Consider the following 453986-nt stretch of genomic DNA (forward strand, 5'->3'; position numbering starts at 1 on the left):
CGCCATGAACAGCTTGCCGAGATAGCGCATCAGCGGTGCCGAGATGACGCCGGCCATGGCCGCGCCGGCGACCAGCAGCACATACTCCGGGTGTTCGACCCAGAGCAGGGGGTAATGGCCCAGCAGCACATCGCGGATGGTGCCGCCTCCGATGGCCGTCGCCGAGGCGATGATCACCACGCCGAACAAATCCATCCGTCGCCGGCCCGCGGCCAGCGCGCCTGTCATCCCTTCGGCCACCAGGCCCAGCAAGAAGAGTGCATGTAACATGAGATATCCCAGGGTGCGAGAAAGGCCCGCATCCTAACAATCTAGCGCTGGCTGGACAAGCAAACTCATATATGCATTAGATTAAGTAATGAAAAGGGGGCTTTCGCCCCCATTTTTCATCATGCTTGTCCGGGTCAGCGCTTGAGCTGTTCGCTGCGGTAGTGATCGACCCACATGGCGGTGGCGCCGCAGATGGCGACCGGCATCACGAACAGGTTCACCACCGGGATGGCGGAGAAGAGGGTGACCAGGGCGCCGAAGCTCAGGCACTTGCCGCGGCGCTGCTTGAGGGCATCGCGCATGGTGATGAAGTCGATCTTGTGATTGTCGAACGGATAGTCGACATACTGGATTGCCATCATCCAGGCGCTGAACAAGAACCAGAGCACAGGCGCCAGGGTCTGGCCCACCACCGGAATGAGGAACAGGATCAGGCAGCCGATGGCCTTGGGCAGGTAGTATTTGAGCTTGATCCACTCGCGGCCGAAGGTGCGTGGCACATCCTTGACGATGTCCAGCATGCCGGTGTCGTTGGCGGCCTCGCCAGTGAGCGCCTGCTCCACCTTCTCCGCCAGCAGGCCGTTGAAGGGGGCGGCTATCCAGTTGGCCACCGAGCTGAACAGGAAGGAGAAGACCACCAGTATGGTAATGAGGGCGATGGGCCAGAGCAGGTAGTCCAGCCAGTCGAGCCAGCTCGGGATCTGCTGGTGCAGCCAGGCGAACAGGCCATCCAGCTGCAGCAGCAGGGCGTAGAAGGCCCCGGCAAACAGCACGAAGTTGACCAGCAGGGGGATCAGCACGAAGGTGCGGATGCCGGGCTGGCGAATGAGGGAGAAGCCGCGCAGAAAGTAGTCTGCACCGCTGATCGAGTCTTTTACCATACGGGGGGAGTGGCTCATCGGAGCTCCATCTGTTCATGGGAAACTGCCAGCATATTACAAACAAGCTTTTGATTTGGTAAAGTCGCCTGCCCGCCTCCTCTTTATTTCGTTACCGACATAGGCCGCCATGCGTCTGAAATTGATCAAACTCGCCGGCTTCAAGTCGTTTGTCGAGCCGACCCGCATCGAACTCAACGCCGACATGACTGCCGTGGTGGGGCCCAATGGCTGCGGCAAATCCAACGTCATCGACGCTGTGCGCTGGGTGCTGGGGGAGAGCTCCGCCCGCCATCTGCGTGGCGAGAACATGACCGACGTCATCTTCAACGGCTCCATCAACCGCAGCGCCCACGGCCGCGCCTCGGTGGAGCTGGTGTTCGATAACCCCCACAACCGGGTACCCGGTGAGTTCGGCCGCTTTACCGAGATCTCGGTGCGCCGCGAAGTGCTGCGCGACGGCTCCAACCACTACCAGATCAATGGCCAGAAGTGCCGCCGCAAGGACGTGACCGACCTCTTCCTCGGCACCGGCCTCGGGCCGCGCAGCTACGCCATCATAGAGCAGGGCACCGTCAGCAGGCTGGTGGAGTCCCGCCCCGCCGATCTCAAGCTGTTCATGGAAGAGGCTGCCGGGGTCTCCCGCTACAAGGAGCGGCGCCGGGAGACCGAACAGCGCATCCGCCATACCCAGGAGAACCTGGAGCGCCTCGGCGACATTCGCGGCGAACTGGGGTCGCGCCTCGACCATCTTAAGGCCCAGGCTGAGACCGCCGAGCGCTACAAGCAGCTCAAGAGCCGCAGTCGCGCTGCTCGCGCCGAGCTGATCGGCTCGGAATTGTGGGCGCTGGAGACGCGTCTGGGCGAGGCCAAGACCGAACTGGCCCAGACCGAGCAGGCGCTGGCGGCCCTCGATGCCAAGCGCACCACTGATGAGGGGCGCCACGTCACCCTGTCGGTCGCCCGCCAGGAGGCGCAGGCCGAGCAGGCCAGCCGTCAGCAACAGATTTTTCTCGGCGGCCAGGCCATCGCCCGCCTCGAGCAGCAGCAACTGCACCAAACCGAACTCGGTCGAGACTGGCAGGCAAGGCGGCAGGCCCTCGGTGAGCGCATCGAGGGGCTCAAGACCCAGCTGGCCGGCCAACTGGAACAACTGGGCGAAAGCACTCTGCAGGGGGAGGTGGCGTCGGCGCGCCTCGAGCAGTGTGAGCAGTTGCTTACCGACCAGCAGAGTGTGCGCACGGCGGCGGGCGAGCGGCTCGAGCAGGCGCGCCAGCGCCAGCAGCAGTGGCAGCAGCAGCTTGGCCAGTTGCAGGGGCGGCTCAACCAGACCCGCGCCGAGGTGAACGGCCTGCAGGAGCTGCAGGCCAAGACCCGGCTGGCCCGTCTCAAGCTGGAAGATGAACAGGCCGGGCCCCTCGGCGGGGAGGGGGAGAACCTGCAACCGGCGCTCGATGCGCTGGCGGCGACGCTCTCGCTCTCCCGCGCCCGCCATGAAGAAGCCGAAGCGGCGTGGCAGGCCGGCGTGGCCCGTCATGAAGAGCTCAAGGCAGAGCAGGGGCGCCAGCAGGGTTTGCTGCGCGAGCTGGAGGCTCGCCTCGCCACTCTGGATCAGATCCTGGGGGAGCAGATGGCGGGCGCCACCCTGGCGGATCGGCTGCAGGTCCCCCCCGAGTGGGCCCGGGGGCTGGACAAGGTGCTCGGTCGCTGGTTAACCGCCACCCCGGCGGACGAGTGCAATCTGGCGCAATCCGGGCTCTGGATTGGTCCGGCCCGACCGGCGGTTGCCGGCACCCTGGCGGCGCAACTGGGCGGTGAGCACATACCCGCCTTCCTCAACGCTATCTGGCTGGCAGAGAGCCGGGAGGAGGCGCAGGCCCGCCTGCACAGCCTCTCTGCCGGTGAGTCGCTGCTCACTCCTGCCGGTGATTGGTTCGGCCCCAACTGGGCGGATCTGGGGGAGGGCATGGCCCTCGGCACCCTGGCGCTGCTCGGCGAACGTGAGCGGTTGCACAGCGAGCTGGTCGCGGGCCGGGAGGCGCTGCGCCGGCTCGATGAACAGTTTGCCGCTGCCGATGCGGCGCGGGCCCAGCTGCACAGCGCCCATGAACTGGCCCAGCGCACCCTGCGCGAGCAGGAGCAGCAGTGGCAGCAACTGCGCGAGGCCTGGAGCCTGCGCGAAGGGCAGCGCCAGGCGCGGTTGCAGCGCCTCGGCCAGCTGGGAGAGGAGTTGATCCGGCTGGATAAGGAGCAGGCTGAGGAGGCGCAGCGGCTAGTGTCGGCCGGGGAGCGGCTTGAGCAGGATGAAGCGGCCCTCGGCGAGCTGCAGGAGCAGGGGGAGCTGCTTGCCGAGGCGCTGCTGCTCGCCCAGGAGCAGGCGAGCACGGCGGATCGCGCTGTGGAAGAGGCCCGCCTGCGTCGTGAGCAGCAGCAAGCCGCCTGCCAGCGGCTGCAACTGGAGCAGCAGAACCAGCGCCAGCTCATCACCCTGCGCGAGCAGGAGCTGGCCCGCCTCGGGCTGGAGCTGGCCGAACTCAAGGAGCCGGGGGCCACTTCGAGTCAGGATCTGTCGCCCCTGCTGGCCGAGCAGCGCAGCCTCGAGGCGCAGCAACTTGCCTGTCATCAGCGGCTTGCAGAATTGGAGCGCCAGTTGACCGAGCTGGAGCAGGCCAGAAGCGCCGATCACAAGCAGCTGGTGCAGATACAGGAGAAGCTGGCGACCCTGCGGCTCGAGCGCGAACGCAACCTCACCCGCCGACAGGGGCTGCACGAGCAGTTCGAAGAGCTGGGGGTACGGCTGGTGGATCTCGATCAGGCGGTGCTGATAGCGGCTGATCGCGGCAAGCTGCGCCAGGAGATCCAGACCCTGGAGGCGCAGGTGGAGGCGCTTGGCGCCATCAACCTGGCGGCGCTGGAGGAGTATGAAGAGGCGAAGACCCGCGCAAGCTACCTGGAAAACCAGTGCCAGGATCTGGAGCAGGCGCTGGAAACCTTGAGCCAAGCCATTAAAAGAATTGATAAAGAGACACAAATACGCTTCCGTGACACTTTCGATAAGGTCAACGAAGATTTAAAATCCCTGTTTCCAAAAGTGTTCGGTGGGGGCAGTGCCTGGCTTGAGCTCACCTCCGATGATCTTTTGGAGGCCGGAGTGAGCATCATGGCGAGACCTCCGGGTAAGAAGAATGCTACCATTGCCCTGCTTTCCGGGGGGGAGAAGGCGTTAACCGCTCTTGCGCTGGTTTTTGCCATCTTCAGACTCAATCCGGCACCTTTCTGTCTGCTGGATGAGGTGGATGCACCGCTCGATGAAGTGAACGTCGGTCGCTTCTGTTCTCTTGTCAAAGAGATGTCGAGCACAGTACAGTTCGTTTACATCAGTCATAATAAGGTCTCCATGGAGATGGCTGAGCAGCTGGTTGGCGTCACGATGCAAGAGCCCGGGGTTTCGCGCATAGTGTCGGTCGATATCGGTGAAGCCGTCGCTTTGGCTGAGCAAAACTAGAAAGAGAAGCAGCTAATGCAGGAATTGCGTTACATCTTGGTTGCCCTGGGCGGTATTGCCATCGCGGCATTGCTCATTCACGGGTTGTGGAGCAACAGAAAGAATCGTCAGGCACCGATCAAAGAGAAACCTCTGGGTCGGATGGAATCCAAATCACGGGACCGTGACAACGACGCCTTCGACAGTGATGGCATCGGTCAGGTGCGAGTGGTCAGCGGTGGCCGTCGTGCCGAGCCCAAGCTCCACCATGATGAACCCCGCCAGCCGGACGTCAGCCGTCGCGCCCCCGCGCCCGCCTTCGATGATGAAGAAGATGATGACGCCGATCTGCCGCCGCCCGTGGTACGCAAGCCTGCCGCTCGCCCCGTGCCCCCGCCTCCCGTCTATGAAGAGGAGGAGTATGAGGAGCCGGTCGCCGAGCCCGTCGAGGAAGTCCCGGCCGCGCCGGTACGCAAGCCTGCCCAGGTGATCCGTCGTACCCCGGTCCACCGTTCCCGTCCCCAGCGCGAGCCGCTGCTGCAGCCGCTGGACGAAGAGCCGCTGGTGGAGCCAGCCTACGCCACCGCGCCCACCTTCGGTGCCCGTGAACAGGCCCAGGCCGCTGCGCCCGAATACAAGGCGCAGCCCCGTTACGCAGCCCCCGAGCCTGCCTACGAGGAGCCCGCCTATGAAGAGCCGGTGCAGGAGCCGCAGATTGAACGTCAGCCGGTCGAGAAGATCTGGCAGGATGTCTATGTCATCAACCTGATGGCGCGCCCCGGCCACGACCTGCAGGGGGCGACCCTGATCTCTTCCCTGCTGGCGCTGGGCTTCAAGTTTGGCGAGATGGACATCTTCCATCGCCACGAGGATCTCAACGGCAAGGGCGAAGTGCTCTTCTCCATGATCAACATGGTCAAGCCGGGTACCTTCAACCCGTACCGGATGGAGCAGTTCACCACTCCGGGTGTGTCGCTCTTCATGCAACTGCCGCTGCGCAGCAACGCAGCCTTTGCCTTCGAGCACATGCTGCAGTCTGCCGACCAGCTGGCCAGCGATCTCGATGCCATGCTGACTGACGTGGATCGCAGCCCGCTGAGTGACGAGACCATCGCCCGTTACCGGCACGAGCTGGCCGCCTACGAGGCCAGTCGCGACTAATACGCCAGGCGGGTCGAATGAATCAAAAGTGCGGTACCCAGGTGCCGCATTTTTATTGCTCCGCTGGCCGGTTTTTTCATCACACTTCGAGACTTTTTCATGAGCGATATCCTCTCCCGCCACCGTCAACTGTGTGAGCTGCTTACCGAATATGGGCATCAGTACTATGTGCTGGACAACCCCACAGTGCCGGATGCCGAATACGACCGCCTGATGCGCGAGCTGATCGCGCTGGAGGCCGACCATCCCGAGCTGAAAACCCCGGCCTCGCCGAGCGTGAGGGTGGGCGGTCAGCCGCTCACCGCCTTCAAGCAGGTGCGCCACGAGATCCCCATGCTGAGCCTGGACAACGTGTTCAGCAGCGAAGAGCTGCAGGCGTTTGAACAGCGCATGAGCGATCGCCTCAAGCGGGAGGTCAATTTCACCTTCTGCTGCGAGCCCAAGCTGGATGGCCTGGCGGTGAGCCTGCTCTATGTGGACGGCCAGCTGGTGCAGGCCGCCACCCGGGGCGATGGCACCACGGGTGAGGAGATCACCGAGAACGTGCGCACCATCAAGGCCATTCCCCTGACCCTGCGTGGCGAGGGGTGGCCGGCTCGGCTGGAAGTGCGCGGCGAGGTGTTCATGCCCAAGGCGGGGTTCGAGGCGATGAACGCCAGGGCGCTGGCCGCCGGCGAGAAGGTGTTCGTCAATCCGCGCAACGCCGCCGCCGGCAGCCTGCGCCAGCTCGATTCACGCATCACCGCCAGCCGCCCGCTCAGCTTCTACGCCTATGGGGTGGGGGTCGGTGGCGAGTTGCTGGGAGATTCCCACTACGGCCGCCTCACCCGGCTCAACACCTGGGGGCTGCCGCTCAGCCCGGAGGTGAAACTCAAAGAGGGGGCTGCCGGTTGTCAGGCGTTCCATGACGATATCCTGGCCCGCCGTGGCGCACTCCCCTACGAGATCGACGGCGTGGTCTACAAGGTGGATGCCATTCCCCTGCAAGAGGAGCTCGGCTTCGTGGCCCGTGCACCGCGCTGGGCCACCGCCCACAAGTTCCCGGCCCAGGAGGAGATGACCCTGCTCGAAAACGTCGAGTTCCAGGTCGGTCGCACCGGCGCCGTGACCCCGGTGGCCAAGCTCAAACCCGTGTTCGTCGGCGGCGTCACCGTCTCCAACGCCACCCTGCACAATGCCGACGAGATTGAGCGCCTTGGCGTCATGATCGGCGACACCGTGATCGTGCGCCGGGCCGGGGACGTGATCCCGCAGATCGTGGCGGTGGTGGAGGCCCAGCGTCCAAGCGATGCCCGTGAAATCCTCTTCCCGACCGAGTGCCCGGTGTGTGGCTCGGCGGTAGAGCGGCTGGAAGGGGAGGCGGTGACCCGCTGCTCCGGCGGCCTGTTCTGCGAGGCGCAGCGCAAGGAGGCGATCAAGCACTTCGCCGCACGCCGCGCCATGGACGTGGACGGCCTCGGCGACAAGATAGTCGAGCAGCTGGTGGACAAGGGGCTGGTGAAGACCCCGGCCGATCTGTTCGGCCTCAATGCCATCCAGCTAGCCGGGCTCGAGCGGATGGGGCAGAAGTCCGCCCTCAATCTGGTGGCGGCCATCGATGCGGCCCGCAGCACCACGCTGCCGCGCTTCCTGTTTGCGCTGGGGATCCGCGAAGTGGGGGAGGCGACTGCGCTGAACCTCGCCAACCACTTCCTCACCCTGGATGCCCTGCGTGCCGCCTCGGTGGAGCAGTTGCTGGAAGTGGCCGATGTGGGGGACGTGGTGGCCAAGCATGTCTACTACTTCCTGCGCCAACCCCACAACATCGAGGTGCTGGAGGCTCTGCTGGCCGCCGGTATCCACTGGCCCGCCATCCAGAAGAAGGAGGCAAGCGATCAGCCCTTTGCCGGCAAGACCTTCGTGCTGACCGGCACCCTCACCACCTTGTCGCGCAACGACGCCAAGGCGGCGCTGCAGGCGCTCGGCGCCAAGGTGGCAGGCTCTGTGTCGGCCAAGACCGATGTGCTGGTGGCGGGGGAGGCGGCAGGCTCCAAGCTGGCCAAGGCCCAGGAGCTTGGCATCACCGTCTGGACCGAAGAGGAGCTGCAACAGGCGCTGCAGGGCTGAGTCGCTGGCTCAACCAGATAAACGAAGAACCCGGCCATGCCGGGTTCTTTGTTATGAGGGCAATGATCCGCTCAATCACGCCAGAGGATCTTGTAGCGCCACTTGTCGGGCAGGGTGAGCTGCCAGCGGGCCAGCTCGCTCTTGCTGAACACATACTCGCCGCGCAGGGCAGCCCGCGGCGCCAGAGTCTTGGGCTGGGCTCCCTCCAGAATGGCATTGACCAGCTCGGCCGCCTTGGCCCCCTGATCGTGCCCATCCAGCACCAGGCCGCCGATGGCCTTGCCCTTGCCCACCGTAAACTCCCAGAAGCAGAACAGCGGCACCGGACTGTGGGCACTGGTCCACTCCAGCACCTGGCGTTCATCCACGTGGCGACCCTGCTCATCGATGAGGGTGTGGTAGAGGCCGATAAAGATCGCCTGATAGCCGTTCTGCCTGGCATTGAGCACGGCCTCCTGCCACAGGTCGTAGTCGCCGAGCAGCTGGCTGTTGACCCGGGTCTGGCCGACCCGCAACTCGGTCTGGGTCTTGAACTCATCCTCGATGGCGGTCAGGGCCACGTTGCTCGAATCGAACAGCACCAGTGCCTTCTTGATCCCCCCCATCAGCTGGCTCATCTCGCTGATGTTGCGCTTGAGCAGGGGGCGCTCCAGCACGCCGGTGATCTTGGGGTGGCCGACCAGCCCCTTGTGGCGCGGGTTCTCGTTCATGCCGAGGAACACGACCGGGGTGCCGAGGGAGGCGATGCTGGTGGCCAGGTAGTTGATGGCGTTGTCATCGCCGAGCACCACCAGATCCGGTTTCACCTGGTGGTAGTAGGCGAGCGCCCGTTCGGCGATCTGGTCGAACTCTTCGGCGGGGCGGCGCTTGGTATCCATGTAGAAGTGGCTGATGTGGTGCTCGCCCTTGAGGTTGGCCACCAGGCTGGCGTTGTAGCTCTGATCCCACAGGTACTCGGGATGGTAGCTGCTGATCACCAGGATCTCGGCTGCCCACAGCCGCAGCGACAGGGGGCACAGCAACAGTAGCAGTAGCAGCAACAAAGGCTTGGTCATATGGCTTCCCATCGGCGCAGGGGTGTTGTCATTCATTATGTTCACTCCTGGGCCAGCCGGTGCCGGTCAATTACTGTCGGAGGGGAAATCTTTTTCTCGCTGGCCGGCATCGGGCGCTAGCCCGCACCAGGCTTGGGGGTGGTCTCGTGTGGTACCTTTTATGGCTGGTCGGGAACTGCGCCACTCGCCTCAAAACCTGTTCTGGATCAAGAAATACGCCCCCGCTTTGGTGCCTAATAGACACCACATATAGGGCTGCATTCGTTTTTAATCCCTATATGTTGTGTTATTAAGCTGTGTAAAAGCTGTTCCCTTCTCATCGTCAGCCCAGGCTTGTCAAGCCTCGGCTGAATTTATTTGCGCCGAGGACGAGGCGTGGAGAAGGGGGCCAAACAAGGGTAAGCCGAGGGCGAGAGCCTGGCCTTTTTAACGGGGAAACTCCATGAAACCGGTTGTGATCAAACGTGATGGATGTCGCGCACCATTCAATGCCCAGCTGATTGCCGAGGCGGTGGGCCGAGCGGCGGAGGCGGTCAATCAGGCCAGTCCGGCGCTGGCAGAGCGCATTGCCGCCGCCGTCAGCCAGGAGCTGGAAGGGCGGGGAGAAGTGGACATCCACGAGATCCAGAACCGGGTCGAAAACCACCTGATGGCTTCCGACGACAAGGCCATCGCCCGTGCCTACATCGAATACCGTCACGACCGGGATCAGGCTCGCGAGGCCCGCGGCCGGCTGGCCCAGGAGATCCGCGGCCTGGTTGAGCAGACCAACGCGGCCCTGCTCAACGAGAACGCCAACAAGGATTCCAAGGTGATCCCGACCCAGCGCGACCTGCTGGCGGGCATCGTCGCCAAGCACTACGCCACCAGCCACATGCTGCCCCGCGATGTGGTGCAGGCCCATGAGAGCGGCGATCTGCACTTCCACGATCTCGACTACTCCCCCTTCTTCCCCATGTTCAACTGCATGTTGATCGACCTGAAGGGGATGCTGACCCACGGCTTCAAGATGGGCAACGCGGAGATCGACACCCCCAAATCCATCAGCACCGCCACCGCGGTCACCGCCCAGATCATCGCCCAGGTGGCGAGCCACATCTATGGCGGCACCACCATCAACCGCATCGACGAAGTGCTGGCTCCCTATGTGACCATCAGCTGGGAGAAGCACCGGGAAGTGGCGGTGGAGTGGGGTATCGGCGATGTGGATGCCTACGCCATGGCCCGCACCGAGAAGGAGTGCTACGACGCCTTCCAGTCCCTCGAATATGAGGTGAACACCCTGCACACCGCCAACGGTCAGACCCCGTTCGTCACCTTCGGCTTTGGCCTTGGCGACAGCTGGCAGTCACGCCTGATCCAGCGCGCGATCCTGAGCAACCGCATCGCCGGCCTTGGCAAGAACAAGAAGACCGCCGTGTTCCCTAAACTGGTGTTCGCCATCAAGGATGGCCTTAACCACAAACAGGGCGATCCCAACTACGACATCAAGCAGCTGGCGCTGGAGTGCGCCTCCAAGCGGATGTACCCGGACATCCTCAACTACGACCAGGTGGTCAAGGTGACCGGCTCCTTCAAGACCCCCATGGGTTGCCGCTCCTTCCTCGGTGCCTACGAGGAGCAGGGCGAGCTGGTTCATGAAGGGCGCAACAACTTAGGGGTGGTGAGCCTCAACCTGCCGCGCATCGCCCTGAAATCTCGCGATGAAGCGGATTTCTGGGACAAGCTGGATGCCGCCCTGCGGGTGGCCAAGACCGCGCTGATGTACCGCATCAAGCGCCTCGACGGGGTCAAGGCCCGGGTCGCCCCCATCCTCTACATGGAAGGGGCCTGTGGCGTGCGCCTCAAGGCGGACGACAATGTCAGCGAGATCTTCAAGCACGGTCGCGCCTCCATCTCCCTTGGCTACATCGGGGTACACGAGACCATCAACGCCCTGTTTGGCGATCAGGTGCACCTGTTTGACAGTGCCGAACTGCAGCAGAAGGCCATCGCCATCGTCGAGCGCCTCAAGGCCGCCACCGACGAGTGGAAGGAGGAGACCGGCTACGGTTTCAGCCTCTACTCCACCCCGAGCGAGAACCTCTGCTCGCGCTTCTGCCGCATCGACGCCAAGGAGTTTGGCGTGGTGGCGGGGGTGACTGACAAGGGCTACTACACCAACAGCTTCCACCTCGATGTGGAAAAGCAGGTGAACCCGTACGACAAGCTGGACTTCGAGGCGCCCTATCCGCCCATCGCCAGCGGCGGCTTCATCTGCTACGGCGAGTACCCCAACATCCAGCACAACCTGGAAGCGCTGGAGAACGTCTGGGACTACAGCTATGACAAGGTGCCCTACTACGGCACCAACACCCCCATCGACGAGTGCTACGAGTGCGGTTTTACCGGCGAGTTCGAGTGCACCTCCAAGGGCTTCACCTGCCCGCGCTGCGGTAACCACGACCCGGCCAAGGTATCGGTGACCCGTCGTGTCTGCGGCTACCTCGGCAGCCCGGATGCGCGCCCCTTCAACGCGGGCAAGCAGGAAGAGGTCAAACGCCGCGTCAAACACATGTAAGTGCGGTAACGATGAAGCGCTGGCCCCTGTTGCAAGGGGCCATTTTCATGGGGTGGCGACCGTTTGCACACCCATGAAGGAGGCAGGCAACAAGCGATGCACTACCACCAATACTACCCGGTCGATGTGATCAACGGCCCAGGCACCCGCGCCACCCTGTTCGTGTCGGGCTGCGAGCACCAGTGCCCCGGCTGCTACAACCAGAGCACCTGGCGGCTCGATGGCGGCAAGCCGTTCGATCAGGCGATGAGCGATCGCGTCATTGCGGATCTCAAGGATCCGCGCATCAAGCGGCGGGGTCTGTCGCTCTCCGGCGGCGATCCGCTCCACCCCGCCAACGTGCCCCACGTGCTGGCGCTGGTGCAGCGGGTGCGTGCCGAGTGTCCCGGCAAGGACATCTGGTGCTGGACCGGCTATCTGCTCGACGAGCTCAGCCCGGCCCAGCGCGAGCTGGTGGCCTTGCTGGACGTGCTGGTGGACGGCAAGTTCGAGCAGGGGCTGGCGGATCCCGGCCTGCTCTGGCGCGGCAGCAGCAATCAGCAGATCCACGATCTCAACGCCTGGCGGGAAGGAGGGGAACGGATCCCCTGTCTGGTTTGCAGTTGAGGCTAGGGATGTTTATGGTTAGCCCATTCCAATCCCTGTGACATCGTTGACGAGGAAATCCGAGATGAACAATCTGCTCAAGATCCTGCTGGCCATCTTCCTGCCGCCGGTCTGCGCCTTTATCCAGGTGGGCTTCAGCCTGCATTTTCTGATCAACATAGTGCTGACCCTGCTCGGCGGTCTGCCCGGCATGGTCCATGCCCTCTGGCTGGTGGTCAGCGACAAGCGCGGCTGACGTTGAGCCTCTTTGCTAAAAGCCAACCCGATGGGGTTGGCTTTTTTTATGCTGCTCAAACGGGTTCCGATTGTTACAGTAATGGGCCGGCAACCCTGCCGGGGAGGGGTGGCCCCTCTGAGCTGACTCAACAAGGAGTGTTGAATGGGTTTGAAGGTCTTGCTGCTGGGCACTGTGCTCGGCCTGCTGGGGGGCTGTGCCAGCCCCAGTCCCACCGTGAAGCTGAACCAGCCACCGCTGGAGGTGACCATGGCGGAGCTTGGCAAATACTGGGTGCAGGATGGCGAAGTGCCTCCGTTTGAACCGGTGGGCGGCGCGCCAGCCAAGCGGCCCGTCAAGGGCTATGTGGAGGTCCGTTATCTCATCGACTCCAACGGCAATCTGTTCAGCCCAGAGATCCTGGCCTCGGAGCCGCCCGGCGTGCTGGACCTGATCGCCCTGTCGGGGTTGGCCAAGACCCGCTATCGAGTGTCGGAGCAGAACCCGCAGGCCATTCCGGTGCGAGTGGTGGGTCGCTACGAGATTGAAGTGGAGTAATGAACAACCCCGGCCTGGCCGGGGTTGTTGTTTACTGCTGTTTGCAGTCGTTGTAGACGCTCTGCCACTCGCCATCCTTGTCGCGCATCTCGACAAAGCCCTCGTCGCCCTTGTTCCACCAGACGGCCTCGTGATCGTCGGTGTAGCGGGCGCCGGAGGCAGAGACGCTCTGCGGCAGGGTGTAATCCTTGCCATCCGGCAGCGCCAGCTTGACGAAGTTCAGGCTCTGATCGGAGAGGGCGAAGTAGCGCACCTGTACCCGTTGGCCCTGTTCGCACAGATAGGTGACGGGGTCGCCGCCGGTCACGTTCAGGGTGTCGGCGCCGCGTTCGCAGCCGCTCAGCAGGGTCAGGGTCGTGATGCCCAGCAGCAGAAGGTTGGCGTGCTTCATGTTGATTCTCCATCGGTGTCATCCGGGCGTGATCCTAACAGCTTGCCCAAGGGGGGCAATGCCGCTCGACCCGACTTGCGTCGATATGCGTCCATGGGCGTCAAAAGAAGCACTAATGAGTATGGGCTCAATGCAGGCCTAGTCTGGCCTCGAAGGCGCGCACCAGCGCCTCGTAGGTGCCGTTGTTCTTTATCTTCTGCAGCCCCTCTTCGAAGCGACTGGCCATCTCCTCACCCCGGGGATGGGCGCGGGAGAAGGCGAGCCAGAAACCGTCGGTGGAGATCTTGCCCACCTTGACCACCTTCCCGCTCAGCTGTTTCTGCTGGATCTTGAGGTAGCCCGGCATCTCGTTCATCAGTATGTAGTCAACCCGGCCACGCACCAGCATCTCGATGATCTGGGTGTCTGACTTGGCCTGAAAGCGGGTGATCCTGGGGTTTTCCATGAAATCGGTGGGGTAGGTGTAGCCGAGGGTGATGCCCACTGTCTTCTGTTCCAGCGAGGTGAGCTTGAGATCCCGGCGCGGTTCGCTGGCCAGGGCGAAGATGGCGAGATCCTCCTCGAACATGGGGGTCTCGTGCCAGAAGTACTGGTAACGGTTCTCCTCGGTAATGGTGGCATCGAAGCAGCCGAGCACCTTGTCGCTGCGCGCCTCGTACATGCAGCGGGCGAAGGGGATGGTGCGAAACTCCACCTCGATTCCCTCGGCGGCAAAGGCTGCCTTCACCAGTTCGGGCGCGAGCCCCTGCGGCTGGCCGCTCTCTTTGTCGAGAACGCAGTAGGGGGCCCAGTCATCTTCCGCGGCGATCAGTACAGACTCGGCCCGGGCGCTTCCCACCATCAGCAGAAGACAGATAACCAGCCAGTGAATGTGGGTTGCGTGTGTCATGGTCTCTCTCCCGTTGCCAACTGCCCTAGCAAGCATAGTTGCTGGGGCTGGCCGCAGGCACCGCCAGATACAGGGCAAAAAAAACGCCCCGGTAGGCATAGCGGGGCGAAAGGCGCACATCCTTGAGCTAACAACAGGGGGTCAATAACCGAACCGGGTGGCCTCGAAACGGTTAAGCAGTCGGTGGATGAGGTAACAGGCCAGCAGGGTGGCGACGATGGCAAACAAGATGCTGCTGACCCGGTAGAGGGCGCTGAACACCAGATCGTTGCCGGGCGTCAGGTACTGGCCGAACAGGATGCCGAGGGTGGTGAGGGCGCCGAAGCCGACCCCGGAACCGCTCGCCTCCTTCACGTGGGCATGACTGAACAGCATGGCGCCGAGCCAGAGCAAGGGGGCAACCAGGATCAGCAGCCCGGACCAGTCGTAGAGCACCAGCTGGCCGACCAGGCCGAAGCTCACCCCGAGCAGGGTGCCCATGGCCCGCTTGCGGGCATAGCTCAGGGCGCCGTCCCAGTGCATGGGGAAGAGCACCAGCAGAGTCGTGGCCTGGGCCGACATGGAGTCCCGCAGATCGAAGAGCTGGAACACCATGAAGGAGAGGGTGGCGATGCTGGCGCCAAGCAGCGCCTCGTGCCGCATCCGGTGCGGTGCCTTGGGGGAGGGGGCTGGCTTGGGGCGCTCCTCCACGTCAGGGATGAGCGCCGTCATCAGGTAGGCGATGAGCACCGACAGCACGCTGGCCCACAGGTTGCTGAAGATGAGGTCGTTGAGATCGGTCTGCGGGTAGCTGGCAAAGTGCAGCATGATGCTGAGGCTCAACACGCCGTTGGCACCGAACAGGAACAGGCTGCCCCGCGACATGGCGGCGAAACGGTAGAGAAACAGCAGGAAGGCGATGGGGATCATCAGGCCGGGATGGCCGCCGAACAGCCCCCCCAGCAGCCCCACTTCCAGCCCGCAGACCACGGCGGCGGCGATCAGCTGGCGGGCGGCATGACCGTTCATCACCGGCACCATGCCCAGCAGCAGTACAGGCGTCACCGTATAGAAGACGCCGTAGTTCCAGCCGAACAGCTTGCAGAGCAGAAAGCCGCTGGTGCTGCCAAAGGCGATGCGCAGGCATTGGCGTAGTTCATTGGCGGTGAGGGGTCTGTGCCACAGGTTCATTGCCGTCACCTCAGTAGATGTAGTGCAGCAGGCTGAGCAGGCGGATTTGGGCGCGGGCCAGCAGCCCGGTCAGGGCGTTGTCGGGCAGCAACTGCACGGTGGCGCGGGCTCCGGCCGGCAGATGGGCGGGTAGCTGTTCCAGCGCCAGGTGCAGGCGCAGACGCTGAGCGTCGCGCACCCAGCGATCCGACTCGGTGGGGCTGGCCAGCTGGCCGTTGGCATCGAACTGGCCGGCGCTGACCCCGGCATCCAGGCTGGTGACCCGGGCGGGATAGAGGCGGCCCGGCTCGCCGTCGAAGGCGACCAGGGCCAGGCTGTCCTGATCAACGTGGCGCAGGCTCTTCTCGCGAAAATCGGCGATCACGTCCACCTGCTCGGAGACCAGCGCCAGCAGCGGGGCGCCCGCCGCGGCGAAGCTGCCGGGTTTGAGCTGCAGGTTGGTGATGATGCCATCCTGGCTGGCGTGGACCCGACTGTAGGCGAGGTTGAGCTCGGCCTGGGCGAGGCGGTTGCGGGCCTGGCGCAGCAGCAGGTTGTCGTCGCCGGGCAGGCCGCGGTTGACCCTGGCCTGGGTCATGCGTGCCTTGCTGGCCAGCAGGTTGGCCTGGGCGGTGCGAAACGCGCTGTCGGCGTCATCCTTCTGCTGCTCGGAGACCATGTGGTGGCGATAGAGGGCGTCGATACGCTCCGCTTCCCGCAACTTGAGGGCGGCCTGGGTCTGCAGCGAGCTGAAATCGGCGCTGGCGGCGTTGAGGGTGGCATCGAGCTGGCGATTCTGCTGCTCGGCCTGGGCCAGGGCGAGGCGAGCCTGCTCTACCGCCAGCTCGAAGGGGGCCGGGTCGAGGGCAAACAGCAGGTCGCCCTGTTTGACGTGCTGGTTGTTGGCGACAGCCACCTCCATCACCTTGCCGCTGACCTGGGGCGCCATCTTGGTGACGACGCGGGTTGCCATGGCCTGCGGGGTGAGCGGCATCTTGAGGTCGGCCAGCAGGAAATAGGCAAAGACCAGCACGAAGGCGCTCATGGCCCATTTGATCCAGCGTTGGAATTGTTGATCCGGGGTCATCTCATTCTCTCTCTTCACTCTGCGCACCTATCTTGCCAAGGGCATTGGCACAGATGCGGTGCACGATATCTTCAAACTGTTCCAGCTCCCGCTGGCTGATGCCGGCGAGCAGCTCCCGGCGTATCTCCATGATGCGATCTTCAATCTGGTCGAGCAGCGCCTTGCCGGCCGGGGTCAGGGTGACGATGCGGGCCCGCTTGTCCTGGCTGCAGCAGTGGCGCTCCACCAGCCCCTGCTCTTCCAGCTGGCCCAGGGTGCGCATCAGGGAGGGGAGTTCGATCTCCAGCGCCTCGGCCAGGGTCTTCTGGCTGAGGTGGCCGCCGAGCCGGCTCAGCTTCCACAGCGCCGTCCAGCGGGGATGAGTCAGGCCGAGGGGGGCCAGTTCGAGATCGGCCACGGTGCGCCACAGCCGATGCAGCCGGCCGACCCGCTCGGCGAGGGAGAGCTCGCGCAGCATTTCCAGGTCCTTCATCATGGGGGTGTCTCCTTTTACTTAGCTTGCTAAGCATTGTAATTGTTTAGCAGGCTAAGTAAATAGCGTGATCACGATCTTGTTTATGAAATTTGGAGGTAGGTCTCTGGTGGAGCTCAAGCAGCATGGGTGAAGGGGTGAGTTGGGATCAGCAGCCCCTTTGAGTGAATCAGAAGGCTGGATATGGTCGGCAGGGCCCGGCGAAATAAAGCGAGTCGTTTATTGGGATGGCATGAAAATAGTCACCGCGTTTTAGGTGCACCCTAATTAGAGGATGCAAAAAAATATTATATAAATGCGGCACTCTGTTTTTTATTCACTAATATTGATGAGTCAGCTAAACAGGGAGATGATAGCTGTGGAACGATATGAATCGGGTGACGCCCATCTCGCCATCGAGAGTCTGCTGGTGGACGTAGAATATGTAGTCGACGGCCATTATGGACTCAGCCTGGAAAATGCCGAAACCTGTCATGAATTTGACCCTGCCAATATTCCATTGTTATTAGCCGAATTGTCTTTCGGTTGGTGACATCCACAGGTCATATTGAGAGGGCAGCCTTTCACAGGGCCTGCCCCCACCGTTAATCCTCTTGCTGCAAGCCGCCATTACCTGCGGGAGCGCCATGCTTGTAACAAGCTAGGCGCTCGCTATCGAGCTGTCATCGTCTTTCTTTTTTATCACCCGGCAGATCCTGGCCGGAGCCTTTTTGTTGATCAGGGGATCACCCTTGCCTTGTACCGGGTGATCATTCACCACTGCCAAACCTGACAGGCCATTATTGTTGGTTACAGCGCTGGTTATTTGATCGCTATTTGATAGCGACCGCTTCAAGCGCCGCTTTAAAGTGCAAAAGAGTGCGTGTCGGGGGGATTTAATGACGATGACAGGAACGGAAATACCCCCTGTAAAATGGGTGCCAACCTTGCCCGCATGCCATAGCGTTTAAGAATTTAATGTTTTTATATGCCTTTGTTGGCGGGCTAACCGACAGGAGGAGCGGAGATCTCTAGAGTGGCGCCACACCACACGCTGGAGCATAACAATGAAAAACCTCTCTACCCCACACACCAGAACCGCCCTGTTCGGCGGTCGACAGATTGCCGGCATGCCCATGATGATCTTTCTGGGCCTCGCTACCTGCGTCCTCTTCTCGGGCTGGAACGGCTCGCTACCGCTCGGCATGGTCGGCGCGTTGGCACTGATGTTCGTGCTCGGCACCCTGCTGACCGAGCTCGGCGAGCGCATCACCCCCATCCGCGAATACCTGGGGGGCGGCACCATACTCGCCATCTTCGGCGGCGCCGCCCTATTTGAATACCGGATCCTGCCCGTCGAGGCGGGTCAGGTGATCATCGGCTTCATGAAGGAGGGGGGCTTTCTCAACTTCTTCATCGCCAGCCTGGTGACCGGCTCTGTGTTCGGCATGAGCGGCGCCCTGCTGAAGAATGCCGCCATGCGCTACCTGCCGGTGATCCTGGGGGGCGTCGCACTGGCGCTGCTCAGCGTCGGTCTGGTGGGCGCCCTGATGGGCTACGGCTTCAAGAACGCGGTGCTGCTCATCGGTCTGCCCATCATGGGCGGCGGCATGGGGGCCGGCGCCGTGCCGCTGGTGGAGATCCTCTCCGGGCCGCTGCAGATGTCGAGCGCCGATCTGCTGTCGCGCATGGTGCCGGCGGTAGTGATCGCCAACACCCTGGCCATCCTGGTGGGTACCCTGCTGGCCCGCCTCGGTCGCCGCTACCCCGCCCTGACCGGCAACGGCAAGCTGATGATCAAAGAGAGTGCCGATGGCGTGGCCGAGGAGAAGACGCAGGCGCCGACCCTGGAGAGCCTGGGCCTGGGCCTCTTCATCAGCTCCAGCATGTTCGTGCTGGGCTCATTGCTTGGCAACTTCATCCCCATGCACCCCTTCGCCCTGATGATCCTGGCGGTGGCCGTCATCAAGGTGAGCGGCCTGCTGCCCCGTCGCTACGAGCAGGCGGCGGCCGACTGGTACCAGTTCGTGGTCACCAACCTGACCCCCTCTCTGCTGGTGGGGATCGGAGTCGCCTACACCAGCATCCCCGAGCTCATCAGCGCCTTCTCCGTCAGCTATTTCGTGCTGGTGCTGGTGACCGTGCTCGGTGGCGCCCTGGGGGCGGCGCTGGTAGGGCGGATGATCGGTTTCTACCCCATAGAGGCGGCCATCACCGGCGGCCTGTGCATGGCCAACATGGGGGGCACGGGTGACGTGGCCGTGCTCTCGGCGGCCCAACGCATGACCTTGATGCCGTTCGCCCAGATCTCCTCTCGTCTCGGGGGCGCCGTCATGCTGATCCTGGCGACCCTGCTCATCTCTCTGCTGGCATAAGGAACAAGATAATGAACGACATCATGATGGGCACCAGCCTGCCCTATGCCGAACGCAAGCGTCAGGGATTGATGGGGCGCATGCCCCACAAGGAGGAGTCGCTGGCCCAGCAGCGGCGCCGCATCTACCGGCTGGTTTCGGCCATGCAGAGCCCGTTTGATCAGCACCTGCTGCTGCGCCAGCTGCAGGAAGACAACCCGGTACTGTTCTACGAGCTGGTGCGCCACCACTTGCCGGAGCTGTTGCCCATCATCTACACCCCTGTGGTGGGGGAGGCGTGCCAGCGCCACAGCGACCTCTATCTGCGCAGCCACGGCCTCTACCTCTCCTGGCACGACCGGGATGAGCTCGACCACATCTTCGCGGCGGTGGAGCAGGAGGTGGACGTCATCGTCATCTCCGACGGCGAGCGGGTGCTGGGGCTCGGCGATCTCGGCATCGGCGGCATGGGGATCTGCATCGGCAAACTGGCGCTCTACTCCGCCGCCGGTGGCATCAACCCGGCGCGCACCCTGCCGCTGTGCGTGGACGTGGGCACCAACAACCCCGAACTGCTGGAAGATGACTCCTACCTGGGCTGGCAGGCCCGGCGGGTGGATGGCGAGCCCTATTACCAGTTCATGGACAAGGTGGTGGCCGCCATCCGCAAACGCTGGCCCCAGGTAGTGCTGCAGTTCGAGGACTTCGCCGGCAAGCATGCCGCCAATTTGCTGGCCCGCTACCGCGACGAGCTGTGCATGTTCAACGACGACATCCAGGGCACGGCGGCGGTGGCGTCGGCCTGCGTGCTGGCGGGCTTACAGCAGGCGGGCAGCGCGCTGGCGGATACCCCGGTGCTGATCGTCGGCGCCGGCTCGGCCGGCTGCGGTATCGCCGCCATGCTGGCCCAGCTGGCGGGCGGCCCGGAGCGAGTGCAGCTGTTCGATCAGGACGGTCTGGTCTGCCTGGACCGGGCCGGGCTCACCCCGGCCCAGCAGCCGTTTGCCCGCCCGGCGGGGGAGGCGTGCAATTCCTTGGCCGCGCTTATCGAGCGGCTGCGCCCCGGGGTGCTGATCGGGGTGAGCGGTCAGGGCGGCTTGTTCGACGAGGCGGTGCTGACCGCCATGGGGGAGGTGTGCGAGCGGCCGGTGATCCTGCCGCTCTCCAATCCCACTCGCAGCGCCGAGGCGACCCCGGCCCAGGTGTGGCAGGCCACCGGCGGGCGGGCCCTGCTCGCCACCGGCAGCCCCTTCCCGCCGGTGGAGGTGGACGGCGCGGCGCGGGTGGTCTCTCAATGCAACAACGTCTATGTGTTCCCGGGCATTGGTCTGGGGGCCTGCGCGGTCAAGGCGCGGCGCATCAGCGACGGTATGCTGCGGGCGGCGGTGCAGGCGGTGGGCGCCTATCCGCTGGCCGAGGGACGGCTGCTGCCCCCCATCGAGCAGGTGGGGGAGGTGGCCCGCGCGGTGGCGAGGGCGGTGGCACTCTGTGCCCGTGCCGAGGGGCTGGCCGATTTTGCCGGTGATCCCGCACCTTTGATTGACCAGACCTGGTGGCGCCCGCACTATTGGTCCGCGTCCTGATGTTGCAAGGCTAATCGATGAAACTGCGTCACCAACTGGTCACCCTCTCCCTGGGCCTGTCACTGCTCCTGATCATCATTCTGGGCAGCCTGCTGGCGCTCTTTATCCGCCATTTGCTGGAGAGCAATCTGGAGGACAAGGGAGGGGATCTGGCGCGGGTGCTGGCGGGAGACAGCCGGGTGGTGCAGGCGCTGCAGTGGGGGAGCGATCCGGGCCTGCGCGACTATGTGCAGGGGATCTGCAGCCGCACCGATGCCGCCTACATGGTGGTGACCGACGAGCATGCCCGCCGGCTGAGCCACCCCTCTCCGGAGCTGGTGGGTGGCCTGTTTCGCGGCGAGGATATCTGGCCCTCCCTCAACGAGCGCAGCAGCTACTGCTCCAAGGACGTGGGCACCCTGGGGCCGGCCATCCGCTGCTTCGCTCCGGTGATCGGGCCTGACGGGCGCGCCATCGGTGCCGTGGTGGTGGGGTATCTGATGCAGACGGTGGAGAGCATCTACCTGGATCGGATCGCCCTGCTCATCAGCGCCATCGGCGCCGTGCTGGGCTGCGGTCTGCTGCTGGCGCTCTGGGTCCAGCATCGACTGCGCCGCACCCTGCTGGATCTGGAGCCGGAGACCATAGTCAATCGCTTCGTGTTGCAGGAGCTGGTGCTGGAGCACATCTCGGAGGGGGTGATCGCCCTCGACTCCCGCGGCCACATCCGCATGCTCAACAGCGCCGCTTTTTACCAGCTGCGCCTGCCCGGCACCGGCCGCCACGCCCTGCTCGGCCAGCCGCTCTCGGAGCTGTCGCCGCCGCTCGCCCCCGCCCTGACTCAGGTCGAGACCGAGCTCGGTTTCACCGTGCACGGCGAGTCGTTCGTCGGGCGCTGGCAGGCGGTGGAGGGCAAGATCCCCGGTCGGCTGCTGATCTTCAGCCGCCCCGAGGTGACCGGCAGTCTCGGCATGCAGGTGACCCACCTGCGCCAGTATGCCGAGATGCTGCGGATGCAGACCCACGAGTTCGCCAACAAGCTCAGCAGCCTCTCCGGCCTGCTGCAGCTGGGCCATGTGGATCAGGCGGTGGAGCTCATCCAGCAGGAGAGCGAGGCGTGCCAGACCATGCTGCACGATCTGCTGCGGGCCATCGAGGACAAGCCGGTGGCCGGGCTCATCCTAGGCAAGTTCAGCCGGGCCCGCGAGCTCGGGGTGGAGCTGGTGCTGGATCCCGATTCGGCGCTGGGGGAGTACCCGGCGGCGGTGTCGGCGGATCTCATCACCCTCATCGGCAACTTGCTGGACAACGGCATCCGCGCCGCCTGGGCCCGGCGCAAGCAGTGCCCGCCGCGGGTGCTCATCTCCCTCAACGACTTCGGGCGCCGGCTGGTGATCGAGGTGGAGGACAGCGGTGAGGGGGTGGATGAGGCGCTGGCGGACCATCTGTTTGATTACGGCATCAGTCGCCAGACTGGCGATCACGGTGTCGGTCTGTTCCTGGTCAAGGAGACGGTGGCCAGGCGAGGGGGTGTGATAGAATGGCGCCGCACCGCCGAACAGACGACCCTGTTCGGTATCTACTTGAATAAAAACCAATTGGTGTGATCTATGGAGCCCATTTTCACGCTGGTGATCGAGGATGACGAACGGATAGGATCCATTCTGGCCGAGCTGGTCTCCTCCACCCCCGGATTTTCCCTGCTGGGTCGGGCCGAAAGCCTGACCCAGGCCGATCTCATGATGCGTGCGGCCCAGCCGCAGCTGCTGCTGGTGGACATCTCGCTGCCCGACGGCTCCGGCCTGGAGTGGGTGAACCGGCTGCGCAGCCACAACCGCGAAGCCTACGTCATCATGGTGACCGCCTCCTGCGACGTGGAGACCATCCAGCAGGCCCTCAATCAGGGGGTGCAGGATTACATCATCAAGCCGCTGCGGCTGTTTCGCATCCAGCAGAGCCTGGACGAGATCCTCACCCTGCATCGGCGCATCTGCGAGCGCGGCTCCCTCGAGCAGAGCGATCTGGACCGGCTGATGGGCAAGGTGAGGCCTCAGGGGCGCGACGTGCGCGACACCCCCAAGGGGATCGACGCCATCACCCTGCGCCAGGTGCTGGAGTTGCTGGCGGGGGAGCCGGACAGCGCCTTCTCCACCGATACGGTGGCGCTGCGCTTGTCCCTCAGCCGCACCACGGCGCGCCGCTATCTGGAGTATCTGGAGTCGGAGGACAGGGTGGACGTGGATCTCAACTACGGCCAGCGCGGCCGGCCCGAACGCCGCTACCACTGGCGGCGGGGCAGCTGAGCCGCTTGCCGCACGCAGATCCATACCAGCAAAAAGGGAGCCGAAGCTCCCTTTTTTAGGTCTATACGTCGGCACGAAAACCGGTACGACGGGCCGCTCAGGCCTCTTCCAGCAGGACGCGGCGGGCTCTTGGTTTGAACTGGGAGAGCATGACCCCGCTCAGGATGAGGCCGCCCCCCAGCAGGTGATAGCCGTGGATGGGCTCCCCCAGGCTGATGACGGCGATGAGGGCCGTGCACAGGGGCATCAGGTTCATGAAGACCGAGGTGCGCTCCGCCCCCAGGCTGGCGAGGCCGCGCATCCAGCAGTAGGCGGCGAAGATGGAGGAGGCGAGCCCGGCGAACAGCACCATGCTCCAGCCCTGAGCGGGAATGGCCAGGGAGTCGGCGGAGAGGGCCAGCGGGATGAGCAGCAGCACCGCCAGCAGGATCTGCAGGTAGAGGTTGAGCCAGGGGCCGAACGGCAGTTGCCAGCGGCGGATCAAGAGGCCATAGAGGGCATAGCTGGCCGCCCCCAGCAGCATCATGCCGTCGCCTGGGTTGATGCCGCTGTGCAGCAGTGTCTGAGGGTTGCCCTGACCCAGCAGCCAGAGCACCCCGAACAGGGAGATGCTCATGCCGAGCAGCGCCTGCTTGCCCGGTTTCTGGCCAAAGCAGCAGGCCCCGATCAGCAGGGTGAGCAGCGGCAGCAGGGAGCCGATGACCCCCATGTTGGTGGCCGAGGTGCTGTGGGCGGCGTAGTAGGCGAGGCACTGGTAGAGCACCATGCCAAGCAGGGAGAGCACCAGCAGCTTGCCGAGCCAGGGGCGGAGATCGCGCCGGCGGCGCCACAGCTGCGGCAGGCAGAAGGGGGTCAGCGCCAGGGCGGCGATCACCCAGCGGTAAAACGAGATGGCGGCAGGATCCAGCACGCCGGCGGCGGCCTTGGAGACCACGGTATTGGCGGCCCAGATCAGGATGGCGAGCAGGGGAAAGAGAAAAGGCATAGGCACTCCTTGGTATGATGGAGAGAGTCTAGCCTTGTCTTGAACGATGCAAGTAGCGTAAATAAGACATGTCATAACCGCTTTGGGACAATCTGCATGGGCACCCTCACCCTGGCCGAGCAGGATCGCCTGCTGGCCGCCCCCAATCCCCTCTATTTTCGCTACAGCCAGATCCAGGGGGGCAACGCCTGCGCCGAGCATGCCCACCCCTGGGGCCAGCTCAGCCTCATCAGTCTCGGGGTCATGGTGGTGGAAGTGGCGGGGCAGCGGCTGGTGGCGCCGCCGGACTACCTCATCTGGGTGCCGGCGGATCAGCCCCACACCGCCTTCAACGAGCAGACCTTGGACTACACCTCCATCTACGTGAGCCACGCGCTGGCGCCGCGCCTGCCACGGGAACCCCAGCTGCTGGCGCTCACCCCCTTGCTGCGGGCCCTGCTGGAGGATTTCACCCAGCGCCGGGTCGGCCACATGGAGGACGAGTGGGATGCCCGTCAGGGTGAACTCTTCATCGAGAAGCTGGCTCGCACCCGTTGCCAGCCAAGCTACCTGCCCCAGAGCCGGGATCGCCTGCTCGCCCCCCTGCTGGCGGCGCTGCAGGCGGCGCCGGAGGACAACCGCACCCTGGCCCAGTGGGCCAAGGTGCTGCACACCACCGAGCGCACCCTGGCGCGGCGCTGCCAGAAGGAGCTTGGCATGAGCCTCGGCCAGTGGCGCACTCGGCTGCGGTTGGTGAAGGCGCTGGACTGGCTGCGCGGCGAGATGCCGGTGCAGGAGATCGCCTGGCGGCTCGGTTACACCTCCACCTCGGCCTTTATCGCCATGTTTCAGCGCGAACAGGGCTGTGCCCCCCAGCGCTATCGCCAGCAGCTGGGGATCGGCGCCGGGCAGGCACAGCTCTGACCGCGACCGCACCAGCAATGAAAAGGGCGCCCGCAGGCGCCCTTGTGGATCACGGGGTGGGCTTAGAAGAAGCCGAGGGGGTTGATGCCGTGGCTCACCAGCAGGTTCTTGGTATTCTGATAGTGGTCCAGCATCATCTTGTGGGTCTCGCGACCGATCCCTGACTTCTTGTAGCCGCCGAAGGCCGCATGGGCGGGGTAGGCGTGGTAGCAGTTGATCCAGACCCGGCCAGCCTGGATGCCGCGCCCCATGCGCCAGGCCAGGTTGCTGTCGCGGGTCCACAGGCCCGCCCCCAGGCCGTACTGGGTGTCGTTGGCGATGGCCAGGGCATCCGCCTCGTCCTTGAAGGTGGTGACGCCGAGGGCCGGGCCGAAGATCTCCTCCTGGAACACCCGCATCTTGTTCTGGCCGTGGAAGATGGTGGGCTGGATGTAGAAGCCCCCCTCCAGCCCGCTCACCTTGGCGGGGCCGCCGCCGATCAGCATCTTGGCCCCTTCGCCGCGGCCGATCTCCATGTAGCTCAGGATCTTGTCGAACTGCTCGCGGGACGCCTGGGCGCCGACCTGGGTAGTGGTGTCGAGGGGGTTGCCCTGCACGATGTTGCGGGCGCGGGCCAGCACCTTGTCCATGAAGTCGTCATAGATGCTCTCCTGCACCAGGGCGCGGGAGGGGCAGGTGCACACCTCGCCCTGGTTGAAGAAAGTCATCAGCATCCCTTCCACCGCCTTGTCGATGTAGCTGCTCTCGTGCTGCATCACGTCGGCGAAGTAGATGTTGGGGGACTTGCCACCCAGCTCCACGGTGGAGGGAATGAGCTTGTCGGCGGCGCAGCGCAGGATGTGGGCCCCCACCTCGGTGGAGCCGGTAAACGCCAGCTTCTGGATCCGGTCGCTGGTGGCGAGCGCCTGACCCGCCTCGGCGCCAAAGCCGTTGACCACGTTGACCACCCCGGGGGGCAGGATGTCCTTGATGAGATCCATCATCAGCATGATGGTGACCGGAGTCTGCTCGGCGGGCTTGAGCACGCTGCAGCAGCCGGCCGCCAGCACCGGGGCCAGCTTCCAGGCCGCCATCAGCAGCGGGAAGTTCCACGGGATGATCTGGCCGACCACCCCGATGGGCTCCTTGAAGTGGTAGCTGACGGTGTTCTGATCCAGCTCGGCGGCCGAGCCCTCCTGGGCGCGAATACAGCCGGCGAAGTAGCGGAAGTGATCCACCACCAACGGCAGGTCGGCGGCCAGGGTCTCGCGCACCGCCTTGCCGTTCTCCCAGGTCTCGGCGATGGCGAGCACCTCGATGTTCTGTTCGATGCGATCGGCGATGCGCAGCAGCAGGTTGCTGCGCTCGGTGACGCTGGTCTTGCTCCAGCTGGCGAATGCCTTGTGAGCGGCGTCCAGGGCGAGCTCGATGTCGGCGGCGTCGGAGCGGGCCACTTCGCAGAACACGCGGCCATCGACCGGCGAGATGTTTTCAAAGTAGCGGCCGGCGCGCGGCGCCACCCACTCACCACCGATGAAGTTGTCGTAACGGGACTTGAAGCTGACCAGGGCACCTGCCTGACCGGGAGCGGTATAAATCATCTCATCATCCTTTATGTGTGTGGTCCTGACCGGGCTGGCGAGCAGCCCGGTTGCTGCTGTGTATCGCAAGGGGCGTGCCAGAGGGTCTGACCAGCACTTCAAAAGTTACAAAAACGTTATCAAACGGGGTGCGGCAGCGTATCTTGGTTAACCAATGACCGCGGCGGTGGCGATACAACTGTGCCGTTTCTGGACAGTGGTCGCGACAGTCGTGCCGTTTGTGAACAGGAGGTGTGATGAGCGAGTTCCCTCAATCTGGTGCCAGCCCGATCCAGCGCTCCTGGCAGCGCTGCCTGCACCAGGGGTTGAGCCGTCAGCAGAGCGCCGAGCTGGACTTGCTGCCCCAGGGGGAGCTGTCGGCCCGCCAGGAGCAGCACAGGGGGCTGATCGCCAGCTTCCGGCGCTTCGTGCTGCCGCTGTTTGACCAGCTGCTGGCGGGGCGCCCCTGTCGGTTGCTGCTGTGCGATGGCGAGGGTGCCATCCTGGCCGCCAGCGGTGATGACGGCTTCGCCCGCCATGCCGAGCGGGTCTTTTTGCGCAGCGGCGCCCGCTGGGGGGAGGCGAGCAAGGGCACCAATGCCATCGGCACCGCGCTCGCCGAGCAGAGCGAGGTACAGGTGCTCGGCAATCAGCACTTCTTCGCCCAGCACAGCTTTCTCAGCTGCAGCGCCTGCCCGCTGCTCGGGCCGGACGGGCAAGTGATCGGGGTGCTCGACATCTCCACCGATGCGGCCCACCACGGCGGCGACATGCTGGGCACGGTACGGCTGCTGGCCATGACCCTCGAAAACGCGCTGCTGGCACGCCAGCCGGGCTGGCTGGTGGATCTCGAGCCCCAGAGTCTCTGGTCCGCCCGCCTGCTGCTGGGGGAGGAGGGCGAACTGCTCGGGGCCAACCGGGCCGGCCGGCTCTGGCTCGGCCAGCACCCCTTCGACGGCAAGCAGCTGCTGCGGGATAGGCGCGGCTTGCGGTTGATGCCGGAGGCCAGCTCAGTTGTGGCCCAGCCCGCCCTGCCGGCCGCGGCCGGTGGCTCGCACGGCCAGCAGGTGCCGCTCAAGATGCTGGAGCGCGGCATCTCGCTGCTTATCGAGGGGGAGACCGGCAGCGGCAAGGAGCATCTGGTGCGCGACCTCCATCGCCAGTCGAGCCGCCACGAGAAGCCCCTGGTGTGCGTCAACTGCGGCGCCCTGCCGGCGGAGCTGGTGGAGGCCGAGTTGTTCGGCTATGTCGGCGGGGCCTTCAGCGGTGCCCGCAGCCAGGGCAGCCAGGGTTATCTGCGTGCCGCCCACGGCGGCATCCTGATGCTGGACGAGATCGGCGAGCTGCCGCTCTTGGCCCAGACCCGCTTGCTGCGGGTATTGCAGGAGCGCGTCGTCACCCCGGTTGGCAGCCACAAGCCCGAAGCGGTGGATTTCTGGCTGGTCAGCGCCAGCCACCGGGATCTGGCGGCCATGGTGGCGGCCGGTACCTTTCGCGAGGATCTCTACTACCGCATCTGCGGCTGGCGCCAGCAACTGGCGCCGCTGCGCGACTGGCCGGCCCCGGAGCGGCAGGCGCTGGTCCAACGGTTGCTGGCCGAGATGGATCCTGCCCTGCACCTGACCGATGAGGCCGAGCGCCACTTGCTGGCCCACCCGCTGCCCGGCAACGTGCGCCAGCTCAAGCAGGCGCTGGAGGTAGCCTGCGTGCTGGCGGAGGGGCAGGGCTGGATTGAACCCGCCCACCTGCATCTGCCGACCGTGGTTGTGGCGCCGATCGCCCCCCCGGCGCTGGCGGGCAGCACATTGCGCCAGCAGAACCGGCAACGGGTGCAGCAGACCCTGACAGAGTGCGATGGCAACGTGAGCGAGGCGGCGCGTCGGCTCGGCATCAGCCGCACCACCCTCTATCGGGCGTTGCGGGAGGCCGGCTGAGGCGTTTGTGACCTAAGTTTTTCGTGGTTAAGATGGGTCCACAAGAGACCCTTTGATGATTCTTTTGCATGGCATGGAGTGCTTTATGACGCGTACCCGATTTGATTGGCAAGACCCCTTCTTTCTCGATGGCCAGCTTGGCGAAGAGGAGCGGCTCATCCGCGACGCCGCCCGCGACTACTGCCAGGCGCGGCTGATGCCCAGGGTACTGGAGGCCAACCGGCGCGAGCAGTTTGACCGCACCATCATGAACGAGCTGGGGGAGCTGGGGCTGCTCGGCGCCACCCTGCCGGAGCAGTATGGCTGCGCCGGGGTCAATCACGTGGCCTACGGCCTCATCGCCCGGGAGGTGGAGCGGGTCGACAGCGGCTACCGCTCGGCCATGAGCGTGCAATCCTCGCTGGTGATGCACCCGATCCACGCTTATGGCGACGAGGCCCAGCGCCAGCGCTGGTTGCCAGGGCTGGCCCGGGGCGAGCTGGTAGGCTGCTTTGGTCTCACCGAACCGGACGCGGGTTCGGATCCGGGGTCCATGAAGAGCCGCGCCGAGCGGGTCGACGGCGGTTATCTGCTGACCGGCAACAAGATGTGGATCACCAACTCCCCCATCGCCGATCTGTTCGTGGTGTGGGCCAAGCTCGATGGCGAGATCACCGGCTTCGTGCTGGAGAAGGGGATGGCCGGGCTCTCTGCCCCCAAGATCGAGGGCAAGTTCTCCCTGCGCGCCTCCATCACCGGCGAGATCGTGATGGAGCGGGTCTTCGTGCCCGAAGCCAACCGGCTGGCCGGGGTGAGCGGCCTCAAGGGGCCGTTCGGCTGCCTCAACAAGGCGCGCTACGGCATCGCCTGGGGGGCGCTCGGCGCTGCCGAGTTCTGCTGGCACGCCGCCCGCCAGTACGGGCTGGGTCGTCAGCAGTTCGGCCGTCCGCTGGCCGCCACCCAGCTGTTCCAGCTCAAGCTGGCCAACATGCAGACCGAGATTGCCCTCGGCCTGCAGGGCTGTCTGCAGGCTGGGCGCCTGATGGATGAGGGGCGCTGCCCGGTGGAGCTGGTGTCGCTCATCAAGCGCAACAGCTGTGGCAAGGCGCTGGAGATTGCCCGCGTCGCCCGCGACATGCACGGCGGCAACGGCATCAGCGACGAGTTTCACGTCATTCGCCACGTGATGAACCTGGAGGCGGTCAACACCTACGAGGGAACCCACGACATCCACGCCCTGATCCTGGGGCGGGCCCAGACCGACCTGCAGGCGTTCGAGTGATGGGGCCCCTTGCCGGCGTGCGCGTGCTGGATCTCAGCCGTGTGCTGGCCGGCCCCTGGGCCAGCCAGCTGCTTGCTGATCTCGGCGCCGACGTGGTGAAGGTGGAGGCCCCCGGGCGCGGTGACGACACCCGCCATTGGGGCCCGCCCGAGCTGGTGGCAGGGGAGGCGGCCTACTTTCATGCTGCCAACCGGGGCAAACGCTCCATCGCCCTGGACCTGGTGCGCGACAGAGACACCCTGCTGGCATTGGTGGACTGTGCCGACGTGGTGATCGAGAACTTCAAGGTGGGGGGACTGGCGCGCTTTGGCCTCGATTATCCGAGCCTCAAGGCCCGCCGCCCAGAGCTCATCTACTGCTCCATCACCGGCTTTGGCCAGGACGGCCCCTGGGCCCAGCGACCCGGTTACGATCTGCTGATCCAGGGGCTGGGCGGGTTGATGAGCATCACGGGTCAACCCGACGGGGTGCCCGGCGGCGGGCCGGTCAAGGTGGGGGTGGCGCTCGTCGACATCCTCACCGGCCTCTACGCCACCATCGGCATCCAGGCGGCCCTGCGCCATCGGGAGCGAACCGGGGAGGGTCAGCAGATCGATCTCGCCCTGCTCGACGTGTCGGTGGCGGTGCTGGCCAACCAGGCGATGAATTATCTCGCCACCGGCCAGGCGCCCGGGCGCCTTGGCAACGGCCACCCCAATATCGTCCCCTACGACGTCTATCCCACCAGCGATGGCCACCTCATCCTGGCGGTGGGCAACGATGGCCAGTTTGCCGCCCTGGCGGCCCTGCTGGGGGAACCCGGGTGGGCGCAGGACCCCGACTTTGCCACCAACGCCGCCCGGGTGCGCCAGCGTCACCGGCTCAACGCCCTGATTGCCGAGCGGCTGCTGGCGCGCAGCAGCGCCCAGTGGAGTGCCATGCTGGAGGTGGCCGGGGTGCCGGGCGGCCCCATCCTCACCCTGGATGCCCTGTTTGCCCTCGAGCAGGGGGCGGTGCGGGGCTGGGTACAGCAGGTGCAGCGCGGCGAACAATCCTTGCCCACCCTGGCCAATCCGCTGCATCTGTCGGCCACCCCGGTGCGTTATGGGCGCGCTTCGCCGGCGCTGGATGGTGACCGGAATAGCGTGCTGCGCGACTGGCTCGGACAGGAGTGAACCGGTTGCTTTAAGCGGGGAGTTCGCGCCTGCCCGGCGCCATGTTCCTCTCTTCCATCCTCTGCCATCTCATCTGCCCCGGTGCTGGAGCCCGGGGCCGTCCCCCGTTATGATGCGCCCCGTCCATTCATCTGTTGAGGAACTTCCCATGGCACAACACATTGGCGCCCTGGCCCTGCTGGTGGCCGATTACGACCAGGCCATCACCTTCTTTACCCAGGGACTGGGGTTCGAGCTGCTGGAAGACACTCCCCTCGACGAGCCGGGCAAACCGGGCAAGCGCTGGGTGCGGGTTGCTCCCAAGGGTACCCCCGGTTCCGCCCTGTTGCTGGCGCGGGCTGCCACCCCGGAGCAGCGGGCCGCCATCGGCCAGCAGGGGGGCGGCCGGGTCTTCCTGTTCCTCGAGACTGACGACTTCTGGGGCGACTACCGGCGCATGCAGGCATATGGTGTCCATTTTTGTGAACAGCCGCGCACCGAGCCTTACGGCACCGTGGTGGTATTCGAGGACATCAGTGGCAATCGCTGGGATCTGCTGCAACTCACTGCTGCCAACTGAATCTGAAAACGTTTATCATCCCGCCTGTCATAAAGTCATAAAAGTGTCACAGAAAGTTCTAATAATTGGCGCACCCATCTTCACAGAGGAGAGAGAAGGGATATGGCTAAGCGAATTCTGGTGGTCGAGGACGAAGCACCGATCCGCGAAATGCTCTGCTTCGTGCTCGAGCAGAAGGGATATGAAACAGTAGAAGCTGAAGATTTTGCCGACGGATTGGCGAAGGTGCGCGAACCCTACCCCGAACTCATCGTGCTGGACTGGATGATGCCAGGTGGCAGCGGCATCCAGTTCATCAAGCAGCTCAAGCAGGATGAGGTGACCCGCCAGATCCCGGTGGTGATGCTGACCGCCCGCGGCGAGGAAGAGGACAAGGTGCGCGGGCTGGAGGCGGGGGCCGATGACTACATCACCAAGCCGTTCTCCCCCAAGGAGCTCACCGCCCGCCTGCATGCGGTGATGCGCCGCGTCTCTCCCACCTCGGTGGATGAGGTGATCGAGGTGCAGGGGCTCAAGCTGGATCCTGTCTCCCACCGGGTCAGCGCCGAGGAGAAGGCCCTCGACATGGGGCCGACCGAATTCAAGCTGCTGCACTTCTTCATGACCCACCCGGAGCGGGTCTACAGCCGCGAGCAGCTGCTCAACAACGTCTGGGGTACCAATGTGTACGTCGAGGACAGAACCGTGGATGTGCATATCCGTCGCCTGCGCAAGGCCATTGAAGAGACGGGGCATGATCGCTTGATCCAGACGGTGCGCGGCGCGGGCTATCGCTTCTCAACCCGTCTCTAAGAGGCACTTATGTTGCAACCATACGCCTGGCGGCGCCAGTTGTGGCGAATGGCATTCTTCTATGCGCCCTTCGTCTTGGTCGGCTGGCTGACGGAGAGTCTGGCCCTGTGTCTGTTGCTGGCTACCGTCATGCACCTGGGCTGGCACTACCGTTTCCAGAAGCGGCTGTCGGACTGGCTGTGGCACGATCGCAGCCTGGTGCCTCCCAACGGCAGCGGCAGCTGGGAGTACATCTTCAACGGCATCTACAAGCTGCAGCAGCGCCACCGGGCCCGCCGCCGCGAGCTGGCGGGTCTCATTCGCCGCTTTCGGGAAGGGGCCGAGGCACTGCCCGATGCGGCCGTGGTATTTCGCACCGACGGCAGCATCCTCTGGTGCAACCGGCTGGCGGAGCAGCTGCTCGGCTTTCGCTGGCCGGAAGATGCCGGTCAGCACATCGGCAACCTGATTCGCAATCCTGCCTTCGGCGCCTACCTAGGCAAGGGAGAGTATGACGAACCGTTCGAGATGACCTCGCCCATCAACGAGGAGAAGTTTCTCGAGTTTCGCATCATGCCCTATGCCGAGGATCAGGCCATGCTGGTGGTGCGGGACGTGACCCGGCTGCGCAGCCTGGAGAAGACCCGCAAGCATTTCGTCTCCAACGTCTCCCACGAGCTGCGCACCCCGCTCACCGTGCTCAAGGGGTATCTGGAGATGACCGAGGAGCCGCCGCCGCCCGCCATGTGGGCCAAGGCACACAGGGTGATGATGGAGCAGACCATCCGCATGGACAACCTGGTCAATCAGCTGCTCACCCTGTCGCGGATCGAGGCGGCGCCCACCGTGGATCTCTCCCATCTGGTGGACATGCCCGCCATGCTGGGGCTGCTGGAGCAGGAGGCGCGGGCGCTCTCCGGCGAGCGGGCCCACCAGATCGAGTTCATGGTGCAGCCCAATCTGCTGGTGCGCGGCGATCAGGATCAACTGCGCAGTGCCGTCTCCAACCTGGTCTACAACGCCATCCACTACACCCCGGCGGGGCGCAAGATCACGGTGGAGTGGCGCAAGCAGGGGACGATGGCGCTGTTTGCGGTGCAGGACGAGGGGGAAGGGATCCCGCCCGAGCACCTGGCGCGGCTCACCGAGCGGTTCTACCGGGTCGACAAGGCGCGCTCGCGCCACACCGGCGGCTCCGGGCTCGGCCTTGCCATCGTCAAGCATGCCCTGAGTCACCACGACTGCCAGCTCGACATCGAGAGCCGGGTCGGCCTTGGCAGCCGTTTCAGCTTCCTCATCCCCGCTCGCATGGTGGTGTTGAAATAAGCTTTTCAAGCAATGGGTTAGCAATGAAAAGAGGGCGGCGATGGCGGCCCTTTTTTCATTTGGTCAAAAGCCTCGCCATGTCATTAAAGTGTCACATTAAATCCATAAATTTGTCACTGCCAGGTCAGATACTGGCGCCGTCTTGAGAACGGACCTGTGCCAGTGCGGCGCAGGGAGAGAATGAAACGCGACCGGCCGATCGCCCCACTCGGGATGCCACCACGTTTCGGCCTCAGATTGATGACTGCCTTCCACCGCCCAGGAGTCGGGCCAAAGAGGGCAGGGAATGACACTCAGCGCCCCGGTCGGATGACCGGCACTGAGCCAAGTTAACCCGTGTTTTGATGGACTGCGTTCTGCAACCTTGGAGAGATTGGATGAAACTCAACAAACTGGCTGGTGTAATCGGATTCACCGCAGCAACCCTGTTTTCCGTCAGCGCCCTGGCTGCCGGTGTGGATAAAAATCTGCCGGATTACACTCCGACCAGCGGCATCTCGGGCAACCTGTCCTCTGTCGGCTCGGACACCCTGGCCAACATGATGACCCTGTGGGCCGAAGAATTTAAGCGCATGTACCCCAACGTCAACGTGCAGATCCAGGCCGCCGGTTCCTCTACCGCGCCGACCGCGTTGACCGAAGGTGTCGCCCAGTTTGGCCCCATGAGCCGCGCCATGAAGTCCGGCGAGGAAGAGGCGTTCGAGAAGCGCTACGGTTACAAGCCGACTGCCATCCGCGTCGCGGTCGATGCCCTGGCGGTGTTCGTCAACAAGGACAACCCCATCAAGGGCCTGTCCATGCAGCAACTGGATGCCATCTTCTCCAGCACCCTCAAGTGCGGTGAAGCCAAGGCGGCCACCAAGTGGGCCGACCTGGGTCTGGACGGCTCCTGGTCTGGCAAGGATCTGCAACTGTTCGGTCGCAACTCCGTCTCCGGTACTTACGGCTACTTCAAAGAGCACGCCCTGTGCAACGGTGACTTCAAGAGCGGCGTGAACGAGCAGCCGGGCTCCGCCTCCGTGGTGCAGTCGGTCTCCTCCTCCCTGAACGGCATCGGCTACTCCGGCATCGGTTACGTCACCTCCGGCGTGCGCGCCGTACCGCTCTCCAAGGATGGCAAGACCTTCATCGAAGCGACCTCCGACAACGCCATCACCGGCAAGTATCCGCTGTCGCGCTTCCTGTACGTCTACGTGAACAAGCACCCGAACAAGCCGCTCTCCCCGATGGAGCAAGAGTTCCTGAAGATGGTGCTCTCCAAGGCGGGCCAGAACATCGTCGCCAAAGATGGCTACGTACCGGTACCGGCCAAGGTGGTCGAAGCCGACTTGAAGAAACTGGGCATCATGTAAGCCGGTTTCCTCTGCCAGACGGGCCCCGCGGGGCCCGTTTTCTTTTTGGGCCGGCTGTGACCGCTTTCGCCGGACCGGGTGATTTGTCGACTTGCACCGGACGCCCGCATTTCCGAAAATAGGGCATCTTTATGGTGAAGGACACCTCCATGACATCTCCCCTGTTCAAGCTTGGCCTGGCGGCACTCTGTACGACCCTGCTCGCCAGCTGTGCCCAGTCTCCCACCGGTCGCAGCCAGATGCTGCTCTTCTCGCCCCAGCAGATGAGCAAGCTGGGGGCTGACTCCTTCGAGCAGATGAAAAAGCAGGAGAAGGTGAGCAAGGACGCCAGAGTGAACGCCTATGTCTCCTGCGTCGCCAAGGCGGTGACCGCCCAGGTGCCCGCCAGCTACGGCATCACCAACTGGGAAGTGGTGGTGTTTGACTCCAAGCAGGTGAACGCTTTCGCCCTGCCCGGCGGCAAGATCGGGGTCTACACCGGCCTGCTCAAGGTGGCCAAGAATCAGGATCAGCTCGCCACCGTCATCGGCCACGAGCTGACCCACGTGCTGGCCCAGCACTCCAACGAGCGGCTCTCCCGCAGCCAGCTGACCGGCCTTGGGCTGGCGGCGGCCGACATCGCCATGGGCAGCAGCGAATACCGCGGCGCCACCATGGCGGCGCTGGGGCTCGGGGTCGAGGTCGGCGTCATGCTGCCCTATGGCCGCGAGCAGGAGAGCGAGGCGGACAGGCTGGGCCTGGATCTGATGGCCCGCGCCGGTTTCAACCCCGCCGAAGCGATCCCGCTCTGGCAGAACATGAGCGCGGCCGCGGGCGGCAATGCGCCGCCCCAGCTGCTCTCCACCCACCCCAGCAACGAGAGCCGGATCGCCGAGCTGCAGGCCCAGCAGGCTGAGGCCGTGCCGCTCTATCAGCAGGCCCGCGCCTCCGGACTGGTGCCTCAATGCAAGGCATAAGCCTGCGCATGGCGCGGTCCGATGACGCCGCCGCCATGACGGTGATGCAGCGGGCCAGCTGGCTCGCCGCATATGGCGGCGTGCTCGGTACCGACATGCTGGCCCAGCTGGCGGTCACCGAGCACCTGCAGATCTGGCAGCGCCGGCTGGCGGAGACGGGCCCAAGGCCCATGCTGCTGTGCCAGGACGAGGTGGTCATCGGCCTGCTCTACTGGCAGCCGGAGCTGGCGGGGGAGTACCCCACCGCCTGGATCCGTGCCTTTTACCTGCATCCCGACCACTGGCGCCAGGGCCACGGCAAGCGGCTGTGGCAGGCGGTGGCGATGCAGATGCGGCGCGCCGGCTGTGAAGGCGTCAGATTGTGGCTGCTCGATGGCAACCACATCGGCGAGGGGTTCTATCTGCGCCGCGGCTTCGTCTTCGATGGTCAGGAGCGCACCCTGATGAGCCTCGGCCAGCCCTGCCTGCAGCGACAAATGTTTCGTTTGCTTTGATCTCTCTCCCGTTTTTCGCCCTCGGTCACTTTATTTTTTTTGCGAATTAATACAATGTCCCCCTCTGGACAGGCTGAGGTGAGGCGGCTCACCGACAAGGGAGTGTGGCATGTATTACGGCTTTGATATTGGTGGCACCAAGATAGCGTTCGCCGTCTATGACGGCGCCTTGAATCTCTGCCACGAGGAGCGCGTGAGCACTCCCGGCAATGACTATCAGGGGCTGCAGCAACTCATTCGCGAGCGGGTCGAACAGGCGGATGCCCGTTTCGGCGCGCGCGGTGCGGTAGGCATCGGCTTTCCCGGCATTCTCAACCGGCACGACCACAGCATAGTGGCGGCCAATCTGCCCTCCATCAATGGTCGCCACCTGGGCGCCGATCTGGCCGAACTGCTGGGCAGACCGGTCAAGGTGGACAACGATGCCAACTGCTTCCTCTGGTCCGAGGTACATCAGGGGGCGGCGGCGGGTGCCGACAGCGCCCTCGGCGTCACCATAGGCACTGGCATCGGCGGCGCCGTCTATCTGGCGGGCAAGCTGATCCAGGGCCGCAACTGGCTGGCGGGGGAGATAGGCCACTACCCGCTGCCGGCCACCATGCTGATGAAGTACCCCGACCTGCCTCGTCCCCGTTGCGGCTGCGGTCGCCTGGTCTGTTTTGAAACCTATGCCTCCGGCACCGGGCTGGAGCGGCTCTATCACCACTTCCACGGCCAGCGTGCCAGCGGCCACCAGATAGTAGGGCGCTTCGAGGCGCACGAGCCCCATGCGGTGGCCGCGGTCGACTGCTGGCTCGAGATCATGGCCGCCGGGCTTGCCACCGCCATCTCGGTGGTCGACCCCGACGTGGTGGTGCTGGGGGGCGGCCTGAGCGGCCTGCCCGCGCTCTATGAGCAGTTGCCGCTGCGCCTGCCCGGTCACCTGCTGCCCGGGGTCGCCCTGCCCGAGATCCGCGAGGCCCGCTTCGGCGGCGCCGGCGGGGTGCGCGGGGCCGCCTTGCTCAATTTATGAGATCAGATCCGGGGTCTGATCTCCCCAATAAAGGAGTCCATCATGACCTCTCTTGAAATCTGTATCGACAACCTGGAATCCCTGTTCACTGCCCAAGCGGCCGGCGCCGATCGCATCGAGCTCTGCTCTGCGCTGGGGCTGGGCGGCCTGACCCCCTCCTATGGCTTCATGCAGCTGGCGGCGCGCCATGCCACCATTCCCGTCTACGCCATGATCCGGCCCCGGGCCGGCGATTTCTGCTTTGGCGAAGGGGAGTTCGAGATGATGCTGCAGGATATCGCGGCGGCCCGTGCCGCCGGCCTGCAGGGGGTGGTGGTCGGTCTGCTGGACGAGGAGGGACGGGTGCCTGCCGCCAGACTCGGCCAGCTGGTGGAGGCAGCGGGGCCCCTTGGCGTCACCTTCCACCGCGCCATCGACCTCTCCTCCGACTGGCGCCTCGACTTGGAGACCATAGTTGCCGCCGGCTGCGAGCGCATTCTGAGCTCGGGCCATGCACCGACTGCGCTGGCGGGGCTTGAGACCCTGCAGGCGATGCAGCAGGCGCTGGCGGGGCGCGCCAGCCTGATGCCCGGCGCCGGGGTCAATGCCGACAACGTGCGCACCATCATCGAGTTTACCGGGGTGAACGAAGTGCACATGTCCGGCATGGGCTGGCGCGGCGGCATGGTGCCCCATGGCGTCAACATGGGCACCTCGGACGATGGCCGGGTCAATATCACCGACGGCGCCAAAGTTGCAGCGGTACGGGCTCTGCTGGACAGGGGCTGATACGGGCCGCGCGGCGGCATGGTGTCTCGTCATGGGCGTCAGCATGGACACCTCGGACGACGGTCGGGTCAATATCACCGACGGCGCCAAGGTGGCGGCGGTGCGGGCTCTGCTGGACAGGGCCTGATACGGTTTGAATGTGAGCAGGGGTGATGGTGCTCTGTTTTGCTCCCTTCTCCCCTGGCGGGAGAAGGGCCGGGGATGAGGGGGCTGATGTGAGGCACCTCCCACCTGGGGGCAAAACCGGGGACAGGCCGGCAGCACCCGGCGCAAAAGTCTGATATTATCCCGTCTCTTTTACCCTCAGGACCCGGAGCAACTTCTCAATGTCCCAATACGACTCTATCGAACAGAAGGCCAGCTATGGCATCGGCCGCAACATGGGTGATCAACTGGCGCAGCAAGCCTTCGCCGGTCTGGATATCCCGGCCCTGCAGCAAGGTCTGGCAGATGCCCTGAATGGTCTGGAGTTCGCGGTCAGCCGTGACGATATCAACGATGCCTTCCAGGTCATCACCGCCCGCATGCAGGAAGAGCAGGAAGCCGTTGCCAAGGCTGCCGCCGCCGAAGGCGAAGCCTTCCTGGCCGACAACGCCAAGCGCGCCGAAGTGAAGACCACCGAGTCCGGTCTGCAGTACGAAGTGTTGGTGGAAGGTAACGGTGCCGTACCGGTAGCCGGTCAGTCCGTGCGCGTGCACTACCATGGTACCTTCACCCACGGTGGTGTGTTCGACAGCTCCGTCGCCCGCGGCCAGCCTGCTGAATTCCCGGTAACTGGCGTGATCGCCGGCTGGGTAGAAGCGCTGCAACTGATGCCGGTTGGCTCCAAGTGGAAGCTCTACATTCCGCAGGATCTGGCCTACGGCGCACGCGGTGCCGGTTCCATCCCGCCGTACTCCGCCCTGGTATTCGAAGTGGAGCTGCTGGACATCCTGTGATCCGGCTGGCTTGATTGATACAGACGGCGACCCTCGGGTCGCCGTCTGTTTTTTTGCGCCGCGCACGGCGGGGCATGGGCAGCGCCTGCGCTTTTGGATATAGTCATGGCTCCTGCTGGGAGAGCGCCCATGGCTGCCATCATTGAAGTCGTCGATCTCGTCAAGCACTTCCCCGGCGTCAAGGCGGTGGACGGGCTCAGCTTTGCAATTCCTGCCGGCAGCTGTTTCGGCCTGCTCGGCCCGAACGGGGCGGGCAAGACCACCACCATCGAACTGCTGGAGGGGATCCTCACCCCGGACAGCGGCCAGATCCTGTTCCACGGAGCCCCGCGCGGCCCCGACTATCGCTCCCGCATCGGCATCCAGTTCCAGCACACGGCGCTGCAGGATTTCCTGACGGTGCGCGATACCCTGCGGCTGTTTGCCAGCCTCTACCCGGCCCCCTTGCCCCAGGCTCAGCTCATCGAGCTGTGTGCGCTGGGGGAATTCATCGATCGGGACAGCCGCAAGCTCTCCGGCGGTCAGCGGCAACGGCTGCTGCTGGCCTTGGCCCTGCTCGGCGACCCCGAGCTGCTGTTTCTGGATGAGCCCACCACGGGTCTCGATCCCCAGGCCCGTCACCACTTCTGGCAGCGCATCGAGGCGATCAAGGCGCAGGGCAAGACGGTGGTGCTTACCACCCACTACATGGACGAGGCCCAGCAGCTGTGCGATCAGATTGCCATCGTCGATCACGGCCATCTGCTCAGCCTGGATACCCCGGTCGCCCTGCTGGCCCAACACTTTGACGGCGTGCTGGTGCGCCTGGCGGCTCACCCGGCCCTCGCCAGTCTCGGCTACCCCCTGCGCCCGCTGGGCGAGCAGGTGGAGCTGAGCTGCCCCGACGTGGCGGACTTGCTACCACGGCTGCTGAGCCTGGGCGTGCCGCTGACCGGCATGCAGGTGCGCTCCCCCAACCTGGAGGATCTCTTCCTGAACCTGACCGGCCACAGCCTGCGGAGCGGCGCATGAAAGCTACCCCGTGGCACCCCGCAGCGGCGCCTGCCGGCATGCCGCTCCAGCCTGCCAGCCCAAGGAGCACCAGATGACGGGATCACTCAAGCGCATCGGGGCGCTCTTCTATGCCCGCAACCTGGAGTTCGTGCGGGATCGGGCCGCGCTGATCTGGAACCTGGCCTTTCCGCTGCTGCTGGTACTGGGGTTCACCCTTATCTTCTCCGGCCCGCCCAAGCCGCTGGTGCAGATGGGCGTGGTGGGGGAGCTGCCTGCGGCCTATGCCCCACTACGCGCCGTGCCGCTGCTCAAGATCATCCCCTATGACGAGGAGGAGAAGGGCCGGCTCAAGGTGCGCCACCACCAGCTGGATCTGCTGCTCTCGCCCGGCACGGGCCGTTACTGGATCAACCCGGATGCCCCCCAGGGCGCCATGGCCGAGTACCTGCTGCGCCAGGCCGTGCCGGTGCAGCTGGTGCGGGAGACTCTGAGCGGGCGCGCCATTCGCTATGGCGACTGGCTGCTGCCCGGGGTGATCGGCATGAACCTGATGTTCTCCGGCCTGTTCGGGGTGGGCTTCGTCATCGTCCGTTACCGCAAGAACGGGGTGCTCAAGCGGCTTGGGGCCACTCCGCTCTCGGCCGCCGAGTTTCTCTGCGCTCAGCTGCTGTCGCGCATCCTGATCACCCTGGTGGTGAGCCTGCTGGTGTTTCTGGTGGCCTACTTTCTGCTCGGGGTGCCGTTGCTCGGCTCGGGCTGGCTGCTGCTGTTGATCGCCCTGTTGGGTGGGGCGTCCATGGCCTCCCTCGGTCTGCTGGTGGCGGCCCGCATCCAGAACGAGGAGCTGGCGAGCGGGCTGCTCAACGTCATCAGCATGCCGATGATGTTCCTCTCCGGCGTCTGGTTCTCGCTGGAAGGGGCTCCAGCCTGGCTGCAGCAGCTGGCAGCCAGGTTGCCGCTCAGCCAGATCATCGCGGCGGCCCGTGCCGTCATGCTGGAAGGGGCAGGCTGGGCCGAGGTGGCGGCGCCACTGGGCTTTGTCCTGCTGTTTACGCTCTGCTGCATCACCCTGGGCAGCGCCCTGTTCAAATGGAGTTACAGATGAAGCTATCGATGAAGTCACTGCCGCTGGTTGGCGGAACCCTGTTGGCCCTGCTGCTGAGTCTGCCGGCCAGTGCCGGCGCCATGCGATGCAAGAATGCGCTGATCACCGAAGGGGACAGCACCGCCGAGATGCTGATCAAGTGCGGCGAGCCCATGCTGCGCGAGGAGCTGACCCGCAACGAGGAGAACCAGTTCGGCAACCTGGTGCAGGTGAAGTATGGGGAGCGCTGGACCTACAACTTCGGCAAGAACGAGTTCATGCGTTTCGTCACCGTGCGCAACGGGGTGGTCACCGATATCGAGAACGGCCCGCGCGGCAATTGATCCTGCCGACCGGATGCTGCGCGCCGAGTGCGGTGGTGTGGCTCCGGTCTCTTTCCTGCGTTTACGCCCCCGTTTCCACCTTTCATCCCTCTCTTCCGGTTGCCCGGTATTGGTTCATTCCCCCCAATAATGAGCCCTGTTGTTGGCAAAATGCGCCCGATAAATACATTGTCAGCGCGCTTTTCTGCCCCAATCCGGTGCGCCCGATTTTTTGCGAAAAATAATCCTCACGTTATCGGGGGCTTGGAACCGTAGGCCATTTTGCGAATAAGGGTCTATTTTTAATTCTAAGAGTGCATATCGGCCCGTAGACCTATTTTGTGCTGCTGCACCAAGGTTGGGCCGGCTTGCACCGATTGACAGGTTTTTGAGCCGCTCGATAAGCTGTGAAAAAGCAGAGAAACGAAGGCATCTTGCCAGGTTCTGGTGCCTATTTGAATCAAACCACAGGGAAGCGTGAGATGAAGCAGATACACAAGGCAGGTATGGTGATGGTGCTGTCGCTGGTGGCAGCCAATGCATGGGCAGACGGCACCCTGGATGCCGTCAAGAAGAAGGGATTCGTGCAGTGCGGGGTGGGTGATGGCCTGCCTGGCTTTTCCAATCCGGACGCCAAGGGCACCTGGACCGGTCTGGACGTGGACGTGTGCCGCGCCGTGGCCGCGGCCGTGCTGGGGGATGCCGGCAAGGTGAAGTATGTCTCCCTCACCGCCAAGGAGCGTTTCACCGCCCTGCAGTCCGGCGAGGTGGATCTGCTGTCGCGCAATACCACCTGGACCCTGACCCGGGACGGGTCGCTGGGCCTGACCTTTGCCGGGGTGAACTACTACGATGGTCAGGGCTTTCTGATCAAGCAGTCCCTCGGGGTGAAGAGCGCCAAGGAGCTCGACGGTGCCGCCGTCTGCATCCAGTCTGGCACCACCACAGAGCTCAACCTGGCGGACTATTTCCGCGCCAATGGCGGCATGAAATATACCCCTGTGGTGTTCGATACCTCGGATCAGACCGTCAAGGGCTTTGAGGCGGGCCGCTGCGACGTGCTGACCTCGGATCAGTCCCAGCTCTATGCCCTCAAGATCAAGCTCAGCAAGCCGGCGGAGGCCATGGTGCTGCCTGAGGTGATCTCCAAGGAGCCGCTGGGGCCTGCCGTGCGCCAGGGTGACGATCAGTGGTTCAAGGTGGTGCGCTGGAGCCTGAACGCCATGCTCAACGCCGAGGAGGCCGGGGTCACCAGTGCCAACGTGGACGAGATGCTCAAGTCCACCAACCCGGATATCCGTCGTCTGCTGGGGCTGGAAGAGCCCAAGGGGTCGGTGCTGGGGCTGGATGACAAGTGGGCCTACAACATCGTCAAGCAGGTCGGCAACTATGGCGAATCCTTCGATCGCAACGTCGGTGCCGGCTCCCCCCTCAAGATCGAGCGCGGCATCAATGCGCTCTGGAACAAGGGTGGCCTGATGTACGCGCCGCCCATCCGCTGAGTCGACAACCATCGGGGGGCCGAGGCCCCCCATTTCCCCTGGCTTTGTCGGAGTCATCCTCATGGCGTTACACGCATCAAACCATAGGAAGGAACAGGGCCGCTGGTGGTATGACGCCAAGGTGCGGGCATTGATCTTCCAGTGCCTGGCCATCGCGGTCGTGGTCGGGTTCCTGTTCTACATCATCCACAATGCCCTGACCAATCTGGCCACCCGTGGCATCACCACCGGCTTCGATTTTCTGGGCAACACGGCGGGCTTCGGCATCCTGCAGAGCCTGATCCCCTATGACGAGACCTATACCTTCGGCCGTACCTTTCTGGTGGGGCTGCTCAATACCCTGCTGGTCTCCGTGCTCGGCATCCTGTTTGCCACCCTGCTCGGTTTCATGCTCGGGGTGGCGCGCCTGTCGCGCAACTGGCTGGTGGCCAAGATAGCGACCGTCTACATAGAGACGTTTCGCAATATCCCGCTGCTGCTGCAGATCTTCTTCTGGTACTTCTCGGTGCTGCGCACCCTGCCATCTCCGCGCCAGAGCGTGGATCTGGGGGGGCTCGCCTTCCTCAACGTGCGGGGCTTCTATCTGCCCAAGCCCCTGTTCGAAGAGGGATTCGGCTACGTGCTCTTGGCCCTGCTGATCGCCGTGGTGTTGAGCTGGGGGCTGAGCCGCTGGGCACGGCGCCGTCAGGCCCTGACCGGCAGGATATTCCCGTTCTGGCGCAGCGTGGCCGCCCTGGTCATTCTGTTGCCGGCCGCCGCCTTCTTGCTGGCGGGCAGCCCGCTCAGCTGGAGCGTACCGGCCCTGCAGGGGTTCAACTTCCGGGGCGGTCTGACGGTCCTGCCCGAGCTAGCGGCCCTCTTGCTGGCGCTCACCATCTACACGGCGGCCTTTATCGCGGAGATAGTGCGCTCCGGCATCATGGCCATCAGCAAGGGCCAGACGGAGGCGGCCTCCGCCCTCGGGCTCTCACCCGCCAAGACGCTGCGGCTGGTGATCATTCCCCAGGCGATGCGGGTCATCATCCCTCCCTTGACCAGCCAGTATCTGAACCTCACCAAGAACTCCTCGCTGGCCACGGCCATCGGCTATCCGGATCTGGTGTCTGTGTTCATGGGCACCACTCTCAACCAGACCGGGCAGGCCATCGAGGTCATCGCCATGACCATGGGGGTCTATCTCGTCATCAGTATCACCACCTCGCTGCTGATGAACATCTACAACCGCAGAATGACGCTGGTTGAGCGCTAGGGAGTAGTCATGTTTGTGAACGAATTGCAGGAGGCTCTGCCGCCTCCCAGCCATCGCCGGGGCCTGGTCGCCTGGCTCAGGCAGAATCTGTTTCCCAACTGGTGGAACGGCCTGCTGACCCTGGTGCTGGCTTATCTGCTGCTGCCGCTGATCTGGTCTGCCCTGGACTGGGCGCTGTTCTCCGCCACCTGGCAGGGGAGCAGCCGCGAGGCCTGCGGCCAGGGCGGCGCCTGCTGGATCTTCATCGAGAGCCGGCTGGGGCAGTACCTCTATGGCTTCTACCCGGCCGATCAGTACTGGCGCATCAACCTGACCTTCGCCGGCCTGGCGGTGTTGCTGGCCCTGCTCATCTGGCCCAAGACCCCGCGCAAGGGGTGGCTGGCGCTGTTCACCCTGCTGGTATTCCCTGTCATCGCCTTCTTCCTCATCCATGGTGGGGCTGGGCTGGAGGTGGTGGAGACGAACCGCTGGGGCGGGCTGATGCTGACCCTGGTGCTGGCGGTGGTGGGCATAGTGGTTGCGCTGCCGTTCGGCATCCTGCTGGCGCTGGGGCGTCGCTCCCACATGCCGGTCATCTCCAGCCTCTGCACCGTCTACATCGAGTTCTGGCGGGCGGTGCCGCTCATCACCGTGCTCTTCATGGCGTCAGTCATGCTGCCGCTGTTCATGAGTACCGAAGTGGAGCTCGACAAGCTGCTGCGGGCGCTCATCGGCATCATCCTGTTCCAAGCGGCCTATGTGGCCGAGGTGGTGAGAGGCGGGCTGCAGGCGATCCCCAAGGGGCAGTACGAGGCGGGGGAGGCCCTGGGGCTCTCCTATTGGAAGGTGATGGGGCTCATCATCATGCCGCAGGCCCTCAAGATCACCATCCCCTCGCTGGTGAACACCTTTATCTCCCTGTTCAAGGACACCAGCCTGGTGCTGATCATCGGGCTGTTCGATCTGCTGGCCATCTCCAAGGTGGCGCTGGCGGATCCGGCCTGGCTGGGGTATTCCACCGAGGCGTATGTCTTTATCGCCATGATCTTCTGGATGTTCTGTTTTGGCATGTCCCGCTACTCCATCTATCTGGAGCGCAAACTCAACACGGGCCACAAGCATTAGGAGTAGTTTCGAGATGAAAACGGACGCTGTTGTCGAACTGAAAGCAGTCAACAAGTGGTACGGTGAATTTCACGTGCTGCGCAACATCAACCTGCAGGTGGGCAGAGGGGAGAAGATCGTCATCTGCGGACCATCGGGCTCTGGCAAGTCCACCATGATCCGCTGCATCAACCGGCTGGAGGAGCACCAGAGCGGGGACATCCTGGTCAAGGGCACGGCCCTGACCTCGGATCTCAAGAACATCGAGGCGGTGCGCCGGGAGGTGGGCATGGTGTTCCAGCACTTCAACCTCTTCCCCCACCTGACCGTGCTGGAAAATTGCTGCCTGGCCCCCATCTGGGTCAAGCAGCTGCCGCGCAGGGAGGCCGAAGAGATCGCCATGAACTTCCTGCGCCGGGTGCGGATCCCGGAGCAGGCCCTGAAGTATCCGGGTCAGCTCTCCGGCGGTCAGCAGCAACGGGTCGCCATCGCCCGCAGTCTCTGCATGAACCCCCAGGTGATGCTGTTTGACGAACCCACCTCGGCGCTGGATCCCGAGATGGTGCGCGAGGTGCTGGACGTCATGGTGGAGCTGGCACACGAGGGGATGACCATGCTCTGCGTCACCCACGAGATGGGGTTTGCCAAGCAGGTGGCGGATCGGGTGATCTTCATGGACCGGGGACAGATCATCGAGGAGAACGTGCCGGATCAGTTCTTCGACAACCCTCAGTCGGATCGGACCAAGCTGTTCCTCTCCCAGATCCTGCAACATTGAGCCGCATGGGGGGATGTCGTCCATAAAAAAGCCCGCACTCTGGTGAGCGGCGGGCAAGTAGTAAAAGCATGGACGCAGACTACAAAACAGAAAGGACTATGGAAGTTACCCCAACAGCAGGGTGGTGTGGCGCAGGCCGCGAACCTCCAGATTGATCTGCCGGGCCAGACTCAGGGTCTGACGGCAGGTCAGGCTCTCCAGATTGATCTCGCCGCCGCTGAACTCGAACCGCCCGTGGGTCTCCACCATGAAGCTGCCGTGATGGAAGCTCTTGATGTAGCGGGCAATCTGGCGGGGAGACAAGTTCTTGAACACCTTCATCACAAAACACCTGTTGCGTGGACAGGGCACACTATGGCTTCGTCAGGTGACACGGATGTGACAATTTATGGAGGTTTGTATGAATCCGGTTTGCCGTCGGCGGCCGGCCGGGACGCAATTGAAAAAAGGCTGCCATGACAAGCCGTTACCCCGATATACTGCGGTCACTTGGATGAATCAGAAGGGTCTGCGTGTGGAGTGGGTGGATGTGGTGGATGGAGAGAACCGGGTGATCGGCGTGGCCGAGCGGGCCAAGGTGCGGCGAGAGAACCTCTGCCACCGCGCCAGCTATATCCTGGTGCTCGACGAGGCTGACCGGATCCTGGTGCAGCGGCGTACCCTCAGCAAGGATTTCTGCCCCGGCATGCTGGACGCCTGCGCCGGCGGCGTGGTCACCACGGGCGAGCAGATGGAACCCTCCGCCCGCCGCGAACTGGCCGAGGAGCTGGGCATCGAAGGGGTGCCGCTACAGGGTTTTGGCACCTTCTATGCCGAAGGGGAGGGTTACCGGGTTTGGGGCGGCCTCTACAGCTGCCACTATCAGGGGCCGCTGCGGCTGCAGGCCGAAGAGGTGAGCGAGGTGTGCTGGATGAGCCAGGCGGAGATAGCCGCGCGGGCTGCCGAATTCACCCCCGACTCTTTGCTCGCCATCGCCACCTGGCAGGCGCGGCGCTGAGCAGCGTTGCATGCAGAACGGGCAGCCAGTGGCTGCCCGTTCTGTTTCTGGATGGATGGAACCTCATACCAGCCTGAGCCGCCGGTTGGTGCGCCCGCAGGGGCTGGCACCGGCGAGCCAGTGGCCCTGCCACTCGGTCACCAGGCGCAGCAGCGGGTATTCCAGATCGAGCCGGGTCACCACCAGCTGGCCGACGGTGTCGCCGATGACCGGCTCGCCGCTGGCCAGATCGATGATTTCGACCAGACAGTTCTCGTTGACGATGAACCCCTGGCCGGGCTGGCTCTCGTAGGCTATCACCCCGGCATCCTGCAGCAGCAGGCAGTTGAGCGCGCGGATGCCGTGCACCGCCTGCAGCGGCCGGGTGTCGGGGTGGGACGATTCGCATAGCAGGGCGCAGCGCAGGCTGTCGCTCGGCACCTCGGCCCGCTCTGCCGCCTCCAGCAGGTCCAGCAGCACCGCCAGCGGTCCGACGAAGCCGGTCGGCTCAAAGCGCTGCAACGCCTCCAGCTGGCGGCGGGTATCGTGGGGGCCGCAGGGTACCACCGGGCTCCCCAGCTGGCGGGCACCGTTGTCGAAGATGAAGGCGGTGGGGCTGATGTGATAGTCGTGACCGTTGAGCAGCACCTCCCCGGCCTTGAAACCGGCGGCGAACAGGGCCCGCGCAGCCCCCCACCAGTCGGCCCCGGCATATTCGGGAATGGCCAGCTGGCCGGGGCAGGCAAACACCCGCAGCGCCTGGCTGGCGGGGCGGCCGGTAAGGCCGGCAAAGGGCGGGTGGGCCTGCTGGGCGGCGAACAGCTCGCCGGCGTTGAGCAGGGGCAGGCTGGCCAACTCCCCCAGATCCTGCAGGCGGCGCTGGCGGTAGGCGCTGGAGTAACCGGTACAATACTGGCCGACATGGGCAAGCAGGTGGTTGAGCTGATCCAGCTGCTGCTGCTCGCGCAGGGGGGAGGGGCGAATTTCCAGTCCATCGTAATAGTGCTGCATGAAGCCTCCTTGGTCGGCTGATCCTGCTCAAGGTTAGTTCAAATGATCCCGGTAAAGGGGGGCCTGTGTCACAGCGCGGCCGTGGGGTAGACTGGGGCTCCTTCCCTCCACTTAAGGATGAGCACAATGATTGCGACGGGTCAGACCCTGCCTGCGGGCGAATTCACCTTCATCACCCCAGAGGGGAAACAACAGCGGGATAGCCACAGCCTGTTTGCCGGCAAGCGGGTGGTGCTGTTTGCGGTGCCCGGCGCCTTTACCCCCACCTGCTCCAACGCCCATCTGCCGGGCTATGTGGTGCTGGCCGATCGGTTCAAGGCCAAAGGGGTGGATGCCATCTGCTGCCTGTCGGTCAACGACGCCTTCGTGATGAAGGCGTGGCAGGATGCCCAGAACGCCGCTGCCATCACCATGCTGGCGGACGGCGACGGCAGCTGGACCCGGGCCCTGGGGCTGGCCAAGGAGACCGGCGCCTTTGGCGGCGTGCGCGCCCAGCGCTTTGCCCTCATCGCCAATGACGGCGTGGTGGAGCGGCTCTTCGTGGAGGCGCCGGGCAAGTTCGAGGTGTCGGATGCCGAGAGTCTGCTGGCGGCGCTGTGAAAGATTAATCGCCGTTTGATTTCATCTTGAAATAGCAAGGCGGCCCGTTACACTGTTGCCGCGTTTGGATGGAGCCAGGCAAGTTGCCTGGCTCTCGTGTTTGCCGTGGATGAGATAGAAAAATATGACCCTGGCTTTTGTTGCCCTGATTGCCGGACTGGCGTTGCTGGTCTGGAGTGCCGACAAGTTCGTGGACGGTGCCGCCGCCACTGCCCGTTATGCCGGTATGCCGCCGCTGCTGATCGGCATGGTGATTATCGGTTTTGGTACCTCGGCCCCTGAAATGGTGGTTTCCGCGCTGGCGGCTTCCCAGGGCAACCCCGGGCTGGCGCTCGGCAATGCCTATGGCTCCAACATCACCAATATCGCCCTTATTCTCGGCTTGACGGCCCTGATCAGCCCCATCGCCGTGGCTTCCCAGGTGGTGCGCAAGGAGATCCCCATCCTGCTCGGCATCACCCTGCTCTCCGGCGCCCTGTTGCTGGATGGTCGCCTGGATCGCACGGACGCCGCCATCCTCGGCGTGGTGTTCCTGGCGCTGATGGGCTGGTCTATCTGGGCCGGCATGCGCGGCAAGGGGGATGCGCTGGATGCGGAGACCGAGGAGAGCATCGACAGCGAAGGCATGTCCCTCAAGCTGGCCCTGTTCTGGCTGGTGGTCGGGCTGGTGCTGCTCATCGGTGCCTCCCGCCTGTTGGTGTGGGGGGCGGTGACCATAGCCCAGGGCTTTGGCATCAGCGATCTGGTGATTGGTCTCACCATAGTCGCCATCGGCACCTCGCTGCCGGAGCTGGCCTCTTCGCTTATCGCCATTCGTAAGAACGAGCATGATCTGGCCCTTGGCAACGTGCTCGGTTCCAACCTGTTCAACACCCTGGCGGTGGTCGGGATCGCGGCCGGCATCCACCCGCTGGACGTGGCGCCGGAGGTGCTCTCCCGCGACTGGAGCCTGATGATGGGGTTGACCCTGTTGCTGCTGGTGATGTGCCTGGGCCGCAAGGGACAGGGGCGCATCAACCGGCTGGAGGGGGGCGTGCTGCTCGCCTGCTTCGTCGCCTACACCGGCTGGCTGCTGACCAGCCAGTTTATCTGACGATTCGCCAGACCATAGCAAGAAGGGGGAAGCATCGGCTTCCCCCTTCTGTTTTTGGCGCAGGCCTGTCAGGCCACGGCAACCATCTTCTGCCCTTTCTGGCTGCTGTCCAGAATGAGGATGTTCGCCTTGGGGAAGAAGTTGAAGGTGGAGGCCGATGCCCAGGTGTAAGCCCCCATCACCCGGCCCACCACCAGCTCGCCGATGGCCAGATCAGGCAGCATGATGCCGTCGCGGATGACGTCCACGCTGTCGCAGGTCGGGCCTGAGAGCACAGAGTTGTGCAGCTCGCCGCGAGCCAGCGGGGTGCTCACCGGGTAGGTGACGTGGTCATAGAGCTGGCCGTTGTAGCTGCCGTAGAGACCGTCATCCAGGTAGTACCAGATCTTGTCGCCGCGATGGGCCTTGCCCATCACGCTGGATACCGAGGTCATGGCCGGCGCGCTGATGAAGCGGCCCGGTTCGGCAATCTTCTGCACCGTGGCCGGCAGCCTGGCCAGTGCCTCGCGGATCGGCGCGCAGAAGCCGTTGATGTCGAACTCGCCGCCCTCATAATCCACCGGGAAGCCGCCGCCGATGTCCAGCACCCAGGGCTTGAGGCCGAGCTCCCAGGCCTGCTCCATGATCTCGCGGCAGGCGTCGATGGCCTGTACGTGGCGACGGGCATGGGGCACCTGGGAGCCGACGTGGAACGACAGCCCCATCACCTTGATCCCCTTGGCATGGGCCAGCTGCAGCAGTGGCAGCGCCTGCTCCGGAGTGCAGCCGAACTTCTTGGAGAGGTCGACCTTGGTCTCGGGATTGGGGAAGCTAACCCGCAGCAGCAGTTTCACCTCGTCCTTGTAGGGCAGGAACTTCTCCAGCTCCAGCGGGTTGTCGTAGACGAACACGGTGCAGCCGTACTCCAGCGCATAGCGGATATCGCTGTCGCGCTTGATGGGATGGGTATGAATGCAGCGCCCCGGGCGGACACCCTGACTGCGCACCAGATCCACTTCGCCATTGGTGGCCAGATCGAAACAGGCCCCCTCTTCCTTCAAGACAGAGACCACTGCCTCGTGGGGCAGGGGTTTGAGTGCATAGTGCAATCGTACATCGGGCAGGGCGGCGGCCAGGGCCCGATACTGTTTGCGGACGGCTGCCTTGTCGAGCAGCAGCAGGGGGGAGCCGAATTGTTCAACCAGCTGACGGTAATCTTGTGCAACCAGGGTCTCGTTCATTCTCTTTTGGTCATCCTTAGGGGGCGTGATATGCCCAAGCCATATGCGATTGAACCGGCGACGGCCGGCTCAGGCGAGCGGTCCGGTGGGACCAACCAGGCACACTGCATAACTTCCTTGCGAAGTGCTTAGTTATGCGCGGGATTATCGGCTTATTGCGTTTGTGTGCAACCCTTTTGATTGGATATGTCGGCAAGTTTTTCTGGTCGAGACGAAAGATCATCTTGATATGGCCCATGTTTCGACTAGCAAGCGGCAGGTTGTGCAGGCAACCTTGTCTAACGTATTGATAGTTAACGAACAAATAACATTCGGCCCCAGCCTGGCCAGAATCGAAAAAAATCGGCGACGAGGGGGCGCGAGTGGGAGACAGCTCACACTTTTTGGATTACCATGCCCGCTTCCTAATCCAAACTAGTTCGGATGAAGGTAGCAGGAGAGCGATGGGCAACCATCCACCGAAGAAGTGAATCTTTCAGGTACCGGGCAACCGGTGTGGACTGCTACTGGACGATACTCTGGAGAGACCCGTTGAATCGGGCGCCGAAGGAGCAAGGCACCGTGATTGCATCGCAATCTGGCGCCGGAAACTCTCAGGCAAAAGGACAGAGGGGATGGGATGGTTGTACCTGAGCTTGAAACTGTTCACGGTCTGTAACGAGAGGTCGTCAGCAAGGTAAAGAGCAGCGCAGGAACCGGAGTGTATGTGAATACATGAGGCTTTCGAGCAGCGCATGAGCCTTGATCACGGCCTCGCAGCAAGAGTGTGAACACGTTTTTTGCCCGCATCCGATCGCCTCTGGCCGATCGCGACACCTATGGGAAGATCATCCTTCTCCTCCTTAATTTCTGTTTCTTAAGGAGGATGCATGTCATCAATTCAATCGGCGCTCGCCGCCATCGATAGCTTTATCTGGGGACCACCCCTGCTGATCCTGCTGGTCGGGACCGGCGTCTACCTCACTCTGCGTCTGGGTCTGCTTCAGGTCGTGCGTTTGCCGCTCGCCCTGCGTCTGGTCTTTGGCCGCGATCAGGGTCAGGGCAAGCAGGGGGATGTCTCCAGCTTCGGCGCGCTCTGCACCGCCCTCTCCGCCACCATAGGCACCGGCAACATCGTCGGGGTCGCCACCGCCATCAAGCTGGGCGGCCCGGGCGCCCTGTTCTGGATGTGGATGGCCGCCCTGTTCGGCATGGCCACCAAGTATGCCGAGTGCCTGCTGGCGGTGAAATATCGCCAGCAGGACGCCAACGGCCAGATGGCGGGCGGCCCCATGTACTACCTGGAGAAGGGGCTCGGCTCCAAGCTGCTCGCCAAACTGTTCGCCCTGTTCGGCATCGGCGTCGCCTTCTTCGGCATCGGCACCTTCCCCCAGGTCAACGCCATCAGTGACGCCATGAGCCTCTCCTTCTCGGTGCCCCGGGAAGTGACCGCCGTGCTGCTGACCCTGATCGTGGCACTGGTGACCCTGGGGGGGATCAAGTCCATCTCCAGCGTGTCGAGCAAGGTGGTGCCCTTCATGGCCATCTTCTACATCGTTGCCTGCCTCGGCGTGCTGGTGAGCAACGCCGCCGCCCTGCCGGATGCGGTGGCGCTGGTGCTGCAGAGCGCCTTCACCGGCCATGCGGCCACCGGCGGCTTCGTCGGTGCCGGCATCATGCTGGCGATCCAGTCCGGGGTGGCGCGCGGGGTTTTCTCCAACGAGTCGGGACTGGGCTCGGCCCCCATCGCGGCGGCGGCGGCCAAGACCGATTCCTGCGTGGAGCAGGGGCTGGTCTCCATGACCGGCACCTTCATCGACACCATCATCATCTGCACCATGACCGGCCTGACTCTGGTGGTGACCGGGGTGTGGAGCGGCGATGCGAGCGGCGCGGCCATGACCAGTCTGGCCTTCGCCCAGGGGCTCGATGCCCATATCGGCCAGTATCTGGTGAGCATCGGCCTGTTGTTCTTCGCCTTCACCACCATCCTTGGCTGGAACTACTACGGCGAGCGTTGCACCGAGTACCTGTTCGGGGTGAAGGCGATCAAGCCCTACCGCCTGGTCTACCTGGTGCTGGTGGCGTGCGGCGCCTTCCTGCATCTGGACATGATTTGGCTCTTGGCCGACATCGTCAACGGCCTGATGGCGGTGCCCAACCTCATCGGCCTCATCGGCCTGCGCCACGTGGTGATTGCCGAGACCCGCGCCTACTTCAGCCGGGACAGCGATACGGAGTCCGAGCCCGAGCCGCAGACGGCCTGATGCCACGACACTGCATTCAAACGAAAAGCCACGACCCGGGTCGTGGCTTTTTTTATGGGCGCTTTTATGAGGGGAGCAGGCTGCTGTGCCCGGCAGAAGGGCTCACTCCTGGATCAGCAGCGCGGTGAGCCGGGCTTTCACCCTCTCCACCAGTTCGTCCTCGCTCCCTTGCCAAGCTATGGCTTGCGCGATGGTGGTGGAGGTACCCGGCAGAAAGCGCAGCTCGCCACCCGCCAGCTCGTAGAAGCGGCTCGCCATCCGGGTGCCTTGGTCCACGTCGCTGGCCACCAGCAGCATGGCCTGGGCCAGCACGGCGCCGTGGTGATCCTGACCCGGCGCCAGCCAGCGCTGGGCGGTGCCGGTCACCTTGCGACCCCCGATCACCAGATTGTACTGGCCATCGCAAAACGAGCCGGGCACGAAGTCATAGCTGCCCTCGAGACCGTATTCCTCCAGCAGGACGAGCAGCGGCGCCCCCAGCAGCCGGTAGTAGTGAGCCAGATCCGTGGTGGTGCGAGGCAGCATGAGCGACAGATTGAGGATGCCGGCGCCGTGGGGCACGGCGGTGCCGCCGCTGTCGCGCACATGCACGGGCCAACCCTCGGCGGCAAGCTGCTCGCAGGCGGCCTGGTAGCGGGGCAAGCGGGTGTCCTTGCGGGTGACGATGAGGCACTGGGGGGCCTGCCAGAGGTGAGCGCGGGGCAGGTGGTCATGGGCGCACTCCCGCAGCCAGCGCTGCTCCTCGGTCAGGATCTGATCCTGGGTATGGCTGCTGGGCAGAGGGGGAAGCAGGGTATAGGGCATGAAAGGCATCCTGAGCAGAGGCTGCCCTGCACACTACCCGTGGCAGCGAAGGAGGTAAAGCCCCGCATGGCGGGGCTTTGGTGCAAGGATGGCGGAGTGTCAGGCCTGTGCGGTGGCGCGCTTGGGCAGCAGCAGGTTCATGATGATGGCGGTGAGGCCGCCGGTGGCGACACCGTAGGAGAGCACGCTCTTGGCCAGATCCGGCAGGTGCTGCAGCACTTCCGGCACCTGTGCCACCCCGAGGCCCATCGCCAGCGACACCGCCAGGATCATCAGGGCGCGGCGGTCGAGCTCCTCGCGGGAGATGATGCGCACACCGGCGGCGGCGATGGTGCCGAACATGACGATGGTGGCGCCGCCCAGCACGGGTTCGGGGATCTGCTGCACCAGACTGGCGACCGCCGGGAACAGGCCGAGCAGGGCCAGCATGGCGGCGATGAAGAGGCCAACGTGGCGGCTGGCCACCCCGGTCAGCTGGATGACGCCGTTGTTCTGGGCGAAGGTGGACATGGGAAAGGTGGAGAAGACCGCCGCCAGCATGGAGTTGGCGCCATCGGCCAGCACGCCCCCCTTGATCCGTTCCATGTAGATGGGCCCTTCCAGCGGCTCGCCGGAGATGTCGGAGGTGGCGGTCATGTCGCCGATGGCCTCGAGCGCCGTGACCACGAAGATGATGGCGAGCGGCACGAACAGCTGCCAGTCAAAGCCGAGGCCGTAGTGGAGCGGGATCGGCACCATCAGCAGTGGGCCGTCGAAGGTGGGGGCGTTGACCTTGCCCAGCAGCAGCGCCACCGCATAGCCCACCAGCATGGCGATCATGATGGCGGAGAGGCGCAGCCAGGGGTTGCGGCTGCGCTGCAGCAGCACGATGAGGCCGAGCACCAGCAGGGAGAGGAAGAGGTTGCTGTGGCTGGCGAAGCTGCCGTCCGACAGGGCGCCGTAGCCGCCCCCCATGCTGATGAGGCCCACCTTGATGAGGGTCAGGCCGATGAGCAGCACCACGATGCCGGTCACCAGCGGGGTGATGATCCGTTTGACCAGGTGCAGGAAGCGGCTCATCACCACTATGGTGAGGGCGGCCGCCAGCATGGTGCCGAACAGGGTGCCCAGCAGATCCTCGGTGGGCATGGCCGCCTGTTTGAGGGCGAGGCCGGAGGCGATGATGGGGCCGAGGAAGTTGAAGCTGGTGCCCTGCACCGAGAGTAGGCCGGAACCGAGGGGGCCGAAGCGGCGGGTCTGGATGAAGGAGGCGATGCCGGACATGACCAGCGACATGGAGACGATATAACGGGTGTCGGCGGCAGGGAGGCCGAGGGCGTTGGCGATGATGAGGGGCGGGGTGATGATGGCGACAAACATGGCGAGCATATGCTGCAGGGCGGCGAACAGGGTCTGGGGCAGGGGCGGGACATCCTCTATGCCGTAGACCAGTTCGCTGTGGGCTCGTCTGGGTGGATGGGCCTCTCGGGTTGCGCGTACGGCGGCAGCCTGTTCCATAAATACCTCGAATATGTGGGGGAGGGGGGAGAAAATTGGGCGCTATTTTAGTGATTGAGAACGGGCTGACCAGCGCTAATTCGGCTGGAAACGGGTTTATTTTTCGATGGGTTGAAACGTTTGCGCGTGGCGATTATGATCCGCCGGTTTGTGTGACGGCGCTCGCCCGTAAATGGCCCGGGTTGCATAGGATTTTGCCGCCGCACGGCGTAGAATGAGGCCTCTGTTGCGATTTGGAGGCTCTGGATGCTGAAGCTGTCGGAGTTCTGGAGTGCCCGTGCCCACTCCGAAGATTTTACCCTGACCCGCATGGGCTTTATGACGGTGCGTCTTCGGCTGCTCACCTGTCTGCTGATGGTGGGCCTGCCCGCCTGGGCGGTGGTGGACTGGCTGACCTTGCCTGCCGCCCAGTTCGATGAACTGTTTCAGGCCCGGATCTTCTGCCTGCTCGCCCTCTCCCCCCTCATCCCCTTCTCCTACCTCATCCATTTCAAACGCGAACGCATGAAGCTGGCGCTCGGCTACCTGATGGCGGTGATGATGCTCTTCTCCCTCATCTGCCTGCACAGCTTCGGCGCGGATCAGGAGCTGCAGGCGGGCTACATGGCCTTCCCCTACCTGCTCATCAGTCTGCTCGCCATCTTCCCCATTCCGCTCTCCCTCGGCCTGCAGCTGGCGGGGGGCATTCTGGTCACCATGCTGGCCGGCAACTGGCTGCTGGTGGGGCAGCCGCTCTGGAGCGTGCAGACCCTCAACCAGATCTGGCTGCTGGGGCTGTTTGCCCTGGCCAGCAGCTGGGTGCAGTGCGGTCAGCTCAACATGCTGCTGCAGCTCTACCGGGAGTCCACCACCGACGAGCTGACCGGCATGATGAACCGCCGCCTGCTGATGAAGCAGCTGGAGAAGGCAAGGATGAGCATGGTACGCAAGCAGGTGCCGTTTGCGGTGCTGCTGCTGGATCTGGATCGTTTCAAGCGCATCAACGACACCTTCGGCCATCTGGCGGGGGATGCGGTGCTCAAAGAGGTGGCGGCGACCCTGGCGGAGCAGCTGGAGCCCGGCATGGTACTGGGCCGCTACGGCGGTGAGGAGTTTGCCATCCTGCTGCCCGACTGCGCCGAGCTGGCCCAGGCCAAGCGGGTGGCCGAACGGCTGCGGGTGGCGGTGGAGGCGCGGCTGGTGAAAAGCCCCACCTCCGACGAGCTGCTGGAGGTGACGGTGAGCATCGGCCTGACCCTGGCCCTGCGTGGCGAGGGGGTCGAGGATCTGCTCAACCGGGCCGACGAGTGTCTCTACATGGCCAAGATGGCGGGGCGCAACTGCGTGGTGGGAGAGTTGGGCGGCAAGCCGGCACAGCCTGTCGCCATACAGACAGATGCCGCCTGAGGGCGGCATCTTGCTTGAGCGGGCTCAGCCCAGCTGGTACTTGCCGGAGAGCTGCTGGGCCAGCAGCTTGAACATGTTGAACACCGCCATGGTCTTGCCGGTCGGGGTGCCATCTTCGGCCAGGAAGAACTCCCCCTTGAACACCAGGATCTCCCCCTTCTGCTCCACCGAGTCGGCACGCATGCCGTGGATGAAGTCTTCGTGTTCCTTGATGATCTTGTTGGCCATCTCCAGCAGGGCAGTCTCGGTGATCAGCTCTTTTTGTGGTTGCATGCTCGTCTCCTTAAACGACTACTGGGCAGGGGGCATAAGGGGCGGCCCTGCCTCTGATTGAAGAGGGGGCCAGCATACTGCAAACGGGGATTTTCTGTCATTGATATGACCCCGCATTTTCCCGTTTTGCTCTCTTCCCTTATCCCAGCACCAGATTGCGCAGCCAGCGGCGCTGACGGATGCGGCGCTGCACCAGCAGCATCTTGCTTAGCTCCTCCAGCAGGATCACCGCCACCACCCAGGAGAGGGGCCAGCCGAGCAGGTTGACCGCTCCCCAGGCGAGCGGCAGGCCGATGCACCACATGCCGACGATGTCGATGAAGATGCTGTAGTTCACATCCCCGCCCGAGCGCAGCACCCCGACGATGCCCACCATGTTGAACACCTTGAGCAGCATGCCCAGACACAGGATGGCGAGCACCTGGCCGGCCTCCGTCATCAGCTCGCCCGGCAGATTGCCGACCCACTGCAGCAGGTGGGTCTGCAGCAGCCAGACCGCGATCCCCACCAGCAGGGCACCGATGGGGGCGAGCAGCAGAAAGAGCTGGGAGTGCTGCCAGGCGACCTCGTACTCCTCGGCCCCGAGCCGGTGGCCGAGCAGGGTGGAGCAGGCCACCGCCAACCCGAAGAAGAGGGAGATGAGGATGCTCTCCAGCGTCCCGAGGGTGGTCATGATGGCCAGCGAGTCGGTGCCAAGGTGGGCGTAAAGAAAGCCGTAGAGCAGCATGCCGAAGGCCCAGAGCCCGTCATGGAACAGGAGCGGCAGGGCGATCAGGGTGAAGCGCACCACCTCCTTGCGCTTGAAGGCGGCCAGCCAGTCTTGCTTACGCGGGATAAGACGGGGTTCGATGCGCCACACATAGCACAGCAGCAGCGCAGTCTGCAGCAGCCGCGAAATCGTGGTGCCCCAGGCCGAGCCGGCCACCCCCATCGCCTCGAAGCCGAAATGACCGAAGATGAGGGCGTAGTTGAGGATGACGTTGGCAATGATGGCGATGATGCCGATGCGCGTCGGGGCGGCGGCATTGCCGACCGAGCGCAGCGCCGACTCCAGCGGCACCACCACGGCGGTGCAGAGGATGGTGGCGCCGGTGATCATCAAAAACTCGTCCGCCAGTTCGCGCAGCGCGGGCTCCTGGCTGGCAAAGCCGAGCACGCTGCCAGGTGAGAGCAGGTAGACGAGGGCAAATGGCAGGCTCACCGCCAGGGCCCCCACCAGCGCCAGCGCCAGCGAGCGGCGCACCCCGGCCATCTCGCCGCGACCGTAATATTGTGCCGCCAACACCGAGACCCCGCCCGAGAGTCCCGCTATCACCAGCAGATTGAAGAAGAAGACCCGGTTACCCAAGCCGACCGCCGCCACAGCCGTGGTGCCAAGCTGGCTCACCATCATGATGTCGATGAGACCGAGCAGGGAGAACATCATGGATTGCAGCGAGACCGGCAGGGCCAGCCGCCACAATCGGGTCATGAACTCGCGATCGGTGGTTTGTTTTAAAATCGCTTGCCAATAATTCATTTATGTTAACCGGGTAGATAAAAAGCAAGGTTTGTCATGGGTATGATAGGGGGAGTAGCGGGTGGCTTCACTGTGAGCCTCTCTCGGCTTTCTTGTGCAAAACTATCCTGTTGAGGTGTTATGCCATTTATCAGCGAGTGTCTGGAAATCGCCCCGTCCTGCGAGGAGCGGATGCTGGGGCGCGAAGGGCTGCCACTGCTCGGTGAGGCGGGCATCTTCCTGACCGGGCTCTCGCGCATCCGCGATCACTATCTGATCCGCCGCAACCGGCCTGAGTTTCACATCCTGATGGTGAGCCACGACGAGGGGGGGGCTCTGCTCACCGATGACGGCGAGCAGCCCATCCCGGCCGGTTCGCTCATCTTCTTGCCAGCGGCAGTACCGGGCGGCCTCAAGTTGGTGGGGGCGCAGTGGCGCACCAGCTGGATCCTGCTGGATGACGTGCCGCGCTGGCAACACCTGCACCGGCTCGGTCACCGCATCTGGCAGGGGGAGGAGGGGGAGCCGCTCTACCATCTGCTCAGCCTGATGCAAGGGGAGGGTGTACGTTCACCGCTGCAGCCCCAGCTGCTGAGCCTGCTGCTGGCGCTCTTGGAACGCACCCTGCAGGGGGAGGTGCGCGGCACCCCCGAGCTCCGGTTGCAGGCGTTGTTTCGACGGGTGGAGGCACGCCTCGACGAGCCCTGGAGCGTGGCCTTGCTGGCCGACCAGATGGCCTGCTCGGTGCCCCACCTGCACCGGCTCTGCCGGCAGGTGTTCGGCATGAGCCCCATGGCCTGGCTCACCGAGCTTCGTATGAACAAGGCGCGCCAGCTGCTGCTCTATACCAACTGGCCGCTGGGCGAGCTGGCCGGCCGGGTCGGTTACAGCGACGGCGCCAACTTTGCCAACCGCTTTCGCCGGCTCACTGGTCTGACCCCTGGCGCCTTTCGTCGCCTGGGTCGCAAACCTTTTGCAACGGATGTGCAAACTCTTTGAAATTAACGGCGCAAGCCCATAGGATCGGCGGACTCCTTCGTCCAGGTCATCGTTTAGGTACCCGATCCATGTTTGAAGATAATAACCAGAAACGTCCCCTCTACATTCCCTATGCCGGTCCGGCCCTGCTGGAGACCCCGCTGCTCAACAAGGGCAGCGCCTTCACCAGCGAAGAGCGCAGCAACTTCAACCTCGAAGGCCTGCTGCCCCAGAATATCGAGACCATCGAAGAGCAGGCCGAGCGGGCCTACCGTCAGTTCATGGCGTTTGGCAACGACATGGACAAGCACATCTACCTGCGCAACATCCAGGACACCAACGAGACGCTCTTCTACCGGCTGCTGACCAACCACCTGACCGAGATGCTGCCGGTCATCTACACCCCGACCGTCGGCAAGGCGTGCGAGGAGTTCTCCAACATCTATCGCCGCGCCCGCGGCCTGTTCATCTCCTATCCGGACAAGGACAGGATCGATGACATGCTGCAGAACGCCACCAAGCAGAACGTCAAGGTGATCGTGGTCACCGATGGTGAGCGGATCCTGGGCCTCGGCGATCAGGGCATCGGCGGCATGGGCATTCCCATCGGCAAGCTGTCGCTCTACACCGCCTGTGGCGGCATCTCGCCGGCCTACTGCCTGCCGGTGGTGCTGGACGTGGGCACCAACAATCAGCAGCTATTGAATGACCCCTTCTACATGGGCTGGCGCAATCCGCGCATCTCGGGCGAAGAGTATGCCGAGTTCGTCGACGCCTTCATTCAGGCGGTCAAGCGCCGCTGGCCCGACATCCTGCTGCAGTTCGAGGATTTCGCCCAGAACAACGCCATGCCGCTGCTCAACCGTTACAAGAACGAGCTCTGCTGTTTCAACGACGACATTCAGGGCACCGCCGCCGTGACCCTCGGCAGCCTCATCGCCGCCTGCAAGGCCTCCGGCGCCAAGCTCTCCGAGAAGCGGGTTGCCTTCCTCGGCGCGGGCAGCGCCGGTTGCGGCATCGCCGAACAGATAGTGGCGCAGATGAAGGCCGAGGGGCTGACTGATGCCCAGGCTCGCAGCCGGGTCTTCATGGTGGACCGGTTTGGCCTCATCACCGACAAGATCCCCAACCAGCTCGACTTCCAGCGTCGTCTCTCCCAGCCGGTAGAGCGCATCGCCGATTGGCCGGTGGGGGACAACATCTCCCTGCTGGAGGTGATGGAGCACGGTCGTCCGGACATCCTGATCGGGGTCTCCGGCCAGCCGGGGCTGTTCACCGAAGAGGTGGTCAAGACCATGCACAAGCACTGTGCCCGCCCAATCATCTTCCCGCTCTCCAACCCCACCTCCCGGGTGGAAGCCACCCCGGCCGACCTCATCCGCTGGACTGACGGTCAGGCGCTGGTGGCCACCGGCAGCCCGTTTGCACCGGTGGAGTACAAGGGCAAGCGCTACGTCATCGCCCAGTGCAACAACTCCTTCATCTTCCCGGGGATTGGCCTTGGTGTGATAGCCGCCGGCGCCACCCGGGTGACCGACGCCATGCTGATGTCGGCCAGCCGCGCGCTGGCGGAGTGCTCGCCGCTGGTGAAGGGGGAGGAGGGCTCCTTGCTGCCGGATCTGGCGGACATTCATGAGGTTTCCCGCTACATCGCCAAGATGGTGGCCAAGACCGCCATGCTGCAGGGCAAGGCGGTGCAGACCCCGGACGAGGTGATCGATCAGGCCATCGAGGCGAACTTCTGGCGCCCAGAGTACCGCCGTTATCGCCGTACTTCCTTCTGATCCTGCGCAAAGGCGCAAAGCAAAAGGGATGCCTCGGCATCCCTTTTTTGTGCATGGCGTGGCGGGCTTGCTGGCCGGCGCGCAGTCATCTGCACTTGGTCACACGTCCGGCCCTCTGCTCGGCCGGGTTCACTGCTCTGCTGGCATCTCCGGTGCGGCGGGCGCGGCGCTCCCCTGGGTACCGGTGACCCGTACTTCCACCCGGCGATCCGGGGCCAGGCAGTCGATGAGGGCGGCTTTGGCCTTGATGGCATCACACTGGCTGCCGGTGACCGGGTTGCTCTCGCCATTGCCCTGGATGCTCACCTTGTCGGCGGGCAGCCCCTTGCCGATCAGGAAGTTGGCAACCGTGCTGGCGCGGGCCTCCGACAGCCTCTGGTTGTTGGCATCCGTGCCTATGCGGTCGGTGTAGCCCATCACCACGGCGCTGCCATCCTTGGGCTGGACGTCGACGATCTGCTGGTAGAGCGAGTCGAGTGCCTGCATCCCCTCCGGCTTGAGATCCGCCTTGCCGAACGCAAACAGCACGTCCGAGCTCAGGTTGAAGGTCTGATCCACCGGCTCGGGGGCGGGCGGTGGCGGGGGAACGACCATGGGGGCGGGGGCCGGCTCGACCGGTTTGCTGCGGTTGGGGTGGATCACCAGCTCCAGGGTGGCGGTGCTGATGTCGCTGACCCAGCGCTGGGTACCGCTGCCCACCTTGTCGTTGTCAGGATCGTCGCCGACCCGGACCAGATAGCGGTAGCGGGCCTGGATGTCGACCCAGTCGTGCAGTTTGGCGGTGAGGCCGAGGCCGGCCAGCGGGGCCAGGTTGTTGTCACCGCCGTTGACGGATTTGACGTGGTAGAGGTAACCGCCCCCCTCGGCGAACACCGAGAAGATATCCCCCAGCGGCAGCCGCCCAATCACCGACAGGGTGGCGCCCTGGCTGCTGAAGTCATTGCCCTGCACATCCCAGTTGCCGGTCGACAGGTAACCCAGCTCACCCCCCAGGTTCTCGGTGAAGTTGTAGCCGCCGAACAGGGAGAGCGCGGTGGCATCCTTGCTCGCATCCTTGCCAAAGTCACCCAGATCGTGAGCGATGGCCCAGCCGCCACCCACCCCGGCGTACCAGTCGTTGTCCGGCGCCGCCTGGGCACCCGTGGCTGCCAATGCCAATGCAATCCAAACCGGTTTTACTTTTATGTTCATCGCGTATCCTCGTCGATGCTGGTGTAGTAGGGCGCAAGCCCTGTTGAGTACAACCACCACTATTTATAGGTGATGCAGAGCGTTTAACCAGCTGACGGGGCAGGTTGGCAGGAAATGTGCACAGAAATGCGCACAAAAGCGGAGCAGGATGACGGGCCTGACGAGGGGAATAAAAAAGGAGGCCTGATGGCCTCCTTCATGGTCAGCGGGCTGACGACTTACTGTTGAACTTGCTGTACACCGGTGACGCGCACTTCAACGCGACGATCCGGCGCCAAGCAGGAGATCAGCTGAGCCTTGGCCTTGATGCCGTTGCACTGGGTACCGGTGACTGGGTTGGCCTTGCCTTGACCCTCGATGGAGACCTTGCCAGCCGGCAGACCCTTGCCGACCAGGAAGTCGGCCACGGTGCGGGCACGGGCTTCGGACAGCTTCAGGTTGTAGGCTTCGGAGCCGATGCGGTCGGTGTAACCGACGACTACGGCGCTGCCATCTTTGGGCTGAACGTCAACGATCTGCTGATACAGGGTGTTCAGGGCGGCCACACCTTCCGGCTTCAGAGTGGATTTGCCGAAGGCAAACAGCACGTCCGAGCTCAGGGAGAAGTTCTTGTCGACCATCACCGGCTCAGGAACGGGCTCGGGTGCCGGGGCGGGCACGGGGGCCACATAGGTGGTGCGGTTCGGGTGCATCACCAGCTCCAGGGTGGCCACGCTCATGTCGGTTTCCCAGGTCTTTTGCTCGTCACCCAGGTTCCACATGTAGCGGTAGCGGGCTTGCAGGTCGAGCAGGTCGGAGAGCTTGGCGGTCACGCCCAGACCGGCCAGCGGGGCTGTGCCGTTGTCGCTGCTGCCGTTGCCGTTGACGTGGTTAAAGTAGGCACCGCCTTCTGCAAACACGGAGAAGATGTCGCCGAGTGGCAGACGGGCCAGACCGGACAGGGTCGCGCCCTGGGTCTTGAAGTCAACGCCGTCTACACCGCCTTTGCCGGCATAGAGGTAACCCAGCTCGGCGCCGAAGTTCTCGTTGAAGTTGTAGCCGCCGAACAGGGAGAGCGCGGTGGCGTCCTTGTCTGCGTCTTTGCCGAAGTCGTCCAGGTCGTGACCATAAGCCCAACCTGCACCCATACCTGTGTACCAGTCGTTGGAGGCTTGAGCGGTGGTGGTGCCCATGGCTGCGATGGCCAGAGCAATCAGGGTGGGTGCCATTTTCATTTTCATCGTTTTATCCTCGTTGAGTTTGCCGTGCTAGGGCGTACTGCGCACTCTTTCAGTTATACCGGCCGCAGATGACAGTCTCACTGCGACCTCCATGGTGAACCACGGTTGGTCTGAATGAAAAAAGAGATGGTTCCTGGATACTCACGAAGCCTTGGCTTCATGGACAACTAACCGGGCCGAATGCACTTTTAATAGTTCATCCAATACCTTACAAGCGGGTTTACTGTATTCTTTTGACTCGCACGGATCAAGTTTCTGTACAGATATCCAGCACTGGCGCGGCGCCGCAGTGATTATGGAGAAGGAAGCCGGGGGAAATGATTTGACAGGAAGTGACGCTGGTTGCTGTGTTTTTGCTCAAAAACAGACGGTGGGCAAACAAAAGGGGATGCCGTGGCATCCCCTTTTCGCATTATCTGAACTAAGTCAGATTACTTCTGAACTTCTTGTACGCCAGATACGCGAACTTCTACGCGACGGTCCGGAGCCAGGCAGGAGATCAGCTGAGCTTTGGCTTTCACGCCGTTGCACTTGGTGCCGGTAACCGGGTTGGCTTCGCCACGACCTTCGATGGCAACCTTGCTGGCAGCCATACCCTTGCTGACCAGGAAGTTGGCAACGGTGCGGGCACGGGCTTCAGACAGCTTCTGGTTGTAGGCGTCGGAACCGATACGGTCGGTGTAACCAACGACAACAGCGTTGCCATCTTTCGGCTGGAACTCAACGATCTGCTGGTACAGAGCGTTCAGGGCAGCAACGCCTTCCGGCTTCAGGCTGTCTTTGCCGAAGGCGAACAGCACGTCGGAGTTCAGGGCGAAGTTCTTCTCAACTACCTGCGGAGCCGGGGCCGGGGCTTCTTCAACAACCGGAGCCGGAGCCGGAGCTACGTAGGAAGTACGGAACGGGTGGTATACGGCTTCCAGGGTCGCAACGCTCTGGTTGGACTTGTAGCGTACGTCGTCCGGGGCGTCGCCTGCGTGCAGGTCAGCCACGTCCCACATGTAGCGGTAGCGAGCTTGCAGATCCAGGGCGTCGTTGACCTTGTAGGTCACGCCCAGGCCAGCCAGCGGGGATACTTTGGTGTCGCTGGTGCCCAGACCGTCGGTGTGAGCCCAGTAGGCGCCGCCTTCAGCGAAAGCAGAGAAGTCGCCGCCCAGCGGCAGACGAGCGATACCGGACAGGGTGGCACCCTGGTTCTCGTAACGCAGACCGTCGGTGTTGCCGCGGCCAGCGTACTGGTAGCCGAATTCGGTACCGAAGTTTTCGGTGAAGTTGTAACCGACGAAGGCGTTGGCAGCAGCAGCGTCTTCAGTACCAGCGTAACCGCCACCACCGATCTTGTTCAGACCGTTGAAGTGGGCAGCACCGGCACCGGCACCGAAGTAGATGTCGTCAGCGGCGTGAGCGGCAGTTGCACCCATGGCAGCCATGGCGATGGCGATCAGGGAAGGAGCCATTTTCATCATAAAAAAATCCTCGTTGAGATGGCACGTTGTTCACGTGCTTCGCACTTTTTAATTTATGTAAGCTGCAGGCTCTGCCGAACAACAGCGTTGAGTCTGGCAGGGATCCCGGTTCCTTCCGGGAGGCACGCATTCCTGGTGCACTAGCGAGCGGGGGACATTGCAAAAACAATGGTTCACCCCTTCACGAACAGCCGGTGTCATTCCGATGACGTGGCGCACTCTATGCCTAATTCAAAACATGATCAAGCTCACACATAATCCATATGGCAGATTGTGTCGTGTGGGTAACTGGCTGTTTATCCAGATTAATTAGTGATCCAAATAGGATCTGTGCAGTCTCTTTTCGAGTTTCATATAGGCCTGAACCCAGTCAGATTGCGCCATGGCGGGAGATTCCCTCGCCTGGAACACCGCCAGATAATCGGCCTCGGTTGCTTCGCACAGTAAGGGTGTAAAACTGACCAAAAAATGCCGGGCCAGGTAGGGATCCAGGGGCCAGATATTGAGGATGGCCCGGGCCACAGGCTGTACTGCAGCTGAACAGCAAAAGTGGCGGTGGCCCGCCTCGAGCCAGTCGGCCATCTCGGCAAGCGCGCTGGTGGGGACCAGACCGCCATCCCCTCTTGTGCTGGCCAGTGTCAGCTGCTGGCCATTGCCAAGCAGCAGGGTTCCCGCTTCCTGCATGACACCATCGTGGCTGCGCAGGGAAAGTCCGGCAACGGGCTGGTCGAGAAACAGGCTGCTCTTGTCATCCAGCGCAGCCAAAACTGCTGCCGCCTGATCGTGCAGGGCGGCGGGCAACCAGAAGGCTTCGGCGCGTGTCTGCTGGCCCTGCTGCAATTGGCGACTGAGTTCTGCGGGGGAGGATACCGGGTGTAAACAGGAGATTATGCCGGGAAGTGCCATGGGTTCTTACTCTTAAGGGATAGCCCGCGGATTATACGAGTAATTCCTGTGGCAACAATAAAGGTTTCTTTTCGAGACTGTTTACCTGAGGCGGTTGAGCGATTACCATCCCCGATGTTTGCAAGGGTTGTCGTCGAAAGACGCTGATTAAAGATAGAGACTCGACCATAACGAGTCCGTTCAAAACTGATACACTTGACTACGAGTCGTCGCGAAAAATAAAGGTGGAGTCAATCCGCCGTACGGAGTATGGAACAATATGAATTCAAATATCGTAACTGTTGGTAAGAAGATCCGTCAGATCCGTGAAGCAGTCGGCCTGAGCCGTCCCAAGTTTGCTGATCTGCTGGGCGTTCCCCCGACCACCCTGAAGAACTATGAGCTGGGTTATCGTGAAGTTGGTGGCGCCTTCCTGGTGGCCCTGGCTCACCACCCGGAACTGCACAAGTTCACCCTCTGGCTGCTGGCTGACAAGAAAGTCGCCGAGATTGGCCAGATCGGCCCGGACGATATTGCCAAGGCTTGAGCTGATTGAGCCCTGACAAAAATGCCGCCCTCGAGGCGGCATTTTTTTATCCATCAAATATCTAATTAATTTAATTAAATTTGGCTATTTGTGCTCTCACCAAGGCTTTTCACGAAAATACCTTGGCAAGCCGAATCAATCCTCAGAAAATTCCGACCGCTAAAATTAGCAGTACCCCTCGCATGATGCGCACAGTGAGACAAGCATGAGTCAAATCACTCCCAAGGCCAGAGATGGCTTTACCAGCAAATTCGGCGTTCTTGCCGCCACCCTGGGCTCAGCCGTCGGGCTGGGAAATATCTGGAAGTTTCCCTACCTGACGGGCGAAAACGGCGGTGCCGGTTTCCTGCTGGTCTATGTGATCGCGACGCTGCTGGTCGGCCTGCCGGTGATGATCTCGGAGATCATGCTGGGGCGAAAAGGCAAGTCCGATGCCGTCACCACCCTCAGCAAGCTGGCCCCCAAGGGGCAGCCCTGGTGGTTGATCGCCCTGATGGGCGTGCTGGCAGCCTTCCTTATCATGTCCTTCTACTCCGAAGTGGCGGCCTGGGTCTTTGCCTACATCTTCAAGGCCGTTGACGGCTCCATCCTGTCGACCGAGCCCAAGGTGACCGGGGCGGCCTTCGGGGCGCTGATAAGCGACCCGCTGCAGAGCCTGCTCTGGCAGTGGCTGGTGCTGATCCTGATGGGGGGTATCCTGCTGATGGGGGTCTCCAAGGGGATCGAGGCGGTCACCAAGAAGCTGATGCCGGTGCTCTTCATCCTGCTGCTGGTCATCGGCATCCGCAGCCTGACCCTGCCCGGGGCCAGCCAGGGGCTGCACTTTCTGTTCTCGCCGGATCTCTCCAAGATCACCGCCGGGGTGGTGCTGACCGCCATGGGGCTCGCCTTCTTCAAACTCTCCATCGGTATGGGCTGCATGATGACCTATGGCAGCTACTTTCGGGATGATCAGAATATCCCGCTGACCACCTTCCGGGTGATGTGCGCCGATCTGTTCGTCTCCATGCTGGCCGGCATCGCCATCTTCCCGGCGGTATTCGCCTTCGGTTTTGAACCCACCGCCGGTCCCTCCCTGCTGTTCATCACCATTCCGGCGGTGTTTGCCAGCATTCCATTTGGTCATCTGTTCATGGTGCTGTTCTTCGTGCTCTCCGCCATCGCCGCCACCGGCGCCATGCTCTCCATTCTGGAAGTGCCGGTCTCGGTGGTCTCCGAGCGATTCCACATGAGCCGCCCCAAGGCAACCCTGCTCAATTTGCTGGTGCTGGGGGCGGTGGGGTCGACCTGCGCGCTTTCCAACAGCTCGCTGGCGGACGTTCATATCGCCGGCAAGACCTTCTTCGACCTGTTCGATTTCGTCTCCTCCAACGTATTGATGCCCCTTGGCGGCATCTTCCTCTGCTTGTTCGTGGGCTGGGTGTGGGGCTTCGAGCGGATGAAGGAGGCGCTGACCAACGGTGGCGAGCTGGAGCTGGCCATCCTCAAGCCGCTGTTCTTCATCATCCGTTACGTGTCGCCGCTGTTGATCCTGATCGTGATGCTCAAGGGGTTGGGGCTGTTCTAGCCAGCTGTGCTTGGCCACAGTGCCCACAGCAAAAGAGCGCCGCAAGGCGCTCTTTTTGTTGGTGATGCGGGTCCGGTGAACCGTGCTAGATGAGGCCTAAGCGGGACAACTCTTCCTTGAGCTGATCGGCGTTGCGCTCGACGCAGGCTTCGCCTTCGTTGATGGCATCGCTGGCGCGGTGGAAATCCATGATGGAGAAGCTGCCAAGGCGCGGGCAGAGCTGGATCTCGGGCGGGTCGCCGGCCATCCGCGCCCGGGTGATGCGCTCCTGCATGATGTTGATGGAGCCGGTCATCACGCTCCACATGCCGGGTGTGTTGGGGCTGTCGCCCCGGTTGAACCACTGGCTGAAACGGTTGCCGCCACTCGGTTCGTCCGGCTCGTCGGTCCAGGGTTGGTGCATGTCGGCGTTGAGGTTGACCGCGATCACCACCTCGGCCCCCATGGCGCGGGCCAGCGAGATGGGCACCGGGTTGACCACGGCGCCGTCCACCAGCCAGCGATCGTCGACCCGGGTCGGGGTCAGGATGCCGGGCATGCCGCAGGAGGCGCGCACGCACTGGCGCAGCGGCCCCTGCTGCAACCAGATCTCGCGACCGGTGTCTAGCTCGGTGGCGACGCAGGCGAAGGGGAGCGGCAGGCTCTCGATGGTGGGATCCCCTAAGTGATTGGCGGCGATGCCAAACACCTTCTCGCCTCGAAACAGGCCGCCGGAGAGGGCCGGATCGAGCAGGCTGACCACCTGCAAGCGGTTGAAACCGCGCACCCAGCTCTCCAGCTTGTCCAGTTCACCGGCGGCATAGGCGGCGCCGACAAAGCTGCCGATGGAGCAGCCGGCCACCAGATCCGGTTTGACACCGAGTCGCTCCAGCGCCCGTATGATGCCGATGTGTGCCCATCCACGGGCCGCGCCGCTGCCAAGAGCCAGTCCCACACGGGGTTTTCGTGCCACTTTGTCTCTCCGAACATGAGTGAGGGGATCAGCTTACCCGCAGTTGCCGGCGCCGTCATCCTGCCAGGGTTCACTGCGATTGCGCCCGTTGGCCTTGGCCTGGTAGAGCGCCACGTCGGCCCGCCGAATGACCTCCTGCAGCGGCGTCTCGGCGCTGCTGTGGTGATAGCCGAGGCTGATGGTGACAGCCAGCGCTGGCGCCAGCGCCTGCCAGGGGTGACTGGCGATGTGCTGGCGCAACCGTTCGGCCAGCTGGTCGAGTGGTTCGCCCCCGTTGGCCGCCAGCAGCAGAAACTCCTCGCCGCCCCAGCGGATCAGGGCATCTTCCCGCCGCAGCTGCTGCTGGCACAGGTGCACCAGCTGGATCAGTACCTGATCGCCCACCTCGTGGCCAAAGCGGTCGTTGACCTGCTTGAAGTGATCGCAGTCGAACATGATCACCCCGACGCTGCCCCTGCGCTGTTGATGGCGGCGCTCGAACTCGTCGAAGTAGTGGCGGTTGAAGGCGCCGGTCAGGGCGTCGTGGTTGGAGAGGTAGTCCAGCTGCCGGTTCAGGCGGCGGGACTTGAGGTTGGCGAGCACGGCCCAGGCCATGAAGAAGAGGGCGATCAGGGTTGGTGCGGACTGACTGAGCAGGGCACAAAGCAGGGAGGACAGGGGAACGCGGTGAAGCAGGATGAGCTCGGTGTCAGGAATGGCGTACTGGAACTGAAACGCCCCCTGGTGCCAGCGATAGCCAGCCTGCGTCACCATCGGCTTTGGGCGCAGGTCTGCCTCCTTCACGCTGCTGGCCAGGATCTGTTGATGCTGGTTGACCAGAAACAGGGTGCCCATCTCGGGGGTGGACTCTCGCAGCAGCTGTTCCAGCCGGGAGAGCAGCACGTCGATGCTGATGACCCCCACCAGCACCTGATCCTTCACGATGGGTTGTGACAGGGTGATCATCTGCCCCGCCCCGGCAAAGTCCTCGTAGGGGCGTGAGACGGTGGCGCGCAGGCTCTTCTCTTTCTGCTTCAGGGCATCCTGCCAGTAGGACTTGAGATAGATGCTGCGCTGAAAATGGAACTGGCTGGAGGGGACCCAAGGGTAGAGGTAGAGGAAGTCATCGACCCCGGTGAAGTAGACCCAGCCGACCTTGTCTCCCAGCAGCTTGCTGGCGGTGGAGAGCAGGGGGGAGAGGCTCAGCGCCAGGTGCAGCCTAGCGGCACGCTGGCTGCCGGGGGCAGGCAGTGAGCCCAGCCCGGTCAGGTTGCCGCTCAGCCCCTTGGGCAGGTTGGCGGGCACCCGATCCAGCGCAAAGCCATGGTTGCCGTTCTCCCGCAGGGCGCTGTAGAGCTGGAGAGTGAGGGCGGATTGCGGGTTGCTGCGCAGCCGCTCCTCTGCCTGACCACGCATGGCCTCGAGAAAGGTTTCCATCTGTTGAAACTGGGATTTAAGGCGGGAGGCGGTGCTGAGGGTGTCGCTCTGATAATGGTCGGTGACCTGGGTCAGGGTCAGCTTGAGGGTGATGGCCAGCAGCAGAGTGACGAAGGCGCAGAGCAGCCATTGCAGGCGATAGGTAACAAAATGGGGTCTGGGTTCTGGCATAGGCGTTAGGCGGTATCTGGACAGGTTCGGAGAATCAGTTTAGGGCACAATCGTGAAGCCCGTCTTCTGCTACTGCTATTTCAATCAAATATCGCCGCATCTGTTACGTTTTGTCACATTTATACATAGTCACGGCATAGTCAGGGGGTAACATGGTGACCATCATTGATGAAGTGCCCTCTTTTCTCTTAATTTCATGGATTGCTTGATGAAAATGCGTACTTGGCTGGTGCTTGCCTGCCTCTCTCTGCTGATTTCCGCCGGCTGGTATTACCGCCACTCCTCCCCTGCCGGCAAACCCCAGCCACGTCAGGTCAACATCCGGGCGCAGACGGTCAGCCAGAGCCTGGCAGAGCCCTCCATCAAGCTGGTGAGCAAGCTGGCCGCCAATCGCTCCGTGGTGATCAGTCCCGAGGTGACCGGCCGCATCGTCAAGATAGCGGTGCGCTCCGGCCAGCAAGTCAAGCAGGGGGACGTATTGATCGCCCTCGATGCCGGCAAGCAGCAGGCGGAGCTGGCCGAGCAGAGCGCCAGCGTGCGCGACGAGACCCGCAAGCTGCGGGACATGCGCCGGCTGGTGGCGCGCGGCGCCATCACCACCTCCGAGCTGGAGGGGCAGGAGGCTACGGTCGCCCAGGCTCAGGCCCGGGTCGATGCCGCCAAGTACGAGCTCTCCCTGCGCACCCTGCTGGCGCCGTTCGACGGATCGGTCAGCCTCATCGATCTGAGCGAAGGGGCCCTGGTCAACAGCGGCGATACCCTGCTCCACCTGGACGAACTGGCCAAGCTGCGGCTCGATCTGGCGGTGCCTGAGCGCTACCTCTCGCTGCTGCGCCCCGGCATGGCGGTGACGGCGACCAGTTCGGCCTGGCCGGATCAATCTTTCCGCGGCGTGCTGGAGACGCTGGACAGCCGCGTCTCCAACGATACCCAGAACATCAAGGCGCGGGTGATCATCCCCAATCCTGACGGCCAGCTGCGCCCCGGCATGCTGCTCAACGTCGAGCTCTCCCTGCCGCCACAGAAGATGACTCTGATCCCCGCCCAGTCGGTGGAGTATGCCGGCGAGCAGCGCTTCGTCTATCGTCTCGAATCCAATGGCAAGGTCAAGCGGGTGCCGGTGGTGCTGGGGGATACCCATGGCGAAGAGGTGTGGGTGACCGAAGGGCTCAAGGTGGGCGATCGCATCGTGGTCGAGGGGCTGGTCAACCTGCGTGACGGCGTCAGCGTGCACGATCTGGCGGAGGTCAAAGGCTGATGTGGCTCTCCGATATTTCCGTGCGCCGCCCGCTGGTGGCGGTGGTGCTGAGCGCGCTGCTCACCGTGTTCGGTCTGGTGGCATTTTCCAAGCTGACGGTGCGGGAGATGCCGGACGTGCAGACGCCGTCCGTTTCCATCACCACCATGTACGAGGGGGCCGCCCCCGCCGTCATGGAGAGCCAGGTCACCAAGCCCATCGAGGATCAGCTCTCCGGCATCAGCGGCATCAAGAACATCAACTCGGTGACCCGCAAGGGGCGCTCTGTCATTACGGTGGAGTTCAAGCTCGGCTGGAACATGGTGGAGGGGATCTCCGATGTGCGCGACGCCATCTCCCGCGCCCGCCCCAAGCTGCCGGACGAGGTGGATGAACCCCTGGTCACCAAGGACAACGGCAACGGCGACGTGGCGGTCTGGCTCAACTTCAGCAGCACCCAGATGGACCGCACCGCCATGACCGACTATGCCAACCGGGTACTGGTGGATCCCTTGAGCCTGGTGGACGGGGTGAGCGAGGTGTCCCTCTCCGGCGATCTGACCCAGGTGATGTACGTGCGATTGCGCCCATCCGACATGGCGGCGCGCGGCGTCACGGTGGCGGATGTGCAGGATGCCCTCAAGCGCGAGAACATCGAGCTGCCGGGCGGCGAGATCCGCAACAACAGCATGACCATGGCGGTGCAGATCGCCCGGCTCTATCACACCGCCGCCGATTTCCAGGCGCTGCAGGTGCGCACCGCCGCCAATGGCCAGAGCATCTATCTGGCCGACATCGCCGATGTGGAGGTGGGGGCCAAGAACGAAGACAGCGCCTACCAGCGCAACGGCCGCGAGAGCCTGGGGATCGGTATAGTCGCGCAATCCACCGCCAACCCGCTGGCGGTGGCTCAGGGGGTCGAGAAGAAGATGGCCGAGATGCAGCGCTTCCTGCCGGAGGGGGCGACCCTGGAGGTCGACTACGACTCCACCATCTTCATCAAGCAGGCCATCGACGAGGTGTACGAGACCCTGGCCATCTGCGCCGTGCTGGTGGTGGCCGTGCTCTACCTGTTCCTGGGGCAGGGGCGTACCACCCTCATTCCGGCCATCACGGTGCCGGTCTCCCTCATCTCCGCCTTTATCGGCGCCTGGTATCTGGGCTTTTCCATCAACCTCATCACCCTGCTTGCCCTTATTCTCGCCATCGGCCTGGTGGTGGATGACGCCATCGTGGTGGTGGAGAACATTCACCACCATCTGCAGCGCGGCGAGCCGCCCCTGCTGGCCGCCTGGTATGGTACCCGCGAGGTGGGCTTTGCGGTCATTGCCACCACCGCCGTACTGGTGATGGTGTTCGTGCCCATCGCCTTCATGGATGGCATGGTGGGCCGGCTCTTTACCGAGTTCGCCATCCTGCTGTCCCTGGCGGTGCTCTTCTCGTCGCTGATCGCGCTCACCCTGACCCCGGCCATGGGCTCCTGGTTGATGCGCTCGGTGGATCGGCCCAACCGGCTGACGGCGGCGCTCGATCGCGGCCTCGGCTGGGTGGAGAAGCACTATCGAACTCTGCTTGGCGCCGTGCTGCGCCACTCGCGCTGGACTCCGCTGGTGCTGGTGCTCTGCCTGGGCGGCATCGGCGCCCTGTTTGCCCAGCTGCCCACCAGCCTGACCCCGACCGAGGATCGGGGTGTGCTCTACGTCTTCGTCAAGGGGGCCGAGGGCACCAGCATCGAGCGGATGAAGCGCAACATGCAGCAGGTGGAGGCAGCCATCATGCCGCTGCTCGGCAAGGGGGTGGTGCAGGCCATGAGCTTCAGCACCCCGGCCTTCGGCCGCGGCGGCGATCAGACCGGCATGGCCATCATCCAGCTCACCGACTGGGCCGAGCGGGATGAAACCGCCACCGAGTTCGCCAAGTCCCTGAGCGGGCGGCTGGCCGGTATTCCGGACGTGATGATCCGCACCTTCCAGCCGGGCTTTCGCGGTGGCTCCACCGCGGCGGTGCAGTTCGTGCTGCAGGGCTCCGATTACGCTGAGCTCTATCAGCAGGGCTTGGCCCTGAAAGAGGCGGCAGCCCAGAGCGGTCTGATGGAGACGCCGGATCTCGACTATGCCGAGAAGACCCCGGAGCTGCAGGTGACCATAGAGCGGGATCGGGCCAACCAGCTCGGCATCCCGGTCTCCACCGTCGCGAGCTCCCTGCAGGCCCTGCTCGGCGGCATCAGCCAGACCACCTATGTGGACAGGGGGGAGGAGTACGACGTCTATCTGCGCGCCAACCAGCGCGACTTCAACGGCGTCTCCGACTTGAGCCGCATCTACCTCAAGGCGGCCAATGGCGAGATGGTGACCCTCTCGACCCTGGCCACCGTCAAGCAGGTGGCGAGCCCGCAGCGCCTCAATCACTACCAGCGTCAGAAGGCGGTGACCCTGACGGCGGATCTGGCGCCGGGCCACACCCTGGGTGAGGCGCTGGATTACCTGGACGGCTGGGCCAATGCCAACCTGCCAAACGGAATGACGGTGGATTATGCCGGTGAGTCCAAGGACTATCGCGATAACCAGGGAGAGATGGTGATGGTGTTCGCTCTGGCCCTGCTGGTGGTCTATCTGGTGCTGGTGGCTCAGTTCGAGAGCATGCTGACCCCGGCGGTGGTGATGGTGACGGTGCCGCTCGGCATCTTCGGTGGTCTGCTCGGCCTCTGGCTGACGGGGCAGGAGATGAGCATCTACAGCCAGATCGGCATGATCATGCTGATCGGCATGGTGACCAAGAACGGCATCCTGATCGTCGAGTTCATCAACCAGCTGCGTCAGCGCGGTGAAGGGTTCGACGAGGCGATCATCGCAGGCTCGGTGCGTCGCTTGCGCCCGATCCTGATGACCTCGCTCACCGCCATCATAGGGGCCGTGCCGCTGATGCTCTCCATGGGGGCGGGCTACGAGAGCCGGATGTCGGTGGGGACCGTGGTCTTCTTCGGATTATCGCTGGCGACCCTGGTGACCCTGCTGCTGGTGCCCGCCATCTACCATCTGCTGGCCAGACGGGCTGGCATGACCGGCGCGCGAGATCAACAGGTGGACGCGGCGCTGGCCGCCAGCGAGGGCGCCTCGCAGCAGGACAAACCGGCCGCCTGATGCGGCCCCCCATATAGGGGCAGAGGCTGGCAAGCAAACGGCTGCGGGTTAATATGTAGCCAGTTTGATACTCGAGGTGAGTCATGTTGCCATCAGCCATTTATGAGCCGCTGCCCTTTGCCTACATGGGCAGCGGTTTGCTTTTGTTGGGGATTGCCGATCAGCCGGGGCTGTTGCTGGCCGGGTTGGCACTCTATCTGGCCGGTTCGCTGGCCTGGTTTCGGCGCGGCGCCTATCGCCGCCCAGACAAGCACCGGCTGGTGCGAAAGCAGGGCTGGCCGCTGTGGCTCTACGAGAGCCGACCGTTTGCGCTGATCCTGCTGGGCCTGCTGATGCTGCGCCTGGCCACCCACCCGGTGTTCCTAGCGCCCGCCCTGGTCTGGTGCCTGCTGGGGGGTTATCAGCTGCTGCAGCGTCACTACAACCGTATCGTGCTGGCCCGCGCCCTGGCCTGAGCCGACCATTGACCCGCACTTTTCAGGCGAGCCCCGCTGGCTCGCCTTTTCCGCATCTATCGTAGGGGCAAAAAGCCGTCGCCCCCGCCTTGCTCTGCCGGTATAATGCGCGACCCGAATTGTTCCAGGTGGTCAAAATGCAGCCGGTTACCAACCTCTTCTCCTATCCCCGTTACTGGGCCGAGTGCTACGGCACGGCGCCTTTCCTGCCCATGTCCCGCGTGGAGATGGACAAGCTCGGCTGGGACAGCTGCGACATCGTGCTGGTGACAGGCGACGCCTACGTGGATCACCCGAGCTTCGGCATGGCGGTAATCGGCCGCATGCTCGAATCCCAGGGCTTTCGGGTCGGCATCATCGCCCAGCCGGACTGGTCATCGAAAGATGACTTCATGCGCCTGGGCAAGCCCAACCTCTTCTACGGGGTGACCGCGGGCAACATGGACTCCATGATCAACCGCTACACCGCCGACAAGAAGCTGCGCCACGACGACGCCTACACCCCGGGGGATGTGGGCGGCAAGCGGCCGGATCGCGCCACCCTGGTCTATACCCAGCGCTGCAAAGAGGCCTATAAAGAGGTGCCGGTGGTCATCGGCGGCATCGAGGCATCCCTGCGCCGCATCGCCCACTACGACTACTGGTCCGAGACCATCCGTCGCTCCATCCTGATCGATGCCAAGGCCGACATCCTCATCTACGGCAACGCCGAGCGGCCGCTGATCGAGGTGGCTCACCGCATCGCAGGCGGCGAGACCATCGACACCATGCAGGACATTCGAGGCACCGCCGTCATCCGCAAGGAGCCGCTGCCGGGCTGGCGCGGGGTGGATTCGAGCAAACTCGACCAGATTGGCCGCATCGATCCCATCCCCAACCCCTATATGGAAGGGGCCCCCTGCGCGGACGACGAAGGTACAGCGCCGGTGGAGCAGGAGGCCAAGCCCATCCTGGTGCAGCCGCCCAAGCAGAAGCCGTGGGAGCAGACCTACGTCAAGCTGCCGGCATTCGAGCGGGTGAAGGAAGACAAGGTGCTCTACGCCCACGCCTCGCGCATCCTGCACCACGAGACCAACCCGGGCTGCGCCCGCGCCCTCTCCCAGGCCCACGGCGATCGCATCATCTGGGTCAACCCGCCCGCCTTCCCGCTCGAGACCGACGAGATGGACGGGGTGTTCGGCCTACCGTACCAGCGGGTGCCGCACCCGGCCTATGGCAACGAGAAGATCCCGGCCTACGACATGATCAAGACCTCGGTCAACATCATGCGTGGCTGCTTCGGCGGCTGCTCCTTCTGCTCCATCACCGAGCACGAAGGGCGCATCATCCAGAGCCGCTCGGAAGAGTCGATCCTCAAAGAAATCGAAGAGATCCGCGACAAGGTGCCGGGCTTTACCGGTGTCATCTCGGATCTGGGCGGCCCCACCGCCAACATGTACAAGCTCCGCTGCAAGAGCCCCAAGGCAGAGCAGACCTGTCGCCGTGCTTCCTGCGTCTGGCCGACCATCTGCCCGCACATGGACACCGACCACAGCCCGACCATCAACCTCTATCGCAAGGCGCGCGACCTCAAGGGCATCAAGAAGATCCTGATCGCCTCCGGGGTGCGTTACGACATCGCGGTGGAAGATCCGCGCTATATCAAGGAGCTGGCCAAGTACCACGTCGGCGGCTACCTCAAGATCGCGCCGGAACACACCGAGGAGGGCCCGCTCTCCAAGATGATGAAGCCGGGCATGGGCAGCTACTACAGCTTCAAGGAGCTGTTCGACAAGTATTCCAAAGAGGCGGGCAAGCAGCAGTACCTGATCCCCTATTTCATCTCCGCCCACCCGGGCACCACGGATGAAGACATGGTGAACATGGCGCTCTGGATCAAGTCCAACCGCTTCAAGCTCGATCAGGTGCAGAACTTCTACCCATCGCCGCTCGCCAACGCCACCACCATGTATTACACCGAGAAAAACCCGCTCAACAAGGTGAGTCGCCAGGGCGGGGACGTGTTCGTGGTGAAAGGGGAGCGTCGCCGTCGCCTGCACAAGGCGCTGCTGCGCTACCACGATCCGGCCGGCTGGCCGATGATCCGCGAAGCCCTGCTGGAGATGGGCAAGGGCCATCTGATTGGCAACGGCCCTGACTGCCTGGTGCCGCCGGAAGGCCGTGGCGAAGCCAAGGCCGAACGCAGCCGCAGCAAGGGCCTCAAGCCCGCGTTGACCCGCCACAGTGCCATCACCCATCAGCGCAGCAACGGGTCGGGCAACAAGGCCGCCCGCAGCGAGGCCGGTGCAGCGAATGCCCCGGCAGCCAGCAGAAATGGCGGCAAGGCGGGCAATGGCAAACCGGTGGACTCCGAGCTCAAGTTGGGTAAAGGGAACGGCAAACCCGCCGCACAAGGCGCAGGCCAGAGTGCTGGTAAGAGCAAACCGGCTCACAAGGGCAAGGCCCCGACCCGCGCAGGCTCAGCCAAGCCGGGCGCCAAATCCGCCACCCAGGGCGGCAAGCCTACGGCCAAAGGAAATGGTGCCAAGCGACCGGCGCGGTGATATTTGCTGATTAGCAAAGCGATAGAAATAAAAAGGCGACCAGTTGGTCGCCTTTTTATTGCCAATGCATATGGAAGTGGTATTCGTCTGACAACCTATTTCAGGAGGGAGTAGTCATACGGCTTCACACCGGATAATAAAACGGTACACCTCGTTGCAATCCAATAATTCCAGCGCACAACGACAGTTGCTTCAATGGAGGATGAAGGGCTTTCACGCCGTACGTTGTGTGTTATTTTGGCCAGCGTTGGCAGTCAGTGAACGGGTAAAGGCAATGGGAAATTCGGCATTTATGCATCGTTTTGACGCATTGGGCGGGCTTGAGTTGCTTGTCGCGGACTTCTCGGATCATCGATTTGACGTGCATTGGCATGACACCTGGTCGATAGGTGTGGTCCTGCGCGGCGCCAATAACAACAGTGCCAAAGGCGATGACGACGGTATCATCAGCCGTGGGGAAATCAGCATCATAGCGCCGGGGCAGATGCATGCCGGGACTGTGTTGGGCGAAGAGGGGTGCCATTACTTCATGTTTTATCCCAGCCATGAGATGTTGCTTGGCGCGGCGGATAACATGGAGATGCCTTTGCCGCCGATAGTGCAGGGAAAACAGGTCGAACATGTGCTTTTAGCGAGCCGGTTGCATGAGGCCGCAACGGTATTGACCGCTGCACACTCAACTCATTTTGATCGGGACGTGGTATGGAGCCACTGTGTGGCGGATCTGCTCCAACTATGTTCCTCGCGGCGAGCGCCACTGTTCGACGCCAGCATTGCGCCGGGGTTGCACAGGGCGAAAGAGTATCTGCACGACAACCAGACCCGGGAGGTACGTCTGGATAAACTGGCGCAGGCCGCCGGCCTGTCCAAGTTCCACCTTTGCCGCCAGTTCTCGGCAACGTTCGGTTTGTCGCCGAACCGCTATCAGCGTCAGCTCCGTTTGCTGCAGGCTAAGGGGTTGTTATCCAAAGGCGGTGACCTTGCCGAAATTGCCATTGCCTGCGGGTTTGCCGATCAGTCGCACTTGGGCAGGGCGTTCAAGTCGACTTATGGCGTGACCCCGCGCGGCTATCGCGACCGGTGCATTTGAGCAATATCGTTCTATCTCGCCGAATGACAGAGGCCGATAATGCGCCTTTTTAACGAAGCGAGAAAACCATGGTCATCGAATTATCCACGCTGGGTTTATTTGCCCTTTCGGCCGCCGTATTAACGTTAATCCCCGGTGCCGATATGCTTTGCGCATTGTCCAATGCCGTCAGCCAGGGAACGAAAGCGGGGCTGATCACCGTATTGGGGGCTGTCACCGGGGTGATATGCCATATCGGTCTTGCGATTGCCGGTGTGACGGCATTGATCGCCTCTTCACCGCTACTCTATGAGTTGTTTGTCATCGGTGGTGCCTTGTACATCATGTGGGTAGGGTTTGGTATTTTGACCCAGGCAAGTGTGATTGGCCTGGACAACCATCGAGAGTGGAAAAGTCGAAAAAGACTTTATTCGCAAGGATTGCTGACTAACCTGCTTAATCCGAAGGCCATTATTTTTATGCTGGCCTTTATTCCTCAATTTATTCGGGTGGAGGCGGGCAGTCCGGGCATACAGATGTTGATATTAGGCATGGCACTCATCGCCATTATGTTTCTTATTGAAGTGCCCTTGGTCTTTCTGGCCGGGAAAATAGCATTGAGTATAAAGCAACATCCGAGCATCGGAATTTATATTAACAGATGTTTTGGGGCCATAATTTTTTGCTTGGCCTGTGCCATTTTGGCTGCGCGCTTACTCTAATGTCTTCAGTTAATTTTCTGGCAAGGTTGTTCGATCGATAAAGTTTTATGTCCGCACCGCTATGCAGTGCGGTGAGAAATACCCGTAATCTCCTGCTGTGTTTCACTGACACTGAGGAGAATGACTAATGAAACTTTTTGAAGATAAAGTTGCTCTGGTGACGGGCAGTTCAAAAGGGATTGGCGCAGCCATTGCCAGACGTCTGGCAGCGGAGGGGGCCGTGGTGTTCATTAACTATTCCCGTGGGCGTGAGGATGCCAATCGGCTGGTGAAAGAAATAAACGAGCAGGGGGGCGTCGCTTTTCCGCTGCAAGCCAATGTTGGCATTGAAACCGAAGTAAATGAGCTGATTCAAAATATCGTCAAGTTGTACGGACGAATAGACGTTCTGGTCAATAACGCCGGGGTCTATGCAACCAATAACCTGGCAGCATTCAGCGACGCTGAATATGAAAGGCACTTCAATATAAATGTCAAAGGGCTGATCTATTGCTGCAAGGCGGCGGTCGCCGCCATGCCTGAATCGGGCGGCAGCATCGTCAATATCAGTTCCAGCGTGACCTCTTTTACGCCGGCCAATTCACTGGTTTATACCGCGTCAAAGGCCGCCGTGGATGCGATCACCAAGACGCTGGCCAATGAGCTTGGTGGACGCAAGATCCGGGTCAATGCCGTCAACCCGGGCTTGGTTATCACGGAAGGCGTGCATGAAAGCGGTTTTTTCGACGCCGCTTTTAAGACACATATTGAATCCATTACCCCGCTAGGACGCATCGGCACACCGGAAGATATTGCACCGGCAGTCGCTTATCTCGCCTCGGATGAGGCGAGCTGGGTGACCGGCGAGAGTCTGATCGTCGGCGGCGGTTTACATTAATTTTGCAATGAATGGAGCAGAGATGACTTTAGATAAAGCCTACGGGCCACTGATTAACGGCGTATTCGAGCTGGATGGCGTAGATATTCATCCTGTCACTTCCCCCTCGACCGGGGAGATCCTGGCAGAGTTGCACTACTGCAATGAACGGGATGTCGAGCGTGCCGTCCTGGCAGCGGAAGCGGCTTTTCCCGCCTGGAAAGCGTTAGGGCAACAGGTCCGTGCGAGACTGGTGCTGCAACTGGCGGATGTGTTGGAAAACGACCTGGAAAGAATGGCGCAAATCGATGCGCTGGATGTGGGTCGCTGCATCAGCGAAGTACGTCGTGATTATCAAACAGCGGTCAGACATTATCGCTATTTCGCCGCGGTAGTCATGGGCCACGAAGACAGCGGCAGAAGCATCGCGGACGGCTACAGTCTGGCTAAACGCGAACCGCTTGGCGTCTGCGGGCAGATTATCCCCTGGAATGCGCCGGCGATCATGGCGGCATTCAAGTTGGCTCCGGCACTGGTGACCGGTAACACAGTGGTACTGAAGGCCGATGAAAACGCCTCTCTCTCTACGCTGGAGCTGGGCAAGATGATCGCCAACATTTTCCCTGCCGGTGTCGTCAACATCATTACCGGTCTGGGGCACGTGGCAGGGGCGGCGCTCACCGGCAACCGGAAGGTGCGCAAACTCTCGTTTACCGGCAGCACGGAGGTGGGCAAGCTTGTTGCAAAGGCCGCAGCGGAGCGGCTGGTGCCCGTCACGCTGGAGCTGGGTGGCAAGAGCCCCAACATTGTGTTCCCGGATATCGAAGACATGGATGCAGTGGTGGATAACGTGACGTTTGCCGCCATTCACAATAACGGCCAGTCTTGCCTGGCGGGTACCCGGCTGTTTGTCCACGCGGATATTTACGACCGTTTCAGCACCAAGTTGGTGGCATCTTTTGAACGGGTGCGCATCGGTTCACCGCTGGCCGAACAGTCCCGGATCAGCTGTCTGGTTTCTGAAAAGCAGGGCGAGCGGGTGCTGGCTTATATACAAACCGGTCTTGAAGAGGGGGCAACCCTGCTTACTGGCGGCAAACGTCGTGTGGTCACCGGCTGCGAGCGCGGCTACTTCATTGAGCCGACGATTTTCGCCGCGAAAAATGACATGCGCATTTGTCAGGAAGAGATCTTCGGGCCGGTGTTGACGCTGATCAAATGGTCAGACTACGACGAGATGATCACCCAGGCGAACGACAGTGAATATGGTCTGGCGTCGGGGATCTACACTCACAGTCTGAAAAACGCCATGGAGACCGCAGACAGGCTGGAGGCTGGATCCGTATGGATTAACCGCTACTCGAACATTAGCGATGGCACAGCGTTTGGCGGTTACAAGAACAGCGGGATTGGCCGCGAATTTTGCAAAGAAACGCTCAATGCCTACACGCAAATAAAAACCATCACGCTGCAAACGGAGCTGCCCGCAGCCTGGTTTGCAGAGCAAGGATAATACGGGCACAGGGACGTGCCTCTTTGGGTCGCGTCAGGAGGTATGGTTGCCGATATAACGTTTTGGCGAAGTACCCATGCATTTCTTGAACGCGGTGCTGAAGGCACTTTCCGATTCATATCCCAGGTCAAAGGCGATCTGGGATATTTTTTCTTTATTGGCGACCATGCGCTCGATGGCCAGGCTAAAACGCCAGATGCGGATGTATTCGCTGACGCTGTAGCCGGCCAGCTTTCTGAACTTGCTGGTAAAGGCGGTGCGTGACATGCCGGCAATGCTGGCGAGTTCGTCCAGGCGCCATCTCCTGCCAGGCTGATCGTGTATGCTGGTCAGCGCCAGGCTGATATGTTTGTCCGCCATGGCGTAAAACCAGCCTTCGCCGTGGCCAAGTGCGCCGGAAGAGAGCAGCACGCGTAGTGCCTGGGTCAAAATGATCTGCAGGAGATGCTCGGTGATGAGCGCACTGCCCGGGCCGGGCTTTTCGATCTCTGATGAGAGGTTGTTCAAGAAGTCCTTTATGCCGGCATTTTCCTCCCGCTGCGTTTTGATCACGATGGGGTCTGGCAAACTGCTGATAAAGCGGAAGGTATCGTTGAACTGAAATTCGAAGCGGCAACCCACAAATGAAAAATCGCACCCACCGTTGCTGAAGCAGGAAGATCTGTCTTTCATTACGTGAATTTTTCTTATATCGATAGTGGGGGCGTTGGGGTTATCAAAGATGCTGAATTCTCGGCCGCTTGATAATATCAATATATCCCCTTTCTCAATGGCATGACTGTTTTCACTACCAGCCATTTTGATGAAAAAAGATCCGCTCTTGGCGATATATATTTTCATCCCAGAGTAATCTGGAAATTGTGCATTGGTATCTGCGGCCATGTCAAACGTGACGATTTTCTGGCTGCTTATTTTTAATCTTGAAACGATGTCGGATAACGGGTCCATTATTACCTGCTTGCCTGCTTGCCTGCTTGCCTGCTTGCCTGCTTGCCTGCTTGCCTGCTTGCCTGCTTGCCTGCTTGCCTGCTTGCCTGCTTGCCTGCTTGCCTGCTTGCCTGCTTGCCTGATGCATTTACTGTATAGGTTTATTGCTATCTGGATATGCTTGCGCATTTCCCCCAGCCGAGGTGAAAGTATTATGGATGAGACGTCAGCAGGTGTACAGATGATCCTTCCATCCCGGCCGAATGACCATAACGTGAGAAAGAAAGGGGAACTTCTTTATGTGGAGAATGTATTTCTCTCAGACGGAGTTGATGGCGTTGTCATGAAATTCAGCCAAGAGTGAGCAGTAGCTGATCTTGGTGGAAAAGATGTTACATACGGGTTCTCTGAATCAGTTTGTTAAACGTAATTTTTTTGGTAAATATCATGCCACTTTGCATGGAAGTGCTCTGGAATAAAATCTGGAACATTCATCATTTTACTGAACTCGAGGGCGCATCATCCAGAGCCGCTCGGAAGAGTCAATTTTCAACGAGATTGAAGAGATCCGCGACAAGATGCCGGGATCTACCGGTGTCATCTCTGATCTGGGTAACACCACCGCGACATGTAGAAGCTCCACTGCAAGAGCTCACAAAGTCGAACGCAGCTGCAGCAAGGGCCTCAAGCCCGCGTTGACCCGTCACAGTGCCATCACCCGTCAGCGCAGCAACGGGGTGGGTAACAAGGGCGCTCGCAGCGAGGCCGGTGCAGCCAATGCCCCGGCGGCCAGCAGAAATGGCGGCAAGGCGGGCAATGGCAAACCGGTGGGCTCCGAGCTCAAGTTGGGTAAAGGGAACGGCAAACCCGCCGCACAAGGTGCAGGCCAGAGTGCTGGTAAGAGCAAACCGGCTCACAAGGGCAAGGCGCCGACCCGCGCCGGCTCTGCCAAGCCGGGCGCCAAACCCGCCACTCAAGGCGGCAAGCCTGCGGCCAAAGGCAATGGTGCCAAGCGACCGGCGCGGTGATATTTGCTGATTAGCAAAGCGATAGAAATAAAAAGGCGACCGGATGGTAGTCTTTTTTATTCTTCAATTATTTTCTTCGCCATATTAAATGGCTCACATGTTTTCAAATAAAACTTACAATAACCAGAGAATACCTCGGTTGGTTGTGTGAACTTCTCTATTATTTCTAAAGATTCTGCTATTTTCCTTTTTCTAATGGTTTTCTTTGCTGCTGTGTCTGCATTTTGATAATTAGTAATAGCATCTTCTAATGATTGGCTGTAACTATTTAGACTGATTAATATTTTTGCTCTCGGTTCCATTAACCTTACAGAGTTTAATCCACATGTGTCTATGGTTAATTTACCTATGGCATTGTTGTTTTTAGCCGTAATCCGTATATCCTGATAATCAAAAAAATCTTCTGGGTCTACATCGTAAGGGTTAATTATAGGTTCTTGAACGGTATCATGATCTAGTTTCGAACCATTACATTTTCGACAGCAGGGTAAAAAATTACTCCATTCAAAAGTTAAATCAGGATAAATGGCTTTAGGTGCGAAATGTTCCACCTCAATATTTCCACTTTCTCCTGGTTTTGTCTCACAAAATGCACATTTTTGACGTGAACTTTCAAATAGATTGCTCTTAATATCTTTGTGTTTGTAGTGATTTATTAATGGTTCTTTTTTTTCTTTTGGGATTTTAGAGTAGCCACCATGAGAAGCAATAGCTGCCATTAAATTTGACGACCATGTCTTTTCATTTTGCATTAGTATTTTTGGTTTAGGTTTTCTATTTAGTTTAATCATCTGATAATGCAACCATTGAAGCATATTTTGCATTTAATATTGTTAATATTGAATCACTAGGGTGAGCGATTTCAGATAACTTGTTAATTGCAGTTTTTAATCCATCGATCGAACGCTCTTCAACTTTATCAAAAGCTTCGGAAATAAGCTTTTCATAGTCTTTATTATCTAAACTAATTACCCCCATTACTTCAGAAAGTATTTGGTCTGTATTCCATCCTGAGAATTTTTTAGGTGTTGGTCTAAGAATGTATTCATTCTGTGTCGATTTTCTCCCCATTATAATAACTTCGTTCTCTTTAGCTGATGAAAGTAAGTGTGGGGAGTGAGTTGTTACTATAAACTGAATATTGGGAAATAAACTACCTAAGCCTTCGCGCAATGTAAATTGCCATTCAGGATGTAAGTGTAAATCAAGCTCATCTATCAAAACAGAGCCTGTGGCATTTTGGGCTAATCTATCACCTTCATTTCTTGTTCCTTCAATCCATTCAAATATACGTGCGATTATTGACAGTACAGCTTGGAATCCTGCGGATAGTTCTTCCATGTAACATTCTTCACCATATATTGAAAAAATTGGCTCAAGATCTTTTCCGGTGCGAACATATGAGAAGTTACTATTGAATGGTGCTAATAAAGGAAGGTTTTTAATCAGTCTGAACCAATTTTCTCTTTCCTCTTTTGCCCATTCTTTATCTATCATGAAATATCGATTTACAAACCACTGCTTAATATTAGAGCTTTGCTCGCCATAGAGAGAGTTTGTATTGTTAGATTTATATTCTTGAATTTGTTGGTCGGTGTTTTGTTCACGAGTCATTCCATTTATTTGTTTATATTTAATGCTACGCTCTGCCCCAATAAATAATGGACAAAAACCCTTCAATTTATCTTTGGACTGGTATATTACAATAGATTCTCGCCCCTTTTCTTCTTCCGGAAAATTCCATGAATTTATCGCCTGCTGTCTATATCCTTCGCTATTTATGGAGTTTTCCCCAAGACCGATTCTTTTTTCTGTCCCAAGTGAGTAATGTCAACCCAGAATTCAGCGTTCTCTTGAAATCTGGAATATTTAAATGAATCACTGTTCAAACAGTGAGATATCCCGGCAAGAATAGATGTTTTTCCACAACCATTTGGTCCAGCAATAAAATTAAATCCTTTGTTAAATTCAACATCTAAAAGAGAAAATTGACGAAATTTTTTCAGATGAACTTTTTCTATGTAACTTGAAGTCAATTTATTACTCCATTTGCCTAATTTACTAAATGTAAAAGATTACGGATAAACTTGGAAAAAATCTGGGACCCCCACCTTTATGAGCAAGGCATAACGCCTCCGAATCCCACGCTACCGCCCGTGGATTACAGCTTCCAATATGCTCCCCTGACCCGCGCTGGCAGCAACTCATCGCAGCTCAACAGGTTCTGGATGGCTATGGTAAGCCAAACGAAACTGTCTGAGCGAGCCTTAAAAGGCTGTAACCATCAGAATCTCATCGTTTTTTGAACTGGATCAGCAAATGGATTTGGAAGGGCATATGTGGCTATTTTCATCCCCCAAAAAGATGGCTGTCCCTATCGGGGGAGGCTTTGTTATCTTGCCGGGAATGTTTTGGCAGGAGCGATCCGTGCCCCTTTATCTCACTCCAACAGGAGCAATCAGATGGCAATAAAAACGCGATCCCGCAGGGAGAAGGTAGGCAGCGGCCTTGGGCTGCTGCTCGGGATCATCGGTTTCAATCTGCTGGTGCCTTTCTTGTTTGAAAAGCAGGCGGGCTTTGATGGCAACCAGATGCTCTGGGCCGCCGTGACGGCGCTGCTCTGCTCCGAGCTGGGGGCCAGGATAGGCAAGTGGCTGGATCGCCGGGAGCAAGCGAGAGCCGGCGACTGATTCAGGAGGCGGCCGACAGATCTCGCGTTGCTCTGAACTGGCTGGGAGTCAGGCCGGTGATGCGCTGAAATTCGCGATTGAAATTGGATTTGGTCTGAAAACCTGCGTTCATCAAAATCTGGGTGATGCTCTCATCTGTGTTAAGCAGAGCCTGCCTGGCATGGGCAATCCGATATTCGTTGATGACCCTGGGGATGCTCTGCTGGCGCACCAGATTGACGGCACTGGAGATCTGCTTGGCGGGAATGCCCAGTTTGCGTGAGAGACGGGCCAGGGTCAGCTCAGGATCCAGATAGCAGGCTTTCTCTTTCATCAGGTTATCCAGCAGGGCCACTATCTCCCGGGCACGATCTTCGCTCAGCAGCGGCGCTTTCTCAGCGGGCTCGGGAACGGAGGCTGGCATCTCCTCCTCTTCTGCGTCAGCAGTATTGACCCCCACCATCACCACGGCCGCCGCCAGCATGGGCACCAGCATCAGGTGACCCAGCGACAGGATATAAGGCGCCAGCTGGCCTTGGTTGAAGGCGAAGTCGAGGGAGACGGCGGCATCGATGGCCGCCGAAAACAGCAGCATCCAGCCTGCGATATGTTCCGCCCGTCTGACCCCCTCCCACTTATTGAACGAGACATAAAGCAGCAGCTGGGTCTTATCGGAAAAGCGCATCAGCGCGATGCCGTAGCAGAGATAGATGGCGGTCAGCAGGCCATCCAGCGGCAGTGGCAACCAGTTGTGGGTCAGCGTGCCGAGGGCAACCAGCGCGGGGCCGACGCCGTGCAGCCAGGAGATGCGGGCCCCTGGCGCCTTGGCTCGGCTGAAGATATGCCAGGCGGCCACCGGAATAAGTGAGGCGAGGATCGGCTGCGCGAGACTGAGCAGCGCCAGATCGAAGGTCCAGCGCAGCCCCACCACGCCGGTGGTGATGGCGCACAGCAGCAGAAAGAGGGCGGTCGTTCTGGCCGCCCGGCCAAGGCGCGCCAGCAAGACGGCGGCCAGCAGAGCCAGCAGCAAGGAGACGATAAAGGGTATGGGTATGGCCAGCATCATGTATCCCGTGTGCAAAGAGAGGCCGTTGACCGGCGGCGGCATGCCAGCATAACGACTTGGGTCAGGCGAATGAAGCCCATGATGGTGCAGGCGCGGTTCGAGGACGACCTGAAACCGGTTTGAGGACGCCTGGAGGGGCTTTGCTCCCCATGATAAGGGCTCCCAATCACCATAACAGGCAGGTATCCATGTTCTCTTTCTATTGGCTGGGGTGGCAACGCGCCCTGGATTTTTCGGGTCGTGCCACCCGGGCTGAATGTGGGTGGTTCATGTTGGGCCATCTGCTGGTCACTCTGATCTGCATCTGGCTGGACGTGCTGTTTGCCAATCTGGGCTGGCTGGATCTGGGCTACGGCCTGGTGAGCAGCGTGCCCCTGATTGCGCTTATCGTGCGTCGCTTGCATGACACCGGCCGCTCCGGTTGGTGGGGCTGGGTCTTTCTGGTGCCGGCCGTGGGGCCCTTGCTGCTGATCTATTTGTTGGCGCAGCAAAGCGGGGCAACCCATGTTGGCAAGGAGGCATCGGCATGAGACACGCACTCTGGTTGTTTATGCTGTGCTGCTCGCTGGCGGTGGCTGCCGTCGACAATCCCCACGATTTTCCCAAGGGGGCACTGGGCCTGCTGCAGGTCGACAGCCTGACCCGTGGCGAGCTGCTGTGGATGCAAGGGCGGGTGGGGGAGGGAACCTATACCACCACGGATGCCGAGGGGCGTCACTGCGCCATCCGGGTGCCGGTGGCGGTCGGCAAGGTGGCGAGCAGCGGCCTTGGCATCGACTCCGCCGCGGGGCTGGCCATCATCGTCATGACGCCGCGGCTCGATGCGGCGCTCAGCAAGGGTGAGCGGGTGAACAGCAGCGACTTCACCTTCTCCCGCGAGGCCGCTGACCCGGCGACCGACGGCTATATCGTCAGCGGGATCGCGGCCGACGAAGGGTTTGTGCTTAACTCGCGGCGGCGCTGGATAGCCTGGCTGCTGGAAGACAAACCGGTGCTGCGCTGTCAATAAGGCCTCCCTCGTCGGGAGGATGCGCCGGCCAGGGAAGTTCCACTGGCCGGTGCACTTACTGCCACACCTCCTGCCCCTTGGCATTGAGCAGGGTGTGAAACAGATAGTGATCGTCCCGATCGTAATAGACGGTAATGGTGTGACGCTCGGTGTAGTCCGCCGCCACGCTGGCCACCGTCATGGGCACCAGGATCAGCTCCCCCAGCCCCATTGTCACGGCGCTCGCCGTGGCCTGGCCATTGCCGTCACCGCGCTTGTGGATCTTGCCGAGCACGGTAAAGCGATCGCAGCCCTGCACCTTATCCTCGGTCAGAAAGGTGGCCTGCTGGCAGAGCTGGGGCTCGCCCAGTTCGGCGCGAATGGTCGTTCGGGTCTCCCCCGACACCAGGGTATTGCGAAAGCGCCCCGAGTAGTGATCGAGGGCGGCGGCGCAGCCGCTTAGCAGCCCGAGCAGCAGCAGCGGTGTGAGCCGCAGACAGGCGGGCATCATGGACAATCCTCGCCATGTGCAAGGGCAGCATCACCTCGCCGCCTGGGTTCGCTGCGATGCAAAAAGGTGGTCAGGGTATCGCGCGGCGGCGTGATGCCGCACTGCACCAGGATCCGCCCGATCGCCCCCCTGTGATAGCCGCCGTGGGTGACCAGGTGCAGCAGCATCTCGGCGCGGCTCATCTGCCCCTGGTCGCCATCCGTAAACTGAAACCGGATCTGGGTGTTGCACGCCTGCGGGCTCAGGGTCGCCACATACTCCACCAGCCAGTTATCCAGTGCCGTGACCGCGCCGTGCAGCGTTGCCTGGGTCGGCGTCTCGGGGGTATTGGTGGCGGTAAAACCGTGCCGTTCCCCCAGCAGGTTGGCTTTGAAGATGGTATCGACCACATGGATATGGTTGAAGATGCGCAGGGCCGTGTGGTGAGCCTCGCCATATTGCGCGGCATCCAGGGTAGCGAGGGTCGCCAGCAGTTCGTCATCGGCCCAGCGCTTGTAATGAAAAAGGGATTGCAGCGTCTCGTTGTTCATCGGTTCCTTGCCCTCATCTGCTCCTTGAAAGGTGGGCATGGTAGCCAAGTAGAGACCGATATGAAACCTGTTCTGCAGCGGTATCGACAGCAGGCCGGTTGCTGCCAGTACGCGGTCAGCCGGGCTCCATGGGCCTGCCAGCCTATGATCCGCTCTCGCTCTGGCTGGTCATAAGGTGATCAATCAGTTACATAGGACTGACCATAAGGCCGTCATCCCGGGCGTCGCTGAAGGCTGGGGGAGCCAGAGACACTCGCCCGAAGCCAGTGCCGCCGCCAGGTTTGCAGGGCAGAGAGAGGTGGCAAAAGGGCGGCCAGATGCCCTGAAATATCTGGTTACACTCTTCCCGCCCTGTTGATTGAATAGTGATTGAATAACGAGGGGCCGGGTGTGAAGATGCGCGCCACTCGCGACACGAGCCTGCTCGGCGAGAGATATCAAAAAAGCGACAGCGGTGATGGCGGCGGCGAGCGTCGCGGTCAATACCGCGGCAAAACCGGGCCGGGATGGCCCGCCATCTGTGAGTTCAGACCCCATGAAAAAACTGTTTCTGTTGTTGCCCGCGCTGGCGCTGACGGCCTGTGCCGGCAGCATGACCTCTGTTGACAAGACCAGCCCGCAAGGGCGCAAAGTGGTGGTGGGTCAGTTCCCGCCCAAACCGGAGAACTTGTGCACCCTCAAGCACAACGAAGAGCTCCCGATGAACCTGCTGGAGCGCTATAGCAGCGCAGGACTGCTCAACTCCTATCTGAACAACAACCAGGAGAGCGTCAAGGTGGCCGACGAGAAGCAGGCCAACTATGTCCACGTCTATATTCCCGCCCGTAAAATGCTGTTCGGGGTGATCGACCTTAACTACAACGACAAGCCGCGGGTCACCTACTACGACTGCCAGTCCCTCAAAGGGCTGTCACGGGGCTGATCCTCGCAGGCCGATTCGGCGTGTAATGCAAGCAACAGATGCAGAAACAGGGGCGACCGGCGGGTCGCCCCTGCTGCTTTTGGCGCCGCCGATGGAGGGGAGAGGAGGGGAGTGCTACTCTGTCCGCCAGTTTGCATTGACCGGTTGGCGCAGGCGCTCGCCAGCGCTGACCCTGCCCACGCGTGCCTGATAAAACAAGGAGTTGTCATGCGCATTGCCCTCGTAGGTCTTGGTGATATCGCCCAGAAAGCCTATCTGCCGCTGCTGGCCAGTGACGAGCGAGTCACCCCGCTGCTCTGTACCCGCAATCCAGCGGTATTGGCTAAGCTGGCCCGCCAGTACCGTATCGCCGAGCGCTTCACCGAAGTCGCTGACCTGCTGGCAAGCCGCCCGGATGCGGTGATGATCCACGCCGCCACCGCGGTGCACCTTGAGCTGGCTACCCAATGCCTGCGCGCCTGCATCCCCACCTTTGTCGACAAGCCGCTATGCGACACGTTTGCCGGGGTAGAGAGCCTCGCCAATATCGCCATCGCCAAAAACAGCCCGTTGTTTGTCGGCTTCAACCGCCGCTATCTGCCCGCCATGAGTGAAGCCCGCGGCCAGCCGCTCACCGAACTCAACTGGCAAAAGCACCGCCATGCCCTGGCGGGGGCCCCGCGCACATTTCTGTTCGACGACTTTATCCATGTGCTCGACAGCCTCTGCTACTACGGTGGCACACCTGATAGGGATCTGCATGCGGTGCTGCGACGCTGTACCCGCCAGCCGGCGCTGCTGGCCGGGGTGAGCGTGGCCTGGCAGAGCGGGCAGGTGGCGGTGAGCGGCAGCATGAATCGCAGCGCTGGCATTACCGAGGAGCGTATCGACGCCTATGGCGACAACCTCTCCCTGCATATCGAGAACTGCACCCGGGGCACGATGGCCCGAGACAAGAGCGTGCTGACCCTGGCCCCCGACGACTGGCAGCCGGTGCTTACCCAACGGGGTTTTGTCGCCATGCTGGCTCACTGGTATCAGCAGATTGAGGCGGGACGGGCCGACGGGGCGCTGATTGAGAGTTACCTGCACGGCCACCGGCTGGCGGAGCAACTGGTCACCCTGGTGGGGGAGTGAAGGTGATCGCCGCGCCGGTTTGCCAGGGCCATCGGCGGGGCGGCGGGCGAAAAAATCGCCGGACCACTGTATGAGATGGCGCATCCCTGCGCAGTCGGCAGGGGAGGGCGCTTGCCGGGCGAGCCAAGCGCTGGCTTGTTTGCTATCTTGGCGAGCAGAAACGGCCTTCAGATCAGCAGCGAGTCTATGAGCATTATTTTGGGGATAGATCCGGGTTCACGCATCACCGGTTACGGGGTCATTCGCATCGTGGCGGGCAAGGCGGAGTACCTGGGCTCGGGCTGCATCCGCACCGACCTGGGGGAGCTGCCGTCGCGCCTCAAGCAGGTCTATGACGGGGTGAGCGAGATCATCACCCAGTTCAAGCCGGACGAGTTCGCCATCGAGCGGGTTTTTATGGCCCGTAATGCCGATTCCGCTTTGAAGCTGGGTCAGGCTCGCGGCAGCGCCATCGTGGCGGCGGTCAATGCCCTGCTGCCGGTGAGCGAATACTCGGCCACCCAGATCAAGCAGGCGGTGGTGGGCACCGGCGGCGCCGCCAAGGAGCAGGTGCAGCATATGGTGACCCACCTGCTCAAGCTTTCGGCCACCCCCCAGGCGGATGCGGCGGATGCCCTCGGGGTGGCGCTCTGCCACTTCCATACCCGCCAGATCCTGATCAAGATGGCCGGACGCAGCACGGGATCGGTGCGCGGTCGCTACCGCTGAGCCGCGCATGCCGCTGTGATAGCGGCGCTATCGGGCAACCGGGCATGCACCGGTTGCCACCTCTGGCAGCGGCGACTGTCGGCAGAAGCCTCAAAAGGGTCACTTTCTGTCGCACCTCCTCTCCACCGAGAAGGGCTGCCTGATCGGTCGCTAACGACAATCCTCTCAGTTAATCAACGGCTTGTGATGCATGTCACGTTTTATGGCCATTCCCCCCTCCTTTCGCATGCCCGATCCTGACTCCCATAATATGCGCCGGCCGCGTGGTGCGGCCCGGTGAGCCCTGGGCTCCCGCTTCATCCATCATTGGGAGAGTCGAGAAGTGAAACCTTTTGCAGCTGAATTCATGGGCACCTTCTGGCTGGTGCTGGGGGGCTGCGGCAGCGCCGTGCTGGCCGCCGCCTTTCCGAACGTTGGCATCGGCCTGCTCGGCGTGGCGCTGGCCTTCGGTCTGACCGTGCTGACCATGGCTTACGCCATCGGCCATATCTCGGGCTGTCACCTGAACCCGGCCGTGACCGTGGGTCTCTGGGCCGGCGGTCGTTTTCCGGCCTCCGGCGTGCTGCCCTACATGGTCGCTCAGGTGCTGGGCGGGATTGCAGCTGCGGCTGTGCTCTATGTGATTGCCAGCGGTCAGGCCGGTTTTGATCTGGCGGCGGGCTTTGCCTCCAACGGCTATGGCGAGCACTCTCCGGGCGGCTACAGCATGCTGGCGGCGCTGGTGTGCGAAGTGGTGATGACAGGTTTCTTCCTGTTCGTCATCATGGGCGCCACCGACAGCCGGGCCCCGGCCGGGTTTGCCCCCATCGCCATCGGCCTGTGCCTGACCCTCATTCACCTCATCAGCATTCCGGTGACCAACACCTCGGTCAACCCTGCGCGCAGCACGGGCGTGGCCTTCTTCGTGGGGGACTGGGCACTGAGCCAGCTGTGGCTGTTCTGGGTTGCTCCCATCGTCGGTGCCATTCTGGGTGCATTGGCCTATCGCGCGATCGCGACCAAAGCCTGATCCGTCAGGGCAACAAAGTGTGGTATCGACACGCCCCCGGGCGTGTTTTTTCGTTTCTGGCGGGTACGAAGACGGGCCGCAAGGGCCCGCAGGGTTGCTTGGTCGCTTGAAAGAGGGGGTGAAACTTACAACCCCTTGGCGCTCAGCATGTCTTTGTAGCGCTGGCGCAGCAGTTGCACTCGCTCCACATAGGCGCGGGTTTCGGCGTAAGGGGGTATGCCCCCATGCTTTTGCACCGCGCCGGCACCGGCGTTGTAGGCCGCGGTGGCCAGCGCCACGTTGCCGCCATACTGCTTGAGCAGCCCCGCCAGGTATTTCACCCCGCCGAAGATGTTCTGCTCCGCCAGCATGGCATTGCCCACCCCCAGCTCCCGCGCCGTGGCGGGCATCAGCTGGGTCAGTCCCATGGCTCCCTTGCGGGATACGGCGAGGGGGTTGAAGGCGGACTCGGCGTGGATCAGTGCCCGGATGAGGGCCGGCTCCACCTGATAGGCCTTGGCCGCCGCCTGGATGGTGCTGGCGTAGTCATAGAGAAACAGGCCGGTGGTATGCCAGTTGACCTTGGAGTCGGGGTCGCAGGCGTAGCAGTCGTTGAACAACAGCAGCTCGTAGCGGCCCTGATCCGGCATCACGTCCGAGTAGCGCACCACGCCGTTTTTCTGCACCGACTTGTAGACCTGGATCTGGCGGGTACCGGGCGGCAGCGGGGGGCTGGTCGGCTCGGGTGGTGGCAGCACGCCCGGAGTGTGCATGGTGACGGGGGGCGTAGCGGGGGGCGGGGCCGGCGGCTCGGCGGTGAGGATCACCACCTCGGCCGGGGCGGGTGTCTGGCTCCAGCCGGGTGAGGAGAACAGCGGGATCAATCCCATCAACATCCATGCTTTCAACGGCTTGCTCCTTCAGCCTCGTTAGCCTTGTTGAGTAAAGCATCACGGCGCGGGCAGAACAAGCCCGCGCAGGCCGAGCTGTGGCCGCGGTTCACCTTTTGTGTGCGCAATAAAAAAGCGAGGCCGCCCGGTGGCGGCCTCGCACGGCAGTTGCCGGTTTACTCCTGCAGCCAGAGGCGGGCGCTGCGGGCGGGAATGGCGACCCGCACCCACTGGCTCTGCACGTTGACCACGGCGCTCTGGTCGAGCACGTCCCGGTAGTTGCGATACCAGTTCATTTCGAACTTGGCGGTATCGAGCCAGTACTCCTGCTCGTAGTCGCACTTGTTGATACCGACCAGCCCCTGCTTGCCGCGCTTGAACAGCACGAAGCAGTCGCCGCTGCCGACCAGCTGCATGGGTTGACCCTGCACCGCGTTGTGGAAGCGGATCATCCCCTTGATGTCGCTGCGCAGGTAATAGTCCTGCCAGCGCAGCCCGTCCTTGGCCTGGGTCTCTCCGTGATCCGAATAGACCAGCGGCGAGCCGCCATCGCGACCAAGCAGGTAGGCGTAGGCCAGCTTCTCGTCGGTCGGGTTCAGGATCTGGTAGCGAAAGCCGTCGTTGGTGGGAATGTCGTGGGTGATGGCGAAGGTGACCGCCCGGCTGCCCGGCAGGGCCTGGCCGTAGGCACCGGGATCCGCCAGCAGGTTCATGCTGCCACCATAGCCGAGCGCCCCGCGCAGGGAGGCGAACAGCGGGAAGTCATAGGCACCCTGGCCGCTGCTGTCGAGGTAGGGCTTGAGGAAGCGCTCGTAGTCGTTGCTGCCGGCGCCGCCGGTGGTGATCACCTCGCCGAACACGTGCATCCCCTGCTTTATCTCCGGGGTGAACACGGCATTGATCTGGTAATCGCTCATGTGCTTGACCGCATCGACCCGAAAGCCCTTGATCCCCATCCCCTTGAGCGCCTTGAGGTAGGCCTGCTGCTGGCTCACTACCCAGTTGTTGGGGTCGAGATCCGGCAGCCCCTTGTCGCCGGCACCGCCGCACAGCCGCCAGAATTGTACGTTGCCCGGATCGTTCCAGTCGCTGATGCACCCTTCCGGATGGAAGTCCTGGCCGGCCAGGAAGTTCTGACCCAGATCGCCAAACAGCTTCTGCCGCTCGAAGTAGCCGGGGTTGGCGGCATAGCTTTGCAGCAGCTCGCTGCCGGGGTAGTTGAGATCGCTGCGCTTCCAGCTTTCGTTGGCCATGTGGTTGAGCACCACGTCCGCGTAGACGGCGATGCCCCGCGCCTGCATGGCGGCGATCAGCTGCTCGAGATCCTGCTTGTTGCCAAGGGGGGTATCGATGAGGCGCAGATCCTGGGGTTGGTAGCGTGCCCACCACTCGTCGCCCGATGACTTGAGGGGCGGCGAGACGAGCACCTGTTTGTAGCCGGCAGCCTTGATGAGATCGGCCTTGGCGGTGACTTCACTGTATTTCCAGTTGAAGGCGTGCAGTATGACGTCGGCGTGTGCCAAAGGAGCGATCAGCATGCCTGCGATCGCCCAGATTCCCGCTGTGTGTTTCATTATTGTCAGTCCTTTTATTGGGTGCCCTGATGGGCACCCAGAGCCTCACACCAGCCTGGCTGGCCGGCAATCGCCTGACGGTGATTTTGTGAGCACTTTCAAAGCGGACTGTGCGGATCTGTGACGGCTTGCAAAAAACTGCACAGAACCCATCATTACTGATTTTTCAATCACTTAGCGGGTTGTATTGCAACTCAGTCGACCCCGTTGTTGTAGAGCAGCTGCCAGGCACAGTAGCGCTGGCCATTGCGCTGGTTGTAGAGCCAGAAGCGGTTGCAGTTGTCGTCGTAGTTGCTGGCGCCGACGTTGACGGCATAGCTGCTCAGCTTCTGTCCCTGCAGGGACTGGAACACCCCGTTGTAGAGCAGGGAGAAGTGCAGGTGCGGGCCGGTGGAGGAGCCGCCCTCGCACAGCGCCTCGTTGCGGTTGCTGGCATAGGTGCCGATGGGGGTGTCGGCGGCCACGTAGTCGCCGCTGCGCACCGAGATCCCGCTCATGTGGTAGTAGTTGGTGGCCCAGCCATTGGGGGCGGTGACTCGCACCTGGCAGCGGGAGAAGACGGTGACGGTGCCGCTGTTGGCGGCGGTCACCGTGTAGGTGGCGCCGCCCCAGCCCGGCCAGTCGTAGGAGACGTCGATGGAGGAGTAGGGGTAGCCGGAGCCGGTATGGGAGTGGGCACCATTGGCCTTCCAGCTGTAGCCCTGGCGCCAGGGCAGCTGGAACTGACCGCCGGCCAGCGGTGCCGCGGGCGCAGCCGCGCCGCCCCCGGGGGAGGTCATGGCGTCCTGGCCGAACAGGGTCCGCCACTGCTCACCGAGCTGCTGCTGCACTGGCGCGCTCAGCAGGCTGGCGAGGGCGGCCTGGTGCGCGGCTTGCGGCGCCAGGGCGGGGGCGCGGCGCGGGCTGAGCTGCAGCTGGGCGCGGGCCTGGTAGAAGCGCTCGGAGAGCTGGCGCGCCATCAGCTCCAGCTGGTTGTCAAAGCCCCTGGCTTTCACCAGCTTGGCGAATGGCGCCGTCATGGCTTGATCGGAGGGGGCCGAGATGAGCTGGCTGCTCGTCTCCATCAGGGCCAGCAGCAGCTGGGGGTTGAGGCTGGTGATGCCGCTCCAGTGCAGGATCACCTCCTCCTTGGGTAGCAGGTGAGGAGCCTGTTGCAGCAGGAAGTCGTGCAGATCGAACGCCATGGCCGCCTCTCCGAACACGAAGTGGGCCTCATCCAGGGGGAGTGCCGAGGGCTGGACGGCGGCAAGCTGCTGCGCCGTGAAGTGATAGGGGGCAAGCGGGACATGGATGTCGCCGGCCCAGCCGGCGGCGGGCAACAGGGCCAGCAGCAACAGGGAGGGGATCGGTCTGGACATGATAGCTCCTTGGCAAAGTGGTGAGGTGTCGGTGTGGGGGTGAGCCCACGCAGGCAACAACAGCGCGATGCTATGCCAAGGCTTCACCATAGGGCGAAACGGTGAAGTTGCTATTCGAATGGGGCTTTTTGTGTAGGGCGCTGACGAGAATGACTTGTTAATAAATGTTTACATGATCTGTTTGTAGAGCCAAATCAGTGAGTTGCGGGTCATCAAATGGCGAGCCGCCGTAAAGGGTCAGGAGAAGGGACAAACAGTGTCTGCCTCTGGTTTGCCGTGCTAGGATTGCGGTTTGCCGCCGCGCCGGCAGCATGTTAAAAAGTATGCAACTTGGTGTGGTTATTGGCTTTTTTGTTACTAAAAGCCGTGATATCTTCATGCTGGTCGGATCTCTTAGACCAACAACTTCTGTGCGAGGATCTGGCCGGATGGCCAAGGATGAAACGAGTGTGATAGGCAAACGGGCGATGGAACTCACGTTCGAAGAGTACTGCGATGCGGATCTCTCCCTGATCAGGGACTACTACGAAACCACTTTCTCCCACTACGTGCCGGATCTGGCCGAGCGGATCTTCGTGGTACGCGACGCCCACTGGCTGGTGGGGGCCGTGCGCCTGCGCGACGAACAGGATTACTATCACCTCTGCGGCTTTCGCCTGTTGCCCCACTACCAGTCGCTGGGGCTGGGTTCTCGTCTGTTGCAGCACGCCTGCAGCGATCTGCTGGACAAGCCGGTGATCTGCCAGGCCTTGCCGTTCGAAAAACCCTTCTACCTCAAGGCCGGCTTTGCCGACCTGCCCCTGCACGAGCTGGAGGGGCCGCTCTTCTCCCTTTATGACCAGCAGCGCGAACAGGGTTACCAGATCGAGCTGCTGGTGCGCCAGGCCAAGGCCCCGGTCTACAACTAAACCGTCACTGGGGCTTGGTCAGCAGATGGATCTTGCCCGGTGACAGCTCCAGCCCCAGCAGATTCTCCTTCAGCCAGGCCTGATTCGGATCCTTGGCATCGAGCCGGTAGACCGGTTGGGTCTCCAGCCGCTTCTCCATGCTCTGCAGCAGCATGCCGAGCATGAAGCCGAACTTCTGCTGCGCCGCCTCAGGCTCCAGCTTGTATTCAATCAACTTCATGTTGTCGAGGAACAGGGCGCTCTGCGCCTTGTCGTAGCGCGGCCTCGCCTCGTAGGCCATGTTCAGCCTGGCGTCGTATTCGGTGTTGTCCGGCAGGGCGATCTTGAGCTTGCCCTTGCCGTAGACCCGGGCGGTGTCTGGGCTCTGACGTCCGATCTGCACGTCGCTCTGCTCGAGCTGCACATGGGCCTTGATGATGCCGGGCAGCTCCAGCTGTTTGTTCACTTGCACCTGGGATTGCAGGTACTGGTTTATCTGTTGCTCATTGATGTCATATGAGCCTTGACCTAGCATGGCCAGACTGAGCAGCATAGATGACAGGATCATGCTAACGACCTGATTGAATGGGTGTGTCTTACAGCATACCATCCTGCTTTCGTGGGATCTGCCCACCGCTTTCACCCCTGTGTAAAAGGAGTTCTCGTGATCAACGGTCTGGAGCACGACATCCAACTGCTGTTTTCCCAGTTCCTGGGCTGGTTGCTGCTGCTGTTTCACACCGTGATCGTGGCGGGGGTCTCATTGCGGGTGGTGATGAAGCGGCGCCCCATCGGGGTCTCGCTCGCCTGGCTCGCCCTCATCTATGCCATCCCGTTTGCCGGGGTCGGCTTCTACGTGCTGTTTGGCGAAATTCGCCTCGGCCGGCGGCGCGCCGAGCGGGCCCAGGCCATGTACCGCCCTTATGCCATCTGGATCCGCCAGCTGGCCCGGCTCTTCCCTCAGCACTGCTGCGAGGTGGGGGAGAAGGCCCAGCCGCTGCACGATCTGATCCAGGGACGGCTGGCCATGCCCATGCTCTCCGGCAACCGGATGACGCTGCTGAGCAAGCCGGAAGCCATCCTGCGCGAGATAGTGCGCGACATCCGCCAATCTTCCCAGTCCTGCTACCTGGAGTTCTACATCTGGCACCCGGGCGGCGACACCGACGAGGTGTGTGAAGCCTTGATGGAAGTGGCGGCGCGCGGCGTGGATTGTCGCTTGCTGCTCGATTCCATGGGCAGCAAGACCTTCTTCCGCTCGCCCTGGCCGAAGAAGCTGCGCAAGGCGGGGGTCAAGCTGGTGGAAGTGCTGCCGGTCGGGGCCTGGCGCATCCCGTTCCAGCGCCAGGATTTGCGCATGCACCGCAAGCTGGTGGTGATCGACGACAGGGTCGGTTACACCGGCTCCATGAACATGGTGGATCCCCGCTTCTTCAAGCAGAACGCCGGGGTCGGCCAGTGGGTCGACATCATGATCCGGGTACAGGGCCCCATGGTGCCGCTGATGTGGTCCATCTTCGTCTGGGACTGGGAGATGGAGACCGGCGAGCGGCTGCTCGACAGCCTGCAGCACGAGCCGGAGGCCTGGCCCCAGAGCAACTACCGGGCCCAGCTCATCCCGTCCGGCCCCTTCGTCGGCGGTGACTGCATCCAGCAGAGCCTGCTGCTGGCCATCTACCAGGCCCGCCACCATCTGGTGCTGACTACGCCCTACTTCGTGCCGGACGATCCGCTGGCGGCGGCGCTCTCTTCGGCGGCGGCCCGCGGCGTGCAGGTGCAACTGGTGCTGCCGGCGCGCAACGACTCCATCATGGCCAATTACGCCTGCAATGCCTTCATGGAGGAGCTGCTGGAGGCGGGGGTGGAGATCTACCGCTACGACGCCGGCCTGCTGCACACCAAGAGCGTGCTGGTGGATGACGACTTCGCCCTGGTGGGGACGGTCAACCTGGATCGGCGCAGCCTCTGGCTCAACTTCGAGGTGACCCTGCTCATCGACAATCCGGTGTTCGTCGCCGAGATGACCCAGCTGGTGCAGGGCTACATGGTGGAGGCGACGCCCATGTCGCTGGCCAAGTGGCGGGCACGCCCCTGGTACAAGAAGGCAATGGAGAACATGTTCTATCTGTTCAGCCCCTTGTTGTGACATCACTTAATTGTGGCCGGCGCCGAATTGCGCTTGCCTCCCCCCGAACTTGCCCCGTAGAGTGCGGCAATCACTCCCTGGAGAACGGAATAAAGATGAAGAAGCGAGTAGCGCTGGCCGTCACGGCGGCCTTGGTGGTGGGTGGGCTGGGTGCCTGCTGGTACACGGGCAATGCGTTCGACCGCATCATGGCCGAGCAGATCGCCAAGGTGAAGCAGGAGAGCGGCATCGAGTTGAGCTGGCAGCCGGGTTCGAGCAACCTGTTCACCCGCGATGGCGTACTGAAGATGGTGATCACCCCGCAGACCCTGGCCAGCCTGGATGGTCAGCTGGAGGGGAGCGAGCCGGTCGAGGTGCAGTTCATCGTCGACAGCCGCATCCTGCCGCTCTACATCAAGAGCAACATGCTGCTCGACACCAGGCAAGGTTCGCTGGCGCCCGTGTTCAGTGCCTTCAAGATGGAACAGTGGCAGTTTGGCATCGAGTCGGTCAGCAGCCTGTGGACTTCCAGCAACAGCAGCCGCTTCTGGGCCAACGAGTTCAAGGTCAAGCAGGGGCTCGACGAGTTCAGCTTCCTGCCGATGAAGGGTGACTATCACGGTGATCTGGAAGGCAATGGCCACCTCACCTTCCACTGGCAGGGCATGACCCTGCACGAAGAGCAGAACAAGATGGACATGGTGCTGGCCGAGCTTAAGGGCAGTGCCGACATGGCCGAGATCCGCGGGATCTGGCTCTCTCCCCGCAGCGACATGACCCTCTCCGCGCTGTCGGTACAGCTGCCGGACAACGTCAAGTTCTCCCTGCAGGGGCTGACCTCCGAGACCCAGCTGGCTGGGGATGATGCCCAGACCCTCTCCAGCAGCTACCAGATGAAGGTGGATACCCTCAATCTGGAGAACGAGGCGGACAACCTAGCGCTGACCCAGAGCAAGCTGGCCCTCAATTTGAAAGGACTGGATCTGGAAGGCTATCAGGCGCTGCAGGCCTCCAGCGGCCAGGGCGTGGAAGAGGAGGCTATTCAGCAGGCGCTGGACAAGATGCTCAAGCGTGGTGCCACGCTGGAGCTGGTGGACTTGAGCTCTCACCTCAACGGCGAGCCGGTGGCCATGAAGGGCGACATCAAGCTGACGGGCACCTCGCTCGAGCAGCTGTTCAACAGCGAAGAGGGGATGCACGCCCTCTCCGGCCTGCTGCACGCCAACCTGAGCGGCAAGCTGGGCAAGGCGGTGCCGCAGCTGGCACCCATGCTGGACCAGTTCGCTGCCATGGGGTATCTCAAGGCGGACAAGGATCAGCTGACGGCCGAGATCAAGCTCGACAAGGGCGCCATGACCATCAACGATCTGCCGCTCTGATTGACGTCTCGTCAGTGCACATGGAACAAAGGCTCCCGCGGGAGCCTTTGTCGTTTTCAGGGGCCGGAAATTACTTGAACACCACCGTCTTGTTGCCGTAGACGAACACCCGCTCGTTCAGCACCAGCTCGAGGGCCCGGCTCAGCACGGACTTCTCCACGTCGCGGCCGGCCTTGGCCATGTCGTCGGCACTGAAGGTGTGATCGACGTGGATCACGTCCTGCTCGACGATGGGGCCCTCATCCAGATCGTCGGTGACGAAGTGGGCGGTGGCGCCGATGAGCTTGACGCCGCGATCGAAGGCCTGGCGATAGGGGCGAGCACCGATGAAGGCGGGCAGGAAGGAGTGGTGGATGTTGATGATCTTGCGCGGATAGGCCTCGACGAAACTCGGGGTCAGCACCCGCATGTACTTGGCCAGCACCACGTAGTCGGGCTGGTAGCCGTCGATGATGGCGCGTACCTGCTCTTCATGCTCGGTGCGGCTCAGATCCTCGTGACTGACGGTGTGGAACGGAATGTCGAACTTGCCGGTCAGCTCGGCGAGGGTGTCGTAGTTGCCGATCACCGCCACTATGTCCATGTCCAGCGCACCGGCGTAGTTCTTCATCAGGATGTCGCCGAGGCAGTGCGTCTCCTTGGTCACCAGGATGACGATGCGCTTCTTGCCGGCCTTGACCAGCCGGCGCTGGGCACCGGCGGGCAGGGCATCATCGAGATCCGCCAGCAGGGTCTCGTCGTTGAAGCGCCCCTCCAGCTCGGTACGCATGAAGAAGCGGCCGTTTTCGTGATCCACGAACTCGTCGTTCTTGTTGATGTTGAGCTGGTGCTTGTAGCAGATGTTGGTGATCTTGGCGATGAGGCCCTTGGCGTCCGGGCAGTCCGTCAGCAGTATTTTCTTTTCCATCTCTGTCATGATTCCGTTGGTGTTGTTGGCGCCTGAGTCTGCGCAGGCCGCGCGTTTTTTCTGGCACTATGCCACAAACAAAATCAGAAAGGACAGCGCGCCGTGCATCCGGGCGATCCGTGCCCAGGAGCAGGCATGCTATTCATCCTTGATGGGTTTTGTGCTGGTATCCGGCGCCGTTTTTCTTTAGGCTGTCTGCGCTTATTCTCAGGGCGGGGTGAAATTCCCCACCGGCGGTATCCCGATCTGACTCGGGGAGCCCGCGAGCGCCCGACCCGGTTTTCAGCCGGGACGGGGTCAGCAGATCCGGTGAGATGCCGGAGCCGACGGTCACAGTCCGGATGAAAGAGGATAAGACAGACTATTGCAGGCAAGCCCCCCGCGGGCTGGCCGCTGCATGCCTATCTCTGTCTGCCTTTCCATGCCCTGATTCTGGTCCTTGTCTTGTTTAGGAGTCTTACCATGAATCAGTCTCTTCTCAGTGAATTTGGTGATCCCATTGCCCGTGTCGAAGCGGCGCTGGCAGCTCTGCGTGCCGGCCGCGGCGTGCTGGTGGCCGACGATGAAGATCGGGAGAACGAAGGGGATCTCATCTTCGCCGCCGAGTCCATGACCAATGAACAGATGGCGATGATGATCCGCGAGTGTTCCGGCATCGTCTGCCTCTGCCTGACCGATGAGCGGGTACGCCAGCTCGAACTGCCGATGATGGTGGAGGCCAACTCCAGCCACTACCAGACCGCCTTCACCGTGACCATCGAGGCGGCGCAGGGGGTGACCACCGGCGTCTCGGCGGCCGATCGCATCACCACCATCCGGGCCGCCATCGCCGATGGTGCCAGACCCTCCGACCTGCACCGCCCGGGCCACGTCTTCCCGCTGCGGGCCCGCACTGGCGGGGTGTTGACCCGCCGCGGCCACACCGAAGCCACGGTCGATCTGATGCAGCTCGCCGGGCTCAAACCGTTCGGCGTGTTGTGCGAATTGACGAAGGAAGATGGCTCCATGGCCCGCTTGCCGGATCTGGTAGCATTTGGCCGCCGCCATGATATGCCGGTGCTGACCATCGAGGATCTGGTGCAGTATCGTCAGTTGCTGTCAGAACGTTCAGCCTGAGCCTCATACGAAATTGTAATAAGCACAAAATTTGGTTACGCTTTGTGCGAACCTCATCCAGTGACCCTTATTTTTGACTGAACTTTGCACAAAAAGTGTACGTTTAAAAAAAAATGAGGGTTTTAATGCATTTATCTGTGATGGGGCCTATCCAAACTATGATTTTTTTGTGCCATAATCACGCCGCTTGCTAAACGTCTGGCGAGTTAAAGGGAGCTTTTAAAATGAAAAAAATGTTGTTGGTAGGTGTTGTTGGTCTGTCCGCTCTGCTGGGCGGTTGTGCAAACACCAGCGAACTGGAAACTTCCGTTCAGAATCTGTCTAACAAAGTTGACCAACTGGCTCAAGATGTTAGCGCTGTTCGTGCTGATCAGTCCAAGATCGCTGCTGATGTTGCAGAAGCCAAGCAAGAAGCTATGCGTGCTAACCAGCGCATCGACAACATGGCTACTTCCTACAAGAAGTAATCCATGCGAAAAAAATGGCGCAGTTATGCGCCATTTTTTTTTGCCTGAAATTCATCAAATTCCCGCATTTTCCTCGCTGATCCTCGCCTGACAAGGCAATGCCGATCGCTCGGCATCACCCCGTTGTTCATCTTCGTTTCAAGTCAGTAGAGCAGGCTGTAGAGCTTGCGACGGTAACCCTGTGCCGCCGGGTTGGATCCCATGATGGTCAGGATGTCGAGATAGGTCTTCTTGGCATCGCCGAAGGCGAGATCCCGCTTGAGGATGGTGAACAGCAGCGCCAGCGCCTCTTCCTGGCGGCCGGCCTGGCTGTATTGTACCGCCAGCTCCTGGGCCAGGGCAAAGTTGTCAGGCTCCTGCTGGTGGCGGGCTTCCAGCGCCCGCAGCTCCGGGCTGTCCGCGGCCTGTTGGGCCAGCGCCAGACGGGAGACAAGCGTCTGATAGTGGTCATCCTGGGCGATCATCGGGATCTTGCCGAGCAGATCCTGTGCCTCATCAAGCAGATTGAGATCGAGTGCCGCCTGGGTCAACCACAGACTGATGTCGTGGCGATCCGGTGCCAGCTGATGGGCCTTGCCGAAGTGGCCATAGGCCACGCTCGTCTGGCCGTCCGCCAGTGCCTGTTGCCCCTGTTCGAGCAGCTGCTGCTCCTCCTTGGGGGCGAAGGCGGCGAAATAGCCGCGCAGGGTGGCCTCGTCCTGCGGGCCTTCCAGAATGGCCTGCTCGTCAGGGCGTCCCTGATGGAACAGCACCAGCGCCGGCAGGGCGCGCAGACCGAGCTGACCGGCCAGCGGTTGCAGCTGCGGATCGTTCATGTCGACCTTGGCCAGGGTCACCTGGGGATTGGCCGGGCCGACCAGCGCCTCCACCTGCGGGGTCATGGCCTGACACTCCGGCATCTGGGGGGCGTGGAAATAGATGACGATCGGCTTTTTCATGGAAGCATCGATCAGGGCGGCTTGGAAATTCTGGGGATTGATGTCGACGATCATGAGGCTGACTCTTGGAAAATGGTGTGAGTTAACATGGGGTTGAATGGGCTGGAATTCAAGCTGCCATCAAGCAGCCAGCCATTGACGGTCAGGGTTGGTGCGGCCAGGCTGAGCCAGCCCTGGCCGACGGGCCAATCCTGCACCCGGTAATCCTGTTCATCGAGCTGGTTGTCGAGCCGCCACGCTTCCTCTGGCACGAAGCGCACCTTGTCGAGGCCGGCGGCGATGCCGGCGCCGTGGGCTTTCAGCACCGCCTCCTTGCGCGACCAGAGCCGATAGAAGGCCGACTCTTGCTCCGCCTCGGGCAGGGCGAGCAGCCACTCATATTCACTGCGTGCATAAAAGCGGCGCGCCAGCGGCAGAGTCTGGCGGCGGCGCTGACCCATCTCGATGTCGATCCCGAGTGGGCCGACGGCGCAGAGGGCGATCACCAGCCAATCCCCGCTGTGGCTGAGATTGAACTGCCAGCGCCTGTCGCTTAGCACAGGTTTGCCGTGCGGGTTGCTGGCAAATTGCAGTGCATCGGGGTTGCACTGCAGGCGCTCGGCCAGCAGCCGTCGCAGCAGCCCGCGGCTGAGCAGGTACTCCTGGCGGCGCAACGGCTGACCAATGGCCTGCCATGCCTGCCGTTCGGCGGGGGAGAGCAGGGTTTGCAGCAGAGTCAGCTGCTCGGCGTCGACCTTTGCCGGTTTTAACAAATAGAGATCCACAGAGATCATAATTTTTCACTTTAAAAGAGCGACGAAACAGCGATAAAAGTCAGTTTAATCCGGTCAGGACGGCCTCTTTCGAGATTGTATATTGTTTGGCCACGATCACATTAATCAGGAAAAATAATGCATTTCCTTGCAGAAATGTGAGGTCGATAGGGATTTTCGCTTGCCTCGATAGAATTCTTGGATATAGTCGGGTGCTGTTGCCTTATAAATTGCCCGTTCGGGCCGTATTTTAACAAGTTTTACTATTTTGCGGGGATAAAGGATTGCGCCACCTGATGCTACTGCTGGTCGCGCTCGGAATGGTGGGTTGTGCCTCGGCACCCCAGCCCGAGGTCGCGAGCAAGATCGAAGTTTCCATGATGGAACCCGTAATTGAACCGGAAGCTTCACAAACCCCAGATGTAAACGAAATCCTGACTGTATACAAAGAGTGGCGCGGCGTTCCTTACCGCATGGGAGGCAGCAGCCAGCGCGGCATCGATTGTTCCGCCTTTGCCCGTGAAGTATTCCGCAACGCTGTCGGCATCGAACTTCCCCGTGATACCCGCTCCCAGGTCCATGAAGGCACCCGAGTCTCCAAGCAGGATCTGGTCGAAGGTGACCTGGTCTTCTTCAAAATCAATCGCCGCCTCAATCACGTCGGCATCTATGTGGGCAATGGCGAGTTCATCCACGCCTCCACCCGGGCCGGGGTAACCCGTTCCAAGCTCGACAGCTCTTACTGGCGCAGCAAGTTCTGGCAGGCACGCCGGATCGACATCTGAGTCAGGCTGGACAAACGGCTCGCAGTACGGACTGTTTTTCCAACCTCACTTGAACCGGGCTCCCGCAGCCCGGTTTTTTATGGCCGCGATTTAGACTTTCGGGGGCCGAATCACTATAGTGTGGGCCCGTTTTTTCCCCGGCAGGCCCAGCATGAAGACCCGTTCAGACCATAAATCCGGATTGCACCCGCGCAATCGCCACCAGGCTCCCTACGACTTTGCCGCGCTCTGCCTGCGCACTCCCGAGCTGCAGCCCTTCGTCTTCGTCAATCCCTACGGCGCCACCACCATCGACTTTGCCGACCCCGCCGCCGTCAAGGCGCTGAACAAGGCCCTGCTGGCGTTGCATTACGGCATCCTGCACTGGGATCTGCCCGCCGGCTATCTCTGTCCGCCCATTCCCGGGCGGGTGGACTATCTGCACAGAGTGGCCGACCTGCTGGCCGAGAGCGCGGGCAAGGTGCCGACCGGCAAGGGCGTGCGGGTGCTGGATGTCGGGGTGGGGGCGAACTGCATCTACCCCCTGCTGGGTGCCCGCGAATATGGCTGGCGCTTCGTCGGCTCCGACATCGACCCAGTGTCGGTCAAGGCTGCCTCTCTGCTGGCCAACAGCAATGGGCTGGGCAGCCAGATCGAGTGCCGCCTGCAGGGCAGGGCCGGCGACATCTTTCAGGGCATAGTGGCGCCGCGAGAGCGTTTTGCGCTGACCCTCTGCAACCCTCCCTTTCACGCGTCGCTGGCGGAGGCGAGCAAGGGGACGGAGCGCAAGCTGCGCAATCTGGGCAAGGAGGTCAAGGACAAGCCGGTGCTCAACTTCGGCGGCCAGAAGGCCGAGCTCTGGTGCGAAGGGGGAGAGGCCGCCTTTCTGGCCGCGATGATCAACCAGAGCCTGGCCTTTGCCGAACAGTGCCTCTGGTTCAGCTCGCTGGTATCGAAAAAGGAGAATCTGCCGGCGGCGAAGAAGGCGCTGACCCGGGTCGGTGCTCGTCAGGTGCGGGTGCTCGAGATGGCGCAGGGCAACAAGGTGAGCCGGGTGCTGGCCTGGACCTTCTTCGATGAGGCAGGGTGCCGCGAGTGGTGGTCTGCAGCGCGCTGATCTCCACACAGGCCCGTGACGGGCCTTTTTCATCTCAATGCCAACATGATCGGATAAAAAACAGGCAATCGTTTTCTTCGTTGGTTCATCATGCTGTTATGTAGCTATCCTGTAGTGATTTTTGCCTTGGTACAGCTGTACGCCGAGATTTTTTTGCACTTTCAGCTGTAACTTTAATAAAATAGGACTGGTTAGACCTCTTTACAGGCTTTGAATCGAATAGGGATCGGTACATGAAAGTTGTCGATTTTCTGAAGCGCAAGCGCGAAATTCTGGCGCAGCACCCCTTTGAGCTCAAGGATTGGCTCTCCCCGGCTATCCGCGACTACTGGCGTGAGTTTCAGCAAAAGGCACACCTCCACCCTCTGCTGGGGCGAGTGCTGGATTTGCAGAGCGACAGCCAGTCCATGCAGCAGCAGCAGGGCGCGGCCCAGGCCGTCAACGGCCAGCCCGTGCCACCGCAAGAGTCGATCATCGAACTCGACGGTGAGGCGGCTACCCTGTTTGCCACCTTGCAGGCGCGTATCGGTGAAGAAACCCACGTGGGCGAATGGCTGCATGTCAGCCAGCAGATGATCGATCAGTTTGCCGCCGTGACCGGGGATCATCAGTGGATCCACACCAACCCCGAGCGTGCCGCCGCCGAGTCGCCGTTCAAGACCACCATTGCGCACGGCTTCCTGACCCTGGCCCTGCTGCCGCAGCTGACCGGCTCGGTAGACGAGGCCAATCCGGAGTTTCCGACCGCCCGCATGGTGGTGAACTTCGGTCTCGATCAGGTTCGTTTCCCGTACCCCATCAAGGTGGACAGCAACATCCGCGCGCGCACCAAGCTGGCTCGGGTTACCCCGATCAAGGGTGGGTTGGAGCTGCTCAAGGAGATCAAGGTGGAGATCGAGGGGGTACGTCGCCCCGGCTGCGTCATCGAGTCTGTCACCCGACTCTACTTCTAGGCCGCGGCTCACCCCCAGCCTTGCCAAAAATCAGGCCCACCTAGGTGGGCCTGATTTTTTTGTGGCTGCTGGGTCATCGGTGATCGGCCTGGCTCAGAAACTGGCTCCCAGAGTGAGCAGATGGCGCCACTCTCTGCCGTTATTCAGCTCTAAGCCCGGGATATTGATACGATTATCTTCCCAGTCGAGCTCGCTTGACCAGGAGAGGCGCAGGTGATCGTTGAAGTAGTAGCGCATCCCCAGGCTGCCCTGCACCGCCTGCTCCCGGGTGAAATAGGGTGAGGGTTGGTCCAGATAGCGCTTGTAGCCGCCCTTGCTGAACAGCTCCAGTTGCTCCGACCAGAGCGCAACGGGTTGACGATAATCCCAGCCAAGGCCCAGCAGGGGATAGTTGATGATCCTGTCGTTGAACAGGCCGATGATAAAGAGGGTGTTGATGTCATCCGGTCTGAAGTAGGAGCGCTCCAGCCCGGCTTGGCCGATCAGCTCCAGCCGCCGCCGCTTGTCGTTCCAGAACCGGTAACCAGGGCCGGTCACATAACCCACATCCATGTATTCGGGGTTCAGCATCTGGTATTGAAAGTCGATGGCGGAGCGCAGAAACCAGCGCTGGTCGAAGAAGAAGTCCAGCATGGGCTTGAGTCGATACTCGTGGCTGTTGGTGACGTTGTTGGCGGTCTCGTAGATGTACTCCCCGTCCAGCGTATAACGCCAGTCGAGGTTGGCCACCTCGGTGGATGCCTTCAGGTTGACGTTGTTGGTCTTCTTGTCGCTGTGCTTGAGCTTGACGTTCAGATCGCCGCTGCCGCTCCACAGCCAGGCTTTCGGGTCATCCGGCGTCAGGGCGAGCAGGGTAATGCCGCTCTTGACGGTTGGTTTCGGCTTGTCCTGCTTCTCGATGCGCCAGCGCTTGACCGCCTCGCGCTTGACGGTGACGGGCTCACTGTAAGGGAGCGCGATGCGCACCTCCTCGTCACCTATCTCCTCTATGGTGCCGGTCAGCCGGTCACCGTTGTCCATCCAGAGGATGTCGGCCAGAGCCGCCGGGCTCAGCAGCAGGGCAAGCAGGCAAAAAACGCGGTAGCTCATGAAGATCCTCGTGAACATGGTTGGCTATCAGCCGCTGACGGGACGGGGAATGCCGTTCTTGCTGTTGAGCACACTGGCGGCCTTGTCCCCGTCGACTTCCGGCCTGGCGATGAAGGCCTGTGCCTCGGCGGAGAGGATCAGCGGGGCGCCCTGCTCCAGCTCCAGTTCGGTGCGAGAGAGGGGAGAGTGAACCTCCAGCCAGTGGCGGCCATCCGGCTCGATGGCGGTCTTGACCGGCTGGTTGATCACCCGCACCTGAGTGCCGACGGGGACAATCTTGAACAGGGCCTCGATGTCGTCAGGGCGCAGTCGAATGCAGCCGGCACTGACCCGCAGGCCGACGCCGAAATCCTTGTTGGTGCCGTGGATGAGATAGTCCCGCTTGCCATAGCCAAGGCGCATGGCGAACTTGCCGAGGGGGTTGTCGGGGCCGGGCGGCACGACCGCCGGCAGGGTGATCCCTTTTTGTTCCAGCCAGGATTTGCGCACCATGGGGCCGGGCACCCAGGTCGGATTGGGGTTCTTGGCAATGATGGTGGTGGTCATTTCGGGGGTCTCCCGCCCTATGTCACCGATGCCGATGGGCAGCACCATCACCTCGTTCTTGCCCTTGGGGAAATAGTAGAGGCGCAGCTCCGGCAGATTGATCACTATGCCTTCGCGGGGCACGTCCGGCAGCAGCATCTGGGTCGGCAGAGTCAGCCGGGTGCCCGGTTTGGGCAAATAGGGGTCGACCCCCGGATTGGCTTCCAGCAGCGCCAAAAAACCAATCTGGGTGTGCTTGCCGATGAGCTCGAGATGTTCATCTGGCTGGACTATGTAGTCCTCCAGCTCGCCGATCAGGCGGCTGCCTGCCGGGGGCAGCGGATAGGTGGTAGCCAGGGCCGGAGCCGTCAGCAGGCTGGCGGTCAGCGCCAGCAATGAGAGGGTTCGTGCGATGAACATGTACTTCCTGTCTGATTGGATGAGGGGCCGCACCGCGACCTCCTAGGAAAAAGGGGGAAATTGTCAGTCAAATGCGCGCCGATTGCCAGCCTGGCCGACTAGGGTTGCAGCCGGGTCCCTGCACGACAATCCGTCATGTTGACCCTGTCTTGCCTGTTTTTAATGCAAAGCCAAGCCATCTGCAATGAGCAGAGGAACGCTGACGGGAGAGGGGGTGGCGGTTCAGCGCCATCGAATGCACGAGATGCAATGCAGGGGGCTGATCGCCCTGGCTTGGGCACCAATACCGGGAGCGACAGGCTCGGACGCCTGCTTGCCAGACATGCACTCACTTGCTGGTTTTGTGTGCAGTCGTTTGATCTTTAAAGAGATTCAAGTTGATTTCCAGAGGCGGCTCCGGTAACAATGAAGCCCCGTGGAGAGATGCCGGAGTGGCCGAACGGGATTGACTCGAAATCAATTGTGGCAGCAATGCCACCCAGGGTTCGAATCCCTGTCTCTCCGCCATCTTCAAGGCCCAACCTGTCTGACAGGTTGGGCTTTTTCATTTTGTGATTTTTATAGTACGCCATTAGAAGGTGCTCCCGAACCCCGCCCCTGATTCATAGACTGTTGCCTCCCTGCACCTCTGTCCGCCTCCATTGCGTCCATGTTGGCAATGGAGGAAGCCGTCAGACCGATGCTGAGACAGAGTCCCAGCAGGGCCAGCGTTGCTGGCATCCTGACATTGGGATGGTGAAAGTCCACCTGGGTCAGATAGCAGAGTGCGGCCGCAGAGATTGCCAGCGATGAGCTGGCGACGGTGCGCAGGCTACAGAGGTTGAAGAGGTAACCCGCGCTCGGGCCGCCCACGGCGGCTGCGGCCATGATGGGGATGATGAACATGCCGGCTTGTAGTGGCGTGTTGCCCAGCACGTATTGCAGCGCCTGCGCCAGGGTCAGCTCGACCCCCGTCAGGGCGCCGAGGATAAGCAGCAGCGCCTGGCCCAATCCCCATCTACCCGACGTCGTCCGTTCGATTGGCGGCAATAGGATGAATACCAGCGGCGCGACCAACAGCATGACCGGGACATAGATAAAAAAGGTCGATCCCCGTCAGTAGTGGGCCAGCCGCACTCCGCCGATCAACGGCCCGAGGACCGTCCCGCAACCCTAACTGTTTCCCACTGGCCCAGCGCAATGGCACGCTCATTTTCCTCTTGGAAGGTGCGACGTATGGTGCCCAGCACGCAGGGCATGATCATCGCGCCCACCAGGGCCAGCAGCCCCTGTGCATTGGTGAGCATGGCTGGCGTCGGCGCAAAGGTGGCCAACAGGGAAGCCATCCCGAAGATGGCAAGCCCGGTCGGTGAGCAGCACACGCCGGTTGCCGATACGATCCGCCAGAGTGCCCATGGCCACCAGCAGTCCCGGCATCAGCAGCGGATAGATGTCGATGATCCACAGTACTTCGGTAGCGGATGCACCGAGGGCCTGGGTCAGCGAAGGTACGGCAATGTGCAATATGGTCATGTCGATGACTACCGGCAAGAAGGCCAGGAGGACCAGCCAGCGGCGTTGAGTGTCAGAAAACATGGCGTGGCTCCTCCGTAATGGTGGGTGAATGAGGGCTGGCAACGCAGACCTCAACCAGAGCTGTCTGGCGGCCCTCGTTCAGGCCGCACAACAGGCTCAGGGGGCAAAGCCTGGCCATTATTGCTCTCCCCATTGCTGAGCACGCCGGGCCAGCCAGACCTGCAGGCGCTCCTGCGCCCCGATGATGAAGACAAAGAAGACCGGCACGAAGAAGATGGCCAGCAGGGTGCCGCTGATCATGCCGCCGAACACGCCGGTGCCGATGGCATGCTGGGTCTCCGCGCTGGCGCCGCTGGCGAGCATCAGCGGCACCACGCCGAGGGTGAAGGCGAGCGACGTCATCAAGATGGGGCGCAGACGCAGGCGTGCGGCGGTCACCGCGGCATCAAGCAGCGTGCGACCCTCGGTGTGCAACTGGCGCGCAAACTCCACGATGAGGATGGCGTTCTTGGCCGACAGCCCGATGATGGTGATCATGCCCACCTTGAAGAAGACGTCGTTGGGCATGCCGCGCAGCATCACTGCCGCCACGGCACCGAGCAGGCCCAGGGGGACCACCAGCATCACGGAGAGCGGGATGGACCAGCTCTCGTAGAGCGCGGCCAGCACCAGGAAGACCACCAGCGCCGACAGCAGCATCAGCATGGGGGCCTGGGCCGCCGACTGGCGCTCCTGCAGCGACTGCCCCGTCCAGGCCAGGGCAAAGCCTGGCGGCAGCTGTGCCACCAGACGCTCCATTTCCGCCATCGCGGCGCCGCTGGAAACCCCGGGGGCGGCACTCCCGGAGAGACGCACGGCGGGGAAGCCCTCAAAGCGCATCATCTGCTGCGGCGACTGGCGCCAGGTCGGCGTCACCACCTCCCGCAGGGGCACCATGCCGCCGCTGGCATTGCGCACCCGCAGGCCGAGTACGTCATCGAGCTGCATGCGCGCCTTGGCGTCGGCTTGCAGGATGACCTGCTGCATGTGCCCGCCGTTAGGGAAGTCGTTGATATAGAGCGACCCCATCGCCGCCGACAGGGTGCTGCTCACGCTGGTGAACGAGAGTCCCATGGCCTCGGCCTTCTGCCGGTTGATCTCGAGGTGAATGCTCTCGCCGGGGGGCAGGCTGTCCGGATAGACATCGCTCACCACCTCGCTTTGGGCGGCCAGTGCCAGCAGCTGCGCCTGGGCGGCCAGCAGCGCGGCTTCCCCCTGGTTGGCCCTGTCCTGCAGGAAGAGCGTGAAACCCGAAGAGGTGCCCAGTTCGTCGATGGCGGGCGGCAGCAGGCTCATCACGGTGCCTTCCTTGCTGTTGGCCATGGCGGCCTGTGCCAGCTCTGCCTCTTCGGCAGCCGTGGCACCATGACGCTGGTCCCAGTCTTTGAGCATGGTGAAGGCCATGGCCGCATTGGGGCCGGCGCCGGAGAAGCTGAAGCCCTGCACCACCAGGTTGGTGTCCAGCGCCTCGCGAGAGGCCACATGGGCCTCGAACTCCTTGATGACGGCCAGGGTGCGCTCGCTGGTGGCGCCGGTCGGCAGCTGGATGGAGGTCATGAAGTAGCCCTGATCCTCGTCCGGCAGGAAAGAGGAGGGTAGCTGGGCGGCGGCGATGGCCAGCACGGCGCAGAGGGCGATGAAGGCCGCCATCATGCGTCCGCTGCGCCCGACCAGCCGGGTGACCCGAACGCCGTAGCCTGCGGTGAGCCGCTCGACGCCCCGGTTGAAGGCACCGAAGACGCCGCGCTTCTCATGGTGATCCGGGCTGACCGGGCGCAGCAAGGTGGCGCAGAGTGCGGGCGTCAGGGTCAGGGCGAGGAAGGCCGAAATGAGGATCGACACCGCCATCGACAGGGTGAACTGCTGGTAGATGACCCCCACGGAGCCGCTGCCGAACGCCATGGGGATGAACACCGCCGTGAGCACCAGGGTGATGCCGATCACCGCCCCGGTGATCTCCTTCATGGCCCGCGATGTCGCCTCACGGGGCGAGAGCCCCTGGGTGGCCATCAGGCGCTCGACGTTCTCCACCACCACGATGGCGTCGTCGACTATGATGCCGATGGCCAGCACCATGCCGAACATGGTCAGGGAGTTGATGGAAAAGCCGGCGAGCAGCATCACCGCGAAGGTGCCGAGCAGGGCGATGGGGGCGACGATGGCCGGGATCAGGGTGTAGCGCAGGTTCTGCAGGAAGAGAAACATCACCAGGAACACCAGCACCATGGCTTCCAACAGGGTGTGGATCACCTTGTCGATGGAGACCTTGACGAAGGGGGCCGAGTCGAACGGGATGGAGTAAGCCATGCCCGCCGGCAGGGTGGGGGCGAGCTGGGCGAGACGGGTGCGCACCGCATCGGCGGTGCGCACGGCGTTGGCACCGGGGGAGAGCTGGATGGCGGCGCTGGTGGCGGCCACGCCGTTCTCGCGGTTGGCAAAGGCGTAGGATTGTGCCCCCAGCTCGACCCGGGCGACATCACCCAGCACCAGCTTGGCGCCATCAGTACCGGCTCGCAGCACGATGGCGGCGAACGCCTCGGGGGTCGTCAGTTGGCCCTCTACCGTGAGGGGGACCGTCAGGCGCTGCCCCGGCGGGGCGGGTTCGTCGCCGAGGCGCCCAGGCGCTATCTGCACGTTCTGCTGCTCGATGGCCTGCGCCACCTCGCTGATGGTCAGCCCGTAGGCGGCGAGCTTGCCCGGATCCACCCAGATGCGCATGGCCTGCTCGGCGCCGAACAGCTGCACCCGTCCCACCCCGTCGATGCGGCGCAGCTCCTGCACAATATTGCGCGCCATGTAGTCGTTCAGCGCTACCTCATCGAAGCGGCCATCCGGTGAGGTCATGCCGACCATCATCAGAAAGCCGGACGAGGCGGACTCCACCTGCAGGCCATTTTGCCGCACCGCCTGTGGCAAGCGAGGCTCGACCCCCTTGATGCGGTTCTGCACGTCCATCTGGGCCAGCTCGGGGTCGGTGCCCGGCTTGAAGGTGGCGGTGATCTGCGCGCTGCCCGAGGCGTCCACCGACGACTCGAAGTAGAGCAGGTTCTTGACCCCCGACAGCTCGCGCTCGATAAGGCTCACCACCGCATCGTTCAGGGTCTGTGGCGTGGCGCCCGGATAGGTGGCATAGAGGGTCACCGACACCGGCGCCACCGAGGGATAGCGGGAGATGGGCAACTTGGGAATGGCGATGACCCCCGCCAGCACGATGAAGAGGGCGATCACCCAGGCAAACACCGGGCGATGAATGAAAAACTGCGGCATGAAAACGTCTCCGATTCAGCGGGTGTGGGTGCCGGCTTACTGGCCGGCAACAAGGGGCTGCCAGGGATGGGCAATGACTTGCGCCCCCGGTGTCAGGCGGTCGATCCCCTCGATCACCACCCGTTGTCCGGCGCTGAGCCCGGATACGATGCGGTACTGGCGCGCCACCAGCTCACCGGTTGTGACAGCTATTTGCTGTGCCTGCCCCTGGTCATCCACCACCCACACGCTGGTCTGGCCCGATGTACGCACCACCGCCTGCTGAGGCACGCTCAGGGCGTTGGCATAGTGAGCCCGGGGAATGCGCGCCTGCACGTAGAGGCCGGGCAACAGGCGCCGCTCCGGGTTGTCCACCAGCACCCGCAGCAGTACGTCACCGGTACCGGCATCCACCTCGATGCCGGAGAAGAGGATGTGCCCCTGCATGCCGAGCGGCTTGCCATTGCTGCCGAGGATCTCCACCGTCAGTTCAGGCGCCGTCGACCCTGCCTGCTGGCGCAGGGCTTCCAGTACCGAGGCAGGTTGGCGCACATCGACGTAGACCTGATCGATCTGCTGGATCCTGGCCATGGGGGTGGTATCGGTGGGTGACACCAGGGCTCCTTCGCTCACCAGCGCCTGATCGATGCGCCCGGCGATGGGAGCCTCCACGCTGGCAAATTGCAGGTTCAGCTGGTGCCGGGCCAGGGTCGCCCTGGCCTGAGCCACGTCGGCGGCAGCCTGATCCCGCTGGGAGACGGCGTCGTCATAGGTCTGGCGGCTGATGGCCTCGGTGCGCAGCAGCGGCACCAGACGGTCAATCTGGATGCGGGCACGGGCCAGCACGGCCTCGGCCCGCTGCAATGCGGCGGCGGCGCTGTCGACATCCGCCTTGAAGGGGGCCGGGTTTATCTGGAACAACACGGTGCCTGCGCCGATTTCGGCGCCCTGCTCGAACAGGCGGCGCTGCACTATGCCGCTTATCTGGGCGCGAATTTCGGCGCTGCGCACCGCGGCCACCCTGGCGGGTAGATCCTCGCTGATGACCAGCTCCTGCCCTGCCAGCGTCATCACCGACACCTGAGGGGGGGCCGGCGTGTCTTGCGCTTGCGGCACCCCATCGCAACCCGCCAACCCGAATACGGCAATGACGGCGAGCAGAGCGCCCGCATACCGCTGTCTGACAAACATCATATTCACCTCGTTAAACCGTCTCCCCGGCATGGTGTTGCTGCGAGAGCACATCGAGCGGGCATTATGGAGAGGGGCTATTGCGAATGATTCGAGGCTTTGTGGAGAATCCATGGAGGCGGTGATAAAGTTCAAACCCACCATTTTCGAGGCCGACCATGTCGTATCTTCCTGCCTCCGCCAGCCCGGCGGCCCAGTCACTGGTACTGATTGCAGAGGATGAAGCCGAGATCGCCGAGATCCTCGCCGCTTACCTGCAACGCCACGGATTGCGCACTTTGCATGCCGCCGATGGCCGCGTAGCCCTGGCCATGCACCAGACATGCAAACCCGATCTCCTGCTGCTGGATGTGCAGATGCCGCAGCTCGACGGCTGGCAGGTGCTCAGCGAGATCCGGGCCCGTGGCGACACGCCGGTGATCATGCTGACCGCCCTGGATCAGGACCTCGACAAGCTGATGGGGCTGCGCATGGGGGCGGATGACTATGTGGTCAAACCCTTCAACCCGGCCGAAGTGGTGGCCCGGGTGCAGGCGGTGCTCAGACGCAGCCAGGTTGCAAAACAGGCCACGTCCCGGGTGCTGCGGGTCGGCCCCTTCCAGATCGATCTGGAGAGCCACGAGGCCAGCCTTTGCCGCGATGAGGGGCAACTGGTGCTGGATCTGACCCTGACCGAGTTCAAGTTGCTCGCCTCCCTGATGCGGGCGCCGAAACGGGTGTTCAGCCGCGCCGAACTGCTGACCCACTGCCTGCCCGAGGGGGATACCCAGGAGCGCACGGTGGACAGCCACATCAGCAAGCTGCGCAAGAAGCTGGAGGCGCACGGCATCCAGGGGGTGCCCGCCAGTGTCTGGGGCGTAGGCTATCGCTTCGGGGGCGATGCATGACATCGGCCCCCGGCCTGCGCAGGCAGATCATCCGCTCCCTGGGGCTGATGGCGCTTGGCATCATCTCCCTCGCGGTGATCGGCACCTATGTGTTCTACGCCATTGCCGTGACCTATGTGCCTGGCAGCATCTCCGAGAGCTGGATACCCTCCAGGGTCGAGATGCTCTGGATAGGCTCGACCATTCTGATTGCATTGGGGATGGCGCTGTACGTGGCGGTTCGCCTCTCTCGGCGCATCCTGACCCCGCTCAATTCGGTCGCGAACAGCCTGCGCGAGGTGGCAGAGGGCAAACTCGATGCGCGCGTGCCGCTGGATGAACAGGCAATTGGGGAGACGGCGCAACTGGTGCGGGACTTCAACACCATGGCCGAACGGCTGCAGAGCATGACCCGCGAGCGGGAGTTCTGGAATGCCGCCATCGCCCACGAATTGCGCACCCCGGTGACCATCTTGCGCGGCCGCTTGCAGGGGCTGGCCGAAGGGGTATTTCCGCCAGAGCGTGAACTCTTCGAAGGCTTGCTGCGTCAAGTGGAGGGGTTGACCCACCTGATCGAAGACTTGCGGGTGCTCAGTCTCAACGACAGCGGCCATCTGGAGTTGCAACGAGAGGAGAGCAGGTTGGCAGACGAGCTTGCCGTGGTGCTCGAGGCGTTTGCCGCCTCTCTGGCCGCGAGCGGTTTCACCCTTAAGCGGGAGCTCGATGCCGAACTCCTTGTTTGTTGCGATGCACTTCGCATCCGTCAGGCTCTGATGGCGCTGCTGGAGAATGCCCAGAAGCATGGGGTGCCGGGCCTGCTGACCGTGCGTCTGCATCGCTCGGGCACCCTGTGCGTCCTGAGCGTGGAAGACGAGGGGCCCGGCATCAGCGAGGAGGTCGCCGCCCAGATCTTCGAGGCGTTTCGCCGGGGGGACCCGTCACGTTCGCGCAAGAGTGGCGGCAGCGGGCTCGGACTCGCCGTGGTCAAGGCCATTGCCGAGGCCCACGGCGGCAGTGTGGTTTGCCAACCAACCGAACGTGGCGGAACGACATTCACGCTCTCCTGGCCAATCTAGGCCAACAGCCTGCCAGCAAGAGAGGCTATTTTCCCTTCTCATGGTGATGGGGTTGAGGCATGCGATGGGGGGCGTGTAGTCACGGGAACGACAACGGGATCAAATATGAGGCCCAAGCTGCCAGCCAGCTTGGGCCTTTCTCTTTTGTAACGCTTGCCGGTTTGTTACCCGGCAGGGCGTGTCAGGGCTGGCATGCCGGTGGCAGGGGCAGAGCGCCACTGCCAGGGTCTTGTCACGGCGTTACATGCTGGAGAAGACATTCATGATCACCCCGCCCGAGATGATCAGCGCCATCGCCAGGATGGCGGGCAGATCCGGCTTTTGCTTGTAGAGGAGCATCGAACAGATGGTGACCCCGACGATGCCGAAGCCGCACCAGAGCGAATAGGCCACCCCGACCGGAATGGTGCTCATGGCGCGGGTGAGGGCGAAGTAGCACAGGCTGTAGGCGCAGACGACCAGTATGGATGGCCCCAGTCTGCTGAAACCGTTGGTCTTCTTGATCATCGAGGTGCCGGTGATCTCAGAGCCGATAGAGAGCGCCAGCCATAAAAATCCGAAATTAAACATGGGTCATTCCTTTTGCGTCAGTTGGCGATGTTGTTGTTCATGGGGGGAGTGAGCGGCTCGGCGGAGGCATCGGCGCCCTCTTCGCTGCCCATCTTGGAGAACAGGTTCATGATGACGATGCCGCTGGCGATGACGGCCATGCCGATCATGGCGGCGGTGTCCGGGTGCTGGCCGTAAAACGCCATTCCCAGGGTGGAGACCACCAGAATGCCGGTTCCGGACCAGGTGGCGTAGGCAAGCCCAACGGGAATGTCTTTTACCGCGCGGGAGAGAGAGTAGTAGCAGGTGCAATAGAGCAGCACGAGCAGACCGAGCAGCAGCATCTTGGTGGTTCCTTCACTGCTGCCAAACATCTTGAGGGTGGAGGTGGCCGAGGTTTCGGACACGATCACCAGCAGCATCCATAGCCAACATTTTGTTTTTGAAGACATAAGTTAAACTCCGGGTTTGTTATTTAAGGTAAGGTTGTTTTTCTTTTCTTCTGCTTTTCAAAAAATCGATGGCGGCATCGGTCAGCTGGGCCTCGGCCGTCTGTGCCAGCGCCGGCTCCTTCTCAACATCGCTGACCGTGAGATAACGGCGCGCCGTGCCCGCCGGCACAGGGGCCGCGTCGTTCGCCGGTGCCAGCTTCTCCAGCAGCTCATTCATGGTGCACAGCACCACACCGCTCTCGCCCAGACGGCTGAGCGCCGCCTGCATGTGCCCGGCGTATGGCGCGCTCGGTTGTGCCCCCAGCAGCTGGTTCAGCTCGCTGGCGGGATCGCAGTGATAGCGCAGCGCCAGCACCGGCAAGCCGCTCAGCAGGGCATCGTGCAGCCGCCGGGCGACGGGGCTTTGCAGCGAGCCGCTCAGCAGATCCATCGCCAGCGGGTAGTCGAGAAAGGGCAGCACCAGCGCGCGATAGGGGGTGGGCGGCAGGGCCTGTTGCCAGATGCTGGCCGGCACTGTTTCTCCCAGCGGTTGCCACAGTGCGCCATCCTCGATCTCTGCTGCCAGCGCAAGCTGCAGGGGTAGTCCACAGCCGGCCAGACGATTTCGAATGGCCTGCCGATAGCCCTGGGCCGCGGTCACCATCACCAGCAGTGGCGGCTGCAGGCGCCTGAGCATCTGTTCGACCAGGCGTTCAATCTGTTCGTCGGTCATGGGGATCTCCGTTAGCCGAGCAGCCTGACCTGCGCGCCGTTTTTCAAGCCGGCGGCGTTGGCCTCTTCGGTATCGATGTGAAATTCCAGCGCGAAATCGTCGCGTACCCGCACCACCACCTCATCGAAGGTCAACTGGCGCTCGCCGTCGCTGCGCACACTCACCTTCTGGCCGTGGGTCACGTTCAGCTGGCGAGCGTCGTGTGGCGAGAGGTGGATATGGCGCCAGGCGCAGATCACCTGGGAGCGCAACTCCACGTGGCCGGCGGGGCCGATGAGCAGGGCGCTGCCGGTATTTTCCAGCTGGCCTGACTCACGGACCGGCGCCTTGATGCCGAGGGTGAAGCAGTCGGCGCGGGAGATCTCCAGCTGTGAAACCGGCCGGGTCGGGCCGAGCACCCGTACCCGGGTCAGCGAGCCCTTGGGGCCGACCACGGTGACGCACTCTTCGGCGGCAAACTGGCCCGGCTGGCGCAGCGGTTTGAGCGGCGTCAGGGTGTAGCCCTTGCCGAACAGGGCCTCTACATCCTGTTGTGCTAGGTGAACGTGGCGATTCGAGATGCCGACCGGGATCGCCGGGCTGACCAGGCTCAGACGGGCGGCGATCTTTTGATGCAGCTGGGGATCGATCATGCTTTTTTCCCTTTTCTTGCCGCGCCCTGTCGGTCTTCCGCCTGATCCGCGGCTGGCTGGCTGGCAGGTAGAGTGGCCGGTTCGGTATCGGCACTGCTTTCCGGTGACAGGGCCGGCACAGCGCTTGTTGCGGTAGTCATCTCTTTCTTGGTGCTGGCCGATGCGCGCGGCGGGTAGCCCTTGAGGTTGCTGAGCGCCGCTACCGCGCTTGGCTCCGGACGGGCAATCACTAGGGAATGGACCTGCTGGTCGATGGTGGCGGCCACCGCGACGCCACGCTCGATGGCGGTGTGGATGGCGCTGATCTCCCCTTCGAAGCAGACACTCACCAGCCCAGAGCCCACCTTGCGATAGCCGATGCAGCTGACGCCTGCCGCTTTGCAGGCGGCGTCCACCGCCTGAATGGCGGCGACCCATCCTCGCGTTTCAATTACGCCCAAACTTTTCATCGTCGACTCCTGTTAATGGCGGACCAAGCGAATATCGAAATCAAATTGTGCAAAGAAGGCCTCCAGCCGATCCAATTCGTCCGGCGTGTAAGAGGGGTCCTGCGCAATCGGGTAGGGCATATCCAGCCGCTCATATTTCTTGCGGCCCAGCTGGTGGTACGGCAGCATGTCGATCCGCAGGATATTTCCCCGCTTTGCCAAGTTCTGCACATATTCGATGGCGCCGGTAATGGCATCCCATGAATCGTTATATCCACGGATGAGCGGCATGCGCACAATCACCTTGGCGCCGTAATCAACCAGCCATTCCAGATTGCGGCGAATACCTTCATTGCCGATACCCAGCATCGCCTTATGCTGTTCGCTGTTGATTTGCTTGATGTCGAACAAAAAGGTATCGGTGACGGGCGCCAGCTGCTGGTAATTGGCCAGCGAGGTGGTGCCCTGGGTCTCGATGGCGGTATTGATCATCATCTTCTTGCATTCGCTAAACAGCGCGACGGCAAAGTCGGTCTGCAGGCTCATCTCGCCGCCGCCGATGGTGACGCCACCGCCGGAGGAGATGTAAAAGTCATAGTCCTGCATGATGATCTCCATCAGCTCGCTGACGGTGACATCCTTGCCCATGATGTCCAGCGCATGCTGGGTGCAGACCTCTTCGCATTTGCGGCAGCCGATGCAATCCTTATTGCGATCGACGAAGTGTTTCATGCTGCCGTTCTCCTCGGCCCGATAATGGACTCCGGCCGGACAGACATTTACGCAGTCACCGCAGTTGATGCATTTGTCGTGCGAAAACATCACCTGAAATTGGCTGCTGAGCCCTTCAGGGTTGGCGCACCAGGGGCAGCGAAGGTTGCAGCCCTTGAAAAAAACCAGCGTGCGAATGCCATCGCCGTCATATATTGAATATTTCTGGATATTGAATATGCGGCCGGTTAATTCATTATTTGCGATCACGCTTGCCTCCTCTCCGGATGTGGCAGGCCGCAGTCGCATTATTTGCGACCTGCCATCACGGAGTACTTCCGGTTATTTTGGTGATTAAGAAAGACGGGTTATCAACGCATCGATCAGAACTTCTCAATCACGGTGCGGCTGATGATCTCGTCCTGCACCTCTTTGCACAGCTCGACGAAATAGGCGCTGTAGCCGGCGACGCGCACGATGAGGTCGCGGTACTTCTCCGGCTCCTGCTGCGCCTTTTTCAGCACTTCGTTGTCGACATAGCTGAACTGCATCTGGCCATTGCCGAGGATGGAGGCGGTGCGCAGCAGGGTGATGAGGCCATGGCGTCCCTCCTGGGTATCCAGCAGCCCCTTGAGGAACTTGAAGTTATGCACCATGCCGATGTTCATGGTCTCCACGTTCATCTTGCTGACGGACTTGATGATGGCCGTCGGCCCCTGCTTGTCTGCCCCCTGGGTCGGGCTGATGCCGTCGGAGAGCGGCATCCAGGCCAGGCGCCCGTTCGGCGTGGCGTTGGTCAGCTCGCCGATGGGGGTGTTGTTGGAGATGGAGAGGGTGCCGTGACTCATTCTGGAGTAGAGCATCTTGTACTTGCGACACTCCTTCTCCGTCCACTCGGTGATATCCAGTGCGTACTGGTCGACGTAGTTGTCGTCGTTGCCGTACTTGGGTGCATTGAGACAGTCGCGGCGCAGCGCTTCAAACCCTTCGAAGTTGGCCAGCAGCGCATCGCGAATTTGTTCGAGTGTGTATCTCTGCTCCTCGAACACCAGCTTGCGGATTGCCGCCATGGAGTCGACATAAGTTGCAAGGCCAGAAAAGATGAGTCCGGGCCCATAGTTGATCATTGCACCGCCAGCGGAGACATCTTTTCCGCTCTCCATGCACCCTTCCACCATGAGTGACATCAGCGGTTTCGGCGCCACGTCGCGGTGCACGCGCTGACTGATCACGGTGCCGACTGCTGACATGCGAACGATGTGGGCAATCTGCTGTTTGACCGCCGCATCGAACTGCTCGAAGGTGCGCAGCTCGCGCAGGTCGCCGGTATCCAGCCCCTGATGGCTGTCGAACAGCACCATGCGGCCACGGTTGAGCACGAACTCGATGGCGATCGGCCACTGGGTGTAACCGGTGGAGGTCCACTGATAGATGCGTCCCGATTTTTGCGGCTCGACACAGCCCATCAGGCAGTAGTCGCGGGCGTCTTCAAAGTCGAAGCCCTTGCGCAGCATCATCTTGATGTGGGAGTCATCGAAGTGGCAGGCCGGGAAACCCATCCCCGCCTTCACGACGTCGACGATCTTCTCCATGTATTTCTGCGGTGACTGGTTGTGAATGCGGCAGGCCAACGACGGCTGGTAGACCTTCACGAACCGCACGGCATCCATGATGAGGTAGGTCAGATCGTTGCAGGCATCGCCGCCGCTGCGCTTCTGGCCACCCACGGTCAGGTTGATGAAGGGCTGATAGCCGGCGAAGTATTTCGCCCCCAGCTCGCTCGACATCCACATCAGCTCGGCACACTTGATGATGAAGGCCTGCATCAGCTCGAGTGCGCTTTCGTGGGTCAGACGACCCTCGCGGATATCCGCTTCGAACATGGGGTAGCAGTACTGGTCGACCCGACCGAGTGACAGACCGGTCTGGTTCTCTTCGATCTCGAACAGCGACTCCACCGTCCAGATGCTCTGCAGCGCTTCTTGCAGGGTCTTGGGCGGGTTGGCCGGCACGTTCTCGTTCACCTCGGCGATGGTCAGCAGTTCGGCGCGGCGCTGGGCATCCTGCTCTTTCGCCGCCAGTTCGCGGGCATGGGCCGCGATGCGGCGGGCGTAGTTGACCACCCCTTCGCAGGTTTCGATCGCTGCCTTGTAGTAGTAGATGCGATCGATGTCGTCCGGGTTCTCCATGCTTAGCTGGTCGAGATGGGCTTGGGCGTCTGCCTTGATGCCGTTCATCCCCTTGGTGAACAGCAGCACGTCGTAGCCCGGGCAGGTGTCGCCACCCCCGTTGATCTGGTGGTAGGAGAGGTCGCTGACGAAGGTTTCGCCGCTGAAGGCCCAGACGCCGGCTTCCCGGTACTGCGCTTCGCAGATCTCGTCCAGCGAGCGGCCTTCCCAGAACGGCACTATCTCTTCGCGGATGGTTTTCTTGTCCGCTTCGCTGATTTCAAAGGGATCTTGCGGACGGGTGCTCATGGTATCGAGCTCGTCGCGAACCCAGCGCCAGGCAATGTCCGGCGAGAAGGCACCGGCGCGCGGCTTGCCGCACGGGTGGCCGACGATCAGCTCGTCATCCTGGATAAGGATGGGGGCGGTTTCGCAGGCGTGACGGAACGCCTTGGCCCGCAGCAAGATGGTCGGCATGCCTGGGTTGGCCTTGACGACCTCGGTAAAGGCCTGTGCCCGGTAGATGGAGACGCTGGGGCGCACGGTCAGATAGTGGTTGCGCAGGCGCTGCAGGCGCGGCGTCAGCCCCTCCATCACCGGCGTATCGGCACAGGCGGCGAACGGGGCGGCGGAGACGTGCTGCACTCCGCGAAAGAGGCGAACGGGCAGCTTGAGGGCGCTCAGGTTTTGCTGGGCGCAGAGGAACATCTCGGAGAGCGGGTTGATGCTCGCCTGCTCCAGGCTGGCACCGTGCAGCAGGGCATCAAACATGGGGTAGCCGTCGATGGCGCAGGTGGCGCGCACTTCGCTCAGCTCTGCCAGCTTGAACCACAGGCACTCGACGATCTCGTACGCCTGTTGCTCGGTCAACGCGCCGTTGGCGATGTCGCGCTGGAAGTAGGGCAGCAGCGCCTTGTCGGCCCCTTCCGGGTTGACCGCGTAGCTGCCGTTGTCGAGTTGAAGCGCCAGCTGGAACAGGTAGAACGACTGGCAGGCCTCTTTGAAGTTGCGCGCCGGGTGGGCCGGTACATGGTGCAAAATGGCGGCGCTGTCGCGCAGCTCGGCCTGGCGGAACGGGTTGGTTTCGGCGGCGGCCAGGGTTTCGGCGCTGTTGGCCAGGTTCTGTGCCAGTGCCATCAGGGCATCGCAGGCGTGGATGGCGGCGCGGCAGCCGTTGACCTCGTCCATGCCGCTGCGGCTGACGGCGCTGCCCAGCGCGCGGGTCTTCTCTTCCAGCTGCTGCTTGATGGCCAGCACGCCCTTCTCCACCACCAGCTTGTAGTCGGGGGAGTCGATGGCGCTGTTCAGATTCAGAAACTGGAAGGTGGACGGGCGCTGCCCGGCACTCTCGTCGTGGAAAATGGCGCCGTGCGGGGTGCGGGTCTGGTTGCCGACAATCAACTCGTCGGCACTGATGGTCAGCGGCAGCTGGCGCATCAGCTCGTAAAAGCGGCGTGCCGGTTTGACGGCGGCGGGAATGCCCGCGATGTCGCCATCCAGTCCGCTCAAAATCGTGGCGTGTTCGCTGCACAGGGTGCTGGTGTGCGCCAGTAAACGTTCAGCCAGCACGTTGACGCGCGGCGTTAAGCTGTAGTGTGCCATGAGGTAGGTTCTCCAGTTCTTGTTCTTAGTGGCCGGCGGCGAGAGTGCCGCACCATGCCTTGCGATAGAGTTCGGTCAATGCCCGGGCATCCGGTGCGCGCGGGTTGGTCGGGGTGCAGTTGTCGCGCAGCGCCTGGCTGACCATCTCCGCCAGCCGCAGGTCGAAATCGGCTGCGAGAAGGCCGGTATCGCCAATGCCGGCCGGCATCTTCATCTCCTCTTTGAGCGCCTGGATGGCCACCAGCAGGCTGTTGACCCCTTCGCGCGGCGTATTGGCGGGCAGGTCCAGCAGGTGGGCCAGGCGGGCATACTTGTGGGCGGCCTGGGTATCACACAGCCCGTCGTGGTCGGCGTTCCATGCCACGACCTGCGCCATGAGGAGCGCGTTGGCACGCCCGTGCGGGACGCGGAACACGCCGCCGAGGGCATGGGCCAGGCTGTGGGTGATGCCGAGCGAGGCGTTGGTGAAGGCCATGCCCGCCATGCAGGAGGCGTTGTGCATCTTCTCCCGCGCCAGCAGATCGTGGCCGTCGCGCCAGCAGGCGGGCAGGTAGCGAAAGACCTGCTGCACCACTTTCTCCGCCAATGCGTCGGAAAAGTCGCTGGCCGCCCGGGAGACATAGGCCTCCAGCGCATGGCACAGCACGTCCATCCCGGTGTCGGCGGTGATGGCGGGCGGTACCGATGCCACCAGCGACGGATCGAGAATGGCGATATCCGGCAGCAATGACGGGTCGACCAGCACCAGCTTCTCGCTGCGGGCCTTGACCACCGAGAAGCTGGTCACTTCCGAGCCGGTGCCGCTGGTGGTCGGGATGGCCACGAAGCAGGGGCGCTCGCGCCCCAGATTCGGGCGGGTTTGCGCCAGGGCGAACATGACCGCTTTGGCTGCATCAATCACCGAACCGCCGCCGATCGCGATCACCAGATCCGGATAGCAGCCGTCCATGAGCTTCATGCCGCGCACGACCGTGGTGATGTCCGGATCGGCCACTACATCGTCCCAGCACTGGAACGGGATGCCGCGCTGGCGCAGGATTTGCGTCACCCGGTCGGCCAGGCCAACTTTCACCATCATCTGATCGGTGACCAGCAGCGCCTGGCGGGCGGGCACTTCGGCCAGGGCGGACAGGGCGTCCTGACCGAAGCGGATCCGGGGTTTCAGCAAAAATTCACTCATTGGGTCATTCACTCCTCAAGCGTCCCGAAACACCTTCTCGACAATGGCGACCACCGACATGGCCTTGTAGCGGTCTCTGTTGAGCGCGAGGTACTCCTCGGCCAGTACGACGTCGTGCATGCCTGCGCCGACGCTGTCGACGGCGACCCAGGAGCGGTCCTTCATCGGTTGCTGCTGATCGTCCAGCTGGGTGATGAGCAGCAGGTTGCTGCCGCGCAGCTCATCGCACTTCTGCGTGGCGACGACATGTCCGGTTACCTTTGCGAGAATCATGGTTCTTATCGCCTTATCTCAATGGGTTACTTGCCAAGGCGCTCAAGCACCTGACGGATGACCCGCTCCACGTTCTGCTCGCTGATCTCGCCGCCAACCTCGGCGCTGGCGCCGGCAAAGCGGTCGTCGGCGCTATGGCAGGCCGGCGCCGGGGCGCTGAAGCGGGCATCGTCGAGGATGCTGCAGGGCTGGGGCGCAGCCGGGGCGGCGCTGGCGGGCTGCACTGCAACCGACTGGATGGGGGCGCGCAGCTCTTCGATGGTGCGCACGCCGTAACCCACCTTGCGGATGTTGAGCAGGTTCATCGGGCCGACGTTGTCGGAGCTGGAGCCGCCGCCGACGGCGCCGCAGCCGAGGGTCAGGGCCGGTGTGAGGTTGGTGGTGGCACCGATGCCGCCGAGGGCGGCCGGGGTGTTGATCAGGATCCGGTTGACCGGTTTTTCCAGGCTGAACTGGCGGATCACGTCCTGATTGCGGGTATGGATCACCAGGGTGTGGCCCAGCCCTTCGTTGGTCAGCAGCTCGACCACCCGATGACAGGCGGCGCGCCACTCCTCTTCCACGTAGAGGCCGAGCACCGGGCAGAGCTTTTCACGGGAGTAGGGGTTGCTGTGGGAGACGGTGGTCTGCTCGGCCACCAGCACGCGGGTGCTGGGGGGGGCGCTGAAACCGGCCAGCTGGCTGAGATGGAGTGCCGTCTTGCCCACCACTTTCGGGTTGATGGTGCCGTTCGGGCGCAGCAGCAGGGCAGCCATCTTGGCGGCTTCGTCTTCGTTCATGAAGTAGGCGCCCTGGGCCGCCAGCTCGCGATGAACCTCGTCGTAGATGCAGCGTTCGACGATGATCGACTGCTCGGAAGCGCAGATCACGCCGTTGTCGAAGGTCTTGCTGGTGATGATGTCCTTCACCGCCTGGTGAATGTCGGCGCTGCGCTCGATAAAGGCCGGGCCGTTGCCCGGGCCGCCACTGATGGTCGGGGTGCCGGAGGCATAGGCCGCGCGCACCATGCCTTCGCCACCGGTTGCCAGGATCAGCGACACGTCCTTGCTGTGCATCAGCTCGGAGGTGGCCTCCAGGGTCAGCTGGGTGACGCCGTCCACTATGCCCGCCGGGGCTCCGGCGGCTTCGGCGGCGCGTTTGACGATTTCGATGGCTTTCCAGCTGCACTGGCGTGCACCCGGGTGCGGTGAGAAGATGATGGCATTGCCGGCCTTGAGGGCGATCAGGGTTTTGTAGAAGATGGTGGAGGTGGGGTTGGTGGAGGGCACCAGCGCGCAGATCACGCCCAGCGGCACGCCCACGTCCATCACTTTTTTCACCTGATCGTCATGAATGATCCCGACGGTCTTCATCTCTTTGATGGCATCGTAAACGTGCAGCGAAGCGAACCGGTTTTTCAGCACCTTATCTTGCCAGTTGCCAAAACCAGTCTCTTCTGCGGCCATTTTCGCCAGCGTTTCGGCATGGCGCGCGGCTTCTTCGGCCACGTTCTTCACGATGGCGTCGATTTTCTGCTGCGAAAAGGTGGCCATAATCACCTGCGCCTGTTTGGCGTTGCGCACCAGTTCTCTCGCGTTCTGGCGGGAGAGCAAATCGGTATCGAGTTCAATCATGAATCTATCCTTCATCAGACTAAAAAAGTGCGGGCGGGGCGTGCCCTCTCAGGTCATGCCTTGTGCTGCGCCGCGATTTTTTCGATGTCGTTGTGCGGGCGTGCGATGACGCGAGAGGTAACCACTTCGCCAATGCGTTTCGCCGCTTCCACTCCGGAATCCACCGCCGCATTGACCGCGCCGACGTCGCCTTTCACCATGGCGGTAACCAGGCCAGAGCCGACGTTCTCATAGCCGATCAGCTCGACGTTGGCGGCCTTGCACATGGCATCTGCCGCTTCGATGCAGGCCACCAGGCCTTTGGTCTCAATCAGACCAAGCGCTTCTTTCATCATGTTCTCTCCCGTTATTCGGCAATTTTGTAGTGGGCGACAATCTTGCTGATGTCGTTGTGCGGACGGGCGATGACCAGCGAGGTCACCACTTCACCGATGCGCTGTGCGGATTCCACGCCGGAGTCCACCGCGGCTTTCACGGCTCCTACGTCGCCTTTCACCATGGCGGTGACCAGGCCAGAGCCGACGTTCTCATAGCCGATCAGCTCGACGTTGGCGGCTTTGCACATGGCATCTGCCGCTTCAATGCAGGCCACCAGGCCCTTGGTTTCAATCAAACCCAATGCATCACCCATTTGCGATCTCCCGGCCTCAAGCCTTGTGTTTAATGACGATTTTGTTGATGTCGTTGTGCGGACGGGCGATGACCAGCGAGGTCACCACTTCACCGATGCGTTGTGCCGACTCCACGCCGGAATCCACCGCCGCTTTCACCGCGCCGACATCCCCCTTCACCATGACGGTGACCAGGCCGGAGCCGATGTTTTCATAGCTGATCAGCTCCACGTTGGCGGATTTGCACATGGCATCCGCGGCTTCAATGCAGGCCACCAGACCTTTGGTTTCGATAAGCCCCAATGCATCACCCATGGTGATCTCCTCAGAACAGATTGTGTGGTGTGGTTAAGGAACCCCGTCCGTGTCACGGCGATGAGCCACGGTTGCGGCGTTCAATCGCCACTATAGGTATTGGCGGCATTTGTGGAATTTGAATCTGTAAAACTGAGATATTTAGTTTGTTATTCTGAATTTATTATTTTTATAAGCCCTATTTATCTATTTATGCTGCGACTACGAGGCTGTTTTCGCCTTGCATAAGGCTGAATTCAGGCTCGGGAAAAGATCGTTGGCCGATGTTAATGAGTTGTTGGGTAATGGGGGCCGAGAGGTAATTTGGCCAGCTACTAACTGTGGCGGAGCTCATGTTTTGCCGGCGAGGCTAAATGTAAAAAGTGAGCCGGGTGTGACGGGAAGAAGAGATAAGGGCGGTGACGGCGGGTCAGACGGGATGAGGTTGCATTGAGAGCGTGGTGTGAGTCATGTGGATGCCGGCACGAGGGGGGATGGGGCGGGCTGGAAAAGTCGCGGGTGCCGGTCCTGCCTGGTGATGTGCAAGGGTCGTCTTGTCGGTACGGATGTGCAGTTGGGGGAAGGGGGGCAGGCCGAATCAGGGCTGAGTCATCAGGGGCTTGCGCGGGTCAGGTTGTGGGGGCAGGGCGATATGTGCCGCGTCATCGACGCTTGGGTCGGGGCATCCGCCGTATTGCCGGGACTAGTTCAGTTCGCTGCCGGATTTGAGGGTGCAGATCCAGAGCGGCGAGTTGATGGAGCTCAGCAGTATGGCCTGCTGATTGAGTCGCTGGGCACTCAGAAACAGCCCATCGTGACTGTCGGACATCTCGCGCATGAAGTAGTCGAAGATCACGTCCGGCGATTGATCGATGGAGGAGGCGCTCGCTTCCCATTTGTTGATGCGGTACTGACGCTCGGTGGCGGAGACCCGGTTGCTGCTGTAGGTAAACGTGACGTAGCGCTGGAGGTAGAGCCAGCCCGCGGCCGAATCGGTATAGCCTTCAACCACCATGGAGCCTTTCCCCTGGCGGCCGAAATTGAAGTGGATGTTGCCGTTGACGTTCTCTTTGTTCATGTCCTCAAAGCGCATGATGCCTTTGGTGGCGCAGCTCATGACGCCATCATTTTCGCTGGGCAGCTGGTAGCAGGCATAGAGTGCCGCGGCGAGGAACAGGGTGCAGGAGAAGAGAAAGAAGGGACGCGGCGCAAGTCTCATCACGGCTTCCAGGAGTAGTAGAAATAGTTGTCGCAGTAGCTGAACGGGTTGTCTTCGTGCATGGCGCAGTGGGCCAGAAATACCCGGCCCAGGCCGTTGGTTTCCAGTCTGTCCCCGTAGAAAAACAGAAAACGCTCGCCGGGTTTGCAGCTGATGTTCAAACGCTGGCGCACCTGCTCGAAATGCTCACCATAGGTCGTGGCGCTGACCGAGCGCAGCATCTCGTCGCTGGCCAGCAATTCGCACTGGCTGTTGGGGATCCTGGTCAGGATGACGGGGCGCGGCTCACGGCCATTCAACAGACCAAATGCCACCAGCATGAGGGCAAACGCGAGCATGCAGCCTCCCGCGATATACCAGCAGATGCCGCGTGAACGGGGGGTGAGGGAAAGTGGCCACTCGGCAGGGTCTAGAACTGGCTCGGCGGGGGGGACCGTGGAGGGCGGAGACACTATTTCAATGGCCGGTGCAGGCGCATGCTCAATAGGCTCGATGATGACCTCGGGATTGAGCTGCAAATAACCGCGTGACACCGTGATGATGATATTGTCGATATCGTAGTGGCGAAAAGCCTTGCGCAATATGCTCAGGTATTGGTTGAGGTTGCTGTTCGATGAGGTTAATCCGTTATCGTCCCAGACTTTTTTAAGCACCTCTTCGCGGCTGACGATCCCGGTATTTCGCAAGAAAAAATAAAACAGCGCATTGGCGGTGATGGATAATTGGCTGTCCGGCTCAACGCTTTCCCGCTGAGTCAGGGAGCCATCGGTCGCGTCATAAATGAAGCGGGCATTGATGTGGTAGCGCATCTCGGCCTCAATCCATCAGCTTCACGTGGGGAGCGTCATATTATGCAGGGTTTTGACCAGCGCCTGACGGTGCTCGGTGCTCATGGTGCGCCCTTCGGTCAATTCCGATAGCCAGATGCCGTCTGCGGCATAACGCACCAGGGTGCCGGTATGGCCATTATCCAGCTCATCCCCTTGCGCCAGATGCGCCAGCATCCAGTCACGCCAGCATTGTCGCAGCACCGGCTCATCCGGCATGGCCAGCGAGAGTACCATCAGCTGGCGGCTCTCCTGGGTGTCCGTCAGTTCAGGAGCAGAAAGATAGTGCAGGTAAGCACGGGTAAAGCGGCCGTAGGCGGTCTTGTCTGCCGCCATCAGTGCTGAGATGGCCTCTTCCATTATGGCCAGCAGACGCGCAAACAGGGCAAAGATCAGCGCCTGCTTGTTGGGGAAGTGGTGCAGCAAGCCCCCCTTGCTCACCCCGGCCTCATAGGCAACGGCGTTCAACGACAGGGCGGCGATACCGTCCCGGCCGGCGATGGTGGCTGCCGACTCCAGCAGTTGTCGATAAAGACGTACAGGGTCTTTTTTTCTATGTTGGGTTTCGATGTTCATGGCCCAATCATACCGACCAGACGGTATGTTCATTCTTGATCGCCATCAATATGAGGAAATGGGGAGCGGGAGGAAAAGTCGTTATTGTGTGGTGCTTCACAAATAACCTTGAAATAACGATGAAAGAGTCGTTTTAAATATTTCAACTGGATTCGCTTGAGATCTTTATTTGTCAATAAGTTACGACTTGTTTATCTCCTGGTTAAAGTCATTCTCAATGAAAAACAACTATTTTAAGGAGTCGGGATAGGGATTAAGCTGTCATTTATTTACCTCATTGCAGCAATCATTTTCCTGAGCGGTTATCTCTTCTTGTTAACCAGTGGGCGGCTGTTTTTTAGCAGAAAGGTATATATTTCTGCCACCTTTGGTCATGGCAGAAATATAAAAAAGCAGTGTGTTTGTTGGCGTCACCCTATTTTTCAAGGGGGGCGTCAGCCTCTTGCACCAGCTCGAGGAAGGCGCGCATGGCGGGGGTGATGCTGTGCTGGCGGGTGATGAAGGCGGTGTGGCCGATGTCGCGTTGCGGCGCCAGCGGCAGGCAGACCAGATCCGAGAGCTTGCTGGCGGATCGGGCGAGGCCGGCACTGACGATGGCCCAGCCCAGCCGGTGGCGCACGGCGCTCACCAGGTGAAACAGGGAGTCGGTTTCCAGCACCACGTCAAGCCGGATGCCGGCCCGCTCGGCGGCGCGGTCCAGATACTTGCGAAACTGCATGGTGCGGCTGGGCAGTACCAGCGGCCGTTGCTGCAGTGCGGTCAGGGTCAGCTCATCGCCGGGGAGGTGCTGATCCGCCTCGTCGCGGTTCATCAGCACCGCCATCTGGTTGTGCCCCTGGGGATAGAGGTGGAAGGTCTGTCTGGCGGCGCCGGTGAGCGGTTCGTCAAACCCCAGCCCGATATCGCACTGGTGCAGCTCCAGCTGTGACAGCAGGGCTTCGTTGCTGAGCACCGAGAGACGGATGACTATGTCGGGGTAGCGCTGCTTGCAGCGGGCGATGAGCGGCATGATGTCGACATTGGACTGGGGCACGATGCCGATGCGCAGGGTGCCGGAGAGCTCGCCATGAAACAGCGCCAGCTCCTGCTTGAGCGCCTCCTGCTCCAGCAGCATCCGCTCGGCATACTGGCGCACCAGCTCGCCCGCTTCGGTGAGGGCGACGAACTGGCTGGTACGCACCACCAGATCGGTGCCGAGGTTCTTCTCCAGCGCCGTGATGCTGGCCGAGAGGGTCGGCTGGGTGATGTGGCAGGCCTTGGCCGCCCTGGCAAAATGCTGGTGTTTGGCCAGTTCGTGGAAATAGTGCAGCTGCTTGATGTTCATGATCATTCAGGAGGCGAGGATGAACCTAAAAATTAATCAATTGAAAAAACGTCGTCAATAGAACAACTCTATTGCCATATAGATTTATTTCATTGGTTTTGCGTCTGCCGCCTCTCTAAACTTGAATGCAGTTTGCATTTTTAGGCCAACCTGCATGCCTGCCTACACGCCCGTCGACATCCCCGTCAATTTGCCTGCCTCGCCCGCACTGGATCATCTGGTGGAGGAGGTAGCCGTCGCCATCAACATCAATGGCATCAACCATGCTGTGATGATGGCGACCCCGGACGATCTCGACGACTTTGCCGTCGGCTTTCTGTTTGGCGAGGGGATCATCCGGCACAACCACGAGGTCCATGACATCCAGATCGCGCCGGCGGAGCAGGGGATGGTGCTGGACATCACCATCGCCAACCGCTCCCTGGCTGCCCTGGCCCGGCACAAGCGCCGGCTGACCGGGGCGACCGGTTGCGGCATCTGCGGCGTGGCGGCGGTGGAGCAGGCGCTGCCCGCACTGCCGGTGTTGCCGCTGACGCCGCCGCTGGATGGGGCCTTGCTGGCGGGGCTGCGTGCGCAGATCGCCCAGTGGCAGCTCAAGGGTCAGCAGCATGGCGCCCTGCATGCGGCGCTGGCGCTGGATGCCGAGGGCCGGATCCTGCACTGCCGGGAAGATATCGGGCGCCACAATGCCCTCGACAAGCTGATCGGCCTGCTGCTGCGCCGGCACAGTGCGTGCGACACCCTGGTGGTGACCAGCCGCTGCGGCAGCGAGCTGGTGCAAAAAGCCGCCCGTTTTGGTGCCCGTCACCTCATCTGTCTGGCATCGCCCAGCCAGCTGGCGGTCAGGCTGGCCCTCAAATACAACCTCAACGTCGTTCATATTCCCAAGTTTGATGCCCCGGTCAGCTATTCCAGCTATCGCCCGGCGGATCCCATCGGAGAGTGCCATGAGTCATATTGAAAAGCCCGCCAAAGCCGGCGGTTTTTCGTCCCTGCAATCCACCATGAAACAGGTGCTGCGCAGCCAGCAGACCCGTCAGAACATCAAGAACCTGTTGCGGGTCAACCAGACCGACGGCTTCGACTGCCCGGGCTGTGCCTGGGGGGACAACGACCACGGCACCTTCCAGTTCTGTGAAAACGGCGCCAAGGCGGTAGCCTGGGAATCCACCGGCAAGACGGTGGGGGCCGAGTTTTTCGCCGCCCACTCGGTGCGCCAGCTAGCCAGCCAGAGCGACTACTGGCTCGAGTATCAGGGGCGGTTGACCGAGCCGATGCGCTACAACCCGGCGACCGATCATTACGAGCCGATAAGCTGGGACGATGCCTTCGCCCTGATTGCCAATACCCTCCAAAGTCTGAATAGTCCGGACGAGGTGGAGTTCTACACCTCGGGGCGTGCCAGCAACGAGGCCTCCTACCTCTATCAGCTGTTTGGCCGCCTGTTTGGCACCAACAACTTCCCCGACTGCTCCAACATGTGCCATGAGGCGAGCGGGGTAGCGCTGATCCAGTCGGTCGGCATCGGCAAGGGGACTGTGGTGCTGGATGACTTCGACCAGGCCGATGCGGTGTTTGTCTATGGCCAGAATCCGGGTACCAACCACCCACGCATGATGAATGCCCTGCGCCAGGCGGCGCGCGGCGGCTGCAAGATCGTCAGCTTCAACAACTTGAAAGAGGTGGCGCTGGAACGCTTCGCCAGCCCGCAGAGCCCGCTCGAGCTGCTGACTCCGGCGGCCACCACCATCAGCCACCAGTACCTGACGCCGAAACTGGGTGGCGACATGGCCGCCATGCGTGGCATGGCCAAGTACATCCTGGAAGAGGCGCCAGAGGCGGTGGATCGCGACTTCATCGCCCGCCATACCCGCCACTTTGCCGAGTACGAGGCGCAGGTGCGGGCCACCGACTGGGCCAAGATCGAGCAGCAGTCCGGCCTGACTCGCGCCGAGATCGTGCAGGCTGCCCGGGTTTTTGCCGCCAGCCAGCGCATCATCAGCTGCTGGGCCATGGGGGTGACCCAGCATCTGCACTCGGTCGATACCATCCGTGAAATCGTCAACCTGCATCTGATGCGCGGCCAGATTGGCAGGCCGGGAGCAGGCCTCTGTCCGGTACGGGGCCACAGCAACGTGCAGGGCAACCGCACCATGGGGATCAACGAAAAGCCCACCGCCGCCTTTATCGACCGGCTCGAGCGTCACCTGCAGGTGAGCCTGCCACGGGCCCGTGGTCACAATGTTTACGAAGCGCTCAAGGCGCTGGACGAGGGTAAGAGCAAGGTGCTCATCTGCCTGGGTGGCAACCTGGCGGCAGCGGCGCCCGACACCGACTTCACCTACGGGGCGATGAAAAAGGCCGAGCTCAACGTGCAGATCAGCACCAAGCTCAACCGCAGCCACCTGCAGGTGGGCAAGGCGGCGCTGATCCTGCCCTGTCTCGGTCGCACCGAGCTCGATATCCAGCGCAGCGGCAACCAGAAGATCACGGTGGAGGACACCTTCAGCATGGTGCACGCTTCGACCGGCGCAGCCGAGCCGGTATCGCCCCTCTGCCTCTCCGAGACCGACATAGTCGCGCGGATGGCTCATGCCACCGTGGGCAGCGAGCGGATCGACTGGCTGGCCCTGCGCGATGACTATGGCCGCATCCGCGATCTCATCGAACAGACCATCACCGGCTTTGCCGATTTCAATGCCCGCATCCAGCAGCCGTGCGGTTTTCATCTCGATAACTCCGCGGCGCTGCTGACCTGGAATACCGCCAGCGGCCAGGCCGAGTTTCGTGCCAGCACCCTGCCGCAATCGGTGTTGCCGGAGTGTACCCGTCATGCCGAGCAGATGAGCGATCAGCCGGTGTTGCTGCTGCAGAGCCTGCGCTCCCACGATCAGTACAACACCACCATCTATGGCATGGATGATCGCTATCGTGGCATCAAGGGCCAGCGCAACGTGGTGTTCATGAACGAGGCGGATGCCCGCCAGCTTGGCTTTGCCGAAGGGGACAGGGTCGACATGGCGGCCATCTGCAACGACGGGCGCGAGCGCAGCGTGACGGGTTTTGTGGTGGTGATCTACGAGATCCCGCGTGGCAACATCGCGGCCTACTACCCGGAGACCAACCCGCTGGTGCCCATCGACAGCATAGGGGCGGGCTCTTTCACCCCGACCTCCAAGTCCATCCCGGTGCTGGTGACCGCTTCCCGTCAACAGGACAATCTGTTGCTGCTATGAACTGGGAGGTTTGCAGGCTTGAGCCGGTTCAAGCCTGCCAGCCCCATGCAGCAGAGCCCGATCATTCTATAAACAACAACGCCGCATAAGATATGCGGCGTTGTTGTTTGCGTGACTGGTGCCGGTAAGAGGAGTCGAACCCCCGACCTTCGCATTACGAATGCGCTGCTCTACCAACTGAGCTATACCGGCGTGCCACTAGATTCCTGAAAACCCGGGGGCAAGTCAATGAGCGACACTTTGTTTTATGAGTGAGCTCATGGAGTTACGGGCAATGTCAGAGGTCGGCGAACTCCGGAATATGGGCCCGGCCACGGCTTTCGAGAAAATCGAGCAGCGCACGGGGGGAGCGTGCCAGGATCCGCTCTTCTGGGAAGCCGGCCTCGGTCACCAGTCGGTGGCAGTGCTCGAAATCTCCGAGACTGAAGGCCACGTGGGAGTCGGAGCCAAAGGTGAGGTAGGCCCCCATGTCCCGCGCCGCCTCGACGATGGCGCGGCAGTTGCCTTCACTGCCCGGGCGGGAGTGGCTGAAGGAGGAGTTGTTGAGCTCCAGCGCCACCCGATACTCTGCCGCCGCCTTGACCACCGCCTGGATATCGATGGGGAAGGCGGGATTGCCGGGGTGGCTTATCATATCGACCCGACCGCTCTTGATGGCGTTGATCATCGCCTGGGTGTGGGTGGCCTGGTCGCAGGGGGGGAACACCGGTTCGTGAAAGCCCGCCATGATCATGTCGAGCCGCGACTCGTAGCGCTCGGGGAAGTCTATCTCGCCGTCGATGTTCTTGATGTTGGCTTCGATGCCGCGCAGGATGCCGACCCCGTCGACCACCCGTGGCAACACGTGCAGGTTGACGAAGTGCCAGAAGTGGGGGGCATCCGCCATGTCGGGGCCATGATCCGTGGTGGCGAACAGCTTGATCCCCTTTGCCCTGGCGATGGGCAGGTAGTCGTGAATGGTGCTGTAGGCGTGGGTGCTGGCGACGGTGTGGGTGTGGGTATCGACCGTGTACTTCATCTTATCTTCCCCTCTGGCGTGAGGGGCCAGCATAGCAAAGGCGGCGGGTCGAGACCATGTGGTGGCTTGTCATACTTTGTCACAAATTGAGGGCAGGTTGACAAAGTTTGAACACGCTTGGCGGCCATGATGGATGCATCGATGAAAGCCTGAACTCGCATCGATGGGTTGGATCAGGATGGTGCAACCTCATTTCCCCGCCGTCGCGCCCTGCGACGGTTTTTTTTGCCCATTTGCCAGCGTTCTGGATAGCAGCAGGGTAAAAAAATGCCCAACTAGCATGGAGCAGGTTGGGCGAGACTTAATGTTTAATTGCAGTGGCATAGATATAGAGTCCGATTCGTCCGTGAAGTTCCCGCCTTGTTCCCCATTTTCACGAAAAACATTTCACTAACACCCGTTCACATTCTCTTGACACAAAAGGTTGTGAAACGTACTTTTTAAACATTCGTTTAAGTGAGGTGTCCTGTGAGTAAAATCGATACCAAAAACCGCATTCTCGATGCCGCCGAGGTGTTGTTTGCCGAACGGGGGTTCGCCGATACCTCTTTGCGTCTGATCACCAGCGAGGCGGATGTCAACCTGGCCTCGGTGAACTATCACTTCGGCTCCAAGAAGGAGCTGATCCAGGCGGTGCTCGATCGCTATCTGAGCCTGTTTATGCCCGAGCTGGATGCACGCCTCCATACCCTGATGACGCAGGAGCAGCTGACCCTGCTGCAGGTGTTCGAGAGCTTCGTCGACCCGCTGATGAAGCTGGTAGCGGTGCGCACCAACGGTCCGGCCATCTTCATGCAGCTGCTGGGTCGTGGCTACATCGACAGTCAGGGCCACCTGCGCCGCTTCATCACCGCCCACTACGGCCCCATTTTGCAGCGGATCACCCAGGCCATCTCCAAGGCCAACCCGGAGTTGTCGCCGGCGGATCTGTTCTGGCGGCTGCACTTCACCCTGGGCACCGTCGTGTTCACCATGGCCTCGGCCGATGCGCTGCGCGACATCGCCCAGGCCGATTTCGGCCAGCAGCTCGATGTGGAGGGGCTGGTACGCAACGTCATTCCTTATCTGGCGTCCGGTGTCGGGGCGCCCGTGGAGTCGACCAGGCTCTCCCTGGCCGTGTAACAACCAACAATAAATCAACGGAAACAGTGAAATAGAAGGAACTTGAGTATGATCACATTGCTTATCCTGCTGGTGCTGGCGATAGCCGTCGTGCTCGGCGTGCCCTCCATCCGTAAAAAGGTGGTCACCCGCCCGGTGTTCGGCATCTTCAAGAAGATACTGCCGCCCTTGTCTGCCACCGAGCGGGAGGCCATGGAGGCCGGCTCCGTCTGGTGGGATGGCGAGTTGTTTCGCGGCAACCCCGACTGGAAAAAACTGCACGGCTACGGCAAGGCCGAGCTGACCGCCGAGGAGCAGGCCTTCATCGACAACCAGGTCGAAACCCTGCTCGCCATGGTCGACGACTTCAAGATCGTCAACGAAACCAAAGACCTGCCGGAACCGGTGTGGGACTATCTGAAGAAGGAAGGCTTCTTCTCTCTGATCATCCCGAAATCCTACGGCGGCCGTGAGTTCTCCGCGATTGCCAACTCCACCATAGTCACCCGCATCGCGACCAAGAGCCTGAGCGTGGCAGTCACCGTCATGGTGCCGAACTCCCTCGGCCCGGGCGAGCTGCTGATGCACTACGGCACCCAGGCCCAGAAGGACTTCTGGCTGCCAGGGCTGGCCAACGGCAAGGAAGTGCCCTGCTTCGCCCTGACCGGGCCGGAAGCGGGCTCCGATGCCGGCGCTATTCCTGACAAGGGGATCGTCTGCAAGGGGATGCACAAGGGTGAAGAGGTGCTGGGTATTCGCCTCAACTGGAACAAGCGCTACATCACTCTGGCTCCCCGTGCCACCGTGCTGGGGCTGGCGTTCAAGCTCTATGACCCGGAAAAACTGCTGGGTGACAAGGAAGAGCTGGGTATCACCTGCGCGCTCATCCCCACCAGTCACCCCGGCGTGCGGGTCGGCGATCGCCACTACCCCATGGGGCTGGCGTTCCTGAACGGCCCGACCTTCGGCAAGGATGTGTTCATCCCGCTCGACTGGATCATCGGCGGCCCGGATTACGCCGGTCGCGGCTGGCGCATGCTGGTGGAGTGCCTCTCCGCCGGGCGCGGCATCTCGCTGCCTGCCCTTGGCACCGCCTGTGGTCACATGGCGAGCCGCACCGTGGGGGCCTACTCCTACGTGCGCAAGCAGTTCGGCATGTCCATCGGCAAGTTTGAAGGGGTGCAGGAAGCGCTGGCTCGCATCGGTGGCCTCACCTATCAGCTGGAAGGGGCCCGTCGCATGACTGCAGGTTCCCTGGACTTGGGTCAGGCACCGGCCATCGTCACCGCGATTTCCAAGTACCACATGACCGAGATGGCGCGCCAGATCATGGATGACTCCATGGACATCCACGCCGGCCGTGCCATCCAGCTGGGCCCGAAAAACTACACCGGCTACGCCTACATGGGCATTCCGGTGGCCATCACGGTGGAAGGGGCCAACATCCTGACCCGCAACCTGATGATCTTCGGGCAGGGGGCCACCCGCTGCCACCCGTATGTGTTCGCCGAGCTGGAAGCGGCGGCCGATACCGACGTGGAGCGCGGCCTTGAGAAGTTTGACGCCCTGTTGATGAAGCACATCGCCTTCGGCGCTGGCAACTTCTTCGGTTCCCTGTTCCAGGGGCTGACTCTGGGCCAGTTCAACAGTGCCCCGGTTGCCGGTGAAACCGCCCGCTACTACAAGCAGCTCTCTCGCATGAGCAAGGGGCTGGCCCTGTGCGCGGACGTCTCCATGCTGATGCTGGGCGGCGATCTCAAGCGCAAGGAGATGATCTCCGCCCGTCTGGGTGACGTGCTGAGCCACCTCTACCTGGCCTCCGCCACCCTCAAGCACTACGAGGATCAGGGCCGCATGGTCTCCGATCTGCCGTTCGTGCAGTACGCGGTGGAGCGCAACCTCTACCTGATTGGCAAGGCGTTCGAGGGCTTCTTCCAGAACTTCCCGAACAAGGTGGTGGGCGCCGTGCTCAAGCGGGTGGTGTTCCCGTTCGGCGTGGGTTACAAGATGCCGGCCGACGATCGCTGCCATGCCATCTGCCTGGCCATGATGAAGCCGGGTGAGTTCCGCGACCGTCTGACCGCGCTCTGCTATGTGGGCAAGGACGAGGCGGACCCGGTCGGCCTGATGGAGCGCGCTTTCCAGGCCATGGTCTCTGTGCAGCCTTACGAGAAGAAGCTGGTGCAGGCCCAGAAAGAGGGCAAACTGCCCCGCAAACTGGCGTTGCCGGAGCTGGTTGCTGCTGCCCTGTCCCAATCCATCCTGAGCAAGGACGAGGCGGACAAGCTGCTGGCCGCCGATGCCCTGCGCTACGAAGCCATTCAGGTAGACAACTTCGCCCCGGGCGAGTTGGAGGGGTTATCCCAGCAAAATCCGGTGGTGCACGCCGCCTGAGAGAGCACTCGCTCCTGAATCTGAAACCGGCCGATATGGCCGGTTTTTTTGTTTGTTAACCATGCATTTACAACCTCGATTAATTCCAGTTTAATGCAATGGCCCCCCACCCTTGGGGCAGGAAGCAAGGCCAGCGGAATGGCCGACAACAACAAACTCAGGAAGAGTGAATGAACCTCGCCAAAACGGCGATCGAACGTCCCATCTGGGTGGCGGTCTCGATCGTGCTGATTTTTCTGCTGGGCCTGCTCAGCATCCGGGGGCTGCCGATCCAGCTGTTTCCCGACATCGATCGCCCGCACCTCAACATCTCGGTGGACTGGCGCTCGGCCTCACCCCAGGAGATGGAGTCGGAGATAACCGACCCCATCGAGCAGGAGATGCAGGGGGTGCAGGGGCTCAAGAACCTCACCAGCAACAGCTTCCCCGGCTTCACCGAGATCGATCTGGAGTTTGCCCTCGGCACCGACATGCAGCGGGCCCAGCTCGACGTCATCTCCCGCCTGAACCGGGTCTCCGGCCTGCCGGACAAGATTGGCGGTCCCTACGTCAACAACTACAGCAGCAACGACACCCTCACCTTCTTCTTCATCCAGCAGCTGCCCGGCGCCAAGGGGCCGATCGACGATCACCAGGCGCTGATCGAGGCGCGGATAAAACCCGAGCTGGAGCGGATCCCCGGGGTGTCGACGGTCGACATCCAGGGGATCAACGAGCGCCAGATCCAGATCCGCTTCGACCCCTACCGCGCCGCCGAGCTGGGGGTGGAGATCCCGGTGCTGGCCAGCCGGGCCAGCACCGGCTGGGACGTCTCCGCCGGCACCCTCGACATCGGCCGCTGGGAGTACAAGCTGCGCTTTGCCGGCCGCTACGACGTGGCGACCCTGGGAGACAAGGTGGTGGACTGGCGCGACGGCCTGCCCATCTATCTGCGGGACGTGGCGGAGATCCAGCTGGCCCGGGAGGAGAACCCGGTGCTGCGGATCCAGAACGGCAACACCGCCATCGCGGCGCAGATCTTCAAGGAGAGCGGGGCCAACGCCCTGGCGGCGCTGGAGGCGATCAAGCTCAAGGTGGGCGAGCTCAACCGCGAGGTGCTGGAGCCGGTCGGCCTGCACATGGAGCAGTCGTTCGACGCCTCTCTCTATATCAACCGGGCGGTGAGCATGGTGACCGCCAACCTGGGGCTCGGCGTGCTGCTCTCCTGCGCCATCCTCTGGGTCTTTCTGCGCCGGCTCAAGGCGACCCTGATGATCGCGATCGCCATCCCCATCAGCATCATGCTCACCTTCTGTCTGCTCAAGGTACTGGGGCGCACCCTCAACGTCATCTCGCTGGCGGGCATCGCCTTTGCGGTCGGCATGGTGCTCGATGCCGCCATTGTGGTGCTGGAGAGCATCTACCGGCGCCACGAGCGAGGGGATCTGAGCAAAGGGGAGGCGGCGTTGGAAGGCGCCAGTCGGGTGTGGACCGCCCTGGTGGCCTCCACCCTGACCACGGTCGCCATCTTCCTGCCGGTGCTGCTGCTCAACGACGTCGAGGGGCAGCTGTTTGCTGACCTTGCGCTCACCATCGCCTGCGCGGTGACCGTCTCCATGCTGGTGGCGGTGACCGTGCTGCCGGCGGTGGCGGCGCGCTGGATGGGGCGCGAGCGGCTGACTGATCCCTATGAGAGGCTGTGGCAGGGCACCACCCGCCACGTGATCCGCTGGACAGCAACGCCCCGTCGGCGCTGGACCGTCATCACCCTGATGATGAGCCTGCCGGCGCTGGCGACCTGGGCCCTGCTGCCGAAGATGGACTACCTGCCGGACGTGAAGCGCGACGCGGTGGATGTCTGGATGAACTTCACTCCGGGCTTCAACCTCAAGGCCCAGCGCGAGGAGGTGATCGACACGCTCATCGCCAGACTGGATCCCTATATGAAGGGGGAACAGGAGCCGGCCCTCAAGAACTACTACATATTGCGCTACCCGGGTGGCGCCCAGATCGGGGTGCGGCCGAAAGAGGAGGACCAGATCAAGGTACTGGAGCAGCTGCTGATGAAGCAGTTGCTGGTGGGCATCCCAGATACCCAGGTGTTTGGCGGTCAGGGGTCGCTGTTCGGCGGATTTGACAGCGAGAACGGCATCTCCCTGTTGCTGCAGGGGGGCGATCTGGTCGAGCTCTACCGGGCGGCGCGGGCCGCCATGGCCATCGTCAAACAGGATCTGCCAGGGGCCCAGGTCAGGCCGCAGCCGGATCTCGATTTCACCGCCCCCGAGCTGCGGCTGGTGCCGCAAGACAGGCGCCTCGCCGAGGTGGGTTGGGATCGCACCCCCATGCCCGCCATCATCCAGACCTTCGGCGACGGGCTGCGGGTCGGCGAGTATTTCGACGGGGAGGAGCGGCTCGACATCATGCTGATGGGGCAGACCTCCGTTAACCCGGACGAGCTCAAGGCAGTGCCGCTGGCGACCCCGTCCGGGCGCATCGTACCGCTCGGCGAGCTGCTGCGGGTGGAGCACGACATGGGGCCGGCCAGCATCTTTCGGGCTGACGGGCGGCGCAGCATCAGCCTGCAGATCTCACCCCCGGCGGGGATGAGCATGGAGCAGGTGCTGGACACCCTGCAGAGCAAGAGTTTTGCCGCCATCCGGCCGCTGCTGCCGGCCGGCGGCGAGCTGCGGGTCTCCGGCAATGCCGACAGTCTGCAGCAGGCGCTCGGCAACCTGGGGGCCATCTTCCTGTTTGCGGTGATGATCCTGCTGATCCTGTTGTGGGGGGTCTTTGCATCCCTCAAGGATGCGGTGCTGGTGCTGCTCACCCTGCCGCTCGCCACCGTCGGCGGTGTGCTGGCGCTCTACCTGAGCGGCCTGCTGGTGCCGTTGCCGATGGATCTGCTGACCATCATCGGTTTCGTCATCCTGCTGGGGCTGGTGGTCAACAACGCCATCCTGCTGGTGCACCAGACCCGCACGGCGGAGCGGGAGGGGATGAGCCGCCAGCAGGCGGTGGCCGATGCCCTGCAAAGCCGGATGCGACCCATCGCCATGACCAGCCTCACCAGCATCTTCGGCATGCTGCCGCTGATGCTGAGCCCGAGCGAGGGCAGCGAAATCTACCGGGGGCTGGCCACCGTCATCGTTGGCGGCATGAGTTGCAGCACCCTGTTTACCCTGGTCCTGCTGCCCGCCTTCCTGCGGCTGGGTGAGCGGGTCGACGTGCCGCAGCCCATTCGGCAGCGGGCCTGAGCAAGGAGCTCATCGATGACACACGGTTTTACAAGGATGGTTGTGGGCGCGGCGCTGCTGGCGGGGGGCGTGTTCCCTGCGCTGGCACAGGGCAAGATGGTGACCCTGGCGGACGTGACCCGGGGGGAGGCGGCGGCCAGCATCTGGGTCAGCGGTACGGTGGCGAGCCGCCAGCAGGCGGCGCTCAGCGCCGAGGTGAGCGGCCGGGTGGAGTGGATCGCCGAGTTCGGCAGCCGGGTCAGCAAGGGGGATGAGCTGCTGCGCCTCGACAGCGCGGCGCTGCGGCTCTCGCTGGAGCAGGCTCAGGCCGAGCAGGCCAAGTGGGAGAGCAACGTGCGCTTCGCCCGCGCCGAGTTTGGCCGGCTGGCGACCCTGCATCGCCAGAAGAGCGCCTCCCAGAGCCAGTATGACAAGGCGCGCTACGACGTGGAGCAGGCTGAACTGGCCGAGCGGTTAGCGCGGGTGCAGGTGCGCCAGATTGAGGAGCAGCTGCGCAGAAGCCACATCTTCGCGCCGTTCGACGGGGTGGTGAACAACCACTTCATCCAGCCGGGGGAGCACGTGGATGCCGGCGAGCAGGCGCTGGAGCTGGTCAACCCCGATCAGCCCGACATCCGCCTGCAGGCCCCCATCGTCTGGGCCGGCCAGCTGGCGCCCCAGACCCGGCTGCGGGTGGAAGGGGATCAGCTCAGCGGCCACGGGGTCTACTACCAGCGGGCGGCCAGCGCCGATCCCAAGTCGCGCCTCATCGAGCTGCGCCTCAAGCCGGAGGGGGGGCGCTTCATCATCGGCTCGCCGGTGCGGGTGGCGTTGCCGCTGGCGGAGCAGCAGACCATGTTGCTGCCGCGCGATGCCCTGGTGCTCAACACCGAGGGGAGCGTGGTCTATCAGGTGGAGCAGCACGGCGAGGAGCTCAAGGTAAACCGGGTGCCGGTGACAGTGCTGTTCGGCGACAGCCGGCAGGTGGCGGTGAGCGGGGCGCTCAAGCAGGGTGACAGGGTGGTGGTGCGCGGCGCCGGCAGCCTGCAGGATGGCGACAAGGTGGAGCTGTTTCGCGGCTGATATTGCTTGGTCACCATGAAAAACGGCTCCCGCGGGAGCCGTTTTTGTTGCTGGCAGGAGGGGCGATTACTCGACCATCATCACCTTGCAGGTGTTGGTGCTGCCGACGGTTTCCATCTTGTCGCCGTGGGTGAGCAATACCATGTCGCCGCTTTGCAGCAGCCCCTTGGCCTTGAGCACATCCAGCGCGTCGCGGCACACTTCGTAGACCGGCTTGGTCTCGTCGCCGTCAAACAGCACCGGAGTGACGCCGCGGTAGAGGTTGGTCCAGGCCAGGGTCTTGTTGTGCGGTGACAGGGCGAAGATCGGCAGGCCGGAGCTGATGCGGGACATCAGCAGCGGGGTGGTGCCCGACTCGGTCAGCGCCACGATTGCCTTGACCCCTTCCAGGTGGTTGGCCGCATACATGGTGGACATGGCAACCGCCTCTTCCACCGAGGTGAAGGTGTAGCTCATGCGGTGGTTGGAGACGTTCAGGCTCGGGTGCTTCTCGGCGCCCACGCAGACGCTGGCCATGGAGGTAACGGTCTCGATGGGGAACTGGCCGGCGGCGGTCTCGGCGGAGAGCATCACCGCATCGGTCCCGTCCAGCACGGCGTTGGCCACGTCCATCACTTCGGCACGGGTCGGCAGCGGCGCGTTGATCATCGACTCCATCATCTGGGTGGCGGTGATGACCACCCGGTTCAGGCGGCGGGAGTGGCGAATGAGCTTCTTCTGCACGCCGACCAGCTCGGGATCGCCGATTTCGACGCCCAGATCACCACGGGCCACCATGACGGCATCGGAGCCGAGGATGATGTCTTCCATCGCCTCGTCGGTGGCGACGGTTTCGGCGCGCTCGACCTTGGCCACGATCTTGGCGTTGGAGCCGGCTTCGCGGGCCAGCTCGCGGGCGTAACGCAGGTCATCGCCGCAGCGGGGGAAGGAGACGGCCAGGTAGTCCACGTTCATGCGGGCGGCGGTCTTGATGTCTTCCTTGTCCTTCTCGGTCAGGGCCGGGGCGGAGAGGCCGCCACCCTTCTTGTTGATACCCTTGTTGTTGGAGAGCGGACCGGCCACGGTGACCGTGGTGTAGATGCGGGTGCCTTCGACCTGCTCCACTTTCAGTTGCACGCGGCCGTCGTCCAGCAGCAGGATGTCGCCGGGCACCACGTCATTGGGCAGGCTCTTGTAGTCGATGCCGACCTGCTCCTGGCAGCCTTCACCCTTGCCGAGGGCGGCGTCGAGGATGAATTTGTCGCCGATGGCCAGATAGATCTTGCCGTCCTTGAAGGTGGAAACGCGGATCTTGGGGCCCTGCAGGTCGCCCATGATGGCGACGTGACGGCCCAGCTTGGCGGCGATGTCACGCACCTGGTTGGCGCGCAGGATGTGGTCTTCAGCAGTGCCGTGGGAGAAGTTCATCCGCACCATGTCGGCACCGGCACGGATGATCCCCTCGAGGATCCCTTCGCGATCGGTGGCCGGACCGAGTGTGGTTACAATCTTTGTACGTCTTGGCATGAAAGACTCCAGTTTTGAAGTTGATATGACTTGAGATACTGCCCCGTCAAGCGCATGACCCATTGCGCCCGCTTGCAAGCCATCTGGGTGGCTTTTGTTACTAAATTACAATACTACACCAAGGAAGGTGGCAGAGACAGCCGGGGGCCGGGGCCCCCGTTGTTCACGAAGAGTGGGGGGTATCAAAGCGGGATTCGCGCAAACCTTCTTTGACTTTCTTCAGGTTTTCGCGAAATTTCATGCCGCGGCGCAGGGTGAAACCGGTTGCCAGCACGTCCACCAGGGCGAGCTGGGCGATGCGCGAAGCCATCGGCATGTAGACATCGGTGTCTTCCGGCACGTCCATGGAGAGCACCAGGTTGCACTCGCGCGCCAGCGGGGAGTCCTTGGCGGTCATGCCGATGACGGTGGCGTCGTTTTCACGGGCCAGCGCGGCAATCTCCACCAGCGCCTTGGTGCGGCCGGTGTGGGAGATGAGCACCACCACGTCCCCTTCGCTGCTGTTGATGCAGCTCATGCGCATCATGACGATGTCGTCGAAGCTCACCACCGGGATGTTGAAGCGGAAGAACTTGTTCTGGGCATCGCGGGCGACGGCGGAGGAGGCCCCAAGGCCGAAGAAGCTGATCTTCTTGGACTGGGTCAGGATGTCGACGCAGCGATTGATGGCCGAGATGTCCAGGCTATTCTTGGCGGCATCGAGGCAGGCCATGGTGGATTCGAAGATCTTGGCGGTATAGGTATCGGGCCCGTCTTCTGCCTCCACGTGGCGGTTCACATAGGGCGTGCCGTTGGCCAGGCTCTGGGCCAGATGCAGTTTGAAATCGGGAAAGCCCTTGGTATCGAGCCGGCGACAGAAACGGTTGACGGTCGGTTCACTGACGTCAGCCATCTTGGCGAGGGTGGCGATACTGGAGTGGATGGCCGTCTGTGGGGAGGCCAGGATGACCTCGGCGACTTTACGCTCTGATTTACTGAAACTTTCCAAATTATTAGTAATTTTATCAAGGGTATTCATCATCACCACCAGGCGTTTTTGTAATTTAGCTTCAGTGTCTTTGCACTAAATTCATGGCTAAGCAGGTTTCCAATCAACTTGATGACTATACAAGACAAGCTCTTATCGAAACTAATCTCGGCCCTGCAAAGTATGACTCATGTCTAATTATTTCGTTGTTTTGGTTACAAACTTCCAGTCATTCCGTGAAAGCGCTTACAAATGTTGCAAAGCAACAACACTGTGAGCGGGCGCACAGTTGCACCCATCAAACGCGCCGCAAGGGGAGGGGCTCGGGTAGAATTGGCACCAAATAATAAGTGCGGGACGGTAACGGCCGCCCCGACCCCAGTAACGAAGGAGTTGTTTTATGCAGCATACCCATGCGCTGGTCGGCGACGTAGGCGGCACCAATGCCCGGTTGGCCCTGTGCGAGCTGGCAACCGGCACCATTTCCCAGGCCAAGACCTATTCCGGGCTGGCCCATCCCACTCTCGAAGCCGTGGTTCGCCTCTATCTGGATGAGCACAAGGTGCAGGTGGGCGAAGCCTGCATCGCCATCGCCTGTCCCATCAACGGCGACTGGGTCGCCATGACCAACCACAGCTGGGAGTTCTCCATCAGCGAGATGCAGGCCAATCTGGGTCTGACCCGGCTGCAGGTGATCAACGATTTTACCGCCGTCTCCATGGCGGTGCCCGTGCTGGAGGAGAGCGATCGCATCCAGCTGGGTGGCGCGTCCCCCGTGGCCGGCAAGCCTATCGCCATCTACGGGGCCGGCACCGGCCTTGGCGTCGCCCACCTGGTGCAGGCGGGTGAGCTGTGGCTGAGCCTGCCGGGCGAAGGTGGTCACGTGGACTTTGCCGCCAACAGCGAAGAGGAGGATGCGGTGCTGCAGGTGATGCGCGCCGAGCTGGGTCACGTCTCGGCCGAGCGGCTGCTCTCCGGCCCCGGCCTCGTCAACATCTACCGCGGTCTGGTGAAATCCGACGGCCGCGAGCCGCAGGCGTTCGAACCCAAAGACATCACCGAGCGCGCGCTGGCGGGCGAGTGCCTGGACTGCCGTCGCACCTTGAGCCTGTTCTGCGTGCTGATGGGCCGTTTTGCCGGCAACCTGGCGCTCAACATGGGCACCTTCGGCGGCGTCTACATCGCCGGTGGCATAGTGCCGCGCTTCCAGGAGTTCTTCATCGGCTCGGGTTTTCGGGTGGCCTTCGAGGACAAGGGGCGTTTCAAATCCTATCTCAAGGATATCCCGGTCTTCCTCATCACCCATGAAGGGCCGGGCCTGCTCGGTGCCGGTGCCTATCTGCGCCAGTCGCTGGGCATCAAGTTGTAAGCAACGACAGGGCGGGTGACGCAATGGCCATGGTTCAGCCTTGATTCAGTGACCATGGCGTAGAGTGTCCCTACGTACTCAAGAAGAGAGGGCGCCATAAGGAATTGGGACTTCTCTTCATCCGCTGGGTGCGTTTGTCACCTGACAAGCCTGAACTGTTTCACCGGCCCTTGCGGCCGGTTTTTTTATGCCCGCCGTTTACTGCCGGTCTGTTTTGCTGGCGACAGCCGGGTTTGTAAGAGGTTGTGGCGGGGCCACAATGCAGTGCGCCTGCCGGTTGGCAGGCGCACTGGGTGAACAGGAATGGGCTCAGGGCAGGTCGAGGGTGAAGCGGGCGCCGCCGAGCGGGGACTCGTCCACCATGATCTGGCCGCCGTAGCTGTGCACGATTTCGGTGACTACCGCCAGCCCGATCCCCTGGCCGGGGGAGCTGTCGGCGCGCACCCCGCGCTGGAAGATCTGCTGCGACTTGCCCGGGTCGATGCCGGGGCCGTCGTCCTCGATCTCGATCCGCAGCCGGTCGAGCCGGCGGCTCACCGTCACCTTGATCTCGCTGATGGCGAACTTGAAGGCGTTGTCGAGCAGGTTGCCCATCAGCTCCATCAGGTCCCCCTGCTCGCCGGCGAAGAAGACGTCGTCGTCGAACTTGAAGCGGGTCTGCAGCTTCTTGTGGCGATAGACCTTGGCGAGGCTGGCCAACAGCTTCTCGATGAGGGGCACCGGCTCGGTGCCCTTGCTGGCGAGGCGCTTGCGGCCGGTGACGGCGCGGCGCAGCTGGTACTGGATGATCTGATCCATGGTCAGGATCTGCTCATTGATGTTGTCGTGAATGTCGCGCCCGAGCTTGACCTCCTGCGCCGTCATCTGGATCAGCGCCAGCCGGGTTTTCAGACTGTGGGCCAGGTCGTTGAGGGCATGCTGGTAGCGCTGGGTCTGCTGGCGCTCGTTCTCCAGCAGCTGGTTAACCGACTCGGTCAGCGGCGTCAGCTCCCGCTCATAGTCGTTGGAGAGCGCCTCCCGCTTGCCGGCCCGGATCTCGTCGATCTGGCGCGCCATGGTGCGCAGGGAGCCCAGGCTCCAGAAGCTGGTGAGCAGCAGCAGAGCGCCGAGCAGGGCGTAGGCGAGCAGGGCCTGGCGGATGCACTGGTAGAGGTAGTCGCGGGTCTGCAGCAGGTAGCGCTTGGCCGAATCGACCATCACCACGTAATAGGTGGTGGGGCCGTCACCGTGGTTGCGCAAGAAGCGCAGGCTGTAGATGAAGTAGCTCTCGCCATTCTTGATGGTGAGGCGCTTGAAGAAGTAGTCCTGATCCAGCCCGCCCAGGTACTTCATCAGATCGTCGCAGATGGAGTCCTTGACCTGGATCACCTCCGGCATGTGCAGGCTGGACCAGCTCAGCTGGCCGTCGGCCCGACAGATCAGGGTGTCCAGGTTAGGGTCGATGGCATCCGGTGTGAGCCGGCCCAGATCCGTGCTGGCCTGGGCGTCCGGCATCTTGGAGGAGAACAGCTTGGAGAGGTTCTCCTGCATGCGGGTGCTGGCCTTCTGGGCCTGCTCATCGGTGTGGCCCAGATAGAGGATGTAGACCGAGAAGGACATGATGAACGCGATGACCAGCATGGCGCTCAACATCAGCTTGATGTGCAGCGAGCGGCGGATGAAGCGCATGGGGCGCGGCAGACGAAAGCCCATCAGCTGCACGACAGGTTGAAGATGTAGCCCTGGCGGCGGATGGTGGAGATGGGCTGGATGAGCCCCTCCGGATCCAGCTTCTTGCGCAGCCGGCTCACCATCACCTCTATGGTGTTGGGGTCCCCCTCGCCGTCGCCGTAGAGCTGATCCAGCAGTTGCTGCTTGGAGACCACCTGGCGGGCGTTGCGCATCAGGTATTCGAGGATCAGGTACTCAAAGCTGGTGAGCACCACCGGCGTACCGGCGATGGTCAGCTCCTTGCGGGAGAGATCCAGCTCGTAGTCGCCAGCCTTGACCCTGGGGGAGATGAAGCCGGCGCTGCGGCGCACCAGGGCGTTGAGGCGGGCCAGCAGCTCGTCCTTCTGGAACGGCTTGACCAGGTAGTCGTCCGCCCCCGCTTCCAACCCCTCCACCTTGTCCTGCCAGTTGCCACGGGCGGTCAATACGATGATGGGGAAGGGGATCTGCTGCTCGCGCAGCTGGCGGATGAGCTGCAGACCGTCCATGTCCGGCAGGCCCAGATCGATGATTGCCACGTCGATGGGGTAGTCGGCGGCGTAATGGAGCGCCACCTGGGCGCTCTCGGTGCTGTGCACCTGATTCTGGGCTTCGGTCAGCAGGGTGGTGAGGTGGTGATTGAGCAGCTTGTCGTCTTCGACCAACAAAATTTTCATAAGGTGCGCGATCATGGGGATCCAGGCTGTCAATTAGAGGGCTTATGACGGGGAGAGTCAATCCGGATCCTAACAGCCCCGCCTGTATCGGGACTGAATCAGCCCGCCATTATTCACAACCCAGTCATTAGCCGGTACGGGCCATGGCCGGTAGCTCGTCATCAGAGGTCTGCTGGCGCCACAACCTGGCATAGAGCCCCTCGCGAGCCAGCAGTTCATGGTGGCTGCCCGACTCCACTATCTGCCCCGCCTCCATCACCAGGATACGGTCCGCCTCGCGCAGGGTATTGAGGCGATGGGCGATGCTGATGAGGGTGCGGCCGCGGCGGATCGCCGCCATGTTGGCCATGATGGCCGCTTCCGACTCATAGTCGAGGGCCGAGGTGGCCTCGTCGAGCAGCAGGATCCTGGGGTTGACCAGCAGGGCGCGGGCCAGGGCGATGCGCTGGCGCTGCCCGCCCGACAGGCGGGCTCCCTTCTCTCCCACCTGTTGCTCGAAGCCCTGGGGCAGCTCGCGAATGAAGGTGAGGGCGCCGGCCAGCTGCGCCGCCTGCTCCAGCTCGGGCTGAGTGGCATCGGGGCGGCAGATGCGGATGTTGTCGGCGATGGTGCCGGAGAAGAGCACGCTTTCCTGCAGCACCACGCTCATGTTGCGGCGCAGGGAGACGGGATCGGCGATGGCGAGATCCATGTTGTCCACCAGCACCTGACCATGTTGGGGCACATAGAGCCGCTGCAACAAACGGGTGAGGGTGCTCTTGCCGCAGCCGGACGGGCCCGTGATGCCGATAAACTGCCCCGGCTCGATGGCGAAGGAGAGGTTGGCCAGCACCTCGGGGGCATCCGGCTGGTAACGAAAGCGGATGTGGCGAAACTCGATGGCGCCTTGAAGGGCAGGCACGGAGGCGAGCCCGTGGTTGCCATGCTCCGGTGCCTCGTCGAGGATGTCGCCGACTCGGCGCAGGGCGATCAGGGTGTGCTGAAAATCCTGCCACACCTGGGCAAGGCGCAGCACCGGCTGGGTGACGTGGCCGGCCAGCATGTTGAAGGCGACCAGCTCCCCCGGGCTCATGCGACCGTTCAGTACCTCGCCGACCCCAAGCCAGAGCAGCAGGGCGGCGGTGAGCTTTTGTACCAGGTCGATACCCTGGCCGGCCGCCAGTCCCACCTTCTTGGCCTGAAAGCCACGCCTGAGCTGACGCGCCAGCAGGCGTTGCCACTCCTGGTAGAAGCGGCGTTCGGTGGCCGTGGTCTTGATGGTTTCGATGCCAGTGACCGCCTCGGTCAGGAAGCTGGTGGCATCGGCATCCGCCTGATACTCCGCCTCGACCTTCTTGCGCACCAGGGGGCCTATCAGCAGCCAGAGCAGGAAGTAGATCAGCAGCGAGCCCAGCACGCAGGCGGTCAGGCGCGGGGCATAGTGAAACATGACCCCGACGAACAGCAGAATGAACAGCAGATCCAGCACCAGCATCAGGGTCGAGCCGGTGAGGAATTGGCGGATCTGGGCCATCTCCTTGACCCGGGCGATGATCTGGCCGGTCTGGCGGGTCTTGAAGTAGCCGATGGGCAGTCCGACCAGATGGCGATAGAGCTTGCCGGAGAGCTCGGCATTGACCTGGTTGGCCAGATGGCCGAACACCTGGCCGCGCAGAAAGCCGTAGAGCGGCTCGGCGCAGGCCAGTGCCACCATGGCCAGAGCCAGCACGTGCAGGCTGCCGAGGCTGCGTCCCACCAGCACCTTGTCGATGATGTTCTCGAACAGCAGCGGGCTGGCGAGGGCGATGAGCTGCAGCAGAATGGCGAAGCAGAAGACGTCCCGCAGCTGTTTCTGCTGGCGCAGCACCGCCGGGCTGAACCAGCCCAGCCCGAACTTGACCTCGGCCGGGGTGAGATCCTGCTGGGCCAGCAACAGAAAGTGCCACTGCGCCGCCTCGGCTTGGCTCGGCAGCGGCTGCAGGCTGCTGGTGCCGCTGGCGGGATCAAACAGCTGCCAGCCCGCTGGCGTGATGGCAGTGATGGTGTACCAGCGGCCATCCCGCTTGAGCAAGGCCGGCAGCGGCAGCGCCGCGAGCGGGCAGCCAGGCCCCTGTGACAGGGCACTGCGCAGGCCAAGGTGGGCGGCGGCTTCCCGCACCGTCAGGTCGGGCGGTGCCAGATCGCAACCCAGGGCGTGGGCCAGCTGATCGGCATCGGCGGTCAGCATCAGTTGATGGGCCGCGTGGGTGAGGGCGGCGAGGGCGCCATTGGCGACGGGAGTGCGGTCGGCGGCGTGGGTCTGATCCATCTTCATCGCTCCCGCAGCGCCTCGGCCTGATACTCGCGAATGGGGCTCAGCAGGTAGTCGATGACCCGGCGCCGGTCGGTCTTGATCTCCGCCACCACCGACATGCCCGGAGTGAGCCTGACGGGCTGGTTGTCGATCAGCATCTCGCCCTGGCTCAGCTTGACCCTGGCGGCAAAGACCAGCCCCAGCTGCTCATCGGCGGTGGCGTCGCGCGACACGCTCACCAGCTCGCCATCTATGGTGCCGTAGCGGGTGTAGGGGAAGGCGTCCACCTTGATGCTCACCGCCTGCCCCTCGTGCACGAAGCCGATGTCCTTGTTGAGGATCTTCACCTCGGCGAGCTGTACCCCCTCGTTGGGTACGATGACCAGCAACTGCTGGGCCGGCTGCACCACGGCGCCCTGGGTGTGGATGGCCAGCTGTTGTACCGTGCCGGCCACGGGGGCGCGGATCACCTCCAGGTGCTCCCGCTCGCGCAGCTTGGCGAGCTCCTGCTCGATGGCGGTGAGCTGCAGCCTGGCCTGCTGGCGCTTCTCGATCCACTCCCGTTGTTTCTGTGCCTTGAAGCCGGCCAGCCGCTCCTGCAGGCTCTGCTGCTGGGATTGCAGCACCTCCAGCTCCGCCCGCTGCTGGGCGAGCTGGCGCTGGGTCTCCAGCAGCTCTTTTTCCTGCTCCAGATACTCCACCCGGGAGATGGCCTGGGACTGGCTCAGGGTCTGACGGGCCTGCAGGCGGGGCCGGATGTTGGCCAGCAGGGTAGTGAGGGAGGCCATGTCGCCTCGTCTGGCGGCCTGGTTGGCCTGGTTGACCCCGAGTTCGGCCTGCAGATTGCTGAGGGTACTGTGAAATTCGTGCAGCTCGCTCTGGTAGTTCTCCACCAGTGCCTGCTGCTGCTCCGGGGTGAGCCTGGCATAGTCCGGATGCTGGTCGGGCGCCTGCTCCCGGTAGAGCGCCTGATAGCGGATCAGCGTCTGGTACTGGAAGGCCTGCTGCTGGCGCAAGCGGCTCAGATCCTGGCTGACCCCTAGCGTATTGAGGGTCAGCAGCGGCGCATCGGCGGCCACCACCTGACCGTCTTCCACGTGGATGGTCACCACCCTGGCCTGCTCGTAGGACTGGATCAGCTGGCTGCGGCCAAGCACCAGCAGGCGGCCGCTGGCGGTGGCCTGGATGTCGAGCTCGCCCCAGCAGGCCCACAGCAGGGTCAGCAGCACGCCGGCACTGAGGGTCAGCGCCGTGATGCGGGCAAAGGGAGAGGGGGGCGTCTCGGCCAGCGCCAGGTGGGCCGGCAGAAAGCCGTAGTGGGTATCCGCCTGCCGGGGTGGACGGGGTTGGCGCCAGCGGGCCAGCCAGGTTCGCAGATTCATGGGGTCTCCTCGTGCAAGTCCTGCTGCAGCCGCCACAAGCGGGCGTAGTGCTCTCCTCGCGCCAGCAGGCTGGCGTGGTCGCCCTGCTCCACTATCTTGCCGCGCTGCAGGACTATGATGCGGTCGCACTGGCGCACGGTGGAGAGACGGTGGGCAATGGTGATGACGGTGCGGCCGCAGGCGATCTGGCGCATGTTGCGCTGGATCAGGGCCTGCGACTCATCGTCGAGGGCGCTGGTGGCCTCGTCGAAGATGAGGATCCTGGGGTCGGCCAGCAGGGTGCGAGCGATGGCGAGGCGCTGGCGCTGGCCGCCGGAGAGCGAGCTGCCCCCCTCCGCCAGCACTGTGTCATAGCCAAGGGGCAGCCGCAGAATGAAGTCGTGGGCGCCGGCCAGGGTGGCGGCCCGGATGATCTGGTCCAGGCTGGCATGGGGCACCGACTGGGCGATGTTGTCCCGAACCGACTTGTTGAACAGGTGGTTCTCCTGCAGCACCACCCCCATCTGCTGGCGCAGGTGGTGGAGGGGGAGCTGGCGGATGGGCTGGCCGTCGATGAAGATCTCGCCCTGCTCGGGCTGATAGAGGCGCAGCAGCAGCCTGGCCAGGGTGCTCTTGCCCGAACCTGAGCCGCCGACCACCCCCAGCGTTTCGCCGGGCGCTATGGTCAGGGAGAGATCATCGATGATGAGGGGGGCGTCCGGCTGATAGCGAAAGCGCACCCGCTCCAGTTGAATGGCGCCGGCACTGACGTGACCCGCGCCGTCACGCTGATGCTCGGGGGGCAGGTTGAGCATGTCACCCAATTTGTCCACCGCGATCCGGGTCTGGATGAACTGGCCCCACAGCTCCACCAGCCGTGACAGGGGCTGGGCCACGTGGCCGGCCATCATGTTGAAGGCGATGAGCTGGCCTATGGTGAGCTGCAGGCTGATCACCTCGCTCGCACCGAGCCAGAGCACGCCGGCGCTCACCAGTTTTTGCAGCCACATGACACCGTGCTGGGAGGCGTTGTTGAGCTGCTGCACCCGGTAACCGGCGGTCACCATCTGGCTGGTCTGCTCATCCCAGCGCCGCACGAAGCGCGGCTCCAGCGCCAGGCTCTTGAGGGTCTCGGCGCCGGCGACCGTCTCGTTCAAGAAGGCGGTATTGGCGGCGGCGTGGCCGAACTGCTGTTCGACCGCTTGCTGCATGCGCGGCGTGATCCACCAGGCGATCAGCACATAGGCGGGGATGGAGAGCAGGATCACCAGAGTCAGCATGCCGGAGAGGCTGGCCATGACCGCCAGGAAGACGAACATGAACAGCACGTCCACCGTCAGGGTGAACATGGTGCCAGTCAGGAACTCGCGGATGGTGTTGAGCTCCTGTACCCGGGTCACTATGGCCCCCACCTGGCGGCTCTTGAAATAGAGCAGGGGCAGGGCAAACAGGTGCTGCACCATGCGCAGGCCGAGCTGGATGTCGATCCGGTTGGCGGTGTGGGCGTACTGATACTCCCGCAACCCGCGCAGGCAGACCTCCACCAATGCGGTGATCAGCAGCCCGAACACCAGCACGTCCAGTGTCGACCAGGCCTGATGCACCAGCACCTTGTCCATGACGACCTGAAAAAAGAGCGGGGAGATCAGCGCCAGGAGCTGCAAGACCAGTGAAAAGAGCAGTATCTCCCCCAGCAGCCGCTTCTGCTGCAGGAAGGCGGGAATGAACCAGCGGATGTCAAAGCGGCTCTGTTGCCTGCGCACTTCATAGACACACCCGTTCCAGCGAGCCAGCAACTCCTGCTGGCCGATGATTTGCGGGTTGCCGACGGCGGGGTCCAGGATCAGGGCCTGTTCCCCCTGGCGCTGGGCCAGCACGAAGGGGGCGCCGCTGTCACTGAGCAGCACCAGGGGGAGCGTCTGTTTGGCGAGTTTGCGGGGAGCAATGTGACGTTGGCGGATCCGGCTGTCGGTCTGCTGCTGCAGCCTATCGATAATAATATCAAAGGGTTCGTCTGGCGTGATATCTATATCTTTAGGGGGACAGCCCAATAATCCGGTAATAATCTTCAAGCATGCCAAAACAGACTCGTCATGCGCAGTCATAATATACCCCGTTGCCGCGTTTAAACCCCTCCTGTTTATATGGGGCAAGGTGACCTGTTGCAGGCAGGGCGCGCATACTAACGAGCCGATAATTCCCTGTCAAATTTTATATACACTGACAAACTCCATAATAAATTATTGAGTCCATATATCCTGACGTGTTCCCAGGAGGTGTGCCTCAATTAACCTTAATGAGTTCATTGATATTTATTTTGACGTAATTACTCTATTTTTGAATCATTGTTTAATTGAACCGGCTAATATTTTCAAATATGGTAAATATAGCGAAAAATGAGATGTTAGCGCCATGTTGATTTATCTTTGGCGGGATTTTTGTTTTTTGTTTTACCTTATATTTATTGATAATGGAATTTATATGACAGAGCAGTTTGTACAGACAGTATCCAGCGTCAACTACAACAAGGGTATTTTTTCCCTCTATTTCGTCGGCCAAGATCCGCTCAAGATGGCGCAGGGCGTCATGGCGGAAAGTGACAATGAGCTGGCGCTGAAACAGACGGTCCACATGCCGGCTGCTGGCTTTATGTATATGGTTTCAATGATAAAAAACATGCTTGAAGACCCGCGCATGGCCGCCGAGTTCGACAAGCTGATTGCCGCAGGCCTGATCCCGGCCGCCCCTGCCGATGCGCAGGAAAGCGCTCCTGCCGCCACAGCACAGGCTGCACCGCGCAAGAAGAAATAAATTTCCGGTTTGGGGAGTCAATGCACTTGGTATTGCAACCAACGGAACCGAACTGGCAACAAAAACAACATATGTTGGGAGGAGTCATGCTGCTCAGTCAGCACTCCTCTCTCCATCGGCGTTATTCCGTCGCCGAGTGGCAGCAACGTATATTGCCAGCATTTGAGTTGAACCAGTTCTGCTATTATGAAGACTCACACGGACGCCCGGTTGCATTTTGTAACTGGGCGTTTGTCTCTTTATCCATTCGTAACACCTTGCTGGCCGCCGAGCGCGAGCTGATCCGTGAGGATTGGCAATCCGGCGACCATATTTTTATTCCGGAGATGATAGCGCCATACGGACATGCCCGCGCCGTGGTGAGCGATCTGCGTCGCCGGATATTCTTGCCATGGAAAGGGCAGCGGGTCTGCACCGTGCGTGGTCATGTTCATGCCGAGCATGGTCAATGTGTTCGCAGGGTGCAGTGGTTTTCCATTTAATCATAATGAGTTAATACATGGGAAAGAGTGTATGGAGAAGTATTGAGTACTTCTTTACCGGTAATTACACGGCAGATGACGGAAACAATGATATCGATGCCTATGGCTTTGGTGGCGTCATCCGTGCCTATGGTGGTGACGACACCATCAGGGTCGGATCCATCGGTGCGACCGTCTATACCGGTACGGGCAACGACAGCGTCTATGGCGGTGCCGCCTATCTCAAGGTGGTTGACGACTCCGGCAACCTGACCGTCAAGGGGGCGGCGGGTTACGCCGACATCAGCAAGTCCCAGTCCGGCAACGTTCACTTTGCCGGTGCCAGCGGGGCGACCAACATCGATCACCAGGGGCGCGACGGCGACATCCGCTATCAGGGGGCGGCGCTGGCCAACTTCCTGACCCGCAAGGGGATCAGCGGCAACGTCAGCTTCGAGGGGGCCGGCGGCTACAACAAGCTCTGGCACCAGACCGACCGCGGCGATCTGAGCTACAGCGGCGCCGGGGCGGCCAACAAGCTGGACCGCACCTGGCACAGCCAGTATCAGGGCTCGCAGGGCAATATCCACTTCTCGGGGGCCGGTGCGGCCAACATCATCAGCTCCCTGGTGGAGTCCGGCAACATCACCCTGAACGGGGCCGGTGCCTACAACAAGGTGTTCCGCAAGGGGCGTGAGGGAGATATCAGCTTCAACGGAGCCGGCGGCTGGAACGAGCTCTCCCGGCTGCGCAACGAGCAGGACGAGTACCTGCAGACCCGTGGCGACATCCACTTCAACGGGGCCGGTGGTTACAACCGGCTGCTGTCGGACGTGGCCGAGGGCAACATCCACTTCAAGGGGGCGGGGGGTTACAACCATCTCTCCCGCAAGGGCTCGGACAGTGACAGCTCACCCTTCGCCGGCGCCCGTGCCGACGAGATCGCGCTGACTACCGCCACCATGGGCGGCAGCTGGATCAACCAGTCCCAGGCCGTCACGGCCATCAAGTCCAGCCTGCAGCCCAATACCTACCTGTTTGCCTTCTTCGATGGCATGTACACCAAGATCAACCGGGTAGAGCTCTCCAACGATGGCGCGAGTGGAGCCCTGCGCTATCACGCCACCTCCTGGTACAAGGAGGGGAACCAGCTCGACGGGCTGGCCGGTCGTCAGATCGACGAGCACAACGGCTTCATCTCGACGCAAACCGACGGCGCCTATCGGCTGAGCGATCTGGTGTTCGAGCGGCGCCAGCGCATCAAGCTGGAGGCGGTGGAAGCGGATCTGACCGAAAACAGCTGGATCAACTACGGTGGCGGGGTGAACGTGGCGGCGGCCGACGTGACGCTCTCCAGCGCCAAGATGAGCGGTTACGCCATTTTTGAGGATGGCACCAAGGTCGACGTGAGCGCACTGAAATCCCGGGTGCAGGCCAATACCTATGTGTTTGCCAAGCAGCTTGGTCCCTACACCAAGATAGTGGTGGTAGAGCTGGCCAACGACCGGGAGACCGGGGCGCTCAAGTACCTCGCCAAGGCCTGGTACAAGGAGGGCAACCACCTGGCGGGGCTGGCCGATCAGGTCATCTCCGAGCGTACCGGCTTCACCGCCATGGGGACGGGGGGCTACTCCTTGAGCGAGGTGCGCTACCAGCTCGACACCGTCACGGCCGTGTCGGATCGACTGCCGGCCACCCGCGAGTTCTCCAGCCAGCTGCTGCTGCCCCGTCAGCAAAGTGGCGGCAAGAGCAAGGGTGACATCTTCTTTGACGGCGCCGGTGGCGGCAACGTCATCGAATCCGACGTGACCGAGGGCAACATCCATTTCAACGGTGCCGGTGCGGCCAACGTGCTGATCAAGCGCGGTCAGCGCGGCGATCTGGTGTTCCGTGGGGCGGGCCTTGCCAACGTGCTGGTCCACCAGGGGGCCCAGGGCCGGATGGATGTCTATGCCGCCGGTGCGGCCAACGTGCTGGTGCGCAGCGGGGATGGCGAGTACCTGGCCCGTCTGCTGGCCTATGGCAACATCTCGGTGCAGCAGGGCCGTGGCGACAGCCAGGTGGTCATGCTGGGCGGTTACAACACCCATACCCAGCTGGGCGATGGCCAGGGGCTGTGGCTGGCGGGGGGCGGTTTCAACCTGCTGACCCAGGTCGGCAACGGCCGGCTCGATGCCCTGTCGGTGGGCGGTGCCAACGTGCTGACCAAGTTCGGCGCGGGTCAGCTGACGGCCGGACTGCTGGGCGGGGCCAACGTGTTGACTCACGTCACCCAGGGGGACGAGGCTGCTGATACCCGCGCCGTGCTGCTGGGGGGCGCCAACGTGCTGACCAAGAAGGGCAACGGCAAGGTACAGGCCATTCTGGGGGGCGGCGCCAACGTGCTGACCCAGATTGGTCAGGGGGATACCCAGGCGCTGCTGCTGGGGGCTGCCAACGTGCTGACCCGGGTCGGTGATGGCGATCTCTCCACCGTGATGCTGGGGGGCGCCAACGTGCTGACCCATGTCGGCAATGGCGACACCCTGGGTGTGATGGGGGCCGCCGGCAACCTGTTTACCAAGGTGGGCGACGGCACGGCCATTGCCGCCATGATCGGCGCCGGCAACCTGTTTACCCAGATAGGCCAAGGCGATGCCTGGGCCCTGATGGGCGGGGTGGCCAACGTCTTCACCAAGGTGGGCGATGGCAATGCACTGGCGCTGATGGTGGCCAAGGCCAACGTCTTCACCCATATCGGTGACGGCCTGACCGTAGCGCTGATGCTGGCCCAGGGCAACCTGGCGACCAAGGTGGGCAACGGCATGACGCTGGCCGCCATGGTGGGCAATGCCAACGTCTTCACCCACGTCGGTGCTGGCGAGACCTTCGCCGCCATGCTGGGGCAGGCCAACCTGTTCACCAAGGTGGGGGATGGCCTGACGGCCGCGCTGATGATCGGCAAGGCCAACGTCTACAGCCACATCGGCAACGGCACCAGCCTGGGGTTGTTTGCCGGCGAGCTGAACGTGATGACCAAGGTGGGCAACGGCACCACGCTGGCAGCCCTGTTCGGCAAGGCCAACATAGTGACCCATGTCGGCAGCGGTCTGACCGGCGTACTGGCGCTGGGCAAGGCCAACATCATCACCAAGGTGGGGGATGACTTCCTCGGCGCCATCGCCAAGGCCGATGCCAACGTGCTGACCCATGTGGGCAATGGCACCACCGCCGGCGTGCTGTGGGGCAAGGGCAACCTGCTGACCAAGATAGGTGACGGCACCACGGTGGGCCTGCTCATCTCAGAGGTGGGCAACGTGATGACCCACGTCGGGGCCGGCAGCACCATAGGCCTGGCCAAGGGGCGCGCCAACCTTATCACCAAGGTGGGTGACGGGCTGGTGGTGCAGGGCGCCTGGGGCGACGTCAACCTGCTGACCCAGGTCGGCAACGGCGATCGCTACAGCTTCGCCAAGGGCCGCGCCAACGTGCTGACCAAGGTGGGGGATGGCAGTGAAGTGGCCGTGCTGCAAGGGGAGGCCAACCTGGTCACCCAGATCGGCAACGGCGATGGCTACACCGGCGCCTGGGGCAAGGCCAACGTCATCACCAAGGTGGGGGATGGTCGTCAGGTCGTGCTGGCCAAGGGCGATGCGAACATAGTGACCCAGGTCGGGGATGGCGAAGGCTATCAGGCGCTGCTTGGCAAGGCCAACATCGTCACCCGGGTGGGGGACGGCATCCAGGTCACCCTCGCCAAGGGGGAGGTCAATCAGACCACCACGGTCGGGGACGGTCTGAGCGTGACGGCCGCCTACGGCAAGTTCAACAACAACGTCAAGGTAGGTGACGGCACCACAGTCAACCTGGCCTGGGGTGACTACAACCTCAACACCAAGGTGGGGAACGGCCTCAACATCGCTGTCATGAAAGGCAAGGGCAATGCCAATGTCCAGATCGGCGACGGGCTGGACATCACGGCCGCCTATGCCCGCCACAACGTGGCCATCAAGATCGGCAACGGCGACTTCTACAGCCTGGCCATCGCCAGCAGCAATACCAGCAGCAACAAGCTCGGCACCCTGTTTGACAACATCAAGCAGACCCTGCTCGGCAGCGCGGGCAACCAGGCCATCAACTATCTGGTGCAGGGCGATGAACATGGCCCGATCAAGACCCCGCAAGCGGCCAGCCTGGGCGAGGTACAGGGACTGAGCGGCTTTGGTCTGGACGAGATTGGCGAGGTGAAATCCTCCCTGGCCGGCAGTCTGACCGGCAAGGTGAGCCAGGCCGGCGAGCGCGACGAGCAGGCCATGGACAAGGCGCTGCAGCTCGATGAGCAGGGGCTGGCCCGAGGGGGCGAGAACCTCATCGTCAACGGCGATTTCGAACAGGGTGCGCACGGCTGGCAACATGCCGGCGCCGGCATCGAGGCCGATTTTTCCGCCGCCACCTACGGGCTGGCGACCGACGGGCACGGTGCCCGGGTCAGCGAACTGTCGACTGACCGCAATACCCAGATTTCTCAGGATCTTGCCGGCCTCAAGGCGGGCGAGACCGTCAACCTGACATTTGATTTTGCCCGTCGGGCCAATATTTCCCTGCAACACGGCATCGAGGTGCTGTGGAATGGCGAGCGGGTGTTTGCCAGCGAAGGGGACGCCAGCAGTTGGCAGAGCAAGGCGCTGACGCTGACGGCCAGAGAGGGTGCCAATACCCTGGCGTTCCGCGGTACCGGTGAGAACAACGGCCTTGGCTACCTGCTCGACAACGTGGTGGCCACCGCCGCCGGCAAGGCCGAGATAGGCCAGGTCAGCGCCCAGCTGGCACAAGACGACAACGCCGCCCGGGCGAGAGGCGATCAGGCGAGTGCCGATGCCGACAAACAGCGGCTCGAGCAGGAGAAGGCGCAGCAGCTGGCCGCCATCGCCGGGAGCCAGTCCCAGCTGGAGGCTACCGACCAGCAGAAGCTGGCGGAGAATGGCCAGCAGCAGCGTGCCGCCATCGAGGCGGAAGCCCGCGACATGACGGGGCAGCTCGATACGCTGGCCCGCCAGTTTGACCAGGTCAGATCCCCTGACGCGGCGAGCGAGCCGTCCGGCCAGCATTGGCGCACCGGCTTTGCCGACCACCTGCTGAGCACGGTTCAGGAAGATCTGGACGATGCCGGCAGCACGGCCGGCACGGCGATCGAAGATGCCAGGCTCCGCCATGAGGCGCAGCATCAGCAGGTCGATAGCGCGCTGGCCAAGTCCAAGACGGGTCAGCAGCGCAGCGAACAGCTGCAAGGTGACGCCGAGGCGGCTGGCCAGCAGCGGGCCGCCCAGGCCGAACAGCGCCGTCTCGACGCGCTGGCTCGCCAGGGAGAGGCCGCATCGCGGCAGCAGCAGGGCGAAGCGAGTGCCAGCCAGGCGCAGCTCGCCGGCGAGCAGGCGGCCAGCCAGGCCGGTTTGCAGGCCAACCAGGCCAAACAGAATGCGGCGAGCCTCAAGCAGAGCGGCGACAAGCCGAGCCGCCAGGGGGCCCAGCCCTCGGTCACCGCACAGCCCCTGCCGCAGGCCGGCGAGCTGGATGTGCCTGCCGTCGGCACCGTGTCGGCTCCTGATGAGGTCCAACCCTCGGCCATCGACACTGCCACCGGGCTGAGCGAGCAGGAGCAGTCCGCCCTCGACGGGGCGCTGGCGGCGGTCAACCGCCTGCAGATCAATGCCGGGATCCGTCAACCGACGACACCACCGGTGGCCCCGACTCCAACGCCGACCCCAACACCGAGCCTGGTGCAGGAGGAGGCGCACGCGACAGCCACGGCGAGCAAGCCGGTGCAGCAGCATGAGGTACTGGCCACGGCGGCCGTGGATCTCACCGGCCTGCATGGCCCCCGCACGGGCAGCAAGGCCGTGCCTGAGTTCAGCAGTCACTTCAACGGTTCCTCCATCGGCATCGAGAACGAGCTGACGGGGCTGGTGGTGGCGCTGCCGAAGAACTCGGCACAGAAGTTTGGCTACGTGCACGACGCGGCAGGCAATCCGCTGTTCATGCTGACCAAGGACATGAACCAGGGGGGATACACCAATCCCGCCGGAATAAGCGATGTCAAAGGGATCAACCAGTGGCAGACCCATACCATCGAGCTGGTGACCTACCCAAGCGAGATGCAGGACCAGCAGGCGGTGGAAGCGCGCAAGGAGGCCATGCTCTGGCTTGCCAGAGAGTTCACCCAGCACATCAGCCAGACCAACCATACCAGGCTCTCTGATCTGGTGAGCGAGGATGGTCGCTTCACCCTGGTCATCTCCAATGCCAACCACGTGATCGCCGCCGGCAATGGCGCCGCCCGTGACGGTCAGGGGCAGACCATCGGCATGACGCCGAGCGGCCAGCAGGCGACCGTGGCGGTCAGTGCCAAGGAGTTTGGTACCGGCTCGTCCCAGGAGATCCGGCTGCTGGAGTCCGCTCCCTGGTATCACCCCGAGCTGAAGGAGCTGTTGCTGTCCAACACGGCCAATGTGCAGTGGGAGGATGCGGCCACCGCACAGAATGTGTTTGCCTACCTCACCTCCATTTACGGCAAGACGGCCGATCTGGCCCGGGAATACGGCATTCACATCAATGATTGGGATCCGCTGGCCGAGGGGATCACGCCCAACGCGCAGGGGTTGACCGATCCCAAGGTGAAGAATGCCTGGGAAATCTTGCCGAGAACCAAGCCGGTGGCCATGTTGGCGCTGCTCAGTGCCCATGACCGCAAGCTGGTGTCCGAGCAGATCCTGGCGACCCTCAAGTCGGCCTATTCACCGGCGCTGGCACAGAACATCTATGACTACTTCAAGTTTGGTGGTGAGGTGGCCGGGCATGGCATCAACAATGCGACCACGGGGGATGGCAAGCACCCGGAACCGGCGATCCTGTTCGAGTTCCGTCAGGTGCCGAACGAGCTGAGCCAGTTTGTGCCAAAGTCGGAGTCGACCGCCAGGGTGGAGGTGAAGACCCTCGACCAGTTCGACCCGGTCAGTCGCCGCACCATAGTGGCGGCGGTCAACAACCTGGTCGAGCAGAGCGCGGACTTCGACAGCTGGTATCAGGCCTATCGGGAGAGCCAGGGGCTGCCGCCGGTCAAGAATGCCAAGAAGGTGGCCTCTGCCAACCACAAGGCCGAGTGGGTGATGGCCAACCATGCCGAGGCATGGAGCCAGCTCACCGCCGAGCATCAAGCGGAGGATGCAAACGGACTGCAGGCCCTGGGCAGCCACAAGCCGGGGGACCAGAGCCCGGGCGCGGCGGATGCCGATACGGCGCCGCTGGACAAGCAGCCGCTCAACCCGCTGACCCGCTTCCTCAACGACAACCTCTACGGCACCCGCGATGAGCGGCGCCAGGTGGGCGACATCACCCGCCAACTGCTCGACCATGCGGTGAGCAATGGCGAGGCCGAGCAGGTGACCCTGCAAGGGGACGCCGGCCGTCTGTCCGGTTACCTGCACAAGGGGGCCGAGCGGCCAGGGACGCCGCAGGATGGCAAGCCCGAGGTGGTGCTGTTCCTGCACGGTTCGGGCTCCTCCGCCGAGGAGCAGGCCGATGCGGTTCGCAGCCACTACCAGAAGCAGGGCATCGACATGCTGGCGGTCAACCTGCGCGGCTATGGGGCCAGCGATGGCGGTCCCAGCGAGCAGGGGGTCTACCAGGATGCCCGCACCATGTTCCGCTATCTGGTGGAAGAGCGTGGGGTGGCCCCTGGCAAGATCCTGATCCATGGCTACTCCATGGGCGGCCCCATCGCCGCCGATCTGGCCCGTTATGCCGCAGAGCAGGGCAAGCCGGTGGGCGGGCTGCTGCTCGATCGCCCCATGCCCAGCATGAGCAAGGCGATCAAGGCCCACGAGCTGCCCAACCCGGGCGGTCTGGTGGGGGCGATCGCCAAGGCGATCAACGGTCGTTTCTCGGTGGAGAAAAACCTCGACGGCCTGCCCAAGAGCACGCCCATCATGCTGCTGACCGACAACGAAGGGCTTGGCAGCGAAGGGGAAAAACTACGGGCCAAGCTGGCCGTGGCCGGTTATCAAGTCAGCGGTGAGCAGACCTTCTATGGCCATCTGGCCAGCAACCGCCTGATGGGCCAGTACGCCGAGCAGATCGTGGGTGACTTGTTCAACCGCACGCCGCCGGCTGCAGACATTGAGGCGCCGCTCAAGGGCATCGAGGCCATCAGGCGCGATCTCAAGCGCTACCAGGAGGCGCTCACCCCGCAGGTGGGCAGCAACGGGGCGACCAGAGACATCCGTACCACCAAGACCTTCCTGGCCGGATATCAGCAAGGGCTGGCCGGCAAGGTGGTCGAGGGCTTCCAGTCCGACATGAGCATGACCCGGCTGGTGGACCTGTTCGTCCAGCCGACCCTGACGCCACAGCAGCAGGGGGCGCTGGCCTGGGAGATCGAAAACCGGGCGCTCAAGAGCACCATCAAACCCAGGATTGAGCAGTCCAACCGTCTGTTCCGCGACGTGGCCTCGCAAGGTGGCGCGGATCCATATGCCAGAGAGCATCTGGCTCCCCAGCTGTTGCTGCTCAATCTGGCGGATGACGGCTTCGGCGGGCGCTGCGATCCCCTCTCCAAGCTGGTGTTGGTCGCCAAGCAGCTGGAGAGCGAGGGGCAACCCGATCTGGCGCGGCGCATGATGGAGAAGCTCTACTCCGCAGCGGCGGTCATCAACAACCCGGATCGCTACTCGGCTACCGAGCTGGACAACGCCCGTAAGCTGGTGGGCAGCCTGGCGGAGATCCACACCAACACGCCGGCTGCCTACAACTACGACAGCCTGCGCAGCATCAAGTACGACATCGTCAAGGAGAAGTGGGAGGGCAAGAGTGCCATCTCGCTCGATACCGTGCTCACCAAGCTGACTGCCAAGGGCAGCGATGCCCCTGTGTTGCTGGAGCTGGATGCGCCGGGCCACGCCATGGCTGCCTGGGCCAAGCAGGGAGAGTCTGGCCGGATCTATGGCTTCTACGATCCCAATGCCGGCATCGTCGAATTCTCCTCCGCCGAGAAGTTCAGTCGTTACATGACCCGCTTCTTCGGCAAAGAGGGGCTGGACATGGCCAACGGCTACCACCTCAAGCCGGGGCCGGATGGCAAGCCGCTGTTCTTCAGGGTCAGCGAGATGAACGGCGCCGAGCTCGCCCGCTTCAAGCCGTCCAAGGATCTGGCCAACAAGGTCACCCTGCAGGAGATCCTGCAGTTGCCGGTATTTGACGAGAGTCCGATGGCGGAGCTGCCGGGCAAAACGGGGGTGACGGAGCGCACAGCCAGGCTGTTTGCCGACGTCTACAGCCCGGAAGAGCTGAAAAAAGCTGCCCAGGTCTTTGCCAAGCCCATTGGCGAGTCTTATCAGCAGATCCTGGATCAGCTCGCCACGCTGCACGGTGCCAGCGGACAGGCCAAGGTAGAAGCCGCATTGCGGTTGAACAATCTGATCGACGACTACCTGGTCAAGCACGAAGGTTCCGGCAGAAATCCGGCGCTGAGCAAGCTGCAGAGTCAGCTTCACGGAAATCTCTATCGTGGCGAGCTGGCCTCGTTGCAGGCCGAGGTGACGGCACTGGCCAAGACCCGCCCGGACCTGGCTGCCATTGTCATCGGCAAGGCCGCCGAAGAGGCGCAGGGCCAGCACCCGGGTCTCACCCAGATGGTGCTGCGCTGGGCGGCGCAAGACCCTTATCTGGCGGCCAAGGCCGGATACCAGGGGGTCGTGCCGGCGGATCTGCCGTTTGAGGCCAGATTCCACGTCGTCCTCGGCGAGCAGCATGACAATCTGAAGAAGTGGCTGAGCGAAGCCCAGGGGGAGGGACTGCTGAGCCGTGCCGTGCTGGACGACACCAGCAAGGTGCTGCATCTGGGTTACTCCTACCAGGAGCTGCAGGACATGACGGGGGAGCAGTCCGCCCAGATGGCGGTCTACTTCATCAAGGAGGCCGCCAAGCAGGCAGCCCCCGGATCTGAGCTCTCCGCCGAGCTCATCATGCTGGACAAGTTCGGTGACCGTCGTTACCTCGGCGAGCTGGAGTCCCGCCGTATCGCGCAGGTCGAGAACATCTATCACAGCAGCAAGCAGACCGATGTGGCGGCCTGGGATGCCCGCTATGGTGGCGATGCCCTGCGGACGCTGAACAACCAGCTGGACGGCGAGAGCACGCTGGCCGGACAGCTGTCGCGCCTGCTGGATAACCGTAACGGTCTGCTGATCGGCGAAACCCACGGTAGCGACGTCAACGGTCTGCGGTTCGTCAACGAGCAGATGGATGCGCTCAAGACCCAGGGGGTGACTGTCATCGCTCTGGAACACCTGCGCAGTGAGCTGGCTCAGCCGCTGATCGACCGTTATCTGGCGGGGGGAGAGATGTCTCCCGAGCTGACGAGCATGCTCAAGAACAAGCACCTGGAGCCCTCCCTGTTCGAGCGGGCCCGGGAGCGGGGAATGCGGATCGTGGCGCTGGACGATGGCAGCACCGCCAGACCCGCCATCGCCAGCACCGAGCACGGCCTGATGTACCGGGCCGGGGCGGCCAACAACGTCGCCGTCGAGGTATTGGGCAAGTTGCCGGCCGGCGAGAAGTTCGTCGCCATCTACGGCAGTGCGCACCTGGCGTCCCACAAGGGGATCGAAGGTTTCGTACCCGGCATCACCCATCGCCTGGGGCTGCCGGCCCTGAAGGTGGATGCGGACAATCGCTTCCACCTGCAGGCGGACGATATCAGTCAGCGGGTCGAGTACGCCGATGTCGGCAGAAAGTGGACGCCGGTGGCGGCGCTGGATGGCGAAGACCAGCCGGTTCGCAACCAGCGGGTCAACCAGTGGCAGCAACCTGAGGTGACGCCGGGCAACCAGGGGGGCGAGACCCGCTTCACCAGCCAGATCATCATCCAGACCGAAGATGATCCTGTGGCTGCCAAGGCCGCGGCCAGCCTGGCCGGCAAACACCCCGACCACAGCGTGGTGGTGCAGCTGGATGCAGATGGCAACTATCGGGTGGTCTATGGCGATCCGGCTCAGCTGGCCGGCAATATCCGCTGGCAGGTGGTCGGCCATGGCCGCGATGAGGATGGACAGAACAACAGCCGCCTCAGTGGCTACAGTGCCGACGAGCTGGCCGGACGCCTGCGCCGCCTGGGCGATCGTCTGCAACAAGAGGCCGGCGTGGCCACCAAACCGAGTCACGTCAGCCTGGTGGGTTGCTCCCTGGTGAGCGACGACCTGCAGACCGGCTTTGCCCGTCGCTTCATCCAGGCGCTGGATAACGAGGGGATCCGTACCCAGGTGTCGGCTCGCAGCAGCGAGGTGGCGGTGGACCAGGGGGGGCGCAAGCACACCCGTGGTGAGGCGGATGTGTGGGCCCGCAAGGTGGCCGCCAACAAGGTGGTGCTGACCCTCAACGACGCCGGCGAACCCGTGGTGTACAACGAGCGGGTGCGCGGCGGCGTGGCTGAAGGGGACATCGACCTGGCGAAAGTGGGCCAGAGCGAGGGCGAAAGCCGTGCCCGGGGCGCCATCGCCGACAACGACGAGACCTTCGTCGCACCCGAGAAACAGCGCCAGCCGGAGACGGCATCGAGCCAGACCAGCAGTGCGGTCAGCTACTCCGGCAACGTTCAGGTCAACGTGGGGGATGGCGAGTTCACCGCCCTCAACTGGGGGACCACCAACCTGGGGGTCAAGGTAGGCACGGGCGGCATGAAGTCGCTGGCCTTCGGCGACAACAACGTCATGGTGCATATCGGGGATGGCGACAGCAAACACAGCATCGACATCGCCGGCTACCGGGCGCTGGAAGGGGCCCAGCTGTTCGTTGGGCAACGCAACGTCAGCTTCAACCTGGGGCGCAGCAACGATCTCATCGTGATGCTGGAGAAATCCATCCCCACTCCGCCGCTGGTCAATCCGTTTGACGGGGCCGCCCGCATTGCCGGTGCCCTGCAGCAGATCGCCGGTGACGGTGCCAAACCGGATTGGGTTGCCAGCCAGTGGGATCAGTGGACCCTGGCCGGCGCCAACAAGTTCGTGGCCGACATGGCCGGTCTGGATCAGACCAGCAGCGTCGAATACGGCTCGCTCACCACCCTGGACAGCGGCAACGAGCGCAGCAGTCGCGGGCTCAAGAGCGACCTGGAAGCGACCCTCAACAAGGAGTTCAACAAGCGCATTTCCGGCGGTGGCCAAGGTGCGCAGGGACCTCTGGACCGGGCGGGCAAGTTGCGCCAGGCCAACGAGAAGCTGGTCTTCAACTTTGCCGTTGCCGGTCAGGGGGCCGATATCCAGGTCACCACGGGCAACTGGAACTTCGTGTTCGGTGACAACATCCAGGCGATCCTGGACACCAACCTGGGCTCCCTGTTCGGGTTGATGACCCAGGAGTTCACCGCAAGCGGGCAGGCCAAGACCACCTTTACCTTCACCCCGACCGATCTGCCGCGCCAGCTGCAGAACCGGTTGCTGGGTCGTCTGGCAGGGGTGGGGGCCGATACCACGCTGGCGGATATCTTCGGCGTGGATTACAACGCCCGTGGCCAGCTGGTGGCCCGTGATGGGGCGGCCATCGATGCGCCGGCTCTGTTGCAGGAGATGCTGGGGGTCATCGCCGAGTTTGGCGGCGATCAGCTCAAGAGCCTGACCGATCCGGCCAAATGGCTCGATCAGCTCAAGGCCGGGCTGGATCTGGGGGAAGATGCCCTCAGCAGCTTTGCCCGTACCCACGGCCTGCAGGACGAGGCGCCCGAAGAGGCCAAGTCCGGGACCGTGACGGTGCAGCAGGGGAACGACGCCAAGCCGGCGGCGCTGCCAGCCGCCACCGAGGAGCGGGCCTTCGGCTTCAACGCCCTGAGCCTGCCCAACCTGTTTGCCACCCTGTTCAACCGGGACAAGCAGGCGGAGGTGGTGGCGCTGGCCAAGAACCTCAAGCAGAACCTGACGGCCGATCTGCTCAACATGAAGGAGCAGACCTTCGACTTCCTGCGCAACAGCGGCCATCTGCAGGGAGATGGCGACATGCATGTCTCCCTTGGCAACTACAACTTCAACTGGGGGGGAGACGGCAAGGATCTGGGGGCCTACCTCGGCGACAACAACAACTTCTGGGGTGGTCGCGGGGACGATGTCTTCTACGCCACCGGCACCTCCAACATCTTCACCGGCGGCGCCGGTCAGGACACCGGGATCATGATGGGACGGGAGAACATGATGTTCGGCGGGCAGGGTGACGACGTCGCCGTGCTGGCCGGCCGTGTCAACCGCGCCTTCATGGGCGAGGGCAACGATCAGGCCTTCATCTTCGGTGAAGAGGGCATAGTGGAAGGGGGCGCCGGCCAGGATTATCTGGTGACCTCCGGCAACTACAACCAGATCGATGCCGGCGCGGATCAGGATTTCACGGTGACCATAGGTCATCACAACCAGATCCGGCTCGGCGAGGGCGACGACTTTGCCATGGTGTTTGGCAATCACAACCGCTTGCTGGCCGAGCATGGCAACAACCAGGTCAAGCTGATGGGCTATCACGCCACCATCCGGGGCGGTGACGGCCGGGATCGCTTGATCGCCGACCAGGTCGCCAAGTTCAGCCAGCTCGATGGCGGTGCCGGCGATGATCTGCTGGTGCTGGGCGGTTACCAGAACCAGTTCAGCGGTGGTACCGGCGTCGACAGCTTCGTGTTCAGTGGCGCCGTGATAGAGAACCTGGTGCAGGACATCGGCAAAGAGGACTTCATCGTCTTCAACGATGTCAGCTGGCGGGATCTCTGGTTCAAGCGCAGCGGCTACGATCTGCAACTGCTGGTCAACCGTCGTGCCGACGGTACCAGCGAGCAGGGCAAGTTCGAGCAGCTGGGCAGTGCCACCTTCAGCAACTACTTCGCCGACAACCGGGCCCAACTGGTGATCGGGCTTGGCGAGCAGCAGGCTGACGGCGAGCGCAGCTACAGCGCGCTCTCCCATCAGGCGGTGGACAACCTTATCCAGGCCATGAGCAGCTTCGCCCCCGAAGCGGGCGACATGGGCCTGCTCAACCGGCTCGACAGCCAGGCCAACAGCCTGGTGCAGTCGGCCTGGGGTGATGTGATCCAGGGCAAGGGGCGGGTTGCCTGAGCAACCTGACTTCCCTCCCGTAAGGTAAAAACCTGCTCTTCGGAGCAGGTTTTTTTATGCCTGTCGCACCCGAAACGGGGGCGGCGCAGGCACCAACAAAAAAGCCAGTCAGGAGCTGACTGGCTTTTTATTGGTGCTTATCGGGGATCAGTCGATGAGACTGGCCCACAGGTCGTACTCGTCCGCTTCGTCGATACGGACCTTGACCATGTCGCCGGGCTTGAGGCCGGTTTCACCGTTCAGGTAGACCAGGCCGTCGATCTCGGGGGCATCGGCGGCGGAGCGGCCGGTGGCTCCCTCTTCGTCCACCTCGTCGATCAGCACCAGCATCTCTTTGCCCACCTTGCGGGCCAGCTTGCGGATGGAGACCTGCTGCTGCAGCTCCATGAAGCGCTGGAAGCGCTCTTCCTGCACCTCGGCCGGCACCGGATCCGGCAGCTCGTTGGCCTTGGCGCCCTCGACCGGGCTGTACTTGAAGCAGCCGACCCGATCCAGTTCCGCCTTGTCGATGAAGTCCAGCAGCATCTGGAACTCTTCTTCGGTCTCGCCGGGGAAGCCGACGATGAAGGTGGAGCGCAGGGTGATCTCGGGGCAGATCTCGCGCCACTTCTGGATCCGCTCCAGGGTGCGCTCGACGGTGCCGGGGCGCTTCATCAGCTTCAGGATGCGCGGGCTGGCGTGCTGCAGCGGGATGTCGAGGTAAGGCAGTACCTTGCCGTCGCGCATCAGCGGGATGACGTCATCCACGTGCGGGTAGGGGTAGACGTAGTGCAGGCGCACCCACATGCCGAGCTTGGCCAGCTCTTCGCACAGGGCCACCATGCTGGTCTTGACCGGCATGCCGTCGTAGAAGCCGGTACGGTGCTTGACGTCGACGCCGTAGGCGGAGGTGTCCTGGGAGATCACCAGGATCTCCTTCACGCCGGCCTCTTTCAGGCGCTTGGCCTCGGCCAGTACCTCGCCGATGGGGCGGCTCACCAGATCCCCGCGCATGGAGGGGATGATGCAGAAGGTGCAGCGGTGGTTGCAGCCTTCGGAAATCTTCAGATAGGCGTAGTGACGGGGGGTCAGCTTGACACCCTGGGCCGGCACCAGGCTGGTGAAGGGGTTGTGGGTCGGCTTCTCCACGTATTTGTGGACGTGGCCGAGCACCTCTTCATAGGCGTGGGGGCCGGTGATCTCGAGCACCTTGGGGTGGATCTCGCGGATCTGGTTCTCTTTGGCGCCCAGGCAACCGGTGACGATCACCTTGCCGTTTTCGGCCAGGGCCTCGCCGATGGCTTCCAGCGACTCCTGCACCGCGCTGTCGATGAAGCCGCAGGTGTTGACCACCACCAGCTCCGCATCGTCATAGCTGGGCACCACGTCGTACCCTTCGGTACGCAGCTGGGTCAGGATGCGCTCGGAATCGACCAGGTTTTTGGGGCAACCCAAGGAGACGAATCCTACTTTGGGGGCCTGTTTTGTGTTGGACATCGCTCAATCACTCTTAGGTGGCTCTAGTTTTAGGGCGCGGATTTTACCGGAATGGCTAACCAAAAACTATACAGCCGGCACGCCGGAAGCGAACAATCTCTTTGCCCGGGCCACAATGGGCCGTCAAAGGAGAAAACCATGGTGGCAACAGGCCTTGCCGTCCGGTCAGCGGGGCCCTGATATCTGTTGCTGACGCTTGAGTCAATTTGGCAGGAGAGTAAAAACAGGGGTCACTATACTCCCTGCAGGAATAGCAGAAGGACGTGCGGGATGGAGAGTTCATTTGGCGAAAAAGTGCAGAACGTGCACGCCACGCTCAGGCAGCGGTTTGACAAGTTGAGCCGGGTTGCGGTCGCCATCTATGACCAGCAGACGGACAAGCTCAAGACCTTTGCCCACAGCACGGAGGGGGGCTCGCCGCTGTTGCAGTACGAGGTGAAGCTGAGCGAGGTGCCCTCCCTGCGCTATCTGGCCGAGCGCCAGCAACCCAGGGTGCTCGATACCCTGGGCTCGCTGCAGGGGTCCCCCGCCGAGCACAGCCGCAAGCTGCTGGCGGCCGGCTATGAGTCGAGTTACACCGAGCCGCTGCTGTTCAACAGCCGGCTGTTCGGTTTTCTGTTTTGCGATGCCAGGGAGCCAGGCTACTTCGATGTGGCCATTCGCGGTGAGCTGGCGGCCTATGCCCAGATCCTGGCAGCCATCATCGCCGTTGAGTTCTTCTCCATCCAGACCCTGAACGGAGCGCTGACCACGGCGCGGGAGTTCAGCCGCTACCGGGACGAGGAGACCGCCAACCATCTGCACCGCATGTCGGGCTATTCGCGGCTCATCGCCCGCGAGGTGGCAGCCCATTACCCCCTCAACGATGAGGAGGTGGAGTTCATCCATCTCTTCTCCGAGCTGCACGACATCGGCAAGATTGCGGTGCCGGACGCCATCCTGCTCAAACCGGGCAAGCTGACCCCGGAGGAGTACGCGGTGATGAAGATCCACCCGCTCAAGGGACGGGAGATGATCGCCCTGATGATCAAGGAGTTTGGTCTGGACGGCATCCATCACACCGACATGCTCAAGAACATCATTGCCTACCATCATGAACGTTTCGACGGCCAGGGCTACCCGGAGGGGCTGGCGGGGCAGGCGATCCCGCTGGAGGCCCGCATCGTCACGGTGGCGGATGTGTTCGACGCGCTCACCAGCGAGCGTCCCTACAAGCAGGCCTGGCCGTTCGAGACGGCCTTCGAGTACCTCAAGACCCATGCCGGCAGCCAGTTCGACCCTGTCTGCGTCGCGGCGGCGCTGCGCAGCAAGGAGGCGTTTCGCGCCATCCATCAGCAGTATCGGGATCCGGCCGTCGTTCAAGACCCTGTCTGATTGGCTCTCTGGGCTACCCGCTTGGATAGGGCGGGCTGCCACACCACTGATTTAGATGGCTTCCCGGGGTTGAGGCTGGCTTGATCATTTCAATGCTTCTTGTATAGTTGAAATAAAGGCGCATCCAACGAGAGACAAACATGAACAAAGAGACGGCCACCAAGGTCTTTGAATCGCTGGCATCCGGGATCCGGCTCGATGTGTGGCGGCTGCTGGTCAAGGCGGGGCTGGATGGGCGGGTCGCGGGCGAGCTGGCCGGCGAGCTCGACATCGCCCCCAACACCCTGTCGTTTCATCTCAAGGCGATGCTCAATGCCGGCCTCTTGTCGGTGGAGCAGGAGGGGCGCTTCCTGCGCTACCGCGCCAATATCCCCTTGATGCTGGACCTTATCGGCTATCTCACCGAGGAGTGCTGCGCCGGCCATCCGGAGGCGTGCGGCATGATGCGCGCCGAGTCCACTTGCTCACCCTATGTGCTGCCTTCGCAGCCCTGCTGCCACAAGGAGTAATGCCATGTCAGTCATTCAGATTTTCGACCCCGCCCTCTGCTGTGCCAGCGGCGTTTGTGGCACCGAGGTCGATCAGGCGCTGGTCACCTTTGCCGCCGATCTGGCCTGGGCCAGGGAGCAGGGCGTTGCCATCGAGCGTTTCAATCTGGCCCAGCAGCCGCTGCAGTTTGCCGAGACGGCGGCGGTCAGCGCCTTTCTCACCCACGCCGGGGAGGAGGGGCTGCCGCTGGTGCTGGTGGAGGGTCAGGTAGTGCTGACCGGCCGCTATCCGAGCCGCGGCGAGTTGGCCCGCTATGCCGGACTGCCCGCGCCGCAGGCCACCATCAAGGGCATAGTGAAAGCGGCCTGCCGTCCTGGTAGCGGTTGCTGCTAAGACATTGATATTACAAGCCATGTCGTAACGGGAGAGGCTATGTATCACTTTCTGACCAATCCGCCGCCGTTTCTCTTTTTCACCGGCAAGGGCGGGGTGGGCAAGACCTCGCTGGCCTGTGCCAGTGCGGTGGCCCTCTGTGACGCCGGCAAGCGGGTGCTGCTGGTGAGCACGGATCCCGCCTCCAACGTGGGGCAGGTGTTTGCCACCGACATCGGCAATCGCATTACCGCCATCGCCGCTGTGCCCGGTTTGTCGGCGCTGGAGATAGATCCCCCCGCGGCGGCCAAAGCCTATCGGGAGCGGATTGTCGGCCCGGTGCGCGGCAAGTTGCCCGAGCGCGTGGTGCGCAGCATCGAGGAGCAGCTCTCCGGCGCCTGCACCACAGAGATCGCCGCCTTTGACGAGTTCACCGCCCTGCTGACCGACCCGGCGCTGCGCTCGGAGTACGACCATATCCTCTTCGATACTGCCCCCACCGGCCACACCATCCGCCTGTTGCAGCTGCCGGGGGCCTGGAGCGAATTTCTGGCGCAAGGCAAGGGGGAAGCCTCCTGCCTCGGCCCGCTGGCGGGGCTGGAGAAACAGCGCAGCCAGTATGTCGAGGCCGTCGCGGCGCTGGCCGACGGCGCTCGCACCCGGCTGGTGCTGGTGGCGCGCGCCCAGCACTCCACCCTGCGGGAAGTGGCCCGCACCCACGAGGAACTGGCGGCCATCGGCCTGGCGAACCAGCAGCTGGTGATCAATGGCCTCTTCCCCGAGGACGCTATTGCCGGTGACACGCTGGCGCAGGTCATCTGGCGGCGTGAGCAGCAGGCCCTCGCCGACATGCCGCAGGGAATAAAGGGGCTGGCCCGGGATCAGGTGCCGCTGCTGGCCACCAACCTGGTGGGGCTCGACAGTTTGCGCCAGCTGCTGCAACCACAGGATGCTGGTGAGCAGGCATCGCTGGCAACGTCAGCCCATCTGCCAGTCCAGCCCGAGTTGAGTTCGCTGGTGGACGAGCTGGCCGCCGACGGTCACGGCCTCATCATGCTGATGGGCAAGGGCGGGGTGGGCAAGACCACCCTGGCGGCGGCCGTGGCGGTGGAGCTGGCCAGCCGTGGCCTGCCGGTGCACCTCACCACCTCGGATCCGGCCGCGCATCTCGGCGAGACGCTGGCAGGCAGCCTGCCCCATCTCGAGGTGAGCCGCATCGACCCCCGTGCCGAGACCGAGCGCTACCGCGCCCAGGTGCTGGCCAGCAAGGGGGCGGCACTGGACGAGCAGGGGCGGGCGCTGCTGGAGGAGGACTTGCGCTCCCCCTGTACCGAGGAGATCGCCGTGTTTCAGGCCTTCTCGCGGATCATCCGCGAGGCGGGCAAGCGCTTCGTAGTGATGGATACCGCCCCCACCGGCCACACCCTGCTGCTGCTCGATGCCACCGGCGCCTACCACAGGGAGATCGCCCGCCAGATGGGAAACAAGGGGCTGCACTTCACCACCCCCATGATGCAGTTGCAGGACCCCAAGCAGACCAAGGTGCTGATCGTCACCCTGCCCGAGCCCACCCCGGTGCAGGAGGCGGCCAATCTGCAGGCCGATCTGCGCCGTGCCGGCATCGAGCCCTGGGCCTGGCTCATCAACCACAGTCTGCAGCAAGCCGCGGTCAGCTCGCCGCTGCTGCAACTGCGGGCCGAGCGTCAGTTGCCCCATGTCGAGGCGGTCGAGCGGCAGCATGCCAGCCGCTACGCCGTGGTGCCGCTGCTTGCCGAGGAGCCGGTGGGGGCGGATGCCCTGCGCCGCCTCTGCCAGCACCACTGAACAGTCAGCATCACTGAACAAGGGCCCCGGCCGCGTGGTCGGGGCTGATGAACATTTGTCGTTAACGAAAGAGATGCGGGATGACCGCATCGGGAGCCCTCATGTCTGCAACCTGTGATGCCAAGGCAGTGCCTGCCATCGGCTTTTTTGAACGTTACCTCACCGCCTGGGTGGCCCTCTGCATTCTGGTGGGAATTGGGCTAGGCCAGGGCTTGCCTGAACTCTTCAAGGCCATCGGCGCCATGGAGGTGGCCAAGGTCAACCTGCCGGTGGGACTGCTTATCTGGGTGATGATCATCCCCATGCTGCTCAAGATCGACTTCGGTGCCCTGCATCAGGTGAAGGGGCACCTCAAGGGGATTGGGGTCACCCTCTTCATCAACTGGCTGGTCAAGCCCTTCTCCATGGCCTTCCTCGGCTGGCTCTTCATCCGGGTGCTGTTTGCCGACTGGCTGCCGGCGGATCAGCTCGACAGCTATGTGGCGGGGCTGATCCTGCTGGCGGCCGCCCCCTGCACCGCCATGGTGTTTGTCTGGAGTCGCCTCACCAACGGCGATCCCTACTTCACTCTCTCCCAGGTGGCGGTGAACGACCTCATCATGGTGTTTGCCTTCGCCCCGCTGGTGGCGCTGCTGCTCGGGGTCTCCAGCATAGTGGTGCCCTGGGATACCTTGCTCACTTCTGTGGTGCTCTATATCGTCATTCCCGTCATCATCGCCCAGCTGCTGCGCAAGGCTTTGCTGAAAAAGGGAGAGGCCCATTTTGACGGCGTCATGACCCGCATCCAGCCCTGGTCGGTGGCGGCCCTGTTGCTCACTCTGGTGCTGCTGTTCGCCTTCCAGGGCAACGCGATTATCGAGCAGCCGCTGGTCATCGCCCTGTTGGCGGTGCCGATCCTGATCCAGGTGCTGTTCAACTCGGGGTTCGCTTACTGGCTCAACCGCAAGGTGGGGGAGAAGCACTCGGTGGCCTGCCCCTCCGCTCTGATCGGCGCCTCCAACTTCTTCGAGCTGGCGGTGGCCGCCGCCATCAGCCTGTTCGGCTTCCACTCCGGCGCGGCGCTCGCCACCGTGGTCGGGGTGCTGATCGAGGTGCCGGTCATGCTGCTGGTGGTGCGCATCGTCAACGCCAGCAAACCCTGGTACGAAGCGGGACTAAGCCGTTAACAGATGGCCGTTAACAGATGGCCGCTAACCCTTTATATCCAATTTTTTTATTCACTTAAGCCATGAGAGACATGCCAATGAGTGCAATCACCATCTATCACAATCCAGAGTGCGGCACCTCCCGCAACACCCTCGAGCTTATTCGCAACAGCGGTGTCGAGCCGACCGTCATCCACTATCTGGAGACGCCCCCCTCCCGCGACCAGCTGGTGGCCCTGATCGCCGCCATGGGGATGCCGGTGCGCGAGCTGCTGCGCAAGAACGTGCCTCCCTATGAGGCGCTGGGGCTGGCAGAAGATCGCTTCAGCGATGACGCTCTGATCGACGCCATGCTGGCCCACCCGATCCTGATCAACCGCCCCATAGTGGTCACCCCCCTCGGCACCAGACTGTGCCGCCCCTCGGAGTTGGTGCTCGATATATTGCCCGATCAGCAAAAAGGGGCCTTCGCCAAGGAAGATGGCGAGCAGGTGGTGGACGAGCACGGCAAGCGGCTGCGTTGACAGGGAGCGGGGTCGAGCGTCACCGGCTGACCCGGACGGTGCAGATGCACTTACCGGGTGGGCGCCGGATCTGCTACTGTGACCCTCGACTCATCACAGCGGGGGAAACAGCATGAAGATTCGATTCCTGGTGATAGCCACGGCACTGGCGCTGACCTCGGCCCCTGGCCTGGCCGACTGGGCCAAGGTGAAGGCGGCCGCGACCGAGCTTGGCAACGCGGTGAGCGACACCAGCAAGGAGGCGTGGCAGAGCGTCACCGACTTCTCCAAGGCGACCTGGGCCTCGGTCTCCCAGTGGGGCTCGGAGGCGTTCAATACCGCTGGCGCCTGGACCGACAAGAGCGTGGCCACCGGCAAGGAGTGGCTGGCGGTGGCCGACAAGAAGCTCGACGAGATGCTGGAGCCCAAGACGGCGGACGAGGCGCGCCTTGCCCTCAATACCATGGCCGACACCGCCCTGGTGCGGCTGTTCAACGAACAGCCCTCGGCCAAGCTGTTGTTTGACAAGGCATACGGCTATGCGGTGTTCGACTCGCGCAAGTTCTCCCTGATGCTCCACACCAACCAAGGGGCCGGGGTGGCCGTCAACCGTTCCACCGGCAAGCATACCTACATGAAGATGTTCGGCGCCGGGCTGGCGGCCGGGCTGGGCGGCAAGTTCTATCAGCAGGTGATCCTGTTTGAGGACAAGGCCAGGTTCGATGCCTTCGTCAGCCAGGGCTGGGAGGCCACCTCCGAGGTGGGTGCCGTGGCGGGCAAGGAGAGCGCCGAGTTGACCGCCAAATACAACGGCGGCATGGCCATCTACCAGATCGGCGAGAAGGGGCTGCTGCTGGACGCCAATATCTCGGGCTCCAAGTACTGGGTGGACAAGGATCTGACCCGCTGATTGAGCAGAGGGTGAGCAACCGCCAGTTTTTCTTCACACGGCGCGGATTGCCGTCTGTTTAATTGGTGCGAATTACAGTAAAAAGAGGGCCTTCGGCCCTCTTTTTCATGGGCGCAGCCAGGTTCGTCAGCAAGACAAGGAGAGTGGCATGACACAAGCATCAGCACAGGACGGGGCGGATGGAGCCCTGCGTCGGGAGTGGGACAAGCAGAGCATCTATCTGCGCCTGCAGGAGGGGATCCCCACGGCCTTCTGGGTCAGCGGGGATCTGGTCTCCCCCCTTGAGCCCGGCGCCGAGGGGGTGGCATACCAGGGCCACTTCGGCTGGGGGCGTGCCGACGAGGCGACCATGGCCCTGGCGCAAGCCATCGTCGCCAGGCTGGTGGCGGTAGGACTGGTTCCCCCCGAGCTGGCGGCGAGCCGCGCGGGCTACCTCCATGACGAGGTGCTGGTCAAGCTGCCCGCCGGGGAGCACTACGATCTCCACCTGAGCTATCTGAGGCTGCTGCTGGGGGAGGGGGCCGTGCCGCGCCCCTGAGGGGCCGGCTCATCATCTCGGCGAGCATCCCAACCCCTGTTTCGAGGACTCTTCTCCCTAATTGGCACTCTTATTGCTTGGAGCCTGTCAGTGTCAATGATTTGTCTGGGGATGAAATATGGAAATCAGTGCAAGCAGCCTGATGCAAGAGATGCAGGCCCTCAAGGTGGAAGCCGGCGCCACGCCGCTCACCCAGCCTGGCCGTCAGGTCAGCTCCGATTTTGGTCAACTGCTGCAGCAGGCCCTGGGCAACGTCAACGAGCTGCAAGGGGCCGCCAACGATCTGCGCACCCGTTTCGACATGGGCGACAACTCGGTCGACCTGTACGAAGTGATGATCGCCGGACAAAAATCCTCCATCGCCTTCGAGGCGACGGTGCAGGTGCGCAACAAGATGGTCGATGCCTACAAGACCATCATGAACATGCCGGTGTAACTCAGGCCCATGGCGACTGAGCATCATGAACATGTCAGCAATAAGGACATAAATCGTGGCTACTGATCAAAACGGCGAACTGCTGATGAACGATGAGGGCACCGCCGCCCTCGATGAGAATGAGCAGAAGAGTTCGGCACTCGGCTTCCTCTCCAACACGGACGTGCTGCGCCAGATCACCCTGATCCTGGGGCTGGCCATCTGTCTGGCCATCGCCGTTTTCATCCTGTTGTGGGGCAAGGAGCCGGACATGCGTCCCCTTGGCACCTACACCACCCAGGAGCTGGTCAAGACCCTCGACTTCCTCGATCAGCAGAAGATCCCCTATCAGGTGGATGGCAAGAGCGTGCTGGTCAATGCCGAAAACTTCTCCAACATCCGGCTGGCGCTGACCCGTGCCGGTCTGGCCAACGCCACTGACGCCAGCACCGACGGGGAAGACATCCTGCTCAAGGACTCCAGCTTCGGGGTCAGCCAGCGGATGGAGAGCGAACGGCTCAAGCTGAGCCGCGAGCGCCAGCTGGCCAGCGCCATCGAGCAGTTCCAGAACGTGGCCAAGGCCCAGGTACTGCTGGCCATCCCGAAAGACAACGTGTTTGCCCGCAACGAACGCAAGCCCAGCGCCACCGTGGTGCTGAGCCTCAAGGGCAATGCCCTCGGTCAGGGGGAAGTGGACTCCATCGTCGACATGGTGGCCTCTGCCGTGCACGGTCTGGAGCCGACCCGCGTCACCGTGACCGACCAGAACGGCCGCCTGCTCAACTCCGGCTCCCAGGATCCCGTCTCTGCCCAGACTCGCAAGGAGTTTGCGATGCAGCAGAAGCAGGAGCTGGAATACAAACAAAAAATTGACGCCATCCTGATCCCGGTGCTCGGCGCCGACAATTATACGGCGGAGGTCGACCTCTCCCTCGACTTCTCCCAGCAGGAGCAGACCCGCAAGACCTACAACCCGGACCTGCCGGCGGTGCGCTCCGAAATGACCATGGAAGAGAACAGCGCCAACGGCAGCAACGGTGGCGTGCCCGGGGCGCTCTCCAACCAGCCGCCCGCCGCCTCCAACATTCCGCAGCAGGCGACCGGCCCCAACGCCGAAACCACCGCGTCCTCTTCCGGCCGCTCCCGCAAGGAGGCGACCCGCAACTTCGAACTGGATACCACCGTCAGCCATATCCGGCGCCAGATGGGTGGTATTCGCCGCATGACCGTCTCGGTAGCGGTGGACTACAAGTCGGCCACTGCCGCCGATGGCAAGGTGAGCCGCGAGCCGCGCACCCAGGCCGAACTCGATACCCTGCGTCGTCTGCTGAGCGGCGGCCTTGGCTTTGATGTGACCCGTGGTGATACTCTGGAGGTGGTCGCCATCCCGTTCAACCGGCCCGAGCTCGAAAACGTGGCCGAGGCGCCGCTCTACGAGCAGCCCTGGTTCTGGCGCGCGGTGCGCATCGCTGCCTCCGTGCTGGTCATCATAGTGCTGATCGTCACCGTGGTGCGCCCCATGCTCAAGCGCCTGCTCTATCCGGATGCCAAGCCGGAAGGGGAACTGGATTTCGACAACCACACCGTGCTGGGTGGGGATGACGAGCTCAGTCTGCTGGCGGCTCAGGCCGAAGCCGAGCCGGTGTTCGGGGTACGTGACGGCCATCTGAAACTGCCGGATCTGCACCGTGACGAAGACTTGCTCAAGGCGGTACGTGCCCTGGTGGCGAACGAACCGGATCTGGCCGCACAGGTCATTAAAGAATGGGTAGCGAACAAAGATGGCTGACGAAAACAAGACACAGGTCACCGGCAATGACATCACCGACAGTCAGCGCCAGATCCTGGATCAGATGAGCGGCATGGAGATGGCGGCGGTATTGATGCTGAGCCTCAACGAAGAGGACGCCGCCCAGATCTTCCGCCATCTCGAGCCCAAGCAGGTGCAGCGGCTCGGCATGTCGATGGCCTCCATGTCGGATTTCAGTCACGACCGGGTGGCGGCGGTCCACCGTCAATTCATCGACGACATCCAGAAGTACACCAACATCGGTATCGGCAGCGAAGACTTCGTGCGCAAGGCCTTGGTGGCCGCCCTTGGCGAAGACAAGGCCAGCAACCTGGTGGATCAGATCATCCTGGGTTCCGGTGCTCGCGGCCTCGACTCCCTCAAGTGGATGGATGCCCGCCAGGTGGCCAGCATCATCCAGAACGAACACCCGCAGATCCAGACCATCGTCCTCTCTTATCTGGAGCCGGAGCAGTCGGCCGAGATCCTGAGCCAGTTCCCGGAGCAGGTGCGCCTGGATCTGGTGATGCGCATCGCCAACCTGGAAGAGGTGCAACCGGCGGCGCTGCAAGAGCTCAACGACATCATGGAGAAACAGTTCGCCGGTGCGGCGGGTGCCCAGGCAGCCAAGATGGGCGGCCTGAAGGCGGCGGCCAACATCATGAACTACCTCGACACCAACATCGAGGGTCAGCTGATGGACTCCATCCGCGAGTCGGACGAGGAGATGAGCCAGCAGATCCAGGACTTGATGTTCGTGTTCGAGAACCTCATCGACGTGGACGATCGCGGCATCCAGACCATGCTGCGGGAAGTGCCTGGCGATCTGCTGCAGCGGGCCCTCAAGGGCTCCGACGATCAGATGCGCGAAAAGATTTTCAAGAACATGTCCAAGCGGGCCGCCGAGATGCTGGCAGACGATCTGGAGGCCATGGGGCCGATCCGGGTCTCCGAAGTGGAAGCCGCCCAGAAGGAGATCCTCTCCATCGCCCGCCGTCTGGCGGATGCCGGCGAGATCATGCTGGGTGCCGGTGGCGGCGAGGAGTTCCTCTGATGAACGCTCGCTTCGACGTGCATAGCACTCCCGGCAGCGTGATGACGAGGAGTGCGGCAGCCAGATGAACAACAACAAACTGCGCGGCTATGTCAGACCCGACGGGGACGAGAGCCAGGTTCAGACCTGGGGCTGGCCTGAGATGGAAGTCGAGGCCGAGGTCGAGACCAATGCCCTCGGATTGACCCCGGACTGGTATCGGCAGGAGGAAGAGGTGCCGGTCGAAGAGCCGGCCGAGGAGCCGGCCCCCAGCATCACCGCCGAGGAGCTGGAAGCCATTCGCCAGGCCGCCTGGGAAGAGGGGATGGCCGAGGGGCGTGAAGCCGGTTACGCCAAGGGGCTCGAGGAGGGCAAGCTGGAAGGGTTGCAGCAGGGCCATGCCGCCGGACTGGAGCAGGGCAAGGAGGAGGGGCTGGCCCTCGGCCGCGAGCTGGTGGAGCAGCAGATGAGCCACTGGCAGGAACTGATCGATCGCCTCGCCAACCCGCTCAAGGAGCTGGACAGCGCGGTGGAGCAGCAGCTCATCGCGCTGGTGATGCAACTGGCCCGCGCCCTCATCCGTCATGAAGCCGAGACCTCGCCCAGGTTGCTGCTCGAAGCGCTCAAGCAGGGGCTGGCGCTGCTGCCCGCCGCCGAGTTGGGGGTCACCCTGATGCTGCACCCGGACGATCTGGCCCGGGTCGAGCAGGCATTTGGCGCCGAGGAGTGCGCCAAGCGTCACTGGCGACTGCAAAGCGATCCCACCCTCTCCCCCGGCGATCTGCAGCTGGCCACCGAACTCTCCAGCATCGACCTGACCCTCTCCGGGCGCATCGACCAGCTGCTGCGCAACTTTCTGCGTGACAATGCCGGCCAGGATGGCCGCGGCTAGCGGCCCTGCCTGCTTGCCCTGCCTATTTTTCAACGCATTCAACACCAGCTTTCAGGAGGCCGGATGAGCGGCTCGTTACTCAATCGGTTGCAGGGGTATCGGGTACGCGATATCGCCCCCAAACCCCCGGTGGCCGGCAAGCTCACCCGGGTGGTGGGCTTGACCCTGGAGGCCATCGGCTGTCGTGCCGCCATCGGGGCACTCTGTCGCATCGATACCCAGGATGGATCGCTTGAGGCCGAAGTGGTCGGCTTCTCCGGCGATCGCCTGTTTCTGATGCCGAGCGAACAGCTCAAGGGGGTCATTCCCGGCGCCCGGGTGGTGCCCATCACCGAGGAGCACGGCATTCCGGTCGGCATGAACCTGCTGGGCCGGGTCATCGACGGCATCGGCCAGCCGCTGGACGGGCTCGGTCCCATCCTCTCTTCCCAGACGGTGCAGTTTGCCCAGCACCGCATCAATCCGCTCTCTCGCCGCCCGATCCATCAACCGATGGACGTGGGGGTGCGCGCCATCAACGCCGTGCTGACCGTGGGGCAGGGCCAGCGGATGGGGCTGTTTGCTGGCTCCGGCGTCGGCAAATCCGTGCTGCTCGGCATGATGACCCGCGGCTCGGTGGCCGACGTGGTGGTAGTGGGGCTCATCGGCGAACGGGGCCGCGAGGTGAAGGAGTTCATCGAGGAGATCCTGGGGGAGGAGGGGCGCGAGCGCGCCGTGGTGGTGGCGGCGCCGGCCGATGCCTCGCCGCTGATGCGGCTCAAGGGGTGTGAAACGGCGCTGGCCATCGCCGAGTACTTCCGCGATCAGGGGCTCAACGTGCTGCTGCTGATGGATTCGCTCACCCGTTACGCCCAGGCCCAGCGCGAGATCGCCCTGGCGGTGGGCGAGCCGCCGGCCACCAAGGGCTATCCTCCCTCGGTGTTCGCCAAATTGCCGGCGCTGGTGGAGCGGGCCGGCAACGGCAGTGACGGCCAGGGCTCCATCACGGCGTTTTTCACCGTGCTGACGGAGGGGGACGATCTGCAGGATCCCATCGCCGACGCGGCGCGGGCCATCCTCGACGGCCACATAGTGCTGTCGCGCGAGCTGGCCGACTCCGGCCACTACCCGGCCATCGACATCGAGAAGTCCATCAGCCGGGTCATGCCCATGGTGACCTCGCCGGAGCACATGGAGCTGGCGCGCACCCTCAAGCAGTTCTACTCCCTCTACCAGCAGAACCGGGATCTCATCACCATCGGTGCCTACAGCCAGGGCTCCGACCCCCGCATCGACCGTGCCATCATCCAGAAACCCTATCTGGATCAGTTCTTGCAGCAGGGGATGCGCGAGGTCATTCATTACGATGCCGGCCTGCAGGCCCTGCAGCTGGTGGCCATGCCGCTGATGCGTTGACGAGAAGATGAAGGGGAGGCGTGACCATGAGTAAAGGCTTGATGATGTTGTCGGAGCGGCTGGTGGAGGCCGAGCAGCAGGCCGCGCTGGCGCTGGCCAAGGCCCAGCAGGATCTGAAAATCTTCCTGGAGCAGCAGGATGCGCTCAACCAGTACCGCCAGATCTACCACCAGCAGTGGACCGACCGCGGTCTGCAGGGGATTGGTGCCCAGCAGAACAGCCAGTATCACGCCTTCATCAACAAGCTCGAGCAGGCGGCGACCCAGCAGTACGAAGGGGTGCTGCAGGTACGCCAGGCACTGGAGCTGCGCCGTGAAGAGTGGCTGGCCGCCCAGCAGCGGCGCAAGGCGGTGGAGCTGCTGCTGGCCAAGCAGGCGGGGCGCGAGCAGCTTAAAGCCCAGCGCCAGGAGCAGAAGATGCTGGATGAGTACGCCACGCTGCGCCGTTTCCACCATTCTGGCCTGTAACTTGCTTTCTTCTTGCCATCCCGTGTGCGCCTCACTCCCTGCGGGGAACTGAGGAGAAACCCGAAGCCGAATGCCGTCAGGAATCTTCACCATGATGCAGACACTGTTAACCAATTCTTCCGCCGCACCGACAGCCGCCGCTGCCGACAAGAGTGCGGTGCTGACGGCGAGTCAGGATGGTAGCGAAGGAGCCCTGCAGAGCGACGGCAAGGGCGGCTTTTCCGAGGTGATGAACCGGGTACAGCAGGCTGGCAAGGGCAATGCCAAAGCCGATGGCCATGTTGCCAACGCTGATGGCAAGGCCGCGTCGCGGCCCGGCACCGTGCCGGAGCGTGCCGGTGCCGTGGAGAGCGACAAGCCGCTGCAGAACGCCAAGGGCGAGGCTGCCAAATCTTTGGCGAATGAAGTCGAAGAGGCCGCCGGTGCCGACGACAAGCCACAGAAGGGGAGCGATCCCGACCCCGCCCTCACCCCCAACGACTTCCTGCAGCGTCTGCAGGATGCCCTCAAACAGGACACCTCCCTGGTCGCCCCGGCGGCCATCACTCTGGTCGCCAGCACACCCGTGGTCGAGACGGACGGCAAGATGTTGCCGCCGGATGACGCGCAGGCTGCGTCGGCCGAGACATCGGCCACCCTCACCCAGCCGCTCGCCGGCAGCGGTGACAAGCAGGGAACGACGACCGCTGCCGCCGCGCTGGCCCGTCAGGCTGCCAGCTTGCTCACGGGCGAAACCAGTGCACCGGTTGATGCGAAAGCCGCGCAGCCGGATGCCGTCGTGACGGATGACACCGCCCTGGCGGCTCAGTTGCAGGAAGCCGGGAAAGAGGGCAGTGGCAAGGAGAGCGGCGCCGGTGGCGCCAATGCCGACCAGCATGCCGATAAAAATGGTAAAGATACCAAGGGGAGCAAAAGCGAGCTCTCCGCCGCCGAGCGGGCGGCCTTGCAGAGCAAGGTGCCAGCCGCTGCCGCGGTAAGCGGGCAGGATAAGGAGAACGTCCAAATCCAGGTGGAGGGCGCCGACAAGGGGGCCAAGCCTGTGGTGCCGCCTATGGCCGGCAAGGATGAGCCTGCCAAGCCTTCCCCGCTGCAGACCACCCACAGCACAGTGGCCGCACAGCCGGGAGCCGCCAGGGCGTTTGCCGAGGGGATGAGCCGGGCCGATGGCGAGGCGAACCTGACCTCTGAAAAGGCGCCGCCGCAGAGCGTTGCCGAGGGGGATGGCCAGTCCAAACCCGCGACGGCGGCCAAGACGGAGAGCCAGCCTGCGCCTACAGCCGGCAGCACGCCGGCGCCGGCCGCCACCCCGAGCGAGCCCGTGCTGGTGGCGCCGCAGCAGGTGCTGGCCAGCAGTGAGCCTCAGGGCCCGCAAGCCTCCCTGGCCAGCCTGTCGGCCGGACTCAAGCAGATGGAAGCCACCGAGCGCAGCGACAGCGCCAGAGGCAGAAGCGAGGTCAAGGTTGACCTGAAACAGAAGGCGGCAGAGCTGGCTCGCGGCACCAGCCAGGGCAGCAGTGAGACGACCGCCACCCCGGAGAGCAGCCACAGCCAGCAGGTACAACAGAATAGCCAGCCCCAGGCGGTTGGCCATGACAACCGGCCTGCCACCGCCGAACTGGCCGCGCGGCGGGATCCCGCCAATCTGCCCCACCTCAAGCTGGCCGACCCGGAGGCGCCGGCCCAGCTGCACCAGAAGGTGAACCTGATGCTGGCGGACAAGCTGCAGCAGGCGGAGATCCAGCTCGACCCGCTCGGGCTTGGCAAGATGAAGATCCAGATCCAGATAGACTCCTCCAACCAGGCCAACGTGCACTTCGTGGTCCAGCATGGCCAGACCCGGGAAATGCTGGAGCAGGCCATGCCCCGGCTGCGTGATATGCTGGCAGGGCAGGGCATCCAGCTTGGCCAGACCCAGGTGCAGCAACAGCCGCAACAACAGTCACAGGGGCAGTCTGGCTTCTCCGGTCAGGGCCAGCAGGGACAAAAAGGCAGCGGATCTTTTGCCGAAACAGGCCAAACTGAGGCAGAGGTCATGGGCGCCGGCATGAGTTTGTCGAGGGAATCGACAAACGACCGCGGAATTGATTTCTATGCTTGATGCCAGCCCGAGTAAGTTTATGATATCGAACAAGTTTGAGACTAGGGTGGACAAGGGATGGCAGACGATAACGAACTGACGCTGAAAGATCCGGCGGCAGGCAAGAAAAAGAAGCTGATCATGATTATCGCCCTGGCCGTGATTGTGCTGGGCGGCGGTGGCGCCGGTGCCTGGTTCATGCTGGCCGGCGGTGACAAGCCGGCGGCGGAAGCCGCGGGGGAGGGCAAGGATGCCAAGCCCAAGGAGGCGGCGCCTCAGCCCTCGCTCTACGTGGGCATGCCGCGCCCCTTCGTGTTCAACGTCTCCGGCGGTCAGCGCGACCGGCTGGTGCAGATCAAGATCCAGCTGATGGTACGCGGTACCGCCGACGAGACGCTGGCCAAGCAGAATATCCCCCTCATCGAAGGCACCCTGCTGCGGGTCTTCAGTGCGGCCACCAGCGAGCAGCTGATGACCTTCGAGGGCAAGGAGAAGCTGCGCAAGGATTCACTGGAAGAGTGCCGTCGGGTGCTCAATGACCTGGTCTCTTCCCCCGTTATCGAACAAGTGCTGTTTACCGGCTTTGTCATGCAATAAGGGTGAAGCGTGAGCGATCTGTTAAGTCAGGACGAAATTGATGCCCTCTTGCACGGGGTCGATGATGTCGAAGAGGAGGAGATAGGCGCGGCGGGGGATCCCGGTGTCGCCCAGTTTGACTTCTCCTCCCAGGACCGCATCGTCCGTGGTCGCATGCCGACCCTGGAGCTGGTGAACGAGCGTTTCGCCCGCCACATGCGGATCAGCCTGTTCAACATGATGCGCCGCACCGCCGAGGTCTCCATCAACGGCGTGCAGATGCTGAAATTCGGCGAATACGTCCACACCCTGTTCGTGCCGACCAGTCTCAACATGGTACGTTTCCGCCCCCTCAAGGGGACGGCGCTCATCACCATGGAGGCGCGGCTGGTCTTCATCCTGGTGGAGAACTTCTTCGGTGGTGACGGCCGCTACCACGCCAAGATCGAGGGGCGCGAGTTCACCCCCACCGAGCGACGCATCATCCAGATGCTGCTCAAGCTGGTGTTCGAGGACTACAAGGATGCCTGGGCGCCGGTGATGGACGTGGGCTTCGAGTACCTCGACTCCGAGGTGAACCCGGCCATGGCCAACATCGTCAGCCCCACCGAGGTGATCGTGGTGAGCTCGTTCCACATCGAGCTGGATGGTGGCGGTGGTGACTTCCACGTGGCCATGCCCTACTCCATGCTGGAGCCGATCCGCGAGCTGCTGGATGCCGGCGTGCAGAGCGACAAGGGCGACACCGACGTGCGCTGGAGCAAGGCGCTGCGCGACGAGATCATGGACGTCAAGGTGGAGCTGCGGGCCAAGTTGCTGGAGACCGAGCTCACCCTGCGCGAGCTGATGGAGCTGCAGCCTGGCGACATCATCCCGGTGGAGATGCCGGAGAACCTGCTGGTGTTCGTGGAGGACTTGCCCACCTTCCACGCCAAGATGGGCCGCACCAAGGACAATGTGGCGCTCAAGATCACCGACAAACTCAAACGCCCGGAAGGGGTCAAGACAGAGATGCATCTGGTGACCCGGGGCGGCGTACGCATCGATGGCGAGGCCGAGCTGGAAGAGCTCGAGCGCAGCATCGGAGACCAACAGCAATAAACGACGGCCTGCCTGGGCAGGCCGTCACGAAAACAGCATAAGGAATTCAAGATGAGCGGAACTGAGGAAGAGGATCTGATGGCGGACGCCTGGGCTGCCGCGCTGGAAGAGCAGGTGACTGCCGAAGCCAAGCCCGCTCCTCTCGAGGAGCTCAAGGACGATGCCCCCATCAGTGCCGAGGAGCGGCGCAAGCTGGATACCATTCTGGATATCCCGGTCACCATCGCCATGGAGGTGGGCCGCAGCCAGATCAGCATCCGCAACCTGCTGCAGCTCAACCAGGGCTCGGTGGTGGAGCTGGATCGGGTGGCGGGCGAGCCGCTCGACGTGCTGGTCAACGGCACCCTGATCGCCCACGGCGAGGTGGTGGTGGTGAACGACAAGTTTGGTATCCGGTTGACCGACGTCATCAGCCAAATCGAAAGGATCAAGAAGCTCAAATGACCAGACTCATAGTGTCACCGTTTGAGGGGGCCCGGATGCTGACCAAGAAGTTCGGTATCCCTTCTGTGTTGGCCGACGTCATCAGCCAGATTGAAAGGATCAAGAAACTCAAATGATCCGCGTCTCCCCGTTGCTGCTGTTGTCCTTCCCCGCACTGGCTGAACCCGGTGCGGGCGCCAATCCGCCCAGCCTCACCTCCTGGTTGCTCTCCAGTCTGATGGTGATTGGCCTCATTCTGGTGCTCGGCTTCCTGCTCAAGAAAAGCAAGATTGCCACCGCCATGGGCGGCGGCCAGATGCGCGTCATCGCCAGCCTGCCGGTGGGCTACAAGGAGAAGCTGCTGGTGGTCAAGGTGGGCGAGCAGCAACTGCTGCTCGGGGTGACGCCGCAGCAGGTCAACTTTCTCTATCGCCTGGAAGAGCCGCTGGACGAGAGCCAGCCCCAGGCATTTTCCCAGCAGCTTGGCAAATTGATGGGCAAGCATGAAAAAAGCTAACGGCTCACGGCCGCACGGTGGGCTGCTGGTCGGCCTGTTATCCCTCCTGATCCTCTGCTCGCCGCTGGCGCTGGCCCAGGACGGCATGTCGGCGGTCACCATCAAGACCATGGCGGACGGCAGCCAGGAATACAGCCTGACCCTGCAGGTGCTGGCGCTGATGACGGCGCTCTCCTTCCTGCCGGCCATGGTCATCATGATGACCTCCTTCACTCGCATCATCATAGTGCTCGGCATCCTGCGCCAGGCCATCGGCCTGCAGCAGAGCCCCTCCAACCAGGTGTTGATCGGCATCGCCCTCTTTATGTCGTTCTTCATCATGTCGCCGGTGCTGGATCGCATCAACAACGAGGCGCTGCAACCCTATCTGGCGGAGACCATCCAGGCCAAGGAGGCGCTGGAGCGGGCCGAACTGCCCATCCACCAGTTCATGCTGGCCCAGACCCGGATCAAGGATCTCAACACCTTCATGGAGATAGCGAACGTGCAGGTGGACAAGCCCGCCGACGTGCCGCTGCGGGTGCTGATCCCGGCGTTTGTCACCAGCGAGCTCAAGACCGCCTTCCAGATAGGCTTCATGCTGTTTTTGCCCTTTCTGGTGATAGACCTGGTGGTGGCCAGTATCCTGATGGCGATGGGGATGATGATGCTGTCGCCCATGCTGGTCTCTCTGCCGTTCAAGCTGATGCTGTTCGTCATGGTAGATGGCTGGAACCTCATTCTGGGATCCCTGGCCAACAGCTTCGGGCTGGGCGCCGGTGGTTAAGGGCGAACGACGCAAGGAGCGAATGGCATGAGTCCTGAAACCTTTATCGACGTGTTTCGCGAGGCGCTCTGGCTGGTCACCATCATGGTGTGTGCCGTGATCCTGCCGAGCCTCTGCGTCGGTCTGCTGGTGGCCATCTTCCAGGCCGCCACCTCCATCAACGAACAGACCCTGAGCTTTCTGCCCCGTCTCATCGTCACCCTGTTTGCGCTGGGGGCGGGGGCGCACTGGGGCCTGCAGAGTCTGATGGACTTCTTCATGCTGATGGTGAGTCAAATTCCCGAGGTGGTGGGATGAGTAGCCAGGCCGTGCGCCTGCCGCTGCTGCAGGTCGGCAAGGTGCCAGCATGACCTATACAACCGCTCTCATCATGGAGTGGTTGTCTTCCATCGTCTGGCCGCTGGCGCGAGTGAGCGGGCTGCTGATGGTGATGGCAGTGTTCGGCAGCCGGCTGACCCCGGCCCGCATTCGCATCAGCCTGGCGCTGGCGCTGACCCTGATGATCGCCCCTCTCCTGCCCGCCATGCCCGGGATTGAGCTCTTCTCCGTCGGCAGTTTTCTGGTGCTGGGGCAGCAGCTGCTCATCGGCATCGCCCTCGGCCTCATGACCCAGTTTCTGATGGAAAGCTTCGTGATGGCCGGCCAGATCATCGCCATGCAGACCAGCCTGGGGTTCGCTACTCTGGTGGATCCCATGAACGGCCAGTCGGCCCCTGTGGTGGGTCAGTTCTATCTGATGCTGGCGACCCTGGTGTTTCTGGCGGTGGATGGTCACCTCATCATGCTGCGCATGGTGGTGTTGAGCTTCGAGACCCTGCCGGTGTCGGACAGCGGCCTCAGCCTGCCCTCCATTCGTGACCTGATCGGTTTTCTCGGGGTCATGTATCAGGCCTCGCTGGTGATGGCGCTCTCCGCCATCGTCGCCCTGCTGCTCATCAACTTTGCCTTCGGCGTCATGACCCGCGCCGCCCCCCAGCTCAATATCTTCAGCATCGGTTTTGCGGTCAGCATGATGTCGGGCCTGCTGATCCTCTGGCTCACCATAGGTGGCTTCCTCGGTCACTTCGACAGCATGTGGGAGCGGGTGCAGGAGACCAGTTGCACCCTCATCGGCACCCAGTGTCTGGGGGGCCAGTAAGATGGCTGCGAGGCGCCGTTACCCGCCGCAGGCCGCGCTCCTTGCATTCGCTCTGCTGAACGGCGGCGAGCGGGCGCGCGTTCCGGTTTGCCCACTCAACCTGTACGGGGGTCAGCATGGCTGATACCGATCAGGAACGTACCGAACAACCCACGGGCAAACGACTGCAACAAGCCCGGGAAAAAGGGCAGATTGCACGATCCAAGGAGCTGGGAACCGCCAGCGTCCTGCTGGCGGCCGTATTCGGCCTGCTGATGGTCAAGGAGAGCCTGGCCGGCGCCATGGTCAAAGTGCTCACCATGGGCTTTACCCTGGACAGGGAGCAGGCGTTCGATCCCAACGCCATGATGACCATGCTGCCGGCCCTGCTGCGCGAACTGCTGCAGCCTCTTGGTCTGTTGTTCATGCTGGTGGCCATTGCGGCCTTCGTCGGTAACGTGCTGATGGGGGGGATGAACTTCTCCTCCGAGGCCATGCTGCCCAAGTGGAGCAAACTGAGCCCCCTCAACGGCATCAAGCGGATGTTCGGGGTGCAGTCCCTGGTCGAGCTGATCAAGTCCATCGCCAAGGTGGTGTTCATCACCCTGTTCGCCTGGTGGATGCTCTCCAGCCAGTTCAACCACCTGCTCAACCTCTCCCTCGAGGGCTACCCGGGCGGCATAATAGACGCGCTGGATCTGCTGCTGTGGATGCTGATCATCCTCTGCTGCGCCCTCATTCCCATCGTCGCCATCGACGTGCCGTTCCAGCAGTGGAACCACATGCGCCAGCTCAAGATGACCAAGCAGGAGGTCAAGGACGAGTTCAAGGACAGCGAGGGCAAACCCGAGGTGAAAGGGCGGATCCGTCGCCTGCAGATGGAGATGGCAATGCGCCGCATGATGGGGGACGTGCCCAAGGCGGACGTGGTGATCACCAACCCGACCCACTACTCGGTGGCGCTCAAGTACGATTCCGCCAAGCCCGGTAGCGCGCCCAAGGTGGTAGCCAAGGGTACCGATGAAATCGCAATGAAGATCAGGGAGATAGCCCGGGAGTACGAGATCCCTGTGATGCCCTCTCCGGCGCTGACCCGCGCCATCTACCATGCTACCGAGATAGGCCACGAGATCCCGGAGGGGCTGTTTGCCGCCGTGGCCCAGGTGCTGGCCTATGTCTATCAGCTTAGGAAGTTCCGCCGTGGCCGTGGTCGTCGCCCCAATCCGCTGGCCAAGGATCTGCCCATCCCGCCTGAATTTCGCAAATGACAAACTTCTGACACAGTCAAAATAAAAGCATTGCATTTCAATGCGTTGCATTATTGGCTTGATGTTTGCTTTAATCTGGCATCAGCGGTTTGAGATTGAGAAAAACGATGAAACTCCAGGCATCATTGGGCCGTATCAAAGAGTACAAGTGGCTGTTGACCAAGGGCGTGGGGACGCCGCTGCTGGTACTGGCCTCCCTTGGCATGGTGGTGTTGCCCATCCCGCCGCTGATGCTGGATATCCTCTTCTCCTTCAACATCGCCCTCTCCATCGTGGTGCTGCTGGTGGCGGTCTACACCCGCCGGCCGCTGGAATTTGCCGCCTTTCCGACCGTGTTGCTGATCGCAACCCTGCTGCGTCTTGCCCTCAACGTCGCCTCCACCCGGGTGGTGCTGCTGGAAGGCCACAACGGCAGTGCGGCGGCCGGCCACGTGATCGAAGCCTTCGGCAACGTGGTGATCGGCGGCAACTACACGGTCGGCATCATCGTCTTCATGATCCTGATGATTATCAACTTCGTGGTAGTCACCAAGGGTGCAGGCCGGATCTCCGAGGTGAGCGCACGCTTCACCCTGGATGCCATGCCCGGCAAACAGATGGCCATCGACGCGGATCTGAACGCCGGCCTCATCAATCAGGAAGAGGCCAAGAAGCGTCGTCAGGACGTTACCCAGGAAGCCGACTTCTACGGCTCCATGGACGGTGCCTCGAAATTCGTGAAAGGGGATGCGGTGGCGGGCATCATGATCCTCTTCATCAACATCCTGGGCGGTTTCATCATCGGCATGGTGCAACACCAGCTGAGCTTCGGCGAAGCGGCCCAGATCTACACCCTGCTGGCGATAGGTGATGGTCTGGTCGCCCAGATCCCGTCGCTGCTGCTCTCCATCGCTGCCGCCATCATCGTCACCCGTCAGAATACCGATCAGGACATGGGTACCGCAGTGCTGGGTCAACTGTTCGACAACCCCAGAGCCCTCATCATCTCGGCCGGTATCCTGCTGATGATGGGTAGCGTGCCCGGCATGCCCCATCTGGCGTTTCTGAGCCTGGGTGGCGTCGCCGCCGCCGGTGCCTGGTGGCTGCTGCGCCGCGAGAAACAGCTGGCCGCCAAGGCCGCCAAGGGCGAGCTGATGCCGGCGAACGCGGAGCAGCCCCACGAGCAGAAAGATTTGAGCTGGGACGACGTGATGCCGGTGGACATCATCGGACTGGAGGTGGGTTATCAGCTCATCCCGCTGGTGGACCGCAATCAGGGCGGCGAGCTGCTCAACCGGATCAAGGGGGTGCGCAAGAAGCTCTCCCAGGAGCTGGGTTTTCTGGTGCCTGCGGTGCATATTCGTGACAACCTGGATCTCGCCCCGAACCAGTATCGCATCACCTTGATGGGGGTCAGTACCGGCGAGGCCAATGTTTACCATGATAAGGAAATGGCCATCAATCCGGGTCAGGTGTTCGGCCAGATCCAGGGGATTGCCACCCGGGACCCCGCCTTCGGGCTGGAGGCGGTTTGGGTTGCCAAGGAGCAGGTCTCCCAGGCGCAGACCCTGGGCTATACCGTGGTGGATACCGCGACCGTGGTGGCCACCCACCTCAGCCAGATCCTCTCCAACCATGCCGCTCTGCTGCTGGGTCATGATGAAGTGCAGCAACTGCTCGACATGATAGGGAAGCATCAGAACAAGCTGGTGGAAGGGCTGGTTCCTGAGGTCATCTCCATGGGTAACCTGGTGAAGGTATTGCAGAATTTGCTCAATGAAGGCGTGCCAATCCGCGATATGCGCACTATCCTGCAGACCCTGGTGGAATATGCCCCGCGCAGCCAGGATCCGGAAGTGCTGACGGCCGCCTGCCGTATCGCCCTGCGGCGTCTGATCGTGCAGGAGATTGCCGGACCGGATCCCGAACTGCCGGTGATCACCTTGGCGCCTGAATTGGAACGTATATTGCATCAATCCCTGCAGGCAGGGGGTGGTGATGGCGCCGGCATCGAGCCGGGACTGGCGGAGCGGATGCAGCGCTCTCTGGTGGAAGCCACACAACGACAAGAACTGGAAGGCCAGCCGGCCGTGCTTCTGACATCAGGGATACTGCGCAATACCCTGGCGAAATTTGTCAAGAATGCCATTCCTGGATTGCGCGTTCTGTCTTATCAGGAAGTGCCTGATGACAAGCAAATCCGCATCGTCAGTGCGGTAGGACAGAACTAGTTAGCGGAGATGACGGGTGAAGATTAAGCGGTTTTTTGCCAAGGACATGCGAACGGCTCTGGCCGAGGTCAAGGAGACTCTCGGGCCCGATGCCGTCATCATGTCCAACAAGAAGGTCACCGGTGGGGTGGAGATAGTCGCTGCTGTCGATTATCAGTCCCAGGTGCCGGGACCCAAGGACGCGCCGGTTCGCCGTCAGTTGAACGATGAGAGCGTCAATATCTCGTCTGCCGGCCGGCAGATGACGCGCTCCGCGCCGAGCCCGGCCAAAGAGCAGAATGAACACTATGCCGATACTCTGGCCGCCCTGCTGGCCCGCCAGCAAAAACTGAACCCGGCCGGCCAAGGGCTCAACGGCGCTGCGCCTGCCGCCGCCAGCGGTGCTCCCCGCACCCTGGCCGAACAGGGACAGTGGGGAAATGCTCCCGAACCGGCCAAGCCGAAGGCGAGGGCTGCCGCGCCCGGCCGTGCTCCCCAATCCCCTCAGCGGGATCAGGAGATGGAAGGGATGCGCAAGGAGATGGCCAGCATCCGCAAGCTGCTGGAGCACCAGATCTCCGGCCTGATGTGGCAGGAGGTGGAGCGCCGCGAGCCGATGCGTGCCCTGCTCATCAAGGAGCTCAAGAAGATGGGCTTCGACGATGCCTTCGCCGATCAGCTGGCCGGCATGATCCCCGAGGATATGCCGATCCATCAGGCCATGGCCCAGCTGGCCGAGGTGCTGACGGCCCAGCTCAAGATCAGCGAAGACGAGATTCTGCGCCAGGGCGGAGCGGTTGCTCTGCTCGGGCCGACCGGGGTGGGCAAGACCACCACCATCGCCAAACTGGCGGCGCGGTTTGCCATGAAGTACGGTGCCGAGCAGGTGGCCCTCATCACCACCGACAACTACCGGATCGGGGCCCATGAACAGCTGCAGACCTATGGTCGCATCATGGGCTGCCCGGTCCGCCAGGTGCGTGATGCCGAAGAGCTGGCCAACGCCCTCTATCAGTTCCGCCACCGCCGGCTGGTGCTGATCGACACGGCGGGGGTCGGGCAGCGGGATATCCGGCTGACCGAGCAGCTCGATACCCTGGTCAAGAATGCCAAGGTGCGCATCCGCAGCTACCTGGTGATGTCGGCCACTTCCCAGCGTCGGGTGATGCAGGAGGCGGTGGACCATTTCCGGCGTATTCCATTGAGCGGCTGCATACTTACCAAATTGGATGAGAGTCTGAATCTGGGCGAAGTGATTAACGTGTGTATCCAGAATGCGTTGCCCATCAGCTATATCACTGATGGACAAAGGGTTCCGGAAGATATTCAGGTCGCCAATGCGGCGCAGCTCGTCGGAGCTGCCATGGGCTCGCTGGAGCGGGAAACAGAAGAACCCTATTTCTGGGGCACAGGCTTTGGCGAGGCCGAAGATTCGGAGTTTTATGAGTAACATGTATATGGATCAGGCGAGTGGTCTGCGCAAAATGCGTCAAAACAATCGAGTAAAAGTGATCGCCGTGTCTGGTGGCAAGGGGGGCGTAGGCAAGACCAACGTAACCCTGAACGTGGCGGGAGCCATGGCCGCACAAGGCAAACGGGTGATGGTGCTGGACGCCGACCTTGGCCTCGCCAACGTGGACGTCATGCTGGGGCTGCGGGTGCATCGCAACCTCTCCCATGTATTGGCGGGCGAATGCACCATCGACGACATCATAGTCGAAGGCCCTTACGGCATGATGATAGTGCCGGCGACCTCGGGCACCCAGTCCATGGTCGAGCTCTCGCCGGTGCAACACGCCGAGCTTATCCGCGCCTTCAGCGAGATGAAGACCCAGGTCGACATCCTGCTGGTGGATACCGCGGCAGGCATCTCTGACATGGTGCTGAGTTTCACCCGCGCTGCCCAGGACATCATGGTGGTGGTCTGCGATGAACCGACCTCCATCACGGATGCCTACGCGCTCATCAAGATCCTCTCCAAGGAGCACGGGGTGTTTCGCTTCAAGGTGGTGGCCAACATGGTGCGCTCCTTGCGCGAAGGGCAGGAGCTCTACGCCAAGCTGACCCGGGTGACCGACCGCTTCCTGGATACCTCACTGGAGCTGGTTGCCTGCGTGCCTTATGACACCAATCTGCGGGCTGCCGTGCGCAAGCAGAAGCTGATTGTCGAAGCCTTCCCCAAGTCTCCGGCCGCACTGGCATTCAGAGCGCTGGCCAACAAGGCGGCAAGCTGGCCCATTCCTAACCAACCCGGCGGTCATCTCGAATTTTTCCTGGAAAATTTGCTGCAAAAGCCGGTCATAGCACAGGAAGGTTCCCGTGAATAAAGCCCAAGCGTACTTGCGTCATCAGGATTCCTACGTGCTGGTCGAGCGCCATGCTCCGCTGGTGAAGCGGATCGCCCAGCATTTGTTGGCTCGCCTGCCAAGTAGTGTCTTGCTGGATGACCTGATCCAGGCAGGTATGATTGGGCTGCTCGAAGCCTCCCGCAACTTTGATGGCAGCAAGGGGGCCAGTTTTGAAACCTACGCCGGGATCCGCATCCGCGGCTCCATGCTGGACGAGATCCGGCGCGGTGACTGGGTGCCGCGCTCGGTGCACCGCAACAGCCGCACCATAGCCGAAGCCATCGAAAATGTTGAACAAACCCACGGTCGTGATGCTCGTGATACCGAAGTGGCCGCCCAGATGGGGGTCAGCCTCGCCGAGTATCACACCATGCTGCAGGATGTGTCCTGCGGCAAGATCATCGGCATCGAGGATCTTGGTGTCAGCGAGGATGTCATCGGTCACCCCGATGACGAGCCGGGCAGCAACGGCTTTGATGAACTGGCGGCCGAACGTTTCCAGGGGGCGCTGGCCGAACACATTGCCCGCCTGCCGGAACGGGAAGCGCTGGTGCTCTCCCTTTACTACGATGAAGAACTGAACTTGCGTGAAATAGGCGAGGTATTGAACGTCAGCGAGTCTCGCGTGAGCCAGATACATAGTCAGGCGATGCACAGATTACGCGCGCGTTTAAGAGATTGGCATGTATAAGTGTTTGTACTGGCTACACTGAAACAAAACTCTAAGGCATAATCCGCAAAACAAAACCTGCGATCTGCATCATGTAAGTGAGCCGCTCTGGCGGCTATTTAGGAGGGAATTTTGGACAAGAACATGAAAATCCTCATTGTTGACGATTTTTCAACGATGCGCCGGATTATCAAGAACTTGCTGCGTGACCTGGGATTCAACAACACCCACGAAGCAGACGATGGCAACACGGCCTTGCCAATGTTGAAAAATGGCGATTTTCAATTTGTCGTGACTGACTGGAACATGCCTGGCATGCAAGGCATCGACTTGCTCAAGGCTATTCGCGTCGATGACAAGCTCAAACACCTGCCGGTACTGATGGTGACTGCCGAAGCCAAGCGCGAGCAGATCATTGAAGCCGCTCAGGCAGGCGTCAATGGTTATATCGTCAAGCCTTTCACTGCTGCAACGCTCAAAGAGAAACTCGACAAAATCTTTGAACGAATCGGCTAAGGAGCAGCAGGGATGAAGGCCAAAACGAGTGCAATGATTTCGCTCGATCAGGCAAGGATGCTTGTTGCCCATCTTGAGCAAGGTGAATTCGAACAGGCCGACACTCTCATCGCCGATGCGTGTGCACCCAATGCGGCGGCCCTGTTTGACAAAGTGGGTCAGTTGACCCGACAACTGCATGATTCCCTACAAGATTTTCGGCTGGATCCCAGGATCCCCGATCTGGCCACCCATGAAATTCCCGATGCGCGGGAGCGCCTCAGCTATGTCATCGACATGACGGACAAGGCTGCCAATCGCACCATGGATGCGGTGGAAGCCAGTCTGCCCATTGCCGATCGGTTAAATGACAACATTCAACTCGTTCTGCCCAACTGGAATGCCCTGATGAGCAGAGACATGAGTGTTGGGCAATTCAAGTCTTTGTGTCACCAACTGGATGATTTTATTAAGGCTTCTGAATCTGATGCCGATAAATTACGGCAACTGCTGACAGAAATCCTGATGGCGCAAGATTTTCAGGATTTGACCGGCCAAATGATCCGCAAGGTCATCAAGTTGGTCCAGGAAGTTGAAACTAAATTAATAGAAATGCTGACTATGTTTGGTGAGGCATCTGCCGAGCATTCTTCTCGCAGCCTTCCTGTAAGCGGGATTGAAGCCGAAGGCCCCATCATGAACCCTGAGACTCGTTCCGATGTGGTCAATGGTCAGGATGATGTGGACGATCTGCTGTCTAGCCTGGGATTTTAATGGAGTGACGCATGGCCTTCGAAGTTGATGAAGACATACTGCAAGACTTTTTGGTCGAAGCATCCGAAATATTGGAACAGTTGTCTGAACAACTGGTCGACTTGGAAAAGCGACCCGATGACAAGAATCTGTTGAATGCCATATTTCGCGGCTTCCATACCGTCAAGGGCGGCGCCGGTTTTCTCTCGCTGACCGAACTGGTTGACGTCTGCCACGGTGCCGAGAACGTGTTCGACATCTTGCGCAACGGCAAGCGGACCGTAACCGCCGAGTTGATGGACGTGATCCTGCAGGCCCTGGATGCCATCAATGTGATGTTCGCCCAGGTGCAGAATCGCGAACCGCCTAGCCCTGCGTCCGCCGAAATCCTTCATGATCTGCACGAGCTCTGCAAACCCGAAGGGGAAGAGCAGCTGTTGACTGCCTCTGCAGGCAGCAGTGCTCCGGTGGAGGCTGCCGCTCCCGTGGCTGAAGAGGTGGCTGTGATTGCCGAGCCGGAGCCTGCGGCCGTGCCGGAACCCGCGCAGGAGGCCTCCGTGGTCAGCGGTGGTGGTTCCATCGATGAGATCTCGGCCGATGAGTTTGAACGCCTGCTTGACGAGTTGCATGGCGTCGGTGGCGCACCTACCGCAGCGGCCAGCCCTGCCGCGCCGAGTTCCGGCGACATCACGGATGACGAATTTGAAGCCTTGCTTGACCAGCTCCATGGTCAGGGTCAGCACGGTGGTGCTCCCGAAGTCAACCCGCTGAAGTCGGTACAAAAAGAGGTGGACGAGCTGATCGATGACGATGAGTTCGAACGCCTGCTGGATGAACTGCACGGTCGCGGTCAGAGTCCGCAGAGCAGCATGTCAGCCCCGGCGGCGCCCCAGACTCCAGCGCCGGCAGCACCGGTTACTCCGGCGCCGGCAGCCAAACCAGCTCCTGTGCCTGCTGCGGCCAAGCCCGCCGCTGCGCCGGCAGCGGCAAAACCGGCTCCTGCACCGGCGTCATCCAAGCAGGCTGCGTCAGCGTCCGCCGACAGTGCGGTGCAAAGCGACACTACGGTACGGGTGGATACCAAGACGCTGGACGTCATCATGAACATGGTGGGTGAGCTGGTGCTGGTACGAAACCGTCTGGTGAGCCTCGGCATTGCCAGCAACGATGAAGACATGTCAAAAGCCGTTGCCAACCTTGATGTGGTGACGGCGGATCTGCAAGGCGCGGTGATGAAGACCCGCATGCAGCCTATCAAGAAAGTATTTGGTCGCTTTCCACGGGTGGTTCGGGATCTGGCCCGTACCCTCAAGAAAGAGATCGAGCTGGTAATGGTCGGTGAAGAGACCGATCTCGACAAGAACCTGGTGGAGGCCCTTGCTGACCCGTTGGTTCACCTAGTGCGCAACTCTTGCGACCACGGTGTCGAGATGCCGGATGTTCGCGAGAAGGCGGGCAAGCCACGGCAAGGTACCATTACCCTGAGCGCGTCCCAGCAGGGCGATCATATCCTGCTCTGCATCGAGGATGATGGTGCTGGGATGGATCCCGAGAAGCTCAAGTCCATCGCCATCAGCCGCGGTGTGCTGGATGCCGATACTGCGGCACGCATGAGCGATAACGATGCCTACAACCTGATCTTTGCTCCCGGCTTCTCGACCAAGTCAGAGATCTCCGATATCTCCGGCCGTGGCGTCGGGATGGATGTGGTGAAGACCAGCATCGTCAGCCTGAATGGCTCGGTGCATATCGATTCGACCTGGGGCAAGGGCACCCGTCTCGAGATCAAGGTGCCGCTGACCCTGGCGATCCTGCCGACCCTGATGGTGGAAGTGGGCGAGCAGACGTTCGCGCTACCGCTGGGCTGTGTGAACGAGATTTTCCATCTGGATCTGAAAAAGGCCAACATGGTGGATGGACAGCTCACCATCATAGTGCGCGAGAAGGCCATCCCATTGTTCTATCTGCACAACTGGCTGGTCAGAGGCAAAAACCGAAAATCGCGTCAGGACACGGGCCACGTGGTGATTGTCCAGATTGGTACCCAGCAGATCGGTTTTGTCGTGGACAATCTGATTGGCCAGGAAGAGGTGGTGATCAAGCCGCTGGACAGCCTGCTGCAGGGGACTCCCGGCATGGCTGGGGCGACCATCACTAGCGATGGCGGTATTGCGCTCATTCTGGATGTGCCGAGTCTGCTCAAGGCGTACGCCCGTAGACATTGATACCCCAGGCTCAAGGAGTTAGAAGAATAACAATGGCAATCAAGGTATTAGTTGTCGACGATTCAAGCTTCTTCCGTCGTCGGGTCAGCGAGATCATCACTCAGGATCCCATGCTGACGGTCATCGACACGGCCCAAAATGGGCGGGAAGCGGTAGAAAAGGCACAGCAGTTGCGTCCTGACGTGATCACCATGGACATAGAGATGCCGGTGATGGATGGCATCAGTGCCGTGCGTGAGATCATGGCCAAGTGCCCCACGCCGATCCTGATGTTCTCTTCTTTGACCCATGAAGGGGCCAAAGCCACGCTCGATGCGCTCGATGCAGGGGCGCTCGACTTTCTGCCCAAGAAATTCGAAGACATTGCCCGTGACAAGGATGAAGCCGTCCGTTTGCTGCAGCAGCGGGTCAAGGAGATTTCACGCAAGCGCTTCCTGATGTCTGCGCCGGCACGCCCGAAGGCGCCCGAGCCTGTGGCCAGGACACCTCTGAATGCGCCACGTCCGGCAGAACGTCAGGCAGAGCCGCAGCGTGCTGCTCCGGTGGCCGCATTCAAGCGCAGCGGCAAGAGTTATCAGCTGGTGGCCATTGGTACTTCTACCGGCGGCCCGGTCGCCCTGCAGAATGTGTTGACCAAGCTGCCCGGCGATTTCCCGCATCCGATCCTGCTTATCCAGCACATGCCGGCGACCTTCACCGCGGCCTTTGCCGCACGTCTCAATGGCTTGTGCCAGATAGGTGTCAAGGAAGCGGAAGATGGGGATGTGCTCAAGCCCGGTCACGCCTACCTGGCCCCCGGTGGCAAACAGATGCTGCTGGAAGGCCGTGGTGCCGGTGCCCGCATCCGCATCGTCGATGGTAATGACAAGGTCAACTACAAGCCGTGTGTCGACATTACCTTCGCCTCTGCCGCCAAGACCTATGCCGATAAGGTGCTTGCTATCGTGTTGACCGGGATGGGAGCGGACGGTCGGGATGGCGCGCGTCTGCTCAAGGAGCAGGGCTCCACCATCTGGGCGCAGGATGAAGCGTCCTGCGTGGTTTATGGCATGCCACAGGCGGTTGCCAAAGCCGGTATTGCCACTGAATCGCTGCCACTGGATCGGGTCGCACAACGTATCCTGGTTGAGCTGGGCCGCTAACGATGGGCATGTTTGGCCTGATCCTGGCACTGGGAGCCATTGCCATTGCCCAATTGTGGCATGGCGGCAACCTGTTGACCCTGCTCGATGGACCCGCGTTTGTCATCGTGGTGGGGGGAACCTGGGGGGCGGTCATTTTGCAGACGCCGCGCAAGTTCCTGCTGGAAGCGCTCAGGCAGACCCGCTGGATGGTGCTGCCGCCGGACTGGGATCTGGTCGCTCAGGCCGAGAGATTGCAATCCTGGGCTATCTTTGCACGCCAGCAAGGGTTGCTGGCGCTGGAGAATCAGGCCGAGCAGGAGAGTGACGAATTTACCCGTCATGGCCTCACCATGATAGTGGACGGGGTTTCGGTAGACGACATTCGTATGTTGCTGGAAGCGGATATCGATATCGAGCAGGAGCGCAACGAGCACTCAGCCAGGGTCTTCGAGGCCATGGGGGGGTACAGTCCGACCATCGGCATCATAGGTGCCGTCATCGGGCTGATCCAGGCGATGTTTCATCTGGAGGAGCCTGCCGCTCTCGGTACCGGCATTGCCGTCGCCTTCGTTGCCACCATTTACGGGGTCGGCTTTGCCAACCTGCTCTACTTGCCGATCGCCAATCGTCTGCGTGCTTTTCACTATCATTACGCCCTGTTTCAGGAGATGACGCTGGAAGGCCTGATGGCCATCGCCCATGGCGAGAATGGCCCCCAGGTTGAACGGCGGTTGAAGGCTTATCTGAAGGGAGAGTAGCCATGCGCAAGCGCTATCGTTTGCATCTGCAAGGTCGGGAACACCTCGACCGCTGGCTGGTTTCCTACGCCGACTACATGACGCTGATCTTCGCCCTGTTCGTGGTGCTTTACTCGGTGGCACTGGTCAACAAGGACAAGTATCGCGCCGTCATCGACGGCATGACCCAGGCATTCAATGTGATGCAGCCCCGCAGCGATGGCTTGCTGGAGGGGCAGGGCAAGTCGCTGCTGAACAATGAAGTGTCCGCCGCAACCTCTGTGCTGGAGAGTGCCAAGGCCCGTTCACCCTCGCAGGCTCCTATTTCTGGTGTTCCCATTCTGCAAGATGGTATGACTCTTGCGAAGATAGATTCGCAACTGCAGGAGAACATGGGGTCTCTGGTGGATGCCGGGGTTGTCAAGTTGACGCAGGATGACAACTGGCTGACGGTGGAGCTGAGTTCCGGCCTGCTGTTTGGCAGTGGCAGCGCGTTTATGAGCTCCAATGCAGATCCGGTACTCAATACTCTTTCAAGTATCCTGAAACCGGTCGATAACTATGTGAGAGTGCGAGGTTACACGGATAACCAGCAGATAAATAATGAAATTTTTCGCTCCAACTGGACGTTGTCGGCAGCAAGGGCGGAGGCCGTGCTCACCGCCCTCATTGCCAAGGGGATAGCTCCGCAGCGACTAGCCTACGAGGCGTACGGGGAGTTCTCTCCCTTCTCGGACAACAGTACTGAGCAGGGGCGTTTACAGAATCGCAAGGTGGTGGTCGCTATTTCCAAGTTCGCCTGGGTACCACCTCCGACCCCGGTTCCTCCCGTTAAGCCAGTGACGGAGGAGCCGGTCCCGGCAGTTCAGCAGGCAGTCGAGGCAGGAGAGGTCAAGGTGATCTCGCTGCCAGGTGGTGGCATACGCATAACAACGAGGCAGGATTGATACAGTGATTGTTTGGACGGTTGCCAACCAAAAAGGTGGGGTCGGTAAAACCACCACGGTGGTCTCGTTGGCCGGTATTCTGGCTCAGCGTGGTCAGCGGGTGCTGTTGATCGACACCGACCCTCATGCTTCCCTGACCTCATATCTCGACTTTGACTCCGATCGGCTGGATGGCACCCTCTATGAGCTGTTCCAGGCGGTCAAGCCCACGGCGGAGCTCGTCAATAAACTGACGCTGCGTACCAAGTTTGAGAACATCCACCTGCTGCCCGCTTCCATTACCCTGGCCACGCTGGATCGGGTGATGGGCAATCGGGAAGGGATGGGGCTGGTGCTCAAGCGGGCACTGCTGCGCATCCAGGATCAATACGACTATGTGCTGATCGACTGCCCGCCCGTGCTGGGGGTCATGATGGTGAATGCGCTGGCGGCCTGTGACCGGATCTTGGTGCCGGTGCAGACCGAGTTCCTAGCGCTCAAGGGGTTGGAGCGGATGATGAAGACTTTCGAGATCATGCAGCGCTCCAAGCGGGAGAAGTTCCGCTATACCGTCATTCCCACCATGTTTGACAAGCGAACCCGCGCCTCGCTGATGACCCTGCAGTCCATCAAGGAGCAGCACGGGAGCGCGGTCTGGAATGCCGTCATACCCATAGATACCAAGTTTCGGGATGCCAGTTTGCTTCACATTCCCCCCTCCATCTATTCGCCGAGCAGCCGCGGTACCTACGCCTATGAGACGCTGCTCAACTATCTTGATGCGCAAGAGCGCCAGCGTGCTCATGAGGTGACATCATGAGAGATACCACCCAAGTCCGGGCCATGGATGACTACTTCCACTCCCTGCTGCTGGAGGATGCTCTGCTGCTGGATGCCGACGAGCCTGACTCCGCTCCCGTCATCCAGCTGCAACGCAAGCCCCAGCCGGTTGCCGAGAAAGTGGCGCAGCCCTATCTGGAGGCGGATCAGCGGCTGGAACAGTTGAGTGAACTGCTGGCCCAGGTCGGTCAGGTACAATATGAAATCGATGCCCTGAGCCATGAAGAGGTGGTCACTGAACCGCTGCAGATCGAGGCCGAAGATGCCTTGCTGCCGGTTGAGCCGGTCTGGCCCGAGGAGATGCCTGAGCCGGTGACGGCGGATCCCGCGACTCTGGTGGTGACGGAGACCGAGGTGGCGCTGGCGCCACAGGAGGAGGTTGCCCCCTCCACCTGGGAAAACATCGATACCGGCAAGGAGTTTCAGGCCCTGTTCTTTGAAGTGGCCGGCGTCACCTTTGCCGTGCCGTTGACCGAGCTTGGCGGTATTCATCAGCTGGGGGAGGTGTCATCCCTCTTTGGCCAGCCCGGCTGGTACAAGGGGATCATGACGTCCCGCGAGCAGAAGATGAACGTGGTGGACACGGCGCAGTGGGTCATGCCGGGCCAGCATCTGGAAATAGATGACTACAAGTATCTGATCATGTTGGGTGAATCCCCCTGGGGACTGGCCTGCCATCATCTGAAGGGAACCGAGTTATTGCACCGTGATCAGGTCAAATGGCGCCATCAGGAGGGCAAACGTCCCTGGCTGGCGGGCATGGTCAAGGAGAAGATGTGTGCCCTGCTGCACGTGAAGGAATTGCTCCTGTTGCTGGAGCGTGGGGTCAACATAGAAGGTCGCTGATAACTTCTGCACTCGGGCTGTTTTATTGCTAGTTTTACCAGTAGACGTTTTCATAAAAGGAATAAAAACATGACAGAAAAGCGCAATATTGCACAGAATCTGGCCGAAGACGAAGTGCTGCAATGGGTCACCTTCCAGCTGGAAAATGAAACCTATGGCATCAACGTGATGCAGGTGCAGGAGGTGCTGCGCTACACCGAGATCGCCCCTGTGCCGGGTGCCCCCGAATACGTGCTGGGCATCATCAACCTGCGCGGCAACGTGGTGACCGTCATCGACACCCGTTCCCGCTTCGGTCTGCCTTCTGGCGATGTGAGTGAAAACTCGCGCATCGTCATCATCGAGGCGGAGAAGCAGGTGATCGGCATCATGGTCGACAGCGTGGCCGAGGTGGTCTATCTGCGTTCGTCCGAGATCGATGCGGCCCCGGCCGTGGGTACCGAAGAGAGCGCCAAGTTCATTCAGGGGGTCAGCAATCGCGATGGCCAACTGCTGATCCTGGTCGATCTGAACAAGCTGCTCTCCGATGAAGAGTGGGAAGATATCGGTTCCCTCTGATAGGAAGATGATGTGTTGATGATTGAAATTGCCGCCTTGGGGGTGTCCTTGCTGGCGTTGGCGCTGGCCCTGTACGGGGTGTTAGGCAGCCGACGTGGCCAGCGAGAGTCCGAGGCCAGGGTGGAGCTGCTGCAGGGTCAGCTCGAGAGTCTGCGCAAGCAGATGATGGAGCTGCATACCGGAGCCATCGGCATGGGCCAGCGTCTGCAATCCGTCGAAGGGGCCATGCAACAGGTCAATGACCGCCAGCAGGAGCTGACCCTGCAGGATCCGGAACGCCGCCTGTACAGCCGGGCCGCCAAAATGGTGGAGCTCGGTGCCGACCTCGATGAGGTCATGAACGAGTGTGAATTGCCAAAGGCCGAGGCTGAATTGTTGATTTCATTGCGAAAAGGCCGCTCATGATCGATCGGGAAGGCATCTGCCTTCCTGATTTTCCCGCCCCGCTTTGTGGCTCTCCAAGGCGGGATCTCCCCCACAAATCCTGCTGATAATTGGCATCTTTGAAAAGACGCTTCCCGATACTGTGTTAATATGCAGGCCGCTTCTTTTCACTGATTACATCCTCATGCTGCTTCAAATTCACAACCTGAGCTGCGTGCGTGAAGATCGCACTCTGTTTGAACATCTCTCCTTTGCGGTGGCTCCCGGTGATCTGGTGCAAATTGAAGGTCCCAACGGCGTGGGCAAGACCAGCCTGCTGCGCTTGCTGACTGGCCTGTCTCAGCCTTTTGCCGGTGAAGTGTGCTGGAATGGCGAGAATATTCGCCATTGCCGCGACGAATATCACGCCAATCTGCTCTATCTCGGTCATCAGCCAGGTGTCAAGGCTGCCCTGACACCGCTCGAAAACCTCGCCTTCTACCAGAAACTGCACCATGCGGCCGATACCAGCGTGGACCTGTGGCGGGTGCTGGCCCAGGTCGGTCTGGCCGGCTTTGAAGACAACCTCACCGGTCAGCTCTCCGCCGGTCAGCAGCGCCGCGTCGCGTTGGCCCGTCTGTGGCTGAGTGACCAGCCGGCACTCTGGATCCTGGACGAGCCGTTCACCGCCATCGACAAGCAGGGGGTGAAGGTGCTGGAGCGGCTGTTCCTGACCCATGCCGAGCGGGGGGGCATGGTGATCCTCACCACCCATCAGGACATGACCCTGATGCAGGGACGGCTGAAGACCCTCTCTCTCACGCCCTTGCTGCAGGAGTAGTTCTGATGTTGCGCGCCGTAATGCACCTGATCCACCGTGAGCTGCTGATGGCCCTGCGCCAGCGCTCCGACATCCTCAACCCGCTCTGGTTTTTCCTCATCGTCATCACCCTGTTTCCGCTGGGGATTGGCCCCGAGCCCAAGCTGCTGGCCCGCATTGCCCCCGGCATCATCTGGGTGGCGGCCCTGCTGGCGGCCATGCTCTCCCTGGAGCGGCTGTTTCGCGACGACTTCGGCGATGGCGCGCTGGAGCAGATGATGTTGGTGCCCCATCCGCTGGGCTTGCTAGCGCTGGCCAAAGTGATCGCTCACTGGTTGCTGACCGGCCTGCCGCTGTTGCTTATCTCCCCGCTGCTCGCCATCCTGCTGTCGCTGGACATGAACACCTATCTGGCTGTGGTCGCCACCCTGGCGCTGGGCACACCTGTGTTGAGCCTGCTCGGGGCGATCGGGGTGGCCCTCACCGTGGGTCTGCGCAAAGGGGGAGTGTTGCTCAGTCTGCTGATCCTGCCGCTATATATCCCGGTGCTGATTTTTGCGACCTCGGCAATCGATGCGGCCGGGATGGGGCTGCCTTACGGTGGCCAGCTTGCCATTCTGGCAGCCATGCTGGTGGGGGCATTGACGTTGACCCCGCTGGCGGTGTCGGCGGCTTTGCGAGTCAGCCTCAACTGATGGTGTCGGTGCAAGAGTAATAAGCCTCGTATGGGGCAATGTTGGAAAAATTAAGTTGCGATGGATCAAGGAGAGCGCCGCTTATTGCTTTCGGGGTATTTGATGCAGCCCTGTGGTCGGTATGGTAGGCCTCGCCAAATGATTAATAACAAAAAGGTTTTGTGAGCTATGTGGAAATGGTTGCACCCTTATGCCAAACCGGAGCGGGCCTATCAGTTGGCTGGTACCCTGCTGCCCTGGTTTGCGGTGATTAGTCTGCTTTCGTTCATCATCGGTTCTGTCTGGGGGCTAGCCTTTGCCCCCGCAGATTATCAGCAGGGTGACTCCTTCCGGATCATCTATATCCACGTCCCTGCTGCCATCCTCTCCATGGGCGCTTACTCCACCATGGCGATTGCTGCGTTTATCGGACTGGTATGGCAGCTGCGGATGGCTGACATGACGGTAGCAGCCATTGCTCCGGTCGGTGCCATCTTTACCTTTATCGCTCTTTTTACCGGTGCGGCCTGGGGCAAGCCCATGTGGGGAACCTGGTGGGTCTGGGATGCCCGTCTCACCTCCGAGCTGATTTTGTTGTTCCTCTACCTCGGCGTCATCGCCCTCTACAACGCCTTTAGCGACAAGGTGCTGGCTGGTCGTGCGGCCGGTATTCTGGCGCTGGTCGGGGTGATCAACCTGCCCATCATTCACTACTCAGTGGAGTGGTGGAACACCCTGCATCAGGGCGCCACCATCACCAAGTTTGCCAAGCCCTCCATCTCTTCCGACATGTTATGGCCGCTGCTCGTTATGATCCTGGCGTTTGCCACTTTCCTCGGTGCTGTGACCCTGATGCGTTTTAAAAACGAGCTCTTGATGCGGGAGTGGCACCGCCCCTGGGTCAAAGAGATAGCCGAGCAGGAGAAGTAAGCATGCACTTTGCCTCTTTCAGTGACTTCCTGGCGATGGGCGGATACGCCTTCTATGTCTGGCTCTCCTTTGGCCTGACGCTGGTCTGCCTCATCGGTATCGTCATTTCCACCCGTATGAAAACCCGCAGCCTGCTGGGCGAATTGCGCAGCAAGCAGGCACGCGAGGCTCGTCGCAAGGCGGCCCAGCAGATGGAGAACACCCTATGAATCCGAGACGTAAAAAACGCCTCACCATTATCCTGGCCATCACTCTGGGGCTCGCGACCGTGTGTGGGCTGGTGCTCTATGCCCTGAGTCAGAACATCGATCTCTTCTACACGCCGAGCGAGCTGGTGGAGGGCAAGGGACCGGACAAGATCAAGCCGGAAGAGGGGCAGCGCCTGCGCATCGGGGGTCTGGTGGTACCTGGCTCGGTGCAGCGGGATCCCCAGAGTCTCAAGGTGGCCTTCAAACTGGTGGACAATGGCGGGCATCTGGTGACCGTCGAGTTTGACGGCATCCTGCCGGATCTGTTCCGCGAAGGGCAGGGCATCGTCGCCCAGGGCACCCTCAAGGATGCCACCACGGTCGCCGCCTTCGAGGTGCTGGCCAAGCACGATGAGAACTACATGCCGCCGGAAGTGGCCGATGCCACCAACGGCATGCACTTCAAGCCGGAATACACCGACGCGCAGTTGAAGGGGAGCAAGCAATGATCCCGGAATTAGGACAGTTCTCGCTGATCCTGGCATTTGCCACCGCCCTGCTGCTGGGCAGCTATCCGCTGCTCGGGGCCAAATGGGGGCGCCTTGGCATGATGTCGGCGGCCCGCCCGCTGGCCTATGCCCAGTTTCTGCTGCTGTTGCTGTCGTTCCTCTGCCTCACCTGGGCCTTCATCGACAACGACTTCACCGTGCAGTACGTGGCCACCAACTCCAACAGCCTGCTGCCGTTGGCCTATCGCATCTCCGCGGTATGGGGGGCTCATGAGGGCTCCCTGCTGCTGTGGGTGCTGACGCTGGGTGGCTGGACCGCGGCGGTCGCCATGTTCAGCCGCCGCCTGCCGCTCGACGCGGTGGCGCGGGTGCTCGGGGTGCTCGGCCTCATCTCGGTTGGTTTCACCGCCTTCGTGCTGTTTACCTCCGACCCCTTCACCCGCACCTTGCCCTATTTCCCGGTGGATGGACGCGATCTCAACCCGCTGCTGCAGGACCCGGGTCTCATCTTCCACCCGCCCATGCTCTACATGGGCTATGTGGGCTTCTCGGTGGCCTTTGCCTTCGCCATCGCCTCCCTGATGACCGGCCGGCTCGATGCCACCTGGGCGCGTTGGTCCCGTCCCTGGACCATGGCCGCCTGGGTCTTCCTCACTCTGGGTATCGTGCTGGGCTCCTGGTGGGCCTATTACGAGCTCGGCTGGGGCGGCTGGTGGTTCTGGGATCCGGTGGAAAACGCCTCCTTCATGCCCTGGCTGGCCGGCACCGCCCTGCTGCACTCGCTGGCAGTCAGTGAAAAACGCGCCACCTTCAAGGCCTGGACCGTGCTACTGGCGCTCTCGGCCTTCTCCCTGAGCCTGCTCGGTACCTTCCTGGTGCGCTCCGGTGTGCTGGTCTCGGTGCATGCGTTTGCCTCCGACCCGACTCGCGGCCTGTTCATTCTGGGCTTCCTGTTGGCGGTAATCGGTTCATCCTTGCTGCTGTTCGCCTTCAAGGGCTCCCAGGTGAGAAGCCATGGCAAGCACGAGTTGTGGAGCCGCGAGACCCTGCTGCTTGGCAACAACATCATGCTGGTGGCGGGCCTGCTGACCGTGCTGCTCGGCACTTTGCTGCCGCTGGTGCACAAGGAGCTGGGGCTGGGCAGCATCTCCATCGGCACTCCCTTCTTCAACCACATCTACAGCTGGCTGATTATCCCCTTTGCCCTGTTGCTGGGGGTCGGCCCGCTGTTTCGCTGGCGTCGTCAGGATCTGGGCGAGCTCAAGGGCAAGGTGGTCCTGGCGCTCCTGCTGAGCCTGGCCGCCGCCATCCTGCTGCCGCTGCTGCTGGCCGAGGAGTTCAAGCCCTGGGCCGCGCTCGGTATCGGGCTTGGCGCCTGGATCATCGTGACCAGCGTGCAGGAAACCTGGGCGCGCGCCACCCACAAACACAGCTTTGCCGTCGGTGTACGGCGCCTTGGCAATAGCCACTGGGCCATGATCCTGGGCCACGTGGGTCTCGCGGTGAGCATCATCGGCATCGCCTGCACCCAGAACTACAGCATCGAGAAGGACTTGCGCATGCAGGCCGGCGATCGGGTCCATTTTGCCGATTATGAGTTCGTCTTCACCGGTATCAAGGAGAAGAACGGCCCCAACTACGATGGCTTCAAGGGCGTGCTGGAAGTGCACAAGGATGGCAAGCAGGTGGCTTTGCTCAAGCCGGAGAAACGCATGTACAAGGTGACCCGGATGCCGATGACCGAGGCGGCCATCGATGCCGGCTTTACCCGTGACCTCTATGCGGCCCTTGGCGAGCAGCTCGACAACGGCGCCTGGGCGGTGCGGATCTACTACAAACCCTTCGTGCGCTGGATCTGGTTCGGCGGCGTCTTCATGGCCATTGGCGGCGTGCTGGCGATGCTGGACAAGCGCTATCGTTTCGGTCGTCGTGAAGAGGAGGCCAAGGCATGAGCAAGAAGACCTGGTTGTTTCTGATCCCCTTCATCGTCTTTCTGCTGGGGGCCGTGTTTCTGTTCAAGGGGCTCTACTCCGATCCCACCAAGCTCGAGTCCGTGATGGTGGGCAAGGAAGTGCCCGTGTTCACCCTGCAGGATATCTATGACCTCAATAAGCAGCATGACAGGAGCATCCTCAAGGGACGCCCCATGCTGCTCAACGTCTGGGCCACCTGGTGCCCGACCTGCTACGGGGAGCACACCTACCTCAAGCAACTGGCGGGGCAGGGGATCTACATCGTCGGCATGAACTACAAGGATGAGCGGGCCAAGGCCATCAACTGGCTGGCGGAGCTCGGCAATCCCTATCAGATCAATCTGTATGATCCCGACGGCATGCTGGGGCTGGATCTGGGGGTTTACGGCGCGCCGGAGACCTTCTTCATCGACAGTCAGGGCATCATCCGCTATCGCCACGTGGGTGACGTCAACCCCGAGGTGTGGGCATCGACCCTCAAACCCATCTATGACGCCATGAAGTGAGGGAGAACCCGATGAGAATCTTGATTGCATCCCTGCTGCTGCTGGCGGGACTGGGCGGGGCAGGTCAGGCGCTGGCCGCCATCGATGTCTACACCTTCGACAACGACGCCCAGGAGCAGACCTTTCGTGAACTGACCAAGGAGCTGCGCTGCCCCAAGTGCCAGAACCAGGACATCGCCGACTCCAATGCGGGCCTGGCCAAGGACCTGCGTGACAAGACCTACCAGATGGTGCGCGAGGGCAAGGAGAAGCAGGAGGTGGTGGACTACATGGTGGCCCGCTACGGCAACTTCATCCTGTACAATCCGCCGCTGATGGCCTCCACCCTGATCCTCTGGCTGGGGCCCCTGCTGGTGATCGTGGTGGGCATAGTCCTGGTGGTGGTGCGCAGTCGCCGTCGTCCCGCGGCAGCTACGCCGGCGGATAGCGCCCTGAGCGCGGAGGAGCAGCGTCGTCTGGCTGCCCTGCTCAAAGAGGAAGAGAAACAATGACCGCATTTTGGATAGTGATCGCGGCCCTGCTGGCGCTGGTGAGCCTGGCACTGGTGTTGCCCCTGTGGCGGGGAGAGGGCCGCCAGAGCATCAGCCGCTCGGCCCTCAACAAACAGCTCTATCGTCAGCGTCTGCTGGAGATCGGCGAAGAGCGCGAACAGGGGGTGCTGGCGGAAGAGCAGGACACCCTGATCGAGTTGCAGCGCAGCCTGCTGGACGACATCCCCGACGTGGAGCAGACCGCTCGCGGCGGCAAGAGTCTGATCTGGATCCCGGGTGTGCTGGTGCTGCTGGTGGTGAGCCTGGGGCTCTACTACAAGCTGGGCGCCTGGCAGGAGGTCAGCCGCTGGCAGGACGCCAGCAGCCGGTTGGGCGAGCTCAGCAACCGCATCCTGGTGGAGCGCAATGCCGAGGTCACCGAGCAGGATCTGCTGGACTTCACCCTGGCCCTGCGCACCCGCCTGAAAGAGGAACCGAACGATTACCGCGGCTGGCTGCTGCTGGGCCGACTGTCGCTGGATGGCAATGATCCCGATATGGCCCGCGAGGCGCTGGAACGGGCCTACGCTCTGGCACCGCAGAAGGGGATGGTGGCGGTGCCCTATGCCCAGGCGCTGATGATGACAGGGGATGACGCGCAGGCCGATCAGCTGCTGCGGGGAGCCATCGCCCAGGATCCGGCCAATATAGAGGCGCGCTCCGTCTACGCCTTCATGGCCCTGCAAAAAGAGGACTTCAAGACCGCCCTGCAACGCTGGCGCGAGATGCTGCCGCTGATGGAGAAGGGCTCGACCCGCTACACCATGGTGGAGCGCTCCATCGACTATGCCGAGCAGCAGTTGAAGAAACGCGGCATGGCCAGTGCGGTCGTGCCGGCAGAGGCGAGCGGACAGGGCACCGCCTCCGCCCAGGTGCTGGAAGTGAAGGCCGGCGAGTTCCCGCTCAAGGTGACGTTGGCCGATGGCATTGCGCTGCCGGAAGATGCCCATCTGTTCGTGTTTGCGGTGATCCCCAACGGGCCGCCCATGCCCATCGCGGTCAAGCGTATCCCAGGCCCGCACTTCCCGCTGACGCTGTCGCTGGGTGACGGCGATGCCATGATGGAGGGTAACAAGCTGGCCGCCTATCCCGAGCTGCAGTTCAAGGCGCGCCTCTCCCGTGGCGGAAACGTCATGAACAAGGAAGGGGCGTTCGAAGGGGCCTCGGTCCCGGTCGCCACCGGCTCAATTCCTTCAGCGCCGATTGACATCCGCATCGATCACGCCCTCTAATACGCCTCTGGCCCGGCCCTCGATGGGGCCGGGCTGCCTATAATTCAGATTAATCACAATAAAAAGCTAGGACTTCCATATGCATGTGCGTGTAGGGGCATTGACGGTGGCCTTGTTGCTGGGTGGCTGTGCTGGCGGCCCGCCCAAGCCGGGCCCCGAGAGCCTTGACCTCAAGGAGACGCCGAGCCGGCCCGAAGCGACCAGCACGGCCAGTGACAGCCGTGACCCGTTTCAGGGTGCCAACCGGGCCATGTGGGCCGTCAACTACGATGTGCTTGAGCCCTACGTGGCTCGCCCCGTGGTGCACGGCTACGCCCGATACGTTCCGCAGGGAATGAAGGATGGCATCGAGAATCTGGTGGAGAACTTCAACGAACCGAGCAGCATGGTCAACCACCTGCTGACCGGCGACTTGAAGGGGGCGGGTACCAACCTGGGCCGCTTCACCCTCAACACCACTGTGGGTCTGCTGGGGATCTTCGACGTGGCCAAGCATGCGGGCCTCGAGCGCAACAAGCTGGAGCTCTCTACCGTGCTCGGGCGCATGGACATAGGCGAGGGGGCCTACGTCATGGTGCCCGTTTATGGTCCCACCACCACCCGCGAGATAGTGGGGGATACCATAGACGTGCTCTACTTCCCCTACTCGCTGCTGACTTTCCCGCTGAAAGCGGTGCACTGGGCGCTGAATGGTCTGGGTACCCGTTCCAAGCTGATCGATCAGGAGCGGATCATCGACAACGCGCTCGATCCTTACGCCCTGACCAAGGACTTCTATCTGCAGTACAACCAGAACAAGGTGACTGGCCGTCAGAGCGAGCTCAAGCAAGAGCAGCAGGAGAAGCAAGACGACAGCAATCTGGATGACTATCTGGACGAGATTGACCAGTGATGCCTGTGCATCCCGGCTCGAATGACAAAGGCGCCTGCGGGCGCCTTTTTGCTGCGCTGGCTGCCCTCGCGCCCATAAAAAAACGCCCCGCAAGAGCGGGGCGTTTTGGCAAGAGTGTGGCGCTATCAGGCAGCCAGGTTCTTGGCCACGAATTCCCAGTTGACCAGGGCCCAGAAGGTTTCCATGTACTTCGGACGCAGGTTGCGGAAGTCGATGTAGTAGGCGTGCTCCCACAGGTCGACGGTCAGCAGCGGGGTGGTACCGGCTTCGGTCAGCGGGCAACCGGCGTTGGAGGTGTTGACGATGGCCAGGGAGCCGTCAGCCTTCTTCACCAGCCAGGTCCAGCTGGAGCCGAAGTTGCCGATGGCAGACTTGGTGAACGCATCCTTGAACTCGGCGAAGGAGCCGAACGCCTTGGTGATGGCATCGGCCAGGGCGCCAGTGGGCTCGCCACCGCCGTTCGGGGAGAGGCAGTGCCAGTAGAAGGTGTGGTTCCAGATCTGGGCGGCGTTGTTGAAGATGCCACCAGTGGAGGTCTTGATGATCTCTTCCAGAGACTTGCCTTCAAACTCGGTACCCGGCACCAGGTTGTTCAGGTTGACCACGTAGGTGTTGTGGTGCTTGCCGTGGTGGTATTCCAGAGTTTCCTGGGAGATGTGCGGTTCCAGAGCATTGATTGCATAGGGCAGAGCGGGAAGTTCGAATGCCATTTTCTACTCTCCATTGGCTGGCCGTGCGAAGGCGACGGTTGCAAGACATTGCGTACTCTTTTCTATTTTGAAAAGAATTGTTCTTGAAGTGATGGGGCCAGTTGGCCCAAAGCCCATCGATTGTACCAGCATCAAAGATGGCCTAACAACTCTTGATTCTCGCCATGATCCGGATCAAGCTGCGGCGTATTGATTCGTCACTTCTTGCTGTTGCAGCGGTTTGCCAGTTTGTGGTCTGCCCGGATTGCAGTAGAATGGCCGCCGAAATCGCTCTAGTGAGGCACCTATGGAAACTATTGAAAAGATCAAACAGCAGCTGGCTGAAAACCCCATCATTCTGTACATGAAGGGCTCCCCCAAGCTACCCAGCTGCGGTTTCTCTGCCCAGGCCTCCCAGGCCCTGATGTCCTGTGGCGAGCCGTTTGCTTACGTCGACATCCTGCAAAACCCGGACATCCGCGCCGAGTTGCCGAAGTTTGCCAACTGGCCCACCTTCCCGCAGCTGTGGGTCGAGGGCGAGCTGGTCGGCGGCTGCGACATCATGATCGAGATGTTCCAGGCTGGCGAACTGCAGACCCTGATCAAGGAAACTGCCGCCAAACACAAGCAGGATGACGTTGCCGCCGAATAAGGCCGCCATCGCATCATGCAAAAAGGGGAGCCATCGGCTCCCCTTTTCTTATGCTGCAAGCAGGTATCAGGCGATGCGTTCGATGCGCGCCAGATAGAAACCGTCGAAACCGGTGGCCGCCGGGCTCACGGTGTGATCACCGAGCAGGCGGAAGTTGTCGTTGGCGGCGAGGAATTTGTCCACCTGCTGGCGGTTCTCCTCGGGCAGGATGGAGCAGGTGGCGTAGACCAGCATGCCGCCCACCTTCACCATCTGGCTGTAGCGCTGCAGGATCTCTTCCTGCAGGGCTACCAGCACCGGCAGCCGCTCCGCGGTGTCGCGCCACTTGGCATCCGGATTGCGCTTGAGTACGCCAAGGCCGGAGCAGGGCACGTCCAGCAGCAGGCGATCCGCGCTCTCTTTGAGGCGCTTGACGGTCTTGCTGCTGGTGATGACCCGGGTCTCCACGTTGTGGGCACCGGCGCGGCGGGCGCGCTGCTTGAGGTTTTCGAGCTTCCACTCTTCCACGTCCATCGCCAGCAGGCGGCCCTTGCCCTTCATCATGGCGGCCAGATGCAGGGTCTTGCCGCCGGCACCGGCACAGGCGTCGATCACCCGCATGCCGGGGGCTACGTCCAGCGCCGCCGCGATGTGCTGGGAGCCGGCATCCTGCTGCTCGAACCAGCCGTCAGCAAAGGCGTTGGTGCGAAACAGGGCGGCATCCGAGGTCACTTCCAGGGCGCTCTCGACCCCTTCCACCGGTACAGTGGTGACCTGCTCTTTGGCCAGCGCCGCCTGCAGCTCGTCACGGGTGCACTTGAGGGTGTTGACCCGAAGGTAACGTTTGGGCATGGCGGTCAGGGCGGCACGCTCGGCCGGCCAGGCATCGCCCAGCTGCTCGCTGCCGAGCTTTTCCAGCCAGGTCGGGCAGCCATCCATCAGCACCGGGTTTTTCTTGGCTTCGGTCAGGCGGCGACGAAACGCCTCTTCATTGAAGCGATCCAGGGTCGGGTGGTTGGGTTGAGCTATCTTGTGGAAAGCATGCCAGCTGTGCAGCAGCGGCCAGACGTGCTTCTCGGCCTGGCGGACCTGAATACCGGTCAGGGCGCAGTAGAGGCTGAGGCGACGCAGCAGATCGCCGGTGACCAGGGCAATCCTTGCCTGTTCTTGCGGTTTGAGTTCGATGCCGGAGAAGTGACGGGCATAGGCGCGATCCAGGGTGAGACCCTGGCCCAGCACATCGTCAACAATGGCAACGACCAGGTCCCCGAGACGGGGCAACAGTGGGGATTTGAGCATGAGATTAACCTTGGTCAGAAAAAGACGAACCGTCGCCATGGTGACGCGGCTCAAAAACTGATAAATCCGCGCAATGATAGGGGCTAGACAGGGTTGGTGCAACACTCCCCATTCGGGGAAGATAGGGTGGATGCTGCTGGACTAATCGGACCAGCAGGCGAATGATGCCGGTTGCAGTTCAGGTGAGTGCATTTTAAAAGGACTAAAAAGATGCAGTTGATGAAATTTTCTCCTTTGGCGCTGGTGGTTGCCAGCTTGATGAGTTCGGGCGGCCTTGCGGCCAAAGAGTGGGACACGGTCGCGGCGCGCGCCACCGCCGCCGACGGTTATGAAGTGCGGGCCAACCAGTTTCGGGTGGCCAAGGTGCCCATCGATTATTTTGCCGGACTGCAAGCCGGGGCGGGTTCGCTGACCCTGCCGCTGCCCGACGGGGGAGAAGTGACCTTCACCCTGCAGGCCTATGATCTGCTGCCGGCCGATCAGGCTGCCAAATTCCCCGAAATCAAGACCTTCAAGGGTCACAATCCGGCGGCGCCGGTAGAGACGGGGCGCTTTGATCTGGGGCCGCTGGGTTTCCACGCCATGTTCACCCATCAGGGCAAGACGGTGTTCGTCGATCCCCTCAGCAATGCCGAGGGGTATGCCGTCTATTACCAGCAAGACGCCTACAGCAGGTTGGCGGAGGAAGCGGACAAGGTGATCGGCAGCGATGCCAGCAAGGCGTTGGCGCACAAGGTGCAGGTGGATGGCAACGTGCGCAAGCGCTACGTCATCGCCATCTCGGCGGCGGGGGAGTACACCCAGTTCCATGGCGGCTCCAAGGTGCTGGCCACCGCGGCCATCGCCACCCTGCTCAACCGGGTCAACGAGGTGTACCAGCGCGACGTGGGGGCCGAATTCCAGTTGGCCAGTGGCAACGACAACATCATCTTTACCGATCCGGGCAGCGATCCCTTCACCAATAGTGACGCCGACGTCGATATCAACAGCGTGGTGCAGGCCAATGCCCAGACCCTGCCCAGCACGCCGCTGGGACCGTTCGACATTGGCCATGTGGTCAATACCGGAGGCGGCGGTCTGGCCGGCCTCGGCGTGCTCTGTATGGCTGACAAGTCGGCCGGCATGACAGGTTCCGCCACCCCGGTGGGGGATGCCTTCTTTATCGACTATGTGGCCCACGAGATTGGCCACCAGTTCGGCGCCGATCACACCTTCAATGGCACCACCAACAGCTGTGGCGGCGACAACCGGACGCCAGAGCAGGCCTGGGAGCCGGGCAGCGGCACCTCCATCATGGCCTATGCGGGCATCTGTGGGGAGGAGAACATCCAGCCCCACAGCGACCCCTATTTCCACAGCAAGTCCATCGAGCAGATGCGGGCACACATGGCGACCGTGCCGACCTGCGGCACCTCCATCGATCTTGTCAACAACGCGCCCCAGGCGGCAGCCGGGGCCAGCCGCATCATTCCGGCCAACACGCCGTTCGTGCTCAAGGGGGCCGGCGCCGATCTGGACGGTGATCCCCTGACCTACACCTGGGAGCAGATCGATCTGGGTACTGAGTCGAGCAGCCTGGCCACCATGGTGGACGACGGCAGCCGGCCGCTGTTTCGTTTTGTCTCCCCCACCAGCTCACCGGAGCGGATCCTGCCGAGCCTGCCCTCCCTGCTCTCGGGCACGCTCGCCAAGGGCGAGGCCTGGCCCACCACCAACCGGGATCTCAACTTCCGGCTGACGGTGCGTGACGGCAAGGGCGGTGTCGCCAGCGACGACATGAAGGTACAGGTGGTCAATACCGGCAGCGCCTTCCGGCTGACTGCGCCGCTTGGGGTGTCGTTGACGCCGGGGGCAAGTCAGGCGGTCAGCTGGGATGTGGCCGGCACCAACCTGGCACCGATCAGCTGCAGCAAGGTGGACCTGCTCCTGACCCAGAACGAGGGGACCAGCTGGAGCAGCCTGGCGGTCAGCCAGCCCAACAGCGGCTCGGCTACCGTGACCCTGCCGGCGGATCTGGCCAGCGACGCCCGTCTGAAGGTGGCCTGCAGCGACAACATCTTCTTCGCCATCAGCCCGGCCAAGCTGCCGGTCGTCCAAAGCGGCGGCAGCTCGGGCGGTGGCGGTGGTGGCGCCCTCGGTCTCTGGACCCTGGCGCTGGCCCTGCTGGGCTGGCAGCGGAGGCGCGGATGAGGGCGGCCTGGCTGGTGTTGGCGTCCCTGCTCGGCGGCTGTCAGGCTGACGCCGATACCCTGGAGCAGGCGGTCAGCGCCAGCCTGGCCAAGCAGGATTACCGGCTGATCGTGCGGGCCGGGCGAGGCGAGGTGGCGCCCGGCATAGCGCCGGCAGAGCAGGCTTCGGCCAAGGCCCGCTGCGGCGTGCGCTATCTGGAGGGGCTGGGGGATGTGATCAAGCCAGGCCAGCAGGAGGCCCAGGCCAAACTGGCGGCCTACGCGGCCGACTACAACCGGCGCATGCTGGCGCACTGCCCGCCACTACCGGCGACGGATCGGCAGTGACAGAGGGCCGTCAAGGTCAACAGGGGGAGGCGCGAGCCTCCCTCTTTTCTGCGGCCGCCATTTGCCGGTCACAAGGCTTGTACCCATGGCGTGCTCGTCGCACAATGCCTGCACGCATGGCCGCATGGGCGGCAAAGAGAGAAGGAAAATCAAGATGATGGATGTAGCCGATCTGCGCCGTGAATACACCCGGGGTGGACTGCACAGGGCCGATCTGCCGGCCGAGCCCCTCGCCCTGTTCGAGAAGTGGCTGGCCCAGGCGTGCGAAGCCAGGCTGACCGACCCCACCGCCATGGTGGTGGGCACAGTGGATGCCGACGGCCAGCCCTGGCAGCGCACCGTGCTGCTCAAGCACTACGACGCCGAAGGCATGGTGTTCTACACCAACATGGGCAGCCGCAAGGCACACCAGCTGGAGGGAAACCCCCGCATCAGCCTGCTGTTTCCTTGGCACACTCTGGACAGACAGGTGCACGTGACCGGCCGGGTGGAGAAGATGAGCACCTTCGAGGTGATGAAGTATTTCCACAGCCGCCCCAAAGACAGCCAGATCGCCGCCTGGGTCTCCAAACAGTCGACCCGCATCTCGGCGCGCGGCGTGCTGGAGGCCAAGTTCCTCGAGCTCAAGCAGAAGTTTGCCAATGGCGAGGTGCCGTTGCCGAGCTTCTGGGGCGGTTTCCGGGTGCGCATCGACACGGTCGAGTTCTGGCAGGGGGGCGAGCATCGCCTGCACGACCGCTTCTACTACACCCGTGAAGGGGAAGGGTGGCACATCGAGCGGCTGGCGCCCTGAGCCCCCCGCTAGTCTTCTGCTGCTGACAAGGAGTCTGTATGCGTCTGTATGGCGATCTGAAGTCCGGCAACTGCTACAAGCCCTGGCTGCTGGCCCGCTGGCTTGAGCTGCCCCTCGACTGGGTGCCGGTGGATGTGCTGGCGGGGGAGACCCGCACCCCCGATTTTCTGGCCCTGAACCCCAACGGCAAGATCCCGGTGCTGGAGCTGGCCCAGGGCGACACCCTGGCGGAGTCCAACGCCATTCTCTTCTACCTGGCGCAGGGGTCGCCCCTGTGGCCGGCCGAGCCGCGTCAGCAGGCTGAGGTGCTCAAGTGGCTGTTCTTCGAGCAGTACAGTCATGAGCCCTATATCGCGGTAGCCCGTTTCATCGTTCACTATCTGGGGCGGCCGGAGTCCCAGGAGGCGCGCCTCGACGGGCTCAAAGCCGGCGGCGAGAAGGCGCTGGCGGTGCTGGAGCAGCAGTTCAAGCAGAGCCCCTACCTGTGTGGCGAGGCGCCGACCATCGCCGACATCGCACTGTACGCCTACACCCATGTGGCGGAGGAGGGGATCTTCTCGTTGCAGGGGTGGCCCGCCATCCGGGCCTGGATTGCCCGTATCGAGGCGCATCCCCGCCACCTGAGCCTGCCTGCTGCCTGTCAGGCCGGCTGATGGAACTGCTGATCGAGCGCGCCCTGTGGCAGCCCCACTGGGCGCCGGTGTTGCAGGCCTGGCAGCGGCAGGGTCATGGCTGGCAGTTGCTGCAGAGCAAGGTCGATGAGTGTTTGCCGAGCGATACCGGCGGACTCTGGTCCTGTTGTCCGCCCGATGGCGTGCGTTCGGCCAGCGCGCTGCTGGCCGCCTGGCTGGACGGCGATCTGCCCGGCCAGCAGGCCGTTGATCCGAGCCGGCAGATCCTCATCAGCGGCTCGGCTTCCCTGCTGACCCTGGCGCGGGAGGAGGGGCTGCTGACCCTGGGAGGGCAGGGGGCCGATCTGGCGCTGACGGCGCAGGACGATCTGGGCGCTGTGCTTAACCGCCTGCTGGCCCGCCGCCTGACGGTGCCGGTGCTGGCCGAACCTCCCTCCCGGTCGGAACCCGCCCTGCAGCTGCGCCCCCTGCTGGCGTGCGATGAGGCCGAGGTGGTGCGCTATTGCAGCGATGCGGCGCTCGCCCGCTACACCCTCAACATTCCCCACCCCTATCCGCCGGAGGCGGCCCGCGACTGGTTGGCCGGCTGCTGGCGCAAGGCGGCGCTCGGATTGGGCTGGAGCTGGGCGCTGACCCTGCCGGCTGGCGAGGGCCATGCGCCGCTGGTGGGGGTTATCTCGCTGCACTGGAACGGCGAGCTGGCCTGGTGGGTGGGTGTGCCCTGGCAAAACCGCGGGCTGGCGACCCGGGCCGCCCGGCTGGTGAAGGCCTTTGCGTTCGACCGGCTGCAGCTGCCGGTGCTCACCGCCCGCCACATGCCGGACAACCATGCCTCCGGCCGGGTAATGGCCAAGCTGGGCATGCGCTATTGCGGCCGACGGGCACTGAGTGGCCAGCGCCAGAACCAGAGCCAGAACCAGAGCGAGGTGAGCTACTGGCAGCTGGCACGAAGCCTGACGCTGGCGGCGCCGGTTGAACGGCAGCTGGCCCCCTTGCTGGCCGACGAGCGGGTGGTGGCAGCCATCCTTCAGACACAGGTCGGGGAGGGGGCGCCGCAGCGGCTGGCGCTGTTCATGACAAATCGGGATGAGGCAGAAGAGGGCGAGCTCGCCGCCGCGCCGCTACGCTCCCAGGGTACTGACGGGCCGCTGGCGGTGGAATACTACGACCAGGATGCGCTGGCGCAGGCCGAGCCGGAGCAGCTCCATCTGCTGCGCGGCCTGCTGCTGAAAGACGCCGAGGAGCAGGGGCTGGACTACCTGCTGCAGCTGGCCAGCCTGCAGCGCCATGGGCCTGTGTTGCTGACCCTGGCGGAGCGGCACCTGCGCCTGCGCTGGCTCGCAAGTGAGGAGTCCAGACTCGCCCTGCTGGCCGCTGCGCCGCTCACCCATCGCTACCATTTGCTTGACTTGTTGGTGGCCTTGCCCGCTCTGCTCGATGAGCTGGCCGGTCGCTGGCATCGGGATGCCGACGACACCTTGGCCTGGCTGGCACGGGCCGAACCGCCGCTGTTCAATGCCTATCGAACCGCCATCACCAGCCTGCAACCGGCCGATCTGCATGAGTTGCTGGCGCAGGTGGCGGATCGTTTTCCTGAGTCCACCCTCCCATTTCTGGACAAAGATGCTCAGGGCGGCGGGCAGTTTGTGGAATAATGCCCGCTCTGCTGTACGAGGAGTAACGCTGTATGCTGAGAACCGAGCGCCCTGGCGACATGCTGCCGGTCTATGACCTGGTGAGTGCCGCCTTTGGCCGTACCGACGAGGCCGAACTGGTCAACCGCCTGCGCGAATGCGGCGCCGCCGTGGTGACCATGGTCGAGGAGGAGGAGTACGAGTTCATGGGGCACCTGATGCTGAGCCCGATCACCATTAACGGGGTGGAGGGGCCCTGGCTTGGTCTTGCGCCCGTGGCGGTCCATCCCGATTGGCAGGGGCAGGGCATAGGGTCGGATCTGGTACGCGAGGGGCTGGACACGGCGCTGGAGATGGACTGGAAGGCGGTGGTGGTGCTGGGTGACCCGACCTATTACAGCCGCTTCGGTTTTCGTCCCGCCAGCGAGTTCGGCCTGCACTGCATCTACGAAGTGCCCGCCGACTGCTTCATGGCGATGGAGCTGCAGGAAGGCGGTCTGGCTGGCGTGCAGGGGGAGGTGCTCTACCACCCGCTGTTTGACGAACTTCCCGAAGAACAATGAGCCACGCAAACGGCAGCCAGGTGCTGCCGTTTTGTTATCTGAACGCGCTGCAGATGCAGTGCCTCTCCCTTCGAATAGCCGATGGTTTTTCCTCCCCCACCTCATCATTGCGGATCGTATTCACGAGCATATCGGTGAGCTAATGCCACTTTGCTCCGTGCCGGGATATATAGTGCGTACCACCTTTATCTGGAAATTATGGTACTGCCCTGCAGCCTGATGGCACCTTGCTGCATTTTTTCTAGGGCTTCTTTCGCAATATATTGTTACAACTTTTTTCTCATCAATATCTGTTTTTGTCTAACGGGTAACATTTTCTGGTTAGACCTCATTATTGATGTTTGACTCAAATGAGGATTGGCAGGTAGGTTGTGCAATATATAAACAAGGAGGCTTGATACGGTTGCCTTGGCTTTAATTGTTAATATCCTCCTTGCCTTGTATATCGGTAGTGCTGCTGTCATGCATATATTGACGATGCTGATATGGCAGCCTATTTACATCTCTCATAGAAAAACAACCATATGCTCGGTCATGATTACATGGCCTGCCAGACTATTGCCTGAAATATTTAATAATCTGGGAAGCAATGAGCGCTGATAGGGATATATAATATGAAAAAACTTTCAGAAATAATCCATCGTGAAGTTTCACAAGGGCGTCGGGATTTTCTGACGTTCTCCTCCATGTCGCTGATAGGCCTGGCTGCCGGCACTGTCTTCCCTGCCCCGGTGAAAGCCGCTATTGCTGTCCTGAATAGTGGTAATTTCGCCGAGCTGGATGCAATCAATTTTTACGTGATGGCATCTAACCAGCCCGTCGTTGATTCGAACCGGGTCAACTTTGTACAAGAAACCGATGAAGCGCAATATCTTGCCCAGGTGATGTTTCAAGAGCTGATGAAGTTTGAATTCCAGTATCAGAACAGCTCATTGAGCGAAGCGTTAGGCTCTGGCATGAAGCCTAACAATAATGTGCTGACCATGAGTGATGGCATCAACTCGGTCAATACTATTTACAGCAGCAACCGACGCTATTTTACCGATAATATGGTTGAATATGTGAGTGGCTTGTTGCAGAACTCATATAGCAAGCAAACCAATGTCACTGTGGCAGACCGGAAGCTGTATAACTCTTGGGATATGGTGAAGGTAAATGCAAATATCAAGCAAGCTGAAAAGGGTACGCAGTTTAAAGAAATTATCGATCAGCTATACTCTGTCGCTACCCATTATTGTCAAAGCGGAAAGTTAACCGGCTACAAAGCAGCGGGGGAAAACTGGGCTCGTCAACTTATCGAACACTACTCCAAGAATGAGGTGTTAGAGGAACTGATCAGCTCTTTCAAAGTTCAGGAGTATCTGGGATCAGGTTCATCGTTTGAAAAGGCTATGTGGCAAGTCTACAACACCATCAATAAAGTAAGAGCGCTCAATATATCATCTGGTCGTCGCATCACCGAGGATGAGCTGAAAAAATTTGAACGTACCCTGGCGGGTTCTGTATACAGCGGGTTTGCCATGAACATGAGCTGGGGCCAACAAAGCGAGAAATACACAGTCCTGGCCAACAGGAGAAATTTCGATGATGTGGTGACCTTGCTGAGAAATGAAAGCGGGACTCAGCGCACCTTCTGGAACAGTTTCTTCAACCAGAATAGCCCGGATAGTTTCTGGAATGAACTGAACAACATGAGCTTGAGAACGAGCACCCTGCAGGATGAGGGGGCCCGGCAGCGCATTCTTCAACGATATCCTGCGTTGGCAGGGACGGCGGGCAGTATGGCTCCCACAGCCTTCTCCGGTGTGGCTCCCGCTGCCTTTCCCATAGATTCATTCCTTTCCGTGTTCACCTTGTTGCTGGGGGTGGGCAACTTCACCTGGTTGACGGCGACCGATCGGGAGGAATGGAGCAACCCTGTTCCTTTGATGGAGTTGGGGGCGGCCCTGTTTGATGTGACATTGAATCTGATCCAGCTCGGTCGATTCCTTGATAAAGTGACCATGTTTATTTATGGCAATGGCGAAGGCATCATCAACAGCATTGCCATCAATATGGGTAAATTCAGTCAATTCTTGAGCAACCTTACCGCCAAAGGCCAGCATCTCACGAATGTATTAGAGCGGCAGATAGCCAGCAAGATGTTTCTCGCCACGCAAAATATCACCCGGATTATCAATATATGTTTTGTCGGATTAGCGGCGCTGGGGGCGGCCTTGGCCGCGTATAACCTATATCAGGCTGTCGAGGGTGGCGATATCGGTGATATTATATTTGCGGCAATCAATATGTTGGTCGCCACGGTGGCGCTGGGTGTCGCCGTGGCCTCTTTTATGGGCTTTGCCATTGCCGGCCCCCTTGGAATTATTGTCGCGGTGATAGGCATTGTGGTGGCCATCGCCCAATGGATCTACACATTACTCAAAAAAGAAGAGGTCAAACCTACCCCGATCGCGAGATATACCAACGAGTATATTAAACCGAAGGGGCTTGAGTATGAAGATCTGGGGGCATATATTTGCCGAGTGTCCAGTTATTGGAAGCGCACTCTGGTATGCGCCTTCGATGCAAGGACCATGAATACCGATTGGGATTACGTCCCAAGTATCGCTGATCATGATAATCCGATTTATACTCAGCCAGGGGCTCTGGTAACCTCCCCGAGAAATGGCAGGATTTATAACTTTGCCAATATTCAGAAGCCAGGTTACGGAAATATATCTAACTTCTTTACTGCGGGAGCCACCACCCCAATCAGTAACTGGCGGCCGGGAAGTGATTTGCAGACCTGCTGGCATGCCGTCGAGAGTCAGGCAAGCAATAATAGTCGCGCAGCAATATTTGTGGTGCTGGGCAACAACTCAAGCTTTTCACGAGCCTTCTTGACGTCTCATCTGGAGGATGCCCCGACAAGCAGCAATGAACTGACGAGTCAATTAAATCTGGAGTGGCAAGAGTATCCGCTGGATGTGGTTGCCATCAATGGCCTTGACGAGACCATGTTCCTTATCTTTACGACCCGGCATATCTATCAAGTAAAAGGTGGGGTAGCCCGCAGGATAATATCTGACTTTGTCGGTCAGCGCGATGCACCGATAACCTATGGCCTGAATGCACTGGCGCTCGGTACCAATGTGAATTTGATCTATCGGCTAAATGGTCTGCAGGCGCCCGATACCCGCTACCATTATCTGCTGACCCGGGATGACAATGGTGACTATACCAGCATGAAATTGCTGCGGACCATCAATAATCCCATGTCCTCAGACTCGCCGATTGTTGGCCGGCTGTTCAAGAAAACCAACGATCTGGTTTCGCGGATGGACTTTATGTATCACGATGGCAAGAGTGGTTATGCGCGTTATGGCGCAATCATGAACAAGACTGATGATGCCTCTTTGTCATTGTACAATGGGGTGGAATTTCAGGTGCCGGACAATGGATTCCGCTCCTTCTACAAGAATGCGTTTATTCCCAAATAACGCAGTCGGTACGCTTTCAGGCGTTCACGTCCCGGGCCATAAAGGACCCGTATCGACTCCTGATGTGTCGAAAACAGGCCACGCCCTTGTCGGCAACACTCAAAAGCCCTCAGCGAGGGCTTTTTTATGTCATCCCCTTGCGTGTACAAGGCTTGCTCAGGCGCGGGTATCGAGCAGGTTGCCCTTGCGATCCTCGGCCCCCGTCATGCCCGCCAGTTGCTTGCCAAGGGGGCTCTGCCGATATTGCAGGTAGTCGCCGAGCTGCTGCTGTTGCTGGTGGCGTGCTTCCATCCGGTAGAGATCGACGGCCGTCGGGGCGTTTTGCTCATCGATCTCCTGCCCACTGGCTTGCAGATAGCGATCCACGGCGGCCTTGTCCTGCTGCTGCTCTGTGTAGGAGACGGCCAGAGTGCGGCGGGTGGTCTCTTTCTCCTCCTGCGTCGCCACGTATTCATCTCTCTTGTCCAGCGCCTTGTCACGGCCCTGGTTGAGCTGCTCCGGGGTATAGGCGTTGCCATAACCGGGCAACGGCATGGGACGAGTGCTGATCTGCATGGGATACCTCTCTGCTAAACCTGGCTGCTTGAGCAATGGCCGCATGATACGAGCTTTCACTTGCGCAAAAAAGCATCATCAGGTGTGCCGTCAAGAGTGGGTTCAGCTTCGAAAGCAGGTTGTGGATCAGAGCAGAAGTGAAATCGCCGCCGTGGTGGCCTGGTAGGCAGCAGAGACGGTGAGGTCGGGCAACAGAGATAGAAAAGGCGCCCGAGGGCGCCTTTTGTCACAGCGAGAGGATCAGTTGAAGAACCAGTAACCGCGGTTGACCAGCCGGGTCAGCAGCTGCAGGAAGCCGGCCTGATCGGCCAGCTCCACCATGTCGGCCTGGGTGATCATGTCCTTGTCGCACAAGAGCGAAATGGCCGCCGCATCCTCGCTCGGCAGGGTCCAGGCTTCGCCGTCGATGTAGCAGGTCTGGCTTTCGCCGCTGAACCAGACAGAGCGCAGCCCCGGCACCTTGATGGCGGGCTCACCCTGGGTCAGCAGGTCGGCCACTTCCTCGGCGCTGTAGTCCGGCTCCACCGGATTGACGTCCAGATCGTGCTTGGCCTCGGAGATCATGGTGCCGAACCACTCCTTGAACAGGGTCTCGTCATCGAGGGCCTGTTGCATCAGCTCGCGCAGGCGGTGCAGCTCATGGGGCTGGATCTCGCCGTGGCGGGCGCGGGGCTTGAGATCGGCGTCGCCGTAACGCTCGGTGCGCACCTCGTTGTCGATCAGGTGATCGGCAAAGGAGGAGATAAGCGCCTTGGCGTCAGGCGCGCGAAAGCCCACCGAGAAGTTCAGGGAGGGCTCGATGGCGTAGCCCTCGTGGGGGAATCCAGGCGGAATGTAGAGGATATCGCCCGGCTCCATGATGACGTCGATGATCGCCTCGAACGGCTCGCAGTGCAGCAGGGCGGCGTGGGCGGCAAACTCGTTCAAGGGCTTGGCATCGCCGACGCGCCAGTGGCGCTTGCCCTGGCCCTGGGTGATGAAGACGTCGTAGTTGTCGATGTGGGGACCGACCCCGCCGTGAGGGGTGGAGAAGCTCACCATCACATCGTCAAAACGCCAGCCCGGGATGAACTGGAACGGCACTGCCAGCTCGTTGACCTCGGGGGCCCAATGGTTGCAGGCCTGCACCAGCACGGTCCAGTTCTCTTCGCCCAGGTGATCGTAGGATTCGAAGGGACCGTGGGCCGCCTCCCACTTGTTGTTGAAGCGGGTTACCAGGCGCGATTCAATCACCTCTTCCATGGCCAGACCCGCCAGCTCGTCCGGGCTGATGGGATCCTGAAAGTCGGTGAAACCGCCCTTGATGAGGAGCGGGCGCTTCTGCCAGTAGTGCTCGAGGAAGTGAGCGATATCCAGATTGAGTTGGTACATGGTCTTCTCGTGTCTCTGTGAGAGAGGTGTTGCCCAAGACGGGCTTGGGCAACGCCACTCATGGCCCTGCCTTGGCAGGGAAAACAACAGGGGGCCCTGTGGCTAGTGCCCAGGGCCCCCGATACTCTCTCGCCCGCTTATTTCAGCAGGTCGACCAGACGCTGGGCGTCGCCGATATAGTTGGCCGGGGTCAGCTTCTTCAGCTCGACTTTCACGGCTTCCGGCAATTCCAGCGTGTCGATAAAGGTACGCATCCCTTCGGCGTCCACGCGGCGGCCACGGGTCAGCTCTTTGAGCTTCTCGTAGGGCTTCTCGATGCCGTAACGGCGCATCACGGTCTGGATCGGCTCGGCCAGCACTTCCCAGTTGGCATCCAGATCGGCGGCCATGGCATCGGCGTTGGCTTCCAGCTTGGAGATGCCCTTCAGGGTCGCCTGATAGGCAATCAGGGAGTAACCCACTGCCACGCCCAGGTTGCGCAGCACGGTCGAGTCGGTCAGGTCACGCTGCCAGCGGGAGATGGGCAGTTTGGCTGCCAGGTGCTGGAACACGGCGTTGGCCAGACCCAGATTGCCTTCGGAGTTCTCGAAGTCGATGGGGTTGACCTTGTGCGGCATGGTGGAGGAGCCGATCTCGCCGGCGATGGTGCGCTGCTTGAAGTGGCCCAGGGAGATGTAGCCCCACACGTCGCGATCGAAGTCGATCAGGATGGTGTTGAAGCGCGCCATGGCGTCGAACAGCTCGGCGATGTAGTCGTGCGGCTCGATCTGGGTGGTGTAGGGGTTCCAGGTCAGGCCCAGAGAAGTGACGAACTCCTCGGAGAACTGGTGCCAGTCCACTTCCGGATAGGCGCTGAGATGGGCGTTGTAGTTGCCCACGGCGCCGTTGATCTTGCCCAAGATCTCCACCGCCATGATCTGCTTGAGCTGGCGCTCCAGACGGTAGGCGACGTTGGCCATCTCCTTGCCCATGGTGCTCGGGGTCGCCGGCTGACCGTGGGTGCGCGACAGCAGCGGCATGTCGCGATACTCATGGGCCAGGCGCTTTATCTCGGCAATCAGCTTCTCGCAGTAGGGCTTGATTACTTCCTCGCGGGCGGTCTTCAGCATCAGGCCGTGGGAGTTGTTGTTGATGTCTTCGGAGGTGCAGGCGAAGTGGATGAACTCGCTGACGGCGGCCAGCTCCGGGTTCACTTCGACTTTTTCTTTGAGGAAGTACTCCACCGCTTTCACATCATGGTTGGTGGTGCGCTCGATCTGTTTGATGCGGGCAGCGTCGCTCTCGTTGAAGTTGCTGACGATGCCGTCGAGCAGGGCACTGGCGGCCGCGCTCAGGGCAGGGACTTCCGGGATCCCGGCGTGGCTGGCCAGTTTTTGCAACCAGCGTACCTCGACTTCGACGCGAAAACGCAGCAGACCGAATTCGGAGAAGATAGGGCGCAGGGCATCGGCCTTGTCGCCATAACGACCGTCAATCGGGGAAACAGCAGTCAGCGCGGACAGCTCCATGGGGTGAACTCCTGATGATTGGTGTGGGGGATTCGTATCCACTCGCGCGCGGGCCGGGGGCTATCAAGGCTGATGTGCGGCTGTTCACCTTGTTCTCCCTCTGCCTTTGCGCGAGCCAATGATTAGTAACGCTTGGCCAGTTCCACCATCTTCTTGCGGGCGAAGATGATCTGGGTGCGACTGCCGCCGAGCTGGCGCCACAGCACGCAGGCCCGGATGCCGGCCAGCAGCAGGGCGCGCACCTTGTGCTGCACCAGCGGCTGCTGCAGGAATAGCGGGGTGCCCGCCACCTGGATGCGCGGGCCGATCGGGCTGATGAGATCGCTGTAGATGCTCGCCATGTTGGCCAGGATCTGCTCGTCCAGCAGGTCGAAATGCTGTTGCTGGCGGCCGATCTGGCCGATCCGCTCACCCAGCATGTTGAGAATGTCCTTGCGCTTGGCCAGCTTGCGCTCCAGCGCAATCAGGCTCACCACGTAGCGGGTCAGCTCGGCATTCTTCTGGCTGCCGTCGGCGCCCAGCTGCTCGACCAGGGCGCGGTAGCCGTCGCGAATGGCCAGGTGGTTGCCGAACACGTCCAGCGGCTGCTTGGGGTCGGTGACCAGGATGCTGGAGAGGCTCTCGCGCAGGGAGGCCTCGTCACAGGTGCCGTCGCGGGCCACTTTCTGCACCAGGTAGGCGGCCTGGCAGATGCCGGCAAAGGCCATGGTTCTGTCTTGGAATTTGTCGCTCATATCTTCACAGCCCTGTTCTGTTCATTCACCGGCCGATGCCATGATCCGGCCAGGAAGTTGCCAATCATGTATCACTGCCTTGTGCTGTTTTTTCTTTGTCCCCTCTCCCTCAGGGAGAGGGTCAGGGTGAGGGTGGTTACCCCCTCATCCCCAACCCTTCTCCCGCGAGGAGAGAAGGGAGTAGAGCGCGGACGCTTGTGAGCGTCCAGCCCTTACACCGGATGGCTGAAACGCTGCTCTATGATGCCACCGCCCAGACACACTTCCCCGTCGTAAAAGACGGCGGACTGGCCCGGGGTGACCGCAGCCTGTTTCTCGTCGAAGATGACCCGGATGGTCTCATCGTCGATGGGCTGGATCAGGCAGGGAATATCTTCCTGACGATAACGGGTCTTGACGGTGCAGCGGCGCGGTTCGCGAATAGGGGTGCGATCCACCCAGTGCAGCTGGCTCGCGATCAGGCCATCGGAGTAGAGGCGGGGATGTTCCCCCTGCGCCACGATCAGGGTGTTGCGCTCGACCTCTTTGTCGACCACGTACCAGGCCTCTTCGGTGGCATCTTTGCGCCCGCCGATGCCAAGGCCCTTGCGCTGGCCCAGGGTGTGATACATCAGCCCCTGATGCTCGCCGATCACCTTGCCGTCCACGGTTTCGATGGGGCCGGGCTGGGCGGGCAGGAACTTGGCCAGGAAGTCCTTGAATTTGCGCTCACCGATAAAGCAGATACCGGTGGAGTCTTTCTTCTTGGCGGTGATGAGATCCAGCTGCTCGGCGATGCGGCGCACCTCCGGCTTTTCGAGATCCCCGACCGGGAACAGGCTCTGACCCACCTGAGCCTCGCTCAGGGTGTAGAGGAAGTAGCTCTGATCCTTGTTGGTGTCGAGACCGCGCAGCAGGCGCGGGCGGCCTGTGCTGTCGTCACGGCGCACATAGTGGCCGGTGGCGATGTAGGTGGCCCCCAGCTCTTCGGCGGCAAACTCCAGGAACGCCTTGAACTTGATCTCCTTGTTGCACAGGATATCGGGGTTCGGCGTACGGCCGGCCTTGTACTCTTCGAGGAAGTGCTCGAACACATTGTCCCAGTACTCGGCGGCGAAGTTGATGGTGTGGAGTTTCATCCCCAGCTTGTCGCAGACGGCCTTGGCATCAGCCAAATCCTGGGCGGCAGAGCAGTACTCGTCCGTGTCGTCTTCTTCCCAGTTCTTCATGAACAAGCCTTCGACCTGATAGCCCTGCTGCTGGAGCAGGTAGGCCGAGACGGAAGAATCCACGCCGCCGGACATGCCGACGATCACCTTGATTTGGCTGTTGTCTGTCATTAGTCGAAGTTACCAGTTCGTTTAAACGGGGCGTATTCTACCAGAATTTCGCGCCCCCGGTCACATATCCATGCCGCCGTTCCCATCAGGAACCCGGCTGCAGGAAATCGTTTTTCTTGTCTCGGCCTCACAGCGTCAAAAAGAGCCTCCAACGGCTCTTAGATAAAGGCCTTGAGGGCCGACAGCGGTAAGCGGGTACCCGCCAGATAGTCCTGAATGCACTGCCACACCAGAGGGCTTCTCAGGGCCGCTTTGCACTCGGCAATCTCCTCCAGGGTGAGCCAGTGGCAGGCCAGCACGTCGCCGTCGGGATCCTCTGGATGGTGCTGACCCGGCGCCTTTTCAAGGTCGAAGATGACGGCGATGCGCACAAAGGTGGCCTCGCTGTCTGCCGGCTTGTAGAGATAGACCCCGAGCCAGGCAGTGGGAGCGGCGGTGAGCCCTGTCTCCTCCTTCAGCTCGCGGCAGGCAGCCTGGACGAGATCTTCCCCAGGCTCCACGTGGCCGGCGGGCTGGTTGAAGCGGCGCTGGCCTTTTATCTCCTCTTCCACCAGCAGGAAGCGGCCCTGCCAGTGCACCAGGGCGGCCACGGTAAGGCGGGCGGGCAGGGGGGGATGCTCGCTCATTGGGACTCCTTGTCTTGTGTACCGTGCCTTGCTGTGGCACTCGATCAGGTTGCGCCATCTATGTTGCGGCACGCTGGCCAAATGGCTTACTCGTGTTATTCCGATGGCTTGCTGCGGGCCGGACGGCGCGCGGTGCCTCGGCCGCCGCTGCGATTGGCCGGGCGGGGGCTCGCTTCGCGGCTGTCCCGCTCTTGGTGTTGGGCGTGACGGGTCGGCCGGGCCTGGCTGTTGCTGCCGGCCCCCTGTGGCCTGGCGGCTGTGCGCGGCTTGCCGTGCACAGCCGATTGCCGCGGTGCCGCTGCCAGCTCGGGAGCGGGCAGGGCGCGGCTCTCCCCCGGCGCCAGACCATCGAGGGTCCACTCCCCGATGGCGTAGCGGATAAGGCGCAAGGTGGGGTGACCGATATGGGCGGTCATCCGCCGCACCTGGCGGTTGCGCCCCTCCACAATCTTGATCTCCAGCCAGCAGGTGGGGATCTCCTTACGCTCGCGAATAGGCGGGTTGCGCGGCCACACCGCAGGTTCCTCCATGATGCGCGCCCCGGCGGGCAGGGTCATGCCGTCGTTGAGCTCCACCCCGGCGCGCAGGGCGGCCAGTTTCTCCTCGCTCGGGATGCCTTCCACCTGTACCCAGTAGGTCTTGGGGGTCTTCTCCCCCGGCTGGGTGAGGCGTGCCTGCAGCTTGCCGTCGTTGGTGAGCAGCAAGAGCCCCTCGCTGTCACGGTCTAGCCGGCCCGCGGCATAGATGCCGGGCTCGGTGATGTAATCCTTGAGGGTCTCGCGGCCCGCCTCGTCGGTGAACTGACAGAGCACCATGTAGGGCTTGTTCAAGAGCAGCAGCTTGCGATCGGCAGGCGCCGGTGCCGGTTTGCGCTCGCCCTCCTTGTCTCTCATGGCGTGCTGTGCCTCCCTGCGCTGGGATGGGCGCGCCGTGGCGGGCCCTTTGGCCTTGTGCTCGGTGTCAGGGCGGGCGGAGAGGGAGAGACGGGGACGGGCTGATTTCATCGCATGCATACCAAAAACAGGGGAAGGGCGAGTGTACCACAGGGGGCTGTCGCGGGCATGAACGACGGGGACGGGAGGCCAGCCGCTCAGCCGAGCAGGCCGTCGATGACGATGGCCTGACGGGCGGGGGCGGAGCCGGCGTGCAGCAGCGCCGTGCCCACCTGCTCGTCTATCAATGTGCGGGCCAGCCGGGTGAGGGGGCGCAACTGCTCGGGGGCAAGGCCGGCGGGCACTGCGAGCAAAATCAGGGTCTGCACCGGTCCGAGCGCGGAGCCCCACTCGATGGGTTCGCTGCTGCTGAGCAGCGAGAGCGCGGGGCGGCGGATGGCGGGGCAGATGACGTGGGGCATGGCGAGGCCGGGCCGGATGATGGTGGCGGCCAGCTGCTCGCGCGCGGCGATGGCCTGCTCCAGCGCTGGCCTGTCGCTTATCAGCGCGGCGGGCAGCAGATCCACCAGCACTGCCAGCGCCTGGCCCTTGTCGAGGGGGGCCGTGGCATGGCCGAGCTGGGCCAGGGTAAAGCAATAGTCGGGCAGTGCCTGAGTGAGGCGCTGCTCGGCCAGGGCGGCGCTGCCCGGGCGCCCCAGTGGCTGGCCCAGCTCCACGCACCAGCAGGTGAAGGCCATGTGGGCGAGCTCGGCATCCAGCCCCTCGATCAGCAGCAGACAGAGATCGCCGGGCTGGGTGGCCAGGGTGAGCAGGGAGAGCTGGTTGGTCGCCTCCACCGCCTGGCGGCGGGTGACGTTGATGAACTGGATATGGGACTTGAACAGCCCGGCCAGCCGACTCAGCTGCTTGGCCTGGGTGATGGTGAGTCCCAGCCGGCAGTGAAAGGAGATCTCGCGGATCAGCATTCAGACGTCGGGAGCTGCGGTCTTGAGCACGGCTACCGCATCGAGCAGCACTGCCTCCAGCGCCACCTGGTGAATGGGACAGCCGAGGAAGCGATTCTTCTGCTCAATCTCGATATCGGAGGCGATCAGCACCAGATCGGCGCCGGCGATGTCGCGGGCGGTGAGGATGTTCTCCAGCCCCATGGCTCCCTGGGTCTCGACCTTGATCTTGAGCCCCAGCTTGTCGGCGGCTTTTTGCAGCGCCTCGGCGGCCATGTAGGTGTGGGCGATGCCGGTGGGGCAGGCGGTGACGGCGAGGATCTTCATGGGCTCTCACGGCAAATTCGGGTGGGGCAACAAGATAGCGCCAAGGGGCGGCCTTGCCAAAGGGGTGGAGGCAAAAATGGGATCCCGACTGCGCTCTGTTGAAGGGATGGGCAAGGGGTGAGCGTTTTTGCGGCCCCAAAAGGGACAAGTGGGGAAAAGAGGGGATAAAAAACGGCCCGCCAGAGGGCGGGCCGAATGCACACTACGGAGTGAAACCGTGCGACCGGGCAGTGACTGCCTGGTCAGCTTGGGCGGATGCCTGGGCTCAGGCGGACTGGGTCGCCAGGGTAGCGGCTTTCAGTTCGCGCTGGTTCAGACGGACTGGGTCGCCAAAGTGGCAGCTTTCAGCTCCCGCTTGATGCGGCGGATCTTGCGCTCTTCGGCGACCGCGACGCAGGCCATCAGCACCAGACAGGCGGCGGCGGCCATGTCCAGCGCCGCGAAGGTACCGGTCCAGCCGGTCAGGCCGAAGATGGGGGTGCCGTCGGCAATCATGCCCAGACCCAGTTTGGCGAAGCTGTCACCGATGAGGTAGGCGAAGGTGCCCTTGACGCCATCGGCCACGCTGATGCCCTGCTTGGGTACGAAGCCCACGGCGGCTACGCCGATCAGCAGCTGCGGACCGAACACCAGGAAGCCCAGCAGGAACAGGGAGCCCAGGAACATGAACTGGGTGGTGGCGTGCTGGTAGAGCCCCAGGGTGGCAATGATCAGTGCCAGCGCGACGCAGGCAACCAGACCACGACGACCGTTGGCCAGATCCGAGAGGTAACCCCACATCAGGGTACCGACCAGGGCGCCCACTTCGAAGAAGGTAAAGCCCTGAATGGCCACGTCCTTGGAGAAGCCCAGCTCCTGGTGGGCGTAGACGGTGGACCACTGGTCGATACCGATGCGCACCACGTAGAGGAAGATGTTGGCAAAGCAGAGCAGCCAGATCACCTTGTTGAGCAGCACGTACTTCACGAAGATCTGCCACTTGGTCAGCTTCTGCTCCTCGGTGGCGACGTCTTCTTCGCTGGCCACTTCGTCAAACAGCTCTTCCACCTTGCCAAGGCCATAGGCTTCCGGCGAGTCGCTACCAAAGCGCAGGCCGATAAAGCCGACGATCAGCGCGATGATGGAGGGGAAGATGAACATGCCGAGCACGTTGCCATCGAACAGGTAGTTGGCACCGAACAGCGCCACACCGGCCGCACCGGCACCGCCCACGTTGTGGGAGAGGTTCCACATGCCCAGATAGGTGCCGCGCTTGTTGCGGGGCGTCCACTTGGTGATGGTGGAGTAGCTGCAGGAGCCGCCGCAGCTCTGGAAGAAACCGCTGGCCGCGTAGAAGAAGATCATCAGGTAGAGACTGAAACCGGTGCCGCCCATGCTGGCACTGAAGCCCAGCATGCAGAGGGAGGAGAGGATCAGCATCAGCGGCAGGAACTGCTTGGTGTTCTTGCCATCGGCATAGTAGGAGACGATGGTCTTGCCCACCCCGTAGGTGATGGAGAAGCCAAGGCCGATCATGCCGAGCTCGGTCATGGAGAGACCGTACTCCTGGATCATGTCGTTCTGCGCAATGTTGAAGTTCTTGCGGATCAGATACATGGTCAGGTAACCGATGAACACAACCAGATAGGATTGCATAAACGGTTTGAACCAGAGCTTGCGCCGGGCTTCGACCGGCAGGTTCAGGGTGGGGACCCGGACCTGTTCGAGCAGTTTAAACATCTTCGTTCATCCTCTGCGAGATAGACGCTGTTTCCGCCGCGTTCCACCCTTTTTGATTGGTGTTGGAGGTCACGCCACGGAAAGAACAACAGGAAGCGGGCGCGGTGCGCGGCGAGCCCCTGTCGATTGAACCCATGCCCGTCCCTTGCGCCATGGCGCGGGTCGGGTAACCACATCAGGTAGCGTGACTTTAATGAGGCGCGCTGCAAATGGCGTGAGAGCCATCCCTAGGGGGGGTAGGAAAATTTCCTAGTTTGGCGGGATCCGGCCGCGAAGCGTGAAGAGGATCACAAGCCGGCGTCGTACAGCAGAGGCGAACAGGCTCTCTCGAACCCGACAAAAGAGGAGGCCACCCGCAGGTGGCCTCATTTGGTTTGGTCGCCGCCAGCAGGGGCGGCTTGGTTGGACGGGGATCAGGCGGCCTTGGCCAGGGTCACCTCGTCACTCTTCTTCACCCGCAGTTTTTTCAGGGCAACCGCCACCACGCCGGTGACGATGGCGCCGCAGATCATGCAGAGCAGCGCCAGCAGCGGCTTGTTGACGGCACCGAGCAGGGCCACGATGGGGCCACCGTGGGCGACGCTGTTGGTGATGCCAAACAGGAAGGCCATCACCGCAGCGGTCATGCTGCCCAGCACGTTGGCCGGAATGACGGCCAGCGGGTCCCGGGCGGCGAACGGGATGGCGCCCTCGGAGATCCCCACCAGACCCATGGCGCCGGCAGCCTTGCCCGCTTCAATCTCGGTGGCATCGAAGATGCCGAGCTTGCGACCGAGCACGGTAGCCAGCGACATGCCAAGGGGCGCGGCCGGAATTGCGCAGGCCATGGCGCCCATGAACTGGGTCTGGCCGGAGGCGATCATGCCCACCGAGAACAGGAATGCCACCTTGTTGACCGGGCCACCCATGTCAAAGCCGGCCATGCCGCCCAGCACGATCCCCAGCAGCACCAGGCTGCCGCCGCTCATGGAGAGCAGCATGGCGTTCAGACCCGTCATCATGTCGGCAATGGGGGCGCCGATGATGAAGATGAAGACCGCAGCGATAAAGAGCGACCCGACGATGGGGGCGATCAGGATCGGCACCAGCGGCTGCACCATCTTGTGGTAGTGGCGGGTGGCAATCCAGCGCACCAGATAACCGACCAGGAGGCCCGCGATGATGGCACCGATAAAGCCGGTGCCGGCGTCGGCGCCGTAGAAGCTGCCGTTGTTGGCGATCCAGCCACCGATAAAGCCCGGTGCCAGCGCGGGTCTGTCACCGATGGCGTAGGCGATGTAGCCCGCCAGAATGGGGATCATCAGGGTGAAGGCGGCGACCCCCACGTTGAGGATCTGGTTCCACATGCTCCCTGCCGGGATCTGCATGCCGCTTGGGGTCGGATCGCCGCCGATGGCCAGAGCCAGGGCGATCAGCAGACCCCCGGTGACCACAAACGGGATCATGTGGGAGACGCCGTTCATCAGATAACGGTAGAGATCCGAGCTGCCGCCTGAGCTCTTCTCTTCGCTCTTGCGCTCATCCTTGTCCGCCACATAGGCGGGGGCCTTCAGTGCCTGCTCGATGAGGCCCTTGCCATCCTTGATGGGGGCTTTCACGCCGGTCTTGATGAGCGGCTTGCCGTTGAAGCGGGCCATGTCCACCTGCTTGTCGCAGGCCACCACGATGGCGCTGGCGCGGGCAATCTCGGCCGCAGTCGGGCTGTTCTTGACGCCGATGGAGCCGTTGGTCTCCACCTTCACCTCAAAGCCCAGCTCCTTGGCGGCGCGCTCCAGGGATTCCGCCGCCAGATAGGTGTGGGCGATGCCGGCCGGGCAGCCGGTGACGCCGATGATCAGCCCCTTGTCGGCGGCGGGCGCCGGGGCTGTTTCTTCTTTCTTCTCGAGCAACAGAGCCAGCGCATCGGCCGGGGTCTTGGCTGCCAGCAGGGCATCGATAAAGCCCTCTTCGATCAGCTTGGCGGAGAGCTCGGCCAGCACCTCGATATGGTGGTTGGCGCCGCCGACCGGGGAGGCAATCATGAAGAACAGTTTGGAGGGCTTGCCATCCTCGGCGCCGTAGTCGATGCCGGCGCGGCTGATACCGATGGCCACCGCTGGGGTGCTTACTGCCGCACTCTTGGCGTGGGGTAGGGCGACGCCCTCTTCAAAGCCGGTGTTGTCCAGCTCTTCCCGGGCCCACAAGTCCTTGATGAACTGCTGCTCGTCGCTGACCTTGCCTTGCGCCGCGAGCAATCGGGTCATCTCGGTGAAGACCTCCTCCTTGCGCGTGGCCTTTAAATCGAGCGCGATCAGCTGCTCGTTGATAAGGGTGGTGATCATGGCGTTCTCCCTGCTCCTGGCCGGAGCCTGTTGGCATCTTTTCCTGGGCTAGCGCCCAGGACATGCAGACAAAAGTGACCCCACTATTATCCCGCCCGCAGGGCAGCGCACCTATCGGACAAAACTGCGAAATACTGGATTTTTGTGCGACATCACCTCGAGTGTGACCCCGATCGCACAGCAGACCAGCTGACAAAATGGGTCTTAATTGAATCATGATTTGATTTTTTGTAATTAAAAATCAATAATTTAAAATTATTCGTATCGATGTGCAGCTGCCATGGAGCCTACCCTCATCTGGGCTAGGGGAGCTACATTGCTAGAAATTTGTGAGGTGATGAGAGGCTTCTGGATGTGAGCCAACGCACATAAATGGTGGTCATCAGGGGAAGGGGAGGGGTGACAAGGTGGAGAAACGTCGTGAGCCATGTGGATGGTGGCTGAGAGTGGATTAAAAGTAGGTTGGCGGTTCGCCGACATAGCGTGGCCGCCTATGAGAGAAATACATGCAATCACCCCCCGGAATGCGCCTATACCCCAGCCTCTCGTAGAAGTGATGGTCGATATCTGCATGGAGGAAGGTGGCGACGGCATCGGGACTATCCAGCAGCATGCCTGTCACCCCACGCAGCAGATAGGCGCCAAATCCTTGCCCCCTCATCGCAGGTGTCGTTGCCAGTGAACCTATGCCAAAACAGCCCTGGCCAAGGCCAAATCGGTCCCGATAGACGATAAGGGAAGAGACAGGCTGATTGTCCACAATCAGGACATACCACACACCGGAGCGGTATTTTTGACTGGCGTGGCAGCTCGCCAGATATTCAGTCGGTGACAGTCCTTCGCCCCAAGCATCAAAGCCCATCCAGAAGATGGCATTCAGTTCATCTGGGCTGGCTTTTCTTGTCTGCATCCTGCATTCATCCCTTTACCAGTGTCATGGTGCTCGATATGGCTCTCGTTGCTTTCGATGAGATGTGGCGACGCTGAATTGATCCCCCCACCATTTATCCCCAGGGCGCTACAGGCTGCTGAGGGTAGGGATAGCCTAGCCCAGTTCAAGGTAGAGCCGCAGCATATCCTTGTGCTGGATGCCGTGCTCCATCAGGGGCTCCGGGTAGTGGATAAGAAAGTGATCCTTGACGACGGCATCCACGCGAAAGCCGTGGCGCTGGTAAGAAGTGAGCTGGTGGCCGAAGCTGCCGGTACCGAGCTCGACGCGGCATACCCCTTTCCCGGCCAGGCTGGTCAGTACGAAGCGCAGCAGGCCGGAGCCGATGCCTTGCTGCTGTCGAGTGGGGGCAACGGCAATATTGAAGATCTCGGCCGTTTGCTCCCCCACCAGACCCACCACACAGGCGCCCACTACCTCGTTGCCCGCCAGGGCGGCAAAGCCCCAGGCGCCGGGCAGATAGGTGGTAATGCGCTGTTCTGCGGGATCTGCCTCCAGCAGCAGCGCCAGCGGCAGTTGACCGGGGGTCATTTCGACAAACATCATCTTTATTTCTCTGTTATCTCGCTCTGACTGTCCGGGGGCGCCGTCTTCTGGGCCTCAATACTCCAGAAACTTCTCGCCGCAGCGCTCGCAGATCAGATGTTTTACATGATTGGACTGATAGGCGAGGGTCTGGCCGAATACCGCGTTGGTCAGGCTGCTGGAGCGAAAGGCTTGCCAGAAGGCTTTGCGCGGATCCTTGGGCATGATGTCCTGACTGTGATCCCGTGGCACCAGCACCACGATATGGCGGGTGCGCTCCCGGCATTTGTCACAGCGATGGATTTCACTCGGCGGATTCTGGTCGTGCGGGTTGCTCATAAAGGGGCTCGTGAAGAGAGTGGGCGCCCATCATATTCCTCTCCACTTGGCTCTCAATCTCTCCTTGCTGACGCAGTGAGCAGGCTCACATTTTTGCGCCCGCGCTTTTCTGCTTGACCACAACTGCCCCTTGCCTGGGCGCTGCAACCGTGTGCCTCAGGCCGATGCCCGTTTTTGCGGTTTGCTGGTGAGCGGTGACGATATGGCGGGTGGGGGCAAGCTCGGACTTGCCCAGCCAACTCAAGCCGACGCCCTCTTCTGCAAGCTGGGGGTGATGATATGACGGGTGGGGGCGAGCTCGGGCTGCTGCATCCGGGTCAGCAGGCGCAGGGCGGCCTGGCGGCCTATCTCGCGGGCCGGCGAGCTGACGAAGGTGAGGGCGGGGGAGGTGAGCTCGGCCTCCGCCACGTCGTCAAAGCCGAGCAGGGCCACCTGCTGGCCGATGTAGTTGTCCTTGCCCACGCTGCGGCCGCTCGCCTCGACGCCGTAGATGCCACCGAGGGCCACCTCGGGGTAGTGGCAGAGCACGGCGGTCACCTTGGGGTGCTGATGCAGCAGCTGGGCTATGGTGTCGGCGGCGCTGCGCTGGGTGCGTTCACACTCCAGTACCCACTCCGGTTTGAAGGGCAGGCCGTATTGCAGCAGGCTGGCGCAGTAGCCGCCGATGCGCTCGGCGCGGGTGAGGGAGTCGGCCCGCCCGCCGACGTAGGCGATGTGGCGATGACCCTGTTCGATAAGGTAGGTGGTGGCCTGCTGGGCGGCGTGGGTGTTGTCCGGGCCGATAAAGTCCACGTCGTCCCGATAGTAGGAGCGGGCGGCGCACACCAGCGGCAGCGCCGAGTCGAGCAGGTGCTCCAGCGGCTTGGCGGCCGCGCCGCGCACCGGGTTGAAGATGATGCCCGCCACCCCCTGGCGTGACAGGGACTGGATGCTCTGCTGTAACCGCTCTGGGCTGTGGCCGCACTGGGTCAGAAACAGCAGATAGCCCTGCTGCTCCAGCACCTCGCTCACCCCGGCGGTCACCTCGGTATAGAAGGGGTCGGTGATGTCGCGCAGGATCAGCCCCACCAGGTTGGATTGCTGGCTGCGCAGGTTGGCGGCGGCACTGTTGGGCACGTAGTCGAGCGCCCTGATCGCCTGCTGCACCCGCTCGGCGGTGGCCGGCGAGATGCGTCCCTTGCCGTTGAGCACCATGGAGACGGTAGTGACCGACACTCCCGCCCACTGGGCGACATCGGTGATCTTGGTGGCTTTGGCAGAGAGGGATTTGGGCGACATAGGGCGAACGGACGACGGCGAGTTGAGAGCGAGGCTCCAGCATACCTGCTCATATGCCTGAGTGAAACGTTACATCACCATCGGGCCGATCCGGCTCACAGTTTTGCAAGCGCTTCCCTGACAGTACTTATATTCTGTGATCCTGTCGGCACTTGTGAGTTGATAAAACGTTTTATCATCCAGCAAAACCAGATACGGCTCGCCGTCGCCATCCGTCAGGAGCGGTGCCGGCCTGTCGTATCGAATGACCCTCACCTCACAAGGATCTGACACATGGCCAAGTCACCCGCCAAATCTACGATCTGGGAGTTCTTGCAGAGCCTCGGCAAGACCTTTATGTTGCCGGTCGCCCTGCTGGCCTTCTCAGGCATTCTGCTCGGTGTCGGCAGCTCGCTCACCAGCGATGCGGTCAAGCAGAGCATGCCCTTCCTCGACAATACCGTGCTGCAGCTGCTGTTCCTCTGGATGACCAAGGTGGGGCTGGTGGCCTTTATCTACCTGCCGGTGATGTTCGCGGTGGCCATTCCGCTCGGGCTGGCGCGCGAAGAGAAGGGGGTTGCGGCCTTTGCCGGTTTCGTCGGCTATGCGGCCCTCAACCTCTCCATCAACTTCTACCTCACCGTGGCCAACGTCATCGGTGACGCGGCGGCGGAGAAGGCCTACGGGGTGAAATCCATCCTCGGCATCAGCTCCATCGACACCGGCATTCTGGGGGCCATCATCGTCGGGGTGATCGTCGCCAAACTGCACGCCCGCTTCTACACCTACAAGATGCCCGATGCACTCGCCTTCTTCGGCGGCGCCCGCTTCGTGCCCATCATCACCGCCATCGTGCTGGGGGTGGTCGGTCTGGTGGTGCCTCTGGTCTGGCCCTGGTTCGCCGCCGGCATCAACGGCATAGGGACGCTCATCTCCCACGCCGGTCCCTTCGGCCCCTTCCTGTTCGGTACCGGCGAGCGTCTGCTGCTGCCGCTCGGTCTGCACCACATCCTGGTGGCGCTCATTCGCTTCACCGAGGCGGGCGGCTCCCAACTGGTGTGCGGCAACGAGGTGAGCGGCGCCCTCAACATCTTCTACGCCGAGCTCTCCTGCGCCGACACCACCCAGTTCTCGGTGTCGGCCACCTCCTTCCTCTCCCAGGGCAAGATGCCGGCCTTCCTCGGCGGCCTGCCGGGGGCGGCGCTCGCCATGTATCACTGCGCCCGCCCGGAAAATCGCGGCAAGATCAAGGCGCTGCTGGTCTCCGGCGTGGTGGCCTGCGTCATCGGCGGCATCACCGAGCCTCTGGAGTTCCTGTTCCTGTTCGTGGCGCCCGTGCTCTACGTCATTCACGCCATCCTGACCGGTCTGGGCTTTATGACCATGGGGCTGCTCGGCGTCACCATCGGCAACACCGACGGCAACCTCATCGATTTTCTGGTGTTCGGCGTGCTGCAGGGCACCGCCACCAAGTGGTATCTGGTGCCGGTCGCGGCCGCCATCTGGTTTGCCATCTACTACAGCGTGTTCCGCTTCGCCATCGTGCGCTTCAACCTGAAAACCCCCGGCCGTGAAATCGAGACCAGCGAGGCGGCTCAACCCGCAGGCAAGAAGGCAGGCAACAGCGGCTACAACGGCGAGGTGATCCTCAATGCACTGGGAGGCGCCGGCAATATCCTGGCGCTGGACAACTGCATCACCCGCCTGCGGATGTCGGTGCAGGACATGAGCCGGGTCGATGACAAGGTATTGAAGGCGAACGGCGCCATCGGGGTGATCAAGCTCGACGAGCACAACCTGCAGGTGGTGATCGGGCCCCAGGTCCATCTGGTGAAAAACCAGCTGCAGAGCCTGATGGGGGCCTGAGTCGGCCCTCTGTTACCCTGCGTTGGGGGGCGCCATGCCCCCTTGTTCATTGCTGTTTTTGCTGGTGAGAAAGAGATGCCCACTACCGAATCCTTTGATTTTGACCGCCTGGTCGATCGCCACGGCACCTACTGCACCCAGTGGGACTATGTGGCCGACCGTTTTGGCCACGCCGACCTGCTCCCCTTTACCATCTCCGACATGGACTTCGAGACTGCCCCCTGTATTCGTCAGGCCCTGGCCAGGCGCCTCGAACACGGGGTCTTTGGCTACAGTCGCTGGAATCACGACGACTTCAAGGGGGCGGTGAGCGACTGGTTTGCGCACCGCTACGGCTCTCGCCTTGACCCCGAGAGCCTGGTCTACGGCCCCTCGGTCATCTATGTGATCGCCCAGCTGGTGAGCCTCTGGTCGGCGCCGGGGGAGGGGGTGCTGGTGCATACCCCCGCCTACGACGCCTTCGGCAATATGCTGGCTGCCAACGATCGTTTACTGCTCTCTTGCCCGCTGATAAAGGGGGAGGGGAGCTATCACATCGACTGGACCTGCTTCGAGCAGCAAGCTGCTCGCCCCGATTGCCGCATCCTGCTGCTTTGCAGCCCCCACAACCCCACCGGCCGGGTCTGGACGCGGGATGAACTGGGCCGGATGGCCACTATCTGCCAGCGCCACGGGGTCAGGGTCATCTCGGACGACATCCATATGGATATGAGCTTTACCCGCTACCTGTCGTGGAGCGAGGTGGCTCCGGATGACAACTGGGCACTGGTGAGCTCGGGCTCCAAATCCTTCAATATTCCGGCCCTTGGCGGCGCCTACGCCTTTATTGCCAACGCCGAGGTGCAGGTCGCCTATCTGCAGCGGCTCAAGGCGGCCCATGGCCTCTCATCGCCGCCCATTCTCGGGGTGCTGGCCCATATCAGCGCCTATCGGGACGGCGGTGCATGGCTCGATGCCCTGAAAAGCTATCTGCACGGCAACCTGACCCAGGTGGCGGTGCGGCTCAACGCTGCCTTCCCCGCCATCGACTATCGGGTGCCCGAGGGGACCTATCTCGCCTGGATTGACCTGCGCGGCCTTGGCATCGACTCCACCGAGCGGATGGATGCGCTGCAACGCTTGCTGGTGGAGAAATACCGGGTCGCCATCATGCGCGGCGACACCTATGGCCCCGAAGGCAAAGGCTATCTTCGCCTCAACGTCGGCTGTCCTCGCTCGAAAGTAGATAAAGGCCTAGACGCCTTGATCAGCGCACTGCAAGAGCTGCTGGCTGGATAGCGCGCCGCCGCCCTCGGGAGGCGGCTGCTATTTCGAGGCGGCCTTGTCAGGCCGATAGCGGGTCTCTTCTATCTGATCAAAGCGCAGGATCAGGGTATCACCCCCCTTGAGGCGATAGGCGCAGTGGGAAGTGTTGCAGGCGATGCGAATATGAGGCTCATCCCCCAGCAGGGGAGACTGACTATGGGCCTCTGTCTGCGGCCACTTGCCTTGTTCGAGGCGGGAGAGCTGTGTTTGTGCCTCTTCGACACCTTTCACAAAGAACCAGAGCGCACCCATGACGGGGATCAATACGGATAACAACAAGAAGGCAAATTTGTCATAGCTATTCCCCATCCAAACAAATGCTCTGAAAAGAGAGGGGGCTGGGTAGCGCCCAATCTTTTTCGCTCTTTTGATCAGCCAACGATAGAACATTGAGCTTTGCCACAGCCATGTGAGATGAATTCGCCAGCGAGCGCAGATGAGTAGGGTGATCGCCACTGAAAAAATCGTGAGCATGCTACCCAATACAGGCCACATCCAGGGCTTGAGCATATTGAGAGTCGTGAGAAGGCTAAGGGCCAGCAGATAATCCGCCGGTGGAGAAAATTCGGCATAGTCGAGGTTAAACGCCAAGGTATAGCCATAGTGATAGGCCATCCCCAGGAGATAGGTTGCTGCTGTCAGGGCAGGAATGGCCGCCACGACTAATCCCGCAAAGCGCCAAGTTGTCCCCTTTTCTTCGGGTTCCAGCTCAGAATTGCGCAATGTTTTTATATGTTGGCGAAGCCAGCGCCAACGGGCAGCGGCTGTTCGATTACTCACTGGGCGTCCCTTCACTCATCTAGTTGATATATGAATCTGTCAGAGAATAGCGCGGCTTCGAAACCGAACCTTGTGCGAACCGCAGGTACAGCAACTGGCGTTTATTCGGGATGGCGGACGAGGCACTCGGGCAGGGTGAGCCGTACATCCGTCCGATCCATCTGTGCAAGGCTCCGTCCATGTGTGGTCGCCAGGCCAGCTGGCAGGCGAAGGCACAATATGGCTCCTATCTTATCGATCCTGTGGGTGAGGTTGCCATCCCCGTTCGGGCGGCTGACGAAGGGCTTGCTGCCTGATGCCGTGATAAAAGAAGGGGCCCTCGGCCCCTTCTGTCGCAGGTACTCTCAAGTCCGTTATCAGGCCACCTGGCGCCCCGGCCGGGTACGGGCCAGCAGCCCCTCCGGGTTGTGGATGGCCTCCCGGGTCTTGACGTCGATGACCTCGATATTAGCGAAGCGCTCCCTGTTCTTGATGGCCACGTCGTGGGCCAGGATGACGCAGCGGGCGTTGGCTACGTCCTTGGCGCTGATCCGGTTGATGATGCCGTTGGCGCCCTGGGTTTCCACTTTCAGCTTGATGCCGGCCTTGGCGGCCGCTTTTTGCAGGCTCTTGGCGGCCAGGAAGGTGTGGGCCACGCCGGAGGGGCAGGCGGTGATGGCCAGCACCTCGGCTTCCCCTTCCGCCTCGATGATCTGGTACTCCTCCTGGCGCTCGTTGCTTTCTTCGGTGTCACTGACCGGCTTTTTCAGCAGGTTGACGATAAGGGCCGTGGTGAGGGCGCCGAGCAGGGTACCGAGGATATAGCCCATCTTGCCCTCCACCACCGGCAGCACGATCCAGCCGCCCCAGGGGGCGTGGTTGATGCTGTGCATCAGAAAGCCGGTGATGTTGCCGACGATGCCGCCTGCGACGATGGCCGGGATGACCCGCACCGGGTCGGCGGCGGCAAACGGAATGGCCCCCTCGCTGATGCCGATCATACCCATGATGGCGGCCGCCTTGCCCGCTTCACGCTCCTCTTTCTTGTAGCGCTTGGGGGAGAGCAGGGTGGCCAGCGCCATGCCGAGCGGCGGCACGCAGATAGCGATGCCGACCCCGCCCATCAGCCAGGGCTGGGTGTTGACCTGGGTCTGGGCGAACAGGGTGGCCACCTTGTTGATGGGGCCGCCCATGTCAAAGGCGGTCATGCCACCGAGGATGGCCCCCAGCATCACCTTGCCCGAGCCCGCCATGCCGGAGAGCCAGTGGTTCATCCCCTCCATCATGGCGGCGATGGGGGCGCCGATCACCCACATGACGATGCCGCACACCAGGAAGGTGCCGATCAGCGGATAGATGAAGATGGAGCCGAGCGAACTCATGGAATCCGGCAGCTTGATGCGTTTGAGCTGGTTGACGATGAGGCCGGCGATAAAGCCCACCAGGATGGCGCCGAGAAAACCGGTGTGAAACTGCTGCACTGCAATCCAGGAGCCGATCATGCCGGGGGCCAGACCCGGTTTGTCCGCCATGGAGTAGGCGATGTAGCCGCCCAGCACGGCGGTAAACAGGGTGAGCCCGGCAATCCCCATATCGGCCATGTCTTTAAGCACGCCCGCCTCGGGCACGGCGCCCTTGCCGCTGATCATCACCGACAGCGACAGCAGCACGCCCCCCGCCACGATAAAGGGGATCATGTGGGAGGTGCCGAACAGCAAATGCTGCTTGAGGGTGTTGAGCTGGGTCTTGATGCCGCGCTCCTGCGGCTCTGCAGGTTGGGCAGGTTGCGCCCGGGTGGGGGCGGCAGGGGCTGCGGACGGCCCTGGTGCGGCCAGCAAGGCGAGTACCTCGGGGCGGCTGGTGGCCGCCTGCATACGGGCGATGAAACCGGGTTCCAGCAGCTTGGTGGAGAGCTCGGCCAGCACCTCGATATGATGGTTGGCGCCGCCCGCCGGGGAGGCAATCATGAAGAACAGCTTGGAGGGTTCGCCATCTTCGGCGCCGTAGTCGATGCCCTGGCGGCTGATGCCGACCACGATGGCGGGTTCTCGCACCGCCTCGCTCTTGGCGTGGGGCAGGGCCACCCCCTGTTCGAAGCCGGTGTTGTCGAGCGCCTCTCGCGCCCAGAGGTCGCGCACAAACTGATCCTGACTGGCGATCTTGCCGCTGGCCTTGAGCCTCTCGGCCAGCTCGACAAACAGCGCCTGCTTGTCGCGGGCCGCAAGATCGAGGCAGATCAATCCTTCATCTATCAGGGTGGTGAGCATGGTTCTCTCCTGGCTGGTGCCGTCCGAATGGAACTGGTCCTGTTGAAAACGGTGGTGTAACTGGTTGACCTGCCTATTGTTTCTCCCAAGTGCCTCGGCCGAAATCGGACATATGTGCCCTTTACTGGATTTTTGTGTTGATGGCATCTGCCTGTGACCCTGCTCGCATTTTGTTCGGTTGGTAAAGGTTGCGGGTGATAAACAAAAACAGATTTAAAAACAGATGGTTATTATTGGTTTAAGGGAGATTGATCACCAGCCGACGGTTGGATGGCCTGCTCTTTGTGTGCTGAAGGATGGAGATTTGTGTGCTCTAGCGAGCGGAAAAACTGTGAGCCGGTCGGCAAAAGCGGCTGCCTGGCCCTGGGCGGCGATCATGGTGGCGGTGCTGCAAGGGATGCAAACACGGGGCGTGAAAAATCAGTGCATAATCGGCAGCCTGAAAAGGGCGTATGCACTCGCCATGACACTGAGTTAAGTTGCTGATATTTAATGGTTTTTATCTGTTTTATAAGAGCGAAAAGCGGGCCTTCTGAGCTCCTTTAGACGGTTTTACGAGAGACGTTTAATCATTTTTTAGATTGCTTTGTGCATATCCAATCGTTTATTTAGTTGGACAGTTTTGGCAAACCGGAAGTCAAACTTGATGAACCGACAGGCCAACGCCCTTGATGCGGAGTGTGCCGTCAACCCGTTTTACTTGTCATGTTCACCCAGATGTAAGGAGACATCCTGATGGAAAATTTGGCCCAAAATATCGACACCATGCGCGAAGAGTTCAAGCAACAGGAGCGCAAACAGGCCCACGACAAATGGCAGGCCAGGGTCGAAGAGCTGCAGCAGATCCGTGCTGAAGAGCCTCAGTCGGAGGCGGTAGAGGAGTGACCTCGCCATGGGCCCGGCGCTGATGCGTGTGGCCCGGCTGAATGCAAAACCCCCGCCTGTATGGCGGGGGTTTTTTATTGCAACTCGATGGCGTTGTGGTGCTGCCACTGGCGCAGGCGCTGCTTGAGCGAACCGTCGCCAGGGGGGATGAAGTCATCCATCAGGTAGCAGCGGTTGTCGCCGCTCTTTTGAAAGTGGAGGCTGACGGTCTGCGGCTCTTTCTGGGTGTCGGAGAGGGCGAACAGATACTGCATCCTGACCGTTACCCCTTGCTCTTGCTCCTTGGCCAGGGTGAAGCTGACGGGTTCGCTCACCTCGCCATCCTGGGCGTTGATCCAGGGATCGGCATCGATGGCGCACACCTCGCCATCGGCGTTGCAGGCGGCCTCGCTGCTCAACACGGCGAAGAAGTCGGGGGTGAGCAGCGCCTTGAGCGGCGCCGGGTCGGCGTAATAGAAATCCTTGTGCTCGTTCCAGAACGCCTTGGCCAGCCTGAGCGCTACCCCCTTGTCACAGGCGGCATGCACCGGGCTGCCCAGCAGCGCCAGCAGTAAAACGGATAGTCCGCAGTAGCCTTTCATGATGTTCTTCCTGAACTGGGGCCGGCTGACAGTGCTGCTCCGGCGGGTATCAAGGCGTGTGATAGCCAGACGGGCATGATAGCCAACCCGGCAGAGGACGACAGCAGGATCTGATGAATTTATGCCGCACATCAAGAAATTTGTCGGCAAAGGCGGAAGTGGACAGTGGCGGTCACTGCCAACAACAAGGGCCATCCTGGATGGCCCTTGTTGTCATGGGTCGATTTGAACCGGCTTAGCAGCGGTTGCCGGCGCGGGCGACCCGGCCCTCGGCCAGCAGCTGGTAGCGGCCGGTGGCGGCCGGGATGAAGGCGGACTGACCCTTCTCGAGACGCAGGGTGTCGTCACCGCGCTTGAGGATCACGGCCTCGTCGATGGCAAACAGGATCTCGGCGCTAGTGGTAGTGAGCTGATGCTCGCCCGCCGGGTAGACGCTGAAGGTGAAGTCCGGCACCGGCACCTCGAAGTACTGCACCGCCCCTTCCAGGCGGGGGGCAAGCAGGATCTGGTCGTCCGGCTTGGGCAGGCAGCGGGTGCAGGCCAGTAGCTCGGCCACGTCTATGTACTTGGGAGTGAGCCCGGCGCGCAGCACGTTGTCGGAGTTGGCCATGATCTCGAGGCCGGTGCCGCGCACATAGGCGTGCGGGGTGCAGGCGTCCAGATACATCGCCTGACCGGGCTGCAGGGTCACCACGTTGAGCAAGAGCGGCGAGAAGAGGCCCACGTCCCCCGGATACTGGGCAGCCAGGCTGGTGATCAGCGCAAAGGTCTCTTCATCCTGATGCTTGGCGGCAAAGGCCAGCAGGCCCGCCAGAGCCTCCTCCTTGCGCGCCCCTTCCAGCACCAGCAGCTGGTGGAAGAAGTGCTGCAGGCCCGCTTCATTCTGGCTGGCGGCGAGGGCGGCAACCAGCTCGGCAAGGGCAGGCAGCTTGACCCGCTCGAACAGCGCCAGGATGGCCGGGATGGCGCGAAAGCCGTTCATCGCCTGATAGGGGGTGAGGGCAAACACCAGCTCGGGCTTGTGGTTAGGATCCTTGTAGTTGCGATTGGCGGCCTTGGGCGAGATGCCGGCGGCCTCCTCCTTGGCAAAGCCCGCTTCGGCCTGCGTCTTGCTCGGGTGTACCTGGATGGAGAGGGCCTTCTCGGCGCACAGCACCTTGAACAGGAACGGCAGGCTGCCGAAGCGGGTCTGGGTGGCCTCGCCCAGCACGGCGGCGGGGGCGCGCTCTATCAGGGTCGAGAGCTTTTGCGCCTGCCCGGCCAGCATCACCTCGGAGCAGCCATTGGGGTGGGCACCCATCCACAGCTCGGCCTGGGGCTTGCCCGCCGGATTGGGGATGCCGAACAGGGTGGTGAGGGCGTCATGGCTGCCCCAGTCGTAGCCTTGAATCGGATTTTGCATTGACAAAAAAGAGGGCAGATCGCGACTGCTCATAAGGGATGCCTCATTTGGTGTGCAGAAAATCGGGTGCAGAAAAGGGTGGCATTGCTGCCGTGGACCGGACTATAACATGGGCGGTCGCGGGCACCGCAACCGCTTGCCTCTCTCTTGATCAGGATCAGCATGTCTCTTGTCTTCAGCCAGTTGCTCGATGGCGCCCTCCACGAGCAGGCCCCTTTCGACCAGATCTGGTTTGCCCAGGATCAGGGGGTGCCGCCCGGTTTCAGCTATCAGGTCAACTTTCCCCGCCTCGAGCTGGTGTTCAGCGGCGAGTACCGCAACCAGATCTGGGACAGGGAGCAGGGCTGCCAGGAGATCTGCATCGCCCCGGGGCAGGCGCTCTACATCCCTCCCAACGGCTGGAACAAGCCGCTCTGGACCACCGACTGCTCGGTGCTGAGCCTGCTGTTCGGCAAGCGCCAGCTCGGTTTCAGTCTGGTGAGCAAGCGGCGGGAAGATCCCGATTTCTTTGACGTGCAAAAGCACAGCATCATGGCCCGGGCCGGCCATGTGAACGAACACATACTGGCGGCACTCAACGTGCTGACCGAGGATCCCGCGCGCTCCCCCACCGACAATCATTTGCTGCAGGCGCTGCTCACCAGCGTGCGCCAGCTGCTGGCCGAGTCCACCTTCGAGCGGCCGCGGGGGGCAGAGCTGTTTCACGGGATCTGCATCTATATCCAGGAGAACTTTCACCGCCCCATCAGCCGGGATTCGATCGCCCATCGCTTCAACGTCTCGGCCAGCCACCTGTCGCACCTGTTTCGCGAGCAGGGGCACATGCGCCTGGCCGATTACATCAGCTGGGTGCGCATCGATCGGGCCAAGTTCATGCTCAAGAAATACCGCTTTCGCCTCGAAGAGGTGGCCAGCCGCTGTGGTTACAGCGATGTGAACTATTTTTGCCGGGTGTTCAAGCAAAAGACCGGCTTGACCCCCTCCCAGTACCGGGCACTCAGCCAGCCGCAGGGGCAGGCCGAGGGGCTGGCGGGATAAGCAGGGATGCCGCCGGAGCCTGCCCAGCTCAGGTGCCGGCGGGGCTGCTTCGGATCCGCAGCAGGCTGAATGGACGCATTGTGATCCAGTGCGCGACTATGGTCTGACATGCGTGCTCGCCATTTGATTCTGCCAATGGATGGGCTTAAGATGGCCGCGCGCAACTTACAGATTGATAACAAACGGAAGTTAGGAGATGCCGATGGAAAGCAAAGTAGTTATCCCGACCCAGGGCCAGAAAATCACAGTCGATGCCAACGGCAAGCTGCAGGTTCCCAGCCATCCGATCATTCCGTTTATCGAAGGGGATGGCATCGGTGTGGACGTGACCCCGGCCATGTTGAATGTGGTGAATGCCGCGGTCGAGAAAGCCTACAAAGGCGAGCGCAAGATCGCCTGGATGGAGATCTACACCGGCGAGAAGTCGACTCATGTCTATGGCGAAGGTGCCTGGCTGCCGGCCGAAACCCTGGATTTCATTCGTGAATACTGCGTGGCCATCAAGGGCCCGCTGACCACCCCGGTCGGCGGCGGTATTCGCTCCCTCAACGTGGCCCTGCGCCAGGAGCTGGATCTCTATATCTGCCTGCGTCCGGTCCGTTACTACGAGGGCACCCCGAGCCCGGTCAAGCGTCCTGATCTGACCGACATGGTGATCTTCCGCGAGAACGCCGAAGACATCTACGCCGGCATCGAGTGGAAAGCCGACAGCGACGAAGCAAAGAAGGTGATTTCCTTCCTGCAAAACGAGATGGGCGTGAAGAAAATTCGCTTCCCCGAGACCTGCGGCATCGGCATCAAGCCCATGTCCAAGGCCGGTACCGAGCGCCTGGTCCGTGCCGCCATCGAGTATGCCATCGACAACGATCGCGACTCCGTGACCCTGGTGCACAAGGGCAACATCATGAAGTTCACCGAAGGTGCCTTCAAGGATTGGGGCTACGCCCTGGCCCAGAAAGAGTACGATGCCCAGCTCATCGACGGCGGCCCCTGGTGCTCCTTCAAGAACCCGAAAACCGGCAAGACCATAGTCGTCAAGGACGTCATCGCCGACGCCTTCCTGCAACAGATCCTGCTGCGCCCGGCCGAGTATGACGTCATCGCCTGCATGAACTTGAACGGTGACTACATCTCCGACGCGCTGGCGGCCCAGGTGGGCGGCATCGGCATCGCGCCGGGTGCCAACATCGGCGACGGCGTGGCCCTGTTCGAAGCAACCCACGGCACTGCGCCGAAGTACGCCGGTCAGGACAAGGTGAACCCGGGCTCCCTCATCCTCTCCGCCGAGATGATGCTGCGCCACATGGGTTGGACCGAAGCGGCCGACCTCATCATCAAGGGGATGGAAGCGGCGATCCGCAACAAGACCGTCACCTATGACTTCGAGCGTCTGATGGAAGGCGCCACCCTGCGCTCCTGCTCCCAGTTCGCCCAGGACATGGTCGACCAGATGTAAGTCTGTAGAGATGCAAAAGGCCAGCCCCAGGGGGCTGGCCTTTTTTATGGGCGCCTGGCGCCAACGCGGCGTTCGGTCAGGTCGCCGGGGCAAAGCGGCCGAGCAGGGCGGCGCTGGCGTCGCTTAAGCCAGTCAGCTGTACCTCGGTGCCGGCAGCCTCGAAGCGGCGGCGCACCGTGGTCAGGGCCTCGGCGGCGCTGAGATCCCAGAAGTGGGCGTCACTTAAGTCGATCTCCACCCGCTCGAGGGATTCACCGGTGTCAAAGCCGGCGCAGAACTGCTCGGTGCTGGCGAAGAAGACCTGGCCGTGCACCCGGTAGGTGCGGGTGGCGCCGTGGCGCTCGCTGTCGCTGTGCACCAGCAGGGTACGCGCCACCTTGTGGGCGAAGAAGAGACAGGCCAGCAGCACCCCGGTCAGCACCCCGAGAGCCAGGTTGTGGGTCACCACCACCACGGCCACCGTGCTCAGCATCACCAGGTTGGTGGCCAGCGGCGTCTTGTGCATGCGCAGCACTGAGCCCCAGGAGAAGGTGCCGATGGATACCATGATCATCACCGCCACCAGGGCCGCCATGGGGATCTGGCGGATCCACTCGTCCAGGAACACCACCATGACGATGAGCAGGGCTCCTGCCATCAGGGTGGAGAGGCGGCCGCGGCCACCGGATTTCACGTTGATGACCGACTGGCCGATCATGGCGCAGCCCGCCATGCCGCCCATCAGGCCGGCGGCGATGTTGGCCAGCCCCTGCCCCTTGCACTCGCGGTGGCGATCGCTGCGGGTGCCGGTCATCTCGTCGACGATGGCGGCGGTCATCAGGGATTCGAGCAGCCCCACCACGGCCAGGGCGGCGGAGTAGGGGAAGATGATGGCCAGGGTCTCGAGATTGAGGGGCACCTCGGGCCACATGAAGACCGGCAGAGTGTCCGGCAGGGCGCCCATGTCGCCGACCGTGCGCACCTCGAGGCCGAGGCCGACGCTCACCGCGGTGAGCAGCACGATGCACAGCAGCGGCGAGGGGAGCAGGCTGCCGATGCGCGGCAGGCGCGGGAACAGGTAGATGATGCCAAGCCCCGCCGCTGTCATGGCGTAGACCTGCCAGCTGACGTTGGTCAGTTCCGGCAACTGGGCCATGAAGATGAGGATGGCCAGAGCGTTGACAAAGCCGGTCACCACCGAGCGCGAGACGAAGCGCATCAGGGCGCCGAGGCGCAGGTAGCCGGCCAGGATCTGCAGCAAGCCGGTGAGCAGGGTGGCGGCCATCAAGTATTGCAGGCCGTGTTCGCGCACCAGGGTCACCATCAGCAGGGCCATGGCGCCAGTGGCGGCGGAGATCATGGCCGGGCGGCCCCCGGTGAAGGCGATGATGACGGCGATGCAGAAGGAGGCGTAGAGCCCCACCTTGGGATCGACGCCGGCGATGATGGAGAAGGCGATGGCCTCCGGGATCAGGGCCAGGGCTACGACCGTGCCCGACAGCAGATCCCCCCTGACGTTGCCAAACCACTCTTGTCTGATGCGCTCACGCATGGATTGTTCTCGCTCGTTGCTGGCGCTCTGGGCGCGCGTTGTCGTTATGGGCGCGGTGGCCGCGCGGCGCGCGACTCTAACAAAGGGGAGGGGCAGGGGCAAGGCGCGAACGGGCCGATGTGACGCCAAATTGCACATGGCTGACGGCCCTGATCGGTAACCTGTTGAAACGATGCGGGCAACGATATGAAGCAGGCAGGCAGATCTGCGCTGTCATGGTGAGAGCACAAAGGAGGCGAGGGGAGGAAGGGGCTGGATAAAAGAGAGCCTTGCAGTTTGGGGCTGCAAGGCAAGGATTCGGATGATTAGGTGGTTCGTTCCAGATGGTGCTGGTAGATCTGCTGCCATTTGTCCTGCTCGGCCTCGTCCCCCTGGGTCTGCCAGAACTCGCAGATGGAGCTGGCGAGTTCGGATGCCATGGCGTGGTCCCCATCGCGGCGACTCATCAGATATTGTCCCAGCCAGCTTTGATATTGTTTCATTGCCCGATCTCCTTATCTCGTGTGTCTTGCTGACCACCGCCAGGCTTTGTGCCGGACGGGGCCATCAGGCCACGGTTTTTCTGCATGCCCTTGATGGTTGTGATCAACGGATTGGGTCGCGATCTCGCCCGAACAGGGCGCCAACGTGGGTGCAGATGTCAAAAAACGGTCACTATCGTATCACAAAATAACCAGCTTGGGGGGATTGTCAGCAATTTAGGGTGTCCAGCTGTCTGGCCGTCTGATGTGTGGGATGGTGAGCAGAGGCGCCATCTTGCTGATCCCACACGAGAAAAACCCGCCAGTCTGGCGGGTTTTATGGCTGAAAAAAAAGATCAGAAGCGGGCGCTGGCCAGGTACTTTTCCATCTCCTCGGCGGGTACCATGCCGCCGCCGGTGGCCCACACCAGGTGGGTGGCGCTGGCCATTTTGGCTGCATCCAGCCCCTGGCCAGTTTGCCACTCAAGGTCGGCCGCGACGCGCCATGGGCCTGCCATGCCGGCCAGCGCAGAAGGCTCGAGCCTGATCTGCTCTTCGCGGGCCAAGAGTCCCAGCAGGTCGTACATCTCCTGATCGCTCAGGGTGTAGAAGCCTGCCAGCAGCCGCTCCATGGCGCGGCCGACGAAACCGGAGGCGCGCCCCACCGCGAGGCCGTCGGCCGCGGTGAGGTTGTCGATGCCAAGGTCTTGCACCGCAATGGCATCGTGCAAGCCGGTGTGCACCCCGAGCAGCATGCAGGGGGAGTGGGTAGGTTCGGCAAACAGGCAGTGAACGTTGTCCCCAAACGCGAGCTTGAGGCCAAAGGCCACCCCGCCTGGGCCGCCACCGACACCGCAGGGCAGGTAGACAAACAGCGGATGATCGGCGTCCACCTTGATGCCCATCTCGTCGAACTGTTTTTTCACCCGTTCACCGGCCACCGCGTAGCCGAGGAATAGGGTGCGGGAGTTCTCGTCATCGATGAAGAAACAGTTGGGGTCGCGTTCGGCCTCCTTGCGTCCCTGCTCCACCGCCACCCCGTAATCCTCGGCGTATTCCACCACGATGGCGCCATGTTCGCGCAACTTGCGCTTCTTCCACTCCCGCGCATCGGCGGACATATGGACGGTGACGCGAAAGCCGAGGCGGGCGCTCATGATGCCGATGGACATGCCAAGGTTGCCAGTGGAGCCGACCGCGATGCTGTACTGGCTGAAGAAGTGGCGGAACTCGTCCGTGAACAGCTTGCGATAGTCGTCCTCTTCGCAGAGCAGACCGGCCTTGATGGCCAGCTGCTCGGCGTGGGTCAGCACCTCGTAGATGCCGCCACGCGCCTTGATGGAACCCGAGATGGGCAGATGGCTGTCTTTTTTGAGCAGCAGCCGGCCGCTCACCTCGACCCCGTAACGGGCATTCAGCGCGCGCTGCATGGCCGGGATGGCGGCGATCTCGGATTCGAGAATGCCCTTGCTGGCGCGGGTCTCGGGGAAGGCTTCACACAGGTAGGGGGCGAAGCGGGCCAGACGGGCGGAGGCATCCGCCACATCGCGGCCATCCAGCCCCACATAGGGCAGACCTTCCTCCAGGGTGGTGGCCTTGGGGTTGAACCAGCTGACCGGTTCCAGCGCGATCAGAGCGTGCAGCAGCGGAAACTGCTGGGTGAGTTGTGATACGTCGATGTGTTTCATGGTGTGCTTGGTCTCGTCATGGAATTCGGGCGCGCCGGCCAGTCATGACCGATGCCGTCTCAAGGCTGCTATAGCCGCGACGCACCCCGGCATGGGAATAAGGTTGGCGTTATTCAATGCCAACGAGGTGGCCGTGACAAATGATGAAATGAGCGTCTTGGATGAGCTGGATTGATGCAAGAGCGCCGCATTCATCACAATGTTGGCCTGAGAGCGATATTGGGTGGCGTGAACTGATGCAAGAGGCGCTTTTTCGGTATCATCGGTGCCGGTTTCGCAAGGGGGGCATATGTACGGCGAAGAGAACTATGTGGCAAGAAGCAGTGTCGCGGGAAACAAGCTGCTCAACGGCTATCAGCTGGCCAGACTGCACACCTTCGAGGCGGCAGCCAGACACGGCTCCTTTGCGCTGGCGGCTGACGAGCTGGCGCTCAGCCCGAGTGCGGTGAGCCACCGGATAAGCGCGCTGGAGGAGGATCTTGGCTTCAAGCTGTTCCAGCGTTTTCATCGCAAGGTGGCGCTGACGGCAGACGGGCAGCGGGTATTCTGGGCGCTCAAGTCATCGCTGGAGTTCATCAACCAGGAGATCCTTGAGATCCGCCATCAGGAGCTGTCGGGCACCCTGACCGTCTTCTCACGCCCCTCCATCGCCCAGTGCTGGCTGGTGCCACGACTGGCGGATTTCGCCCGTCAGCATCCCCAGATCGAGCTCAACGTCATGACCGGCAACGAGAACATCAACCTGCATGGCTACGGCATCGATCTCGCCCTCTGCTTCGACGACAAGCCGCCTGCGCGGCTCGCCATCCACCCGCTGATGGACGAGTACATGGTGCCGGTGTGCAGCCCCGAGTATGCCGAACAGCACGGGCTGCTAGGCAACCCGGCCAACCTGGCACACTGCCGCCTGCTCCATGACCGGCAAGCCTGGAGCCAGGATTCCAACGATGACGAGTGGTCCAGCTGGGCCGAGCAGTCCGGCGTGTCGCTTTCGGCATGCAGGGCCAGCATGGGGTTTGATCGCTCAGATCTCGCCATCATCGCCGCCATGAACCACGCCGGGGTGGCCATGGGACGCCAGAACCTGGTGAGCCAGCGGCTGGCACGGCGCGAGCTGGTGGCCCCCTTCCCGGACATGGCGGTGCGCTGTGCCCAGCGTTACTACATCGCCACCCTGCCTAATTGCCAGAACCCCAAGGCGCAAGCCTTCATTGACTGGGCCTGCCAGCAGACGGGGGAGAGGGATTGAGCCCCGCCTGTACTGTATATGAAGGAATGGCCAACCTACTGATTCTGTGAGATTATTTTTCTTCCTTTCCCGATTGGAACGCATCGTGTCTCTCGCTTACTACCAGTACCATGCCCACGAACTGGCAGCCCGTTATCAGCAGCTCCCGGCCCGTGCCGTTCATGGTGACTGGCTCACATTGCTGGAACCTTGGCTGATGGTGGCCCCACGCAGACTGCTTGACGTAGGGGCGGGCAGTGGACGGGATGCAGCTTTTTGGGTGGCCTGAACCCTGGCCACCATGTGGTGGCGGTCGAGCCTTGTCACGCCTTCAGTGCGTTGGGTCAACGCTATACTCGCACGCTAGCGGTGACGTGGGTTAATGATTCCATGCCAGCACTCTCTCATGTAATCGGCCCTTTTGATCTGATCCTGCTCAGTGCGGTCTGGATGCATTTGTCTTTGGCGGATCGCCCGCTGGCCTTGGCTCGTCTTGGTGAGCTGCTCTCGCCACAGGGTTATCTGGTGTTGAGTCTTCGCTTCTCCGTATCAGAGCAGGAGATGCGGGAGCGGGCTATGTTCCCGGTGAGCCTCGAGGAAGTTGAATGTCTGGCATGGAAGGAGGAGCTGACGATCCTCCACGCCTCGGCCCTACAACAGGATGTCATGGCTCGTGGTGAGCTAAGTTGGCAGAGCCTGATCCTGGGGGGAACACATGCACGCCTCCCCTGAGCAACAACTTGCTTTCATCACTTATCTGCAACGCATTTTCACCGAAGGCGATTTTGTGGCTACTTACAAGTGTGCCTTGCTGCACGGGATTGCAGATATCGCCATCGGGCGCAATGCCGATAACCATGAACTGGCAGCGGCCCGTACCATCACGCTGGATGAGCTTGCAGCCAAGTTTGTTGAGCTCTACTGGCAGCACTCTCTACCTTACTCGGCAACGGAAGAAAGTGCTGCCTTGCTCAAGCAGAGCAGCGGGCGTCAGGCAATCATGCTGACGGAGTTGTCTCGGCTGCGTGAAGAGGGTGTGAGTTCGGTGACCGCTTTGCGGGACCATTCTGCCTGGCGGCCTCTCATTGCCCGAGTGCGGCGTATCCTGATTGAAGGCCCGTTATGGCGTTTGCAGATCCTGGGAGGTCAGGAGGTGTGCCACCTCTATCCTCATCGCAAGGGGGCGGATCACATTTGCCTGAACCCCGGTATGCTCTACTGTCTTCATCGCTTTTACGATCTGGTGGTTTCCCTCTCCCGACAACATTGGTTGCAACTTATCTGCGATATAAAGGGCAATCAGGGGCTGATTGGCCCCAGTGTGGGGCTGGAAGATTTTCTCTTTGGTTCACGCCGGTAGGAGCTGGGACGGGTGGGGAAAGTACTGAGAGAGTTGCAGGGGGGAACCTGCTTTTACTGCCGCAAGGCGATACAGGGGGCTGGCGAGGTGGATCACTTCATCCCCTGGCGCCGCTATCCTCTCGATCTGGGTCACAACTTCGTGCTGGCACATGCCAACTGCAATCGTAGCAAGCGAGACTTCCTCGCAGCGCCAGAGCACAGGGATGCCTGGTATGAGCAGAATATTGTGATGTATGGAACACTCCTCACCGACGAGCTCGGGCTTTTGGTGGGGGTTGATGCCGACCGTTCTACCGCTATTGTGACCTGGGCCTATCAGCAGGCCGTTCGCGAGCAGGTTAGGTTGTGGCGGGGCATTGACGAGTTTGTTGACGTTACTGTGCCTGGGTTGGATATTTCCATGCCTTCTTGGTGAGGCGTGAATCTTTTTAAGCGTCAGGATGCCGGATATAAAAAGGGCCACCTCTTGCGAGGTGGCCCTTTCCAAACGTTTGGGCTGGGGGATGTTGAACCTAATGACTAACTAATTGATCTTAAATTAAAATCGCAAATTCAGAAAATTCATGTATGCCTAACCGTATGCCTAACATCAGAACTTCTGCAATAACATAGTGTTATCTGGGCTGGAATGGTCATATGTGGTTAATTGGCCGTGGAGGAAATTTTAACTCTCACCTTTCTCAAAAGGTAACTGACTCTTGCGAAAGTTGGCGCTCTCTGTCGTATCAGTTCCTCGTTTGGAAAAAAATTTCCCGTCCAAAATTTACCTGTCCAGCGAGCTTTGAATAGACTGTTTCAACCTTCTGTGGCTTTTACCTCGCCACCGGCAGGTCCTCCCAGCGGGTGGTGTAACAGGGGCTCAGGTGCTCTTGTCGCATCATCCACTCAGGCGACCCCGAGCCTTGGCTGGCAAAGCCTACGCGCCCCAATCCCTTGGCTTTGATCTGGTCCATCACTGCCATCAGCGCATCCGATTGAGCGGATGACGGGGCAAACAGATCGGCCTGTTGTTGCCCCTTGGGGGTGAACTCACTCAGCATGACGCCCCCCTTCTGATAACGGTAACCGTCGCGCCAAATCTGCGGTAGCAGCACGTTCACTTGCTGCAGCAGCAACCGGGTATCATCGCTAGGGCAGACCAGCCGGACGCCAGCCTGCTCACTGTAGTAAGGGGCTCGTTCATCAAAGGGGCTGGTTCGCACGAACAGGTGCACCCGCTGGCAACACATTCCCTCGGCCCGCAGCTTCTCGGCTGCGCGAGCCATAAAGCCCGACAACGCTTGGGCCATTTCTCCACGGTCGGTCACGCGCTCACCAAAGGAACGGCTCGAGAGGATCTGCTGCTTCGCCGCCGGTTCAACGGTCAGCTCTGCGCAAGGCAGGCCACGCAGCTCCTGTACGATCCGCTCGACCACCACGCCGTATTGGGCGCGTAACCCTTTGGCATCGCTAGCCACCAGGTCAGCCACGGTGTTGATGCCTTGTGCCACCAACTTAGCGCCCAAGCGCCGTCCTATGCCCCACACCTCATCCACCGGGGTGATAGCCATCAGCCGGGCACGGCGCAGCTCGTCACGCAAGTCCACGACGCCGCCCGTGGCAGGCCACTTCTTGGCTGCATAGTTGGCCAGCTTGGCGAGGGTCTTGGTGGGGCCGATCCCAACCCCTACCGTGAGGCCGGTCCACTGCCAAACTCGCTGCCGGATCTGTTGCCCATAGGCTGTCAGGTCCCCGGCAAACGACTCCGACAGTGACAGGAATGCTTCATCGATGGAGTAGACCTCCAGCTCGGGGGCCATTGTCTCCAACGTGCTCATCACCCTGCCAGACATATCTCCATAGAGCGCGTAGTTGGAGCTGAATGCCACACCGCCATGCGCCTCGAACTGCTCGCGGATCTTGAAGTAGGGCCCGGCCATCTTGATACCCATCGCCTTGGCTTCGGGGCTGCGCGACACCACGCATCCATCGTTGTTGGAGAGCACCACGATCGGGCGGCCACGCAGCTCAGGGCGAAACAGCCGCTCACAGCTGGCGTAGAAGTTGTTTACATCAACGAGCGCTATAGCCATCACGCTGCCTCAGATTGCCAATCACATGGGTGACCACTCCGAACAACTCCAAAGAGAGGCTCATACAAGGGTCGATAGGCGCGAACGCCGGATTGGCTGGCAACAGCCGCAACCTCGGCTTGAGCTGCAAGGTCTTTACCGTGAAGCCGCCATCGAGTAGTGCAATCACCACATCACCATGGCGAGGGATAAGGCTCTTATCGACCACCAGCAAGTCACCGGGAAAGATGCCGACCCCGGTCATGCTCTCCCCCTCGGCACGCAGATAGAAGGTTGCTGCAGGGTGCGACACGCAGTGGGTGTTGAGGTCCAACTTCCCTTCCAGATAGTCGCTGGCTGGGCTGGGAAAGCCGCAAGAGGCGCGGTGCAAGAACAGCGGGATGGTCACCTCGGCGGGTGATGGGTCTGGGGTTAGCAACTTCATGGCAAAACACCTGTATTTATATACAGTGATTATAGCGCACCACCTTTGAACCAGTGCAAGTCCCGCATGCCACTGATGGCGTACCATGGCGCTAACAAATAACAAAGAGATCAGTATGAGTCACAATCTGTGTGCCCGACCGAAAGAACAGCAAGAACGGGTCGAGGTCGAGAAGGCCGCGAGTATGCGGTATGGAAGGAGCGCAACGGTCACTTGGCCAGCGCAGAAAGCGAAGCGAACCAACATCAAGGTGAGCTGGGCAGCTATTTTCTCGAGCAAGTAGGTAAATACAAACGAGGTTAATTCTATCTGGTTGAAAATGTTACATGTACACATGCCCAGTATCGAAGGAATTGTCATAGCCCGATAAAATCGCCTCTCACCTCTTTTAGACGCTCGATACAGCAACTCGTGTCGTCTTAGTCGGCACGCGAGCGGTACGGTAAGAATTCAAAAAATTTATTTAAAATAATGGCTGTGTTATGCAGCTTGCACGAGAGAGCAATAACCTGAACATGCATGTCCAAACGTTAGAATCGTTCCCCCCTGAAGTTGTCAGTAAACTGCAGTACTACGTGTACCGGCTGATTGATCCACGCAATGGCGAAACATTTTATATCGGCAAGGGGAAGGGCAACCGGGTCTTTGCTCATGTCCAAGGTAGTGTTGAGGATGACGCTGTCTCGGAAAAATTGGAGCGAATTCGCGCCATCCATCTTGCAGGACTGGATGTGGTGCATGTTATTCATCGGCACGGTATGAACGAAAAAACAGCCTTTGAGGTCGAAGCCGCGCTGGTTGATGCCTATCCGGGGATCACCAATATCATGGATGGGCATGGCAATAGTGAATTTGGTGCCATGCATTCAACCGAGATCATCCAAAAGTACTGTGCTCCAACTGCCGAATTCCGCCATAAGGCGCTGCTGATCAGCGTTAACCGTTCAGCATTAGATCATTCACTTTATAACGCCACCCGTTTTGCTTGGCGCCTCAATAAAGACAAGGCCTGCCAAGCCGATGTGATTTTAGCCACAGTGCAGGGGTTGATTGTCGGTGCATTTATTGCGCAGCAGTGGCTTGAAGCAACAGCTAACAATTTTCCTGGTAGAGAGACAGTTGAAGGGCGTTATGGCTTTGTTGGCCACGAGGCGTCCGAGGTGATCAAAGCCATGTATGTCGGCAAGAGGCTGCCCGATGAGTTTCGCAAGCGGGGTGCTTCCAACCCCATCAAATATACCTGGTCGTGATGGTTGCCAGGGTAGTAAAGGCATGACGAGATGGGTTCGATGGTCTGAGTATCAAAAATTGAGCCGTACTGCTCAGTTAAGCTTGTACGAATCTTTATTGAGCGATGAACAATCAATCGTGCAAAAAATAGCGAGTTGAGTCACGTCAAACGCTGACTTGATTACCCATGACCCTCAGCCAGCTTCAAGAGCCGATATGGCATCGGAGGGCTTGCCACGACTGCATGCCCCAATTCAACCAACATGCTCTTGAGGTCAAAACGATGATTAAACCGGAAGCAGTATTCCGCAAGATGCCTTGGTAAATGCTTCGCTCCGAGCGTATGGCAACTGCCCCGCAGCGAGTTTTTCACATTTCCTATCATCGTGTTTACCCAGTTGAATGCCGGATGATCCAGCCAGTCCAGGTTGCCCCCGGTGACAACACCCAGGTGCTCACAATTGGCCTCCTTGACCGCTTTGAAACAGGCCAATCCATCGGATATCACCGCGCTACCACTGGCAATATGCCGTTTTGCCCAATCAGCAACGGACTTGGTTTTGAAACCATCGACCACCGTCATCCGCATCTTGATTGGATGTCCTTCCTTGTTCAGGGCCACTGCTGCCACAAACGGCGTCTTGCCTGCCGCGCCCCGACTCCGTTTGCCACCACGGCGCTCGCCACCCCAGTAGACATCATCGAGCTGAATGATGCCGCTGATGGGCTGCTTATCATCGGACTCTTTCATGGCTTGCAGCAGCTTGTGCTTGAGCATCCAGGCGGTGTCATATTTGACGCCCAACTGGCGCTTTAGCTCCATCGCTGACAAGCCTGTTTTGGTTTGTGACAACAGGTGCATTGCCAGAAACCACTTGGTCAGTGGGAGCTTGGTGTTTGCGAAAATCGTGTTTCCAGTCAATGACATCTGGTGACGGCAGTGATTGCATTGCCACACACGTGGCCGCCTTCTCAGGCGACAACAGGTCTTGTTGGCACATTCAGGACAGACAAAGCCGTGAGGAAAACGCCAAGTGAACAGCGCGTTTTCGCACTGAGCCTCAGTGCCATAGTCCTTGAGAAACTCAAACAGGCTGTAGCCTTTCTGGAATTGGACTTTGCTTTTGGCCATGATCTCGCACCTCGATAACTGTAAGTAAGGTCAGTATAGTTCGTGGTGACTGCTAATTATGGGTAATCAGGAAATCCTTTATGACTGACAGTAAAAGATCCCTATGAGCTTTCGTTGCTCGGAGAGACTTCTTGGCCGCTTGTTCAGCAACTGCAAGGGCATTAAGGAGTTTTTCTTCCCGGAGTTCATTTCCGTTACAACGAGTATGAGGGGCCGGATTTCCGCTATATGACATTCAAGGTCTCCTTTACCGACCCACGGCCGTTTTGGTGCTGCCACCATGCTGCGTGATGCGAGGACGGCACTTGATCTTCACCGCGCCCCGGGTGAATGAGTCGTCCGAGGCCTTGCTCGACCATACATAAGCTTCGCCGGTTCCGAGGTGGCTCATCTTGTCGGAGGTCAGCTCGCCAAGGGCGGCATTAGCCTTCTGGATATGTTTCAGCCAAGCGGGCGAGTTGAATTTGTGCATGATGATCTGTGAAGACAGCTCGATCAGCGAGACCGGGACCGATGGCGGGTCCTGAGAGGCGACCATGATGCTGGTCCCCTTGTGTCGCATCTCACGGACAACCTCGACCAGGCCGGAAACCAGGTCATCGTTCTCGATGTACTTGTGGGCTTCATCGAAAACCACCAGCTTGTTGAAGGCGCTTCCCTGGTAGGTTGCTTCCGAGAAAATCTGCAGCATCACTACGAACAGGCCGAGGGCCTCGTCCTTTTCGATGTATTCATCTCGCAGATCCACGATGATCAACCGGCCTGGACGAATCAGATCCTGGAGTCGCTGGTTGTCATCGATATATTCGCTGGCGAACAGCAGTCGCGTCTGTGCCAGCTCTTTCAGGTGATCGGACAGACCCGAGTTATCGATGCCTGTTCGCAGGGCATCCAAAGTCAGGTTATCCCGCAGCCCCCTCATGATGAGATTGATTTGCCGCATATACATGCTCTGGCTGCCAATCGCTCCCATCAGGAACTTCCAGTGTGCCGCCTTGAGTTCGGAGGCAGAAAAGGCAATCGGCTTAACCTCGATATCCGGGTACTCGGCCCGGCGATCATCCACCTTGTTTGCCGGGGTAAGAATCAGCACATCCTTCAGGGCTTCCGGGTTGGCCTTGTAACGCTCACGAAGGATGCGGATCTCCTCATCCACAGAGTTGGCATTGATCATCGAAGTAAACTCCGGCGCATAATCCTGCGTCGGGCTGTAATGGAAAATGACTGTGGCGAGCGGGCTTGGCAGCACATTGATGTGCTGAAGCGGCATGGAGGCCATTTCAATGACGGTTCCAAGGGTGTAGCTCTTGCCGCCGCCTTGAACCCCAAAGAGACTGATCGTGTGTGTGTGGTTGAGGTCCAGGGCGATCTTTCTGCCGGAAACCTCTCCGAGCAAGCCGTACTGAGGCGAGTCACCATTGACACCCAGCATGATGTCATAACTGACCTCGGTTTGAGGCGCGGGCTCTGGTGTCGGATGCTCCGGCGCTTCATGCTCGGGTTGAACAGGTGCTTCCTGTTCAACAGCGACGACAGCGGACTGTTCGGCTTCTTTTCCTTCTTCAGGCGCGATGGTGGAAGGTCGAGGTGCTTGCTCGACGGGTTCAGCCTGTTCTTCCTTTTCCTCTTGGGCAGGTGCGGGTGTCTCCTCTGCGGCAGGAGGTGTTGTCTCGATGATTGGTGCCTCCGGCTCTTCGTCCCAGAGATCATCAACCGTCCAGGACGTTGACCGGGCTCTCTTGGGCGCGATGAAAGCGGCTGTCTCGAGCTTCGGCACGTTCGGTATAAACTGCTCGCTCAGGAGGTGGGCGGTCGGCTCCTCCTCAATCTCAACGGACACAGGCTTGCGGCAATTCTCCAACAAGGCGTGAATGAGATCCTTGCCGATGCGGTGGAATTCGATGCCCACCTCGTTGTCAGGGGCTTCGGTTCCGGCCTTGTCAAAGTCGAAGATCAGGGCGCAACGTCTGAACTGAAGCGAGTAACCCTGTTCGATGGATTCAAGTAGCCCTCGCGCTTCCTGCGCGGCGGTCACATCAAAGATCCCGTAACGCAGTGAGCGTTCCAGATAGAACCGAAGGATCTGCGCCAACTCCCGGCTCTTGAGCAACCGATCCGGCCGGTCCGGCTTTTTCAGGGCCGGGTCAAAGTGGCGCTGGAGGATGCGCTCACTCTGATTGATCTGGGCGGAGATCCGCTCCTTCAGTTGATTGAAGGCCGCAAAGTCGCCGACCTGCGAATAACACTTCACCTCGACCAGGTTGCAGGTGATCGTCCTGGTGTTCAAATCCAGGTCGAACAAACCCAAGTCGGTGCGTTGCAGGCTGATGGCATCGTTGACGTCATCTGAGTCACCACTTGAGCGGTAGAGGTCCGTGTGTGCGTCCAGCGGCACAATGACCTGATTGCTCAACGCGCCCTGATACTCGAGATAGAGCCGCGCCAGGGCCAGGCCAAGAGCCTCTGCCTGCTGCGTGCGTGCGGAAATCAGTTTCAGGGCGAGCTGGCCGGAAAGCGACCGCAGATTTGCCAGGATTTGAACCGACTGCTCGCCGTCGGCGGACAACCCGTGCTCAAGCAGCACCGGCTTCAGCATGGCCTCCAGCTCATCGTTCGAGCGTGAGGAGATGATCAGGTTATGCGTCGCCTGGGAACTGGCTCCCGGCACATAGTCAATCAGATAGTCCGGTCTGTTCTTCCGTCCGCCATGGTCGAAAAACTCAATCCCCATATTTCGGTCGATGGTGAACACCCAATCGCTGATCTGGTGAACCTCGTAGATCAGCTCTCGTTGGGCCACGTCGAGGCCAAGGGTCACGACGGGTACCGCCTTGAAACTGGCACCAGAAGCAGCAACCGCTGAGGTTGCAAAACAGAGGTGGCGGCTCAGAGACGACAGCAAATCAAAACACGCGGCGTGGTTGTCCGCGCCGAGGGAGCGCCCGACAATCGGCCGCTTGTTCCAGAATGTCCCCGAATCGTCATCAACGAATTCGGTGTCGAAGTCCTGTATCAACCCATGCAGCGGCGTCACTCCCAACGACCTTTCGGCAATGGAAAGCTCCTCGGCGGGGAAAACATCCAGAAGAACGCTGATGTGCGCCGGAAACTCCTTGGAGTTTGCATGGAACTCATTCAGCGCGTGCTTGGCCAAGTTGAGCTTCGAGAACAGATGGCTGCCGGTCGAAGTCGCAAACGCGTCGGCTGCCTCGTTTACCGTCGCTCCGGGACGGACCATGGATTCAAGCGCCTCACCCAAAACAGGCGAGTCTGGATCGGAGGTAAAGAGCCGGATGTCATAGCGCAAATCGGCATGCTCACGCTTCTGCTGGAGCGATATCAGGGCCTCCGCTATCACCGAACCGGCCCCGGGATTGAAGATGTTCAGCGATAGCTCCCGCACATAGGGATGCTGGGAGAGATAGCGCTCGATCTTGTCCGCAATGACCTTTCCGGAAATATCGGTTCCCGCCGCAGAGGGCTCGGCCAGTCCGAGGGCTGAACAGATCTCCGCCATCAAGCCACGGGAATTCTCCTCGGTGGTCGGGGCGTAGAGCGCCCAAAACGCATTCAGGTTGTCCACCGGAGTGAAGATGCGGCCATCCTCGACGGGAATACCGACCGGATAGGCAGAGGGCACAAGGCCATCCAACAGGGCGGAACGGACGTGAGGAATGTGATCCTTCCCGCCTGACTTGATCTTCTCGATCCAATCCTTGCCCAGGGTGACCCAACTGCTCAGCCACAAGGCGCGGAGCGGATGGGTTGGTGAGACCAGCACCGCCTCTCGATGCCTTCCACGGAAGTCGGTCAAGATGACATGAATGGAATCGACGGCCAGCACGTTTCTGAGCGCTTGCAGGTGCTGCTGACGCTCGGCACCGGAAGTCGTCTCGGCCTGACGGATGAGGTTCCTGACCAGGTCAAGGTATCTTTCAGCATACGCGAGGCATTCCTTTTCCGAGTCCCGGAACGACAGCCCCTGCATGATGAGCTCGGCAGTGTCTTTGCGCACCGCTGCAAAAAACTCTTCGCGGGCAGCCAGGAAGGAAGCCATCGCGGCGGAAGATGGCAGCGTCAGTCCGACCTCGGAGGGCGGCTCGGCGGTATCCAGGTTGATCTGCATTCGCCAGCCCGACGGGTGCTTCGGCTCCGCCAAGATGCGCTGCTCGATGGTTTTGAGCATACGCGAGAGCGGGATCTGAACAGCGCCCTCACGACCGAATTTTGCATGCAGGGTTTCCTGGCGGGAGGTCTTCTTGGAACGACCTCCTTCGGCCCAGGCGACACCACTGATGGCGATATCATCGGGATCACGTTCATCGCCCAGTGCAGTCAGTTGCAGCCGGAAACGAGCATGCTCCAGGCTCTGCTCAATGGGGATGGCGCGTTGCGGCGGTTCTTCCTCAATGTTGCCACCAGGCAGGACGTAGAAAGGTTCGCTCTCGTAAGAGCGTTTAGCGCCCTCGGAGGCGGAATCCGCTTCCAGCGGAATCGGGTCGCCATCGGCCGTCCAAGGCATCACACGGATGAAATGCCATCCCTCCTCGAATTCGATTTTATTGAGTTTGGCCAGGTTGGTCGTGCATTGCAGGCGGTTCGGCGTCCAGGCTTTGACCTTCTTGGATTTTCCTACCGGGCCGTCATTCTGCGAAATGATTTGCACCGTAAAATGGTCAAGGCCACTGACCTTGCCCGGGTGAGGGTTAACCTCGAACACTACGTTCATTTTACGGCGGTCGTTCGGAACCAGAACCTGTTGCCCGATGAGGCCGGAGAGTTGGTCGTCGGTCTCATCCTCCGCAACAACCGGCAAGTCGGTCTTCAATACCGTCAGAAGAACCTTGTCCAGCGAAAGCTCTTCCTGGAACGTCCATTTGTCGAAAGATATACTCCACCAGCTCTTGTCGGTCGCGATGGGCGGCGTCCAGGATTCGGGCTCCTGGACATCGTATTTTTCAAAGTAGGTGAACAAGCGCGACTCCAACGCCTTGTCGCTGAGCCCCAGATCGGCAATACGGCCACGCACCGACTTGTGCGAGGTCATCAGACTGCGGACACTGCCGAGGTTGCGGCGAATCTTGCCATTGACCATGCCGGGATCGGCAAAGAGCTTGAAGTCCGGGGTCAACGTCAATTCATATAGGCTGGCCCCGAGGGTTTCTCCATCAATCCCGTTTTCGAGCGCGGTGAGCAGATACCGCACGCGAGAAACATCGTCGGCAAACAGCCATTCCTCCTCGGTGAGGATGCCCAAAAGATCGCGAACATGGCCGACCAGTGTTGCCGGGAGCCGGTCAAGCAGCGAGTCGATCAGGTCTTCGTAGATGCCGGTGAAAGCCAACTCCTCGAAGGTCGCAACTCCAAAAGAATCCTCGGCGCTGGTACGGAGCGAGGTCGGTATGAAGACCAGCAAAGGTTGGCGCAGTTCGCCGTTCGCATCAGGGTTACGCAGCTCCACCAGCTTGGTGGAGGTCACCCGGAAAGGCATGCCTTCTTGGTCATGGCTGCCGAGGATAAAGATGTTCCCGTCGGGCCTGGTTCGCCGCAGTTCCTTGCAGACCGACTCCATGACATCGTCATCGAGATCGGTGACCCGCATGCAGTGGCCTGGGCCACGATCACCCAGGATCGCTTCGATACGAGGGCACAGCAGACCAGCGACCGCCGCGTTCAATTTATCCTGGGAAAGCTTGGTGAACGCGTTACTCATGCGTGCCTCCCGTTCTTATCTGTTCCGTCATTTCTCTCAATGGCATATCGGGGCGATACCTTTTGGGTCACGTAGGCATCCGACAGGTCCTCGTAGAATCCGATTTCACGCAGGCGGCGCTTGAAGGCCTCTAGGTTGAGGCGCAGGGCGCGTCTATCCAGGATGCTGCTGTTGCCCTGAGCTCCTTCTGGCAGCCGGTCGATGTGAAGACCGTAGCGGTTTCTCAAAAAGGCCAGCAACTCCTCGATGCGAACCTCGCGGGTCACAAAGCGCCCGCCGTCCTGGGTGAGCACAGCGATCTGAAGGAGCACTTCGAGAAGCTTGCTTCCCAGCACAAATCGCCGAGGACTCCCCTTGGTACGTGATTGGGCCAGCAGGCCGTTCTCTTTGTTCTTCAGCAGCAGCGAGTCCAGACACTCAGTGATGTACTGGCGGTGATACTTGCCGCGATACGCCATCAGGATTTCGATGAAGGATTCGAACTCGCCAAGGCCCATGCCAGTGACTTCCCGAATCTCCGGATCAACGTCCTCGTTCCCGGAGGTCGATTCCTCGATCAGGCTCGCCAGACGGAATTTGAAGTAGGCTTGGCGCTCGGCGTCATGCTCGGGTTTCAGCAGGGATACCAGGTCGCCAACAGTGAACACGCCGCCCCCAGGGGTAGCCAGCTTGCCCGTTTTTTTGCTCAGGTATTCCGCCATCTCATCGAGCTTCTTGATGACGAAATTGGCCTGCACAAAGGCCGGTATCTGACGATAGAGCCGGTCAGTGGACTTGCGAGCCAGCTCGGCCATGTGCGGATTGTTGACGTCGCCCATGTCCACGACCAGCGCCACGCGGTAAGGACAGCCTTCCAGCGCATTGTCGAGGCCCGGGTTGATCGGGCATTCCTTGGCGGTGCAGAGATCGTTGCCCGAGCGCTGTTTCACCAGCTTGGGCAGCATCTGCAGCAGCTTGAGGTGGTAAAGCGCCAGATGGAATGCCATCAGGGTTTTGAGGTAATCCACCAGCACCGAACGCGGAATATAGGGCTCATAGGCCAGTAGCCGAAGAATATCGTCGGCCATAATATCGGCCTGGCCGATACACAGCGGCTGGAAGCGCGAGGGCTCCTTGGAATCCTTCATATCCTGGGTAACCTGATGATCCAGACGCAGGATGGCCTGCGTTTCCACGTCCACGGAAGCGTTGGGATCGTAGCGGTCCGTCACCAGGTCGATTCCCGGGAAGAAAAAGCGCTTCAAGGCATCCCGTGCCGCTTGGCCCTTGCCTTTGCGGGCATAGAAAAGCATCCAGTAGATCTGCTCGGCCGCGCCATAATCACGGGTGTGCTTGGCGTTGCGGAACTTATAGGTATTGCCATGCAGCGGCCTCGGGGCGGCCAAGGCCTGATTGGCTTTGCCCCGATTCACCACATCCATCAGATCGGTTTCGATCCAGCGGTGTACCACCTGCGGAAAGCGATCAAAGCCCGCAAACCATTCGGGATGCTCGAGGAAGTCCTCCATAAACTCTTCAACGGTCAGGTCGCCGCCACGGGGGGGGCGTCGGCTGGCATAGCCGTCATATTTCAGCCGGGGAAAGAGCATGGTCAGCACACGATCCATCTCGATGTGCTTGAAATCGACGTAGGTAGTCTTGGGAGTGCGGAACTCCTTGTCTCTGCCTTTGATGCTCATGCTTCAGCCCTCCTGCTTACCTTTCCCAGATGCAGGATGCCTTTGTCGTCGCGCCGGATCTGGAAGAATTCGAAGCCGCTTTCGGTGAGGAGCACCTCCTGATAGGGAGCGGCGGATAGAACGTTCTTGAACACCGCCAGGCTCAGGTAGAAACCTTCCTGCTCCTCGATGCTGGGACGGTAGCCGTTGTTGAGCCGCATCAGCATTTCATAGATGTCGAGATTGATGCGCAGGCTGGCCTTGTGCCCGTCGCCGGAGTCGTAAAGCAGCACCAGCGCCTGAGACAGACACTCGAGGAAAGGATGAGCCGCCGTTTCCTGCTCGGTGCGGAGCGTAAAATGGTCGCCGTCAAAGAGGCGGTAACTACGGATGGTGCCTTTATCCACCTGGCGGACACGCAGCGCCAACTGGTTGCCCAGCCGCGCCGGATCGCTCAAGCCTTCGCCCCGGTTGATGGCCCGGAGAATGATGGTTACCTCTTCCTGGCTCTTCGCTCCAGGTTCCTCGATAGCGTTCAAGAAAAGATCAATATGCCCGTATGGAAGCATCTTTTCCCACGGACGATTTTCCTGACTATCGCGGCATTCAAAGAAATGGCGGCGGCGCATGTGCGAGAGATAATTCCTGTGCTTGGCGATCAATCGGGCACGGTTCTTCGATGAGTAATCGCGAGGCAGACTGCCGAATAGCGCCTCCACCAGTTCATTGTCATATCCGGCCCGCTCCGCGAACGAGAAGCGGCTCATGGCCTTGGTCTTGGGATTGAGGAAGCCAAGCTCGCGGTCCAGATCGGGGTTGCTGACTTCGGCAACGTCGATCTCGCGCAGCAGGGCAATCAGCCGGTCATTGGAACCTTCCGCCCCACCAAGCCACGAGTTGAAATAGAAACCGTCAAGGATGCGATTCTGGGTCTCCTCACCACCGTTCTGATAGAGCTGGTGAATGCCGTCGCAATCCTGGGTGCCCACCAGCATGAAGGCCAGCGCAGAACGCAGGTCGCGCATGGTGATATGTAGTCGCCCACGCAGGTGGGTAATGGTGTAGAGCATCTTCAAGCGCTCGATCACCTTGGGTCCGGCAACCGGGTCCTGGAAGGTCCGGGCGTTATGGTAGGCATAGCACTTGCCCTTGAGGTCGCACTTCTCGCAGGCCTGCCAGTATTCCTGCTGCGTCATGCGGGCAATCAGCCGCTCCAGAATCGAAGGTTGACCTTCCTCGGGTTCGGCGACCACCGACCGCAGGTTGAGGTTGATGACCGCGATGCCACCTTCCGGAGCGGCTCCGGCCAAGCCCTGTTGGATCTGCTTGGCGAGCAGCGGGAACTCCTCTTCGTGCTCGAGGAAGAAATCGACCAGCCGCCCCTCGTTGATGGCGATCAGGCGGGTCTGATTCTCGGGCCAGCCGGAGGCGTCCTTGCCCGCGAAGGGGGCAAAGAACTTCTGTAGCACGGCATCGTTGCGCTCGTCGCCTTCATCCTGGCTGCCATCGTAGTTGCTCTGGTAGGTATGGCCCTTGAGCTGGAACACAGCCCCATTCGCGCCGCGCTGCATCTGTGCGCCCTTGCTCTCGGCAAAGGCCTCGAACTGCTGAATGAAGGCCGTCTTACCGTCACCGGCGTTACCGCTGATGATGACCAGGCGGAACTCGCCCTTGAGCAGCGCGGGTTTGAGCTTCTCATCCAGATAGGTCGGCACGTAGGTGGCCTTGCCAACTTCGTCGAGGCCACGGGTGCCCGCGTTGGACACCTGGCTCTGGCTGTAGAGGGTCAGCAGATGCGTGACAAAGGGGTTGGTGTTGGGCTTGGTCGGCTCGAAGCCCAGTTTGGACACCACCTTGGGTCCGGCACCAATCTCGCCGGTGGTCAGCACCGAGCGCAGGCGCTTGACCTCGGCCATGGAGGTCAAGAACTCATCGACAGACGCGAAGCGATCCTTGCGCTCCGGCGCGATCATCTTCACCAGCACATTAACCAGCGACGAACTGAGGTCGGCGCAACCTTTGAACTGCTTGGGGTCCTTGGGCTGAGTCTTGATCGGCGGCGTGGGGTCGTCGAACGGATACTTGCCGGTCAGGCACTCATAGAAGGAGACGCCCAGGGCGTAGAGGTCACGGTCCATCCGATCCGAAGCATCCGGCTCGGAGTTGTAATCGTAATCCGGCGGCAGGTAACGGCGTGTGCCGCCACCGCCTTGAACCTCATCGTTCTCGGATACCGCAACGTTGAAATCGATGATGCGGACGCCCTTATCGGTCCACAGCAGGTTGGAGGGCTTGACGTCCTGATGATAGACGCCGTGCTTGTGTAGATGGGCCAGCCCATCGGCGGCCTCGCGCACGATGCGCACGGCATCATCCAGCGACAGCGCCTCGGCATCGATCAGATCGGAGATATCCAGACCTTCCACATACTCAAAGACGATGTACGGCGTCTGCTTGGCATCGGCCATGCGGTCCGCCCAGATCACCTTCACCACATGCGGGTGGTCGGGCAGATTGGTCAGGGTCTTGTATTCGCGGCGCAGCCGCTCATACACGCTGCGGCGGTCCTTGGTCACCAGCTTGATGACCCGCACCACATCGCCCAGGGAATCGAACACCTTGTAGGCGACGCCGAAGCCGCCGCTGCCTAGCTTCTTCTGAATACGGAAACGATCCGCCAGAATGAAATCCTGCGGCAGGTTCATCAGATTATCAGGGAGCTGCGGCACGACCACGGCCGGGCCGCTCACATCCGGGGCGGATTCATTCTTGGCTTCGGGCAGGATCAGGTCATCCAGGCCCTTGCGGGCGATGGCCGCGCTGGTATGCCGCTCCTCGGGGTCGAACTCGCAGAACTTCTGTAGCCACTCGTCGATCCCCTTGGGAAGGTCCGGCTTGTGTTCCGAGGGCTTCATCGGGAAGCGGCCGTCGGCCTCCATCATCTGGTCGACGCTTTCAAAGGGCAGCTCGCCGGTCAGCAGCTCGTAAAAGATCAGCCCGGAAGCGTAAAGGTCGGAGGCGATGCTGGCCTGGGTCGGGTCCTTGAAACACTCCGGAGCCTGGTAGGCGGCTTCCAGGTCATCCACCACCTGATCGGCGATGGTGGAGGTGCGGTTCTTGCCCACCCGGGCGAAATCGAAACCCGTCACCCGGGCCTGGCCGCCCTTGGTGACCAGAATGGCGTCCGGGGTGAGATTGCGGTGGATCACCTCATGCCGGTGCGCATGGTCCAGGGCCGACAGCTCGTCGCGCATCACCTGGAGTTTCTGGTCAAAGGTCAGTGCCAGGGATGCCTTGTTGATATGCAGGCGCAGGGCCTGGCCGGGCAGGTCCTCGGTGACCAGCACCACCTTATCTTCATCGTCGGAGACGAACAGATCCTTTACCGCCAGCACGTTGGCGTGGGTCGGCATGTGCGCCACGGCGCGATAGGCGTTGCTGATCTTCTTGAACTCTTCCTTGCGGGCGGTCTCGTCCTGGTAAGGGTCGGCCTGATAGACCCGCAGGCGGGCCATGCCGCCGCTCTTGCCCAACAGGTTGTGCTTGGCGCGGTATTCGGTGTAGCGGTCGGTACCGCCCAGCTTCTCTTCCACCTGCCAGTCGCGGAACACCAAGGCGGCGCTCTTGGGTTTGGCGTTGCCGGTGATCGCCTTGGCGATCTGGGAATGGAAGCGGGTGATGTTATCCAGCCGGTTGTCCGGGATGCGGCTCGCGTCGCGGAAGTATTTCAGGCAGTGCTTGTAATCGGTCACGTCCGGGCTGTCGATGCCCGCCTGGTCGAACACGGCGGCGTCATCGGCGGTGAGCAGCACGGCGGCATGTACATGAGCCTTGCGCAGCTCGATCAGGCCGGTGTTGCTCTCGCGGATGATGGTGGCCATGGTCTTGGCGTGGCTGCGCAGCTTGGCCAGCGGCGAGAAAAACGGCTGCCGCCCCTCGGGATACCACTTGGAGCCATACACATCGATGTTGCCCCGCGTTCCTTTGACATCCACCAGGTACACCGCGTGAGGCGCGAGGATAGCGATGTCGATTTCGAACACCTCCTCACCCTGGCGCATCTCGAAGTTGTGGAAGATCAGCCAGCCATCGGGCAGATGATCCCGAAGGAAACCGATGGCCTGGCGTTCAGATTCGTTCGCGGGTTGCCCGATGGGTATGACCTTCGCCATTAGCGACCTCCCTCCTCGATAGCGCGTTCGACGAGGGCAACGGCTTGGTCTTCAAGTTCGAGTGCGTGGTCCCGCAGGTATCCGGCTCGGTCTACCATCGTAGCTATTTCTTGCTCTTTTTCATCATCAAGGCGGGGGATGGGCATATTCGCCATAAGCACCGGGTGTTGATATTGCTGTTTGCTGCCAGTGCTCATTGAGCGGATCATCCTAAAAGCAAATCGTGACCGAAGAAATGCAAATAAATAACCTGAAGCGATTGCACCTTCTCTCGGAATACACCTATAAAAATCGCCAGAATATGCGTACTCTGAAGTTCTGGGTGTCACCAAAGCGGCTCGGCAGTAAAGTTCAGACTCACCAAGAGTCCCGTGGCATGGAATTACCGTTGTACCCGCAGGCACTTGAAGACCAAGCCCTTGAATGGATTTTTTTGAGATCCATCGTCCTTCAGGTCGCAAATGAAATGCATCCCTTTGACCCACTAGCATTACGCCGTGCTCTGGATCAGCGTCTATCCGCTTGAATACTATGTGACCTTCAAAGTTAGACCTATCAACTAGGTCGCCGAGCAAGTCATGCCTAATACTAGACACAGCCTGCCAAAGTTCTTTGGCTCTCGGGTCATAGTTCAAAGCTCTCAGACTGAAGGCATTGAAGCTCGATTCACTCCAGCCTTGTCTTTTATCATCGCTGAGATACTCATGGTTATGTGATTCATTGAGGCCAGCGTCAGAAAATAAACTATTTGTTGCGGACACCATTAGCGACGAAGACTCAGAAAGCTCATCTGCAGCCTGCTGAATCAAATCATGCACTTGTTCCTCGATTTCTTTCAGTCTTGGCACTGGCAAGTCAGCTATATGATGGGGTTCAATATGCTGAATAACTGCACCGTAGGTTCCAGATACTATAAGTGGCACACCGAAACGGCTTGCAAGATAAGCATGAAGGTACCCAGGCAAAATGGCGTCTGGATTGGCAACGACCTTCATGATGTCTTGGTTGGACCAAGCTCCCTCCATCGACTTTCGCGAGTAAGCCATGCGTCCAATGGTTCCGGAGCATGTGATTAAAGTCATGCCTTCTTTGATTTCCAGATAGCGCAATTTGCTCGAGAGCGCGTCGGCTTTCCGAAGTAAGGGCAGAGTGCTGAGATCACTATGCAGCATTGATGATGTTGTTAAAAAAGGCACACCGAATTCAGGATCGGTGACGTAGTTCCTTACAAACTGAGGTCCGTTATATATGCCGCCACCATGCCCAGCAGTTAGTTTGTGCAAAGGCATGGTTTTCAGTTTGCTTAACAGTTCCCGCGCCTCAATAGCGCCGGACATATATGGCCCGCAGTCAAGACGTCGACCGTTGTGATCAAGCCAGGAGCTGGGAACGTGTTTGATTTTCATATGGCCACCTCACTGTCTCCCTTGAACTGGCTGAACTTTTCTGACACAAGCGGAAGTTCATCATCGATGCGCCTGGTCCGGCGAATAACACGCCTTACGTGGACTTCACCACCTTCACGGACTCGTTCAATAACCTCATCACTAAATACCAACTCTTCCCCATCCGGAGCCCTTTGAAAAAGAGGATTACCTTTTCGATCCATTCCAGCTCTATCAACCAAGGCCATGAATACCTTGTACTCAGGGTGCTCGGCCTGAATCAGTTCTTCATGTGACCGCCGACGGAGTATTAGCAAAGAGCACATAGCCGGTGTTAATCCAAATTCCTTGACGGTGGAGATGAAGGGTTCGACGGGAAAATCCACACTGGCCTCTACCTGGCAGTTTCGAAGTATCCACCAGCGAACATGCTCATCGCCTGGGTTGCCCAGTAGTCCATCAGGAAGCAGGATTCCGAGGCGGCCGGTGCCTGGCTTCACCCACTGCAGGGCACGTTCCAGAAAGAGGACTTCGGGTGGAACGCCACCAGAGCTGTGGTTCCCTGTATTTCTAAAACCACCGTCATCATCACGCTCCCACGCATGTCCCAAGTCGTAGGCGCTCAGGATAGAGGCGTCAGTGATCTTGTCTTGACTAGAGAACCAGGGGTTCAGCAGAGCAACATCCATGCTGCCCAGGGGCAGCGCCGGGCGGGCGGCTTCGATGCCATCCAGATCGCCGTCCGGGAAGGTGCGGGCATCGATGCGGAACACGCGGCCGGGATTGCCGGTGGTGAACAGCAGGTTCATGCGACTGGCCACAGCCAGGAAGGGATCGATGTCGCAGCCCAGGGCATTGCTGGCCGCCCAGGCGGCGGTTTCGTTTTGCGCCTGGCGGATCTGTTCGTTGGTGGCCTCATCGGGCGTGGTGCCCATGGCTGCCAGTTTCTTCTTGAAGATGTGCGCGGCGGTCATGGCCAAGAAGGTACCGGTGCCGCTGGAGCAGTCCATGATGCGTTCGCCGGGCTGCGGGTCGAGCATCTCCACCGCCATTTCGGCCACGTTGAGCGGCGTGGGGTAGCGGCCCTCGCGGCCGTCCATCACACTGCGGGCGACCGCACGGAAGGCCCCGGTGCGGTAACGTGGCTGGGTTTCACTCAGAGAGTAACGGGCCAGCTCCATGACCACGCGGGCAGTCTCGTGGGGTTCCAGCGTCAGATCCCAGCCACGGGTCAGCAGGTTCGGCTGCCAGGCCTTGGCTGCGGTAATGGATTCGTTGATGCGCTGGGCAATGGCCTGTTGGCCTGGCTCGGTGAAAGGCTCGTCGCCCCTGATCCAGAATTTGCGCTCACCGGTGGGCAGGGTCTCATCAAAGATCTTGGCCAGCATCAGCACGGCCAACTGTTTGAAAGAATCCTTGTGATCGAGCCCCAGGTTGCGGTTCAGATACTGGCGGCATCGCATCAGGGCGTCTTCCAGGTCTTCCGCTTCGGCGCTGACCTGAATGACACCGCCGGTGCGGTCGAGATCGGTGGTCCGTTCGCCCGGAACCGGCCAGACACCCAGCGGCTTGGCGCGGACCTCGAAGCGGGTGCGCTCGACTTGGAACAGGAACTCTTCCTGGCCGTTGGTCCACATGCCCAGCGTCGCGCCGGGGATCAGTTCCAGCAGCTCCTTGAGCTCGCGCAGGTCGGCATCGGCCTCGGCAATGGAGCGTAGCTTGTCGCGCTTCTTCTGAGTCTTGCAGACGATGATCCGCTGCAGGTTATCGTTATTGTGCTCGGCATCGGGGCGGAAAATCGCGATGTCGATGCGCTTGCGTCCCTGGCCGGGGATCTGCGGGTTGTAGTTGATCTCCAGGTCATCCCGGTCAAAGCCGTAGCTCTCGATGAGCTGGCGCAGAACCTTCTGCACCAGCAGCTTCTTGGCTGAGGCGCTCTCCTTGTTACCGGTCAGGATGTCGATGAAAAAGTTATCCGGGCCGCTCTCTTCGGCAGCATCCTGCGGGGCTTCAATGATGTCGTCTTGATCGCTCATCCGTTCTGCTCCTTGAGAAATTCGCGGTACTTCTCAGCGATGACCGGCAGATCGTTGTCTTCGATCTTTTCACTGCGGGTCAGGGTCCGTTCCACGAAGCGCCCGCCGATGCGGATGCGCTCGATATGCTGTTTGGGCTCGACGATCTCTTCCCCGTCCGGGGTGCGCTTGTAGAGCTTGTTGCCACGGCGGTCGAAGCCAACCTTGTCGGCCACGGCCATGAACACCGGATATTCATCGATGCCGCCCAGGGCCTCGGCGCGTTTTTCCTCTTCGCTCTTGCGGCGCAGGAACAGCAGGCTGGTAAGGATGTTGACGTTGGCCTCGGCGATGAAGGCCTCCACCGGCAGGTCGACGGAGGCGAGCACCTGGGTTTCACGCATGATCCACCAGCGGATGTATTCCGCCGCCGGGTTGCCGAGAACGCCGTCGGGCAAAACGATGCCCATGCGGCCGGTGCCCGGCTTGAGCCACTTGATGCAGCGCTCAATGAAGAGAATCTCCGGCGCGACGCTCCCCTTGGCGTTACCGGTGTTGCGGAAACCGCCTTCGCCATCCGGCTCCCAGTTATGGGCCAGCTCGTATTGTTCAAGGATATGCTTGTCGGTGATCGGGATGTCGGAGCCGAACGGAGGATTGGTGGCGATGATATCCACCGACCCAAGCTGGATCTCCTTCTTGGCGGAGGGCAGATCGGCCAGATGCCCCAGCGGGAACTCCAGGGAGTTGATGTTGTAAATGTGTCCCCGGCCGTCACCCGCCAGCACCATGTTCATCTGAGCGGCGCGGATCAGGAATGGGTCAAAGTCGGCCCCGAACACATTGGCGGCGGCGTATTCTTTCAGCCGCTCGTGGACGTTCAGAAACTCGGTGGTGTTCTCGTTGCCGACCTGGGTATTCTGCTCCTCGCGGAATTTCTTCAGCATGTGTCCCAGGGTGGCGACCAGAAAGCCGCCGGTCCCGCAGGCCGGGTCCAGCAGCGTCTCGCTCTCCTTGGGATCGAGCATTTCCACGACCAGCTTCACCACGCCCCGGGGAGTGAAATACTGACCACGGTCGCCGCGCAGATTGACGCCCACCAGCTCTTGGTAGGCAACGCCCTTGGCATCGACATCCGTGCGGGTGAAATCGTATTTGGCTAATTCAGAAACAATAAAGGCCAGAGCGCGGTTAGATAGGGTAAGCTCCTCGTTCCCGCGGAAGATATTCTTGTATTGTTTCTTGACCTCAGTGAAGATCGCTTCAATTCGAGCTCGAATCGCCTTTCGCCCCTCTGCATCAAACTGTTCTTTTGGGCCTGCCCAGAATTGGCGTTTCCAAGCCTGACGTTGGATACCACGAAGATTTTCGTCGTGCATCTTGCAAAAAATCAGATAGAGAAACTGCCAGAATGCCGCATCTTTGGGCATACCTTCATTGCCATGGATAAAGTTGTGGCAACGACGGAAGGTGATCTTGAGCATCTCGTTGTCGGCTATGCGGGTATGGGCATCTGAGATGACATCCTTGGTGCCGACGGACTCTTCGGCCATCGGCCAGTCGCCGATGGGGTTGCACTTGATTTCGAAGCGCTTCTGCTCCTTCTCGACAAAGAAGAACTCAAGGCCGTTAGTCCACAGACCATACTGAACCGCGTCGACCTCACTCATGATAGTCTCTATCTCATCGAGGTCCTTGGCAGCTTGCTCGAAGTCGCGGATACGCACGGCATTCTTGCCAACGTTCGGCTCTTGGCGGCAGATCACGGCTCGGCTCAGATTTTCGATGGTGTGTTCCTTACCATGATGGAAAATAGCCACATCCACCTTCTTCCGGCCACCAATGGAAAAATCCAGTTTCATGTCTTCTGGCGAAAATCCGTACTCGTGGATCAAGGCGCGAACGACACGCTGTCGGACCAGCTCCTTCTTCGTTTCCTTGACCTGTTTGCCGGAAACGTAGTCGAGCGTGTATCCCGCCGGGATCGTGTTCTCGGCCTGCTTGTTCTTCTTTCTGCTCATATAAAAACTCCGTTCACCGAGGCTGGTGTCATTTCTGGTCGCCCTCGCCGAAAGCCTGGGTTGTGTGTTTCTGTTGCTCTATCCATGCGTCGATGTCCTTTCGGGAGAACCGCCACTGGCCTCGGACCTTGAAAGCAGGCAGTTCCCCGGTCTGGGCCATGGAATAGACCGTCTTGTCGCCGACCTTAAGTAGGGCGGCGACATCCTTTAGTTTCAGAACCTCTTCATTGCTCATGTCGCCTCTCCTGCAGGGCTATTGGCCGTCAAGGCACAGTGCCAGAACAGGGGTAAGTTACCTGCCTCTGAGTAAAAATCAACCATAATATACCAAATTAAGCCAAAGAATGCCAGATGGATTTTGTGTTGCAAAACACTAAACAGTGAGGTATATTAGACCCTATGAAAAACTTTGGTGAAACCATTCGCGACCTTCGAGTCGCCCAAGACCTCGGACTGCGCGAGACAGCGACCAAGGTTGGCATATCCCCCGCCTACCTGAGCCGCATAGAGCGTGGCAAGGAGCGTCCGCCAAGGCCAGAGGTAATCAAGGAGCTGGCCAAGGTTCTGGCCGCCGATCCCGACGTGCTGTTCCGTTTGTCCTCGTCCACGGACCCGGATGTTGTCGACTACCTTCATGACCAACCCGAGGTCATGAATTTGCTTCGCTGCATCAAGGAAGCCAGCTTTACCGAAGATGAGGTCAAGAGCCTGATCCAGGCAGCCGAAAGCATCAAGGCCAACACCAATTAGCCCCGCCACTCCCGGTCAATTCGCTCCCCATTTGTAACCCGAGCCATCCTGTAAATCCACACTGCAATTGACGCGTTCCGGCATCCAGCGGCCACCATCACCCGCTGGTACATGCTGTGCCCACCGGGCCGAAAGCCTTCCAGCCGGTCGATGGGCGGTAGATCGCGCTGAGGATCGGTGAAGGTCACCAGTTCCCCATGGATCAGATCCCAGTCGCCGGTCGGGCGGCCGAAGCGTGGCGTGCCGATCTCCTGTTGTCTGCGGGCGTCGGCCAGCGGATCGGCGGTGCCCCGGGCCAGGATCAGCCCTTCCGGCACTTCCATCGCCGGGAACCCGGCGTTGAGATGGTAGAGCCTGCCCCAGACCACGGCCGGTTCGATGCTGCGGGCCTGGGCGCAGAAGCGTTGATGGTTCCAGTAGCCCCGTTTCAGGGTGCCGTAGACGAAGAGCCGAAGGATTGTCTCGGGACTGTCTTCCGGGTTTGTGTTCAGCTTCGCGGTGTCTCCAATGTTCATGCATTCACTCCTTCGGGCAGTGTCCCTTTGCGATCCTGGGGTATGAAGCGGAATTCGCTGTTTTCGATGGCCCGCACATCCTCGTGGCGGATGGCGAGCATGGTCATGGGCGGTACCTCCAGGTCGCGCCAGCCCTTCTCGTTGTCCACGGCAAAGTCGATGAAGGCGGCCTCCGAGGCGTAAAGCACCACCCGGTGCTGGCTGTGGATGCGCAGGCAGAGCGGCTTGTTGCCCTTGAGTACGGTGATGGTGCCGGGATCGAGCTTTGATGCCAGCACGGCGCTCATCTGGCCGCGACAGAGGGCAAGCGCCTTTTTCAGGCCCTCCTGGTCGATGGGGCCTTCGGGCGCGAAACGGTCGGCCAGACGGAAGATCAGCTCGCTGTCCACCTCGGCGTAGCGCGGCAGCCCGAGACGGCGGAACAGATAATCGGCGTTGTAGATGGTGCCGTTGTGGGTGCCGATGACGATCCCGGCCCGGATGGGATGGTTGTTGTGGTTGTTGAACTTGTTGCCCCGGGTGCGCCAGCGGGTATGTCCCATGAGAATGGTGGTCTCGTTGCCGACCTGCCCGAGCAGCTCCTGGAACGGCTTCTCGTAGACCAGCTCGTGCGCTCGCATCGGCCGCTTGAAGATGCGGTGGCTGCCGTCGGTCTTGAGCCAGGCCAGACCGGAGGCGTGTGGGCCGCGTTCCTCGCTGTGCAGCAGCATGCGGATGAAGACCTCGCGCAGGTAATCCTGCTCGTCCGGCCGTCTGCGCTTGCGACCGAAGATGATGCCTACTTGTCCGCACATGGAGCCGTTTCCTCCTTGCCGCCGAAGTTCTTGCCGAGCGGTCTCCTCCCCTCGAGAACGAAGGCCGCGTATTCCCGCCGGTGGTCCGCCAGCCACTCGGCCACCTCCGGGTAGCCCATCTCGGCGGTCAGCCGGGTCACCTCCGGGTGGTCGAGCATGTTGGTGCGCCCGGAAAGTCGCACCGTCTCCAGGGCTTCGAGGAATCGTTCCGGCCAGGGATCACTGGCCTTGTCGTCGGGCAGAAACTCGATCAGGCCGTGCCGGGCCAGACGGGTGAGAAACTCGGCGGCCGCTGCGACGGCTTCCTCCGGCAACGGCTGGGGCGGCCGCCTTCGATGCCGGAGAGCACCTCGGTCATGTAGTCCCGGGGCGCTCGGCTGGCGGTAAACGGCGTCTGGCCGCGCATCAGCTCGACAACTTCGAGGCAGTCGGCGGCCTGCAGGGTTTCCCCACTGCCGGGGATCGGTTCGCCGTCCAACGTGGTGGAGCGGATCAGGATCTTCATTGGGCACCTCCTTAAACAGTGAGGCCGGGAACTTGCCCGGCCTCGTTGGTGAGAGTGGTGGTTTTTTCGCCCTGAAGGACGTCCTCCGGTTTGGGTCGTCCGTTCTTGAAAGCGGCATCGCCGGGCATGTTGGCCATCAGATGCTTGCGGGCGGTCTTGAACTCGTCGCCGATCAGGCCGAGATGGAGCAGAAAGACGCGGAAGTCATACTTGGCGCTCTGGGGATCGAAGTGTAGTGGTCAACTAAATCCGGACACACAGTTAAGCCGATTTTCGGCCTCTGCTGGCGGTATCCCATCATTGTGTTGATGCGGGCGCCGCCAGTTGTAGTAATCCATCAGGTAGTAGCTGATATCCCGCTTGGCTTCCCGCAGGCTCATGTACCCCGTGGTCGGAAGCCATTCCGTCTTGAGGCTCCTGAACAGCCGCTCCATCGGCGCGTTATCCCAGCAGTTGCCACGCCGACTCATGCTCTGGGTCATGCGATAGCGCCACAGCCGTTGCCGAAATACCCGGCTGCCGTATTGGCTGCCCTGGTCGGAGTGAAACAGCACGCCAGACGGGCAGCCCCGTTGCTGATACGCCATGTCGAGCGCTTTCACGGCCAACTCAGCATCAGGCCTGCCGGACATCGCCCAGCCCACGACCCGTCGGGTGTGGAAGTCGAGCACCGCGGCCAGCTAATGCCAGCGGCCACCTGCCCATACGTAAGTGATGTCACCGCACCACACCTGATTGGGTTGCTGGACATCAAATTCACGCGCCAGAAGATTGGGAATATCCGGTCGTTCAGACCGCGCGACCTGATAACGATGAGCTCCCGGTTGTTTGGAGACCAGCCCGGCCTCCTTCATCAGGCGACGCACCTTGAACCGACCAATCTGATGCCCCAGTGCCCGCATCATTGACATCAAGGCCCGGCTGCCAGCTGAGCCTCTACTCTCTTTGAACAAACACCGTAACTCACTTCTCTGCTGCACCCGTTCACGGTTAATTGTGCGCCTGCGAGCCAGATAGTCGTAAAAACAGGCGGTTGGTATACCGAAAGCGCAACAGACCAGGGTGGTGGGGGCTTGCTCCCTTAATCGGTCTATCAGCGCGTACGTTCGAGTTCGTCCGCCATCAAGAGAGCAGTAGCCTTTTTTAGAATGGCCTTTTCGCGTTCAAGCCGGTTGATGCGGGCTTCCAACTCCTGAATTTTTTGCTGCTCAGGGGTCAGCGCCCGGTTAGCAGGTGTAGCACCACTTCGTTCTGATTGAAGTTGCTGAACCCATCGACGCAGCACGGTTTCGCCGACATCCAGTGAACGGCTGGCTTCGGGGACTGAATAGCCTTGGTCGAGCACCAGGGATGCGGCTTCCAGCTTGAACTCGGCAGTAAATGAGCGACGTAATCTTGTCATTGAACACCTCAAATAATGGTGGCGACTGTACCACCTAAAACGGTGTCCGGGATGATTAGACCACTACAAAGTCCCGCTTACGGCTGGAGGCTGCCCGGCCGTTGAGCGCCTTGGCGGCGACGGCGAGGCAGAATTGCAGGTAGGCCTTGATCCGCCCCGCGTGGAGGGTCGCCTCGAACCAGCGGAACTCCACCGTGCCCCGGTACCAGACGTTGTGCAGGTTGACCCCGTGGTAGCGGCTGTTGTCGTAGTGCTGAGGCTGGCGGTTGTGGTAGCCGTACCAGATGCGGTTGAGCTGGTCCTTGGTGCGGGGGCGATGCTGTTCGATACGTTGGATCAGCTCGTGGCTGACCGGCCGGGTGTAGCGGTTGAGCCGGTCGCGGCTGATGCCGAGGGCGTGGAGGATCAACGGCTCCTGCTTGTAGATGATCTTGGCCAGGTTACCCAGGCGCCTGCCGTCGAAGGGCGCGGCGTCGATATGGATGTGGATGCCGCACTGACTGTTGATCTTGCCACCGGCGCGGCGGATGGCCCGAACTACCTCCTGCAGTTGCGGGATGTCGTCGTAGCCGAGCACCGGGCTGACCACCTCGGCCCGCAGATGGGCCGGGACGCTGGTCAGGGAGGCGTCCCCCACCACCTTCCAGACACGGCCGCGCAGGTCCTCGACCTCCCAGGGGTCATAGCTGCTGGGTATGCCGACATGGCGGACTGTGCCGCCCACCACCGAGTGGATGGCCCAGGCGATCTGCTCCCGGGGGCGTTTTACGGTCTCGATCTCGATCCCGTAGTGGATCTCTTTCAGGTTCATGCGTGCCGCCGTCGTTTGTGGCGCTTCTAAGTCGTTGTCTGGCAAGGTTTTTCAGCCTCCGCGTACACCATGAATGAATGCTTCTTTCCGGACACAAATCAAGTAGAAGAACAGCCGATGCCGACATTTAACACGTTTATTTTCAATGACTTGTGAACTTGGCCTGATTGGGCGGCGCACAGGCTGCAGAAACCCCGGAACGGGCTGGCCGTATCCGGGATTTCTGGGTTGGCGGTGGCAATGAGCCGGATCAGCCGGAGGCGGTATCAGAGGTGATCAGGCTGGCGTGCAGTTCGAGGTTACGCGACTCGTCGGCCCGCATCCGGGCCAGCAGCGCCGTGAAGGCCTCCGCTTCGTCGGCCGGGAGCTTTGATGCCCGTTCCAACCGCGCCAGGCGCTGGTGCAGATTCTCCAGCAGGCCCAGGGCGTGGTCGCGGATCAGGCCGTCGCGCTTCTCCTGCGGCGTGGGGATTAATTTGGTCGGTGTGGCTAAGCCGCTGACATCGCGCCAGGTCGCGCCCCCCGCGGGCGCGTGGATTAATACTGGATGTGAGGCGGTGATGTGGTTAGATAGGATCTGGATATTCAAGGGGCCAATCTAGGCTCATTGGTGCGCCTCACCTGAAAAATAAAAAGAAAAGGGCTCAGCAAGGCCGAAGGATAGCTTGGCTGAGCCCTTATTCGTTAGGCAAGTACTCCTCTCTCTGCTAGCGACACGATGCCTTCGCCGCCCACAACCAGATGATCCAGGGTGCGGATATCGACCAGTGCCAAGGCGCTTTGCAATCGCTGGGTGATCTCGATATCTGCCCGGCTGGGCTCCGGATACCCCGACGGGTGGTTATGCACCAGCATCAGGGCGGCAGCATTGTGGTGCAGTGCCCGCTTGACGACATCGCGGGGGTAGACGGTCGCAGCGGACAGTGTGCCAAGGAACAGCTCCTCGTAGGCCAGGATCCGGTGTTGGTTATCGAGGAACAGTGCCGCAAACACTTCGCGATCCCATGTTTGCAGCAGCCCTTGCAGGGCCTGATGGGCCACGTGTTTATCGGTAATAGCTTCTCCCTTGGCCAGTTTCTGACGGGCAACAGCTTGGGCGATGGTGAGCAGGTCGTCGTCGGTGACAAGGTCGGTCACTCGGTAAGTTCCCGGTTGCTCCCCGGCGATCAGTTTGTGATGCAACATGATTAGGCTCCATACGCCATCGCCCCACCGCGTTGAACGCGGCAGGGTAGGCGAGGTGTTTGGTTAATAGGTTACTAAATGGGATGTAACAACAGGATTGGCTGGCGGTGTTCAGGCCGCCAAGGTGTGCGGGGTGTAGTCGTGTAGCGGAATGTGGTAACTGGTGGCGAGCATGGTGCCTAACTGGGTTAGCCAGCGGTGATCCGGATGATCGCACAGCCATTGCGCCAGTGCGTCGCCTCGTTCGTTTTCATAGCGCAGGTAGAGGGCATAACCGTCCACCGGCTGGCCTTGGTCATGCAGCACTTCAATCTGACTGTTGTGCTCAAGGTAAGCCTCTAGCTCGATGGCGATCACGGCGTTAATCATCTTCGCTCTCCTTGTCAGGGATGGGGTCACTTTCCACGGTATAGCCGCGATGGATGCAGATGCGCTGCAGGTCAGCCAGAAAGCTTGCCAGCACGCGAGGTTGCTCGGTGAGTGGCACGGGGCCTGCTTGACTGCGCCAGAAACAGCGACGTTTGGGGTCAATGCAGATCTCATCCACCGTTTGGCTCATGGTGCGCCAGTCATCGGCATTGGTCAGGGAGAGCAGTTGCCACTGCACACCAGACCAGCGCACTTGCAAGGTGACGGTGCTGGCTTGTTGACTTCCTGGGGTCAGATGTAGCAACCAGCGCTGACCACTCCAGGTGGGGGTTAGCTTGGCGTTGGCGGCGACTTGTCCCAGCCATTGACGTGAGTAGTGGGAGAGCGCTAATTCTTGGCTCATCATGTCCTCCTAATCTCCTGCGACCGTGACGCTGAAGCATTCCAACCGGCAGTAGGCAATAAAGTTGCTCTGCCAGATGTCGAATAACTCTCGTGCTTCGGCCAGTCGCAACGGTCCCCAGCCCAACATGGTGTGTTCCCCATCGAGGAAGTTGAAATCGAGCTCTTTGCAGAGCTCGGCATCCTGCCCCAGCCCTTGATAACTGAAGTCGGTGACGTAATCGAATAGCCAGCCATCGAGTCCACGGATCAGGCGGATCTCGACTGGGTGTACGCCGCCTTGCTCGGCGTTGTAGCCGGGGTTACGAAAGTTGAAGGTCAGTTGGGTTAAGTACTCAAGATTGAGCTCGGTTTTAGCGACTTCCTGGTTGAGCAGAACCAGCAAAGCTTGGGCAACGGGCAGGGCAAAGCCGTCCCGGAAAAAGGGAATGGTCATGGTGTACTCCTTGTGGGGTTTAATCTTGGCCGAACAGCTCGCGCATTTTTCTGGCTGCACGGGCACGGATCTGTTCATCAATAAAGGCGGCAATGCTGGCGAGTGCTGCACTGAGTACCGCGATGTCATCGGTGAGCCCCATCGGCAGTACATCCGGGATTGCATCGATGGGGGAGATAAAGTAGGCCAGCGCACTGTAGATCAGCAGCTTGGCCCACAGCGGCAGGTCATCTTTCTGGCTGGTGTAGTAGAGCAACAGGCAGGTCTCGATAAAGGGCCGACCGGCACGTTTGGCGAAGGCCCAGAGTTTTTGCCAAAAGCCTTGGTGATCGAACGGCTCGCATTCAGGGGGAATGCAGGGTGGCATAGTGCGTCTCCTTCACGGGTGGGTGAATTGCAGAAATAAAAAGAGGAGGCAAATGCCTCCTCTTGGATGGGAATGGATGTGAGCTATTCGTCCCACATCAAGCAGTCAAACTCAGGGGTATTAGTGGCGGGTAGTACAGATGCGACCTCTTTGGTTGGCAGTGCGAGTTGCTTGCCGTCAGCCGTTAAAATGCTGATCGACTTGGCCTTGCGCAGCTTGCCCCACATGTCGAAGAAATTGTTCTCACCGACACGGGACTCGGTCTCATAGGGCGCATCGTATTGGCTGCCATCGACGATGATGGAGAAAGCCTGCCCAGCATAAGAGCCATACTCCTTGCCCTGCACGGTGGCCGTCATGCTGACTTTGCGGGTGTCATTACAGGCGATATAGAGATGGTTCTGTTCGTTGACCACCGCCGTGTATTCGCTGGTGCCCTGACCCCAGCCACTGCTCCAGCGTCCAGCCTCGCCATAGGCTAGGGCGTTGCCGCACAGCAGCAGTGCTGTTGAGGTAATGAAGAGTTTGTTCATCCCTGTGACTCCTGAAGGCTCAAGGATTTAGATGAGCCATTAAAATGGTTATTTTTGGTAAAGCACGCTGAGGGAGTTATCCACCAAGTGCTTGACGATTTCATAGTCTGGATTATAAGTGGCGAGATTATGTACCGCGATGGTGACGGCTGATGCGATCCCGGCCAGACCGGTAATACCGCCAAAGATGCTGGCTCCTGCAGCGGCGATCCGGCCCTTGGTATAGACCCGACATTTCAACCCGGCAGGTTCGATGGTGTTTTCAAGTTTTGTGACAGCGGCGCTCATTCGCCCCGACAGCCCCACGACTTCGAAAGATTTTCGTGCACGGATCAGTGAGGCCAGCTTGTCAGTATCTAGGTCTTAATAAGTCAGTCTTTCCATGTTTTGTTTCCTTGGTTGTGTAGTGAAAGCGTCTTATGGAGCCCACCTGTTGCGAGTTGGTCACGATGGTTTATTGGCCGAGGGCCTCACATCTCTGTCAAATCTGCAAAATTGCTGTTGAGTGGACTCATTGAATCGTTAGTTTATCTTTTGAGTCCTTATCGTCAATGGGGCCATGGTCAACCATAGCGTTGACTGGAGGACCCATGACAGATATCAACCTTGAGCTGTTAGCCAAGAGCGTCGGCAAGGCGATTAGCCACAAGCGCACCCAAGCCGGATTCACGCAAGAGCTGGTGGCGGAACACCTCAGTATCGGGATGGAAGCCGTCTCACGAATGGAGCGGGGGATCGTGGTGCCAACTGTGGTGCGGCTGGCGGAGCTCGCTCAACTGTTTGGTTGTGAGCTGGCGGATTTTCTGCGTGAGACCAGTAACCGGCCCACCGAGCAGGGCATTGTGCTGAGCCAGCAACTGGCCCGGCTTGATGCTGCTGACCGGACCCTGTTGCTGGAAACGGTAGAACGATTGGTGGAGCGGTTGGCGCGTCCCCGCTGAGCATCCACCATTCACTGGGGAGGGGGCGGGTTCCCTTTCCCCAATTTATTGGTGAGCGGGCTCCTTCTTGGTTGCTGTTTCTGTGGTGTTCTGGTTGCTTGGCTCTGCGGTGCGGCATACGAGGTAGTCGCCTCCACACCAGCGTTACCATTCGCCGTCTCGCCGCTGTTGGCTTCGGGATAGAACTCCTCCAGCAACATCGACACCTCTTCATCGATATCCTCAAACTGGCCGTTACGCAGCAACTCACGAGCGGCTTGCTCCATCCGGTCGATGGCGAGCCCCGCCTTCTGGTCACGCTGGGCCGCCTCCTGTGCCAGCGTGACCGCTTCAGTCAGGTTGGTCTCTTCCCGCAAGGTCAAATCTACGTAGTAGACCGGTGTGCGGTAGGACTGGGTAGTGCTCTTGGCCCGCAACCGCAGGGTGAGCGGCAGATAGCGGGTATGACCCCCGCTCACTGCCTCCAGGTACTTCAGTCGCGCCGCCAGGGTGCGTACCGAGTTGTAGCCGGTGGTGCGGAAGATAAAGCTACCCAGCTCATCCCCTTGCCCCTCCACAAACAGGTTCAGTCGTCCGTACAGCTTGCAGCCCTGTTGCCCTGCAAAGGCGCAACGCTCTGGTCCTGGGCAGCTGACTTCCTCCATGCCTTGCGCCCCCACGCGTCTTGCCACCTCCCCATTCCCGACACACAGCGGCCTGCCGGTTTGCCGGTCAAAGGCGCTGTATTCCGCCCGCAGATTCAAGTCGCTATCGTTGAACAGCACCCTCACTGGAATGGCGCGGATCTTGGTTTGCTCTTGCCCTTGGCCACTTTTTTGCGATGAGTAGTGTTGATGCAGGGGATGGAGCAACCATCCCCCTTTTTGTTGTATCTGGGTGGTGAGGGTGAAGCTGTCGTCCTTCTCCGGCACTCACTTATCCTGTTTTTGCACCAGCTTGCCGATGCAGATCCGCCCGATCACGGGCGGGGTGATCGCCAGTCCTTTGATCATGGTGTTTGCCTCAAGGGTTGAATGGTAAAACGGCGCACGCCGGGCACCGGTTTGACATAACGGGTGAGCAAGTCGGGATGATCCTGACCGAGCTTATCGAGATCCGGCGCCAGCCGGTCTTTACTGCGCTTCCAGGTGATCTTGCCATCGGCAAACAACCCGGCTGTCGCTTCACCCAAAGTGGCTTGCAACCGCTGCTTGAGCTGCGACTCCTGCAGCTCGACGGCTTCCTTTTGCTGACGCAAGCGCAGCAGTTCGCCAAACAGCCGGTTGAACTCGGGGGAATCGGAGAGAGCCACCGTCTGGCCATCGTCACGCGGAAACAGCCAGCTCAGAGCATTGGCAGCATCACTGGAGCCGTCAGGCTCGGGCTGCAGGTCTTGTTGCACCATTTGCCAGAACTGCTCTTCCCGCTCGGTGAGATCCTGGATCTTCTCCTCATCGCGCTCGATGCGGTAAATCCGAAAATCCTGGCCGCCGATCAGCACTGCCACCTCAGCCCAGGCATGGCCGGTAACTGCCAATTGATGCAGTACCTGACACTGGTAAGCCACCGGCACCCCTTCCTCCCACTGGGGGGCGCTGTGATAGCTGGCGGTCTTGATCTCCAGAATGCCCGGCCCATCGGGATGGCCGACCACCTCTCGGTCGAGGTTGGCTAGCATGAAGGGTTGCTCGGGGTGTTGCAGCACCGCATTGACCCGGCGCACCTTATAGCCGGTGCGTTTGGCATAGACCTGTGCCAGCACAGGTTCGAGCTCGATGCCCCACAGCACCGCTTCCTTGTGGGAAATATCTTCCGGCTCCTTGCGGCTGGTCTTCTCCAGCCACAGGCTGAGTGGGCACTTGTAAGGGGAAAGCCCCACTGCCACGGCGGCATCGGAGGAACCAATGCCGAGTTTGCGTATTGCGAGCCACTGCTCGCGGGTTAATTGGGTAGTGGAGGCCAGCCGCAGGGCTTGGCCGTATTTGGCTTTTGATTTCATGAAGACTCCTTTTTGACGGCATAAATGGCAACGCCCGGATTGGCATGCGCCAGTCCGGGTGAGTTCGTTATGCGGTTTAAATGGGGAAGCGGGATTACTGCAGCAGAGTGATTGCCTGATTCAGAGCCTGGGATTTGAGTTGGGCACCCTGACCAAACCAGGCGGAATCGAGCCGGTGATCTTGGCTGCGGGCACGGCGGTGGTGATCCACGTATTCCGTTACCGCATTGACCAACCCCCAAGCGGTATTGCGGGAGCTGGCAAGCTCTGAGCCCATGCCTGCGCCCATATACAGCTCGTGCAGTTTTTGGGCGGGACGGCTGAGAATAATATTCTCATCATCGCCAGCCGGATCATTGAGTAGTTCACCGAAGAAATTAAGGGCTTCCACGGGTGATACCGGACGATTGCTCAACGATGTCATCTCTTGTTGGAAACGATCCCAATTTGCCATACCAAGGCCCAATGCCTCTTTGACGGCAGCAGCATTAAATTGAGTGGAGTGGGGAACCTTGATCGCACCAGTATTATCCCGTAGTGCTATTCGCAATGTGTTATTACAGACGACTCGTAGCGAGGTAAATTGTGCTGTGGTGCACAACGTACCATCACAACCGGTGGCGAGCAGTAGGTAGAATTTCACCCTGTCTCCCCCTTTCAATTTCATATCTTGCCCCGTTTTTGCCAGCGCCCATAATTTGCGACCGCCCTTGAGCGAACCTGCAGTTTCCAACTCAAAGCCGCCCACTTCTACTAGATCTTGATAAAAATGCAGTACCTCATGAGGCTGTACCACATTATATCGGCGAGAGACGACGGATAGAGGCTCCAGATTATCAGAGCGGTACAAAACTTTGCTGTCTGAATAAGGGCGAATATGGAGTGCATCGGAGGCGACGTTAAACATTACGTCACTCTGCTCGATAGTCCAATCCATCCCGGCAGCCTGTAGCCAGATATCCAAAGATTGCCGTGGCGGCAATATATTGCCAAGGCCATGCCAGGGGGTTTGGCCGGTGTAGGCTATGGTGTCGATCAGATGTGCCATGTGTAAAATCCCATTCATTGGTTAATTCAAGATGGGAATATAGGTTTGAAATTATTTTGAGTTTCTTTTTGTTAAAATCAAAAAACAAGAAGGGGTTTCGAAGGGGGCCTATTTGGGGTGCTTTTTTTTGCTATTGTAGCGGGAGTAGCAGAAGCGCACTTCGCTGGAGGTGTATTGTTGGAACTGATTGTTATTTTTTTAATCGTTTTTTTATTTCGTTGGAAAATATTTCAAATGCATAATGGTTATACAGTTCCTCTTCAAGAGGAAAAGGAACATACTCTTGTAAAACACGCTGGCCATCACTCTTTAAAGTTAACTCGGCATAATTGAGCACATCATGATTTTTATGAAAATCTATTTTGTATCGATAAGGATCAATTGAATGAAGAATTTTTCCTTTTAAGTAAATAGATTCGCGACTGAATCGTTGAACATTAACGGATTGTTCCATTATCCAAGATGGCCAAAAATCAATGAGTGAATTTATCTCGCATAGACAGTTGTAAAGTGTAGATTTTGGTATGTAGGGAATGCAATTACTTTTCATGAATGGCGTCAATAATACTCTGACTTTATCTAATGGCGCAGCATGCAAGTCAGGATATGAGCTATAAAGTGTATTCAGAGCCCTTTCTAGCTTATTTGGAAATGGGATCATCATTGCTGTTTTTTCTTCCATTGAAAGTGTCTCAATACACTCCAAAACATCTGCATAGGTTTGAATGGAAGAGAATGCATAAAGGATTGATGGTGTAGAAAACACACTTTCATTGACTTCTTTAAATGGATCTTGAGGGCTTTTCTCTAACGAAAAGCCTGTACCTCCAAGTAAAAATGCTACTTTCGCAATATTCTCATATTCGCGGTGTTTTATACTGGAAACATACAGCTTTATCTTTAATGCTAACATTAAACGGATTAAAATACTGTGGAGTCGCCCGGCTGAAAAGTTATTTTCGCTATTTAGAATTGATAGCGAACGCTCGTGAGAATTTATTAGCTCACCATTGGCAATAAACGAGATTACAGCATTGAAGTCGTAACAGAATTGGATAATAGGCTTTATTATTTTTCCTCGTGGTGGGAGGATATTATATTTTGAACTATCTGATATGGTATTAAATATCACGTTAAGTTCGTCACTTGTTAGCGAGGATTTAGCTATTTTCGTACTGACTTTGTCAAAAAATGCCATCAGTGTATCTGAGTGCAGGTATGGAGAGTCAGATTTTAATAAGTCTGTGAATAAAGATAGACAGTTGTCCTTCAGCTCTTCAAGTGCATACATAGGACTAATTGAAAAATCAATATGTCTAGAGAAAAATATTGCAATTCTAGCCCCATACCAAAATGATTTCAGCTCATTCATTGAGGGAAATTCCTTAGAGGAAACAGAGACGTTATCCTCATGTAATTCCTGACAGAGCTTGTCGATAGTGTGCAGACTGATTATAGATGTTTTTCCTTTATACCCCCGAAGAGCCTTTTTAAAAGTTGTTCCAACACCATGGCTGAGAAATTTTTTTGTCTACACATCCATGCATTAACGTTTACTTCTGCGTGTTGCAGATATTCAGGAGTCAGCATGTACAACAGGTGAGTCATCAAGTTATCTGCACGAAACTCATTTCTATCCAATGGTGAGTGGAAAATAGGTTCGTCTTGATTGGTGATAAGTGCAATTGCTTGTCTCATGAAAGGCAATTGCACATCACGTAGAAAAAGTACATACAGTTGAGATCTTGATAAATCAGAAAATATTTCAGTTCTATTGAAATGCAGTAACATCTGGTTCATGAAGTCAAACATGACCATGAGCTGATCTGACAGCATGAGCACATTGGTGCTTTTTTCATTATTGCTCACAAGATGTTTAGCAAGGCCCATGGTCATTTTTTTGACCATATCTAAAAGGGCATCAATACTCTTTAATTCTTGAAGCTGATGTTGGCGACCATCCCTCAATCCAAAAGCGTCATACATAAATGTAACGAACTCATCGAGGCTATGGCCATTTGGTCTTAGCTTATCGGTTGTTGGTTGTGACACCTTGTTTAAACCTCTGCATATGTACTGTGTTTGTAATTTTTTTCCGCTTCTTTACTTTCGTCCAGTCTGCAAAGAGAAAAGCAAGCCGCGCTACGGGTCAACCATACCATGGCCTGTTCCTATACAGAATTTCTTGTCGAGGAGTTTGAAAGGCTCTCCAGCTTTTAGCCATATCTCTGCACATTTTCGGCGTTTTCATTTTTCAGGAGGAGTTAGTCTGCCCTCAGTCCAAACCAAAGCGGAGATGAATCATGAACTTGCAAGAAGATGGTCACTACTGGGACCGTGAGACGTTACATCGAGTTGTGCGCATCAAGGAGCTAGCTCGCATCCTGGGGCTTTCACGTTCGACCATCTACAACAAACTTAACCCCAAATCCAAGTCCTATGACCCCGACTTTCCCAAGCCGTTGCGCTTGGGAAGTAGTTCAGTGGGGTGGTTGCTGTCATCAGTACATCAGTGGCTTACCTCACGCATCCAGTAGTTTCCCCCTGTATTAACGAAGGAGATCTTAAAATGTACGCAACCCCCATCAAGCTCAATCTGATTGGAGAATTTCCTGTTCATGTACTCGATGAACAGCTGCAAGACGTCATGCGTCAGATCCAACAGCAGACTCAAGCGCCCCTTGGTTTGATTGCCTCATCCGTACTCAGTGCGATGGGACTGGCTTGCCAAGATCTGGTGGATGTCAGTCCTAAAGCAGACCTTATTCACCCAGTCTCCCTGTTTATTATTACCAAGGCTGACTCGGGCGAACGAAAAACAGCGGTTGACGAGCTGGTGATGAAGCCTTTTCGTAAACTGGAACTATTAGCAGAACAGCAATATCGTGATGCGTATGAACAATACACCATCGAGCTCAGTGTCTGGGAAGAAGAGCAAAAGGCATGTAAGAAGGCGTTGCATAAAGCCATTCTGGCGAAAGGAGATGCCTCGTCTGAAAAACAGGCATTACGAATGGTAGAGGCCGCCAAGCCTCCAGTTCCATCGAATAAGAAGTGGCTTCTGAATGATGTGACGAGTGCAGCCATCAAACATGCCATTAGCGCCTATGGTCACACCATTGGTGTCTTCTCGGATGAGTCCGCACATCTTTTTGCCAGTGATTTCATGCGCGAGACCTCTGTACTGAACTCTTTGTGGGGGGCAAAACCAATTTCGGCTATGCGAGTATCGACTCAGGGAGCGACAACGATCGGTGATTACCGATTTAGCCTTTCCCTGATGGTTCAGGGGCCGCTCTTTGAACGGTTTCTTGATCGTCAAGGCGAGCAGGCTCGCGAGTCTGGGTTTTTCGCTCGCTGTTTGTTGTCTGAGCCCCACTCAACCCAGGGATCACGATTTTTCTGTGATGAGTTGTCGCCAGGAGATGTCAATGCCACCTCTTTGAACGACTTCTACCACACGGTAGAAAAACTGCTTAAGGCATCTCAGATGCGCCGTGAATTGGGTAAGCCCAGAATGTGCTTAACACTGTCGCCAGAAGCCCGTGCGCGCTGGTTCGAAGCATCAAATTACGTTGAGAACAACATTGGTCCCTTCGGAGAATGGCGTGAGTACCGGGACTTTGCTTCTAAATTCATGGAGCATGCTTCAAGAATTGCCGCAGTCTTGCACTGCTTTACTAAACGTAGTCCAGTCATCTCTGACGTGAGCATGCATGCAGCAATAGTTATTGTTAACTGGTACTTCCAGCATTTCATCCAACAATTTAAAGAACGTACAGTTCCGAACGATATTCGCGAGGCGAATGAACTAGAACGTTGGCTGGAAATCAATCTGCATCGCAGCCAGAATGGTGCATTCAAGAAGAATGATATCCGCAAATTTGGTCCGAATTGCATCCGGAATAAAGTAAAATTGGAGCGAGCACTGAATGCACTTGTTAATCGCATGGCAGTGACCCAGCACCAATTTAATGGCACGAGTTATGTCAACTATTACCTGCCAGGGCAAAGACGGGCACTTGTGTAACTGCAGGTGCTTTAATACGTAGCATCTGACACATTTCATGTGTAGCTATAAAGGCGCTTATATAGCAATAAGCATATTTATAGCCAACGGAGATAATGTTAAGCGTCTACATAGCTAACAGTGACTCACAAAACCCACTCTTGGTTAGATGATAGCGTGAGTGCAGAGAAGGGGGGTAATAGACACTAACTATACAAATAAAAAATAACTCTTACAGAGCATTTGCACTGGTTAAACTAAGATGTGTTCGAACCTTTTCCTCAAAAATATTTCGTGCCATCGAGTCATTAATATTGGTTTTTAATGTTATTTATAGTTCGTCTAACTCAGTATTTAACAGAATAATAAATAACCACCTAACTGGTTATCCAATCATTCAGACTCACAGTCGACAATGATGGATCAGAGTACAGGCGTAATCAACAAGATGAAGCCTGTAACCAGATGTACGAGTAGGACATGACCACATGTCCTTACACGCTACTAACACCAAGGATTAAATGAAAGGGAAGGTATGTCTAAGTATGTTCATAATAGTATCGACATTGATGCTATCCCTATACAGAAAGAACCAAGCAACGCATTGCGTATGAATAATGCAATTCCAATAACAAGAGCGTTGCGTGAAATGCTTGTTCAATCTATTCATTATCAGGCGCTATTCAAATTCATCGACAAACTGGAACAGATGGATGCCCACCCTGCTCTATTTTCAGCTGAAATTCTGGGGTGGATTTACCCTCTAACTAAGGAGGGGAGAGAACTATCAGATATAGTCACGCTTGCTATGCAGGTATACAAGCATCAGGAATTTTTTAATTTGCATCCCAAGTTGGCTTGCTTGTGCAATTTCGTCGTCAAGCATCAACTTCATGAGATGATCATGGACGGTGGCACCAGCCAAGATGCGCAGGTCAATCTGAAATTCAGGTATCAACAGCTGATATCGGAATTGAAGTCTGAAGCTATGCAGGGGAAGTGCCATACCTTCATGAAGGGAGCGCAGAAGAATACAGCATCACTGCATCGCTACGTGAATCGGCTGTTTGGGCGCTATGCTCGTCTCCTCGTGCTACGGGTCGATTTGTACTACAAAACGGAGTTCTTGGACGCGCTTTCTATTGAGGAGATCATCAAGCACAAAAAAGCGCTGTTTAAAACCCGTCGTAAGGGGGCATTAGCTGCCAATTGGGTGGGGTATGCTTGTCGTTTGGAATTTGCACCTCTAACAGGCTTTCATTTTCACCTGGCAGTTTTTATGAACGGTGCTCATGTCCAGCGTGATGTTTACTATGCAGATGCCATCATTAAGGAATGGTTGCGTATCACGGGCAATCGAGGCAGAGGGCATAATTGCAATCAGAAAAAGGCTGAATACCGGGAGTGCGGGATTGGCATGGTGGGGCATGCCGACAAGACGAAACGGTGCTATTTACAAAAAGCGCTTGCTTATCTGACCAAATCAGAGTCAGCCGCTAGGCTGAAACTCAAAAAGCACCGTACCTTTTTCAAAGGCAACTTGCCCAAGCACGACACTGCACGAGGCAGACCGCGTGTGAAGGCGGCACTGAATTAGATTACCTGACACCGGCCTTAAACCGGTGTTTTACTTGTACAAGTTCAGACTTTATCTGACAGTTATCCTGCTTTTGTGGACGGCAGCCAAGTCAGTGCAGAGCCCGCTTTCGCTGCTGCATCAATATGCTCTGACCACCAGACCATCATTTCCCGGCGGCGGTCCAGATAATCAGTGCGGTTGTATGCACTACGCACTTCGTCTTTGTCAGAGTGCGCTAAGGCAGATTCTATAACGTCTCGATCAAATCCTCTCTCGTTAAGGGTCGTGCTGCCCAAGGCTCGCAGGCCGTGAGCGACCAAGGTCCCTTCATATCCCATTCGTTTCAAGGCTGCATTAGCCGTTTGCTCGTTGGTGTGCGTTTTGGGGTTACGGATACTAGGGAAGATGAACTCACGATGGCCGCTGATCGGTCGCATGAGGTCCAGATAGGCAAGTGTCTGTGGCGTCAAGGGTACGTCATGACCTCTGCGCTTCTTCATCCTCTCTGGTGGAATCCGCCAGAGTTTCTTTTCCATATCGATCTCTGCCCACCGGGCTCCGGCTGCTTCGCTGGGGCGAGCCAAGGTATGCAGGCTCCATTCGATGAGACAGCGGGTCTGCAAATTGATGCTTGCTTTGGAAAGCCGGTTCATCAGTTCTGGTAGCTGGTTGGGGTTAATGCTGGGCATGTGTTGCTTGGCTGGCCGCTGAAACACCTTGCTGATCCCCGAGCAAGGGTTGGCATCGATCAGGCCGGAGTTAACGGCAAAGGTCATGATCTCGTTCACCCGCTGGGTGAGGCGACGCACGGTTTCAAGTTTTCCTGCGGCGGCGATGGGCTCGATGATCTTGATTGTCCGCTGCGCCTTTATCTCCATCACGGGCACAGTACCGATCTCCGGAAACAGATACATTTCGAGCGAACGCCAGAGATCCTCGGCATATGCCGGGGTGACGGAAGGGCGCTTAACATCAAACCAGCGCTTGGCGACGGCTTCAAAGGTGTGCTCGCTCTGTGATAACGCAGCGGATGCCTGCTCATCACGATGGTGTTGGGGATCGATGTTTTGTTGCAGCAACGTTTTGGCTTCGGAGCGTTTCTCTCTCGCTTCAGCCAACGACATCTCCGGCCAGGAGCCAAAGCTGATCATGTTTCTCTGTTTAGTTAGGGGGCGGTAGTAACGCAGGCGCCACAACTTGGAGCCATTGGGCTTGATGACGAGCTCCAGACCAGCCCCGTCGCAGAGGGTGTATTCCTTCTCTTTGGGCTTGGCTGCTTTGATCTCGGTTGGGGATAAGGGACGGGTGATACGAGGCATAGGCATACGCTCCGGAAGGCATACAAAACGATATGCCTAACGATATGCCTAAAAGGGCTGGATGGCAACGCACCCCATTGGACAGCGTAAGACAACAAAAAACCCGCAAAGCCTTATGCTATGCGGGTTTCTTGGACTTCGTTGGTCACTGTTGGACCGGTATTTGGTGGAGCTGGGGGGATTTGAACCCCCGTCCAAAGCAGCTTTACCAATTGAACTATAAGGATTTTTTTATTTCACTTCGGAATTTGGATCGGGATTGGCGCTTTTGCTGTCTGGCCGTCGTACTCGGAAAGGTAGGATCCATAGTGCCTAAAAAGCATTTCTGGGCCCTTGTGACCCATCTGGCCGGCGAGCCAAAACAGGTTGCATCCGCGGCTGATGTTGGCCGTCGCGTATGTGTGCCTAGTCTGGTAGAGGTGGCGATAGCGGACGCCGGATCGCCGGAGTGTGTAGAGCCATGCTTTTTTCCTGATCGGCTCAGCACCGGGCCATGGCTTGCCCAGCTTGGGGTCTTCAAAAACGAGCTCTGAACGCATGAAAGTGAAGCGCTTCTGGCTGTTCAGCGCGGCAATCGCCTCCTTGCTCAGCTCGATTATGCGTGTGCCTGCTCTTGTCTTGGTGCTTTTGGTGATGCCGACAACCGTAGCACTGGAAACTGCGACCGTGTTGCCGATCCAGTCTATCGATGACCAGCGCAGGGCACAGATCTCTGATGGCCGCATGCCAGTGGCAAAAGCAAAGGCGAATAGGCTTGCCCACTGCTCGTTGATGTTTCTGGCGGTGGTCAAGATCGCCTCCACCTCTGCTGGGGTGAACGGGTCTACATCCCTAACTACCCGCTCAGAAGCTGAATCTACGTCCAAATATCGCGAGACGGTGACCAGGGACACCGGGTTTGATTGCAGCAGTCCATCTGTTACCGCTTCATCGATGGCGATGCGTAGGAACGACAGTCTGTTGCGTGCTGTCTTGGCAGAGGTGCTGCTTCTGATCAGCCAGTTCTTCACCAGAGCAGGGGTGAGTTCGGAGACTGTCACCTGGTGCAGATCCGCCAGAGCCGTGTAGCACTTGCGGTACCCGACCATAGTTGACGGGCTGAGTCCTCGAACTTCACATCGGCGGATGTACTCATCAAGATAGTCGGCCACTTTGGCGGCGATCGAGGCGCCACCGAAGATCCGCAGTTTCTTGGACTTCGGGAAGTAGTCAGCGTAGGCGAATTGACCCCGCTCTATCTTGCCCTGGATCTCCCCGAGCAGGCGGGAAGCGTAGCGCACGTTGGCGGTGGTGTTCGGCAGGTTGGAGAGGGGTTCGCGGCAACGAACCCCTTTGAAGGTGAATGTGATATTGATCGTATCACCGCGGACCGTCACGCCGCGTGGGAGCTGTTTCTCATTGCCCACTTTGTTACCTCCGCGATGTTCACCCAACGTTCCTTTACTCCATCCACGTTGACGATATGCACCCCAAGCTGCCAGATGCCACGTTGGATCCGCTTATTAATAGTGTCCCGATCGGTGAGTTCTATTGTGCTCAGGTAGGTGCTGAGCGGGATGGCGTCAGGCATTCTCATTATGATGAGCTGACCCTGAATTTGGCTTTGAGCCGGATCTGCTGCTGTTCCCATGGTGGTTGGTCCTCGTCAGTCTGGTGATTTCATCCCGGCCGGCTCGGTTGTAGAGGAAGCATTCGACTTGCTTCCTGCTGCTGACCGCTTGGTCAAGGCGGTACTCCCCGAACGCCGGGCGTTTGAGTTGGTGCTGGTTGGCCAGCCGGCCAATGGCCTGGGCACTGACCCCCAGCTCCTTGCCTAGCTCGGTGGCGCTCCAGAGCTGGCCGGTTACCCGTGGCGCTTCGATAGGTAGATCGAAGTAGGCCAGGATGCGGCCGATCTCGGCGAGCTTGGCCGAACGGGAAAGGGTGGGGGAGCGCACGGTGCTGACTAGGTCATTGAGTAGCTGGCTGTCCTGGTCGATGGTCAGTTGAAGTTGTTGCATGGCGTGGCCCTCCTGTCCTAGAGGATGGGGCGCTGGTTGAGTTGAAGGAAGGGCCGTGATTACTTGTCACCCAAAATCATGGCTGGGGTATCAGGCGGCCGCGCTGATGGGTTCTGTACCCGCCAGCAGCAACGTTATCTTGCTGACATCGCGGATCCGGCAGTTGCCGAGCCAGCCTGGGGCGAAGATGAGGAGCATGGATCCCTTGGGATTTCCCTTCATCTCCTCGCCGGTGGCCTTGTTGATGAAGCTCACTCGACCGTCGCGCCATTTGCCATTGGCATCGTGGTATCCAGTGATGTGTCGCACTTCGCTGGCCCGCTCGCCGGGGTACCATTCTGTGCTGGTGTCCTGGGGGACCAGCATAACGGTGCCAATGCCTTTAACCTGGTGCTCAATGGCCTTCTCCGCCCAGGGGCCAATGTTGGAGTCGGGCGGATTTAGCCAGGCCCAGGGTGCCCGCACTGACGGGCTGATGAAGTCGCTCTAATCCACATCCAGAGCGTTAATGTCCGGCGTCAGGTACTTCTTGCACAAAGCCGTTTCCGGTAGCGCGGCGGCATCGAGGATGAAGTTGAACTCCCGATCCAGTGCCCGGAACAACCAGAGGGGAGTTTGGGTCATGTCCCGAGTGTTGGTTTGTGTGGTGGAGCCGCGGTAGTCAGCCATGTTGGCACTTCTCCTATTTTAACTTTTATGTCAGTAATTTATGGTCAGATGTTCGATCTTGTTGCTGGCGATGTGTTTGATTAGGTTGATGGCTCTATCTTCCTCAATCCCCAGACCCATTAGGTCCATCAGGATGGCGTTGTCGATTGTGCGACGGTGTTCCATATCGGCGGCACGACGTTCGTCTTCCTGCTGCTTTCGAGCCTGCTCCTGCTCGATGCGCTGACGCTCTTGCTCAGCAGCGCGAGCGGCGGCCTCTTCCGCCTGGCGAGCAGCGTTGGCTTCGGCCTGCTGGCGGGCCATCTCAGAGGCCTCGGAATCACGCCGGGCCTGCTCTGCAGCCTGCTGTGCCACCAGGGCTTGGCGCTGGGCCTCCTGCTCGCGGTGCTGGGCGGCTTCACGCTCCAGGCGCTGGCGATTCTCTTCCTCCCGGCGAGCTTGCTCCGCCGCCTGCTCGGCTATCAGGCGCTCGCGGTCGATGCGATCCTGTTCTGCCTGCTTTTGGCGCAGTTGCTCCAGCTCGGCCTGCTCTGCTTCGTACTTCTGGCGGGCAGCCAGGGCCTCGCCGAGGCGCTTGGCTGCGAGCGCCTTGGAGACGGTCGCCTGTGGCAGCAGCTCTTGCCAGGTGTCGTCCAGGGCGTTCTGCTCGACCTCATTCAGCATGACCTGCAGGTCGGCGGCGGCGATCTCGATGCTGGCAGAGGATCCCAGTTCGTTGAGGCGGGCCAGTCGGGATTGCAGTGCTGCCACCCGGGCTTCCTCTGCCGCTTCGTACTGGGTGAGCGGGGCGCGCACCTCGTCTTTCAAGGTGTCCAGGGTGTCGCGGATCTGCTTGCGATTGGCGTCGATGCGCTTGGGGATCTCCTTGAACTTGTCCGTTTGCTCTTTGCCGAGCCCGTCCAGGTAGGTCTTGGTGCGGGCGACAGCGTGGGCGATGCTGGCGATCTCCTTGCGGCCCTTGGCGGTGGTGATGTCGGGTACCAGGCTGGTTGCCTTCTGGCGAATATCGGCCAGAAGTTCAGCCACGCCCTGGCCCTCGGTGAACAGGGCGACGGCGGTGGTGGGTTCGATGACAACCAGTTGGGCTTGGGGGTTGTCTGCTTTGGTTTTTTCGACAGTGGCTTGTTCGGTCATGGCGGGTCCTTGGGTACGAAAAGGCCCGCAGTGAGCGGGCTTTGTTGGTTATTGCTGGGCGCGGTGCCCGGCACTGAGTTGCTTCTTGCGCTCGCCGGCGATCTGCTTGATACCTGCGATGATGTTCTGGTCGCCGGTTTCGTTGGCCCAGGTCCAGGCGGTGGTGTAGGCCTGTTGCCACTCAGCGGTATCACAGGACCCCTCGATGGCAGCACAGTGGTCGGCGTAGGCATTGGCGTGGTCCGCCTGGGCGGGTTCGGCCATCTGCTCGTGCTCCAGGGTGACCGGTTCGGTGATCTGGCCGCGGATGGCATCCAGGGCGCGACTCTTTGCGGGTACCCCCTGTTGCGGTTGGCTGCCGGGGATCTCGTTGATGATAATCTCCTTCCCTTCCATCTCCTCGGCGGTGGGCTCGCTACCGATCTCCGGCCAGGCCTTGCGCAGCGCCTGCGCCTCGGTGCACTTGGCGAGCTGGGCATAGGGCCGCTTACGCCACATCGCGTTGGGGCACTCGGTCTTGCTGCTCTGGGTGGCGTAGTTCTCCTTCCAGCGTTCCAGGGCGTGGAAGGCAACGCGCTGGCCGTTGACCATCTTGTAGACGGTGTACTTGCACCACTGGGGGTAGGTGACTTTGATCTTGGCGCTCTGGTTGTAGGGGTCTTGAAACTCCTCGGTGACATCCGGCCCGAACACGGGTTCATCGGCCCCCGCGTAGTTGCCGGAGCGATCGGCCTGGATCCGGTACATGCCGATCCCGGGCATCGGCACGTCCCGCCAGACCTTCTCCTTGCTGCGGGCATCGGTTACCTGCATGGGGACGAGGTGGACTGGCTTGAGCAGAATATCCAGGCCGCGGGCCTTGCAGTAGTCGATAGCCATGACCACCGAATCGGGGTTGGCTCCCGGGTAAATGGTGTTGCACAGGGCGTTCCAGGTCGGCTCGTCGATGCCTCGCTGGACGAGAATGGGGAACTGGGCGGCGAAGTTATCGGCCGCCTGCTGCTTGATACTGGTGATGTTGCTCATGCTGCTTTCCTTGTCGCCCAGGCTGGGCGCTGGAGGGGTTTGAAGTCGTGCCAGTCGTTGTTGACCCGGCAGTCGTGGAAGCGATGGAGGTCGCGGCGGAACAGGTCCTTGCCCGCATCTTTCCAGTCATCCGTCAGGGGGCGCACCCGCACCGGGTAGCGGCCACAGTTCACGCTGGTGCTGACAGCCAGAAAGACGAATTCCGGCTCCTCGCCCATCACCCGGTGGAAGCCTTCGGAGTACATGGCATCCTGCACGTGGTAGCGGAAGTCCTCGACATGGCGCTCGAAGCGCCCCATATCGTCCACCGACTTCACGTCGATCATGATGGGGTGATTGCTCAGGTGGCGGTCGGGGCGGATCCGGCATAGCTCCTGGGTCTGGGGGTCAATCCAGTAGAAGGAGGCTTCGCTGTGCCCTTCCTGCTCCAGCAGCCAGCGGGCGTCCGGGTGGGCCATCACGCTGTCACGCATCAAGTAGAGCTTGCGGCCTTCTTCGGCATCCATGACCGTCTTGCCCAGCTCTGCGCAGCCTGCCAGGAACTCGGCCTCTTCAGCCTTGCCAGCGTTGGTGCGGCGGTTGAACGGTGGGGCGATGATGAAGCGGCTTTCGAACTCGTCCGGTTCGAGCAGTAGGCAGTGAATGGCGCTACCCATGTCGAAGGCCTTGAGTTTCTCCTGGTCGAGTGGGGCGTTCTTGGCCCAGATATAGGTAGCCGGGCTTTCGGCAATCTGATCGAGCTGGCTTTTGCTGACCCCGGGGCCTGCGTGGTACTCCTCGTTGGAGAGGCCAAATACCCGACCCAGTGGGTGCACGGCGGAGGTGTCGGCGATGGCATTCATGCTGCGCTCCTTTGCTGGTAATTCTCCCACTGCTCGGCGCTCATTGCGTCGTGCAGGGCGGCAAGGTGGTTACTCCAGGCCTCTTGGGCGAGTGAATGCAGCCCGGCGTTCAGTACTTGCTGTATTTGCAGGGTGAGCGGCACCTTGTCGCCGGAAACCATCAGCAGGTAGATGGCCTGGTTGAGTTGGGTCGCTCGTTCGGCATTCACCTCGGCGAGCAAGGTGGCGGCGTCGGTCTCGAGCTGGCCGGCCAGCAGAAGTGGCAGGTTCTCTTCGCTCCACTCGGCGATCCACTCAGCCTTGGCGTTGACCTCGGCCTCCTGGCTCTCCAACAGGGCGAGAAGAGCTGTTTCGTTGGTCATGACTACATCTCCATTTCCAGTCGCAGGGCTCGCTCCTCGTGGTATTCCTCGATAGCGCGGCGGGTGGCAGTGCGTTTATGGGCAACCTGGCGTTCTTCGGTACCGGGCTCGACGTTCACGCTGTAGTGGTGCTCAGTGCGGGGCGGCATTGAGCCGCGAAAGCCCATCACCTGGGCTTCGGTCAGTTGCTTCATGAAGAGTTCCTCTACTCTCAGGCTGCCATGGCCAATGGTTCGCCCTGCCCGGTCGTCAGCCAGGTGAAGTGGGCTGAGAGCTCGGGGTGCTGCGCGATCAACAGCAGGGTACCGCCGCTGATTTCCCGGTAGTTCAGCTCGTAGTTCTTGAGCGTGGTGGGCGGGATGCCCAGCATGTCGGCGAACTTCGGCCGGCTCAGGCCAAGGTGTTCACGCAACTGGCGCAGACGCTTGCGGCATGCGTCATTGAGAGGGGGGATGGTAAGGTTGCTTTGGTCGGTACGCTTTTTCATGGTCTGGGTCCTGTGGTGGTTGTGAGCAATGCAGGCGTGCGAAAGGAGCGAACTGGGGCTTGTTTATCCCTCGTTTGCTTTCGCTAGTATCAAAGAGGAGGTTTATCTACTGATATTTGTGTCAGCTGAGTTGGTTGCTTATTCCAGCTAGGTTTCTCGTGCGGTATTTCACCGCAGCAATCAATGAGGTCTTTAAGGATGAAAACAATTATCTCTGTAGCGATTACAGCCATGCTGTTGGTGTTTTCTCAAAGTGCGTTGGCTGCTTATCTCGATTTCTCTCCGAATTGGGATGCGCCATCCACAAAGCCAATGAGTAAAAGGGCTGCTACCAACGTGGTCATGCAGTGCAAAGCAGTCGCGGCTTATAGCAACATGGCTGGAGCCAGGTCGGGGGCTATGGTTGTAGCTGGTCCTCATGAAACAGCGACGGATAACAAAACCCACCTGACGGTGCGGCTCTATAAGGACAATGTGCATGAGAAGTCATGCCACGTGTACACGGGCAAGAATTTGGACTACAGCAGCTGTAACTGCGAATATGTCGATTAACGTGTTGTCACGATGCGCCTGCTTTTGCGGGCGCTTCTTCTTTCTGACATCCCAGAGTACTCCAGGGAATGCTCTGGGATGTCCCCTGAGTCGTTCAGGAGGCACCTTGTCACCTTCCTGCCCCACATTCCGGATTGAACGGGTTAGCGGGGATCTGGCGGGCCAGCAGATTGTGTGCGGTGACAGCCCTGTCCTGGTTGTTAAAGAGCGAGCTCAGCCGAATTTGGCGTGAGCGAAGCCAAAGCATCCTTGTGGTGCTTGAGAAAGAGGCTTTGGCTACGGCGCTATAAGGGAAGCGCCAGACCCGGGTCAGACGGCGTTGCGGTGGAACTCGGCGCGCCAGTGGAGGAGGGCGCCGTGCTTGGTGATGCCGGCGGTGCGCTTCTGGGCGGCGCGTGCGGCAACGATGTGGTGTTGCTCGGCGGCCATCATGGCCAAGTGCAGACGTTGCTTGATGTTGCGGCGGCGAGCGGCGTTGCCATTCAGGCGGTCAGTGATGGCTGCCACCACCTGGTCGGCACGTTTTGCGGCCCTGGAAAAAATGTGCTTGGTCATGGTACATTTGCTCCTGTTGACGAGTTGGTCCTCGTTAACTCCCTTCCTAGCTTTTGGCTGGATGGGTCCTGTTGCTGGGGTTGGTCCCCTGGTGACATCTGATTGGGGTGGTCCCCCAGTCCTTCGAAGCCCGCCTTGTGCGGGCTTTGTCGTTCTTACGCGCTGGTCAGGCGCTTTTCTTATGCCCTGGTTAGGGGCTGGGTCCTGTTGCTGGTTGTCGATGATGCTTCTCAACCGGTTGAACACTGAGCCAATGCTCATGCGGTTGAGTGTGCTCCCGCGCTCGACGGGAGCAACTCGTTACGCTGCCGCTTGCAGGCTTGCTGCACGTGCCCGGTGTTCCTTACCCGCCTCGGTCTTGACGGTGTAGAAGAGGCCACCTCCGCGGCGTTTGCCGAGGTCGGTGATGTCGGTGATCACCGCCGGTACGGAGACGCGAGTACGGGGGTTGGTGTACTGCACTTGGTCATTCACTTTCATGAGTTGGTCCTCTGGTTTGGTTTGGTTTGGTTTGGTTTGGTTTTGCGCTCTATCTATGAGCGATTCGATTGTTTTACCGAACAAGGCGAAGGTTAATATTGAAGAACATTAACGTCAATGAAAAATGTTCGCTAAAACGAACTTTTTTTGGAGGCGGTGCCGTCGCCCCCTAAATGACAGGCACAAAAAAGCCCGCGTGAAGCGGGCTTGATGGGGATGGGGTGGGCTACTCCTTTACGTCACGGCGTAGTTCTACCATCCGCCCATAAACAATTGCATCTTTGATTGGCACAGTGCCAAGACGCTGATCATCTGTTACAAGGCTGATGCCTGATAGGCCATCAAGGGCTTTGAGAAGCCTATGCTGCTTGTTGTCACCTAACTGGACTAAAAGTATGTCTTCATGACTGGGGGCTCTGTCTGCCAAGTCAATCACGCAGATATCACCAGTCTTGATGCCGGAGCCAGCAAGATTGTCATCGTTGGCAACCACACCAATGAGCTGCCCGTCTAACTCGCTAAATATATGGCGTCCGCTATCCAGGGTTGAGAGCGCATCAGACGGATGCTTCCCCAGTTCTGACATCTCCCATACAGGTACTTTCCCGAGGTTGGTGTCGGTCACATAGGTACCACTTTCCTTGCCGGTGTAGAGCCAGAGCGGGTCACAGCCAAGGGCTTTGGCAATAGAGAGAAGGCTACTCACTCGCAAATCTTTTAACGGGTCCGACAGCAGGACGGAGATCACGGCCTTGCTGATCCCTGACTTGCGCACTAGGTCAGCCTGCTTGTAGCCACGCTCCTTCATCATGTATTCCAGTCGATCTCTAAAAGAGGTCATGTCGTTCCCGTTCGCTAATTAAAACACAGATGTATTTTCACCTATTGCATGTCCGGAATGTCGATGATTGACATGTTCGCAAAACCGAACCAAAATGGCGCCTCCACTATAAGGGAGCAACAAAGGACCCTGACCAATGAAAAAACAGGACGCCATCAATTTCTTTGGCGGCAATAACGCTCTTGCCCGGGCGCTGGGGGCAGGCAAAAGCACCGTGTCTGAATGGCCTGAAGTCATTCCGGAGCAGTTTGCAACCCGCATCCACTTCAAGTCCGGAGGAAAGCTGGATTTCGGTTTGGAAGATTACCGTCCTGTTCAACAGGACTCTAAGCAGGCCGCCTAACCACCGGCCCGCTTTCCCACCCAACACAGAGGACCAACTCCATGGGAAGAATATCGCTCCCCGATCATGAAAAACTCGACACGCTGTCACCGCTGAAGGTGCGTGGCACCCCGGGCCAGCGCCAGGTGTGGCAGGAAGTGGGAGCAGAACTGCGCATGACCGAAACCGCATTTGCCCGCACCTCTTTGCTGATCCTTCTCAAGGCCATATCTCAACATGAGCCGCAAATCCTGACGAGGGCCGTAAAACGGGCCAATCGGAGCCTGCTTGAACAGGGATATCCGCCTGTGACCGTCGAGGAGATCCTGGACGGCTCTGGCCTTCCCGAGCGCGGCTTGCTCCAGTTCAGTCCGGAAGACGAGTCCGCCTACAACGAGGAGCGCCCGCTGCGCCCCCTGCAAAAACTCATCAACTTCGTCCTCGGGAGGTAACCACATGACCACGCAACTTCGCCCGCCGCGCCCGGCATCCCAGCATGTCAGCGATCGGGACAACATCATCCTGAAATCGGTCATGCATGAGCTGGCCCTGGCCCTCGATGAGCCGCTGATTTCGACTGCCCACGCCGCGGGCACCGACCGCCAAGCTGTCCGCCTGGCTCGTGAGCTTGAGGCACGCACCCTTGAACGCGCCGAGAAGCAGCCTAGCGCCTAATTTATTCAGGCCCGCTTAACCACCGGGCTTCATACCAGGACCCATCCAATGACCAATTCAACCATGGCCCATGGGGGCCACCCACTGCCTCATGATCTCGACCACTGCCCGCGATGCGGCAGTGAACTGCGATCCGGTACCGATGACCACGCATTTGAGTGCCAGGCCTGCGCCTACACCGAGCAGGAGGTGGGCCATGCATCCTAAAGAGTTTATCGATCGCCATGTGCGCCAGCTCCTGCTTGCCGACGGATATTCTGACGAAGCTACACACCTGGCCTGCAAAGAGGCAGTGAGCCACTACGAGAAAACATCGGGTTTCCGTAAGGGGGCCGTGTTCTCGGAGTGTCTGCGGGTCGCCAAGCGCATGGCCAAGCTGGTCCAGAAGAAACAGCGCCAGCAGGCGAGAGAAGGTAAGAAGAAAGGGAAGGTGCCGGCATGAGCATGCTACTGATGGCAAAGGCCATGAGTATCAAGGTGGGTAATCCACTTCGGAAGTTGGTGCTGATCAAGCTGGCGGACAACGCCAGCGATACCGGCGAATGCTGGCCGTCATACCAACACATTGCAGATCAGTGTGAGATCTCTCGGCGCTCAGTGATTAATCATATCGATGCGCTATGTGACTCGGGGCTCCTGACTAAGGAATCTCGGGTAGGACCTCAAGGGAAGAGATCGAACGTCTATGTGCTGACATTGGATGGTGCAGGAGCTGCACATCCAGAGGTGCAGGAGATGCACATAGAATCAGTAACTCTTTAGAACCAGTCATTGATCCAAAGATCCCCCCTGTATCCCCCCAGGGGAAAAAACGCCCAGACAGTGGGCCGCCACGACGAGGTACACGCTTGCCGAACGAATGGGTGCTTCCAGGCGAGTGGGGGAGGTGGGCTATGCAGGAGACTGGACTCCCCAGAGAGCGGATCCTGCTGGAGGCGGCCACGTTCGCGGATTACTGGCAGGCGCTGCCCGGCGCCAAGGCCGTCAAGCTGGACTGGGAGAAGACCTGGCGTAACTGGATTCGCCGTGCTGCCAGCTCGTTTCGGACCACAGCACAGCGCAAGCCGCTGGAAAACCTACAGGCGGCGCAGCAGGCCGCTAAGGCACTCAGGGAATCGGGGAGGGGGAACTATGACGACAGCACTCCGCTATGACGAGGCGACGGCCCTGAGCGCATCAGGGGATGTACTGCAGGTCAGCGCCCGCATGTCGGTGTTCCTGGCCGAAGAGCTGCTGCCGCTGATGGCCGGACTTTGGCCTGCCAGTGCCAACCAGCTGGACAGCAATGCCCGCGGCGTGGCGCTGGCCTGGGGAAGCATGCTCAGGGGGTTCAATGCACAGCAGATCCGCGAGGCGGTGCTGCAGCTTGGGGAGGATGTCGAGCGGCAGTTTGCGCCACGGCCAGCGGAGGTGCGGGCTGCGATCTTGCGGAATAATCCAGTTCCCCGCGCCGCGTCAGTTGGCCGCCAGGTGTCCCTGCGAGTGTGTGAGATGGAGGCTGAGGTGAGAGTTTACCTACGGAATCGCAGTGTGCCGGCAGAGGCGGTTGCAGCCGAGCTGCAAAAGGTGTTGGCTGAGAAAGCCCGGCAAGGTGTGAGTGTGATGGGGGCGTAACTTGAGGGGCCTGGTACGAAGCAGCACAGCCCTGAGTTCTACCTGGAGGCGGGGCAACGTGGGGTTGCAAGCCTCAAGGCGCTGTTCAGGAGGGGGAGGGATACACCGGCCTGAGGCCGGTGTCAGGTGATAACTAGAGCTGTATACGCATCAGACCATCTTTATCACTTAAATCAATACATGGAAAAATACCACGTGTTGCGAATCACTCTTAAACGCTTAGCTATAATTTTTCTGCGTAAATCTCTCGACCAAATGGTGGTGATGTCTTCGTGCTGTCGTAAAGCTTATATTTTGCAACAATACTTTTATCTTCGCGTAATTCAGTTACATCATAAGAATCTGTGTCATATCCGCCCTTCACTTTCCACACATGATTAGTGACTAACAACTCATGGTTCTCAGGGGTTTTTAAATGATGACGATATTCTTCATAAAGCCGAGTATTATTTGGCTGAGGTATTTCACTTTCAGTCCCTATACTTTCCAGCACCAACTGAAGTTCTGACTCTGAAGTTTTTATTGACTCAACAACTTCATCATCGGTCTCAAATAGTTTAAGCAACTTAGAAAGGCTAAGAATATGAAATGAACGGCCATCAGTTTTTTCTCTAAACTCGTCAACAAGCTCGAACCTTGGATAGAGAGCAGCCCTGCCACTTTGATGCCACCAATCTGCTTTTTCATCACCTGATACAAAAATCACATGTTTATTTCTCGCTATAGCCAAATTCAATAGCTCATGCCATATCAAAAGATCGCCAGCTTGATTTTGTTCTTTACCACCATCTTTATATCCCGGTGGTAGTTTTAGCTTATTTCGTCTAGCAAGATCTTGGGATATTTCCTCGAGGTTTAGTTCATCATCATTAAGAACTCGGTCTGATAACACCTCATGGTACATTTTACTTACAGGATCATTCCAACCCCACGCTTGAACGGCGCTCAAGGTTTCACGTATTTGCTTTTGGTATGCCTGTATTGCATCTTTTAATCCTGCTTCTAAAGCTAAGACTTCCTGATACTGTTCTAAGCTACTTAGCAAAGGATGAGCACCCACAAAACAAAAGCTTTGATTAGATTTTTTCTGCAATGACTCATTGATGTCTGCTAACTTTTTGGCTCTGTTATCTAAATACTCTCTTACAGCCTGCGCAGGCAAAAATATTTGATCAGTTACAACTAATGCTTGATATAAATCTTTGATTGCTTCGACATTTTTCACATCTGTTGTAAATGGTAGCAATAGCACGTTTGCATCAAGGATTATCAAAGCCTCATCTTTTATGTCGGAAATAGGCTCCAAATTGAAGCTGAAAGATTTTCTTGGTGAAGGATATATCTCTTTTTTATTAAACTCATTAGTCATTTTGAATTGTCTTACCTTCGTGCAAATAAAAAATTATAACACCGTGTTAAGTAGTGAACAGTGCAACACAAAACCTGTAACATGCCACCTTGAACAATTTGTTATGTTTTTAAGTGCTAATCATGCTTTGAGAAGAAATCTAATACATCTTTATTTTTTACTCGGCTATAAAATGAACTCAAATCAATACCATACTCAGAATAGTCCTTATTTCTAATGATCACTTTACCTTCAGGATGCAAGCAAAATAGTTCAACTGCACTTGGAATATCATTTCCATTAGTCAATAGAAAATCAAAAATAACACCATCGAGAACTACTGATTCCATTTTAATGCTATTACCATAATAACCTTGTGAAAATGGCATCAGCAGTCCAGTTTGAAACTTTCCTGAAATATAACCTTTAGAAACCAAAATAGGAAAATCCTGAACGCTGAAGGATAAATCTTGATCTAACCAATCGCGAATTTTATCTTCATAAGATTCAAGATTGTAATCAGAAAAGAATGGTAGCTTTGAAATACTCATACGCCATAAAATAGACATTAACGCCTTTTTTACTAGATCATAATTAACACCATTAACTAGAGCATTATCCCCATAATAAGTTAATGACATAACTTTACTTTCTTCGACAGACAAAAAGCGCATAAACAGGCTTAACTCTCGTTCCCACAATGATAGCTTTGTTTCACACTTTTGGCATAGCAAATTCTCTCGGAAGCCTTTTTGGTGAACTTTACCACCAATTTCATTTGCTGCAATTGGCATGAACTTATGCTTGCTTGTATATACATTTTTATATAAAAACTCTGGAATAATATGAGAGCCTAATAGCTCAACGTTTGTGTCACCACATAGTTTACAATTTGAGATATAAGTCAAAATTTCACCTTTAATTGAATTGGGTCATAGCAGTGATTAGATGGAAGGCGGTACTAACACGTTAGTACCGCCTTCCATCTAACTCCGCTCCGTCCTGATAACTACCACGAAAAAAGATCCTGTATATGTGGGCCAAATAGATATCCGAACATGTTTTAGGTCGGCAAACGCATTAGCTACCGCCCCTAGGTTACAGCCCCCAGATTGCTGCTTTTGATCGGTGATCTGATGACAGTTCCTTGTCATAGGTAAGCCTTGCATGGAGCTTGGTACCTTATTTGAATAGTATCTCATATGGTTCCTTGTGTGGAACTGAATGAGTAACGAATCAGGAGGGGATCACAGATTTGCAGGGAGGCTTCGGGGGAGGGTAGAGCGGGAGAGAAGCACCCGCTCAAGATGGGAAGAATCAGACACAGACGACGGGGTTGGCTCGGAAAATAACGTCTCGGTGATAGGCAAGGTATCGGGCTTGACTGGGTTCAAAGGGGTCGACGTTCAGGGGCAGCTCAACTCCCCACTGCAGCAGTGTTTGCTCGATGCTGGGCTCGGCACACAGCAGGTCGCCGGTGTCAGTGAAGGTAATCCAGCCTCGGTCGAACAGCTTGTCGATGTGAGGGGAGAGTAGCAGGCCGTTGTTCCCATCCAGGCGCTCGGCGTTATCACTCTCACTCCAGGGTTTGATGTGGCTGGCAATCAGCAAAGCCTTGTTGGTTACACCGGTTACTCTAGAACCTACGGATGAGATCAAGTGCAAGCATTTTACGCTGTCTATTGTTACTCATTTTCATCAACCAATATAATTTCCTCCGCAAGATCAATACATGATAGAGAGTTTCTTATTCTAAGGTAGCATTTGATTAACTCTCTTGTTTGTATGTTAATGTCGTGCTCCCTATCGTTTATATATTGGCCTATAAATTCATCCTTTGTCATATTTTCATGCAAGGATTGTAGCTGCATAATTTCTATTAACGTTTCTTTTGATGGTGGTTTATTTTTAACAAGTAGTCGCTTATCAATGGGGACATCTAGGCATCGAGCAGGTTTTCCTTCGTCGTCAATCATGAACGTAACTCGGTAACTTGATTTAGTCACTCTGAAATTCATTCAGCCTCGCTATAATAATTTGTAGAATGTCAAAATGGATTATATTTCAATGGTATAACTGCCTGAGATAGTAACTCATATAGTTCTGGTTGTTGAGCACAATGAGAAGTAAGTCAGGATCAGGAGGGGATCACCGATTTTGTGGGAGGGGGTGGAAGAACGGATACTCCGACTCAGAAGCGGCGCAGAGAGCCGCTCCTGAGCTGCTCGTTAAGTGCCCGCAGGACGTGATTGAGTCTCAGGAAAGTATCATGATTGCGGCTGAGCCTGCACTGTCTGGAGAGTTTCCTGCGGGAAAAAAAGTGGGGTCGGGAGGCTTGTGAGCAGGCTTCGACCTTGGAACTGAAGACTAAATCTGTAAAAGCTCATAGATTAGTTAATTATGCTGTTGCCAGTTTATGCGCGGCGTGTCCTATTTTTAATATCTAATTGATATTGTTCAGAGTTATGCCAAGTTGGGATGTAAATCACAAACGGTCAATCTCAATTCTAGAGCGTAGCTTTCTCACATCAGACTCAATTTGTTGCATTGCTTCATTCATTAAATGGTGTGTGTTTTTAGCAAGTTGATCTAGTATTGGAGTTATATCTTCGTTGGCTTCCGTCTCACTCATCCCTGCTCCCATTGAATTACCTTTAGCTAAATCGGCTTCTTTAATATACTCAGCGACATCCGAACGTAGTTTTATGAATTTTAACTCAAGGTCATTAGATATATACAGCTGGTCTTTCATGATTATTTTTTTTAACTTATTATAAGTGGTGATATATACATGCCCCCATTCCTCTGTCAGCTCTACCAAAAAGTCTTCATTCATTCCTGTAAAATATTCATTCTTTATCTTAAGGAGTTCCGAGTAGGTCTTTATTCGGTTTTTAAAGAAATCCTGGTAAACCTCGATAGATATTCCACTGAATTGTTCCCTCTCTTTCATTTCTAATTCAGCTCGTTTTTTGAAGTCTTCAATAGAAAAGTTATGCTTGGACTTCAAGATTTCTAGTTCTTGAGAGTATTTTGCAGTTGTTTGTTTTGCAATTCTATCTGTCCAAATCTTGCCAAGAAAATGTGCGAAGCCTGCAATTATGACTGAAGCGCCACCTAATGATGCAAGTATTGAAGCTGCCGTTTCTAGATACATATAGCGTTCCTATGTTTAATGACGCCCTTCACAGGGAAAAAATAACTTTACTATTGCTCTAACCACCGAATTGCTACTGTGAGTGTGCAGATGACATTCCTTGTCATTGGTAAGCCTTGCATGGAGCTTGGGTACCGTGCGGGAATTGTATCTCAAATGGTGCTGGTTGTTGAGCGAAAAGAAGGGGGATTTGAGAGAGGATCACAGATTCAAAGGCCGAAGCTGGGGCCGTGTGGGAGTAGGCCATGTTGCGGTGGGCCTACTTCTTGGTCAGTCCCGCTAGGCTGCTAGTCGATGAACATGTGCGATGTAACCAGTGAAAGTGAGACACCGGTTTGAGGCCGGTGTCAGGCGATAACTAGATCTGTAGAACATATGTACGCACTACTCAGGATCACTTGTCAAATATGCTAGAGTCCTTTCCATTTGCTCTTCAGCATTCTTACCATATTTTTCTCTGACTTCTTCATATTGACTTGCAATGATAAGAATATACATGAAGATATTATTTATGGTTTCGTCATCTAAAATTGAGTGTATATTTTCTATAAAGATTTCTTCATCTTCAGCGTCTAAATAATCTACATGTACTACACGCTTATCAACCCAGTCTTTAATAACTGTTTTTAATGTCATTCCTTTCGAGATTTCTTGATTGAAAAACTCATCTATGGATTTTGCATACTGTTCAAGATCCCTTGCTTTATAAGTACTTTGAAGCGTGCTATTGAATTCATATCTGGCATTTTCTAAAAATAAAGCTCGACAGTCGACCAATATAGAATTCACATAAACTTCGTAGTCCAGTTCACTTATATCTTTCTCCTCTAATACTTTGTGTACCTTTTTTCTTAGAATGGAGAATTTTCTATAGAAGACTTCTTCGATACGGTTTTGTTTGTAATAGAGTCCCTTATCAAGGGCGTTCAATAACTCCTCTTTTGTTTCAATTTTTCCTAGATATTTGCTTGTGCGTTTTTTATCCATGTCTTCAGTCATGTTTAACTCTCTAACTCTCTTAGCAAATTGAGTGTTGCGTTTGGTTTAACTATCATGTTTGAACAACGTATCTTCATTGTTTGATATATGTGTTTTAGTTTTTACATCACATTTGGATAAGTGCTCCATGTGCATACTATCTTAAAGTAACATTAAGTGAAGTCAAATGAGTATATGATGTGATGATGCTCTGATTATCCAAAAAATCTCATTAAAAGCGACCGGTTACTAAACAGTACTTCTTAGTTCTAATTGGTGACAGAAATTCTCAACAGTGGGTACCATTGCCAATGCCGGACCTAGACCACCCGGCTTTGAGTAACCAAAGGACCCATACCATGACCAAACCACATACCCGAGATCTATCTGCGGCACGCCCTCGCGGCTGCGGCAGTATCCGCAGCATCAAGCCTATCGCCCCTCAGTACACTCCCGAGCAGATCAAGTTGTTCAAGAAGCTGGTGAGTGCCCAGGATGGGGAGGTGTTCACTACCTCTCGTCAAATTGCTGAACTGTTTGAGAAGGAGCATCGCAACGTACTGCGAGCTATCCGCTTGCTCGAATGTGACGAGGAATTCACTGCGCTCAATTATGAGCTGACTGATTTCATTGATAAAAATGGCGATCCAAGACCCGAGTACCTGATTACGAAAGACGGCATGGTGTTCTTGGTCATGGGATTTACTGGCAAAAAGGCTGCCCAGTTCAAACTGCTCTACATCCGAGCGTTCAACTGGATGATGGAACAACTCCACGAGAATCGAGATCTGCAGCATCTCCTGCACGACTTTGCTAGGCGGGAGGCTCTGTCTGTCTCCAAAGGTTCTTTCCATGGACAAGGGCTGGCCCAGCGACGCATAGAGAAACGAGCGCTGGGCCTAGAGCAAGCCCAACTCAATGTTCGAGCGCAACTTTCCCTTGAACTGACAGGGACTGATGCGGCATGAGCTCCTATCCCAAATATTTCCTCCGCAGCCCTGAAATCCGGTCCCGTGCTTGCCAGATGGTCGCTGGCCTGCCGGTTGACCAAGACAAACCACTGGTCATCGAAGTCAAAGAGATGACCCGTTCCCTGGCCCAGAATTCAATGCTCTGGGCATGCCTCACCGACATCGCCGAGCAAGTTGTCTGGCACGGCCGCAAACTCGCCAAGGAAGACTGGAAGCATGTGCTCAGCGCCGCGCTGTACCAGCAGGACGTTGTGCCGAATATCGACGGCAACGGCTTCGTAGTGCTGGGCAAGTCCACTTCCAAGATGACCGTGCGCGAGATGCGAGACCTCATCGAGCTGGCCCAGGCCTTTGGTGCTGAGCAGGGCGTGAAGTTCGGGGATGAATCCCGCCGCGGCTTCGACTGGGTAGCCGCCTACGGGAGGGCTGCATGAGCAAGACCAAGGCTGATAAGCAGTGGTTGGACGATGTGAGCTCTCTTGGCTGCGTTGCATGTAGGAATGCCGGGTATGGCGCCGCGCCTGCTGAAATCCATCATGTGCGCTCCGGGTCTGGCATGGCCCAGCGCGCCGAGCACACTCGAGTGCTGCCCCTTTGCCCCCGGCACCACCGAGCTTGCTACCCCACCGGTTTCCACGCCGCCCCCAGGAGCTGGCAGGTTGAGCACGGCAGCGAGGAGACCCTGCTGGAGCAGGTAGCCCGGGAAGTGGCCGAGCTGCGCAAGAACATCATCGGGAGGGCGGCATGATCACTGCGATCGTTTACTGGATGATGAAATTTCAATTTGGCGTGGACTGGTCCTATTGGAGCCTAGTTCTGCCGGTGATAACTGATTTGGTGATCATTGGCGCGTTAGAAAAATGGAGTGGCTGCCTGTGATCCGTCTATCAGCTATCGACGCTGCTCGCATGTTGGACAAACACCCGAAAGCCAAGACTGTAGTGAACAAGGTCAAGAAGGCGCAGCAGGCGGATGCCCTGCACGGCAAGGTGCTGGCCCAGCTGGTTGGCTTCCCTGACCCCACAACCGAGCTGGTATTCCACCCCAAGCGCCGCTGGCGCCTCGACTTCGCCTGGCCCACCCGCATGATCGCCGTCGAGATCCATGGCGGGATCCACTCCGGCGGTCGGCATACCCGGGGGAGGGGATTTGTAGAAGACCGAGCCAAGATGAACGAGGCCGCCTTGCTCGGGTGGACTGTCATCGAAGCCACGCCCGAGCACATCAAATCCGGCCAGTTGCGCGCCTGGCTGCTCGCCGCCTTCAACCAGGACCCAGACCAGAGGACTAAACCATGACTAACTCTATTGAAATGGCTCTGCGCCTATTCTCGCCGAAAGGGGCGCTCCACGAGCCCGCCGCCGGCAGGCAGTTCAATGCTCTGGGCCGGGACGAGTTTATCGGCGCCCTGCAGGTTGCTGCGAAGAACAACCCCCTGGGGCTCCAGTTCCTGATGGCCGATCACCTCAGTGATGAGGGGGCGATTCAGGGACTGCTGGCCCACTTCTGTACCGCTCTTGGCAGCAGTGATGCCGGCGGCATGGCCATGGCTATCCTACTGCGCCGCCCTTTGCCTGAGCAGTTGGAGCGCCTGGTGATGTCCCACCCGCATTATGACAAAGAGCGCCGCCGGGCTGCCGTGGTGATGGAGAAGGCAAAGCGTGCGCACCGTTCTGGCAATGACCATGAGTACCAGCGCCTGCTGGATGAGCGGAACGGGATCTTGTCCCTAGCCAATGACCACTGTGTGGCCGAGATGATGCAATCAGGGCGCTGCCCGCACTGCAGGGGAACCGGATTGCGGCCACGCCGCGGTGATGAGTGCCCGAAGTGCCATGGTACCGGGCGAGTAGTACCCGATGCTGAGTTGGTGTCGCGCCGGTTCGGCCAGGAGATGCGTCAGCATGTCGAGCGGTTGGTTGATGAGGTGATCCACCAAGCGTCAGATCTGGCCAAGGTCATGGATCGGCAGGTGAGCAAAATGAGGGCGGCTTAGCAGGGGGAGCACTTATACCTTTCTATGGTGTACTTTGTGAATCGCAAGAATGAAATGGAATGGGGTGTGATTATATAAGGCATTGAAATAAAACATTTTAATTGTTGTTTTTGGGTTGTGAATAGCACTGAGAGTGCAACAATGTTGTTGACGTCGTGGAATCCATTAGCCATGATTCGGGCTGTAAACAGGTTTGCAAACGCAAAAAAAAAGGCCCGAAGGCCTTTGGTGTTTACACGTTATTGGTTAACGATTGGAGCACTTCTACGAGGGTTTTGATGGCAGTCAAAACACTGATTATTACCGGAAGCGCTTCTTTCAGAGAGGACAATGCTTGTAACATTGACCCTCTGCTTTCTGAAGACCCTGCAGTGTGTAACTGTGGGGTCTTCGTATTTTCGGCCGTAGCCGATCTTTGTCGCCCTTTCGAGCGCCTTGATTTTGCCATGTAGGATCTCCCTCTGGCGGTGGATAAATTGTCTGGTATTGCATCATCCCATTTCTCCATTTTGATACCTGCTCAGTGTCACTGAGCTCGGTCTCTTGAGCCCTAATCCCAAGATATAGTGTTATTTTGAATTCGCACTACAAGATAATTAGGTCAGCCCGGCTTTGCAATCTGTGGATAAGTGATTGTCTGTGGATAAGTCGTGGGTGTTCCGCTTTGTGTTAGTGGACGCTCACAGCGAGTGGGTTTTCATCCGTCCGATCCAGTAAATGCAAGTCTGATGATCGAACATGGAAAATTTAAATAACTTTTTTTGCTTGCGAAAACGGGGGCTTCATTACCCTGAACCTCTTGTTACGTAAGGGCTGTGGGAGAAGCGAGTCCATTTTTTGCTAATATGCAATTTGTGTGACGAGTCGCACGATAGAATTTTGGCCTACCCCCAGGCCTTGACATCTTTCATCCTTCAAGGAAGCGCATGGAAAGTAAGCTGAGGACCCACGCTCAACGGGTCGCCGGATGGGGTCTTCTCTATGGTGATTTCTTCGACGTTTACGATGTCGTTGAGGCTTTTGACATCTCAAGTGCGCAGGCTGGCAAGCTGATGAACTACCTGCGCACCTCCGATTGGGTGGAAAAGTCCGTGAAGGTTCGTCGCGGACTGAGAGAAGAGGGGAAAGCGCCAAAGCGCGTTTTTATTAAGGTGCTTTGTATTCACCAAGAGCCGGCCCCCAGGATGGATAGGGTGCCACCAGATCCAAAGTGGAAGCCAATTCAGCAACAGCTAGCAAAGCTAGTGAAGCTCATGCCTTCACCGAAGGCAGCTCGTTGAAACATGTGGTATAGCGAGGGCTGAGCTGCTCCCGCTTCATCATCCATTCCCGGGTATCCCGGCCGCGGGCCGCGAAGTAGACCTTGCCCAGCCGCCCATGATTGATCTTGTCGATGACCTGCATCAGCGCCTCGCTGCGTGGTGATTGCTGCTTCGCAGCGAACAGGTCGCCCTGCTGCATGTGTGCCGGGGTGAAGTCGGCCAGCATGATGCCGCCCTTCTGATAATGCTGCTCATCGCGCCAGATGCGGGGGAGTAGTTGGGGGATCAGTGCCAGCAGCGCCCGGGTGTCATTGGTGGACATGGCTAGCTTGGTGCTCACCTGGTTGCCGTAGTATGGGGCCTTGTCGCTGAACGGGCTCGTGCGGATGAACAGGGTGACGTGGCGGCAGCACATCCCTTCCCCCCGGAGCTTCTCCGCTGCCCGCTCCATATAGCCGGCCAGCGCCTGGTGCATGGGGCCGATCTGGGTGATGCGCTCGCCGAAACTCCGGCTGCAGATGATCTGTTGCTTGGCCTGGGCCTCTTGCTCCAGCTCGGCGCAGGGGATCCCCCGCAGCTCCTGCACCGTACGTTCGACCACCACGCCATACCGGCGCCGCAGTGCCTTGGGGTCAGCGCCTACTAGATCGGCCACCATCTTGATCCCTTGGGCTTCAAGCTTGGCGGTTAGCCGGCGGCCAATGCCCCATACCTCCTCGATCGGGGTGATGGCCATCAGCCTGGCGCGCCGCCCTTCATCCCGCAGATCTACCACGCCCCCGGTAGCCGGCCACTTCTTGGCGGCGTAGTTCGCCAGCTTGGCCAGGGTCTTTGTCGGTGCAATACCCACTCCGACGGTGAGGCCCGTCCATTGCAGCACCCGCTCGCGGACTTGGCGGCCATACTCCACCAGATCGCCCGCCCATCTCTCGCTCAGCTCAATGAACGCTTCATCGATACTGTATACCTCCACCGCCGGGGCCATCCCCTCCAGAATGCTCATCACCCGCTGGCTCATGTCACCGTAGAGCGCGTAGTTGCTGGAGAACCAGACCCCGCCCATGGCCTCAAAGAACTGGCGGATCTGGAAGTAGGGGACCCCCATCTTGATGCCTAGCGCCTTGGCCTCCGCTGAGCGGGCCACCACACAGCCGTCGTTGTTGGAGAGCACCACTATGGGCCGTCCCTTCAAGTCAGGTCGGAACAGCCGCTCGCAGGAGGCGTAGAAGTTGTTCACATCAACCAGGGCAACAGCACTGTGTTTGTTCATGGGGTTGGCATCAGGTGCACGACACCGGTCACCACTCCGAAGATTTCCAGCTCCTGCCCCTCACTGAAATGGATGGGCCGATAGGCCCGGTTGCCAGGCAGCAGCGCTATCGATGGCTCAAGCTGCAGCTCCTTCACCGTGAATTCGCCATCGACCGCGGCGACCACCACGCTGCCATGCCGCGCCTTGCGGCTGCGGTCCACTATCAGCAGGTCACCATCACGGATCCCGTGATCCACCATGCTGTCACCGGCTGCCCGAACGAAGTATGTTGCCGCCGGGTGTGCGATGCAGAGCTGGTTCAGGTCGATGGTTTGCTCCACATAGTCCTGGGCGGGAGACGGGAAGCCGCAGGCGGCCGGGGAGAGGAACAGGGGGATTTCCAACGCCGGGGCGTCAAGGTCGGGAACTGCGTACATGTTTGGAACTCTATTGTGCTGTATATAAATACAGTATAGCGTTGAGCAGAAGTAAGATCACCGTGAGGCGATTGAAACCAGGCCTGGTGGGGTCATCTGATGATTTCCATATGTCGGCATGAGGTGATGCTTGGTTGGACGAGCCGCATGTGTCATTGAGCGCAGATGAGGAAGACGTCTATTGCACTCGCCGCCTCCATTGCTGGATTCAATGAGGGATACTAGAGTTTGAGTCCACAGCGCTTTCATAGGTGGACAGGATGAATACCTTGCTAGCTCTTATCCCACTACTTGCGGCCCTGGGATCCCAAGGCCATAGCGATGGTGCATACCTGACCTGTGACTCCTTTGTCGAAGATGCGAAGGCCTACTCGGTGCGGGATAGGGATGAATTGATTGCATTGCGCACTGAGGTGCGTGATGCAACAGATCTAGCCTACTTCGAGAGGCTCTATTCAACCTCATCCGAGAAACTGCTTGCTGCATATGCCCAAGAAGATGGGTTGAGCCAGGGGCAAGCCAAGGTGAAAGCCTTCCGAGATACTCAAGTATGGGAAGAGGCTTTGCTAAATATCGGGATCTCTATGCAAGGGGTCACACAAGACACTGAATGGAACAGAGTCTTCAAAGACTGTCTCGATACTATACAGGCCCCTCATTAATTACATGTTTATTAACCTGCGCGAGAGCATTGTTTATACACAGTTTCTGCTGCCAGCAGGGAAATACTTGAGGTAGGCGTGTAATCTGATGAGCCTTTCAACATGGTGGCTTGAATAGCTTCTACATTCTTACCTGTACGTATGCGTTCTTCGATCTGCTGCCAGGTGTCATAAGGGCCAAAATTCATGTACTCTTCAGGCACGAACCTGATCGTATGGTTCATTTTTGCTTTTTTATTATCATCCCATGATTTTTGCCCTGCGTATTTCACCGCATAATAGATACTTTTTCGTGTCCTTTCCGAAACGTTAGCGTCAGACATCGCATTTAAGAGAATGCGGTCAGCACATTCCTTATTGCAATTTGCTGGTTGAGTCCAGTAAAGGTAATCATGAATTACGGCAGCTGGAGTGTACTGACCACAAGGAGGGAATACTGCCCAAAACATCCTTGGCACGCTTGCTAAATCTGTGGCGAATCCTCTAGGTGCAGTGATAACCATACCTGTTGTTGGGTCCCTATATTCCAAAGGTTGATAAAGCACCCAGTATTTCCCATCACCAGTTAATGTTGCTGTCATCGGTGTGGTCATAGGTGTTGTCGCTGCGCAGCCGCAGAGTAGCCCTGCGAGCAGAATCACTGAAGTCTTCACATGAACCTCCTTGTTCAATAATCAGCCTTAAACGTTAGGGCCTACAGTTGGATTTGCCAAGTCAATTACGACTTATCAGCAGAATTTTTTGTATGAGAAGCTCGTTGAAAGGTGCGTGCTGCGTTTGAGGCTGATCTAGTGATATATTGCTTCATCACTGATCTTTGGAATGGCGATGTGACTGCGGTGAAAAGACAAAAAATGAAGCACAAGGAGCTCATTGAAGCATTGAGTGGGTTAACTAGAGATCACATAGTACGTGCAGCGGAAACCTATCAGCACCTTGGCGGTGTAGTCCCAACCTATCAGGACTCCACTACATATGACCTGCTCGTTGATGAACAACGTTATCCTCCAAAAGCTATCCTGGGGTTGGCTGCTCAAAACCTCCTTGGCCATGAGTTTCCTTCGTCAAGGTTCTCTGGCGGCTTGAACAGCCCTTGCTTCAACATCTTAGAGAAGCTTGGATTTACAATTGTCAGCAAGGATGTGCCAACCCGCCTGCAGGTGTTCCATCATTATTCCCGCGAAGAGGTCGCGGCAATTCTAGCTCCTGGGGTGTCATTTACTCCGGGCGCTGGGTCATGGGGGCTATCCGGAATTGTCAGCAAGGCTCCGAGTGAAAGAGATTTTGTCTTCTTTGTTACTCTCGGTATGCATGAGAGTAATGACTATGATGATGCCCTGACTGAGGATGGCCTTCTTATCTGGAAGTCGCAGAACCAACAAACACCGGATTCTCCTCAAATACAGCGGTTGGTTGAGCATGACGAGAATATCCATAACGCTCGGTTGTTCCTCCGAACATCGAAAAAGGAGGACTACACCTACATGGGGCCGCTGGCCTTCAATGATTGGGATCCCCTGTCAAAGAACCCTGTCCATTTCACTTGGAGACTCTTGACCTGGCCTTTGCCATCGGACGTCCGTTCCCACTTCTCAGCGTACATCCGACCTGCCTTATCACCCCTGTATCATCCCGAACCGGAGCAAGCCCAGCCCGGGACCTTGACGGAAGGACTGCCGCCGAAGGCTACTCAGAAAACAGGAAAAGGAGGGAAGGGGGCCAAAGGTGGCATTGTCGACTGGGCAGCCAGAGAACAGAGAAACAGAGACTTAGGCTTAGCTGGTGAGCTCCTGGTTATGGCGCATGAACAAGAGCGGTTACGTGAAGCTGGACGTAACGACCTGGCCGCGAGGGTCGAGCATGTTGCCTTGAGTGATTCTGCTGCTGGATACGACATTCTTTCATTCAATCTGGATGGAGGGGAGAGGTTCATTGAGGTCAAGACCACCACAGGACCGGCTTCCACACCGTTCTACATAAGCGAGAATGAGAGGATGGTCTCTCGAAAGCACCAAGAGCAATTCTGCTTATACCGGGTACACAGTTACTCTCGCGAGGCAAATAGCGCAGAGTTTTATGTGAAAAATGGTGATATCTCGACAGGTTTTGAGCTGGTACCTACGACCTACAAAGCAATCCCAGTCTGACAAGGAGGAGAAATGGGACTTTTGAATAGTGCAGGGCTAATAGTTCTTACTACGGCTTTTCTGTTCGCGTCAAGCACGGCATATACCAATGCATTGCTGAGAAGACTGGGACTAGATTCTGATTTAATGGAACGCAGTTTTCATCAAGTTCTTTATCATGGTTTTATCATCAACCTACCATATTTTATGGCTTTGCCGTTTGTTTTGTTTATTATAGCGTTCACTGCATATGAAATAAAAATGGAAATGCATAGGATGTTCAGGGCTTCTAATCATAATAGATTTTCAAATGCTCGCAGAGTTCTCAAGCCATTGAGGAGGATTGGGATCAAGTTTAGAAGAGAGAGCTATATTATGAGACGGCTCGGAAATATAAGGCTAGCAACCTGGATGGCTCTCTCTTGTGCCATCTTATGTATATTTGCCATTGTAAATCATGAGCGGCAAGGTGGAGTTGATGCACTGGCAAATATTGAAAAGATAAAGAATGGTGATGCCCCCCTCGTTTACATTGATGGTGATGAAAAAGGATATCCTTTTTTGTATTGTGGGGCAAAAAATTGTGCTGTGTATGATAAAGAGAATGACCGGGTTAAATATTTTGCTCAAGATTCATTTTCAGTGAGTAGAGAAGAAACATCGAAGTTCAAACCAGAGCAGAAGTGAAAATTTGGCATAGAGGTATTAGGCGTTGAAGGAAAATACAATTTTATTGTTACCCAGGGATTTCTTTAAACGACAGTTGATAGTGGTCTTATGCCTTTTTGTGGCATTCCCTGTTGCAATGACTCTCATAACGCCCCAAAAAAATCATGTACCAGTGGTGAGCTGGCTCATCATTACTGTGGAGTTTCTAGTGCTAGGCATGCTGTACCCATACAGCAGGTATGCTGTTCAGCGCATCATTGACTACTGGCATGGGGATGAAAATGTTGTCTATGACGCGTCAATAAAATGCTCATTCGATCGGAAATTTGCAAAATTGATGGTGAGCTTGGTTTGCCTGTTGGTACTGGGACCGATGTGTCTTATCGTGCTTCTGGTGAAGCGTTGGAGAGAGCGAAGAGGCCAAATAACTAGGGAGCCTGCTTCTGGTTGAATCCCCGCCGCCCCAGCGTTAGTATTGCTCAAAGATGGCCAGAGTCCCCGTGACCCTGGCCTTTTTCATTTCTGGCCCGCCTCGTGCGGGCTTTGTCGTTTCTGGAGGGGCGATGCATGGGGAAAGAAGAAGATCTCGCGACGGCTGCGGCTGCTGCGGGGGTGGCAAAGAGCGCGCCGCCGGTGGTGGTGTCCGGCATGACGTTGGCCGGGTACTCGCTCAATGACTGGGTGCTGGCCGCCACGTTGATGTGGATAGCGGTTCAGATGATCTGGTTTATCTGGTCGAACATCATCAAGCCGCGTCGCCAGCAGGGAGGTGCAAAATGAACAAGGTCCGCATTGCCATTGCCGCGCTCAGTCTGAGCGCGGCGGGCTTTGTGGGGCTCCTGAATCGGGAGGGGTTTGAGCCGACGGCTTACCCCGACCCGGTACATGGCACCAAGCTACCCACAATAGGCTTTGGGAGTACCGAAGGGGTCAAGATGGGTGACACCATCACGCCCGTAGCCGCGGTGAACAGGAGTCTTCGGGAGGTGCGGGTGTTCGAGGATGCCCTCAAGGCATGCATCCAGGTACCACTCCACCAGTATGAGTTTGACGCCTATGTCGAGCTCTCCCACAACATCGGCCCCGGCGCCTTCTGCCGTTCCACCATCGTGAAGCGCCTGAACGATGGCGATTACCCTGGGGCCTGTGAAGCGATCCTACTGTTCAAGCGGGCCGGCAACCAGGACTGCTCGGCGCCAGGGAACCGGGTCTGCCCCGGGCTCTGGAAAGACCGGCTGCGCCTCAATGCGAAGTGCAAGGGGGAGTGATGGGTGTGACTCCGCAGAGCAAGGTGCTGCCATTCCTGGCTGGTGCCTTGGTGATAGCCGCCCTGGCCGGCGGCGGTGTGGTGCTCTATCGCTCCGGTCATGCTGCTGGGGAGGAGGGGGAGCGCAAGACCTGGGAGGCAAAGTGGAATGAAGAGGCTGCCCGCCTCGCCACAGCCAGGACCAAGGCTGAGCTGAAGGCTCGGGAGGAAGAGCAGCGCCGGCAGGCAGAAATCGATGAGGTGAGAGACCATGCACAAGAACAGATCGCCCAAGCACAAGCTGATGCCGCTGCTGCTGGCGTTGAGTCTGGCCGGCTGCGCGAGCAAGCCCGCCGCCTGGCCGCCCGAGCAAGTCAGTGCGCCAGCCATTCCAGCACTCCCCAAGGAAGCCCGGCAGCCGAACAGCCTGCCGTGGTGCTCGCCGACCTGCTCAGCCGGGCTGACGAAAGAGCGGGTGAGCTGGCAGCAGCGTATGACCGATCTCGAATATCAGGACTAGCCTGCGAGCGGGCCTATGACTCTCTGCGTACCGCAACCAAGAAACCCCGCCCATAACGGCGGGGTTTGTCTTTCTGGGGAAGGGGAGGAGGTGATGCAGATGAATTGGAACAGTGAAATGGTAAGCGGTATCGATGTGACTGGGGTTATCACCCGCGTGGAGCACTACGATGGAGCCGAGGCAGTGGTTGTCCTTTCCTCTGGTGTGTCTGTGGTAGTCGCTGCAGCCCACAAGCCGGTACCCGGCGATACCATCGTTGAAGGCGAGCTATCTATCTAAATGGCAAAGACCGACTGGGCACAGCTCAATGCAGAGTTCCTGCAGGAGCATGAAGCGACAGGCATCAGTGCGAAAGACTGGTGCAACAGCCGCGGCCTGAACTACAACTCGGCGCGTCGCTATTTGAAATCTCGGGGGCAATCATCCGAGCCCTATAAAAAATCTCGCGTAGCTGCGCAATCTGCGCATTCCGAAGTGCGCAAAACTGCGCAATCTGCGCAAAGTGCGCAAGCCAAAGGGAATGAGGCCAAGACCAAAGGGGGAGAGGGAAGAGGGGAGAAGTCATCCTCATCCACACAATCTCAGCCCGAGCCGGACCAGACCTCGAAAAACAAAGGGCGGGATGGTGCTGGCCGCTTCGTCCGAGGCGAGTATGAAGGCAACCCGAACCCGCCCGCCAACATCAAGCCCGGCATGCAGATAGCCAAGACCCACGGTGGTTATGCCAAGTTCCTCGATGCCGAGGAGTTATTCGACCAGGCCCGCGAACTCCAACTACGTGATGAGCTGGAGTTCACCCGGGCGCGCGTTATCTCTGTCACCAAGCTGCTCAAGGGGTTGCAGCAGGACCTGGTCACGGCCACTGAGATGACCGACCGGATTGCGCTCTACGACAAGATCCTGAAAGCCGAGCAAGCCCTCGACCGGAACATCCAGCGGATTGAGTCCATCGAGCGGACCCTGAGCGCCCTGATGGTTGATGCCGTTAACGTGCCCAAGATCGAGGAGGATACCCGCCGCATCCGGGCTGCGACTCGCAAGCTGACTGCCGAGGCCGACCGGCTCGAGAAGGATGGTGGCAGCGAGGCCACTCCGGTCAGCGAGATGGTTGCCGAGTTGCACAACATGGGGACTGGCGGGCTGATGAGTTAAATAAGATAATGTTGAGAATTCAGATGATGCCGGGTGGAAAATGAAATTTGAAGACCGCAATTTTTTAATTTTGTCTGCGATGATAGGGGGTGTTGTTTTTGTTGCGGCGATTTCTTTTGATAAATTTAATGCTTTCATATCTCATCCAATGGTGAGTGGCTTGTTGATTACTTTATTTGCGTCAATAGTAATACCGAAACGAATAGAAGTTGAGAGTTCCAATACTCTAAAGAAGGGCTTTTATAGTGATATTATTTACATACTGGAACGTTACAAGTTGCTGAGTTACTCAATAGCTAAATGTGCCCAAAATAGAAGCTTCGAACATAGTAGAGCTATAGGGCCAATTGAACATGGAAATGAGTCCCTATCTCTATCAAGACTAAATCAGAAACTGTCACTTACATCAAATCAGAAGGATGCATTAATAAAGTCAGAGAATGCTGTAAATATAGTCAACCTCAATCTGGCTGAAAATATTAGCAAGTTGCAGGCAAGCCTAGCCGAAGGTTTTAGTGGCGTTCATTCTGATAACAACATAAAGGCAGCATACAATGGAGTGTGTCTAATAATTTACATTCTGAGTAAAGTGGTTGAACTGGAAGAACGTCTTGTTTTGAAGGATTTTTCTCCTGAGGTTTACGTTCCACCAGTTCTTAACTTGCTATACCCTGATGATGCAAAAATGAGAGAGCGACTGTTGAAATGGCAATTATCTGAATTTCAACTAACGGAAATTATCCTGACTGAAAGTTAACCCGCTTCGGCGGGTTTTTTATTGCCTGAGATCCACCAATGACCGAACTCGACACCTCCGCCATGACTGAGCAGGAGCAGATGGCCTACATCCGCGAGAAGCTTAGCGATAAATGGTGGAGGATGAACAACCTCTACATGATCGAGAACGAGCAAGGCCAGCTGGTGCGCTTCCGGTTGCGCCCGGCGCAGGAGCTGCTGTTCAAGACCATGTGGTGGCTGAACATCATCCTCAAGGCACGTCAGCTCGGATTCTCTACGGCCATCGACATCTATCTGCTGGACGAGGCGCTGTTCAACAAGAACATCAAGTGCGGGATCATTGCCCAGGACCTGACGGCCGCCGGCGAGATCTACCGCACCAAGATTGAAGTGCCGTTCGATAACCTGCCGGGCTGGCTCAAGGCCCAGTTCAAGGTGGTGACCCGGCGCGGCGGGGCGAATGGCGGTCACATCCTGTTCCGGCATGGCTCCAGCATCCAGGTGGCTACCTCGTTCCGGTCCGGTACCGTCCAGCGCCTGCATGTCTCCGAGCACGGGAAGATTTGCGCCAAGTACCCTGAGAAGGCCAAGGAGGTGCGCACCGGTACCCTGCAGGCAATCCACCCGGGCGCCGTGGCCTTCATCGAATCAACAGCGGAGGGCGTGGGCGGCGACTTCCACGCCATGAGCATGAAGTCCCTCGAGCTGGCACGCGCCTCCGGAGAGCTCAGCCAGCTCGACTGGAAGTTCCACTTCTTCGCCTGGTGGCAAGACCCCAAGTATCGCGCCGACGTGCCGGCATCCGGCGTGGTGATGAGCAAGACCCAGGCGGAGTATTTCGCCGCGGTAGAGAAGGCGATGGATTGCACCATTACCGACGATCAGCGGCAGTGGTACGTGTTGAAAGAGTCCACTCTGGGCGCCGAGATGAAGCAAGAGTTTCCCAGCACGCCGCTGGAGGCCTTCCTGACCTCTGGGCGCCGGGTATTCGACCCCATCCATACCATGGATGCCGAGGGCGATTGCATGGCCCCGCTCATCGTCTACGACATCGACCCGGTGACCGGCAAGCGGGAGAAGGCTCGAAAGCCAGAGAAGCTGGACGAGCAGGGGCAGCGCTCCCTCGAGAACATGCTGCTGGTCTGGGAGCTGCCAGACCCCGACGAGGATTACGCCATCGGCGCCGACGTAGCGGAAGGGCTGGAGCGCGGCGACCGCTCAAGCTTCGATGTGAATGCTAAGAGCGACGGCCGGCAGGTGGCCCACTGGTTCGGGCACCTCGATCCCGGGTTGTTTGCCCAGCTGCTGGCCCACGTCGGCAGGTTCTACGGCACTGCAGAGTATGGCCCGGCCTACATCGGCCCAGAGCGCAACAACCACGGTCACGCCGTGCTGCTCAAGCTCCGTGAAATCTACCCGACCCGGCGCATCTACACCCAGGAGCACCTCGACCGGGACCGCGACGATGAGACGCCGCGCCTCGGCTGGCTCACCACTCGGCAGTCCAAGCCGATCCTGGTTGATGGCCTCAAGGCCCTGCTGCGTGCCGGGCAGTCCGGGATCCGCTGGATTGGGACCATTTCCGAAGCCACTACCTACGTCTACGACAAGAGCGGCAGCATGAACGCCCAGGACGGCTGCTACGACGACCAACTGATGAGCTACATGATTGCCCAAGAGATGCGCGCCCGAATGCCGGCCCGCATCGTCAAACCCGAAACCTCCCGCAAACCCAAGCACTGGATGGCCAACTGATGATCAACGCCCAACCCAAGGCCCCTGAGAAAGGTGGCCTCGATACCCCGCGACTGCTCAAATTGATGAGCGATATCAACGGCCAGCCTGACTGGCGCTCAATGGCGAACCGGGCTTGCGCCTACTACGACGGGGACCAACTGCCCCCTGAGGTGGTCAAGGTGCTCAAGGAGCGGGGCCAGCCCATCACCATCCACAATCTCATCGCCCCGACCATTGATGGCGTGCTGGGAATGGAGGCCAAGAGCCGCACCGATCTGATGGTGATCGCCGATGACCATGACGATGAGCTTGAGCAGCTGGCCGAGGCCGTCAATGCTGAATACGCCGACATGTGCCGCCTGGGCGGACTGGATCGTGCCCGGGGCGAGGCCTACAGCGGCCAGATAAAGACCGGCATGGGCTGGGTGGAGGTCTGCCGGCGCGATGACCCGTTCGGCCCGCGCTACAAGTTCAGCAACGTCCATCGGGACGAGGTTTATTGGGATTGGCACAGCCGGGAGCCGGACCTGAGCGACTGCCGCTGGCTGATGCGCCGCCGCTGGGTCGATCTGGATGAGGCCAAGACCATGTTCCCGAGCAAGGCTCAAGCGTTGGAGTGGGGCGTGAATGACTGGGCAGGGGTTGTCAGCTTGAGCGCCGTAGAGGGGCTCGACCCCAACCTGGTCAGCGCTTACGACGAATGGAGCCAGTTCAGCGGCAAGGAAGTTGAGTGGTGCAGCCAAGAGCGGGACCGGGTGTTGCTGCAGGTGGTCTACTACCGCACCTACACCATGCGTCAGGTGCTGATGCTCGACTCTGGCCGGGCGCTGGAGTACGACAAGACCAATCAGTTGCACTTGGCCGCGCTCGCCATGGGCCGGGCCAGGCTGGAACGCCGCCCGGTGGCCGTGATCCGGGAGTCCTGGTTTGTCGGCCCCCATCATCTGGTTGACCGTCCCTGCACTGCGCCCCACAACATGTATCCGCTGGTGCCGTTCTGGGGGTACCGGAAAGACCGCACCGGCGAGCCATACGGCCTGATTGCTCGGGCTATGCCGGCGCAAGACGAGGTCAACCTGCGGCGAATCAAGCTGACGTTCCTGCTGCAGGCCAAGCGCGTCATCATGGACAAGGACGCCACCAACATGAGCCGGGATCAGGTGCTTGAGCAGGTGGAGCGCCCGGATGGCTATATAGAGCTCAACCCGGACCGCGCCAACAAGACCAGCGTGAGCGATGCCTTCAAGGTGGAACAGGACTTCAACGTGGCGGCCCAGCAGTTCCAGGTGATGCAAGACTCGGTGAAGCTGATCCAGGACACCATGGGGGTTTATGCGGCCTTCTTGGGGCAGGGTTCAACCGGCCAGTCAGGGGTGGCCATCAGCAACCTGGTAGAGCAGGGCGCTACGACTCTTTCCGAGATCAACGACAACTACCGGATGGGTTGCCAGCAGGTGGGGCAGCTGGCTTTGGCATACCTGCTGGAGGATATGGCCAACAAGCGCAACTACAAGGTGACGGTAAACCGTGACGATCCGCGCCGGCGCAAAGCGGTGGTCCTCAACGTGGAGCAAGAAGATGGCAAGCTGACCAACGACGTGACCAGGCTGCGAGCTCATATCGCCCTGGCGCCGATCCAGCAAACCGCAGCTTACAAGCAGCAGTTGTCCGAGCGGATGACCCAGGCTATGGCCCAGTTGCCGCCAGAAGCTGCAGCAGCATGCTTTGACCTGCTGGTCGAGCTGATGGATGTACCGCGCAAGGCCGAGTTTGTAGAGCGGATCCGCAATGCCTTGAACATCCAGAAAGACCCAGAGGAAATGAACGACGAGGAGCGTGCCGCGGCAGAGCAGCAGGCCCAGCAGCAACAGATGGAGCAGGAGATGGCCATGCGCGAGATGCAGGCCAAGTTGGCCGAGTTGGAGGGCAAGGCCGCCAAGTGGCAAGCGGAGGCCCAGCGCATCACCAAGCTGACTGACTCTATCCGGTTCGAGGATGCCCTCAAGCAGGCCCAGACCGGCAAGACGCTGCAGGAGATGGAGCAGCTGGCAGCCCAGCAGGAGGCGATGCAGACTGAGCAGGCAGCCCTGCAGGCTCAGCTGCTTGAAGCAATTCAACAGCAGATTGATATGATTGAAATTTGACTGAGGTCACGCCGAAAATAATCATGTGGGCTATGTTAAAACAACTTTTTACGAAAATGGAGGTCGTATGAAGTCATTAATCTACATATCTATCATGATGTTAATTTCAGGCTGTAGCACACATGCGATACAGAATAATAATGGTGCGAAGTTAGTTGTATGGGATAGCAATCTTTCTGCTGGAGTTAGTCCTGCACCGGGTCAAAAAATGTGTATGCAACTTGCAATTACATCAGAGAATAAGCAAACGAAAAATGATGTAGTTGTGAATGATTCAGTTGCGAATTTGATTAAGGCCGGATTCCCAAGGGAGAAGGCGGAGGAGATGGTTAGAATCCAATATGAATCAATAAAGCTGTCTCAAGCAATCAATGTTTCGACAGAAAAGACGTCTTTTTTAATTGCTGGTGGGTTCTATCTCTGCCAACTCCAAATGAATGGCATGCCAAATGAAATTGTTGCTGGCTTGGCTGAAAAATGGCTTTCATATGCTTCAAATCTTGAGTCAAAGACGACAGTTACGCAAAAAGCTGAGGAAAGTAATAAGGGAACTGGAGAGCAGATAGTTACCACTAAGACCGTCACTGAGATTAAAGCACCCCAGCCAGTGCCAGTCACAATCCAAAACATCAATCCCCAAAGTGAGAGCTCTGATAATAAAGAATAGAAGCGCTTGCATAAAAGACATCGTAGCGTTAGCATTTTCACATCATGGCCCAGTCTCTCGAGATTGGGCCTTTTTGTTTGGGAAATATGACAGTAGAGCGGTACATCCTCCAGCCTGTAATATTCGATATGAGTCTACAGACTCCCGTGCTTATACCTTTTCGCCCGTATCCTGCGGGCTTTTTTATAACCAGCCTCGAGCTGGTTTTTTTGTGCCCAGCCCCAGCAGGGGAGTGCTCTTTCCGAGAGCCTTCCCCCGCTTGGGCAGCGATACCACCCACTGAAAACCCACGAGGACAACCATGGATACGAACATCGACAACCTGACCGGGACCGAAAGCCTGGACGAACTGGAAGCCATGCTGGAGGCGATCGAGCGTGAGCCCGATGCCGAGCTGGACAATGGCACTGGCACCAAGCAAACGGACGTAGAGCAACCCGCGCCGTCGGCGGGCGAGGTGGCAGCCGGTCACGAACAAGCCAGCACCGAGCAGGGCGGTGAAGGGGCCACGGAGCCTGAGAAGGTGATCCTGGCCAAGAATGGTCAACACACCATCCCGTATGAAGTGCTGGAGCAGGCACGCAATGAAGCCAAGCAGCTGCGTGAGCAGTTGGCGTTATCGCAGCAGGCCCAGGCTGAACGGGACAAACTGCAGGCGCTGATGGAGAAGCACGGGATCAACCCCGATGTGGATCCCGACGACATCAGTCAGGAGGAGCTCGAGCAGCTGGCGCAGGACTACCCGGATCTCGGCAAGTCCATCGCAGCCATTGCTCGCAAGCTCCAAAAGCTGGAGCCACAAGCAGCCCCGCAGCAGGTTCAACCCACACTCACCCCGGTGCAGGCCGCACTGCAGGCGGTACCTGATCTGGTGAGCTGGCGGGAAAAGGACCAGGACCGTTTCGACTTCGCCATCATCGTCGATGAAAAGCTCCAGGCTGACCCCGCGTGGCAAGGAAAGTCACTGGATGAGCGATTCGCAGAGGCTGCTCGTCGCACCAAGCTGGCCTTTGGTGATGCCGTGGACACCGCGCCACCCCCCGCTGAGGCACCCAGCAAGGAAGCGGAAAAGCCTACTGACCACATCCCGTCCAGTCCATCAGCCTTGGGCCAAACCCATCACGCGCCGGCTACCGGTGTTGAGCGTTATAGCGCCATGTCCCAGACCGAGCTGGTCGGGGAGTTCGGCAACATGACCGACGCCCAGATTGACGCCCTGCTGGAACAGTCCGGGCTTTAACCCACAACCCATCTATACAAGCCAACCCCGACCACTGTGTCGGGGTTTTTGTTTTCATGTAGGAGAGGATCATGACCCAAGTCACCTCGGCGCAAGCCAACAAGATTATGCAGGCCGCCCTGTTCACGACGGCCAACCGTTCCCACTCGCTGGTGAACATGCTGACCGAAGAGGCCCCCAAGGGCGCCAAAATCAACGGCGGCAAGCAGACCAGCGCCGGCGCTCCGGTGGTCCGCATCACCGATCTCAGCAAAGGGGCGGGCGATGAAGTAGATATGCAGCTGTTCCACCAACTGTCTGGCCGCCCGACCATGGGTGACAAGAAGCTGGCTGGACGTCTGGAGAGCATGTCCTTCGCCGACTTCTCGCTCAAGATCAACCAGACCCGCCATGGTGTGGATGCCGGCGGCAAGATGAGCCAGAAGCGCACCAAGCACGACTTGATCAAGACGGCTCGCGTGCTGCTGGGGGATGGCTACTACGGCCGCCTGGTTGACCAGCGCGGCTTTGCCCAGCTGGCCGGTGCTCGCGGCGATTACTTGGCAAACGACATCATCCTGCCGCCGGCTGATGATTCCGAGTTCTCGGAGATCATGATCAACCCGCTGACCGCGCCGACCTACGAGCGCCACTTCTTCGGCGGGGATGCTACCACCTTCGAAGCCATCGACGCCGCGGACCGGTTCAACCTCGGCTGCGTGGACAACATGGCGCTCTATCTGTCCGAGATGGCCAACCCCATCCAGCCGATCCGCATGGTGGCAGACCCATCAGGCGGCGAGCCGCTCTTTATGCTCTACGTCACCCCGCGTCAATGGCACGACTTTTACACCTCCAGCTCCGGTAAAGACTGGACTGCCATGCTGGCTGCGGTGGCAGAGCGCGCCAAGGGCTGGAATCACCCCATCTTCCGTGGTGAAGGTGCGATGTGGCGCGGCATCCTGGTCAAGCAGTACAAGGGCATGCCGATCCGTTTCAACCAAGGCAGCGCCGTCAAGGTGTGCGCGACCAACTCCGCAACCGGGGTGGAAGTGGACAAGATCGCTGGTACCACCATCGATCGCGCCGTACTGCTGGGCGGCCAGGCGCTGGCCAATGCCTTCGGTTCTGGCGAGCAGGGTGGCTCCTTCGGTATGCACGAAGAGAAAACCGACCACGGCAACGCGACCGAGCTCTCCATCAACTGGGTGTCCGGTTTGCAGAAGATCCGCTTCAAGCAGCGCAACGGCAACATCCAAGACCATGGCTGCATGGTGATGGATACCGCAGTGAGCCCCATCGGCCGCTAAGCCCTAAACCAGAGGGGTAAGCGCCCCCATCCCTGTTTATCAGACCCAATAAGGAGCCATGTCATGGCCAAAACTACCTTGATCGCAAAAGCGTACCGCTGGTTTGTCGGTGCGTTCGGCAACCTTTCCATCTCTCCGACTCTAGTGGCCAAGCTGGCGGCGGTACCGGCCGGCGACGTCGTCGCGTTTGGCGACAAAGTGGAGCCCAACCTGAAAGTGGTAGGGGCCACCTTCATCGCCAGTGCACTGGGGGCCAGTACCACCATCACGGCCAAGATCGGCACGACCACCATCATCAACGCTGAGAGCACGGCGACGGCAGTGGCGAAATACATCCCTGTAGACGATCTCCTGACCGAAGAGGGGCAGGAGATCAGCCTCACTGTGGCCGGTGGTGCGGCGACGGGCACGGTCAAGCTCAAACTGCACTATGAGGTGATGGGCAACCTGTAAGCGTGCTCACCTCACTATGCCCGGCCCCGCGCCGGGCTTTTTCATTTCTGGATTGGAGATATTACCGTGAGCGACAAGATTGCCGTGGTTTATATCGGCGACAAGCCGAGCAAGAAAGACACCGTCACCGGCTCCCGCCTGGTGTTCCCGCGCCACACCGCTGTTGATGTGGAGAGTCACATCGCCATGCAGTTGCTGGAGTTCCCCACTGTCTGGATCCGCCATGACGCGCTGGCAGATGAGCTGGAGCGGCAGGGGGCCATTGCCAAGGCAGAGGCCGATGAGCAGGAACGCCTTGCAGCCGAAGCTGCCCGCCTGGCCGAAGAGCAAAGCTTTGTGGTCGGCGACCGCGACCTCACCAAGATGACCAGCGCCCAGCTGGCCACTCTGGTGGAGGGAGAGGACTTGCAGGTTGAGCCGCAAGCCCCCCAAGAGAAGGTGGGCGACTACCGGCTGCGTGTGCGTGATGCGCTGAAAGACAAGCTGGCGGCTGGCCAGGAGGGGTAATCATGCAGATGGTGCCCCGCGAGCAGTTCCTGCCTACCGTCAGGCTGCACATTACTGGCCCGCTCGAGATGCTGCTGGAGGAGGCAGTGACCGAAGCGGCGATCACCTTCTGCCGTGAATCGGAGCTGATCACTCTCGATCGCCTCCTTGCCTGCGCGCCAGCCGGCAGCCTGGAGGTGGTGTGCAATGTGGACGGGGTCACCTCCTGCAATGTACTGCGCCTCACCGGAGCAGATGGCGTTCCGCTGGACTCCGGGTGTGATTACTTCGCCATCTCTGCAAATGAACTGAGCATCCTGACCGACCTCAGTGATGTGCGGATCTGGTTTGTGGCTGCTCCGGTAAAAGGTGCCAAGGAGCTGCCCGCCCAGCTTTACAACGATCACTCCGAGGCCATCGCCCACGGCGTGGCCGCGCTGCTCTATGCCCAGCCAGACCGCCCATGGTCTGACCCAAAGCGAGCAGGTTACCATCGCGCCGAGTTTGTTGAAGGGTGGCGCCGTGCCGGCCGGTTCCGCAAACAGCACAGCGCCCCGACCCAGGTCGAGTTTCAAAACCCTCCCCGTAAGCACTCATTTTTTTAAAGGACCCCCAACATGGCAACTGTTACCGTTGACTCGATCCTCAAGCGGGTAAACACCCTGCTCAACGATCGTACTTGGGTTCGTTGGCCCAAGCAGGAGCTGCTGGACTATTACAACGACGCAGCCAAGGCGATCGTCCTGATGCGTCCAGATGCTCACACCAAAAACGTGCAGTTCAGCTGCGCGGCTGGCACCAAGCAGACCCTGCCGGCTGATGCTCTGCGGCTGATCGAGGTGCTGCGAAATGCAGATGGGAAGGTGATCCGTTTCGTGCCGCGGCGTGCGCTGGATGACAGCTACCCGGATTGGCATGCTGGTAAGGATGGCATCAGTGTGGCTGCCTACACCTACGATGACCGGGACCCCAAGAATTTCTATCTTTACCCAGGCCCGGCTGCCGCTGTGAAGGTGGACGTGATCTACTCGGTGGCACCGCAATCCAAAGTGCTGACTGATGTGGAGAGCGCAGGATCCCCGGCGCTGGCCGATCTGGACGACATCTACATCAACCCGCTGATCGACTTCATCATGTATCGGGCCTTCTCGAAGGACTCGGAATACAGCGCCAACTCCAATCGCGCCGTCGGCCACTACAACGCGTATCTGCAACAGCTGGGCGAGAAAACCCAGGTGGATGCCAACATGGAGCAGCGCAAGACCGAAGGCTTCTCCCGCGTGACCGGGCAGTAAGGGGGCAGCATGGCTGGAGTGTGGAAGCGTGACGGCACCATCGCCGTCACCAAAGGGAGCAAGAAGGTAGTGGGCACCGGCACCACCTTTGCTGACCCCAAGAATGCCGCAGCAAAGGGGCACCTCTTGGTGATGGTGGTCGGTACAGCTGTAGACCTGTATGAGGTTGACTATGCAGAGTCGAACACGGTGTTTTACCTGGTCGAGGCGTATCGGGGAGAGTCAGGTACCGGGAAGGCCTATGCCATCGACACATCTCGGACTGACTCCATCCCAGAGTTTGCCCGCCGACTGAACGCCACTCTGGGGGCATATCAGCAGCAGAGTGATGCTCTCCAGGCGCTGCTGACCAGCGATGCGGCCGAGATCACGGTTACCGCTCCTGATGGCACAATCCACAAGATGATCCCGTGGAAGCGCGTGACCAGTGAAGGGGAGGGGCAGGCGGCTCGCGCCAAGGCAGAGGCTGACAAGGCTGCAGGATCAGCCGATCTGGCCGTCAATGTGGTCAGGGATTCGGCCATGCCGCTGCCGGATGTGTGGTCGCCCCTAGTTGATAGTCTGCGCCTCATCACTGGCAAGGGGAAAGAGATAAAGGTAGGAGATGATATTGTCGCCCGTCGTTGGGAGTTTGAGCGCCTGTCTCAGGCAACGGAGCGCCAGCGAGATGGCAAGCTGCGTTTAGTTGCCAATAGCGAGCCTCGTTTTGATAATGGGGCTCTCGTTAAGGAACGGGGCTCAACTAATCTGTACTTTCCCCATGATGGTTCTGTTGGTTGCAGTGCTGTTCGTGGGAGTGTCGTTATGTCTGCTGGTGCGGGGCTGCTTGGTGAGACTCAAACCCTAAAGCTGATTGAGGATACAACCAGCGGATCCCATTACCTTTGGGGTAAAAATACAGGAGGCTTTACCGTTGGCGAGGAAGTATCGATCACGGTTGAGCTGATCCCGCGCAAAGCGGGCATCACGTCACTCCAACTCGGATGTAACCAGTTCAATGACGTGAAGGCTACATTCCCGGTTTCGGCAGCTTCTATCGGAAAGCCAATCCTAATTAGCCACAAATCCACGCTGAATGCGACGAATGTCATTCCCTATGTGTGGCCATTGCTAGATGGGAATCTGAACTGGCAAGGTGATGGGTCAACCCTGCTGGAAGTCCTCTCCATTCAGGTGGAGAGAGGGCCTTCTACCTCCCTGATACCAACAACAACCGCAGCAGCGACAAGGGCCGTCGAGCGCGTCTGGCTACCAGGTCCGCAGAATGACCCAGGCTATGGGAAAAGCCGGACATATGCGATTGAGTTCGAAGTGATCAGCGCCGCGACAACAGGGTATATCCCGCTTTTTTGCAATGGTGTATTCCCAACCCGCCACTTTGTTGACTGCTGGAACAATGGGACGCTCAGGGCATCAAATGACAATGTTTCAGCCGTGCCAGCCACTGCACCGCAGTTGGCAAAGCGGAACATTGTGGCTATATCGTTCGACTATGACGGCGGCTTCATCGCATACAGCCTGAACGGCGGCCCTGTAGTTAAGTCCCCCACGCCATGTGTTGTAAACCCGACTCAGCCAGAGGTCGCGTTTGAAAGATTGGAACTCGGTGCCAGGGGCGCGTGGTCGCACGAATGCAGTATTCGGGTTCGCAATTTCCGCCAGTGGAATCGCCCGTCCTCTGATGCGCAACTCAGGGCCATCAAATGACCCGCCACTACTGCACGGGGCTTGGCTCCGTTTCTTCTGGCACCAACAGCTGCTGCCAGCAGCATGACAAGGACTATGGCGCCAAAGGCACGGTATCCCGCGCCGAGGCTGACCTGCGCCTGCGCCAGTGCATGATTGCCCAAGGCAAGCCGGTACTGGCTTGGCTGTTTTGGGTCGCCTGCCGCCTTGGTGGTTGGTATTTCTGGAAGGACAAGACTCATGACCATGATTGATCTCTACCTCAAGGCTGGCAGCAAGTCGGCCATGACACTGGCCCTCAAGACAGCGGGCTTTAGCCAGGATCCCGAGAGTGGGGAGCTCTATAATCAGGATGCGGCGCTCGATGTGATCGGCACCATCTACCAGCCAACTGGCGAAACCATGGTGGTTGAGGGGGAGGAGGTGCAGGTGATGGCACCAGTCCCCGGGTACCACGTCAATGTGCGCACCAAATCGGAAGCAATGGCCGCGGCCCTCGATGCCCAGCGAACTTACCCCGAAACGCCTGTGAGGGTGTGGGCCTGAGCCCAGTGCTTGCCTCCTCGCTCGGCCGGCGTTAGGATTTACCCATCATGGCCCTGCTCTCACGAGTGGGGCCTTTTCATTTCTGCCTCCCTGAGATCCCCATGCCCGTAATCGATATCGTCACCATGCGAGGGACTATGCCGCGCGTGGAGCCACACCTATTGTCTGATGAAGTCGCGGTGATTGCCTGTGACTGTCATTTTGACCATGGCGTTATCTCTCCGCTGGAGGATGATGCCAGCGCCGGGGTTGAGCTGCCGATCGTACCAACCACGTTGCTTCACTATGGCCAGCATTGGCTTGCATGGAACAAAGTGGTCGAGGCGATGCGCTCCCCGATCGCTCAGGACCCCTATGGCCGGGTTTACTACACCGACGGCGAATACCCCAAGGTCACTCATGCCCAGATTGCGACTGGTGGGGCCAACAAGCCAACGGCGTGGTACCGCCTTGGCATACCGGCCCCAGGAGTGCCTGTCGGCATCAGCGCCATTACGCCGCCGAACGGTGGTGTCGATGATGACCCTATCGATGACGAAACCCGCTTCTACGTTGACACCTTCGTCAGTGCGATGGGAGAGGAGGGACCACCGGGGCCGGTGAGCGGGAAAGCCACAATCACAATCCCTGGCTCGTCAGTGACACTGGCGCTGACACCTCCGACAGCCCAGAACAGCAACATCACCAAGCGTCGCGTCTACCGGTCGGTGTCAGGCGGCGGGGTGGCGGACTACCTGCTTGTTGCCGAGCTGCCGATCGCTCAAGCGTCTTTCGTTGATAACCGAGCTGATGGGGAGCTGGGCGCCGTGCTGGAGACTTACGGCTACACCATGCCGCCCGATGGCCTGCGCGGCCTGTGCCAGATGGCAAACGGCATGTGTGCCGGTTTTGCGGGTAACTCGCTGTACCTCTGCGAGCCCTATCTCCCTTACGCCTGGCCGGAGAAGTACCGGCTGACCACAGAGCACGACATCGTTGCGATCGCTGCAATTGATACCACGTTGGTGATCGGCACCAAGGGCTACCCCTATCTGGCTCAGGGGGTAAGCCCTGCCTCTGCAACCACCCAGAAGTTGAGCCAGCTGCCACAGGCCTGCATCAGTGGGCGCTCCATGGTAGCGATGGATGGAGTGGTGTTGTACGCCTCTCCTGACGGGCTTGTTGGTGTTGGTGCCAACGGTGGACAGGTAGTTACGGAGCAGGTGATCACCCGCAGGCAGTGGCGTGCCATGAAGCCCGAAACCATCCGGGCATGGCATCACGAAGGCAAGTATGTGGCCTTGACGGACACCCATGGCTTCATCTTTGACCCCAAAAGCGGCGATATCCGAGAGCTGACAAACCGCTGGGATGCTGCCGTTTCTGATATGGAGAGCGACTCCCTCTATGTCGCAAAGGGGCGAAATCTACACATTTGGCGTGGCGGCAGCGATTACAACGCAGAGTACAGATGGCGATCAAAGCTGTTCATGTTACCGGATGGGGCATCCTTCAGTTGCTGCCGAGTTCAGGCTAAAGATGTGGCGAAGGTTGGGCTCAAGCTCTTCGTTGATGGGGAGCAACTGATGGAACTGTCGCCTGGCAATCTGGTACCGGGGGCATTCCGGCTGCCGCCGGCGCGTGGTCGCATGTGGCAGGTGGAGGTATTTGGCAACTCGGTGGTTTACAGGATCACCCTCACGAGCAGCATGGCGGAGATGGTGAGCTGATGGCTACGAAACCAGCCTATCGTGCCGGCCGGGATCCGGCGGCCACATCGGAAAACGTGGAACTGTTGACCGGTCAGCGTGGCGATCGCCTCGACAAGGCGGTTACCCATAGGGAGTTGGCTGCCCTTGGGCTGTCTAAGCTGCGCCCTGGCGCAGGCGGCGTTTATGTTCCAGGCAAGAATCCAGACCTTTTCCCGCCTGGCCAAATGGAGTTTCCGCATGCTCCTGTCAACGTGGTCGCCAATGGCGCGTTTCACACAGTCCTGGTGGAGTGGGATCCGCCCCGGTATCGGGGGCATGCTCACGCCGAGATATGGCGAGCTGAGAGCGACAACCAAGCTGACGCCACCTTGGTGGGTACGGCGTCGGCCAACCTCTTCTCTGACGCGATTGGTAAAGGTGCAAAGTTTTACTACTGGGTGCGCTTCGTCAATGGCAAGGATGACCGTGGGCCTTTCCAGGGCGTGCAGGGTGTTGAAGCAGAGACAAGCCGTGATGTGCAGGACATCCTTGATGAGCTGCAGGGCAAGATAGAAAAAAGCCACCTGGTGCAGGAGCTGCTCAAGCCTATTGAGGGGGTTCCGCAGCTACAGCTTGAAGTCTCGATTCTGAAACCGAAGGTCGATGAAATCGAGGTTATCCGTCCCAAGGTCACTGCCATTGAGGACAAGATCCCCAGCATTGAGCAGGAGCTGGCCGGGCTGGATGCGCGGCAGAAGGTTGCACAAGATCTGCTAGACGATGCCCAGCAGCAGCTTGGAATGTCGAGCATTGAGATCGGATTAGTGCAGGATCGCCTTAATGCAAAGCTCGACAAGTACAAGGGTGACTTTGACTCGTTCCGAGACGCTGTGTTTATCGTCGATCCGGAAAATGGCAGCATCACGATGGATGCTGTCAATGCTGTTCGAGACGAGCTGCATACCTCCATTACCGAAGTTCACCAAGGGCTGGATGCCGTCGCCGGCCAAATCTCCAGCAAGGCGGACAATGTGACCGTTGATGGCCAGGGAAAACGCATCACCGAGGCAGAGCAGCGCATCAATGGCCTCGATGCCAGCCTGAGCCAGACGGTGACCAAGGGGGAGTTCACCGACGCGCAGAAGAAGGTCACCGAGATTGGGCAAGAACTCAACGCCACCAAAGGGGAGTTGAGCCAGAAGGCGACACAGCAGGAGGTGGATGAGCAGGGTGAACGGCTGGCTAACGCCGAAAGCAAGCTGACGGTTCATACAGACGAACTTTCCAGTCAGGCGCAGCGCATTGATGGGTTGGTGGCGCAGGTCACGCAGGGAGATGAAACCCTGCGTGCCAGCATCACTGAATTGGCTCGCGTGACTGCAGAGAGCGATCAGGTCACTGCCCAGCGGGTCAGTGGACTCGAGGTGCGGGCTGGGACTTCTGAGGCGAAGATCCAAGCACTTGAGGAGATCATCGAGGATGATGGCGGTATTACGGCTGGTCGCTTTGACTCCATTGTCGCAGAGCTTGATCTGCAGCGCGGTCAAGATAATGACAATGCATCTGCCAGCATAGATGGCGCCCTGTCTGGTGATGAGCGGGATCGAGAGAACAGGAAGGCATTTGGCTCCATTCGTAACGAGCAGAAGGTGATCCTGACTGAGCAGCAGGCTCAGGCCCAGCGCATCACTGACATGAATGTGAAGTTTGAAGCGAAGGATGCCACCACACAAGCCAGGATCTCGTCGGTAGAGAAGGTTGTCTCTGATGCCGATTCGGCACTAGCGCAGCGCATTGATAACGTAACGACGGAGTTCAAGGCGGCCGATGCGCAGGCAAATGCCGATATCAAAGCGCTGGCGCAATCGAGCGCGTCTGCCGATGAGGCGCTGACTCTCCGGCAGGATAAGCTGGCCGCTAAGCTGTCCACGACCACCGCAGAGCTTACCGCAAGCATCACCAGCGAGGAGTCGGCCCGGGTCACCGCTGATGAGGCGATATCGAAACGGGTAAGCGAGGTGGAAGCCCATTTTGGCGGCGAGCTTGATGGAGCCAACGCAAAGATTGCGGCAGAGGCACAGGCAAGGGCAACCAAGGATGAGGCGCTTGCCCTGCAGATCAACACTGTCGTTGCTGCATTCAAGGCCGCCGATACAGCTCTGTCTGCATCACTGTCGGAGTCGAGCAAGGCCCTGGCAGATGCCGACAGAGCACTTGGTGAGCGGATCAGCGCCACTGATGCAAAAGTCGGGGAGAACACTGCCAGCATTACCGAACTGCAGCGCGTGGTGGTCAGCAATGAAGAATCGCTAAGCCAGCGTCAGGACAAGATGGAATCCGAGGTTGAAGTCGGGGCCATCAGCCAGGTTGAAGGCGCGCTTGCCGGCGATGAGCGAGACAGGGAGAACCGGAAGGCTCGAGGCGCCATCCTCCAGCAACAGAGTACGTTGGCTAACCAGCAGGAAGCGCAAGCAAGAACGGTGGAGCAACTGACGGCCGAGTTCGGTGCTACCAGTGCAGACCTCAAGGCGCAAATCACCAATGAGCAAGTCGTTCGGTCCACGGCAGATGAGGCCATATCTCAGCGGATCAGCGTTGTTGATGCGGAGTTCAAGGCTGCTGACAAGGCCACCAATGCCGCTATAGCTGATGAGGTCAGGTCGAGAAGCGATGCGGATAGCGCTCTTGCTGAGCGTTTATCTACGCTCGATGCCGAATTCAAGGGGGCTGAGCAGGAGCTGGCTGCCAGCATTGACGAGGTTTCCAGGGTCAGCGCTCAAGCCAGTCAAGCACTCTCCGAACGGCTAAGCCAGGTGAAAGCTACCGCTGAATCGGCAGGCAACGCCGCCACTGGGGCTCAGGCTAGTGCCGACCAAGCCGGTCAAGGTGTCGCGAAAAATACCGCCGCAATCAACAGTGAGGCCAAGGCAAGGGCTGATGCAGACTCATCATTGGCCAGTCAGATCCAGCAGGTGACCGCCGACTATAAAGGGGCTGATGAGCGCCTGACTGCCCAGATTACCGAAGAGTCTACGGCTCGGGCCAACGCAGTACAGTCGCTGGCCAGCCAGATAAACACGGTTTCCGCCGTCGCCGGCAGCAAGAACAAGACATTCTTCCAAGCCACTGCACCAGGTACTGGCATGGGCACGGGCGACCTGTGGTTTGACACTGCCAATAACAACCGGCCATACCGTTACAGCGGGACTGCGTGGGTGGCTACCGATGACCCACGTATTGCAGCAAACGCAGCTGCTGTCCAACTGCAGAGCAAGGCGATTGCCGACCTGCAGAACGGCGCCCAGGCGATGTGGACGGCAAAAGCCACTGCCGGGCAAATCACTGCCGGGATCGGCCTGATTGCCAAGTCAGATGGTACTAGCCAAGTTGCCCTCTCCGCTAGCCAGGTGTTCGTGTTCAATCCCAACAGCTCCACACCCATGGCGCCGCTGTTCGCCATCGACAATGGGCAGGTGGTCATTGCCGAGGCCATCATCCGCAAGGCAACCATCCAGATCCTGACCTCGGAGAAGATCACCGCCGACTGCATCAAAGCTGGGGTGAGTATCAGCTCTCCGCTGATCAATGGCGGCCAGATCGATATGGGTAACGCCTTCATGGCTGGCGGGGCTGCAGGATTTGGCAAGGGTGGGCCATATGGAGGGTGGGGGTGGGGCTGGCACACGATCATTTATAGCGATGGAGGTTTGTTTACTAACCGATTGACCGCCCAAGGTGGGCGCATCGACAACATGACGATCGGCAACTGTACGATAGATCAGAACTGCATCGTGCATGGGACAGTTTATGCTGAGCGAATAGTTGGCGACGTGGCAGCTATTAAGTCGCTATACATGCAGCAACCAAGCGGTCCATTCAGTATGTTCTTTAACGTCGTCCCAGCAAATTTTGCCAGGGGGATTATCGTCACCGGAATAAATATCAAAGCGGAGGGATATTACTACGGCAGTGGTGGGCAGCCGTCGGAGGGCACCCGCACCTGCACGGTAGTATTTTACATGAACGGCGTGGAGTTCGGCCGAGAATCCGTTTCGGCGAAAGGCGGCTCAAGGAAAGACTCTGCAACAGCCAGTGCATCAGTTACGCTTCCGGCCGGTGTCTATGGGAAATTTCAAGTCTCTGTACTTGGTGACGTCTCTGTCTCCCTTACTGGGGCCGTGGCAATGGTGTTCAAGAATGGCAGCGCTACCTTTGGCTAAGACAGTACAACATATCAACCGCATCGCCAGCGATACCGGCAACCCTAGACTATCAGCCGAGCTGCAAGACGCCATCCGTAACCGGGTGGCGTTTTTGTTTGTGCGCGGCGCTGATGGGTTTGTTCTGAAGCCAGTTGTCGAATTAGGCATAACTGGGGTCATGGTGTGGGTTGGATGGGGTGATGGTGGGGCGCCAGAGCGTCACTTGCCAGAGGTGAAGCGGTTAGCCCGCATGGTTGGCGCCCGTTGGCTTCGTTTCCATTCGGCGCGCAAGGGGTGGCTCAAGGTCGCACCAAGAATGGGGTGGCTGCGTCAGCCAGATGATGCTGACGGCCTGTTTGTTTTTCAGATCAACCTTTGAGGTGAGGGAATGGGAAAGGGCGGTTCAAACGAAATCAAGGAAACTGAAGCACAGAAGGCTGCAGCAGACGTAGCCTCCGAGCAATGGTCCCTCTACAAAAATGACCTGCAGCAGTATGAGGACCTTTTCATGGACAAGGTGGACAACCTCAACAGCGAAGGAGAATACGACAAGCTTGCAGGAACTGCCGCGCTGGGTACCGCTCAATCCTTTGGTGAGGTACGCGCTGGGATGGCTGATTCCCTTGCTGCCGGCGGCGTGGATCCTACCAGTGGCAAGTATCAGTCAGCCATGTCCAATTTGGAGACGGATCAGGCTCTGAGCCAGACCGATACAACCAACCGAGCGCAGTCCAGTCAGCAAGACCGTTATGCGGCAGGGCTCAAGGATGTGGTCAGCATTGGTGCCGGCCAGAAAGCTGAGGCACTTGCTGGGATGGGAGATGTCGCCAGCACCAGCTTGCGCAAAGCCACCAGTGACGCCCAGCTGTCGTTCCAGGACAAGCAGGCCACTGCTGGTTTGGTTGGAACACTGGCGGGTGGAGCAACTGCTTATGGGCTTGGCCAACTCAAATCGCCGACCCAAGTGGCAAGTAAGAAGATCAGCCCAACGGCATCGGTGCTGCAAAACCAAGGATATTGAGGAGTAAGTCATGGGGTATGCCGCAGACAAATTCGCCACGATTACCCGGGAGAGTTACCAGGATTGGAAGACCCGCTTCTACCCCAAGCAGCAGGAGCTGATGGAGTTGGCCACGAATGGCCAGTTGCTGCGGGACCAACTTGGCCGAGTAGACCAAAACAACCTGCATGCCCTGGCGGCCGCCAAGCAAGCAACTGACAACCGAATGGCAAGGATGGGCGTAGGCTCCAGCCTGAACGCCAATGACAACAGCCAGGGGCTGCGTATGGCTTTGATGACTGCCGGCACAGAGAACGGCCTTCGTGAGCAGGAGCAGTCTCGGCAGATGGGGATCCTGACCGGTGCTGATGCCGGCCTTCGCGACGCAATCAAGACTGGGGGGAAAGCCTGATGGGATACGGGATTTTGGATATCGGTGCCCAGACTCGGCAGCAAGGCATGTCTGGTCTGCGCGATGCGGCCAATCGGGAAGGGGAGTTGGAAGCCGCGAACAAGGGCATCAAGAGCGCCAGAAAGGCGCAAACCATGAGCGCTGTAGGGGCAGGCGCTGCAGTAGGGACAATGATCATGCCTGGTATTGGTACCGCGATTGGGGCGGGCGTTGGTTTTCTTGCGGACAGTCTGTTTTAAGGGGGGCATGATGAGTGTATCGGGATTGGCAGAAGGGTTTTTGGCCGGCTTCAACACCATGGACCGCTATCAGCGGGGCCAGAAAGAAGATGAGCGGATGGACAAGGCCATGGGGCTGCGAGATGCCATGTGGCAGAACGAGCGGGACCGACAAAAGGTGGCAGATGAGCGATATCAAAGTGAGCGGGAGTACAGCAAGGGGCGTGACAAGCTTGCAGATGAGCGACTTGATCGCCAGTTTGCTCTAACTGAACGCCAAGTAAAGTCTGCTGAGGCTAGAGCAAATGCGGCTGATCGCCGTGCCTCTGCCAGCGAGGCCCGCCAACAGCAGGAGTATGAGTGGCAGAAAGAGCAGCGCAATAAGCAGCTGTTCCAGCAAGAGAACTTACCGATCATCCAGTCTGGTTGGCAGGCTGTTGCCGAGGGCAAAGACCCGGGCGAGAAATTCTGGGGGGTCGTGCGAGATCCGCGGGCCGGAGCGTTCAATCCGGAGCGCTACCTGCAGCAGGATTATGCCGACGCAGGCAAGACCTTTGTCACCTATGCTGGCAACCTGGTGCGCCAGGCCCAGGAAGGCAAGCTCGATCCAACCACGCCTGAGGGGAATGCCGCGGTCAATAACCCGCAGTTCATCAAGGCGGCCGGCACCCTCTATCAAGATGAGGTCAGTAAAGGGGTTGGCGACATTGACCCGGAGAGTGGCAAGACCATCACCAGCAAGCAACTGAACAACATCATGATCACCCCGGACGGGCGCGGTGTGGTGCTGGGGGTAGAGGTCACCTATGACGATGGCAGCAAGGCTGTTCGCCCTGTTACCAACAACCGTACTTCGGCGCCGGACGATCACCCCAAGGTCATCCCCATCAACGACTTCTTGAAGCCTGCGTACCAGCGGGCAGCCCTTGCTAAGCACATGATTGGCAGTGCAGATCAGCTGCGCACCTCTCTCGGCCTGACGGCTGGGCCTGACCAGGGTGGCTACAAGAAGGCCGTCACCGAGCTGGAGAAGCAGCACGGCCAGAACAGGGCGCGCATCTCTGCCAGCAACGCAGAGGATAAAGACCTACAGCTGGATGCGCTGGACGCCCAGCTGGAGCAGAGCAAGGCGGCGCTGGCGGATACCTACGGCCTGACCAGCAAAACGGATGAACCAAAGCAGGAAGCCCCAATTAAGGCGTGGACTGGTGGAGATCCAGAACGCCTGCAGTTCATTAAGGAAGCGAACCAACACGGCAAGCTTAACGGGCTACTGGAGAGCCCCGCCAGGATGAACACCGCGTTCGAGCTGTGGCGCCAACAGGCCGCAGAGCAGAAGAAGGCGGAGCAGGCGACTGTGACCGCCAACCGGCTGCGCGATACACAGACCAATGCCTATCAGGCCATGAGCCTGGCACAGGCCCGCCGCTAGTTGCCTTTCAACCACCCCAGCGTTAGCATCTCCCCATAGTCGGTCAGTCTGCATGCTGGCCACCCCATCCAATAAAGCCCTGATCGGTTCGCCGGTCGGGGCTTTTCTTTTGCCAGAAACCCGAGGACACCATGGACAAGCCTGGACTGCGTGACGCCCTGCCAAAGCCGCAATCATCTGACACTCGCACCGATCCATTCTGGAGCAATCTCGATAGCAGCCTGTCAGCTGCCACTGTTGCTCCAGCACAAGCCAGCCAATCTACCGCCAAGCGCGACCTTGATGTCGGTCTGGGCGATGTGGCGCGCGGGGTGGGAGCAGGCGCATTGGACCTGGTCGGCGGCATTGGCGAGCTGGCACGGCAGGCCAGTAACTTCGGCAAAGAGAACGCTGATAAGCAGGGGGGGGATTACCTGGAGCAGGCCCGCGCCAAGATGGCCAACAAGCTGAGTCCCGTACTGGATATGGTGGCCGGCGCCGGCGATCTGGCTACATCGGGGGCCGAGTCACTGACCGATGGGATGAGCGCGGATGCCAAGGAGGCCATGGGGCGCCGGCTGGTTGATGAAACACAGGAAGGGCGTTTGACCTTGGGGGATGGTGCGGGGGATATCGATGTCTGGGCCATGAAAATGGCGCAGGGCGTCGGCTCCATACTGCCGACCTTGATGGCTGGCGGCGTCACCGGTGTGGCTGCCAAAGCCTCTATTGGCCGTGCCGTCACCGCTTCCATGGTAAAGCGTGGCGCGACCCAGGAGGTAGCCGAAGCGGTTGCCGCCAAGGCCGTTTCCAAAATCGCCACCGGCGCCGCAGTGGCAACGGGAGCGACAGGGTCGGTGGGCAGCGCTGGGGTGAACACCCGCGACACCGTGCTGGGGATGAGCTTTGATGAGCTGGCTGCCAGTGACACCTTCCGCCAGTCCTTCACGCGAATCGACCAGGATCAGCAGACACAACACCTCTCCGATGAGGAGAAGCTGGGGCTGGCCCGGGAGGAGACTGCTAACCTGGCCAGCCGAGCCACCATGAGCGATGCCAAGGTTTGGGGGGCCGCCGCAATGGGGTCCATGATGGGCGACGCCATGCTGTTCAAGATGCTGGCTGGCAAGGCCGCAACTGGCGGCGTGCTGAAAGGTGTCGCCAAGGGGACTGCAGGTGAGGGTATCAGCGAAACCCTGGAGGAAGGGGTGCAGCAATACGCCGTCAACGAATCCCTCAACGAGGTGGCCGCTGCGGATATCGACTCCATGAAAGGTGTGGTGTCCAGTGCGCTGGAAGGTGGCTTGATTGGCATTGGTACCGGTGGTGCTCTTGGTGGTGTCGGTGGCATGCGCAGCGGCAAGTCGCAGGTAGAAAGCGAAGGAGGCGCCCAGGTAGACCCCGCCTCGGCGGAAGAGGTAGCACCCATTGAGCAGGGTGAACCAGTGTCGAACGATACAACTTCCGCTCCTGTGGATCCGGGGCCGGCATCTGCTGTCGATACTTTTGCTGAATCGGTGATGCCTGCCGGTGAGCAAAACCCGCTTGGCCCCAGCACCAGCCAGTTCGACGAGCTGCGCGATACGCCTGCCTACCTGCGCCGCGATGGAACTGCAGAGCGTTATAAGGGGATGGCGGCTGATAGCGAGGTGCAGCGGGCGCTGGCCGGTGAACTTGGCCAGTCAGTACAAGAGATGGTTGCTTCCCAGGTTCAGGCAGGTGATCAGGGCAAGAGCCTTTATGAGCGAGCTCAGGCTGGCGAGCTTGGGGCTGACCCGTTCGCAGGCAACAAGAGTGCCCAGCAAGTGGCCATGGAGAACCAGCGCCCGGCGCTGCCGCTCAAGGATGTCATCTTCGCCGGCGATGCCAATTCTAAGCCAAAGGGAGAGGCGGTAGCTGCACCTGGGGATCATGATGATCATCAGGTTGGCACTGGTCCGCAGTTCCGAGGTGGTGAGCGCACACGATGGCAGAGCGGACAGGAGGGGGACCTGCTTCCGCCTGAAGCGGCCAGCACCAACCCGGCAAGCGAGCTGCCCGGTGCCGTGATCGAAGGGGAGGCTCGTGAAGTCGGTACTGAGTTGCCGCATCGGGATGTGTTCTATGGGGCCGATCAACGGCAATCAGATGCCAAGCCGCTGCGCGGCAGCGCCACCGAATCGGCAGTAGGCCCGCTCCAGACGCTCCGTATCACCCGCAAAGGAAAGCCGTTTGCCAGCGAGAAAGAGGCCGCCATGGCCAGTCGCAAAGGCAAGGAGATGCCGGTACCGCTCAATAGTGGTGGATTTGGTGTGGCAGAGATCGCCGAAGTGGAGCAGACGGCCACAGCTACGGAGCCCAGCTCCCCACCGTTCGATGTCAGCAGTGTTGCCGACTCTAATCAACCTTCCGATCAGTCAGCAACAAGCGTAAGCGCTGAAACAGTTTCTGCCCCGTTCGCACCAGCCGGCGACATCAGCCAACTCGCACCAGCAATCGATACCGGATATCGCGAGGTGATCCCCGCTAACCAGCAGCAAGCAGAGGTGAACAATGAGCCATTTACCCCAGTACCTGCAATCGGCAGTGAGCGACAAGGTGATCAGCCTGGCGCAGGCGAACCAGTTGCAGCAGTCGCTGAACAAACCATTACCGGACTCACCGACCGAGCTGGAACCGGAGATCAGGCAGATATCGCTGCGTCTGCATTTATACCTGATGGACAGCAGCAAAATGACCAGACACTGACAGCCCCGGCCACTGATGCCGGGGTTGCTGTTTCTGAGGCGCCGCAACCCGAGCCAGTGGCATCGGAGCCTGACTCCGCGCCGACGCCGTGGACGGATGCCATTGATAACCCGGATGGCACCATCACCCTGAAAGGTGAGGAACCGCTGCTTAAGCAGTGGGCCAAGGATAACGGTGTTAAGGCGATCCTGGGCAAGGGAGGCTTGTTGGTAGGCAAGTCATCTGCGCCCAAGGTACGGGAGTATGTGGTGCCAGCCGCTAGTGAGCCACTAACCAAGCAATGGGCTCACGCGTCCGCGGATGAACTTCACAGTGGCATGGACAGATTGTTCAGAGGTGAGATGAGCTATGAGGAGTTCCGCGACTTCTCCGAGCGCACCATCACCAGTGGCGACGCTATCAAGGCGATGTTCGGCGGCTGGACCGTTCCGAAGTTGAAGGAGTACCTGACCGCCAACAACGCCTACGTGTTCAGTGGCACCAAAAAGGCGGAACTGGTCGAGCGCGCCTCCCGCATCATGCAGAGCGAGATCCGCTGGCCATCAGCTGGCGGGGCTTCCGTGCTGACCACTACCAGTAACCCCTTCTCCAAGAGCAATGCCAGCCCTGAAGAAACGCTGCGCGCCGAGGTGCAGGGTATCACCGAGGCGCGCTATGGTGAGTTCGTCGCCCGCCGCAAAGAACTGATCGCCGCGCACGAGTCCCGCAAGGAGGCTATCGCCAAGGCCGTGGCTAACCCACAGACCCTGGATGATTACCGCATCCTGGCCCGCATGAAGGGGCGCGACGGCATGACCGCCGAGCAGGTGGGCGAGTATGAGCGCTTGTTGACCGAGGCCCAACTGGACAAGCAGGACGCCGACAAGGCTGCCAAGCAGGCCGCCAAACTGACTGCCACCCCCAGCGGGGACATCATCAAGACCAAACACACCAAGCACGGCTACGACCTGTTTGTGGTGCAGATGGCCAACCGTGTGGAGAAGGACGAATACACCCGGATCAACGCCAAGGCTAAAGAGATGGGCGGCTGGTATTCCTCCTTCAAGGGCATCGGTGCCGTGCCCGGCTTCCAGTTCAAGGACGAGGCCCATGCTACCGACTTCCGGGCATGGTTGACCGGGCAGGGGCAGACTGAAAGCGCGCCCAGTGTAACGGCCGCCGAGCCGACCGTGAACATGGAGGTGCCCGCCAGCAGCCATGGCGACAAAGTGGCCAAGCAGATCGCCGGCCTGCGGCAACGCGCCGACACGATCCGCACCAAGGCAAACGCCGCCCTTGCAGTGGACCGCAATACCAACACCCTGCGCCGCGCTGGCATGGCGGCACGGGCGACCGCCGTCGCCGAGGAGGAGTTGAGGACTGCCGATCTGTTGGAAGCAATCGCCGATGGCGTGAGCACGGGCAAGGCCAACATCCTGCGAAATCTGACCACCAAGGCCCAGCTTGCCACCCTGCGCAGCCGGCTGGGGCGCGCTATGTACGACCTGCCGCCCGCCGAGTACGAGCGCCTGAAGGGTGAGGGTCTGATCCGTATGGGCAGCCAGGGTCGCCATGAGTGGACCGAGAAGGCCGGCCCGTTGGTGCGCGTCGAGGGCGCCAAGATGCCGGGTCTGGACTACTGGACTCGCCAATTGGACGATCTCGCCAGTGAAATGCAGGCCAGCGGCAACCGCAGCCACAAGGCGGCCGGGGTCAAACTCAAGAGCCTGGTCAAGGCCGCCGAGGCGAACCAATTGCGACAAGTGGCCGTGACGGACCGCGACCTGATCGACAAACTGACCGCGTTCGTCAGGGGCAGCCAGGAGGGCACCCAGGCGTTCCGCGTGGCCGAGCAATTGGCTGATGCGGACCGCCTCAACAAGATGGGGATCTTCTCCCGCGCCAACCTGCGCGCCGCACTGGTGGAGCTACAGGCCTTGGAGGCCGGGCTGGGCAAACGGGCCGAGGTCAGCCCACTACGCGCCAAGGAGCAGGCGCTCAAGCTGAAGCTGCTGGGCAACCGCAATGCCTTCATCGACTTCTTCCCCACCACTGAGGATGATGCTGCCGATCTGGCCGGCCGCCTTGGGATTGAACCGGGCATGACCGTGCTGGAGCCGTCAGCCGGTCACGGGATGCTGGCCGACGCCGCCCGCGCTGCAGGGGCCAAGGTGGATGCCGTCGAGATTGCCAGCGACCTGCGCGACATTCTGACCGAGAAGGGCTACACCCTGGCCGGCAATGACTTCATGGCCATGACCCCAAGCGCCAGCTATGACGCGGTCATCATGAATCCGCCCTTCTCTAATGGCATGGACATGGATCATGTGCGCCATGCCTATGATTTCCTGAAGCCGGGCGGCAAGCTGGCAGCAATCGTGTCGGCTGGCGCTGGCCAGCAATCCACCCGCAAGGGGAAGGAGTTCGCCGAGTGGTTGGATACACTGGGCGCCGAGGTGGAGCTGATGCGTGAGGGGGCTTTCAAGGACTCGCTGAACCCGACGAGCGTCAGAACCAAGATCATTGTCATCAAGAAGCCAGCCAGCGAGATTAAGCCTCCACCCTCCGGCGAGGGTAAAGGCGTGACCGAAGGCCGTGTTGATCTGGATGGGGTGGTCATTCGCATCCCTACTATCGACGAGGAGCAGCAGCGCCTCTACAACCAAGCCACCCATCGCGGCCAGGGGGTGAACTTCGCCAGCGGCATCAGCGCTGGCGTGGGGCGGATCCTTAATGACATGAAGGCCTCCGGCCTGCTGGAGACAGCAGAGCAGAAGACGGCCGCCGAGGCAGAGGTGCAAGCCTGGGCTAATGAGGAAGCCGTCAACGCCCGCAAGCTGATGCGCGACGGCATCAAAAACCCGAGCTGGGCAATCACCGGACGATCTGGCCGCAAGGCACAATCTAGCGCTGCTCAGGACGCAGAGAACCGCCGCCAAGCCCAGCACCACAAGGATCAGGACGCCCGCATCAAAGCCCTGCGCGACGAGCTGAAAAAGCTGCGACCGAAGGAGGTGATCGGGAGGGAGTCCTTCAACTATGCATGGGGCAAGGCCAAGGGCATGATCGCAGACTACGCCAGTGCCATGAGCGGCGGCCAGCCAAACCTGCTGGCAAGCCTGCGCAGGAGCATGAATGCGGAGCTTGCCCGCTACCTGCAATCCATGGGCAAGATTGATGCAGCCAACTTCATCAAGACCCTGAAGGAGCAGGATCAGCGCCTGAAGGACGCCGGTCATGACGGTCTGGTGGCCATCGTGGGCGCGCGCTCCAACCCAGGCAAGATCATCACCGACGCCATCGAGGGGCGGATCCGCTTCTCCAAGCAAGCCATGTCACAAGGGGCACGACCCGTTAAACACCTGACTCGCAAGGAGGCCGAGCTGGTAACCAAGGGGTGGTTCAAGCAGTACCGCGGCGCATCCGGTATTGATGTGCAGATCCACGCTACTCAGGTGGAGCTGGAGGAGTCCCTTGGGCTGGATGCGAAGGAAGGGCTGATCCGGCGTGCAGCATTCGACGACGACGCTGGTACCCTGCACGTGGCGGCAGACACCATCACAGACCCCAAGCGGATGCGCGAGATCCTGCGCCATGAGGTGCTGGCCCACTATGGCCTCGCCAACGTGCTTGGCGATGGAGAGTACACCAAGCTCATGAGCCGGCTCATTCAGTCGCAGAAAGATCCCAGCATGAAACCAGTGTGGGACTGGGTAAACACCCACTATGCCGATGAGGATATCGGCACCAAGGCCGAAGAGGTGGTGGCTCACCTCGCCGAGCTGGAGCAGGGAGTCTGGGGTCGTGGCTGGGATCGGGTTGTGGCTTGGGTTACCCGGGCGCTGCGTGCCGTCGGCTTTGTGCCTGATGGCATTACCGCAGCAGAGACGCGTTCCCTGATTGAGGGACTGGGCAGGAAGCTTCAGCGCAGCGACCCAGATGATAACGGCCCTGATGGTGGTAAGAAGTTCAGCCAAGAGGATGCTCAGGCGCTGGCCAAGAAAGGCGGTGTCAAGATGAGCCAGGCCAGCACGGCCGCGGACACAGCCATGGGGAAGCTCAACCTTGGCCCTAAGCCCGACATCATCGACAAGACCAAAACCAACCTGAACAAGCTACGCCAGGTAGACCGCGGCGTGGTCAATTCATGGATTGATCGCGTCATCAAGAAGGCCAACACTGAGGTGCTAGATGCCCTGGCCCCCATCAAATATGCGGAAGAAGCCGCAGGCATTACCGAGGCGGCCGACTCCGGCTACGTGGCGGCGAGGATGGCTACTGGGGCGGCCTCCACCATGCAGGCCACCATGCTTTACGGCTTGCCGGAGTGGAAGGATGGGGTGATCCAGCGCAAGGCTGGTACCGGCGATAAAGACGCGCTGCTGGGCATCTTCTCCGACCTGGGGGCTGATCTGCACAACTGGCTGGGCTGGATGGCCGGCCACCGGGCGGAACTGCTGATGGAGCAGGGGCGTGAGAACCTGCTGAGCGGGCAGGACATCGCAGCGCTGAAAGGGCTTGGCAAGGGCAAAGTGGCCAAGTTCATGGAGGCCAAGGCCCGCTGGAACCGCCTCAACGCGTCAACCCTGGACCTTGCCCAGGAGGCTGGCCTGTTTACCAAGGAGGCGCGGGACGAGTTCGAAAGCGAGTGGTACATCCCGTTCTTCCGTGAATCCGACGACGGCGATGTGATCGCCCCTTTCAAACCGAAGGGGATTGCCAACCAGAACGCCGGCATCAAGAAGCTCAAGGGTGGCGAGGCCAATACCAACGACCTACTCGAGAACATCTTCACCAGCACCAGCAAGTTGATCGACGCCTCGATGAAGAACATGGCGGCACAGAAGACGGTCTGGAATCTTGCGGATACTGGCCTCATCGAGGTGGTAGCCAAGCCCAACATGATGGACTGGCGTGCACTCAAAAACGGCAAGGACCTGATCACCGTCAAGCTGGAAGGGGAGGACTACATGATCCGGGTTGAGGATCCTGACCTTTACCGGGCCATGACTTTCTTTGACCGCCAGCCATTCGGCTCAATGGTCAATATGGCATCCAAAGCCAAGCGGCTGCTGACGGCAGGGGTGACCGCTTCACCGGAATTTATGCTGCGCAACTTCCTCCGCGACTCGCTCTCCAGCTGGGCGATCAGCAAGGATGGCTTCAAGCCAGTGATCGACTCCATCAAGGGGGTTAAGAAGACCCTAGCGATGGATGGCAGCACCATTGATGTGATGTTCAGCGGAGCCAGCTTCCTGGGCGGCTATGTCAACGGCAACGACCCGACGGCGATGGCCGATACCGTGCGCAAGTCGCTGCGCCGCAAGGGGATGACGCCGGAGCAGATTGCCCGCTACGAAAAGAGCATCATCCGTAATGCAGCTCAAGCCAAGGGCGTGGTCGCGAATGTGTGGGAGAAGTACAACCGCTATGGCGAGGCGCTGGAGAACGCCAACCGTGAGGCGGTCTATGATGCGGCAATCAAGGCTGGCAAGAGCCATGCGCAGGCAGCTTTCGAGTCAAAGGACTTGATGGACTTCTCCATGCTTGGGGCGGCACGAGCCATTCAAGGCGCAGCCATGATCCTGCCGTTCTTCAACGCCCGCCTGCAGGGCCTGGGTAAATTGACCAGGGAACTAAGTGACAATCCGCGTGAAATTGCTAAGCGTGCCGGCATGATCACCGCCATGTCGCTCGGTCTGCTGGCTGCCAACTGGGACGATGAACGATATGAAGAGCTGCCGGATTGGGACAAGGACGCCAACTGGCATTTCTTCGTTGGTGATCAGCACTTCCGGATCCCCAAGCCGTTCGAGATTGGCGTGATGTTCGGTACCATCCCGGAGCGCATGATGCGTGCTATGGGCGACAAGGACTCTGGCGCTCAGTTCGGCAAGGCGGTAGCACGGGCGATCGGCGATACCTTTGCCCTCAACCCTACGCCACAAATCGTCAAACCAATGGTAGAGGCGGCCTTCAACTATGACAGCTTCCGGGGCGGCCCCATCGACAGCCCGCAGGATCTGGCTGTCAAAGCCGAGGCTCGCTACAACGAGCAGACCAGCTTGCTGATGCGCGAGCTTGGCGAGCTGTCTGGTTTCTCGCCCAAGCAGCTTGAGCATTTGGTGATTGGCTATACCGGCACCATGGGTAGCTACGTCATGGCCGCTGCTGATGGTCTGATCCGTGCTGCCAGACCAGGCGAGTCGGCAAGCTGGCGGGCAGACGAAATCCCGTTGGTGAAAGCCGTATACCGCGGCACCGGTCCGGCCAAGTCCACACAGCACATGGAGGAGTTCTACCGGATGCTTAACGAGGTGAACCAGCTGAAGCGTACCGTTGACCAGTACCGCAACGAGGGGTTGACCGACAAGGCGGACGAGCTGCTGGATGAGCAAGGCGGTATCTTGAAGTCGCGCCGCAGCCTGAGCCGCACCCAGCAGCAGGTGAGGGTGGTGCGCAACAAGATTGAGCTGATCCAGCGTGACCGCACCATGAGCGCAGAGGAGAAGCGCCGGCGCATTGACGAGCTTCTAGCCCGCCGCAATGACCTGGTGTATCAGGCGGTAAACAAGAACAAGGGGAATTGGGAGTAGGTGAAATGGCGGCCCTTTCTTGCCTTGGGCTGCAGGAGGTATTTTGGGCACTGACCTGTAAGGACTCTGGCTATGTGGATACTGTTTGCATTGGTAATGATGGTGGTTGCGCTCAAGGCGTTCAGTTTTAGCTTCACCTTGGCGCTGATACCCTTTGCTGCCGGGTGCTGGTGTTTCAGTAAGTCCAGTCGCGATGACCTGGACACATTCATGGCGTTAAGTTTCTTCGCTGTATTGATAGGGTTTGTGTTGAATGTTCTCGTTAGTGTCTGGTGAAATTTAGTCCACAGTCTCGATTAGGACATGACACACGAATGGGGCCTTGGCCTCTTTTTTAATACCCAAAGCGGTCCAGAAATGATAGATTCCCCATATCACTGTATGCCCATACAGTATTTCACAGCCGAGAGGCTGAGAGAGAAAGGGAGACATTGGATGGCACCATCATTGACCGAACTAGAAGAGCTTATCGAGACATTGGATTTAACGCGTCAGGAGGAAGATAGATTCGCGCGCATTCTTGAAAAACTTCGCGATGAAACCACTGCGTCGTAATGATGTGGAAGGATTCGGATTAGCCCGCCACTGCGCGGGCTTTTCTATGCGTGATTTTTGGCGGTGAGTGGTGTTGGAAGGGGGAAAAGAAAAAAGCCTGCATTTCTGCAGGCTTTCTAAGTCTTGGATCACTGGTGGATCATTTTGGTTCCTGTTTCAGGCCAGTCACTGTCGCGATGCTTTCGCTAAGTGGCTGTTTTACCTCGTTTTGTCCTACCGCTGTCCTAGTTAAATTGGTGGAGCTGGGGGGATTTGAACCCCCGTCCAAAATTACTACATCCTCGGCACTACATGCTTAGTCACTCTTTACATTCGCCAACCCGCTGCGGAGAGACACGCCACGAATTGACTAGCTCGATTGGTTTTAATGCTTCCGCCCCGAGCAGGACTTCCACACGATCCTGTGAAGGATGACCTTCCGATTCCCTAGGACACAGGCAAGCTAGGGTAGAAGGGCTCTGCGCAGGTTATTAAGCTGCCAGTGCGTAGTTTTCGTCGTTTGCGACTATTTTTTTGCGGTTTATTAACGAGGCCTACCGCACCTCGGCATGCACCTTGGGTTTCGTGAATCTTGTCGAATCCAGAATCAGCCCCAAGTTGTTAAGAGGGATTGTACGCAAAAATCCTGCCATGGCAAGGCGTTGATGGTCATTCCCGCAGGGAGCTGCTCCGTTTGCCGATTTATTGTGCGCACGCCTGGCGGGAGCGGGTAAGCGGCGGGCCGGAAAAGAAAAAGTCCGGGCAGGAGCCCGGACCTTGCAGCATCACGCGGATTAGCCGCGGTGCTTGTTCTTCATGATGCGCGCTTTTTCCCGATCCCATTCGCGGGCCTTGGTGTCTTCGCGCTTGTCGTGCTCTTTCTTGCCCTTCACCAGGCCGATTTCGACCTTGACCCAGCACTGTTTCCAGTAGAGGGCGAGCGGCACGATTGTATAGCCCTGACGGGCGATCAGACTTTCGAGCTTGTCGAGTTCACGACGGCTCAGCAGCAGTTTGCGGGTCCGGGTCGGGTCGCACACCACGTGGCTGGAGGCAGCCTGCAGTGGCAGGAAGCTGGAGCCGAACAGGTAGGCCTCGCCATCGCGGAAGATGACATAGGCTTCGCTGATGTTGGCCTTGCCCGCCCGCAGGGATTTGACTTCCCACCCTTGCAGGGACAGACCGGCCTCGATCTTCTCTTCGATGAAGTATTCGTGGCGCGCGGTTCTGTTGAGTGCAATGGTGTTGGACCCGGCTTTGTTTTTACTGTTTTTTTTGCTCATGACGGGCGATTTCCGGCAATGACTGGGAGGAGGGCATTATACGTGGGCAAGGGCGGCTGTAAAACGCGCAGCGGGTCAACTGATGGCTTTATGAGCAGTTTGACCGAGGTTTTACCTCCAAAAGCGCAAACATGGTGATAAAATCGCGGCGATTGGATGAGGAAAAGCCATGCCCCGTATTACTCGCAGTGCCCTGGTGATGTTCAGCGCAGAACAGATGTTCAGGCTGGTCAATGATGTTCACGCCTATCCGGAGTTCCTGCCCGGTTGTGTCGGCAGCCGTGTCCACGAAGCCGGGGATGACTATATGACGGCGTCGGTCGATGTGGCCAAGGCCGGGATTGCCAAGACTTTTACCACCCGCAACCTGCTCGAGGCCAATCGGCAGATCAAGATGGAGCTGGTGGAGGGGCCCTTCAGCAAGCTGGCGGGCTGGTGGACCTTCACCCCGTTGGACGTGGATGCCTGCAAGGTGGAGTTCGATCTCGACTTCGAGTTCACCTCCAAACTCATCGAGCTGGCGTTTGGCCAGATCTTCCGCGACCTGGTGAGCTCCATGGTGCTGGCCTTCTCCAACCGCGCCAAGGTGGTGTATGGTGCCTGATCAACTCAATATCGAAGTGGTCTATGCCCTGCCTCAGCAGCAGACAGTGCTGCGGCTGCGGGTGGCGCCGACCACGACGGTGCAGGCCGCCATCGAGCAGTCCGGCATCATGAGCAAGCATCCCGAGATCGATCTGGCGGTCAACAAGTTCGGCATCTACAGCCGGCCGGTCAAGGGCGCCGAGTTGCTGCAAGATGGCGATCGCATCGAGATCTACCGTCCGCTCATCGCCGATCCCAAGGAGATGCGCAAGAAGCGCGCCGAGAAGGCCAAGGAGGAGGGGCGTGCCGACGTGGTGACCGGCGGCCGGCCCAATGCCAACCGCAAACAGTCCGACTGAGTGCCTCTGGCTCGACACCGCATCTAAAAAAGGCGCCTTGGCGCCTTTTTTGATCCCGTCATCCCGCCAAGCGGGGCGCTTCGTTACAGCTGGAGCAGCCGCTCGTTCTCGACCACTTCACAGCCGGCGGGCTGGCGGGAGAGGGCTATCATGGCGCGGGCCACCTGGCCGGCCTCGATGGCGCGCCAGCGGCGCAACCTGCCTACCAGCAGCGGCTTCAGCAAGGGATAGATGGCCTGGAAAAACTGCTCCGAGCGGCGCGGTGGCTGGCGATCCCCCAGCAACATGGCGGGGCGCACGATGGCGAGCCGCTGCCAGGGCTGGGCCAGCAGGGCCTGCTCCATCTCCCCCTTGGTGCGCGGATAGAGGGCGGGGGAGTGCGGGTTGGCTCCCAGGCTCGAGACCACCACCAGCCGCTGGCAGCCGTGGCGGCGGGCCAGCTCGGCAAAGGCCAGCACATAGTCGAGATCGACCCGGCGAAAGGCCTCGGCGGAGCCCGCTTCCTTGCGGGTGGTGCCAAGGCAGCAGAAGGCGAGATCCACCGGTTCGGGCAGATTTACCTCGGCCAGCATATCGAAATTGACCGGCAGCCAGTGGTGGGCGGGCTGCGGCTCTCCGGGCTTGCGGCAGAGCAGGGTCAGTTCATGCTCCGCGGGCAGTTGCCGCACCAGCTCGCGGCCGATAAGGCCAGTGGCTCCGGCGATCAGGATCCGGCTCATGCTGCTCTCCCTGTGTGATTGAATCGAGGCCAGTATTGAGCGAGGGGCTGCGCTCTGCAAGGGGGTAATGGGTGGCTGGCGGCGTTAAAACAAAACCGGCGCGAGGCCGGTTTTGTGGATGGGATCAGAGCGGGGTATGGAAGGCCGCTGGTAGCGGGAAGTCGCCGGTGACCGTGGCCAATCTGTCGTTGACGAAGGTCAGGGTGAGCTCCTTGCGCTCTTTTTCGCCGCGCCCCGGCTGGAATTCATAGAGGTAGTACCAGGTGTTCGGGTCAAAGCCATCGCGCAGCATGGCGGAGCCCAGCACGAACTCGACCTGCTCGCGGGTCATGCCCTGGCGCAGTTTGTCGACCTGTTTTTGTTCCACATAGTTGCCCTGGGGAATATCGATGCGATAGACCAGGCTGCAACCGGACAGGGTGAGGGCGGTCAGGGCCGCGGCAATCAGGTGTTTCATCCGCATATCGAGTTCAGATCATCCATTCAAGTCTTTTTAAGCTCGGCAAATCATACCGGCTCCCTCTACGGAAGTAAAAAGCCATTGATCCATCAGCCAATAAAAAGGGCCGCCATGCGACCCTTTCTGCCCATTGCCCCCTTACATGGCGGCGCGGAAGATGGCGACGATCTCGTCGTGGCTCGCCTGTTTCGGGTTGGTGAAGCCGCAGGCGTCTTTCAGGGCGTTCTCGGCCAGCAGGTTGAAGTCGTCAGCCTTGACGCCGAGCTGCTCCAGTCCGGCCGGGATCTTGACGTCGCGGGCCAGCTGCTGGATGGCGGCAATGGCGGCGGCGGCCCCTTGCTCATCGGTCATGGCGCTCACGTCCACCCCCATGTGACGGGCCACGTCCTTCAGGCGGCCGGCGCACACCTGGGCGTTGTAGGCCTGCACGTGGGGCAGCAGCACGGCATTGCACACCCCGTGCGGCAGGTCGTAGAAACCGCCCAGCTGGTGGGCCATGGCGTGCACATAACCCAGGCTTGCATTGTTGAAGGCCATGCCGGCCAGGAACTGGGCGTAGGCCATCTGCTCGCGGGCGTGCAGATCGTCGCCGTGGTTGACCGCGGTGCGCAGGTGTTTGGCGATGAGCTGGATGGCCATGATGGCGCTGGCATCGGTCACCGGAGTGGCGATGGTGGAGACATAAGCCTCGATGGCGTGGGTCAGCGCATCCATGCCGGTGGCGGCGGTGAGGCCGGCCGGCTTGGCCAGCATCAGCTCGGGGTCGTTGACCGACATCAGCGGGGTGACGTGCTTGTCGACGATGGCCATCTTCACGTGGCGGGCCTCGTCGGTGATGATGCAGAAGCGAGTCATCTCGGAGGCGGTGCCGGCGGTGGTGTTGATGGCGATGAGCGGCAGTTGCGGTTTGGCGGAGCGATCCACCCCTTCGTAATCCTTGATGCTGCCACCGTTGGCGGCCACCAGGGCGATCCCCTTGGCGCAGTCGTGGGGCGAGCCGCCACCCAGCGAGATGACGCAGTCGCAGCCATTGGCCTTGAGCATGGCCAGGCCCGCTTCCACGTTGGTCATGGTCGGGTTGGGTTTGGTCTCGTCGAAAACTGCGCTTTCAATGCCATGTTCTGCCAGCAGGCCGGCGACCTTGGCGACCACGCCGATCTGGTTGAGGATCTTGTCGGTGACGATCAGCGCCTTGCGATGGCCATAACCCTTGATATCGGCTGCCGCCTCTTGCAGACAGCCTGCTCCCATCAGGTTGATTGCGGGAATGTAGAACTTGAATGTCGCCATGATGGACTCCGTATGATTAGCCATTAAGTGGTATACGGGCGCCAACATAGCACCGTCAGGGGGGATGAAAAGGGGTCAATAGTATCTGCTTTGCAACTTTATGGACTCGATCACGTACCGGAAACATGGGCCGCGACAGGGATTGACAAGCGCGCTAGCCTGTTCGTGAACAGAAAAACGTTTTTCAATTAATTCATCAAGTTAGCAAACGTTTTGCGCCGAATTTGTGACTGTCAATGCAAGGAAGTGTGAGATGCTTCAAGGAATTGGAAAGCGCTTTCGACCATAGTTGGCGCCTCCCCGACGAGGGGAGTGAAGGCTTGAAAGTACCATAAAGAATCACCTTAACTTGCCCCTGACCATGCTGGTGGGGAGCAACCAGGAGTCCACTATGTCTGATGTATTTCACTTGGGTTTGAAAAAAGCGGATCTGCAAGGCGCCACCCTGGCGATCGTTCCCGGTGACCCCGAGCGCGTGAAGCGCATCGCAGAGCTGTTGGATAACCCGGTGCACCTGGCCAGCCATCGTGAATTCACTACCTGGCGTGGCGAGATGGACGGCAAGGCCGTGATCATCTGCTCCACCGGTATCGGCGGCCCGTCCACCTCCATCGCGGTGGAAGAGCTGGCTCAGCTGGGCATCCGTACCTTCCTGCGCATCGGCACCACCGGCGCCATCCAGCCGCACCTGAACGTGGGCGACGTGATCGTCACCACCGGCTCCGTGCGCCTCGACGGTGCCAGCCTGCACTTCGCGCCGATGGAGTTCCCGGCCGTGGCCGACTTCGACTGCACCACTGCGCTGGTCAACACCGCCAAGGAGCTGGGCTCCAAGCTGCACGTGGGCGTTACCGCCTCTTCTGACACCTTCTACCCGGGTCAGGAGCGCTACGACACCTTCTCCGGCCGCGTGGTACAACGCTTCCAGGGTTCCATGAAAGAGTGGCAATCCATGGGCGTGCTGAACTTCGAAATGGAGTCCGCAACGCTGCTGACCATGTGCTCCAGCCAGGGCCTGCGCGCCGGCATGGTGGCCGGTGTCATCGTGAACCGTACCCAGCAAGAGATCCCGAACGCCGAGACCATGGCGAAGACCGAATCTGATGCCATCAAGATCGTGCTGGGCGCTGCCCGCAAACTGATCTGATAGCCCTCTTTGTAACAAAGAGTACCGAGTGGGGGGTGGGGGCCGTTGCGAAAGCGCGGCCCCTATCTTTATCCGCCGTTGACCGCTTTCCTCTTCTCCTTTTCCCCTCTTTCCCGCGTTACCCCTGTTGCCCCGTCATGGCCGCCAGCGCCTGCTCAAAGGGGGCCTCACAGCGGATCTGCATCGGCTCGCCACTGATCGGGTGAACAAAATCGAGCTCACTGGCGTGCAGCATCAGCCGCGGCGCCTGCTCGCAGCCGGGCTGCAGCAGGCCACCATAGAGGTCGCAACCAAGAATGGGATGACCCAGCTGCCGGCTGTGGATACGCAGCTGATGGGTGCGACCGGTTTCCGGTACCAGTCGCACCGAGGTCAGCGGCACTGTCTGTCCCTGCATCTGCTGCTCCAGCCGCTCAATCACTTGATAGCGGGAGCGGGCGGGCTTGCCGTTGACGGCGCAGATGCTCATCAGCGGAAACAGCGCCGGATCCTTGGCGATGGGGGCATCGATCACCCCCTCGTCCTCGGCCAGATGACCGCACAGCAGGGCGCTGTAGGCCTTGCTCACCGTGCGCTGGCTGAACTGGCGGCAGAGCAGGGCGTTGATGGCCTTGTTCCTGGCTACCAGCATGATCCCCGAGGTACCAAAATCGAGGCGATGGACCAGGGCGCAACCGGGATAATCCTGCACCAGCCGGTGGTGCACCGAGTCGAGGTTCTGCGGGTTCTTGCCCGACAGGCTCAGCAGGCCGCTCGGCTTGTGGATGAGCAATAGGTGTTCATCCTCAAACAGGATCTCGATGGCGGCCGCACAGGGCGGGGCGATGAAGGTGTCGATGATGGCGGACATGGGGCGCACGGTCTGAAAAGGGAGGGGGATCATACCCGAACCGGCGGGGCGCGGCGAATAACTGCAGAAGCGGCCCTCGTTTTGTGGCTAACTGCTTGATAAGGCGGGAAAGGGGCCGTTTTGTGACCCCTTCCAGAGTTAATGCAGCCGCGGCTTGCTAAGGTATGGCTCCCTGTCATGTTGTAAGGAGCCTGTCCATGGCGTTGCCCGTTATTCTCGATTCCGATCCCGGCCACGATGATGCCATCGCCCTTATCCTGGCGCTGGCCAGCCCCGAGCTCAAGGTGCTGGCGGTCACCACCAGCGCCGGCAACCAGACGCCGGACAAGACCCTCAACAATGCCCTGCGCATCCTGACCCTGCTGGGGCGTGACGACATTTCGGTGGCGGCGGGGGCTCCCAAGCCGCTGGCCCGCGAGCTTATCATCGCCGACAACGTCCATGGCGAGTCGGGTCTCGATGGCCCCAAATTGCCGGATCCCGCCTTTGCCCCCGTGGCCATGACCGCCCTGGAGCTGATGGCCAAATGCCTGCGCGAGAGCCCTGAGCCCGTGACCCTGGTGCCGACCGGCCCACTCACCAACATCGCTCTGCTGCTGGCGGCTCACCCCGAGCTCAAATCCAAGATCGCCCGCATCGTGCTGATGGGCGGCGCGGCGGGAGCCGGCAACTGGACCCCGGCGGCGGAGTTCAATATTTATGTGGACCCGGAGGCGGCCGATATGGTGTTCAAGTCGGGGCTTCCCATCACCATGTGCGGGCTGGACGTGACCCACCAGGCGCAGGTGATGGACGAGGACATCGAACGGGTACGCGCCATCAACAATCCGGTGGCCCAGTGCGTGGCCGGTCTGCTCGACTTTTTCATGATCTACCACCGGGATCCCAAGTGGGGATTTGCTGGCGCGCCGCTGCACGACCCCTGTACCATTGCCTGGTTGCTGGCTCCCGCGCTGTTCCACGGGGTCGAGTGCCGGGTCGATATCGAGACAGGCGGCACCCATACTAGCGGCATGACGGTGGTGGATCGTTACGGTCTGACCGGCAAGTCGGCGAATGCGCTGGTGCTGCTGGGGCTGGATCGGGCCGGTTTTATCGATCTGCTGGTCACGCGGCTGCGGGCCTTTGACTGAACGCAGTTCCACTCTTGCAAGAAGGGGCGAAGCGATGTGGAAGACAGGGCTGGCACTGTTGGCCGGGTTGCAACTGACGGGGTGTGCCACGCCGTTCGAGTCGATGTGGCAGGGGCTGGCGACCTGCGAGCTGGATGATCTCTATCTCGACAGCGAGACCGGCAAGCCGGCGCACCCGCAGCTCAACCACTACACCCCCTACAAGGTGGCGGACGGCTTCGCCTGGTACAAGACCCGCCAGGAGTTGCACGGCCTGCCCATCAGTGGTTTTCTCATTCCGGCCTCCACCTTCGAGGTGCACGCCCTGTTCGTGGATACCCCCATCGCCAACGCGCGCCGGCTGACCCACAACGCCTACGGCAGCGAGTTTTCCGACGAGCAGAAGCACGATGAAGGGCTGGCTCCTTTGCTGCTGCGCGATCCCAACAACCCCAAGCGCTCCATCATCGACTGCACCCGGGGCGAGAGCCAGGAGTCGCTGCCGGAGGAGCCTTTCCCCGAGTAGAAACAAGGCCGACGCCTTGGCAGAGATAAAAAGAGGGCCAGCCTTGTCGGCTGGCCCTCTTTCTATCTGGCGGATTGGTCCCAGTCACAGACGATCAAGTCTGTGGTTTCAGGGGTAACCCAGCGTCTCCTTGATAACCGGCAGTTGGGCTTTTATCCAGGCCGGGTTGATGGGTCCCCAGTCACTGATGCGATAGTGCCCCTGCAGATGGCGAGCCCCCTCGGTCTGCTCGAAGCCGCAGCTGATGTCCAGCTCGGCCAGGGCACTGAGCGTATCCTGCGCGGTGCGGCGTGGCATGCCGGTCGCTTCCATGATGGCCGGCACCGTATCCGTGCCCTGGCTGATCAGCCAGGCCACGTAGAGCCGGCGATAGAAGCTGGTGCGCGTCTTGCTCGGCTCACTCATATCTCGTCCTCGAGACGATCGAAGTAGCGCCAGGTAGCGATGGCTGCCTTGCCCATCACCAGGGCCCAGATGCCGAACCAGAACCAGCGGAAGAAGCTCCAGGTGGAGGCGTCGGGCTCGGTGCTCTCAATCTTGGTGACGTTGGGGAACATGGAGAACATGTTGATGCGCCAGCCGTAGGAGGTGATGATGGCCAGCCGTTTTTCGAACTCCATCGACTTGGCTTTGGCCTGCACGTCGGCGGCGTTGAACTTGAAGTAGAAGGGCCAGCCCCACTCGGTGTCTTCATTGCGGAACACGCGGATCTTCTCGCCGGGACGCTCGGTGTAGATGTAGTAGACGTCGGTGGTGGGGCCGTCGGCCGGGTTCTTCTGGCTGATGGGGCCATCCTTGTCGGTGCGCTTCACCTCCACCCCTGTGATGGTGGCGATGGTGTGTTCCGGCAGGTAGTAGTCGAGCCAGATGGCGGTGACGAGGGCGATGAGCCCGAGGCCGATGAAGGCCGGTTTCTTGAAGGACAGCTTCATGATGATCTCGCATGAGGGGGAGTGACGTGCCTCTACCATACCCATATTTGGTGAGGTAGCCCAGCCCCCAATGAAGCCTGATCATAAAAAATAGCGTTTAAAACAATAACAAGTCGTCAGCGTCATTAACAGAGAGGCCCCGCGTGCGGGGCCTCTCTGTCTGGTCAGCGGGTTGGCGTCACAGCTGGAACTGGGACAGCTGCTTGCGCTGCTGCTCGGCGAGCTGTGACAGTTCGTGACTGGCGGCGGCACTCTGGCTGATACCGGCCGCGTTCTGGTTCACGATCTCGTGGATGTTGGTGATGTTGCGGTTGATGTCGGCGGTGACGCAGGACTGCTCCTCGGCGGCGGTAGCCACCTGGGCGTTGGCGCCGTTGATCTGGTTGACCGCCTCCGTGATGCCGCCCAGCAGATCCTGCACCTGGCCGGAGAGCTGCTGGTTGTGGGCCAGGATGGCCAGGGTATCCTGCACGCCGCTGTTGGCGGAGAGAGACTGGCTCTGCAGCTGCTCGATGATGGCCTGGATCTCCTTGGTGGAGTCCTGGGTGCGGGCCGCCAGCATGCGCACCTCGTCGGCCACCACCGCAAAGCCGCGACCGGTTTCACCGGCGCGGGCGGCCTCGATGGCGGCGTTGAGGGCCAGCAGGTTGGTCTGCTCGGAAATCCCCTGGATGACCTCGATTACCTTGCCGATCTGCTCGGACTGGGACTTGAGGCTGGCCACCACGGAGGCGGCGCTCTCCAGACTGTTGGCCATGCGGCTGTTGGCCTGGATGCTCTCGGCAAACAGCGCCAGCCCCTCTTCGACCCGCTGGTTGGCATCGCGCGCCAGCTCGTCGGCCAGGGCGGCGTTGTGGTTGACGTTGTCGGCGGTGCTGGCCAGCTCGGTGACGGCGGAGGCCACCTGTTCGGTCTCACCGCGCTGCTGCTGGGCATTGACCTCTGCCTGGGTCATCACGGCGGCGAGTTCGGTGGCGGCGGAGGCCACGTTGCCACTGATGCCGGTCAGGGTCTGGATGGTGTTGCCAAGCTGGGTCAGGGTCTGGTTGATGTCGGCGGCCAGCTGGCTCAGCTCGTTGTTGCCATCGCTGACGGCACGCACGTTGAAGCGGCCCTGGGCCACCGCGCGCATCACCTGCTGCAGCTGACCGATGGGACGCACGATGCGGCCGGAGAGCCACCAGCCGCCAAACAGGGCGGCGGCCAGACTGGCTGCCATCAGCAGCAGGGTGCGCAGCAGGGTGGCGTGGTAGTGAGCCTGCTCCTCGGCAATTTCAGCCAGGATCAGCTGGTTGACGTGGGCGGACATGGCATCGATCTGCTTGATGAGATCCTCCCCCAGATCGCGAAAGCGCAGGCGGGTCTGCTCATAGGCGGCAGGATCGCCGCCGCCCTGGTGCTTGGCGGCCAGCAGCGGCAGCATGTTGCTGCGGGTGTGGCTGAGGTAGGCCTGCAGGGCGGCCGCGACCCGGCTGTTGTCCTGCTCGGCACCGGCGATGGCCAGTCTGGCCAGGATGGCACCTATCTCCTGCTCGGCGGCGGAGAGCTCGCTGGGCAGCTGGGCAAAGCGGGCGGGATCGTAGAGGCCGTAGATGGCGTTGGTGCGCAGCCGGTAGGTGGCGTGGATCAGGGTGGCGATGTCGTCCTTGTGACGGGTCACGCTGGCGGTGGTCTCGTTCATGTCGTCGATGGCGCGGTCGATGTCCTGTTTGCCGATCCCGATCATCAGGATCATCAACAGGCTGGCGAGCAGGAGAGGGATGAGTACTTGCAGACGGATAGAGAGATTATTCAATGACATGAAAGATCCTGACCCAAAAGAGAAACAAGGCGGCATCTTACACAGGCGCGACAAAGCTTGTCACAGGTTTTTAAGGTGCAAAACCGGCTATTTGAAAAGGTTTTTTCTTGTGTTAAATGAGTGTGATAGGCAAGATCGTCGGTCTGTTACCATGGAGGTGTTGTGTGTCCGACTGGATCGATCCTGCCATTTTGGCGCTGTTTATTCCCACGTTCTTTTTTGTCTCCGTAACCCCCGGCATGTGCATGACCCTGGCGATGACCCTCGGCATGAGTCTGGGGGTGCGCCGCACCCTGCACATGATGTGGGGCGAGCTCATCGGGGTCGGCCTGGTCTCTGTGCTGTCGGTGATCGGGGTGGCGGCCGTCATGCTCAACTACCCGGCGCTGTTTGCCGCCTTCAAGTACGTGGGCGGCGCCTATCTCATCTGGCTCGGCATCCAGATGTGGCAGGCCAAGGGCAAGCTGGCGATCCCGGCGGATCTGTCGGCCGCCCAGGAGACGCGGCCGCTGGCGCTGGCCATGCAGGGCTTCGTTACCGCCATCGCCAACCCCAAGGGGTGGGCCTTCATGGTCTCCCTGTTGCCCCCCTTCATCAACGCGGCCAAGCCGATGGCACCCCAGATCAGCGCCCTGGTGGCCCTGATCCTGCTCATCGAGTTCTCCTGCCTGCTGCTCTACGCGAGCGGCGGTCGCACCTTGCGCCACTTCCTCGCCAAGAGCGGCAACGTCACCCTGATGAACCGGATCGCCGGCTCTCTCATGCTGTTTGTCGGGGTCTGGCTGGCGCTGGGTTGATGCCGCACTTGCCAGCTGGTCTGTTACTGCCGAGAAGCCCCGCCATGCGGGGCTTTTTTGTGTTGCCGGCGGATGGTTGGCCACATTTGCTTACATTTATCCGGTTTGCAAACGGCTGGGATGTCGTCAGTCTCGAATGGCATTCTCTTGCGCCTGCGAGAGAGTGTACAGGGTCCGTTTATTAACATTCCGAGCAAGGAGATTTAAGGATGATGAGGCTGACCAGTATTGCATTGCTCCTGTTTGCTGGCGCAGCGGCTGCCGGCAAAGAGAGGAACCTCGATTTTTACAACATCAAGGAGCCGCAACTTATCGAGCTGTTTGCCCGTCAGCAGGGGGCGCCGGGTCAGACGATCAAGACCTTCTCCGGCCTGTTTCTGGGCAACCCCTATGTGGCCAACCGGCTGGTGGGGTCGAACGAGGTGCAGGAGAAGCTGGTGGTGGATTTTGGCGGGCTCGATTGCTTTACCTATCTGGACTATGTCGAGTCGCTGCGTCGCGCAACGAGTGTGCATCACTTCATCGAGAACCTGATGCACACTCGTTACGTGAACGGTGAGGTCAACTATCTGACCAGAAAGCACTTCTTCTCAGACTGGGTGCATGGTGACAACAAGGTGAGCGACGTGACCCATCTGGTGGGCGGCGCTGCGGTGACCACCGCCAAGCTGCTCAACCAGAAGGCCGACGGCGGCCACTACATTCCGGGGCTGGGGGTGACGGCGCGGGACATCACCTACATTCCGTCCGCCAGCATCGACGAGAACACCCTGAGTCTGCTGGAAGAGGGGGACTACATCGGCATCTACACCGATCTGGCCGGGCTCGACGTCACTCACACCGGCATCTTCATCCGCGGCGAGAACGGCCCCGTGCTGCGCAATGCCTCCTCCCTCTCGAGCAAGATGCAGGTGGTGGACTCCCCCTTCCTGGAGTACGTGCAGAACAAGCCGGGGATCCTGGTCTATCGGCCCCAGGCCGAGGACGCGAGCTCCTAGGGAGGGGACCTGGCCGAGATGGACGCCTTGCGTCTGATAAAAGAGAAGCCCCGGGCAGTGCCCGGGGCTTTTTGTTGGTGGTCCCCTCAACGGGGTTTGAAGCGGGCGACCCAGGGATTGGCGCTAAGACCGTGCAGGATGACGCTCAGTATGATGGTGCAGAGCACGGTGGCGATGATGGGGCGCTGGCCGAGGAGGGCCGGCTCGTTTTGCAGCACCATCACCGCAAAGACGATGCTGGCCAGCCCCCGCGGCCCGAACCAGCCGATGAAGAGCTTGAGTTCGAGCTTGAGGCCGGTGCCGAGCAGGCTCAGCCAGACCGGCACCATGCGCAGCAGGGTGAGGCTGGCGGCGGCATAGAGCCAGTATTGCCAGTGCAGCAGCTCTGCCAGCATGGGCATCAGGGTGGCGCCGAATACCATCCAGATCACCACAGAGAGCAGATCCCCGTATCCCTCGCAGCTGTCCAGGTAGGCGTGCTTGTGCTCCCCCAGTTTGCGGCCCATCAGCAGGCCGCCGACGAAGGCGGCGATAAAGCCGCTGCCGCCCAGGGTCTGGGCCAGCGCGAAGCAGAGCAGGGCCAGCCCCGGCATGGTGAGCTGGCGCCAGAGCGGCAGCTGCCAGCCGTTGAGGTAGGAGGTCTTGAGCAGGCGCAGGGTGAAGGTGGTGAGCCCCCAGGCCACCAGCAGGCCGATGCCGATCTCCTCCAGCAGCAGGGTGATGGCCAGCAGGCCGGTGCCACTGTGCTGCTCGGTAGGGGCGATGAGGGCGAGCAGCAGGAGCAACACGGGCACGCAGATGCCGTCGTTGAGGCCGCTCTCCTGGTTGAGCCCCTCGCGGATGGGGGCGGGCACCGCCGGGTTGCTCACCACCGCCTTGCCGAGCGCCGCATCGGTGGGGGCGAGTATGGTGGAGAGGATGGCCAGCTCCAGCAGCGGCAGGTCCGGGTAGATCCAGCGGCCGAACAGGGTGCCGGCCAGCAGGGTGAGCGGCAGGCCGATCAGCAGCAGCCGGATGGGCAGGCTGCGGTTGGCCAGCAGCACCTGCCAGTTGGTGTTGGCCGCATCGCTGAACAGCACTATGACCAGGGTCAGCTCCGCCAGGAGCTTGATGCCGTCGCTGTCGATGGAGAGGGAGAGCAGCTCGATGCCGCCCGGCCCCAGCAGCCAGCCCATCAGCAAGAACAGCAAGGGGCCGTTGATAAGCCGGGATTCAAAGCGCCCGGCGATCAGGCTGTAGATGAGCAGGAAGGCGGCGATCACCGCCAGGTTCTGGTAAATCAGGGACGCGTCCATGCTGCCTCCTGTGGCAATGTGCCTGGGTGGGGATCAGTCGGTGAGACAGTCCGGGTCGAACACATACTCGCCATCGAGCCAGCGCAGGATCTCGTCGACGCAGGATTGGTCGCGAAACGGCAGGTAGCGAGCCTTGAGGTGAGTCACCTGCTCAGGGGTCAGCTGGGCCAGCCCTATGTCCTGAAACAGCGGCAGGTCAGCCTGGATCATGGCGGAGATCTGCGGGCCGCAGGTGGCGTTGAGGGAGGCGTGCAGCGCCTTGTCCGGGTCGTACTGCTTGCCGAGCCGGTAGCTCATGGGCAGGGTGGCCAGCGGCAGGGCCGACAGCGCCGCCTGTTTCATGGGGTTGACCGCATGGCCGTTCACGAGATCCGCCAACTCCGCCGGGCGGTTTTCGAAGGCGCGCAGGTGCAGGAAGCTGCTGGCCTTGCTGCCGTCGTTGACCGGGTAGTTGTCCCACAGAAACGGCTTGCGGTGCAGCCACTCGGCCGCCTGGCGCAGGTGGGCCGCCGGGTACTCGCTGGAGCAGACCTTGGGGCCGGTCCAGAAGATGTCGATGCGCCGATCCAGCCCCTGCCCCAGATCCTGCAGATAGTGGGGGGGCATGGCGCCGAACACCTTCTCCAGCACAGGGTCCGTGCTGTAGTAGCTGGGGCAGAACAGCAGCCGGCCGGCACTGGTATGGGCCGCGATGTCGTGGGTGATGGTGAGCTGCCAGTGGGCAAGATCCGGGGTATCCCCCTTCATGTCGTCAAACAGGATCGCCAGGATGTCGGGCTTGAGCTCCTCCTCGATGAGCCGCACCTTCTCCAGCAGGGCCGGTCGCTGGCGGGCATAGTCGTGGTGGGCACCCATGGGGCTCAGCCCCACCCCGAAGGCGAGGCCGTTGTCGCGGCACTGGCGGGCGAGCTGGCGCAGTGCCTCGAGCTGGGCGGCAGGCCAGGGCTTGGCCCAGTGCTTGCGCAGATAGCCATCCTCTTTCGGGGCATAGAGATAGAAGCCGTAACCGTGGCGGGGCAGCCACTGGGCGTAGCGGGCGCGGGCTTCCCAGCTCCAGCCCTTGCCAAAGAAGCCCTCGATCACCCCCAGGTTGGGCGAAGGGGGTTGCAGGCCGGACAACAGGGTTTGGTAAGGCATAGATAACTCCCTTCTCGCAGAGGACGAGGCAGACGGCGATCAGACCGGATCTTCTTCCAGAAAACGCACCCCTATCTTGCGGGGTTCACCCTCTTCCATTTCGGCAACGGTCCAGATCAGCCCCTGCCATTCGACGTGGTCGCCGACCACCAGATTATCGCCCAACTGCTGTGCAATAAAATGGCCAAGGGTCTGATCCGCCACTTCGCTCACATCCAGCCCGTACAGCGGTGCCAGATCCACCAGCTTGGCGGCCGCCTCCAGCAGGAAGTCACCGAAGAAGCGGGGGCCCAGATCCTGCTCCGGCGCCTGGCTGAACAGCTGGCCGAGGGCAGGCAGGTCGCGCTCGTGGCCGATGACGCAGAGGATGTCGTCCGATTGCAGACAGGTACTGCCCGAGGGGTGCAGCAGCTCCTGCTCGCGGAACAGGGCGCAGATGCGGGTGCCCTTGGGCATGCGCAGATCCCGCAGCGGCGAGCCGATGCACCACTTCTCGTCGCTCAGGCGATAGACGAAGGTCTCCCACTGGCTGTCGAGATCGATCTCGAGCCCGGAGCGGTTGATGGGCGAGGGGGGCGCCGGCACTTCGACCCGGGCGAGGCGGGAGGCCAGCGGCAGCGAGCTGCCCTGCAGGATCAGCGAGACCAGCACCACGAAGAAGGCGACATTGAAGTAGAGTTGGGCATTGGGCAGCCCCGCCATCATGGGGAACACCGCCAGAATGATCGGCACGGCGCCGCGCAGCCCCACCCAGGAGATGAACCAGCGCTCGCGGGGGGCGAAGTTCTTGAACGGCAGCAGGCCGATCCAGACGGAGATAGGGCGGGCGAACAGGATCATCCACATGGCCAGCGCCAGCGCCGGCAGGGCGATGGGCAGCAGCTTGTGGGGGGAGGCGAGCAGCCCCAGCACCAGGAACATGCCGATCTGGCTGAGCCAGGTCAGGCCGTCCAGCACCGACAAGGTGGTGCTGCGGCTGCGCAGGGAGAGGTTGCCGAGCAACAGGCCGGTGAGGTAGATGGCCAGGATGCCGCTGCCACCCACCGCCGTGGTGAGGGCGAAGATGAGCAGGCCGCCGCTGACGGTCAGCAGCGGGTAGAGGCCGGGGGCCAGCCGGGCGCTGTTGATGAGCTTCCACAGCAGCCAGCCGGCGCCAAGGCCGATGCCGGCTCCCAGCCCGAACTGCTTGAGCAGTTGCAGCAGCAGAAAGCCGCCATCCAGCCCCTGCTGGGCGGTGGCCAGCACCTCGATCAGGGTGACGGTGAGAAACACCGCCATGGGATCGTTGCTGCCTGACTCTATCTCCAGGGTGGCGCTGACCCGCTCGTTGAGGCTGCGCCCGCCGAGCAGGGAGAAGACCGCCGCCGCATCGGTGGAGCCGACGATGGCGCCGATCAGCATCCCCTGCAGCAGGTTGAGGTCAAACAGCCAGGCGGCGGCGAGGCCCGTGAGGCCGGTGGTGATGGCCACCCCGACCGTGGCCAGCGACAGGGCGGGCCAGAGCGCGACCCGAAACGAGGAGACCCGGGTGCGCATGCCGCCGTCCAGCAATATGATGGCGAGCGCCAGGTTGCCCACCAGGTAGGCGATGGAGTAGTCGGCGAAGTGGATGCCGCCGGGGCCGTCCTCACCGGCCAGCATGCCGACAGCGAGGAAGATCACCAGGATGGGGATACCGAGACGGGAGGAGAGCGCGCTCAACAGGACACTGGCACCCACCAACAAGGCCGCGACGAGGAAGAAACTGTTGATGGTGACGGCATCCAATGGCGAACTCCTTCTGTCAAAATGCAAATCAGGCACATTATATGCAGTTTGACCGGCTCCGTGTGGCTTAATTGTGCATTTATTTGCAGTTTTTTACATTTTCAGTGCGATTGCTGCGAAGGGTTCTGGCCATCAAAAGGGGGTCAGCGGGGTGATCAGAGCGGTCGGCAACGTGATGATGTTCACAAAACGGACACTTGAGGGAGAGGCGGGCGCCGCAGCGGGCAGCAAACGGCAGGGGCCCACGCCGGGCCCCTGCTGACCGAGGTCGTCAGTCGTCCTCGTCGTCCTTCACTTCCCGGATCTTGTCCTTGTAGCGGGGCAGCTCTTTCTCCAGCCGCTTCATGTCCTTGATGGCGTTGAGAAACAGGCCGAGCAGGAAGAGCAGGGGCAAGCCTATCCAGAGCCAGAGGTTCATGTGCTACTCCTTTCGTCGGTGGCCAGGGTGACATAGCGGGCCAGGATCTCGTCGAGGTTGGCCAATATGGTCGCCTTGCCTTCAATATCCGCCTGTTGCAGGCAAAGTGCCAGCGCCGCCGGGTCGAGCCGCTGCTCGCGGGACTCAGGCGCAAAGCTGAGGTGCCAGGGCTCGTAGGCGACGCCGCTGCCGGCATCGGCCGGCTTGGCATAAGGCAGGAAGAAGCCGAAGTCGTTCATGCGATCCTCCAGCCATTCGCTCAAGTCGGCAAACCAGCCTCCCTCTTCATACTCCCAGGGCTCCAGCGCCAGTTTGGTGCCGGCGGGCAGACAGTCCGGGTCGTAGATGTCGAGGTCGGTGCCCCAGTGGTGACGGCTGGTGCCGGGCAGGGCGCTCCAGTGCAGGATGGCGTGCAGCCGCTCCTCGTCACTCAGGTGCAGGGCGTCGATGGGCTGGCTATGGGCATCGAGCAGCGGCCGCTCGCCGCGCCACTTGCCGTTCCAGATGGCGAGCTGGCGCTCGAAGCCCCGCCAGCTGGAGGCGGGCTGCAGGTTGAAGCCGGCGTGGGCGGCGGCCACCTGCATGTCGTTGAAGGCCGCCGCGGTGGCGGCCGTCAGCCGGTGTGGGCCTTGCCCCACCAGGATGAGGTGACCCTCATCCTGGCCCAGCAGCTGATCCTGGGTCATACCAGCAACCTCGCGAGCACCCCTTGGTACATGTCGGCCAGCAGATCCAGATCGTCCGCCTTCACGCACTCGTTCACCTTGTGGATGGTGGCGTTGACCGGGCCCAGCTCGATCACTTCCGCCCCGGTGGGGGCGATAAAGCGCCCATCGGACGTTCCCCCCGTGGTGAGCAGGGCCGGCTGCTGGCCGTTCACCGCCTCGATGGCAGAAACCGCCGCCGCCAGCAGCTTGCCGGTGTCGGTGAGGAAGGGCTGGCCGGAGAGGGTCCACTTGATCTGGTAATCGAGACCGTGCCGCTCGAGCAGGGCTTCGACCCGCTCGCGGATCGCGGCATCGGTGAGCTCGGTGCTGAAGCGGAAGTTGAACTGGACGTGCAGTTCGCCGGGAATGACGTTGGAGGCACCGGTGCCCGCCTGGATGTTGGCGATCTGGAAGCTGGTGGGAGGGAAGTAGGCGTTGCCCTGATCCCATTCGATGGCGGCGAGCTCGGCCAGCGCCGGGGCCGCCTTGTGGATCGGGTTGTCCGCCAGATGGGGATAGGCGACGTGGCCCTGCACCCCGCGCACCAGCAGATCGCCGGTGATGGAGCCGCGCCGGCCGTTCTTCACCACGTCCCCCACCACGGCGGTAGAGGAGGGCTCGCCGACGATGCACCAGCGGATCTTCTCGTTACGGGCCTCCAGGGTGTCGATCACCCGGGTGGTACCGTTGATGAAGGGCCCCTCCTCGTCGGAGGTGATGAGGAAGGCAATCGACCCGGCGTGATCCGGATACTCGGCCACGAAGCGCTCGACCGCCACCACCATGGCGGCCAGCGAGCCCTTCATGTCGGCGGCGCCGCGCCCGTACAGCACGCCATCCTGGATGGTCGGCTCGAACGGCGGGGTGTGCCATTTGTCCAGCGGGCCGGCGGGCACCACGTCGGTGTGGCCGGCGAAGCAGAACAGCGGCCCCTCGCTGCCGCGGCGAGCCCAGAGGTTGGTGGTGTCTTCGAACACCATGGGCTCGATGACGAAGCCGAGCTTGGCGAGGCGCTCCGCCATCAGGGTCTGACACCCTTCATCCAGCGGGGTAACGGAGGGGCGGCGGATCAGATCCTTGGCCAGTGCGATGACATCCGACATCGTTTTTCCTTAACGAGAGAAGAGGGATTGGTAGTGATCGGCCTTGAAGCCCAGAGTCAGCTCGCCGTCTTGGTCCAGCAGCGGGCGCTTGATCATGGCCGGGTGCTCCAGCAAGAGGGCGCGGGCCTTGGCGGTGTCGAGCCCCTGCTTGGCCTCCTCCGGCAGGGCGCGAAAGGTGGTGCCGCGGCTGTTGAGCAGCGCCTCCCAGCCGAGCTGGTCCAGCCAGCGGTCGAGGTCGGCCGGGTTCAGGCCGTCGGCCCTGTGGTCGTGAAAGCGGTAGTCGATGCCGGCCTGCTCCAGCCACTTGCGGGCTTTCTTGATGGTGTCGCAGTTCTTGATGCCATAGAGAGTGGTGGCCATGGGGAGTCCTTTGTCTGCGGGCATGGGCCCGGAAAGCCGAAACTTGAGTCCTGAAACGGGAAATCAAGAAGAGGCCCGATTCTGGCATTGTGGCGATCCCAAGGCAACGCCGATGCGCATGGGGGAGGTGAGGCGAGGCGCTGGTCGGGCCTGGGAAGAGGGGAAAAGTACCCGGCGCAGGATGCGCCGGTGGGCATCAGAGTTCGCTCTGGGTGCGACACCAGAGGTGCAGTTCGGATTCGAACCAGTTGAGCATGGCGTTGTTGTCGTCGCGACGATGGCGAATGAGGCTCACCTCGAAGGTGGGCAGGGCAAAGCGGGTCTCGTACTCCACCAGATCCAGCAGCGGCATCAGCGGACGCAGCACCCGGGCAGGGGAGGTGAGCAGCAGAGGCGCGCACGGCAGGATGAAGGGGGCGGCCAGAAAGCTCTGCACGATCAAGGGGGTGTGCCGGGTCATGCCGTGGGCGGCCAGCAGATCATCGACGATGCCCCCTTCGCTGCCGCGCGGGGCGACCAGCAGGTGCTGAGCCTGGGCGAAGGATTCGATGCACAGCACCTGGCCCTGCAGCGGGTGGCTGCGGTGGGCGGCGCAGATCAGCTTGTCCTCGAACAGCGGGATGCGGCGAAAACGGCCGGGCACCTCGTCCTGTTTGCTGATCACCATGCTGATGACCCCTTCGTCGAGCTGGCTCTCGTAGTCCGCATTGAGCGGCACCATGTGGATGCGCAGGTTGGGCGCCTGCTGCTGCAGCCGGGCCAGCAGGCTTGGCATCATCACATACTCCACGTAGGTGTGGGCCCCGATGCGCAGCACCCCCTCGAACTGGGCGGGGTCGAGCTGCTCGGGGGAGCTGAAGGTCTGCTCGATGTCGCGCAGGATCTCCCGCAGCGGCAGCAGCAAGGCCTCCGCCCGGGCGGTGGGTTCCATGCCCTGGGGGGTGCGGATCAGCAGGGGATCGTCATAGAGCAGACGCAAGCGGGCCAGTGCCCGGCTGACGGCCGGCTGGCTCATGGCGAGTCGTTCGGCGGCCTTGGTGGTGTTGCGCTCCTCCAGCAGTGCCTTGAGCACCACCAGCAGGTTGAGGTCGACGCCTCGTAAATTCATTCTGTGCATAATGGAATACTAATAAATCATTTCCTTAAGCAGGGCCTTCACTTTAGTCTCATTTCCCGTCGATGGTCAGCATGAAGCTTGGGTAAATCAGCGATTTATGCAAACCCATGTTGTCCTGTTACCTCTTTCGCGTGGTGCCGGAGGTGGCAAGATTCGACAGCCTGAACTCTTTACTCTGGTCATCCAGAGCGTTGCTTGCTTAGTACCCGCCGTCTCGGCGGGTTTTTTTTGCCTGCGGTTCAGGAAAATGGGGCCCGAAGAAGTACAAAACGCGCCGGTGGGCGCGTTATGGTGAGGGGCTGAGCACTCAGGGCGCAACCGGCCACTGGTAGTCAAACACCTTGGCCCGCTCCCAGGGGGCGTCCGGCAGACTGGAGGAGAGGCCGGTATATTTGCCCACATCGTCCACCACGATGGCGGAGAGGATCGGCAACTGATGCTCGGTGCAGTACATGCGGATGCGTTGCAACAGGGTGCGCAGCTCATCCTGGCAATTCTCCAGCCCGGCCTGCCTGGCCAGCTTGGAGTAACGAATGGTGGTGCGTTCCTTTGCAGACTCGACGAGGATGTCCCATAGCTTGTAGTCGCAGGTCGTCATGCCTGCGGTGGCTCGGTCTGTCATAACTCTCTCCGGCGCGAAACGGTCTCTGTGTGTCGTTGCGCATCTTGGCCAGTTCACTGGCCCCTGACGTTGATCCAAAGCAAAAAAGCCTGAGGTTATTCGCCAGAACGCGTGGCAAAGGGATTCTAAAGGTTTGCTTTTAGTTTAAAAGACCGTTTTTTGTTAAGTGTGTAGCATTTTATTTTATCGAAGTGCGGTCAAGCCATCTTTCTTGACAGGGATCAATGGGAAAGCGCGGTCAGACCACTAGATTTCGCTCCTCGATAACTTTATCAGGAGTGAATATTTGGAACTCGTCTTCGTCTTGCTCGTCCTGCTGGCCGTGGTCTACGGCATCGTCAAGGATTACAACCCGCAGGCGGTGCTGGCACTGGCCGGCATGGCCATCTTCACCGTCGCCTACTGGCTGGGATTGCATCCCATTCTGCCCGCCGACAAGAGCACCGGCTTCGCCTTGTTCGACCTGTTCGAGGTGTTCAAGGGGATCTTCTCCTACCGGGCGGCGGGCCTCGGCCTCACCATCATGGCGGTGGCTGGCTTTGCCACCTACATGTCCCATATCGGCGCCTCCCAGTCGCTGGTGCGGGTGGCGGTCAAACCGGTGGCGGGCATCCAGTCCAGCTACCTGATGCTGGCCATCTGCTACCTGGTGGCGGTGTTCGTCTCCCTGTTCGTCACCTCCGCCACCGGCCTTGGCCTGCTGCTCATGGTCACCATGTACCCGGTGATGCGCAACCTCGGCATCAGCCCGGCCTCCGCCTGCGGCGTCATCGCCACCTCCCAGGCGTTCGAAATCGGCCCGACCCAGACCAATGCCATCTTCTCCGCCGGCCAATCCGGTATGGATCCCACCAGCTATTTCGTCGACTACCAGATCTGGCTGGTGGCCCCCATGTTGCTGGTGACCATGGTGCTGCACTTCTTCTGGCAGCGGCACTGTGACCGCCAGGATGGCTGGGATCCGGCCCAGCATCGGGGCGAGCACGCCGAGCTGGACGAGAAAGGGGCAGACGAGGTGCCCGCACCGACCTGGTACGGCCTGCTGCCCATCATCCCCTTCGTGTTGATGATGACCTTCTCCAAGTTGCTGGTGAGCGACATCAAGATGAGCGTGGAGGTGGCTATGCTGCTGTCGGTCTTTATCGGCATGTTGTGCGAGCTGCTGCGCACCCGCTCGGTGCGCAGCGCCTTTGCCGGGCTCTCCAGCTTCCTCGACGGCATGGGCAAGGTATTCGGCCCCGTGGTGGCGCTCATTGTCTGTGCCGAGCTGTTTGCCGAATCCCTCAAAGCCATCGGTGCCATCGATACCCTGCTGCACTCGGCCAGCAACGCCGGCATCGGCAGCGGCCTGATGACCCTGGTGATGGTGGGACTCATCATGGTGGCGGCGGTCATCATGGGCTCGGGCAACGCGGCTTTCCTGAGCTTCTCGACCCTGGCCCCCGCGGTGGCGGCCAAGTTCGGGGTGCCGGCGGTGACCATGCTGCTGCCGATGCAGCTCGCCTCCAGCATAGGCCGCACCGTCTCCCCCATCGCGGCTGTGCTGATCGCCTGTGCGGGCATCGCCAAGGTCTCCCCCTTCGTGGTGGTCAAGCGCACCTGCGTGCCCATGGCCGGCGCCCTGGTGACGGCGCTGACCCTCAACTATCTGCTGTTTATGTAAGCGGGTGGCGGACGACACGGGTCGTACGCCCCTTTCACTCGGCTGTCGGACGGGAGGCGTGCCCTCCCGTCCCAGGAGATGACAATGACAGACTCTCGCAACGCTTTTTCCCTGGACGCCTACCTGGCGGATCTGGCCCCCATCATCAACCTCGATTGCGGCACCCGCACCCCGGCCGGGGTGGCGACGGTAGCCGACATCATGACCGAGAAATATGAGGCCATCGGCTGGCAGGTGACCCGCCACCAGTTCGCCGCCGAGTGCGGCCCCTGCCTCGAGGCAACCAATGCGCCGGGGGCGGATCACTACGATGTGATGCTGGTGGGCCACATGGACACCGTCTTCCCCGAGGGGACGGCGGCCAAGCGCCCATTGAAAATCGAAGGCAATCAGGCCTTTGGCCCCGGCGTGTCGGACATGAAGAGCGGCCTGCTCTCCACCTGGTATGCCCTCAAAGGGATGGACCCGGCCGTGTTGGCCAGGCTCAAGGTGCTGGTCTGCTGCAACTGTGATGAGGAGATAGGCTCCCCCTGGTCCAAGGAGTGGCTGGTGGAGAAGGCCAGACAGAGCGGCTGCGTGCTGGTGGCCGAGGCGGCCCGCCCGAACGGGGATCTCATCAGCGCCCGCAAGGGCAATGCCAAGTACCGCATCACCTTCCACGGCAAGGCCTCCCACGCCGGCTCGGCGCTGAGCGAGGGGATCTCCGCCATCACCGAGCTGGCCCACTGGGTGCTCGCCATCAACCAGCAGGTCAACCTCAACACCGGCACCACCATGAACGTGGGGGTGGTGCAGGGGGGGACCGGCGTCAACGTGGTGCCGGACTTTGCCGAGGCGATCGTCGATCTGCGCTTCTGGAGCAATGACGAAGCGGCCGCCGTGCACGAGCGGCTCACCTTCATGGCCAACAACCCCTTCCTCGCCGGTTGCCGGGTCGAGGTGGATCGTCAGAGCTTCAAGCCGGCGATGCGCCCAAGCGGCGACACCGAGGCGTTGATGGCACTGGTGGAGGCGGCAGCGAAAGAGGAGGGGATCACCTTCAACTGGCTGGAGGCCGGTGGCGGCTCGGATGCCAACTTCACCGCCGCGGCGGGCGTGCCGTCGCTGGATGGCTTCGGCCCCATGGGGGGCGGCTTCCACTCGGAGGCTGAGTTCCTGCTGCTGGAGAGCATAGCGCCGCGCATCCGCCTGTTGCAGCGGATGCTGGGCAAGCTGGCAAGATAGGCAGCATGAAGAGCAAAACGGGAGGCCATCGCCTCCCGTTTTTTATCTGTTGTGCCGGTGCAGACCGGTCGAACGGAACTGCGTGCTACTCCTCACCCTCCAGCAGATAGGCGAGCTGCTCCTGACGGGCGACCTGCCAGCGCCCCAGCACCAGCGGCGCCGCAAAACCCGGGCCGTCGGTCACCATGGTGTGGTACTCCCCCTGCTCGCCGCAGGCATCAAAGCCTTGGGTGGCCGCCAGCTGCTGCAACTCGGCGAGGGTGGCTGCATCGAGTGTTCGTGCCACCCACTCGGGGGTCAGGACGCGGGTATCGACGCAGGAGAGGTGGGCGACGATACCGCGGGTCAGCAGATCCGCCAGCAGCGCCTCGCGGGAGAGTTGCCAGAGCGGTGTATGCACGGTGAGACCAAGCGGGCGACAGCGCTCGCGGATCCAGTTAGGCGCGCCGGCCACGCTGTCGATATCGCCGGTGACGACCCCATCCAGTTGCCACTCCTTCTTGAGCTTGGTCAGCGCCCGCTCATAACCGAGATCGAACGGCGCCTCTATGGTGACCAGCCGATGGGGCAGCCCGAGGGCCGCCGCCTGTCGACGCACTTGCGACAGGGGATGGGCCAGAAAGCGGGGCGAGGGAGGTGCAAAGGTCGCCAGTGCCACCACCTGATGACCCGCTTCACGGGCATGGCAGAGCGCCTGCATGGCATCCTTGCCGCCGCTCCAGAGCACGATGACGCGAGACATGGGGGAGATTCCGCAAAGAAAAAGAGGGGTCATGCTACCCAGAGTGCGGGCGGTTGGCAAAGCAGGAAGGTGAGCGAAAAGCACAGGCCCCCGAGCGGGGGCCTGTGGAACGGATTGCGCGGTGCGACCCCGTCAGAGCAGGATGCTGGTCAGGATAAAGCCCAGCGAGCAGGAGGTCACCACCCCGATCAGCCCCGGAATGATGAAGCTGTGGTTGATGATGAACTTGCCGATGCGGGTGGTGCCGGAGCGGTCGAAACCGATACAGGCCAGATCGCTTGGGTAGGTTGGCAGCACGAAGTAGCCGTAGCTCGCCGGCAGGAAGGCGATCAGCAGCTTGGGTTCGACCCCCAGCGCCAGCCCCATGGGGGCGATGGCGGTCAGCGCCGCGGCCTGGCTGTTTACCAGCTTGGAGATGAGGAACAGCACCAGGGCGTAGGTCCAGGGCTGGGCCTGTACCACGTGGGCCAGGGTCTCTTTGAGCAGCGGCATGTGTGCCTGGAAGAAGGTTTCGCTCATCCAGGCGACCCCGAACACGGAGAAGATGGCGACCATGCCCGCCTTGAAGACGGCGCCGTTGGCGATCTCGCCCGGCTTGACCTTGCAGCGCATCAGTATGATGGCGCCGGCGATCAGCATCATCATCTGGATCACCAGGTTCATGGAGAGCGGGCCTGTTTTCTCCTTGATGGTGAAGACCGGACGCAGACCTTCGTTGGCACCCAGCAGTACCACGGCAGCGATGGCGGCGAAGAAGATCCAAGTAGACCAGTAGGCCTCTTTCGGGAACTTGGTATTGAGCAGGGTTTCACCGCCGCCGTAGATGAAGGCGCGCTGCTCCGGATCCTGGATCTTGGCCTGGAACTCCTCGTCCTTGTCCAGATCCTTGCCACGGCGCAGGCTCCAGAGGGCCGCCACGATGACGCCGGTCAGGGAGGAGGGGATGGCGATCATCAGGATGTCGAGCAGACCGTAGGCCTGACCGATGCCGTGACCGGCCGCCAGGATGGAGACCATGGAGACCACGGCCACCGAGACCGGCGAGGCGCAGATGGCCATCTGGGAGGCGACGGAGGCCACTGCCATCGGGCGCTCGGGGCGGATGTTCTTCTGCAGCGCGATGTCGGCGATGATGGGGAACATGGTGTAGACCACGTGGCCGGTGCCGCACAGGAAGGTGAGGGTCCAGGTGGTGAGCGGGGCCAGTATGGTGATGTATTGGGGGTGACGGCGCAGCAGACGCTCGGCCACCTGCATCATCAGGTTGAGACCGCCGGCGGTCTGCAGGGTGGCGGCACAACCGATCACCGCCAGTATGGTCAGCATCACCTGCACCGGCGGTTCGCCTGGTACCAGACCGAACACGAAGGTCAGCAGGAACAGACCGATGCCGCTGATGAGACCCAGCCCCATGCCGCCAAACCGGGTACCCAGCAGCAAGCAGCCGAGTACCACCAAAAATTCCATCAAGATCATTCCATTACCTCGCGTTATTTAATCCATGTAAGTGCTGTGTTGGGCGCATGGACCGGGATTGTCTGTTTTTTATTTAGCCCTAAAGGGTTAGTGGTTATTTTGCCTGCCACAAGGGGGCAAAAATTTGAGGTACTTCAATAACTCATCGCTTTTTGATTTAACGCCATAAAAACCACGTATTAACCCTTTTGTTATTTTATGGATAGCAGGTGGCATCGTATGGAGCTTGAAGGCGGGCAGGGTAGCAGGATAAAAAGGCGAGGGGAGCGGTTTGTTGCAAAAAAAGTGATTAATTGTGGCCAAGACAAGCCGGTGGCAGGGGAGCGGGCAACAAAAAGCCGACCCTGAGGTCGGCTTTGTCGGCAAAGTCCCGTAATCAGAACTCGGCGGTGCGTGGGGTACGCGGGAAGGGGATCACGTCGCGCACGTTGCCCATGCCGGTCACGTAGACCACCAGACGCTCGAAGCCCAGACCAAAGCCGGAGTGCGGCACAGTGCCGTAGCGGCGCAGGTCGCGGTACCACCAGTAGTCTTCCTTGTTCAGGCCCATCTCGGCCAGACGGGCATCCAGCACCTCGAGACGCTCTTCACGCTGGGAGCCGCCGATGATCTCGCCGATACCCGGGGCCAGTACGTCCATGGCGGCAACGGTTTTGCCGTCGTCGTTGAGGCGCATGTAGAAGGCCTTGATGTCTTTCGGGTAGTTCTTCACTACTACCGGTGACTTGAAGTGCTCTTCGGCCAGGTAACGCTCGTGCTCGGAAGAGAGATCGATACCCCAGGAGACCGGGAACTCGAAGCTCTTGCCGCAGTTCTTCAGCACTTCGATGGCGTCTGTGTAGTCAATCTGGGCGAAATCGGAGGCAACGAAGCGCTCCAGACGGCCGATGGCGTCCTTGTCCACGTGCTGGGCGAAGAACTCCAGATCGTCGCGGCGCTCGCTCAGCACGGCGTTGAAGACGTACTTCAGCATGGCTTCGGCCAGCGCGGCGTTGTCTTCCAGATCGGCGAAGGCCACTTCCGGCTCCACCATCCAGAACTCGGCCAGATGGCGGCTGGTGTTGGAGTTTTCGGCGCGGAAGGTCGGCCCGAAGGTGTAGACCTTGGACAGGGCGCAGGCATAGGTCTCGACGTTCAGCTGGCCGGATACGGTCAGGAAGGTCTCCTTGCCGAAGAAGTCCTTGTCGTAGTCCACCTTGCCTTGCGGGGTGCGCGGCAGGTTTTCCAGATCCAGGGTGGAGACGCGGAACATCTCGCCGGCGCCTTCGGTGTCGGAGGCGGTGATGAGCGGAGCCGCGATCCAGAGGTAGCCCTGTTCGTGGAAGAAGCGGTGAATGGCCTGGGAGAGGCAGTTGCGCACCCGGGTCACGGCGCCGACGATGTTGGTGCGGGCACGCAGGTGGCCCTGCTCGCGCAGGTACTCGATGCTGTGGCGCTTGGCGGACATGGGGTAGGTGTCCGGATCTTCGACCCAGCCCACCACCTTGACCTCGGTGGCCTGCAGTTCGAACGCCTGGCCGCTGCCCTGGGACTCGACCACGGTGCCGGTCACTTCGACGGAGCAAGCTGTGGTCAGACGCTGCACTTCATTCTCGTAATTGGCCAGGGTATTGGGGACGACGGCCTGTACCGGATGGAAACAGGAGCCATCGGAAACGGCCAAAAATGAGATCCCCGCCTTGGAATCACGGCGGGTCCGGATCCACCCTTTCACTGTCAGGGTGGTGCCGACCGAATACTTACCGGCCAGCACATCTACTACGGATGCGTGCGTCATCGAAATATTGTCTCCAGCTTGTTCTTGCAGCGCTATTTGCAACACTAGGGGTCTGGCCCGGGCACAGATGGCCCACCATGGCAGACTAAGCCGTTCATCTTACCCGCGCAGGTTTGATAAACAAGCAAAAATGTCGGACTCTGGGGGGGATTTCGGCGCCAATCACTTCATTGGCGGGCCTGCGGAACGGGGGATGGACGTGAAAGAGCGGCGACGGGGGCCGGACGGGCTGACACGGGTGTTGCGGGGGCTGGTGATCCTCTGCTGGGGCGGCTTTATCGTGCTGCTCTCCCTCTACCACTTCGCCCGGCCAGAGGTGGCCTACGGTTTTCTGGTCTATGGCGGGATCAAGGTGCGCCAGAGCTGGGATCCCCAGCTCACCCCCTGGCTGCTGCACGGGCTCTGGGGATGCTGCCTGCTGACCCTGGCGGTGCTGCTGGCAGAGCGTTGGCGCTGCCGGCGGCGGGAGGACACGGGGCGGGTGCACCTGGCTATCTTGCTGCTGATCCTCGTCGCCAGCCTGCTGTTCTACTACCTGGGCTAGTCTGCCGGCCCGGAGCGGTCGCGGCTGGAGGGCGCTTGCCCCGCCCGCGGCTGCTCGCCAGCGGAGCGCTTGCCGAGCTGGCGTTCCACGCTGTCGAGCATCTGGTTGTAGGCGAGCGCCACCCGACCAATCTCGTCCCCCTCATCCCCTTCCAGCCGGTGGCCGAAGTCGTGCAGATCGGTGGCCTCCTCCATGGAGCGGGTCAGCTGGTTGAGGGGGCGGACGATCCAGGTACGGATGACCCAGAGGGTGAGCAGCAGCCCCAGCCCGAAGATGACGGTGAGGCTCAGGGCCGAGGTGAGAATGTTCTGCTCGACCCGGGTAAACAGGGTGTCGAGGGAGTAATCAAAGCGCACCGCTCCCAGCACGGTATTCTCCGGCACCTGGTGGCAGCTGGTGCAATCGGTGCCGCGAAAATCCTTCTTGGCCAGCAGTGGGCGGGTCACCACCAGCTTGCTGTGCATGCCGTCGTGTACCACCTCCAGGCTCCCTTTACCCGCCAGTGCCAGCTCGTCGAACCTGTCCTTGGACTGCTCGTGCTCGCGGCCGGCCCCGTACTGCTTGCTCACCGCCTCGCTGCGCACGATGCGGGCATCCTCCACGTGAGCGTGTTCGAGAAACTTGTCGCGCAGGGTATCGCGGGCTTCCATCTTGCCGGTCAGCATCAGCATGTTGAGCCCATCGAAATAGGCTTCGGTCTGCTCGCGGCTCTGCTCCTTGATGAGGGTCAGAATGAGGTCGCGCTCGCGCACCGCCTGATAGGCCGCGGAAAACACCAGCACCATGGAGAAGATGAACAGCAGGAAGAAGTTGATTTTGGCAGCAATGGAGAGGCGCATGGGAACGGTACATCTGTTGGGTAAAACCCGCGCAGTCTACGCGTCTTGGCTGCCCGGGTCTGGTGTCTTGCTCACATTCTGATGAAAAAGATTCAAAAGACCCTGCCTGAGCGGCAGGGTCTGCGCTGTTGGCTCAGAACTCGCCGCTGTGGATGGCGGCGGCGATGGCGCCGGTCAGCACGGTCAACTGTGCCGGGCTGATGACGAAGGGCGGCATCAGGTAGATGAGCTTGCCAAAGGGGCGGATCCAGGCGCCCAGCTCCACGAACTTGCGCTGGATGCGCGCCACGTCCACCCGCTCCTTCATCTCCACCACCCCGATGGCGCCGAGCACCCGCACGTCGGCCACCGCCGGATGCAGGGTCAGTTCCACCAGCTCGGTGCGCAGCTGATGCTCGATGGCGCGCACCCGCTCAGCCCAAGGCGAGGCCAGCAGCAGTTCGATGGAGGCGTTGGCCACGGCGCAGGCCAGCGGGTTGCCCATAAAGGTCGGCCCATGCATAAAGACGCCAGCCTTCCCATCACACACGGTGCGAGCCACATGTTCGGTAGTGAGTGTGGCCGACAGCGTCAGGTAGCCGCCGGTAAGCGCCTTGCCCAGACACATGATGTCGGGGCTGATGCCGGCCCAGTCGCAGGCAAACAGCTGGCCGGTGCGGCCAAAGCCGGTGGCTATCTCGTCGGCAATCAAGAGCACGCCGAACTCGTCGCACAGGGCGCGCACCCACTGCAGGTAGCGGGGGTGGTAGAAGCGCATACCGCCGGCGCCCTGCACTATGGGTTCGAGCACGATGGCGGCGATCTCCTCGTGATGGTCCGCCATCAGGGTGGCCAGCTCCACCACGCAACGCTCGTCCCACTCGGCGTGGAAACGGCAGCTGGGGGCCTCCACGAAATGGTGCTCGGGCAGGAAGCCCTTGTAGAGCTCGTGCATCCCGCCATCCGGGTCGCACACGCTCATGGCGCCGAAGGTGTCGCCGTGATAACCACCGCGCAGAGCAACGAACTTGGCGCGAGGCGTCCCCTTGGCGTGCCAGTACTGCTGGGCCATCTTGAGCGCCACCTCCACCGCCACCGAGCCTGAATCCGCCAGAAACACCCGATCCAGCCCCTTTGGAGTGATCGCCACCAGCTTGCGGCACAGATCGACGGCGGGGGCGTGGGTGAGGCCGCCAAACATCACGTGGGACATCTTGCCGAGCTGGGCGGTGGCAGCCGCGTCCAGTTCCGGCACCTGATAACCGTGCACGCAAGCCCACCAGGAGCTCATGCCATCCACCAGCTCGCGGCCGTCGCTGAGGGTGAGGGTTACCCCCTTGGCACTGGCCACTTCATAGCAGGGCAGAGGATGGGTGAGGGAGGTATAGGGGTGCCACACATGGTGTAAATCGAATTCTTGGTTGGTCATTTGTTGTTCTGTTGTCAATTGGTTTGATCTGGTCGGTGTTGACAGTCTACGCGCGCTCTCTACACTAGCCAACAATTTCAGCCACTTGGCCCTGCGCGCATCTCTGTTCGCCCGGGCCAGGTGGCGGGTTTTGCGCTTCTCTCTTGCAAGGACCTTTTGCAAAGAGGTCTTGCAAGCAAGGCGGCGCAGGATCCCACCAATAACAACCGGAAGCCATGTATGAATGCTCTCACCGCGGGCGGTCACGCCCTTCGTCACGACTGGACCCTCGCCGAGGTTCAGGCCCTGTTTGCCCTGCCATTCAACGATCTGCTGTTCCAGGCCCAGACTGTGCACCGTACCCATTTCGATCCGAACGAGGTGCAGGTGAGCACCCTGCTCTCCATCAAGACCGGTGCCTGCCCGGAGGATTGCAAGTACTGTCCCCAGAGCGCCCGTTATCACACCGGCCTTGAGGCCGAGCGGCTGATGGAGGTGGAGAAGGTGCTGGAGCGGGCCCGCGAAGCCAAGGCCAACGGCTCGTCCCGCTTCTGCATGGGGGCCGCCTGGCGCAACCCCAAAGAGAAGGACATGCCCTATATCCTGCGGATGATCGAGGAGGTACGCGGGCTCGGCATGGAGACCTGCATGACGCTGGGGATGCTCACCGCCGATCAGGCGGCGCGTCTCGGCGCCGCCGGCCTTGACTACTACAACCACAACCTCGACACCTCGCCTGAGTTTTACGGCGACATCATCACCACCCGCACCTATCAGGACAGGCTCGACACCCTGGAGCATGTGCGCGGCGCCGGCATGAAGGTCTGCTCCGGCGGCATCGTCGGCATGGGGGAACAGGCGAAAGACCGTGCGGGCCTCCTGATGGCGCTTGCCAACCTGCCGCGCCACCCGGAGAGCGTACCCATCAACATGCTGGTCAAGGTGAAGGGAACGCCGCTGGAGAACCAGGAGAACCTGGATCCGTTCGAATTTATCCGCACCATCGCCGTGGCACGTATCATGATGCCGGCCTCCCACGTGCGCCTCTCCGCCGGGCGGGAGAAGATGAACGAGCAGATGCAGGCCATGTGCTTTATGGCGGGGGCCAACTCCATCTTCTACGGCTGCAAGCTGCTGACCACCCCCAACCCGGACGAAAACAGCGACATGCAGCTGTTCAAGCGCCTCGGCATTCGCCCCGCCCAGCGGGCCCAGAAGCCGGATCAGGTTCAAGAAGAGGAGCTGCTGGCCGAGGTGAGCCGCCAGAGCGAGCCCACCGAGATGTTTTATGACGCCACCCGCCCCCGTGCCGGGGCCGCGCGGTCATGACGGGCCCCGCAGTCACGGGCCCCTTCGGGTTGAGCGCAGCGCTGGCCGAGCGCGAGCAGGCGGGCCTGCTGCGCAATCGCGTCGCCACCGACGGCGCGAGTGGCGGGCGCCTCAAGGTTGGGGGGGGCGATTACCTCAACTTTTCCGCCAACGACTATCTGGGGCTGGCTGATCACCCCGCCATCAAGGTCGCCTTCCAGGAGGGCATCGAGCGCTATGGTGCGGGCGCCGGTGCCTCGCCTCTGGTGACCGGTTACAGCCGGGCCCACCAGCAGCTGGAAGAGACGCTGGCCGAGTGGCTCGGACTGGAGGCGGTGCTGCTGTTCAACTGCGGCTTCTCCGCCAATCAGGCGGTGCTCAAGGCCCTGCTCGGCAAGGAGCATCTGCTGTGGCAGGACAAACTCAACCACGCCTCCCTGCAGGAGATGGGCAGTCAGCTGCCCTGCAAGATGAAGCGCTTCTGTCACAACGACATGGCGGCCCTTGAGCGTCAGCTTGAACCAAACCGGGGGCTTATCGTCTCGGAGGGGGTGTTCAGCATGGACGGGGATCAGGGCCCCTGGCGCGAGCTTAGCCAACTGGCCGCCCAGAGCGGCAACTGGCTGATGATCGACGATGCCCACGGCCTCGGTGTGCTGGGGCCGCAAGGGCGCGGCACCCTGGCGGCCCAGGGGGTGAACCCGGCCGGCGTGCACATCCAGATGGGCACCTTTGGCAAGGCGCTCGGGGTGGCCGGCGCCTTTGTGGGCGGCAGTCGCGAGCTGGTGGCGTATCTGGTCAACTTCGCCCGCCACTACGTCTACAGCACCCATATGCCGGCGGCCCAGGCCTGCGCCGTACGCCAGAGCATCGCACTGGTGCGTGCCGCCGACGAGGCCCGTGCCCATCTTGGTGAACTCATCACCCGTTTCCGACAAGGGGCACAGGCGCTGGGTTGGCAGCTGGGTGACAGCAATACCCCCATCCAGCCGCTGCTGGTGGGGGAGAGCAGTGCTGCCCTGCAACTGGCCGAGCGGCTGCGGGGGCGCGGCGTCTGGGTGAGTGCCATCCGTCCGCCCACGGTACCGGTTGGCACGGCGCGCCTTCGCATCACCTTGAGCGCCGCGCACCGCGCTGAGGACGTGGATCGGCTGCTCGATGCCCTCGGTCCCTGCCAGGCCATCGACGAGAGAGGAGGCGCCCATGCTCCATGAGCGTTTTCAGGCGGTGGACAAGGCCCAGCTTGCCCGCCGTTTCGGCGCGGCGGCCCGTCACTACGATGCCCACGCCAGCTTCCAGCAGGAGGTGGGGCAGGCGCTGCTGGTGCGGATGAGCGCGGCGGGTATGCATGAGGGGGGGGGCGTCTGCGGCCTGGATCTCGGCTGCGGCACCGGCTTCTTTCTGCCGGCTCTGGCCGGGCTTTGCTGTGAGTTGACCGGGCTGGATCTCGCCCCCGGCATGCTGGCCCAGGCGGCCCTTCGCGGCAGCGGCGCCCGCCTGCTGTGCGGCGATGCCGAGCAATTGCCCTTTGCCGACGAGACGTTTGACTGGGTCTTCTCCAGCCTGGCCTTGCAGTGGTGCGAGCGACCGGCCCAGGCCTTTGCCGAGCTGCACCGGGTGCTCAAACCCGGCGGCCGGCTGCTGTTCTCGACTCTCTTGGCCGAGTCGCTCTGGCAACTGCGTGAGGCCTGGCGCACGGTTGACGAGTGTGATCATGTCAATCGCTTCCTCAGCCTGCCACAATTGCAGCATGCCATCGCCGCCGGCGGTTTTGTCGCCCCTGCGCTGGAGAGCCTGACCTGGTCGCTCGGCTACCCCGAGCTCAACGGCTTGCTGCGCGATCTCAAGGGGATCGGCGCCAGCCAGGTCAATGACGAGCGTCATACCGGCCTTGGCAGCCGTCAGCGCTTGTTGCGTCTGAGCCAGGCCTATGAGGCCCATCGTCAGCCGGACGGTCTGCTGGCCGCCAGTTATCAGGTTTGCCTCGGCCAGCTGATCCGCCGTTAACCGGCGGTCTTGGCCGAGAGAATTGAGCTGCGGTGCCCCGCCATATCGAGCCCGGGCACCTGCGCCCTATTGAGGAGTCATCATGGTCAAATCCTTCTTCGTCACCGGCACCGATACCGATGTGGGCAAGACGCTGGTCGCCCGCACCCTGCTGCTGGAGTTCGCCGCGCACGGCATCCGCTGCGCCGGTTACAAGCCTGTCTCCGCCGGCTGTGCCCGCACCCCGGAGGGACTGCGCAATCTGGACGCTGTGCTGTTGCAGGAGGCGGCGAGCCTGCCGCTGCCCTACGATCTGGTCAACCCCTACGCCTACGAGCCGCCCATCGCGCCCCATATCGCCGCCAGCGAAGCGCGCGACGCCATCACCCTGAAGGGGTTGTCGGACGGGCTGCGCCAGATTGAACAGGCGGGGGCCGAGCTGGTGGTGGTGGAGGGGGCGGGGGGCTGGTTCCTGCCACTCGATCGCAAGCACCTGCTGTCGGACTGGGTCAAGCAGGAGAACATGCCGGTCATTATGGTGGTGGGGGCCAAACTGGGCTGTCTCAACCATGCCCTGCTCACCTTCGCCGCCATTCGCAACAACAACCTGCCGGTGGCGGGCTGGGTCATCAACCGGCTGCACGGCTCCATGAGCCACTATCAGGAAAATCTGGACACCCTGCGGGGCTTGCTGCCGGCCCCGTTTTTAGGTGAAATACCCTTTGTAAACAATCCGCTCGAGGCTGATCTGCGCGGGCGACTCGACATTTCGCCCCTGCTCTGAATCCGACATTCAGCGAACATTCATAGAAACTGTCTATTATGCGTGACAGGTGTGGCCCGGCCGGCAGCGAACTGGTGACGGGCCACGCATCCATATCTCACAAGGAGTCAATATGAAGCGAATTATGCTATTCCTGGTGACCAACCTGGCCGTCATGCTGGTGCTGGGGGTGGTACTCAATATCCTGTTCTCGGTTCTGGGGATCAACAAGTCCAGCATTTCCGGTCTGTTGGTGTTCTGTGCCGTGTTCGGTTTTGGGGGTTCCTTTATCTCCTTGCTGATGTCCAAGTGGATGGCCAAGCGCAGCTATGGCGTCCAGGTCATCGAGCAACCCCGCAACGAGACCGAGCACTGGCTGGTGAGCACCGTGGCCCGTCAGGCCCGTGAAGCGGGCATCAAGATGCCGGAAGTGGGGATCTACGACTCCCCCGAGATGAACGCCTTCGCCACCGGCGCCCGCCGCGACGACTCCCTCGTCGCCGTCTCCTCCGGCCTGCTCTACAGCATGAGCCGTGACGAGGCGGAAGCCGTGCTGGCCCACGAGGTGAGCCACGTGGCCAACGGCGACATGGTGACCCTGACCCTGATCCAGGGGGTGGTGAACACCTTCGTGATGTTCTTCGCCCGCATCGTGGCTGGCGTCATCAGCAACTTCTTCAGCTCCAACAACGAGGAAGAGAGCAGCAGCACCGGCGGTTTTGCCTACATGATCACCGTGTTCGTGCTGGAGATGGTGTTCGGCGTGCTGGCCTCCATCATCGTCATGTGGTTCAGCCGTCAGCGTGAATTCCGCGCCGACGCCGGCGCCGCCAAGCTGGCCGGTCGCGACAAGATGATCGCCGCCCTCGAGCGCCTCTCCCGCGGTGCCGAGCCGCAGCTGGAAGGCTCCATGATGGCGTTCGGCATCAACGGCAAGCGCTCCATGAGCGAGCTGTTCATGAGCCACCCGCCCATCGAGCAGCGCATCGCCGCCCTGCGCGGTTAAGCGAAAGTGCCAATGAAAACGGCTGCCCTCGGGCAGCCGTTTTGCTTTGTGCGCTTTGCGCTACAGCTTGAAGTGGGCCATCTCCTGGCGCAACAGCCGTGACAGCTGCTTGAGCTTGGCCGCCTCCTGCGAGACGTGGCGGGCGGCATCCCCCGACTGCTCGGAGAGGGAGGTGATGTTACCGACGGTGGAGACCACCTCGTTGGCGGCAGTGGACTGCTCGCGCAGGGTGTGGCTGATCTCCCCCATCAGGCCGGTCAGGTTGGAGGCGTGATCCTGGATGCTGGCGATGGCCGCGCCGGTCTGGCTGGCCAGGCTCACCCCGCGGGAGACGTTGTTGACCGTGTTCTCCATGCTGCGGATGGAGGCGTCCGCCCCGCTCTGAATTTTGCCGATCATGCCGGTGATCTGCTGGGTGGAGGCGGCCGATCGGCTGGCGAGGTTGCGCACCTCGTCGGCCACCACCGCAAAGCCGCGCCCCTGCTCGCCGGCCCGGGCTGCCTCGATGGCGGCGTTGAGGGCCAGCAGGTTGGTCTGATCGGCGATGCCGCGGATCACCTCGATGATCTCCGAGATCTGCTGGGTGTGGCTGTTGAGATCCGCGATGCTGCTGGCGGCGTTGGAGACGGTGTCCGAGATGCTCTGGATGCTGTCGAGGGTCTGCTTGATGACCCCGGAGCCCTCTTCCAGGGTGTTGGCGGAGATCTTGCTCAGCTCGTCGGCATGGGTGGCGTTGTCCGAGAGGTGGCTGATGCTCACCACCAGCTCCTCGATGGCGGCCGCCATGGTCTGGGTACTGGTCTGCTGGGAGGTGGCGAACTGGGCGGTCTGCTCCGCTATCTGGGCGATGCTGTCGGCCGAGCCTGAGAGCTCTTCGCTGGAGTGGGAGACCTGGGCGATGATCCCCTTGAGGGTGCTCTGCATGGTGGCGAGCAGGCCGATCAGGCTCTCCTTGGCGCCGGCCGGCACCTTGATGGGCTGGGAGAAGTCCCCCTCGGCCAGGTGGTTGAGATCGCTTCTGAGCTGATCGACCGAGGTGCCGACCAGGTCAATCAGCGCCTTGTAGGTGCGCCAGAGGAAGAACATCAACACCAAGCCGAGCGCGATGAACAGGTAGCGCAGCATGGCGGACTGGCTGGTGGCGTCATCCACCGCCTGCTGGGTGCGGGTCTCCATCATGACGTAGAAGTCGTCGATGGGGGACATGATGCGCCCCTTGTTCTGGTGATAGGCCTTGTCATGCATCATGGCGATGGCCTTCTGCTGGTTGGCGGCCAGATCGCCATCGGTCTGCTGCACCAGCTTGAAGGCGGCCACCTCGGTGTTGACCAGGGCATCCGAGTTGTTCTTGGCCTCGTTGAGTTTGGCCAGCTCGCCCTCGGTAAAGCCGGCATCCTTCATGAGATCGATGAGGCCGCGACGCACCTGGCTGTCGGGCCGCGGGTTCTGGCCGTTGGCGGCGACGAAGTCCCAATAGATGCGGTTGTAGCCCTGCGGCCGGTTCTGTTCCCCGTTGCGAATGGCCAGGATCCGCATGTACTGCTGTTCGTAGGCGGGATCCTTGGTGATCACGTAGGTGCGGCCGAGGCGGGTCAGATCGTCGGAGGATTGCCGCAGTTCATCGGCCAGCAGATAGGATTGGTAACGTTGCTGATAGCTCTGTTCCATCTGTTTTCCCGACCAGCTGTAGGCGAAAAACACCAGCGACAGCAGGATCAGGGTGATGACTGAGAGCAGCAGATTGAGCTGAAAGGCGGGTCTGTTCTGTTCCATGGTTTGAGCGTCCTTATTCTCACCGATAACCCCCTTTGTCACGCGGCGAAGGCCGGTACTTCTGTGGGGTTTTATTGTTGTTGCAGTGAGTATAGGAGCGCTCTTCGCCAAGGCTGCGGCGGGTCGGCGAAAAGGTGCGAGAAAGGAGGCGCGAAGGCAAAGGAGGGGAAAAGCGCGGTCGGGAGCATGCTCCCGGCCGGCGGTATTATTGTGTCTCGATCACCTTATTTGATGACGATGTCGGTGAGGGGGACGGCGCAGCAGGTGAGGATCTTGCCCGCGGCCCGCTCGGCGGCGGTGATGGCCGGGGCATCGGGGTGATCCACTTCACCCGAGACCAGGGTCTGCTTGCAGCTGCCGCAGATGCCGGCGCGGCAGCTCCAGGGCAGCTCCACCCCCTGCTTGTGGGCCTGATCCAGCACGGTGCCCTGATTGTTGCCGGCAAACGCCTGCTCGCCGATGCGCAGCTGCACCGCCTGATGGGGGCGGGAGAGGGAGAGGATGGCGCCGCCAAAGCTCTCCTGGCGGATCCGCCCGGCCGGCACGCCAAGGGCGGCCAGTCTGGTGGCCGCATCGGCCATAAAGCCGTGGGGGCCGCAGATAAACACTTCCCGCTGTTGCAACCCTTTGATCTGTTTGAGGTGAACCTCGTCCAGCCGCCCCTTGAGCCCCTGCCAGTGCGTATCAGGCTGGCTCAGGATCAGGGTGAGGGTCATCCCCTGCTGCGCCAGGGTGTGCAGCTCGCCGGCGGCGGGAATGTCCGCCTCACTGCGGCACAGGTGCATGAAGTGCACGTCGCCGAGTTCACCGCGCAAGCCTAAGGTGCGGGCAATGGAGAGCATGGGAGTGACCCCCGAGCCGGCCGAGAGCAGCAAGAGATTGCGATCCCGGCCCAGATGAAATTCGCCGGCTGGGTTGGCGGCCAGCAGACGGTCACCCGGTTGCAGCTGCTGGTGCAGCCAGTGGGAGATGCGGCCGCCCCCCACCTTCTTGACGCTGATGCTGTAACGCTCCGGCTGCTCCGGGGTGGAGCTCAGGGTATAGCGGCGCTGCAGGCGCTCGCGCCGCAGACCCAGGCCAATGTCCAGGCTGATGGGCAGGTGCTGGCCAGGCAGATAGTCGGGCAGGGGCTCGCCATCGGCCGCCTCGAACCAGAAGGTCTCCAGATCCCGCGCCAGCGGCTCGCGGGCCACGCACACCAGCTCCCTTTTTTTCGGGGCCGCGTTGGGGTAGACAGGTGCGCGGGCGCGCTCCAGCACCTCTATCTCGCTGCCCGCCTCAATCCAGCCCTCGTTGAGGGCCACCAGGTTCTGACCGAAGTAGACCTCGCCATCCTCGCCGCGCCGGTAGCGGGTGAGGGTGGCCAGCGGTTCTTTCAGGGCATTGAAGCGATCCGTGCCCGGCTCCACCGTGGTCATGATGCAGCGGCTGCAGGGCTTGGCGACCAAGAACTCCACCTCGCCGATGCGGATCCGCTTCCAGCCGTCCTCCTCGAAGGGGAGGGTGCCGCTCGCTACCAGGTTGGTGCGAAACTGGCTCATCTGGTGCAGTGCATCGGATCTCAGGTTGAGATCTTCCAAAGAGGCCTGGCTTATCAGCAGCAGGGGGTAACCGTCGGCAAAGCTGACCCGGGTGCCGGTCTTCTCCCGAAAGCGGGCGGACTCTTCGCCAAGCCAGAGCAGCTGCACCGGCTCCCCCGCCACCTTGCTCAGCCACGCATCGGCCTGGGTGTGGGTGTGCAGGGCGTTGAAGCTGTCTTTCCAGACGCCGGTGGCCCGGGGCGCGCGGCTGAACTCGGTCTCTTGCAGGGTGAGCGGCTCGAAGCCCGGATAGCGCAGCTGCAGGCCGCCCTCGATGGGGGTGGCCACCACCTGCTGCAGCTGGGGATGGGTGCGGGCGGTGATGAAGCTGCCGTCCGGTTTGACCACCATGTAGCGGCGATCCCCCTGCAGTCCCTCTTCGGTGACCAGGGCGCGGGTCAGTGGCATGCCTGCCGTCGACTTGATGGGGTAGAGATGAATGCTGGCGAGTGTGGGCATGGCCGGGTCCTTGTGCGATGGCGGTTCCAGTGCAGGAGAGAAGCGGGCGAGCCCCGTTCCGTGCAGCAATGGTTGCAGGGATGGCGTTCACCCGGGGTGGCCGACGATGCGGTGTCGCTTGCGGGGCGTGAGCCCGAGCGGAGTTCCTGCAGACGGGCAAGATGTTACACGGGTCACGTTGTGCACTCCATACCTCATAAAGTGCAACATTTTTTGATCCTGATCCGTCATTCAGTACAAAAATCAGTCCATTATCGAGTCAGCTTCCAGTTTCTGACGCTTTCGCTTCTTCCCTCTCCGGCCACCGTCCGCTTCGGTTAAACGGTATCAAGTGCATTCGGATGGGGCCTGTCACCCAAAAAGAAGAAAGCAATGTATGAGCAAACAACTGGATATGACCCCACCGCCGGATCTCTCCCAGAAGACGGGAACAGGCCCGGTCCGTACTCGGCTACCCGTTTGGCGGCCGGCCCTGCCACCTTGCAACCATGCCTGCCCGGCTGGCGAGAACATCCAGGCCTGGCTTGCCCTGGCTGAAGCGGGCCGCTTCGAGGCGGCCTGGCAGACCCTCATCGAAGAGAATCCCCTGCCTGCAGTCCACGGGCGGGTCTGTTATCACCCCTGCGAAAGCGCCTGCAACCGGGCCCAGGTGGATGATGCCGTCTCCATTCATGCCATCGAACGCTTTCTCGGCGACGAGGCGCTGGCCCGGGGCTGGCAGCCTGCAACCCCTGCGCCCGCCAGCGGCAAGAAGGTGCTGATCATAGGTGCCGGCCCCTCCGGCCTCTCCTGCGCTTGGCACCTCAACCGGCTCGGCCATCAGGTGGAGATCCGCGAGGCGGGGCCGCTCGCCGGCGGCATGCTGCGCTTCGGCATTCCCGCTTACCGCCTGCCCCGCGAGATGCTGGACAGGGAGGTGGCCCGCATCGTCGCCGCCGGGGTGACGTTGACCCTCAACCACAAGGTGGAGGATGTGCTCAAGGAGCGCGACCAGGGGGGCTTTGACGCCGTCTTCATGGCCATCGGTGCCCATCTGGCCAAGCGGGTCGACATTCCGGCCCGAGAGGCGGGCAAGATCCTCGATGCGGTGAGCTTCCTCGAACAGGCCAGCCTGGCCGAGGAAAAAGGCTTGCCACCCCCCAAACTGGGACGGCGGGTGGCCATCTACGGCGGCGGCAACACCGCCATGGACGCGGCCCGCACCGCCCGCCGCCTCGGGGTGGATGAGGCGATGATCATCTACCGCCGCGACCGGGATCATATGCCGGCCCACGCCTTCGAAGCCGATGAGGCCGAGGAGGAGGGGATCAAGATCAACTGGTTGCGCACCATCCGTCAGCTCGACAACACCAGCATCGAGGTGGAGGTGATGGCGCTTGATGAACAGGGCAAGCCGGTGCCCACCGGCCAGTTTGAAACCCTCGAGGCGGACTCCCTCATTCTGGCGCTGGGTCAGGAGGTGGACCTGAGCGTGCTGGAGAGCATCCCCGGCGTGCGGGTCAACCAGGAAGGGGTGGTGCAGGTTGGCGAAAACCTGATGACGGACGTACCGGGCCTCTTTGCCGGCGGTGACATGGTGCCTTCCGAGCGCACCGTCACCATCGCCACCGGCCACGGCAAGAAGGCGGCGCGCCACATGGATGCCTGGCTGCGTGGTCGCCTCTACCACAAGCCGCTCTCTTATCCGCTGGTTGGGCCCGAGCAGTTGCAGCTCTGGTTCCAGACCCATGCCCCTGCCAGCAGCCAGCCGGTCAAACCGCCCTCGGCGCGGGACGACTTTGGCGAGATCATCGGCGGACTGGACGAGACGGCGGCCCGCTATGAGGCGGCTCGCTGCTACTCCTGCGGTAACTGCTTCGAGTGCGACGGCTGCTATGGCAGTTGCCCCGAGCAGGCCATTGCCAAGCTGGGGCCGGGTCTGGGGTATCAGGTGGATGCCGAGCGCTGTACCGGCTGCGGTGCCTGCCACGACCAGTGTCCCTGCCACGCCATCGAGCTGCGCCAACCGGAGGAGTCCCTATGAAACACGAACTGATCATGGTTGACGGCAACGAAGCCGCGGCCCGGGTGGCGTATCAGCTGAGCGAAGTGTGCGCCATCTATCCCATCACCCCGAGCTCGACCATGGCCGAGCTGGCCGATGCCTGGGCCGCCGAGGGGCAGACCAACCTGTGGGGCAACATCCCTACCGTGGTGGAGATGCAGAGCGAAGGGGGGGCGGCCGGTACCGTGCACGGCGCCCTGCAGGCGGGGGCGCTGGCCACCACCTTCACCGCCAGTCAGGGGCTGATGCTGATGCTGCCCAACATGTACAAGATCGCAGGCGAGCTGACTTCGGCGGTGTTCCATGTGGCGGCCCGATCCTTGGCAGCGCAGGGGCTGTCGATTTTTGGTGACCATCAGGACGTGATGGCGGCGCGCAGCACCGGCTTTGCCATGCTCGCCTCCGGCTCGGTGCAGGAGGCGCAGGACCTGGCCTTGGTCGCCCACAGCGTCACCCTGCAGTGCCGGGTGCCCTTTATCCACTTCTTTGACGGCTTTCGCACCTCCCACGAGGTGAACAAGATCACTGCGCTGCACAAAGATGAAATTCGGGCCCTTATCGACAACGACTGGGTGCGCGCCCACCGCGCGCGGGCCCTCAACCCGGATCATCCGGTGATGCGCGGCACCGCCCAGAACCCGGATACCTATTTCCAGTCCCGCGAGAGCGTCAACCCCTTCTACGAGGCGGTGCCGGCGCGGGTGCAGCAGTGCATGGATAGCCTCGGCGAGCTGACCGGCCGCCACTACCGGCTGGTGGAGTATCACGGCGCCCCGGATGCCACCGAGGTCATCGTGTTGATGGGCTCGGGGGTTGCCACCGCCCGCACTACCGTGGACTGGCTCAACCGGCAGGATCGCAAGACCGGGGTGCTGGTGGTGCGCCTCTATCGCCCCTTCCCGGTGCAGGCGCTGCTCGATGCGCTGCCGCAGAGCGTGCGGCGCATGGCGGTGCTGGATCGCACCAAGGAACCGGGGGCGGGTGGTGAGCCGCTGCTGCTGGATGTGCAGAGCGCCCTGATTGACGGCTTGCAGCGCGGCCTTATCAAGCGGTTGCCCTGGCTCAGTGGCGGCCGTTACGGCCTCTCCTCCAAGGAGTTCACCCCCGCCATGTGCGCGGCTGTGTTCGAGGAGCTGGCCTCCGAGGCGCCGCGCCCGCGCTTTACCGTGGGGATAGTGGATGACGTGTCGGGCCTTAGTCTGGCCTGGCACCCCATCGGCGATCTGGAGCCCGCGAGCCGGGTGCGAGCGCTCTTCTTCGGCCTCGGCGCCGACGGTACCGTGGGTGCCAACAAGAACAGCATCAAGATCATCGGTGAGCTGGAGGGGTTCCACGCTCAGGGCTACTTCGTCTACGACTCCAAGAAGTCGGGCTCGCGCACCGTCTCCCACCTGCGCTTTGGTCCCGAACCCATCGACGCCCCCTGGCTTATCGAACAGGCGAGTTTTATCGGCTGTCACCAGTGGGGCTTTGTCGAATCGGTAGACTTGCTGGAGCACGCCGCCGAGGGGGCGACCCTGCTGATCAACGCCCCCTATGAGCCCGACCGGGTTTGGGCCGAGCTGCCCGAGCGGCTGCGCGCCCGCATCCGGGCCCTCAATATCCGGCTCTACTGCATCGACGGCGATCGAGTGGCCGAGCAAAACGGCATGGGCAATCGCATCAACACCATCATGCAGACCTGCTTCTTCGCCCTGGCCGGCATCTTGCCGCGGGACGAGGCGATTGCGCTTATCAAGAAGAGCATCGAGAAGAGCTATGCCCGCAAGGGGCCCGAGGTAGTTGAGCGTAACTTCGCGGCGGTGGACGATACCCTGGCCCACCTCTACCAGGTGGCCATTCCAGCCGGTGAGGAGGTGGCGAGCGACTACCCCTTGCCGCTGGCGCCGGGGGGCAGCGAGTTTGTCCAGCGGGTGACAGGCGAGATGCTGGCGGGGCGCGGCGATCTGATCCCCGTCTCCATGCTGCCGGTGGACGGCACTTACCCCACCGCCACCAGCCGCTTCGAGAAGCGGGATATCGCCCGCGAGATCCCGATTTGGCACTCCGATATCTGCATCCAGTGCGGCAACTGCGTCTTTGTCTGCCCCCACGCGGCGCTGCGGGCCAAGTTCTACCATCAGGACTGGCTGGCGAGTGCCCCCGAGGCTGCCCAGTCGGTGCCCGTCACCGCCAAGGGTTTCCCCGACAGCCGCTACACCTTGCAGCTCTATCCGGAAGATTGCACCGGCTGCGGCCAGTGCGTGCAGGCTTGTCCGGTGCGGGCTGGAGAAGATGAGAGCCATGAAGGCGAGCGTGCCATCGCCATGATGGACAAGGCGCCGCATCTGGCTGGCCAGAAACAGGCGCTGCGCTGGTTCGAGAGCCTGCCGTGGCCGGCCCGCGAGCGGGTGGATTTCTCCACGGTGCGCGGCACCCAGTTCCTCGAGCCCCTGTTCGAGTTCTCCGGTGCCTGCGCCGGCTGTGGCGAGACCCCCTATCTCAAGCTGCTGACCCAGCTGTTTGGCGATCGCATGCTGGTGGCCAACGCCACCGGCTGCTCCTCTATCTATGGCGGCAATCTGCCGACCACGCCATGGGCCAAGAACGGCGAAGGGAAGGGGCCGGCCTGGTCCAACTCATTGTTCGAGGACAACGCCGAGTTTGGCTTTGGTTTTCGTCTCACCGCCGATCAGCACCACGGTCAGGCGGTGGCGGCCCTCGAAGCGATGAAGGGGGAGCTGGGCGCAGAGCTGGTCGATACCCTGATTAGCGCCCCGCAGCGGCTGGAGTCGGAGATCCGTGCCCAGCGCACCCGGGTCGCGCAAGTGCGGGAGCGGCTGGAAGAGGTGAAATCCGGCAAGGCCCGCGAGCTGCTGTCACTCATCGATCAGCTGGTGCGCCGCTCGGTCTGGATCATCGGCGGCGATGGCTGGGCCTATGACATCGGCTCATCGGGGCTCGATCATGTGCTCGCCTCCGGCCGCGATGTGAACGTGCTGGTGATGGATACCGAGGTCTACTCCAACACCGGCGGCCAGATGTCGAAATCGACGCCGCTCGGTGCCGTCGCCAAGTTCGCGGCGGGAGGCAAGACGCTGGCCAAGAAGGATGTGGCGTTGCAGGCCATCTCCTACGGCAACGTCTATGTGGCCCGCATCGCCTTTGGTGCCAACCCGCAGCAGGCGCTGCAAGCCTTGCGTGAGGCTGAGGCCTATCCGGGCCCGTCGCTGATCATCGCCTACAGCCACTGTATCGCCCACGGCATCGATATGGAGTTTGGCCTGACCCAGCAAAAACGGGCTGTGGCCTCCGGTCACTGGCCGCTGATGCGTTACAACCCGGTACTGCGCAGTGCGGGGCAGAACCCCTTCAGCCTCGACAGCCTGCGCCCCTCCATTCCACTCGCTGAATACCGGCAGGAGGAGACCCGTTATCGGGTGCTGGCCCAGAGCCACCCGGAGGAGGCTGAGCGGCTGATGCAGGTGGCGCAACAGGTGGCGTGGCAGAAATGGGCCACCTACGAGGAGATGGCCACCCGCGAGGCCAGCCATTTCCATCCGCCGGTGTGATGATGGGGCGAAACAGGTATGACAAAGCGGGCCATTGGCCCGCTTTTTTATGGTTGGATAGAGAGGGGTGACTTAGGGGCTGGTGGTACGCAACACCTTGAGATGCAGGGTGCGCTCCTGGTGGGCCGCTATCTCCTGCTCGGTGAAGCGCATGGGCTGCCACTGCTGACGGGCGAACAGCTCGGTCTGATCGGTGAAGTGCGGGCTCTCGGGATCGTGGGACTGGCCATAGCTCAGGAAGCGCTCCGCCTTGGGGCCGGCGTCATCGAACTGCAGGGCCAGCACGAAGCTGGAGCCGTAGTTGGCGCGATAACGCAGCTCGGGCTGGCCGTCACCGTCGTCATCCAGACTGCGCAGCGTGGTGCCTGCCACGGCCTTGCCGGTCACTATGTTGGCGAGATCCGAGCTGCTGCGCGAAGGCAGGTTGGTCTGCACCATGTTGAACATGCCCTCGAACGAGTTGCCTCCCGGCAGCGCGATGGGGGTCAGCCCGGCCGCTTTTTGCACGAATTGCAGTGCGCCGAGTTCGGCATCCGGCGCGATACCGGCCGCCTGCAACCGTTGCTGGGCCTGGGCCAGCGCCAGCAGGGCCGGGTCTTCATCCGGTGCACCGCTCCAGGGGGCCAGCCCGCGTGGGGTGGTGGCGCCATGGGCCGGATCGAAGGGGATGGCAAACAGGGCATCCTTGATGTCTCTGTGGCCGCTGGTGCGAAACGCCGTCAACCATTCACGCATCAGGTGAGCCCCGCGGCTCTCAAGCTGATACTCGCCATCCCAGTTGGCGAGCGCGTTGCAGCTCGGCGTCAGGTCCAGCGGGCCGCTGGTCAGCTGGATCAGCGGATGGGCCTGACAGCGAGCCAGCAGGGGCTCTCTGAGCTCACGGGCAAACAGGGAGCCGTTGTGGGTCAGTACCCGTTGCAGCGACTGCAGGGTGAAGCGGCGATCAGCCCCGGTCAGTCCCATGGTGTCGGGGGTGCTGATGAGCTGGGCGTTGTAGCGGGTACGCGGGCTGCGCACCGTCTGCTCCGGCCCGTAGAGAATGGAGTATCCCTCCAGCGGGGCCGCCAGGTTGGTCAGCCAGTGGCTGCTGTTGGCGTTGTAGACGTAGTCGCTGCGAGTCTGGCGGGGGGCCTGGCTCAGGGGGACAAGGCCGGGAGCCCGGGTCTGGCCGCTGTCGACCCACTCGAAATCGGGGTCGTTGCCCGGCAACAGCACGCTGCCCTCGCCATCCAGCCAGATGGGCGCCAGTTGCGGCGTCTGGGAGGCGGCTCGCCACCAGGCCTCTGCCTTGGCGCCGAGGCGGGGTACCTGGGTGGCATCCACATAGCTAGCCTGGCCCGTCTTGTCGATCAGCAGGGTATTGACCCAGGGCACCCCCTGATGCTCGGCCAGCGCCTCGAAGAAAGCCGGGGTGCTCTGGGCCCTGGCCATGGCCAGCCACTGTTCCAGCATCTTGTAGTTGCCGGCGTTGGCGTCGCGGAAGCTGACGGCGCTGCTGCTGGTCCAGCCCAGGGTGGGCGAGAGGGAGGCGAGGTTGACCATGGGGCCGAAGTGGCTGGCATAGAGGGTCTGGACATGGGGCTGCAGGCTGCCATCGGCCTGGCGGACCTGCACGGTGATCTCTTTCTGGCTCATCTCCCGCCACTGGTCGCCGTAGCGATAACGCAGCGGATTGGCGGGATCTAGGGTGAGCTGATAGAGGGTGAAGCGCTTGGACTGGGAGACGGTGTGGGTCCAGCCCAGCTGCTCGTTGAAGCCTATCAGGATGGCGGGAAAGCCCATCATGGTGGCACCGGTCACATTGAGTTTGCCCGGGATCTGCAGGTGCTGTTCATAGAATCTGAGCTCGCCATCCCAGGGAAAGTGGGGATTGCCGAGCAGCAGGCTGTTGGCGTTGCTGCTGCGATCCGCCCCCAGCGCCCAGCCGTTGCTGCCGATCCCCTCCGAGGTGAGCAGCGAGACGGGATCCAGCGCCGGGGCGGGCAGGGCGGCACGTCCCTGTGCACCGGCAGTGGCGGGGGGCTGGGCGCTGGCCATGGCGCTGATAAAGCTGCGGCCGCTGGCCAGCTGGGCAAGATCCAGGTGATAGGCCAGCAACTGGACCGGGGTGATGGGTTCGACCCACTCGGCCCCGCGGCAGGGGGAGGGGTAGTTCGCCGGGCCGGCGCGGCCGGCAAGTGAGTGGTTGAACCCCGCCACATAGCCTTCGACAAGGTCACGGGCATCCGGCGCCAGCTTGCCATACAGGGCCGCGGCCTGGGCAGGCAGGTCGAGGGCGCGATAACCCACGTCGGAGAGCAAGTTGCGCTGCTGCTCCCCCGCGCCCAGCCAGCGGGATTTCTCTCCTCGCAGCTTCATGATCTGCTCGCTCAGGGTGCAGAGGTTCTCCTCGGCATGGGCATAGCCGGCCCCGAAGCCCAGGCTGGCGTAGTCGTTCGCCTTGATGTGGGGAACACCCTGCTCCGTGTAGGTAAGGGTGACGTCGTAGTGGCGAGCGGGATCCGGCTCGCTGCTGTTCTCCTGGCAGCCGGCCAGTACGAGGCAGCCGAGCAGGGGGAGGGGAAAATGGGTTTTCATCCTGGTTCCTTCTGTGGTCCTGACTTGTTATTGTTCTGTTGCTTTTCAGCCGCAGGCGAAGGTATTTAAGCGCAGCCCTTCCGCCCCTGTCGCCTCGCTGGATGGAACCGGTCAATGGTTGGAAAACATAATAAAAACAAGGGTAAACAGGTACGTCTCGATGGAGGCGTACCTGCAGGAGGACGCATATGCAGTGGGAAGAAGTGGCCGCCGTGCTCAGTCTGAGCCTGACCGGCATGTTGCTGCTGGCCACGCTCGGCTGGCTGCGGCGCATGCGGCGGGATGCCGCCGCCGGTTATCTGCTGGCCCTGCTCAGCCTGAGCGGCTTGCAGGCGCTGGAGTATCTCTATCACCAGCAGCAGTGGTTTCACCATTGGCCCCATCTGCTCAAGCTGGCTGACCCCCTGGTGGTGATGTTGCCGTTCTGCCTGTATGGCTACATCAGAGCCCTGCAGGGGGAGTCGGTACTCGGTTGCTGGCGTGAGCGGCTGGTGCACGGCTTGCCCATGCTGCTGGTCGCCGGGTTGGCGTTGCCCTACTGGTTGCTGCCGGGGGCCGACAAGGTGAGCTGGATCCTGCTTGGCAAGCAGGGGGATGCGCTGTGGCCCGGGGTGACCCTCTATGGCAACCGCTATCTGGCCTGCATCGCCCTGCTGGGGCTGGCCTACTGGTGGCAGCAGCGGCGCCTTGGGGTGGTCAGCCGCAAGCCGGCGCTGCGGGCCTGGGTCGCTCAGTTGCAAGGGTTGCAACTGCTGGTGGCCTTGCTGTTGCTGGTGCGTATCGCGTTGAGCTGGCTCGGCTGGCCGCTCTCTACCGTCTATCTGCAGGCTCCGGTCACCGCCTATCTGCTGCTGCAGGTGCTGGCCCATGCCAGGCTGCCCCAACAGGGAGGGGCGCCGGAGGGGGGCCTGCGCGAGCGCGTCAATGATGCCGCATCGGAACCGGTACGGGATGAGAGCCTGCGCCCCCTGTTCGAGGCGCTGGAGCGCCAGCTCGGGCGCGGTGCCTATCGGGATCCCGCCCTCTCCCTTGGCAAGCTGGCCGAGGAGTGCGGCCTGAGCCTTCATCAGGCGTCCAGCGCCATCAACGCCTGTTCGGGGGGCAACTTCTACGACTGGCTCAACCGATATCGGGTGGCGGAGGCCAAGCGACTGTTGCAGGAGAGCGACGAGACGGTGGCCTCTGTCTGTTATCGGGCCGGGTTCAACAGCAAGTCCACCTTCAACAGTGCTTTTCGCCGTCATACCGGCCAGACCCCCAGCGAGTATCGACGCCAGGGGGTGCAAGCGGCCGTCGCCTCCTGATGAGCGGGCAACAATAAGCCCGGCGTCGGGCCGGGCTGGCAGGATAAGTTGCTTATCCAGGTATTCGTCGAGGCGTCTATTGTGGATGTTGTTTGAGGATGTCGTAGATCTCCTCTTTCAGTTTGAGTTTCTGTTTTTTCAGATCCTTCACCTCGGCGCTGTAGTCGCTGGCGTGATGTTTCTCCAACTTTCTAATCTCCACATCCAGGTCGTTATGCAAGTCAAACTTCTTTTGGAAATGGACATCACTGCTCTTCAGTTTCGAGATGAGCTCTCTGTACTCTGGGAACATGTAATGCGGCCTCCTTGGTTTCGTTTGATTGTGCCTGCAAGACCAAACTACCGCGTCCCCTGCGAGATAAATGTGATCCGGCTCCAATTCGGGACCAATGATTTGCTGCATGCGACGGGCGATTTTTAACTGTTTGAATCACAAGCTGATAAGGCTTTTATCGGTAAGCGGAGAGTCTGAAAAGTGCCGGATGGATCACAATTGTGACGGCCGGATGACAGCCTGGGGCCGCCGGGCGGGCAGCAAAAAGGGGCGCAGGGCCCCTTCTTGGTAACAGGTGTCGCGTTTACTCTTTTTTCTTTTTCTTCTCGGGCAGCGGCTTGCCATCGCGGGCGATCACCTTGCCCACCTCAAAGCCGATTTGCGCCGCCAGCTCTTCCAGATCCGGTGACTTGGCTTCGTTGCCGATGGCGTACTGATAGTTGGCGATGGAGATCTTCTCGGCCACCGGGGTGCCCGGGACGATGGGCTCGCGCCAGCCCTGACCCACATGGGCTACCAGGGTGCCGTTCATGATGAGCTCGCCGACGATCTCCTGGGTAGGAATGCCCTTGCCGTAGGTGAGGCCCTGCGGGTGCTTCTTGCCGACCAGGGGGTCGCTGCTTGCCGGCATCAGCTTGGTGCGGATCAGCCACTTGGGCGACTTGGTCTTGCCCACCGCCTTGCCGGTCTGGTACTCGTTGATCTTGATGGTCTTGATCATCTGGGCCATGAAGTCCTTGGTCAGCGCCTTCTGGGCCTCGCTGGTTTCATCGATGGCGATGGGGGCCACGTACCAGGTCTGGGCCGCCTGTGCCTTGGGGGCTGCGGGGGCGGTTTGCGCCATGGCGAGCGGGCTGAGCAGGATGGCCGCCAACAAGAGTCCTATCTTCTTCATTGTGATTCCGCTTATGTTTCAACAAGAATTTTGTTTTGCCAGCGACGACTGCGCCAGCGCCAGAACATGGCCAGACCGCGCACCCACTCGTCGCAGGCGAGCGCCAACCAGATACCGACCAGTCCATAACCCTGCATGATACCAAGGAAATAGGCCAGTGGAACGGCAATTCCCCACATGGAGAGCAGCGCCATGTAGAGCGGGAAACGGGCGTCACCGGTGGCGCGCAGGGCGTTGATCACCACCAGGTTGAAGGTGCGGCCGGGTTCCAGAATGAGGCTTATCAAGAACAGCTGCGCCACCTGGGTGATGATGTCGGCGTCATCGGTGAACAGGCTGATGATGGTGCGGCCGTTGAGGGCGGCGGCGAGAGCGATGAGCGCGGTGACGACGAGCCCCAGTTTCAGGCTCTTCATCAGCTGGGTGTAGGCCTGCTCGAAGCGGCGGGCCCCCGCCAGATGGCCGATGATGATCTCGTTGCCAAGGCCGATGGAGAGGCCGAACAGCAGGATGAACAGGCAGATCTGGAAGAAGTAGGACTGGGTCGCCAGCGCCTTGTCGCCGAGCAGGCCGACGAAGGCGGTCACCACCATGAACTGCAGCATCCAGGAGAGGTTCTCGCCGGCGGCCGGCAGGCCGATGTGCAGCACCTTGCCCAGCATCAGCCGGCTGGGTTTGACGATCTCCGGCAGTTTCAGGTGGATGCCGGTCTTGCGCGCCACCAGCCACACCAGCAGCACCACCCCGACGATGCGACCCGCCACCGTGCTGATGGCGACCCCGGCCACCCCGAGCTGGGGCAGGCCGAACCAGCCGTAGAGCAGCAGCAGGTTGCCGACGAAGGTGATGAGGTTGACGGTCAGGGTCACGTACATGGCCTGACGGGTGTGGCCGTGGGCACGCAGGGTGGCGGCCAGGCAGAGGGCCGCCGCTTCCGGCAGCAGGCACAGGCCGATGATCTGCAGGTAGAGGGTGGCATCGCTCATCAGGTTGGCGGGCAGGTTCATCAGCGCCAGCATGGTACTGGCGCCGGCGATGACGCCGACGGCGGCCACCAGCCCCACCAGCAGGTTGAAACCGATGGCGGTGTGGATGACGACGCGGGCCTTCTCCTTGTCGCCGGCCCCCAGATACTGGGTGATCACCACGCTGGTGCCGATGCTGACGAAGCTGAACAGGGTGATGGCGAGATCGAACACCTGGTTGCCGACCGCGAGCGCCGCCACCCCCTGATAGGAGACGTGACCCACCATGAAGGTGTTGAGGGCCCCGGTCAGAAAGTGCAGGGCGAGATCGATAAACAGGGGCCAGGTCAGGGAGAAGAGAGTGCCCGGACCTGCGTGGGATTGAGTTTGCATGGGGTGTCCAAATACTGGGGATGGCCCTCGTCGGCGCCATCTGGACGGGCATTTAACACCAAGCGAGTGCGAGGCGCAATCGTGGCGGTGGCCAAGAAGGGGGAGAGGCCGCGAGCCCTGCCGCAGGGGCAGGGCTCGCTCGGGATCAGGCAGGGGTGGCGCCCGCCTCCTGTTCGCTGGGCAGGGTGAGGCGCGCCGAATCGGGCAGGGCCTCATCCTGGGGCCAGCGCGACAGGATGGCCTCGGTGGTGCTCTCCACCACCTCGTCGTCCTTGAACACCGGCTCGCGGTAGCAGCGGGTCATGCGCAGCGCCTGATACATGTCGGGGCAGAGGATGATCCCCTCGTCGCCGACCCGGATCCCGGCCTGCTTGAGCCACAGGCTCATCTGGCCGTGGCGGCCGGCCATCACCATGTGGATGCCGCGCCGTTTCAAGTCGCGGTGCAGCTCCCCCAGCATGCTCATCACGCTGATGTCCTGGTGGGTGAAGCAGGCCACCGCGTCCACCACCAGGCATTTGGGGCTGTGGGGATCCTGCACCAGCAGCGCCAGCACCCGCCGTTTGAAGTAGGGGGCGTTGAAGTAGGTGAGCGGCGAGTTGAAGCGATAGACCAGGATGCCGGGAATGGCCTTGGCCTGCTCGTTGTCCCCCAGGGTGCGCACCACCCCCTCGTCATCCATGCCGAGCAGCTGGTCGGTGGGGCGCATCACGTTGCGCAGGAACTGGAACAGCCCCAGCAGCACCGCGAGGGTGATGCCCGGAATGACCCCCATGGCCAGCACGCTGACAAAGGTGATGAGCGCCAGCCAGAAGGCGGAGCGGTCGGAGTTGCGCAGGGCCCACAGGCCGCGAAAGTCGGTGAGGGACAAAGACGCCATCACCAGCACCACGCCAAGGGCGGCGGTGGGGATGTATTGCAGCGGCGCCGTCAGGTAGAAGGTGACCAGGGCGATGACGGCGGCGGCGATGATGGAGACCAGCTGGCTCTTGCCGCCGTTGGCATCGTTGACCGCGGTGCGTGAATCCGCGCCGCTGATGGCAAAGCCCTGAGAGGCCGCCGCCGCCAGGTTGGCCATGCCGAGGGCCCGAAACTCCTTGTCCGCATCGATTTCGTAGCCGTTCTTGGCGGCGAAGCTGCGGGCGGTCAGCATCATGGAGACGAAGCTCACCATGGCGAGGTTGAGCGCCGGCAGCACCAGCTCCCGCATCAGACCGGGGGGGAACTCCGGCATCTGGAAGGCGGGCAGGCCCGAGCCGATGGCGCCCAGGGTGGCGATGCCGAACCGGCCGAGATCGAGCGCCCACACCAGCCCCGCCGTCACCACCATGGCCACCATGGAGGAGGGCCAGGCCGGCTTGAAGCGTTTGGCCAGCAGCAGGGTGAGCAGGGCGGTCAGGCTCATGGCCAGGGTGGGCAGATGGGTCTGGGTGATGTAGCTGGCACCGCCGGCGATCCGCTCGATGAGGTAGCGCTCGCTGAAGGTGAAGCCGAAGATCTTGGAGAGCTGGCCCACCATGATGGTGATGGCCACCCCGTTGAGCAGCCCCATCAGGATCGGGCGGGAGAGAAAGTCCGCCAGCACCCCCAGCTTGAAGCGGCTGGCGATGAGGCACCAGAAGCCGGTCATGGCGGTCATGGTCATCACCAGCTGCCAGTGGCGGGTGGCATCCCCGGCGGCGAGCGGGGTCACCACGGCGGCGATCACCGCGCAGGTGGCGGCGTCCGGGCCGACGATGAGCTGGCGGGAGGTACCGAACAGGGCGTACACCAGCATGGGCAGGATGCAGGAGTAGAGGCCGACCAGCGGCCCCACCCCGGCCAGCTCCGCATAGGCGATGGCCACGGGCAGGGCCACGGCGGCCACCGACAATCCAGCGCGCATATCCGGCATCAGCCAGGCCCGCTGGTATTGCAGCAGGGCGGCGAGGCCCGGTAGCCAGCGTTCGAGTGAGAAGAAGTCGCGCATTATTTAACCCATTGAGTTATAAACAGCTTTTCCTTAGTGTGCCCAAGGTTATCGAAACATTGCAATCAGGTTATGGCCAGTTCACCACCAGGTCAGGCCAGAGCCGTTGCCACCCCTTGGCCTTGACCCGCTCGGTAAAGACCCGGCTCTCCTGGCGGCAGCGCGGGTTGGGATCCACCTGCAGGGACCAGTTGGGGGCAAAGCCGTAAGGGGCCAGCCACTCGAATGAGTCGTCTGCCAGCAGCCGGACCCCGATGCAGGTGGGCACCTCCACCCAGTGGCTGAGGGCCGACAGCGAGCTGGTGAACGGGGGCACCTGTTGCCGAACGTGCATGCGGGCCTGGTTGCGTACCTCCCACTGCTGGCCCGGCATCCTGACGGCAAGCCAGGCTTCGTGATCGGTCTCCTTCAATCCAGTCGGGTCGGCGCTATCCAGATAGATAAGGTCGATGTCGTTGAGGGCGGTCGGCGCCGATTTGCGGTGCAGATGATCCCAGATGAGGTTGCGGATAAAACCGGCCCCCAGCGCCCAGTCGGGCAGTGCCAGTTCACGGGCTGCCCAGAGGCAATCCATGCGCAGGCCATCGGCCCGCAGCAGGGCTTCGGTTTGCGCCTGCAGGTCGGCTTCCCGGGCGCCCAGGCGAAGGTTGAACGCTTGCGTGTGGTGACGCGTCTGGGAGTCAGCCGGCATTGCGGCGCAACCAAACGTCGATGTAGCTGCAGCTCGGCACTATGGTGAGCCCTTCTGCCTGGGTCCAGTCGTAGAAGGTGCGCGCCAGCTGATCGGCGATCCCCTGCACCCTGAGCTCGGGCGGAACGAAGGTGCTGTAGGCGTCGATGGTCTTGGCATCGAGCCGCCGGTAACGCAGCCTAGACTCCTTGCCATCCACCACACAGATGAATTGCTGCTGGTTGGCCTGATGAATGATCTCGCTCATGCTTGCTCCTCGGTACGGGGGATGGGGTTATCTGACCATGTCGGCGCCCCTTTGCCAACTGTTCGGGGTCGCTTACACTGCGAGCCCGGCCGGGTACATACCCGCTAGCCAAGGTATAGAACAGTTCACGAAGGATGGATCCCATTATGGCTTTTGCCACGCTGGAAGAGTTGATCGGCAATACCCCCCTGCTGGCGCTGCGTCGCATCAATCCCCACCCCGGTGTCACCCTGCTGGTCAAGCTGGAGGGCAACAACCCGGCCGGCTCGGTCAAGGACAGGCCGGCGCTGAACCTCATCAAGTGTGCGGAGGCAAGCGGTCACTTAGCGCCAGGGGCCCGCCTTATCGAGGCCACCTCCGGCAACACCGGCATCGCGCTGGCCATGGTGGCGGCGGCGCGAGGCTACCGGATGCGGCTCATCATGCCAAATACCATGAGCCAGGAGCGGCGCGATGCCATGCAGGCCTACGGCGCCGAGCTGGTGCTGGTGGAGGGGGGCATGGAGGCCGCACGCGACCTCGCCCTGGCCATGCAGGCGCGGGGCGAGGGGCTGGTGCTCGATCAGTTCAACAACCCGGCCAACCCGGATGCCCATTACCTCTCCACCGGCCCCGAGATCTGGCGCCAGAGCGAGCGGGCGGTCACTCACTTCGTCTCGGCTATGGGCACCACGGGCACCATCATGGGGGTCTCCCGCTACCTCAAGGAGCAGAACCCGGCAGTGCAGGTGATCGGCCTGCAACCGGCCGAGGGGAGCCAGATCCCCGGCATCCGGCGCTGGCCGGCGGCCTACCTGCCCGCCATTTTCGAACCCGCCTGGGTCGACCGGGTGCTGGACGTCACGCTCGACGAGTCCCTCGCCATGATGCGCCGGTTGGCGCGGGAGGAGGGGATCTGCTGCGGGGTCAGCTCGGGCGGCGCCGTGGCCGGCGCCCTGCGGGTGGCGGCAGAGATCAAACAGGGGGTGGTGGTGGCCATCATCTGCGATCGGGGGGATCGCTACCTCTCCACCGGGGTGTTCAGCAACGAACAGGGGTGAGAGCCCAGGTTGGCGTTCTGATTAACATGATATGTATCAACAGCTTGCTGATACATTGCACTGTGTACCCCTTGTAACAATCAAGCCTGCCGGCAGGCTTGATTCCATTTGCCTCCTGTTTGACACTCGGCCTCTTTTGTTGACCGCTGCAAACAGGAGCGTCCCATGATCTTGCCTTCCTCTCTTCGTCTTTCTCTGCTTGGCCTCTGTCTGGCCACGGCAGGCTGCACCGTCGAACCCTATGCCTATCAGTGCGGCGACAAGCAGTGCTCGGTAACCGATCACAAGGGGCAGAAACAGGAGCGGCCGCTGGACGAGGTGAAACCCGTCTGGGAGCGCAATCAGGAGCGGGAAGAGGCAGTGCGCCGCAACAAGGAGTCCATCTGGCGCGAGAAGGCGCCCGAAGATGGCGGCAACTACGGCGCCGGCGCCACCATCCGCTGGTAACAGGCGGCCCCGCGAGACGGGGCCGCCTGCCTGATCACTCCCAGGCCTGCTCCAGCAGGGCCAGCAGCTGGGCCCGGTCGGCATCCTTGCGGTTGTAGAGCAGGGCGCCGTCGTTGATGGCGAGATCGCGGATCTCGGGCAGCAGCGCCTTGTCGGTGAGACCCGCCTCCCGCAGGGTGCGCGGCAGCTTCACCGTCTCCCACAAGGTATTGCGCAGCGCCTGCAGCGCCTCGATGGCGGCCTGGGGCCGCACGGCGGCCGGGGTCGCGGCAAAGCGCTCGGCTCCTACCAGCGGCAGCAGCAGGCGAGCCAGTTCGGGGTCTATGCCCGGCCGGTTGTAGTCGAGCACGGTGGGCAGGAAGAGGTTCATGCACAGGCCGTGGGGCAGGTGGCAGCGGGCCCCCAGGCTGTGACCGAGGGCGTGCACCAGCCCCACCATGGAGTTGGAGAAGGCCATGCCCGCCAGGGTGGAGCCCTCCGCCAGCTGCAGCCGAAACTGCTTGTCCTGCGGGTTGCTGAGCACCTGGGGCAGGGCGTTGGCGATCTTCTCCACCGCCATCAGGGCCAGGGCGTCGCTGACCGGGTTCTTGGCCGTGCCGATGAAGGCCTCGATGGCGTGGGTCATGGCATCCATGGCGGTGGCGGCGGTGATGTTGAGCGGCAACCCCTGGGTGAGGCGCGGATCCAGCACCGCCAGCTGGGGCAGCAGGAAGGGGGAGGTAAAGGGCACCTTGCGCCCGCTCGCCTCGTCCTTGATCACCGCCACCAGGGTTACTTCCGAGCCGGTGCCCGCCGTGGTGGGCACCACCGCCAGCGGCTGCAACGGCCGGGTCAGGCAACCGGCGCCGGCGTAATCGAGCAGCCGCTCCCCTCCCATGGAGGCGAGAATATTGACCGCCTTGGCGGTGTCGATGACTGAGCCGCCCCCCAGCGCCACCAAGCTGTCACAGCCAAGCTCCCGGTGACGGGCCGCGATCCGCTCCACCACGGCGGTGGAGGAGTCGGCCGGGATCTCGTCCCAGATGGTGGCCACCGGCAGCTCTCCCTCGGCCAGCACCCCGGCCAGCAAGGTAGCCAGCCCGGTGCCGCTGACCCCCTTGTCGGTGAGCAGCAGCGGCCGGCGCGCCCCCAATCCCGCCAGCTCGCCGGCCAATTGCTCCAGCGCCTGCTCACCCGCGATCAGTTTGACCGGACAGAAAAAATCGTAATAGCGACTCATAGGCTCATCCTCTCGTTCAGCCGGTCAACAGACCCAGGTAGATGTGGCAGGCCCGGCTCAGCTTGTGGCTCGGGTCCGGATAGTGGCGCAGCAAGGGGCGGGCGATGAAGGCCGGCAGGATCAGCGCCTGCAGCTGCTCCAGCGCGCGCACCAGGTGCATGGCGACGGTGAGATCTCCCTCCACCAGCAGGCGGTTCTCGCTGAACGCCTGATTGACCCCGAGCCGAAAGCTAAGGGCGCGAAAGGCGATGGTGGGATGCTTGAAACGTACCCGCAGCGGGTGCAGCCCGCCGGCATCGGGGGCAGGACCGCTCTGCCAGCGGCCGTCAGCCTTGTGAATGGTCAAGCCCTGGGCCATACCGCCCACCTCCAGCCGGATGGTGAGCCCGTCCGGCAGAGGGGCCAGCTCCCGGCGTACCGCCTCGTCGACCCGGGCAGCGCGGCACAGGGTGCGGCCGATGATCCAGAGCAGGCTGGTTATCCAGAGCCGGCGGCCCAGCGCCGCCAGGGTATCAAGGTGTCGGTTGTGCATACGCGTGAGCTCCCGAGATGGCGGACCAGAACAGGGCGAAGGCACTGGCTTGCCAGTGAGCGTCCCGTCCCAGTTCAGGTTGGTCGACAAACAGGGAGGCGCAGGCCAGGAACTGGCCCTGGCACACCTCCAGCATCAGGGCCGGTGGGGCTTGCATCAAGTCGCCGCTGGCCTGGCCCTGGGCCAGCAGGCGGGGTAAAAAGCGCAGGGTGTCGCTCAGGATCTGGCTGCGCAGCGGGCGAGCCAGCAGGGGGGAGTGGAAGAAACCCAGCACGAACTTGAGCTCGTGGGGGTGGGCCTGCATCCAGGCCATCGCCTGGCTCCAGTAGTGGTGCGCCTGCTCCTTGAGGGGCAAGGTGGCGTCAGCCTCAGTAATGGCGGCGCCGAGGCGCAGCTTGATGTCCTGATAGAGGCTCTGGATCAGCACCTCCTTGCTGGGAAAGTGGTGAAACAGGGTACCGTTGGCTACCCCCGCCGCCTTGGCGATGCGGGCGGTAGCGGCCCCCTGCAAACCATCTTCGGCGCATAGGGCAAGGGCAGCATCCAGGATCTGGCGACGCTTGTCGGTCACGGGCGTATTCATATTCATCTCGTCAACGTAAGAACAGGGCCATCATCAGCCGCTGGTGCCAGCGCCGATAGGGAGGGTGCACCATGGTGCCGGTGCTGAAGCGCCCCCGGCTCAGCACGGTCTTGGCCTTGGAGAAGGTGAGAAACCCCTCGTGGCCGTGGTAGTGGCCCATGCCGGAGGCACCGATGCCGCCGAAGGGCACGTCGTCGGCCGCCACCTGGAACAGGCTGTCGTTGATGGCCATGCCGCCGGAGTGGGTCTCCCGGATCACCTTTTGCTGCAAGGCGGGATCCAGGCTCATCAGGTAGAAGGCGAGCGGGCGGGGCCGCGCGGCTATGTAGGCGAGCGCCTCGTCCAGCGAGTCATAGGGCACGATCGGCAGCAGCGGGCCGAAGATCTCCTGCTGCATCAGCTGGCAGTGGTTCGGCACCTCGGTCAGCAGATGGGGCAGCAGGCGATGGGCGCCATCGTCGCGGGCCGGGCTGCCACAAGGGTGGATCTGGGCGCCAGCTCGCTCCGCTTCTGCCAGCCAGCCGGTGAGCCGCTCATACTGGCGGCCGTTGATGATGGAGCCGTAATCCGCGCTGGCCAGCCCCTGGGGATAGAGACGGGCGAAGTGATCGCGATAGGCTTCGACAAAGGCCTGCTCCTGGCCGCGCGGCAGCAGCACATAGTCGGGGGCGACGCAGATCTGGCCGGCGTTGAGGCTCTTGCCGAAGATCATCCGCTCCACCGCCAGCGCCAGCGGCATGTCGGGGGCGATGAGGCAGGGGCTCTTGCCGCCTAGCTCCAGGGTGAGCGGGGTGAGCTGGGGGGCTGCCGCGGCCATCACCAGCCGGCCCACCGCGGTGGAGCCGGTAAACAGCAGGTGATCGAAGGGCAGGGCGCTGAAGGCAGCCGCCACCTGGGCATCGCCTTCAATCACCATTACCTCGCGCTCATCGAAGACGCCATCCAGCAGCTCGCGCAGCACCCGGTTGGTGTGGGGGGTAAATTCGGAGAGCTTCAGCATGGCGCGGTTGCCGGCGGCGATGGCGCTGATGAGGGGGCCGAGGCTCAGCATCACCGGGAAGTTCCAGGGCACTATGATGCCGACCACCCCGAGCGGCTGATAGAACACCTCCACCCGGGCCGGCGCCAGCAGCAGGCCGGTGTGGCGGCGGTGCGGGCGCATCCAGCGCTTGATCCGTTTCTGGGTGTAGTTGATCTGCATGACGCAGGGGAGGATGTCGGCAATCATGCTGTCGTAGTCGCTGCGCTGGTCATAGTCTTTGGCCAGGGCGTCGCACAGCGGTTGCTTGTGGGCGATCAGGGCGCGCTTGAGCTGGCTGAGATGGGCTCTGCGCTCGCTCAGGCTCGGCATGGGATTTTGCTGACAGGCGTCTCTGAGTTTGGCCAGTCTGGCCGGGAGCGACAACTTGTCGGCGGCCTCCTGCAACTGCATCGCTTCCATGGCATACCCCGCTGATAAATGGACCGACTGATTGGTCGGTCTAAATCTAGCTGCGTGTTAATCAAATGTAAAGTTCGGTGTGCTGGTTGGGCATGGCGCACGGGTGACTCACCCGGCGACTGTGCTGGCTACCACATTTTCGTGGATCCAGGGTTGGTGAGTTATCCAATAAGAGGTAGTTTTGGCTATCAATCGACAAGGAGAGAGCACGATGACCAGGGAACTGAACAGCTTGTTGGCCCGCCTCGAGGATGTGGTCGAGCGGATGCCGGATTGCTTCAACACCTATGAGTTTGCCCAGAAGCTGGCACTGCAGCATCAGCGCGAATTTTTTGCCGCGGGTCACTCCCTGGCCGAACAGGAGGGGCGCCTGCTGCGGGTGCTGCACGAGAAGATTGCCGAGGCCCTGGCCGGCAGCGACAAGGTGATCGAGGGGGCGCTGCTGCCTTGCGTGACGCCCTGGGGGGAGCGGGCTACCTCGCCGCGCTGGCATCGCAAGCACTGAGCCATCCGTTGAATCAGCAACAGAACAGGGCCCGTCGTGGGCCCTGTTCTGTTGTTGCTGTCACTGGGTGAGGCGGCGCGCCTGCCAGTAGCGGCTGTTCCAGTAGACGTTGTCGAGGCGTGAGCGGATCACCCCCTTGCTGGTGGAGGCGTGGATGAACTCCCCGCCGCCGGTGTAGACGCCGACGTGGTATTGCTGCCAGCCGGTCTTGAAGAAGACCAGGTCGCCGTGTTGCAGCCGGTAGCGATCGACCGGCCGGCCCAGGTTGGCCTGGGATTCGGTGGTCCTCGGCAGATTGAAACCCATCACCTGCTGGTAGGCGAGCTGGGTGAAGGCGGAGCAGTCGAGACCGGCCCGATCCGAGCCGCCCATGCGATAGGGGACGCCGCGCCACTGCTGATAAAAGCCTTCAAAGGCGCTGCTCTGCTGGCGCGGTGGGGCAGGCTCGGGCGTGCTGGAACAGGCAGCCAGCAACAGGGCCAGCAGGGGCAGCAGCAACTTGCAATCCATGGGGGCTCCTTCGAGACGACAACCTCTCCATCATAAACGGGGTTTGGGGCTCGAACATAGCCTTGCCTGCAAGAAACCACCTGTTGCTACCTCAAAAGAGGCGCGAATGGAGAGGGTTATAATATTGTTTGTATTCATTTGAATAATATTTCCTGATTATCTTGAATGAGTATTTCAATATTAAAGTAGTTATTCCAATCAGCCTGACAATTAAATGATAATTAACCTTGTTGACGTCACCCCGTGATCTGTGTCACGTTCTGTCTCAGGGCTAATTCGTTATGATGACGCCATGAAATAAATGGCAAGGGACCCCGCCATTTTCACCGCCAATATGACGGCAAAAAACAAGATATCTCTGGGTATATTCCCGCAACTGGTTCACATAATAATATTCAGTCAATGACTGGCGTTGACTGACAATATCACCAGACAGAGGAGGGCCGCCCCATGATATCCGGTCCATAGCAGTGAGTGTTCCCTCGCACCAGGATGCCTGCGGCATCTGGCTGTTGTGCCATCGTTCAGGCCGATGAGCGCGACGTTAAAGCCAATGGGTACCATGCGAGGTTCAAGGCGCAGTCAGGCGGCCTTGAGGGAAGATCGCCATCAGATCGCGACTCCCGTGTAATAGCATCGGCGCATGCCGAATCGTCCACCTTAGATCGCCTCGCGATCCTTGTTCTGTCAACCATAAATACCTTCGCCAATCCGCTGTTAATTTACGGCGAAAATAATGAATGTCATGACAGACAAGCAGAATAACGCCCCGAAATATAACCGTGAATAATATGGTTATGCCATATTTGTTCGCTGTTTAAATAGCTTGGCGTGATTCGACAAGGAGATAACAATGAAAAACAAAAAACCACGCAAATTCATCACGCAAGCTCCCGCTCTCAGTCTGCTCGCGCTGGCCTTGTTGGCTGGCAGCGTGCAGGCCGAAGATATTGGCGAGCGTACCGACCAGGGCACCGCCATGCTGGCCAGCCTGCAATCCGAACAGGGACTGATTTACCTCAATGCCGATGTCTGGCTGAAGGGGCAGGGGGCGACATCGCTGATGACCCGGGATCAGCTGCGCGAGCGGGTGCTGGAACGGGGCGAACGCCTGTTCATCGATTTCAGCGCCGTCACCGACAAGGCTGAGCGGCAGCAGGCCAGAAAGGCCATGGAGCAGCTGGCCGGCATCTCTTTTGATGCCGACTGGGTACTGGTGTCCGGCTACAAGGGGGAGTTGCTGTTCACCCCGCTGGGGGGCGTCGATGACCCGGCCTTCTATCAGGTGATGGAGCGGGTCGACAGCCTGGAAGGGCAGGGTAAGCGCCACAAGCGCTCGCTGACCCAGCCGCCTGCCGCCGAGGCCGGCCTGCCTCACGTGGCCTTCTACCTCAACGTCAACCGCAAGATCAGCGATGCCGAGTGCACCTTCCCGCGCTCGCGCACCTGGAGCCGGGGCGATCGGCTGTTCTGCGATTCGCCGAACATCTCGCTGGTCTACCGGGTCAACCTGGAGCGCTCCCTGCAATTTGGCAACACCGGTTCCGCCACGCCGGATGCCAAGATAGTGCGGATCTCGCTGGACGAAGAGTCGGCCGGTGCCGGCATCCAGCTCAACGAGGATCTCAGCTGGAGCGAGAACATCGCGGACTACCTGCTGCTGGACGGCTGGGCCCGCGACTATGCCACCGATGCCATCGCCCAGGATTATCGCTTCAGCATCGAGGCGTCCAACACCAAGGCGGCGGTGCTCAAGAGCCTGCCGACCAACCTCAACAGCAAGTACGAGCATCGCGAGATCTCGGGTTTCGAGGTGGGGGTCACCGGCGGGGTCGAGGTGAACAAGGATGGGCCCAAGGCCAAGCTGGAGGCCTCGGCCAAGTTCAGCCAGCAGCGCCAGCTCGCCTACAACACCCAGGATTACCGGGTCGAACGCTCGGCGCCGAGCGCCCAGAAGGTGAGTTTCAGCTGGGTGCGCGATCAATACGCGACCGCGGAATCCCTGCTCTCCTCCAAGACGGCCACCGTCTGGGGCATGGGCTACGACGTGGATCACAACCGCATCCAGCCGCTCAGCTACAAGGGGTTCGTGCCGAATCTGGACGTCATCTACAAGGCAGCGCCGGACGAGACGGGGAGCACCGAGTTCAAGATCGACTCCTCGGTCAACATCCGCCCCATCTACACCGGCATCTACAAGCACTATTATGTGGTGGGGGCCCATGTCTCCTTCCAGGGCTTCGAGGATACCGACAAGCGCAGACGGGTGACGGCCTCCACCAGCTTCAAGGTGGACTGGAACCACCCGGTGTTTACCGGCGGTCGCCCGGTCAACCTGCAGCTGGGGGGCTTTGACAACCGCTGCCTGAGCGCGGATGCCAACCATGGTCTGAGCGCGGTGACCTGTGACGAGACCTCGGCCGCCCAGTCCTTCATCTATGACCAGTACGGCCGTTATGTCAGTGCGCAGGATACCCGCCGCTGCCTGGACGGCAACAACCTCGGCCAGTTGCAGAGCTGCAGCCTGAGCCTGGGCCAGCGCTGGGAGTGGAAAGCGGACAGCGATGCGCTCAGCAACCTGAGTGCCCATCAACTGCTGGGTCACGACAAGCAGAGCGGAGCGCTGGGGCTCTACGACGAGAATGGCAATCCGCAGAATGTGAGCGTACGGACCCTGACCTCCTACACCCGCATCTTCGGGCCACCGGCCAGCCACTGACAGAGCAGGGCCTTGCGCCCATGACAACAACGCCGGCATGTGCCGGCGTTTTTTATGGGAGTGAGCTTCAGCCCTTGTTGTCGATGAGCGGGGCGAGCAGCTCCGCCAGCTTGTAGAAGGTCTGCACCCGGGTGGTGCTGGGGCGCCACACCAGCCCGATCTCGCGGTAGGGGTGCTCCCCCGGCAGCGGGATGGCTACCAGATCCGTGTTGTCGAGTATGCCCGCATCGATGGCCATCTGCGGCAGGAAGGTGGTGCCGAGCCCGGCGCCGACCATCTGCACCAGGGTGTGCAGGCTGGTGGCGGCAAACGGGTTGATCTTGCTCTTGTCCCGCAGCCGGCAGGCGCTCACTGCGTGTTCGGTGAGGCAGTGTTCCCGCTCCAGCAGGAAGATGCTCTGGTTGGGCAGCTCCTTGTAGTCGAACGGGGTGTGCAGGCTGGCCGCCATGCTGGCGGGCATCACCATGTGGAAGGGATCCTGGCCGACCGTCTTGCAGTGAAAACCGCCGATCTCCACCGGCAGCGCCAGGATCAGCAGGTCGAGCTGGCCCTGCTCCAGCTGCTTGAGCAGGTTGGTGGTGGTGTCTTCACGCAGCAACAATTCCAGCTCAGGATAGGTCTTGCCGCACTCTTGCAGCAGCTTGCTGAGCAGGAAGGGGGCGATGGTGGGAATGCAGCCGAGGCGCACCGTGCCGTGCATGACGCCCCCCTGATGCTGGCCGAGTTCCATCAGATCCCGCGCATCGGAGAGCAAATTGCTAGCCCGCTCGACGATTTCCATGCCGACCGGGGTCATAATGAAGCTCTTGTGGTCCCGCTCCACCAGTTGCAGGTTCATCATGTCCTCCAGGGTCTGGATCCCGGTACTCAGGGTCGACTGGCTGACATGACAGGCCTTGGCGGCGCGGTTGAAGTTCTTGTGCTCGTCGAGAGCGACCAGATATTGCAGCTGTTTCAGGCTGGGCCAACGTTGCATAGGAAAACCCGATTAATGCTATCTATTTAATTTGATTTAACTAATCTACCATCGGGGTTATAGTTTGTCGCTTTAATTAGACGGACTTGGCTCTAGGTAGCCCAATCCTGACAGGATTGTTCACTTCACATAAAGAGGAATTGAATATGGTATTGGTAGGCCGTCCCGCACCCGATTTCACCGCTGCTGCCGTTCTGGGCAATGGCCAGATCGTTGACTCCTTCAACCTGGCATCCCACATCAAGGGCAAGGCAGCCGTCCTGTTCTTCTATCCGCTCGATTTCACCTTCGTCTGCCCGTCCGAGCTGATTGCCTTCGATCACCGTCTGGAAGAGTTCAACAAGCGTGGCGTGGAAGTGATCGGTGTTTCCATCGATTCCGAGTTCTCCCACAACGCCTGGCGCAACACCAAGATCGAAGACGGCGGCATCGGCCCGGTCAAGTACCCGCTGGTTGCCGACATCAAGCACGAAATCTGCAAAGCCTATGACGTCGAACACCCGGAAGCCGGCGTGGCATTCCGTGGCTCCTTCCTGATCGACAAGAACGGTGTCGTTCGTCACCAGGTTGTCAACGATCTGCCGCTGGGCCGCAACATCGACGAGATGCTGCGCATGGTCGATGCCCTGCAGTTCCACGAAGAGCACGGCGAAGTGTGCCCGGCTCAGTGGGAAAAAGGCAAAAAGGGCATGACCGCCTCTCCGGACGGCGTTGCCAAGTACCTGTCCGAGAATGCCGCTTCCCTGTAATCGGGTCGGTACACCGGATAATGAAAAACCGATGCCCAGGCATCGGTTTTTTTATGGCCGTAATTCGGCACTCTCGTTTCACAATGTTGGCCAGCAACCCTTGTCCAGCAACGCTTGCTCAGCAGGATTGCCGTTGCCGGCTACGTGCCGATAAACGGCAGGCATAAAAAAGCGCGCCCTTTGGCGCGCTTTTGTCATCCAGCTCCGGACTACTCGTCAAAGATACCGAAGTGATCCTTGGCGAAGTTGACCCGCTGCTCCACGTTCATCTTCACCTGACCCAGCTTCTCGATGGTCTTGAGGTTGGGCACCAGGCCGCGGCCGTTGGCGATCTGGATGGCAAGGCCCGGACGGGCGTTGAGCTCCAGCAGCATGGGGCCGCGGAACTTGTCCAGCACCATGTCGGTCCCGATGTAGCCGAGGCCCGACATCTCGTAGCAGGAGGCCGCCAGGGTCAGCAGGGTGTCCCAGTGGGGCACCTTGAGATCGTACAGATCGAGGCCGGTATCCGGATGGTGACGCAGCGGATTGCCAAACTGCACTGCCCGCAGGGCGCGGCCGGTGCGCAGGCACAGACCCACCCCCACGGCGCCCTGGTGCAGGTTCGCCTTGCCGTCGGAGGCGGCGGTGGAGAGGCGCATCATGGCCATCACCGGGAAGCCCTTGAAGATGATCACCCGGGCATCGGGGACCCCTTCAAACGAGTAGCCGTCGAACACGTCATCGAAGTTGATGAGCCCTTCCACCAGCGCCACGTCAGGCTTGCCGCCCAATGAGTAGAGCCCCGCCAGGATGTTGGAGACATGACGCTCCAGATCCTGGCCGTTGCTGGCGCTGCCGTTCGGCTTGTAGAAGAGGCCATCCTCCTGGCGCAGGATCACCAGGATCCCCTTGCCGCCGGAGCCGCGTGCCGGCTTGATGCAGAAGCCCGGCCAATCCTTCACCAGCTCGGTGATGCGGCTCACGTCGTGCTGGGCACGAATGGTGCCGATCAGTTCCGGCACCGTCACCCCCGCATCCAGCGCGATGCGCTTGGTCTGCAGCTTGTCATCCACCAGCGGATAGAGGCTGCGCGGATTGTAGCGGCTGATGTAGGAGTGGTTGCGCTTGTTCATGCCGAGGATGCCTGACTGAGACAGGCTCCACGGGGTGGTGTACTTTTCCCAGAACCACATCTGTTACTTGTCCTTACCCGGGGTGGCACCGGAGCGCATCTCGTCCACCAGCGGCTTGAAGCGCTTGAGCTCGCTCAGCTTGTAGCCGGTGTAGTTACCCATCAACAGCACGGTCGCCATCAGCACCAGCTGCAGACCGAGGAAGTTGAAGGTTAGGTGGCGGATCAGTTCGTTGTCCATGGCCAGGTAGGCGATGATGGCCACCAGCAGGGAGCCGCCGCCCTGGCGGAACACCTCTTTCGGACCCTCTTCTTCCCACAGGATGGACATCCGCTCGATGGTCCAGGAGAGGATGATCATCGGGAAGAAGGTGATCTTCATGCCGTCGGTCAGCCCCAGCTTGAAGGCGAATGCCGAGAAGATGCCGATCATCGAGATCACCATGATGATGATGGCCGATATCCGCGCCACCAGCAGCAGGTTGAGCCGCGACAGGTAGGAACGGATCACCAGACCCGTGCCGACGATGAGCAGGAAGCCCACCAGACCGGTGATCAGCTGGGTCTGGATGAAGGCGACCGCGATCAGCACCGGCATGAAGGTACCCGAGGTCTTGATACCGACGATGACCCGCAGGAACACCACCATCAGCACGCCGATGGGGATCAGCAGCAGGCCCTTGAACAGGGTCTGCTCTTCCAGCGGCAGGCTGTGGATGGAGAAGTTCATCATCTCCGATTTTTCAAACTTCTGGGCCAGCGCCACGCTCACCGGCTGCTCCTGCGCGATCATCGAGAAGCTTACCTTGGAGTTGTGGCCACCGGTCACGTCCAGCAGGGCACCGGAGTTGTACTCCCACAGCAGCAGGTTGGCCGGGCGACCCTGTTCACCGGTTTGCGGGTTGAACAGCTTGTAGTCGGTCGGGCTGTTGAACACCTGCAGGTAATCCACCAGCTCCTGACGACGGCGACCGTCTTCCAGGCTCAGGGCATGGACGACCCGGGCCGGTACGTCGGCGTTGTTGAGCAGCTCGGCGATCAGGTTGGCGCGGCTCTTGTGCTTTTTCAGCAGCTCGGCGTTCTGCTCCTGCTTCTCGATCTCCTTGATGATCTCGCGAGTCAGGGTGTAGCCGTCGGCGGAACGCTCCTGGGCACGCTCCAGGATCTGCTGCATGGCGGTGGCGTAGGGCTCGCTCTCGATCTGCTTCTCGATGGCCGGCGGCTGCGGGTTGGCAGCCGGCTTGGCGTGGGCATCGGCCATCATGTCGACGCGGTAGTAGAGCTCCTGACGGCCGGATGCAGTCCGGATAGACCACTCGGCGCGGGCATCGCCATCCTTCTCGACGAAGGAGAGGCCGTAACCCGGGCTCGCGGCGTTCTCGTTCATCAGGGTGAAACCGGGCTGGGTGCCCGGAATGGCCAGGGAGGCGATCACCGGCTCGCCGGTGGCCTCGAACTCCAGCTTGGCTTCGATGGACCAGATCTGGCGTTTTTCACCCGGCGTGAGCGGTACGTCCAGCGCGATGTGGTGATAGAACGTCATCCCCAGGCCGACAATGTACAGCAGGGCAACCAGCAAATAGAACGGCTTACGGGAAACCATGGATTATTTCACATCCTTGAGCTTGGGTTTTGGTTGGATATATTCGCGGGCCACATCAACCACGGCGATGTCTTTGAGGAATTCACGACCCAGCAGCACGGGGAAGGCCATGTCGCTGCGATCTTTCAGGGTAAATTCGGCCTTCTCGGTCATGTCGCCGATACGTACGGCGAGGCGTACCACAGGGCGGCGGTCGAGATCGTCGGCGGAGGCCTGACGCACCCGCACGTGGCGCACCAGCGGCGCTTCAATCTGGATCTTGTCGTCCATCTCCTGATGGCTCAGGAAGAAGCGCACCCAGTTCTTGCCGTTGCGCTCGAAGATGGTGATGTCCTGGGCGCTGATGGAGGAGGTGGTGGCACCGGTATCGACCCGCGCCTGGAAGGCGTCGTTGGCCGCGTCAACCCAGATCCACTCCGCCTCGCCGACCAGCAGCTTGCCGTCGACGGTGTGACCCTGGCTCGGGGCCTGGCACTTCTCGGTCGGGATCGCCATGGGTTTGGGCGGCTCGGGCGGCAGGTGTTCCAGCTTGCTGCCGACTTTGTTCACGGACTCTTTCATGTTGTTGACATCAGTGTTGAGCTGAACCAGCAGGTGCTGTTGCTGCACATACTGCTTCTGTTGCTGTTCCATGGATGTTTGCAGGCGCTGCTCGCTCAGATTGATCTCGTTGCGAAGCTCGGCCAGCGTCAGGGTAGGTACCGGGGGCGCTTTTTCCATCGTGACACACCCGCCGAGACTGAGCAGGGAGAGCAGGGTCATTCCTTTTAATTTGCTTTTCATGTCATTCATTTAACTGTGCTTCCTGGAATTGGGTCAGTGTAACTTCCACCGCGGCCATCGGCTAGTCTTTGGCCTTTCTGGCAATCAGTACGGCACGTTTGGGTGCCGGGTGTCCTTCTACCGTGAGTGCCGGATTGGCTGGATCCAGATAATCACTCAGGGATTCATTAATCATCCAGTCGGTACGACGCTGTTCGTCCGTGCTGGTCATATTCTCGTCGACTATCCGCACATCGGTGAACCCGCAGCGCTCGACCCACAGCTTGAGCGCTGCGCTGGAAGGAATGAACCAGACGTTGCGCATCTTGCCGTAGCGATCGGTGGGCATCAGCACGTCGTTGACGCCGCCGTCGATCACCAGGGTCTCCAGCACCAGCTCGCCGTCGTCCTTGAGCTGGTTGCGCAGCTGCTCGATGTGCTCGATGGGGGACTTGCGGTGATAGAGCACCCCCATGGAGAAGACGGTGTCGAACGCCCGCAGCTCCGGCAGCTCCTGAATGCCGAGCGGCAGCAGGTGGGCGCGCTGGTCGTTGCCCGCGAAGTGACGAATGGCCTCGAACTGGCACAAGAACAGCGGACTCGGATCGATGCCGACCGCCAGCTTGGCCCCTTCACCCACCATGCGCCAGAGGTGATAGCCGCTGCCGCAGCCCACGTCCAGCACGTAACGGCCTTTGAGCGGGCTGATGTGGGGCAGCACCCGATCCCACTTCCAGTCGGAGCGCCACTCGGTGTCGATGTGGATGCCGTGCACCGTGAACGGTCCCTTGCGCCAGGGCATGAAGTGGCGCAGCAGGCTCTCCACCTTCTTGCGCTCCCCTTCGCCGAGGCTCTCGGTCGAGCCGATTTCGACCCGGCTGGTCAGCTCGACGTGGCCGGGGGCTACCTGCGGCAGCTTGTTGAGGGCACGGTTCCAGCGCGGCAGATCGCCGTGCTGGTTGTCGTGTTGCCAGGCGTGCAGCTGGGCGGGCAGGGTGTGCAGCCAGTGGCTCAGCCGGTTCTTGGCGATCAGTTGATAGAAGTTGGCAAAGTCGATCATGGCTGGGCAGGCTCGCTCGATTTGATGGCGATCATGGAGCCGAAGTTGAAGCACTGGAACCAGAGATCCTGATGGGCGAAGCCGGCCTCTCGCAGACGGGCCTGATGGACCGGCAGGCTGTCGGTGCGCATCACGTTCTCAAGGGCGGTGCGTTTCTGGCTGATCTCCAGCTCGCTGTAACCGTTGGCGCGCTTGAAGTCGAGGTGCAAGTCGATGAGCAGTTCGTTGACCTGCTCGTCCTCGAAGCGGAACTTTTCGCTGAGGATCAGGATCCCGCCCGGGCGCAGGCCGTCAAAGATGCGCTGGATGAGGGCGGCCCGTTTCTCGGGCGCGACGAACTGCAGGGTGAAGTTGAGCACCACCACGGAGGCGTTCTCAATCTCGATATCGCAGATGTCCGCCTCGATGAGCTCCACCGGCACCTCGGACTTGAAGCCTGAGAGGTGGGCGCGGGCCCGCTCTATCATGGGGTGGGAGAGATCCACCGCCGTGATGCGGCAGCCGGGCTGGGCAACATGGCGACGCATCGCCTGGGTGGCGGCACCCAGGGAGCAGCCGAGATCGTAAAGTCGGCTCTCGGGCTGGGCGTAGCGGGCGGCCATCATGCCGATGGCGGAGATGATGTTGCTGTAACCCGGCACCGAGCGCTGGATCATGTCGGGAAAGACATCGACGACCTGTTCGTCAAAGCAAAAATCCCCCAATCGGGCGATGGGGGCGGCAAAAATCTGATCGTGCATGCTGGCGCAACCTGACAGCCGGTGCGCGAACCGACTGTTTTGTTCAATTGAATCGTTGGGTGACACCCGTCCGGGTCGTGTCGTCACCGGTTTACGAACGGGGTGGCGGGCCTTGAGATCCATCGGGCCGCTTCCGTTCGCAATGGACCATCATCCTGGTCCTTTTGATGGGCTGCGCCCTGGGCGACAAGCGGTTGTCGTCAAGGGGCGTCGGGGCCCTGTTACCGGAGCCGGATGCTCGCCTGCAATCAAGTGCGATGGGCGGGCAGACCGGGTCCTTGCATGGGGCGCTAGTGTAGAGGAAAGGCGGCCGTTTGTCTTGACGCCAAGCCCCGTCAGATCAGAAAAAAACGGCTTTTTTTCGCGCCGAAGCGGGGGCGGCGAAAGCGCCGCTCAAAAGGGCAGCACGCCCTGGCGCGCGCGATCGTTTTCCCCCGGCCAGGGGGCCATCTCCTGCCCCAGCAGGCGGGCCACCTGACGGGCCAGTTCGGGGGCCTGGGCGTTGTCGGCAGTATGTATAAAGAGGTATAGGTCTTTTCCCTCCGCCAACCACTGACGCCAGTGAGGGAGCCAGCCTGGCAGGAAGGGGTGGTTGTCCTCGGGATGTGGCAGGCCGATGAGCCGCACCACGGGGGCGTTGGCGGTGGCCAGCAGGTGCACCGGCAGCCTCGGCTTCTTGCCCTGGGCATCGATCATGGCCGCCGAGGTGGCGGGCACCGAGAAGAGCGGCCGGCTGTCGAGCATGATGCGGTTGATACCTCTCTCCATCAGCAGCCGGTTCAACTGCCGCTCCGCCTCGCCCTTGGCGAAGAAATCGGGGTGGCGCACCTCAAGGGCATAGTTAAATTGTGTCGGCAGCCGTTCGAAGAAGGCCGCCAGGCGGGGCAGTCCCTGTGGGCCGAAGCGGGCGGGCAGCTGCAGCTTGAGCAGTCCCAGCTTGTCATGCAGAGGGGCCAGCAGGCGGATAAAGTCGCTCACTTGCTTGTCGGCGCTCACCAGATCGCTCTGGTGACTGATGGTTTGCGGAAACTTGAAGCTGAAACGAAAGCTAGCTGGCACCGCATCGGCCCAGCGCCGGACCGTGTCGGGGGTCGGCGAGGCGTAGAAGGTGGTATTGCCTTCCACCGTGTTGAAGACCCGGGCATAGTGGGCGAGGTGCTCGGCGGGCTTGGCACCCACCCCCAGCAAGTGACCGGGCCAGGCCGGGTGCGACCATTGTGGCAGGCCCAAAAAGAGGCTCATGAGGGATCCTGTCTGTGGGTTTGTCTCGATTTTCCCCTTTTTTTGCCCCGGGATGTAAAAAACAGGGCAAAGGAGGCTGCTGGCCATTTTACCCAAATGGGGGTTTTCCTCTATAATGCCAGCCCTTTTGTTTGCCAATTTGTTGTGACTCACGCCGCTGTACGCATATTGTGACGACGGCAGCGGCCATGATGCGGCCAAACAACAATCGCTTGCCGATGCCCTCCGCCCGACAACCCGGCCGCTTGTCAGCCGCCTCTGGTCGAGCCGATATCGGCGGCAGGTGTCCGATCCCGGCGGTCGGACGGTACGAGACAGATTTCAAACCGGGCAAGAAGCAGGATCTGGCCAGCTGTGAGACAGACGGTGCTTGCCAGTCGTGCCCGGCGACCCAGGTTAACCGTCTCTCTACAATTTCGAAGGAAGAAGTCCATGCGCTCTATCTATTGCGGACAGGTCAATGAGGCCCATGCAGGGCAGACCATTACATTGTGCGGTTGGGTCCATCGTCGTCGCGATCTGGGCGGCCTCATCTTTATCGACATGCGTGACCGCGAGGGCATCGTCCAGGTGTTCTTCGATCCGGACAAACCGGACGCCTTCGCCCTGGCCTCCGAACTGCGCGGCGAGTTCTGCATTCAGGTCTCCGGCGTGGTGCGCACCCGTCCCGACTCCCAGCGCAACAGCGACATGGCCACCGGCGCCATCGAGGTGTTTGCCCACGAGCTCACCATCATCAACCGTGCCGAGCCGCTGCCGCTGGACTTCAACCAGGTCAACAGCGAAGAGGTGAGCCTCAAGTATCGCTACCTGGACCTGCGTCGCCCCGAGATGGCCAAGTACCTGAAGACCCGCGCCAAGGCCAGTGCCTTCGTGCGCCGCTTCATGGACGAGCACGGCTTCCTCGACATCGAGACCCCGATGTTGACCAAAGCCACCCCGGAAGGGGCCCGTGACTATCTGGTGCCGAGCCGCGTGCACAAGGGCAAGTTCTACGCTCTGCCGCAGTCCCCCCAGCTGTTCAAGCAGCTGCTGATGATGTCTGGCTTCGACCGTTACTACCAGATCGTCAAGTGCTTCCGTGACGAAGACCTGCGTGCCGACCGCCAGCCGGAATTCACCCAGATCGACGTGGAGACCTCCTTCATGACCGCACCGCAAGTGCGTGAAATCATGGAAGAGATGATCCGTAAACTGTGGCTGCACATCCTGAACGTGGATCTGGGCGACTTCCCGATCATGACCTTCGACGAAGCCATGCGTCGCTACGGCTCCGACAAGCCGGACCTGCGTCTGCCGATGGAGCTGGTGGATGTGGCAGATCTGCTGACCGCGGTCGAGTTCGCCGTGTTCGCCGGCCCCGCCAACGATCCGAAAGGCCGCGTGGCTGCCCTGAAAGTACCGGGCGGCGCCGAGCTCTCTCGCAAGCAGATCGACGAGTACACCAAGTTTGTCGGCATCTATGGTGCCAAGGGCCTGGCCTGGATGAAGGTCAACGAAGCGGCCAACGGCATCGAAGGCGTGCAGTCCCCGGTGGCCAAGTTCCTCTCCGACGCCATCGTGCGCGAGATCCTGGCCCGTACCGGCGCAGCTGACGGCGACATCATCTTCTTCGGCGCCGACTCCAAGAAAGTGGTGTGCGATGCCATGGGCGCCCTGCGCCTGAAAGTGGGCCGCGATCTGGGCCTGCTGGAGAACAGCTGGAAGCCGCTGTGGGTCATCGACTTCCCGATGTTCGAGGAAGATGGCGAAGGCGGTCTGGCTGCCATGCACCACCCGTTCACCGCGCCGAGCGGCCTGAGCCCGGAGCAGCTGAAAGCCAACCCGGTAGGTGCTTACGCCAACGCTTACGACATGGTGATCAACGGCTACGAAGTGGGGGGCGGTTCTGTCCGTATCCACAACAGCGAGATGCAGTCCACCGTGTTCGACATCCTGGGGATCACCCCGGCCGAGCAGCGCCTGAAGTTCGGCTTCCTGCTGGATGCCCTCAAATACGGTACCCCGCCGCACGCCGGCCTGGCCTTCGGTCTGGACCGCCTCAGCATGCTGCTGACCGGTACCGAGAATATTCGGGACGTGATTGCCTTCCCGAAAACCACGGCGGCCGCCTGTCTGATGACCGACGCCCCCAGTTTTGCCAACCCGACCCAGCTGGGCGAGCTGGCGATTGCGACCACCGTCAAGGGTGACGAATAAGCCTTTATCGGCAACCAGGGCCGCAGCAATGCGGCCTTTCCCGTTTCCCCGGGTAGTCGCAACCTGTGTTACTGAAATTTCAAACTATAACGGAGAGTCCCTATGGCAGGTCACAGTAAATGGGCCAACATCAAACACCGCAAGGCGGCGCAAGACGCCAAGCGCGGCAAGATCTTCACCAAGCTGATCCGCGAAATCACCACCTCCGCGCGTCTCGGTGATGCCGACCCGGCCAACAACCCGCGCTTGCGTGCGGCGGTGGCGGCGGCCCTGACCAGCAACATGACCCGTGACACCATCAACCGTGCCATCGCCCGTGGGGCCGGCGGTGGTGACGGCGAGCAGCTCGAAACCATCGTCTATGAAGGTTACGGCCCGGCCGGCTCTGCCGTCATGGTGGAGTGCCTGACCGACAACCGCAACCGCACCGTAGCCGAAGTGCGTCACGCCTTCAGCAAGTGCGGCGGCAACCTGGGTACCGACGGCTCCGTGGCCTACCTGTTCACCAAGAAGGGTGTACTGACCTTCGTGGGCGCCGATGAAGATGCCCTGATGGACGCCGCTCTGGAAGCCGGTGCCGACGACGTGGTGACCGAAGAAGATGGCACCATCGAGGTGTACACCACCCCGAACGACTTCGGCACCGTGCTGGATGGTCTGGAAGCCGCTGGCTTCAAGCCCGAGAGCGCCGAAGTGACCATGATCCCCTCCACCGAAGCGGAGCTGGATGCCGAGACCGCGCCCAAGCTGATGCGCCTCATCGACATGCTGGAAGATCTGGACGACGTGCAGGAGGTGTACCACAACGGTTCCATCTCCGACGAAGTTGCCGCCACCCTGTAATCAGGTCGGCAATACTCCTCGAAACGGCAGCCTCGGCTGCCGTTTTTTTTCATCCGTATAACCCGCATCGACCCGCCCTTTGGCCAGAACAGGCTTCGCCTTAATTCTCCCTTAAGTTTGGTTTTCTACCCTGCCTGCGTCCCGGGGCCCTCGCGCCCACGGCCGGTCTGCACCTCGGGAAGAGGGCGCCGGCGCGGAAGATCCAAAGAGGGGCTGTTGCCAAGCCCCCTGTCTTGTCTGGTTTGTCGGAGTATCGTTATGCGTATCACCTTGGGTGTGATGAAGGTGAATCTGTTGTTGGTACTGCTGTTTGCACTGCTCTTCAACTGGCCCATTTTCCTCCACTTCTACACCATTCTTACCAAGCTGGAACACGTCAAGGCGGGCTTCGTCGTCTCGATCCCCTTCGTGCTGCTGGCCGCGCTCAATGCGGTGTTCCTGCCCTTTACCTTTCGCTATCTGCTCAAGCCCTTCTTCGTGCTGCTGATCCTGATGGGGTCGGTGGTCAGCTACGCGATGCTGAAATACGGCGTCATCTTCGACGTGAGCATGGTGCAGAACATCGTCGAGACCAACAGCGGGGAGGCAGCCTCCTACCTCAATGGTTCCGTGTTGCTCTGGTTCGCGCTGACCGGCCTGCTGCCGGCCTTGGCCCTGCTGTGGGTAAAGATTGACTATCCCCGTCCCTGGTACAAGGGGCTGGGCCTGCGGCTCGGCTCCATCGCCCTCTCCTTGCTGTTTCTGGTGGGGGTGGCCGCCCTCTATTACCAGGATTACGCCTCGGTCGGGCGCAACAACAAGTCCCTCGGCAAGGAGATAGTGCCCGCCAACTATGTGCATGGCCTCTATCGTTACGCCACCGACATCCTGTTCGCCACCCCGATCCCGTATCAGCAGCTGGGCACGGACGCCAGGGTGGTGGGGCAGGGCAGCAAGCCGACCCTGATGTTCCTGGTGGTGGGGGAGACGGCGCGCAGCCAGAACTACTCCCTCAACGGTTACGGCAAGGCCACCAACAGCTTCACCGCGCGGGAATCGGGCATGGTCTCGTTTCGCAACGTACGCTCCTGCGGCACCGCCACCGCGGTCTCGGTGCCCTGCATGTTCTCCAACCTGACGCGGCGCGGCTATGATGATACCCTGGCCCAGTCCCGCGATGGCATGCTGGACGTGCTGCAGCACGCCGGTGTCTCCGTGCTCTGGAAGGAGAACGACGGCGGCTGCAAGGGGGTGTGCAAGAACGTGCCCACCATCGAGATCGAGGCCAAGGATTTTCCCCAGTACTGCCAGAAGGGTTCCTGCTACGACGAGGTGATGCTGGAGGGGCTGGATCGGCAGATCGCGCAGATGAAGGGCAACAAGCTGGTGGCCTTCCACCTGATGGGCAGCCACGGCCCGACCTACTATCGCCGCTATCCCGCCAGTGAACGGACCTTCGTGCCGGACTGCCCGCGCAGCGACATCGAAAACTGCACCAATGAAGAGCTGGTCAACACCTACGACAACACCATCCGCTACACCGACAAGGTGGTGGCCCGTCTCATCGACAAGCTCAAGACGCTGGAGAAGGATTACAACGTGGGGCTGGTCTATCTGTCGGATCACGGCGAATCCCTCGGGGCCATGGGGCTCTACCTGCACGGCACCCCCTACAAGTTCGCGCCGGACGATCAGACTAGGGTGCCGCTGATGACCTGGTTCTCACCCCAGTTGCAGGCTGACCGCAAGCTGGATCTGGATTGTCTGCAGCAGGAGGCGGCCGGCAAGCGCTTCTCCCATGACAACCTGTTCCACTCCATGTTGGGGATCATGGATGTGCAGACCCAGGTCTACAACGGCGCGCTGGATCTCTTTAAACCGTGCCGGGCGGGGTGAGCCGGCGAGATAGATCAATAAAAAAAACGGCAGCCACTGGCTGCCGTTGTTGTTTCGCAAGGCCTCGGCCTTACTTCTGCTCCATGATGATCTGCAGCAGATCCCCTTCCAGCAGGGCCCGCTTCACCAGCGCGAAACCACCGACGGTGGGTTGATTCTGGAAGCGTGCCTTCACGATGGGCAGGCCGCGATGGAAGCTTGGCAGCGACTGGTGCTCCACGCAGCGGCGGATGGCCGGGAACAGGATCTCCTCGGCGGCGGTGATTTCCCCCGCGATCAGCACCTTCTGTGGGTTGAACAGGTTGACCGTGATGGCCACCGCCCGTCCCAGATGCTCACCCACGTTCTCGATCACGCTGCGGGCCAGCTCGTCACCGGCCATGGCCGCCTTGCACACCTCCTGGATGGTGATGTGCTTCTCCTGCAGCGAGCTCAGGTGGCCGCGGCTGATGAGCTCCTTCACCTTGTCGACGATGGCCTCGTTGGAGGCGATGGTCTCCAGACAGCCGAAGTTGCCGCAGTGGCAGCGTTTGCCGAGCGGCTCGACCTGGATGTGGCCGATCTCGCCGACGTTGCGGTTCTGACCGAGGAACACCTTGCCCTTGGTGATGATGCCCGAGCCTGCCCCCTGATGGACGCTCACCAGAATGGAGTCCATGCAGTCGCGGGACTCGCCGAAGAAGTGTTCGGCCAGTGCCAGCGAGCGGGTGTCGTTACCCACGTAGCAGGGCAGGTTGAAGTGGTTTTCCAGCAGCTTGGCCAGCGCCAGATTGCGGATCTGGTACTTGGGGGTATAGATGACCATGCCCGATTCCGGATTGACCAGGCCCGGCATGGTCAGCGCGATGCTGATGAGGTTGCGGCTGCGATCCTGCTGGGAGTCGATGAAGGCACCGATCTCCCGCAGCAGCATGTCGACCACCGGCTGTTGCTCGATCTCGGTCACCTGGGTGACATGCTGGTCGAGCTCCTTGCCGTCGAGATCATAGAGACTCAGCTGCAGGTAACCGCGACCCAGCTTGGCGGACACAAACTGGAAGCGATGCTTGATGGTGGTCAGGGAGATGGCGCGCCGTCCACCGGTGGAGGCTTGCGGCGAGGTCTCCTTGATCAGGCCATGCTCGATCAGTTGCCGGGTGATCTTGGTCACGCTGGCCGGGGCCAGCTGACTCAACTCGGCAATTTTGACCCGCGAGATGGGCCCCTGCAGGTCGATGAGCCGATACACGGCTGCACTGTTGACCTGCTTGATAAGATCTACGTTTGCTATTTGTCCGCCAGTCATAGTGTCACTGTGTTGTGTAGTGTCCGTTAACCACGGTCCCGCAGACCGTGAAGGCCTGATCAAAGACAGTCAGGTTGGCTATTTTTCCGACCTGGATACTACCGAGACGTGAGTCCCATCCAATGGCGCGTGCAGGGTAAAGGGTGGCCATTCTCAGTGCTTCATCGAGCGGTAATCCGACCTGTTTGACCAGATTTTCCACCCCCTCGATCATGGTGAGGGCAGAGCCGCCGAGTGTACCATTCTCGTCGACGCACTGACCATCGCGGAAATAGACGGTTGCGCCACAAAAATCAAACTTCTCAAAGCCTTCCGGTGCCCCCGCCGGCGCGGTCGCGTCGGTGACCAGCACCAGTTTCTCCCCCAGCATCTTGTGCGCCAGGCGCACGTTGGCCCAGTGCACGTGATGGCCGTCGACGATGACGCCGGCGTAGACATCCTTGCGATCATAGATGGCACCCACCACGCCCGGCTCGCGGCCGTTCAGGGTCGGGGTCATGGCGTTGTAGAGGTGGGTGGCGAAGCGAATGCCGCTGTCGAACCCGGCCATGGCCTGATCGTAATTGGCGGCGGTGTGGCCGGCGGAGACCAGAATGCCGGCCTCCACCAGGCGGCGGATGTGTTCCGGTTTGTTGCGCTCCGGTGCCAGGGTGATCTTGGCGATGGCATCCGCGTTGGCGCAGAAGAAGTCGATCATCTCGTCGGCGGGCTGGCGGATCTGCTCGGCCGGGTGGATCCCCTTGCGCTTGAGGTTGGTGTAGGGGCCTTCCAGGTGCACGCCAAGGACTTCGTTGGGGTGCGCCGCCATGTAGTCGCGGGTGACGGCGACGGCCTGCTTCATGTCCGCATCCGGGCTGGTGATCAGGGTCGGGAGGAAGCTGGTGGTACCGGATTTCAGATTGGCGGCCTGCATGGTCGCCAGGGTCTGGGTGGTGATGTGGCCGTTGAACATGACGCCGCCGCAGCCGTTGAGCTGCACGTCGATGAAGCCGGGGCAGAGGTTGGCACCCTTGAGGTCAATCTGTTCGATGCCGGCCGGCAGTTCGGCCTGGTGGGAGATGGCGACAATCTGGTCGCCCTCGATCACCACCCCGTAACCGGTCAGCACGCAGCTGCCGGTGTAGAGGGTGCAGTTGGTCAATGCGTACATGGTGACTCCTTACAGACGGCCGATGTTGGCGGCTTCGAGCTGCTGGAAGTAGCGCACCGTCTTGACCTTGAGCTCCATGGTGGAGGGCTCGTCACACACCATCATTCCCTTCGGATGCAGCTGCAGGGTGGAGATGGTCCACATGTGGTTGACGCTGCCTTCCACCGCGGCCTGCAGGGCCTGCGCCTTGCCGTGACCGGTCACCAGGATCATGATCTCCTCGGCATCCATCAGGGTGCCGACGCCCACGGTCAGCGCCAGCTTGGGCACCTGCTCCATGTCGCCACCGAAGAAGCGGGAGTTGGCGATGCGGGTGTCTTCGGTCAGGGTCTTGACCCGAGTGCGGGAGGCCAGGGAAGAGGCCGGCTCGTTGAATGCGATGTGGCCGTCGTTGCCGACGCCACCCATGAACAGGTGGATCTTGCCGTAGGACTTGATTTTGTCTTCGTAGCGCTTGCACTCGGCCACCAGATCCGGCGCGTTGCCGTTGAGGATGTTGATGTTCTCGGGGCGAATGTCGATGTGACTGAAGAAGTTGTTGTGCATGAAGCTGTGGTAGCTCTCGGGGTGGTCTTCCGGCAGGCCGACGTACTCGTCCATGTTGAAGGTGACCACGTTCTGGAAGCTCACCTCACCGGCTTTATGCAGTTCAATCAGGCGCTTGTAGGTGTTGAGCGGAGTGCCGCCAGTGGGCAGGCCCAGTACGAAGGGGCGATCGGCAGTGGGTTTGAACGCATTGATACGGTCAACGATGTAACGGGCGGACCACAGCCCCACTTGGCTGGCAGATTTCAACGGGATCAGGCGCATTGTAGATACCTCTGTACGGGTTGCGGCCGGGATGTCGGCGGCAAGAAGAGCGGGACGGATTTAAGTTGTTTTATAGCGTAAATAAAGATTGCGAACTAAGCCACATCTATCCGCCACCTTTATCTCGTTTGGGTGATAATGATCACGATTACAGGTTTATTAATTTGCGCAGCGAAATAAAAGCCCTAGACTGCCAATCAAGCCTTGATGGCTTATGCGTCAAACGTGATAAGCACTTAATTTCTAGAAAAACATTAACTAAGGAGAGGAACCGTGAACATTCTCGGTTATTTGCAAAAGATCGGCCGGGCCTTGATGGTGCCGGTAGCGGTATTGCCTGCCGCCGCGATCCTGATGGGGGTTGGCTACTGGATTGACCCGAATGGTTGGGGTGGTGACAGCGCGCTGGCCGCCTTCCTGATCAAGGCGGGTGCGGCCATCATCGACAAGATGGCCATCCTGTTCGCCGTGGGTGTTGCCTATGGCATGTCCAAAGACAAAGACGGTTCTGCCGCGCTGGCCGGTCTGGTCGGTTTCCTGGTGGTGACCACCTTGCTGAGCCCGGGCGCGGTATCCCAAATCCAGCAGATCCCGCTGGACCAGGTGCCTGCTGCATTTGGCAAGATTGAGAACCAGTTCATCGGTATCTTGACCGGTGTGATCGCGGCCGAGCTCTACAACCGCTTCAGTGGTGTGGAACTGCACAAGGCGCTGGCCTTCTTCTCCGGTCGTCGTCTGGTGCCGATCGTGACCTCCGTGGTGATGATCGTGGTCTCCTTCGTCCTGATGGCCGTCTGGCCGGTCATTTACGGTGGTCTGGTGAGCTTTGGCGAATCCATCGTCAACCTGGGTTCCACCGGCGCCGGTATCTACGCCTTCTTCAACCGTCTGCTGATCCCGATTGGTCTACACCACGCCCTGAACTCCGTGTTCTGGTTCGACGTGGCCGGCATCAACGACATCCCGAACTTCCTGGGCGGTCAATCCTCCATCGACGCCGGCAAGGCGGTCGTGGGTGTGACCGGCATGTATCAGGCCGGCTTCTTCCCCATCATGATGTTCGGTCTGCCGGGCGCCGCACTGGCCATCTACCACTCCGCCAAGAAAGAGAACAAGGACAAGGTTGCGTCCATCATGATCGCCGCCGCCTTTGCCTCCTTCTTCACCGGGGTGACCGAGCCGCTCGAGTTCTCCTTCATGTTCGTGGCGCCGGTACTGTACGTCATCCACGCGTTCCTGACCGGTATCTCCGTGTTCATCGCCGCCTCCATGCACTGGATTTCTGGCTTCGGCTTCAGTGCTGGTTTTGTCGACATGTTTATCCAGTCACGTAACCCGCTGGCGACCCACTGGTACATGCTGATCCCGCAGGGTCTGGTGTTCTTCGGCCTCTACTACGTGGTCTTCCGCGCAGTGATCGCCAAGTTCAACCTGAAAACCCCGGGTCGTGAAGATGACGAAGCGGTACCGGTACAGGCTCAAACCACTGACCGCACCGAGCTGGCCAAGCAATACCTGGAAGTGCTGGGCGGCCAGGAGAACCTGGTGACCATCGATGCCTGCATCACCCGTCTGCGTCTGACCCTGAAAGACCGCAGCATCGTTGACGAGCGCAAGCTCAAAGCCCTGGGCGCGGCCGGTGTGGTCAAGCTCGGTGAGCAGAACCTGCAGGTGATTCTGGGCCCATTGGCCGAAATCATCGCAGGTGAGATGAAGGCCCTGCGTTAATCGGGCGCCAAGCTCGCCTCAAGTCTAAGTCCATTGTTGACATAACTAAGGGCCCCGCCTCGGGGCCCCATATAAAAAAAGCCAAGAAAATCCAACCTTTACTTCAAATGAGAGCAGCAGTTATGAACTTGAAACATTCTCTGTTAGCCATTGCCATGTCTACCGTTTTCGTCAGCCAGGTACAGGCAGCCGATGCCGCCAAGCAAGCCGTGGTCGACGCCCTCGCCAGCAACCTCGTCGTCAAGTACGAAGTCGTCACCAACGACGGTGCCGGTGCCGGTCTCGACTGCCAGGCGCTGGGCTCCGAGTGGGCGAGCTGCGGCGTTGCCAAGCTGCACCTGACCAATACCGGTGCTGACGTCACCTCCAAGGACTGGAGCATCTATGTCTCCTCCATCCGCCGCATCCAGCGGGTGGACAACGACCAGTTCACCATCACCCACCTGACCGGCGACCTTTATCGTTTGACGCCGACCGAGAAGTTCCAGGGCTTTGCCAAGGATGCCACGGTCGAAGTGCCGCTGGTGGTGGAGTACTGGGTATTGTTCGAATCTGACATCATGCCGAACTGGTATGTCGCCAGCGAAGGGGCCGAGCCGAAAGTGCTGGCCAGCATGAGCAACATCGACGATGCCACCACCTACGAGAAGCCGATGCCGGCCGACGGCTGGAAGCGCACCAAGGATGACAACAACATCCTGATGAACAGCGAAACCCGTTTCGCCGCCAACCAGACCAGCACCTTGCTGCCGGCTGGCAAGGTCGACAACCAGATCCTGCCGACCCCGATGAAGCAGGTGGTCAAGGCCGGCCCGCAGGTCGACTTCTCCACCATCAAGCTCAATGCCCTCGACCTGCCGAGCGATCGCGCCGAAGCCCTGAAGGCTCAACTGACCAAGCTGGGTGTTACCCTCTCCGACACCGGCTACCCAGTGACCATCAAGCTCGGCAGCAAGCTCAAGCAGGCCGAAGGCTACGACATGACCATCGGCAAGAAGGGCACCGTCATTCAGGGGCACGACATCGAAGGCGCCTTCTGGGGTGCCCAGTCCCTGATCTCCCTCTTGGGAGTCAACGACAAGCTGGTGAGCCAGATGACCGTCGAGGATGCGCCGCGCTTTGAATACCGCGGCATGCAGACCGACGTGGCCCGTCACTTCAGAAGTCCCGAGACCCTGAAGAAGCTGGTGGATCAGATGTCTGCCATGAAGCTCAACGTGCTGCACCTTGGCCTGACCAACGATGAAGGCTGGCGTCTGGAGATCCCGGGCCTGCCGGAGCTGACCGACGTCGGCAGCCAGCGTTGCCACGACGAGTCCGAAACCAAGTGTCTGATGCCGCAGCTGGGCTCAGGCCCGACCAGCGACAACCAGGGTTCCGGTTTCTACAGCAAGGCCGACTACATCGACCTGGTGCGCTATGCCAAGGCCCGCGGCGTGACCGTGATCCCCGAGATCAACATGCCGGCCCACGCCCGTGCCGCCGTGGTCTCCATGGAGGCGCGCTACAAGCGCCTGATGGCTGAAGGTAAAGAGGTCGAAGCGAACCAGTTCCGTCTGACCGACCCGGCCGATACCTCCAACGTCACCTCGGTGCAGTTCTACGACAAGATGTCCTTCATCAACCCCTGCCAGCCGGGCGCCGCCACCTTTGTGGCCAAGGTGATGGACGAAGTGGCCCAGATGCACCAGGCCGCCGGCCAGCCGCTGACTGCCTGGCACTACGGTGGTGACGAGACGAAGAACATCATGCAGGGCGGTGGTTATCAGGATCCTGCTGTCACCAAGAAAGAAGATCTGGTGGCCTGGAAGGGCAACGTCGACTCCAGCAAGCAGGACAAGCCGTTCGGCAAGTCCCCCATGTGCCAGAAGATGGTGGATGAGGGCAAGATCAAGGACGTGGCCGAGCTGCCGGTCTATTTCGCCAAGGAAGTGAGCGAGATGGTCAAGGGCCACGGCTTCTCCACCCTGCAGGCGTGGGAAGATGGTCTGAAGTACGCCAAGGATGCCAGCGTGTTCGCCACCGACAAGACCCGGGTCAACTTCTGGGAAACCCTCTACTGGGGTGGCTTCAACGAAGCGATGAAGTGGGCGCACAAGGGCTATGACGTGGTGCTCTCCAACCCGGATTACCTCTACTTCGACTTCCCGAACGAGGTACACCCGGCCGAGCGCGGCTACTACTGGGCCACCCGCTTCAACGACACCCGCAAGGTGTTCGCCTTCGCCCCGGAAAACCTGCCGCAGAACGCCGAGACCTCGGTTGACCGCGACGGCAACGCCTTCGTGGCCAAGGGTGACCAGGATCCGGTCAAGTTCAAGGGGATCTCCGGTCAGCAGTGGAGTGAAACCGTGCGTACCGACGCGCAATACGAGTACATGGTCTACCCGCGCATCTTCTCCATGGCCGAGCGTGCCTGGCACAAGGGCGGCTTCGAGCTGGACTACGTGAAGAACCGCGAGTTCTCCGGTACCACCAAGTTCGTCAACAAGGCCACCCTGAACAAGGAGTGGAACCAGTTCGCCAACGTGCTGGGTCAGCGCGTGCTGCCGAAACTGGATCAGGCCGGGGTGGAATACCGCCTCTCCGTACCGGGCGCCAAGGTGGTGAACGGCAAGCTTGAGGCGAACGTGGATCTGCCGGGCCTGCCCATCCAGTACAGTCTGGATGGCAAGAGCTGGAGCGCCTACGACGCAGCCGCCAAGCCGAGCGTCAACGGCAAGGTCTACCTGCGTACCACCAGCTTCGATGGCAAGCGCACCAGCCGCGTCACCGAGCTGAACTGATAGCCCTCAATCCATAACGCAAGGTGGGTCGCAAGACCCGCCTTTCCCAAGGACGATGGTCATCGGGCTTGGGAAAGGTTGACTGTGCGTGTGAGCCTTTGTTGTGTGTGTGTATTGTCTGTTTTTGTTTTTCATCACCTTGAACCCCGCCTCGTGCGGGGTCTTTTTTTCGTCAGTCAGTCAAACCGGCCATCAGTGCAGGGCGTTTTGCGGTGCCAGTACCCCGAAACGGGCAAATTCAGGTTGAGACAGGGCGCGTAATGAGGGATCATATCCGGCTTGACGGCGGGGGGTTGAGGGTGCCAGCCGGCACAACTTCCGCCAGTGACGCATTTTTGAGGTGAGCCATGAGTCAGGCGAACAGCCCAACTAACTTTATTCGTCAGATCATTGATGAAGATCTGGCCAGCGGTAAGCACTCCAGTGTGCATACCCGTTTTCCGCCCGAGCCGAACGGTTATCTCCATATCGGTCACGCCAAGTCCATCTGCCTGAACTTCGGCATCGCCCGCGACTACCAGGGCCAATGCAACCTGCGCTTCGACGACACCAACCCGGTGAAGGAAGATATCGAGTACGTTGAGTCCATCAAACAGGACGTGCAGTGGCTCGGCTTCCAGTGGAACGGCGAGATCTGCTACTCCTCCGACTATTTCGACAAGCTGCACGGCTATGCCATCGAGCTCATCGAGAAGGGGCTGGCCTACGTGGACGAGCTCTCTGCCGAGCAGATGCGCGAATACCGCGGTACTCTGACCGCGCCGGGCAAGAACAGCCCGTTCCGCGATCGCAGCGTGGAAGAGAACCTGGCCCTGTTCGAGAAGATGAAGAACGGCGAGTTTGCCGAAGGCACCGCCTGCCTGCGCGCCAAGATCGACATGGCTTCCCCTTTCATGGTGATGCGTGACCCCGTCATCTATCGCATCAAGTTTGCCCACCACCACCAGACCGGTGACAAGTGGTGCATCTACCCCATGTATGACTTCACTCACTGCATCTCGGACGCCCTGGAAGGGATTACCCACTCCATCTGTACGCTGGAGTTCCAGGACAACCGTCGCCTGTACGACTGGGTGCTGGATAACATCACCATCGATTGCCACCCGCGTCAGTACGAGTTCTCTCGTCTGAACCTCGAATACACCGTCATGTCCAAGCGCAAGCTGAACCTGCTGGTGACCGAGAAGCACGTGGACGGTTGGGACGATCCGCGCATGCTGACCGTCTCCGGCCTGCGCCGCCGCGGCTACACCCCGGCCTCCATCCGCGAGTTCTGCAAGCGCATCGGTGTTACCAAGCAGGACAACATCGTTGAGATGAGCATGCTGGAAGCCTGCATCCGCGAAGATCTCAACGAGAATGCCCCGCGCGCCATGGCCGTGCTGCATCCGGTCAAGGTGGTCATCGAGAACCTGGCCGCCGACGAAGTGCTGACTGCCCCGGCGCATCCGAGCAATGCCGAGATGGGTACCCGCGAGTTGAACTTCACCCGCGAGATCCTCATCGATGAAGCGGACTTCAAAGAAGAAGCCAACAAGCAGTTCAAGCGTCTGGTACTGGGCAAGGAAGTGCGTCTGCGCAACGCCTATGTCATCAAGGCCGAGCGGGTCGAGAAGGATGCCGATGGCAAGGTCACCTGCATCTACTGCTCTTACGACCCCGAGACCCTGGGCAAGGATCCGGCGGACGGTCGCAAGGTGAAAGGGGTGATCCACTGGGTCAGCGCCACTCACTCCCTGCCGGCCGAAGTGCGCCTCTACGACCGCCTGTTCAAAGTGCCGAACCCAGGCGCCGAAGAGGACTTCGAAGCGGCCCTGAACCCGGAATCCCTGGTGATCATCGAGGGGGCCCGCGTGGAAGCTTCCCTCAAGGATGCCAAGCCGGAGCAGGCTTACCAGTTCGAGCGTGAAGGGTATTTCTGCGCCGACAACAAGCTCTCCAGCCCGGAGCACCTGGTGTTCAACCGCACCGTGGCCCTGCGCGACGTGTGGGGCAAGGCCGAGGCCTGATGAAGGAGGGCAGGGGAGACCCTGCCCTTTATTGTCCGGAATATGGGCATAAAAAAGCCAGCATCATGCTGGCTTTTTTATTGCGCGGGTTCTGCCAATCAATCGTCGTGCTTGCAGTCGCCGGCGGCGCAGTGGCCATAGAGATAGAGGCTGTGATTGGTCAGACGGATGTTGTGCTTCCTGGCGATCTCGGTCTGGCGCTGCTCGATCACCTCGTCGGAGAACTCGATCACCTTGCCGCAGTCGAGGCAGACCAGGTGGTCGTGGTGTTCCTGGGTGGCCAGCTCGAACACCGACTTGCCCCCTTCGAAGTGGTGACGGGTGACGATACCGGCATCATCAAACTGGTTGAGAACGCGGTAGACGGTAGCGAGACCAATCTCTTCACCCTGGTCGATCAGTCGTTTGTACAGATCTTCCGCACTGGTGTGCTGGCAGTCCGGCTGTTGCAGGATTTCCAGGATCTTGACACGGGGCAAGGTGATCTTGAGCCCGGCCTTTTTTAACGCTTGGTTGTTGTCTGCCATTTCTATTTATTCGCATTCTCGAAGGTGTGGTTATTCTGATTGACTGCCGCTGTAATGGCAACCACGAACTCGCTTGGCCTGTCATTATAGGTCGTAGCTCACCTAAAAATAAACCCAGTAATTCAAGGGCTTTAGCGCGATCGACCGCTTATCCACGAATTGTGCGGATTGTGACGGCGGCTTGCTCACCCGCCGAATGTTGATAAAATGTAACCTTCTTCACTCTGGTCGGATGAGATCCATGGATTGGCTTTTTGACAACGCGGCCTGGGTGCGCCGCGCCCTCAACGCCTGGCCACCCTTCTGGGGCGCGGGCATCAAGATAGAGACATTGAGCGATGATTTTCGCTTCTGCCGGGTCACCCTCAAGTCCCGCTGGTGGAACAAGAACGCCAACCGCACCCAGTTTGGCGGCAGCATGTTTGCGATGACCGATCCCATCTATCCGCTGATGCTGATGGGTTATTTCAAGAACCGCTATTACGTCTGGGACAAGGCGGGCAGCATCAACTACATCAAGCCGGGCAAGGGCAAGCTGGTGGCCGAATTCAACCTGACCGACGGCAAGCTGGCCGCCATAGTCGCGGCGACCGAAGGGGGAGACAAGCACTTTCCCGAGTTCGAGGTGACGGTACAGGATGGCCAGGGCGAGCTGGTGGCCCAGGTCAAGCGCACCCTCTATGTGCGGGCCAAGCCCGAGCACAGGGGCGGCGAGAGCGCATGACCAGAAAACAACAAGGGCCCCGCGGGGCCCTTGTTGTCAGAGGTGCTGGCAAGCGTGGATCACTCCAGCTCGGCCAGGCACATCTCTTCATGCAGCTGTTTGCACCAGCCCTTGACGCGCTCGGCAGTCATCTCGGGTTGGCGATCTTCGTCGATGCCCAGGCCCACGAAGTGCTTGTCGTCCACCAGTGCCTTGGAGGCTTCGAACTCGTAACCGGCGGTCGGCCAGTGGCCGATGACGATGGCGCCTTTGGCTTCGACGATGTCACGCAGGGTGCCCATGGCGTCGAGGAAGTACTCGGCATAATCTTCCTGATCGCCGCATCCGAAGATGGCGACCAGCTTGTTGGTGAAGTCGATCTCTTCCAGCTCGGGGAAGAAGTCGTCCCAGTCGGCCTGGGCTTCGCCATAGTACCAAGTCGGGATACCGAACATCAGTAGATCGAAGCTGTCGATGTCGGCCTTGCTGCTCTTGGCAATGTCACGGACTTCAATCAGTTGTTTGCCCAGTTCTTTCTGGATCATCTTGGCGACAGCTTCGGTATTACCGGTATCGCTGCCGAAAAACAGACCTACACTAGCCATAGTGTTTAGTTACCCGTATCTGGTGTTAATGCTTAACGGTCAGATTGCGATGCCTGCTGCATGTGCAGACTCAATCTGTTGCTTCAGGATAGATTGGATCAGCTCGGCTCGGCTGACGTTCTGTTGTAACGCAAGTTGGTTCAGGCGCTCCAGCAATTCGGCCTCCACCTTTAACTCTACCCGCTTCAAACCGTTCTCTCGATCGCGCTTGAGCTGGTTGCGCTTGTTGATCTTGAGCTGGGTCTCGCGGGGGAGTGGGTTGGTCTTTGGCCTGCCGGGGCGCTTCTCGTTTGCGAACAGATCCAGTGTTGTTCGATCAGTTTGCTGTTTGGCCATACATCACAGATGGAAATAAGTTAGCCGATGCCTGAGCCTTCCCAGCCCAGTTCGATCAGCCCCTTGGCGACAAAACCTGCACAACCCAGGAAGAGTACCAACCAGACGATGAATCGGCCGAAACGGGGCACATTGCCGCGTTTGAGCACGTCCTGAATGGCCAGGCCAATCAATACGAAAATGGCCACAAAGAATAACTTCAGGCCCAGACTCTCGATCAGG

At 60.8% G+C, this 453986-nt stretch carries 415 protein-coding genes, 2 tRNA genes, 1 other RNA gene, 4 pseudogenes and 2 riboswitches (2 of these 424 cut by a window edge); of the genes and pseudogenes, 226 read left to right on the top strand and 196 right to left on the bottom strand.

What is annotated here, in order from left to right; translation table 11 throughout:
- Positions 1-270, bottom strand: partial view of a trimeric intracellular cation channel family protein gene (locus I6L33_RS10225; RefSeq protein ID WP_005303366.1) — the 5' portion only. Its footprint begins 345 nt before the window's first position; 270 of the gene's 615 nt are visible here — the first part of the coding sequence; its start codon is at positions 268-270; its stop codon lies beyond the left edge, outside the window.
- Positions 271-404: 134 nt separating this feature from the next.
- Entirely contained in the window at positions 405-1169 is a 765-nt protein-coding gene (cysZ, locus tag I6L33_RS10230) for a sulfate transporter CysZ (RefSeq protein ID WP_017779872.1), read from the bottom strand.
- A gap of 109 nt (positions 1170-1278) precedes the next feature.
- On the opposite strand from cysZ, the gene I6L33_RS10235 reads away from it, so the two are divergent.
- From I6L33_RS10235 to ligA, 3 genes are all read left to right on the top strand, one after another.
- Positions 1279-4653: an AAA family ATPase gene (locus I6L33_RS10235; RefSeq protein WP_017779873.1), complete on the top strand. Its 3375-nt coding sequence runs from the start codon at positions 1279-1281 to the stop codon at positions 4651-4653.
- Positions 4654-4668: 15 nt separating this feature from the next.
- On the top strand, positions 4669-5793 hold the full coding sequence (gene zipA / locus I6L33_RS10240) for a cell division protein ZipA (protein ID WP_017779874.1): 1125 nt from the start codon (positions 4669-4671) through the stop codon (positions 5791-5793).
- A 99-nt stretch (positions 5794-5892) separates the two neighbouring features.
- The gene (ligA, locus tag I6L33_RS10245) at positions 5893-7899 is read left to right on the top strand and encodes an NAD-dependent DNA ligase LigA (RefSeq protein ID WP_216974000.1); all 2007 of its coding nucleotides are present in this window, start codon (positions 5893-5895) and stop codon (positions 7897-7899) included.
- A gap of 71 nt (positions 7900-7970) precedes the next feature.
- Here ligA and I6L33_RS10250 read toward each other — a convergent pair whose 3' ends face one another.
- Entirely contained in the window at positions 7971-8954 is a 984-nt protein-coding gene (locus I6L33_RS10250; protein WP_024941023.1) for an ABC transporter substrate-binding protein, read from the bottom strand.
- Between the two features lie 442 nt (positions 8955-9396).
- Here I6L33_RS10250 and nrdD point away from each other — a divergent pair, with 442 nt between their 5' ends.
- The 4 genes from nrdD to I6L33_RS10270 all read left to right on the top strand — a co-directional run bounded on the left by nrdD (position 9397) and on the right by I6L33_RS10270 (position 12892).
- Positions 9397-11514 carry an anaerobic ribonucleoside-triphosphate reductase gene (nrdD, locus tag I6L33_RS10255; protein WP_017779877.1) on the top strand — a complete coding sequence of 706 codons (2118 nt, stop codon included), beginning with the start codon at positions 9397-9399 and terminating at the stop codon, positions 11512-11514.
- A 96-nt stretch (positions 11515-11610) separates the two neighbouring features.
- Positions 11611-12120 carry an anaerobic ribonucleoside-triphosphate reductase-activating protein gene (gene nrdG / locus I6L33_RS10260; protein WP_216974001.1) on the top strand — a complete coding sequence of 170 codons (510 nt, stop codon included), beginning with the start codon at positions 11611-11613 and terminating at the stop codon, positions 12118-12120.
- Positions 12121-12184: 64 nt separating this feature from the next.
- The gene (locus I6L33_RS10265) at positions 12185-12355 is read left to right on the top strand and encodes a YqaE/Pmp3 family membrane protein (protein ID WP_005343870.1); all 171 of its coding nucleotides are present in this window, start codon (positions 12185-12187) and stop codon (positions 12353-12355) included.
- A 144-nt stretch (positions 12356-12499) separates the two neighbouring features.
- Positions 12500-12892: an energy transducer TonB gene (locus I6L33_RS10270; RefSeq protein ID WP_216974002.1), complete on the top strand. Its 393-nt coding sequence runs from the start codon at positions 12500-12502 to the stop codon at positions 12890-12892.
- 31 nt (positions 12893-12923) lie between these two features.
- Here I6L33_RS10270 and I6L33_RS10275 read toward each other — a convergent pair whose 3' ends face one another.
- From I6L33_RS10275 to slyA, 5 genes are all read right to left on the bottom strand, one after another.
- On the bottom strand, positions 12924-13283 hold the full coding sequence (locus I6L33_RS10275; protein WP_208200677.1) for an MliC family protein: 360 nt from the start codon (positions 13281-13283) through the stop codon (positions 12924-12926).
- Between the two features lie 127 nt (positions 13284-13410).
- The gene (locus I6L33_RS10280; protein WP_017783996.1) at positions 13411-14172 is read right to left on the bottom strand and encodes an ABC transporter substrate-binding protein; all 762 of its coding nucleotides are present in this window, start codon (positions 14170-14172) and stop codon (positions 13411-13413) included.
- A gap of 141 nt (positions 14173-14313) precedes the next feature.
- Positions 14314-15342: a DUF2955 domain-containing protein gene (locus I6L33_RS10285; RefSeq protein WP_005303346.1), complete on the bottom strand. Its 1029-nt coding sequence runs from the start codon at positions 15340-15342 to the stop codon at positions 14314-14316.
- A gap of 10 nt (positions 15343-15352) precedes the next feature.
- Positions 15353-16408, bottom strand: coding sequence for an HlyD family secretion protein (locus I6L33_RS10290; RefSeq protein WP_216974119.1), 1056 nt, complete (start codon positions 16406-16408; stop codon positions 15353-15355).
- A gap of 1 nt (position 16409) precedes the next feature.
- A complete protein-coding gene (gene slyA / locus I6L33_RS10295; protein WP_010634735.1) occupies positions 16410-16883 on the bottom strand; it encodes a transcriptional regulator SlyA in 474 nt (157 codons plus the stop codon).
- A 292-nt stretch (positions 16884-17175) separates the two neighbouring features.
- Here slyA and I6L33_RS10300 point away from each other — a divergent pair, with 292 nt between their 5' ends.
- The 5 genes from I6L33_RS10300 to I6L33_RS10320 all read left to right on the top strand — a co-directional run bounded on the left by I6L33_RS10300 (position 17176) and on the right by I6L33_RS10320 (position 23078).
- The gene (locus tag I6L33_RS10300) at positions 17176-17412 is read left to right on the top strand and encodes a hypothetical protein (protein WP_216974003.1); all 237 of its coding nucleotides are present in this window, start codon (positions 17176-17178) and stop codon (positions 17410-17412) included.
- Between the two features lie 514 nt (positions 17413-17926).
- Positions 17927-19234 (top strand): 2-hydroxycarboxylate transporter family protein, encoded by a 1308-nt coding sequence (locus I6L33_RS10305; protein WP_216974004.1) that lies wholly within the window; start codon positions 17927-17929, stop codon positions 19232-19234.
- A gap of 11 nt (positions 19235-19245) precedes the next feature.
- A complete protein-coding gene (locus I6L33_RS10310; RefSeq protein ID WP_042049748.1) occupies positions 19246-20796 on the top strand; it encodes an NAD-dependent malic enzyme in 1551 nt (516 codons plus the stop codon).
- A 17-nt stretch (positions 20797-20813) separates the two neighbouring features.
- Positions 20814-22382 carry a sensor histidine kinase gene (locus I6L33_RS10315; protein WP_216974005.1) on the top strand — a complete coding sequence of 523 codons (1569 nt, stop codon included), beginning with the start codon at positions 20814-20816 and terminating at the stop codon, positions 22380-22382.
- A 3-nt stretch (positions 22383-22385) separates the two neighbouring features.
- Positions 22386-23078 carry a response regulator gene (locus I6L33_RS10320; protein ID WP_005303332.1) on the top strand — a complete coding sequence of 231 codons (693 nt, stop codon included), beginning with the start codon at positions 22386-22388 and terminating at the stop codon, positions 23076-23078.
- Between the two features lie 97 nt (positions 23079-23175).
- Here I6L33_RS10320 and I6L33_RS10325 read toward each other — a convergent pair whose 3' ends face one another.
- Positions 23176-24063, bottom strand: coding sequence for a DMT family transporter (locus I6L33_RS10325; protein ID WP_054545340.1), 888 nt, complete (start codon positions 24061-24063; stop codon positions 23176-23178).
- Between the two features lie 96 nt (positions 24064-24159).
- On the opposite strand from I6L33_RS10325, the gene I6L33_RS10330 reads away from it, so the two are divergent.
- Positions 24160-24966, top strand: coding sequence for a helix-turn-helix transcriptional regulator (locus I6L33_RS10330; protein ID WP_216974006.1), 807 nt, complete (start codon positions 24160-24162; stop codon positions 24964-24966).
- A gap of 62 nt (positions 24967-25028) precedes the next feature.
- On the opposite strand, the gene I6L33_RS10335 is transcribed toward I6L33_RS10330, so the two are convergent.
- Positions 25029-26546, bottom strand: a complete 1518-nt coding sequence (locus I6L33_RS10335) for an aldehyde dehydrogenase family protein (RefSeq protein ID WP_216974007.1) — start codon at positions 26544-26546, stop codon at positions 25029-25031.
- A 236-nt stretch (positions 26547-26782) separates the two neighbouring features.
- Between I6L33_RS10335 and I6L33_RS10340 the strand changes: the two genes are divergently transcribed.
- The 20 genes and pseudogenes from I6L33_RS10340 to I6L33_RS10435 all read left to right on the top strand — a co-directional run bounded on the left by I6L33_RS10340 (position 26783) and on the right by I6L33_RS10435 (position 46062).
- Positions 26783-28459 carry a sigma-54-dependent Fis family transcriptional regulator gene (locus I6L33_RS10340; RefSeq protein ID WP_216974008.1) on the top strand — a complete coding sequence of 559 codons (1677 nt, stop codon included), beginning with the start codon at positions 26783-26785 and terminating at the stop codon, positions 28457-28459.
- 85 nt (positions 28460-28544) lie between these two features.
- Entirely contained in the window at positions 28545-29720 is a 1176-nt protein-coding gene (locus tag I6L33_RS10345; RefSeq protein WP_216974009.1) for an acyl-CoA dehydrogenase, read from the top strand.
- The gene (locus I6L33_RS10350) at positions 29720-30874 is read left to right on the top strand and encodes a CaiB/BaiF CoA-transferase family protein (protein WP_216974010.1); all 1155 of its coding nucleotides are present in this window, start codon (positions 29720-29722) and stop codon (positions 30872-30874) included. The genes I6L33_RS10345 and I6L33_RS10350 overlap by 1 nt, the downstream gene beginning before the upstream one ends.
- A gap of 148 nt (positions 30875-31022) precedes the next feature.
- Positions 31023-31433, top strand: a complete 411-nt coding sequence (locus I6L33_RS10355; protein ID WP_216974011.1) for a VOC family protein — start codon at positions 31023-31025, stop codon at positions 31431-31433.
- Positions 31434-31535: 102 nt separating this feature from the next.
- Positions 31536-32225 (top strand): phosphate regulon transcriptional regulator PhoB, encoded by a 690-nt coding sequence (gene phoB / locus I6L33_RS10360; protein WP_005298527.1) that lies wholly within the window; start codon positions 31536-31538, stop codon positions 32223-32225.
- Positions 32226-32234: 9 nt separating this feature from the next.
- Positions 32235-33530: a phosphate regulon sensor histidine kinase PhoR gene (gene phoR, locus I6L33_RS10365; RefSeq protein ID WP_005298529.1), complete on the top strand. Its 1296-nt coding sequence runs from the start codon at positions 32235-32237 to the stop codon at positions 33528-33530.
- Between the two features lie 377 nt (positions 33531-33907).
- On the top strand, positions 33908-34882 hold the full coding sequence (locus tag I6L33_RS10370; protein ID WP_005298532.1) for a PstS family phosphate ABC transporter substrate-binding protein: 975 nt from the start codon (positions 33908-33910) through the stop codon (positions 34880-34882).
- Between the two features lie 149 nt (positions 34883-35031).
- The gene (locus I6L33_RS10375) at positions 35032-35838 is read left to right on the top strand and encodes a M48 family metallopeptidase (protein WP_017780627.1); all 807 of its coding nucleotides are present in this window, start codon (positions 35032-35034) and stop codon (positions 35836-35838) included.
- Positions 35826-36332 (top strand): GNAT family N-acetyltransferase, encoded by a 507-nt coding sequence (locus tag I6L33_RS10380; RefSeq protein WP_201880435.1) that lies wholly within the window; start codon positions 35826-35828, stop codon positions 36330-36332. The genes I6L33_RS10375 and I6L33_RS10380 overlap by 13 nt, the downstream gene beginning before the upstream one ends.
- A 109-nt stretch (positions 36333-36441) precedes the next feature.
- Complete coding sequence (locus I6L33_RS10385; RefSeq protein ID WP_214454098.1) at positions 36442-37344, top strand: ROK family protein; 903 nt, start codon at positions 36442-36444, stop codon at positions 37342-37344.
- A gap of 42 nt (positions 37345-37386) precedes the next feature.
- Complete coding sequence (locus I6L33_RS10390) at positions 37387-38112, top strand: copper homeostasis protein CutC (protein ID WP_010634723.1); 726 nt, start codon at positions 37387-37389, stop codon at positions 38110-38112.
- Between the two features lie 34 nt (positions 38113-38146).
- A pseudogene (locus I6L33_RS10395) lies at positions 38147-38239 on the top strand (copper homeostasis protein CutC); the annotation flags it as partial.
- 199 nt (positions 38240-38438) lie between these two features.
- Positions 38439-39050: an FKBP-type peptidyl-prolyl cis-trans isomerase gene (locus I6L33_RS10400; RefSeq protein ID WP_005298548.1), complete on the top strand. Its 612-nt coding sequence runs from the start codon at positions 38439-38441 to the stop codon at positions 39048-39050.
- 129 nt (positions 39051-39179) lie between these two features.
- Positions 39180-40061 (top strand): ABC transporter ATP-binding protein, encoded by an 882-nt coding sequence (locus I6L33_RS10405; protein ID WP_017783484.1) that lies wholly within the window; start codon positions 39180-39182, stop codon positions 40059-40061.
- Positions 40062-40134: 73 nt separating this feature from the next.
- A complete protein-coding gene (locus I6L33_RS10410) occupies positions 40135-41148 on the top strand; it encodes an ABC transporter permease (protein ID WP_126882322.1) in 1014 nt (337 codons plus the stop codon).
- Complete coding sequence (locus I6L33_RS10415) at positions 41145-41471, top strand: DUF2845 domain-containing protein (protein ID WP_005298553.1); 327 nt, start codon at positions 41145-41147, stop codon at positions 41469-41471. Before I6L33_RS10410 ends, I6L33_RS10415 begins: the two co-directional genes overlap by 4 nt.
- Before the next feature lie 461 nt (positions 41472-41932).
- Entirely contained in the window at positions 41933-42952 is a 1020-nt protein-coding gene (locus I6L33_RS10420; RefSeq protein ID WP_005298555.1) for an amino acid ABC transporter substrate-binding protein, read from the top strand.
- 61 nt (positions 42953-43013) lie between these two features.
- The gene (locus I6L33_RS10425; RefSeq protein ID WP_236664646.1) at positions 43014-44201 is read left to right on the top strand and encodes an amino acid ABC transporter permease; all 1188 of its coding nucleotides are present in this window, start codon (positions 43014-43016) and stop codon (positions 44199-44201) included.
- A gap of 9 nt (positions 44202-44210) precedes the next feature.
- A complete protein-coding gene (locus I6L33_RS10430) occupies positions 44211-45305 on the top strand; it encodes an amino acid ABC transporter permease (protein ID WP_017780619.1) in 1095 nt (364 codons plus the stop codon).
- A 13-nt stretch (positions 45306-45318) separates the two neighbouring features.
- The gene (locus I6L33_RS10435) at positions 45319-46062 is read left to right on the top strand and encodes an amino acid ABC transporter ATP-binding protein (protein WP_005298561.1); all 744 of its coding nucleotides are present in this window, start codon (positions 45319-45321) and stop codon (positions 46060-46062) included.
- Positions 46063-46167: 105 nt separating this feature from the next.
- On the opposite strand, the gene I6L33_RS10440 is transcribed toward I6L33_RS10435, so the two are convergent.
- Entirely contained in the window at positions 46168-46383 is a 216-nt protein-coding gene (locus I6L33_RS10440; RefSeq protein ID WP_005298562.1) for a DUF1107 domain-containing protein, read from the bottom strand.
- Between the two features lie 172 nt (positions 46384-46555).
- Between I6L33_RS10440 and yfcD the strand changes: the two genes are divergently transcribed.
- Entirely contained in the window at positions 46556-47059 is a 504-nt protein-coding gene (yfcD, locus tag I6L33_RS10445; protein WP_017783488.1) for an NUDIX hydrolase YfcD, read from the top strand.
- Between the two features lie 63 nt (positions 47060-47122).
- Here the strand turns inward: yfcD and I6L33_RS10450 are convergent, their stop codons facing one another.
- Positions 47123-48049 carry a phenylacetate--CoA ligase family protein gene (locus I6L33_RS10450; RefSeq protein WP_005298566.1) on the bottom strand — a complete coding sequence of 309 codons (927 nt, stop codon included), beginning with the start codon at positions 48047-48049 and terminating at the stop codon, positions 47123-47125.
- 126 nt (positions 48050-48175) lie between these two features.
- Between I6L33_RS10450 and I6L33_RS10455 the strand changes: the two genes are divergently transcribed.
- Both I6L33_RS10455 and I6L33_RS10460 read left to right on the top strand, forming a co-directional pair.
- Positions 48176-48649, top strand: coding sequence for a peroxiredoxin (locus I6L33_RS10455; protein ID WP_021463332.1), 474 nt, complete (start codon positions 48176-48178; stop codon positions 48647-48649).
- Positions 48650-48773: 124 nt separating this feature from the next.
- Positions 48774-49742, top strand: coding sequence for a calcium/sodium antiporter (locus tag I6L33_RS10460; protein ID WP_005298570.1), 969 nt, complete (start codon positions 48774-48776; stop codon positions 49740-49742).
- Between the two features lie 68 nt (positions 49743-49810).
- On the opposite strand, the gene I6L33_RS10465 is transcribed toward I6L33_RS10460, so the two are convergent.
- Positions 49811-50962, bottom strand: coding sequence for a type III PLP-dependent enzyme (locus I6L33_RS10465; protein ID WP_216974012.1), 1152 nt, complete (start codon positions 50960-50962; stop codon positions 49811-49813).
- A gap of 508 nt (positions 50963-51470) precedes the next feature.
- Positions 51471-51581, top strand: a riboswitch (glycine riboswitch).
- 250 nt (positions 51582-51831) lie between these two features.
- Here I6L33_RS10465 and I6L33_RS10470 point away from each other — a divergent pair.
- The gene (locus I6L33_RS10470) at positions 51832-53208 is read left to right on the top strand and encodes a sodium:alanine symporter family protein (protein ID WP_216974013.1); all 1377 of its coding nucleotides are present in this window, start codon (positions 51832-51834) and stop codon (positions 53206-53208) included.
- A 102-nt stretch (positions 53209-53310) separates the two neighbouring features.
- Here the strand turns inward: I6L33_RS10470 and I6L33_RS10475 are convergent, their stop codons facing one another.
- Both I6L33_RS10475 and I6L33_RS10480 read right to left on the bottom strand, forming a co-directional pair.
- Complete coding sequence (locus I6L33_RS10475) at positions 53311-54012, bottom strand: protein ligase (RefSeq protein WP_216974014.1); 702 nt, start codon at positions 54010-54012, stop codon at positions 53311-53313.
- A gap of 99 nt (positions 54013-54111) precedes the next feature.
- A complete protein-coding gene (locus tag I6L33_RS10480) occupies positions 54112-55509 on the bottom strand; it encodes a nucleobase:cation symporter-2 family protein (protein WP_216974015.1) in 1398 nt (465 codons plus the stop codon).
- Positions 55510-55755: 246 nt separating this feature from the next.
- On the opposite strand from I6L33_RS10480, the gene I6L33_RS10485 reads away from it, so the two are divergent.
- Complete coding sequence (locus I6L33_RS10485) at positions 55756-56895, top strand: diguanylate cyclase (RefSeq protein ID WP_216974016.1); 1140 nt, start codon at positions 55756-55758, stop codon at positions 56893-56895.
- A gap of 24 nt (positions 56896-56919) precedes the next feature.
- On the opposite strand, the gene I6L33_RS10490 is transcribed toward I6L33_RS10485, so the two are convergent.
- Positions 56920-57168: a YciN family protein gene (locus tag I6L33_RS10490; protein WP_005298586.1), complete on the bottom strand. Its 249-nt coding sequence runs from the start codon at positions 57166-57168 to the stop codon at positions 56920-56922.
- A gap of 139 nt (positions 57169-57307) precedes the next feature.
- On the bottom strand, positions 57308-58687 hold the full coding sequence (locus tag I6L33_RS10495) for an MATE family efflux transporter (protein WP_017780609.1): 1380 nt from the start codon (positions 58685-58687) through the stop codon (positions 57308-57310).
- Between the two features lie 120 nt (positions 58688-58807).
- Here I6L33_RS10495 and I6L33_RS10500 point away from each other — a divergent pair, with 120 nt between their 5' ends.
- Together I6L33_RS10500 and I6L33_RS10505 are read left to right on the top strand one after the other, a co-directional pair.
- Positions 58808-59665, top strand: a complete 858-nt coding sequence (locus tag I6L33_RS10500) for an AraC family transcriptional regulator (RefSeq protein ID WP_216974017.1) — start codon at positions 58808-58810, stop codon at positions 59663-59665.
- Between the two features lie 68 nt (positions 59666-59733).
- A complete protein-coding gene (locus I6L33_RS10505; RefSeq protein WP_017765762.1) occupies positions 59734-61428 on the top strand; it encodes an NAD-dependent malic enzyme in 1695 nt (564 codons plus the stop codon).
- Between the two features lie 129 nt (positions 61429-61557).
- On the opposite strand, the gene I6L33_RS10510 is transcribed toward I6L33_RS10505, so the two are convergent.
- The 4 genes from I6L33_RS10510 to I6L33_RS10525 form a co-directional block, all read right to left on the bottom strand.
- Entirely contained in the window at positions 61558-62619 is a 1062-nt protein-coding gene (locus I6L33_RS10510; RefSeq protein WP_201899489.1) for an OmpA family protein, read from the bottom strand.
- A 218-nt stretch (positions 62620-62837) separates the two neighbouring features.
- On the bottom strand, positions 62838-63839 hold the full coding sequence (ompA, locus tag I6L33_RS10515) for a porin OmpA (protein ID WP_005298595.1): 1002 nt from the start codon (positions 63837-63839) through the stop codon (positions 62838-62840).
- 431 nt (positions 63840-64270) lie between these two features.
- On the bottom strand, positions 64271-65305 hold the full coding sequence (locus tag I6L33_RS10520) for an OmpA family protein (RefSeq protein ID WP_017766527.1): 1035 nt from the start codon (positions 65303-65305) through the stop codon (positions 64271-64273).
- 309 nt (positions 65306-65614) lie between these two features.
- Positions 65615-66211, bottom strand: a complete 597-nt coding sequence (locus I6L33_RS10525; RefSeq protein ID WP_201880463.1) for a hypothetical protein — start codon at positions 66209-66211, stop codon at positions 65615-65617.
- Positions 66212-66470: 259 nt separating this feature from the next.
- On the opposite strand from I6L33_RS10525, the gene I6L33_RS10530 reads away from it, so the two are divergent.
- Positions 66471-66737, top strand: coding sequence for a DNA-binding transcriptional regulator (locus I6L33_RS10530; protein ID WP_005298604.1), 267 nt, complete (start codon positions 66471-66473; stop codon positions 66735-66737).
- A 205-nt stretch (positions 66738-66942) separates the two neighbouring features.
- On the top strand, positions 66943-68304 hold the full coding sequence (locus I6L33_RS10535; protein WP_216974018.1) for a sodium-dependent transporter: 1362 nt from the start codon (positions 66943-66945) through the stop codon (positions 68302-68304).
- Positions 68305-68389: 85 nt separating this feature from the next.
- On the opposite strand, the gene I6L33_RS10540 is transcribed toward I6L33_RS10535, so the two are convergent.
- Together I6L33_RS10540 and I6L33_RS10545 are read right to left on the bottom strand one after the other, a co-directional pair.
- Positions 68390-69256, bottom strand: coding sequence for a patatin-like phospholipase family protein (locus I6L33_RS10540; RefSeq protein ID WP_216974019.1), 867 nt, complete (start codon positions 69254-69256; stop codon positions 68390-68392).
- 33 nt (positions 69257-69289) lie between these two features.
- Complete coding sequence (locus I6L33_RS10545; protein ID WP_216974020.1) at positions 69290-70843, bottom strand: diguanylate cyclase; 1554 nt, start codon at positions 70841-70843, stop codon at positions 69290-69292.
- 208 nt (positions 70844-71051) lie between these two features.
- Between I6L33_RS10545 and I6L33_RS10550 the strand changes: the two genes are divergently transcribed.
- From I6L33_RS10550 to I6L33_RS10585, 8 genes are all read left to right on the top strand, one after another.
- Positions 71052-72101: an efflux RND transporter periplasmic adaptor subunit gene (locus I6L33_RS10550; protein ID WP_254204969.1), complete on the top strand. Its 1050-nt coding sequence runs from the start codon at positions 71052-71054 to the stop codon at positions 72099-72101.
- On the top strand, positions 72101-75220 hold the full coding sequence (locus tag I6L33_RS10555; RefSeq protein WP_216974022.1) for an efflux RND transporter permease subunit: 3120 nt from the start codon (positions 72101-72103) through the stop codon (positions 75218-75220). Before I6L33_RS10550 ends, I6L33_RS10555 begins: the two co-directional genes overlap by 1 nt.
- A gap of 83 nt (positions 75221-75303) precedes the next feature.
- On the top strand, positions 75304-75675 hold the full coding sequence (locus I6L33_RS10560; protein WP_005298618.1) for a hypothetical protein: 372 nt from the start codon (positions 75304-75306) through the stop codon (positions 75673-75675).
- Positions 75676-75812: 137 nt separating this feature from the next.
- Complete coding sequence (locus I6L33_RS10565) at positions 75813-78218, top strand: YgiQ family radical SAM protein (protein ID WP_216974023.1); 2406 nt, start codon at positions 75813-75815, stop codon at positions 78216-78218.
- 292 nt (positions 78219-78510) lie between these two features.
- Complete coding sequence (locus I6L33_RS10570; RefSeq protein WP_216974024.1) at positions 78511-79308, top strand: AraC family transcriptional regulator; 798 nt, start codon at positions 78511-78513, stop codon at positions 79306-79308.
- A 68-nt stretch (positions 79309-79376) separates the two neighbouring features.
- Positions 79377-80009 (top strand): LysE family translocator, encoded by a 633-nt coding sequence (locus tag I6L33_RS10575; protein WP_216974025.1) that lies wholly within the window; start codon positions 79377-79379, stop codon positions 80007-80009.
- A 127-nt stretch (positions 80010-80136) separates the two neighbouring features.
- On the top strand, positions 80137-80886 hold the full coding sequence (locus tag I6L33_RS10580) for an SDR family NAD(P)-dependent oxidoreductase (RefSeq protein WP_099358625.1): 750 nt from the start codon (positions 80137-80139) through the stop codon (positions 80884-80886).
- Positions 80887-80908: 22 nt separating this feature from the next.
- Positions 80909-82378 carry an aldehyde dehydrogenase gene (locus I6L33_RS10585; protein ID WP_216974026.1) on the top strand — a complete coding sequence of 490 codons (1470 nt, stop codon included), beginning with the start codon at positions 80909-80911 and terminating at the stop codon, positions 82376-82378.
- A 33-nt stretch (positions 82379-82411) separates the two neighbouring features.
- Here I6L33_RS10585 and I6L33_RS10590 read toward each other — a convergent pair whose 3' ends face one another.
- Entirely contained in the window at positions 82412-83494 is a 1083-nt protein-coding gene (locus tag I6L33_RS10590) for a cupin domain-containing protein (RefSeq protein WP_302054598.1), read from the bottom strand.
- A gap of 473 nt (positions 83495-83967) precedes the next feature.
- On the opposite strand from I6L33_RS10590, the pseudogene I6L33_RS10595 reads away from it, so the two are divergent.
- Positions 83968-84333, top strand: a pseudogene (locus I6L33_RS10595) (YgiQ family radical SAM protein); the annotation flags it as partial.
- Between the two features lie 56 nt (positions 84334-84389).
- On the opposite strand, the gene I6L33_RS10600 reads toward I6L33_RS10595, so the two are convergent.
- The 3 genes from I6L33_RS10600 to I6L33_RS10610 all read right to left on the bottom strand — a co-directional run bounded on the left by I6L33_RS10600 (position 84390) and on the right by I6L33_RS10610 (position 86369).
- Positions 84390-85124 carry a hypothetical protein gene (locus I6L33_RS10600; RefSeq protein ID WP_216974027.1) on the bottom strand — a complete coding sequence of 245 codons (735 nt, stop codon included), beginning with the start codon at positions 85122-85124 and terminating at the stop codon, positions 84390-84392.
- Complete coding sequence (locus tag I6L33_RS10605; protein WP_216974028.1) at positions 85117-86013, bottom strand: AAA family ATPase; 897 nt, start codon at positions 86011-86013, stop codon at positions 85117-85119. Before I6L33_RS10605 ends, I6L33_RS10600 begins: the two co-directional genes overlap by 8 nt.
- A 98-nt stretch (positions 86014-86111) precedes the next feature.
- Positions 86112-86369 (bottom strand): AAA family ATPase, encoded by a 258-nt coding sequence (locus I6L33_RS10610; protein ID WP_216974029.1) that lies wholly within the window; start codon positions 86367-86369, stop codon positions 86112-86114.
- Between the two features lie 426 nt (positions 86370-86795).
- Here I6L33_RS10610 and I6L33_RS10615 point away from each other — a divergent pair, with 426 nt between their 5' ends.
- A complete protein-coding gene (locus I6L33_RS10615; protein ID WP_216974030.1) occupies positions 86796-87023 on the top strand; it encodes a hypothetical protein in 228 nt (75 codons plus the stop codon).
- 1 nt (position 87024) lies between these two features.
- Here the strand turns inward: I6L33_RS10615 and I6L33_RS10620 are convergent, their stop codons facing one another.
- Complete coding sequence (locus I6L33_RS10620) at positions 87025-88065, bottom strand: AraC family transcriptional regulator (protein ID WP_216974031.1); 1041 nt, start codon at positions 88063-88065, stop codon at positions 87025-87027.
- A 191-nt stretch (positions 88066-88256) separates the two neighbouring features.
- Here I6L33_RS10620 and I6L33_RS10625 point away from each other — a divergent pair, with 191 nt between their 5' ends.
- Both I6L33_RS10625 and I6L33_RS10630 read left to right on the top strand, forming a co-directional pair.
- Complete coding sequence (locus I6L33_RS10625) at positions 88257-88598, top strand: DUF805 domain-containing protein (protein WP_216974032.1); 342 nt, start codon at positions 88257-88259, stop codon at positions 88596-88598.
- Complete coding sequence (locus I6L33_RS10630) at positions 88595-89077, top strand: hypothetical protein (protein ID WP_216974033.1); 483 nt, start codon at positions 88595-88597, stop codon at positions 89075-89077. Before I6L33_RS10625 ends, I6L33_RS10630 begins: the two co-directional genes overlap by 4 nt.
- A 55-nt stretch (positions 89078-89132) precedes the next feature.
- Here I6L33_RS10630 and I6L33_RS10635 read toward each other — a convergent pair whose 3' ends face one another.
- Complete coding sequence (locus I6L33_RS10635; RefSeq protein ID WP_216974034.1) at positions 89133-89567, bottom strand: hypothetical protein; 435 nt, start codon at positions 89565-89567, stop codon at positions 89133-89135.
- Positions 89564-90097, bottom strand: a complete 534-nt coding sequence (locus I6L33_RS10640) for a DinB family protein (protein ID WP_216974035.1) — start codon at positions 90095-90097, stop codon at positions 89564-89566. The genes I6L33_RS10635 and I6L33_RS10640 overlap by 4 nt, the downstream gene beginning before the upstream one ends.
- Before the next feature lie 535 nt (positions 90098-90632).
- On the opposite strand from I6L33_RS10640, the gene I6L33_RS10645 reads away from it, so the two are divergent.
- The 4 genes from I6L33_RS10645 to aqpZ all read left to right on the top strand — a co-directional run bounded on the left by I6L33_RS10645 (position 90633) and on the right by aqpZ (position 93852).
- Entirely contained in the window at positions 90633-91019 is a 387-nt protein-coding gene (locus I6L33_RS10645) for a hypothetical protein (protein ID WP_005298645.1), read from the top strand.
- A gap of 207 nt (positions 91020-91226) precedes the next feature.
- Positions 91227-92135, top strand: coding sequence for a Gfo/Idh/MocA family protein (locus I6L33_RS10650; RefSeq protein WP_216974036.1), 909 nt, complete (start codon positions 91227-91229; stop codon positions 92133-92135).
- A gap of 186 nt (positions 92136-92321) precedes the next feature.
- Positions 92322-92843 (top strand): crossover junction endodeoxyribonuclease RuvC, encoded by a 522-nt coding sequence (gene ruvC / locus I6L33_RS10655; protein ID WP_005298649.1) that lies wholly within the window; start codon positions 92322-92324, stop codon positions 92841-92843.
- A 322-nt stretch (positions 92844-93165) separates the two neighbouring features.
- Complete coding sequence (aqpZ, locus tag I6L33_RS10660) at positions 93166-93852, top strand: aquaporin Z (protein ID WP_005298650.1); 687 nt, start codon at positions 93166-93168, stop codon at positions 93850-93852.
- Positions 93853-93977: 125 nt separating this feature from the next.
- Here aqpZ and I6L33_RS10665 read toward each other — a convergent pair whose 3' ends face one another.
- From I6L33_RS10665 to I6L33_RS10675, 3 genes are all read right to left on the bottom strand, one after another.
- A complete protein-coding gene (locus I6L33_RS10665) occupies positions 93978-94727 on the bottom strand; it encodes a lytic transglycosylase domain-containing protein (RefSeq protein ID WP_216974121.1) in 750 nt (249 codons plus the stop codon).
- Between the two features lie 170 nt (positions 94728-94897).
- Positions 94898-96295: an alpha-amylase family protein gene (locus I6L33_RS10670; RefSeq protein WP_172442688.1), complete on the bottom strand. Its 1398-nt coding sequence runs from the start codon at positions 96293-96295 to the stop codon at positions 94898-94900.
- A gap of 194 nt (positions 96296-96489) precedes the next feature.
- Positions 96490-97653, bottom strand: a complete 1164-nt coding sequence (locus tag I6L33_RS10675) for a M23 family metallopeptidase (protein ID WP_216974037.1) — start codon at positions 97651-97653, stop codon at positions 96490-96492.
- A 428-nt stretch (positions 97654-98081) separates the two neighbouring features.
- Between I6L33_RS10675 and I6L33_RS10680 the strand changes: the two genes are divergently transcribed.
- On the top strand, positions 98082-98561 hold the full coding sequence (locus tag I6L33_RS10680; RefSeq protein ID WP_010634686.1) for a GNAT family N-acetyltransferase: 480 nt from the start codon (positions 98082-98084) through the stop codon (positions 98559-98561).
- A 4-nt stretch (positions 98562-98565) separates the two neighbouring features.
- Here the strand turns inward: I6L33_RS10680 and I6L33_RS10685 are convergent, their stop codons facing one another.
- The gene (locus I6L33_RS10685; RefSeq protein WP_005298658.1) at positions 98566-99108 is read right to left on the bottom strand and encodes a DUF1439 domain-containing protein; all 543 of its coding nucleotides are present in this window, start codon (positions 99106-99108) and stop codon (positions 98566-98568) included.
- A 96-nt stretch (positions 99109-99204) separates the two neighbouring features.
- Here I6L33_RS10685 and cls point away from each other — a divergent pair, with 96 nt between their 5' ends.
- Positions 99205-100686 carry a cardiolipin synthase gene (cls, locus tag I6L33_RS10690; protein ID WP_005298659.1) on the top strand — a complete coding sequence of 494 codons (1482 nt, stop codon included), beginning with the start codon at positions 99205-99207 and terminating at the stop codon, positions 100684-100686.
- A 95-nt stretch (positions 100687-100781) separates the two neighbouring features.
- Entirely contained in the window at positions 100782-102044 is a 1263-nt protein-coding gene (locus I6L33_RS10695; RefSeq protein WP_010634684.1) for a DUF945 family protein, read from the top strand.
- 70 nt (positions 102045-102114) lie between these two features.
- Here the strand turns inward: I6L33_RS10695 and purU are convergent, their stop codons facing one another.
- Positions 102115-102951: a formyltetrahydrofolate deformylase gene (gene purU / locus I6L33_RS10700; RefSeq protein WP_011705222.1), complete on the bottom strand. Its 837-nt coding sequence runs from the start codon at positions 102949-102951 to the stop codon at positions 102115-102117.
- A 199-nt stretch (positions 102952-103150) separates the two neighbouring features.
- Positions 103151-103308, top strand: a riboswitch (FMN riboswitch).
- A 105-nt stretch (positions 103309-103413) separates the two neighbouring features.
- Here purU and ribB point away from each other — a divergent pair.
- On the top strand, positions 103414-104067 hold the full coding sequence (ribB, locus tag I6L33_RS10705; protein ID WP_005298666.1) for a 3,4-dihydroxy-2-butanone-4-phosphate synthase: 654 nt from the start codon (positions 103414-103416) through the stop codon (positions 104065-104067).
- Positions 104068-104291: 224 nt separating this feature from the next.
- Positions 104292-104534, top strand: a complete 243-nt coding sequence (locus I6L33_RS10710; RefSeq protein ID WP_010634682.1) for an Lpp/OprI family alanine-zipper lipoprotein — start codon at positions 104292-104294, stop codon at positions 104532-104534.
- A 143-nt stretch (positions 104535-104677) separates the two neighbouring features.
- Here I6L33_RS10710 and I6L33_RS10715 read toward each other — a convergent pair whose 3' ends face one another.
- Together I6L33_RS10715 and I6L33_RS10720 are read right to left on the bottom strand one after the other, a co-directional pair.
- Positions 104678-105526 (bottom strand): tetratricopeptide repeat protein, encoded by an 849-nt coding sequence (locus I6L33_RS10715; protein ID WP_216974038.1) that lies wholly within the window; start codon positions 105524-105526, stop codon positions 104678-104680.
- Entirely contained in the window at positions 105523-106245 is a 723-nt protein-coding gene (locus tag I6L33_RS10720) for a 4'-phosphopantetheinyl transferase superfamily protein (protein ID WP_042006048.1), read from the bottom strand. The genes I6L33_RS10715 and I6L33_RS10720 overlap by 4 nt, the downstream gene beginning before the upstream one ends.
- 275 nt (positions 106246-106520) lie before the next feature.
- Between I6L33_RS10720 and I6L33_RS10725 the strand changes: the two genes are divergently transcribed.
- From I6L33_RS10725 to I6L33_RS10735, 3 genes are all read left to right on the top strand, one after another.
- Complete coding sequence (locus I6L33_RS10725; RefSeq protein WP_005298673.1) at positions 106521-107009, top strand: C40 family peptidase; 489 nt, start codon at positions 106521-106523, stop codon at positions 107007-107009.
- Positions 107010-107160: 151 nt separating this feature from the next.
- A complete protein-coding gene (gene rlmF / locus I6L33_RS10730) occupies positions 107161-108105 on the top strand; it encodes a 23S rRNA (adenine(1618)-N(6))-methyltransferase RlmF (RefSeq protein WP_216974039.1) in 945 nt (314 codons plus the stop codon).
- Between the two features lie 233 nt (positions 108106-108338).
- The gene (locus tag I6L33_RS10735) at positions 108339-109058 is read left to right on the top strand and encodes a MaoC family dehydratase (protein ID WP_024943469.1); all 720 of its coding nucleotides are present in this window, start codon (positions 108339-108341) and stop codon (positions 109056-109058) included.
- 93 nt (positions 109059-109151) lie between these two features.
- Here the strand turns inward: I6L33_RS10735 and I6L33_RS10740 are convergent, their stop codons facing one another.
- Both I6L33_RS10740 and I6L33_RS10745 read right to left on the bottom strand, forming a co-directional pair.
- On the bottom strand, positions 109152-110147 hold the full coding sequence (locus I6L33_RS10740) for a DUF481 domain-containing protein (protein ID WP_017788508.1): 996 nt from the start codon (positions 110145-110147) through the stop codon (positions 109152-109154).
- A 27-nt stretch (positions 110148-110174) separates the two neighbouring features.
- The gene (locus I6L33_RS10745; RefSeq protein WP_017766557.1) at positions 110175-111092 is read right to left on the bottom strand and encodes a L,D-transpeptidase family protein; all 918 of its coding nucleotides are present in this window, start codon (positions 111090-111092) and stop codon (positions 110175-110177) included.
- Between the two features lie 417 nt (positions 111093-111509).
- On the opposite strand from I6L33_RS10745, the gene I6L33_RS10750 reads away from it, so the two are divergent.
- Positions 111510-111599: transfer RNA gene (locus I6L33_RS10750), tRNA-Ser, on the top strand.
- A 51-nt stretch (positions 111600-111650) separates the two neighbouring features.
- Here I6L33_RS10750 and I6L33_RS10755 read toward each other — a convergent pair.
- The 4 genes from I6L33_RS10755 to I6L33_RS10770 all read right to left on the bottom strand — a co-directional run bounded on the left by I6L33_RS10755 (position 111651) and on the right by I6L33_RS10770 (position 117086).
- A complete protein-coding gene (locus I6L33_RS10755) occupies positions 111651-112082 on the bottom strand; it encodes a hypothetical protein (protein WP_197069832.1) in 432 nt (143 codons plus the stop codon).
- 198 nt (positions 112083-112280) lie between these two features.
- Positions 112281-112667, bottom strand: a complete 387-nt coding sequence (locus I6L33_RS10760; RefSeq protein ID WP_206194334.1) for a hypothetical protein — start codon at positions 112665-112667, stop codon at positions 112281-112283.
- A gap of 117 nt (positions 112668-112784) precedes the next feature.
- Positions 112785-115913: a multidrug efflux RND transporter permease subunit gene (locus I6L33_RS10765; RefSeq protein ID WP_216974040.1), complete on the bottom strand. Its 3129-nt coding sequence runs from the start codon at positions 115911-115913 to the stop codon at positions 112785-112787.
- Between the two features lie 36 nt (positions 115914-115949).
- Positions 115950-117086: an efflux RND transporter periplasmic adaptor subunit gene (locus I6L33_RS10770; protein ID WP_026142081.1), complete on the bottom strand. Its 1137-nt coding sequence runs from the start codon at positions 117084-117086 to the stop codon at positions 115950-115952.
- 155 nt (positions 117087-117241) lie between these two features.
- Between I6L33_RS10770 and I6L33_RS10775 the strand changes: the two genes are divergently transcribed.
- Both I6L33_RS10775 and I6L33_RS10780 read left to right on the top strand, forming a co-directional pair.
- The gene (locus tag I6L33_RS10775; RefSeq protein WP_139723796.1) at positions 117242-117970 is read left to right on the top strand and encodes a response regulator; all 729 of its coding nucleotides are present in this window, start codon (positions 117242-117244) and stop codon (positions 117968-117970) included.
- On the top strand, positions 117967-119025 hold the full coding sequence (locus I6L33_RS10780; protein WP_126882266.1) for an ATP-binding protein: 1059 nt from the start codon (positions 117967-117969) through the stop codon (positions 119023-119025). Before I6L33_RS10775 ends, I6L33_RS10780 begins: the two co-directional genes overlap by 4 nt.
- 240 nt (positions 119026-119265) lie before the next feature.
- Here the strand turns inward: I6L33_RS10780 and I6L33_RS10785 are convergent, their stop codons facing one another.
- The 17 genes from I6L33_RS10785 to I6L33_RS10865 all read right to left on the bottom strand — a co-directional run bounded on the left by I6L33_RS10785 (position 119266) and on the right by I6L33_RS10865 (position 134202).
- The gene (locus tag I6L33_RS10785; RefSeq protein ID WP_010634671.1) at positions 119266-119595 is read right to left on the bottom strand and encodes a multidrug efflux SMR transporter; all 330 of its coding nucleotides are present in this window, start codon (positions 119593-119595) and stop codon (positions 119266-119268) included.
- A 17-nt stretch (positions 119596-119612) separates the two neighbouring features.
- On the bottom strand, positions 119613-120026 hold the full coding sequence (locus tag I6L33_RS10790) for a multidrug efflux SMR transporter (protein ID WP_041216747.1): 414 nt from the start codon (positions 120024-120026) through the stop codon (positions 119613-119615).
- Between the two features lie 19 nt (positions 120027-120045).
- Positions 120046-120738, bottom strand: a complete 693-nt coding sequence (locus I6L33_RS10795; protein WP_024941073.1) for a hypothetical protein — start codon at positions 120736-120738, stop codon at positions 120046-120048.
- A gap of 11 nt (positions 120739-120749) precedes the next feature.
- Positions 120750-121370 carry a phosphate propanoyltransferase gene (locus tag I6L33_RS10800; RefSeq protein ID WP_024941072.1) on the bottom strand — a complete coding sequence of 207 codons (621 nt, stop codon included), beginning with the start codon at positions 121368-121370 and terminating at the stop codon, positions 120750-120752.
- Positions 121367-121819: a BMC domain-containing protein gene (locus I6L33_RS10805; protein ID WP_024941071.1), complete on the bottom strand. Its 453-nt coding sequence runs from the start codon at positions 121817-121819 to the stop codon at positions 121367-121369. Before I6L33_RS10805 ends, I6L33_RS10800 begins: the two co-directional genes overlap by 4 nt.
- A gap of 12 nt (positions 121820-121831) precedes the next feature.
- Complete coding sequence (cutD, locus tag I6L33_RS10810) at positions 121832-122779, bottom strand: choline TMA-lyase-activating enzyme (RefSeq protein ID WP_017766562.1); 948 nt, start codon at positions 122777-122779, stop codon at positions 121832-121834.
- Between the two features lie 113 nt (positions 122780-122892).
- Positions 122893-126279, bottom strand: coding sequence for a choline trimethylamine-lyase (gene cutC, locus I6L33_RS10815; protein ID WP_077392390.1), 3387 nt, complete (start codon positions 126277-126279; stop codon positions 122893-122895).
- A 25-nt stretch (positions 126280-126304) separates the two neighbouring features.
- Positions 126305-127459: a 1-propanol dehydrogenase PduQ gene (locus I6L33_RS10820; protein ID WP_216974041.1), complete on the bottom strand. Its 1155-nt coding sequence runs from the start codon at positions 127457-127459 to the stop codon at positions 126305-126307.
- Positions 127460-127474: 15 nt separating this feature from the next.
- Positions 127475-127732, bottom strand: a complete 258-nt coding sequence (locus tag I6L33_RS10825) for a EutN/CcmL family microcompartment protein (RefSeq protein WP_010634663.1) — start codon at positions 127730-127732, stop codon at positions 127475-127477.
- A gap of 26 nt (positions 127733-127758) precedes the next feature.
- On the bottom strand, positions 127759-129345 hold the full coding sequence (locus I6L33_RS10830; RefSeq protein WP_216974042.1) for an acetaldehyde dehydrogenase (acetylating): 1587 nt from the start codon (positions 129343-129345) through the stop codon (positions 127759-127761).
- A 53-nt stretch (positions 129346-129398) separates the two neighbouring features.
- Positions 129399-129677, bottom strand: coding sequence for a BMC domain-containing protein (locus I6L33_RS10835; RefSeq protein WP_002442217.1), 279 nt, complete (start codon positions 129675-129677; stop codon positions 129399-129401).
- Between the two features lie 14 nt (positions 129678-129691).
- Positions 129692-129976, bottom strand: coding sequence for a BMC domain-containing protein (locus tag I6L33_RS10840; RefSeq protein WP_011705244.1), 285 nt, complete (start codon positions 129974-129976; stop codon positions 129692-129694).
- A 16-nt stretch (positions 129977-129992) separates the two neighbouring features.
- Positions 129993-130271, bottom strand: a complete 279-nt coding sequence (locus I6L33_RS10845; RefSeq protein WP_010634659.1) for a BMC domain-containing protein — start codon at positions 130269-130271, stop codon at positions 129993-129995.
- 682 nt (positions 130272-130953) lie between these two features.
- Positions 130954-131469, bottom strand: a complete 516-nt coding sequence (locus I6L33_RS10850) for a FidL-like protein (protein WP_017408465.1) — start codon at positions 131467-131469, stop codon at positions 130954-130956.
- Positions 131469-132278, bottom strand: coding sequence for a winged helix-turn-helix domain-containing protein (locus I6L33_RS10855; RefSeq protein ID WP_215269686.1), 810 nt, complete (start codon positions 132276-132278; stop codon positions 131469-131471). Before I6L33_RS10855 ends, I6L33_RS10850 begins: the two co-directional genes overlap by 1 nt.
- Positions 132279-132299: 21 nt before the next feature.
- On the bottom strand, positions 132300-132872 hold the full coding sequence (locus I6L33_RS10860; RefSeq protein ID WP_017408463.1) for a TetR/AcrR family transcriptional regulator: 573 nt from the start codon (positions 132870-132872) through the stop codon (positions 132300-132302).
- Positions 132873-133287: 415 nt separating this feature from the next.
- Entirely contained in the window at positions 133288-134202 is a 915-nt protein-coding gene (locus I6L33_RS10865; RefSeq protein ID WP_130632766.1) for a LysR family transcriptional regulator, read from the bottom strand.
- A 148-nt stretch (positions 134203-134350) separates the two neighbouring features.
- Between I6L33_RS10865 and fdhD the strand changes: the two genes are divergently transcribed.
- Both fdhD and I6L33_RS10875 read left to right on the top strand, forming a co-directional pair.
- A complete protein-coding gene (gene fdhD / locus I6L33_RS10870) occupies positions 134351-135157 on the top strand; it encodes a formate dehydrogenase accessory sulfurtransferase FdhD (protein ID WP_010634654.1) in 807 nt (268 codons plus the stop codon).
- A complete protein-coding gene (locus I6L33_RS10875; RefSeq protein ID WP_216974043.1) occupies positions 135144-137432 on the top strand; it encodes an FdhF/YdeP family oxidoreductase in 2289 nt (762 codons plus the stop codon). The genes fdhD and I6L33_RS10875 overlap by 14 nt, the downstream gene beginning before the upstream one ends.
- A gap of 116 nt (positions 137433-137548) precedes the next feature.
- Here I6L33_RS10875 and I6L33_RS10880 read toward each other — a convergent pair.
- Both I6L33_RS10880 and I6L33_RS10885 read right to left on the bottom strand, forming a co-directional pair.
- A tRNA-Thr gene (locus I6L33_RS10880) sits at positions 137549-137624 on the bottom strand.
- Between the two features lie 85 nt (positions 137625-137709).
- Positions 137710-138450 carry a phosphatase gene (locus tag I6L33_RS10885; RefSeq protein ID WP_017788582.1) on the bottom strand — a complete coding sequence of 247 codons (741 nt, stop codon included), beginning with the start codon at positions 138448-138450 and terminating at the stop codon, positions 137710-137712.
- Positions 138451-138918: 468 nt separating this feature from the next.
- On the opposite strand from I6L33_RS10885, the gene I6L33_RS10890 reads away from it, so the two are divergent.
- From I6L33_RS10890 to I6L33_RS10905, 4 genes are all read left to right on the top strand, one after another.
- Positions 138919-139572 (top strand): TetR/AcrR family transcriptional regulator, encoded by a 654-nt coding sequence (locus I6L33_RS10890; RefSeq protein WP_017781124.1) that lies wholly within the window; start codon positions 138919-138921, stop codon positions 139570-139572.
- Positions 139573-139620: 48 nt separating this feature from the next.
- Positions 139621-141945, top strand: a complete 2325-nt coding sequence (locus I6L33_RS10895) for an acyl-CoA dehydrogenase (protein ID WP_005298724.1) — start codon at positions 139621-139623, stop codon at positions 141943-141945.
- A gap of 170 nt (positions 141946-142115) precedes the next feature.
- A complete protein-coding gene (locus I6L33_RS10900) occupies positions 142116-145178 on the top strand; it encodes an efflux RND transporter permease subunit (RefSeq protein WP_216974044.1) in 3063 nt (1020 codons plus the stop codon).
- A gap of 15 nt (positions 145179-145193) precedes the next feature.
- Complete coding sequence (locus tag I6L33_RS10905; protein WP_017766576.1) at positions 145194-146240, top strand: efflux RND transporter periplasmic adaptor subunit; 1047 nt, start codon at positions 145194-145196, stop codon at positions 146238-146240.
- A gap of 66 nt (positions 146241-146306) precedes the next feature.
- Here the strand turns inward: I6L33_RS10905 and pyk are convergent, their stop codons facing one another.
- Together pyk and I6L33_RS10915 are read right to left on the bottom strand one after the other, a co-directional pair.
- Positions 146307-147746, bottom strand: coding sequence for a pyruvate kinase (gene pyk, locus I6L33_RS10910; RefSeq protein WP_216974045.1), 1440 nt, complete (start codon positions 147744-147746; stop codon positions 146307-146309).
- A gap of 163 nt (positions 147747-147909) precedes the next feature.
- Entirely contained in the window at positions 147910-148764 is an 855-nt protein-coding gene (locus tag I6L33_RS10915; protein WP_005298732.1) for a MurR/RpiR family transcriptional regulator, read from the bottom strand.
- Between the two features lie 349 nt (positions 148765-149113).
- On the opposite strand from I6L33_RS10915, the gene glk reads away from it, so the two are divergent.
- Positions 149114-150082, top strand: coding sequence for a glucokinase (gene glk, locus I6L33_RS10920; RefSeq protein WP_123245795.1), 969 nt, complete (start codon positions 149114-149116; stop codon positions 150080-150082).
- Positions 150083-150391: 309 nt separating this feature from the next.
- Here the strand turns inward: glk and I6L33_RS10925 are convergent, their stop codons facing one another.
- The 5 genes from I6L33_RS10925 to I6L33_RS10945 form a co-directional block, all read right to left on the bottom strand.
- Positions 150392-151774, bottom strand: a complete 1383-nt coding sequence (locus I6L33_RS10925) for an ATP-binding protein (protein ID WP_201892281.1) — start codon at positions 151772-151774, stop codon at positions 150392-150394.
- Positions 151774-152448, bottom strand: coding sequence for a response regulator transcription factor (locus I6L33_RS10930; RefSeq protein WP_010634645.1), 675 nt, complete (start codon positions 152446-152448; stop codon positions 151774-151776). The genes I6L33_RS10925 and I6L33_RS10930 overlap by 1 nt, the downstream gene beginning before the upstream one ends.
- A gap of 127 nt (positions 152449-152575) precedes the next feature.
- Positions 152576-154735, bottom strand: coding sequence for a type I secretion system permease/ATPase (locus I6L33_RS10935; RefSeq protein ID WP_128830427.1), 2160 nt, complete (start codon positions 154733-154735; stop codon positions 152576-152578).
- A gap of 2 nt (positions 154736-154737) precedes the next feature.
- Positions 154738-156102 (bottom strand): HlyD family type I secretion periplasmic adaptor subunit, encoded by a 1365-nt coding sequence (locus I6L33_RS10940; protein ID WP_019839633.1) that lies wholly within the window; start codon positions 156100-156102, stop codon positions 154738-154740.
- Positions 156099-158186: a peptidase domain-containing ABC transporter gene (locus I6L33_RS10945; RefSeq protein WP_216974046.1), complete on the bottom strand. Its 2088-nt coding sequence runs from the start codon at positions 158184-158186 to the stop codon at positions 156099-156101. Before I6L33_RS10945 ends, I6L33_RS10940 begins: the two co-directional genes overlap by 4 nt.
- A gap of 307 nt (positions 158187-158493) precedes the next feature.
- On the opposite strand from I6L33_RS10945, the gene I6L33_RS10950 reads away from it, so the two are divergent.
- Genes I6L33_RS10950 through rtxA form a run of 3 tightly spaced genes read left to right on the top strand, consistent with a single transcriptional unit; the run spans position 158494 to position 173464 of the window.
- Positions 158494-158892, top strand: coding sequence for a peptide chain release factor 1 (locus I6L33_RS10950; RefSeq protein ID WP_080689684.1), 399 nt, complete (start codon positions 158494-158496; stop codon positions 158890-158892).
- A gap of 20 nt (positions 158893-158912) precedes the next feature.
- A complete protein-coding gene (gene rtxC / locus I6L33_RS10955; protein WP_010634639.1) occupies positions 158913-159374 on the top strand; it encodes an RTX toxin-activating lysine-acyltransferase RtxC in 462 nt (153 codons plus the stop codon).
- Positions 159375-159391: 17 nt separating this feature from the next.
- A complete protein-coding gene (gene rtxA, locus I6L33_RS10960) occupies positions 159392-173464 on the top strand; it encodes an MARTX multifunctional-autoprocessing repeats-in-toxin holotoxin RtxA (protein ID WP_216974047.1) in 14073 nt (4690 codons plus the stop codon).
- A 147-nt stretch (positions 173465-173611) separates the two neighbouring features.
- On the opposite strand, the gene rimO is transcribed toward rtxA, so the two are convergent.
- Positions 173612-174940, bottom strand: a complete 1329-nt coding sequence (rimO, locus tag I6L33_RS10965; protein ID WP_010634637.1) for a 30S ribosomal protein S12 methylthiotransferase RimO — start codon at positions 174938-174940, stop codon at positions 173612-173614.
- 270 nt (positions 174941-175210) lie between these two features.
- Between rimO and I6L33_RS10970 the strand changes: the two genes are divergently transcribed.
- The 47 genes from I6L33_RS10970 (at position 175211) to I6L33_RS11200 (ending at position 218259) form a co-directional block, all read left to right on the top strand.
- The gene (locus tag I6L33_RS10970; protein WP_216974048.1) at positions 175211-176314 is read left to right on the top strand and encodes an HD-GYP domain-containing protein; all 1104 of its coding nucleotides are present in this window, start codon (positions 175211-175213) and stop codon (positions 176312-176314) included.
- A 140-nt stretch (positions 176315-176454) separates the two neighbouring features.
- Positions 176455-176823, top strand: coding sequence for a helix-turn-helix transcriptional regulator (locus I6L33_RS10975; RefSeq protein ID WP_216974049.1), 369 nt, complete (start codon positions 176455-176457; stop codon positions 176821-176823).
- A gap of 4 nt (positions 176824-176827) precedes the next feature.
- The gene (arsD, locus tag I6L33_RS10980) at positions 176828-177196 is read left to right on the top strand and encodes an arsenite efflux transporter metallochaperone ArsD (protein ID WP_216974050.1); all 369 of its coding nucleotides are present in this window, start codon (positions 176828-176830) and stop codon (positions 177194-177196) included.
- Positions 177197-177235: 39 nt separating this feature from the next.
- Positions 177236-178999, top strand: a complete 1764-nt coding sequence (gene arsA / locus I6L33_RS10985) for an arsenical pump-driving ATPase (RefSeq protein WP_216974051.1) — start codon at positions 177236-177238, stop codon at positions 178997-178999.
- A gap of 101 nt (positions 179000-179100) precedes the next feature.
- The gene (gene arsB, locus I6L33_RS10990) at positions 179101-180165 is read left to right on the top strand and encodes an ACR3 family arsenite efflux transporter (protein WP_216974052.1); all 1065 of its coding nucleotides are present in this window, start codon (positions 179101-179103) and stop codon (positions 180163-180165) included.
- A 77-nt stretch (positions 180166-180242) separates the two neighbouring features.
- Positions 180243-180668 carry a glutaredoxin-dependent arsenate reductase gene (gene arsC, locus I6L33_RS10995; protein ID WP_216974053.1) on the top strand — a complete coding sequence of 142 codons (426 nt, stop codon included), beginning with the start codon at positions 180243-180245 and terminating at the stop codon, positions 180666-180668.
- 112 nt (positions 180669-180780) lie between these two features.
- Positions 180781-181557 (top strand): hypothetical protein, encoded by a 777-nt coding sequence (locus tag I6L33_RS11000; protein ID WP_005298756.1) that lies wholly within the window; start codon positions 180781-180783, stop codon positions 181555-181557.
- 148 nt (positions 181558-181705) lie between these two features.
- Positions 181706-182095 carry a hypothetical protein gene (locus I6L33_RS11005; RefSeq protein ID WP_017778745.1) on the top strand — a complete coding sequence of 130 codons (390 nt, stop codon included), beginning with the start codon at positions 181706-181708 and terminating at the stop codon, positions 182093-182095.
- Positions 182096-182213: 118 nt separating this feature from the next.
- A complete protein-coding gene (gene fliE, locus I6L33_RS11010; protein WP_216974054.1) occupies positions 182214-182531 on the top strand; it encodes a flagellar hook-basal body complex protein FliE in 318 nt (105 codons plus the stop codon).
- A gap of 55 nt (positions 182532-182586) precedes the next feature.
- A complete protein-coding gene (fliF, locus tag I6L33_RS11015) occupies positions 182587-184299 on the top strand; it encodes a flagellar basal-body MS-ring/collar protein FliF (protein ID WP_005298761.1) in 1713 nt (570 codons plus the stop codon).
- The gene (fliG, locus tag I6L33_RS11020; RefSeq protein ID WP_005298762.1) at positions 184292-185353 is read left to right on the top strand and encodes a flagellar motor switch protein FliG; all 1062 of its coding nucleotides are present in this window, start codon (positions 184292-184294) and stop codon (positions 185351-185353) included. The genes fliF and fliG overlap by 8 nt, the downstream gene beginning before the upstream one ends.
- Positions 185354-185417: 64 nt before the next feature.
- Positions 185418-186224, top strand: coding sequence for a flagellar assembly protein FliH (gene fliH, locus I6L33_RS11025; RefSeq protein ID WP_010634627.1), 807 nt, complete (start codon positions 185418-185420; stop codon positions 186222-186224).
- A 63-nt stretch (positions 186225-186287) separates the two neighbouring features.
- Complete coding sequence (fliI, locus tag I6L33_RS11030) at positions 186288-187619, top strand: flagellar protein export ATPase FliI (RefSeq protein ID WP_005298767.1); 1332 nt, start codon at positions 186288-186290, stop codon at positions 187617-187619.
- 26 nt (positions 187620-187645) lie between these two features.
- The gene (fliJ, locus tag I6L33_RS11035) at positions 187646-188086 is read left to right on the top strand and encodes a flagellar export protein FliJ (protein ID WP_005298769.1); all 441 of its coding nucleotides are present in this window, start codon (positions 187646-187648) and stop codon (positions 188084-188086) included.
- A gap of 91 nt (positions 188087-188177) precedes the next feature.
- Positions 188178-190184, top strand: coding sequence for a flagellar hook-length control protein FliK (locus I6L33_RS11040; protein WP_216974055.1), 2007 nt, complete (start codon positions 188178-188180; stop codon positions 190182-190184).
- Between the two features lie 57 nt (positions 190185-190241).
- Positions 190242-190760 carry a flagellar basal body-associated protein FliL gene (fliL, locus tag I6L33_RS11045; RefSeq protein WP_005298773.1) on the top strand — a complete coding sequence of 173 codons (519 nt, stop codon included), beginning with the start codon at positions 190242-190244 and terminating at the stop codon, positions 190758-190760.
- Between the two features lie 9 nt (positions 190761-190769).
- A complete protein-coding gene (fliM, locus tag I6L33_RS11050; RefSeq protein ID WP_005298775.1) occupies positions 190770-191840 on the top strand; it encodes a flagellar motor switch protein FliM in 1071 nt (356 codons plus the stop codon).
- Between the two features lie 51 nt (positions 191841-191891).
- The gene (fliN, locus tag I6L33_RS11055; protein WP_005298791.1) at positions 191892-192284 is read left to right on the top strand and encodes a flagellar motor switch protein FliN; all 393 of its coding nucleotides are present in this window, start codon (positions 191892-191894) and stop codon (positions 192282-192284) included.
- A gap of 112 nt (positions 192285-192396) precedes the next feature.
- The gene (fliO, locus tag I6L33_RS11060) at positions 192397-192780 is read left to right on the top strand and encodes a flagellar biosynthetic protein FliO (RefSeq protein ID WP_017781141.1); all 384 of its coding nucleotides are present in this window, start codon (positions 192397-192399) and stop codon (positions 192778-192780) included.
- Positions 192767-193546, top strand: a complete 780-nt coding sequence (gene fliP, locus I6L33_RS11065; protein ID WP_010634623.1) for a flagellar type III secretion system pore protein FliP — start codon at positions 192767-192769, stop codon at positions 193544-193546. The genes fliO and fliP overlap by 14 nt, the downstream gene beginning before the upstream one ends.
- A gap of 27 nt (positions 193547-193573) precedes the next feature.
- Positions 193574-193843 carry a flagellar biosynthesis protein FliQ gene (gene fliQ, locus I6L33_RS11070; RefSeq protein WP_005298799.1) on the top strand — a complete coding sequence of 90 codons (270 nt, stop codon included), beginning with the start codon at positions 193574-193576 and terminating at the stop codon, positions 193841-193843.
- Between the two features lie 49 nt (positions 193844-193892).
- A complete protein-coding gene (fliR, locus tag I6L33_RS11075) occupies positions 193893-194684 on the top strand; it encodes a flagellar biosynthetic protein FliR (protein ID WP_124249745.1) in 792 nt (263 codons plus the stop codon).
- A gap of 116 nt (positions 194685-194800) precedes the next feature.
- Positions 194801-195931: a flagellar biosynthesis protein FlhB gene (gene flhB, locus I6L33_RS11080; RefSeq protein ID WP_017766597.1), complete on the top strand. Its 1131-nt coding sequence runs from the start codon at positions 194801-194803 to the stop codon at positions 195929-195931.
- Between the two features lie 107 nt (positions 195932-196038).
- The gene (flhA, locus tag I6L33_RS11085; RefSeq protein WP_005298806.1) at positions 196039-198141 is read left to right on the top strand and encodes a flagellar biosynthesis protein FlhA; all 2103 of its coding nucleotides are present in this window, start codon (positions 196039-196041) and stop codon (positions 198139-198141) included.
- Positions 198142-198157: 16 nt separating this feature from the next.
- The gene (gene flhF, locus I6L33_RS11090; protein ID WP_005298808.1) at positions 198158-199570 is read left to right on the top strand and encodes a flagellar biosynthesis protein FlhF; all 1413 of its coding nucleotides are present in this window, start codon (positions 198158-198160) and stop codon (positions 199568-199570) included.
- Position 199571: 1 nt separating this feature from the next.
- Positions 199572-200447 (top strand): MinD/ParA family protein, encoded by an 876-nt coding sequence (locus I6L33_RS11095; protein ID WP_010634619.1) that lies wholly within the window; start codon positions 199572-199574, stop codon positions 200445-200447.
- Complete coding sequence (locus I6L33_RS11100) at positions 200440-201159, top strand: RNA polymerase sigma factor FliA (protein WP_005298811.1); 720 nt, start codon at positions 200440-200442, stop codon at positions 201157-201159. Before I6L33_RS11095 ends, I6L33_RS11100 begins: the two co-directional genes overlap by 8 nt.
- A 111-nt stretch (positions 201160-201270) precedes the next feature.
- Positions 201271-201654, top strand: a complete 384-nt coding sequence (gene cheY / locus I6L33_RS11105; RefSeq protein ID WP_010634617.1) for a chemotaxis response regulator CheY — start codon at positions 201271-201273, stop codon at positions 201652-201654.
- Between the two features lie 12 nt (positions 201655-201666).
- Entirely contained in the window at positions 201667-202407 is a 741-nt protein-coding gene (locus tag I6L33_RS11110; RefSeq protein WP_005298816.1) for a protein phosphatase CheZ, read from the top strand.
- Positions 202408-202418: 11 nt separating this feature from the next.
- On the top strand, positions 202419-204611 hold the full coding sequence (locus I6L33_RS11115) for a chemotaxis protein CheA (RefSeq protein ID WP_216974056.1): 2193 nt from the start codon (positions 202419-202421) through the stop codon (positions 204609-204611).
- 32 nt (positions 204612-204643) lie between these two features.
- Positions 204644-205753 (top strand): chemotaxis response regulator protein-glutamate methylesterase, encoded by a 1110-nt coding sequence (locus I6L33_RS11120; protein ID WP_017766599.1) that lies wholly within the window; start codon positions 204644-204646, stop codon positions 205751-205753.
- Positions 205754-205755: 2 nt separating this feature from the next.
- The gene (locus tag I6L33_RS11125; protein ID WP_017788566.1) at positions 205756-206493 is read left to right on the top strand and encodes a flagellar motor protein; all 738 of its coding nucleotides are present in this window, start codon (positions 205756-205758) and stop codon (positions 206491-206493) included.
- A 2-nt stretch (positions 206494-206495) separates the two neighbouring features.
- Positions 206496-207419: a flagellar motor protein MotB gene (locus I6L33_RS11130; protein WP_201892267.1), complete on the top strand. Its 924-nt coding sequence runs from the start codon at positions 206496-206498 to the stop codon at positions 207417-207419.
- Between the two features lie 4 nt (positions 207420-207423).
- Positions 207424-208218 carry a ParA family protein gene (locus tag I6L33_RS11135; RefSeq protein WP_005298826.1) on the top strand — a complete coding sequence of 265 codons (795 nt, stop codon included), beginning with the start codon at positions 207424-207426 and terminating at the stop codon, positions 208216-208218.
- Positions 208215-209084, top strand: a complete 870-nt coding sequence (locus I6L33_RS11140; protein ID WP_216974057.1) for a chemotaxis protein CheW — start codon at positions 208215-208217, stop codon at positions 209082-209084. Before I6L33_RS11135 ends, I6L33_RS11140 begins: the two co-directional genes overlap by 4 nt.
- 69 nt (positions 209085-209153) lie before the next feature.
- Positions 209154-209642 carry a chemotaxis protein CheW gene (locus tag I6L33_RS11145; RefSeq protein ID WP_005298836.1) on the top strand — a complete coding sequence of 163 codons (489 nt, stop codon included), beginning with the start codon at positions 209154-209156 and terminating at the stop codon, positions 209640-209642.
- An 18-nt stretch (positions 209643-209660) separates the two neighbouring features.
- Positions 209661-210047 carry a DUF2802 domain-containing protein gene (locus I6L33_RS11150; protein ID WP_010634610.1) on the top strand — a complete coding sequence of 129 codons (387 nt, stop codon included), beginning with the start codon at positions 209661-209663 and terminating at the stop codon, positions 210045-210047.
- A 163-nt stretch (positions 210048-210210) separates the two neighbouring features.
- Positions 210211-210846, top strand: coding sequence for a cytochrome c biogenesis heme-transporting ATPase CcmA (gene ccmA / locus I6L33_RS11155; RefSeq protein ID WP_216974058.1), 636 nt, complete (start codon positions 210211-210213; stop codon positions 210844-210846).
- 5 nt (positions 210847-210851) lie between these two features.
- Entirely contained in the window at positions 210852-211520 is a 669-nt protein-coding gene (gene ccmB / locus I6L33_RS11160) for a heme exporter protein CcmB (protein WP_216974059.1), read from the top strand.
- Positions 211521-211688: 168 nt separating this feature from the next.
- Positions 211689-212429 (top strand): heme ABC transporter permease, encoded by a 741-nt coding sequence (locus I6L33_RS11165; protein ID WP_124242336.1) that lies wholly within the window; start codon positions 211689-211691, stop codon positions 212427-212429.
- 2 nt (positions 212430-212431) lie between these two features.
- Positions 212432-212638 carry a heme exporter protein CcmD gene (gene ccmD, locus I6L33_RS11170; RefSeq protein ID WP_033114436.1) on the top strand — a complete coding sequence of 69 codons (207 nt, stop codon included), beginning with the start codon at positions 212432-212434 and terminating at the stop codon, positions 212636-212638.
- The gene (gene ccmE, locus I6L33_RS11175; RefSeq protein ID WP_216974060.1) at positions 212635-213126 is read left to right on the top strand and encodes a cytochrome c maturation protein CcmE; all 492 of its coding nucleotides are present in this window, start codon (positions 212635-212637) and stop codon (positions 213124-213126) included. The genes ccmD and ccmE overlap by 4 nt, the downstream gene beginning before the upstream one ends.
- Positions 213123-215078, top strand: coding sequence for a heme lyase CcmF/NrfE family subunit (locus I6L33_RS11180; protein WP_010634606.1), 1956 nt, complete (start codon positions 213123-213125; stop codon positions 215076-215078). Before ccmE ends, I6L33_RS11180 begins: the two co-directional genes overlap by 4 nt.
- Entirely contained in the window at positions 215075-215605 is a 531-nt protein-coding gene (locus tag I6L33_RS11185) for a DsbE family thiol:disulfide interchange protein (protein ID WP_005298853.1), read from the top strand. Before I6L33_RS11180 ends, I6L33_RS11185 begins: the two co-directional genes overlap by 4 nt.
- An 11-nt stretch (positions 215606-215616) precedes the next feature.
- Complete coding sequence (locus tag I6L33_RS11190; protein ID WP_005298856.1) at positions 215617-216096, top strand: cytochrome c-type biogenesis protein; 480 nt, start codon at positions 215617-215619, stop codon at positions 216094-216096.
- Positions 216093-217367: a c-type cytochrome biogenesis protein CcmI gene (gene ccmI / locus I6L33_RS11195; protein WP_216974061.1), complete on the top strand. Its 1275-nt coding sequence runs from the start codon at positions 216093-216095 to the stop codon at positions 217365-217367. The genes I6L33_RS11190 and ccmI overlap by 4 nt, the downstream gene beginning before the upstream one ends.
- A 79-nt stretch (positions 217368-217446) precedes the next feature.
- The gene (locus I6L33_RS11200) at positions 217447-218259 is read left to right on the top strand and encodes a VacJ family lipoprotein (protein WP_026141231.1); all 813 of its coding nucleotides are present in this window, start codon (positions 217447-217449) and stop codon (positions 218257-218259) included.
- 125 nt (positions 218260-218384) lie between these two features.
- Here the strand turns inward: I6L33_RS11200 and sodB are convergent, their stop codons facing one another.
- The gene (gene sodB, locus I6L33_RS11205) at positions 218385-218969 is read right to left on the bottom strand and encodes a superoxide dismutase [Fe] (RefSeq protein WP_005298860.1); all 585 of its coding nucleotides are present in this window, start codon (positions 218967-218969) and stop codon (positions 218385-218387) included.
- Positions 218970-219255: 286 nt separating this feature from the next.
- Here sodB and I6L33_RS11210 point away from each other — a divergent pair, with 286 nt between their 5' ends.
- On the top strand, positions 219256-219600 hold the full coding sequence (locus I6L33_RS11210; protein WP_005298863.1) for a Grx4 family monothiol glutaredoxin: 345 nt from the start codon (positions 219256-219258) through the stop codon (positions 219598-219600).
- Between the two features lie 66 nt (positions 219601-219666).
- Here I6L33_RS11210 and I6L33_RS11215 read toward each other — a convergent pair whose 3' ends face one another.
- Positions 219667-220878, bottom strand: a complete 1212-nt coding sequence (locus I6L33_RS11215; protein ID WP_019839609.1) for an RsmB/NOP family class I SAM-dependent RNA methyltransferase — start codon at positions 220876-220878, stop codon at positions 219667-219669.
- 210 nt (positions 220879-221088) lie between these two features.
- Here I6L33_RS11215 and I6L33_RS11220 point away from each other — a divergent pair, with 210 nt between their 5' ends.
- From I6L33_RS11220 to I6L33_RS11250, 7 genes are all read left to right on the top strand, one after another.
- Positions 221089-223068, top strand: a complete 1980-nt coding sequence (locus I6L33_RS11220) for a reprolysin-like metallopeptidase (protein WP_216974062.1) — start codon at positions 221089-221091, stop codon at positions 223066-223068.
- Positions 223065-223394 carry a hypothetical protein gene (locus tag I6L33_RS11225; protein ID WP_216974063.1) on the top strand — a complete coding sequence of 110 codons (330 nt, stop codon included), beginning with the start codon at positions 223065-223067 and terminating at the stop codon, positions 223392-223394. The genes I6L33_RS11220 and I6L33_RS11225 overlap by 4 nt, the downstream gene beginning before the upstream one ends.
- A 154-nt stretch (positions 223395-223548) precedes the next feature.
- The gene (pdxH, locus tag I6L33_RS11230) at positions 223549-224187 is read left to right on the top strand and encodes a pyridoxamine 5'-phosphate oxidase (protein ID WP_005298871.1); all 639 of its coding nucleotides are present in this window, start codon (positions 223549-223551) and stop codon (positions 224185-224187) included.
- A gap of 38 nt (positions 224188-224225) precedes the next feature.
- Positions 224226-224840, top strand: coding sequence for a glutathione S-transferase family protein (locus I6L33_RS11235; RefSeq protein ID WP_216974064.1), 615 nt, complete (start codon positions 224226-224228; stop codon positions 224838-224840).
- Complete coding sequence (locus I6L33_RS11240; RefSeq protein WP_216974065.1) at positions 224840-226474, top strand: GNAT family N-acetyltransferase; 1635 nt, start codon at positions 224840-224842, stop codon at positions 226472-226474. Before I6L33_RS11235 ends, I6L33_RS11240 begins: the two co-directional genes overlap by 1 nt.
- 32 nt (positions 226475-226506) lie before the next feature.
- Complete coding sequence (locus tag I6L33_RS11245) at positions 226507-227016, top strand: GNAT family N-acetyltransferase (RefSeq protein ID WP_017788558.1); 510 nt, start codon at positions 226507-226509, stop codon at positions 227014-227016.
- 614 nt (positions 227017-227630) lie between these two features.
- Positions 227631-230498, top strand: coding sequence for a hypothetical protein (locus I6L33_RS11250; protein WP_216974066.1), 2868 nt, complete (start codon positions 227631-227633; stop codon positions 230496-230498).
- A 156-nt stretch (positions 230499-230654) separates the two neighbouring features.
- On the opposite strand, the gene I6L33_RS11255 is transcribed toward I6L33_RS11250, so the two are convergent.
- The 15 genes from I6L33_RS11255 to I6L33_RS11325 form a co-directional block, all read right to left on the bottom strand.
- Complete coding sequence (locus tag I6L33_RS11255) at positions 230655-231053, bottom strand: hypothetical protein (protein WP_216974067.1); 399 nt, start codon at positions 231051-231053, stop codon at positions 230655-230657.
- A gap of 240 nt (positions 231054-231293) precedes the next feature.
- Positions 231294-232424, bottom strand: a complete 1131-nt coding sequence (locus tag I6L33_RS11260) for a cupin domain-containing protein (protein ID WP_216974068.1) — start codon at positions 232422-232424, stop codon at positions 231294-231296.
- A gap of 137 nt (positions 232425-232561) precedes the next feature.
- A complete protein-coding gene (gene purB, locus I6L33_RS11265) occupies positions 232562-233932 on the bottom strand; it encodes an adenylosuccinate lyase (protein WP_216974069.1) in 1371 nt (456 codons plus the stop codon).
- Between the two features lie 122 nt (positions 233933-234054).
- Positions 234055-234666: a high frequency lysogenization protein HflD gene (gene hflD, locus I6L33_RS11270; RefSeq protein ID WP_005298892.1), complete on the bottom strand. Its 612-nt coding sequence runs from the start codon at positions 234664-234666 to the stop codon at positions 234055-234057.
- Between the two features lie 212 nt (positions 234667-234878).
- Positions 234879-235985 carry a tRNA 2-thiouridine(34) synthase MnmA gene (gene mnmA / locus I6L33_RS11275; protein ID WP_043132371.1) on the bottom strand — a complete coding sequence of 369 codons (1107 nt, stop codon included), beginning with the start codon at positions 235983-235985 and terminating at the stop codon, positions 234879-234881.
- Between the two features lie 158 nt (positions 235986-236143).
- Positions 236144-236611, bottom strand: coding sequence for an NUDIX hydrolase (locus I6L33_RS11280; RefSeq protein ID WP_216974070.1), 468 nt, complete (start codon positions 236609-236611; stop codon positions 236144-236146).
- A gap of 95 nt (positions 236612-236706) precedes the next feature.
- The gene (locus tag I6L33_RS11285; protein ID WP_216974071.1) at positions 236707-237624 is read right to left on the bottom strand and encodes a pseudouridine synthase; all 918 of its coding nucleotides are present in this window, start codon (positions 237622-237624) and stop codon (positions 236707-236709) included.
- Between the two features lie 77 nt (positions 237625-237701).
- Positions 237702-238469 carry a PTS sugar transporter subunit IIA gene (locus I6L33_RS11290; RefSeq protein WP_216974072.1) on the bottom strand — a complete coding sequence of 256 codons (768 nt, stop codon included), beginning with the start codon at positions 238467-238469 and terminating at the stop codon, positions 237702-237704.
- Complete coding sequence (locus tag I6L33_RS11295; protein WP_139431771.1) at positions 238470-238775, bottom strand: PTS fructose transporter subunit IIB; 306 nt, start codon at positions 238773-238775, stop codon at positions 238470-238472.
- 312 nt (positions 238776-239087) lie between these two features.
- Positions 239088-240494 (bottom strand): hexose-6-phosphate:phosphate antiporter, encoded by a 1407-nt coding sequence (uhpT, locus tag I6L33_RS11300; protein WP_017780840.1) that lies wholly within the window; start codon positions 240492-240494, stop codon positions 239088-239090.
- Between the two features lie 413 nt (positions 240495-240907).
- Entirely contained in the window at positions 240908-242815 is a 1908-nt protein-coding gene (locus I6L33_RS11305) for a fructose-specific PTS transporter subunit EIIC (RefSeq protein ID WP_216974073.1), read from the bottom strand.
- A gap of 451 nt (positions 242816-243266) precedes the next feature.
- Complete coding sequence (locus I6L33_RS11310; RefSeq protein WP_117405165.1) at positions 243267-243725, bottom strand: GNAT family N-acetyltransferase; 459 nt, start codon at positions 243723-243725, stop codon at positions 243267-243269.
- Positions 243726-243860: 135 nt separating this feature from the next.
- Positions 243861-244310 carry a GNAT family N-acetyltransferase gene (locus I6L33_RS11315; RefSeq protein WP_216974074.1) on the bottom strand — a complete coding sequence of 150 codons (450 nt, stop codon included), beginning with the start codon at positions 244308-244310 and terminating at the stop codon, positions 243861-243863.
- Between the two features lie 54 nt (positions 244311-244364).
- Positions 244365-244628, bottom strand: coding sequence for a hypothetical protein (locus tag I6L33_RS11320; RefSeq protein ID WP_216974075.1), 264 nt, complete (start codon positions 244626-244628; stop codon positions 244365-244367).
- 240 nt (positions 244629-244868) lie between these two features.
- Entirely contained in the window at positions 244869-245906 is a 1038-nt protein-coding gene (locus I6L33_RS11325; protein ID WP_195878242.1) for a Mal regulon transcriptional regulator MalI, read from the bottom strand.
- A gap of 273 nt (positions 245907-246179) precedes the next feature.
- Between I6L33_RS11325 and malX the strand changes: the two genes are divergently transcribed.
- Entirely contained in the window at positions 246180-247751 is a 1572-nt protein-coding gene (gene malX / locus I6L33_RS11330) for a maltose/glucose-specific PTS transporter subunit IIBC (protein WP_216974076.1), read from the top strand.
- 75 nt (positions 247752-247826) lie between these two features.
- Positions 247827-249029: a MalY/PatB family protein gene (locus I6L33_RS11335; RefSeq protein WP_216974077.1), complete on the top strand. Its 1203-nt coding sequence runs from the start codon at positions 247827-247829 to the stop codon at positions 249027-249029.
- A gap of 27 nt (positions 249030-249056) precedes the next feature.
- Here the strand turns inward: I6L33_RS11335 and I6L33_RS11340 are convergent, their stop codons facing one another.
- The gene (locus I6L33_RS11340; RefSeq protein ID WP_254204971.1) at positions 249057-249836 is read right to left on the bottom strand and encodes a hypothetical protein; all 780 of its coding nucleotides are present in this window, start codon (positions 249834-249836) and stop codon (positions 249057-249059) included.
- A gap of 356 nt (positions 249837-250192) precedes the next feature.
- Positions 250193-252082 (bottom strand): PTS fructose transporter subunit EIIC, encoded by a 1890-nt coding sequence (locus I6L33_RS11345; protein ID WP_216974078.1) that lies wholly within the window; start codon positions 252080-252082, stop codon positions 250193-250195.
- 735 nt (positions 252083-252817) lie between these two features.
- Here I6L33_RS11345 and I6L33_RS11350 point away from each other — a divergent pair.
- The gene (locus I6L33_RS11350) at positions 252818-252967 is read left to right on the top strand and encodes a hypothetical protein (RefSeq protein ID WP_005298930.1); all 150 of its coding nucleotides are present in this window, start codon (positions 252818-252820) and stop codon (positions 252965-252967) included.
- Positions 252968-253041: 74 nt separating this feature from the next.
- Here I6L33_RS11350 and I6L33_RS11355 read toward each other — a convergent pair whose 3' ends face one another.
- Together I6L33_RS11355 and manA are read right to left on the bottom strand one after the other, a co-directional pair.
- Positions 253042-253548 (bottom strand): hypothetical protein, encoded by a 507-nt coding sequence (locus I6L33_RS11355; protein WP_216974079.1) that lies wholly within the window; start codon positions 253546-253548, stop codon positions 253042-253044.
- Positions 253549-253783: 235 nt separating this feature from the next.
- On the bottom strand, positions 253784-254983 hold the full coding sequence (gene manA / locus I6L33_RS11360) for a mannose-6-phosphate isomerase, class I (protein ID WP_216974080.1): 1200 nt from the start codon (positions 254981-254983) through the stop codon (positions 253784-253786).
- Positions 254984-255112: 129 nt separating this feature from the next.
- Between manA and I6L33_RS11365 the strand changes: the two genes are divergently transcribed.
- Together I6L33_RS11365 and icd are read left to right on the top strand one after the other, a co-directional pair.
- Positions 255113-255988 (top strand): AraC family transcriptional regulator, encoded by an 876-nt coding sequence (locus tag I6L33_RS11365; protein ID WP_005298937.1) that lies wholly within the window; start codon positions 255113-255115, stop codon positions 255986-255988.
- A 202-nt stretch (positions 255989-256190) separates the two neighbouring features.
- Entirely contained in the window at positions 256191-257444 is a 1254-nt protein-coding gene (gene icd / locus I6L33_RS11370; protein WP_216974081.1) for an NADP-dependent isocitrate dehydrogenase, read from the top strand.
- A 76-nt stretch (positions 257445-257520) separates the two neighbouring features.
- Here icd and I6L33_RS11375 read toward each other — a convergent pair whose 3' ends face one another.
- The 3 genes from I6L33_RS11375 to I6L33_RS11385 all read right to left on the bottom strand — a co-directional run bounded on the left by I6L33_RS11375 (position 257521) and on the right by I6L33_RS11385 (position 261124).
- Positions 257521-258975 carry a SulP family inorganic anion transporter gene (locus I6L33_RS11375; protein WP_216974082.1) on the bottom strand — a complete coding sequence of 485 codons (1455 nt, stop codon included), beginning with the start codon at positions 258973-258975 and terminating at the stop codon, positions 257521-257523.
- A 305-nt stretch (positions 258976-259280) separates the two neighbouring features.
- Complete coding sequence (locus I6L33_RS11380; RefSeq protein WP_005298942.1) at positions 259281-259457, bottom strand: hypothetical protein; 177 nt, start codon at positions 259455-259457, stop codon at positions 259281-259283.
- Between the two features lie 335 nt (positions 259458-259792).
- A complete protein-coding gene (locus tag I6L33_RS11385; protein WP_216974083.1) occupies positions 259793-261124 on the bottom strand; it encodes a D-serine ammonia-lyase in 1332 nt (443 codons plus the stop codon).
- A 289-nt stretch (positions 261125-261413) separates the two neighbouring features.
- On the opposite strand from I6L33_RS11385, the gene dsdC reads away from it, so the two are divergent.
- From dsdC to I6L33_RS22025, 4 genes are all read left to right on the top strand, one after another.
- The gene (gene dsdC / locus I6L33_RS11390) at positions 261414-262373 is read left to right on the top strand and encodes a DNA-binding transcriptional regulator DsdC (protein ID WP_216974084.1); all 960 of its coding nucleotides are present in this window, start codon (positions 261414-261416) and stop codon (positions 262371-262373) included.
- 285 nt (positions 262374-262658) lie between these two features.
- Complete coding sequence (locus I6L33_RS22015) at positions 262659-263084, top strand: class I SAM-dependent methyltransferase (RefSeq protein ID WP_254204977.1); 426 nt, start codon at positions 262659-262661, stop codon at positions 263082-263084.
- Positions 263068-263712: a hypothetical protein gene (locus I6L33_RS22020; protein ID WP_254204972.1), complete on the top strand. Its 645-nt coding sequence runs from the start codon at positions 263068-263070 to the stop codon at positions 263710-263712. Before I6L33_RS22015 ends, I6L33_RS22020 begins: the two co-directional genes overlap by 17 nt.
- A 12-nt stretch (positions 263713-263724) precedes the next feature.
- Entirely contained in the window at positions 263725-264129 is a 405-nt protein-coding gene (locus tag I6L33_RS22025) for an HNH endonuclease (protein ID WP_254204973.1), read from the top strand.
- Positions 264130-264526: 397 nt separating this feature from the next.
- On the opposite strand, the gene umuC (I6L33_RS11405) is transcribed toward I6L33_RS22025, so the two are convergent.
- Positions 264527-265786 (bottom strand): translesion error-prone DNA polymerase V subunit UmuC, encoded by a 1260-nt coding sequence (umuC, locus tag I6L33_RS11405; RefSeq protein ID WP_216974085.1) that lies wholly within the window; start codon positions 265784-265786, stop codon positions 264527-264529.
- The gene (gene umuD, locus I6L33_RS11410; RefSeq protein ID WP_216974086.1) at positions 265767-266210 is read right to left on the bottom strand and encodes a translesion error-prone DNA polymerase V autoproteolytic subunit; all 444 of its coding nucleotides are present in this window, start codon (positions 266208-266210) and stop codon (positions 265767-265769) included. Before umuD (I6L33_RS11410) ends, umuC (I6L33_RS11405) begins: the two co-directional genes overlap by 20 nt.
- A 482-nt stretch (positions 266211-266692) precedes the next feature.
- Here umuD (I6L33_RS11410) and I6L33_RS11415 point away from each other — a divergent pair, with 482 nt between their 5' ends.
- Positions 266693-267460, top strand: coding sequence for a hypothetical protein (locus I6L33_RS11415; RefSeq protein ID WP_216974087.1), 768 nt, complete (start codon positions 266693-266695; stop codon positions 267458-267460).
- Between the two features lie 161 nt (positions 267461-267621).
- On the opposite strand, the gene I6L33_RS11420 is transcribed toward I6L33_RS11415, so the two are convergent.
- From I6L33_RS11420 to I6L33_RS11455, 8 genes are all read right to left on the bottom strand, one after another.
- A complete protein-coding gene (locus I6L33_RS11420) occupies positions 267622-268572 on the bottom strand; it encodes an IS1595-like element ISKpn3 family transposase (RefSeq protein ID WP_216974088.1) in 951 nt (316 codons plus the stop codon).
- A gap of 247 nt (positions 268573-268819) precedes the next feature.
- Positions 268820-274285 (bottom strand): hypothetical protein, encoded by a 5466-nt coding sequence (locus tag I6L33_RS11425; RefSeq protein WP_216974089.1) that lies wholly within the window; start codon positions 274283-274285, stop codon positions 268820-268822.
- A complete protein-coding gene (locus tag I6L33_RS11430) occupies positions 274282-275964 on the bottom strand; it encodes a hypothetical protein (RefSeq protein WP_216972507.1) in 1683 nt (560 codons plus the stop codon). The genes I6L33_RS11425 and I6L33_RS11430 overlap by 4 nt, the downstream gene beginning before the upstream one ends.
- Complete coding sequence (locus I6L33_RS11435) at positions 275961-280115, bottom strand: protein kinase (protein WP_216972508.1); 4155 nt, start codon at positions 280113-280115, stop codon at positions 275961-275963. Before I6L33_RS11435 ends, I6L33_RS11430 begins: the two co-directional genes overlap by 4 nt.
- A complete protein-coding gene (locus I6L33_RS11440) occupies positions 280115-281521 on the bottom strand; it encodes a hypothetical protein (protein WP_216972509.1) in 1407 nt (468 codons plus the stop codon). Before I6L33_RS11440 ends, I6L33_RS11435 begins: the two co-directional genes overlap by 1 nt.
- On the bottom strand, positions 281518-283536 hold the full coding sequence (locus I6L33_RS11445) for an N-6 DNA methylase (protein WP_216972510.1): 2019 nt from the start codon (positions 283534-283536) through the stop codon (positions 281518-281520). The genes I6L33_RS11440 and I6L33_RS11445 overlap by 4 nt, the downstream gene beginning before the upstream one ends.
- Positions 283533-285536 carry an N-6 DNA methylase gene (locus I6L33_RS11450; protein WP_216972511.1) on the bottom strand — a complete coding sequence of 668 codons (2004 nt, stop codon included), beginning with the start codon at positions 285534-285536 and terminating at the stop codon, positions 283533-283535. The genes I6L33_RS11445 and I6L33_RS11450 overlap by 4 nt, the downstream gene beginning before the upstream one ends.
- A gap of 28 nt (positions 285537-285564) precedes the next feature.
- Positions 285565-285771, bottom strand: a complete 207-nt coding sequence (locus tag I6L33_RS11455) for a helix-turn-helix domain-containing protein (protein ID WP_216972512.1) — start codon at positions 285769-285771, stop codon at positions 285565-285567.
- Positions 285772-285935: 164 nt separating this feature from the next.
- Between I6L33_RS11455 and I6L33_RS11460 the strand changes: the two genes are divergently transcribed.
- On the top strand, positions 285936-286286 hold the full coding sequence (locus I6L33_RS11460; RefSeq protein WP_216972513.1) for a helix-turn-helix domain-containing protein: 351 nt from the start codon (positions 285936-285938) through the stop codon (positions 286284-286286).
- Here the strand turns inward: I6L33_RS11460 and I6L33_RS11465 are convergent.
- Genes I6L33_RS11465 through I6L33_RS11480 form a run of 4 tightly spaced genes read right to left on the bottom strand, consistent with a single transcriptional unit; the run spans position 286283 to position 288100 of the window.
- Entirely contained in the window at positions 286283-286801 is a 519-nt protein-coding gene (locus tag I6L33_RS11465; RefSeq protein ID WP_216972514.1) for a gamma-glutamylcyclotransferase, read from the bottom strand. The two genes, I6L33_RS11460 and I6L33_RS11465, sit on opposite strands and share 4 nt — an antisense overlap.
- Complete coding sequence (locus I6L33_RS11470) at positions 286798-287595, bottom strand: hypothetical protein (RefSeq protein WP_216972515.1); 798 nt, start codon at positions 287593-287595, stop codon at positions 286798-286800. The genes I6L33_RS11465 and I6L33_RS11470 overlap by 4 nt, the downstream gene beginning before the upstream one ends.
- Entirely contained in the window at positions 287580-287909 is a 330-nt protein-coding gene (locus I6L33_RS11475; RefSeq protein WP_216972516.1) for a DUF5049 domain-containing protein, read from the bottom strand. Before I6L33_RS11475 ends, I6L33_RS11470 begins: the two co-directional genes overlap by 16 nt.
- Positions 287846-288100 carry a hypothetical protein gene (locus I6L33_RS11480; protein ID WP_216972517.1) on the bottom strand — a complete coding sequence of 85 codons (255 nt, stop codon included), beginning with the start codon at positions 288098-288100 and terminating at the stop codon, positions 287846-287848. The genes I6L33_RS11475 and I6L33_RS11480 overlap by 64 nt, the downstream gene beginning before the upstream one ends.
- Between I6L33_RS11480 and I6L33_RS11485 the strand changes: the two genes are divergently transcribed.
- Positions 288100-288336, top strand: coding sequence for a hypothetical protein (locus I6L33_RS11485; protein WP_216972518.1), 237 nt, complete (start codon positions 288100-288102; stop codon positions 288334-288336). The two genes, I6L33_RS11480 and I6L33_RS11485, sit on opposite strands and share 1 nt — an antisense overlap.
- A 3-nt stretch (positions 288337-288339) precedes the next feature.
- Here I6L33_RS11485 and I6L33_RS11490 read toward each other — a convergent pair.
- From I6L33_RS11490 to I6L33_RS11535, 10 genes and pseudogenes are all read right to left on the bottom strand, one after another.
- Positions 288340-289502 (bottom strand): annotated as a pseudogene (locus I6L33_RS11490) (IS3 family transposase).
- Positions 289503-289557: 55 nt separating this feature from the next.
- Positions 289558-290313, bottom strand: coding sequence for an amidoligase family protein (locus I6L33_RS11495; RefSeq protein WP_216972519.1), 756 nt, complete (start codon positions 290311-290313; stop codon positions 289558-289560).
- A gap of 250 nt (positions 290314-290563) precedes the next feature.
- The gene (locus I6L33_RS11500) at positions 290564-290902 is read right to left on the bottom strand and encodes a hypothetical protein (RefSeq protein ID WP_254204917.1); all 339 of its coding nucleotides are present in this window, start codon (positions 290900-290902) and stop codon (positions 290564-290566) included.
- A gap of 95 nt (positions 290903-290997) precedes the next feature.
- Positions 290998-291498 (bottom strand): DNA repair protein RadC, encoded by a 501-nt coding sequence (gene radC / locus I6L33_RS11505; protein ID WP_216972520.1) that lies wholly within the window; start codon positions 291496-291498, stop codon positions 290998-291000.
- 111 nt (positions 291499-291609) lie between these two features.
- Positions 291610-291867, bottom strand: a complete 258-nt coding sequence (locus tag I6L33_RS11510) for a hypothetical protein (RefSeq protein WP_216972521.1) — start codon at positions 291865-291867, stop codon at positions 291610-291612.
- The gene (locus tag I6L33_RS11515; RefSeq protein ID WP_216972522.1) at positions 291860-292270 is read right to left on the bottom strand and encodes a hypothetical protein; all 411 of its coding nucleotides are present in this window, start codon (positions 292268-292270) and stop codon (positions 291860-291862) included. The genes I6L33_RS11510 and I6L33_RS11515 overlap by 8 nt, the downstream gene beginning before the upstream one ends.
- 9 nt (positions 292271-292279) lie before the next feature.
- Positions 292280-292705, bottom strand: a complete 426-nt coding sequence (locus I6L33_RS11520; RefSeq protein WP_216972523.1) for a DUF2787 domain-containing protein — start codon at positions 292703-292705, stop codon at positions 292280-292282.
- A gap of 19 nt (positions 292706-292724) precedes the next feature.
- A complete protein-coding gene (locus I6L33_RS11525; protein WP_216972524.1) occupies positions 292725-293072 on the bottom strand; it encodes a YkvA family protein in 348 nt (115 codons plus the stop codon).
- Between the two features lie 83 nt (positions 293073-293155).
- Positions 293156-293605 carry a hypothetical protein gene (locus I6L33_RS11530; protein ID WP_216972525.1) on the bottom strand — a complete coding sequence of 150 codons (450 nt, stop codon included), beginning with the start codon at positions 293603-293605 and terminating at the stop codon, positions 293156-293158.
- A 48-nt stretch (positions 293606-293653) separates the two neighbouring features.
- Positions 293654-293893, bottom strand: a complete 240-nt coding sequence (locus tag I6L33_RS11535; protein WP_254204918.1) for a hypothetical protein — start codon at positions 293891-293893, stop codon at positions 293654-293656.
- 302 nt (positions 293894-294195) lie between these two features.
- On the opposite strand from I6L33_RS11535, the gene I6L33_RS11540 reads away from it, so the two are divergent.
- On the top strand, positions 294196-294546 hold the full coding sequence (locus tag I6L33_RS11540) for a helix-turn-helix domain-containing protein (RefSeq protein WP_215805209.1): 351 nt from the start codon (positions 294196-294198) through the stop codon (positions 294544-294546).
- Between the two features lie 11 nt (positions 294547-294557).
- Here I6L33_RS11540 and I6L33_RS11545 read toward each other — a convergent pair whose 3' ends face one another.
- The 5 genes from I6L33_RS11545 to I6L33_RS11565 all read right to left on the bottom strand — a co-directional run bounded on the left by I6L33_RS11545 (position 294558) and on the right by I6L33_RS11565 (position 299624).
- Positions 294558-295457 carry a hypothetical protein gene (locus I6L33_RS11545; protein ID WP_254204919.1) on the bottom strand — a complete coding sequence of 300 codons (900 nt, stop codon included), beginning with the start codon at positions 295455-295457 and terminating at the stop codon, positions 294558-294560.
- Between the two features lie 77 nt (positions 295458-295534).
- Positions 295535-296524 (bottom strand): YqaJ viral recombinase family protein, encoded by a 990-nt coding sequence (locus I6L33_RS11550; RefSeq protein WP_216972526.1) that lies wholly within the window; start codon positions 296522-296524, stop codon positions 295535-295537.
- A 94-nt stretch (positions 296525-296618) separates the two neighbouring features.
- Entirely contained in the window at positions 296619-297572 is a 954-nt protein-coding gene (locus tag I6L33_RS11555) for a DUF932 domain-containing protein (RefSeq protein WP_216972527.1), read from the bottom strand.
- 190 nt (positions 297573-297762) lie between these two features.
- On the bottom strand, positions 297763-298944 hold the full coding sequence (locus I6L33_RS11560) for a hypothetical protein (protein WP_216972528.1): 1182 nt from the start codon (positions 298942-298944) through the stop codon (positions 297763-297765).
- 80 nt (positions 298945-299024) lie between these two features.
- A complete protein-coding gene (locus I6L33_RS11565) occupies positions 299025-299624 on the bottom strand; it encodes a hypothetical protein (RefSeq protein WP_216972529.1) in 600 nt (199 codons plus the stop codon).
- 251 nt (positions 299625-299875) lie between these two features.
- On the opposite strand from I6L33_RS11565, the gene I6L33_RS11570 reads away from it, so the two are divergent.
- The 3 genes from I6L33_RS11570 to I6L33_RS11580 all read left to right on the top strand — a co-directional run bounded on the left by I6L33_RS11570 (position 299876) and on the right by I6L33_RS11580 (position 303178).
- Positions 299876-300109 carry an AlpA family transcriptional regulator gene (locus I6L33_RS11570; RefSeq protein ID WP_080689276.1) on the top strand — a complete coding sequence of 78 codons (234 nt, stop codon included), beginning with the start codon at positions 299876-299878 and terminating at the stop codon, positions 300107-300109.
- A gap of 32 nt (positions 300110-300141) precedes the next feature.
- Positions 300142-301602, top strand: coding sequence for a YfjI family protein (locus I6L33_RS11575; protein ID WP_024941028.1), 1461 nt, complete (start codon positions 300142-300144; stop codon positions 301600-301602).
- Between the two features lie 514 nt (positions 301603-302116).
- Positions 302117-303178, top strand: a complete 1062-nt coding sequence (locus I6L33_RS11580; RefSeq protein ID WP_216972530.1) for an inovirus-type Gp2 protein — start codon at positions 302117-302119, stop codon at positions 303176-303178.
- A 62-nt stretch (positions 303179-303240) separates the two neighbouring features.
- Here the strand turns inward: I6L33_RS11580 and I6L33_RS11585 are convergent, their stop codons facing one another.
- From I6L33_RS11585 to I6L33_RS11635, 10 genes and pseudogenes are all read right to left on the bottom strand, one after another.
- Positions 303241-304479, bottom strand: a complete 1239-nt coding sequence (locus tag I6L33_RS11585; protein WP_201935464.1) for an integrase domain-containing protein — start codon at positions 304477-304479, stop codon at positions 303241-303243.
- Positions 304480-304715: 236 nt separating this feature from the next.
- Entirely contained in the window at positions 304716-305912 is a 1197-nt protein-coding gene (locus I6L33_RS11590; protein ID WP_254204920.1) for a site-specific integrase, read from the bottom strand.
- Between the two features lie 129 nt (positions 305913-306041).
- Entirely contained in the window at positions 306042-306479 is a 438-nt protein-coding gene (locus I6L33_RS11595; RefSeq protein WP_216972531.1) for a hypothetical protein, read from the bottom strand.
- A gap of 90 nt (positions 306480-306569) precedes the next feature.
- A pseudogene (locus I6L33_RS11600) lies at positions 306570-307148 on the bottom strand (phage N-6-adenine-methyltransferase).
- Positions 307149-307178: 30 nt separating this feature from the next.
- Positions 307179-308282, bottom strand: a complete 1104-nt coding sequence (locus I6L33_RS11610) for a hypothetical protein (RefSeq protein WP_216972534.1) — start codon at positions 308280-308282, stop codon at positions 307179-307181.
- A gap of 48 nt (positions 308283-308330) precedes the next feature.
- Positions 308331-309308, bottom strand: coding sequence for a phage recombination protein Bet (gene bet / locus I6L33_RS11615; RefSeq protein WP_216972535.1), 978 nt, complete (start codon positions 309306-309308; stop codon positions 308331-308333).
- Positions 309305-310150 (bottom strand): PD-(D/E)XK nuclease-like domain-containing protein, encoded by an 846-nt coding sequence (locus I6L33_RS11620; RefSeq protein WP_216972536.1) that lies wholly within the window; start codon positions 310148-310150, stop codon positions 309305-309307. Before I6L33_RS11620 ends, bet begins: the two co-directional genes overlap by 4 nt.
- Positions 310147-310512, bottom strand: a complete 366-nt coding sequence (locus I6L33_RS11625; RefSeq protein ID WP_216972537.1) for a hypothetical protein — start codon at positions 310510-310512, stop codon at positions 310147-310149. The genes I6L33_RS11620 and I6L33_RS11625 overlap by 4 nt, the downstream gene beginning before the upstream one ends.
- Positions 310513-310514: 2 nt before the next feature.
- On the bottom strand, positions 310515-310706 hold the full coding sequence (locus tag I6L33_RS11630) for a PA3496 family putative envelope integrity protein (protein ID WP_216972538.1): 192 nt from the start codon (positions 310704-310706) through the stop codon (positions 310515-310517).
- 17 nt (positions 310707-310723) lie between these two features.
- Complete coding sequence (locus I6L33_RS11635) at positions 310724-310999, bottom strand: DNA-binding transcriptional regulator (protein WP_216972539.1); 276 nt, start codon at positions 310997-310999, stop codon at positions 310724-310726.
- A gap of 198 nt (positions 311000-311197) precedes the next feature.
- Between I6L33_RS11635 and I6L33_RS11640 the strand changes: the two genes are divergently transcribed.
- The gene (locus I6L33_RS11640; RefSeq protein ID WP_213343039.1) at positions 311198-311551 is read left to right on the top strand and encodes a hypothetical protein; all 354 of its coding nucleotides are present in this window, start codon (positions 311198-311200) and stop codon (positions 311549-311551) included.
- A gap of 309 nt (positions 311552-311860) precedes the next feature.
- Here the strand turns inward: I6L33_RS11640 and I6L33_RS11645 are convergent, their stop codons facing one another.
- The 3 genes from I6L33_RS11645 to I6L33_RS11655 form a co-directional block, all read right to left on the bottom strand.
- Positions 311861-312106, bottom strand: a complete 246-nt coding sequence (locus I6L33_RS11645) for a hypothetical protein (protein ID WP_135319756.1) — start codon at positions 312104-312106, stop codon at positions 311861-311863.
- 300 nt (positions 312107-312406) lie between these two features.
- Positions 312407-312586, bottom strand: a complete 180-nt coding sequence (locus I6L33_RS11650) for a hypothetical protein (protein WP_011705891.1) — start codon at positions 312584-312586, stop codon at positions 312407-312409.
- Positions 312587-312812: 226 nt separating this feature from the next.
- Complete coding sequence (locus I6L33_RS11655) at positions 312813-313427, bottom strand: helix-turn-helix transcriptional regulator (protein ID WP_231586280.1); 615 nt, start codon at positions 313425-313427, stop codon at positions 312813-312815.
- 136 nt (positions 313428-313563) lie between these two features.
- On the opposite strand from I6L33_RS11655, the gene I6L33_RS11660 reads away from it, so the two are divergent.
- From I6L33_RS11660 to I6L33_RS11685, 7 genes are all read left to right on the top strand, one after another.
- Positions 313564-313770 (top strand): Cro/CI family transcriptional regulator, encoded by a 207-nt coding sequence (locus tag I6L33_RS11660; RefSeq protein ID WP_017766133.1) that lies wholly within the window; start codon positions 313564-313566, stop codon positions 313768-313770.
- A 41-nt stretch (positions 313771-313811) separates the two neighbouring features.
- Positions 313812-314201: a hypothetical protein gene (locus tag I6L33_RS11665; protein ID WP_216972540.1), complete on the top strand. Its 390-nt coding sequence runs from the start codon at positions 313812-313814 to the stop codon at positions 314199-314201.
- 4 nt (positions 314202-314205) lie between these two features.
- Positions 314206-314424: a hypothetical protein gene (locus I6L33_RS11670; protein WP_041218129.1), complete on the top strand. Its 219-nt coding sequence runs from the start codon at positions 314206-314208 to the stop codon at positions 314422-314424.
- A 196-nt stretch (positions 314425-314620) separates the two neighbouring features.
- Complete coding sequence (locus I6L33_RS11675; RefSeq protein ID WP_216972541.1) at positions 314621-314866, top strand: hypothetical protein; 246 nt, start codon at positions 314621-314623, stop codon at positions 314864-314866.
- Positions 314863-315186 carry a helix-turn-helix domain-containing protein gene (locus tag I6L33_RS22030; RefSeq protein WP_254204921.1) on the top strand — a complete coding sequence of 108 codons (324 nt, stop codon included), beginning with the start codon at positions 314863-314865 and terminating at the stop codon, positions 315184-315186. Before I6L33_RS11675 ends, I6L33_RS22030 begins: the two co-directional genes overlap by 4 nt.
- Before the next feature lie 131 nt (positions 315187-315317).
- Entirely contained in the window at positions 315318-315578 is a 261-nt protein-coding gene (locus tag I6L33_RS22035) for a hypothetical protein (protein WP_017766139.1), read from the top strand.
- A complete protein-coding gene (locus I6L33_RS11685; RefSeq protein WP_216972542.1) occupies positions 315556-316038 on the top strand; it encodes a hypothetical protein in 483 nt (160 codons plus the stop codon). The genes I6L33_RS22035 and I6L33_RS11685 overlap by 23 nt, the downstream gene beginning before the upstream one ends.
- Before the next feature lie 223 nt (positions 316039-316261).
- Here I6L33_RS11685 and I6L33_RS11690 read toward each other — a convergent pair whose 3' ends face one another.
- From I6L33_RS11690 to I6L33_RS11715, 6 genes are all read right to left on the bottom strand, one after another.
- The gene (locus I6L33_RS11690; protein ID WP_216972543.1) at positions 316262-317407 is read right to left on the bottom strand and encodes a PIN domain-containing protein; all 1146 of its coding nucleotides are present in this window, start codon (positions 317405-317407) and stop codon (positions 316262-316264) included.
- Between the two features lie 116 nt (positions 317408-317523).
- A complete protein-coding gene (locus I6L33_RS11695) occupies positions 317524-318294 on the bottom strand; it encodes a hypothetical protein (RefSeq protein WP_216972544.1) in 771 nt (256 codons plus the stop codon).
- Positions 318295-318703: 409 nt separating this feature from the next.
- On the bottom strand, positions 318704-319045 hold the full coding sequence (locus I6L33_RS11700; RefSeq protein WP_216972545.1) for an HNH endonuclease: 342 nt from the start codon (positions 319043-319045) through the stop codon (positions 318704-318706).
- A gap of 26 nt (positions 319046-319071) precedes the next feature.
- Positions 319072-319362: a hypothetical protein gene (locus I6L33_RS11705; protein ID WP_216972546.1), complete on the bottom strand. Its 291-nt coding sequence runs from the start codon at positions 319360-319362 to the stop codon at positions 319072-319074.
- A gap of 509 nt (positions 319363-319871) precedes the next feature.
- On the bottom strand, positions 319872-320543 hold the full coding sequence (locus I6L33_RS11710; RefSeq protein ID WP_216972547.1) for a hypothetical protein: 672 nt from the start codon (positions 320541-320543) through the stop codon (positions 319872-319874).
- 384 nt (positions 320544-320927) lie between these two features.
- Positions 320928-321542: a hypothetical protein gene (locus tag I6L33_RS11715; RefSeq protein ID WP_216972548.1), complete on the bottom strand. Its 615-nt coding sequence runs from the start codon at positions 321540-321542 to the stop codon at positions 320928-320930.
- A 338-nt stretch (positions 321543-321880) separates the two neighbouring features.
- Between I6L33_RS11715 and I6L33_RS11720 the strand changes: the two genes are divergently transcribed.
- The 7 genes from I6L33_RS11720 (at position 321881) to I6L33_RS11745 (ending at position 325768) form a co-directional block, all read left to right on the top strand.
- Positions 321881-322489, top strand: a complete 609-nt coding sequence (locus I6L33_RS11720; protein WP_216972549.1) for a Rha family transcriptional regulator — start codon at positions 321881-321883, stop codon at positions 322487-322489.
- Complete coding sequence (locus tag I6L33_RS11725) at positions 322486-322926, top strand: recombination protein NinB (RefSeq protein WP_216972550.1); 441 nt, start codon at positions 322486-322488, stop codon at positions 322924-322926. The genes I6L33_RS11720 and I6L33_RS11725 overlap by 4 nt, the downstream gene beginning before the upstream one ends.
- A complete protein-coding gene (locus tag I6L33_RS11730; protein ID WP_216972551.1) occupies positions 322923-323240 on the top strand; it encodes a Ref family recombination enhancement nuclease in 318 nt (105 codons plus the stop codon). Before I6L33_RS11725 ends, I6L33_RS11730 begins: the two co-directional genes overlap by 4 nt.
- Positions 323237-323371, top strand: coding sequence for a hypothetical protein (locus I6L33_RS22130; RefSeq protein WP_302054579.1), 135 nt, complete (start codon positions 323237-323239; stop codon positions 323369-323371). Before I6L33_RS11730 ends, I6L33_RS22130 begins: the two co-directional genes overlap by 4 nt.
- 29 nt (positions 323372-323400) lie before the next feature.
- Positions 323401-323790: an endonuclease domain-containing protein gene (locus I6L33_RS11735; RefSeq protein WP_254204922.1), complete on the top strand. Its 390-nt coding sequence runs from the start codon at positions 323401-323403 to the stop codon at positions 323788-323790.
- On the top strand, positions 323787-324488 hold the full coding sequence (locus I6L33_RS11740; protein WP_216972553.1) for a TIGR02642 family protein: 702 nt from the start codon (positions 323787-323789) through the stop codon (positions 324486-324488). Before I6L33_RS11735 ends, I6L33_RS11740 begins: the two co-directional genes overlap by 4 nt.
- Positions 324489-325414: 926 nt before the next feature.
- On the top strand, positions 325415-325768 hold the full coding sequence (locus tag I6L33_RS11745) for a hypothetical protein (protein WP_216972554.1): 354 nt from the start codon (positions 325415-325417) through the stop codon (positions 325766-325768).
- Here I6L33_RS11745 and umuC (I6L33_RS11750) read toward each other — a convergent pair.
- Both umuC (I6L33_RS11750) and umuD (I6L33_RS11755) read right to left on the bottom strand, forming a co-directional pair.
- Positions 325740-327020 carry a translesion error-prone DNA polymerase V subunit UmuC gene (gene umuC / locus I6L33_RS11750; RefSeq protein ID WP_216972555.1) on the bottom strand — a complete coding sequence of 427 codons (1281 nt, stop codon included), beginning with the start codon at positions 327018-327020 and terminating at the stop codon, positions 325740-325742. The genes I6L33_RS11745 and umuC (I6L33_RS11750) overlap by 29 nt on opposite strands.
- Positions 327017-327439: a translesion error-prone DNA polymerase V autoproteolytic subunit gene (umuD, locus tag I6L33_RS11755; RefSeq protein WP_041215973.1), complete on the bottom strand. Its 423-nt coding sequence runs from the start codon at positions 327437-327439 to the stop codon at positions 327017-327019. The genes umuC (I6L33_RS11750) and umuD (I6L33_RS11755) overlap by 4 nt, the downstream gene beginning before the upstream one ends.
- A gap of 260 nt (positions 327440-327699) precedes the next feature.
- Between umuD (I6L33_RS11755) and I6L33_RS11760 the strand changes: the two genes are divergently transcribed.
- Positions 327700-328101, top strand: coding sequence for a hypothetical protein (locus I6L33_RS11760; RefSeq protein ID WP_216972556.1), 402 nt, complete (start codon positions 327700-327702; stop codon positions 328099-328101).
- 11 nt (positions 328102-328112) lie between these two features.
- On the opposite strand, the gene I6L33_RS11765 is transcribed toward I6L33_RS11760, so the two are convergent.
- Entirely contained in the window at positions 328113-328754 is a 642-nt protein-coding gene (locus I6L33_RS11765; protein ID WP_216972557.1) for a DUF1353 domain-containing protein, read from the bottom strand.
- Positions 328755-328955: 201 nt separating this feature from the next.
- Here I6L33_RS11765 and I6L33_RS11770 point away from each other — a divergent pair, with 201 nt between their 5' ends.
- The 29 genes from I6L33_RS11770 to I6L33_RS11920 all read left to right on the top strand — a co-directional run bounded on the left by I6L33_RS11770 (position 328956) and on the right by I6L33_RS11920 (position 364586).
- Positions 328956-330248, top strand: a complete 1293-nt coding sequence (locus I6L33_RS11770; RefSeq protein WP_216972558.1) for a DUF3427 domain-containing protein — start codon at positions 328956-328958, stop codon at positions 330246-330248.
- Between the two features lie 12 nt (positions 330249-330260).
- Positions 330261-330914 (top strand): hypothetical protein, encoded by a 654-nt coding sequence (locus I6L33_RS11775; protein ID WP_211050878.1) that lies wholly within the window; start codon positions 330261-330263, stop codon positions 330912-330914.
- Between the two features lie 549 nt (positions 330915-331463).
- Positions 331464-331676, top strand: a complete 213-nt coding sequence (locus I6L33_RS11780) for a hypothetical protein (RefSeq protein ID WP_060389365.1) — start codon at positions 331464-331466, stop codon at positions 331674-331676.
- On the top strand, positions 331673-332164 hold the full coding sequence (locus tag I6L33_RS11785; protein ID WP_216972559.1) for a lysozyme: 492 nt from the start codon (positions 331673-331675) through the stop codon (positions 332162-332164). Before I6L33_RS11780 ends, I6L33_RS11785 begins: the two co-directional genes overlap by 4 nt.
- Entirely contained in the window at positions 332164-332718 is a 555-nt protein-coding gene (locus tag I6L33_RS11790) for a DUF2514 domain-containing protein (RefSeq protein ID WP_216972560.1), read from the top strand. Before I6L33_RS11785 ends, I6L33_RS11790 begins: the two co-directional genes overlap by 1 nt.
- Positions 332719-332761: 43 nt before the next feature.
- Positions 332762-332941 carry a hypothetical protein gene (locus I6L33_RS11795; protein WP_254204924.1) on the top strand — a complete coding sequence of 60 codons (180 nt, stop codon included), beginning with the start codon at positions 332762-332764 and terminating at the stop codon, positions 332939-332941.
- Positions 332942-333814: a terminase gene (locus tag I6L33_RS11800; protein ID WP_216972562.1), complete on the top strand. Its 873-nt coding sequence runs from the start codon at positions 332942-332944 to the stop codon at positions 333812-333814.
- A 40-nt stretch (positions 333815-333854) separates the two neighbouring features.
- Entirely contained in the window at positions 333855-334571 is a 717-nt protein-coding gene (locus I6L33_RS11805) for a hypothetical protein (RefSeq protein ID WP_216972563.1), read from the top strand.
- A gap of 38 nt (positions 334572-334609) precedes the next feature.
- Positions 334610-336307: a terminase gene (locus I6L33_RS11810; RefSeq protein WP_216972564.1), complete on the top strand. Its 1698-nt coding sequence runs from the start codon at positions 334610-334612 to the stop codon at positions 336305-336307.
- On the top strand, positions 336307-338433 hold the full coding sequence (locus I6L33_RS11815) for an OmpH family outer membrane protein (RefSeq protein WP_216972565.1): 2127 nt from the start codon (positions 336307-336309) through the stop codon (positions 338431-338433). Before I6L33_RS11810 ends, I6L33_RS11815 begins: the two co-directional genes overlap by 1 nt.
- Positions 338434-338500: 67 nt before the next feature.
- Positions 338501-339100 (top strand): hypothetical protein, encoded by a 600-nt coding sequence (locus I6L33_RS11820; protein ID WP_216972566.1) that lies wholly within the window; start codon positions 338501-338503, stop codon positions 339098-339100.
- Positions 339101-339401: 301 nt separating this feature from the next.
- On the top strand, positions 339402-340340 hold the full coding sequence (locus tag I6L33_RS11825) for a hypothetical protein (protein WP_216972567.1): 939 nt from the start codon (positions 339402-339404) through the stop codon (positions 340338-340340).
- A gap of 71 nt (positions 340341-340411) precedes the next feature.
- Positions 340412-341629 carry a DUF4043 family protein gene (locus I6L33_RS11830; RefSeq protein WP_211050867.1) on the top strand — a complete coding sequence of 406 codons (1218 nt, stop codon included), beginning with the start codon at positions 340412-340414 and terminating at the stop codon, positions 341627-341629.
- Positions 341630-341692: 63 nt separating this feature from the next.
- A complete protein-coding gene (locus I6L33_RS11835) occupies positions 341693-342082 on the top strand; it encodes a hypothetical protein (protein ID WP_206817348.1) in 390 nt (129 codons plus the stop codon).
- 66 nt (positions 342083-342148) lie between these two features.
- Positions 342149-342589, top strand: coding sequence for a hypothetical protein (locus I6L33_RS11840; RefSeq protein WP_045789822.1), 441 nt, complete (start codon positions 342149-342151; stop codon positions 342587-342589).
- Between the two features lie 2 nt (positions 342590-342591).
- Positions 342592-343173 carry a hypothetical protein gene (locus tag I6L33_RS11845; protein ID WP_216972568.1) on the top strand — a complete coding sequence of 194 codons (582 nt, stop codon included), beginning with the start codon at positions 342592-342594 and terminating at the stop codon, positions 343171-343173.
- Between the two features lie 12 nt (positions 343174-343185).
- Positions 343186-343863, top strand: a complete 678-nt coding sequence (locus tag I6L33_RS11850; RefSeq protein WP_216972569.1) for a DUF6682 family protein — start codon at positions 343186-343188, stop codon at positions 343861-343863.
- A gap of 9 nt (positions 343864-343872) precedes the next feature.
- Positions 343873-345570 (top strand): hypothetical protein, encoded by a 1698-nt coding sequence (locus I6L33_RS11855; RefSeq protein ID WP_216972570.1) that lies wholly within the window; start codon positions 343873-343875, stop codon positions 345568-345570.
- Positions 345567-345803 (top strand): DUF1353 domain-containing protein, encoded by a 237-nt coding sequence (locus I6L33_RS11860; RefSeq protein ID WP_216972571.1) that lies wholly within the window; start codon positions 345567-345569, stop codon positions 345801-345803. The genes I6L33_RS11855 and I6L33_RS11860 overlap by 4 nt, the downstream gene beginning before the upstream one ends.
- Complete coding sequence (locus I6L33_RS11865) at positions 345790-346095, top strand: hypothetical protein (RefSeq protein WP_216972572.1); 306 nt, start codon at positions 345790-345792, stop codon at positions 346093-346095. The genes I6L33_RS11860 and I6L33_RS11865 overlap by 14 nt, the downstream gene beginning before the upstream one ends.
- A 101-nt stretch (positions 346096-346196) precedes the next feature.
- Entirely contained in the window at positions 346197-347804 is a 1608-nt protein-coding gene (locus tag I6L33_RS11870; RefSeq protein WP_162901899.1) for a hypothetical protein, read from the top strand.
- On the top strand, positions 347804-351985 hold the full coding sequence (locus I6L33_RS11875; RefSeq protein ID WP_216972573.1) for a DUF1983 domain-containing protein: 4182 nt from the start codon (positions 347804-347806) through the stop codon (positions 351983-351985). The genes I6L33_RS11870 and I6L33_RS11875 overlap by 1 nt, the downstream gene beginning before the upstream one ends.
- Complete coding sequence (locus I6L33_RS11880) at positions 351963-352346, top strand: hypothetical protein (RefSeq protein ID WP_216972574.1); 384 nt, start codon at positions 351963-351965, stop codon at positions 352344-352346. The genes I6L33_RS11875 and I6L33_RS11880 overlap by 23 nt, the downstream gene beginning before the upstream one ends.
- Positions 352347-352355: 9 nt before the next feature.
- Positions 352356-352988, top strand: coding sequence for a hypothetical protein (locus I6L33_RS11885; RefSeq protein WP_216972575.1), 633 nt, complete (start codon positions 352356-352358; stop codon positions 352986-352988).
- 10 nt (positions 352989-352998) lie between these two features.
- On the top strand, positions 352999-353379 hold the full coding sequence (locus tag I6L33_RS11890; protein WP_216972576.1) for a hypothetical protein: 381 nt from the start codon (positions 352999-353001) through the stop codon (positions 353377-353379).
- Positions 353379-353618, top strand: a complete 240-nt coding sequence (locus I6L33_RS11895; RefSeq protein WP_216972577.1) for a bacteriocin — start codon at positions 353379-353381, stop codon at positions 353616-353618. Before I6L33_RS11890 ends, I6L33_RS11895 begins: the two co-directional genes overlap by 1 nt.
- A gap of 7 nt (positions 353619-353625) precedes the next feature.
- On the top strand, positions 353626-355029 hold the full coding sequence (locus tag I6L33_RS11900) for a hypothetical protein (protein WP_254204925.1): 1404 nt from the start codon (positions 353626-353628) through the stop codon (positions 355027-355029).
- A gap of 131 nt (positions 355030-355160) precedes the next feature.
- On the top strand, positions 355161-364310 hold the full coding sequence (locus I6L33_RS22040; protein WP_254204926.1) for an LPD38 domain-containing protein: 9150 nt from the start codon (positions 355161-355163) through the stop codon (positions 364308-364310).
- 72 nt (positions 364311-364382) lie between these two features.
- Positions 364383-364586, top strand: a complete 204-nt coding sequence (locus tag I6L33_RS11920) for a hypothetical protein (protein WP_213343075.1) — start codon at positions 364383-364385, stop codon at positions 364584-364586.
- Positions 364587-365099: 513 nt separating this feature from the next.
- On the opposite strand, the gene ssrA is transcribed toward I6L33_RS11920, so the two are convergent.
- Positions 365100-365459, bottom strand: a transfer-messenger RNA (tmRNA) gene (ssrA, locus tag I6L33_RS11925).
- Positions 365460-365638: 179 nt separating this feature from the next.
- Positions 365639-366127, bottom strand: a complete 489-nt coding sequence (smpB, locus tag I6L33_RS11930) for an SsrA-binding protein SmpB (RefSeq protein ID WP_025201963.1) — start codon at positions 366125-366127, stop codon at positions 365639-365641.
- 169 nt (positions 366128-366296) lie between these two features.
- Here smpB and I6L33_RS11935 point away from each other — a divergent pair, with 169 nt between their 5' ends.
- On the top strand, positions 366297-366731 hold the full coding sequence (locus I6L33_RS11935; protein WP_021465110.1) for an SRPBCC family protein: 435 nt from the start codon (positions 366297-366299) through the stop codon (positions 366729-366731).
- Entirely contained in the window at positions 366724-367071 is a 348-nt protein-coding gene (locus I6L33_RS11940) for an RnfH family protein (RefSeq protein WP_005298959.1), read from the top strand. The genes I6L33_RS11935 and I6L33_RS11940 overlap by 8 nt, the downstream gene beginning before the upstream one ends.
- A gap of 83 nt (positions 367072-367154) precedes the next feature.
- Here I6L33_RS11940 and I6L33_RS11945 read toward each other — a convergent pair whose 3' ends face one another.
- The 3 genes from I6L33_RS11945 to yiaY all read right to left on the bottom strand — a co-directional run bounded on the left by I6L33_RS11945 (position 367155) and on the right by yiaY (position 369540).
- Positions 367155-367790 (bottom strand): NAD(P)H-binding protein, encoded by a 636-nt coding sequence (locus tag I6L33_RS11945; protein WP_216972578.1) that lies wholly within the window; start codon positions 367788-367790, stop codon positions 367155-367157.
- Between the two features lie 124 nt (positions 367791-367914).
- Positions 367915-368253, bottom strand: coding sequence for an outer membrane protein assembly factor BamE (locus I6L33_RS11950; RefSeq protein ID WP_005298963.1), 339 nt, complete (start codon positions 368251-368253; stop codon positions 367915-367917).
- Between the two features lie 135 nt (positions 368254-368388).
- Positions 368389-369540: an L-threonine dehydrogenase gene (gene yiaY, locus I6L33_RS11955; RefSeq protein WP_017766153.1), complete on the bottom strand. Its 1152-nt coding sequence runs from the start codon at positions 369538-369540 to the stop codon at positions 368389-368391.
- 391 nt (positions 369541-369931) lie between these two features.
- On the opposite strand from yiaY, the gene udp reads away from it, so the two are divergent.
- The gene (gene udp / locus I6L33_RS11960; protein ID WP_005298967.1) at positions 369932-370687 is read left to right on the top strand and encodes a uridine phosphorylase; all 756 of its coding nucleotides are present in this window, start codon (positions 369932-369934) and stop codon (positions 370685-370687) included.
- Positions 370688-370805: 118 nt separating this feature from the next.
- Here the strand turns inward: udp and I6L33_RS11965 are convergent, their stop codons facing one another.
- Positions 370806-371570: an RluA family pseudouridine synthase gene (locus I6L33_RS11965; protein ID WP_216972579.1), complete on the bottom strand. Its 765-nt coding sequence runs from the start codon at positions 371568-371570 to the stop codon at positions 370806-370808.
- A 164-nt stretch (positions 371571-371734) separates the two neighbouring features.
- Between I6L33_RS11965 and rihA the strand changes: the two genes are divergently transcribed.
- Together rihA and I6L33_RS11975 are read left to right on the top strand one after the other, a co-directional pair.
- Complete coding sequence (gene rihA, locus I6L33_RS11970; RefSeq protein ID WP_213343079.1) at positions 371735-372670, top strand: pyrimidine-specific ribonucleoside hydrolase RihA; 936 nt, start codon at positions 371735-371737, stop codon at positions 372668-372670.
- A 34-nt stretch (positions 372671-372704) separates the two neighbouring features.
- Positions 372705-373175, top strand: a complete 471-nt coding sequence (locus I6L33_RS11975; RefSeq protein ID WP_005298971.1) for a hypothetical protein — start codon at positions 372705-372707, stop codon at positions 373173-373175.
- Positions 373176-373283: 108 nt separating this feature from the next.
- On the opposite strand, the gene I6L33_RS11980 is transcribed toward I6L33_RS11975, so the two are convergent.
- The 3 genes from I6L33_RS11980 to I6L33_RS11990 all read right to left on the bottom strand — a co-directional run bounded on the left by I6L33_RS11980 (position 373284) and on the right by I6L33_RS11990 (position 375908).
- Positions 373284-373580 carry a helix-turn-helix domain-containing protein gene (locus I6L33_RS11980; RefSeq protein ID WP_005298972.1) on the bottom strand — a complete coding sequence of 99 codons (297 nt, stop codon included), beginning with the start codon at positions 373578-373580 and terminating at the stop codon, positions 373284-373286.
- Complete coding sequence (locus tag I6L33_RS11985; RefSeq protein WP_010634531.1) at positions 373577-374107, bottom strand: DUF1523 family protein; 531 nt, start codon at positions 374105-374107, stop codon at positions 373577-373579. Before I6L33_RS11985 ends, I6L33_RS11980 begins: the two co-directional genes overlap by 4 nt.
- 178 nt (positions 374108-374285) lie before the next feature.
- Entirely contained in the window at positions 374286-375908 is a 1623-nt protein-coding gene (locus I6L33_RS11990) for a methyl-accepting chemotaxis protein (RefSeq protein WP_216972580.1), read from the bottom strand.
- Between the two features lie 164 nt (positions 375909-376072).
- Between I6L33_RS11990 and I6L33_RS11995 the strand changes: the two genes are divergently transcribed.
- A complete protein-coding gene (locus tag I6L33_RS11995; RefSeq protein WP_017786084.1) occupies positions 376073-376705 on the top strand; it encodes a LysE family translocator in 633 nt (210 codons plus the stop codon).
- Between the two features lie 209 nt (positions 376706-376914).
- On the top strand, positions 376915-377703 hold the full coding sequence (locus tag I6L33_RS12000) for a DUF1460 domain-containing protein (protein ID WP_017779584.1): 789 nt from the start codon (positions 376915-376917) through the stop codon (positions 377701-377703).
- 86 nt (positions 377704-377789) lie between these two features.
- On the opposite strand, the gene I6L33_RS12005 is transcribed toward I6L33_RS12000, so the two are convergent.
- The 9 genes from I6L33_RS12005 to I6L33_RS12045 form a co-directional block, all read right to left on the bottom strand.
- Entirely contained in the window at positions 377790-378998 is a 1209-nt protein-coding gene (locus tag I6L33_RS12005) for a sodium:proton antiporter (RefSeq protein WP_216972581.1), read from the bottom strand.
- A 33-nt stretch (positions 378999-379031) separates the two neighbouring features.
- Complete coding sequence (locus I6L33_RS12010; RefSeq protein ID WP_216972582.1) at positions 379032-380135, bottom strand: beta-N-acetylglucosaminidase domain-containing protein; 1104 nt, start codon at positions 380133-380135, stop codon at positions 379032-379034.
- 39 nt (positions 380136-380174) lie between these two features.
- Entirely contained in the window at positions 380175-381902 is a 1728-nt protein-coding gene (locus I6L33_RS12015; protein ID WP_005298984.1) for a potassium/proton antiporter, read from the bottom strand.
- A gap of 271 nt (positions 381903-382173) precedes the next feature.
- Positions 382174-382320 carry a hypothetical protein gene (locus I6L33_RS12020; protein WP_005298986.1) on the bottom strand — a complete coding sequence of 49 codons (147 nt, stop codon included), beginning with the start codon at positions 382318-382320 and terminating at the stop codon, positions 382174-382176.
- Positions 382317-383006 (bottom strand): M15 family metallopeptidase, encoded by a 690-nt coding sequence (locus I6L33_RS12025; protein WP_213343083.1) that lies wholly within the window; start codon positions 383004-383006, stop codon positions 382317-382319. The genes I6L33_RS12020 and I6L33_RS12025 overlap by 4 nt, the downstream gene beginning before the upstream one ends.
- On the bottom strand, positions 383003-384130 hold the full coding sequence (gene dapE, locus I6L33_RS12030; RefSeq protein ID WP_216972583.1) for a succinyl-diaminopimelate desuccinylase: 1128 nt from the start codon (positions 384128-384130) through the stop codon (positions 383003-383005). The genes I6L33_RS12025 and dapE overlap by 4 nt, the downstream gene beginning before the upstream one ends.
- A 9-nt stretch (positions 384131-384139) precedes the next feature.
- On the bottom strand, positions 384140-384490 hold the full coding sequence (locus I6L33_RS12035) for an ArsC family reductase (protein ID WP_065017451.1): 351 nt from the start codon (positions 384488-384490) through the stop codon (positions 384140-384142).
- A gap of 196 nt (positions 384491-384686) precedes the next feature.
- Positions 384687-385598, bottom strand: coding sequence for a LysR family transcriptional regulator (locus tag I6L33_RS12040; protein WP_216972584.1), 912 nt, complete (start codon positions 385596-385598; stop codon positions 384687-384689).
- A gap of 316 nt (positions 385599-385914) precedes the next feature.
- Complete coding sequence (locus I6L33_RS12045) at positions 385915-386229, bottom strand: hypothetical protein (RefSeq protein ID WP_005298999.1); 315 nt, start codon at positions 386227-386229, stop codon at positions 385915-385917.
- 286 nt (positions 386230-386515) lie between these two features.
- Here I6L33_RS12045 and dcuC point away from each other — a divergent pair, with 286 nt between their 5' ends.
- Both dcuC and I6L33_RS12055 read left to right on the top strand, forming a co-directional pair.
- Positions 386516-387892: a C4-dicarboxylate transporter DcuC gene (dcuC, locus tag I6L33_RS12050; protein WP_216972585.1), complete on the top strand. Its 1377-nt coding sequence runs from the start codon at positions 386516-386518 to the stop codon at positions 387890-387892.
- A gap of 84 nt (positions 387893-387976) precedes the next feature.
- Positions 387977-389116, top strand: a complete 1140-nt coding sequence (locus I6L33_RS12055; RefSeq protein WP_216972586.1) for a M20 family metallopeptidase — start codon at positions 387977-387979, stop codon at positions 389114-389116.
- A gap of 85 nt (positions 389117-389201) precedes the next feature.
- Here the strand turns inward: I6L33_RS12055 and I6L33_RS12060 are convergent, their stop codons facing one another.
- The 3 genes from I6L33_RS12060 to asnS all read right to left on the bottom strand — a co-directional run bounded on the left by I6L33_RS12060 (position 389202) and on the right by asnS (position 393111).
- Positions 389202-389858, bottom strand: coding sequence for an adenine nucleotide alpha hydrolase (locus I6L33_RS12060; protein WP_216972587.1), 657 nt, complete (start codon positions 389856-389858; stop codon positions 389202-389204).
- Between the two features lie 132 nt (positions 389859-389990).
- Positions 389991-391334, bottom strand: coding sequence for an anaerobic C4-dicarboxylate transporter (locus tag I6L33_RS12065; RefSeq protein WP_017786075.1), 1344 nt, complete (start codon positions 391332-391334; stop codon positions 389991-389993).
- 376 nt (positions 391335-391710) lie between these two features.
- Positions 391711-393111 carry an asparagine--tRNA ligase gene (gene asnS, locus I6L33_RS12070; RefSeq protein ID WP_005299016.1) on the bottom strand — a complete coding sequence of 467 codons (1401 nt, stop codon included), beginning with the start codon at positions 393109-393111 and terminating at the stop codon, positions 391711-391713.
- 193 nt (positions 393112-393304) lie between these two features.
- Between asnS and I6L33_RS12075 the strand changes: the two genes are divergently transcribed.
- Positions 393305-393655 (top strand): hypothetical protein, encoded by a 351-nt coding sequence (locus tag I6L33_RS12075; protein WP_010634517.1) that lies wholly within the window; start codon positions 393305-393307, stop codon positions 393653-393655.
- Here I6L33_RS12075 and I6L33_RS12080 read toward each other — a convergent pair.
- Both I6L33_RS12080 and bioA read right to left on the bottom strand, forming a co-directional pair.
- Positions 393652-394494: a HAMP domain-containing protein gene (locus I6L33_RS12080; RefSeq protein WP_123245845.1), complete on the bottom strand. Its 843-nt coding sequence runs from the start codon at positions 394492-394494 to the stop codon at positions 393652-393654. The genes I6L33_RS12075 and I6L33_RS12080 overlap by 4 nt on opposite strands.
- A 133-nt stretch (positions 394495-394627) precedes the next feature.
- Positions 394628-395902, bottom strand: a complete 1275-nt coding sequence (gene bioA / locus I6L33_RS12085; protein ID WP_201988467.1) for an adenosylmethionine--8-amino-7-oxononanoate transaminase — start codon at positions 395900-395902, stop codon at positions 394628-394630.
- 219 nt (positions 395903-396121) lie between these two features.
- Here bioA and bioB point away from each other — a divergent pair, with 219 nt between their 5' ends.
- From bioB to htpX, 5 genes are all read left to right on the top strand, one after another.
- The gene (gene bioB, locus I6L33_RS12090) at positions 396122-397210 is read left to right on the top strand and encodes a biotin synthase BioB (protein ID WP_017783432.1); all 1089 of its coding nucleotides are present in this window, start codon (positions 396122-396124) and stop codon (positions 397208-397210) included.
- Positions 397207-398403 (top strand): 8-amino-7-oxononanoate synthase, encoded by a 1197-nt coding sequence (gene bioF / locus I6L33_RS12095; RefSeq protein WP_216972588.1) that lies wholly within the window; start codon positions 397207-397209, stop codon positions 398401-398403. The genes bioB and bioF overlap by 4 nt, the downstream gene beginning before the upstream one ends.
- On the top strand, positions 398393-399196 hold the full coding sequence (gene bioC / locus I6L33_RS12100) for a malonyl-ACP O-methyltransferase BioC (protein WP_216972589.1): 804 nt from the start codon (positions 398393-398395) through the stop codon (positions 399194-399196). The genes bioF and bioC overlap by 11 nt, the downstream gene beginning before the upstream one ends.
- Positions 399197-399278: 82 nt before the next feature.
- Positions 399279-399959: a dethiobiotin synthase gene (bioD, locus tag I6L33_RS12105; protein WP_005299037.1), complete on the top strand. Its 681-nt coding sequence runs from the start codon at positions 399279-399281 to the stop codon at positions 399957-399959.
- A 112-nt stretch (positions 399960-400071) separates the two neighbouring features.
- Positions 400072-400944, top strand: a complete 873-nt coding sequence (htpX, locus tag I6L33_RS12110) for a protease HtpX (protein WP_010634511.1) — start codon at positions 400072-400074, stop codon at positions 400942-400944.
- A 60-nt stretch (positions 400945-401004) separates the two neighbouring features.
- Here htpX and I6L33_RS12115 read toward each other — a convergent pair whose 3' ends face one another.
- Both I6L33_RS12115 and I6L33_RS12120 read right to left on the bottom strand, forming a co-directional pair.
- Positions 401005-402717: a methyl-accepting chemotaxis protein gene (locus tag I6L33_RS12115; RefSeq protein WP_017766177.1), complete on the bottom strand. Its 1713-nt coding sequence runs from the start codon at positions 402715-402717 to the stop codon at positions 401005-401007.
- A 224-nt stretch (positions 402718-402941) separates the two neighbouring features.
- On the bottom strand, positions 402942-404756 hold the full coding sequence (locus I6L33_RS12120; RefSeq protein WP_216972590.1) for an MOSC N-terminal beta barrel domain-containing protein: 1815 nt from the start codon (positions 404754-404756) through the stop codon (positions 402942-402944).
- A gap of 376 nt (positions 404757-405132) precedes the next feature.
- Between I6L33_RS12120 and I6L33_RS12125 the strand changes: the two genes are divergently transcribed.
- A complete protein-coding gene (locus I6L33_RS12125; RefSeq protein WP_216972591.1) occupies positions 405133-406779 on the top strand; it encodes an NAD(P)-binding protein in 1647 nt (548 codons plus the stop codon).
- Positions 406776-410351, top strand: coding sequence for a pyruvate:ferredoxin (flavodoxin) oxidoreductase (gene nifJ, locus I6L33_RS12130; protein WP_216972592.1), 3576 nt, complete (start codon positions 406776-406778; stop codon positions 410349-410351). The genes I6L33_RS12125 and nifJ overlap by 4 nt, the downstream gene beginning before the upstream one ends.
- 72 nt (positions 410352-410423) lie before the next feature.
- On the opposite strand, the gene I6L33_RS12135 is transcribed toward nifJ, so the two are convergent.
- Positions 410424-412928, bottom strand: coding sequence for a penicillin acylase family protein (locus I6L33_RS12135; RefSeq protein WP_216972593.1), 2505 nt, complete (start codon positions 412926-412928; stop codon positions 410424-410426).
- Positions 412929-413116: 188 nt separating this feature from the next.
- On the opposite strand from I6L33_RS12135, the gene I6L33_RS12140 reads away from it, so the two are divergent.
- The gene (locus I6L33_RS12140) at positions 413117-414232 is read left to right on the top strand and encodes an AraC family transcriptional regulator (RefSeq protein WP_017786543.1); all 1116 of its coding nucleotides are present in this window, start codon (positions 413117-413119) and stop codon (positions 414230-414232) included.
- A gap of 76 nt (positions 414233-414308) precedes the next feature.
- On the opposite strand, the gene I6L33_RS12145 is transcribed toward I6L33_RS12140, so the two are convergent.
- The 6 genes from I6L33_RS12145 to I6L33_RS12170 all read right to left on the bottom strand — a co-directional run bounded on the left by I6L33_RS12145 (position 414309) and on the right by I6L33_RS12170 (position 419666).
- Positions 414309-414524, bottom strand: a complete 216-nt coding sequence (locus tag I6L33_RS12145; protein ID WP_005299061.1) for a YdcH family protein — start codon at positions 414522-414524, stop codon at positions 414309-414311.
- A 286-nt stretch (positions 414525-414810) separates the two neighbouring features.
- The gene (locus I6L33_RS12150; RefSeq protein WP_017786544.1) at positions 414811-415401 is read right to left on the bottom strand and encodes a hypothetical protein; all 591 of its coding nucleotides are present in this window, start codon (positions 415399-415401) and stop codon (positions 414811-414813) included.
- A gap of 11 nt (positions 415402-415412) precedes the next feature.
- Entirely contained in the window at positions 415413-416759 is a 1347-nt protein-coding gene (locus I6L33_RS12155; RefSeq protein ID WP_042007156.1) for an MATE family efflux transporter, read from the bottom strand.
- 145 nt (positions 416760-416904) lie between these two features.
- Complete coding sequence (locus I6L33_RS12160; RefSeq protein WP_017781843.1) at positions 416905-418728, bottom strand: SulP family inorganic anion transporter; 1824 nt, start codon at positions 418726-418728, stop codon at positions 416905-416907.
- 70 nt (positions 418729-418798) lie between these two features.
- Positions 418799-419419: a nucleotidyltransferase family protein gene (locus tag I6L33_RS12165; RefSeq protein ID WP_216972594.1), complete on the bottom strand. Its 621-nt coding sequence runs from the start codon at positions 419417-419419 to the stop codon at positions 418799-418801.
- Complete coding sequence (locus tag I6L33_RS12170; protein ID WP_005299077.1) at positions 419409-419666, bottom strand: GNAT family N-acetyltransferase; 258 nt, start codon at positions 419664-419666, stop codon at positions 419409-419411. Before I6L33_RS12170 ends, I6L33_RS12165 begins: the two co-directional genes overlap by 11 nt.
- A 134-nt stretch (positions 419667-419800) precedes the next feature.
- On the opposite strand from I6L33_RS12170, the gene cysM reads away from it, so the two are divergent.
- Entirely contained in the window at positions 419801-420706 is a 906-nt protein-coding gene (gene cysM / locus I6L33_RS12175) for a cysteine synthase CysM (RefSeq protein WP_216972595.1), read from the top strand.
- A gap of 165 nt (positions 420707-420871) precedes the next feature.
- Entirely contained in the window at positions 420872-421153 is a 282-nt protein-coding gene (locus I6L33_RS12180; protein WP_216972596.1) for a hypothetical protein, read from the top strand.
- Positions 421154-421187: 34 nt separating this feature from the next.
- Here the strand turns inward: I6L33_RS12180 and I6L33_RS12185 are convergent, their stop codons facing one another.
- Genes I6L33_RS12185 through I6L33_RS12200 form a run of 4 tightly spaced genes read right to left on the bottom strand, consistent with a single transcriptional unit; the run spans position 421188 to position 424928 of the window.
- Positions 421188-422372, bottom strand: coding sequence for an iron-containing alcohol dehydrogenase (locus I6L33_RS12185; RefSeq protein WP_216972597.1), 1185 nt, complete (start codon positions 422370-422372; stop codon positions 421188-421190).
- A gap of 16 nt (positions 422373-422388) precedes the next feature.
- The gene (locus I6L33_RS12190; protein WP_216972598.1) at positions 422389-422904 is read right to left on the bottom strand and encodes an SCP2 sterol-binding domain-containing protein; all 516 of its coding nucleotides are present in this window, start codon (positions 422902-422904) and stop codon (positions 422389-422391) included.
- Positions 422885-423487: a TetR/AcrR family transcriptional regulator gene (locus tag I6L33_RS12195; protein WP_010634496.1), complete on the bottom strand. Its 603-nt coding sequence runs from the start codon at positions 423485-423487 to the stop codon at positions 422885-422887. The genes I6L33_RS12190 and I6L33_RS12195 overlap by 20 nt, the downstream gene beginning before the upstream one ends.
- A 10-nt stretch (positions 423488-423497) precedes the next feature.
- Entirely contained in the window at positions 423498-424928 is a 1431-nt protein-coding gene (locus I6L33_RS12200) for a coniferyl aldehyde dehydrogenase (RefSeq protein WP_216972599.1), read from the bottom strand.
- 211 nt (positions 424929-425139) lie between these two features.
- Here I6L33_RS12200 and I6L33_RS12205 point away from each other — a divergent pair, with 211 nt between their 5' ends.
- Complete coding sequence (locus tag I6L33_RS12205) at positions 425140-425433, top strand: hypothetical protein (RefSeq protein WP_005299095.1); 294 nt, start codon at positions 425140-425142, stop codon at positions 425431-425433.
- 60 nt (positions 425434-425493) lie between these two features.
- Here the strand turns inward: I6L33_RS12205 and I6L33_RS12210 are convergent, their stop codons facing one another.
- Positions 425494-425943 carry a C40 family peptidase gene (locus tag I6L33_RS12210; RefSeq protein ID WP_005299102.1) on the bottom strand — a complete coding sequence of 150 codons (450 nt, stop codon included), beginning with the start codon at positions 425941-425943 and terminating at the stop codon, positions 425494-425496.
- A gap of 853 nt (positions 425944-426796) precedes the next feature.
- Between I6L33_RS12210 and ahh1 the strand changes: the two genes are divergently transcribed.
- Entirely contained in the window at positions 426797-428662 is a 1866-nt protein-coding gene (gene ahh1 / locus I6L33_RS12215; RefSeq protein WP_017781836.1) for a hemolysin Ahh1, read from the top strand.
- 67 nt (positions 428663-428729) lie between these two features.
- Here ahh1 and I6L33_RS12220 read toward each other — a convergent pair whose 3' ends face one another.
- Positions 428730-429638 carry a hydrogen peroxide-inducible genes activator gene (locus I6L33_RS12220; RefSeq protein WP_216972600.1) on the bottom strand — a complete coding sequence of 303 codons (909 nt, stop codon included), beginning with the start codon at positions 429636-429638 and terminating at the stop codon, positions 428730-428732.
- A gap of 146 nt (positions 429639-429784) precedes the next feature.
- Here I6L33_RS12220 and I6L33_RS12225 point away from each other — a divergent pair, with 146 nt between their 5' ends.
- On the top strand, positions 429785-430387 hold the full coding sequence (locus I6L33_RS12225) for a peroxiredoxin C (protein ID WP_005299113.1): 603 nt from the start codon (positions 429785-429787) through the stop codon (positions 430385-430387).
- Positions 430388-430596: 209 nt separating this feature from the next.
- Here the strand turns inward: I6L33_RS12225 and I6L33_RS12230 are convergent, their stop codons facing one another.
- The 6 genes from I6L33_RS12230 to I6L33_RS12255 all read right to left on the bottom strand — a co-directional run bounded on the left by I6L33_RS12230 (position 430597) and on the right by I6L33_RS12255 (position 436908).
- The gene (locus I6L33_RS12230) at positions 430597-431562 is read right to left on the bottom strand and encodes an alpha-L-glutamate ligase-like protein (RefSeq protein ID WP_005299117.1); all 966 of its coding nucleotides are present in this window, start codon (positions 431560-431562) and stop codon (positions 430597-430599) included.
- 3 nt (positions 431563-431565) lie between these two features.
- Positions 431566-433104 carry an inactive transglutaminase family protein gene (locus tag I6L33_RS12235; RefSeq protein WP_005299120.1) on the bottom strand — a complete coding sequence of 513 codons (1539 nt, stop codon included), beginning with the start codon at positions 433102-433104 and terminating at the stop codon, positions 431566-431568.
- A gap of 3 nt (positions 433105-433107) precedes the next feature.
- On the bottom strand, positions 433108-433866 hold the full coding sequence (locus I6L33_RS12240; RefSeq protein ID WP_010634492.1) for an ATP-dependent zinc protease: 759 nt from the start codon (positions 433864-433866) through the stop codon (positions 433108-433110).
- An 82-nt stretch (positions 433867-433948) separates the two neighbouring features.
- The gene (cmoB, locus tag I6L33_RS12245) at positions 433949-434926 is read right to left on the bottom strand and encodes a tRNA 5-methoxyuridine(34)/uridine 5-oxyacetic acid(34) synthase CmoB (protein ID WP_026139255.1); all 978 of its coding nucleotides are present in this window, start codon (positions 434924-434926) and stop codon (positions 433949-433951) included.
- A complete protein-coding gene (gene cmoA / locus I6L33_RS12250; RefSeq protein WP_010634490.1) occupies positions 434923-435666 on the bottom strand; it encodes a carboxy-S-adenosyl-L-methionine synthase CmoA in 744 nt (247 codons plus the stop codon). Before cmoA ends, cmoB begins: the two co-directional genes overlap by 4 nt.
- Positions 435667-436059: 393 nt before the next feature.
- On the bottom strand, positions 436060-436908 hold the full coding sequence (locus tag I6L33_RS12255; RefSeq protein ID WP_124250556.1) for a DUF72 domain-containing protein: 849 nt from the start codon (positions 436906-436908) through the stop codon (positions 436060-436062).
- Positions 436909-437340: 432 nt separating this feature from the next.
- Here I6L33_RS12255 and aspS point away from each other — a divergent pair, with 432 nt between their 5' ends.
- The 3 genes from aspS to I6L33_RS12270 all read left to right on the top strand — a co-directional run bounded on the left by aspS (position 437341) and on the right by I6L33_RS12270 (position 441825).
- Positions 437341-439107 carry an aspartate--tRNA ligase gene (gene aspS, locus I6L33_RS12260; RefSeq protein ID WP_042007131.1) on the top strand — a complete coding sequence of 589 codons (1767 nt, stop codon included), beginning with the start codon at positions 437341-437343 and terminating at the stop codon, positions 439105-439107.
- 102 nt (positions 439108-439209) lie between these two features.
- Positions 439210-439950, top strand: coding sequence for a YebC/PmpR family DNA-binding transcriptional regulator (locus I6L33_RS12265; RefSeq protein ID WP_005299136.1), 741 nt, complete (start codon positions 439210-439212; stop codon positions 439948-439950).
- Positions 439951-440208: 258 nt separating this feature from the next.
- Positions 440209-441825, top strand: coding sequence for a phosphoethanolamine transferase (locus I6L33_RS12270; RefSeq protein ID WP_005299139.1), 1617 nt, complete (start codon positions 440209-440211; stop codon positions 441823-441825).
- A 70-nt stretch (positions 441826-441895) separates the two neighbouring features.
- On the opposite strand, the gene I6L33_RS12275 is transcribed toward I6L33_RS12270, so the two are convergent.
- The 3 genes from I6L33_RS12275 to nagB are packed head-to-tail and all read right to left on the bottom strand — an operon-like array spanning position 441896 to position 445070.
- Positions 441896-443110 (bottom strand): ROK family protein, encoded by a 1215-nt coding sequence (locus I6L33_RS12275; RefSeq protein ID WP_010634486.1) that lies wholly within the window; start codon positions 443108-443110, stop codon positions 441896-441898.
- Between the two features lie 4 nt (positions 443111-443114).
- A complete protein-coding gene (nagA, locus tag I6L33_RS12280; protein WP_216972601.1) occupies positions 443115-444260 on the bottom strand; it encodes an N-acetylglucosamine-6-phosphate deacetylase in 1146 nt (381 codons plus the stop codon).
- A gap of 9 nt (positions 444261-444269) precedes the next feature.
- Positions 444270-445070, bottom strand: coding sequence for a glucosamine-6-phosphate deaminase (gene nagB, locus I6L33_RS12285; RefSeq protein WP_017766092.1), 801 nt, complete (start codon positions 445068-445070; stop codon positions 444270-444272).
- 273 nt (positions 445071-445343) lie between these two features.
- Here nagB and nagE point away from each other — a divergent pair, with 273 nt between their 5' ends.
- The 4 genes from nagE to glnS all read left to right on the top strand — a co-directional run bounded on the left by nagE (position 445344) and on the right by glnS (position 451593).
- Positions 445344-446798: an N-acetylglucosamine-specific PTS transporter subunit IIBC gene (gene nagE / locus I6L33_RS12290; RefSeq protein ID WP_017766091.1), complete on the top strand. Its 1455-nt coding sequence runs from the start codon at positions 445344-445346 to the stop codon at positions 446796-446798.
- Between the two features lie 122 nt (positions 446799-446920).
- On the top strand, positions 446921-449584 hold the full coding sequence (locus I6L33_RS12295) for a beta-N-acetylhexosaminidase (protein ID WP_216972602.1): 2664 nt from the start codon (positions 446921-446923) through the stop codon (positions 449582-449584).
- A gap of 109 nt (positions 449585-449693) precedes the next feature.
- On the top strand, positions 449694-449831 hold the full coding sequence (locus I6L33_RS22190; protein WP_164091199.1) for an Ada metal-binding domain-containing protein: 138 nt from the start codon (positions 449694-449696) through the stop codon (positions 449829-449831).
- A 100-nt stretch (positions 449832-449931) separates the two neighbouring features.
- Positions 449932-451593, top strand: a complete 1662-nt coding sequence (gene glnS / locus I6L33_RS12305; RefSeq protein WP_025201933.1) for a glutamine--tRNA ligase — start codon at positions 449932-449934, stop codon at positions 451591-451593.
- Between the two features lie 98 nt (positions 451594-451691).
- On the opposite strand, the gene fur is transcribed toward glnS, so the two are convergent.
- Positions 451692-452120 (bottom strand): ferric iron uptake transcriptional regulator, encoded by a 429-nt coding sequence (gene fur / locus I6L33_RS12310; protein WP_216972603.1) that lies wholly within the window; start codon positions 452118-452120, stop codon positions 451692-451694.
- Between the two features lie 241 nt (positions 452121-452361).
- On the opposite strand from fur, the gene I6L33_RS12315 reads away from it, so the two are divergent.
- A complete protein-coding gene (locus I6L33_RS12315) occupies positions 452362-452844 on the top strand; it encodes a DUF4442 domain-containing protein (protein ID WP_005299162.1) in 483 nt (160 codons plus the stop codon).
- Between the two features lie 59 nt (positions 452845-452903).
- Here the strand turns inward: I6L33_RS12315 and fldA are convergent, their stop codons facing one another.
- The 3 genes in view from fldA to I6L33_RS12330 are tightly spaced (at most 39 nt apart) and all read right to left on the bottom strand, a layout consistent with a single transcriptional unit that may run on beyond the window.
- Complete coding sequence (gene fldA / locus I6L33_RS12320; RefSeq protein ID WP_005299167.1) at positions 452904-453428, bottom strand: flavodoxin FldA; 525 nt, start codon at positions 453426-453428, stop codon at positions 452904-452906.
- A gap of 39 nt (positions 453429-453467) precedes the next feature.
- Positions 453468-453764, bottom strand: a complete 297-nt coding sequence (ybfE, locus tag I6L33_RS12325) for a LexA regulated protein (RefSeq protein WP_005299169.1) — start codon at positions 453762-453764, stop codon at positions 453468-453470.
- A gap of 20 nt (positions 453765-453784) precedes the next feature.
- Positions 453785-453986, bottom strand: partial view of a DUF2788 domain-containing protein gene (locus I6L33_RS12330; RefSeq protein WP_005299172.1) — the 3' portion only. Its footprint extends 20 nt past the window's final position; 202 of the gene's 222 nt are visible here — the last part of the coding sequence; the start codon falls outside the window, past its right edge — the gene reads right to left on this strand; its stop codon occupies positions 453785-453787.

Source organism: Aeromonas sp. FDAARGOS 1403, assembly GCF_019047325.1.
Lineage (GTDB): Bacteria > Pseudomonadota > Gammaproteobacteria > Enterobacterales > Aeromonadaceae > Aeromonas > Aeromonas dhakensis.

What these genes read in the sequence shown, in the direction of transcription:
- I6L33_RS12075 (WP_010634517.1), top strand. Translation starts at nt 393,305, where the DNA reads ATGGACGTGAAAGAGCGGCGACGGGGGCCGGACGGGCTGACACGGGTG.
- I6L33_RS11770 (WP_216972558.1), top strand. Translation starts at nt 328,956, where the DNA reads ATGAAGCACAAGGAGCTCATTGAAGCATTGAGTGGGTTAACTAGAGAT.
- I6L33_RS10780 (WP_126882266.1), top strand. Translation starts at nt 117,967, where the DNA reads ATGACATCGGCCCCCGGCCTGCGCAGGCAGATCATCCGCTCCCTGGGG.
- I6L33_RS11365 (WP_005298937.1), top strand. Translation starts at nt 255,113, where the DNA reads ATGTCTCTTGTCTTCAGCCAGTTGCTCGATGGCGCCCTCCACGAGCAG.
- I6L33_RS10320 (WP_005303332.1), top strand. Translation starts at nt 22,386, where the DNA reads ATGGAGCCCATTTTCACGCTGGTGATCGAGGATGACGAACGGATAGGA.
- I6L33_RS12125 (WP_216972591.1), top strand. Translation starts at nt 405,133, where the DNA reads ATGAGCAAACAACTGGATATGACCCCACCGCCGGATCTCTCCCAGAAG.
- I6L33_RS11280 (WP_216974070.1), bottom strand. Translation starts at nt 236,611, where the DNA reads ATGAGCGAGCATCCCCCCCTGCCCGCCCGCCTTACCGTGGCCGCCCTG.
- I6L33_RS12155 (WP_042007156.1), bottom strand. Translation starts at nt 416,759, where the DNA reads ATGCAAACTCAATCCCACGCAGGTCCGGGCACTCTCTTCTCCCTGACC.
- nrdD (WP_017779877.1), top strand. Translation starts at nt 9,397, where the DNA reads ATGAAACCGGTTGTGATCAAACGTGATGGATGTCGCGCACCATTCAAT.
- I6L33_RS11950 (WP_005298963.1), bottom strand. Translation starts at nt 368,253, where the DNA reads ATGCGGATGAAACACCTGATTGCCGCGGCCCTGACCGCCCTCACCCTG.
- I6L33_RS12235 (WP_005299120.1), bottom strand. Translation starts at nt 433,104, where the DNA reads ATGGTTTCCCGTAAGCCGTTCTATTTGCTGGTTGCCCTGCTGTACATT.
- I6L33_RS12295 (WP_216972602.1), top strand. Translation starts at nt 446,921, where the DNA reads ATGAACTTGAAACATTCTCTGTTAGCCATTGCCATGTCTACCGTTTTC.
- I6L33_RS12190 (WP_216972598.1), bottom strand. Translation starts at nt 422,904, where the DNA reads ATGCACAACCGACACCTTGATACCCTGGCGGCGCTGGGCCGCCGGCTC.
- arsB (WP_216974052.1), top strand. Translation starts at nt 179,101, where the DNA reads ATGTCTGCAACCTGTGATGCCAAGGCAGTGCCTGCCATCGGCTTTTTT.
- fliQ (WP_005298799.1), top strand. Translation starts at nt 193,574, where the DNA reads ATGAGTCCTGAAACCTTTATCGACGTGTTTCGCGAGGCGCTCTGGCTG.
- I6L33_RS10570 (WP_216974024.1), top strand. Translation starts at nt 78,511, where the DNA reads ATGCATCGTTTTGACGCATTGGGCGGGCTTGAGTTGCTTGTCGCGGAC.
- ruvC (WP_005298649.1), top strand. Translation starts at nt 92,322, where the DNA reads ATGAGCATTATTTTGGGGATAGATCCGGGTTCACGCATCACCGGTTAC.
- I6L33_RS11385 (WP_216974083.1), bottom strand. Translation starts at nt 261,124, where the DNA reads ATGAAACACATCGACGTATCACAACTCACCCAGCAGTTTCCGCTGCTG.
- I6L33_RS11860 (WP_216972571.1), top strand. Translation starts at nt 345,567, where the DNA reads ATGACCCGCCACTACTGCACGGGGCTTGGCTCCGTTTCTTCTGGCACC.
- I6L33_RS12210 (WP_005299102.1), bottom strand. Translation starts at nt 425,943, where the DNA reads ATGGATTGCAAGTTGCTGCTGCCCCTGCTGGCCCTGTTGCTGGCTGCC.
- bioD (WP_005299037.1), top strand. Translation starts at nt 399,279, where the DNA reads ATGGTCAAATCCTTCTTCGTCACCGGCACCGATACCGATGTGGGCAAG.
- rimO (WP_010634637.1), bottom strand. Translation starts at nt 174,940, where the DNA reads ATGTCCAACACAAAACAGGCCCCCAAAGTAGGATTCGTCTCCTTGGGT.
- fliL (WP_005298773.1), top strand. Translation starts at nt 190,242, where the DNA reads ATGGCAGACGATAACGAACTGACGCTGAAAGATCCGGCGGCAGGCAAG.
- I6L33_RS11435 (WP_216972508.1), bottom strand. Translation starts at nt 280,115, where the DNA reads ATGGCGAAGGTCATACCCATCGGGCAACCCGCGAACGAATCTGAACGC.
- nagA (WP_216972601.1), bottom strand. Translation starts at nt 444,260, where the DNA reads ATGTACGCATTGACCAACTGCACCCTCTACACCGGCAGCTGCGTGCTG.
- I6L33_RS10535 (WP_216974018.1), top strand. Translation starts at nt 66,943, where the DNA reads ATGAGTCAAATCACTCCCAAGGCCAGAGATGGCTTTACCAGCAAATTC.
- arsC (WP_216974053.1), top strand. Translation starts at nt 180,243, where the DNA reads ATGAGTGCAATCACCATCTATCACAATCCAGAGTGCGGCACCTCCCGC.
- fliE (WP_216974054.1), top strand. Translation starts at nt 182,214, where the DNA reads ATGGAAATCAGTGCAAGCAGCCTGATGCAAGAGATGCAGGCCCTCAAG.
- ccmA (WP_216974058.1), top strand. Translation starts at nt 210,211, where the DNA reads ATGCTGCTTCAAATTCACAACCTGAGCTGCGTGCGTGAAGATCGCACT.
- I6L33_RS10555 (WP_216974022.1), top strand. Translation starts at nt 72,101, where the DNA reads ATGTGGCTCTCCGATATTTCCGTGCGCCGCCCGCTGGTGGCGGTGGTG.
- I6L33_RS10475 (WP_216974014.1), bottom strand. Translation starts at nt 54,012, where the DNA reads ATGCCCTATACCCTGCTTCCCCCTCTGCCCAGCAGCCATACCCAGGAT.
- I6L33_RS10825 (WP_010634663.1), bottom strand. Translation starts at nt 127,732, where the DNA reads ATGATTCTCGCAAAGGTAACCGGACATGTCGTCGCCACGCAGAAGTGC.
- I6L33_RS11990 (WP_216972580.1), bottom strand. Translation starts at nt 375,908, where the DNA reads ATGTCATTGAATAATCTCTCTATCCGTCTGCAAGTACTCATCCCTCTC.
- I6L33_RS12275 (WP_010634486.1), bottom strand. Translation starts at nt 443,110, where the DNA reads ATGACTGGCGGACAAATAGCAAACGTAGATCTTATCAAGCAGGTCAAC.
- ribB (WP_005298666.1), top strand. Translation starts at nt 103,414, where the DNA reads ATGAATCAGTCTCTTCTCAGTGAATTTGGTGATCCCATTGCCCGTGTC.
- cysZ (WP_017779872.1), bottom strand. Translation starts at nt 1,169, where the DNA reads ATGAGCCACTCCCCCCGTATGGTAAAAGACTCGATCAGCGGTGCAGAC.
- I6L33_RS11900 (WP_254204925.1), top strand. Translation starts at nt 353,626, where the DNA reads ATGATGAGTGTATCGGGATTGGCAGAAGGGTTTTTGGCCGGCTTCAAC.
- purB (WP_216974069.1), bottom strand. Translation starts at nt 233,932, where the DNA reads ATGGAGCTGTCCGCGCTGACTGCTGTTTCCCCGATTGACGGTCGTTAT.
- I6L33_RS11040 (WP_216974055.1), top strand. Translation starts at nt 188,178, where the DNA reads ATGATGCAGACACTGTTAACCAATTCTTCCGCCGCACCGACAGCCGCC.
- I6L33_RS10615 (WP_216974030.1), top strand. Translation starts at nt 86,796, where the DNA reads ATGGCAATAAAAACGCGATCCCGCAGGGAGAAGGTAGGCAGCGGCCTT.
- manA (WP_216974080.1), bottom strand. Translation starts at nt 254,983, where the DNA reads ATGAGCAGTCGCGATCTGCCCTCTTTTTTGTCAATGCAAAATCCGATT.
- umuC (WP_216972555.1), bottom strand. Translation starts at nt 327,020, where the DNA reads ATGAACAAACACAGTGCTGTTGCCCTGGTTGATGTGAACAACTTCTAC.
- I6L33_RS10310 (WP_042049748.1), top strand. Translation starts at nt 19,246, where the DNA reads ATGAACGACATCATGATGGGCACCAGCCTGCCCTATGCCGAACGCAAG.
- ligA (WP_216974000.1), top strand. Translation starts at nt 5,893, where the DNA reads ATGAGCGATATCCTCTCCCGCCACCGTCAACTGTGTGAGCTGCTTACC.
- I6L33_RS10710 (WP_010634682.1), top strand. Translation starts at nt 104,292, where the DNA reads ATGAAAAAAATGTTGTTGGTAGGTGTTGTTGGTCTGTCCGCTCTGCTG.
- I6L33_RS10385 (WP_214454098.1), top strand. Translation starts at nt 36,442, where the DNA reads ATGTATTACGGCTTTGATATTGGTGGCACCAAGATAGCGTTCGCCGTC.
- fliJ (WP_005298769.1), top strand. Translation starts at nt 187,646, where the DNA reads ATGAGTAAAGGCTTGATGATGTTGTCGGAGCGGCTGGTGGAGGCCGAG.
- I6L33_RS10510 (WP_201899489.1), bottom strand. Translation starts at nt 62,619, where the DNA reads ATGAACATAAAAGTAAAACCGGTTTGGATTGCATTGGCATTGGCAGCC.
- rtxC (WP_010634639.1), top strand. Translation starts at nt 158,913, where the DNA reads ATGCACTTGGTATTGCAACCAACGGAACCGAACTGGCAACAAAAACAA.
- aspS (WP_042007131.1), top strand. Translation starts at nt 437,341, where the DNA reads ATGCGCTCTATCTATTGCGGACAGGTCAATGAGGCCCATGCAGGGCAG.
- I6L33_RS11130 (WP_201892267.1), top strand. Translation starts at nt 206,496, where the DNA reads ATGCGCAAGCGCTATCGTTTGCATCTGCAAGGTCGGGAACACCTCGAC.
- I6L33_RS10665 (WP_216974121.1), bottom strand. Translation starts at nt 94,727, where the DNA reads ATGTTGATGGGATTGATCCCGCTGTTCTCCTCACCCGGCTGGAGCCAG.
- I6L33_RS11430 (WP_216972507.1), bottom strand. Translation starts at nt 275,964, where the DNA reads ATGAGCATCAAAGGCAGAGACAAGGAGTTCCGCACTCCCAAGACTACC.
- I6L33_RS22030 (WP_254204921.1), top strand. Translation starts at nt 314,863, where the DNA reads ATGAGCATGCTACTGATGGCAAAGGCCATGAGTATCAAGGTGGGTAAT.
- I6L33_RS10685 (WP_005298658.1), bottom strand. Translation starts at nt 99,108, where the DNA reads ATGATCCTGTCATCTATGCTGCTCAGTCTGGCCATGCTAGGTCAAGGC.
- I6L33_RS10830 (WP_216974042.1), bottom strand. Translation starts at nt 129,345, where the DNA reads ATGATTGAACTCGATACCGATTTGCTCTCCCGCCAGAACGCGAGAGAA.
- I6L33_RS11675 (WP_216972541.1), top strand. Translation starts at nt 314,621, where the DNA reads ATGCATCCTAAAGAGTTTATCGATCGCCATGTGCGCCAGCTCCTGCTT.
- I6L33_RS12180 (WP_216972596.1), top strand. Translation starts at nt 420,872, where the DNA reads ATGATCTTGCCTTCCTCTCTTCGTCTTTCTCTGCTTGGCCTCTGTCTG.
- I6L33_RS11625 (WP_216972537.1), bottom strand. Translation starts at nt 310,512, where the DNA reads ATGACCAACGAAACAGCTCTTCTCGCCCTGTTGGAGAGCCAGGAGGCC.
- I6L33_RS11795 (WP_254204924.1), top strand. Translation starts at nt 332,762, where the DNA reads ATGAATTGGAACAGTGAAATGGTAAGCGGTATCGATGTGACTGGGGTT.
- I6L33_RS12010 (WP_216972582.1), bottom strand. Translation starts at nt 380,135, where the DNA reads ATGCCTTACCAAACCCTGTTGTCCGGCCTGCAACCCCCTTCGCCCAAC.
- I6L33_RS10315 (WP_216974005.1), top strand. Translation starts at nt 20,814, where the DNA reads ATGAAACTGCGTCACCAACTGGTCACCCTCTCCCTGGGCCTGTCACTG.
- I6L33_RS10740 (WP_017788508.1), bottom strand. Translation starts at nt 110,147, where the DNA reads ATGAGCTACCGCGTTTTTTGCCTGCTTGCCCTGCTGCTGAGCCCGGCG.
- fur (WP_216972603.1), bottom strand. Translation starts at nt 452,120, where the DNA reads ATGGCAGACAACAACCAAGCGTTAAAAAAGGCCGGGCTCAAGATCACC.
- I6L33_RS10355 (WP_216974011.1), top strand. Translation starts at nt 31,023, where the DNA reads ATGGCACAACACATTGGCGCCCTGGCCCTGCTGGTGGCCGATTACGAC.
- I6L33_RS10675 (WP_216974037.1), bottom strand. Translation starts at nt 97,653, where the DNA reads ATGTCCAGACCGATCCCCTCCCTGTTGCTGCTGGCCCTGTTGCCCGCC.
- I6L33_RS12145 (WP_005299061.1), bottom strand. Translation starts at nt 414,524, where the DNA reads ATGTTCCCAGAGTACAGAGAGCTCATCTCGAAACTGAAGAGCAGTGAT.
- I6L33_RS11850 (WP_216972569.1), top strand. Translation starts at nt 343,186, where the DNA reads ATGGCAACTGTTACCGTTGACTCGATCCTCAAGCGGGTAAACACCCTG.
- I6L33_RS12165 (WP_216972594.1), bottom strand. Translation starts at nt 419,419, where the DNA reads ATGCCGGCTGACTCCCAGACGCGTCACCACACGCAAGCGTTCAACCTT.
- I6L33_RS11465 (WP_216972514.1), bottom strand. Translation starts at nt 286,801, where the DNA reads ATGAACATTGGAGACACCGCGAAGCTGAACACAAACCCGGAAGACAGT.
- cysM (WP_216972595.1), top strand. Translation starts at nt 419,801, where the DNA reads ATGGATCCCATTATGGCTTTTGCCACGCTGGAAGAGTTGATCGGCAAT.
- I6L33_RS12160 (WP_017781843.1), bottom strand. Translation starts at nt 418,728, where the DNA reads ATGCGCGACTTCTTCTCACTCGAACGCTGGCTACCGGGCCTCGCCGCC.
- I6L33_RS11535 (WP_254204918.1), bottom strand. Translation starts at nt 293,893, where the DNA reads ATGAGCGCCGCTGTCACAAAACTTGAAAACACCATCGAACCTGCCGGG.
- I6L33_RS11245 (WP_017788558.1), top strand. Translation starts at nt 226,507, where the DNA reads ATGCTGAGAACCGAGCGCCCTGGCGACATGCTGCCGGTCTATGACCTG.
- I6L33_RS12170 (WP_005299077.1), bottom strand. Translation starts at nt 419,666, where the DNA reads ATGAGCGAGATCATTCATCAGGCCAACCAGCAGCAATTCATCTGTGTG.
- I6L33_RS10770 (WP_026142081.1), bottom strand. Translation starts at nt 117,086, where the DNA reads ATGATGTTTGTCAGACAGCGGTATGCGGGCGCTCTGCTCGCCGTCATT.
- I6L33_RS10805 (WP_024941071.1), bottom strand. Translation starts at nt 121,819, where the DNA reads ATGAAAAGTTTGGGCGTAATTGAAACGCGAGGATGGGTCGCCGCCATT.
- smpB (WP_025201963.1), bottom strand. Translation starts at nt 366,127, where the DNA reads ATGAGCAAAAAAAACAGTAAAAACAAAGCCGGGTCCAACACCATTGCA.
- I6L33_RS12120 (WP_216972590.1), bottom strand. Translation starts at nt 404,756, where the DNA reads ATGCCCACACTCGCCAGCATTCATCTCTACCCCATCAAGTCGACGGCA.
- bioB (WP_017783432.1), top strand. Translation starts at nt 396,122, where the DNA reads ATGAATGCTCTCACCGCGGGCGGTCACGCCCTTCGTCACGACTGGACC.
- I6L33_RS12225 (WP_005299113.1), top strand. Translation starts at nt 429,785, where the DNA reads ATGGTATTGGTAGGCCGTCCCGCACCCGATTTCACCGCTGCTGCCGTT.
- I6L33_RS12195 (WP_010634496.1), bottom strand. Translation starts at nt 423,487, where the DNA reads ATGAATACGCCCGTGACCGACAAGCGTCGCCAGATCCTGGATGCTGCC.
- I6L33_RS11670 (WP_041218129.1), top strand. Translation starts at nt 314,206, where the DNA reads ATGACCACGCAACTTCGCCCGCCGCGCCCGGCATCCCAGCATGTCAGC.
- I6L33_RS10620 (WP_216974031.1), bottom strand. Translation starts at nt 88,065, where the DNA reads ATGCTGGCCATACCCATACCCTTTATCGTCTCCTTGCTGCTGGCTCTG.
- I6L33_RS12045 (WP_005298999.1), bottom strand. Translation starts at nt 386,229, where the DNA reads ATGACAGACCGAGCCACCGCAGGCATGACGACCTGCGACTACAAGCTA.
- I6L33_RS11260 (WP_216974068.1), bottom strand. Translation starts at nt 232,424, where the DNA reads ATGTACCAACTCAATCTGGATATCGCTCACTTCCTCGAGCACTACTGG.
- I6L33_RS11555 (WP_216972527.1), bottom strand. Translation starts at nt 297,572, where the DNA reads ATGGCACATCTGATCGACACCATAGCCTACACCGGCCAAACCCCCTGG.
- I6L33_RS11730 (WP_216972551.1), top strand. Translation starts at nt 322,923, where the DNA reads ATGAGCAAGACCAAGGCTGATAAGCAGTGGTTGGACGATGTGAGCTCT.
- I6L33_RS11790 (WP_216972560.1), top strand. Translation starts at nt 332,164, where the DNA reads ATGGGTGTGACTCCGCAGAGCAAGGTGCTGCCATTCCTGGCTGGTGCC.
- mnmA (WP_043132371.1), bottom strand. Translation starts at nt 235,985, where the DNA reads ATGACAGACAACAGCCAAATCAAGGTGATCGTCGGCATGTCCGGCGGC.
- I6L33_RS10425 (WP_236664646.1), top strand. Translation starts at nt 43,014, where the DNA reads ATGGCGTTACACGCATCAAACCATAGGAAGGAACAGGGCCGCTGGTGG.
- I6L33_RS11655 (WP_231586280.1), bottom strand. Translation starts at nt 313,427, where the DNA reads ATGACCTCTTTTAGAGATCGACTGGAATACATGATGAAGGAGCGTGGC.
- I6L33_RS11415 (WP_216974087.1), top strand. Translation starts at nt 266,693, where the DNA reads ATGCAGCTTGCACGAGAGAGCAATAACCTGAACATGCATGTCCAAACG.
- I6L33_RS11125 (WP_017788566.1), top strand. Translation starts at nt 205,756, where the DNA reads ATGGGCATGTTTGGCCTGATCCTGGCACTGGGAGCCATTGCCATTGCC.
- I6L33_RS11705 (WP_216972546.1), bottom strand. Translation starts at nt 319,362, where the DNA reads ATGATTGACGACGAAGGAAAACCTGCTCGATGCCTAGATGTCCCCATT.
- I6L33_RS11735 (WP_254204922.1), top strand. Translation starts at nt 323,401, where the DNA reads ATGTTGGACAAACACCCGAAAGCCAAGACTGTAGTGAACAAGGTCAAG.
- I6L33_RS11830 (WP_211050867.1), top strand. Translation starts at nt 340,412, where the DNA reads ATGACCCAAGTCACCTCGGCGCAAGCCAACAAGATTATGCAGGCCGCC.
- zipA (WP_017779874.1), top strand. Translation starts at nt 4,669, where the DNA reads ATGCAGGAATTGCGTTACATCTTGGTTGCCCTGGGCGGTATTGCCATC.
- phoR (WP_005298529.1), top strand. Translation starts at nt 32,235, where the DNA reads ATGTTGCAACCATACGCCTGGCGGCGCCAGTTGTGGCGAATGGCATTC.
- I6L33_RS11985 (WP_010634531.1), bottom strand. Translation starts at nt 374,107, where the DNA reads ATGAAGCTGTCCTTCAAGAAACCGGCCTTCATCGGCCTCGGGCTCATC.
- fliN (WP_005298791.1), top strand. Translation starts at nt 191,892, where the DNA reads ATGAGCGGAACTGAGGAAGAGGATCTGATGGCGGACGCCTGGGCTGCC.
- I6L33_RS10680 (WP_010634686.1), top strand. Translation starts at nt 98,082, where the DNA reads ATGGCCAAGGATGAAACGAGTGTGATAGGCAAACGGGCGATGGAACTC.
- I6L33_RS12080 (WP_123245845.1), bottom strand. Translation starts at nt 394,494, where the DNA reads ATGCGCCTCTCCATTGCTGCCAAAATCAACTTCTTCCTGCTGTTCATC.
- I6L33_RS12055 (WP_216972586.1), top strand. Translation starts at nt 387,977, where the DNA reads ATGACAGACTCTCGCAACGCTTTTTCCCTGGACGCCTACCTGGCGGAT.
- I6L33_RS10435 (WP_005298561.1), top strand. Translation starts at nt 45,319, where the DNA reads ATGAAAACGGACGCTGTTGTCGAACTGAAAGCAGTCAACAAGTGGTAC.
- I6L33_RS10500 (WP_216974017.1), top strand. Translation starts at nt 58,808, where the DNA reads ATGCCATTTATCAGCGAGTGTCTGGAAATCGCCCCGTCCTGCGAGGAG.
- I6L33_RS22130 (WP_302054579.1), top strand. Translation starts at nt 323,237, where the DNA reads ATGATCACTGCGATCGTTTACTGGATGATGAAATTTCAATTTGGCGTG.
- ccmI (WP_216974061.1), top strand. Translation starts at nt 216,093, where the DNA reads ATGACCGCATTTTGGATAGTGATCGCGGCCCTGCTGGCGCTGGTGAGC.
- I6L33_RS10645 (WP_005298645.1), top strand. Translation starts at nt 90,633, where the DNA reads ATGAAAAAACTGTTTCTGTTGTTGCCCGCGCTGGCGCTGACGGCCTGT.
- I6L33_RS10630 (WP_216974033.1), top strand. Translation starts at nt 88,595, where the DNA reads ATGAGACACGCACTCTGGTTGTTTATGCTGTGCTGCTCGCTGGCGGTG.
- rlmF (WP_216974039.1), top strand. Translation starts at nt 107,161, where the DNA reads ATGAAGACCCGTTCAGACCATAAATCCGGATTGCACCCGCGCAATCGC.
- I6L33_RS10575 (WP_216974025.1), top strand. Translation starts at nt 79,377, where the DNA reads ATGGTCATCGAATTATCCACGCTGGGTTTATTTGCCCTTTCGGCCGCC.
- I6L33_RS10865 (WP_130632766.1), bottom strand. Translation starts at nt 134,202, where the DNA reads ATGATCATGAACATCAAGCAGCTGCACTATTTCCACGAACTGGCCAAA.
- I6L33_RS10975 (WP_216974049.1), top strand. Translation starts at nt 176,455, where the DNA reads ATGAACAAAGAGACGGCCACCAAGGTCTTTGAATCGCTGGCATCCGGG.
- bioC (WP_216972589.1), top strand. Translation starts at nt 398,393, where the DNA reads ATGCTCCATGAGCGTTTTCAGGCGGTGGACAAGGCCCAGCTTGCCCGC.
- I6L33_RS11440 (WP_216972509.1), bottom strand. Translation starts at nt 281,521, where the DNA reads ATGAAAATCAAACACGTTCCCAGCTCCTGGCTTGATCACAACGGTCGA.
- bioF (WP_216972588.1), top strand. Translation starts at nt 397,207, where the DNA reads ATGACGGGCCCCGCAGTCACGGGCCCCTTCGGGTTGAGCGCAGCGCTG.
- I6L33_RS11445 (WP_216972510.1), bottom strand. Translation starts at nt 283,536, where the DNA reads ATGAGCGATCAAGACGACATCATTGAAGCCCCGCAGGATGCTGCCGAA.
- I6L33_RS11775 (WP_211050878.1), top strand. Translation starts at nt 330,261, where the DNA reads ATGGGACTTTTGAATAGTGCAGGGCTAATAGTTCTTACTACGGCTTTT.
- I6L33_RS10280 (WP_017783996.1), bottom strand. Translation starts at nt 14,172, where the DNA reads ATGACACACGCAACCCACATTCACTGGCTGGTTATCTGTCTTCTGCTG.
- ybfE (WP_005299169.1), bottom strand. Translation starts at nt 453,764, where the DNA reads ATGGCCAAACAGCAAACTGATCGAACAACACTGGATCTGTTCGCAAAC.
- ccmD (WP_033114436.1), top strand. Translation starts at nt 212,432, where the DNA reads ATGCACTTTGCCTCTTTCAGTGACTTCCTGGCGATGGGCGGATACGCC.
- I6L33_RS10305 (WP_216974004.1), top strand. Translation starts at nt 17,927, where the DNA reads ATGAAAAACCTCTCTACCCCACACACCAGAACCGCCCTGTTCGGCGGT.
- I6L33_RS11480 (WP_216972517.1), bottom strand. Translation starts at nt 288,100, where the DNA reads ATGAAGATCCTGATCCGCTCCACCACGTTGGACGGCGAACCGATCCCC.
- I6L33_RS10790 (WP_041216747.1), bottom strand. Translation starts at nt 120,026, where the DNA reads ATGTCTTCAAAAACAAAATGTTGGCTATGGATGCTGCTGGTGATCGTG.
- nrdG (WP_216974001.1), top strand. Translation starts at nt 11,611, where the DNA reads ATGCACTACCACCAATACTACCCGGTCGATGTGATCAACGGCCCAGGC.
- nifJ (WP_216972592.1), top strand. Translation starts at nt 406,776, where the DNA reads ATGAAACACGAACTGATCATGGTTGACGGCAACGAAGCCGCGGCCCGG.
- cmoB (WP_026139255.1), bottom strand. Translation starts at nt 434,926, where the DNA reads ATGATCGACTTTGCCAACTTCTATCAACTGATCGCCAAGAACCGGCTG.
- I6L33_RS11425 (WP_216974089.1), bottom strand. Translation starts at nt 274,285, where the DNA reads ATGAGTAACGCGTTCACCAAGCTTTCCCAGGATAAATTGAACGCGGCG.
- I6L33_RS12035 (WP_065017451.1), bottom strand. Translation starts at nt 384,490, where the DNA reads ATGGCCACCACTCTCTATGGCATCAAGAACTGCGACACCATCAAGAAA.
- I6L33_RS10940 (WP_019839633.1), bottom strand. Translation starts at nt 156,102, where the DNA reads ATGAATCTGCGAACCTGGCTGGCCCGCTGGCGCCAACCCCGTCCACCC.
- I6L33_RS10525 (WP_201880463.1), bottom strand. Translation starts at nt 66,211, where the DNA reads ATGGCACTTCCCGGCATAATCTCCTGTTTACACCCGGTATCCTCCCCC.
- I6L33_RS11720 (WP_216972549.1), top strand. Translation starts at nt 321,881, where the DNA reads ATGACCAAACCACATACCCGAGATCTATCTGCGGCACGCCCTCGCGGC.
- I6L33_RS11645 (WP_135319756.1), bottom strand. Translation starts at nt 312,106, where the DNA reads ATGACCAAGCACATTTTTTCCAGGGCCGCAAAACGTGCCGACCAGGTG.
- I6L33_RS10650 (WP_216974036.1), top strand. Translation starts at nt 91,227, where the DNA reads ATGCGCATTGCCCTCGTAGGTCTTGGTGATATCGCCCAGAAAGCCTAT.
- radC (WP_216972520.1), bottom strand. Translation starts at nt 291,498, where the DNA reads ATGTTGCATCACAAACTGATCGCCGGGGAGCAACCGGGAACTTACCGA.
- I6L33_RS12265 (WP_005299136.1), top strand. Translation starts at nt 439,210, where the DNA reads ATGGCAGGTCACAGTAAATGGGCCAACATCAAACACCGCAAGGCGGCG.
- fliG (WP_005298762.1), top strand. Translation starts at nt 184,292, where the DNA reads ATGGCTGACGAAAACAAGACACAGGTCACCGGCAATGACATCACCGAC.
- I6L33_RS10670 (WP_172442688.1), bottom strand. Translation starts at nt 96,295, where the DNA reads ATGAAACACACAGCGGGAATCTGGGCGATCGCAGGCATGCTGATCGCT.
- fliP (WP_010634623.1), top strand. Translation starts at nt 192,767, where the DNA reads ATGAAAAAAGCTAACGGCTCACGGCCGCACGGTGGGCTGCTGGTCGGC.
- I6L33_RS11220 (WP_216974062.1), top strand. Translation starts at nt 221,089, where the DNA reads ATGCAGTTGATGAAATTTTCTCCTTTGGCGCTGGTGGTTGCCAGCTTG.
- I6L33_RS10430 (WP_017780619.1), top strand. Translation starts at nt 44,211, where the DNA reads ATGTTTGTGAACGAATTGCAGGAGGCTCTGCCGCCTCCCAGCCATCGC.
- I6L33_RS11570 (WP_080689276.1), top strand. Translation starts at nt 299,876, where the DNA reads ATGAACTTGCAAGAAGATGGTCACTACTGGGACCGTGAGACGTTACAT.
- I6L33_RS11825 (WP_216972567.1), top strand. Translation starts at nt 339,402, where the DNA reads ATGGATACGAACATCGACAACCTGACCGGGACCGAAAGCCTGGACGAA.
- I6L33_RS10350 (WP_216974010.1), top strand. Translation starts at nt 29,720, where the DNA reads ATGGGGCCCCTTGCCGGCGTGCGCGTGCTGGATCTCAGCCGTGTGCTG.
- I6L33_RS11620 (WP_216972536.1), bottom strand. Translation starts at nt 310,150, where the DNA reads ATGAATGCCATCGCCGACACCTCCGCCGTGCACCCACTGGGTCGGGTA.
- I6L33_RS10340 (WP_216974008.1), top strand. Translation starts at nt 26,783, where the DNA reads ATGAGCGAGTTCCCTCAATCTGGTGCCAGCCCGATCCAGCGCTCCTGG.
- I6L33_RS11235 (WP_216974064.1), top strand. Translation starts at nt 224,226, where the DNA reads ATGCGTCTGTATGGCGATCTGAAGTCCGGCAACTGCTACAAGCCCTGG.
- fdhD (WP_010634654.1), top strand. Translation starts at nt 134,351, where the DNA reads ATGCCTGCCTACACGCCCGTCGACATCCCCGTCAATTTGCCTGCCTCG.
- I6L33_RS11935 (WP_021465110.1), top strand. Translation starts at nt 366,297, where the DNA reads ATGCCCCGTATTACTCGCAGTGCCCTGGTGATGTTCAGCGCAGAACAG.
- nagB (WP_017766092.1), bottom strand. Translation starts at nt 445,070, where the DNA reads ATGCGCCTGATCCCGTTGAAATCTGCCAGCCAAGTGGGGCTGTGGTCC.
- I6L33_RS11325 (WP_195878242.1), bottom strand. Translation starts at nt 245,906, where the DNA reads ATGTCGCCCAAATCCCTCTCTGCCAAAGCCACCAAGATCACCGATGTC.
- I6L33_RS11835 (WP_206817348.1), top strand. Translation starts at nt 341,693, where the DNA reads ATGGCCAAAACTACCTTGATCGCAAAAGCGTACCGCTGGTTTGTCGGT.
- I6L33_RS10850 (WP_017408465.1), bottom strand. Translation starts at nt 131,469, where the DNA reads ATGAGACTTGCGCCGCGTCCCTTCTTTCTCTTCTCCTGCACCCTGTTC.
- flhB (WP_017766597.1), top strand. Translation starts at nt 194,801, where the DNA reads ATGGCTGATACCGATCAGGAACGTACCGAACAACCCACGGGCAAACGA.
- I6L33_RS11845 (WP_216972568.1), top strand. Translation starts at nt 342,592, where the DNA reads ATGCAGATGGTGCCCCGCGAGCAGTTCCTGCCTACCGTCAGGCTGCAC.
- I6L33_RS10800 (WP_024941072.1), bottom strand. Translation starts at nt 121,370, where the DNA reads ATGATCGATCCCCAGCTGCATCAAAAGATCGCCGCCCGTCTGAGCCTG.
- yfcD (WP_017783488.1), top strand. Translation starts at nt 46,556, where the DNA reads ATGAATCAGAAGGGTCTGCGTGTGGAGTGGGTGGATGTGGTGGATGGA.
- asnS (WP_005299016.1), bottom strand. Translation starts at nt 393,111, where the DNA reads ATGACGCACGCATCCGTAGTAGATGTGCTGGCCGGTAAGTATTCGGTC.
- dapE (WP_216972583.1), bottom strand. Translation starts at nt 384,130, where the DNA reads ATGTCGGATGTCATCGCACTGGCCAAGGATCTGATCCGCCGCCCCTCC.
- I6L33_RS11920 (WP_213343075.1), top strand. Translation starts at nt 364,383, where the DNA reads ATGTGGATACTGTTTGCATTGGTAATGATGGTGGTTGCGCTCAAGGCG.
- ccmE (WP_216974060.1), top strand. Translation starts at nt 212,635, where the DNA reads ATGAATCCGAGACGTAAAAAACGCCTCACCATTATCCTGGCCATCACT.
- I6L33_RS11495 (WP_216972519.1), bottom strand. Translation starts at nt 290,313, where the DNA reads ATGAACCTGAAAGAGATCCACTACGGGATCGAGATCGAGACCGTAAAA.
- I6L33_RS11630 (WP_216972538.1), bottom strand. Translation starts at nt 310,706, where the DNA reads ATGAAGCAACTGACCGAAGCCCAGGTGATGGGCTTTCGCGGCTCAATG.
- I6L33_RS10325 (WP_054545340.1), bottom strand. Translation starts at nt 24,063, where the DNA reads ATGCCTTTTCTCTTTCCCCTGCTCGCCATCCTGATCTGGGCCGCCAAT.
- I6L33_RS11575 (WP_024941028.1), top strand. Translation starts at nt 300,142, where the DNA reads ATGTACGCAACCCCCATCAAGCTCAATCTGATTGGAGAATTTCCTGTT.
- I6L33_RS12270 (WP_005299139.1), top strand. Translation starts at nt 440,209, where the DNA reads ATGCGTATCACCTTGGGTGTGATGAAGGTGAATCTGTTGTTGGTACTG.
- I6L33_RS10795 (WP_024941073.1), bottom strand. Translation starts at nt 120,738, where the DNA reads ATGACCGACGAACAGATTGAACGCCTGGTCGAACAGATGCTCAGGCGC.
- I6L33_RS11095 (WP_010634619.1), top strand. Translation starts at nt 199,572, where the DNA reads ATGTATATGGATCAGGCGAGTGGTCTGCGCAAAATGCGTCAAAACAAT.
- sodB (WP_005298860.1), bottom strand. Translation starts at nt 218,969, where the DNA reads ATGGCATTCGAACTTCCCGCTCTGCCCTATGCAATCAATGCTCTGGAA.
- hflD (WP_005298892.1), bottom strand. Translation starts at nt 234,666, where the DNA reads ATGAGCGACAAATTCCAAGACAGAACCATGGCCTTTGCCGGCATCTGC.
- I6L33_RS10760 (WP_206194334.1), bottom strand. Translation starts at nt 112,667, where the DNA reads ATGTTTTCTGACACTCAACGCCGCTGGCTGGTCCTCCTGGCCTTCTTG.
- I6L33_RS12135 (WP_216972593.1), bottom strand. Translation starts at nt 412,928, where the DNA reads ATGAAAACCCATTTTCCCCTCCCCCTGCTCGGCTGCCTCGTACTGGCC.
- I6L33_RS12140 (WP_017786543.1), top strand. Translation starts at nt 413,117, where the DNA reads ATGCAGTGGGAAGAAGTGGCCGCCGTGCTCAGTCTGAGCCTGACCGGC.
- I6L33_RS10720 (WP_042006048.1), bottom strand. Translation starts at nt 106,245, where the DNA reads ATGATCTCTGTGGATCTCTATTTGTTAAAACCGGCAAAGGTCGACGCC.
- I6L33_RS10895 (WP_005298724.1), top strand. Translation starts at nt 139,621, where the DNA reads ATGATCACATTGCTTATCCTGCTGGTGCTGGCGATAGCCGTCGTGCTC.
- I6L33_RS12230 (WP_005299117.1), bottom strand. Translation starts at nt 431,562, where the DNA reads ATGTGGTTCTGGGAAAAGTACACCACCCCGTGGAGCCTGTCTCAGTCA.
- I6L33_RS11250 (WP_216974066.1), top strand. Translation starts at nt 227,631, where the DNA reads ATGAAAAAACTTTCAGAAATAATCCATCGTGAAGTTTCACAAGGGCGT.
- I6L33_RS10470 (WP_216974013.1), top strand. Translation starts at nt 51,832, where the DNA reads ATGTCATCAATTCAATCGGCGCTCGCCGCCATCGATAGCTTTATCTGG.
- I6L33_RS11285 (WP_216974071.1), bottom strand. Translation starts at nt 237,624, where the DNA reads ATGCATGCGATGAAATCAGCCCGTCCCCGTCTCTCCCTCTCCGCCCGC.
- umuC (WP_216974085.1), bottom strand. Translation starts at nt 265,786, where the DNA reads ATGGCTATAGCGCTCGTTGATGTAAACAACTTCTACGCCAGCTGTGAG.
- I6L33_RS12315 (WP_005299162.1), top strand. Translation starts at nt 452,362, where the DNA reads ATGGATTGGCTTTTTGACAACGCGGCCTGGGTGCGCCGCGCCCTCAAC.
- I6L33_RS11225 (WP_216974063.1), top strand. Translation starts at nt 223,065, where the DNA reads ATGAGGGCGGCCTGGCTGGTGTTGGCGTCCCTGCTCGGCGGCTGTCAG.
- I6L33_RS11875 (WP_216972573.1), top strand. Translation starts at nt 347,804, where the DNA reads ATGGCTACGAAACCAGCCTATCGTGCCGGCCGGGATCCGGCGGCCACA.
- dsdC (WP_216974084.1), top strand. Translation starts at nt 261,414, where the DNA reads ATGTACGGCGAAGAGAACTATGTGGCAAGAAGCAGTGTCGCGGGAAAC.
- I6L33_RS10335 (WP_216974007.1), bottom strand. Translation starts at nt 26,546, where the DNA reads ATGATTTATACCGCTCCCGGTCAGGCAGGTGCCCTGGTCAGCTTCAAG.
- I6L33_RS11145 (WP_005298836.1), top strand. Translation starts at nt 209,154, where the DNA reads ATGACAGAAAAGCGCAATATTGCACAGAATCTGGCCGAAGACGAAGTG.
- purU (WP_011705222.1), bottom strand. Translation starts at nt 102,951, where the DNA reads ATGGAAAAGAAAATACTGCTGACGGACTGCCCGGACGCCAAGGGCCTC.
- I6L33_RS10600 (WP_216974027.1), bottom strand. Translation starts at nt 85,124, where the DNA reads ATGATTAAACTAAATAGAAAACCTAAACCAAAAATACTAATGCAAAAT.
- I6L33_RS12200 (WP_216972599.1), bottom strand. Translation starts at nt 424,928, where the DNA reads ATGGAAGCGATGCAGTTGCAGGAGGCCGCCGACAAGTTGTCGCTCCCG.
- glnS (WP_025201933.1), top strand. Translation starts at nt 449,932, where the DNA reads ATGAGTCAGGCGAACAGCCCAACTAACTTTATTCGTCAGATCATTGAT.
- rtxA (WP_216974047.1), top strand. Translation starts at nt 159,392, where the DNA reads ATGGGAAAGAGTGTATGGAGAAGTATTGAGTACTTCTTTACCGGTAAT.
- I6L33_RS11525 (WP_216972524.1), bottom strand. Translation starts at nt 293,072, where the DNA reads ATGCCACCCTGCATTCCCCCTGAATGCGAGCCGTTCGATCACCAAGGC.
- fliH (WP_010634627.1), top strand. Translation starts at nt 185,418, where the DNA reads ATGAACAACAACAAACTGCGCGGCTATGTCAGACCCGACGGGGACGAG.
- I6L33_RS11685 (WP_216972542.1), top strand. Translation starts at nt 315,556, where the DNA reads ATGACGACAGCACTCCGCTATGACGAGGCGACGGCCCTGAGCGCATCA.
- I6L33_RS10400 (WP_005298548.1), top strand. Translation starts at nt 38,439, where the DNA reads ATGTCCCAATACGACTCTATCGAACAGAAGGCCAGCTATGGCATCGGC.
- I6L33_RS10820 (WP_216974041.1), bottom strand. Translation starts at nt 127,459, where the DNA reads ATGAGTGAATTTTTGCTGAAACCCCGGATCCGCTTCGGTCAGGACGCC.
- I6L33_RS12185 (WP_216972597.1), bottom strand. Translation starts at nt 422,372, where the DNA reads ATGAGTCGCTATTACGATTTTTTCTGTCCGGTCAAACTGATCGCGGGT.
- I6L33_RS10460 (WP_005298570.1), top strand. Translation starts at nt 48,774, where the DNA reads ATGACCCTGGCTTTTGTTGCCCTGATTGCCGGACTGGCGTTGCTGGTC.
- I6L33_RS10725 (WP_005298673.1), top strand. Translation starts at nt 106,521, where the DNA reads ATGCTACTGCTGGTCGCGCTCGGAATGGTGGGTTGTGCCTCGGCACCC.
- udp (WP_005298967.1), top strand. Translation starts at nt 369,932, where the DNA reads ATGTCTGATGTATTTCACTTGGGTTTGAAAAAAGCGGATCTGCAAGGC.
- I6L33_RS11320 (WP_216974075.1), bottom strand. Translation starts at nt 244,628, where the DNA reads ATGAGCAACCCGCACGACCAGAATCCGCCGAGTGAAATCCATCGCTGT.
- I6L33_RS12150 (WP_017786544.1), bottom strand. Translation starts at nt 415,401, where the DNA reads ATGAAGAAGATAGGACTCTTGTTGGCGGCCATCCTGCTCAGCCCGCTC.
- I6L33_RS11200 (WP_026141231.1), top strand. Translation starts at nt 217,447, where the DNA reads ATGCATGTGCGTGTAGGGGCATTGACGGTGGCCTTGTTGCTGGGTGGC.
- I6L33_RS10550 (WP_254204969.1), top strand. Translation starts at nt 71,052, where the DNA reads ATGAAAATGCGTACTTGGCTGGTGCTTGCCTGCCTCTCTCTGCTGATT.
- I6L33_RS11595 (WP_216972531.1), bottom strand. Translation starts at nt 306,479, where the DNA reads ATGCAACAACTTCAACTGACCATCGACCAGGACAGCCAGCTACTCAAT.
- I6L33_RS11870 (WP_162901899.1), top strand. Translation starts at nt 346,197, where the DNA reads ATGCCCGTAATCGATATCGTCACCATGCGAGGGACTATGCCGCGCGTG.
- ompA (WP_005298595.1), bottom strand. Translation starts at nt 63,839, where the DNA reads ATGAAAATGAAAATGGCACCCACCCTGATTGCTCTGGCCATCGCAGCC.
- I6L33_RS10560 (WP_005298618.1), top strand. Translation starts at nt 75,304, where the DNA reads ATGTTGCCATCAGCCATTTATGAGCCGCTGCCCTTTGCCTACATGGGC.
- I6L33_RS11690 (WP_216972543.1), bottom strand. Translation starts at nt 317,407, where the DNA reads ATGACTAATGAGTTTAATAAAAAAGAGATATATCCTTCACCAAGAAAA.
- I6L33_RS11975 (WP_005298971.1), top strand. Translation starts at nt 372,705, where the DNA reads ATGTGGAAGACAGGGCTGGCACTGTTGGCCGGGTTGCAACTGACGGGG.
- I6L33_RS10945 (WP_216974046.1), bottom strand. Translation starts at nt 158,186, where the DNA reads ATGACTGCGCATGACGAGTCTGTTTTGGCATGCTTGAAGATTATTACC.
- I6L33_RS11815 (WP_216972565.1), top strand. Translation starts at nt 336,307, where the DNA reads ATGATCAACGCCCAACCCAAGGCCCCTGAGAAAGGTGGCCTCGATACC.
- I6L33_RS11190 (WP_005298856.1), top strand. Translation starts at nt 215,617, where the DNA reads ATGAGAATCTTGATTGCATCCCTGCTGCTGCTGGCGGGACTGGGCGGG.
- I6L33_RS11240 (WP_216974065.1), top strand. Translation starts at nt 224,840, where the DNA reads ATGGAACTGCTGATCGAGCGCGCCCTGTGGCAGCCCCACTGGGCGCCG.
- I6L33_RS10765 (WP_216974040.1), bottom strand. Translation starts at nt 115,913, where the DNA reads ATGCCGCAGTTTTTCATTCATCGCCCGGTGTTTGCCTGGGTGATCGCC.
- I6L33_RS10970 (WP_216974048.1), top strand. Translation starts at nt 175,211, where the DNA reads ATGGAGAGTTCATTTGGCGAAAAAGTGCAGAACGTGCACGCCACGCTC.
- I6L33_RS10300 (WP_216974003.1), top strand. Translation starts at nt 17,176, where the DNA reads ATGCGGCACTCTGTTTTTTATTCACTAATATTGATGAGTCAGCTAAAC.
- I6L33_RS11180 (WP_010634606.1), top strand. Translation starts at nt 213,123, where the DNA reads ATGATCCCGGAATTAGGACAGTTCTCGCTGATCCTGGCATTTGCCACC.
- I6L33_RS10370 (WP_005298532.1), top strand. Translation starts at nt 33,908, where the DNA reads ATGAAACTCAACAAACTGGCTGGTGTAATCGGATTCACCGCAGCAACC.
- I6L33_RS11450 (WP_216972511.1), bottom strand. Translation starts at nt 285,536, where the DNA reads ATGAGCAGAAAGAAGAACAAGCAGGCCGAGAACACGATCCCGGCGGGA.
- I6L33_RS22035 (WP_017766139.1), top strand. Translation starts at nt 315,318, where the DNA reads ATGCAGGAGACTGGACTCCCCAGAGAGCGGATCCTGCTGGAGGCGGCC.
- I6L33_RS10735 (WP_024943469.1), top strand. Translation starts at nt 108,339, where the DNA reads ATGAAAGTTGTCGATTTTCTGAAGCGCAAGCGCGAAATTCTGGCGCAG.
- I6L33_RS11210 (WP_005298863.1), top strand. Translation starts at nt 219,256, where the DNA reads ATGGAAACTATTGAAAAGATCAAACAGCAGCTGGCTGAAAACCCCATC.
- I6L33_RS10440 (WP_005298562.1), bottom strand. Translation starts at nt 46,383, where the DNA reads ATGAAGGTGTTCAAGAACTTGTCTCCCCGCCAGATTGCCCGCTACATC.
- flhA (WP_005298806.1), top strand. Translation starts at nt 196,039, where the DNA reads ATGAAACTCCAGGCATCATTGGGCCGTATCAAAGAGTACAAGTGGCTG.
- I6L33_RS10580 (WP_099358625.1), top strand. Translation starts at nt 80,137, where the DNA reads ATGAAACTTTTTGAAGATAAAGTTGCTCTGGTGACGGGCAGTTCAAAA.
- I6L33_RS10785 (WP_010634671.1), bottom strand. Translation starts at nt 119,595, where the DNA reads ATGTTTAATTTCGGATTTTTATGGCTGGCGCTCTCTATCGGCTCTGAG.
- glk (WP_123245795.1), top strand. Translation starts at nt 149,114, where the DNA reads ATGCAGCATACCCATGCGCTGGTCGGCGACGTAGGCGGCACCAATGCC.
- I6L33_RS10625 (WP_216974032.1), top strand. Translation starts at nt 88,257, where the DNA reads ATGTTCTCTTTCTATTGGCTGGGGTGGCAACGCGCCCTGGATTTTTCG.
- I6L33_RS10455 (WP_021463332.1), top strand. Translation starts at nt 48,176, where the DNA reads ATGATTGCGACGGGTCAGACCCTGCCTGCGGGCGAATTCACCTTCATC.
- I6L33_RS10915 (WP_005298732.1), bottom strand. Translation starts at nt 148,764, where the DNA reads ATGAATACCCTTGATAAAATTACTAATAATTTGGAAAGTTTCAGTAAA.
- I6L33_RS11890 (WP_216972576.1), top strand. Translation starts at nt 352,999, where the DNA reads ATGGGGTATGCCGCAGACAAATTCGCCACGATTACCCGGGAGAGTTAC.
- I6L33_RS12005 (WP_216972581.1), bottom strand. Translation starts at nt 378,998, where the DNA reads ATGGACGCGTCCCTGATTTACCAGAACCTGGCGGTGATCGCCGCCTTC.
- uhpT (WP_017780840.1), bottom strand. Translation starts at nt 240,494, where the DNA reads ATGTTTAAACTGCTCGAACAGGTCCGGGTCCCCACCCTGAACCTGCCG.
- I6L33_RS11650 (WP_011705891.1), bottom strand. Translation starts at nt 312,586, where the DNA reads ATGAAAGTGAATGACCAAGTGCAGTACACCAACCCCCGTACTCGCGTC.
- I6L33_RS11740 (WP_216972553.1), top strand. Translation starts at nt 323,787, where the DNA reads ATGACTAACTCTATTGAAATGGCTCTGCGCCTATTCTCGCCGAAAGGG.
- ahh1 (WP_017781836.1), top strand. Translation starts at nt 426,797, where the DNA reads ATGAAAAACAAAAAACCACGCAAATTCATCACGCAAGCTCCCGCTCTC.
- I6L33_RS11540 (WP_215805209.1), top strand. Translation starts at nt 294,196, where the DNA reads ATGACAGATATCAACCTTGAGCTGTTAGCCAAGAGCGTCGGCAAGGCG.
- I6L33_RS10380 (WP_201880435.1), top strand. Translation starts at nt 35,826, where the DNA reads ATGCAAGGCATAAGCCTGCGCATGGCGCGGTCCGATGACGCCGCCGCC.
- I6L33_RS10520 (WP_017766527.1), bottom strand. Translation starts at nt 65,305, where the DNA reads ATGATGAAAATGGCTCCTTCCCTGATCGCCATCGCCATGGCTGCCATG.
- I6L33_RS11375 (WP_216974082.1), bottom strand. Translation starts at nt 258,975, where the DNA reads ATGCGTGAGCGCATCAGACAAGAGTGGTTTGGCAACGTCAGGGGGGAT.
- I6L33_RS10715 (WP_216974038.1), bottom strand. Translation starts at nt 105,526, where the DNA reads ATGATCGTCGACATCAATCCCCAGAATTTCCAAGCCGCCCTGATCGAT.
- I6L33_RS11255 (WP_216974067.1), bottom strand. Translation starts at nt 231,053, where the DNA reads ATGCAGATCAGCACTCGTCCCATGCCGTTGCCCGGTTATGGCAACGCC.
- I6L33_RS10745 (WP_017766557.1), bottom strand. Translation starts at nt 111,092, where the DNA reads ATGTTCATCGCACGAACCCTCTCATTGCTGGCGCTGACCGCCAGCCTG.
- I6L33_RS10235 (WP_017779873.1), top strand. Translation starts at nt 1,279, where the DNA reads ATGCGTCTGAAATTGATCAAACTCGCCGGCTTCAAGTCGTTTGTCGAG.
- I6L33_RS10290 (WP_216974119.1), bottom strand. Translation starts at nt 16,408, where the DNA reads ATGACCCCGGATCAACAATTCCAACGCTGGATCAAATGGGCCATGAGC.
- I6L33_RS10465 (WP_216974012.1), bottom strand. Translation starts at nt 50,962, where the DNA reads ATGAACGAGACCCTGGTTGCACAAGATTACCGTCAGCTGGTTGAACAA.
- umuD (WP_216974086.1), bottom strand. Translation starts at nt 266,210, where the DNA reads ATGAAGTTGCTAACCCCAGACCCATCACCCGCCGAGGTGACCATCCCG.
- bet (WP_216972535.1), bottom strand. Translation starts at nt 309,308, where the DNA reads ATGAGCAACATCACCAGTATCAAGCAGCAGGCGGCCGATAACTTCGCC.
- I6L33_RS10885 (WP_017788582.1), bottom strand. Translation starts at nt 138,450, where the DNA reads ATGAAGTACACGGTCGATACCCACACCCACACCGTCGCCAGCACCCAC.
- I6L33_RS11710 (WP_216972547.1), bottom strand. Translation starts at nt 320,543, where the DNA reads ATGTATCTAGAAACGGCAGCTTCAATACTTGCATCATTAGGTGGCGCT.
- slyA (WP_010634735.1), bottom strand. Translation starts at nt 16,883, where the DNA reads ATGATGAAGGACCTGGAAATGCTGCGCGAGCTCTCCCTCGCCGAGCGG.
- I6L33_RS12065 (WP_017786075.1), bottom strand. Translation starts at nt 391,334, where the DNA reads ATGATCTTGATGGAATTTTTGGTGGTACTCGGCTGCTTGCTGCTGGGT.
- I6L33_RS11760 (WP_216972556.1), top strand. Translation starts at nt 327,700, where the DNA reads ATGAATACCTTGCTAGCTCTTATCCCACTACTTGCGGCCCTGGGATCC.
- I6L33_RS12040 (WP_216972584.1), bottom strand. Translation starts at nt 385,598, where the DNA reads ATGAATTTACGAGGCGTCGACCTCAACCTGCTGGTGGTGCTCAAGGCA.
- I6L33_RS10485 (WP_216974016.1), top strand. Translation starts at nt 55,756, where the DNA reads ATGCTGAAGCTGTCGGAGTTCTGGAGTGCCCGTGCCCACTCCGAAGAT.
- I6L33_RS11310 (WP_117405165.1), bottom strand. Translation starts at nt 243,725, where the DNA reads ATGCAGACAAGAAAAGCCAGCCCAGATGAACTGAATGCCATCTTCTGG.
- I6L33_RS10330 (WP_216974006.1), top strand. Translation starts at nt 24,160, where the DNA reads ATGGGCACCCTCACCCTGGCCGAGCAGGATCGCCTGCTGGCCGCCCCC.
- bioA (WP_201988467.1), bottom strand. Translation starts at nt 395,902, where the DNA reads ATGACCAACCAAGAATTCGATTTACACCATGTGTGGCACCCCTATACC.
- I6L33_RS10565 (WP_216974023.1), top strand. Translation starts at nt 75,813, where the DNA reads ATGCAGCCGGTTACCAACCTCTTCTCCTATCCCCGTTACTGGGCCGAG.
- I6L33_RS10480 (WP_216974015.1), bottom strand. Translation starts at nt 55,509, where the DNA reads ATGGAACAGGCTGCCGCCGTACGCGCAACCCGAGAGGCCCATCCACCC.
- I6L33_RS11355 (WP_216974079.1), bottom strand. Translation starts at nt 253,548, where the DNA reads ATGAAAGGCTACTGCGGACTATCCGTTTTACTGCTGGCGCTGCTGGGC.
- I6L33_RS11460 (WP_216972513.1), top strand. Translation starts at nt 285,936, where the DNA reads ATGAAAAACTTTGGTGAAACCATTCGCGACCTTCGAGTCGCCCAAGAC.
- I6L33_RS10495 (WP_017780609.1), bottom strand. Translation starts at nt 58,687, where the DNA reads ATGAATTATTGGCAAGCGATTTTAAAACAAACCACCGATCGCGAGTTC.
- I6L33_RS11550 (WP_216972526.1), bottom strand. Translation starts at nt 296,524, where the DNA reads ATGAAATCAAAAGCCAAATACGGCCAAGCCCTGCGGCTGGCCTCCACT.
- I6L33_RS11295 (WP_139431771.1), bottom strand. Translation starts at nt 238,775, where the DNA reads ATGAAGATCCTCGCCGTCACCGCCTGCCCCACCGGCATCGCCCACACC.
- I6L33_RS10450 (WP_005298566.1), bottom strand. Translation starts at nt 48,049, where the DNA reads ATGCAGCACTATTACGATGGACTGGAAATTCGCCCCTCCCCCCTGCGC.
- I6L33_RS10860 (WP_017408463.1), bottom strand. Translation starts at nt 132,872, where the DNA reads ATGAACATCGAAACCCAACATAGAAAAAAAGACCCTGTACGTCTTTAT.
- I6L33_RS10265 (WP_005343870.1), top strand. Translation starts at nt 12,185, where the DNA reads ATGAACAATCTGCTCAAGATCCTGCTGGCCATCTTCCTGCCGCCGGTC.
- I6L33_RS10270 (WP_216974002.1), top strand. Translation starts at nt 12,500, where the DNA reads ATGGGTTTGAAGGTCTTGCTGCTGGGCACTGTGCTCGGCCTGCTGGGG.
- I6L33_RS10490 (WP_005298586.1), bottom strand. Translation starts at nt 57,168, where the DNA reads ATGCAACCACAAAAAGAGCTGATCACCGAGACTGCCCTGCTGGAGATG.
- I6L33_RS11780 (WP_060389365.1), top strand. Translation starts at nt 331,464, where the DNA reads ATGGGGAAAGAAGAAGATCTCGCGACGGCTGCGGCTGCTGCGGGGGTG.
- I6L33_RS11820 (WP_216972566.1), top strand. Translation starts at nt 338,501, where the DNA reads ATGAAGTCATTAATCTACATATCTATCATGATGTTAATTTCAGGCTGT.
- rihA (WP_213343079.1), top strand. Translation starts at nt 371,735, where the DNA reads ATGGCGTTGCCCGTTATTCTCGATTCCGATCCCGGCCACGATGATGCC.
- I6L33_RS10285 (WP_005303346.1), bottom strand. Translation starts at nt 15,342, where the DNA reads ATGAACCTGTGGCACAGACCCCTCACCGCCAATGAACTACGCCAATGC.
- I6L33_RS11455 (WP_216972512.1), bottom strand. Translation starts at nt 285,771, where the DNA reads ATGAGCAATGAAGAGGTTCTGAAACTAAAGGATGTCGCCGCCCTACTT.
- I6L33_RS11335 (WP_216974077.1), top strand. Translation starts at nt 247,827, where the DNA reads ATGCCCACTACCGAATCCTTTGATTTTGACCGCCTGGTCGATCGCCAC.
- I6L33_RS10345 (WP_216974009.1), top strand. Translation starts at nt 28,545, where the DNA reads ATGACGCGTACCCGATTTGATTGGCAAGACCCCTTCTTTCTCGATGGC.
- I6L33_RS11805 (WP_216972563.1), top strand. Translation starts at nt 333,855, where the DNA reads ATGAAATTTGAAGACCGCAATTTTTTAATTTTGTCTGCGATGATAGGG.
- icd (WP_216974081.1), top strand. Translation starts at nt 256,191, where the DNA reads ATGGAAAGCAAAGTAGTTATCCCGACCCAGGGCCAGAAAATCACAGTC.
- I6L33_RS10530 (WP_005298604.1), top strand. Translation starts at nt 66,471, where the DNA reads ATGAATTCAAATATCGTAACTGTTGGTAAGAAGATCCGTCAGATCCGT.
- I6L33_RS11560 (WP_216972528.1), bottom strand. Translation starts at nt 298,944, where the DNA reads ATGAATGAGCTGAAATCATTTTGGTATGGGGCTAGAATTGCAATATTT.
- I6L33_RS11380 (WP_005298942.1), bottom strand. Translation starts at nt 259,457, where the DNA reads ATGAAACAATATCAAAGCTGGCTGGGACAATATCTGATGAGTCGCCGC.
- arsA (WP_216974051.1), top strand. Translation starts at nt 177,236, where the DNA reads ATGTATCACTTTCTGACCAATCCGCCGCCGTTTCTCTTTTTCACCGGC.
- I6L33_RS11660 (WP_017766133.1), top strand. Translation starts at nt 313,564, where the DNA reads ATGAAAAAACAGGACGCCATCAATTTCTTTGGCGGCAATAACGCTCTT.
- I6L33_RS10935 (WP_128830427.1), bottom strand. Translation starts at nt 154,735, where the DNA reads ATGGATCAGACCCACGCCGCCGACCGCACTCCCGTCGCCAATGGCGCC.
- I6L33_RS12060 (WP_216972587.1), bottom strand. Translation starts at nt 389,858, where the DNA reads ATGTCTCGCGTCATCGTGCTCTGGAGCGGCGGCAAGGATGCCATGCAG.
- cutC (WP_077392390.1), bottom strand. Translation starts at nt 126,279, where the DNA reads ATGGCACACTACAGCTTAACGCCGCGCGTCAACGTGCTGGCTGAACGT.
- I6L33_RS11725 (WP_216972550.1), top strand. Translation starts at nt 322,486, where the DNA reads ATGAGCTCCTATCCCAAATATTTCCTCCGCAGCCCTGAAATCCGGTCC.
- I6L33_RS11005 (WP_017778745.1), top strand. Translation starts at nt 181,706, where the DNA reads ATGACACAAGCATCAGCACAGGACGGGGCGGATGGAGCCCTGCGTCGG.
- I6L33_RS10410 (WP_126882322.1), top strand. Translation starts at nt 40,135, where the DNA reads ATGACGGGATCACTCAAGCGCATCGGGGCGCTCTTCTATGCCCGCAAC.
- I6L33_RS11140 (WP_216974057.1), top strand. Translation starts at nt 208,215, where the DNA reads ATGAGAGATACCACCCAAGTCCGGGCCATGGATGACTACTTCCACTCC.
- I6L33_RS10405 (WP_017783484.1), top strand. Translation starts at nt 39,180, where the DNA reads ATGGCTGCCATCATTGAAGTCGTCGATCTCGTCAAGCACTTCCCCGGC.
- I6L33_RS11350 (WP_005298930.1), top strand. Translation starts at nt 252,818, where the DNA reads ATGGAAAATTTGGCCCAAAATATCGACACCATGCGCGAAGAGTTCAAG.
- I6L33_RS12220 (WP_216972600.1), bottom strand. Translation starts at nt 429,638, where the DNA reads ATGCAACGTTGGCCCAGCCTGAAACAGCTGCAATATCTGGTCGCTCTC.
- I6L33_RS22040 (WP_254204926.1), top strand. Translation starts at nt 355,161, where the DNA reads ATGGACAAGCCTGGACTGCGTGACGCCCTGCCAAAGCCGCAATCATCT.
- yiaY (WP_017766153.1), bottom strand. Translation starts at nt 369,540, where the DNA reads ATGGCGACATTCAAGTTCTACATTCCCGCAATCAACCTGATGGGAGCA.
- I6L33_RS11865 (WP_216972572.1), top strand. Translation starts at nt 345,790, where the DNA reads ATGACCATGATTGATCTCTACCTCAAGGCTGGCAGCAAGTCGGCCATG.
- umuD (WP_041215973.1), bottom strand. Translation starts at nt 327,439, where the DNA reads ATGTACGCAGTTCCCGACCTTGACGCCCCGGCGTTGGAAATCCCCCTG.
- pyk (WP_216974045.1), bottom strand. Translation starts at nt 147,746, where the DNA reads ATGCCAAGACGTACAAAGATTGTAACCACACTCGGTCCGGCCACCGAT.
- I6L33_RS11885 (WP_216972575.1), top strand. Translation starts at nt 352,356, where the DNA reads ATGGGAAAGGGCGGTTCAAACGAAATCAAGGAAACTGAAGCACAGAAG.
- I6L33_RS10390 (WP_010634723.1), top strand. Translation starts at nt 37,387, where the DNA reads ATGACCTCTCTTGAAATCTGTATCGACAACCTGGAATCCCTGTTCACT.
- fliI (WP_005298767.1), top strand. Translation starts at nt 186,288, where the DNA reads ATGAGCGGCTCGTTACTCAATCGGTTGCAGGGGTATCGGGTACGCGAT.
- I6L33_RS10875 (WP_216974043.1), top strand. Translation starts at nt 135,144, where the DNA reads ATGAGTCATATTGAAAAGCCCGCCAAAGCCGGCGGTTTTTCGTCCCTG.
- I6L33_RS11215 (WP_019839609.1), bottom strand. Translation starts at nt 220,878, where the DNA reads ATGCTCAAATCCCCACTGTTGCCCCGTCTCGGGGACCTGGTCGTTGCC.
- cmoA (WP_010634490.1), bottom strand. Translation starts at nt 435,666, where the DNA reads ATGCACGATCAGATTTTTGCCGCCCCCATCGCCCGATTGGGGGATTTT.
- I6L33_RS10695 (WP_010634684.1), top strand. Translation starts at nt 100,782, where the DNA reads ATGAAGAAGCGAGTAGCGCTGGCCGTCACGGCGGCCTTGGTGGTGGGT.
- I6L33_RS12025 (WP_213343083.1), bottom strand. Translation starts at nt 383,006, where the DNA reads ATGACCCAGGATCAGCTGCTGGGCCAGGATGAGGGTCACCTCATCCTG.
- I6L33_RS12115 (WP_017766177.1), bottom strand. Translation starts at nt 402,717, where the DNA reads ATGGAACAGAACAGACCCGCCTTTCAGCTCAATCTGCTGCTCTCAGTC.
- I6L33_RS11305 (WP_216974073.1), bottom strand. Translation starts at nt 242,815, where the DNA reads ATGATCACCACCCTTATCAACGAGCAGCTGATCGCGCTCGATTTAAAG.
- I6L33_RS11965 (WP_216972579.1), bottom strand. Translation starts at nt 371,570, where the DNA reads ATGATCCCCCTCCCTTTTCAGACCGTGCGCCCCATGTCCGCCATCATC.
- I6L33_RS10845 (WP_010634659.1), bottom strand. Translation starts at nt 130,271, where the DNA reads ATGGGTGATGCATTGGGGCTTATCGAAACCAAAGGTCTGGTGGCCTGC.
- I6L33_RS11000 (WP_005298756.1), top strand. Translation starts at nt 180,781, where the DNA reads ATGAAGATTCGATTCCTGGTGATAGCCACGGCACTGGCGCTGACCTCG.
- I6L33_RS11165 (WP_124242336.1), top strand. Translation starts at nt 211,689, where the DNA reads ATGTGGAAATGGTTGCACCCTTATGCCAAACCGGAGCGGGCCTATCAG.
- I6L33_RS10900 (WP_216974044.1), top strand. Translation starts at nt 142,116, where the DNA reads ATGAACCTCGCCAAAACGGCGATCGAACGTCCCATCTGGGTGGCGGTC.
- I6L33_RS11290 (WP_216974072.1), bottom strand. Translation starts at nt 238,469, where the DNA reads ATGCTGATCCGCGAGATCTCCTTTCACTGCCGGCTGGGACTCACCATC.
- I6L33_RS11110 (WP_005298816.1), top strand. Translation starts at nt 201,667, where the DNA reads ATGAAGGCCAAAACGAGTGCAATGATTTCGCTCGATCAGGCAAGGATG.
- I6L33_RS10375 (WP_017780627.1), top strand. Translation starts at nt 35,032, where the DNA reads ATGACATCTCCCCTGTTCAAGCTTGGCCTGGCGGCACTCTGTACGACC.
- I6L33_RS11855 (WP_216972570.1), top strand. Translation starts at nt 343,873, where the DNA reads ATGGCTGGAGTGTGGAAGCGTGACGGCACCATCGCCGTCACCAAAGGG.
- I6L33_RS10905 (WP_017766576.1), top strand. Translation starts at nt 145,194, where the DNA reads ATGACACACGGTTTTACAAGGATGGTTGTGGGCGCGGCGCTGCTGGCG.
- I6L33_RS22020 (WP_254204972.1), top strand. Translation starts at nt 263,068, where the DNA reads ATGCACGCCTCCCCTGAGCAACAACTTGCTTTCATCACTTATCTGCAA.
- I6L33_RS12000 (WP_017779584.1), top strand. Translation starts at nt 376,915, where the DNA reads ATGATGAGGCTGACCAGTATTGCATTGCTCCTGTTTGCTGGCGCAGCG.
- fliO (WP_017781141.1), top strand. Translation starts at nt 192,397, where the DNA reads ATGATCCGCGTCTCCCCGTTGCTGCTGTTGTCCTTCCCCGCACTGGCT.
- I6L33_RS10590 (WP_302054598.1), bottom strand. Translation starts at nt 83,494, where the DNA reads ATGCGCAAGCATATCCAGATAGCAATAAACCTATACAGTAAATGCATC.
- I6L33_RS11665 (WP_216972540.1), top strand. Translation starts at nt 313,812, where the DNA reads ATGGGAAGAATATCGCTCCCCGATCATGAAAAACTCGACACGCTGTCA.
- phoB (WP_005298527.1), top strand. Translation starts at nt 31,536, where the DNA reads ATGGCTAAGCGAATTCTGGTGGTCGAGGACGAAGCACCGATCCGCGAA.
- fldA (WP_005299167.1), bottom strand. Translation starts at nt 453,428, where the DNA reads ATGGCTAGTGTAGGTCTGTTTTTCGGCAGCGATACCGGTAATACCGAA.
- I6L33_RS12240 (WP_010634492.1), bottom strand. Translation starts at nt 433,866, where the DNA reads ATGACCCTGCTCTCCCTGCTCAGTCTCGGCGGGTGTGTCACGATGGAA.
- I6L33_RS11880 (WP_216972574.1), top strand. Translation starts at nt 351,963, where the DNA reads ATGGCAGCGCTACCTTTGGCTAAGACAGTACAACATATCAACCGCATC.
- I6L33_RS11530 (WP_216972525.1), bottom strand. Translation starts at nt 293,605, where the DNA reads ATGAACAAACTCTTCATTACCTCAACAGCACTGCTGCTGTGCGGCAAC.
- I6L33_RS10950 (WP_080689684.1), top strand. Translation starts at nt 158,494, where the DNA reads ATGTTGATTTATCTTTGGCGGGATTTTTGTTTTTTGTTTTACCTTATA.
- I6L33_RS11640 (WP_213343039.1), top strand. Translation starts at nt 311,198, where the DNA reads ATGAAAACAATTATCTCTGTAGCGATTACAGCCATGCTGTTGGTGTTT.
- I6L33_RS11785 (WP_216972559.1), top strand. Translation starts at nt 331,673, where the DNA reads ATGAACAAGGTCCGCATTGCCATTGCCGCGCTCAGTCTGAGCGCGGCG.
- I6L33_RS10635 (WP_216974034.1), bottom strand. Translation starts at nt 89,567, where the DNA reads ATGATGCCCGCCTGTCTGCGGCTCACACCGCTGCTGCTGCTCGGGCTG.
- I6L33_RS11185 (WP_005298853.1), top strand. Translation starts at nt 215,075, where the DNA reads ATGAGCAAGAAGACCTGGTTGTTTCTGATCCCCTTCATCGTCTTTCTG.
- I6L33_RS11120 (WP_017766599.1), top strand. Translation starts at nt 204,644, where the DNA reads ATGGCAATCAAGGTATTAGTTGTCGACGATTCAAGCTTCTTCCGTCGT.
- I6L33_RS11635 (WP_216972539.1), bottom strand. Translation starts at nt 310,999, where the DNA reads ATGAAAAAGCGTACCGACCAAAGCAACCTTACCATCCCCCCTCTCAAT.
- I6L33_RS11470 (WP_216972515.1), bottom strand. Translation starts at nt 287,595, where the DNA reads ATGTGCGGACAAGTAGGCATCATCTTCGGTCGCAAGCGCAGACGGCCG.
- I6L33_RS11520 (WP_216972523.1), bottom strand. Translation starts at nt 292,705, where the DNA reads ATGACCATTCCCTTTTTCCGGGACGGCTTTGCCCTGCCCGTTGCCCAA.
- fliR (WP_124249745.1), top strand. Translation starts at nt 193,893, where the DNA reads ATGACCTATACAACCGCTCTCATCATGGAGTGGTTGTCTTCCATCGTC.
- arsD (WP_216974050.1), top strand. Translation starts at nt 176,828, where the DNA reads ATGTCAGTCATTCAGATTTTCGACCCCGCCCTCTGCTGTGCCAGCGGC.
- I6L33_RS11610 (WP_216972534.1), bottom strand. Translation starts at nt 308,282, where the DNA reads ATGACCGAACAAGCCACTGTCGAAAAAACCAAAGCAGACAACCCCCAA.
- I6L33_RS10415 (WP_005298553.1), top strand. Translation starts at nt 41,145, where the DNA reads ATGAAGCTATCGATGAAGTCACTGCCGCTGGTTGGCGGAACCCTGTTG.
- I6L33_RS11510 (WP_216972521.1), bottom strand. Translation starts at nt 291,867, where the DNA reads ATGATTAACGCCGTGATCGCCATCGAGCTAGAGGCTTACCTTGAGCAC.
- I6L33_RS11315 (WP_216974074.1), bottom strand. Translation starts at nt 244,310, where the DNA reads ATGATGTTTGTCGAAATGACCCCCGGTCAACTGCCGCTGGCGCTGCTG.
- I6L33_RS11715 (WP_216972548.1), bottom strand. Translation starts at nt 321,542, where the DNA reads ATGACTGAAGACATGGATAAAAAACGCACAAGCAAATATCTAGGAAAA.
- I6L33_RS11745 (WP_216972554.1), top strand. Translation starts at nt 325,415, where the DNA reads ATGGAAAGTAAGCTGAGGACCCACGCTCAACGGGTCGCCGGATGGGGT.
- I6L33_RS11515 (WP_216972522.1), bottom strand. Translation starts at nt 292,270, where the DNA reads ATGAGCCAAGAATTAGCGCTCTCCCACTACTCACGTCAATGGCTGGGA.
- ccmB (WP_216974059.1), top strand. Translation starts at nt 210,852, where the DNA reads ATGTTGCGCGCCGTAATGCACCTGATCCACCGTGAGCTGCTGATGGCC.
- I6L33_RS11980 (WP_005298972.1), bottom strand. Translation starts at nt 373,580, where the DNA reads ATGAGTGAGCCGAGCAAGACGCGCACCAGCTTCTATCGCCGGCTCTAC.
- I6L33_RS11895 (WP_216972577.1), top strand. Translation starts at nt 353,379, where the DNA reads ATGGGATACGGGATTTTGGATATCGGTGCCCAGACTCGGCAGCAAGGC.
- I6L33_RS10505 (WP_017765762.1), top strand. Translation starts at nt 59,734, where the DNA reads ATGTTTGAAGATAATAACCAGAAACGTCCCCTCTACATTCCCTATGCC.
- I6L33_RS10930 (WP_010634645.1), bottom strand. Translation starts at nt 152,448, where the DNA reads ATGAAAATTTTGTTGGTCGAAGACGACAAGCTGCTCAATCACCACCTC.
- I6L33_RS10545 (WP_216974020.1), bottom strand. Translation starts at nt 70,843, where the DNA reads ATGCCAGAACCCAGACCCCATTTTGTTACCTATCGCCTGCAATGGCTG.
- I6L33_RS11345 (WP_216974078.1), bottom strand. Translation starts at nt 252,082, where the DNA reads ATGCTCACCACCCTGATAGATGAAGGATTGATCTGCCTCGATCTTGCG.
- I6L33_RS11810 (WP_216972564.1), top strand. Translation starts at nt 334,610, where the DNA reads ATGACCGAACTCGACACCTCCGCCATGACTGAGCAGGAGCAGATGGCC.
- I6L33_RS11580 (WP_216972530.1), top strand. Translation starts at nt 302,117, where the DNA reads ATGTCTAAGTATGTTCATAATAGTATCGACATTGATGCTATCCCTATA.
- pdxH (WP_005298871.1), top strand. Translation starts at nt 223,549, where the DNA reads ATGATGGATGTAGCCGATCTGCGCCGTGAATACACCCGGGGTGGACTG.
- I6L33_RS11585 (WP_201935464.1), bottom strand. Translation starts at nt 304,479, where the DNA reads ATGCCTCGTATCACCCGTCCCTTATCCCCAACCGAGATCAAAGCAGCC.
- I6L33_RS11115 (WP_216974056.1), top strand. Translation starts at nt 202,419, where the DNA reads ATGGCCTTCGAAGTTGATGAAGACATACTGCAAGACTTTTTGGTCGAA.
- I6L33_RS11150 (WP_010634610.1), top strand. Translation starts at nt 209,661, where the DNA reads ATGATTGAAATTGCCGCCTTGGGGGTGTCCTTGCTGGCGTTGGCGCTG.
- I6L33_RS10275 (WP_208200677.1), bottom strand. Translation starts at nt 13,283, where the DNA reads ATGAAGCACGCCAACCTTCTGCTGCTGGGCATCACGACCCTGACCCTG.
- I6L33_RS10640 (WP_216974035.1), bottom strand. Translation starts at nt 90,097, where the DNA reads ATGAACAACGAGACGCTGCAATCCCTTTTTCATTACAAGCGCTGGGCC.
- I6L33_RS10775 (WP_139723796.1), top strand. Translation starts at nt 117,242, where the DNA reads ATGTCGTATCTTCCTGCCTCCGCCAGCCCGGCGGCCCAGTCACTGGTA.
- I6L33_RS10925 (WP_201892281.1), bottom strand. Translation starts at nt 151,774, where the DNA reads ATGGGCTTTCGTCTGCCGCGCCCCATGCGCTTCATCCGCCGCTCGCTG.
- I6L33_RS10420 (WP_005298555.1), top strand. Translation starts at nt 41,933, where the DNA reads ATGAAGCAGATACACAAGGCAGGTATGGTGATGGTGCTGTCGCTGGTG.
- I6L33_RS10840 (WP_011705244.1), bottom strand. Translation starts at nt 129,976, where the DNA reads ATGGGTGATGCATTGGGTTTGATTGAAACCAAGGGCCTGGTGGCCTGC.
- I6L33_RS10855 (WP_215269686.1), bottom strand. Translation starts at nt 132,278, where the DNA reads ATGCGCTACCACATCAATGCCCGCTTCATTTATGACGCGACCGATGGC.
- I6L33_RS11420 (WP_216974088.1), bottom strand. Translation starts at nt 268,572, where the DNA reads ATGGCCAAAAGCAAAGTCCAATTCCAGAAAGGCTACAGCCTGTTTGAG.
- malX (WP_216974076.1), top strand. Translation starts at nt 246,180, where the DNA reads ATGGCCAAGTCACCCGCCAAATCTACGATCTGGGAGTTCTTGCAGAGC.
- I6L33_RS10835 (WP_002442217.1), bottom strand. Translation starts at nt 129,677, where the DNA reads ATGAAAGAAGCGCTTGGTCTGATTGAGACCAAAGGCCTGGTGGCCTGC.
- I6L33_RS11800 (WP_216972562.1), top strand. Translation starts at nt 332,942, where the DNA reads ATGGCAAAGACCGACTGGGCACAGCTCAATGCAGAGTTCCTGCAGGAG.
- I6L33_RS12255 (WP_124250556.1), bottom strand. Translation starts at nt 436,908, where the DNA reads ATGAGCCTCTTTTTGGGCCTGCCACAATGGTCGCACCCGGCCTGGCCC.
- I6L33_RS10585 (WP_216974026.1), top strand. Translation starts at nt 80,909, where the DNA reads ATGACTTTAGATAAAGCCTACGGGCCACTGATTAACGGCGTATTCGAG.
- I6L33_RS11945 (WP_216972578.1), bottom strand. Translation starts at nt 367,790, where the DNA reads ATGAGCCGGATCCTGATCGCCGGAGCCACTGGCCTTATCGGCCGCGAG.
- I6L33_RS10250 (WP_024941023.1), bottom strand. Translation starts at nt 8,954, where the DNA reads ATGACCAAGCCTTTGTTGCTGCTACTGCTACTGTTGCTGTGCCCCCTG.
- I6L33_RS12205 (WP_005299095.1), top strand. Translation starts at nt 425,140, where the DNA reads ATGACCAGGGAACTGAACAGCTTGTTGGCCCGCCTCGAGGATGTGGTC.
- I6L33_RS12020 (WP_005298986.1), bottom strand. Translation starts at nt 382,320, where the DNA reads ATGAACCTCTGGCTCTGGATAGGCTTGCCCCTGCTCTTCCTGCTCGGC.
- htpX (WP_010634511.1), top strand. Translation starts at nt 400,072, where the DNA reads ATGAAGCGAATTATGCTATTCCTGGTGACCAACCTGGCCGTCATGCTG.